The sequence below is a fragment of the Priestia sp. SIMBA_032 genome (assembly GCF_046535215.1).
In the GTDB taxonomy this organism is placed as follows: Bacteria; Bacillota; Bacilli; order Bacillales; family Bacillaceae_H; genus Priestia; species Priestia aryabhattai.
This window is the reverse complement of the sequence record NZ_JAWRXD010000001.1, coordinates 749,728-1,205,940: the sequence shown is the minus strand read 5'-3', so window position 1 is coordinate 1,205,940 and position 456,213 is coordinate 749,728. Positions and strand designations below refer to the sequence as shown.

General features: G+C 38.4%; 442 protein-coding genes, 1 tRNA gene, 6 pseudogenes, 6 riboswitches and 1 other annotated feature (1 of these 456 only partly in view). Of the genes and pseudogenes, 315 read left to right on the top strand and 134 right to left on the bottom strand.

All coding sequences use genetic code 11. The features are described from left to right. Positions 1 to 250 precede the first annotated feature (250 nt). Both SB717_RS05960 and aceA read left to right on the top strand, forming a co-directional pair. Positions 251 to 1,510, top strand: coding sequence for a M48 family metallopeptidase (locus tag SB717_RS05960; protein WP_074679367.1), 1,260 nt, complete (start codon positions 251 to 253; stop codon positions 1,508 to 1,510). Between the two features lie 392 nt (positions 1,511 to 1,902). Further along, positions 1,903 to 3,186, top strand: coding sequence for an isocitrate lyase (gene aceA, locus SB717_RS05955; protein ID WP_028412422.1), 1,284 nt, complete (start codon positions 1,903 to 1,905; stop codon positions 3,184 to 3,186). Positions 3,187 to 3,382: 196 nt separating this feature from the next. On the opposite strand, the gene SB717_RS05950 is transcribed toward aceA, so the two are convergent. Then, a complete protein-coding gene (locus SB717_RS05950; RefSeq protein ID WP_028412421.1) occupies positions 3,383 to 3,619 on the bottom strand; it encodes an IDEAL domain-containing protein in 237 nt (78 codons plus the stop codon). A gap of 176 nt (positions 3,620 to 3,795) precedes the next feature. On the opposite strand from SB717_RS05950, the gene SB717_RS05945 reads away from it, so the two are divergent. From SB717_RS05945 to SB717_RS05910, 8 genes are all read left to right on the top strand, one after another. Beyond that, positions 3,796 to 5,775 carry a S9 family peptidase gene (locus SB717_RS05945; protein WP_410903427.1) on the top strand — a complete coding sequence of 660 codons (1,980 nt, stop codon included), beginning with the start codon at positions 3,796 to 3,798 and terminating at the stop codon, positions 5,773 to 5,775. A gap of 162 nt (positions 5,776 to 5,937) precedes the next feature. Continuing rightward, positions 5,938 to 6,555: a TVP38/TMEM64 family protein gene (locus SB717_RS05940; protein ID WP_074679363.1), complete on the top strand. Its 618-nt coding sequence runs from the start codon at positions 5,938 to 5,940 to the stop codon at positions 6,553 to 6,555. Positions 6,556 to 7,135: 580 nt separating this feature from the next. Next, entirely contained in the window at positions 7,136 to 7,876 is a 741-nt protein-coding gene (fabG, locus tag SB717_RS05935) for a 3-oxoacyl-ACP reductase FabG (RefSeq protein WP_045295283.1), read from the top strand. A gap of 262 nt (positions 7,877 to 8,138) precedes the next feature. After that, on the top strand, positions 8,139 to 11,639 hold the full coding sequence (addB, locus tag SB717_RS05930; protein ID WP_410903426.1) for a helicase-exonuclease AddAB subunit AddB: 3,501 nt from the start codon (positions 8,139 to 8,141) through the stop codon (positions 11,637 to 11,639). Further along, positions 11,632 to 15,369 carry a helicase-exonuclease AddAB subunit AddA gene (addA, locus tag SB717_RS05925; protein ID WP_410903425.1) on the top strand — a complete coding sequence of 1,246 codons (3,738 nt, stop codon included), beginning with the start codon at positions 11,632 to 11,634 and terminating at the stop codon, positions 15,367 to 15,369. Before addB ends, addA begins: the two co-directional genes overlap by 8 nt. A gap of 53 nt (positions 15,370 to 15,422) precedes the next feature. Continuing rightward, on the top strand, positions 15,423 to 16,607 hold the full coding sequence (locus tag SB717_RS05920; RefSeq protein ID WP_410903424.1) for an exonuclease SbcCD subunit D: 1,185 nt from the start codon (positions 15,423 to 15,425) through the stop codon (positions 16,605 to 16,607). Further along, positions 16,604 to 19,996: an AAA family ATPase gene (locus SB717_RS05915; protein WP_410903423.1), complete on the top strand. Its 3,393-nt coding sequence runs from the start codon at positions 16,604 to 16,606 to the stop codon at positions 19,994 to 19,996. Before SB717_RS05920 ends, SB717_RS05915 begins: the two co-directional genes overlap by 4 nt. 14 nt (positions 19,997 to 20,010) lie before the next feature. After that, positions 20,011 to 20,316 (top strand): HNH endonuclease, encoded by a 306-nt coding sequence (locus tag SB717_RS05910; RefSeq protein ID WP_074679352.1) that lies wholly within the window; start codon positions 20,011 to 20,013, stop codon positions 20,314 to 20,316. A 46-nt stretch (positions 20,317 to 20,362) separates the two neighbouring features. Here the strand turns inward: SB717_RS05910 and SB717_RS05905 are convergent, their stop codons facing one another. The 6 genes from SB717_RS05905 to SB717_RS05880 all read right to left on the bottom strand — a co-directional run bounded on the left by SB717_RS05905 (position 20,363) and on the right by SB717_RS05880 (position 22,592). Continuing rightward, the gene (locus tag SB717_RS05905) at positions 20,363 to 20,581 is read right to left on the bottom strand and encodes a spore germination protein (RefSeq protein ID WP_013055353.1); all 219 of its coding nucleotides are present in this window, start codon (positions 20,579 to 20,581) and stop codon (positions 20,363 to 20,365) included. A gap of 60 nt (positions 20,582 to 20,641) precedes the next feature. After that, on the bottom strand, positions 20,642 to 21,073 hold the full coding sequence (locus tag SB717_RS05900; protein WP_074679350.1) for a spore germination protein GerPE: 432 nt from the start codon (positions 21,071 to 21,073) through the stop codon (positions 20,642 to 20,644). A gap of 12 nt (positions 21,074 to 21,085) precedes the next feature. Further along, positions 21,086 to 21,262 carry a hypothetical protein gene (locus SB717_RS05895; protein ID WP_013055355.1) on the bottom strand — a complete coding sequence of 59 codons (177 nt, stop codon included), beginning with the start codon at positions 21,260 to 21,262 and terminating at the stop codon, positions 21,086 to 21,088. After that, positions 21,259 to 21,975, bottom strand: coding sequence for a spore germination protein GerPC (gene gerPC / locus SB717_RS05890; RefSeq protein WP_074679348.1), 717 nt, complete (start codon positions 21,973 to 21,975; stop codon positions 21,259 to 21,261). Before gerPC ends, SB717_RS05895 begins: the two co-directional genes overlap by 4 nt. 89 nt (positions 21,976 to 22,064) lie before the next feature. Further along, on the bottom strand, positions 22,065 to 22,340 hold the full coding sequence (locus tag SB717_RS05885) for a spore germination protein GerPB (protein ID WP_029324687.1): 276 nt from the start codon (positions 22,338 to 22,340) through the stop codon (positions 22,065 to 22,067). A gap of 30 nt (positions 22,341 to 22,370) precedes the next feature. Then, positions 22,371 to 22,592 (bottom strand): spore germination protein, encoded by a 222-nt coding sequence (locus tag SB717_RS05880; RefSeq protein ID WP_013055358.1) that lies wholly within the window; start codon positions 22,590 to 22,592, stop codon positions 22,371 to 22,373. A 198-nt stretch (positions 22,593 to 22,790) separates the two neighbouring features. On the opposite strand from SB717_RS05880, the gene SB717_RS05875 reads away from it, so the two are divergent. Both SB717_RS05875 and SB717_RS05870 read left to right on the top strand, forming a co-directional pair. Then, positions 22,791 to 23,963, top strand: a complete 1,173-nt coding sequence (locus SB717_RS05875) for a DUF418 domain-containing protein (RefSeq protein WP_410903422.1) — start codon at positions 22,791 to 22,793, stop codon at positions 23,961 to 23,963. A gap of 78 nt (positions 23,964 to 24,041) precedes the next feature. Further along, on the top strand, positions 24,042 to 24,389 hold the full coding sequence (locus SB717_RS05870) for a DUF1516 family protein (protein ID WP_025749931.1): 348 nt from the start codon (positions 24,042 to 24,044) through the stop codon (positions 24,387 to 24,389). Between the two features lie 41 nt (positions 24,390 to 24,430). Here SB717_RS05870 and SB717_RS05865 read toward each other — a convergent pair whose 3' ends face one another. Further along, positions 24,431 to 24,991, bottom strand: a complete 561-nt coding sequence (locus tag SB717_RS05865; RefSeq protein ID WP_045295272.1) for a DUF2777 domain-containing protein — start codon at positions 24,989 to 24,991, stop codon at positions 24,431 to 24,433. A gap of 171 nt (positions 24,992 to 25,162) precedes the next feature. On the opposite strand from SB717_RS05865, the gene asnB reads away from it, so the two are divergent. The 12 genes from asnB to SB717_RS05805 all read left to right on the top strand — a co-directional run bounded on the left by asnB (position 25,163) and on the right by SB717_RS05805 (position 42,289). Next, a complete protein-coding gene (asnB, locus tag SB717_RS05860; RefSeq protein WP_074679342.1) occupies positions 25,163 to 27,010 on the top strand; it encodes an asparagine synthase (glutamine-hydrolyzing) in 1,848 nt (615 codons plus the stop codon). Positions 27,011 to 27,325: 315 nt separating this feature from the next. Then, positions 27,326 to 28,858 (top strand): phytoene desaturase family protein, encoded by a 1,533-nt coding sequence (locus SB717_RS05855; protein ID WP_074679340.1) that lies wholly within the window; start codon positions 27,326 to 27,328, stop codon positions 28,856 to 28,858. Further along, a complete protein-coding gene (locus tag SB717_RS05850; RefSeq protein WP_074679338.1) occupies positions 28,855 to 30,312 on the top strand; it encodes a phytoene desaturase family protein in 1,458 nt (485 codons plus the stop codon). Before SB717_RS05855 ends, SB717_RS05850 begins: the two co-directional genes overlap by 4 nt. 59 nt (positions 30,313 to 30,371) lie before the next feature. After that, complete coding sequence (locus SB717_RS05845) at positions 30,372 to 31,220, top strand: phytoene/squalene synthase family protein (protein WP_410903421.1); 849 nt, start codon at positions 30,372 to 30,374, stop codon at positions 31,218 to 31,220. 186 nt (positions 31,221 to 31,406) lie between these two features. Next, complete coding sequence (locus SB717_RS05840; protein ID WP_028412404.1) at positions 31,407 to 31,748, top strand: P-II family nitrogen regulator; 342 nt, start codon at positions 31,407 to 31,409, stop codon at positions 31,746 to 31,748. A gap of 37 nt (positions 31,749 to 31,785) precedes the next feature. Beyond that, on the top strand, positions 31,786 to 33,186 hold the full coding sequence (locus SB717_RS05835) for an ammonium transporter (protein ID WP_410903420.1): 1,401 nt from the start codon (positions 31,786 to 31,788) through the stop codon (positions 33,184 to 33,186). Between the two features lie 149 nt (positions 33,187 to 33,335). Continuing rightward, positions 33,336 to 34,850 carry an alpha-amylase family glycosyl hydrolase gene (locus tag SB717_RS05830; RefSeq protein ID WP_410903419.1) on the top strand — a complete coding sequence of 505 codons (1,515 nt, stop codon included), beginning with the start codon at positions 33,336 to 33,338 and terminating at the stop codon, positions 34,848 to 34,850. Between the two features lie 57 nt (positions 34,851 to 34,907). Next, entirely contained in the window at positions 34,908 to 35,942 is a 1,035-nt protein-coding gene (locus SB717_RS05825; RefSeq protein WP_410903418.1) for a LacI family DNA-binding transcriptional regulator, read from the top strand. 345 nt (positions 35,943 to 36,287) lie between these two features. After that, positions 36,288 to 37,835: an L-glutamate gamma-semialdehyde dehydrogenase gene (gene pruA / locus SB717_RS05820; protein ID WP_264133856.1), complete on the top strand. Its 1,548-nt coding sequence runs from the start codon at positions 36,288 to 36,290 to the stop codon at positions 37,833 to 37,835. 23 nt (positions 37,836 to 37,858) lie between these two features. Continuing rightward, positions 37,859 to 39,064, top strand: a complete 1,206-nt coding sequence (locus SB717_RS05815) for an ornithine--oxo-acid transaminase (RefSeq protein WP_074679324.1) — start codon at positions 37,859 to 37,861, stop codon at positions 39,062 to 39,064. A 103-nt stretch (positions 39,065 to 39,167) separates the two neighbouring features. Next, a complete protein-coding gene (locus tag SB717_RS05810; RefSeq protein ID WP_410903417.1) occupies positions 39,168 to 40,847 on the top strand; it encodes a M20/M25/M40 family metallo-hydrolase in 1,680 nt (559 codons plus the stop codon). 23 nt (positions 40,848 to 40,870) lie between these two features. Next, a complete protein-coding gene (locus tag SB717_RS05805) occupies positions 40,871 to 42,289 on the top strand; it encodes an amino acid permease (RefSeq protein ID WP_074679319.1) in 1,419 nt (472 codons plus the stop codon). Positions 42,290 to 42,316: 27 nt separating this feature from the next. Here SB717_RS05805 and SB717_RS05800 read toward each other — a convergent pair whose 3' ends face one another. The 3 genes from SB717_RS05800 to SB717_RS05790 form a co-directional block, all read right to left on the bottom strand. Further along, on the bottom strand, positions 42,317 to 43,729 hold the full coding sequence (locus SB717_RS05800) for a sigma-54 interaction domain-containing protein (protein WP_074679317.1): 1,413 nt from the start codon (positions 43,727 to 43,729) through the stop codon (positions 42,317 to 42,319). A gap of 104 nt (positions 43,730 to 43,833) precedes the next feature. Then, on the bottom strand, positions 43,834 to 44,697 hold the full coding sequence (locus SB717_RS05795; protein WP_410903416.1) for an SDR family oxidoreductase: 864 nt from the start codon (positions 44,695 to 44,697) through the stop codon (positions 43,834 to 43,836). Positions 44,698 to 44,836: 139 nt separating this feature from the next. After that, complete coding sequence (locus SB717_RS05790) at positions 44,837 to 45,328, bottom strand: YajQ family cyclic di-GMP-binding protein (RefSeq protein WP_014461618.1); 492 nt, start codon at positions 45,326 to 45,328, stop codon at positions 44,837 to 44,839. 254 nt (positions 45,329 to 45,582) lie between these two features. Here SB717_RS05790 and SB717_RS05785 point away from each other — a divergent pair, with 254 nt between their 5' ends. Beyond that, positions 45,583 to 46,446 (top strand): CvfB family protein, encoded by an 864-nt coding sequence (locus SB717_RS05785; protein WP_074679313.1) that lies wholly within the window; start codon positions 45,583 to 45,585, stop codon positions 46,444 to 46,446. 34 nt (positions 46,447 to 46,480) lie between these two features. On the opposite strand, the gene SB717_RS05780 is transcribed toward SB717_RS05785, so the two are convergent. Together SB717_RS05780 and SB717_RS05775 are read right to left on the bottom strand one after the other, a co-directional pair. Beyond that, positions 46,481 to 46,612: a DUF3941 domain-containing protein gene (locus SB717_RS05780; protein WP_013055378.1), complete on the bottom strand. Its 132-nt coding sequence runs from the start codon at positions 46,610 to 46,612 to the stop codon at positions 46,481 to 46,483. A 52-nt stretch (positions 46,613 to 46,664) separates the two neighbouring features. Beyond that, positions 46,665 to 47,525 (bottom strand): DegV family protein, encoded by an 861-nt coding sequence (locus tag SB717_RS05775; RefSeq protein WP_410903415.1) that lies wholly within the window; start codon positions 47,523 to 47,525, stop codon positions 46,665 to 46,667. A 257-nt stretch (positions 47,526 to 47,782) separates the two neighbouring features. Here SB717_RS05775 and SB717_RS05770 point away from each other — a divergent pair, with 257 nt between their 5' ends. After that, a complete protein-coding gene (locus SB717_RS05770; protein ID WP_025749916.1) occupies positions 47,783 to 48,622 on the top strand; it encodes a YitT family protein in 840 nt (279 codons plus the stop codon). A 37-nt stretch (positions 48,623 to 48,659) separates the two neighbouring features. Here SB717_RS05770 and SB717_RS05765 read toward each other — a convergent pair whose 3' ends face one another. From SB717_RS05765 to SB717_RS05755, 3 genes are all read right to left on the bottom strand, one after another. After that, positions 48,660 to 49,421 carry a DUF3813 family protein gene (locus tag SB717_RS05765; RefSeq protein ID WP_098620805.1) on the bottom strand — a complete coding sequence of 254 codons (762 nt, stop codon included), beginning with the start codon at positions 49,419 to 49,421 and terminating at the stop codon, positions 48,660 to 48,662. Between the two features lie 3 nt (positions 49,422 to 49,424). Next, entirely contained in the window at positions 49,425 to 49,577 is a 153-nt protein-coding gene (locus SB717_RS05760; RefSeq protein ID WP_013055382.1) for a hypothetical protein, read from the bottom strand. Positions 49,578 to 49,696: 119 nt separating this feature from the next. Next, positions 49,697 to 50,509 carry a Cof-type HAD-IIB family hydrolase gene (locus SB717_RS05755; RefSeq protein WP_410903414.1) on the bottom strand — a complete coding sequence of 271 codons (813 nt, stop codon included), beginning with the start codon at positions 50,507 to 50,509 and terminating at the stop codon, positions 49,697 to 49,699. A 238-nt stretch (positions 50,510 to 50,747) separates the two neighbouring features. Between SB717_RS05755 and SB717_RS05750 the strand changes: the two genes are divergently transcribed. Beyond that, positions 50,748 to 51,056, top strand: coding sequence for a metal-sulfur cluster assembly factor (locus SB717_RS05750; protein ID WP_013081729.1), 309 nt, complete (start codon positions 50,748 to 50,750; stop codon positions 51,054 to 51,056). 27 nt (positions 51,057 to 51,083) lie between these two features. Here SB717_RS05750 and SB717_RS05745 read toward each other — a convergent pair whose 3' ends face one another. Further along, positions 51,084 to 51,782, bottom strand: coding sequence for a Crp/Fnr family transcriptional regulator (locus tag SB717_RS05745; protein ID WP_074679305.1), 699 nt, complete (start codon positions 51,780 to 51,782; stop codon positions 51,084 to 51,086). Positions 51,783 to 52,134: 352 nt separating this feature from the next. Between SB717_RS05745 and argC the strand changes: the two genes are divergently transcribed. The 11 genes from argC (at position 52,135) to SB717_RS05690 (ending at position 65,823) form a co-directional block, all read left to right on the top strand. Continuing rightward, positions 52,135 to 53,178 (top strand): N-acetyl-gamma-glutamyl-phosphate reductase, encoded by a 1,044-nt coding sequence (gene argC / locus SB717_RS05740; RefSeq protein WP_144645808.1) that lies wholly within the window; start codon positions 52,135 to 52,137, stop codon positions 53,176 to 53,178. 48 nt (positions 53,179 to 53,226) lie between these two features. Then, positions 53,227 to 54,459, top strand: coding sequence for a bifunctional ornithine acetyltransferase/N-acetylglutamate synthase (gene argJ, locus SB717_RS05735; RefSeq protein WP_410903446.1), 1,233 nt, complete (start codon positions 53,227 to 53,229; stop codon positions 54,457 to 54,459). A gap of 12 nt (positions 54,460 to 54,471) precedes the next feature. After that, positions 54,472 to 55,296: an acetylglutamate kinase gene (gene argB / locus SB717_RS05730; RefSeq protein WP_410903413.1), complete on the top strand. Its 825-nt coding sequence runs from the start codon at positions 54,472 to 54,474 to the stop codon at positions 55,294 to 55,296. Further along, on the top strand, positions 55,262 to 56,416 hold the full coding sequence (gene argD / locus SB717_RS05725) for an acetylornithine transaminase (RefSeq protein WP_098620803.1): 1,155 nt from the start codon (positions 55,262 to 55,264) through the stop codon (positions 56,414 to 56,416). Before argB ends, argD begins: the two co-directional genes overlap by 35 nt. A 70-nt stretch (positions 56,417 to 56,486) precedes the next feature. Then, a complete protein-coding gene (locus SB717_RS05720; RefSeq protein ID WP_074679295.1) occupies positions 56,487 to 57,560 on the top strand; it encodes a carbamoyl phosphate synthase small subunit in 1,074 nt (357 codons plus the stop codon). Further along, positions 57,553 to 60,663: a carbamoyl-phosphate synthase (glutamine-hydrolyzing) large subunit gene (gene carB / locus SB717_RS05715; protein ID WP_410903412.1), complete on the top strand. Its 3,111-nt coding sequence runs from the start codon at positions 57,553 to 57,555 to the stop codon at positions 60,661 to 60,663. Before SB717_RS05720 ends, carB begins: the two co-directional genes overlap by 8 nt. After that, complete coding sequence (gene argF, locus SB717_RS05710; protein WP_410903411.1) at positions 60,660 to 61,610, top strand: ornithine carbamoyltransferase; 951 nt, start codon at positions 60,660 to 60,662, stop codon at positions 61,608 to 61,610. The genes carB and argF overlap by 4 nt, the downstream gene beginning before the upstream one ends. Before the next feature lie 102 nt (positions 61,611 to 61,712). Beyond that, on the top strand, positions 61,713 to 62,357 hold the full coding sequence (locus tag SB717_RS05705; protein ID WP_074679289.1) for an SDR family oxidoreductase: 645 nt from the start codon (positions 61,713 to 61,715) through the stop codon (positions 62,355 to 62,357). Positions 62,358 to 62,486: 129 nt separating this feature from the next. After that, positions 62,487 to 62,666 carry a YjzC family protein gene (locus SB717_RS05700; RefSeq protein WP_013055394.1) on the top strand — a complete coding sequence of 60 codons (180 nt, stop codon included), beginning with the start codon at positions 62,487 to 62,489 and terminating at the stop codon, positions 62,664 to 62,666. Positions 62,667 to 62,780: 114 nt separating this feature from the next. Then, on the top strand, positions 62,781 to 65,384 hold the full coding sequence (clpB, locus tag SB717_RS05695; RefSeq protein ID WP_410903410.1) for an ATP-dependent chaperone ClpB: 2,604 nt from the start codon (positions 62,781 to 62,783) through the stop codon (positions 65,382 to 65,384). Positions 65,385 to 65,571: 187 nt separating this feature from the next. Continuing rightward, positions 65,572 to 65,823 (top strand): hypothetical protein, encoded by a 252-nt coding sequence (locus SB717_RS05690; RefSeq protein ID WP_074679285.1) that lies wholly within the window; start codon positions 65,572 to 65,574, stop codon positions 65,821 to 65,823. Positions 65,824 to 65,851: 28 nt separating this feature from the next. On the opposite strand, the gene SB717_RS05685 is transcribed toward SB717_RS05690, so the two are convergent. Beyond that, the gene (locus SB717_RS05685) at positions 65,852 to 66,745 is read right to left on the bottom strand and encodes a helix-turn-helix domain-containing protein (RefSeq protein WP_013081740.1); all 894 of its coding nucleotides are present in this window, start codon (positions 66,743 to 66,745) and stop codon (positions 65,852 to 65,854) included. Between the two features lie 338 nt (positions 66,746 to 67,083). Between SB717_RS05685 and SB717_RS05680 the strand changes: the two genes are divergently transcribed. Further along, positions 67,084 to 68,262, top strand: a complete 1,179-nt coding sequence (locus tag SB717_RS05680) for a galactokinase (RefSeq protein WP_074679283.1) — start codon at positions 67,084 to 67,086, stop codon at positions 68,260 to 68,262. 30 nt (positions 68,263 to 68,292) lie between these two features. After that, positions 68,293 to 69,816: a UDP-glucose--hexose-1-phosphate uridylyltransferase gene (galT, locus tag SB717_RS05675; RefSeq protein WP_410903409.1), complete on the top strand. Its 1,524-nt coding sequence runs from the start codon at positions 68,293 to 68,295 to the stop codon at positions 69,814 to 69,816. A gap of 42 nt (positions 69,817 to 69,858) precedes the next feature. On the opposite strand, the gene SB717_RS05670 is transcribed toward galT, so the two are convergent. Further along, positions 69,859 to 70,743, bottom strand: a complete 885-nt coding sequence (locus SB717_RS05670) for an NAD(P)-dependent oxidoreductase (protein ID WP_074679279.1) — start codon at positions 70,741 to 70,743, stop codon at positions 69,859 to 69,861. 204 nt (positions 70,744 to 70,947) lie between these two features. Continuing rightward, entirely contained in the window at positions 70,948 to 71,136 is a 189-nt protein-coding gene (locus SB717_RS05665; RefSeq protein WP_013055400.1) for a YjzD family protein, read from the bottom strand. 209 nt (positions 71,137 to 71,345) lie between these two features. On the opposite strand from SB717_RS05665, the gene SB717_RS05660 reads away from it, so the two are divergent. The 3 genes from SB717_RS05660 (at position 71,346) to SB717_RS05650 (ending at position 73,425) form a co-directional block, all read left to right on the top strand. Further along, positions 71,346 to 72,086, top strand: a complete 741-nt coding sequence (locus SB717_RS05660; protein ID WP_013055401.1) for a hypothetical protein — start codon at positions 71,346 to 71,348, stop codon at positions 72,084 to 72,086. 182 nt (positions 72,087 to 72,268) lie between these two features. Then, positions 72,269 to 73,153, top strand: a complete 885-nt coding sequence (locus tag SB717_RS05655; RefSeq protein WP_410903408.1) for an NAD-dependent epimerase/dehydratase family protein — start codon at positions 72,269 to 72,271, stop codon at positions 73,151 to 73,153. Positions 73,154 to 73,230: 77 nt separating this feature from the next. Further along, on the top strand, positions 73,231 to 73,425 hold the full coding sequence (locus SB717_RS05650; protein ID WP_013081746.1) for a ComZ family protein: 195 nt from the start codon (positions 73,231 to 73,233) through the stop codon (positions 73,423 to 73,425). A 28-nt stretch (positions 73,426 to 73,453) separates the two neighbouring features. Here the strand turns inward: SB717_RS05650 and SB717_RS05645 are convergent, their stop codons facing one another. Then, positions 73,454 to 73,654, bottom strand: coding sequence for a hypothetical protein (locus tag SB717_RS05645; protein ID WP_074679275.1), 201 nt, complete (start codon positions 73,652 to 73,654; stop codon positions 73,454 to 73,456). Positions 73,655 to 73,910: 256 nt separating this feature from the next. On the opposite strand from SB717_RS05645, the gene SB717_RS05640 reads away from it, so the two are divergent. The 9 genes from SB717_RS05640 to SB717_RS05600 all read left to right on the top strand — a co-directional run bounded on the left by SB717_RS05640 (position 73,911) and on the right by SB717_RS05600 (position 83,995). Beyond that, positions 73,911 to 74,849 (top strand): beta-ketoacyl-ACP synthase III, encoded by a 939-nt coding sequence (locus tag SB717_RS05640; RefSeq protein WP_013081747.1) that lies wholly within the window; start codon positions 73,911 to 73,913, stop codon positions 74,847 to 74,849. A 39-nt stretch (positions 74,850 to 74,888) separates the two neighbouring features. Beyond that, a complete protein-coding gene (gene fabF / locus SB717_RS05635; protein WP_013055405.1) occupies positions 74,889 to 76,130 on the top strand; it encodes a beta-ketoacyl-ACP synthase II in 1,242 nt (413 codons plus the stop codon). 106 nt (positions 76,131 to 76,236) lie between these two features. Continuing rightward, entirely contained in the window at positions 76,237 to 77,010 is a 774-nt protein-coding gene (locus SB717_RS05630; RefSeq protein WP_144645798.1) for a DUF2268 domain-containing putative Zn-dependent protease, read from the top strand. Between the two features lie 226 nt (positions 77,011 to 77,236). After that, the gene (locus tag SB717_RS05625) at positions 77,237 to 78,259 is read left to right on the top strand and encodes an ABC transporter ATP-binding protein (RefSeq protein ID WP_074679269.1); all 1,023 of its coding nucleotides are present in this window, start codon (positions 77,237 to 77,239) and stop codon (positions 78,257 to 78,259) included. Continuing rightward, complete coding sequence (locus tag SB717_RS05620) at positions 78,259 to 79,242, top strand: ABC transporter ATP-binding protein (protein ID WP_410903407.1); 984 nt, start codon at positions 78,259 to 78,261, stop codon at positions 79,240 to 79,242. Before SB717_RS05625 ends, SB717_RS05620 begins: the two co-directional genes overlap by 1 nt. 43 nt (positions 79,243 to 79,285) lie before the next feature. Further along, entirely contained in the window at positions 79,286 to 81,025 is a 1,740-nt protein-coding gene (opp4A, locus tag SB717_RS05615; protein WP_410903406.1) for an oligopeptide ABC transporter substrate-binding protein, read from the top strand. Between the two features lie 28 nt (positions 81,026 to 81,053). After that, complete coding sequence (gene opp4B, locus SB717_RS05610; RefSeq protein WP_013055410.1) at positions 81,054 to 82,019, top strand: oligopeptide ABC transporter permease; 966 nt, start codon at positions 81,054 to 81,056, stop codon at positions 82,017 to 82,019. Between the two features lie 11 nt (positions 82,020 to 82,030). Beyond that, positions 82,031 to 82,945, top strand: a complete 915-nt coding sequence (gene opp4C / locus SB717_RS05605) for an oligopeptide ABC transporter permease (protein WP_045291911.1) — start codon at positions 82,031 to 82,033, stop codon at positions 82,943 to 82,945. A 300-nt stretch (positions 82,946 to 83,245) separates the two neighbouring features. After that, a complete protein-coding gene (locus tag SB717_RS05600; protein ID WP_014461589.1) occupies positions 83,246 to 83,995 on the top strand; it encodes a YjbA family protein in 750 nt (249 codons plus the stop codon). Between the two features lie 29 nt (positions 83,996 to 84,024). Here the strand turns inward: SB717_RS05600 and trpS are convergent, their stop codons facing one another. Then, a complete protein-coding gene (trpS, locus tag SB717_RS05595) occupies positions 84,025 to 85,014 on the bottom strand; it encodes a tryptophan--tRNA ligase (protein WP_028412367.1) in 990 nt (329 codons plus the stop codon). A 76-nt stretch (positions 85,015 to 85,090) separates the two neighbouring features. Beyond that, positions 85,091 to 85,295, bottom strand: a binding site (T-box leader). Positions 85,296 to 85,962: 667 nt separating this feature from the next. Here trpS and SB717_RS05590 point away from each other — a divergent pair. The 5 genes from SB717_RS05590 (at position 85,963) to SB717_RS05570 (ending at position 91,575) form a co-directional block, all read left to right on the top strand. Further along, entirely contained in the window at positions 85,963 to 87,609 is a 1,647-nt protein-coding gene (locus tag SB717_RS05590) for a peptide ABC transporter substrate-binding protein (protein ID WP_074679259.1), read from the top strand. A 97-nt stretch (positions 87,610 to 87,706) separates the two neighbouring features. Continuing rightward, positions 87,707 to 88,642: an ABC transporter permease gene (locus SB717_RS05585; RefSeq protein ID WP_013055415.1), complete on the top strand. Its 936-nt coding sequence runs from the start codon at positions 87,707 to 87,709 to the stop codon at positions 88,640 to 88,642. A 2-nt stretch (positions 88,643 to 88,644) separates the two neighbouring features. Next, a complete protein-coding gene (locus SB717_RS05580; RefSeq protein WP_410903405.1) occupies positions 88,645 to 89,571 on the top strand; it encodes an ABC transporter permease in 927 nt (308 codons plus the stop codon). Between the two features lie 14 nt (positions 89,572 to 89,585). Continuing rightward, entirely contained in the window at positions 89,586 to 90,656 is a 1,071-nt protein-coding gene (locus tag SB717_RS05575; protein WP_074679257.1) for an ABC transporter ATP-binding protein, read from the top strand. A 1-nt stretch (position 90,657) separates the two neighbouring features. After that, on the top strand, positions 90,658 to 91,575 hold the full coding sequence (locus SB717_RS05570; protein ID WP_074679255.1) for an ABC transporter ATP-binding protein: 918 nt from the start codon (positions 90,658 to 90,660) through the stop codon (positions 91,573 to 91,575). A 281-nt stretch (positions 91,576 to 91,856) separates the two neighbouring features. On the opposite strand, the gene SB717_RS05565 is transcribed toward SB717_RS05570, so the two are convergent. Next, the gene (locus SB717_RS05565) at positions 91,857 to 92,432 is read right to left on the bottom strand and encodes a GNAT family N-acetyltransferase (RefSeq protein WP_098400084.1); all 576 of its coding nucleotides are present in this window, start codon (positions 92,430 to 92,432) and stop codon (positions 91,857 to 91,859) included. 446 nt (positions 92,433 to 92,878) lie between these two features. On the opposite strand from SB717_RS05565, the gene SB717_RS05560 reads away from it, so the two are divergent. From SB717_RS05560 to madM, 7 genes are all read left to right on the top strand, one after another. Further along, positions 92,879 to 94,243 carry an amino acid permease gene (locus SB717_RS05560; protein WP_074679252.1) on the top strand — a complete coding sequence of 455 codons (1,365 nt, stop codon included), beginning with the start codon at positions 92,879 to 92,881 and terminating at the stop codon, positions 94,241 to 94,243. 120 nt (positions 94,244 to 94,363) lie between these two features. Next, positions 94,364 to 94,531, top strand: coding sequence for a hypothetical protein (locus SB717_RS05555; RefSeq protein ID WP_410903449.1), 168 nt, complete (start codon positions 94,364 to 94,366; stop codon positions 94,529 to 94,531). Between the two features lie 212 nt (positions 94,532 to 94,743). After that, positions 94,744 to 96,147, top strand: a complete 1,404-nt coding sequence (locus SB717_RS05550) for an amino acid permease (protein WP_410903404.1) — start codon at positions 94,744 to 94,746, stop codon at positions 96,145 to 96,147. A gap of 420 nt (positions 96,148 to 96,567) precedes the next feature. Next, the gene (spxA, locus tag SB717_RS05545; RefSeq protein ID WP_013055422.1) at positions 96,568 to 96,966 is read left to right on the top strand and encodes a transcriptional regulator SpxA; all 399 of its coding nucleotides are present in this window, start codon (positions 96,568 to 96,570) and stop codon (positions 96,964 to 96,966) included. 201 nt (positions 96,967 to 97,167) lie between these two features. Further along, positions 97,168 to 98,064 carry a LysR family transcriptional regulator gene (locus SB717_RS05540; protein WP_074679246.1) on the top strand — a complete coding sequence of 299 codons (897 nt, stop codon included), beginning with the start codon at positions 97,168 to 97,170 and terminating at the stop codon, positions 98,062 to 98,064. 195 nt (positions 98,065 to 98,259) lie between these two features. Continuing rightward, a complete protein-coding gene (madL, locus tag SB717_RS05535) occupies positions 98,260 to 98,673 on the top strand; it encodes a malonate transporter subunit MadL (RefSeq protein ID WP_074679244.1) in 414 nt (137 codons plus the stop codon). Further along, positions 98,670 to 99,431, top strand: coding sequence for a malonate transporter subunit MadM (gene madM, locus SB717_RS05530; protein WP_410903403.1), 762 nt, complete (start codon positions 98,670 to 98,672; stop codon positions 99,429 to 99,431). The genes madL and madM overlap by 4 nt, the downstream gene beginning before the upstream one ends. Positions 99,432 to 99,527: 96 nt before the next feature. Here madM and SB717_RS05525 read toward each other — a convergent pair whose 3' ends face one another. Beyond that, positions 99,528 to 100,193 (bottom strand): TerC family protein, encoded by a 666-nt coding sequence (locus SB717_RS05525; RefSeq protein WP_074679240.1) that lies wholly within the window; start codon positions 100,191 to 100,193, stop codon positions 99,528 to 99,530. A 360-nt stretch (positions 100,194 to 100,553) separates the two neighbouring features. Between SB717_RS05525 and mecA the strand changes: the two genes are divergently transcribed. The 4 genes from mecA to pepF all read left to right on the top strand — a co-directional run bounded on the left by mecA (position 100,554) and on the right by pepF (position 106,247). Then, complete coding sequence (gene mecA, locus SB717_RS05520; protein ID WP_013055427.1) at positions 100,554 to 101,234, top strand: adaptor protein MecA; 681 nt, start codon at positions 100,554 to 100,556, stop codon at positions 101,232 to 101,234. A gap of 214 nt (positions 101,235 to 101,448) precedes the next feature. Further along, on the top strand, positions 101,449 to 102,966 hold the full coding sequence (gene cls / locus SB717_RS05515) for a cardiolipin synthase (RefSeq protein ID WP_074679238.1): 1,518 nt from the start codon (positions 101,449 to 101,451) through the stop codon (positions 102,964 to 102,966). A 118-nt stretch (positions 102,967 to 103,084) separates the two neighbouring features. Next, positions 103,085 to 104,266 (top strand): competence protein CoiA, encoded by a 1,182-nt coding sequence (locus SB717_RS05510; protein WP_410903402.1) that lies wholly within the window; start codon positions 103,085 to 103,087, stop codon positions 104,264 to 104,266. A gap of 163 nt (positions 104,267 to 104,429) precedes the next feature. Beyond that, complete coding sequence (pepF, locus tag SB717_RS05505) at positions 104,430 to 106,247, top strand: oligoendopeptidase F (RefSeq protein ID WP_410903401.1); 1,818 nt, start codon at positions 104,430 to 104,432, stop codon at positions 106,245 to 106,247. Positions 106,248 to 106,278: 31 nt separating this feature from the next. On the opposite strand, the gene SB717_RS05500 is transcribed toward pepF, so the two are convergent. The 5 genes from SB717_RS05500 to SB717_RS05480 form a co-directional block, all read right to left on the bottom strand. Continuing rightward, on the bottom strand, positions 106,279 to 106,458 hold the full coding sequence (locus SB717_RS05500) for a hypothetical protein (RefSeq protein ID WP_014461572.1): 180 nt from the start codon (positions 106,456 to 106,458) through the stop codon (positions 106,279 to 106,281). Positions 106,459 to 106,752: 294 nt separating this feature from the next. Next, a complete protein-coding gene (locus tag SB717_RS05495) occupies positions 106,753 to 107,604 on the bottom strand; it encodes a ClpXP adapter SpxH family protein (RefSeq protein WP_028412354.1) in 852 nt (283 codons plus the stop codon). Positions 107,605 to 107,630: 26 nt separating this feature from the next. Then, the gene (locus SB717_RS05490) at positions 107,631 to 108,041 is read right to left on the bottom strand and encodes a globin domain-containing protein (RefSeq protein WP_013055433.1); all 411 of its coding nucleotides are present in this window, start codon (positions 108,039 to 108,041) and stop codon (positions 107,631 to 107,633) included. A gap of 286 nt (positions 108,042 to 108,327) precedes the next feature. Next, positions 108,328 to 109,017: a lytic transglycosylase domain-containing protein gene (locus SB717_RS05485; protein ID WP_410903400.1), complete on the bottom strand. Its 690-nt coding sequence runs from the start codon at positions 109,015 to 109,017 to the stop codon at positions 108,328 to 108,330. 4 nt (positions 109,018 to 109,021) lie between these two features. After that, a complete protein-coding gene (locus SB717_RS05480) occupies positions 109,022 to 109,612 on the bottom strand; it encodes a CYTH domain-containing protein (RefSeq protein WP_410903399.1) in 591 nt (196 codons plus the stop codon). A 216-nt stretch (positions 109,613 to 109,828) separates the two neighbouring features. Here SB717_RS05480 and SB717_RS05475 point away from each other — a divergent pair, with 216 nt between their 5' ends. The 4 genes from SB717_RS05475 (at position 109,829) to SB717_RS05460 (ending at position 112,645) form a co-directional block, all read left to right on the top strand. Next, positions 109,829 to 110,215, top strand: coding sequence for a UPF0738 family protein (locus SB717_RS05475; protein WP_014461567.1), 387 nt, complete (start codon positions 109,829 to 109,831; stop codon positions 110,213 to 110,215). 27 nt (positions 110,216 to 110,242) lie between these two features. Continuing rightward, entirely contained in the window at positions 110,243 to 110,878 is a 636-nt protein-coding gene (gene yjbM / locus SB717_RS05470) for a GTP diphosphokinase (RefSeq protein WP_014461566.1), read from the top strand. Positions 110,879 to 110,939: 61 nt separating this feature from the next. Next, entirely contained in the window at positions 110,940 to 111,737 is a 798-nt protein-coding gene (locus SB717_RS05465; protein ID WP_025749877.1) for an NAD kinase, read from the top strand. 14 nt (positions 111,738 to 111,751) lie between these two features. Then, on the top strand, positions 111,752 to 112,645 hold the full coding sequence (locus SB717_RS05460) for an RluA family pseudouridine synthase (RefSeq protein WP_410903398.1): 894 nt from the start codon (positions 111,752 to 111,754) through the stop codon (positions 112,643 to 112,645). A 33-nt stretch (positions 112,646 to 112,678) separates the two neighbouring features. Here the strand turns inward: SB717_RS05460 and prpE are convergent, their stop codons facing one another. Then, complete coding sequence (prpE, locus tag SB717_RS05455; RefSeq protein WP_074679225.1) at positions 112,679 to 113,419, bottom strand: bis(5'-nucleosyl)-tetraphosphatase PrpE; 741 nt, start codon at positions 113,417 to 113,419, stop codon at positions 112,679 to 112,681. Between the two features lie 177 nt (positions 113,420 to 113,596). Here prpE and mgtE point away from each other — a divergent pair, with 177 nt between their 5' ends. The 5 genes from mgtE (at position 113,597) to SB717_RS05430 (ending at position 118,584) form a co-directional block, all read left to right on the top strand. Beyond that, positions 113,597 to 114,973: a magnesium transporter gene (gene mgtE / locus SB717_RS05450; RefSeq protein ID WP_014461563.1), complete on the top strand. Its 1,377-nt coding sequence runs from the start codon at positions 113,597 to 113,599 to the stop codon at positions 114,971 to 114,973. 159 nt (positions 114,974 to 115,132) lie between these two features. Then, entirely contained in the window at positions 115,133 to 116,992 is a 1,860-nt protein-coding gene (locus SB717_RS05445; protein WP_410903397.1) for a monovalent cation:proton antiporter family protein, read from the top strand. 169 nt (positions 116,993 to 117,161) lie between these two features. Next, positions 117,162 to 117,296, top strand: a complete 135-nt coding sequence (locus SB717_RS05440; RefSeq protein WP_410903448.1) for a hypothetical protein — start codon at positions 117,162 to 117,164, stop codon at positions 117,294 to 117,296. Between the two features lie 218 nt (positions 117,297 to 117,514). Further along, on the top strand, positions 117,515 to 118,171 hold the full coding sequence (locus SB717_RS05435; RefSeq protein ID WP_200508195.1) for a CotO family spore coat protein: 657 nt from the start codon (positions 117,515 to 117,517) through the stop codon (positions 118,169 to 118,171). Positions 118,172 to 118,248: 77 nt separating this feature from the next. Next, positions 118,249 to 118,584 (top strand): DUF1360 domain-containing protein, encoded by a 336-nt coding sequence (locus SB717_RS05430; protein ID WP_074679219.1) that lies wholly within the window; start codon positions 118,249 to 118,251, stop codon positions 118,582 to 118,584. A 47-nt stretch (positions 118,585 to 118,631) separates the two neighbouring features. Here SB717_RS05430 and SB717_RS05425 read toward each other — a convergent pair whose 3' ends face one another. Together SB717_RS05425 and SB717_RS05420 are read right to left on the bottom strand one after the other, a co-directional pair. Continuing rightward, on the bottom strand, positions 118,632 to 119,465 hold the full coding sequence (locus tag SB717_RS05425) for an OmpH family outer membrane protein (protein ID WP_410903396.1): 834 nt from the start codon (positions 119,463 to 119,465) through the stop codon (positions 118,632 to 118,634). Between the two features lie 138 nt (positions 119,466 to 119,603). Continuing rightward, complete coding sequence (locus tag SB717_RS05420) at positions 119,604 to 120,335, bottom strand: BMQ_0737 family morphogenetic spore coat protein (protein WP_074679215.1); 732 nt, start codon at positions 120,333 to 120,335, stop codon at positions 119,604 to 119,606. Positions 120,336 to 120,596: 261 nt separating this feature from the next. Between SB717_RS05420 and SB717_RS05415 the strand changes: the two genes are divergently transcribed. The 5 genes from SB717_RS05415 to spoVIF all read left to right on the top strand — a co-directional run bounded on the left by SB717_RS05415 (position 120,597) and on the right by spoVIF (position 122,064). After that, entirely contained in the window at positions 120,597 to 120,983 is a 387-nt protein-coding gene (locus SB717_RS05415; RefSeq protein WP_074679213.1) for a hypothetical protein, read from the top strand. Positions 120,984 to 121,050: 67 nt separating this feature from the next. Next, entirely contained in the window at positions 121,051 to 121,221 is a 171-nt protein-coding gene (locus tag SB717_RS05410; RefSeq protein ID WP_162837671.1) for a hypothetical protein, read from the top strand. A gap of 62 nt (positions 121,222 to 121,283) precedes the next feature. Then, complete coding sequence (locus tag SB717_RS05405) at positions 121,284 to 121,463, top strand: hypothetical protein (protein ID WP_074679211.1); 180 nt, start codon at positions 121,284 to 121,286, stop codon at positions 121,461 to 121,463. Between the two features lie 87 nt (positions 121,464 to 121,550). Then, on the top strand, positions 121,551 to 121,673 hold the full coding sequence (locus SB717_RS05400; RefSeq protein ID WP_013055448.1) for a YjcZ family sporulation protein: 123 nt from the start codon (positions 121,551 to 121,553) through the stop codon (positions 121,671 to 121,673). A gap of 133 nt (positions 121,674 to 121,806) precedes the next feature. Beyond that, complete coding sequence (spoVIF, locus tag SB717_RS05395; RefSeq protein ID WP_013055449.1) at positions 121,807 to 122,064, top strand: sporulation-specific transcription regulator SpoVIF; 258 nt, start codon at positions 121,807 to 121,809, stop codon at positions 122,062 to 122,064. A 46-nt stretch (positions 122,065 to 122,110) separates the two neighbouring features. On the opposite strand, the gene SB717_RS05390 is transcribed toward spoVIF, so the two are convergent. From SB717_RS05390 to SB717_RS05380, 3 genes are all read right to left on the bottom strand, one after another. Further along, complete coding sequence (locus SB717_RS05390) at positions 122,111 to 122,242, bottom strand: hypothetical protein (protein WP_274609586.1); 132 nt, start codon at positions 122,240 to 122,242, stop codon at positions 122,111 to 122,113. Next, positions 122,233 to 122,898, bottom strand: a complete 666-nt coding sequence (locus tag SB717_RS05385; RefSeq protein ID WP_410903395.1) for a M48 family metallopeptidase — start codon at positions 122,896 to 122,898, stop codon at positions 122,233 to 122,235. Before SB717_RS05385 ends, SB717_RS05390 begins: the two co-directional genes overlap by 10 nt. A 354-nt stretch (positions 122,899 to 123,252) precedes the next feature. Beyond that, a complete protein-coding gene (locus SB717_RS05380) occupies positions 123,253 to 125,571 on the bottom strand; it encodes an ATP-dependent helicase (protein ID WP_410903394.1) in 2,319 nt (772 codons plus the stop codon). A gap of 377 nt (positions 125,572 to 125,948) precedes the next feature. Between SB717_RS05380 and SB717_RS05375 the strand changes: the two genes are divergently transcribed. After that, entirely contained in the window at positions 125,949 to 126,200 is a 252-nt protein-coding gene (locus SB717_RS05375; protein WP_098620776.1) for a hypothetical protein, read from the top strand. Positions 126,201 to 126,276: 76 nt separating this feature from the next. Here the strand turns inward: SB717_RS05375 and SB717_RS05370 are convergent, their stop codons facing one another. The 6 genes and pseudogenes from SB717_RS05370 to SB717_RS05345 all read right to left on the bottom strand — a co-directional run bounded on the left by SB717_RS05370 (position 126,277) and on the right by SB717_RS05345 (position 129,665). Continuing rightward, positions 126,277 to 126,954 (bottom strand): DUF421 domain-containing protein, encoded by a 678-nt coding sequence (locus SB717_RS05370; RefSeq protein ID WP_013081784.1) that lies wholly within the window; start codon positions 126,952 to 126,954, stop codon positions 126,277 to 126,279. A gap of 89 nt (positions 126,955 to 127,043) precedes the next feature. After that, positions 127,044 to 127,478 (bottom strand): GNAT family N-acetyltransferase, encoded by a 435-nt coding sequence (locus SB717_RS05365; protein WP_074679207.1) that lies wholly within the window; start codon positions 127,476 to 127,478, stop codon positions 127,044 to 127,046. 5 nt (positions 127,479 to 127,483) lie between these two features. After that, a complete protein-coding gene (locus tag SB717_RS05360) occupies positions 127,484 to 127,996 on the bottom strand; it encodes a YjcG family protein (protein ID WP_013055455.1) in 513 nt (170 codons plus the stop codon). An 82-nt stretch (positions 127,997 to 128,078) separates the two neighbouring features. Further along, positions 128,079 to 128,804, bottom strand: a complete 726-nt coding sequence (locus SB717_RS05355) for an alpha/beta hydrolase (RefSeq protein ID WP_221779060.1) — start codon at positions 128,802 to 128,804, stop codon at positions 128,079 to 128,081. Positions 128,805 to 128,928: 124 nt separating this feature from the next. Next, a pseudogene (locus SB717_RS05350) lies at positions 128,929 to 129,140 on the bottom strand (hypothetical protein). A gap of 138 nt (positions 129,141 to 129,278) precedes the next feature. Continuing rightward, positions 129,279 to 129,665, bottom strand: a complete 387-nt coding sequence (locus SB717_RS05345) for a hypothetical protein (protein WP_033578065.1) — start codon at positions 129,663 to 129,665, stop codon at positions 129,279 to 129,281. 172 nt (positions 129,666 to 129,837) lie between these two features. Here SB717_RS05345 and SB717_RS05340 point away from each other — a divergent pair, with 172 nt between their 5' ends. Further along, positions 129,838 to 130,374, top strand: coding sequence for a phosphatidylglycerophosphatase A family protein (locus tag SB717_RS05340; protein ID WP_013055458.1), 537 nt, complete (start codon positions 129,838 to 129,840; stop codon positions 130,372 to 130,374). Between the two features lie 125 nt (positions 130,375 to 130,499). Here SB717_RS05340 and SB717_RS05335 read toward each other — a convergent pair whose 3' ends face one another. After that, on the bottom strand, positions 130,500 to 130,979 hold the full coding sequence (locus SB717_RS05335) for a GNAT family N-acetyltransferase (protein WP_410903393.1): 480 nt from the start codon (positions 130,977 to 130,979) through the stop codon (positions 130,500 to 130,502). Between the two features lie 169 nt (positions 130,980 to 131,148). Next, the gene (locus tag SB717_RS05330) at positions 131,149 to 131,994 is read right to left on the bottom strand and encodes a MurR/RpiR family transcriptional regulator (protein ID WP_014461544.1); all 846 of its coding nucleotides are present in this window, start codon (positions 131,992 to 131,994) and stop codon (positions 131,149 to 131,151) included. A 150-nt stretch (positions 131,995 to 132,144) separates the two neighbouring features. Here SB717_RS05330 and gnd point away from each other — a divergent pair, with 150 nt between their 5' ends. The 5 genes from gnd to SB717_RS05305 all read left to right on the top strand — a co-directional run bounded on the left by gnd (position 132,145) and on the right by SB717_RS05305 (position 138,774). After that, positions 132,145 to 133,044, top strand: a complete 900-nt coding sequence (gene gnd / locus SB717_RS05325; protein WP_074679203.1) for a phosphogluconate dehydrogenase (NAD(+)-dependent, decarboxylating) — start codon at positions 132,145 to 132,147, stop codon at positions 133,042 to 133,044. 17 nt (positions 133,045 to 133,061) lie between these two features. After that, on the top strand, positions 133,062 to 134,603 hold the full coding sequence (gene gntK, locus SB717_RS05320; RefSeq protein WP_074679201.1) for a gluconokinase: 1,542 nt from the start codon (positions 133,062 to 133,064) through the stop codon (positions 134,601 to 134,603). Positions 134,604 to 134,882: 279 nt separating this feature from the next. Continuing rightward, positions 134,883 to 136,409, top strand: a complete 1,527-nt coding sequence (locus SB717_RS05315; RefSeq protein WP_028412331.1) for an NCS1 family nucleobase:cation symporter-1 — start codon at positions 134,883 to 134,885, stop codon at positions 136,407 to 136,409. Positions 136,410 to 136,679: 270 nt separating this feature from the next. After that, entirely contained in the window at positions 136,680 to 138,008 is a 1,329-nt protein-coding gene (locus tag SB717_RS05310) for a GntT/GntP/DsdX family permease (RefSeq protein WP_013081793.1), read from the top strand. 154 nt (positions 138,009 to 138,162) lie between these two features. Beyond that, positions 138,163 to 138,774, top strand: a complete 612-nt coding sequence (locus SB717_RS05305) for a DUF1349 domain-containing protein (protein WP_028407502.1) — start codon at positions 138,163 to 138,165, stop codon at positions 138,772 to 138,774. 38 nt (positions 138,775 to 138,812) lie between these two features. Here the strand turns inward: SB717_RS05305 and SB717_RS05300 are convergent, their stop codons facing one another. Continuing rightward, the gene (locus SB717_RS05300) at positions 138,813 to 139,433 is read right to left on the bottom strand and encodes a YitT family protein (protein ID WP_410903392.1); all 621 of its coding nucleotides are present in this window, start codon (positions 139,431 to 139,433) and stop codon (positions 138,813 to 138,815) included. Positions 139,434 to 139,605: 172 nt separating this feature from the next. On the opposite strand from SB717_RS05300, the gene SB717_RS05295 reads away from it, so the two are divergent. After that, a complete protein-coding gene (locus SB717_RS05295) occupies positions 139,606 to 140,055 on the top strand; it encodes an Lrp/AsnC family transcriptional regulator (RefSeq protein ID WP_182006625.1) in 450 nt (149 codons plus the stop codon). 28 nt (positions 140,056 to 140,083) lie between these two features. Here SB717_RS05295 and SB717_RS05290 read toward each other — a convergent pair whose 3' ends face one another. The 3 genes from SB717_RS05290 to SB717_RS05280 all read right to left on the bottom strand — a co-directional run bounded on the left by SB717_RS05290 (position 140,084) and on the right by SB717_RS05280 (position 141,481). Further along, a complete protein-coding gene (locus SB717_RS05290) occupies positions 140,084 to 140,839 on the bottom strand; it encodes an arylamine N-acetyltransferase family protein (RefSeq protein ID WP_098620770.1) in 756 nt (251 codons plus the stop codon). Positions 140,840 to 140,859: 20 nt separating this feature from the next. Continuing rightward, positions 140,860 to 141,213, bottom strand: coding sequence for a DsbA family oxidoreductase (locus SB717_RS05285; RefSeq protein WP_410903391.1), 354 nt, complete (start codon positions 141,211 to 141,213; stop codon positions 140,860 to 140,862). A gap of 79 nt (positions 141,214 to 141,292) precedes the next feature. Further along, a complete protein-coding gene (locus SB717_RS05280) occupies positions 141,293 to 141,481 on the bottom strand; it encodes a DsbA family protein (protein WP_410903390.1) in 189 nt (62 codons plus the stop codon). 130 nt (positions 141,482 to 141,611) lie between these two features. Here SB717_RS05280 and SB717_RS05275 point away from each other — a divergent pair. From SB717_RS05275 to SB717_RS05265, 3 genes are all read left to right on the top strand, one after another. Further along, positions 141,612 to 141,683 (top strand) — tRNA-Val (locus tag SB717_RS05275). A 168-nt stretch (positions 141,684 to 141,851) separates the two neighbouring features. Then, on the top strand, positions 141,852 to 143,297 hold the full coding sequence (locus tag SB717_RS05270; protein ID WP_074679193.1) for a DEAD/DEAH box helicase: 1,446 nt from the start codon (positions 141,852 to 141,854) through the stop codon (positions 143,295 to 143,297). A gap of 64 nt (positions 143,298 to 143,361) precedes the next feature. Further along, positions 143,362 to 143,991: a copper homeostasis protein CutC gene (locus SB717_RS05265; RefSeq protein ID WP_182006622.1), complete on the top strand. Its 630-nt coding sequence runs from the start codon at positions 143,362 to 143,364 to the stop codon at positions 143,989 to 143,991. A gap of 32 nt (positions 143,992 to 144,023) precedes the next feature. Here SB717_RS05265 and SB717_RS05260 read toward each other — a convergent pair whose 3' ends face one another. Then, entirely contained in the window at positions 144,024 to 145,415 is a 1,392-nt protein-coding gene (locus tag SB717_RS05260) for an amino acid permease (protein ID WP_410903389.1), read from the bottom strand. 445 nt (positions 145,416 to 145,860) lie between these two features. Here SB717_RS05260 and SB717_RS05255 point away from each other — a divergent pair, with 445 nt between their 5' ends. The 12 genes from SB717_RS05255 (at position 145,861) to lrgB (ending at position 157,426) form a co-directional block, all read left to right on the top strand. Beyond that, complete coding sequence (locus SB717_RS05255) at positions 145,861 to 146,199, top strand: YflT domain-containing protein (RefSeq protein ID WP_074679189.1); 339 nt, start codon at positions 145,861 to 145,863, stop codon at positions 146,197 to 146,199. 281 nt (positions 146,200 to 146,480) lie between these two features. After that, the gene (locus tag SB717_RS05250; protein WP_074679187.1) at positions 146,481 to 147,203 is read left to right on the top strand and encodes an MBL fold metallo-hydrolase; all 723 of its coding nucleotides are present in this window, start codon (positions 146,481 to 146,483) and stop codon (positions 147,201 to 147,203) included. Between the two features lie 4 nt (positions 147,204 to 147,207). Next, entirely contained in the window at positions 147,208 to 147,786 is a 579-nt protein-coding gene (locus SB717_RS05245; RefSeq protein WP_410903388.1) for a TetR/AcrR family transcriptional regulator, read from the top strand. A gap of 259 nt (positions 147,787 to 148,045) precedes the next feature. Then, on the top strand, positions 148,046 to 149,995 hold the full coding sequence (locus tag SB717_RS05240) for a BglG family transcription antiterminator (protein WP_074679183.1): 1,950 nt from the start codon (positions 148,046 to 148,048) through the stop codon (positions 149,993 to 149,995). A 160-nt stretch (positions 149,996 to 150,155) separates the two neighbouring features. Continuing rightward, positions 150,156 to 150,461 (top strand): PTS sugar transporter subunit IIB, encoded by a 306-nt coding sequence (locus SB717_RS05235; RefSeq protein WP_028412318.1) that lies wholly within the window; start codon positions 150,156 to 150,158, stop codon positions 150,459 to 150,461. 13 nt (positions 150,462 to 150,474) lie between these two features. After that, on the top strand, positions 150,475 to 151,833 hold the full coding sequence (gene celB, locus SB717_RS05230) for a PTS cellobiose transporter subunit IIC (protein WP_410903387.1): 1,359 nt from the start codon (positions 150,475 to 150,477) through the stop codon (positions 151,831 to 151,833). A gap of 13 nt (positions 151,834 to 151,846) precedes the next feature. Then, on the top strand, positions 151,847 to 152,176 hold the full coding sequence (locus SB717_RS05225) for a PTS lactose/cellobiose transporter subunit IIA (protein WP_013081807.1): 330 nt from the start codon (positions 151,847 to 151,849) through the stop codon (positions 152,174 to 152,176). Beyond that, positions 152,173 to 153,501: a 6-phospho-beta-glucosidase gene (locus SB717_RS05220; protein WP_182006617.1), complete on the top strand. Its 1,329-nt coding sequence runs from the start codon at positions 152,173 to 152,175 to the stop codon at positions 153,499 to 153,501. Before SB717_RS05225 ends, SB717_RS05220 begins: the two co-directional genes overlap by 4 nt. Positions 153,502 to 153,621: 120 nt before the next feature. Further along, the gene (locus SB717_RS05215; protein ID WP_074679175.1) at positions 153,622 to 155,373 is read left to right on the top strand and encodes a sensor histidine kinase; all 1,752 of its coding nucleotides are present in this window, start codon (positions 153,622 to 153,624) and stop codon (positions 155,371 to 155,373) included. A gap of 1 nt (position 155,374) precedes the next feature. Next, positions 155,375 to 156,115, top strand: coding sequence for a LytR/AlgR family response regulator transcription factor (locus SB717_RS05210; protein WP_098620766.1), 741 nt, complete (start codon positions 155,375 to 155,377; stop codon positions 156,113 to 156,115). Between the two features lie 162 nt (positions 156,116 to 156,277). Continuing rightward, positions 156,278 to 156,712 carry an antiholin-like murein hydrolase modulator LrgA gene (gene lrgA / locus SB717_RS05205; protein ID WP_028412310.1) on the top strand — a complete coding sequence of 145 codons (435 nt, stop codon included), beginning with the start codon at positions 156,278 to 156,280 and terminating at the stop codon, positions 156,710 to 156,712. A 33-nt stretch (positions 156,713 to 156,745) separates the two neighbouring features. Beyond that, on the top strand, positions 156,746 to 157,426 hold the full coding sequence (gene lrgB / locus SB717_RS05200) for an antiholin-like protein LrgB (RefSeq protein WP_013055484.1): 681 nt from the start codon (positions 156,746 to 156,748) through the stop codon (positions 157,424 to 157,426). A 55-nt stretch (positions 157,427 to 157,481) separates the two neighbouring features. On the opposite strand, the gene SB717_RS05195 is transcribed toward lrgB, so the two are convergent. Then, on the bottom strand, positions 157,482 to 157,916 hold the full coding sequence (locus SB717_RS05195; protein WP_074679171.1) for a hypothetical protein: 435 nt from the start codon (positions 157,914 to 157,916) through the stop codon (positions 157,482 to 157,484). A 337-nt stretch (positions 157,917 to 158,253) separates the two neighbouring features. Between SB717_RS05195 and nirB the strand changes: the two genes are divergently transcribed. Beyond that, positions 158,254 to 160,599, top strand: coding sequence for a nitrite reductase large subunit NirB (nirB, locus tag SB717_RS05190; protein WP_410903386.1), 2,346 nt, complete (start codon positions 158,254 to 158,256; stop codon positions 160,597 to 160,599). 19 nt (positions 160,600 to 160,618) lie between these two features. Then, positions 160,619 to 162,769: an assimilatory nitrate reductase catalytic subunit NasC gene (gene nasC / locus SB717_RS05185; RefSeq protein ID WP_074679167.1), complete on the top strand. Its 2,151-nt coding sequence runs from the start codon at positions 160,619 to 160,621 to the stop codon at positions 162,767 to 162,769. A gap of 48 nt (positions 162,770 to 162,817) precedes the next feature. On the opposite strand, the gene SB717_RS05180 is transcribed toward nasC, so the two are convergent. Then, on the bottom strand, positions 162,818 to 163,999 hold the full coding sequence (locus SB717_RS05180; RefSeq protein WP_074679165.1) for an MFS transporter: 1,182 nt from the start codon (positions 163,997 to 163,999) through the stop codon (positions 162,818 to 162,820). Between the two features lie 359 nt (positions 164,000 to 164,358). On the opposite strand from SB717_RS05180, the gene speE reads away from it, so the two are divergent. Then, on the top strand, positions 164,359 to 165,246 hold the full coding sequence (gene speE, locus SB717_RS05175) for a polyamine aminopropyltransferase (RefSeq protein WP_410903385.1): 888 nt from the start codon (positions 164,359 to 164,361) through the stop codon (positions 165,244 to 165,246). 3 nt (positions 165,247 to 165,249) lie between these two features. Here speE and SB717_RS05170 read toward each other — a convergent pair whose 3' ends face one another. Then, a complete protein-coding gene (locus tag SB717_RS05170) occupies positions 165,250 to 165,924 on the bottom strand; it encodes a hypothetical protein (protein ID WP_098620761.1) in 675 nt (224 codons plus the stop codon). A 245-nt stretch (positions 165,925 to 166,169) separates the two neighbouring features. Between SB717_RS05170 and SB717_RS05165 the strand changes: the two genes are divergently transcribed. Genes SB717_RS05165 through SB717_RS05140 form a run of 6 tightly spaced genes read left to right on the top strand, consistent with a single transcriptional unit; the run spans position 166,170 to position 175,115 of the window. Further along, positions 166,170 to 168,791 carry a putative amidoligase domain-containing protein gene (locus tag SB717_RS05165; RefSeq protein ID WP_410903384.1) on the top strand — a complete coding sequence of 874 codons (2,622 nt, stop codon included), beginning with the start codon at positions 166,170 to 166,172 and terminating at the stop codon, positions 168,789 to 168,791. Next, entirely contained in the window at positions 168,788 to 170,197 is a 1,410-nt protein-coding gene (locus SB717_RS05160) for a Mur ligase family protein (protein WP_410903383.1), read from the top strand. Before SB717_RS05165 ends, SB717_RS05160 begins: the two co-directional genes overlap by 4 nt. Positions 170,198 to 170,210: 13 nt before the next feature. Beyond that, positions 170,211 to 171,728 carry a phosphoenolpyruvate mutase gene (aepX, locus tag SB717_RS05155; protein WP_410903382.1) on the top strand — a complete coding sequence of 506 codons (1,518 nt, stop codon included), beginning with the start codon at positions 170,211 to 170,213 and terminating at the stop codon, positions 171,726 to 171,728. Next, positions 171,721 to 172,851 carry a phosphonopyruvate decarboxylase gene (gene aepY, locus SB717_RS05150; RefSeq protein WP_410903381.1) on the top strand — a complete coding sequence of 377 codons (1,131 nt, stop codon included), beginning with the start codon at positions 171,721 to 171,723 and terminating at the stop codon, positions 172,849 to 172,851. Before aepX ends, aepY begins: the two co-directional genes overlap by 8 nt. After that, entirely contained in the window at positions 172,844 to 174,685 is a 1,842-nt protein-coding gene (locus SB717_RS05145; protein WP_410903380.1) for a 2-aminoethylphosphonate aminotransferase, read from the top strand. Before aepY ends, SB717_RS05145 begins: the two co-directional genes overlap by 8 nt. 7 nt (positions 174,686 to 174,692) lie before the next feature. Continuing rightward, positions 174,693 to 175,115, top strand: coding sequence for an NUDIX hydrolase (locus SB717_RS05140; RefSeq protein WP_410903379.1), 423 nt, complete (start codon positions 174,693 to 174,695; stop codon positions 175,113 to 175,115). A gap of 111 nt (positions 175,116 to 175,226) precedes the next feature. On the opposite strand, the gene budA is transcribed toward SB717_RS05140, so the two are convergent. From budA to SB717_RS05110, 6 genes are all read right to left on the bottom strand, one after another. Next, the gene (gene budA / locus SB717_RS05135) at positions 175,227 to 175,940 is read right to left on the bottom strand and encodes an acetolactate decarboxylase (RefSeq protein ID WP_410903378.1); all 714 of its coding nucleotides are present in this window, start codon (positions 175,938 to 175,940) and stop codon (positions 175,227 to 175,229) included. A gap of 16 nt (positions 175,941 to 175,956) precedes the next feature. Next, positions 175,957 to 177,636, bottom strand: a complete 1,680-nt coding sequence (gene alsS / locus SB717_RS05130) for an acetolactate synthase AlsS (protein ID WP_410903377.1) — start codon at positions 177,634 to 177,636, stop codon at positions 175,957 to 175,959. A gap of 225 nt (positions 177,637 to 177,861) precedes the next feature. Continuing rightward, positions 177,862 to 178,026: an aspartyl-phosphate phosphatase Spo0E family protein gene (locus SB717_RS05125; protein WP_410903376.1), complete on the bottom strand. Its 165-nt coding sequence runs from the start codon at positions 178,024 to 178,026 to the stop codon at positions 177,862 to 177,864. A gap of 864 nt (positions 178,027 to 178,890) precedes the next feature. After that, positions 178,891 to 179,088 carry a YwbE family protein gene (locus SB717_RS05120; protein ID WP_074679141.1) on the bottom strand — a complete coding sequence of 66 codons (198 nt, stop codon included), beginning with the start codon at positions 179,086 to 179,088 and terminating at the stop codon, positions 178,891 to 178,893. Continuing rightward, positions 179,088 to 179,267, bottom strand: a complete 180-nt coding sequence (locus tag SB717_RS05115; RefSeq protein WP_074679139.1) for a hypothetical protein — start codon at positions 179,265 to 179,267, stop codon at positions 179,088 to 179,090. The genes SB717_RS05120 and SB717_RS05115 overlap by 1 nt, the downstream gene beginning before the upstream one ends. An 85-nt stretch (positions 179,268 to 179,352) precedes the next feature. Then, positions 179,353 to 179,721 (bottom strand): winged helix-turn-helix transcriptional regulator, encoded by a 369-nt coding sequence (locus SB717_RS05110; RefSeq protein ID WP_013055500.1) that lies wholly within the window; start codon positions 179,719 to 179,721, stop codon positions 179,353 to 179,355. A gap of 329 nt (positions 179,722 to 180,050) precedes the next feature. Here SB717_RS05110 and SB717_RS05105 point away from each other — a divergent pair, with 329 nt between their 5' ends. From SB717_RS05105 to SB717_RS05070, 8 genes are all read left to right on the top strand, one after another. After that, complete coding sequence (locus SB717_RS05105) at positions 180,051 to 181,250, top strand: MFS transporter (protein ID WP_410903375.1); 1,200 nt, start codon at positions 180,051 to 180,053, stop codon at positions 181,248 to 181,250. Between the two features lie 92 nt (positions 181,251 to 181,342). Then, entirely contained in the window at positions 181,343 to 182,263 is a 921-nt protein-coding gene (locus SB717_RS05100) for an LLM class oxidoreductase (protein WP_410903445.1), read from the top strand. A 231-nt stretch (positions 182,264 to 182,494) separates the two neighbouring features. After that, positions 182,495 to 183,421, top strand: a complete 927-nt coding sequence (gene mdcH, locus SB717_RS05095) for a malonate decarboxylase subunit epsilon (RefSeq protein ID WP_074679132.1) — start codon at positions 182,495 to 182,497, stop codon at positions 183,419 to 183,421. Between the two features lie 37 nt (positions 183,422 to 183,458). Further along, a complete protein-coding gene (gene mdcA, locus SB717_RS05090; protein ID WP_410903374.1) occupies positions 183,459 to 185,111 on the top strand; it encodes a malonate decarboxylase subunit alpha in 1,653 nt (550 codons plus the stop codon). Positions 185,112 to 185,116: 5 nt separating this feature from the next. After that, positions 185,117 to 185,983 (top strand): triphosphoribosyl-dephospho-CoA synthase, encoded by an 867-nt coding sequence (locus tag SB717_RS05085; RefSeq protein WP_074679128.1) that lies wholly within the window; start codon positions 185,117 to 185,119, stop codon positions 185,981 to 185,983. Positions 185,984 to 186,006: 23 nt separating this feature from the next. Beyond that, a complete protein-coding gene (locus SB717_RS05080; RefSeq protein ID WP_074679126.1) occupies positions 186,007 to 186,309 on the top strand; it encodes a malonate decarboxylase subunit delta in 303 nt (100 codons plus the stop codon). Next, positions 186,296 to 187,996 (top strand): biotin-independent malonate decarboxylase subunit beta, encoded by a 1,701-nt coding sequence (gene mdcD, locus SB717_RS05075; RefSeq protein WP_410903373.1) that lies wholly within the window; start codon positions 186,296 to 186,298, stop codon positions 187,994 to 187,996. The genes SB717_RS05080 and mdcD overlap by 14 nt, the downstream gene beginning before the upstream one ends. Then, positions 187,984 to 188,592 carry a malonate decarboxylase holo-ACP synthase gene (locus SB717_RS05070; protein ID WP_074679122.1) on the top strand — a complete coding sequence of 203 codons (609 nt, stop codon included), beginning with the start codon at positions 187,984 to 187,986 and terminating at the stop codon, positions 188,590 to 188,592. The genes mdcD and SB717_RS05070 overlap by 13 nt, the downstream gene beginning before the upstream one ends. A gap of 40 nt (positions 188,593 to 188,632) precedes the next feature. On the opposite strand, the gene SB717_RS05065 is transcribed toward SB717_RS05070, so the two are convergent. Beyond that, the gene (locus SB717_RS05065; protein WP_028412292.1) at positions 188,633 to 189,571 is read right to left on the bottom strand and encodes a response regulator; all 939 of its coding nucleotides are present in this window, start codon (positions 189,569 to 189,571) and stop codon (positions 188,633 to 188,635) included. Positions 189,572 to 189,575: 4 nt separating this feature from the next. Continuing rightward, positions 189,576 to 190,826: an ATP-binding protein gene (locus tag SB717_RS05060; protein WP_410903444.1), complete on the bottom strand. Its 1,251-nt coding sequence runs from the start codon at positions 190,824 to 190,826 to the stop codon at positions 189,576 to 189,578. Positions 190,827 to 191,092: 266 nt separating this feature from the next. Here SB717_RS05060 and SB717_RS05055 point away from each other — a divergent pair, with 266 nt between their 5' ends. Beyond that, a complete protein-coding gene (locus tag SB717_RS05055; protein WP_074679120.1) occupies positions 191,093 to 192,082 on the top strand; it encodes a glutaminase in 990 nt (329 codons plus the stop codon). A gap of 103 nt (positions 192,083 to 192,185) precedes the next feature. Beyond that, entirely contained in the window at positions 192,186 to 193,616 is a 1,431-nt protein-coding gene (locus tag SB717_RS05050) for an alanine/glycine:cation symporter family protein (RefSeq protein ID WP_410903372.1), read from the top strand. A 29-nt stretch (positions 193,617 to 193,645) separates the two neighbouring features. On the opposite strand, the gene SB717_RS05045 is transcribed toward SB717_RS05050, so the two are convergent. From SB717_RS05045 to SB717_RS05035, 3 genes are all read right to left on the bottom strand, one after another. After that, positions 193,646 to 195,145 carry a sodium:solute symporter family protein gene (locus SB717_RS05045; protein WP_074679116.1) on the bottom strand — a complete coding sequence of 500 codons (1,500 nt, stop codon included), beginning with the start codon at positions 195,143 to 195,145 and terminating at the stop codon, positions 193,646 to 193,648. Next, positions 195,145 to 195,348 (bottom strand): DUF3311 domain-containing protein, encoded by a 204-nt coding sequence (locus SB717_RS05040; RefSeq protein WP_033578104.1) that lies wholly within the window; start codon positions 195,346 to 195,348, stop codon positions 195,145 to 195,147. The genes SB717_RS05045 and SB717_RS05040 overlap by 1 nt, the downstream gene beginning before the upstream one ends. Before the next feature lie 355 nt (positions 195,349 to 195,703). After that, a complete protein-coding gene (locus SB717_RS05035) occupies positions 195,704 to 196,303 on the bottom strand; it encodes a cupin domain-containing protein (RefSeq protein WP_080754378.1) in 600 nt (199 codons plus the stop codon). Between the two features lie 385 nt (positions 196,304 to 196,688). Next, positions 196,689 to 196,767: riboswitch (ZMP/ZTP riboswitch) on the top strand. A gap of 56 nt (positions 196,768 to 196,823) precedes the next feature. On the opposite strand from SB717_RS05035, the gene aimA reads away from it, so the two are divergent. The 8 genes from aimA to SB717_RS04995 all read left to right on the top strand — a co-directional run bounded on the left by aimA (position 196,824) and on the right by SB717_RS04995 (position 205,319). Continuing rightward, positions 196,824 to 198,419 carry a glutamate/serine transporter AimA gene (gene aimA / locus SB717_RS05030; protein WP_074679114.1) on the top strand — a complete coding sequence of 532 codons (1,596 nt, stop codon included), beginning with the start codon at positions 196,824 to 196,826 and terminating at the stop codon, positions 198,417 to 198,419. 172 nt (positions 198,420 to 198,591) lie between these two features. Then, a complete protein-coding gene (locus SB717_RS05025) occupies positions 198,592 to 198,891 on the top strand; it encodes a hypothetical protein (protein WP_410903371.1) in 300 nt (99 codons plus the stop codon). Further along, complete coding sequence (locus SB717_RS05020; protein ID WP_410903370.1) at positions 198,843 to 199,646, top strand: DUF5105 domain-containing protein; 804 nt, start codon at positions 198,843 to 198,845, stop codon at positions 199,644 to 199,646. Before SB717_RS05025 ends, SB717_RS05020 begins: the two co-directional genes overlap by 49 nt. A gap of 151 nt (positions 199,647 to 199,797) precedes the next feature. Continuing rightward, positions 199,798 to 200,307: an acyl-CoA thioesterase gene (locus SB717_RS05015; RefSeq protein WP_014461483.1), complete on the top strand. Its 510-nt coding sequence runs from the start codon at positions 199,798 to 199,800 to the stop codon at positions 200,305 to 200,307. A 182-nt stretch (positions 200,308 to 200,489) separates the two neighbouring features. Next, entirely contained in the window at positions 200,490 to 203,258 is a 2,769-nt protein-coding gene (gene ppc / locus SB717_RS05010) for a phosphoenolpyruvate carboxylase (RefSeq protein WP_410903369.1), read from the top strand. 218 nt (positions 203,259 to 203,476) lie between these two features. Beyond that, positions 203,477 to 203,920 (top strand): hypothetical protein, encoded by a 444-nt coding sequence (locus tag SB717_RS05005; protein WP_410903368.1) that lies wholly within the window; start codon positions 203,477 to 203,479, stop codon positions 203,918 to 203,920. Continuing rightward, positions 203,917 to 204,066: a hypothetical protein gene (locus SB717_RS05000; protein WP_235915169.1), complete on the top strand. Its 150-nt coding sequence runs from the start codon at positions 203,917 to 203,919 to the stop codon at positions 204,064 to 204,066. Before SB717_RS05005 ends, SB717_RS05000 begins: the two co-directional genes overlap by 4 nt. A gap of 245 nt (positions 204,067 to 204,311) precedes the next feature. After that, positions 204,312 to 205,319 carry an aromatic ring-hydroxylating dioxygenase subunit alpha gene (locus tag SB717_RS04995; RefSeq protein WP_410903367.1) on the top strand — a complete coding sequence of 336 codons (1,008 nt, stop codon included), beginning with the start codon at positions 204,312 to 204,314 and terminating at the stop codon, positions 205,317 to 205,319. 30 nt (positions 205,320 to 205,349) lie between these two features. On the opposite strand, the gene SB717_RS04990 is transcribed toward SB717_RS04995, so the two are convergent. From SB717_RS04990 to SB717_RS04980, 3 genes are all read right to left on the bottom strand, one after another. Continuing rightward, a complete protein-coding gene (locus SB717_RS04990) occupies positions 205,350 to 206,105 on the bottom strand; it encodes an ABC transporter permease (protein WP_074679106.1) in 756 nt (251 codons plus the stop codon). Next, on the bottom strand, positions 206,102 to 206,839 hold the full coding sequence (locus SB717_RS04985; RefSeq protein ID WP_074679104.1) for an ABC transporter ATP-binding protein: 738 nt from the start codon (positions 206,837 to 206,839) through the stop codon (positions 206,102 to 206,104). The genes SB717_RS04990 and SB717_RS04985 overlap by 4 nt, the downstream gene beginning before the upstream one ends. A gap of 97 nt (positions 206,840 to 206,936) precedes the next feature. Then, positions 206,937 to 208,244: a homocysteine synthase gene (locus SB717_RS04980; protein ID WP_074679102.1), complete on the bottom strand. Its 1,308-nt coding sequence runs from the start codon at positions 208,242 to 208,244 to the stop codon at positions 206,937 to 206,939. Positions 208,245 to 208,586: 342 nt separating this feature from the next. On the opposite strand from SB717_RS04980, the gene yknW reads away from it, so the two are divergent. Genes yknW through SB717_RS04960 form a run of 4 tightly spaced genes read left to right on the top strand, consistent with a single transcriptional unit; the run spans position 208,587 to position 212,283 of the window. After that, positions 208,587 to 209,273, top strand: a complete 687-nt coding sequence (yknW, locus tag SB717_RS04975; protein ID WP_098620746.1) for a YknW family membrane protein — start codon at positions 208,587 to 208,589, stop codon at positions 209,271 to 209,273. Continuing rightward, a complete protein-coding gene (locus tag SB717_RS04970; protein WP_410903366.1) occupies positions 209,274 to 210,404 on the top strand; it encodes an efflux RND transporter periplasmic adaptor subunit in 1,131 nt (376 codons plus the stop codon). It begins immediately after the preceding gene. Next, positions 210,401 to 211,090, top strand: coding sequence for an ABC transporter ATP-binding protein (locus SB717_RS04965; RefSeq protein WP_098620744.1), 690 nt, complete (start codon positions 210,401 to 210,403; stop codon positions 211,088 to 211,090). Before SB717_RS04970 ends, SB717_RS04965 begins: the two co-directional genes overlap by 4 nt. Then, positions 211,087 to 212,283: an ABC transporter permease gene (locus tag SB717_RS04960; protein WP_074679096.1), complete on the top strand. Its 1,197-nt coding sequence runs from the start codon at positions 211,087 to 211,089 to the stop codon at positions 212,281 to 212,283. The genes SB717_RS04965 and SB717_RS04960 overlap by 4 nt, the downstream gene beginning before the upstream one ends. 69 nt (positions 212,284 to 212,352) lie before the next feature. Here the strand turns inward: SB717_RS04960 and SB717_RS04955 are convergent, their stop codons facing one another. After that, positions 212,353 to 213,339, bottom strand: coding sequence for a S8 family peptidase (locus tag SB717_RS04955; RefSeq protein WP_098620742.1), 987 nt, complete (start codon positions 213,337 to 213,339; stop codon positions 212,353 to 212,355). Positions 213,340 to 213,691: 352 nt separating this feature from the next. Between SB717_RS04955 and folP the strand changes: the two genes are divergently transcribed. After that, positions 213,692 to 214,540: a dihydropteroate synthase gene (gene folP, locus SB717_RS04950; protein WP_081350930.1), complete on the top strand. Its 849-nt coding sequence runs from the start codon at positions 213,692 to 213,694 to the stop codon at positions 214,538 to 214,540. Between the two features lie 251 nt (positions 214,541 to 214,791). Then, positions 214,792 to 214,986, top strand: coding sequence for a hypothetical protein (locus SB717_RS04945; RefSeq protein ID WP_075421262.1), 195 nt, complete (start codon positions 214,792 to 214,794; stop codon positions 214,984 to 214,986). Between the two features lie 75 nt (positions 214,987 to 215,061). On the opposite strand, the gene SB717_RS04940 is transcribed toward SB717_RS04945, so the two are convergent. After that, positions 215,062 to 215,196 (bottom strand): hypothetical protein, encoded by a 135-nt coding sequence (locus SB717_RS04940; RefSeq protein WP_410903365.1) that lies wholly within the window; start codon positions 215,194 to 215,196, stop codon positions 215,062 to 215,064. A gap of 121 nt (positions 215,197 to 215,317) precedes the next feature. Then, positions 215,318 to 216,187 carry a LiaG family protein gene (gene liaG / locus SB717_RS04935; RefSeq protein ID WP_074679090.1) on the bottom strand — a complete coding sequence of 290 codons (870 nt, stop codon included), beginning with the start codon at positions 216,185 to 216,187 and terminating at the stop codon, positions 215,318 to 215,320. A 390-nt stretch (positions 216,188 to 216,577) separates the two neighbouring features. Next, positions 216,578 to 216,679: riboswitch (purine riboswitch) on the top strand. Positions 216,680 to 216,816: 137 nt separating this feature from the next. Here liaG and SB717_RS04930 point away from each other — a divergent pair. From SB717_RS04930 to bioA, 5 genes are all read left to right on the top strand, one after another. Beyond that, positions 216,817 to 218,010, top strand: a complete 1,194-nt coding sequence (locus SB717_RS04930) for a NupC/NupG family nucleoside CNT transporter (RefSeq protein WP_013055534.1) — start codon at positions 216,817 to 216,819, stop codon at positions 218,008 to 218,010. Between the two features lie 314 nt (positions 218,011 to 218,324). Continuing rightward, entirely contained in the window at positions 218,325 to 219,761 is a 1,437-nt protein-coding gene (locus SB717_RS04925) for an amino acid permease (protein WP_410903364.1), read from the top strand. A 136-nt stretch (positions 219,762 to 219,897) separates the two neighbouring features. Further along, positions 219,898 to 220,461, top strand: a complete 564-nt coding sequence (locus SB717_RS04920) for a biotin transporter BioY (RefSeq protein ID WP_410903363.1) — start codon at positions 219,898 to 219,900, stop codon at positions 220,459 to 220,461. A 32-nt stretch (positions 220,462 to 220,493) separates the two neighbouring features. Continuing rightward, positions 220,494 to 221,216 carry a dethiobiotin synthase gene (gene bioD, locus SB717_RS04915; protein WP_410903362.1) on the top strand — a complete coding sequence of 241 codons (723 nt, stop codon included), beginning with the start codon at positions 220,494 to 220,496 and terminating at the stop codon, positions 221,214 to 221,216. Further along, positions 221,197 to 222,570 (top strand): adenosylmethionine--8-amino-7-oxononanoate transaminase, encoded by a 1,374-nt coding sequence (gene bioA / locus SB717_RS04910; RefSeq protein ID WP_410903361.1) that lies wholly within the window; start codon positions 221,197 to 221,199, stop codon positions 222,568 to 222,570. Before bioD ends, bioA begins: the two co-directional genes overlap by 20 nt. A 222-nt stretch (positions 222,571 to 222,792) precedes the next feature. Here the strand turns inward: bioA and SB717_RS04905 are convergent, their stop codons facing one another. Further along, the gene (locus SB717_RS04905; protein WP_074679081.1) at positions 222,793 to 222,975 is read right to left on the bottom strand and encodes a YolD-like family protein; all 183 of its coding nucleotides are present in this window, start codon (positions 222,973 to 222,975) and stop codon (positions 222,793 to 222,795) included. 376 nt (positions 222,976 to 223,351) lie between these two features. On the opposite strand from SB717_RS04905, the gene SB717_RS04900 reads away from it, so the two are divergent. Then, positions 223,352 to 224,017: a TerC family protein gene (locus SB717_RS04900; protein WP_028412106.1), complete on the top strand. Its 666-nt coding sequence runs from the start codon at positions 223,352 to 223,354 to the stop codon at positions 224,015 to 224,017. Positions 224,018 to 224,358: 341 nt separating this feature from the next. Here the strand turns inward: SB717_RS04900 and SB717_RS04895 are convergent, their stop codons facing one another. Both SB717_RS04895 and SB717_RS04890 read right to left on the bottom strand, forming a co-directional pair. After that, positions 224,359 to 225,627, bottom strand: a complete 1,269-nt coding sequence (locus SB717_RS04895) for a dicarboxylate/amino acid:cation symporter (RefSeq protein WP_410903360.1) — start codon at positions 225,625 to 225,627, stop codon at positions 224,359 to 224,361. 144 nt (positions 225,628 to 225,771) lie between these two features. After that, the gene (locus SB717_RS04890) at positions 225,772 to 226,830 is read right to left on the bottom strand and encodes a DctP family TRAP transporter solute-binding subunit (RefSeq protein ID WP_234483627.1); all 1,059 of its coding nucleotides are present in this window, start codon (positions 226,828 to 226,830) and stop codon (positions 225,772 to 225,774) included. 108 nt (positions 226,831 to 226,938) lie between these two features. Here SB717_RS04890 and SB717_RS04885 point away from each other — a divergent pair, with 108 nt between their 5' ends. From SB717_RS04885 to gdh (SB717_RS04870), 4 genes are all read left to right on the top strand, one after another. Further along, positions 226,939 to 228,507 carry an ATP-binding protein gene (locus tag SB717_RS04885; protein WP_410903359.1) on the top strand — a complete coding sequence of 523 codons (1,569 nt, stop codon included), beginning with the start codon at positions 226,939 to 226,941 and terminating at the stop codon, positions 228,505 to 228,507. Positions 228,508 to 228,519: 12 nt separating this feature from the next. Next, the gene (locus SB717_RS04880) at positions 228,520 to 229,206 is read left to right on the top strand and encodes a response regulator (protein ID WP_074679073.1); all 687 of its coding nucleotides are present in this window, start codon (positions 228,520 to 228,522) and stop codon (positions 229,204 to 229,206) included. 219 nt (positions 229,207 to 229,425) lie between these two features. Further along, positions 229,426 to 230,286 carry a RhaT/GlcU family sugar-proton symporter gene (locus SB717_RS04875; RefSeq protein ID WP_144645732.1) on the top strand — a complete coding sequence of 287 codons (861 nt, stop codon included), beginning with the start codon at positions 229,426 to 229,428 and terminating at the stop codon, positions 230,284 to 230,286. Positions 230,287 to 230,303: 17 nt separating this feature from the next. Continuing rightward, complete coding sequence (gene gdh, locus SB717_RS04870) at positions 230,304 to 231,089, top strand: glucose 1-dehydrogenase (protein ID WP_074679071.1); 786 nt, start codon at positions 230,304 to 230,306, stop codon at positions 231,087 to 231,089. A 32-nt stretch (positions 231,090 to 231,121) separates the two neighbouring features. Here gdh (SB717_RS04870) and SB717_RS04865 read toward each other — a convergent pair whose 3' ends face one another. The 6 genes from SB717_RS04865 to SB717_RS04840 form a co-directional block, all read right to left on the bottom strand. Further along, positions 231,122 to 231,700, bottom strand: coding sequence for a ferric reductase-like transmembrane domain-containing protein (locus SB717_RS04865; protein WP_410903358.1), 579 nt, complete (start codon positions 231,698 to 231,700; stop codon positions 231,122 to 231,124). Next, complete coding sequence (locus SB717_RS04860) at positions 231,675 to 232,598, bottom strand: FAD:protein FMN transferase (RefSeq protein ID WP_410903357.1); 924 nt, start codon at positions 232,596 to 232,598, stop codon at positions 231,675 to 231,677. The genes SB717_RS04865 and SB717_RS04860 overlap by 26 nt, the downstream gene beginning before the upstream one ends. Positions 232,599 to 232,610: 12 nt before the next feature. Beyond that, complete coding sequence (locus tag SB717_RS04855) at positions 232,611 to 232,997, bottom strand: hypothetical protein (protein WP_410903356.1); 387 nt, start codon at positions 232,995 to 232,997, stop codon at positions 232,611 to 232,613. 213 nt (positions 232,998 to 233,210) lie between these two features. Next, complete coding sequence (locus SB717_RS04850; protein WP_410903355.1) at positions 233,211 to 233,681, bottom strand: MFS transporter; 471 nt, start codon at positions 233,679 to 233,681, stop codon at positions 233,211 to 233,213. Beyond that, positions 233,671 to 233,889 carry a helix-turn-helix transcriptional regulator gene (locus SB717_RS04845; RefSeq protein WP_074679061.1) on the bottom strand — a complete coding sequence of 73 codons (219 nt, stop codon included), beginning with the start codon at positions 233,887 to 233,889 and terminating at the stop codon, positions 233,671 to 233,673. The genes SB717_RS04850 and SB717_RS04845 overlap by 11 nt, the downstream gene beginning before the upstream one ends. 149 nt (positions 233,890 to 234,038) lie before the next feature. Continuing rightward, entirely contained in the window at positions 234,039 to 234,221 is a 183-nt protein-coding gene (locus SB717_RS04840; RefSeq protein WP_013081871.1) for a YolD-like family protein, read from the bottom strand. A gap of 393 nt (positions 234,222 to 234,614) precedes the next feature. Here SB717_RS04840 and ltaS point away from each other — a divergent pair, with 393 nt between their 5' ends. Continuing rightward, positions 234,615 to 236,543 (top strand): lipoteichoic acid synthase, encoded by a 1,929-nt coding sequence (gene ltaS / locus SB717_RS04835; RefSeq protein ID WP_251533371.1) that lies wholly within the window; start codon positions 234,615 to 234,617, stop codon positions 236,541 to 236,543. Positions 236,544 to 236,619: 76 nt separating this feature from the next. Here the strand turns inward: ltaS and SB717_RS04830 are convergent, their stop codons facing one another. Continuing rightward, positions 236,620 to 236,820 (bottom strand): YolD-like family protein, encoded by a 201-nt coding sequence (locus SB717_RS04830; protein ID WP_074893948.1) that lies wholly within the window; start codon positions 236,818 to 236,820, stop codon positions 236,620 to 236,622. Between the two features lie 229 nt (positions 236,821 to 237,049). Beyond that, positions 237,050 to 237,520: a GNAT family N-acetyltransferase gene (locus SB717_RS04825; RefSeq protein WP_074679055.1), complete on the bottom strand. Its 471-nt coding sequence runs from the start codon at positions 237,518 to 237,520 to the stop codon at positions 237,050 to 237,052. A 111-nt stretch (positions 237,521 to 237,631) separates the two neighbouring features. On the opposite strand from SB717_RS04825, the gene pdxR reads away from it, so the two are divergent. The 9 genes from pdxR to SB717_RS04780 all read left to right on the top strand — a co-directional run bounded on the left by pdxR (position 237,632) and on the right by SB717_RS04780 (position 247,875). Continuing rightward, on the top strand, positions 237,632 to 239,029 hold the full coding sequence (gene pdxR, locus SB717_RS04820; RefSeq protein WP_410903354.1) for a MocR-like pyridoxine biosynthesis transcription factor PdxR: 1,398 nt from the start codon (positions 237,632 to 237,634) through the stop codon (positions 239,027 to 239,029). Positions 239,030 to 239,164: 135 nt separating this feature from the next. Beyond that, positions 239,165 to 240,100 (top strand): homocysteine S-methyltransferase, encoded by a 936-nt coding sequence (mmuM, locus tag SB717_RS04815; RefSeq protein WP_410903353.1) that lies wholly within the window; start codon positions 239,165 to 239,167, stop codon positions 240,098 to 240,100. A 293-nt stretch (positions 240,101 to 240,393) separates the two neighbouring features. Next, positions 240,394 to 241,026 carry a fumarylacetoacetate hydrolase family protein gene (locus SB717_RS04810; RefSeq protein ID WP_081350934.1) on the top strand — a complete coding sequence of 211 codons (633 nt, stop codon included), beginning with the start codon at positions 240,394 to 240,396 and terminating at the stop codon, positions 241,024 to 241,026. A 901-nt stretch (positions 241,027 to 241,927) separates the two neighbouring features. Beyond that, on the top strand, positions 241,928 to 242,491 hold the full coding sequence (locus SB717_RS04805) for an ImmA/IrrE family metallo-endopeptidase (protein WP_074679049.1): 564 nt from the start codon (positions 241,928 to 241,930) through the stop codon (positions 242,489 to 242,491). A gap of 330 nt (positions 242,492 to 242,821) precedes the next feature. Then, positions 242,822 to 244,126 carry a CitMHS family transporter gene (locus tag SB717_RS04800; protein WP_335402620.1) on the top strand — a complete coding sequence of 435 codons (1,305 nt, stop codon included), beginning with the start codon at positions 242,822 to 242,824 and terminating at the stop codon, positions 244,124 to 244,126. 153 nt (positions 244,127 to 244,279) lie between these two features. Beyond that, a complete protein-coding gene (locus SB717_RS04795) occupies positions 244,280 to 245,869 on the top strand; it encodes an ATP-binding protein (RefSeq protein ID WP_410903352.1) in 1,590 nt (529 codons plus the stop codon). Between the two features lie 27 nt (positions 245,870 to 245,896). Next, a complete protein-coding gene (locus SB717_RS04790) occupies positions 245,897 to 246,568 on the top strand; it encodes a response regulator (protein ID WP_410903351.1) in 672 nt (223 codons plus the stop codon). A 24-nt stretch (positions 246,569 to 246,592) separates the two neighbouring features. After that, positions 246,593 to 247,561 (top strand): tripartite tricarboxylate transporter substrate binding protein, encoded by a 969-nt coding sequence (locus SB717_RS04785; RefSeq protein ID WP_410903350.1) that lies wholly within the window; start codon positions 246,593 to 246,595, stop codon positions 247,559 to 247,561. A 134-nt stretch (positions 247,562 to 247,695) separates the two neighbouring features. Beyond that, positions 247,696 to 247,875 carry a hypothetical protein gene (locus SB717_RS04780; RefSeq protein ID WP_074679039.1) on the top strand — a complete coding sequence of 60 codons (180 nt, stop codon included), beginning with the start codon at positions 247,696 to 247,698 and terminating at the stop codon, positions 247,873 to 247,875. Positions 247,876 to 247,906: 31 nt separating this feature from the next. On the opposite strand, the gene SB717_RS04775 is transcribed toward SB717_RS04780, so the two are convergent. Next, positions 247,907 to 248,779 carry a LysR family transcriptional regulator gene (locus tag SB717_RS04775; RefSeq protein ID WP_074679037.1) on the bottom strand — a complete coding sequence of 291 codons (873 nt, stop codon included), beginning with the start codon at positions 248,777 to 248,779 and terminating at the stop codon, positions 247,907 to 247,909. A 140-nt stretch (positions 248,780 to 248,919) separates the two neighbouring features. Between SB717_RS04775 and SB717_RS04770 the strand changes: the two genes are divergently transcribed. Next, positions 248,920 to 250,038: an AbrB family transcriptional regulator gene (locus SB717_RS04770; RefSeq protein ID WP_410903349.1), complete on the top strand. Its 1,119-nt coding sequence runs from the start codon at positions 248,920 to 248,922 to the stop codon at positions 250,036 to 250,038. Positions 250,039 to 250,103: 65 nt separating this feature from the next. Further along, the gene (locus tag SB717_RS04765; protein ID WP_074679033.1) at positions 250,104 to 250,877 is read left to right on the top strand and encodes a class I SAM-dependent methyltransferase; all 774 of its coding nucleotides are present in this window, start codon (positions 250,104 to 250,106) and stop codon (positions 250,875 to 250,877) included. A gap of 34 nt (positions 250,878 to 250,911) precedes the next feature. Here SB717_RS04765 and SB717_RS04760 read toward each other — a convergent pair. Next, positions 250,912 to 251,532, bottom strand: a pseudogene (locus SB717_RS04760) (ABC transporter permease); the annotation flags it as partial. Positions 251,533 to 251,797: 265 nt separating this feature from the next. Between SB717_RS04760 and SB717_RS04755 the strand changes: the two are divergent. The 9 genes from SB717_RS04755 (at position 251,798) to SB717_RS04715 (ending at position 262,193) form a co-directional block, all read left to right on the top strand. Further along, positions 251,798 to 252,385, top strand: a complete 588-nt coding sequence (locus SB717_RS04755; protein WP_182006567.1) for a TetR/AcrR family transcriptional regulator — start codon at positions 251,798 to 251,800, stop codon at positions 252,383 to 252,385. A 135-nt stretch (positions 252,386 to 252,520) separates the two neighbouring features. Then, positions 252,521 to 254,008 carry an aldehyde dehydrogenase family protein gene (locus tag SB717_RS04750; RefSeq protein ID WP_074679029.1) on the top strand — a complete coding sequence of 496 codons (1,488 nt, stop codon included), beginning with the start codon at positions 252,521 to 252,523 and terminating at the stop codon, positions 254,006 to 254,008. Between the two features lie 25 nt (positions 254,009 to 254,033). Next, positions 254,034 to 255,410: a putrescine aminotransferase gene (locus tag SB717_RS04745; protein WP_074679027.1), complete on the top strand. Its 1,377-nt coding sequence runs from the start codon at positions 254,034 to 254,036 to the stop codon at positions 255,408 to 255,410. A gap of 122 nt (positions 255,411 to 255,532) precedes the next feature. Further along, positions 255,533 to 256,489 (top strand): agmatinase, encoded by a 957-nt coding sequence (gene speB / locus SB717_RS04740; protein ID WP_074679025.1) that lies wholly within the window; start codon positions 255,533 to 255,535, stop codon positions 256,487 to 256,489. Positions 256,490 to 256,788: 299 nt separating this feature from the next. Beyond that, complete coding sequence (locus tag SB717_RS04735) at positions 256,789 to 258,168, top strand: APC family permease (RefSeq protein WP_074679023.1); 1,380 nt, start codon at positions 256,789 to 256,791, stop codon at positions 258,166 to 258,168. 116 nt (positions 258,169 to 258,284) lie between these two features. After that, the gene (locus tag SB717_RS04730; RefSeq protein WP_176547829.1) at positions 258,285 to 258,941 is read left to right on the top strand and encodes an HAD family hydrolase; all 657 of its coding nucleotides are present in this window, start codon (positions 258,285 to 258,287) and stop codon (positions 258,939 to 258,941) included. 170 nt (positions 258,942 to 259,111) lie between these two features. After that, positions 259,112 to 260,056: an ABC transporter substrate-binding protein gene (locus tag SB717_RS04725; RefSeq protein ID WP_074679019.1), complete on the top strand. Its 945-nt coding sequence runs from the start codon at positions 259,112 to 259,114 to the stop codon at positions 260,054 to 260,056. Positions 260,057 to 260,135: 79 nt separating this feature from the next. Further along, positions 260,136 to 261,170: a FecCD family ABC transporter permease gene (locus SB717_RS04720; protein ID WP_410903348.1), complete on the top strand. Its 1,035-nt coding sequence runs from the start codon at positions 260,136 to 260,138 to the stop codon at positions 261,168 to 261,170. Between the two features lie 6 nt (positions 261,171 to 261,176). Then, positions 261,177 to 262,193, top strand: coding sequence for a FecCD family ABC transporter permease (locus tag SB717_RS04715; RefSeq protein WP_074679015.1), 1,017 nt, complete (start codon positions 261,177 to 261,179; stop codon positions 262,191 to 262,193). A gap of 26 nt (positions 262,194 to 262,219) precedes the next feature. Here the strand turns inward: SB717_RS04715 and SB717_RS04710 are convergent, their stop codons facing one another. Beyond that, positions 262,220 to 262,825 carry a DUF3231 family protein gene (locus SB717_RS04710; protein ID WP_410903347.1) on the bottom strand — a complete coding sequence of 202 codons (606 nt, stop codon included), beginning with the start codon at positions 262,823 to 262,825 and terminating at the stop codon, positions 262,220 to 262,222. A gap of 218 nt (positions 262,826 to 263,043) precedes the next feature. On the opposite strand from SB717_RS04710, the gene nei reads away from it, so the two are divergent. From nei to SB717_RS04645, 13 genes and pseudogenes are all read left to right on the top strand, one after another. Beyond that, entirely contained in the window at positions 263,044 to 263,862 is an 819-nt protein-coding gene (nei, locus tag SB717_RS04705; RefSeq protein WP_410903346.1) for an endonuclease VIII, read from the top strand. 119 nt (positions 263,863 to 263,981) lie between these two features. After that, positions 263,982 to 264,125, top strand: a pseudogene (locus SB717_RS04700) (enoyl-CoA hydratase); the annotation flags it as partial. Continuing rightward, positions 264,106 to 264,450: a hypothetical protein gene (locus tag SB717_RS04695; protein ID WP_410903345.1), complete on the top strand. Its 345-nt coding sequence runs from the start codon at positions 264,106 to 264,108 to the stop codon at positions 264,448 to 264,450. The pseudogene SB717_RS04700 and the gene SB717_RS04695, both read left to right, overlap by 20 nt. A 156-nt stretch (positions 264,451 to 264,606) precedes the next feature. Next, positions 264,607 to 265,512 carry an N-acetylmuramic acid 6-phosphate etherase gene (gene murQ / locus SB717_RS04690; protein ID WP_410903344.1) on the top strand — a complete coding sequence of 302 codons (906 nt, stop codon included), beginning with the start codon at positions 264,607 to 264,609 and terminating at the stop codon, positions 265,510 to 265,512. Between the two features lie 12 nt (positions 265,513 to 265,524). Next, positions 265,525 to 266,379 carry a MurR/RpiR family transcriptional regulator gene (locus SB717_RS04685; protein WP_034654100.1) on the top strand — a complete coding sequence of 285 codons (855 nt, stop codon included), beginning with the start codon at positions 265,525 to 265,527 and terminating at the stop codon, positions 266,377 to 266,379. 87 nt (positions 266,380 to 266,466) lie between these two features. After that, entirely contained in the window at positions 266,467 to 267,828 is a 1,362-nt protein-coding gene (locus SB717_RS04680; RefSeq protein WP_098620721.1) for a PTS transporter subunit EIIC, read from the top strand. Further along, positions 267,825 to 268,835 carry a MupG family TIM beta-alpha barrel fold protein gene (locus SB717_RS04675; RefSeq protein WP_410903343.1) on the top strand — a complete coding sequence of 337 codons (1,011 nt, stop codon included), beginning with the start codon at positions 267,825 to 267,827 and terminating at the stop codon, positions 268,833 to 268,835. The genes SB717_RS04680 and SB717_RS04675 overlap by 4 nt, the downstream gene beginning before the upstream one ends. Positions 268,836 to 269,053: 218 nt before the next feature. Continuing rightward, positions 269,054 to 269,156: riboswitch (TPP riboswitch) on the top strand. Between the two features lie 114 nt (positions 269,157 to 269,270). Further along, positions 269,271 to 270,548, top strand: coding sequence for an acetylornithine deacetylase (locus SB717_RS04670; protein WP_410903342.1), 1,278 nt, complete (start codon positions 269,271 to 269,273; stop codon positions 270,546 to 270,548). Positions 270,549 to 270,553: 5 nt separating this feature from the next. Next, a complete protein-coding gene (gene tenA, locus SB717_RS04665; RefSeq protein ID WP_074679003.1) occupies positions 270,554 to 271,225 on the top strand; it encodes a thiaminase II in 672 nt (223 codons plus the stop codon). After that, on the top strand, positions 271,218 to 271,982 hold the full coding sequence (locus SB717_RS04660) for an ABC transporter ATP-binding protein (RefSeq protein WP_074679001.1): 765 nt from the start codon (positions 271,218 to 271,220) through the stop codon (positions 271,980 to 271,982). Before tenA ends, SB717_RS04660 begins: the two co-directional genes overlap by 8 nt. After that, on the top strand, positions 271,979 to 272,722 hold the full coding sequence (locus tag SB717_RS04655) for an ABC transporter permease (protein WP_028412155.1): 744 nt from the start codon (positions 271,979 to 271,981) through the stop codon (positions 272,720 to 272,722). Before SB717_RS04660 ends, SB717_RS04655 begins: the two co-directional genes overlap by 4 nt. After that, positions 272,719 to 273,729, top strand: a complete 1,011-nt coding sequence (locus SB717_RS04650; protein ID WP_410903341.1) for an ABC transporter substrate-binding protein — start codon at positions 272,719 to 272,721, stop codon at positions 273,727 to 273,729. The genes SB717_RS04655 and SB717_RS04650 overlap by 4 nt, the downstream gene beginning before the upstream one ends. 86 nt (positions 273,730 to 273,815) lie before the next feature. After that, positions 273,816 to 274,061 (top strand): ferredoxin, encoded by a 246-nt coding sequence (locus SB717_RS04645; RefSeq protein WP_410903340.1) that lies wholly within the window; start codon positions 273,816 to 273,818, stop codon positions 274,059 to 274,061. Positions 274,062 to 274,430: 369 nt separating this feature from the next. Here SB717_RS04645 and hxlB read toward each other — a convergent pair whose 3' ends face one another. From hxlB to hxlR, 3 genes are all read right to left on the bottom strand, one after another. Then, positions 274,431 to 274,988: a 6-phospho-3-hexuloisomerase gene (hxlB, locus tag SB717_RS04640; protein ID WP_013055598.1), complete on the bottom strand. Its 558-nt coding sequence runs from the start codon at positions 274,986 to 274,988 to the stop codon at positions 274,431 to 274,433. Positions 274,989 to 274,998: 10 nt separating this feature from the next. Next, on the bottom strand, positions 274,999 to 275,628 hold the full coding sequence (gene hxlA, locus SB717_RS04635) for a 3-hexulose-6-phosphate synthase (protein ID WP_074678995.1): 630 nt from the start codon (positions 275,626 to 275,628) through the stop codon (positions 274,999 to 275,001). A gap of 268 nt (positions 275,629 to 275,896) precedes the next feature. Then, complete coding sequence (gene hxlR / locus SB717_RS04630; RefSeq protein WP_013055600.1) at positions 275,897 to 276,262, bottom strand: transcriptional activator HxlR; 366 nt, start codon at positions 276,260 to 276,262, stop codon at positions 275,897 to 275,899. 262 nt (positions 276,263 to 276,524) lie between these two features. Here hxlR and SB717_RS04625 point away from each other — a divergent pair, with 262 nt between their 5' ends. Both SB717_RS04625 and SB717_RS04620 read left to right on the top strand, forming a co-directional pair. Then, the gene (locus tag SB717_RS04625; RefSeq protein WP_013055601.1) at positions 276,525 to 277,106 is read left to right on the top strand and encodes a hypothetical protein; all 582 of its coding nucleotides are present in this window, start codon (positions 276,525 to 276,527) and stop codon (positions 277,104 to 277,106) included. Between the two features lie 16 nt (positions 277,107 to 277,122). Further along, complete coding sequence (locus tag SB717_RS04620; RefSeq protein WP_410903339.1) at positions 277,123 to 277,446, top strand: DUF3243 family protein; 324 nt, start codon at positions 277,123 to 277,125, stop codon at positions 277,444 to 277,446. Between the two features lie 43 nt (positions 277,447 to 277,489). Here SB717_RS04620 and SB717_RS04615 read toward each other — a convergent pair whose 3' ends face one another. Genes SB717_RS04615 through SB717_RS04605 form a run of 3 tightly spaced genes read right to left on the bottom strand, consistent with a single transcriptional unit; the run spans position 277,490 to position 279,888 of the window. Continuing rightward, on the bottom strand, positions 277,490 to 277,675 hold the full coding sequence (locus tag SB717_RS04615; RefSeq protein ID WP_013081918.1) for a FeoB-associated Cys-rich membrane protein: 186 nt from the start codon (positions 277,673 to 277,675) through the stop codon (positions 277,490 to 277,492). Between the two features lie 15 nt (positions 277,676 to 277,690). After that, the gene (gene feoB, locus SB717_RS04610; RefSeq protein ID WP_074678993.1) at positions 277,691 to 279,661 is read right to left on the bottom strand and encodes a ferrous iron transport protein B; all 1,971 of its coding nucleotides are present in this window, start codon (positions 279,659 to 279,661) and stop codon (positions 277,691 to 277,693) included. Further along, positions 279,658 to 279,888 carry a FeoA family protein gene (locus tag SB717_RS04605; RefSeq protein WP_013055605.1) on the bottom strand — a complete coding sequence of 77 codons (231 nt, stop codon included), beginning with the start codon at positions 279,886 to 279,888 and terminating at the stop codon, positions 279,658 to 279,660. Before SB717_RS04605 ends, feoB begins: the two co-directional genes overlap by 4 nt. A gap of 175 nt (positions 279,889 to 280,063) precedes the next feature. On the opposite strand from SB717_RS04605, the gene SB717_RS04600 reads away from it, so the two are divergent. The 3 genes from SB717_RS04600 (at position 280,064) to SB717_RS04590 (ending at position 284,023) form a co-directional block, all read left to right on the top strand. Further along, positions 280,064 to 280,549: a GNAT family N-acetyltransferase gene (locus tag SB717_RS04600; RefSeq protein WP_410903338.1), complete on the top strand. Its 486-nt coding sequence runs from the start codon at positions 280,064 to 280,066 to the stop codon at positions 280,547 to 280,549. Positions 280,550 to 280,740: 191 nt separating this feature from the next. Beyond that, a complete protein-coding gene (locus SB717_RS04595; RefSeq protein ID WP_074678989.1) occupies positions 280,741 to 283,074 on the top strand; it encodes a YhgE/Pip domain-containing protein in 2,334 nt (777 codons plus the stop codon). A 97-nt stretch (positions 283,075 to 283,171) separates the two neighbouring features. Then, positions 283,172 to 284,023: a class I SAM-dependent methyltransferase gene (locus SB717_RS04590; RefSeq protein WP_410903337.1), complete on the top strand. Its 852-nt coding sequence runs from the start codon at positions 283,172 to 283,174 to the stop codon at positions 284,021 to 284,023. Positions 284,024 to 284,080: 57 nt separating this feature from the next. Here the strand turns inward: SB717_RS04590 and rpoN are convergent, their stop codons facing one another. Continuing rightward, positions 284,081 to 285,418, bottom strand: a complete 1,338-nt coding sequence (gene rpoN, locus SB717_RS04585) for an RNA polymerase factor sigma-54 (protein ID WP_410903336.1) — start codon at positions 285,416 to 285,418, stop codon at positions 284,081 to 284,083. 221 nt (positions 285,419 to 285,639) lie between these two features. Beyond that, a complete protein-coding gene (locus tag SB717_RS04580) occupies positions 285,640 to 285,987 on the bottom strand; it encodes a winged helix-turn-helix transcriptional regulator (protein WP_034668472.1) in 348 nt (115 codons plus the stop codon). Between the two features lie 163 nt (positions 285,988 to 286,150). Between SB717_RS04580 and SB717_RS04575 the strand changes: the two genes are divergently transcribed. Continuing rightward, entirely contained in the window at positions 286,151 to 287,134 is a 984-nt protein-coding gene (locus SB717_RS04575) for a zinc-binding dehydrogenase (protein WP_410903335.1), read from the top strand. Between the two features lie 39 nt (positions 287,135 to 287,173). Here SB717_RS04575 and SB717_RS04570 read toward each other — a convergent pair whose 3' ends face one another. Together SB717_RS04570 and SB717_RS04565 are read right to left on the bottom strand one after the other, a co-directional pair. Next, positions 287,174 to 288,958 (bottom strand): ABC transporter ATP-binding protein, encoded by a 1,785-nt coding sequence (locus SB717_RS04570; protein WP_341329145.1) that lies wholly within the window; start codon positions 288,956 to 288,958, stop codon positions 287,174 to 287,176. A gap of 16 nt (positions 288,959 to 288,974) precedes the next feature. After that, positions 288,975 to 290,717: an ABC transporter ATP-binding protein gene (locus tag SB717_RS04565; protein ID WP_410903334.1), complete on the bottom strand. Its 1,743-nt coding sequence runs from the start codon at positions 290,715 to 290,717 to the stop codon at positions 288,975 to 288,977. A 126-nt stretch (positions 290,718 to 290,843) separates the two neighbouring features. Here SB717_RS04565 and SB717_RS04560 point away from each other — a divergent pair, with 126 nt between their 5' ends. Continuing rightward, the gene (locus SB717_RS04560) at positions 290,844 to 291,329 is read left to right on the top strand and encodes a DUF6985 domain-containing protein (protein ID WP_410903333.1); all 486 of its coding nucleotides are present in this window, start codon (positions 290,844 to 290,846) and stop codon (positions 291,327 to 291,329) included. A 40-nt stretch (positions 291,330 to 291,369) separates the two neighbouring features. On the opposite strand, the gene SB717_RS04555 is transcribed toward SB717_RS04560, so the two are convergent. Both SB717_RS04555 and SB717_RS04550 read right to left on the bottom strand, forming a co-directional pair. Next, complete coding sequence (locus tag SB717_RS04555; RefSeq protein ID WP_144645702.1) at positions 291,370 to 292,920, bottom strand: solute symporter family protein; 1,551 nt, start codon at positions 292,918 to 292,920, stop codon at positions 291,370 to 291,372. Between the two features lie 16 nt (positions 292,921 to 292,936). After that, a complete protein-coding gene (locus SB717_RS04550; protein ID WP_410903331.1) occupies positions 292,937 to 293,278 on the bottom strand; it encodes a DUF485 domain-containing protein in 342 nt (113 codons plus the stop codon). Between the two features lie 491 nt (positions 293,279 to 293,769). Here SB717_RS04550 and SB717_RS04545 point away from each other — a divergent pair, with 491 nt between their 5' ends. The 5 genes from SB717_RS04545 (at position 293,770) to SB717_RS04525 (ending at position 297,150) form a co-directional block, all read left to right on the top strand. Continuing rightward, positions 293,770 to 294,078, top strand: a complete 309-nt coding sequence (locus SB717_RS04545; RefSeq protein ID WP_098620827.1) for a hypothetical protein — start codon at positions 293,770 to 293,772, stop codon at positions 294,076 to 294,078. Between the two features lie 216 nt (positions 294,079 to 294,294). Continuing rightward, positions 294,295 to 295,050 carry an IclR family transcriptional regulator gene (locus SB717_RS04540; RefSeq protein WP_045294925.1) on the top strand — a complete coding sequence of 252 codons (756 nt, stop codon included), beginning with the start codon at positions 294,295 to 294,297 and terminating at the stop codon, positions 295,048 to 295,050. Between the two features lie 32 nt (positions 295,051 to 295,082). Continuing rightward, positions 295,083 to 295,910 (top strand): aldo/keto reductase, encoded by an 828-nt coding sequence (locus SB717_RS04535; protein ID WP_028412173.1) that lies wholly within the window; start codon positions 295,083 to 295,085, stop codon positions 295,908 to 295,910. Positions 295,911 to 296,031: 121 nt separating this feature from the next. Beyond that, positions 296,032 to 296,793 (top strand): SDR family oxidoreductase, encoded by a 762-nt coding sequence (locus SB717_RS04530; protein ID WP_410903329.1) that lies wholly within the window; start codon positions 296,032 to 296,034, stop codon positions 296,791 to 296,793. Between the two features lie 177 nt (positions 296,794 to 296,970). Further along, on the top strand, positions 296,971 to 297,150 hold the full coding sequence (locus SB717_RS04525) for a hypothetical protein (RefSeq protein WP_410903328.1): 180 nt from the start codon (positions 296,971 to 296,973) through the stop codon (positions 297,148 to 297,150). Positions 297,151 to 297,184: 34 nt separating this feature from the next. On the opposite strand, the gene SB717_RS04520 is transcribed toward SB717_RS04525, so the two are convergent. Next, the gene (locus SB717_RS04520; protein WP_025749716.1) at positions 297,185 to 297,640 is read right to left on the bottom strand and encodes a MarR family winged helix-turn-helix transcriptional regulator; all 456 of its coding nucleotides are present in this window, start codon (positions 297,638 to 297,640) and stop codon (positions 297,185 to 297,187) included. 352 nt (positions 297,641 to 297,992) lie between these two features. On the opposite strand from SB717_RS04520, the gene SB717_RS04515 reads away from it, so the two are divergent. The 17 genes from SB717_RS04515 (at position 297,993) to SB717_RS04435 (ending at position 314,306) form a co-directional block, all read left to right on the top strand. Beyond that, positions 297,993 to 298,631: a biotin/lipoyl-containing protein gene (locus SB717_RS04515; RefSeq protein WP_013055624.1), complete on the top strand. Its 639-nt coding sequence runs from the start codon at positions 297,993 to 297,995 to the stop codon at positions 298,629 to 298,631. Positions 298,632 to 298,673: 42 nt separating this feature from the next. Continuing rightward, positions 298,674 to 300,299 carry a DHA2 family efflux MFS transporter permease subunit gene (locus tag SB717_RS04510; protein WP_410903327.1) on the top strand — a complete coding sequence of 542 codons (1,626 nt, stop codon included), beginning with the start codon at positions 298,674 to 298,676 and terminating at the stop codon, positions 300,297 to 300,299. 18 nt (positions 300,300 to 300,317) lie between these two features. After that, positions 300,318 to 300,848, top strand: a complete 531-nt coding sequence (locus tag SB717_RS04505; protein ID WP_014461382.1) for an NAD(P)H-dependent oxidoreductase — start codon at positions 300,318 to 300,320, stop codon at positions 300,846 to 300,848. Between the two features lie 8 nt (positions 300,849 to 300,856). Beyond that, complete coding sequence (locus tag SB717_RS04500) at positions 300,857 to 301,267, top strand: hypothetical protein (protein ID WP_251461362.1); 411 nt, start codon at positions 300,857 to 300,859, stop codon at positions 301,265 to 301,267. Between the two features lie 162 nt (positions 301,268 to 301,429). Next, positions 301,430 to 301,855 carry a MarR family winged helix-turn-helix transcriptional regulator gene (locus tag SB717_RS04495; RefSeq protein WP_410903326.1) on the top strand — a complete coding sequence of 142 codons (426 nt, stop codon included), beginning with the start codon at positions 301,430 to 301,432 and terminating at the stop codon, positions 301,853 to 301,855. Positions 301,856 to 301,972: 117 nt separating this feature from the next. Further along, positions 301,973 to 302,962 carry a LacI family DNA-binding transcriptional regulator gene (locus SB717_RS04490; RefSeq protein ID WP_074678967.1) on the top strand — a complete coding sequence of 330 codons (990 nt, stop codon included), beginning with the start codon at positions 301,973 to 301,975 and terminating at the stop codon, positions 302,960 to 302,962. Then, positions 302,955 to 303,833: a ribokinase gene (rbsK, locus tag SB717_RS04485; RefSeq protein WP_410903325.1), complete on the top strand. Its 879-nt coding sequence runs from the start codon at positions 302,955 to 302,957 to the stop codon at positions 303,831 to 303,833. Before SB717_RS04490 ends, rbsK begins: the two co-directional genes overlap by 8 nt. Continuing rightward, entirely contained in the window at positions 303,834 to 304,223 is a 390-nt protein-coding gene (gene rbsD, locus SB717_RS04480; protein ID WP_074678963.1) for a D-ribose pyranase, read from the top strand. A gap of 14 nt (positions 304,224 to 304,237) precedes the next feature. Further along, positions 304,238 to 305,719, top strand: coding sequence for a sugar ABC transporter ATP-binding protein (locus SB717_RS04475; protein ID WP_410903324.1), 1,482 nt, complete (start codon positions 304,238 to 304,240; stop codon positions 305,717 to 305,719). 1 nt (position 305,720) lies between these two features. Continuing rightward, complete coding sequence (gene rbsC, locus SB717_RS04470; RefSeq protein ID WP_410903323.1) at positions 305,721 to 306,680, top strand: ribose ABC transporter permease RbsC; 960 nt, start codon at positions 305,721 to 305,723, stop codon at positions 306,678 to 306,680. A gap of 11 nt (positions 306,681 to 306,691) precedes the next feature. After that, positions 306,692 to 307,612, top strand: coding sequence for a ribose ABC transporter substrate-binding protein RbsB (gene rbsB, locus SB717_RS04465; protein ID WP_014461376.1), 921 nt, complete (start codon positions 306,692 to 306,694; stop codon positions 307,610 to 307,612). 439 nt (positions 307,613 to 308,051) lie between these two features. Next, entirely contained in the window at positions 308,052 to 309,320 is a 1,269-nt protein-coding gene (locus SB717_RS04460; protein WP_074678958.1) for a 3D domain-containing protein, read from the top strand. A 155-nt stretch (positions 309,321 to 309,475) separates the two neighbouring features. After that, positions 309,476 to 310,087 carry a flavin reductase family protein gene (locus SB717_RS04455; protein ID WP_098620706.1) on the top strand — a complete coding sequence of 204 codons (612 nt, stop codon included), beginning with the start codon at positions 309,476 to 309,478 and terminating at the stop codon, positions 310,085 to 310,087. A 351-nt stretch (positions 310,088 to 310,438) separates the two neighbouring features. Then, positions 310,439 to 311,716 (top strand): ABC transporter substrate-binding protein, encoded by a 1,278-nt coding sequence (locus SB717_RS04450; protein WP_074678954.1) that lies wholly within the window; start codon positions 310,439 to 310,441, stop codon positions 311,714 to 311,716. 73 nt (positions 311,717 to 311,789) lie between these two features. Beyond that, on the top strand, positions 311,790 to 312,644 hold the full coding sequence (locus SB717_RS04445) for a carbohydrate ABC transporter permease (RefSeq protein ID WP_410903322.1): 855 nt from the start codon (positions 311,790 to 311,792) through the stop codon (positions 312,642 to 312,644). Positions 312,645 to 312,712: 68 nt separating this feature from the next. Then, positions 312,713 to 313,519 (top strand): carbohydrate ABC transporter permease, encoded by an 807-nt coding sequence (locus tag SB717_RS04440; RefSeq protein ID WP_013055640.1) that lies wholly within the window; start codon positions 312,713 to 312,715, stop codon positions 313,517 to 313,519. A gap of 52 nt (positions 313,520 to 313,571) precedes the next feature. Further along, complete coding sequence (locus SB717_RS04435) at positions 313,572 to 314,306, top strand: sugar phosphate isomerase/epimerase family protein (protein WP_074678952.1); 735 nt, start codon at positions 313,572 to 313,574, stop codon at positions 314,304 to 314,306. A 31-nt stretch (positions 314,307 to 314,337) separates the two neighbouring features. Here the strand turns inward: SB717_RS04435 and SB717_RS04430 are convergent, their stop codons facing one another. Then, the gene (locus tag SB717_RS04430; RefSeq protein ID WP_410903321.1) at positions 314,338 to 314,853 is read right to left on the bottom strand and encodes a GNAT family protein; all 516 of its coding nucleotides are present in this window, start codon (positions 314,851 to 314,853) and stop codon (positions 314,338 to 314,340) included. Positions 314,854 to 315,339: 486 nt separating this feature from the next. On the opposite strand from SB717_RS04430, the gene SB717_RS04425 reads away from it, so the two are divergent. The 10 genes from SB717_RS04425 to SB717_RS04380 all read left to right on the top strand — a co-directional run bounded on the left by SB717_RS04425 (position 315,340) and on the right by SB717_RS04380 (position 329,829). Continuing rightward, positions 315,340 to 316,947, top strand: a complete 1,608-nt coding sequence (locus SB717_RS04425; RefSeq protein ID WP_410903320.1) for a diguanylate cyclase — start codon at positions 315,340 to 315,342, stop codon at positions 316,945 to 316,947. A gap of 6 nt (positions 316,948 to 316,953) precedes the next feature. Beyond that, the gene (locus tag SB717_RS04420) at positions 316,954 to 317,997 is read left to right on the top strand and encodes a HEAT repeat domain-containing protein (protein WP_410903443.1); all 1,044 of its coding nucleotides are present in this window, start codon (positions 316,954 to 316,956) and stop codon (positions 317,995 to 317,997) included. Further along, entirely contained in the window at positions 317,987 to 319,396 is a 1,410-nt protein-coding gene (locus SB717_RS04415; RefSeq protein WP_074678944.1) for a glycosyltransferase family 2 protein, read from the top strand. The genes SB717_RS04420 and SB717_RS04415 overlap by 11 nt, the downstream gene beginning before the upstream one ends. Next, positions 319,393 to 322,641, top strand: coding sequence for a hypothetical protein (locus SB717_RS04410; protein ID WP_410903319.1), 3,249 nt, complete (start codon positions 319,393 to 319,395; stop codon positions 322,639 to 322,641). Before SB717_RS04415 ends, SB717_RS04410 begins: the two co-directional genes overlap by 4 nt. 2 nt (positions 322,642 to 322,643) lie before the next feature. Then, the gene (locus tag SB717_RS04405; RefSeq protein WP_074678942.1) at positions 322,644 to 323,012 is read left to right on the top strand and encodes a response regulator transcription factor; all 369 of its coding nucleotides are present in this window, start codon (positions 322,644 to 322,646) and stop codon (positions 323,010 to 323,012) included. Beyond that, on the top strand, positions 323,002 to 325,875 hold the full coding sequence (locus tag SB717_RS04400) for an ATP-binding protein (RefSeq protein WP_410903318.1): 2,874 nt from the start codon (positions 323,002 to 323,004) through the stop codon (positions 325,873 to 325,875). Before SB717_RS04405 ends, SB717_RS04400 begins: the two co-directional genes overlap by 11 nt. Before the next feature lie 456 nt (positions 325,876 to 326,331). Beyond that, entirely contained in the window at positions 326,332 to 326,706 is a 375-nt protein-coding gene (locus SB717_RS04395) for a DnaJ family domain-containing protein (protein WP_074678938.1), read from the top strand. A gap of 36 nt (positions 326,707 to 326,742) precedes the next feature. Continuing rightward, the gene (locus SB717_RS04390; RefSeq protein ID WP_410903317.1) at positions 326,743 to 327,549 is read left to right on the top strand and encodes an alpha/beta fold hydrolase; all 807 of its coding nucleotides are present in this window, start codon (positions 326,743 to 326,745) and stop codon (positions 327,547 to 327,549) included. A gap of 12 nt (positions 327,550 to 327,561) precedes the next feature. Next, positions 327,562 to 328,149 (top strand): histidine phosphatase family protein, encoded by a 588-nt coding sequence (locus SB717_RS04385; RefSeq protein WP_074678934.1) that lies wholly within the window; start codon positions 327,562 to 327,564, stop codon positions 328,147 to 328,149. A gap of 360 nt (positions 328,150 to 328,509) precedes the next feature. Then, positions 328,510 to 329,829, top strand: coding sequence for an aspartate aminotransferase family protein (locus SB717_RS04380; RefSeq protein WP_074678932.1), 1,320 nt, complete (start codon positions 328,510 to 328,512; stop codon positions 329,827 to 329,829). A gap of 159 nt (positions 329,830 to 329,988) precedes the next feature. Beyond that, a riboswitch (SAM riboswitch) is annotated at positions 329,989 to 330,088 on the top strand. Between the two features lie 244 nt (positions 330,089 to 330,332). On the opposite strand, the gene SB717_RS04375 is transcribed toward SB717_RS04380, so the two are convergent. Continuing rightward, positions 330,333 to 330,962: a hypothetical protein gene (locus SB717_RS04375; RefSeq protein WP_410903316.1), complete on the bottom strand. Its 630-nt coding sequence runs from the start codon at positions 330,960 to 330,962 to the stop codon at positions 330,333 to 330,335. Positions 330,963 to 331,015: 53 nt separating this feature from the next. Continuing rightward, positions 331,016 to 331,594, bottom strand: coding sequence for a YkoF family thiamine/hydroxymethylpyrimidine-binding protein (locus SB717_RS04370; RefSeq protein WP_410903442.1), 579 nt, complete (start codon positions 331,592 to 331,594; stop codon positions 331,016 to 331,018). A 513-nt stretch (positions 331,595 to 332,107) separates the two neighbouring features. Between SB717_RS04370 and SB717_RS04365 the strand changes: the two genes are divergently transcribed. Together SB717_RS04365 and SB717_RS04360 are read left to right on the top strand one after the other, a co-directional pair. Further along, entirely contained in the window at positions 332,108 to 333,451 is a 1,344-nt protein-coding gene (locus SB717_RS04365) for a 5'-deoxyadenosine deaminase (protein WP_410903315.1), read from the top strand. A gap of 490 nt (positions 333,452 to 333,941) precedes the next feature. Then, positions 333,942 to 335,267, top strand: coding sequence for an NCS2 family permease (locus SB717_RS04360; protein WP_013055656.1), 1,326 nt, complete (start codon positions 333,942 to 333,944; stop codon positions 335,265 to 335,267). A 72-nt stretch (positions 335,268 to 335,339) separates the two neighbouring features. Here SB717_RS04360 and SB717_RS04355 read toward each other — a convergent pair whose 3' ends face one another. Then, positions 335,340 to 335,891, bottom strand: a complete 552-nt coding sequence (locus SB717_RS04355) for a shikimate kinase (RefSeq protein ID WP_074678924.1) — start codon at positions 335,889 to 335,891, stop codon at positions 335,340 to 335,342. Between the two features lie 117 nt (positions 335,892 to 336,008). Beyond that, a complete protein-coding gene (locus SB717_RS04350; RefSeq protein WP_074678922.1) occupies positions 336,009 to 336,182 on the bottom strand; it encodes a YvzF family protein in 174 nt (57 codons plus the stop codon). A gap of 201 nt (positions 336,183 to 336,383) precedes the next feature. On the opposite strand from SB717_RS04350, the gene treP reads away from it, so the two are divergent. The 7 genes from treP to SB717_RS04315 all read left to right on the top strand — a co-directional run bounded on the left by treP (position 336,384) and on the right by SB717_RS04315 (position 344,382). Beyond that, positions 336,384 to 337,847: a PTS system trehalose-specific EIIBC component gene (gene treP / locus SB717_RS04345; protein ID WP_410903314.1), complete on the top strand. Its 1,464-nt coding sequence runs from the start codon at positions 336,384 to 336,386 to the stop codon at positions 337,845 to 337,847. 15 nt (positions 337,848 to 337,862) lie between these two features. Continuing rightward, positions 337,863 to 339,548 (top strand): alpha,alpha-phosphotrehalase, encoded by a 1,686-nt coding sequence (gene treC / locus SB717_RS04340; RefSeq protein ID WP_410903313.1) that lies wholly within the window; start codon positions 337,863 to 337,865, stop codon positions 339,546 to 339,548. 88 nt (positions 339,549 to 339,636) lie between these two features. After that, positions 339,637 to 340,353: a trehalose operon repressor gene (treR, locus tag SB717_RS04335; protein ID WP_074678918.1), complete on the top strand. Its 717-nt coding sequence runs from the start codon at positions 339,637 to 339,639 to the stop codon at positions 340,351 to 340,353. A gap of 355 nt (positions 340,354 to 340,708) precedes the next feature. Continuing rightward, the gene (pxpB, locus tag SB717_RS04330) at positions 340,709 to 341,431 is read left to right on the top strand and encodes a 5-oxoprolinase subunit PxpB (RefSeq protein ID WP_410903312.1); all 723 of its coding nucleotides are present in this window, start codon (positions 340,709 to 340,711) and stop codon (positions 341,429 to 341,431) included. After that, on the top strand, positions 341,421 to 342,419 hold the full coding sequence (locus SB717_RS04325; RefSeq protein WP_410903311.1) for a 5-oxoprolinase subunit C family protein: 999 nt from the start codon (positions 341,421 to 341,423) through the stop codon (positions 342,417 to 342,419). Before pxpB ends, SB717_RS04325 begins: the two co-directional genes overlap by 11 nt. Before the next feature lie 10 nt (positions 342,420 to 342,429). After that, positions 342,430 to 343,185: a LamB/YcsF family protein gene (locus SB717_RS04320; RefSeq protein WP_074678912.1), complete on the top strand. Its 756-nt coding sequence runs from the start codon at positions 342,430 to 342,432 to the stop codon at positions 343,183 to 343,185. Between the two features lie 9 nt (positions 343,186 to 343,194). After that, complete coding sequence (locus tag SB717_RS04315) at positions 343,195 to 344,382, top strand: NRAMP family divalent metal transporter (RefSeq protein WP_410903310.1); 1,188 nt, start codon at positions 343,195 to 343,197, stop codon at positions 344,380 to 344,382. A gap of 42 nt (positions 344,383 to 344,424) precedes the next feature. On the opposite strand, the gene trhA is transcribed toward SB717_RS04315, so the two are convergent. Further along, positions 344,425 to 345,075, bottom strand: a complete 651-nt coding sequence (trhA, locus tag SB717_RS04310) for a PAQR family membrane homeostasis protein TrhA (protein WP_074678908.1) — start codon at positions 345,073 to 345,075, stop codon at positions 344,425 to 344,427. A 382-nt stretch (positions 345,076 to 345,457) separates the two neighbouring features. Here trhA and SB717_RS04305 point away from each other — a divergent pair, with 382 nt between their 5' ends. The 5 genes and pseudogenes from SB717_RS04305 (at position 345,458) to SB717_RS04285 (ending at position 349,262) form a co-directional block, all read left to right on the top strand. Next, positions 345,458 to 346,096: a DUF1643 domain-containing protein gene (locus tag SB717_RS04305; RefSeq protein ID WP_251461380.1), complete on the top strand. Its 639-nt coding sequence runs from the start codon at positions 345,458 to 345,460 to the stop codon at positions 346,094 to 346,096. Between the two features lie 101 nt (positions 346,097 to 346,197). Further along, positions 346,198 to 346,617: a hypothetical protein gene (locus SB717_RS04300; RefSeq protein ID WP_016763238.1), complete on the top strand. Its 420-nt coding sequence runs from the start codon at positions 346,198 to 346,200 to the stop codon at positions 346,615 to 346,617. A 463-nt stretch (positions 346,618 to 347,080) separates the two neighbouring features. Next, a complete protein-coding gene (gene bluB / locus SB717_RS04295; protein ID WP_013055676.1) occupies positions 347,081 to 347,734 on the top strand; it encodes a 5,6-dimethylbenzimidazole synthase in 654 nt (217 codons plus the stop codon). Positions 347,735 to 347,902: 168 nt separating this feature from the next. Then, positions 347,903 to 348,937 carry an AI-2E family transporter gene (locus SB717_RS04290; protein WP_098620686.1) on the top strand — a complete coding sequence of 345 codons (1,035 nt, stop codon included), beginning with the start codon at positions 347,903 to 347,905 and terminating at the stop codon, positions 348,935 to 348,937. Between the two features lie 108 nt (positions 348,938 to 349,045). Beyond that, positions 349,046 to 349,262, top strand: a pseudogene (locus SB717_RS04285) (hypothetical protein). On the opposite strand, the gene SB717_RS04280 reads toward SB717_RS04285, so the two are convergent. Beyond that, a complete protein-coding gene (locus SB717_RS04280) occupies positions 349,218 to 350,114 on the bottom strand; it encodes a LysR family transcriptional regulator (RefSeq protein ID WP_410903309.1) in 897 nt (298 codons plus the stop codon). The pseudogene SB717_RS04285 and the gene SB717_RS04280 overlap by 45 nt on opposite strands. Positions 350,115 to 350,129: 15 nt before the next feature. On the opposite strand from SB717_RS04280, the gene SB717_RS04275 reads away from it, so the two are divergent. From SB717_RS04275 to SB717_RS04265, 3 genes are all read left to right on the top strand, one after another. Beyond that, complete coding sequence (locus SB717_RS04275) at positions 350,130 to 350,636, top strand: zinc-binding dehydrogenase (protein WP_410903308.1); 507 nt, start codon at positions 350,130 to 350,132, stop codon at positions 350,634 to 350,636. 235 nt (positions 350,637 to 350,871) lie between these two features. Next, entirely contained in the window at positions 350,872 to 351,438 is a 567-nt protein-coding gene (locus tag SB717_RS04270) for a DedA family protein (protein WP_235915159.1), read from the top strand. A 56-nt stretch (positions 351,439 to 351,494) separates the two neighbouring features. Next, positions 351,495 to 351,596, bottom strand: a riboswitch (guanidine-I (ykkC/yxkD leader). Between the two features lie 211 nt (positions 351,597 to 351,807). Then, positions 351,808 to 351,909: riboswitch (purine riboswitch) on the top strand. 522 nt (positions 351,910 to 352,431) lie between these two features. Further along, positions 352,432 to 353,760: an amidohydrolase family protein gene (locus tag SB717_RS04265; RefSeq protein WP_410903307.1), complete on the top strand. Its 1,329-nt coding sequence runs from the start codon at positions 352,432 to 352,434 to the stop codon at positions 353,758 to 353,760. Positions 353,761 to 353,807: 47 nt separating this feature from the next. On the opposite strand, the gene SB717_RS04260 is transcribed toward SB717_RS04265, so the two are convergent. Next, on the bottom strand, positions 353,808 to 354,005 hold the full coding sequence (locus tag SB717_RS04260) for a cold-shock protein (protein ID WP_013055689.1): 198 nt from the start codon (positions 354,003 to 354,005) through the stop codon (positions 353,808 to 353,810). A 423-nt stretch (positions 354,006 to 354,428) separates the two neighbouring features. On the opposite strand from SB717_RS04260, the gene SB717_RS04255 reads away from it, so the two are divergent. The 8 genes from SB717_RS04255 (at position 354,429) to SB717_RS04220 (ending at position 360,182) form a co-directional block, all read left to right on the top strand. Next, positions 354,429 to 355,061, top strand: coding sequence for an NAD(P)-dependent oxidoreductase (locus SB717_RS04255; protein ID WP_074678898.1), 633 nt, complete (start codon positions 354,429 to 354,431; stop codon positions 355,059 to 355,061). A 173-nt stretch (positions 355,062 to 355,234) separates the two neighbouring features. Continuing rightward, the gene (locus tag SB717_RS04250) at positions 355,235 to 356,221 is read left to right on the top strand and encodes a Gfo/Idh/MocA family protein (RefSeq protein ID WP_098248586.1); all 987 of its coding nucleotides are present in this window, start codon (positions 355,235 to 355,237) and stop codon (positions 356,219 to 356,221) included. 485 nt (positions 356,222 to 356,706) lie between these two features. Then, positions 356,707 to 357,249 carry a peroxiredoxin gene (locus SB717_RS04245; RefSeq protein WP_013082001.1) on the top strand — a complete coding sequence of 181 codons (543 nt, stop codon included), beginning with the start codon at positions 356,707 to 356,709 and terminating at the stop codon, positions 357,247 to 357,249. Between the two features lie 118 nt (positions 357,250 to 357,367). Further along, positions 357,368 to 357,811, top strand: a complete 444-nt coding sequence (locus SB717_RS04240; protein WP_013055693.1) for a TlpA family protein disulfide reductase — start codon at positions 357,368 to 357,370, stop codon at positions 357,809 to 357,811. 525 nt (positions 357,812 to 358,336) lie between these two features. Further along, positions 358,337 to 358,948, top strand: coding sequence for a sigma-70 family RNA polymerase sigma factor (locus SB717_RS04235; RefSeq protein WP_098248585.1), 612 nt, complete (start codon positions 358,337 to 358,339; stop codon positions 358,946 to 358,948). Beyond that, on the top strand, positions 358,941 to 359,087 hold the full coding sequence (locus SB717_RS04230) for a YvrJ family protein (protein WP_013055696.1): 147 nt from the start codon (positions 358,941 to 358,943) through the stop codon (positions 359,085 to 359,087). The genes SB717_RS04235 and SB717_RS04230 overlap by 8 nt, the downstream gene beginning before the upstream one ends. Before the next feature lie 4 nt (positions 359,088 to 359,091). Continuing rightward, entirely contained in the window at positions 359,092 to 359,319 is a 228-nt protein-coding gene (locus SB717_RS04225; RefSeq protein ID WP_013055697.1) for a helix-turn-helix domain-containing protein, read from the top strand. A 287-nt stretch (positions 359,320 to 359,606) separates the two neighbouring features. Then, complete coding sequence (locus tag SB717_RS04220) at positions 359,607 to 360,182, top strand: diguanylate cyclase domain-containing protein (RefSeq protein WP_410903306.1); 576 nt, start codon at positions 359,607 to 359,609, stop codon at positions 360,180 to 360,182. A gap of 28 nt (positions 360,183 to 360,210) precedes the next feature. On the opposite strand, the gene SB717_RS04215 is transcribed toward SB717_RS04220, so the two are convergent. The 5 genes from SB717_RS04215 to SB717_RS04195 form a co-directional block, all read right to left on the bottom strand. Next, on the bottom strand, positions 360,211 to 360,384 hold the full coding sequence (locus SB717_RS04215) for a twin-arginine translocase TatA/TatE family subunit (RefSeq protein WP_074678888.1): 174 nt from the start codon (positions 360,382 to 360,384) through the stop codon (positions 360,211 to 360,213). A gap of 73 nt (positions 360,385 to 360,457) precedes the next feature. Continuing rightward, positions 360,458 to 360,772 carry a DMT family transporter gene (locus SB717_RS04210; protein ID WP_013055702.1) on the bottom strand — a complete coding sequence of 105 codons (315 nt, stop codon included), beginning with the start codon at positions 360,770 to 360,772 and terminating at the stop codon, positions 360,458 to 360,460. Position 360,773: 1 nt separating this feature from the next. Continuing rightward, entirely contained in the window at positions 360,774 to 361,115 is a 342-nt protein-coding gene (gene sugE, locus SB717_RS04205; RefSeq protein WP_074678886.1) for a quaternary ammonium compound efflux SMR transporter SugE, read from the bottom strand. Between the two features lie 42 nt (positions 361,116 to 361,157). Then, a complete protein-coding gene (locus tag SB717_RS04200) occupies positions 361,158 to 361,748 on the bottom strand; it encodes a TetR/AcrR family transcriptional regulator (protein ID WP_074678884.1) in 591 nt (196 codons plus the stop codon). An 83-nt stretch (positions 361,749 to 361,831) separates the two neighbouring features. Beyond that, positions 361,832 to 362,338: a hypothetical protein gene (locus tag SB717_RS04195; protein WP_354312796.1), complete on the bottom strand. Its 507-nt coding sequence runs from the start codon at positions 362,336 to 362,338 to the stop codon at positions 361,832 to 361,834. Positions 362,339 to 363,393: 1,055 nt separating this feature from the next. Here SB717_RS04195 and pgsB point away from each other — a divergent pair. The 6 genes from pgsB to SB717_RS04165 all read left to right on the top strand — a co-directional run bounded on the left by pgsB (position 363,394) and on the right by SB717_RS04165 (position 369,781). Continuing rightward, a complete protein-coding gene (gene pgsB / locus SB717_RS04190; protein ID WP_014461310.1) occupies positions 363,394 to 364,575 on the top strand; it encodes a poly-gamma-glutamate synthase PgsB in 1,182 nt (393 codons plus the stop codon). A 16-nt stretch (positions 364,576 to 364,591) separates the two neighbouring features. After that, entirely contained in the window at positions 364,592 to 365,041 is a 450-nt protein-coding gene (gene pgsC / locus SB717_RS04185; protein ID WP_013055707.1) for a poly-gamma-glutamate biosynthesis protein PgsC, read from the top strand. 40 nt (positions 365,042 to 365,081) lie between these two features. After that, positions 365,082 to 366,278, top strand: coding sequence for a CapA family protein (locus SB717_RS04180; RefSeq protein WP_071276575.1), 1,197 nt, complete (start codon positions 365,082 to 365,084; stop codon positions 366,276 to 366,278). 29 nt (positions 366,279 to 366,307) lie between these two features. Beyond that, positions 366,308 to 367,870: a gamma-glutamyltransferase family protein gene (locus tag SB717_RS04175; RefSeq protein ID WP_410903304.1), complete on the top strand. Its 1,563-nt coding sequence runs from the start codon at positions 366,308 to 366,310 to the stop codon at positions 367,868 to 367,870. Between the two features lie 20 nt (positions 367,871 to 367,890). Continuing rightward, entirely contained in the window at positions 367,891 to 368,094 is a 204-nt protein-coding gene (locus tag SB717_RS04170) for a CapE family protein (RefSeq protein ID WP_013082014.1), read from the top strand. 124 nt (positions 368,095 to 368,218) lie between these two features. Further along, a complete protein-coding gene (locus SB717_RS04165; RefSeq protein ID WP_098248580.1) occupies positions 368,219 to 369,781 on the top strand; it encodes a gamma-glutamyltransferase family protein in 1,563 nt (520 codons plus the stop codon). A 26-nt stretch (positions 369,782 to 369,807) separates the two neighbouring features. On the opposite strand, the gene SB717_RS04160 is transcribed toward SB717_RS04165, so the two are convergent. Next, positions 369,808 to 370,257, bottom strand: coding sequence for a staygreen family protein (locus tag SB717_RS04160; RefSeq protein ID WP_045293206.1), 450 nt, complete (start codon positions 370,255 to 370,257; stop codon positions 369,808 to 369,810). 148 nt (positions 370,258 to 370,405) lie between these two features. On the opposite strand from SB717_RS04160, the gene SB717_RS04155 reads away from it, so the two are divergent. The 3 genes from SB717_RS04155 to SB717_RS04145 all read left to right on the top strand — a co-directional run bounded on the left by SB717_RS04155 (position 370,406) and on the right by SB717_RS04145 (position 372,059). Then, a complete protein-coding gene (locus SB717_RS04155; protein WP_013055713.1) occupies positions 370,406 to 370,573 on the top strand; it encodes a hypothetical protein in 168 nt (55 codons plus the stop codon). Positions 370,574 to 370,796: 223 nt separating this feature from the next. Continuing rightward, positions 370,797 to 371,270, top strand: a complete 474-nt coding sequence (locus SB717_RS04150) for a hypothetical protein (protein ID WP_410903303.1) — start codon at positions 370,797 to 370,799, stop codon at positions 371,268 to 371,270. A 129-nt stretch (positions 371,271 to 371,399) separates the two neighbouring features. After that, positions 371,400 to 372,059: a haloacid dehalogenase type II gene (locus SB717_RS04145; protein ID WP_074678872.1), complete on the top strand. Its 660-nt coding sequence runs from the start codon at positions 371,400 to 371,402 to the stop codon at positions 372,057 to 372,059. Between the two features lie 29 nt (positions 372,060 to 372,088). Here SB717_RS04145 and SB717_RS04140 read toward each other — a convergent pair whose 3' ends face one another. The 3 genes from SB717_RS04140 to SB717_RS04130 form a co-directional block, all read right to left on the bottom strand. Further along, positions 372,089 to 372,271, bottom strand: coding sequence for a CsbD family protein (locus SB717_RS04140; RefSeq protein ID WP_074678870.1), 183 nt, complete (start codon positions 372,269 to 372,271; stop codon positions 372,089 to 372,091). Between the two features lie 141 nt (positions 372,272 to 372,412). Continuing rightward, a complete protein-coding gene (locus tag SB717_RS04135) occupies positions 372,413 to 372,904 on the bottom strand; it encodes an NUDIX hydrolase (RefSeq protein WP_074678868.1) in 492 nt (163 codons plus the stop codon). A 90-nt stretch (positions 372,905 to 372,994) separates the two neighbouring features. After that, positions 372,995 to 374,545, bottom strand: a complete 1,551-nt coding sequence (locus SB717_RS04130; protein WP_410903302.1) for a glycoside hydrolase family 10-like protein — start codon at positions 374,543 to 374,545, stop codon at positions 372,995 to 372,997. Positions 374,546 to 374,760: 215 nt separating this feature from the next. Between SB717_RS04130 and SB717_RS04125 the strand changes: the two genes are divergently transcribed. From SB717_RS04125 to rpiA, 16 genes are all read left to right on the top strand, one after another. Further along, positions 374,761 to 375,615: a MurR/RpiR family transcriptional regulator gene (locus SB717_RS04125; RefSeq protein ID WP_074678864.1), complete on the top strand. Its 855-nt coding sequence runs from the start codon at positions 374,761 to 374,763 to the stop codon at positions 375,613 to 375,615. A gap of 14 nt (positions 375,616 to 375,629) precedes the next feature. Continuing rightward, on the top strand, positions 375,630 to 375,935 hold the full coding sequence (locus SB717_RS04120) for a PTS sugar transporter subunit IIB (RefSeq protein WP_013082023.1): 306 nt from the start codon (positions 375,630 to 375,632) through the stop codon (positions 375,933 to 375,935). Between the two features lie 80 nt (positions 375,936 to 376,015). Continuing rightward, entirely contained in the window at positions 376,016 to 377,317 is a 1,302-nt protein-coding gene (locus SB717_RS04115) for a PTS sugar transporter subunit IIC (protein ID WP_074678862.1), read from the top strand. Between the two features lie 54 nt (positions 377,318 to 377,371). Further along, positions 377,372 to 377,638: a hypothetical protein gene (locus tag SB717_RS04110; protein WP_074678860.1), complete on the top strand. Its 267-nt coding sequence runs from the start codon at positions 377,372 to 377,374 to the stop codon at positions 377,636 to 377,638. 16 nt (positions 377,639 to 377,654) lie between these two features. Continuing rightward, positions 377,655 to 378,971, top strand: coding sequence for a 6-phospho-beta-glucosidase (locus SB717_RS04105; RefSeq protein WP_251461393.1), 1,317 nt, complete (start codon positions 377,655 to 377,657; stop codon positions 378,969 to 378,971). 1 nt (position 378,972) lies between these two features. Continuing rightward, on the top strand, positions 378,973 to 380,118 hold the full coding sequence (anmK, locus tag SB717_RS04100) for an anhydro-N-acetylmuramic acid kinase AnmK (RefSeq protein ID WP_335537703.1): 1,146 nt from the start codon (positions 378,973 to 378,975) through the stop codon (positions 380,116 to 380,118). A gap of 17 nt (positions 380,119 to 380,135) precedes the next feature. Further along, positions 380,136 to 380,471: a PTS lactose/cellobiose transporter subunit IIA gene (locus SB717_RS04095; RefSeq protein WP_013055725.1), complete on the top strand. Its 336-nt coding sequence runs from the start codon at positions 380,136 to 380,138 to the stop codon at positions 380,469 to 380,471. Then, on the top strand, positions 380,468 to 381,556 hold the full coding sequence (locus SB717_RS04090; protein WP_410903301.1) for a DUF871 domain-containing protein: 1,089 nt from the start codon (positions 380,468 to 380,470) through the stop codon (positions 381,554 to 381,556). The genes SB717_RS04095 and SB717_RS04090 overlap by 4 nt, the downstream gene beginning before the upstream one ends. Continuing rightward, entirely contained in the window at positions 381,546 to 382,454 is a 909-nt protein-coding gene (locus SB717_RS04085) for a BadF/BadG/BcrA/BcrD ATPase family protein (protein WP_410903300.1), read from the top strand. Before SB717_RS04090 ends, SB717_RS04085 begins: the two co-directional genes overlap by 11 nt. 35 nt (positions 382,455 to 382,489) lie before the next feature. Then, entirely contained in the window at positions 382,490 to 383,404 is a 915-nt protein-coding gene (murQ, locus tag SB717_RS04080) for an N-acetylmuramic acid 6-phosphate etherase (RefSeq protein ID WP_074678852.1), read from the top strand. 168 nt (positions 383,405 to 383,572) lie between these two features. Next, on the top strand, positions 383,573 to 385,591 hold the full coding sequence (locus SB717_RS04075; RefSeq protein WP_098620664.1) for a BglG family transcription antiterminator: 2,019 nt from the start codon (positions 383,573 to 383,575) through the stop codon (positions 385,589 to 385,591). A gap of 15 nt (positions 385,592 to 385,606) precedes the next feature. Then, positions 385,607 to 385,882 (top strand): PTS sugar transporter subunit IIB, encoded by a 276-nt coding sequence (locus tag SB717_RS04070; RefSeq protein ID WP_013055730.1) that lies wholly within the window; start codon positions 385,607 to 385,609, stop codon positions 385,880 to 385,882. A 3-nt stretch (positions 385,883 to 385,885) separates the two neighbouring features. Further along, positions 385,886 to 387,148, top strand: a complete 1,263-nt coding sequence (gene ulaA / locus SB717_RS04065; RefSeq protein WP_410903299.1) for a PTS ascorbate transporter subunit IIC — start codon at positions 385,886 to 385,888, stop codon at positions 387,146 to 387,148. A 67-nt stretch (positions 387,149 to 387,215) separates the two neighbouring features. Further along, positions 387,216 to 387,974 (top strand): carbon-nitrogen hydrolase family protein, encoded by a 759-nt coding sequence (locus SB717_RS04060; RefSeq protein WP_410903298.1) that lies wholly within the window; start codon positions 387,216 to 387,218, stop codon positions 387,972 to 387,974. A 131-nt stretch (positions 387,975 to 388,105) separates the two neighbouring features. Further along, positions 388,106 to 388,696, top strand: coding sequence for a hypothetical protein (locus tag SB717_RS04055; RefSeq protein ID WP_098248571.1), 591 nt, complete (start codon positions 388,106 to 388,108; stop codon positions 388,694 to 388,696). A gap of 82 nt (positions 388,697 to 388,778) precedes the next feature. Continuing rightward, positions 388,779 to 389,447 carry a ribose-5-phosphate isomerase RpiA gene (gene rpiA, locus SB717_RS04050; protein ID WP_074678842.1) on the top strand — a complete coding sequence of 223 codons (669 nt, stop codon included), beginning with the start codon at positions 388,779 to 388,781 and terminating at the stop codon, positions 389,445 to 389,447. Positions 389,448 to 389,479: 32 nt separating this feature from the next. Here rpiA and SB717_RS04045 read toward each other — a convergent pair whose 3' ends face one another. Further along, positions 389,480 to 390,073, bottom strand: coding sequence for a YdbC family protein (locus SB717_RS04045; protein ID WP_013055735.1), 594 nt, complete (start codon positions 390,071 to 390,073; stop codon positions 389,480 to 389,482). A gap of 136 nt (positions 390,074 to 390,209) precedes the next feature. On the opposite strand from SB717_RS04045, the gene SB717_RS04040 reads away from it, so the two are divergent. Beyond that, positions 390,210 to 392,141, top strand: a complete 1,932-nt coding sequence (locus SB717_RS04040) for a hypothetical protein (protein ID WP_410903297.1) — start codon at positions 390,210 to 390,212, stop codon at positions 392,139 to 392,141. Between the two features lie 57 nt (positions 392,142 to 392,198). On the opposite strand, the gene SB717_RS04035 is transcribed toward SB717_RS04040, so the two are convergent. Both SB717_RS04035 and SB717_RS04030 read right to left on the bottom strand, forming a co-directional pair. Beyond that, positions 392,199 to 393,263: a L,D-transpeptidase family protein gene (locus SB717_RS04035; RefSeq protein ID WP_074678838.1), complete on the bottom strand. Its 1,065-nt coding sequence runs from the start codon at positions 393,261 to 393,263 to the stop codon at positions 392,199 to 392,201. Between the two features lie 565 nt (positions 393,264 to 393,828). Continuing rightward, positions 393,829 to 394,503, bottom strand: coding sequence for a class I SAM-dependent methyltransferase (locus tag SB717_RS04030; protein WP_410903296.1), 675 nt, complete (start codon positions 394,501 to 394,503; stop codon positions 393,829 to 393,831). A 131-nt stretch (positions 394,504 to 394,634) separates the two neighbouring features. Here SB717_RS04030 and SB717_RS04025 point away from each other — a divergent pair, with 131 nt between their 5' ends. After that, positions 394,635 to 395,504 carry a LysR family transcriptional regulator gene (locus SB717_RS04025; RefSeq protein WP_410903295.1) on the top strand — a complete coding sequence of 290 codons (870 nt, stop codon included), beginning with the start codon at positions 394,635 to 394,637 and terminating at the stop codon, positions 395,502 to 395,504. 32 nt (positions 395,505 to 395,536) lie between these two features. Beyond that, positions 395,537 to 395,890: a DUF4181 domain-containing protein gene (locus SB717_RS04020; RefSeq protein ID WP_410903294.1), complete on the top strand. Its 354-nt coding sequence runs from the start codon at positions 395,537 to 395,539 to the stop codon at positions 395,888 to 395,890. 163 nt (positions 395,891 to 396,053) lie between these two features. Here SB717_RS04020 and SB717_RS04015 read toward each other — a convergent pair whose 3' ends face one another. The 3 genes from SB717_RS04015 to SB717_RS04005 all read right to left on the bottom strand — a co-directional run bounded on the left by SB717_RS04015 (position 396,054) and on the right by SB717_RS04005 (position 398,742). Beyond that, positions 396,054 to 396,986, bottom strand: a complete 933-nt coding sequence (locus SB717_RS04015) for an aldo/keto reductase (RefSeq protein WP_410903293.1) — start codon at positions 396,984 to 396,986, stop codon at positions 396,054 to 396,056. 184 nt (positions 396,987 to 397,170) lie between these two features. Then, positions 397,171 to 397,893 (bottom strand): suppressor of fused domain protein, encoded by a 723-nt coding sequence (locus SB717_RS04010; RefSeq protein WP_235915155.1) that lies wholly within the window; start codon positions 397,891 to 397,893, stop codon positions 397,171 to 397,173. Between the two features lie 138 nt (positions 397,894 to 398,031). Further along, complete coding sequence (locus SB717_RS04005) at positions 398,032 to 398,742, bottom strand: M50 family metallopeptidase (RefSeq protein WP_410903292.1); 711 nt, start codon at positions 398,740 to 398,742, stop codon at positions 398,032 to 398,034. Between the two features lie 203 nt (positions 398,743 to 398,945). On the opposite strand from SB717_RS04005, the gene SB717_RS04000 reads away from it, so the two are divergent. From SB717_RS04000 to SB717_RS03970, 7 genes are all read left to right on the top strand, one after another. After that, a complete protein-coding gene (locus SB717_RS04000) occupies positions 398,946 to 400,145 on the top strand; it encodes an amidase (protein ID WP_410903291.1) in 1,200 nt (399 codons plus the stop codon). Beyond that, positions 400,142 to 401,026 carry a fumarylacetoacetate hydrolase family protein gene (locus SB717_RS03995; protein ID WP_410903290.1) on the top strand — a complete coding sequence of 295 codons (885 nt, stop codon included), beginning with the start codon at positions 400,142 to 400,144 and terminating at the stop codon, positions 401,024 to 401,026. Before SB717_RS04000 ends, SB717_RS03995 begins: the two co-directional genes overlap by 4 nt. A gap of 197 nt (positions 401,027 to 401,223) precedes the next feature. Further along, positions 401,224 to 402,204, top strand: a complete 981-nt coding sequence (galE, locus tag SB717_RS03990; protein ID WP_410903289.1) for a UDP-glucose 4-epimerase GalE — start codon at positions 401,224 to 401,226, stop codon at positions 402,202 to 402,204. A 229-nt stretch (positions 402,205 to 402,433) separates the two neighbouring features. After that, the gene (locus tag SB717_RS03985) at positions 402,434 to 402,616 is read left to right on the top strand and encodes a DUF3973 domain-containing protein (RefSeq protein WP_013055747.1); all 183 of its coding nucleotides are present in this window, start codon (positions 402,434 to 402,436) and stop codon (positions 402,614 to 402,616) included. 205 nt (positions 402,617 to 402,821) lie between these two features. Beyond that, positions 402,822 to 403,211: a PepSY domain-containing protein gene (locus tag SB717_RS03980; RefSeq protein WP_410903288.1), complete on the top strand. Its 390-nt coding sequence runs from the start codon at positions 402,822 to 402,824 to the stop codon at positions 403,209 to 403,211. A gap of 258 nt (positions 403,212 to 403,469) precedes the next feature. Then, on the top strand, positions 403,470 to 404,150 hold the full coding sequence (locus SB717_RS03975; RefSeq protein WP_043979994.1) for a hypothetical protein: 681 nt from the start codon (positions 403,470 to 403,472) through the stop codon (positions 404,148 to 404,150). Further along, positions 404,143 to 405,807 (top strand): diguanylate cyclase domain-containing protein, encoded by a 1,665-nt coding sequence (locus tag SB717_RS03970; protein ID WP_410903287.1) that lies wholly within the window; start codon positions 404,143 to 404,145, stop codon positions 405,805 to 405,807. Before SB717_RS03975 ends, SB717_RS03970 begins: the two co-directional genes overlap by 8 nt. A 24-nt stretch (positions 405,808 to 405,831) precedes the next feature. Here SB717_RS03970 and SB717_RS03965 read toward each other — a convergent pair whose 3' ends face one another. Then, the gene (locus SB717_RS03965) at positions 405,832 to 406,146 is read right to left on the bottom strand and encodes a winged helix-turn-helix transcriptional regulator (RefSeq protein ID WP_013082054.1); all 315 of its coding nucleotides are present in this window, start codon (positions 406,144 to 406,146) and stop codon (positions 405,832 to 405,834) included. Positions 406,147 to 406,435: 289 nt separating this feature from the next. Here SB717_RS03965 and SB717_RS03960 point away from each other — a divergent pair, with 289 nt between their 5' ends. Beyond that, on the top strand, positions 406,436 to 407,287 hold the full coding sequence (locus tag SB717_RS03960; RefSeq protein WP_014461263.1) for a GRP family sugar transporter: 852 nt from the start codon (positions 406,436 to 406,438) through the stop codon (positions 407,285 to 407,287). 62 nt (positions 407,288 to 407,349) lie between these two features. Continuing rightward, positions 407,350 to 408,135 (top strand): glucose 1-dehydrogenase, encoded by a 786-nt coding sequence (gdh, locus tag SB717_RS03955; RefSeq protein WP_025749618.1) that lies wholly within the window; start codon positions 407,350 to 407,352, stop codon positions 408,133 to 408,135. A gap of 186 nt (positions 408,136 to 408,321) precedes the next feature. On the opposite strand, the gene SB717_RS03950 is transcribed toward gdh (SB717_RS03955), so the two are convergent. Continuing rightward, positions 408,322 to 409,284 carry a bile acid:sodium symporter family protein gene (locus tag SB717_RS03950; RefSeq protein ID WP_410903286.1) on the bottom strand — a complete coding sequence of 321 codons (963 nt, stop codon included), beginning with the start codon at positions 409,282 to 409,284 and terminating at the stop codon, positions 408,322 to 408,324. Between the two features lie 201 nt (positions 409,285 to 409,485). On the opposite strand from SB717_RS03950, the gene SB717_RS03945 reads away from it, so the two are divergent. The 15 genes and pseudogenes from SB717_RS03945 to SB717_RS03875 all read left to right on the top strand — a co-directional run bounded on the left by SB717_RS03945 (position 409,486) and on the right by SB717_RS03875 (position 423,234). Next, a complete protein-coding gene (locus tag SB717_RS03945) occupies positions 409,486 to 409,686 on the top strand; it encodes a DUF3311 domain-containing protein (protein ID WP_013055761.1) in 201 nt (66 codons plus the stop codon). After that, complete coding sequence (locus SB717_RS03940; RefSeq protein WP_098966248.1) at positions 409,683 to 411,146, top strand: sodium:solute symporter family protein; 1,464 nt, start codon at positions 409,683 to 409,685, stop codon at positions 411,144 to 411,146. Before SB717_RS03945 ends, SB717_RS03940 begins: the two co-directional genes overlap by 4 nt. An 85-nt stretch (positions 411,147 to 411,231) precedes the next feature. Continuing rightward, complete coding sequence (locus SB717_RS03935) at positions 411,232 to 411,411, top strand: hypothetical protein (RefSeq protein ID WP_410903285.1); 180 nt, start codon at positions 411,232 to 411,234, stop codon at positions 411,409 to 411,411. 594 nt (positions 411,412 to 412,005) lie between these two features. Then, positions 412,006 to 413,313, top strand: coding sequence for a sensor histidine kinase (locus tag SB717_RS03930; protein ID WP_410903284.1), 1,308 nt, complete (start codon positions 412,006 to 412,008; stop codon positions 413,311 to 413,313). Between the two features lies 1 nt (position 413,314). Next, a complete protein-coding gene (locus SB717_RS03925) occupies positions 413,315 to 414,238 on the top strand; it encodes a response regulator (protein WP_074678800.1) in 924 nt (307 codons plus the stop codon). Between the two features lie 217 nt (positions 414,239 to 414,455). Beyond that, entirely contained in the window at positions 414,456 to 415,727 is a 1,272-nt protein-coding gene (locus tag SB717_RS03920) for a cation:dicarboxylate symporter family transporter (protein ID WP_045294664.1), read from the top strand. Between the two features lie 149 nt (positions 415,728 to 415,876). After that, complete coding sequence (locus SB717_RS03915) at positions 415,877 to 416,056, top strand: YfhD family protein (protein ID WP_013055768.1); 180 nt, start codon at positions 415,877 to 415,879, stop codon at positions 416,054 to 416,056. Between the two features lie 131 nt (positions 416,057 to 416,187). Further along, a complete protein-coding gene (locus SB717_RS03910) occupies positions 416,188 to 416,322 on the top strand; it encodes a hypothetical protein (protein ID WP_410903283.1) in 135 nt (44 codons plus the stop codon). Between the two features lie 229 nt (positions 416,323 to 416,551). Then, a complete protein-coding gene (locus tag SB717_RS03905) occupies positions 416,552 to 417,016 on the top strand; it encodes a C40 family peptidase (RefSeq protein WP_074678796.1) in 465 nt (154 codons plus the stop codon). Between the two features lie 195 nt (positions 417,017 to 417,211). After that, positions 417,212 to 417,760: pseudogene (locus SB717_RS03900) on the top strand (N-acetylmuramoyl-L-alanine amidase family protein); the annotation flags it as partial. A 246-nt stretch (positions 417,761 to 418,006) separates the two neighbouring features. Next, the gene (locus SB717_RS03895) at positions 418,007 to 421,321 is read left to right on the top strand and encodes an Ig-like domain-containing protein (protein WP_410903282.1); all 3,315 of its coding nucleotides are present in this window, start codon (positions 418,007 to 418,009) and stop codon (positions 421,319 to 421,321) included. Between the two features lie 183 nt (positions 421,322 to 421,504). Further along, complete coding sequence (locus tag SB717_RS03890) at positions 421,505 to 422,347, top strand: aldo/keto reductase (RefSeq protein ID WP_016766441.1); 843 nt, start codon at positions 421,505 to 421,507, stop codon at positions 422,345 to 422,347. Positions 422,348 to 422,439: 92 nt separating this feature from the next. Then, positions 422,440 to 422,616 carry a hypothetical protein gene (locus SB717_RS03885; protein WP_410903281.1) on the top strand — a complete coding sequence of 59 codons (177 nt, stop codon included), beginning with the start codon at positions 422,440 to 422,442 and terminating at the stop codon, positions 422,614 to 422,616. A 197-nt stretch (positions 422,617 to 422,813) separates the two neighbouring features. Then, positions 422,814 to 422,981 (top strand): Fur-regulated basic protein FbpA, encoded by a 168-nt coding sequence (locus tag SB717_RS03880; RefSeq protein WP_013082067.1) that lies wholly within the window; start codon positions 422,814 to 422,816, stop codon positions 422,979 to 422,981. 49 nt (positions 422,982 to 423,030) lie between these two features. Continuing rightward, positions 423,031 to 423,234 carry an IDEAL domain-containing protein gene (locus SB717_RS03875; protein WP_016766443.1) on the top strand — a complete coding sequence of 68 codons (204 nt, stop codon included), beginning with the start codon at positions 423,031 to 423,033 and terminating at the stop codon, positions 423,232 to 423,234. Between the two features lie 528 nt (positions 423,235 to 423,762). Here SB717_RS03875 and SB717_RS03870 read toward each other — a convergent pair. The 5 genes from SB717_RS03870 to SB717_RS03850 form a co-directional block, all read right to left on the bottom strand. Beyond that, positions 423,763 to 425,118: an arsenic transporter gene (locus tag SB717_RS03870; RefSeq protein ID WP_410903280.1), complete on the bottom strand. Its 1,356-nt coding sequence runs from the start codon at positions 425,116 to 425,118 to the stop codon at positions 423,763 to 423,765. Positions 425,119 to 425,348: 230 nt separating this feature from the next. Beyond that, positions 425,349 to 425,531, bottom strand: a complete 183-nt coding sequence (locus SB717_RS03865; protein WP_410903279.1) for a hypothetical protein — start codon at positions 425,529 to 425,531, stop codon at positions 425,349 to 425,351. A 75-nt stretch (positions 425,532 to 425,606) separates the two neighbouring features. Continuing rightward, the gene (gene menC, locus SB717_RS03860; protein ID WP_410903278.1) at positions 425,607 to 426,716 is read right to left on the bottom strand and encodes an o-succinylbenzoate synthase; all 1,110 of its coding nucleotides are present in this window, start codon (positions 426,714 to 426,716) and stop codon (positions 425,607 to 425,609) included. Then, positions 426,713 to 427,540 (bottom strand): GNAT family N-acetyltransferase, encoded by an 828-nt coding sequence (locus tag SB717_RS03855; protein WP_410903277.1) that lies wholly within the window; start codon positions 427,538 to 427,540, stop codon positions 426,713 to 426,715. Before SB717_RS03855 ends, menC begins: the two co-directional genes overlap by 4 nt. A gap of 26 nt (positions 427,541 to 427,566) precedes the next feature. Next, a complete protein-coding gene (locus SB717_RS03850; protein ID WP_098620640.1) occupies positions 427,567 to 428,373 on the bottom strand; it encodes a MurR/RpiR family transcriptional regulator in 807 nt (268 codons plus the stop codon). 190 nt (positions 428,374 to 428,563) lie between these two features. Between SB717_RS03850 and SB717_RS03845 the strand changes: the two genes are divergently transcribed. The 8 genes from SB717_RS03845 (at position 428,564) to SB717_RS03810 (ending at position 439,150) form a co-directional block, all read left to right on the top strand. Continuing rightward, entirely contained in the window at positions 428,564 to 429,934 is a 1,371-nt protein-coding gene (locus SB717_RS03845) for a sigma-54 interaction domain-containing protein (protein ID WP_236658119.1), read from the top strand. Positions 429,935 to 430,007: 73 nt separating this feature from the next. Next, positions 430,008 to 431,324 carry an aspartate aminotransferase family protein gene (locus tag SB717_RS03840; RefSeq protein WP_410903276.1) on the top strand — a complete coding sequence of 439 codons (1,317 nt, stop codon included), beginning with the start codon at positions 430,008 to 430,010 and terminating at the stop codon, positions 431,322 to 431,324. A 63-nt stretch (positions 431,325 to 431,387) separates the two neighbouring features. After that, the gene (locus SB717_RS03835; protein WP_176547825.1) at positions 431,388 to 432,794 is read left to right on the top strand and encodes a sodium:solute symporter family protein; all 1,407 of its coding nucleotides are present in this window, start codon (positions 431,388 to 431,390) and stop codon (positions 432,792 to 432,794) included. A 130-nt stretch (positions 432,795 to 432,924) separates the two neighbouring features. Continuing rightward, on the top strand, positions 432,925 to 434,262 hold the full coding sequence (locus SB717_RS03830; protein ID WP_410903275.1) for an MFS transporter: 1,338 nt from the start codon (positions 432,925 to 432,927) through the stop codon (positions 434,260 to 434,262). Between the two features lie 330 nt (positions 434,263 to 434,592). Beyond that, positions 434,593 to 437,622, top strand: a complete 3,030-nt coding sequence (locus SB717_RS03825) for an efflux RND transporter permease subunit (protein WP_410903274.1) — start codon at positions 434,593 to 434,595, stop codon at positions 437,620 to 437,622. A gap of 347 nt (positions 437,623 to 437,969) precedes the next feature. Then, positions 437,970 to 438,143 (top strand): Fe3+ hydroxamate ABC transporter substrate-binding protein, encoded by a 174-nt coding sequence (locus SB717_RS03820; protein WP_410903273.1) that lies wholly within the window; start codon positions 437,970 to 437,972, stop codon positions 438,141 to 438,143. A gap of 104 nt (positions 438,144 to 438,247) precedes the next feature. Beyond that, a complete protein-coding gene (locus SB717_RS03815; protein ID WP_074678772.1) occupies positions 438,248 to 438,511 on the top strand; it encodes an autorepressor SdpR family transcription factor in 264 nt (87 codons plus the stop codon). Then, positions 438,512 to 439,150: an SdpI family protein gene (locus SB717_RS03810; RefSeq protein ID WP_410903272.1), complete on the top strand. Its 639-nt coding sequence runs from the start codon at positions 438,512 to 438,514 to the stop codon at positions 439,148 to 439,150. It begins immediately after the preceding gene. 149 nt (positions 439,151 to 439,299) lie between these two features. Here the strand turns inward: SB717_RS03810 and SB717_RS03805 are convergent, their stop codons facing one another. The 3 genes from SB717_RS03805 to SB717_RS03795 form a co-directional block, all read right to left on the bottom strand. Beyond that, positions 439,300 to 439,995, bottom strand: a complete 696-nt coding sequence (locus SB717_RS03805; protein ID WP_410903271.1) for a DUF3231 family protein — start codon at positions 439,993 to 439,995, stop codon at positions 439,300 to 439,302. A gap of 1 nt (position 439,996) precedes the next feature. After that, a complete protein-coding gene (locus tag SB717_RS03800; protein WP_410903270.1) occupies positions 439,997 to 440,290 on the bottom strand; it encodes a DUF3231 family protein in 294 nt (97 codons plus the stop codon). 153 nt (positions 440,291 to 440,443) lie between these two features. Beyond that, a complete protein-coding gene (locus SB717_RS03795) occupies positions 440,444 to 440,959 on the bottom strand; it encodes a cupin domain-containing protein (protein WP_410903269.1) in 516 nt (171 codons plus the stop codon). Positions 440,960 to 441,206: 247 nt separating this feature from the next. On the opposite strand from SB717_RS03795, the gene SB717_RS03790 reads away from it, so the two are divergent. From SB717_RS03790 to SB717_RS03770, 5 genes are all read left to right on the top strand, one after another. Then, positions 441,207 to 441,428: a hypothetical protein gene (locus SB717_RS03790; RefSeq protein ID WP_144645594.1), complete on the top strand. Its 222-nt coding sequence runs from the start codon at positions 441,207 to 441,209 to the stop codon at positions 441,426 to 441,428. After that, positions 441,421 to 441,681 carry a hypothetical protein gene (locus SB717_RS03785; RefSeq protein WP_410903268.1) on the top strand — a complete coding sequence of 87 codons (261 nt, stop codon included), beginning with the start codon at positions 441,421 to 441,423 and terminating at the stop codon, positions 441,679 to 441,681. The genes SB717_RS03790 and SB717_RS03785 overlap by 8 nt, the downstream gene beginning before the upstream one ends. 279 nt (positions 441,682 to 441,960) lie before the next feature. Then, positions 441,961 to 444,492, top strand: coding sequence for an EAL domain-containing protein (locus tag SB717_RS03780; RefSeq protein ID WP_410903267.1), 2,532 nt, complete (start codon positions 441,961 to 441,963; stop codon positions 444,490 to 444,492). A gap of 57 nt (positions 444,493 to 444,549) precedes the next feature. Further along, positions 444,550 to 445,194: a GTP cyclohydrolase I FolE gene (folE, locus tag SB717_RS03775; protein WP_045294699.1), complete on the top strand. Its 645-nt coding sequence runs from the start codon at positions 444,550 to 444,552 to the stop codon at positions 445,192 to 445,194. 48 nt (positions 445,195 to 445,242) lie between these two features. Then, the gene (locus tag SB717_RS03770; RefSeq protein ID WP_410903266.1) at positions 445,243 to 446,169 is read left to right on the top strand and encodes an NAD(P)/FAD-dependent oxidoreductase; all 927 of its coding nucleotides are present in this window, start codon (positions 445,243 to 445,245) and stop codon (positions 446,167 to 446,169) included. Between the two features lie 40 nt (positions 446,170 to 446,209). Here SB717_RS03770 and SB717_RS03765 read toward each other — a convergent pair whose 3' ends face one another. Beyond that, a complete protein-coding gene (locus tag SB717_RS03765) occupies positions 446,210 to 446,488 on the bottom strand; it encodes a hypothetical protein (protein WP_410903265.1) in 279 nt (92 codons plus the stop codon). Between the two features lie 209 nt (positions 446,489 to 446,697). On the opposite strand from SB717_RS03765, the gene SB717_RS03760 reads away from it, so the two are divergent. From SB717_RS03760 to SB717_RS03745, 4 genes are all read left to right on the top strand, one after another. Beyond that, positions 446,698 to 449,142, top strand: a complete 2,445-nt coding sequence (locus tag SB717_RS03760) for a sensor domain-containing protein (RefSeq protein ID WP_410903263.1) — start codon at positions 446,698 to 446,700, stop codon at positions 449,140 to 449,142. Between the two features lie 387 nt (positions 449,143 to 449,529). Beyond that, positions 449,530 to 450,909 carry an APC family permease gene (locus SB717_RS03755; RefSeq protein WP_410903261.1) on the top strand — a complete coding sequence of 460 codons (1,380 nt, stop codon included), beginning with the start codon at positions 449,530 to 449,532 and terminating at the stop codon, positions 450,907 to 450,909. A gap of 52 nt (positions 450,910 to 450,961) precedes the next feature. After that, a complete protein-coding gene (locus SB717_RS03750) occupies positions 450,962 to 451,834 on the top strand; it encodes a carbon-nitrogen hydrolase (protein WP_340427401.1) in 873 nt (290 codons plus the stop codon). 46 nt (positions 451,835 to 451,880) lie between these two features. Next, positions 451,881 to 453,017: a class II histone deacetylase gene (locus SB717_RS03745; RefSeq protein WP_410903260.1), complete on the top strand. Its 1,137-nt coding sequence runs from the start codon at positions 451,881 to 451,883 to the stop codon at positions 453,015 to 453,017. Between the two features lie 91 nt (positions 453,018 to 453,108). Here SB717_RS03745 and SB717_RS03740 read toward each other — a convergent pair. The 5 genes and pseudogenes from SB717_RS03740 to SB717_RS03720 all read right to left on the bottom strand — a co-directional run. Continuing rightward, positions 453,109 to 453,222, bottom strand: a pseudogene (locus SB717_RS03740) (flagellin); the annotation flags it as partial. A 346-nt stretch (positions 453,223 to 453,568) separates the two neighbouring features. Then, positions 453,569 to 454,303 (bottom strand): flagellin N-terminal helical domain-containing protein, encoded by a 735-nt coding sequence (locus tag SB717_RS03735; RefSeq protein WP_144645574.1) that lies wholly within the window; start codon positions 454,301 to 454,303, stop codon positions 453,569 to 453,571. A gap of 229 nt (positions 454,304 to 454,532) precedes the next feature. Then, complete coding sequence (pcp, locus tag SB717_RS03730; RefSeq protein ID WP_410903259.1) at positions 454,533 to 455,174, bottom strand: pyroglutamyl-peptidase I; 642 nt, start codon at positions 455,172 to 455,174, stop codon at positions 454,533 to 454,535. A gap of 14 nt (positions 455,175 to 455,188) precedes the next feature. Continuing rightward, positions 455,189 to 456,154, bottom strand: coding sequence for a DUF979 domain-containing protein (locus SB717_RS03725; protein ID WP_410903258.1), 966 nt, complete (start codon positions 456,152 to 456,154; stop codon positions 455,189 to 455,191). Then, a protein-coding gene (locus SB717_RS03720) for a DUF969 domain-containing protein (protein WP_074678744.1) crosses the window boundary here: on the bottom strand, positions 456,155 to 456,213 show its final stretch. It continues 646 nt past the right edge of the window; only the last 59 of its 705 coding nucleotides appear in the window; its start codon lies beyond the right edge, outside the window; the stop codon is at positions 456,155 to 456,157.

Sequence of the window (456,213 nt, the reverse complement as noted above, 5' to 3'; positions counted from 1 at the left end):
CTTTCACGGCGGTAACACGGGTTCGAATCCCGTACGGGTCATCTTAAAAGCAGTTTGCATATGCAAACTGCTTTTTTTGTTTGTAAATAGAGTTTATTCTTTTGTCTAAACTCTATTTTTCGTTTTTCTATGATTTCCTCGCTCCAAATTGTATTTCTTATGGGACATCTATAAACGCTTGTTCTAAATTTCGAAAAAAAACCTACAATAGTAATAACGGAATACTGTTTGTACAAAAGGAGGGGAATGTGTGAAAAAAATTGTTTTGTGGTCCATCGGAGTTTTTCTTGTGTATGCAGCTTGTATATGGGTGTATTTATTTTATATAAGTGACACCTCTATTCCACAATCATTAAAAGGCACCAGCGTGGATCCGGCTACGTTTATGAATGCAAGAGAACTTATGTTAACCGAAAAATATTCAAAGATTAGAGATGCGCTCTTTTTTATCCGAATTCCATATGAGTGGCTAGGGTTTATTTTAATTTTAGTGTTAGGTGTGTCTAGGAAAGTTAATAAGTGGTCTAAAGACGTCAGCCGTTTCAGTCTTCTCCAAACTGCTATTTATGTATTTTGGTTATCTGTTCTGCTGCTGGTCTATTCTTTTCCTATGGACTGGATTAGCTATAAGCTTTCAACGGCCTACCATATTACGACGCAACCTTTCCAAGGATGGATGAAAGATCTTTTTACAGATTTTTGGGTGAACTATGCCACGATGTTTTTAGTGATTGCTGTGTTATATGCATTCATTCGTAAGTTTTCAAAAAGATGGTGGCTGTATGCGTGGCTAGTATCTATTCCATTTACGCTATTTTTGACGTTTATTCAACCAGTGGTTATCGATCCGTTATATAACGATTTTTATCCGTTAAAGAATAAAGAGCTGGAGACGAAAATTTTGCATTTAGCAGATGAAGCTCATATACCTGCTAAGCATGTATATGAAGTAAACATGTCTGAAAAAACGAACTCTCTAAATGCATATGTAACGGGAATAGGTTCTAATTCAAGAATTGTGTTATGGGATACTACTCTTAATAAATTGACGGAACGTGAAATTTTGTTTATTATGGCGCACGAAATGGGTCACTATGTGAAGAAACATATTTATGTGGGGATTGCTTCAGCTTTAATTTTATCGATTGTAGGTTTATGGCTAACGAAACATTTAGCTAGCTTTGTGATTAAGAGATGGGGGAAAGCATTAAAAATCACTTCTCTTAGTGATTTAAATTCATTACCGCTTATTCTACTTATTTTTTCTGTGCTCACATTTGCTGTAAGTCCGTTAACAAATATGCAGTCGCGTCATCATGAACTTCAATCTGACACGTACGCCATGGACTTAACAGGAGATAAACAAGCTGCTATTAAAACATTTCAGGATTTAACAAAATCAGGACTGTCCCAGGTGAATCCGCCGTATTTAGTGAAAATTTTCCGATATGGTCATCCAACAATACTGGAAAGAATTTCATTTGTTGAGAAGTATGAAAGAAATGAATAAGTGATATAAGAAAAAGTAAAGGATATATGAAGCCTTTTATACGTAGGTATTAATAGAAAAGCCTCCTTGCGAGTAGGAAAAAAATTCTAAAAGGAGGTTTCATTTTCGAAAGTACTGTTATATAATAACGTATGTAAAATAAAAACTGTTTTATAACAATAGGGAGGAATAGTTATTTGTGATTGAAAAGATAGCAGTCGAACTTATCAGCGTATATTCACCTCAGCAAAGTCATACTACATGTCCTTCAACAAATTACTTATTTCATCTACGTTCTTACTAACACTATGGCAAACTGCTAATTTACTTCATCATGAAACAGACATATTCTCACTGCTGCGTTTTCTATTTTTATGAATATAGAATTTTAAATTCATTAGGGGGTATAAAGAATGAAAGAGATTCGTGTAAAAAACCTTGAAGAGAACTGGAAAAGCGATGAGCGTTGGAAAGGAATTGAACGTCCATATTCTGCAGAAAAAGTCATTGGACTGAGAGGATCTATTGATATTGAACATACGCTTGCTAGAAGAGGGGCCGAAAAGTTCTGGAACTTATTAAAAACAGAGCCATACGTTCATGCATTAGGAGCTTTAACAGGAAATCAAGCGGTACAACAGGTAAAAGCAGGGTTAAAAGCAATTTACTTAAGCGGATGGCAAGTAGCTGCAGATGCAAACCTTTCAGGAAATATGTATCCTGATCAAAGTCTATATCCAGCAAACAGCGTGCCGCATGTTGTGAAACGAATCAATCAAGCGCTGCAGCGTGCCGATCAAATTCAGCATTTAGAAGGAGAAGGAGATATTGATTATTTTGCTCCAATTGTAGCAGATGCAGAAGCAGGGTTTGGAGGACAGTTAAACGTATTTGAATTAATGAAAGGAATGATTGAGTCGGGAGCATCTGCCGTACACTTTGAAGATCAATTATCTTCTGAGAAAAAGTGTGGTCATCTCGGCGGCAAGGTATTGCTTCCAACTCAGACCGCTGTGAAAAATTTGATTGCTGCTCGTTTAGCTGCTGATGTAATGGGTGTTCCAACACTTCTGATTGCTCGTACCGACGCTGATGCTGCTGATTTAATTACAAGTGATGTTGATCCTGTAGATCGCCAGTTTATTACAGGTGAACGCACCGCTGAAGGTTTTTATCGCACGAGAGCCGGAATTGATCAAGCTATTGCTCGTGGCTTAGCATATGCGCCATATGCTGATCTAGTATGGTGTGAGACGTCTGAACCAAACTTGGAACAAGCACAAAAATTTGCAGATGCTATTCATGAAAAGTTCCCAGGTAAAATGCTTGCTTATAACTGTTCACCATCTTTCAACTGGAAGAAAAAATTAGATAAGAAAACGATTGAAAAGTTCCAAAGAGAAATCGCAAAAATGGGTTACAAATTCCAATTCGTTACGCTTGCTGGCTTCCACGCTTTAAATCACAGCATGTTTGAACTGGCACGAGGGTATAAAACAAGAGGAATGGCAGCTTATTCAGAGTTACAAGAAAGAGAGTTTGCTAGTGAAATAAATGGATATACAGCTACGAGACATCAGCGTGAAGTAGGTACGGGTTATTTTGATGAAGTAGCGCAAGTAGTTTCTGGTGGGACTTCCTCTACAACAGCTTTAAAAGGTTCAACGGAAGAAGAGCAGTTTCAGGCACATAAATAACAAAAAATCTATGAGTGGAACGGTTAGGTACTTCCACTCATAGGAAAAAATCCTAACAAAAAAGATTCTTACAGATGTAAGAATCTTTTTTTATGTAGTAAACACGATTTAACAGACAGCTGTTCTTCCTGAGAAGAAAGTATCTGCCTGTTAAACGTACATATAAATCATTAACATGAATTAAGTTCTTAAAATATTAAGTAGATGTTTGAAGCAGGGATTGGTACTGTGCTGATAGCTCATAAAAAGCAGTTTCATCACGTTGATCTAATGCCGTGTTAATGTTTGTTTCTAACAGTTCTTTTTGACGCTTAAAAAGCGATTCATCAATTACCATTTCGATATAAACATCCAACATACTCACAGTATCAATTACTTTTTTCTTGCGAGCGAGGGACTTCATCATTTCCGTGTACGATTTTTCATTGTTCATACCTCATCACCTCTGCACCCTTTTTATTATTATATAGATTAAAAGAAGAAAAAACAACTAATTTTCTAAATTTTTAGATTTTTATTTTTAGAAATGATAAAGTAAAAGGGAAACGCTACTTTCGTTTTTATCGATTGACTATTTGGTTTAAAAATGAATGCTTGGGGGCGAAGAAATTGAATCATTTAAAAAAGCGTACGGTAACGATAGAGGATTTGTATGAATTGAAGTCTGTGTATAATCCTCAGATTTCTCCAGATGGAAAAAGTGTAGTTTATGCGGTTCGAGAAACGAAGAAGATAGAAAACAGTTATGAAACGCAGCTGTTTATGTTAGATCTTGAAACGAAAAAAACAAAGCAATTAACGTACTATAAAGGAAATAATCATTCTCCCGCCTGGTCCCCTGACGGCAAGTGGATTGCTTTTTTATCCGATCGCAGTCAAGACGTTCAGCTCTACTTATTAGCAGCAACGGGCGGGGAAGCAGAAGCACTCACAAATCTTGAAAAAGGCGTCAGTAATCCGGTATGGTCTCCTTATAGTGACGAAATTATGTTTTCTACAAAAGTAGCAGAAAAAGCTGTAAGAGTTGAACAAAATCATGAACATCCTCAGCCATATAAAGTGGAACGTTTACTGTACAAATCCGATGCTAGCGGCTATTTAAAAGGCGAATATACGCAAGTTGCTGTCGTTAAACTAAAAAATAAAGAAGTGACGTTTTTAACGGATGGACCTTATCATCACTCTATAGGATGCTGGGCCCCTGATGCAAACTCAATTGTATTTTGCAGCAGCCGAGGAGAGAATCCAGATTTATCGTTAACCATGGACGTGTTTATTTTGCATCGTGAGACTAAAAATTTAACATCTATTACAGCAGAAACAGGATATTTTCATCAAGTTTCGTGGTCACCGGATGGGTCATACATAGCTTACATTGGAAATGAACGTACATACGGATCAGCTTCAATGAACGACATATACATTTATCAGGTCTCTAACCAAAAAACAGCTTGTATCACTGCTGGCATAGACTTAGAAATAGGAGATATGGTAGCAGGAGATTTTCACTTTGGAAGAACCGCAGCGGGAATTATGTGGAGCAGTAAAGAAGAGTTTTATTTTGTCGTAAGTGAAAAGGGTTCTGTGGGCATATATAAAGGAAATGTGAATGGAAAGTTAGACCCTGTGCTTATGGATAGTGCTCACGTATATGGGGTATCCGTTCTTCCCAATGGTGAGGAAGCTATCGTAGCAATCAGTACATTTACACATCCTGGAGATCTTTATTCTCTAAATTTAAAAACAGAGGAATTAGTGAAGCTGACAAACGTTAATGACTCATTTTTACAGCATGTACAGTTAACGGAAGCAGAATCTTTTTACGCGACTTCTACGGACGGTATACATATCCACAGTTGGGTAGTAAAAGCTGCTGCTACCAATGATATATCTCCAACCATTTTAGAAATCCACGGAGGTCCGCATCTTATGTATGGTCATACATTTATGCTTGAATTCCAAGTACTTGCATCAAAAGGGTTCAATATCCTCTTTTCTAATCCAAGAGGCGGCAGAGGATATGGTCAAGCATTTACAGATGCGGTTCGAGGGGATTACGGAGGCATGGATTATACGGACTTGATGGCAGTAACTGACGAAGCGGTTAAGCGCTACTCTTATATTAATGAAGATAAGCTTGGCGTAACAGGAGGAAGCTACGGAGGGTTTATGACAAACTGGATTGTAGGAAGTACAAATCGGTTTAAAGCAGCGGTGACGCAACGGTCTATTTCAAATTGGACAAGTTTTTACGGCGTTAGTGATATTGGCTATTATTTTACCGAATGGGAATTAAAAGCTGATATTTATGAAAATCCGGAAAAACTTTGGAGCCACTCGCCGCTTCGTTTAGCGGAGAACGTTAAAACACCGCTGTTAATCCTGCATAGCGAACAGGATTATAGATGTCCAATTGAACAAGCTGAACAGCTTTATGTGGCACTGAAAAGAAAAGATAAAGAAGTAGAATTTATTCGTTTTCCTCAGTCTAATCATGAACTTTCTAGAAGCGGTAAGCCTAATTTACGAACGGCGAGACTAAAATATTTAACAAGCTGGTTTAAACGTTATTTAAAACAGTCTCAGTAAAAAGTGCATGGCTGTTCAACCAAATAGATGTGCGTAAATAAAGGCTGTATGGCAAACGTAAAAGGACAGGAAAGGTAAAACGCTGTAAAACTTTTGTTTGGTAAAGGAAAGTAGTACAATAAGTGAAAAGTAGCACAGTTGTTTAAATAAGGAGAACATTCGATGGATTTTGAAACATTAAAGCATTATTTGACATTAGACGGCGTCCTCGAGTTATTAAAACAATATCAATCATTTGGAATCATTCCCGGACTGCTGTTGCCTATTTTAGAAGCGTTTATCCCCATCTTGCCGCTTTTTGCGTTTGTAATGGCCAATGCTGCCGCTTTTGGCTTATGGTTAGGCTTTTTAATTTCATGGGTTGGCAGCTGCATTGGATCACTGCTTGTCTTTTTGATTTTTAGAAAATATGGACAGGCGAGGTTTTTGCATTTCATCAGCCGGCATGCGCAAATTCGAAAAATTATGATTTGGGTAGAAAGACACGGTTTCGGACCGCTGTTTATTATGCTTTGTTTCCCTTTTACCCCGTCTTCGGCCATTAATGTAGTAGCAGGACTATCACGTGTCAGTATGACTCAGTTTATGCTTGCTGTATTAGCGGGTAAAATGGTGATGATATTTATGATGAGCTTTATTGGGGCCGATTTTGTTTCATTTGTGAAACAGCCTCTAAAAGCAGTACTTGTTTTAGTCATCATTTTTGTTCTATGGCTTGTCGGAAAACAAATTGAACGAAGATTAAATGAAAAATCTAAAGTGAAACAGTATGACAAATAGTTTGTTTATATATAACAAATAGTGATGAAAGACTGCTTTTTAATATGCAGTCTTTTGTTATACATACAGCCAAAAGGGGTATTGTAAACTATAGAAAAGCCTTTTCTTATAGGGATACAACAGCATTTTTGAAAGGATTTTAAAATTTTTCTTAAAGACGTTATTTGTCTGTTTATTCGGTTAGTAGAACAATGCATATATAGAGTATCTGTCCAGTAATGAACAAGTTTTTTGTTTATCAATTATGAAAAATATGCTAAAATAAAAGAAAAAACTGGGAATAAATTAGACGTCTATTCCTAGTTGCACCTAAGTAATGAACCCTTTGTTTTCTAGAGATATACATGTTTTTTCTCAACATGTATTATCACCTCATGTATTTCAAAACGTTTTCTTAAAAATTATATGAATGATTTTTGAGCTTGACTACTAAGATGTAAGTAGAGGGATCATTACTAGAAAAGCACCGAATGATCATTAAGACGTGCTTGGCGTCGTTTTGAGGAGGGGAATGCGCTACTAAGATTCAAGCGACTTGCTGATTAATCGTTGTTAGTAAGCGTCTTATAGCGCGGGTGACATGAGATTAAAAGATAAAGTGGCAATTATTACAGGTGCAGCAAATGGATTAGGGTTCGAAGCTTCTCGAATTTTCGCACAAGAGGGTGCAAAAGTCGCTATGGTTGACTACGACGCAAAAGCGGGGGAAGAACGAGCAGCTCAGTTAAAAGAAGAAGGCGGAGATGTAGCATTCTTTCAAGTGAACGTAGCGGATCGAGACAGTGTAGATGCAATGGTAGAAGAAGTAGTGAAACGCTACTCTAAAATAGATATTTTAATTAACAATGCAGGTATTACCAGAGATGGAATGCTAACCAAATTATCAGTTGAAAATTTTCAAGCGGTAATTAACGTAAACCTTACAGGCGTTTTTCACTGTACGCAAGCAGTGGTACCGCATATGATTGCTCAAGGTAAAGGGAAAATTATTAGCACATCTTCGGTATCTGGCGTATATGGAAATGTTGGTCAAACAAACTATGCGGCGACAAAAGCAGGCGTAGTAGGAATGACAAAAACATGGGCTAAAGAGCTGGGACGAAAAGGAATTAATGTAAACGCTGTAGCTCCCGGATTTATTGAGACGGATATGGTGAAGGCGATGCCAGACAAAATCATTGATCAAATGAAATCCACTATTCCTTTACAAAGATTAGGTCAGCCTTCTGACATTGGATATGCTTATCTGTATTTAGCATCTGATGAGTCTAACTATATTAACGGTACAACACTTCATGTAGATGGTGGAATCATGATGTAAAAGTAGAAAATAACTCGCTTTTCTAAAACTTTTCAGTGGTCAAATGATCACTGAAAAGTTTTTTTGTTGCATCCAGCATTTCACATATCGGCAAAGTGGAATTTTGTCTGCAAGTTCAGTAAAATAATAAGGAGAGAGATAGAGAGATTTAGCTGATTATCACTATAAAATTTTGACGACTGCGTCACGTTTTTACGTGGCGTTTATCCATTTTGTACTTAAACAAATGAAAATATAGAGAAAAAAATGAAGGGGTGAAAACGTGGGGCTACAGTTTTTATTAGGACGTTCAGGAAGCGGGAAAACGGAATATCTTTTAAATAGCATGCGCCAAGAGCTGTTAAATGCTCCGCTTGGGCATCCACTTATTTATATTGTACCTGAACAGATGACATTTCAGTCGGAGTATGCGCTTGTTCAAACGCCTGGGTTAGAAGGCATGATGCGTGCTCAAGTTTATAGTTTTACACGTCTTGCATGGCGTATCCTGCAAGAAGTCGGAGGTATTAGCCGCTATCATGTGGATCAAACAGGTATTCATATGATGCTTAAAAAAATTATTGAACATCAAAAAAAAGAGCTTCGACTGTTTGCGAATTCTTCAGAACAAGCAGGGTTTATTGAAGAACTAGAAAAAATGGTTAAAGAATTTAAACAGTACACGGTCGATGCCCCGTCTCTCGAAGAGATGAAGCAAAAGCTTCAAGCAGAAGATGAGAAAGTCCTTGCTGATAAATTACATGATTTACATCTCATTTACGGAGAATTAGAAAAACAGCTGATGACAAAATATGTAGATGGAGAAGATTATTTGAAGCTGCTGAGTGAAAAAGTAGCCTCTTCTGCGTACCTTGCTCAAGCAACGATTTATGTAGATGGATTTCATCACTATACTCCTCAAGAATTAACGGTATTAGTAGAGCTGATGAAAGTTTGTAGAGAAGTGAAAATAGCGGTTACTTCTGATTATTCATATCAAGATTTTATTCCAAATGACTTGCACTTGTTTCGATTAACGAGCGAAACGTACCAAGAAATAATGAGTCTGGCAGCTGAAAACGGGATAGAGATTCAAGAGCCAAATGTATTTAACGAACAAAAAAGGCATCAAAACAGTCTAGAGCTTGCCTATTTAGAACGATATTATGATGAACGGCCAACGCCGGAATTTCAGTCAGAGCCCGAGCACATCCAGCTGCTGCCGGCTGTTAGCCGAAGAGCAGAAGTAGAAGGGATTGCAAGAGAAGTGCTGTCGCTTGTGCGTGATCACGGCTATCGCTATCGTGATATTGCCTTGATTGTTAGAAATGCAGAAGACTATCATGACTTGCTTCAAACCATTTTTCGAGATTATGAAATTCCTTACTTTATTGACCAAAAGCGAGCGATGTTTCACCATCCACTCGTTGAATTTATTCGCTCAGTCTTAGAGGTGGTAAGCGGGTCATGGCGATATGAAACCATCTTTCGAGCAGTGAAAACAGATCTTTTATTTCCTTTGTCATCTGATGTGCACCAGCTGCGCGAAGAGATGGATGAATTAGAAAATTACGTACTTGCTTACGGTATTCAAGGATCTAAGTGGACGAGTAAGGAGCCATTTATCTACAGAAAATATCGTTCGCTGGAAGACATGAACCTTGGAAAAACGGACGAAGAGCTTGCTTTTGAGCAAAAAATAAATGAATTAAAAAATATGATTGTTCCTCCTATTTACTCGCTTCAGCAAAAATTAAAACGAGCGAAAATAGGAAAAGAAAAAGCAGAAGCGCTCTATCGCTTTTTAACGAATTTAGATATTCCACAAAAGATAGAAGCGCTGCGCAACCGATGTGAAGAAGAAGGAAAGCTTCAAGAAGCAAGAGAGCACGAGCAGGTATGGAAAGCAATTCTCCACTTATTTGATCAGTTTGTTGAAATGATGGGAGAAGAGAAAGTATCGATTTCTTTGTTCGCAGATCTATTTGAGACAGGGCTTGACAGCATGCAGTTTGCACTTGTTCCGCCTGCACTCGATCAAGTGGTTGTGGCAAGTTTTGAGCGTTCGCGTTTATCCGATATCAAAGCAAGCTTTGTATTAGGTGTAAATGACGGTGTGATTCCAGCCAAACCAAAAAGCGATGGCCTGTTATCTGAGAAGGAGAGAGAGCAGCTGCTTGAATCAGGTTTATTACTTGCGCCAACTGGAAGACAAAAGCTGTTTGACGAACAATTTCTTATTTATTTAGCACTTTCCAGCTCTTCTGAAAAACTTTATGTTTCGTATCCTCTTGCCAATGAGGAAGGGAAGACCCTGCTGCCTTCACTCGTTATTAATCGAGTAAAAGAGCTGTTTCCGCTGCTGCAGGAAAAGCTGTTAATGACGGAACCTACGGATTTAGAAGAAGAAAAGCAAGTGGATTATATAACAAATCCCTTAACGAGTATCGCGCATTTAGCCAGCCAGCTGCAAGGATGGAAACGCCATTATCCGATGAGTTCCGCTTGGTGGGATGTATATAACTTTTATGTGGAAAATTCAGATTGGAACTCATACAGCGAGAAAGTACTAAGCAGTTTATTTTATAAAAATGAAGCAAAACGGTTAACAAAGAAAACGAGTCAGCGTCTGTATGGAAAACATATTCAAGCAAGCGTATCGAGAATGGAGAAATTTGAAGCCTGTCCGTACGCTCACTTTGCTTCTCACGGGCTTAAGCTTAAAGAGCGAAAAGTTTTCAAATTAGCAGCTCCTGACATAGGCGAGTTATTTCACGCAGCATTGAAGATGATTTCAGACGAGCTTCGCGGCGGTCAAAAAGAATGGAAGAATTTAACGAGAAAAGATTGTCAGCAGCTTTCAACGGCTGCGGTGCATGAACTTGCTCCGCGCTTACAAAATGAGATTTTATTGAGCTCTAATCGCCACCACTATTTAACGCATAAGCTGCAGCAAATTATTGAACGGGCGTCGCTTGTGTTAAGTGAGCACGCTAAGGTGAGCGGATTTGTTCCTGTTGGATTGGAACTTGGATTTGGGCCTAGCGCGGATCTGCCTTCTATGCAGTTCACACTGCCAAATGGGCATACGATGGAACTCGTTGGCAGAATTGACAGGGTAGATAAAGCGGAAAGCTCCAGAGGGCTTTTACTGCGTATTGTCGACTATAAATCAAGCGATAAAGCATTAAACCTAGTGGAAGTGTACTATGGTTTATCTCTTCAAATTTTAGCTTACTTAGACATAGTCGTGACGTATGCTGAACAGCTTCTTCATGATAATAGAGGAGCATTGCCTGCTGGCGTTCTTTATTTCCATGTTCATAATCCAATGATCAACAGTACTAAAGCATTACAGCCTGATCAAATTGAAGCTGAAATCTTTAAGAAGTTTAAAATGAAAGGACTGCTTTTAGGAGACGAGGAAGCAGTAAGGTTAATGGACGAAACGTTAGAATCAGGACACTCACAGGTTATATCAGCTGGCATTAAAAAGACAGGGGGCTTTTATTCCAATTCTTCGGTTGCGAGCGAAGAAGATTTTACACATCTCCGTCAGTATGTGCGAGGTAAATTTGTGGAGGCAGGTACAGAGATTACAAATGGGAAAATTGATATTTCGCCTTATAAACTAAAAGATAAAACACCATGTGCGTTTTGTGAATACCGCTCAATCTGTCAGTTCGATGAATCAATGGAAAACAACGAATATCGTCAGCTTAGTACAGAGAGTCAAAATGTTATTTTAGATAAAATTCGAGAGGAGGCCAAACGAGATGAGTGAAGATATACACGTAAAACCGGCCGACTCCCAGTGGACGGATGACCAGTGGAACGCCATTGTTTCATCCGGTCAAGATATATTAGTAGCCGCGGCGGCTGGCTCAGGAAAAACAGCGGTTTTAGTCGAACGTATTATTAAAAAGATTACGATGGGCGAGGAACCAATTGATGTTGATAGATTACTAGTTGCTACGTTTACAAATGCTTCTGCAGCCGAAATGAGAAATCGAATTGGAGAAGCATTGGAAAAAGAGTTAAAAAAGAATCCATCTTCTTTACACTTGCGCAGACAGCTTAATTTATTAAACCGTGCGTCGATTTCTACGCTCCATTCTTTTTGTTTAGAAGTTATTCGAACGTATTATTATTTAATCGATGTAGACCCTGGTTTTCGGATTGCAGATGATACGGAAGCGGATCTTCTGCGTGAAGAAGTATTAGAAGAATTGTTTGAAGAGCAGTACAGTATTGAACAGAACGAGCGATTCTTTGATTTAATTGATCGTTATACAAGTGACAGAAATGACTTAGATATTCAGCTTATGGTAAGAAAGCTGTATGACTTTGCAAGGTCTAACCCTGACCCAAACGGCTGGCTTGAAATGATCGTGAGTCAATATGATGTGACAGAAGACTCTTCTATTGATTCACTTCCGTTTCTATCTTTTCTTTTACAAGAAGTAACAACGCAGCTGATGGGCATTGAGTCGATTTTAAAACAGGGCTTAGAGCTGACAAAGCTGCCGGGAGGGCCTGCTCCTCGCGCCGTTAATGCAGAGGAAGACCTGGCTCAAATTCATCGGCTGCTCAGCGCTTCCAAGCATTCTTTTGCTGATTTGCATGAGGAAATGCAGAATTTGAATTTTACTCGTTTAAAACCATGTAAAGGTGAAGCATACGACTCGCAGCTTTTAGATGATTTCGGAGAGCTTCGCAAAAAAGCTAAGACAAGCCTTGAAAAACTTCATGCTGATTTGTTTTCTAGGCCTTTGCACGGCTACATGGCTGATTTTGAGAAAATGAAGCCGGTTATTGAAACGCTAATCTTTTTAGTTCAACGCTTCGGTGAACGATATGAACACATTAAAAAAGAGAAAGGGTTAGTGGATTTTTCTGATTTAGAACATTATTGCCTGCAAATCTTGAGTGTAAAAGAAGATGGAGTGCTTAAGCCTTCGTTCATTGCCCAAAAATATCGCACTCAGTTTGAAGAGGTGCTCGTTGACGAATATCAAGATACAAATATGGTTCAAGAAACACTGATTAAATTAGTGACGAGAGATAGTGAGGAACAAGGGAATTTATTTATGGTTGGAGATGTAAAACAATCCATTTATCGCTTTCGTTTAGCGGAGCCATTTTTGTTTTTAACAAAGTACAAGTGCTTTACGCAAGATGGTCGCCAGTTCGGAAAACGTATCGATTTGAATAAAAACTTCCGCAGTCGTTCCCAAGTGCTTGATGCTACAAACTTTATTTTTAACCAGCTCATGGATGAAGAAGTCGGAGAAATTGCATATGACGATGATGCTTCTTTAAAATTAGGAGCATCGTATCCAAAAGTGGAAGGAATGGAAACGGAGCTTCTGCTAATTGCAAAAGAAAATGCAGAAGAAGGAGCGGAAGAAGAATCGGATTCTTCTCTCGTCGCTTTTTCAGAAGCGGAGCTTGAAACCGCTCAGTTAGAGGCAAGAGCAATGGCACGCAAAATCAAAGAACTCGTTCAAAACCGTTTTCAAATATATGATCGCAAGCTCGATATCATGAGAAACGTGACGTATCGTGACTTTGTTATTTTGCTTCGTTCTATGCCTTGGGCTGCGCAGATTATGGATGAATTTAAACAAGAAGGCGTGCCGATTTATGCCGATTTATCAACAGGTTATTTTGATGCTACTGAAGTGATGATTATGATGTCTTTATTAAAAGTAGTAGATAACCCGCATCAAGATATTCCGTTAGCTTCTGTTCTTCGCTCGCCGGTAGTAGGGCTTTCAGATGAAGAGTTAGCTAGACTGAGAGCGGAGCAAAAGAAAGGAACGTATTACGATGCGTTAAAAACGTACTTAGCGGTTTCGTATGATGAAGAACTTCGCGATAAAGTAAAATATTTCTATGAGCAGTTAAAAGCATGGAGAACACAAGCTAGACAAAGCTCTTTGTCAGAACTAGTATGGCAAATTTACCGCGATACGGGTTTCTTTGAATTTGTTGGCGGACTTCCTGGTGGGAAACAGCGTCAAGCCAATTTACGTGCTTTTTACGATCGCGCTCGCCAGTATGAGGCGACTTCATTTAGAGGTCTGTTTCGCTTTTTACGCTTTATTGAACGGATGCAGGATCGAGGGAACGATTTAGGAGCTGCTCGAGCGCTGGGAGAACAAGAAGATGTGGTGCGTTTGATGACGATCCACAGCAGTAAAGGTCTTGAATTTCCTGTTGTTTTCGTAGCTGGTCTTGCTCGTCAGTTTAACTTGATGGACTTGAATAAAGCTTATTTACTCGATAAAGAACTAGGTTTTGGATCTAAATATATTGATCCGAAACTACGTATTACGTACCCGACTCTTCTTCAGCAGACCATGAAGAAAAAAATGAAAAAAGAAAGCATGGCAGAGGAAATGCGGGTATTATACGTAGCTTTGACGCGTGCGAAAGAAAAACTTATTTTAGTTGGAACAGTAAAAGACGCACAAGAAAAGCTCAGACAATGGAGCTCGGTTATGGCACATGAAGATTGGACGCTCCCGGCTCACGTGAGAAGAGATGCAAAATGTTATTTAGACTGGATTGGACCTTCTTTAATTCGTCACCAAAATGTTAGTCACATGGTTGAAGGAGAGATCCAGCCGGCTAAGATGATTCATCAGCACTCTTCAAGCTGGAAACTTTCAACGTTATTAGCAGGTGATTTAGCCGAACAGCCCCTTGAAGAGCAGCAGCACCATGGAGAGCTTTTGAACGCTCTTCAAAAGCATGAGCCAGTTTCAGAATCCAGCGATTATAAAGACGAAGTGTATAGACGCTTAAATTGGTCTTATGATTATCGTGTAGCTTCCGTTCATCGTTCGAAGCAATCTGTTTCTGAACTAAAAAGGCAGCAGCAGCTGACGGATGCAGGTGGAAGCGACGATCTTGTTCGGGGATCTAAAGCACCTCTTGAAAACCGTCCGCTGTTTCTTCAAGAAAAATCTCTCACAGGAGCGGAAAGAGGAACAGCTACACATGCCGTTATGCAGCAGCTTCCATTAAATAAAGCTTATACCCTCGAAATGGTTCAAGACTTTATTCAATCAATGGTTACCAAAGAATTATTGACGCAAGACCAAGCGAATGCTGTTAATGTAAATGATGTAGCAGACTTTTTAAACAGTGACATTGCACAAGGTATCCGAACGGCTCGCACGGTTTATAGAGAGATGCCTTTTAGTTTAGGTGTCTCCGCTAAAGAAATCTATGATCATTGGGAGCAGGAAGACGAAACGATTTTAGTGCAAGGTATTATTGATTGTTTATATGAAACGGAAGAAGGCCTCGTTTTACTGGATTTTAAAACGGATAATATTTCGGATCGTTTTCAAGGGGATTTTGAACGAGCAAAACCGTTTCTAATTGAAAGATACCGCATTCAGTTAGAGCTTTACGCAAAGGCCATTGAGCGGATTGTAAAACAACCTGTGCAGCATAGCTATCTGTACTTTTTAGATGGTGGACATGCTGTGGAAATATAAAAAAAGAAGAAGGCGATAGTCTTCTTCTTTTTCACCAATAAGGAGAGAGTAACATGCGTTTATTACATACAGCGGATTGGCATTTGGGGCGAACGCTAGAAGGACGGAGCCGTCTGGCTGAGCAAGCCCAGTTTTTAGATGAACTGGCAGACATTGTGGAAGAAGAAAAGATAGATGCTATTCTCATGGCGGGAGATGCCTTTGATACGGTTAACCCTCCAGCAGCGGCAGAGCAGCTTTTTTACGAAAGTATGTCTAGGTTGAGCAACAATGGAAAACGTCCGATTATTGTTATTGCAGGTAATCATGATAACCCAGATCGGCTGTCGGCGGCTTCTCCATTAGCTGTTCATCAAAATATTACGCTTCTTGGTTTGCCTACTACCGATGTAGAAAGTATTCACATTCCTACATCAGGTGAAATATTAAAGATTGCAGCTCTTCCTTACCCATCTGAATCAAGGTTAAAGGAACTGTTAGCAGAAGAAAATGATGAGCTGGCTCTTCGAAATTCATATGATGCCAGAGTAAAAGGTATTTTCGATAAAATGAGCGAGCAGTTCACAACAGATACCGTTAATATTGCCATGAGTCATATTTACGTAGCTGGCGGAAGTTCAACGGACTCAGAACGTCCAATTGAAGTAGGAGGAGCTTATACGGTGGCGGCAACTAGTTTACCTGCTAATGCTCAGTATGTAGCTCTAGGACATTTGCATCGCCCGCAAATGATCAACCGCGCTCACACCCTTGCCAGATATTCTGGTTCACCTCTTGCTTATAGCTTTTCAGAGTCAGGGTACGCAAAGTCTGTTACCATTTTAGACGCTCAGCCAGGAAAAGAGGTTGAAATGACTGAAATTCCATTATCTAGCGGAAAGCCTTTGACGCGTTGGAAAGCGAAAAATGGATTGGCAGAAGTATATACATGGCTTGATGAGCAAAAAGATGCGCAGGCATGGGTCGATTTAGAAGTTCACGTAGAAGATGCACTTTCTCTAGAAGAAATCCATCGACTTCGTAAGCTTCATCCAGGCTTTATTCATATTCGTCCGGTATTCAAAGCAGAAGAACTAGCAAATGAAACACGTTCACAGCGCGAAGTGCCAATCGAAGAACTGTTTACAAAGTTCTACAGCAGGCAAACCGGCGGAGGAGCACCTGATACTGAATTAGTCAAACTGTTTTTAACCTTAATTAACGACGAAGAAATATCGGGAAAGGAGGATGAAAAATGAAACCTATTAATTTGACCGTTTCGGGACTTCACAGTTTTAGAGAAAAACAAACTGTCGACTTTGAAGCGCTGTGTTCAGGCGGTGTGTTCGGAATATTTGGTCCTACAGGAAGCGGGAAATCCTCCATTTTGGATGCCATTACACTAGCTTTATACGGAAAAGTAGAGCGTGCAGCCAATAATACACAAGGAATTTTAAATCACGGGGAAAACGAACTGAAAGTATCGTTTACGTTTGAGCTGGAAAACGCGAGTCATAAAAAACGCTATACTGTTGAACGAAGCTTTAAACGGACGGATGAGCTGCGTGTGAAATCAGCTTCCAGTCGATTGATTGAAATCGAAGATGAAACGTATGTATTAGCGGATAAAACAAATGATGTAAACCAGCAGGTACAGGAACTTCTTGGTTTAACCATTGATGATTTTACAAGAGCTGTTGTATTACCGCAAGGAAAATTTGCAGAGTTTTTATCGTTAAAAGGGACGGAACGCCGTCAAATGCTTCAGCGTCTTTTTAATCTCGAGCAGTACGGAGATCAGCTTAGTAAGAAAATACGCTATCAAGTTCAGCAGCTAAAAACAGACCTGGATAAAATCACGGCAGAACAAACGGGATTAGGTGAAGCTTCAACAGAGAAAGTAACGGAAGCTGAGCAGCTTGTAAGTGATAGCATTGTACTTTTGGAAAAACGAGAAAAAGAAGCGGCTGATTTGCAAGAGCGATACGATCAGCAGGCGTCTCTTTGGAAAGCACAGCAGGAAAAAGCACAGCTAGAAGAAAAGCTAGCACATGCTTCTAGGCAGGAAGAAGAGATTAGACAAAAGAAAGATTTGCTGACGAAAGCCCAGCAGGCTGAGCGTCTTTTTCCTTATTTAGAAACATTTGAACAAGCTGAAAAACAGCAGAAGCTTTATGAAGGTAAAGTAGAGAATTTAAAAGCACAAATTGTTCAAAAAAGTGAGGAATATAAGCGTTCGAATAGCTTATATGAGCAGGCTCGCTTGTACAAAAATGAACAGCAGCCCAAATTGGTTGTTCAAAAAGAACAGCTCCAACAGGCTTCTGATCTTCAAAAACAAATTAAAGATGGACAGCAAGAAGTAAAAGAAGCGGAAGTCTCTCTTCAGCAAAAGCAGCAGGCACTTCAAACGAAAAATGATGAATTAATGGAAGCGGATAAGCGGTATCAGCAAGGTCTGAACCTTCAAAAAGAGTTGAAAGAAGCATTAACAAAAGTGGAGATTCAACCTGATTATCGGCGAGCTGTTCAGCAAGCATTCTACCGTTATCAATTATGGAATAATGATAAAAAAAATCTAGATGAAGGCCAAAAAACGTATAAAGAAAAAGCGGAACAGCTTCAGCATTTGCATACACAAAAACAAACACACCAAGAGAGATATCAGCAAACAATAGAACGAAGTAAAGAATTATTTTCAGATATTCAAGGCTTGTATCACACTGTATGTGAGCGGGAAAAAGAGTTTCAGCAGCTTTTTCAACAGGCGGATCATTTAATGAGTGATCTAAAAAGACGCAAAGAAAAAGAATGGTCACATCGTCTGGCTCATCAATTAGCTGAACAGCTGACTAAAGGAGAGCCTTGTCCAGTTTGTGGCTCTGAGCATCATCCTAACCCCGTTTTAAACCAAGAAGAAGAAAATGGTACAGTAGAATCAGCGGATCAGTTTGAAGATCAAGTCAATCACTTGCGAGAACAGCGATTTAGCTATTCATCACTTAAAATGCAGCTTGAACAGCTAGCTAAACCTCTTGTTGAAAAAATACCTGATTTAGCTGGTTTTATGAAAGAAGCTGGCGAAGTTCCTGCTTTAGGAGAAATGGGTACAGATGCCTTTGGCCAGTATGCTAAGAAAATAGAAGTTGAAATCAAATCTCTTGAGCAGGATTATTTGCAGGTGAGTGAAAAGCAGCAATCAATTCTCGGGCAGGTACAGAAAGTCCAGCAAAGTCTTGAAAAGATTGAATTAGAGCTTGCTCATTATCAAAAAGAACAAGCTGAATTAGAAGGAAAAGTCAATCAGCAAAAACAAGCGCTACAAGCAAGAAAAGAAGCTTTTCAACAAGACTATCCTTCCTTTGTATTTGAAGAGATGGAGAAAATTAACGAAAAGCTGACTGAAAGAGAAAAAGAAGAGCAGACAATAAAGGCTCGAATTGAAAAAAGCAGCGTATTTTTTGAAAATCAGCAAAAGAAAATCGAACGTCTAAAAGAAGAAAAATATGCGGGCGAAAAAGAATTTACCGAATTAAAAGCAATGCTGTCTCATAAACAATCTCTTGTTCACTCACAAATTGAACGCTTGCGTAAGCTTACAGATCAAGAAGATATTGAACAGGCGCTGCAAAAAACAGTTTTTTTACTTGCGGAGTTAGAGACGAATGAACAGCAGGCGTATCAACATTGGCAGACTGTTCAAAAAGCGTACCAAACGCTGCAAATGGATGAAAAAGCAGCGAGCGAATCTCTAGAAACAGCTCATATCCAGTATAAAAAAGCAGCTGAAAAATGGAAAGAAGCGATAGGGAATTCTTTATTCAGCGAAGGAAAAGAAGTTCAGCAAGCTCTGTTATCACATGATGAGATGAAATTGTTGGATGAAACTGTTCAGGCTTATTGGGACAACATAAAACAGATGAAGTCATCAATTGAACAGTTAAATATCCAGCTGAATCACCAGTCCATAGAAGAGCAGCAATTTGAAGAAACTCAGCAGCTGCTTCATGATATAAAAGCAGCTGTAAAAGAAGCCGTTCAGCTCAAGGGAGCAGCTGAGCAAACGTTAAAAAGCGTCAAAGAACGACATGAGCGATTTTTGGTGCTTGAACAAGACCGTGAAGAAAAACAAGCTTTATTTGAACAGTATCAGAAGCTTCAAACAGTATTTAAAGGAAATGCTTTTGTGGAATATATTGCTGAAGAGCAGCTGATGTCCGTTAGCCGAGATGCTTCGGAGCGTCTGAGTATATTAACACGCCAGCGCTATGCGATTGAAGTTGATTCACAAGGCGGCTTTATCATGAGAGATGATGCAAATGGAGGCGTAAAACGTCCGGTCTCAACTTTATCAGGAGGCGAAACGTTTTTAACTTCCCTCGCTCTGGCCCTTTCATTATCTGCACAAATACAGCTAAGAGGAGAATATCCACTGCAGTTTTTCTTTTTAGATGAAGGATTTGGAACGCTTGATGGCGAGCTTCTTGATACCGTGGTTACGGCGCTTGAAAAACTTCAGTCCAATAATTTATCAATTGGAGTCATCAGTCACGTGCAAGAACTTCGGGCTCGGCTGCCAAAACGCTTGATTGTTGAGCCATCCGAGCCTTCTGGCAAAGGAACTAGTGTAAGAGTAGAAACTTTATAGGGAAGGAAATCTATATGAAGAAAAAAGACAGGCGAATAGGAACATGCGAATTATGCGGAAGGCAGGATGTCTTGACGACCGTACATCATTTAACGCCAAAGGAAATGGGCGGAGCGTTTGAACCGACGGCAAACTTATGTATTCCGTGTCATAAACAAATTCATGCGTTATACACAAATGATGAATTAGCCATTCGTCTTAATACGATTTCTTTATTACAAGCTGATTCTAAAATTGGCTCTTTTATTAAATGGATTCGTAAACAGCCTTCTTCTAAATTACCTAAAACCAAAAAATCAAACAGCCGAAAATCCAAGTGAATAAAAAACCCCTTATCCGCTTTAATAGCAAAGATAAGGGGTTTTTTTAAGCGTTTGCTGCTATATTTTGATCAAATAAATCTGGATCTAACGTATTTGTTCCTGAAATGCCGTTATTGGTATTAACAAAGTTACCTGTATTTAAGGAACCGGAGCCTGAGGCTGTTTTAGCAGCGCTTTTTGGAGAAACATAGAACGTATCTCCAAACGTTACGACACCGCCTCCGACGCTCGTGATACTAACGGGTCCGATTATTGCTGGCATGAGGTTCACACCCTTTTTTTCGTGATATTAATTTAATATATGAGCAGCTTCTTAAAAGGTTCACCCACCGCTGCGAGCTTGCGAAGTAGGGCTGTTTGATGTTCCTGTTTCAGCTTCCTTTGAAGGTTCATCGTTGAGCAGTTCACGAATATGCTTAATGCGGGCTTCTGCATAAACATTGCAAGTTGATCCAATATGGATAACTGATGAGAATGAACATCCTTTTATATCAATTCTGTTAACGCGGATCAAAGGTATTTCATTCCATGTTTGAACGGGAATAGGTTCGTAATCGCCATGAGGAATAGGCTCATTAAAGATAGCGTAATCATCAAAGTTTCCTTCTCTGCCGTAGAAAAACGGGTACTGTCTCCGATCAGCTAAAGCTTTATTAAGTAGATGAATTTCTGTTGAATCTCCAATTTGGCAAAAAGAGCTCGCCGACAAGGAATTAATTTCTATATAATTAACAGAAGATGTGCGTGAAAGCATACGTAAGCTCCTTTACGATAACGATAGTGGCACATAAGGTCCGATAATCAAAGATTCAGCCGGCGTATCAAATGTTGAGGATAGAGAGATGTAATTTGCATCACCAATTAAAAAAAGAGAAGAAGAAGATACGCCTGTAATACTAACGTCTCCAACAAGCAATTCGCGGTTTACAACGTTAAAGTTCATGAAGGGGGTCCACCTTTCTTTAAAGATTCAGGTAAATACGTTAAAAATGCGTCAATTCCTTTTTTCATATCCTCATAAAGTTTACCGATAATTTGTGGTTTAATTTGTTCAAAATTTCGTTCCATTTCTTCCGGCTGAACTTGCTGTATATAAAAAGTAATCCGCTGCTGCAGCTGCTTTTTAATATCTTCTAAAATAAACTCGTAGTATGATTCATCAATCATCATCGAGCGCTCATCAAGCACATGTTGAACCATAGAAAATCCATGTTGGTTAAGTTCATCTAAAATCGTTTCATGAATATGAGAGACCCACTGTTTTTCTAGCTGGCGGTTCAATGGTTTTAAGCTGGGATTTTGCGGTCCAGGACCTCCGGGTTGTCCCGGCTGCTCACCTTGAGGCGGCTGCCCTTGTGGCTGAGCTCCTTGCGGAAATGTTACTTCTGGTTTCTCATTAATAATGATATCTTCTAAATTATCGGGTGTAAGAGGGTTCAATCCAATATTTAATGTTCCATCTAAAGAATCAATTTTTAACTGTTCAAATTTATATTCAATTTTATCGATTTTAATAGGTGGCTGTTCACCTAACTCTTTTATTTTTTGCTGAAGTTCTTGTACGTTTTTTTCAAGTTGAGCAATGCGTCCTTCTTGCTGCTGAATATACGAAGACATTTGCTGAACATACTGATGAACTTGCTGAATATAGTTCATGTTATCCACCTTCAATCACCTCGATTCCTTTATCTTCCGATAAAGAAAATAGTTATATATATACATATGGCGATGAAGGTTGTAACATGTCAGTCGTTGTCTCGAGCCGGGGGAGTTAACGACTGTGAAAAAGGAGCTGGGGCAGTTCCCGCGCCGGTTCCTGGGGTAAAGGTAGAAGGAGAAACAGATCCAAGAATGCCTTTTTTTGTTTCAGTAGGTGCAGCGCCTGTAAACCCTCCTGTATTAAAGAGATTTGAGTTTGGCTTAATGACACCGACGCTTCCGATTTGAAGTACCGAAGAGTTACTGACAGCACTGATTTTCATACTTTGAATACAGATACTTTGATTCACATAAAAGTTCATAAGCATCCTCCTGTATGAGCTTCATTTCTATTAGAGATTTCCAGCGACATTTTGATCATTTACGTCATTGTCCGACGTATTCGTTGAGCTCTGCTGATTCACAACATATAATCCGTCGCCTGTATTAAATGAACCTGCGCCAGCAAATGTTTTAGCAGTAGAAATAGGGGCTATTGTATAAACATCTCCAATATGAAAGACGCTGGCTGAACCAACACTGTTAAGATTAACAACACCAACAATGGCAGGCATAGGCAAACACCCTTTTAATTTAGTCTAGTAACAGCATATGAAGCCTAGACAAAAAGGTGATTAATGCTTTTTCCTTATCTATATGCAGGGAGTAAGTAAAACATTAAAGAGAGGAATGGAAATAGTAAACATTGAAGAAAAACTTTTGCGTTCGATATAATGTGAAAGCAATAATGAAATCATGTAAGGTGTGAAAGAATGAAACGTTTCAAAATGAACGCAGCTGATAAAGAACAGCGTATTGAAGCAGCGGATGTATTAAAAGGAATCGCGCTTATTGGTATTTTACTGATGAACATGCCCGATTTTTATTCGCCTGCTTCCTATTACGACAATAATTTGATGAATGGTTCAAGAATGAGTTATGTTGCTAATGGATTAGTTGATATAGTAATAGGGCAGACAGGGTACGCGCTGCTCGCTATTTTGTTTGGATTTGGTTTTATGAAAATGTTCCAGCGTACATACGAAAGGCAAGTAAGCTTTACTCCTTTTTATGTACGAAGAATGACGGCTTTGCTTCTCGTTGGGGCTATTCATGCTGTATTTATTTGGCACGGTGATATGATTGTGATATACAGCTTCTTTGCTTTGATTATGCTACTTTTTCAAGAAGCAAAGAAAGAAGTGTTATTAGCGTGGGGAACCGGAATATTTAGCATTTACGCTGTGATTATGATTGTTATTTTAACAGTAGCGGCTTTGGTTAATGAAGGAGATACAGCAGCGGGAATTCACCAGCCTATTATTGACCAAGCGCTTCAAGTATATGGACACGGAAGTTTTGCATCAATCTTTCATCAGCGCTTGCTGGATTGGTACTACGCGTATAATTTAAATACGGTTCCTTTTCTGTTTTTATCGCTATTTCCACTGTTTTTATTAGGCGGTTTTATGGCAAAAAGCGAGTGGTTCGAAGAAATAGAAGAATATATAGTGGAGACGAAGTGGCTTTGTCTTATTTCATTCATCGTGTATGCAGCATCATCTGTATTGCCGTATGTTTTAGATCACAATGTTGCTACATCCTATATTCACGATACAATCGGAGGAACGGCAGGAGCTATTTTTGTTGTAACGTTGGTCACATTAGCTATGCGAAGTGTATCTATTCGAAAAATCATGCAGCCATTTGCTCTTTTGGGGAGAATGATTTTAACTAACTATATTGTCCAGTCTATTGTATGTACATTCCTTTTTTACTCATATGGGTTAGGATACTATGGACATATTTCAATTGTAGAAGGATTGGCTATTGCGGGGATTATCATTTTTGTTCAACTGCTGGGAAGCTGGATATGGATGAGCCTATTTTCAGATGGACCGCTTGAAAAACTCATTCGGAATGCCACTTATGGACCCGGCCGCTAAAAATCCTTTTCTTTCCTTATATTATTGGTGAAGGAAAGGTTTTCATGATATGATATTTTCAGAAAGGACGTGAGATGAATGGCTCCACTACATATTCATGTAACGCTTTGGACATTATTGATTATCTCGTTTGTGGTTTCGTTGATTTTACATCGAGCAGGTAAAGCTAAAGGTCAGAAAATTCTACATATGGTAGCGAGACTCCTATACTTATTAGTGTTAGTATCAGGTCTGCATATGTTAGCAGCTTGGTACCATTTTCAAGGTGCAGCGCTCATTAAAGGGATTGCCGGAGTGCTAGTGCTTGTGGGAATGGAAATGGTACTTGTTCGTACTGAAAAAGGAAAGCGTACAGGCGTTGCTTGGGCAGTTCTTGTAATTGCGCTTATCTTAGTATTCTATTACGGATATGTCGTACTAGGATAAGAAAAAAGCTATCTTGGATAAGATAGCTTTTTTCTTTTGCTTTAATCTAAAAAAAGATTCATTGAGCGTTCTCCATCGTTAACGGTATATTCAAATCGGTCTAGGTACTGGGTGCCTCGTTCGAATAAATGCTGAACGGCACAAATTTTTTCCTCATTGTCATAAATGATAAAATTAGCACCTTTTGTATCACCGTCTGTCGGTAAAAAACATAATGTGTTGTGACAGTAAATACAATCATAAAGAGAGAATTTTAATGAATTTAAGTGCTGAGTGAATGATAAAAAGGTCTCTTTCGGTAGTGATTGAAGAAGCTGTTCGTATGCATAAGGTAGCTTTTTAGTCAGTCTTAGCTTATCCCCATTTCGCAATAAATACGTTCCATCGTGAAGCTTTATTTGACGGTCATCAACCATAATGGCTTTTTCCCAGCGTGTATCAATAAGAAGTTCTAATGTATCATCCATTACTTCATGGAGCATGGAAGCTTCGTCACTTTCATCTTCAAAGAAAATCCACTGTGAATCAACACATTCAACCGTACCAATCACGAAGGAACGCGGCTGATTGTTCATAGCTTGTTGTTTAGAATAATGATTCATAATCAAACCTCCGTGTGAAATTTATCCATATTTTTTTATTGCCTAAAAAAGCTCTCTTTATAACTCGAAAGTAAAAATAAAATATAAGGACAATTCAACTGTAACTATTGCGTGCATACAATGGCATTATTTCATTCATAAACAAGAGCGTGAAAGAAAGGATGATAAACGATGTGTGGTATAACGGGTTGGGTCGACTTAAAGCGATCGCTTTTAAATGAAACAGCAACAATAACAAAAATGGCTGACACTTTATCGAAAAGAGGTCCTGATGACACCAACGTATGGACACAGCAGCACGTTGCTTTTGGGCACAAACGCTTAGTTGTAGTAGATCCCCAGGGCGGAAGACAGCCGATGACACGAGAAAAAAATGAACAGCTCTACACGCTTTGCTATAATGGAGAGCTTTACAACACGGAAGATATTCGGAAAGAATTACTAAAAAGAGGTTATCAATTTCAGGGACATTCAGATACGGAAGTACTTCTAACATCTTATATAGAATGGAAAGAATCATGCGTAGATCATTTTAACGGTATCTTTGCTTTTTCAATCTGGGATGAAGCCAATGAAAAGTTATTTATAGCACGCGACAGAATGGGAGTGAAGCCCTTATTCTATCGATCCTATGAAGGTGGAATTCAATTTGCATCGGAATTGAAAGCGATATTAGCTCATCCTGAGGTAAAAGCAGAAGTAGGATTAGATGGATTAGCAGAAGTGTTTGGCTTAGGACCTTCTCGTTCTCCCGGCCACGGCGTATTTAAAGAAATAAGTGAATTGCGCCCGGCTCACGCGCTCACGCTTACGCGTAACGGGTTGAAGATTTGGCGATACTGGAACGTAAAAAGTGAGCAGCATACAGATGATTTAGGTGAAACGACCGAAAAAGTTAAATTTTTAGTGCAAGACGCGATTGTAAGACAGCTAGTGTCAGATGTCCCGGTTTGTACATTTTTATCAGGTGGAGTGGACTCAAGCGCTATTACAGCAATTGCTGCAAATGCGTTCAAAGAAAGTGGAAAGGGCTCTCTTCATACGTATTCTATCGATTATGAAGACAATGATAAATTTTTTAAAGCAAATGAGTTTCAGCCAAATTCTGATGGAACTTATATCAAGCTCATGTCGGATACGTTTCAAACAAAGCATCACCGCTGCATTATTTCAACGGAGGACCTTGTGCAGCATTTAACAGAGGCTGTAGAGGTGAGAGACCTTCCTGGAATGGCTGATGTAGATTCATCGCTGCTTTGGTTTTGCCGTGAAATCAAACAAGATTTTGTCGTGAGCTTATCAGGAGAATGTGCAGATGAAATTTTTGGAGGATATCCGTGGTTTCACCGAAAACATGATTTGTCTTCGGATACCTTCCCGTGGATGCGTTCATTAGATGCTCGAATTGATTTGCTGCAAAGTTCATGGAGAAAGAAATTACAGTTAGAAGACTATGTGCGTGCAAGATATGAAGAAACACTAAAGGAAGTGCCTGAATTAGAAGGTGAATCGCTAGAAGATGCGCAGCGGAGAAAGCTGTTTTATTTAAATCAGGTTTGGTTTATGACAACTTTATTAGATCGTAAAGATCGTATGAGCATGGGCGCGAGCTTAGAAGTACGCGTACCTTTTGCAGATCATCGCCTTGTGGAATATGCATGGAATATTCCGTGGGAGATGAAAATGACGGGCAATAAAGAGAAGGGGATTTTACGCAAAGCGCTTGAAGGAATTTTGCCTCATGACGTTCTTTATCGCAAGAAAAGCCCTTACCCTAAAACACATAACCCAGCTTATACAAAAGCTGTAACAGTATGGCTTCAATCTCTTTTACAAGATAAACAGTCACCTCTTCATGAATTTTTTGATAAGCAGCAGTTAAAGCATATTATTGATACAGGCGGAGAAGGGTTTAAAGCGCCGTGGTTTGGTCAGTTAATGACAGGACCTCAGCTGCTAGCTCATCTAGCTCAAATTCACGTCTGGTTTACTCACAATAATATTCAAATTGTTGAATGACAGGACCCTCTCAGTACAGAGGGTTTTTTTTATAAAATCAGTCAGCCATTTCTCTTTTTTATACGTTTAAGTAGAGAAGAAGACCGCAGTCTATTTTTGTATAACTTTACATAGATATAAAATAAAAGCTTGGAAGCACCGAATAAAGGGAAAGTGTACTGAAACCCTGGAAAAATGGTACAAACGTCATATTTTTATGGTTTAGTTATTGGTAATTTTATGATTCGAATAAAGACAAGCAGTTTATCGTTGTGTTTAATAATAAAGCTTTGTATAATGTTTGTATAACTATTGTATATGATTAGGAGTGTATGTATGCAAAAAAACGTAATCGTGATTGGAGCAGGTCCAGGAGGACTAGCGGCAGCAATGCTGTTAGCAAGTCATGGCTATAAAGTAGATGTATATGAAAAGCAAGGATACGTGGGCGGGCGAAATTCAGCGATTAAAATGTCAGGTTATACGTTTGATATGGGTCCTACATTTTTGAGCATGCCACAGATTTTTGAAGAATTATTTCAAGCTGCTAATCGCAATGCGCATGATTATATGGACTTAAAACGTCTAAATCTCATGTATGAGCTTATCTTTGATGATGCGCAGATTCAGATGACGGATAACCATAAAAAGATGAAAGAAGAAATCGAACGTTTATATCCAGGAAACGGAGAAGGCTATGAGCGCTTTATGAAAGACACAGAGGCAAAGATGGCGGCTTTGCTGCCTTTATTGCAGGGCCAGATGAATCGTTTTCATCACTATTTAAAGCCTGAAGCAATTCGAGCACTGCCGCATTTATCCTTAGGTAAAACGCTCTACGATGTACTTGGTAAGTATTTCACTGATGAGAAATTGAAATTAGCTTTTACTTTTCAATCGAAGTACTTGGGAATGTCCCCTTGGGAATGTCCAGGAGCCTTTTCTATTTTATCATTTATGGAACATGCTTACGGTATCTTCCATCCGATAGGAGGAGTAAATCAGCTATCTCAAGCAATGGCAAAAGTAGTAGAAGAACATCAAGGACACATCCACTTAAACCAAGGTGTTCAAAAACTATGGATTGAAAAGAAGAGAGTAAAAGGAATTATTCTAGAAAATGGAGAGCGAATAGGAGCAGACGACGTCATTATCAATGGAGATTTTGCTCATGCGATGACGAATTTAATAGATGAAGGTACGCTTAAAAAATATGCAGTTAAAAAACTTGAAAAGAAAAAATACTCTTGTTCCACTTTTATGATTTATCTAGGCATAGACAAACAGTACAAAGATCTGCCTCATCACACGATTGTGTTCGCTGAAGATTATAAAAAAAATGTAGAAGAGATCACAAAAACGTTAGCTCTTTCAGAAGATCCTTCCATCTACATTCAAAACCCAAGTGTAACAGATCCAACTTTAGCACCAGAAGGAAAGTCTGCTCTTTATATTTTAGCGCCGGTTCCGAATAATTTCAGCGGTGTAAACTGGGATGAAAAACAAAAAGCTTTTCGAGATGCAGTATTAAAAATCGTAGAAAAGAAAACGGGTTTCAAAGATTTAGAGAGTCATATTGAAGTTGAAAAAATCATTTCACCAAAGCAGTGGGAAGAAGACGTGCTGGTCTATAAAGGAGCGACATTTAACCTTGGACATCAGCTCACTCAAATGATGGTACTGCGTCCGCATAATAAATTTGAAGAATTAGAAAATTGCTGGCTAGTTGGAGGAGGAACTCATCCAGGGAGCGGTCTACCAACTATTCTGGAATCATCTCGCATTACGACAAAGCTCATCTTAAAAAGAGACGGACAATTACTGAATGAGCCGTTTAAAACCATGAAGGAAATGGAGAGTGCATTATGAGAACAGCAATTGTTGGAGGCGGCATAGGCGGTTTAATTACCGCTTTGTTATTAAGTAAACGAGGTTTTTCTGTTGATATTTTCGAAAAAGAAAACAAACTGGGCGGCCGGTTGGCGTTTGTAGAAAAAGACGGTTATAAAATTGATGAAGGTCCCACGATTGTCTTGCTGCCTTTAATGCTTGAACGTATTTTAGATGAAGCGGGCATTTCTGCTTCTCAATATGAACTAATACGCTGTGATCCACTTTATGATATTCATTTCCCAGACGGTACGACCTATACAAAAAAAGCAACTGAAAAAGATCAGTTAGAGGAGATTAGCCGTTTGTTTCCAGGCGAAGAACAAAACTACCGGCGTTTTATGACTGAATTAAAAAAGCGATTTGAATTAGGAAGTAAGGCATTTTTGGAAAAAACATTTGTAAATAAACGAGATTTTTGGACATGGCAAAACATTAAGGCATTAAAAGAAATGAATGCAAATAAATCAATGAGAAAATTTGTTTCAACGTATTTCCAGGATGAACGTCTAGTAGATGCCTACTCGCTGCAATCTCTTTATATTGGAGGGAATCCTTATTCGGCACCAGCTATTTATTCTCTTGTTCCTTATAGTGAGCATGCTCATGGCATCTATTACGTAAAAGGGGGATACGCAAGTCTTGTGCCACTTCTTGAAAAGGCGCTGATAGAGCAAGGTGTAAGCATTCATTTGAATAAGGTGGTTCAAGAGCTTTCTATATCAGGAGACAAGACAGAAGGGGTTATTGTTGACGAAAAACTTCATCCATTTGATCAAGTGGTTTTAAATGGCGACTTTCCTAATATGGCGAAAATTGCTCAAAAAAAAGAAAAGAAGTATGTGCCTTCGTCCAGCTGTCTGCTGCTTTATCTCGGTTTGAAGAGAAAATATGATCATCACAACGTGCATCAATACTTTATGGGCAATGATTTGGCTAAACATATGGAAGCAGTGTTTAAGCATAAAACGATTCCTGAAGATCCCGCTATTTATACATTTAATCCCTCTATTATGGATCCATCGCTAGCTCCTGAAGGGAAAAGCGTGCTATACGCACTTGTACCAGTTCCATCAGGTAGCCACATTGATTGGAGCAACCAGCAAGATTTTGTTGATGGAATCATTCGGACTTTGGAAGAAAAAGGATTTGGAGAGCTGCGTAAAGAAATAGAGTGGGTAAAAGTACGCACGCCAAATGATGCTCAAGCATTTGGACTTTACGAAGGCGGAAGCTTTGGTATTGCTCCTGAGCTGTTTCAGTCAGGCGTATTCAGACCCCAGTACCAGCCGTACGAATATAAAAATGTTTTTGCGGTCGGAGCATCCATTCATCCAGGCGGAGGCGTGCCAATTGTTATGCAAGGAGCAAAAATGTTGGCTGATCATCTTATTGAACAATCGTCTATTCAAACGGTTGCAAAGCTTTCTTAAGATCTTGTGAAGCCATAAGGAAATGATGATTTATCCTTTAATAGAGAAAGGGGTCCTATATGATGAACATTTCGTTAGACAAAGCGTACAATCAGTGTGAGGAAATTATTAAAGAAAACTCAAAAACGTTTTACAAAGCTTTTTCCATGCTGCCGTCAACACAAAGAAAAGCAGTATGGGCGGTTTATGCATTTTGCCGTCAAGTTGATGATATTGTAGATGAAGGAAGCAACCCTGAAATAGAGCTGCAGCAATTCGAGGGAGAATTTGTCCGTTTTAAAAATGGAAAATTATTAAACGAAAGCCCCATGTGGGTAGCTCTGCGAAACGTATTTGAACAATATGAGATGAATGTTCAAGCGTTTGATGATATGATTACCGGCCAGCGAATGGATTTAGTAAAAAAAGAATACGATACGCTTGATGAAGTGAAAACATACTCCTATCACGTAGCGAGTACGGTAGGGTTAATGCTTTTACCGATTTTAGCTCCAACTACTCATAAAGAATTAGAAGAAGAAGCAGTTGCATTAGGCATTGCGATGCAGCTGACTAACATTTTAAGAGACGTGGGAGAAGACCTAGAGCGAGGGCGTATTTATTTACCGAAAGACTTTATGAACTCTTACGGATATACGCGCACGCTGTTAGAGAACCGGTGGGTCACTTCTGAATTTATAGAAATGTGGGAGCTCCTGGCCAAAGAAGCGGAAATGTATTATATAAAAGGGCTTCAGTCGATTCATAAATATCCCGTGGCTTCTCGTTTACCTCTTACAGGAGCGGCGCATTTATACCGAGCGATTCTTGATAAAATTCGAAAAGAAAATTATGACGTATTTACAGAAAAGCACTTTGTCACAAGTCAAGTGAAAAAGGAAATTATGACATCTATTTCTACAGGGTAACGCAAAGGGATTACTTTTCCTTTGCGTTACTTTTTTTTTGAAAAGATATGAAAGCGTTAACTATTATGTAAATAAGAAAAAAGTCTTATTTTTATCGTATATTAGCTTGAATATTCAGAAAATTACCTATATGATAATATACATAACATTAAATGTTAATAAAACTGACATGAAAGAGGGATTACGATGAAAAAAGTAGAAGCCATCATTCGTCCAGAAAAATTTCAAGCACTGCGCGTAAAATTAGAGGAAGTAGGAATAAACGGATTAACGGTCTCAGAAGTGGCAGGCTGCGGTCAGCAAAAAGGAGAGCAGGGTCTGTTCAGGGGACAAAGTTTTGAAATCAAATTAGTACCTAAAGTCAAAGTAGAAATGATTTTAGAAGCAGAACAAGTTGATGAAGTCATTAAGATCATTCAATCAATTTGTTCTACGAATCAAATAGGTGATGGAAAGGTTTTTGTATATCCGGTAGAAGACGCTGTACGAATTAGAACAGGAGAAGCAGGTGTAGAGGCTATTTTATAAAAAGAGAGTGTTATTTTAATAGAGGGGGAGTTAAGCGTTGAAAAAGAAAATTAGTGCGGTTTTGTTTATTAGTCTGTTGGCGGCAACACGCGTTAATGCTGCTGATCCAACTGTCGAATCAGTCAGTGCATCAATTGACATGATGTGGGTAATGTTTGGGGCAGTACTTGTGTTTTTAATGCACGCAGGGTTTGCGATGGTTGAAACAGGCTTCACTCGTTCTAAAAATTCGCTTAATATCTTAATGAAAAATATGCTAACGGTAGCTGTATCTTCCGTATTGTATTTTGTGATTGGTTTTGCCCTTATGTTTGGAAATTCAAAAGGAGGATTTATCGGTTCAAGCGGTTTTTTTTTAAATGGAGAAAGCGATCAAATGAGCTTTTTTGTCTTCCAAATTGTTTTCGCAGCAACGTGCGCTACGGTTATTTCAGGAGCGGTAGCGGAACGTATGAAACTATCCAGCTATATGATGCTCACAATTGCTATGGTAGCTGTGATTTATCCAGTTGTAGGTCACTGGGTATGGGGAGGAGGATGGTTGTCCAAACTAGGCTTCGTAGATTTTGCGGGATCGACAGTTGTTCATTTGACTGGAGCTCTTGGTGCGGCTGTAGCAGTTACTTTTCTAGGAGCACGTCTTGGAAAGTATGGAAGCGATGGAAAAGTCAATGCTATTCAAGGGCATAACATTCCACTTGGCGCATTAGGTGTATTTATCCTTTGGTTTGGCTGGTTTGGATTTAATGGAGGAAGTACATTAGCGGCCGATCCTGCTCTTGTCCCAGGAATCATCGCCACTACATTAATGTCTGGGTCATGCGGAGTCCTGTCTTCTGCTTTATACACAAAGTTTCGCTACAAACGTATTGATGCTAGCTTAACATTAAACGGTGCCTTAGCTGGGCTTGTAGGGATTACAGCTGGAACAGCAAACGTATCGATCCCAGGCGCGATCGTCATTGGGCTGATTGCGGGAATTATTCTAGTAGAAGCTGTGCATTTTATCGATAGCAAAATGAAGTTAGATGATCCAGTTGGTGCTACTACTGTTCATGGAGTTTGCGGTATTTGGGGTACATTAGCAGTGGGGCTGTTTGATACAGCTAATGGTTTATTTTATGGCGGCGGCGTACAGCTATTAGGTATTCAAGCTCTTGGAATTATAGCTGTGATGGGCTGGACAATTGGAACGGTTGGGCTCTTCTTGTTTGTCCTCACACGTTTTTCTTCTATTCGAGTATCAAGCGAAGAAGAAATTGCTGGTTTAGATTTTGCTGAACACGGTTCATCCGCATACGAATTTCGTGAAAGTTTTGTAGCGACAGGAGACGGTAATCTCCATCCTGAATTTGGTGTTGGATTGATTGATCGATTAAATAAAGTGAGTAAAGTATCGGATAAACCTCAGATATCGAACGTAAATGAGACGGTATAACAGTATATAGATGGAAAAAAGTGATTAAAAGTAAAAACTTTTAATCACTTTTTTTGTTTTTATCAACTTATTTAACAATAATGTAAGCGTTAACGTTATAATGGAAACAAAAGTGAGTTTGAAACAGTTCGTCTATAGGAGGGGAATAGATGAAATGGAAAAGGACAAGTATGCTACTTATACTATTATTGCTTTTTGGAAGCAGCGCCTCAGCGCAAGATCATAAAGATATACGTGATGAGGTGATATACTCATTGATGATTAACCGTTTTTATAACGGAAGTGAACAGAATGATCGAAATGTGAACTATGAACGCTCAGATGCCTATTATGGAGGCGATTTACAGGGAGTAGCACAAAAGTTAGACTATATTCAAGAGATGGGATTTACCGCTGTTTTATTAACTCCTTTTATGGAAAATGATGAGACAGGCTATCATGGATATGCGGTGACCAACCATTATAAAATAGACGATCATTTTGGAACGTTAAAAGACTTACAAAATCTTGTGAAGAAAGCACATGAGCGCAATATAAAAATTATGGTCGAATTTCCTTTGACAATCAGTAACAATCATACCTGGATAGCAGATAAAGGAAAACAAACATGGATAAGTAATGAATCCGGTACAGATAACGAAGTAATTAAAGCATTGCCTCACCTTAATTTAAAAGAAAGCGCCGTGCAGAAATACCTTATTAAAAATGCTGCTTGGTGGAGCAAACAAGCAGATATTGACGGATATTACGTTAAAGATATCGATCAAGCTCCTTCTGCATTTATTTCATCCTTTTCTCAGACGTTAAAAAGCATGGATTCTTCCTTTCTATTAATAGGAGAAATAAACGGACGTTCATTAAAAAAAAGTGAGCAGGCTGATTCATTAGGAATGGATTTGCTTGTAGATAGAACGCTAGCCGAAGCCACTGCTGCTACGTTTAGCGGTACTAATCATCTGCAGAAAATGTTGTATGACAAGTGGGAAAAAGGAAGTAATTTGCCTTTAGCCAATTTTTTAGATGATGTTCATAGCACACGTTTTACAGCAAAAGCATTAAAGAGTGAAAACCATCCTGGAGCCCGAACAAAGCAAGGGCTTTCCTACCTTTATACTTCGCCGACTGTACCAATCGTTTTTTATGGAACGGAAATTGCGCTGAATGGGGGAAAGGGAGCAGAAAATTATGGCATGATGAATTTTTTAGCTAATCCCGATATTATAGATCATTTAAAAAAACTGGCTGAACTTAGAGCAAAATCGCCTTCTCTTCGAAAAGGAAGCTTTACCCTTGTATCTGAGCAAAAAGGTGTGGCTGTATACAAGAGAATGTATGAGGATGAAACGACGTTTGTTGTGATTAATAATACAAAGGAAACGTCGGCCATTAATGTCCCTCTTGAAAAAGTTGGAAAAGAAAATGAATTAAGAGGGTTAATAACGGAAGGAATTATACGACCAGTTGACGATGTATACAACATTTCATTGGAGCCTGAGACTACAAATGTATATAAAGTAGTGAAAAAGTCAGGTGTTAATATTGGATATATCGCAGCGGTTGCCGCTGTTTATACGGGATTTGGCACCTTTTTGTACAAAGCATCGTCAAAAAGAAGAAAAGAAAAGAAAATTTCTCAATCTCATAAAAAGGACAGCGCGTCGTAGTTGTCAAACTATATTGGATAAGTAGTAATGAAGAAAACATAATTAAGAGGTGGAATTATGGGTGTAACAATAAAAGATGTGGCAAATTTAGCAAATGTAGCCCCTTCGACGGTATCTCGCGTCATTGCAGACAGCTCAAGAATTAGTGAAAAAACAAAACAGCGCGTGCGATCGGCTATGAAAGAACTTGGTTATCACCCAAATATTATTGCGCGAAGTCTAGCAAATCAAACGACAGAGGCAGTCGGCCTAGTGATGCCGAGCTCAGCAGACAAGGTGTTTCAAAATCCATTCTTTCCAGAAGTGCTAAGAGGAATCAGCACCGGAGCTCACGAAAACAAAAGAGCGATTTATATGTCCACTGGAGAAACGGAAGAAGAGATTTTTGCAGAAGTTGTTCAAATGGTACAGGGAAGACGAGTGGATGGATTAATTTTGCTGTACTCCAAAGTTGATGATCAAGTACTTTCTTATTTGCAAGAACAGAGCGTGCCGTTTGTAGTTATTGGAAAGCCGTTTAAGCATAGTGAAAGCATCACGTTTGTTGATAATGATAATTTTAAAGCTGGAAAAGAAGCGACGGAATATTTAATTGCATCTGGTCATGAGCGTATTGCGTTTATTGGTGGAAGTCTTGAATTAGTCGTTACCATTGACCGTTTAACAGGCTATGATAAAGCGATTCAAAAAGCAAACATTCCTTACCGGGACGAGTATGTGATTCATGAAGAATTTCTACAGAAGGGAGGAAAAGAAGCTGTTTGCGAACTTTTATCTCTAAAAGAACGTCCAACGGCTCTAGTAGTAGCAGATGACCTAATGGCATTAGGCGTTTTAAATACATTGGATGAAATGGGGATTTCGGTTCCTGAAGACATCTCTATTGTCAGTTTTAATAATGTCTTAATCGCTGAAATGGCTAGACCAGCTCTTACATCAATTGATATTAATATTTTTGAACTTGGTTATCAGGCCGTAATCTGCTTGATTAAGCAGATTGAAACGCCATATGCTGTTGCAGAACAAGTGCGCGTTCCTCACAAAATGATTAAAAGACAGTCCTGTAAAACCATTCAAATGAAGAAGAGATAACTTTATAAACAAATAGAAAAGAGGCTGGAACAAAAGTATTGTAGTTGAAAGAAAATCCGAACGAGTTTGATTCTTGATGGAGAATCCAACTCGTTCGGATTTTTTCGTTTTTAGATTGGACTGATTTAGGTATGTCTCAATATATTTTTGTGCCAAATATATTGGCATTTAAAGTGCAAAAAAAATATACACACGCCAATTATTTTTTCATTTATTAAAAAGAAAGAATAATATAAGTGGTGAAAACCTTGATGACAAATAGACTGTAAAGTTTTATTAAAAGTTGGCACGCTATTTGCATAACTATAAAGTAAACAAAGATTTGCATACTAGGAGGTATATATCATGGTAGTTTCTTATTCTCATGAACCATTTACAAATTTTAAGGACGAAAACAATAAAAAGGCATTTCAAGAAGCATTAACATATGTAAATACACAGCTTGGCAAAACGTACCCGCTTGTGATCGACGGTGAAAAAGTGGAGACTGAAGAGAAAATTACGTCTGTTAACCCAGCGAATATAAAAGAAGTGATTGGATATGTCTCTACAGTAAATAAAGATCTAGCAGAGCAAGCGATGCAGTCAGCTCTAAAAGCTTTTGAAACGTGGAAAAAATGGAAAGTAGAACATCGCGCAGATATTCTTTTCCGCGCAGCGGCCATGATCCGTCGAAGAAAACATGAATTTTCTAGTTATCTTGTAAAAGAAGCAGGAAAGCCTTGGAATGAAGCAGATGCTGATACAGCAGAAGCCATTGATTTTTTAGAGTACTACGCACGTCAAGTCTTGACATTAAAAGATGGTTCCCCAGTACAGAGCCGAGACGGTGAGTATAATCAGTACAATTATATTCCGCTTGGCGTAGGTATTATTATTTCACCATTTAACTTCCCGTTAGCTATTATGGCTGGAACAGCGGTAGCAGCTATCGTAACAGGAAACACGATTTTATTAAAACCAGCTGATGCCACTCCTGTAGTAGCAGCGAAATTTGTAGAAGTAATGGAAGAAGCGGGATTACCGAAAGGCGTATTAAACTTTATTCCTGGTGCTACACCTGAAATCGGTGACTACTTAGTTGAACATCCAAAAACACGCTTTGTTTCATTTACCGGTTCGCGCGCAGTAGGTTGCCGCATTTACGAAAGGGCAGCAAAAGTACAGCCGGGACAAAAATGGCTAAAACGAGTTATTGCTGAAATGGGTGGAAAAGACACGGTGGTTGTAGACAAAGATGCAGATCTCGATTTAGCGGCTTCTTCAATCGTATACTCTGCATTTGGTTTTGCAGGGCAAAAGTGCTCCGCAGGTTCTCGTGCCGTTGTGCATCAAGATGTGTATGAGGAAGTGCTTGAAAAAGCAGTTGCGCTAACAAAAACATTAACCGTTGGCAACCCGGAAGAAGTTTCGACTTATATGGGACCTGTTATTCACGAGGCTTCGTACAATAAAGTATTATCGTATATTGAAATTGGAAAAGAAGAAGGGCGTCTCGTTGCGGGAGGAGAAGCAGACAATTCAACTGGATACTTCATTCAGCCAACTATTTTTGCGGATGTAGATGAAAAAGCTCGTCTCATGCAAGAAGAAATTTTTGGTCCGGTAGTAGCATTCTCTAAAGCGCGAGATTTTGATCATATGATGGAGATTGCAAACAATACAGAATATGCATTAACAGGCGCTTTATTATCAAATAACCGCGAGCATATTGAACGCGCCCGTGAAGAGTTCCATGTTGGAAATCTGTATTTTAACAGAGGATGTACAGGAGCGATTGTAGGGTACCAGCCTTTTGGCGGATTTAATATGTCAGGAACGGATTCAAAAGCAGGGGGACCGGATTATCTTGTTCTTCACATGCAAGCAAAAACAACATCTGAAACATTCTAATTGGAAAATAAGGAGGAATAAATATGACAACTGAAACACAAAAAACGGTGAAAATCATTGAGCAAACAGAAAAATTTGGAGCACACAACTATCATCCGCTGCCGATAGTAATTGAAAAAGCAGAAGGCGTATGGGTACACGATCCAGAAAATAATAAATATATGGATATGCTAAGTGCTTATTCCGCTGTTAACCAAGGGCACCGTCATCCGAAAATTATTGAAGCATTAAAACGCCAAGCTGATAAAGTAACGTTAACGTCACGAGCGTTTCATAATGATCAGCTTGGCCCATGGTATGAAAAGATTTGTAAATTGACAAATAAAAATATGGCTCTTCCAATGAATACGGGAGCAGAAGCGGTAGAAACAGCCATTAAAGCTGCACGCCGCTGGGCTTACGATGTGAAAGGTGTTGCTGAAAATCAAGCACAAATCATCGCATGTGTGGGCAACTTCCACGGTCGCACAATGACAGCTGTTTCATTATCATCTGAAGCAGAATATCAACGTGGTTTTGGACCGATGCTTCCAGGGCTTCAAACGATTCCTTACGGTGATTTAGAAGCGTTAAAAGCCGCTATTACACCAAATACGGCCGCATTTTTAATGGAGCCAATTCAAGGCGAAGCAGGTATTGTTTTACCTCCAGAAGGCTTCCTAAAAGCTGCAGCTGACTTATGTAAAGAACATAATGTGCTATTTATTGCTGACGAAATTCAAGTTGGCTTAGCGCGTACAGGTAAAATGTTTGCTTGTGATTGGGAAGGCGTAGAACCAGATATGCTGATTTTAGGTAAAGCGCTTGGAGGAGGAGTTTTCCCTATTTCTTGCGTAGTCGCTAACGAAGACATTTTAAGTGTCTTTAACCCTGGTTCTCATGGTTCAACGTTTGGAGGAAACCCGCTTGCTTGTGCCGTATCATTAGCTGCTTTGGAAGTAATTGAAGACGAGGAACTTCCAGCGCGTTCATTAGAACTAGGTTCTTATTTCAAACAGAAGCTCCAAAGCTTAAGCAATCCAGTTGTTAAAGAAGTGCGCGGCCGCGGTCTATTCATAGGGGTAGAATTACACGAAGAGGCTCGTCCTTATTGTGAAAAATTAAAAGACCAAGGTTTGCTTTGTAAAGAAACGCACAGTACGGTTATTCGTTTTGCTCCGCCGTTAACGATTTCAAAAGAAGAGTTGGACTGGGCAATTGAACGAATTGAAAAAGTATTTGCTGAGTAATCGGTTTAAAGTAAATAAAAATAGTACGATATGTATATATCGTACTATTTTTATTCATATGCAGCTAAATGACGTTTTTATTTGATAGGCAGGAGGAATAGAAGTGTATACCCAACTCTCACGGCTAAGCATTGAAGAGCAAGTTGAATGTTTAACAAAAGCGTTAGTGAAAATCAAAAGTATCAATGGGACAAGCGGCGAAGTAAAGATTGCTGATTTTATTAAAAACACGCTTCAAAGTTTCCCTTATTTCAAAGAAAATCCGCTTCACATCTGGGAACAGAAAATTAATGGCGATACGCTAGGCAGAAAAAATGTATTTGCTTTTATTCAAGGCAGCCAAAAAAATGCTCAAACAATTATTTATCACGCTCACTTAGATACGGTTGGCATTGAAGATTTTGGTTCATTAAAAGACATAGCGTTAGATCCAGAAGCACTTCAGCGCTATTTCTCTATGCATAATATTAATGAAGATGTACAGCGAGATGCTCGCTCGGGTGAATGGATGTTTGGAAGAGGAGCCGTTGATATGCAAAGTGGAATTGCTGTACATTTAGCTAATGTGCTGCATTTTACTAAGCATCAAAATCAATTAGAAGGAAACGTGCTTTTTATGGTCAATCCAGATGAGGAAAGTCAGCATGCTGGAATTATTTCTGCTGTTTCTGAGCTGAACCGTTTGAAAAAAGAAAAAAATCTTTCGTATACAGCAGCGATTAATACCGATTTTATTACACCTCTTTACGATGGAGATTCCACGCGCTATATTTATACAGGAGCCGCTGGGAAACTGCTTCCATGTTTTTATATTTACGGAAGGGAAGTGCATGTAGGAGATACGCTTGCTGGCATAGATCCTAATTTGATTGCATCTGAGATTACGAGAAGCATCCATAACAATATTAACCTAGCTGAAAATATTGAAGGAGAGCTGGTACTGCCGCCTTCCTGCCTGTATCAGCGAGATAATAAAGAGGCTTATAATGTGCAAACCGCTGTAAGCAGTCATTTGTATTTTAACTATTTCATCTACGAAAGAACGGCAAAAGAAGTGATGAGTCAATTAATTGGAACATCAATCGAAGCATGTGAAAAAGTGGAGAAAAAACTTTCTGATTATTATGAACTTTTTGTTCGGAGAACGAACTTACCGAAGCGAAACTTGTCTTGGAAAGTGGATGTCGTGAGTCTAGAAGATTATCTGGAAGAATTGGATCAAAAAGGGATAGATGCTCAGGCTTGTATTGAACAAGCTTTCGAACAGTATGCGCATTTAGAACTTAGAACAAGGTGCTTTAAAGTAATTGAAGAACTTCAAAAGTTAGATCCTCATCAAAGTCCGCGCGTAATTGTCTTTTTTGCACCGCCTTACCTGCCTCATAATCACTTGAAGAAAGACGAAAGCAGAGATCAGCAGCTTCTTTATCCTTTACAAGCGGCTGTGGAGAAGGTTGGAAAACAGACGGGAGAGACGTTTCAGTTTAAAAAATTTTTCCCTTATCTAGCGGATGGCAGCTTTTTATCTCTTCATGAGACAGATGAGGAAATTGATGCTTTTACACGTAACTTTCCGGGGTGGGAGATTGCAGGGTCGATTCCTTTCCGTGAAATTCGAGAGTTAAACATTCCGTCCATCAATATAGGAGTATATGGGAAAGACGGACATAAGTGGACAGAGCGAGTATACAAGCCTTATTCGTTCGGCGTCCTTCCTAAGTTGATTCAAGAAACAACTGTTCATATATTAAAAAGTGGTCATCCTTGTACAAACACCCTATAAGAAAATGAAGAATGGAGGTACCGATGAACAGACATACAGAACAAAACCAATTACAGAGAACAATGAAAAGCAGACATTTATTTATGATTGCGTTAGGAGGCGTGATTGGGACAGGATTATTTTTAGGTTCGGGTTTTACTATTAGCCAGGCGGGGCCGGGAGGAGCCATTCTTGCTTATATAATAGGCGGCTTCCTCATGTACTTAGTTATGCTTTGTTTAGGAGAGCTAGCGGTAGCAATGCCGGTTTCAGGTTCCTTTCAAGAATACGCTACAAGGTTTTTAGGACCTTCTACAGGCTTTATGATTGGATGGCTGTACTGGTTCAGCTGGGCAAATACGACAGGGCTTGAATTTACGTCAGCAGGAATTTTAATGCAGAGGTGGTTTCCTGATGTACCTGTATGGTCATGGTGCTTGATTTTTGGCGTCATTACGTTTTTAGTTAACGCTCTTTCTGCTCGAAGCTATGCTGAAACTGAGTTTTGGTTTTCGAGTATTAAAGTTACGGCTATTATTCTATTTATTTTAATTGGAGGAGCTGCTGTTTTTGGTTTTATTGACTTTAAAGGAGGAGAATCCGCACCGTTTCTTTCACATTTCACCCAAGGCGCAGGTCTTTTTCCAAATGGGATACTGGCAGTTCTATTAACTTTAGTAACGGTTAACTTTTCGTTTCAAGGAACGGAGCTTGTCGGCATTGCAGCAGGAGAAAGTGAAAGCCCGGAGAAAACGTTGCCGAGATCTATTCGAAACGTCATTTGGAGAACGCTGTTTTTCTTTGTGTTAGCTATGTTTGTTTTAGTTTCTATTCTTCCATACAAAACAGCGGGAGTTATTGAAAGTCCGTTTGTTGCCGTATTAGATCAAATTGGCATTCCCTATGCAGCGGATATCATGAACTTTGTCATTTTAACAGCCGTTCTATCCGTGGCGAACTCCGGAGTTTATGCTGCTTCTCGTATGCTTTGGTCACTGTCAAACAGCAATATGGGGCCAAAACCTTTAAAGAAATTATCTTCAAAAGGTGTTCCAATTAACGCGTTAATTGTGACGATGATTATTTCAGGATGCTCGTTGATTACAAGCGTCGTGGCTGCTGAAACCGTATATCTTTGGTTTATTTCGATTTCAGGAATGGTGACCATTATTGTTTGGATGTCCATTTGTGCCTCTCAATTTATGTTCCGCCGTCGTTTTTTAGCGGAAGGAGGAGACATAAAGGAATTAAAATTTAAAACGCCGCTTTATCCGTTCGTTCCTATTCTAGGTTTCTGTTTGTATGGACTTGTATTAATCAGCTTAATTTTTATTCCGGATCAACGAATTGGTCTTTACTGCGGTGTCCCTTTAATTATTGTACTCTACGTGTATTATCACGTAGGAATCAAGAAAAATATTAATCAAAAACAATCGGATTCACCGGTTTATAAAGCAAAATAAAAAAGAAGTGCACAGTGCACTTCTTTTTTATTTGGAGCGGATGTTTAATCGTTTCATACGATATTGCAAGCTTTGTCTGGTCAGCCCTAGTATCTTAGCACTTTTTGAGATGTTGTGGTTGTATTGTTCAAGCGTTTGTTTAATACATTCTGCTTCGAACGCTAACAGCTGTTCCTTTAAAGGAAGAGAAGGGTGAAAAGCGCTTGGATAAGAAGGTGCTTCACTACTTGTTTTATCTTCAGAATGTTCATGCTGCTTTAGCTGGAACTTCGTTCTGTATTGAAAAGGAAGGTGAGAATAGTGAATAACGTCTTCATCCATCACCAAGTTCATGGCGCCTTCAATAATGTGTTCTAATTCCCGTACGTTCCCTGGCCAGTCATAAGAGAGAAAAGAAGACATGACTTGGTGATCTACGGTTTTTACATTCATCTGAAACAAATCATTGTATTTTTTGATGAAAAACTTTGTTAATTCAATAATATCTTCTTTTCGTTCACGAAGAGGAGGAATAAAAAGCGTCACGACGCCAAGTCGATAATATAAGTCTTTGCGTAATCGATTTTCTGCAATCGCATCGATTGGGTCTTCATTCATGTTCGCGATGACTCGAACGTTCACCGGTTTGTCTACTGTATCCCCAATTCTTCGTACGGTTTTTTCTTGCAGTACTCGAAGAAGCTTAGCCTGCAGATTTGGGTTTAACGAGTTGATTTCATCTAGCAGTAAGGTGCCTCCTTGCGCTTGTTCGAAAAGACCAGGGTTATCCATTGCACCTGTAAAAGCTCCGCGTTTCGTACCGAACAAAAGGCTTTCAATTAAATTATCCGGTAGCGCAGCACAGTTTTGTGAAATAAAAGGAGCAGAAGAGCGGCTGCTGCCATTATGTATGCTTTGGGCAAACAGTTCTTTCCCCGTGCCCGTTTCTCCAATAATTAAGACATAAGAAGGAGTTCTAGTGGCGCGCTTAGCGTCTTCAATAACATCGTGAACGGCTTGACTGTTTCCGATGATGCTATCAAACGTAAAGCGTGTGTTTCCTTTTTGCCTAATGTTTTGCCGGATTAGACGCTCTAGTTTCGTAACGTCTTGAGCAATTTCAACCGCTCCTTGAATGGCCCCGTTTTTTAAAATAGGGAAGGTATTATTAATCGTCGTGATTTCTTGTCCTTGATTGTTGAAATACGTTTGCTTGACGTTAACCGTTTCTTTTCCTTTTTGCAGCGCCTGTACAAGCGTGCTTTGCTGATTTTCTTTGAACATAAACACATCTAACAAGTTTTTATGTAAAACGTCTTGTTCATCCATCAGCTCCATCTTTGTCATCTTTTCATTGTAAATAATGGTTTTTCCTGTTTCATCGACCGCATGGATACCGGCATCGACTTTATTTAAAATGGTTTCATATATATGTTTAAGAGTGCTTAATGTATCGGTCATTCAAATACTCTCCTTTAACGGTGTTCATATCTCTATTTAAACAAAAATAGCTGAATTCTGATAGTGTTTCCACATAAAAATAAATGAATGACCGAAGAAAAATGTTATCCGTTTACAATGGATCCCCCATTAATGTGCAGAACTTGCCCGGACATATAAGAAGAATCAGAACTTGCCAAATATACATAGGCCGCTCCGAGCTCAGAAGGCTGTCCAGCCCGTTTCATAGGTGTGTTAGAGCCAAATGTTGCAACTTGCTGTTCGTCGAACGTAGACGGAATAAGGGGTGTCCAAATGGGTCCCGGAGCTACGCCGTTTACACGAATACCTTTTGTTGCGAGCGAAGCTGATAAAGAACGTGTAAAAGCAACGATAGCACCCTTGGTTGAAGAGTAATCAATGAGCTGGTCATGTCCATGGTAAGCTGTCACAGACGTTGTATTAATAATAGCGCTTCCTTGTTTTAAATGATGCAATGCAGCTTTGGTCAAATGAAAAATTGAAAAAATATTTGTTTGAAACGTACGGGTAAGCTGTTCAGTCGTGATATCCGTAATACTTTTTTGAGGATGCTGTTCAGCTGCATTATTGACTACAATGTCTATTTTTCCGAAAGTCTGAATGGCTTTTGAGACGACTTCTTGACAAAAATGCTCATCTCCTATGTCACCAGCAAGCAGCAAACAAGAAGTTCCCATTCGTTCAACTTGTTTTTTAGTTTCATTTGCATCATCATGTTCATTCAGATAGGTTATGACAACATTTGCGCCTTCTTTCGCGTAATGATAAGCAACAGAACGTCCAATGCCGCTGTCTCCTCCTGTGATAACGGCTACTTTGTCCTGTAATTTTCCGCTTGCCTTATAGTCTGGAGCGATAGAGGTAGGGACTGGATGCATATCTTTCTCAATACCTGGCTGATTTTGCTGATGCTGAGGCGGGAAGTTTTGTTTTTGATTTTGATTCATTGGTATACACTCCTTAATTAATATGAGTATGTAAGCGTATACTAGTATTTGTTAAGAATGTGTATCTATGCATAGGGATAAGTGTGAACGAATAGAAAGAGGCGTTAAAAGAAAAAATGAATGCCGGGGCATTCATTTTTTAGCGGTAGTTAATAAATTGTACGTCAATAGGTAAATCAGCGCTGCGAATGGCCGAAATAATTTGCTGCAGGTCATCACGATTTTTACCGCTTACGCGAAGCTGATCATCTTGAATTTGGCTTTTTACTTTTAAACCGGTATTTTTAATAATTGTATTTAGCTTTTTAGCGTTGTCTTTGTCGATACCTTGAATTAACTTAGCGCGCTGTCTAACCGTTCCTCCAGAAGCATTTTCAATTTTACCGTAGGAGATATTGCGTGTAGGTACGCCGCGTTTGATGAGCTTAGAAATCAGTACGTCTTTTAACTGTTCAAGCTTAAATTCATCATCAGAAATAAGAACAAGCTCTTCATTTTCGAGCGAGATTTCGCTTTTACTGCCTTTAAAATCATAGCGGGTTTTAATTTCCTTTGTTGCCATGGTAATGCCATTCGTTACTTCTGATAAATCAACTTGTGACACAACGTCAAATGAACTATCTTTAGCCATAATAACCTCCATATGTAAAGAGTTTGTTCTTTTATTATAAATAAAACACAAACTGTATACAACTAATATTGAATAGAGGGCCGGTAATTGATACAATACAAGTTATGCTTTTTGTTGTAAGCTATAGAAGCAGCTTTTTTTAAAATGCATGCATTTCAGTTGATTTGAAATTTGAAATGTTGTTTGATGCAAAGTGAGAAGGTATGTGGTGAAGGAACAATCACTACTAATTTATATAAAGGATGGATAGAACGATGAATGTAGAAGCTGGGATGAAAGCATATTTAACAGTAAACCGGGAAACGCCGATTGGTTATATGTTAGCAGAAGGTGAAGAAGAAATTTTGCTACATAAAAATGAAACAACAAGAGAACTTGCTGAAGGAGAAGAAGTAGAAGTTTTTTTATATCTTGATCAGCATGATCGCTTAACGGCAACGATGCACTTGCCCCTTGTTGAAGAAGGTGTCTATGAGTGGGTTGAGGTCGTAGATGTTAATCCAGGTTTAGGCGTGTTTGTAAATATCGGCATGAACAAAGATATGTTAATTGGTTCAACAGACTTACCTGCGCTAGAAGAGCTATGGCCAGAAGTTGGAAACAAGGTTTACTGTACGATGAAGATTTCAAAGCGCGGTAAGATGTACGGAAAAATTGCTACAGACGATGTGATGAAAGCAATGGCATTAGATGCTCCGGCTGAACTTTTTAATCGTGAAGTGAGCGGATACATCTATCGCGTACTGCGCGTAGGTTCATTTATTATGACAGATGAAGGATATGTTGGATTTATTCATGAAAGCGAGAGACGCAAAGAACCAAAGCTTGGTACGTATGTAACAGGCCGCGTAATTAATGTAAAAGAAGACGGAACGCTAAACGTATCGCTTCTTCCGCGCAAGCAAGAAAGCATGGATGAAGATGCACAAGTACTATACGATTACATGGAAAGCCGCGGTGGCGTTATGCCATTTTGGGATAAAAGCTACCCAGAAGATATTCGTGAGCGCTTTAATATGAGTAAAGCTGCGTTCAAACGTGCGCTTGGTAAACTGATGAAAGAAGGAAAAGTTTATCAAGAAGAAGGATGGACATATTTTAAAAAAGAAGAAAACTAAAAGGAGAAGCCGCTGAAAATTCAGCGGCTTCTTTTTATAAGTGATCAGTTTTTTTAGAAAATGAATGTTTTCCAAGCTCACGGTTGTGCTTAGCTTGCAGATTCTTTTCGTGAAGCTTTGCGTTATTATCTTTTGCTTTTTTATCGTTATCGCTCGTTTTTGGCATTGTGATACACCCCTTTTTGATCGTACCCTTAGAATGCCCTGACCTCTTTAAATTATTCGATGGTTTCGTTCAAAAAGAAGACTGCAATCGTCCCTGGGCCAGAATGAGAACCTATGGCTGCACCAATGATATTAATAATAAAATGTTTGGTTCCAAAACGTTCTTGAATCATCTCTTTCAGCTGAAGAGCTGTTTCTAAATCATCTCCATGGCTAATTCCAATGGTTTGAGAAGAGAGGTTTTTTCCTCGCTCTTCCATCACGTCAAGCATGCGCTTGAATACTTTTTTACGACCGCGGATTTTTTCTATTGGAATCAATTTTCCATTTTCCACATGAAGCAGCGGCTTAATATTAAGCAGACCTCCTACAAAAGCAGAAGCTTTGCTCACGCGGCCTCCTTGAGCAAGAAAATCTAAGTCATCGACCGTAAAAATATGCTCCATATGCAGCGCGTATTGTTTTATTTTTTCTGTCATTTCTACTAGCGAGAGGTTTTGGTGTAATAATTGTGCTGCATAATAAGTAACTACTCCCTGGCCAAGAGATGCACATTTCGTATCGATTATTTCTAATTGGAAATCGGGATACTTTTCTAGGAGTTCTTCTCGAATCATCATTGCTGTTTGATATGTACCGGACAATTCCGAAGAAAAAGCTAAATAAATGCACGAATCACCTGATTTAGCTATGTTCTCAAAGGCTTCATACATAGTAGTTGGAGCCGCTTGAGACGTTTTTGGCATCTTGCCTTTACGGATGGCTTCGTAGACAGAAGCTGGTTCAATCGTTTGTAAATCTAAAAATTCTTGATTATCCAAGCTTACACGAAGCGGTAAAAAGCCAACGTTATTTTCTTGAAAAAAGGATAAAGGCAAATCGCTTGCACTATCGGTTAAAAGTTTAATTGACATAAATGTCACCTTCCTAATTGCATTTATAAAATATGAAATGAGTTTGATGTATAAACATTGAGAAGCGTTATATACGACATAGTATTAGTGTATAAGCACTTTGAGGAAAATACAATTTTTGAATAAGTTTTTTTAATTCTGCCAAATCGTACATACTATATGTACTAACTATTTTAAAGATGCTGACTTTATTCATTTTATAAATGGGTATAAGAGAGTAAGAAGTTTTAAAAAAAGCGGAGGTCGGTCATTTGAATATGTGGCTTGAAACAAAAAAAGCGATAGTCGTCTTAGTAGGAGCATTATTGAATGCACTTGCGCTCAACTTGTTTTTAATACCTGCTAATGTATATTCGAGCGGCTTTACGGGAGTAGCACAGCTTGTTTCGAGTATCGTGACAGATTACACTCCTTTTACTATTTCCACTGGAGTGCTGCTGTTGTTGTTAAATATTCCTGTAACTATTTTAGGGTGGAAAAAAGTGGGGAAGTCATTTACTGTTTACAGTTTTATCAGCGTTGCTGCAACAACTTTGTTTCTTGGAATTATTCCTATTCAAGCACTTTCTAAAGACATCATTCTTAACGCAGTTTTTGGAGGGGTTATTTTAGCGGTAGGGGTAGGAATTACATTGAAATTTGGAGCTTCAACTGGTGGGCTCGATATTATTGCCCTGATTTTGTCTCGAGTAAAAGACCGACCAATTGGCACTTATATGTTCATATTAAATGCAATTATTATCGTGCTAGCAGGTCTTTTATATGGTGCGGAGAAGTCACTCTATACGCTTGTGACGCTTTATACGACCACTCGCGTCATTGATGTTATTCATACGCGTCATGTCAAACTCACAGCGATGATTGTAACAAAAAAAGGAGTGGAGCTAAGAAAGGCGATTCACGCCAAACTCGTGCGAGGGATTACGGCGGTGCCGGCTAAAGGCGGCTTCACAAACGAAGATAAAGAAATGCTAATGATTGTTTTGACTAGATATGAATTATTTGATTTGGAACGAGTGATTAAAGAGGTAGATCCTAAGGCATTTACCAATATCGTTCAGACAACGGGAATCTTTGGTTTGTTTCGCAAGGATTAAAAAAAGGTCCAGGTATTCATTACCTGGACCTTTTGTGTTAATGTGTGCCTTTTAAGTCATTAGAAAGCTCTTGAAGCTGAGCTTGTTCTTCAGGAGAAGCATTTTGCTGCGCATGAGACAGCATGTCAGCTGCAATGTTTTCATCAGAACCTGCAGACGTATGAGCCTGAGAGGGCTGATGATTTTGACCAGCAGCTCCCAATGTATTCTGAAGCTGCTGAAGCTGAGCTTGTTCTTCAGGAGAAGCACTTTGCTGTGCATGAGACAGCATATCAGCTGCCACGTTTTCACTAGACGTGTGAGCTTCATCGTGAGCGTGAGAATGACCGCCTTCTAAAGTGCTTTGAAGCTGTTCTAGCTGGCTCTTTTCTTCAGGAGAAGCATTTTGCTGTGCATGAGACAATATATCAGCTGCAACGCTCTCACTGGACGTATGAGCTTCACCGCGAGCGTGAGAATGACCGCCTTTTAAAGTGTTTTGAAGCTGTTCTAGCTGAGCCTTCTCTTCTGGAGAAGCATTCTGAACAATATGAGAGAGCGTATCCGACGTAATATCTGCGCTTTTCTCTTGTGAATGTGATTCTCCATCTGTATCATACGCTTGATGTAATGAATTTTGGAATTGCTTCAGCTGTTCTTGCTCCTGTGGAGAGGCGTTAGAAGCAATACTATTTAATACGCCTTCTGAAATATCAAGCTCACCGTTGCCGTGTTTCTGACGGTGAAGCTGATCGTCTGAGTGACCCGATACTGCATTTCGAATCGCATCTTTTACTTGACCAAAAAGTGAATTTTTCATAAGTTACTGTCCTCCATGAGGAGTTTGGCGCTGCTGAGCTTGAAATGCTTCTGCCTCCGCCATAGTCATATGATAAGGAATTCGTTCATCATGTTTTTGAACTGCGTCTGCACCTTGTTTCACAAAACGTTTTGATCGATTGCCTCTGCCCATCATAAATTCCTCCCCGTAATATAAATAAAACCGACACTTTTAAGAAGTGTCGGTTATAGTGTGTGCTAAATAAAAAAAATGATAGCGATAAAAATTTACCTTGCTTTTCAAAAAAAGCTAAGTTATAAATTTAACGCTTTTTCCAAATAATAAGCAATACCATCATTTTCATTCGATTTTGTTACTTCACGCGCTAGGTGCTTTAATTCGCTAATACCATTTTCCATGGCGATTCCATGTCCTGCAAATTTAATCATTTCAAAATCATTATCTTCATCTCCGAACGCAATAATTCGTTCGCGTGGAATTTGATAATGATTAGCTACGCGCTCAAGACCTACCGCTTTATTAAGGCCTTTTTTGACAATTTCAACGACATGCCAAGGTGCTCCCCAGCGTCTGTGCTCTAGTACTTCTGCATGAACATCTGAAAGGTGAGAGCGTATATCTTGTACATGTTCTTCATCTGCATGAATCAAAATAGACGTTGGATCGTGCTGCAGCGTATGACGCAAATCACCTGTTTGTAATTTGGGATCTCCTAGGCTGAGTACATTCATTAATTTTCGATCCTCAAAATGAAGATACACATCATCTTGTACTTCCGCCATGATGTTGTTGATGCGGTAGTCTTGCATGGCTGTCACAATGTCATGGACAGTGCGGCGGTTTAAAGGTTCGTGATGAGTGCCGAAATCAGGCTGAAGGGGATGGTGAACAAGCGCTCCGTTAAAGTTTACGATAGGCGTGGATAAATTTAACTCGCTGTAATACATAGCACTGGAACGATAAGGTCTCCCAGTCGCAATCATTACAACATGGCCTTCTTGTTTGGCTTTTTCTAATACTCGTTTTGTTTTAGGTGAAATGGTTTTTTCATTCGTTAACAATGTTCCATCCAGATCTAAGGCGATTAAGTGCTGATCGTTTCTCATATAGGGCTCCTTTTAAATTGAAGTAGTTATACGATTATATTGAATTCTACTAATATTCATGCTTGTATTCCCATATTTTACACAACTTTTCCTCGTGAGAAAAGCAGAACGATTGACATGTCAAAATGGTCTTGTTACGGTGTAAGTCATAGTTATTATTGATTGCTTATGATAAATTGTTTCAGGGTATATTTAATACGTGAAGATAATTACGGAAGTAAAAGAAAGGAGAATGAATGTGGAGAAACAGTTAGAAGATAAAATCATGGAATCACTAGAAGAAGTGATTGATCCAGAGCTTGGTGTTGATATCGTAAATTTAGGCTTAGTGTATGGTGTAGAAATGGAAGAGAACAACACAGTCATCGTGACGATGACGTTAACTTCCATCGGCTGCCCGCTAGCTGGTGTGATTGGAGAACAAGTGAAAAAACAATTAATTTCGCTTGAAGAAGTAGAAAATGTAGAAGTGAATATCACATTTAATCCGCCATGGGATAAAGATCGCATGACGCGCTACGCTAAAATTGCATTAGGTGTTCAATAAAAAAAGCCATCAACGATGGCTTTTTTATTATTCAATTCTGCACAATTCCACAGGACAGTCCTCACAGTCTATTTCTTTCTTTAAGAAAGAGAGCTTATGAATGATAATTTTTCCATCTGCCATTGAAATTACTTCATTTTTTCGCAACTCAGCGAGCATGCGATTGACCACTTCTCGGGATGTTCCGCATAGATTAGCGATCTCTTGATTTGTCAAAGTTACGTTTAATAAAATACCATTTGGCTTCATTACCCCAAAACTATTGGACATGCGAATCAGAGTAGAATAGAGAGCTCCTTTTTTTCCATTTAGAATTAAGTCTCTAAATTTTGTCTGCATTCGCTTAATTTGTAGTCCCATCCACTTCATGTACTCCATAGAAAGAGCCGGGTATTGTGTTAGTTCGTTTTCTAACACCCGTTTTTGAATAATGATTGCCGTACAAGGTTCAATAGCTTTTGCTTGAAGCATGTGGGGAGTAGATCCGCAAAACAGCATAACTTCCCCCACTAAGTCTCCTGAACTCGCGAGCTGAAGCGTCAGCTCGCGTCCTTCGGGCGTCACTTTACCTACTTGCGCGGCCCCTGACGTAATAAAAAATAAATGAGTTGAAGTCGAGCCTTCTTGAAACAGAAAGTCACCTTTTTTAAACGAAACTTTATGATCAAAGTCCATAAAAAATTGCTGCAGCTCATTTGAAAAAGAATCCGATGTGATGTTCATCATGTTATCACCTTTTAATTAAAATTTTTGTGACTGTTACTTATTAATCTATTAAGTTAGAACAGTCTGTATATGCTGTACGTCCACTAGCCGTATGAAAAAATGTCATACGGATGATTTTTATCGATATTCTCATTATACACAAAAACAACCAGTGTTTTCCAAAATTATCTGTGAACAATTTCTAAACAAAAATATAAAGATAGTTATAAAAATAAAAACTTATGAATAAATAAAAATGTTTAAAAATATAGAATAAAGTGTTGGATTTTTTAAATATTCATTTGATTTTATTTTTATACGGTATTATAATGATAAATAATTCAAATAGATACGTGGAAAAAGGAGTTTTAAAATGAAAGAATACAAGGTAGGAATCGTTGGAGCAACAGGGTATGGAGGAGTAGAACTGATTCGTTTGTTAGCGAATCACCCGCATTTTCATGTTTATGCAGTTTATTCATCCTCTCAGGAAGGGGTGGAACTAGCAGAAGTTTATCCTCACCTTTCTAATACTGTATATACACTGCAAGATATAAACCCTAAGAACATGGCCAAAGAATTAGATTTAGTGTTTACAGCAACTCCGTCCGGTGTTTCTAGCAAACTTGTACCTCAATTAATAGAAGAAGGAATAAAAGTGGTAGATCTATCTGGAGATTTTAGATTAAAAACAGAAGCGCTTTATGAAAAATGGTACAAAAAGCCTGCTGCAGCTGAAGCGTTTTTAAAACAGTCTGTGTACGGATTAGCAGAATGGTTTGCAGAAGAAGTTGAAAGCAGCACGTTCGTTGCGAATCCGGGTTGTTATCCAACAGCTACACTGCTTGGGCTAGCTCCTCTCGTTAGTAAACAAATGGTGAAATCAAACTCTATTATCATTGATGCAAAGTCTGGAATCTCAGGAGCAGGACGCGGTCTTTCGCAAATAACTCATTATGCTGAAATCAATGAAAATATGAAAATATACAAAGTTAATCAACATCAGCATATCCCAGAAATCGAATCTATTTTAGAAAAGTGGGATGAGGAAATTGGCCATGTTACGTTCAGTACGCACTTAGTTCCAATGACGCGAGGGATTATGAGTACAATATACGCTGAACTTTCTGAAGACAGCTCAATACAAGAGCTTCATCAGCTATATGTAGATACATATCAAAACTCCCCGTTCGTTCGCGTTCGAAAAGCTGGTGAATTTCCTTCTACTAAAGAAGTAAGTGCATCAAATTATTGCGATATCGGTATTACATTTGACGAACGAACAAAGCGTGTCACGATTGTTTCTGTCATTGATAACTTAGTAAAAGGGGCAGCGGGTCAGGCCATTCAAAATGCCAATATCATGATGGGATTTGAACAGCAAGCGGGTATCGGACTACTGCCTGTCTTCCCATAAAAGCAAAGCATCACTAATCACGATAAAAGCAGGAGGGAACGTATAGTGATTACGGTTAAACAAACGAAAGAAAAGATAAAGAAAATAGAGAACGGTACAATTGTAACGCCGCTAGGTTTTTCAGCAGACGGCGTTCATGCTGGTTTACGTTATGCTAAAAAAGATTTAGGAGTTATTGTAAGCAATGTGCCAGCTAATTGCGCAGCTGTTTACACGCTTAATGCCTTCCAAGCGGCGCCTTTAGCTGTTACAAAAGAAAGTGTAGCAGTGGAGCAGAAGTTGCAAGCGATCGTTGTGAACAGCGCATGTGCAAATGCATGTACTGGAGAACAAGGATTAAAAGATGCATACCAAATGCGAAATACATGTGCAGAAAAGCTTAATATCCTACCCCATCATGTAGCGGTAGCTTCTACAGGGGTAATTGGAGAGCTTCTAGATATGGAAAAAATCGTGAAGGGCATTGGGTTATTAAGTCCTTCGTCAAACAAAGAAAAAGCAGAAGAATTTCAAACGGCTATTTTAACAACAGATACAGTGATGAAGTCAGCTTGCTATCAAACAAAAATTGACGGCAAAACGGTTACGATTGGCGGTACAGCGAAAGGGTCAGGTATGATTCACCCGAATATGGCTACGATGCTTAGCTTTATAACAACGGATGCTAAGGTTGAAGCTTCAGTGCTACAAGATGCGCTGGGGTCTATTACAAATAAAAGCTTTAATCAAATTACAGTGGATGGTGATACGTCAACCAATGATATGGTTGTTGTTTTAGCAAATGGAAAAGCTGATCACCAGTCGCTTACACCAGATCATCCTGAATGGAATTCGTTTTATGAAGCACTGCGCTTGACGTGTGAAGATTTAGCCAAACAAATTGCACGTGACGGTGAAGGAGCAACAAAACTAATTGAAGTAAACGTATGTGGTGCTAATACAAACGAAGAAGCAAATGTGATTGCTAAACAAATCGTAGGCTCGAACTTAGTGAAAACGGCCATGTATGGAGCCGATGCCAATTGGGGACGAATTATTTGTTCAGTTGGCTACAGCGGCGTAGCGCTTAATCCAGAAACAGTGAACGTTTCGTTAGGTGATATCCAGATGTTAAAAAACAGCCAGCCTGTTTCATTTAGTGAAGAAGAAGCAAAAGCTTATTTAGAAAATGATACGGTTGAAGTCTATGTTGACTTGCAGCAAGGAAGTGGAATTGGCAAAGCGTGGGGCTGTGATTTGACTTACGATTATGTCAAAATCAACGCCAGTTATCGAACGTAAGGAGAGAGTGAAATGAGTAATGAAAAAATCGTTGTTGTAAAATGCGGAGGTAGTATTGTCAATCAGTTAACAAGCGCCTTTTTTGAAAGCATTCAGCAGTTAAAAGCGAGTGGATATCAGATCATTGTCGTGCACGGAGGCGGGCCGGATATTCAAGATACGCTTACCAAACTTCACATTGAAACGGAATTTGTAGATGGGCTTCGAAAAACGTCTAAAGAAGCATTAGAAGTTGTAACTATGGTATTAGCAGGCAAGGTTAATAAGCAGCTTGTAAAAGATCTACAAAAAGCGAACTTAAAAGCGGTAGGATTATCAGGAATTGATGGATTATTGCTTAAAGCAGAGGCTATTGATATGGAACGTCTAGGTTACGTTGGAGAAGTAAAAGGTGTAAACGATACGTTGTTAAAGCAATTAACTGACAGTCAGTATATTCCAGTTATTTCTTCCATTGGAGCCGATGACAAAGGCAATAGTTATAACATTAACGCTGACGTGGCGGCGGGAGCTGTTGCACAAGCAGTAAATGCAGAAAAGCTGATGTTTGTAACGGATGTAAAAGGTGTGCTAAAGGATGGAACATTGCTTCCTGAACTTACAAAGTCAGAGATTGATGCACTTATTGAAGAAAAAGTAATTTACGGCGGAATGATTCCGAAAGTGACATCAGCGGTAAATGCGTTATCTCCTTTACTTGAAGAAGTTCATGTTATTAGCGGAACTGATGGATTTTTAGATAAGGAAGGAAAGCTGATTGGTACAGCAATTAAATATAGTGGAAAAGGTGGAGAAAATAGCGATGAGTTCATTGTTTCCAACATATCAACGGTTTGATATCCATGTGGCAGAGGCGCAAGGAACAAAATTAATAGATAACAAAGGAAATGAGTATTTAGATTTTATTTCAGGGATCGCTGTTTGTAACGTAGGTCATCGTCATCCGGATGTTCAAAAAGCGGTCGAAGAGCAGTTAAATAAAGTGTGGCACGTGTCAAATTTATTTCATCAATCGATTCAAGAAGACGTAGCAGGTAAGCTTGTGGAACACTCAAACGGTGATGCAGTATTTTTCTGTAACAGCGGTGCAGAAGCGAACGAAGCGGCGATTAAATTAGCGCGCAAGTACACACAAAAACACAAAATTATTACGTTTACAAAATCATTTCATGGACGTACATTTGCTACAATGACAGCTACAGGGCAGGCAAAAATTCATGATGGCTTCGGTCCTCTTGTTAATGAGTTTGTTTATGTGCCATACAATGATGAAGAAGCATTAAAACAGGAAATGGACGACAGCGTAGCAGCAATTATGGTTGAAGTCATTCAAGGAGAAGGCGGAGTTGTTCCAGGAACCGAAGCATTTTTATTAACCATTCAAGAGCTGTGTAAAAAGCACGAAGCACTGTTTATAGTCGATGAAGTGCAAACTGGAATCGGCAGAACAGGAAAACCATTTGCCTATCAGCATTTTAATGTGTCACCAGATATTATTACAGCAGCTAAAGGGTTAGGAAGCGGAATGCCGGTTGGTGCGATGATTGGAAAAGGCTATCTCAAAGAAGCGTTTGGACCTGGTACTCACGGAACAACCTTTGGAGGAAACCCAATTGCATTAGCTTCAGCCAAAGCAACTTTAAACATTATTTTTAATGAAGCATTTTTGGCAGAGGTTACAGAAAAAAGCTTTTATTTTATCAACGCTTTGAAAAATAGCGTAGCAGATTATTCATTTGTAACGGATGTTCGCGGAAAAGGTTTTATGATTGGAATTGAATGCGGGGAACATCAGTCGGCACTGCTTGCAGCTATGCGTGAAAAAGGATTGCTAGCACTGGGAGCAGGACCGCATGTAGTACGATTGCTGCCGCCTTTAACTGTAACAAAAGAAGAGTTAGACCAAGCGATTCATATCATTGAAGAAGCCTTTAGCCAAACAAAAATTACTTCATAATACAAATTTTTTTGAATATGTTTGTATAAAAATTCTGTTTTATAAATAATTATTCGAAGAGGGATGCACAATGAACGGATATTTACACTTAGCAAACGGCGATTTGTTCGCCGGACACATTGAACATACAGCAACGCACCAGGCAGAAGGAGAAATTGTTTTCTTTACTGGAATGACTGGTTATCAAGAAGTTGTGACTGATCCATCTTACAAAGATCAAATTATCGTCTTTACGTACCCTTTAATTGGGAACTACGGTATCAATGAAAAAGATTATGAAAGCAAAAAGCCTCACGTAGCAGGCGTTGTCGTATACGAATGTTCAGATGAAGGGTTCCATTACGAAGCGATGTACAGCTTTAAACAATATTTAAAGAAATGGAACATTCCGCTTATTACACATGTGGATACGAGAGCGGTCGTAAAACGAATTCGAAAAGAAGGTACGATGCAATCTGCCTTTTCGGCATCTGCTAAGCCGCCAGCATTTACTGCTGAATGTGATGGATATGTAGTAAAAGAAGTGTCAACAAAAGAGCCTGTTACTTACGGAAACGGTGAAAAACACGTTGTATTAATGGACTTTGGCTATAAAAAATCAATTTTACAAGAGCTGTTAAATCGAGAGTGCAAAGTAACGGTTGTTCCTTATTCTACAAGCTCTTCAAAAGTAAAAGAGCTGCAGCCGGATGGCATTGTCTTATCAAACGGACCTGGAGATCCAACTCAAGTAAGCAGTCAGCTGGATGAATTAAAAGAAATTATTTCATCGTATCCAACTTTGGGAATTTGCTTTGGACATCAGTTAATTGGGCTTGCTTTTGGGGCACAAACCAAAAAGCTGGCGTTCGGTCACCGAGGAGCTAATCAGCCTGTAATTGATTTAACAAATAACAAAGTGTGTATGACGTCTCAAAACCATAGCTATGTCGTAGACGAACAGACGATTACGTCTACCCCATTAAACGTTCGATTTAAAAATGTGAATGACGGATCGGTTGAAGGTTTAATGCATAAAGACCTTCCTGTTATGTCGGTTCAATATCATCCAGAAGCACATCCTGGACCAAGTGACAGCACGTATATCTTTGATGAATTTATGACGAAAGTACAGCAAGTAGGGAGCGGAAAAGTATATGCCTAAAGACCAAACATTAAAAAAGATTTTAGTAATCGGATCAGGACCAATCGTAATTGGGCAAGCAGCAGAATTTGATTATTCAGGAACTCAGGCATGCTTGTCATTAAAAGAAGAAGGTTATGAAGTTATCTTAATCAATAATAATCCAGCTACGATTATGACGGACACTCACGTAGCAGATCGAATCTATTTTGAACCATTAACAGTAGACTGCGTAGAGAAAATTATTGCAAAAGAAAAGCCGGATGGTTTGTTAGCCACGTTAGGCGGACAAACGGGCTTAAACTTAGCTCTTGAGCTTCATGAACAAAACATTTTGCCAAAATACGATGTGAAACTTTTAGGAACACCGATTGAATCAATCAAAAAAGGTGAAAGTCGTGAAGAGTTCCGCGCATTGATGAATGAACTGAATGAACCGGTGCCGGAAAGTGAAGTTGTCACAAAAGTAGAAGAAGCGTTAGCTTTTGCCGAGAAAATTGGTTTTCCTGTTATTGTACGTCCTGCTTATACGTTAGGCGGAACGGGCGGAGGAATTGCTCATTCTATGGAAGAGCTTGAAAAGCTTTCAGCGTCAGGTTTGCGTGAAAGTGCTATTACTCAATGCTTAATTGAAAAAAGCATCGCCGGATTTAAAGAAGTTGAGTACGAGGTTATGCGTGACGTGAACAATACGTGCATTACAATTTGTAATATGGAAAACATCGATCCGGTAGGCGTTCATACTGGAGATTCAGTAGTGGTTGCTCCTTCTCAAACGTTAACAGACGTGGAATATCAAATGCTTCGCTCTGCTTCAGTTAAAATTATTTCATCGCTTGGGATTATTGGGGGGTGCAACATTCAGTTTGCGCTTGATCCAAAAAGCAAGCAGTACTATTTAATTGAAGTAAATCCGCGTGTGAGCCGTTCGTCTGCTCTTGCATCAAAAGCAACGGGCTATCCGATTGCTAAAATTGCTGCAAAGCTATCGGTAGGCTACACGCTTCATGAATTATTAAATCCTGTGACGGGAGACACGTATGCAAGTTTTGAACCTGCTCTTGACTATGTAGTAGTGAAATTTCCAAGATGGCCGTTTGACAAGTTTTTCTACGCTGAGAGAACGCTTGGTACCCAAATGAAAGCAACTGGAGAAGTAATGGCTATTGACCGTAACTTTACGCGTAGCTTCCAAAAAGCATTGTCTTCTTTAGAAATTGACTTACAGGGATTAGAAGTAGAAGAACTGCAAGAACTTTCAACGGATGAATTAAAAAGCAAGCTTGGCGAACAAAGCGATGAGCGTATTTTTGTTATCCTTGAGCTTTTACGCCGCGGCACAACGCCTGAGTATATTCATGAAGTAACCCAAATTGATTATTTCTATTTAACACACTTTACACAGCTGATTAAAATGGAAGCTTCTTTAAAGGAAGTACGTTTCGATTCCATTACAGCTAAACACTTCAAACAAGTGAAGGAGCATGGTTTTACAGATGCTTATCTAGCAAGCGTATGGAGTGTGCCGGAACTTGACGTAAGAGCGAAACGTAAAGCACTACATATTACGCCAAGTTATAAAATGGTGGATACATGTGCAGCGGAGTTTGAATCTTCTACGGCTTATTTCTACTCTAGTTATTACGGTGAGAGTGAGATTGAACCATCAACGAATAAAAAAGTTGCTATTATCGGTTCTGGACCAATTCGTATCGGGCAAGGAGTAGAATTTGACTACAGCTCTGTACACGGTGTGCTTGCTCTTGAAAAAGAGGGGTACGAAACGATTTTAATTAACAACAATCCAGAAACGGTAAGTACGGATTTTGAAGTAGCAGACCGCTTATATTTTGAACCTGTAACAGTAGAAGATGTATTAAATGTTCTTGATGCTGAAAATGTGACGGATGTAATTGTTCAATACGGAGGTCAAACTGCTATTTCGCTTGTTAAAGGACTAGAAGAAGCTGGCGTCAATTTACTGGGGATTACAAATGATGTCATTGATGCACTTGAAGATCGTGACCTGTTCTATAAGCTCTTAGATGACTGCGATATTCCGCACATCCCAGGTGAAATGGCCAAAGGTGAGCAAGAGCTTGTCCAAAAAGCAAAAGATATGGGATTCCCATTACTTATTCGTCCTTCTTACGTGATTGGCGGAAAAGGAATGCTGACAATTCAAAATGAAACAGAGCTTCAGGCTTGTTTACCGGCTATTAAAGCTTCTCATTTCCCAATGCTTATTGATGCTTACTTCCCTGGAAAAGAAGCGGAGATTGATGTTGTAGCAGACGGAAAAGATGTGTTGATTCCGACAATCGTTGAACATATTGAAAAAGCCGGCGTTCATTCAGGAGACAGCTATGCGCTTTTACCAGCAAAAACAGTAGAAGCAGCACATAAAGACAAAATGGTGAGCTACGCTCAAAAAATTGTAAATAAACTTCAATATAAAGGTATTATGAATATCCAATATGTTATTTACAATGATGAAGTCTACATGCTGGAAGTTAATCCGCGTGCCAGCCGTACAGTGCCTGTAGTAAGCAAAGTGTGCAACACGCCGCTTGTTTCGCTATCAACTCAAATATTACTTGGGAAATCATTGTCGGAAATTAGTGAAAAGCTAGGTTTATTGCCAGATCCGGCTTACACAACTATCAAGTTTCCAGTGTTTTCGACAAGTAAATTATCAGGAGTTGATCCACTTGTTGGACCGGAAATGAAGTCAACCGGTGAAGGAATTGCGATTTCTTCAACGATTGAAGAAGCAGCAAAAAAAGTATTCCATCAGTACGTGTTAAGTAAAAAAGGTGCTGCAGAAGTGTATATCAACGGAGAAGCGCAGGGCCTTGAAGAACTTGTGCAAAGCGCGGGATTAACTCTTGTTAAAGATAAAGAAGTTAGTGAATGGGTAAAAACGAAAGAAGCTTTATTATATGTAAGCTTACAGCCTGAAGATAAAGAAAGCCGTATGTCAGCATTAAAACACGGTTTAATGGTTATGACGGAGGCAGAAACGGCTTCGCTATTTTTCCAATCGTTCCAAGTCGATGAATATCAAGTTTCATCACTGCAAGAATGGTTTCAAAAAACTAAAAAGGAAGTGACAGTATCATGAGTACGGTATCGGTAAATACAAATTTAAAAGGAAAAGATTTGCTTACGCTTAAAGATTTATCATCTGACGATATTATGTCACTTTTGGAAAGCGCCATTGAGCTGAAAGAAAAGCATAAAAATGGTGAAATCGTCACATCGTTAAAAGGAAAAACGCTGGGGCTCATTTTTGAAAAATCTTCAACAAGAACAAGAGTCTCATTTGAAGCGGGAATGATGCAGCTTGGAGGAAACGCCCTCTTTTTAAGCAGCCAAGATTTACAGATTGGACGCGGAGAAACGATTGCTGATACAGCGCGCGTACTATCTGAATTCATAGATGCTATAATGATTCGTACGTTTGAACATAGCAAGATCGAAGAGCTTGCAGATTACGCATCCATTCCCGTTATTAATGGTTTGACAGATGATTATCATCCTTGTCAGGCTCTAGCTGATTTATTAACGATTTACGAGCACAAGAAATCATTTGAAGGGCTAAAAGTAGCTTACGTTGGAGACGGAAATAATGTAGCGCATTCGTTAATGATTGCATGTGCAAAAATGGGGATAGATATTTCAATTGGATGCCCTGATGGATATGAGCCAAAAGACTTTGTAACAGCTTATGTTAATGAAATAGCTGCTACAACAGGTGCAAAGGTTACGATTACAAAAGATCCTGTAGAGGCTGTAAAAAATGCGGATGCTATTTATGCAGACGTATGGACAAGTATGGGACAGGAAGAAGAAGCACAGCAGCGCTTGAAAATATTTGCTCCTTATCAAGTAAATGAAGAACTAGCTGCCTCTGCTAAGTCAGACTATTTATTTCTACACTGCTTGCCTGCGCATCGTGAAGAAGAAGTAACAGCAAGCATTATTGACGGACCAAATTCTGTTGTCTTTCAGCAGGCTGGAAATCGTATGCATGTACAAAAAGCTTTGCTGCAAGCCATTCTAGGCTAAGAAAAAAACCTTTCTGATATTCTCAGAAAGGTTTCTTTGTTTAAAGGGAATTAATTGAGGGAACACCAATCGTATACTAAACAGAACGAAAGGTGATTTATGATGAAAGTATTAGTTGTTGGAGCAAACGGAACAACGGGAAAACAAGTGGTAGAAAAAGTTGCAAACAGCAAGCAGCACGAAGCTTATGCGATGATTCGCGACGAAAAGCAAGCAGGCGCGTTAAAGAAGCTGGGTGCCAACGTTGTGCTTGGTGACTTGGAGCAAGATGTTTCAGATGCTTTAAGAGGTATGGACGCTGTCATATTTGCAGCAGGTTCTGGAGGACATACCGGAGACGAAAAAACAATCGCTGTGGATCAAAACGGTGCTAAAAATATCATTGATGAAGCAAAAAATCAAGGTGTAAAGCGCTTTGTTATGTTAAGTTCAATGGGAGCAGACGCACCTGAACAAGGACCAGAAGGCTTACAGCTTTACCTGCGTGCGAAAGCGATAGCGGATGAATACTTAAAGCAGTCTAATCTGCAGTATACAATTGTACGACCAGGAACTTTATCGAATGATCAAGCTACTGGGAAAATTGATATCAATAATGATATTGAAGATAAATCTCAGACGATTCCTCGAGCGGATGTAGCAACCGTGCTTGTAGAATGTCTAAACGAAGAAGCTACGATAGGAAAAACGTTTGAAATATTAGCTGGAGAAACTGAAATCGAACAAGCTATTAAATTTACTCATTGATACAAAAGGGCGGATCTAAAGGTCTGCTCTTTTTCTCTTACTAATATGAAAACATCTCCATTATGAAACAGAAATCTTAAGGGAATAGTATAGGAGAACATTTCATTTCAGGAATGAGGAGGCAGGACAATGGGACAAAATCGTCATTTCACACCGGGTCAAAAAGCTCCTAATAACGGAGTGTATATTGAAATTGGTGAAACAGGAAGTAACGTAAATAATCCTCAAAAGGTTAAATTAAAAGCAGGAGAGCGTTTTCCAGAGACGGCAAACGATGATCGCCACTGGACATACATGCGCAAGCCTTAAATAGTAAAAAATAAAGAAGCCATTCTAAATTGAATGGCTTTACTTGTTTTCCTATTGCTGGGTATAATAAAATAAAGGTCAATAAAGGTCAAATGTATCGAAGGAGGATGTTCAATGGATATAAATAAAATGACCCAAAAATTGCAAGAAGGCGTGATGGAAGCGCAGTCCGAAGCTATTAAACGAAACCAGCAGGAAGTAGATATTGCTCATTTGCTTTATACGCTTATTCATCAGCAAGATGGTATTGCTCCTCGCATATTAGATCATTTACATATAGATCATCAATCTTTTCAGCAGCAGATAAATCAATTGCTGGCGAAAAAACCAGCCGTTACTGGAAGTGGAGCTGAAGCAGGGAAAGTTTATATTACAAATAAACTTCAGCAGCTGTTTGTTAAAGCTCAAGAAGAAGCATCTCGTCTGCAAGATGATTATGTTTCAGTTGAGCACATCTTTTTAGCCCTAGCACAGGAACCGTCTTCTAGTGAATATGGCAAGTTATTTTCAAGTCACGGTATAACAAAAAAAGCTCTGCAAGATGTGCTTACTAGCCTTCGAGGAAATCAGCGAATTACAAGTCAAAATCCGGAAGTTACATATGAAGCGTTAGCTAAATATGGAAGAGACTTAGTGGCAGAAGTACGAGCTGGGAACATTGATCCCGTCATTGGACGAGATGGAGAAATTCGCCGCGTTATCCGCATTTTATCGCGAAAAACAAAAAACAATCCAGTTTTGATTGGAGAACCTGGCGTTGGTAAAACAGCGATTGTTGAAGGTCTAGCACAGCGTATCGTTCGTAGAGATGTGCCTGAAGGATTAAAAGATAAAACCATCTTTTCATTAGATATGGGAGCTTTAGTAGCAGGAGCGAAGTTCAGAGGCGAATTTGAAGAGCGTTTAAAAGCTGTTCTTCAAGAAGTCAAGAAAAGCAGCGGTCAAATTCTTTTATTCATTGACGAACTTCATACAATCGTTGGAGCAGGCCGTACGGACGGAGCGATGGATGCAGGGAATATTTTAAAACCAATGCTTGCTAGAGGAGAACTTCACTGTATAGGAGCTACAACTCTTGATGAGTATCGTCAGTATATTGAAAAAGATCCAGCTCTTGAAAGACGCTTTCAACAGGTGCTGGTTGAAGAACCTTCAGTAGAAGATACAATCTCTATTTTACGTGGTTTAAAAGAACGATTTGAAATTCATCACGGTGTAAACATTCATGACCGGGCGATTGTTTCAGCAGCGGTTATGTCAGATCGTTATATCTCAGATCGCTTTTTACCTGATAAAGCAATTGATTTAATTGATGAAGCATGCGCAACCATTCGAACAGAAATTGATTCGATGCCATCAGAATTAGATGAAGTAACGCGACGTGTCATGCAGCTTGAAATTGAAGAAGCGGCATTAAGTAAAGAAACAGATCAAGCAAGCATCACAAGGTTAGAGGCAATTCGAAAAGAAGTCTCTGATTTAAAAGAACGTGCAGATACAATGAAGCTGCAGTGGGAAAAAGAAAAGCAGTCGATTCAAACGGTGCAAGATGTCCGGGAGCAGCTTGAAAAAGCGAAGCGAGACCTAGAAGAAGCTGAAGGGAAATATGATTTAAATAAAGCAGCTGAACTTCGCCACGGACGCATTCCAGCTCTTGAAAAAGAACTAAAACAGCTGGAAGAAACAGCTGCTGAAAAAGCACAAGAAAACCGTTTGTTAAGAGAAGAAGTAACAGAAGAAGAAATTGCTGAAATTGTAGGAAGGTGGACGGGAATTCCGGTATCGAAACTAGTTGAAGGAGAAAGAGAAAAGCTGTTGAAGCTTGAGTCCATTTTACAGCAGCGTGTGATTGGACAGGATGAAGCCGTATCCTTAGTTACAGATGCTGTGATTCGCGCAAGGGCAGGAATTAAAGACCCGAACCGCCCGATTGGATCATTTATTTTCCTAGGACCTACCGGAGTAGGAAAAACGGAGCTAGCCAAAACGTTGGCCCATTCTTTATTTGACAGTGAAGAACAAATGGTTCGTATTGATATGTCTGAATACATGGAAAAGCACGCGGTCTCTAGGCTTATAGGAGCGCCTCCTGGTTATGTAGGGTATGAAGAAGGCGGACAGCTAACGGAAGCGGTGAGACGCAAGCCTTATTCAGTCGTTTTGTTGGATGAAATTGAAAAAGCTCATCCCGAAGTATTTAACGTGCTCCTTCAAATACTAGATGATGGAAGAGCAACAGATTCAAAAGGAAAAGTCATTGATTTTAAAAATACAGTTATTATTATGACGTCGAATATCGGTTCTCAATTTTTATTAGACGGTTTAACAAGTGAAGGCGAGATTACTGAAAAAGCCAGAGAGCAAGTTATGGCTCAATTAAGACAGCATTTTCGCCCAGAATTCTTAAATCGAGTAGACGACACGATTTTATTCAAACCGCTAACTGTTCATGAAGTAAAAGGGATTATTGATAAGCTATTGCTTCAGCTTGAAAAGCGTTTATCCGATCGTCATATTTCGTTAACGTTAACAGAAGAAGCAAAAAATTATATTGCAGCCTCCGGATTTGATCCGGTATACGGAGCTCGCCCTTTAAAAAGGTTTATTCAAAAATATATTGAAACAAAAATTGCCAGAGAATTAATTGCAGGGCAAATTGAAGATTATAGTCAAGTGACGGTTGATGTAAAAGATGATGAGTTTGTTGTCAGCGTATAAGTTTTCTAAAAAGACCATTCATGATAAATTGAATGGTCTTTTTTTGCTATTAAAAGCAGCTCTCCTTTAAAAAAATAAAAGAAAATACGTGAGAGCTAAGCGTAAAAACTTATTTAGTTTTAGGTTGTAGAATATATCTAATTCATTTATGATAATACAAAATGGGCAAAGGAGCATGAATGAGCACATGAAGGACCGTATAGAGCTTATATATGACGAAGCATACGATTTTATAGATCAGGCATTAACTAAAATGAGAGCGCTGGATAAAAATGATCTTCAAACTGAAAATGAAGAAGTGCAGGAAAAGGCAGAACGGACAGAGTTTGCACTTCAAGCTGCACGAGATATTTTAGAAAATATGATTATCCCGGGTAAAAAATTGACTTTTATTTACGAAAAAGGTTCTGTGGTAGTAGAAATTCCCGATAAAAAATAAAAACGACTTCCTTTTATGGAAGTCGTTTTTATTTTGGCAATGCAAAGTGCTCATCAATGGATGCATCACTTTTTCGATACTGCCCAGGTGTCATATTGGTTGTTTTGCGAAATACTTTTGTTAAATAATTGGCATTTGCATAGCCGACGTTTTCAGCAATTTCTTCGATTGAATACTTGGTTTGATGCAATAGCTCGGCCGCTTTTTGAATGCGAAGCTTCGTTAAATATTGAATCGGCGTAATCCCTGTTGTTTGTTTGAATAACCGGCTAAAATGATAGCGAGATAAATGAGCTGCATCTGCCATTTCATCCGGACCAATTTCTTCATGATAATGGTTGCGGGCAAATAAAATAGAGCTAATGATACTTTCAGGCCAATCCTCTGTAAAACTATCCATGCTTTTAATATATTGATACAGCTCCATTACAAAGCGGTAAGATAAGCTTGAGGCATGAAATGGATCTGCTATATGTTTTTCACTTGCCCGCTTATATATTTGAGCAAGCAGCTGAACAGGTGCTGATTCAGGGTGAAATCGAATTACAGGGGAGTGGGTTGACTGAATATAATCCCAGCATTTTTGTACTTCATCTCCGTATAATGTAAGAAAAATAAACTCCCAGTTTTCACTTTCCTTTGGTAAGTAATAGCGATAATTTCCAGGTATATTGACGATGAATGCTTTTCCAGCATCCACTTTATATTCTTGTCCATCTATTTCAATCATCCCGTACCCAGAAACCGTGTATTGAAAAATATATTTTCCTACATCTTTTCGCTGATTTCCGCTCCAGTTATAAAGGGGAGAGAAAACTTCATCCCATCCAACCGACCAGAGCTGAGCAACTTCGTTTGTGCGGGATTCTAAAAACCTGTATGCGTACGTTGAATATTCTTGAGCTTGGAAATGTGAGAGCAAATTTTCACCTTCTTTTTGAAATAAAGTAGTACTTAATTCTTACTTTAACGTAATCGCTTTCATTTTTCTATAATTTTTTGAAAATATCATGATTATTTTTAGTGAATGTCTCTAAATCTATTATTTTCTTATAATTTGCAAGTCAATGCTTACATAAAGATAACACCTTTTTGGCGCAAGAGTAGTTCATCGTCAATTCAAAAGAATCATTTTTAAAGGGATAAGCAAAAAAGTACCGATTATCGATAGTAATTTTACCATTGAGGCAAGGAAAATTGGACTTTACAATGTACATATGAATCCGTTTCCAAAAAACTACTTAAAATAGGTGATAATAAATGCTGGGAAAATTAATCGAAGAGTTCAAACAAATATTTCATTCGTCAGAAGCTATTCGCTGCTTTTTTGCGCCAGGACGTGTCAATTTAATTGGAGAACATACTGATTATAATGGAGGGCATGTTTTTCCTTGTTCATTGAGTATAGGAACGTATGCGGTAGTACAAAAACGTCATGATCGAAAAATACGTATGTACTCTAAAAACTTCTCTGAAGCAGGCGTTATTGAATCTTCTTTAGATCAATTAACGTACAAAACCGAGGATGACTGGGCTAATTATCCAAAAGGAGTAATGGACACTTTTAAAAAGCACGGATATGACCTTCCTTTTGGTTTTGATATCTTGTTTTTCGGCAACATTCCTAACGGAGCAGGGCTTTCATCGTCGGCATCAATTGAGTTAGTCACATGCGTACTTTTAAATAAAATTCTTGAATTGAATATTGATATGATAGACCTTGTAAAAATGGCGCAGCAAGCTGAAAATGAATTTATCGGCGTAAGCTGCGGGATTATGGATCAGTTTGCAATTGGAATGGGAAAGGAAAATCAAGCCGTATTGTTAAACTGTCAAACTCTTCAATATCATTATAGTCCGCTGCAATTAACAGATGCTGTGCTCGTTATTTCTAATACAAATAAGCGAAGAGGGCTGGCAGACTCAAAATATAATGAACGACGCATGGAGTGTGAAAGAGCACTGTCAGATTTGCAAACTTCACTTTCCATTACTTCGCTTGGTGATTTAACCAAAGAGCAATTTGAAAAGCACAAATCTTTGATACAAAATGAAGTAGATTGCAAGCGCGCTAAACATGCGGTATATGAAAATGAACGCACAAAAGAAGCGGTTGCTAAATTGCAAAACGGCGATTTAAAAGGATTTGGTCAATTGATGAATGAGTCGCACCGTTCGCTGCGAGATGACTATGAAGTAAGTGGAAAAGAATTAGACGCTCTTGTAGAAGCAGCTTGGTTGCAAGAAGGTGTGATTGGATCACGCATGACAGGTGCAGGCTTTGGCGGCTGTACAATCAGTATCGTAAAAAAAGCACAGGTTGATAGATTTATTGAGGAAGTAAAAGACGCCTATTATAAGCAAACAAGTTTAGAAGCTGAATTTTATGTGGTTACGGTTGGAGAAGGAGCGCGTGAACTCACATTAGAAGCAGTATAAGAGAAAACAGATAGAGAAAGGAACGAGTGTATGTCAGTCAACATTCATGAAGAAATCACCCGACTTATTCAATATGGTTTACAAAAGAATCTAGTAACAAAATGGGATATAGATGTGGTGAGGAATAAACTGCTGGAAGTGTTAAGACTCGATGAATGTATCACGGTAGAAGTCAAAGAAGAACGTTTGGAACATCCAGCTGCTATTTTAGATAACATGCTTGATTGGACTGCCGAAAACAATCGAATCACCGATAATTCTATCACATATAGAGATTTATTCGATACCAAAGTAATGGGGTGCTTTGCAAGCATGCCTTCAGAGGTTAATCGAACCTTTTATGATCACTATCAGCAAAACCCTCAAAAAGCCACAAGCTATTACTATAAGCTGTCAAAAGACATTCACTATATTCGCAGAGATCGAATTGCTAAAAACGAAAGATGGGTAACAAACACTGATTTTGGAGAACTTGAAATTACTATCAACTTATCAAAGCCGGAAAAAGATCCAAAAGCAATTGCAGCAAGCAAATCACTGAAAGAAAGCAACTACCCGCTATGCCTTCTCTGTAAAGAAAATGCTGGTTATGCAGGTCGCATTAACCACCCAGCTCGTCAAAATCACCGGATTATTCCTGTAGAATTGCGGGAAGAGCTATGGTACATGCAGTTTTCACCGTATGTTTATTATAATGAGCATGCTATTGTTTTTGCGAGTGAGCATACACCTATGCATATTTCAAAGCAAACGTTTAAGCGGCTGCTTGCCTTCGTTGAACAATTTCCACATTATTTTTTAGGGTCAAATGCAGATTTACCCATTGTAGGAGGATCTATTTTAACGCATGATCACTTTCAAGGAGGCTATCATGAGTTTCCTATGGCTAAAGCAAGAATAAATAAATTTTTCTCTCTTGAAGCGCATCCAGACGTGAAAGCTGGAATTGTTCATTGGCCGATGTCAGTCGTTCGTCTTCAAAGTTCTCACCTTTCGCCACTAGTGGAAGCAGCGGATTTTATTTTAAAGAAATGGAAATCATATAGTGATCAAAGCGCCGATATTTTGGCTTTTACAGGTCAAACTCCTCACAATACGGTCACGCCTATTGCTCGGAAAAGAGGAGATTTGTATGAATTAGATTTAGTACTGCGAAACAATCGAACAAACAGCAAGCACCCGGATGGTATTTATCATCCGCATGCAGAAGTTCATCATATCAAAAAAGAAAACATAGGTTTAATCGAAGTAATGGGGCTTGCAGTTTTACCCGGTCGTTTGAAAGACGAAATGAGTCTAGTGGCCAAAGGGTTGGTTCAGAATAACCTGAGCGAAGTAGCCAGCAGACATGATCAAGTGCAAAAACACGTGAAATGGGCTGAAAACATCAAGAAAAAATATCCACATATTGAAGCGGAAAATGTTCAAGAGATTCTTCAACAAGAGCTCGGTTTGGTCTTTGCGACTATTTTAGAGCATGCAGGTGTGTTTAAACAAACTGCTGAAGGGCAGCTCGCATTCAGTCGTTTTATGAATTCGTTAAATGAAGCGTAAATCATTAATAAAAACAGGCAGCCCGTTACGAGCTGCCTGTTTTTATACAGTTAGGGCATGCTGTTTCAAAAGGATATACAGAGCCTGTGTTCCTTTATTATCATCGCCTTGTTTTTCGAGCTGTTCATAAAGTGATTTTGCTAATTTTAGCCCGGGTGTATACAGCTCCATTTCTTCAGCTGATTCAATGGCAATCTTCATATCTTTAATGAAGTGTTTAATATAAAAACCTGGTTCGAAGTCTCCTTTAATCATGCGAGGAGCTAAATTGCTTAACGACCAGCTTCCCGCTGCGCCTGTTTCAATACTTTTTAGAACAGTATTCGGATCTAATCCCGCTTTTTCAGCATAAAGTATCGCTTCGCAGACGCCCATCATATTAGAGGCAATAGCAATTTGATTGCACATTTTTGTATGCTGACCAGCACCGGCGCTTCCTTGAAGAACGATATTTGTCCCCATTTTTTCAAGAATAGGCGTAACGGCAGAAAATGCTTCAGAATCGCCTCCTACCATAATCGCTAAGGTTGCTTTCTGAGCCCCGATATCTCCTCCTGAAACAGGAGCGTCAAGCGCATGAATGTGCTTCTCTTTTGCTGCTTGATAAATCTCACGAGCGAGTATAGGGCTCGATGTCGTCATATCAATTGTATAGCAGCCTTTCTTTGCATTATGTATAATGCCGTCTTTTCCTAAATAAATCTCTTTTACATCGTGAGGGTAGCCTACCATGGTGATAATAACATCAGATTGTTCGGCCACTTCTTGAACGGTTTCTTTCCAGTTGGCCCCTTTTTCAAGTAGTGCTTGAGCACGAGTTTTTGTTCGCGTATAAACAAGGACTTCATATCCTGCGTCAATTAAATGCCCGGCCATGCTTTGACCCATAACGCCTGTTCCGATAAAACCAATTTTTTCTTTAGTCACAGCAGTATTCACTCCTAAAATTAATAGTTTGATTATTCTAAAATTATATAGTTAAAGGTTGGGATAATCAATGATTCTGACTATATATAAATCTAGAAAAGTACTCTCAGTCCTGCGTCTTGAATACGAGGTAAGGAAAGGAAGTGCTGAGAAGAGCCTATGCCAAAAGATAAAAAAAAGCGCTGGCTTTACAGCCAACACTTTTTAGTGGTGATTATTTGCTGGTTTATTCGGTACACCCAGTTCTCCAATCAAAATTACAACTAGTGTGAAAACTACTCCAAGGATGGAAGCGGTTGCGAAACTGTAAGTACCGCCCGTCATTGCAGAGATTACGTACACTGCCATATTCATTAGTAAAAAGCCCCAAACAAAAGCCATTACGACACGCATTCTATTCACCTCGTTTACAGTACAGTTTGATTTCATTTTAGCATATAGCAGTCAAATAAGAAATTGAATTTTTTATGAATAAATAAGGGGCGTGTTCCCATGCAGAAACAAAAGAGCAATAAGTCAGAAATAGGCATTATTCTAGTGCGCTTTTTGATGGTTCTATCATACACTGTATGGAACAACTAGTAAGTTACGGAGGAAGAGCTATGATACATCGACGCTTTTTTAGCTTAGATACGCAATGGAATGTCGTACATGTCCCTGAACGACCGAATGGTTTCGGTGTGTTAGTATTGGGTGATAAAGATCATTTTGTTGAAAGTTCAACTAGCTTATGGATTCAGCACGGCGGAAGGTCACAGCTGTTGCAATGTTTACAAGATGAAGGATACACGGTATTTTATTCCAATTTATATGGCCGGCATTGGGGGTCTCCTGAAGCATATCACCTTGCAAAACAACTTTATCATTTAGTAATGAAACAAGAAATTCTAAATAAACGAATTCATATTTTAGCTGAAGGAATGGGGGCTCTGTTAGCGTTGCAGCTAATGGAAAATGACGGGAATACGTTCATTCGATCAGCTGGTTTACTAAATCCATGTATTGATCTTCATACGCATGCAGAACATGAAAAAAACAATAAATTCTTTTATAAACAATTCACGAAGGACTTGACTCAAGCTTATAAAGTGGAGCGGAAGCAAGTATCAAAGTTAATTAAGGAATATCCTTCTGTTACGGAATTAAAATCAACGCTGCCCGTGAAGATATGGACCGCTCCTAATGCCTCTACTCATTATCCAATTGCACACAGTAAAAAATATGAACTACATCGTGAAGAACTTCACTCTCCGATTATGCTTTCACTTTATTTGCCGGAAAAAAACTATTTATTTGAACGGTCCCTTCTCCAATTTTATAAACAGCACGAAAAAGTGTTATAAGCAAAGCTTCTATGATTATACATATCATAGGGGCTTTTTGTATAAGAGATAAAATGAAAAAGAGAGTTCATGATGCTTTCACAGATGAACTTCTTTGAAATAAGGAATGAGTACTATCTATAACTATAGGGCTTTAAGCTTTTTGTTTAATAAATGATGAATGAGGAATTGGAGGAAGCGATATGGGAAATGTAGTAGTAATAGGGGCAAACCGCTTTATTGGTTTTCATTTATGTATGACTTTTTTAGACGAAGGTACAGAAGTAAAAGGATATACACATTCTGCTCATAAAGAAGAAGATGATTTGCAGGAAGAGATGAAATTTTTCTTAGGGCGAAACGCTAATTATGTATCGACTGAAGTAGGGGATTCATTAGATATGATTACCTTAGAAACGGATATTGTCTACTTCACGTATTTCGATGGAGGAGATTTTTATCATCCTGATTTTTTAAGACAAGAAATGCAAAAAGCGCAGCAAGTACTCATTCAAGCACTTAACAAATGCCGTCAATTCAACATTCGATTTGTGTTTGTTTCTACCATGCGCGTATTTGGAGACCAGCAGCGAAAGATTGAAGAAACAACGATTCCGGAACCGGACAGTAGTGAAGGAAGGCTATACGTTCATTTTGAGCGAATGATAGAAAAATATAAAGATGATGGATGGCCCATTATGATTGTCAGAACGCCGACTCTTTACGGACCTTGGCAGCCTTTGTCAATGTGCTATTCTAAAAATATTGCCGGGTACGAAGAAGCTTTTACCATTATGGAAGGTACGGATTTTATTATTTATATTGAAGACGCCGTCAGTGCACTTAGACGCTGTAAAACTTCTGCATATTCATATGAAGTGGTTCATTTAGTTGAAGAAAAGTTACAGCCTTGGAGCGCAGGAGCAAACATTACTCATATGGAGGTGAAGGAAGAAGCGGTTCAAGAAAAATATGAAATCAGCAGGAAAGCGAAAGAACTGCTGCATTTTTCTTCCAAAGTAACGGCTAAAGAAGGCATTTATCTGCAAAAAAAACATATGAGAACATTCTTTTTACCTCTTCATTAAAAGGAGAAAGTTGTACTTATAGAATAGATTCGCTAATATAAGGAGGAATAAATGTTTTTAATAAAGGAGATTTCACTATGGAAGAGCAAAATATGCAATTCATGCAAATTGCAATGAAGTACTTGCCAGAAGCAAAACAGATCTTAGATGAAACAGGCGTTGAGCTATCAATGGAACACGTACAGCCGGTATTGACATTACTGACAAAGGTAATGAACGATGCCTATGAGCTTGGCAAGCAAGATGCATTAGCTGAAAATGAAAACAACTAAAGAAAACAGCTCGGTAGAATCCGAGCTGTTATTTTTGTTTGGAAAATAAATCGACTAAAGGGGCAAACTGTTTAAGAAGAGGAGCTAGTTCTTCGACGGCGAGTACAATTTCATCGATTTGTTTAAATAATCTTTCCCACTCCTCTCGCTCTCTTTCTTCTTTTGAATTTCTGCGCCCAGCTCCAAACATAAAATCAGAAAAACCTTCATTTCTTTGTCTTCTTGCCATGATACTCATTCCTTTCACTATTTTAATGGTGGGTAAGTTCTTACCTAATGTCCCATACTAGAGTAAGAGGGTCCCGTATGATTACTATATGTAGCATGATAGATACCTGAGTAGGACGAACACCTATATAGACAAAAAATAAAAAATGAAGTAAAATTAGTACCAACTCATAATAATTGATTATATAATCGATAAATGAAATGACGGATATAGGTTTTATAGGAATATAAGCCTTTTATTTAAAGGAGAGGTTGATATGAACGCTGGTGTTCTAGGAATTGGACGTTATGTACCAGAGAAAGTTGTAACAAATTTAGATCTTGAAAAAGTAATGGATACATCAGATGAGTGGATTCGTACGCGCACAGGTATTCAAGAGCGCCGAATTGCAGCCGATAACGAGGACACATCTGATTTAGCTTATAAAGCAGCAGTTGAAGCTTTACATAAAGCTAACGTAGAGGCAGAAGATATTGACATGATCATTGTTGCTACGGTAACGCCAGATCAACCGTTTCCTACAGTATCATGTATGCTGCAAGAAAAATTGGGAGCGAAAAAAGCAGCTTCTTACGATGTGAGTGCAGCATGTGCAGGATTTATGTACGGCATGATTACAGCTAAGCAATTTATCGAAACCAATGCTTACAAGCACATTTTAGTAGTTGGTGTAGAAAAGCTTTCTAAGATTACAGATTGGGACGATCGTAACACGGCTGTTTTATTCGGAGACGGTGCAGGTGCAGTTGTAATGGGACCAGTATCAGAAGGACGAGGCATTTTATCCTTTGAATTAGGATCCGATGGTACGGGAGGCAAGCACTTGTATCAAAACGAGCTTGATCATATTGTCATGAACGGACGCGAAGTATTTAAGTTTGCTGTTCGACAAATGGGGGAATCTGCTGTTAATGTAATTGAAAAAGCAGGTTTAACAAAAGAGGATGTTGATTTTCTTGTACCTCATCAAGCGAATATTCGTATTATGGAAGCTGCAAGACAGCGATTAGACTTGCCTGAAGAAAAAATGTCTAAAACAATCCAATACTACGGCAATACATCAGCAGCATCGATTCCAATTTCAATTGTGCATGAGCTTGAAGCAGGGAAAATTCAAGATGATGATTTAATTGTAATGGTTGGCTTCGGAGGCGGCTTAACATGGGGAGCTATTGCTATTAGATGGGGAAAATAACACTACATTTTTAAAGCAACTGAAGGAGATGAATGTACGATGAATAAAAAACGTGTAGTTGTAACAGGACTTGGTGGGCTTACACCAATTGGAAATGACGTAGAAACAGCTTGGAAAAACGCAGTAGCAGGCGTGTCTGGCGTTGGTCCTTTAACAAGACTAGATGCAGATGAATTTCCGGCTAAAGTAGCGGCTGAAGTAAAAGATTTTAACGTGGAAGATTTTATTGACCGCAAAGAGGCTCGTAAGATGGATCGCTTTACTCAATATGCGATGGTAGCTGCATTGGCGGCTGTTAAAGATGCGGATTTGACTATTACAGAAGAAATTGCTCCAAATGTCGGCGTTTGGATTGGTTCTGGAATTGGCGGTATGGAAACGTTTGAAAATCAATATTCAACGTTATTAGAAAAAGGTGCTCGCCGTGTAAGTCCATTCTTCATTCCAATGATGATTCCTGATATGGCAACGGGACAAGTTTCTATTGCTTTAGGGGCGAAAGGCGTGAACTCTTGTACGGTAACGGCATGTGCAACAGGTACAAACTCTATTGGTGATGCGTTTAAAGTAATTCAACGCGGAGATGCAGACGTGATGGTGACGGGCGGTACGGAAGCGCCAATCACGCGTTTATCTATTGCTGGTTTCTGTGCAAATAAAGCACTTTCTACAAATCCAGATCCTGCAACAGCATCTCGTCCGTTTGATAAAGACCGCGATGGCTTCGTTATGGGTGAAGGTGCGGGTGTTATTGTGCTTGAAGAGCTTGAACATGCACTGGCACGCGGCGCACGTATTTATGCTGAAATTGTGGGCTATGGTTCGACAGGAGATGCTCATCATATCACAGCGCCAGCTCCAGGAGGAGAAGGCGGCGTTCGTGCAATGCGTCATGCGATTGAAGATGCAGGTCTACAGCCAAGTGATATTGATTACATCAATGCTCACGGTACAAGTACAGGATACAATGATAAATTTGAAACAATGGCTATTAAAGAAGTATTTGGTGACCATGCTCAAAAAGTAGCAATTAGTTCAACAAAGTCAATGACTGGCCACTTGCTAGGAGCTGCTGGTGGAGTAGAAGCTATTTTTAGTGTGAAAGCAATTCAAGACGGTATTCTTCCTCCAACAATTAACTATCAAACACCTGATGAAGAGTGCGATTTAGACTACATTCCAAACAAAGCGCGTAAGCAAGAAGTAAAAGCGGTGCTAAGCAACTCACTTGGATTTGGCGGTCACAATGCAACAATCATCTTTAAAAAATACGAAGCATAATGAAAAATTCTAGGCTGATGCCTAGAATTTTTTTTATTTTTGATAACCAAAAAAGTAGCTGTGAACATATCATGAAACAAAAGGATGAAGAAAGAGAGGGGAAAACATGCCGATTGTTTCAACTTCTACTTGGACGGAGCCGAAAGAAATAAGCCGTCATCTTGCGCGCTATTTTAAGAAATTAAAAGAAAAAGAATATATGGAATTACTTTTTAACTATGGAATGTGTCCGCCTTCTTTAATATTTATAAAAGAATTAGAAGAAATGAAGAAAAGACAGGTTTGGAAGAAAGTTAAAGCACATTACGAGAAGCTTAAAAAAGCATGGGGTGGGCCGGATGTAGCGGTGCTAGTGCTTCCAAGCAATCCTAGAAATCGAAAAATGCAGCGTGAATTTAACGGAAGAGCAGGTGTCGCTTTTACCGATAAATTATTTGTGTTTATGACAAGTCATACATCCGATGAAGAAATGTTAGCGGTGCTTACCCATGAATACCATCATGTTTGCAGGCTAAAAGCTATTAATAAGTCTGATGAAACGATTACTTTGTTAGACGCTATGATGATGGAGGGGTTAGCAGAAAGAGCTGTAGAGGAGTATTGCGGTAAAAAATATTTAGCTCCTTGGACAAATTATTATACCATTGAAGAAGCTAAAAAAATGTGGGAAAAGCATGTTAAACCTTATTATAATCTGCGCGCTGACGAAAAAAAATATGATCAACTGTTATTCGGCCAAAATTGGTATCCAGAAATGATGGGCTACAATATTGGGTATCATCTTGTTACTTCATGTATGAAGCCTCACGTTTTAACCACTACCCAGCTGCTTCCTCTTAGTACCAATACTATCTTAAAAAAATCTGCGTTCCAACTGTAAAAAAACAAGTGCTATATACCTAAAACAAGAAATAGTAAATTTTATCCTATTTTCAACAAAAAATTAGGAGGTTTATGCGTTAAAATGCTGAAGAGATATTCAGAAATTATTATTTTGAAAATAAAAAATATAATTAATTTTCAAAATATATTGATTTTGTAATGGAATTGTAATAATATCTTATTCAAATATAACAATTTTTAGAAAAATGAGGTGTGCACTATAAATGGATAAAAAGCCCGTCGAATCAACACCTTTACTAGAAGTTAAAAATTTACAAACTGCTTTTTCCATTAATGATTCCTGGCATAATGCTGTGGACGACGTGTCGTTTCAAGTCGGACGGAAGCGAATTGTAGGAGTTGTAGGAGAATCTGGCTGTGGAAAAAGCGTATTGTCTTTATCCGTTATTGGGCTATTACCTAAAGTAAATAGTCAAATTAGAAGCGGAAGCGTTGTATTTAACGGAAAGAATCTTACGCACTTATCAGAAGATGAGATGAATGTTGTTCGTGGGAAAGACATCTCAATGATTTTCCAAGAACCGATGACATCCCTCAATCCTGTTTTAACCATTGGGTATCAGCTGCAGGAAGTATTGTTTAACCATATGAATATATCGAAAGCGAAAGCGCGTGAAAAAAGCATTGCGCTTTTAAGAAGTGTTGGTATTTCGAGATCCGAAAAGCTCATCGATGAATATCCGCATCAGCTGTCGGGAGGAATGAGGCAGCGTGTCATGATTGCCATGGCGGTAGCTTGTCAGCCTAAACTTTTAATTGCAGATGAGCCGACAACGGCCCTGGATGTTACGGTTCAAGCTCAAATTTTAGAATTGCTAAAAGAAATTCAAGAAAGCAATGATATGTCTATTATTATGATTACTCATGATTTAGGAGTAGTTGCTGAGATGTGTGATGAAGTGATTGTCATGTATGGCGGGAAAATTGTTGAGCATACAGATGTTGATACGTTATTTTATGCCCCAAAACATCCGTACACGAAAGCGCTTCTTCATTCAATTCCACGCATGGAAGATGATGTAGAAGTATTAAATACGATCAAAGGAATTGTGCCTTCTCTTGTAAACATGCCGCGGACAGGCTGTCGTTTCGTTAACCGATGTCCTCATGCAATGGAAGACTGCAGTTCCGTTACGCCTGTTCTTCGCCAGGATTCACAGGGGCATGACGTCGCATGTCTGCTGTATGAAAATAGCTATCCGTCAAAAGGAGTGAAGACAAGCTAATGACTAAAGCGGTGAAAGATGTATTGCTAGAAGTTCAGCATTTAAAAACCTACTATCCTATTCACGGGGGATTTCTTCGAAAGAAAATTGGTGATGTAAAAGCAGTTGACGGTATTTCCTTTGGGATTCGAAAAGGAGAAACGCTCGGTCTGGTAGGAGAATCTGGCTGTGGAAAATCCACGGCAGGAAGAACGATTCTAAGACTGTTGGAACCAACTAGCGGAAAAATTATTTTCGATGGTAAAGATATCACAGAAGCAAAAGGAACTTCTCTCCGTAAAATTAGACAAGATTTCCAAATGGTTTTTCAAGATCCCTATGCTTCCCTCAATCCAATGCAAATGGTTGGAGATGTTATTTCTGAACCAATTCGGAATTTTACAGGAAAATCAACCAATCAATTAAAATCAGAAGTTATGAATCTACTTACAAAAGTAGGGTTACCGGAAGATGCATACTATAAATATCCTCACGAATTTTCCGGTGGACAGCGTCAGCGTATTGGAATTGCACGTGCACTTGCACTTCGTCCAAAACTTATTATTGCTGATGAACCGGTATCGGCACTCGATGTTTCTGTCCAATCACAAGTTTTAAACCTTCTAAAAGAACTTCAACAAGAATTCGACCTAACCTTTTTATTTATTGCCCATGATTTGAGTGTTGTTAAACATATGAGTGACCGTATCGGTGTTATGTACCTAGGCGGTTTAGTGGAAATTGCTGATAAAAAAAGTCTATACGCAGAGCCATTGCACCCTTATACGCAAGCGCTTGTATCGGCTATACCTGAACCAGATCCGCGAAAGAAAAAACAGCGTATTATTTTACAGGGAGATGTGCCAAGCCCAATTGATCCGCCAAAAGGCTGTGCGTTTCATCCTCGCTGTATACATGCAATGGCAGAGTGCAGCCAAACGAAACCTGCCTTAAAGGAGGTGAGACCTGGCCATCAAGTAGCTTGCCATTTATATAACTCGTAAAAGCTACATACGAACAGATTATTAGTTAAACAGGGGGAACGTCATGATGAAAAAGAAATCGTTTTTATCACTTGTTTCCATTTTGCTTGTGCTATCGCTTTTTCTAGCGGCATGCAGCGGTGGAAGCAGTTCTTCATCTTCTAGTAATAAAGAAGGCGGAGAAACAAAAACTGAAAGTGCAAAAACAGACAAGCCAAAAGATGGCGGAACGATTACGTATGGGATTGACGGAGCGCCGGAAGGGCTTTTTGAGTATGCATTGTATGGTAGTGCATATGATAGCCAAATCTTAGAATTTATCAATGAAGGTCTCTTTACTTATGATAAGAAATTAAAGATTAAATCTGACTTAGCTACTTGGGACGTGAGTGGTGATAAACTAACTTACACGTTTAAATTAAAAAAGGGCATTAAGTGGCATAATGGAGATCCATTAACTGCAGATGATTTTAAATATACGTATGAAACGATTGCTGATAAAGACTATACAGGTCCGCGCTATGTAAACGTTGAGCATATTAAAGGCGCTCAAGAATATCACGACGGCAAAGCGGATTCTATTTCTGGAGTTGAAGTAGTAGATCCGCAAACATTTAAAGTAACGTTTAAAGAAGTTCGTGTAAATAACTTAGACAATCTATGGCCGTATCCAATGCCGAAAAAGTACTATGAAGGAATTGCTGTAAAAGATCTTGCAGAGTCCAAACAAGTTCGTAAAGAGCCAATTGGTGTTGGGCCGTTTAAAGTGAAAAAAGTAGTAGCAAGTGAATATGTCCAAATGGAGCGTAATGATGATTATTGGAAAGGTAAGCCTCATCTTGATGGTGTTGTTGTAAAAGTACTGGATCCATCTGTTTCCGCCGGAGCATTGAAAAAAGGCGATGTCGACATTATGGATGTTCGTCCAGCTGATTTAGGTCAAGTTGAAAAAGCAGAAAACTTAGACTTTTTGGAAGGGAAATCAACTAGTTATTCGTATATTGGTCTACGATTTGGACATCGTGATCAAAATGCCGGTAAAAACGTAGATGATTACGAAAAGTTCAAAGACCTAAAACTTCGTCAAGCATTGCTTTATGCAATAGATAGAGAAGCAATGGTAAAAGCATTTATGAACGACAAAGCGGTTGTTTCTAATACAGTTATTCCATCTGTATTCTGGATTGCTGCTGACCAAAAAGATTTAACAAAGTACAAGTATAGTCCAGAAAAAGCTAAAAAATTATTAGCTGAAGCTGGTTATAAAGATAAGAATAATGATGGTTTTGTAGAAGATCCAAACGGAAAACCATTTACGATTTCATTCGGTCACTATGCTGGTCCAGCCAACTTCGAGGGTCGTGCGAAGGCTATTATGCAAGCATGGAATGATATTGGTATTAAAACAAAATTAGCAACGGGTTCACTTGTTGAATTTAACTTGTACAATGAAATGAAAGATAACGACGATAAGGCCTTAGAAGCGTTCTTTGGTTCTTGGGACACTGGTTCAGATCCAGACCCTACAGGATTATGGAGCTCTAATGCTGAATGGAACTATGGACGTTGGGTAAATAAGGAATCTGACGAAATGCTTAAAGACGGTTTGAGTGAAAAATCATTTGATGATAAATACCGTAAAGATGTATATGTAAAATGGCAAAAATTCTTTAATAATCAGCTGCCAGCACTTCCTTTATGGGAAAATATCAATATTTATGCTGTGAATAAGCGTGTGAAAAACGTAACTCTAGATCCATCAACGGTAGTTGTAGATCCGGAGAAATGGTCTGTAACAGAATAAGTATTTTACATGTAAAGGAGAGTCAACGATGCTGCAATATTCACTAAGACGTATTTTAGGGATGATTCCAATGTTGATTCTGATTTCCTTTGTTGTGTTTTCCCTGGCAAAAATGATGCCAGGGGACCCTTTTGGGGGAGAAATAAACCCTAGTAATACAGATCCAAAATACATTGAGGAAATGCGTGATAAGCTAGGATATAACGATCCTATCTACGTTCAATATTGGAACTGGGTAAAGGGAGTGGCACAAGGAGATTTAGGAAAGTCAACAACTCATAAGTTACCGACGTTAGATATTATTTTAGAGCGTATGCCTAATACGATCTTTTTAGCTTTGACTTCGCTTTTAATTACGTATGTGTTTGCATTTATTCTAGGTATGTATGCAGGAAGAAAACCGTATACCTTAGCAGATAACTTTATTGCAGGATATAATTACTTTGCATTAGCGGTTCCATCGTTTATCGCAGGGATTGTAGGCATTTATTTATTTTCCTTTCAGTTAGGCTGGTTTCCATTTAGCGGTTCTGTTGAAGTAGGATTGAAAGAGGGATCATGGGAATTTATTCAAAGTAGAATTCATCACGTTATATTACCCGCTCTGATTCTCGGCTTGATGTCCACCGCGCAGTATACCCAATTTTTGCGCAATGATATTATTGAAAACAGTCGCAAAGATTTTGTGCGCACAGCTAGAGCAAAAGGGACAAAAGAATCTAAAATTTATAATGTTCATATCTTACGCAACTCAATGATTCCGCTTATTACGTTTTTAGGGTTTGATCTTGTAACAATCATTAGCGGTTCTATCATTACAGAGACGATCTTTACGTATCCAGGAATTGGAAAGCTATTTGTTGACTCTGTAGCAACTCGTGACTACTCAGTTATGATGTCGCTTACAATGTTGTTTTCAATTTTAACGTTGGTTGGGAATCTGGTTGCTGATTTGTTATACGGCGTAGCAGATCCGCGTATTCGTTTGGATTAGGAGGAGAAAGTATGGAAATTGTAACGAAAAAAGATGTACAGCCAGAAGTGAATATGAAAGCTCCTAAAAACCTTTCTCCATGGGCGATTGCGCGAAAGAAGTTTGTTAAAAATAAATTAGCCATGATAAGTTTAGCTTTCATGATTGTGATTACGCTTCTTGCCATTTTTGCACCGCTGCTTACAAAAGCAGATATTACACGTATCGACTATATGGCGATGAATGCAGCGCCTTCTAGTGAGCATTGGTTTGGAACAGATACAAATGGGCGAGACGTATTTGCACGTACATTGTATGGAGGAAGAACTTCGTTACTGATTGGAGTTGCTTGTACAACACTCGTTATTTTAATTGGAACTCTTATCGGTTCGGTTGCGGGTTATTACGGAGGCAAAGTGGACCAATTCTTAATGCGTTTTACAGACTTTGTATTAAACTTTCCCCTAATTGTTTTCGTTGTAGTGTTAAATACAATTCTAATTGGAAAGATTTCAGGCGTTTGGACGCTCATTCTAGTTGTTAGTTTCTTAAGCTGGGGAAGTACGGCCCGGCTGGTGCGAAGCAAAGTCTTGGCTGAAAAAGAAAATGAATATGTGCTTTCAGCTGTTTCCATTGGGTGCAGCCCGTTTAAAATTATCTTTAAACATTTGCTGCCAAATGTGTTTTCAACGATTGTGGTTCAAGCCAGTTTGCAGATGGCTATCCTTATTGTGTTTGAGTCAGCGATTAGCTTTATCGGTTTTGGCGTGCCGGCTGATACGCCAAGCTGGGGGAATATGCTGACAGAAGCAAGGGAATCAGATGTGCTGCAGAATAAGCCTTGGATGTGGGTTCCGCCAGGCTTAGCTATTACATTTACAATCCTAGCTATCAACTTCATTGGTGAAGGATTAAAAGATGCTTTAAATCCAAAATCTCTTCGTTAAAAATCTATCACAAAAGTGTGATAGATTTTTTTAGGTTTGTCAGACCTCCTGACAAACCTATTACTATAGAAGAAACTCGGATTTTTTTCTGCTTATAGCGGTGGATATAGCTCATGAAGCCTTTAGCAATCATCAGCACTCTCGGTATGTCCTAGCTTTGAAATAATGGCATTTGAATAATAAACAAGAACGAAGGCTTTTCATAATTAATTTTTAGAAAAATAACATCATTTGGAATAAAAATTCCTTTCTCTGCCTATACTGATGGATAACAAACAGATAGTAAGTGAGGGGTAAATTATGCTATATCTTCATGATGTATGGGTTAATTGGTTTGAAGGCGAAGAAAACGGTTATAATGTGTGTCATTTCCATGAGTGGAGAAAAGATGATTGTGTAGAACTGCTCGATCAAGCACCGTTATTAAAAGTAAATCCGCTTTTATTTCATTACATTGAAAATGATCTTTCCGAGCTACCTCAACAACTACTACAAGATGTCTATCAGAAAGCATACATTCGGAAAAATCATGAACGCACGCAGGTTGAATATTGTTTTATTGTTACAGACGGAACGAATATTTTAGCAATTGATACGATGGGATATCATATTCCGATTCGAAAAAGCCGCTTAATTCCAAGACAAGAACAGTTGGTCTATGAAATGATTGCGGATCAAGAAGAGCTAGAATATAAGTTCAGTGAAGACGAGCTAAATAAAAAAGAGCATCATATTCTTTCGCCGTCTCCTGAAACGATGAGAGGATTAACACGTAAAGAACGTCAGCTAAAACAGCTGTTATTTATGGCACTTGATCAGCTACATACAACAAAAAATACAGCTCAAATCCGCTACTGGTACACAGAGTGGAATCCAACGAAATACGAAGACATTCAAGAGATGCCGTTTCAAGACGTATGGAATCAGCTATACGATGAAACGAAGTCAGGGTGGTCGCCGAAACATAAATTATTATGCGAGCGCTTAGTAAAAGGACAACCTTTCTTTGAAAAACTTTGGGAAATTGAACAAGAGCCAAAAGTTAATTAAAAAAACGACTGCATAGCAGTCGTTTTTTTTTAACGTTTACGGCCAATTCCCATTGCATTTCGCATTTTGCGAAGCATTTTATTCGCCGTTGCATTTGCTTTATCGGCACCTTGATCTAAAATATCATCTAGCTCGCTAGAATCAACTAATTCATAATATCTTTCTTGAATTGGAGCGAGTGCTTCAGCTACTACTTTAGCTGTGTCAGCTTTAAAGTCACCATAACCTTTGCCCTCGTACATTGCTTCAATGTCTTCGATTGATTTATTGGCTAGGATTGAATAAATACTTAATAAGTTTGAAATACCTGGCTTATTTTCTTTATCGTAGCGAACAATACCTTCTGAATCCGTTACGGCACTTTTGATTTTCTTTTCAATTGTTTTAGCGTCATCCAAGAGCGTAATAAAAGCTTTTTGGTTTGGATCAGATTTGCTCATTTTTTTCGTAGGATCTTGAAGAGACATGACGCGTGCGCCTACTTTTGGAATACGTACTTCAGGAATAGTGAAGATATCATTGTATTTTTTGTTAAAGCGCTCAGCTAAGTCACGGGTTAATTCTAAATGCTGCTTTTGATCTTCCCCAACTGGAACCAAATCGGTGTTGTATAAAAGAATATCAGCGGCCATTAGTGGAGGATAAGTTAATAATCCTGCTGATACTGCTTCTTTTCCAGCGGACTTATCTTTAAACTGAGTCATACGCTCAAGTTCACCGATATACGCTACGCACTGTAACATCCATCCCGCTTCCGTGTGGGCAGGCACTTCTGATTGAATAAATAAAGTTGATTTTGCTGGATCAATTCCTACTGCTACATACAGAGCAGCAAGGCTGCGAATGTTTTTACGAAGTGCTAAACGATCTTGAGGCGCTGTAATTGCATGCTGATCTACAATACAAAAATGACAATTATAGTCATGTTGAAGTTCAACAAATTGCTTCATCGCTCCAATGTAGTTACCTAAAGTGATTGTACCGCTTGGTTGAATACCTGAAAAAATTGTTTTCATCAAATCTTCCTTTCATCTGCACATATATGCTGCTAATTTACGGATACAACATAAAAAGGCCCATCCGCTCCTAGCTTAAGCTAGGGGCGAATGGACCGCGTTGCCACCCTAATTAGCACACATAATTGTGAACTATCTTTATTCATGTAACGTTGAGGTCAACGTTCAAGCTTTGCACTTGAAAGCTCCAAAGTCCATTCTGCAGGTTTCAATGTTTGTTCTCACCACCCACAAACTCTCTAAAAATGAAAATTCTGCATACTACTCTTTTTCACAGCTTTAATTATATAGTTATTCGTTATTATAACGCGAAAAAGCAGGAATTTAAACATCTTATCGCTAAAAAGTTTTATAAGACAATTTACTGGAATTTTTCTGCGGCAAAAAAAAGACAAGAACCGTTTAATTAAAGCATTTCTTGGTGAAAATTTGGTGGAGGATTTGGTAAAAATCTTTTATTTAGTATTTCTAATAACTTTGTAATACTATTGTAATACCTATACTACAAAAAAGATTTTAGACGTCAGACAAGTAGGCACAATCCTTATAAGATAAGGTTTTTTTCCTTATGATAAAAAAATACCATTAAATAATAGTATTGCAATAAATTTTTAAAATATTTATAATAGGCGTAACAAACATATTTTTTACAAAGGTATTACAATTTCTTAATTTTTCAGAAAACACAAAATAGACAATGTTTTGTTTCAATTAGCGAATTTTGTAATGAATGAGTCTTCTACATATTAAGCGCATACATTGGATTTACAGCATGTAAACAATTGATGACAGTTTCATAGGGTAGAAGAATAATTTTGCAGTGAGTTCTTTAACGCTCTACTATATGAAAAAATAACTGATTATTTTGTATTGAAAGATGATTAAGAAATTAGTGCATATCAAAAAAATATGGTTGCCACACAAACAAAATTTAATAGGGGGTAACATGCAATGAAGAAAAGGTTGTCGATTCTTTTCAGTTTGCTGCTTGTCATGAGCTTGTTTTTAGCTGCATGTGGATTTAACAAAGAATCTGGTGGCAGTGAAAATGCTAGCAGTGATGGCGGCGATAAGAAAAAAGAGCAAGAGCTTCGCGTAAATATTAAAACTGAGCCTTTTTCACTGAATCCAGGCTTAGCTAATGATTCAACATCATCAAACGTATTACTACAAACATTTGAAGGTTTAACTCGCATCGGTAAAGATGGAAAACCTGAAAATGCAATGGCGAAAGATGTGAAGATCAGCGATGATCAAACTAAATATACGTTTACGATTCGTGACGATGCAAAATGGTCAAACGGTGACCCTGTAACAGCAAAAGATTTCGAATATGCATGGAAGTGGGCGTTAGATCCTAAAAACGAATCACAATATGCATATCAATTATACTATGTTAAAAATGCACAAGCTGCTAATGAAGGAAAAGGTTCATTAGATGATGTTGCCGTTAAAGCAACAGATGATAAAACGCTTGAAGTAACATTAGAAAACCCAACGCCATATTTCTTAGAATTAACAGCTTTCTATACGTACTTCCCAGTGAATACAAAAATTGCTGAATCAAATGAAAAATGGTACACAAATGCAGGTGACAACTATACGTCAAACGGTCCTTTCAAATTAAAAACTTGGAAACATAATGACAAAATCGAGTTAGTTCCTAATGAAAACTATTGGGATAAAGATGCTGTAAAACTTAAAAAAGTTGAAATGTACATGATCAATGATAACAACACTGAACTTTCAATGTTCAAAAACGGTGAATTGGACTGGGCGGGTATGCCTACTGGTCAATTACCAGCTGATGCACTTCCTGAATTAAAGAAAGACGGTTCATTAAACATTCAAGAGATTGCAGGTACTTACTGGTACAAGTTTAATACAGAACAAAAACCTTTAGACAATGTGAACATTCGTAAAGCATTAGCTTATGCAATTGATCGTAAAGGTATTACGGAACAAATTACAAAAGACGGTTCAGTTCCAGCGATGGCAGCTGTACCACCAACAATGTTTAAAGATAACAAAAAAGGCTACTTCAAAGACAATGATGTGAAAAAAGCAAAAGAATATTTAGAAAAAGGCTTGAAAGAAATGGGCCTTAAAGATGCTTCAGAACTACCAGCAATTAAGGTTTCATACAACACGGATGAAAAACATGCAAAGATTGCACAAGCTGTTCAAGATATGTGGAAGAAAAACCTTGGTATTAAAGTACAGTTAGACAACTCTGAGTGGGCTGTTTACATTGAAAAATTACACCAAGGAGATTATCAAGTTGGGCGTATGGGCTGGTTAGGAGACTTTAACGATCCAATCAACTTCCTAGAGTTATTCCGTGACAAAAAAGGCGGAAACAATGATACAAACTGGGAAAATCCAGAATATAAAAAGTTATTAATTGACTCTCAAAAAGAAACTGATCCTAAGAAACGTCAGGCAATGTTGAAAAAAGCAGAAGGTATCTTCATGGATGAAATGCCAGTGGCACCAATCTATTTCTACACAAATGCTTGGGTACAAGACAAGCAGCTGAAAGATGTTGTGATGTCTGGACTTGGAGACATTCAGATTAAGTGGGCTCATTTTGAGTAAGTAACATCAATTGTGACAAAGGGTATATGGGGCCTGGTGCTCCATATACTTTTCTTTCTTGTGCGCGAATTTTGTAAAAATATGGAGGTGTGTCAGGGTGTTCAAATATATAGGAAAACGACTTATTTATATGTTTCTATCATTATGGCTGATCGTAACAGCGACCTTTTTCTTAATGCGTGCTGTTCCAGGAGGTCCATTCACATCAGAAAAGCAGCTTCCCCCTGAAATTCAAAAAAATCTAAATCAGTATTACGGTTTAGACCAGCCTTGGTACCATCAGTACTTTGATTACTTAACATCAATTTTAAAGTGGGATTTTGGGCCATCTTTCAAATATAAAGGCCAAACGGTAAATGATTTGATTAACGGCGGTTTCCCTGTTTCATTCATGCTAGGGATGGAAGCTATTTTAATAGCAATTGCTATTGGTGTAGTACTTGGTGTTATTGCTGCTTTAAAACATAACAAGTGGCAAGATTACACGGCGATGGTTATTGCAGTTCTAGGAATCTCAGTTCCGAGTTTTATCATGGCAGCGGTATTACAATACGTTCTGGCTATGAAACTACAAATTTTTCCGGTTGCACGCTGGGAATCTTGGGCACACACGGTGTTACCAGCTCTCGCGCTTGCTTCAACCCCTATGGCGTTTATCGCACGGTTAACTCGGTCGAGTATGCTTGAAGTATTAAGCAATGATTATATTCGTACAGCGAAAGCAAAAGGTTTAAGCAGAGGCGTTATTACAGTTAAGCATGCCATGCGAAATGCGATGCTTCCAGTCGTATCCTATATGGGACCTTTAGTAGCAGGGATTTTAACGGGTAGCTTTGTTATTGAAAAAATATTTGGTATCCCGGGATTAGGTTCACACTTTGTGCTCAGTATCTCAAACCGAGATTATACAACGATTATGGGCGTAACGGTGTTCTACAGTATTTTACTACTTTTTTGTATCTTGCTTGTAGATATTGCATACGGCTTCATTGACCCTCGAATTAAACTTACAGGTGCTAAGAAAGGAGAGTAACTATGCAGCAACTTCCGAAAATTCCTAAAGAAATGTTTGAAACAGCAGGGATTGACCGCGCTCAGGCAGAAAAGATTGAAAAACCGAGTCTTTCATTCTGGCAAGATGTTTTTATTCGTTTTCGCAAAAATAAGCTTGCTATGTTTGGTGTAGTACTAATGGTTCTCCTTGTTTTTATGGCTATATTTGGTCCATTGATGGTGAAATATGATTATGCAACCAATGATTTACTGAATGCTAACCAGGCTCCATCTTCTGAGCACTGGTTCGGTACAGATGAATTAGGGCGTGATGTTTTTGCTCGTACGTGGGAAGGCGCTCGTATTTCATTATTTATCGGATTAGCAGCAGCTTTAATTGATTTATTCATCGGCGTAATTTGGGGAAGCATCTCTGGATACCGGGGCGGCCGTACGGATGAAACAATGATGCGTGTTGCGGATATCTTATATGGTGTTCCTTACCTTTTACTGGTTATTATTTTAATGGTTATGCTTGGCCAAGGGTTAGGCACGATGATTTTGGCGATGACCATTACTGGCTGGATTAACATGGCCCGTATTGTACGTGGACAAGTATTGCAGTTGAAAAACCAAGAGTACGTAATGGCTTCACAAACATTAGGAGCAACCACAAAACGTATTTTATTTAAACATCTTATTCCTAACGCAACAGGTCCAATTTTAGTAACAATGACACTAACGATTCCTTCAGCAATCTTTACAGAAGCATTTTTAAGCTACTTGGGACTAGGCGTTCCGGCACCGCTTGCAAGCTGGGGAACAATGGCTTCAGAAGGCTTACCTGCTTTGGAATACTATCCTTGGCGCTTATTTTTCCCAGGTTTGTTTATCTGTTTAACAATCTTAGCGTTCAACGTAATTGGTGATGGATTACGAGATGCGTTAGATCCAAAACTACGTAAGTAAGGAAGTGGACTCATATGTCACGTTTATTAGAAGTAAAAAATTTAGCTGTATCATTTAAAACATATGGCGGAGAAGTTCAAGCCGTTCGCGGCGTTAACTTCCACTTAAATAAAGGTGAAACGCTAGCAATTGTTGGTGAGTCAGGATCTGGTAAAAGTGTAACTTCACAAACGATCATGCGCCTTATTCCGATGCCTCCTGGCCGAATCAAAAGCGGTGAAATGCTGTTTGACGGCATTGATTTAGCAAAGAAAACGGATAAAGAAATGGAAGCTATTCGCGGTAAAGATATCGGTATGATCTTCCAAGATCCGATGACTTCTTTAAATCCGACGATGAAAGTTGGAGCTCAAATTGGTGAAGTCGTAATCAAGCATTCCAAAGTGTCTAAAGCAGAAGCGAAAAAACGTGCGGTCGAGTTATTAACGCTTGTAGGGATTCCTTTTCCAGAACAGCGTGTGAATCAATATCCGCATGAATTCAGCGGCGGGATGAGACAGCGTGTTGTTATTGCAATGGCTCTTGCTTCTAATCCGAAGTTACTAATCGCTGATGAACCAACAACGGCGCTTGATGTAACAATTCAAGCTCAAATTTTAGAGTTGATGAAAGACATTCAGAAAAAAACGGATACATCTATTATCTTTATTACCCATGATCTTGGTGTAGTAGCAAATGTAGCAGATCGAGTAGCTGTTATGTACGCTGGTCAAATTGTTGAAATGGGCACAGTCGATGAAGTGTTTTATGATCCAAAACATCCCTATACGTGGGGACTGCTAGCTTCTATGCCAAGCTTAGATAACGAGGCAGAAGAAGAGCTTGCTGCTATTCCTGGAACGCCGCCAGATTTAACGAATCCTCCAAAGGGAGATGCATTTGCAGCGCGAAATCCATACGCAATGAAAATTGATTTTGAGCAAGAACCTCCAATGTTCAAAATATCTGATACGCACTATGCAAAAACTTGGCTGTTACATCCCGATGCACCAAAAGTAGAGCCGCCTGCTTCAGTTCAGCGCCGCCTGCGTAAAGTTGATAATGTATACAGTACACCTGTACTCGTAGCAAAGGATGGTGAATAACATGACAGATAAATTATTAGAGATTAAAGGGTTAAAGCAGCATTTTTTCACAAGCAAAGGAACAATTAAAGCAGTTGATGGTCTGACATTTGACATCTTCCGCGGAGAGACATTAGGGCTTGTAGGTGAATCCGGTTGCGGAAAGTCAACAACAGGCAGAACGATTATTCGTCTATACAACGCTACTAGTGGTGAGGTGCTATTCAATGGCGAAAACGTACATGGTCGTAAATCTCGCTCGGAGCTTAAAAAATTCAATCGTAAAATGCAAATGATTTTCCAAGATCCATATGCGTCGCTTAACCCTCGTATGACCGTAGCAGATATCATTGCAGAAGGCATTGATATTCACGGCTTAGCCAAGACCAAAAAGGAGCGTATGGCAAAGGTTCACGAGCTTCTTGAAACAGTGGGGCTTAACAAAGAACATGCCAATCGCTATCCACATGAGTTTAGTGGCGGCCAGCGTCAGCGTATCGGTATTGCAAGAGCACTGGCAGTAGAACCTGATTTTATCATCGCAGATGAACCAATCTCAGCTTTGGACGTATCTATACAAGCTCAAGTTGTTAACTTAATGAAGAAGTTACAGCGTGAACGTGGACTAACATATTTATTTATCGCCCATGATTTGTCAATGGTAAAATACATCAGTGACCGCATCGGCGTTATGTACAGGGGTAAGATTGTAGAGCTTGCACCAAGTGATGAACTTTATAGAAACCCTGTTCATCCATATACAAAAGCGTTGCTTTCAGCTATTCCGCTTCCCGATCCTGACAGTGAAAAAACGCGTCAGCGCAAAATTTATGATCCAAGTATCCATGACTATAACGGTGAAGAACCGGAGCTTAGAGAAGTATCTCCAGGTCACTACGTGTCTTGTTCTCAAGCAGAGTTTGCCACATATACAACATAACAAAAACGATCTCACAACGAGGTCGTTTTTTATTTAGTTATCAAAAAACGCTAAACTTTAAATTGGAAAAAACATGTAAGAACAAGTAACATTAGCGCTTTACAGGTATTATACAATACAGGATTAGAAAATACTATTGAAAATTTTCAGAATTTTATATTTAAGACAAAATATCTATGTGTAAACCTTATAACTAAAGGAATATAAGTGATTAATAATGTTTTGATTTGAATAATAATTCAAGGATATAAAAAGAAGGTAGACGCACGTCTACCTTCTTTTTATAAATCTGCTAAGATATCGCCGTCTTTACGATTTTTGTCAATTTTTAATACTTGATCTGCCGGCTGATAAGAGGCACCATATATTTCTTTGTCTTTGTACGTATGAATTAACTCGTACGTTTTTTTCATTTTATTTAAAATGCTTTCCTCTGTTTCAGAGGTAGGAGACCAGTATAGGATTTCCATCTGATTAACTTCATTTGTAGCTAATGAGCGGCGGTTATAGCCGATTGTTTGAGCATGCTTAAAGTCTGCACGTTTATAAAAATGCAGTCGTTTTGCTGAGTCTGAATCTTTGTAGTCCACAGGCTCTACTTCTAAGATAATTGGTTTGTTATGCTGTTTTAACTCATCAATTAATTTACCGCCAAGCCCTTGACCTCTAGCGTCTTTTGAAACAAAGAGGTAATCAATAAAGATAAATTGGTCTGTTTCCACGTACATTAATACGTGATGAGGTCCTTCATTTTTATGATAAATATCGCTGCGTTCTTGTAAAAGCGTTTCGATATGCTTCTTTGATTTCATTTCTTCAATGGGAAAATATTGACTTAGTTTTTCATACCAATTCATAGCATCCTCCTACTGATCTTTTCATGATGATGTTCATAATAGTGTTTAAACAGTTATCTTATCTTTACCCTTTTTAGGGAAAAGTAAGCATCTATAATTGAAAATATAGACTAGAAAAAGATAGATTATTCATAATAATTAAATAATTATAGTGGTATAAAAACATATAATGGTGAAAATGAGTTTAGTTATATTTAAATCGTAAGTTTATTTGTGAAAATCACAAAAAAACTATCGCATTTTTTGTGATTTTTGATAAAATGAACAAAGTGAAGTTTTTTTAATATTGTATTTTATAGATGTAATAGCGGTAAAAGTGCAGGTTTGGAACTTGCAGCATAAGATTTTTAGTACATACAATCTCTGGAATTATTTAGCTGGAAAATAACGTAATGCTACACAAGTAGCCGCTATTAAATGAAATGGACATGTTAGGAGAGAGAATTATGCAAGGGAACACGCAAAAAAAAGAATTAAGCCGTGGACTTGAGGAAAGGCATATTAGCTTAATGTCTTTAGGTGCAGCTATCGGAGTTGGACTGTTTTTAGGTTCTGCATCCGCTATTCGGTTAGCGGGTCCTGGTATTCTTATCATGTATGGAATCAGTGGTCTTATTATGTTTTTTATTATGAGAGCGCTAGGTGAAATGGCCGTACAAAATCCAGTAGCCGGTTCTTTTAGCAAGTATGCTAACGATTATTTAGGATCACTCGCTGGTTATTTAACAGGCTGGAACTACTGGTTTATGTGGATTATTACATGTATGGCTGAAATTACAGCCGTTGGAGTATATATGGATTTTTGGTTCCCGGGTGTACCTCAGTGGATATGGGCACTCGCAGCGCTCGTTATCATGACAGGTGTTAACTTTTTAGCTGTAAAAGCATATGGTGAACTAGAGTTTTGGTTTTCTCTTATTAAAGTAGTAACGATTATCCTTATGATTGTGCTTGGACTAGGCATGATTATCTTTGGAATTGGAAATGGCGGCATTGCAACAGGAATCAGTAATTTATGGAATCACGGTGGCTTTTTCCCGAATGGTATGAAAGGTATTCTTTTATCACTTCAAATGGTTATGTTTGCTTACCTTGGTATTGAAATGATTGGGGTAACGGCAGGAGAGGTGAAAAATCCTGAAAAGACATTAACAAAAGCCATTGATAATGTACTGTGGAGAATTTTGATTTTTTACGTGGGAGCACTGTTTGTTATCATGTCTATTTATCCTTGGCCAGAGATCGGAACACAAGGAAGTCCATTTGTTTTAACATTTGATAAAGCTGGAATTCCCGCTGCAGCAGGGATTATAAACTTTGTAGTGTTAACAGCGGCTTTATCTTCTTGTAACAGTGGAATTTTTAGTACAGGCCGTATGTTATTTAATTTAGCTCAGCACGGGGAAGCTCCAAAACGCTATGCCAACTTAACAAAAGGCGGCGTGCCTGGTGCAGCAGTTATTGCTTCAGCTGTTGTACTGCTAATCGGAGTTGGCTTAAACTATGTTGTTCCTGATAAGGTATTCACCTGGGTGACGAGTATTGCCACTATTGGGGCGATTTGGACATGGGGAATTATTTTACTTTCTCAAATTCGCTTCCGCAGAGGATTAAGCGATCAGCAAGTAAGTGATTTAAAATATAAGCTTCCGTTTTTCCCGTATACGTCGTATCTCGCTCTTGCTTTCTTAGCGGGAGTAGTAGTGGTGATGGGTTTTTCCTCAGATACAAGAATAGCCCTTATTGTAGGTCCGATATGGTTTGTTTTATTGGTTGTTGTCTACTATTCAAAAGGTTTTCATAAAAGATAAAAAATAAAGCTCGGACAAAAATAGTTTCGTTGAAGAAAGATCCGAACAAGTTGAATTCTTGATTAAGAATCCAACTTGTTCGGATCTTTTTTATGGTGATGGTGAACATAGGTTTACTGTATGCAGGGCAAGGCGCAGACTCCTAGGGAAAAGCGAGACCCTGCAGGAGCGGAAGCAACGAGGAGGCTCGCCGGCCGCTCGCGGAAAGCCAAGTCTTCTACGGAAATCAACAGCGGTGTAACGAGCGTGATTCATACGAACTCATATATCCCATTTGTCCATCTTTAGATTGATGTAGTTTTGTCCCAGTAGCATTTTTTTCTAAAAGAAAATGAAGGATTTATTATTTCACTTTTTGCTTTAGTGTGCTAATATATTATATTGTTAAACAAATGAAGAGATGAATGAAGAAACAAATAATTTTTACGTGTTAATAGATTAGCATCGAGCTTTCTATCTCAAAAGTTTAAGCTTTTAGAAAGCAAAAGGAGACACAGCAAATGAAAGATAAAAAATGGGGACTTTGGTTTTTAACAGCCTTTGTAGTTGGTAATATGGTAGGCGGCGGAGTATTTATGCTTCCTTCTAATTTAGCAAACGTATCAAGTCCAATTGGTTCAACACTTGCTTGGGTTGCAACAGGTCTTGGCGTGTTCATGATTGCTCTTGTGTTCGGGAACTTAGTCATGAGAAAGCCTGAATTAAAAGGAGGGCCTCAAAGTTATGCAGCGAATCTTTTTTCATCGCCTAAAGTAGGTAAAGTAGCTGGTTATAGCATGGCTTGGGGTTATTGGGCAGCAAACTGGGCTGCAACAGCATCTGTCATTATATCATTTGCAGGATACTTAACAACGTTCTTTCCAGTAATGGAGAGTAAGGATATTTTATTTTCAGTCGGAGATTTTCAATTAGAAGCTGGAAAATTTATTACGTTTTTAGTATGTTCTGTTGTACTATGGGGAATTCAGGCTATTTTGCAGCGAGATATCAATAGCGCCGGTAATATTAACTTTATCACAACGGCAGCTAAAATTATTGGGTTCGGTTTATTTATTGTTGTGGCGCTATCGTTATTTAACGCATCCAACCTGGTCAGTACAGAATTTGTTAACTCAAAGGGTATAAATGTAGGATTAGGAAGTCAGGTCAATGGAGCAGCCATTGCTACGCTGTGGGCGTTTATCGGAATTGAATCAGCTGTACTGTTATCTAATCGTGCAAAATCACAAAAAGTAGTAAAGAAAGCAACGCTGCTTGGATTATTAATCTCAATGGTTATCTATGTAGGGATTACGCTTCTAGCTATGGGGATTCTTTCGACAGCTCAGCTTCAGCAGTCTCAAAAGCCTTTGGTAGATACGTTAGAAATGGTTATTGGACATAAAGGTGCTTACGTAATGGCCATTTTAGCACTTATATCTTTACTAGGTTCTACGGTTGGATGGATTGTTGTTAGTGCAGAAGTTCCTTATCAAGCAGCAAAATCAGGGTTGTTTCCACAGTGGTTTGCTAAAACGAATCAGAACAATAGTCCAGCCCGTTCACTAACATTAACAAATGGCTTAACACAGTTGTTTTTGTTTGCGACTATTTCAGGCACAGTTTCGCAAGCCTATAATTTCGCTATCGTTGTAGCTACTCTCGCTTATTTAGTTCCTTATTTCGTGACGACAGTTTATCAACTAAAGCTTATTGTGACGGGTGAGACATACGATACCATTAAAGGATCGCGAGTAAAAGACGGAATTATTGCTTCGTTAGCACTTATTTATTCGCTATGGGTGATTAAGACAGGGACAGCTGACTTAAAAACATTTTTCCTAGGTATTGGCTTATTTGTAATCGGGCTTTTACTGTATCCTATCTTAATGAGACGAGGAAAAAGCACATCAGCTATTAAATAAATAAGGAATTATTTCAAAAGCCTTGCAGAAAAGTCATTTCTTCTGCAAGGCTTTTTTAGTGACTGAAAAATTCGAGGAATTTGTGAAAGAAAAAAATAATAAAAAAAAATGAAACTAATCTACAGGTTTATTCGTAATAGTAGTGTGGTAAATAAATAATGAGGAAAATCGGTAATGAAAATAATGACAGTGAAGGAACGAACTAATGTACTAGTTCACTTTAAAAAGTATATCATTCCGATGAAGTTTATAGTATAATGCAAATAGATATTATTTTTTAAAAGTAATTATAAAGTAGTATCGATTTTCATTATCAGTCATTAAATATTTACACTCGTTGAAGTTTGTATAAAACAACATGATTTACAGTTCATGTTTTGAATGTTATGACCGATTATGATAGAAGGAGTGAAGGAGTAAATGGTTACATTATATACATCACCAAGTTGTACATCTTGTCGTAAAGCGAAAGCTTGGTTAGAGGAAAATGATATTGGATATACAGAGCGTAATATCTTTTCAGAGCCGTTATCAATCGATGAGATTAAAGAAATTTTACGTATGACAGAAGATGGAACAGATGAAATCATTTCAACACGTTCGAAAACTTTCCAAAAACTAGACGTTCAGGTAGACGCTATGCCTTTACAAGATTTGTATGAATTAATTCAGCAAAATCCTGGTCTATTGCGCCGTCCGATTATCATTGATGAAAAACGTCTACAAGTTGGTTATAATGAAGACGAGATCCGTCGTTTCTTACCACGTAAAGTGCGTACTTTCCAACTTCGCGAAGCTCAAAGACTTGTGAATGGTTAATTTTTATATTTGTCTGTTTAAGATTTAAATAAGAAACCAACCAAGTAACGTTTGCTTGAAGTTGGTATATAAAAAATAAGCAGCAGGGAGCCAAATGGCCTCTGCTGCTTATTTTTTGTCGAAATAGCAGGGAAAATGAAGTATATATGTAATTAATAAAGAAAGAGAGTAATTAAACACATAAAAGTGGTGGTGAACGGATTGGAGCTTTTACAGCTAAAATATTTCCAAGTAGTTGCTAGACTAGAACATATCAGCAAAGCGGCGGAAGAGCTATACGTATCTCAGCCTGCGCTCAGCAAAACGATTTCACAGTTGGAAAAAGAGCTAGGCATTCGTTTGTTTGATCGAAACGGTAAATACATTAAATTAAATCGGTATGGTAAAGCGTTCTGTGCCAAAGTAGAACGTGCTTTAAAAACATTAGAAGACGCAAAGCACGAGCTAAAGGATATGTCGAACGATCCATGTGAAGAAATTCGTCTTGTTGTATTAGCTAGTTCACATTTACTTCCAGAGCTATTAAGCAGGTTTCGTGAACAATATCCTCAGGTGCGTTTTCGGCTGATGCAGCATTTGACTAATAGCTATTCACAGCCTGATTTTGATTTATGTATTTCAGCTTTTCCATTAACAACCCGTCAGATCGAACATACTCCTTTGCTTCGTGAATCGATTTTGCTTGCAGTCCCTCTTGATCATCATTTAGCCAAGCAATCACGTGTAAAGTTAAATGAACTTAAAAATGAGAAATTCATTGTGCTAAAGAAAGGGAAAGAGCTAAGAAAAATAACGGATTTGATTTGTAAAGAACAGAATTTTGTACCTCAAATTACGTTTGAAAGCGATGATCCAGCAACAGTGAGAGGTTTGATTAGAGCGAAGCAAGGAATAGGTTTTATTCCTGAAGTGACGTGGGGAGGTTCGACAGGAAAAGATGTAAAACTGCTAAAAATTGAAGAGGAAACATTTGAACGTACTATCTTTTTAGCTTGGAACAATGGAGGCTACGTGACGGATTTACAACAAATCTTCAGGCAGTTTGTGATTGATTATTTTAAACATTTACCCTCCGGTATGCCTCATGAATACATATAAGGATCATGACTAAATGTCATGATTTTTATTTCTTTTTCGAATAAATCTAAAATGAACAGTAGAGAAAAATTGCATTATGTCATTTTTGATATAAGTATATAACTAAAAATGCATAGGTTATTCAACTTTTTTCCTTTAAACTATTTTTAAACCACAAAGTAAACGTTTTCAATAATAGGTTGGGGAGGAAGTAATATGATAATCTTCGGTGTAGCGCTGCTGTCTATTTGCATGTTGATAGGGGTAATTGTAGGGGACGCATTAGGAGGGCTGATGGGAGTAGAAGCCAACGTTGGGGGAGTAGGGGTATCCATGCTTCTTCTTGTACTAGCGGTGGATTATTTAAAGAAGAAAAATAAGCTCCAAGTAAAATCCGAAGAAGGCATTGCTTTTTGGGGAGGTATTTATATTCCTATCGTGGTAGCAATGTCTGCACAGCAAAATGTTGTAGCTGCTCTTGATGGAGGAGGCATGGCGATTCTTGCAGGGGTGGTAGTAGTCATAGTAGGCTTTTTATCCATACCATTTATCAGCAGAATAGGAGAGAAAGCGAAGGTGAAAGAACAAGAGATAGAGCTTTCTATTTTACCTAAGGAGCAGATCAAATGATAAATATGATCAAAGAAGCATTAGAAAATAACGGGCTGATTACGGCATTTGCTATTATTGGGATTGTCATGTATATTGCTTATTTTTTATCAGATAAATTAACAAAAGGAAGAGTTCACGGATCTGCTATTGCTATTATGTTTGGATTAATTCTTGCTTATATCGGTGGAGTGAATACAGGAGGAGAGAAAGGGATTTCTGATATACAGTTATTTTCAGGAATTGGTTTAATGGGCGGGGGGATGCTGCGAGATTTTGCCATTATTGCTACCGCGTTCGGTGCCAATTTCAGCGAAGTCAAAAAAACGGGAATCAGCGGGATTACGGCCTTGTTTTTTGGGGTTTTCTATTCCTTTGTAATAGGTGTAATTATTGCTCTTTGTTTTGGATATAGAGATCCCGTTGCTTTGACCACAATCGGAGGAGGGGCCGTGACCTATATTGTGGGGCCGGTTTCTGGAACTGCGATTGGAGCCTCTTCTGATATTATCGCGTTAAGTATAGCTGTAGGATTAATTAAATCCATTTCAGTTATGATTTTGACACCGGTATTTGCTAAGAAAATCAAATTAAATAACCCTCGTACAGCAATGATCTATGGAGGAGTTATGGGGACGACTAGTGGTGTAGCAGCTGGTTTAGCTGCGACAGATGTAAAACTTGTACCTTACGGAGCCATGACAGCTACATTTTATACAGGTCTTGGTTGCTTGCTCGTACCATCTATTCTTTTTTTACTCACAGAGATTATTTTTTAAGTGTACAAAGTGTTTTATGAATAAAAGACTGCTGTGCTCATTAAACTAAAGAAAAGGCCATACTAAATAAAAATGTTTAGTATGGCCTTTTCTTTATCATTTAGTTGAACGAAAGCTATTAACAGCCATGCCGCTTATCAGCACAACAGCAATTGTTATAAACGGAATAAATGTGCCTAGAGATGTATGGTCTGCAAAGAATGAATGTAGGTTCTGTTCATGCCCAATCATATTTCCAGCAGTATAAGCTAAAATAGCTGCTCCGCCGTAAACAAGCAGGGGAAACCGCTCCATCAAATACAAAATGAGCTTGCTTCCCCAAACAATAATGGGGACGGATACGAGTAATCCGGTAACAACTAAGATAATATTTCCATGAGCTGCGCCTGCTACAGCTATTACATTATCTAGTCCCATTACAATATCAGCAAATACAATCGTTCTTACAGCGGCGCCTAACGTCACACCTGCACGGATTGAAGCTGCATCATCACCTTCTGATACGAGAAGCTTAAAGGCGATAATCACCAATAAAAAACCGCCGATGAGCTGCAAGTAAGGAATAGTTAGTAAATAAACAGCTAAAATAGTAAGTACAATGCGCACTATCACAGCTAAGCCAGTCCCTAAAAAAATAGCTTTATTTCGCTGATATTCAGGTAAGTTGCGGCTTGCTAAGGCAATAACAATAGCGTTGTCTCCACCTAATACAATATCGATACCGATAATAAGAAGAATGGAGGTTATTAATTCTAAATCCAATAGTCTTCCCTCCCAATATGTAAGGATAAGTAGCTCACATTGCTTTATCTGTGTTCATTTTTAACAAAAAGCGTTCATAGGGTAAAGAGATTATGTATATAACAAAGTAAGGTGTAAGGTGGCTATGAGTTGTCAGAGTATTTTTTATTTCCTTTCTTTCGCATTTTGTCATAAAATAGATATACAAGGTTCACTCAAATAGTGTATGCTTGTATATCCCAAGTTAGAATGCTTTACAAAGTGAGAAAGTACATGTAATATTGCTTTAACACGGGGGTAAAATAGTCCCTTCATCGTTTAGGGGTAATGTTCGAAATGGCCGGATTACCTTCACTGATTTTTTCGAAGGGAGAGATGATAATGGAAATCGAACGCATTAATGAAAACACAGTAAAATTCTTTGTCACTTACGTAGATATTGAAGAACGTGGATTTGATCGCAATGAAATTTGGTTTAGCCGAGAGCGCAGTGAAGAGCTATTCTGGGAGATGATGGACGAAATTCATCAAGAAGAAGAGTTTGTAGCAGAAGGTCCTCTTTGGATTCAAGTACATGCGCTTGAGAAGGGGCTAGAGGTTATTGTAACAAGAGCACAAGTTTCAAAAGACGGTCAAAAGTTCGAAGTACCTGTTGGTGAAAATGATAAAATCGATATCCCTGTAGATGGAAAAATTGAAGCGTTGCTTGATCATCAAGCGAATCAAAATAAAAAAGCTGATTTTGAAGAAGAAATTATAGAAGACGAAGGGCTACAGTTCGTCGCACGCTTTCAAGACTTAGAACATTTAATTTCCTTAAGTCACCATTTAGAGTTAGATGATATCATCAACAGCATGTACGTGTTTGAAGGAAAATATTATTTATACGTTGAGTTTACAGATGATGAAGACTTTGTAGCTGAAATTGATAACATTTTAAGTATCATTTTAGAATATGCAAATGAATCAAATGTAACAGTTCATCGTTTAATGGAATATGGAAAAGAATTAATCAGTGAAAATGCACTTGAACAAGTAAAGCAGTATTTTCCTTTACGATAATAGCAGCCGATTTCATGTATATGAAATCGGTCTTTGTTTTGCCCTCTTTTTTGGAAATGCTCTCCGCTCAGATCCAACAATATAGGTGGAAAAAGCAGGCGGTTGGTTCCTACACGAGAAAGTGTAGTGTTAAAATAACAAGTTTGAGGATAATAACGGTATAAAGACCTGTTATTAATGATGAAAGATTGGTTGTAGGATAGGTGAAAACGAGTTGAAAAATAGATTACAGCTTTTAATTTTTGTTATTGGTATTATTGCTTTGCTTTATTTTACAAAAGGGTATTGGGACGGTAAATTTATTGGCGTACTGAGTATCTTAATTACGATTAGTGTTGTTTTCATCGGTCTTGTTATTTCATTAGAAAACCGTCATCCAACTCAAACGCTAACGTGGCTCGTAGTATTAGGCGGTTTCCCGGTAATAGGGTTCTTTTTTTATTTGTTATTTGGACGCAATACGCGAAAACGGCGCTTATTTGCTAAAAAAGCAAAGCTGGATGAACAGGTGCTTTTAAAGATGGAAAGAGATTCAGGTATATTAGAAAATCACTTTGAACAGTTGGGCACCAGTAGGAAGCAAATGCTGAAGCTAGCCGTGAGGCTTGGCAAGAGTCCAATTTCTTTTTCATCAGATACGCGTGCATTGACGAATGGAAAAGAGACATTTCACGAAATTATGGAGTCATTAAAGCATGCAAGGCATCATATCCACTTAGAGTATTACATCGTACGACATGATCACTTAGGAGAACAAATTAAAGATATTTTAATTCAGAAAGTACAAGAAGGAGTTTATGTACGTTTCTTGTATGATGCTGTGGGCAGCTTTCAGCTTTCACCGCATTATATTCACGAGTTAAGAAATGCGGGCGTAGAAATGATTCCATTCTTACCGGTCAGACTTCCATTTCTCAATAATAAAATCAATTTCCGTAATCATCGTAAAATTGTAGTCATTGATGGAACAATTGGGTTTGTAGGAGGTTTGAACATTGGTGATGAGTATCTCGGGAAAAGTCGGCATTTTGGCTTTTGGAGAGATACTCATTTGATGGTGAAGGGTGAGGCAGTCCGTTCATTGCAGCTTATTTTCTTACAAGACTGGTATTATATGACAGGACAGACGATGCTTACTCAAACGTATCTATCGCCTGATTTAATTGACATTGATATGGAAAAGTGCGGCGGTGTTCAAATGATTGCTGGCGGACCAGACCGTGAGTGGGAAATTATCAAACACTTATTTTTTTCGATGATTACGTCTGCGAAAGAGTCCATTTGGATTGCTTCTCCTTACTTCATACCTGATGAAGATATTTTTACTTCCCTCAAAGTAGCTGCTCTAAGCGGTATAGATGTAAGGCTTCTTGTACCTCAGAAGCCCGATAAAAAAATTGTTTTTCATGCATCACGCTCTTATTTTCCGGAGCTGCTAGAAGCAGGTGTGAAAATTTACGAGTATAAAAAAGGATTTATGCACAGCAAGATTGTGATTGTTGATAGAGAAATTGCCTCTATTGGAACAGCTAACATGGATATGAGAAGCTTTCATTTGAATTTTGAAGTAAATGCTTTTTTATATCGCACGACTAGCACCCAAAAGCTCGTATATGAATATATGCAAGATTTAGAAGAAACGAGTGAGCTTCACTTTAAAGACTTTGAAAAGCGGCCATTTATACAGCGGCTGTTTGAATCAACAGCCCGTTTGCTTTCACCGCTATTATAATCGCTGTAAACCACATTGCGTATCTGCAATGTGGTTTTTTTCTGAAAGAAAAGGGTTTAGTAGAAAGGTGTCGAATACAAGGATATAGCTCGCTACTATAGGAAGGAGAAATGTACGATTGTTAGTTGCCCAAACAGAAGAAGGCCTCATTTCACTGGCTCAGCGCTTTTCGCTTGAACAGCTTAAGCTATGGAAAAAAGAAAAGCAGTTCTACTGTCCCTCTTGTCAATCCCCTGTACAGTTAAAGGTAGGTACAAAAAAAATCCCTCATTTTGCTCACCTGAAAAAAACGTGCGTCGCTGAGCATGAAGGTGAAACAGATTATCATCTCGACGGAAAACGAAAGCTGTTTCACTGGTTTAGTTCTCATCTTGAAGTCGACTTAGAAAGTTATCTTCCTGACATTATGCAGCGTCCAGATCTTCTTGTAGATACGCCTTCGCAAAAATATGCAATCGAATTTCAATGTGCGTCCTTATCTTCCTCAGTGCTAACCAAACGTTCTATTCATTATGAGAAAGGAAATTATATGCCTCTTTGGATTATGGGGGCAAAAAGAATGAAGCGCTTATCCACTTATATGTATCAACTTTCTTTTCAAGAGTGGCAGTTTCTTACTCTTTGCGATTATACGCCCACACTTCTTTATTTTTCACCTTCTACTAATCAACTGTTGAAACTTGAACATCTTATTCCTTTTTCGTCTCAGATTTGTTATGCACAGCTTGTCGTGCTCTCTCCTCACGAGCATACCTTTCATGATCTTTTTTCTACACATACACAACCTCAATTTTTCTCTTCATGGATAAAGAAAAAGAAGGCATGGAGAACGCATTATATCCTCTATCCTAATCAGAAGCTTCAGCCTTTTTTACACGCTCTTTATGAAAACAATATTCCTCCCTCTCATATTCCAGCAGAAGCAGGCATGCCGCTGCCTTCTTTATACATGGTTGAAACGTCTGCTACTATATGGCAAACGTGGCTGCTTCTTGATTTAATGCAGCAGAAGCAAGTAGGGGATTTAGTTACAGAAAAAGAGTTGTGCAGGCTATGGCTCTACAGAATTCATCAGAGGCATATTATATTCCGGTCTTTAACCATGACTCCTGTTGCTGTGGAACAGCCCCTGTTTGAGTATATAGAGGTATTATGCCGGCTAGGGATACTAACGTATATAACTTCTGGGGTATACAAAATCAGAAGACCTTATACGATTCCAAAGCGAACATCCGATGCTTTTTTAGAAGATGGACAAATGATGAAAAGGTGGTTAAATCAAGCAAAAGAAGTGACATAACCGCTGAAAATCAGTACGCTTAAGAAAGAATCCTTTTTTCAAAAGCGTACTGACTTTTGATTAATTCTTTTAAAACAACATACAATAACGAAAGAAATAAAAAGGATTCGCCTTAGAAAAAGCGAACAGTTATAGACAGGTAGAAAAAGATGGAGGGATGACCATGAGTGAACAATCAAAAGTAAAAAAGTTACCAAGTAGAAGCGAGATAAAAGTAGAAGATACGTGGAAACTAGAGGATATTTTTGCTTCAGATGACGCATGGGAAAAAGAATTTGAAGAAGTAAAAGCTCTTATTCCGCAAATGGAAAAATTTAAAGGGAAACTTGGAGAGTCCGCTCAAACTTTATATGACGCTCTTCAAGAGCAAGACGAGCTCACAATGCGCGTTAGTAAACTTTATACATATGCTCACATGCGCTACGATCAAGATACCACTAACTCTTTTTATCAAGGATTAAATGATCGTATCAAAACACTTTATACTCAAATTGCAAGTGCACTATCGTATGTAACACCAGAAATTTTGTCTATTGAAGAATCAAAAATTAAACAATACATGGCGGAACATAAAGAGCTAAAGTTATACGCTCACGCGTTAGATGAGATTACTCGCGAGCGTCCGCACATTTTGTCAGAAAGCGAAGAAGCGCTTCTCGCTCAGGCGTCTGAAGTACTAGGATCTTCAAGTAACACGTTTGGAATGTTAAATAACGCAGATTTAGAATTCCCTTCCATTAAAGACGAAAATGGAGAAGAAGTAGAAATTACGCACGGACGCTATATTCGTTTTTTAGAAAGCAGCGATCGCCGCGTACGAGAAGAAGCGTTTAAAGCGGTGTACGAAACGTACGGTAAATTTAAAAATACGTTTGCAAGTACGTTAAGCGGCACGGTGAAGAAAGATAATTTCAGCGCCCGCGTTCGTCACTATAATTCAGCTCGTCACTCAGCTCTTAGCACAAATAATATTCCAGAAGAAGTATACGATAACTTAGTTAAAACAGTGAACGATAATTTGCATTTATTGCATCGGTATATTGATTTACGTAAGAAAGTATTGGGAATTGAAGAGCTTCATATGTATGATCTTTATACGCCTTTAGTAAAAGACGTAAAAATGGAAGTAAGCTATGAAGAAGCAAAAGATTATATTTTAAAAGGTCTGAAACCACTAGGTGAAGACTACCTTAATGTGTTAAAAGAAGGATTTGAAAATCGTTGGGTAGATGTTCATGAGAACAAAGGCAAGCGAAGCGGTGCTTATTCTTCAGGAACGTACGGCACCAATCCTTATATCTTAATGAACTGGCAGGATAATGTAAATAACTTGTTTACACTAGCTCATGAATTTGGCCATTCCGTACACAGTTATTACACAAGAAAAACGCAGCCATATCCTTACGGAGATTATTCAATCTTTGTTGCAGAAGTAGCTTCAACGTGTAATGAAGCGCTTCTAAACGATTATTTACTAAAAACAATTGATGATGAAAAGCAGCGCTTGTATTTGCTTAACCATTATTTAGAAGGATTCCGCGGTACGGTATTCCGTCAAACGATGTTTGCTGAATTTGAGCACGATGTGCATATGCGTGCTCAAAACGGAGAGCCGCTTACACCTGAATTATTAACAAAATTATATTATGACTTAAATAAAAAGTATTTTGGAGACAATTTAGTAATTGACGAAGAGATTGGATTAGAATGGGCTCGTATTCCGCATTTCTACTACAATTACTATGTTTATCAATATGCTACAGGATTCAGTGCAGCAGCGGCATTAAGCAAGCAAATCCTTGAAGAAGGAGATGCAGCTGTTGAGCGTTATGTAGGTTTCTTAAAGTCAGGAAGCTCTGATTATCCAATTGAAGTGTTGAAAAAAGCAGGAGTGGACATGACAACATCTCAGCCTATTGAAGAAGCGCTAGCTGTATTTGAAGAGAAATTAACGGAAATGGAACGTTTATTAAATCAATAAAATTAAAATGAAGCAGGGGCTGTATCCTGCTTCATTTTTTAAATCCTCGAAATTTGTTGTGATTGTTAAGCAATGTAAAAATAATAAGAATAGCTAAAAATAAGAGAGGGCCTGCGATAATGAGAGGAACAAGCTGCATAAGAGATAAAATATAGAATAAAAAAGAAAATAAAAGAATAACAACCCCTAGAGTAATTCCAGCAATTTTCATAGTTAACACCTCTATTAAAAGCATAATTGGTTGTACTATATGAGTGAATCTGGCTGTTTATGAAGTTTTTTTATAAAAAAGTGAATAAAATTGAAAAAAGGGGTTGCCAAAAGTCGACATAATTTGCTATAGTATTAATCGTGAAGTTTATCACAAAACAAACATATACCCCTTTGTTTGACCGTGAAAAATTTCTCCCATCCCCTTGTTGTCTTAAGACAAACGAAAAGACTTGGCGAAAGCCAAGTCTTTTTTGTTTAGTCGATGCTTAGGATAAGCATCAACATTTAATAATTAACAGCTCTTTTCAGTACTTCGCCAAAAGGTTCCGTATTTGACAGGAACTCTCTCAACAACTTGCTGAAGCTGAAGTTTTTTCAATTCTTTTTCAGCCTCTTCTAATGATAAACCATACACAACTGCCACTTCTTTTGAAGCAACAAATTGAAAATAGCTTAAAAATGAACGAAGAGGCGGAAGACAAGCTGGATCTGGGTCAATTTCTAACATCTCTTTAATGATGTGTACATATGTTTCGTACGAATAGTATCCTGATATCTTAATGCCTTCTTCTTCAACTTTTTCGTTAAAGAACACAAGAGTTGGAATCTCATCGACATCCATTTCCGACGTGATTTTTAAATCACATTGAAAAGCCTTCGCAGCGTAATCTGAATGCAAATCTTTTACAAATTCATTAACATCTAGCCCCACATGTTTTGCACATTGTATTAAGACAGATTCTTCTGTAACATTTTGTTTTTCTAAAAATACTACTTCTTGAAGTCTTCTCAAAAAGCGAATGCCCTGTTTCTTTCCTTGCAGTCCAGCCGCTTTAATTGCAATTGATGCAGCGTAAGGAGTATCGATTGGGTTTTCAAGCCACAGGTTGCCGTCACATGACATGCCGGAGCGGCTTCCAGTTTTCTCCCACGATTTTGCAATATGTTCAAATCTCTGCTGTGCTCCAATATTTAATTGCTGCAAGTTTCCGCCAAGCACATGTTTGAGGGATAACAGCTGACCATATTCTATTTGTAACTTCTTTAGAATAGGCTCGAGTGCCCAGCACTCGGGACAAAGAGGGTCAACAAATACATAGATTTCAAGCGGTTTTTTATTTGAACCTTGACAAAGCTGATGCAAGGATGGGTATTGGCTGTTTAGATTACTCAATGTGAAAATCCTTTCTCATCTGTCTGTTCCGGTGAATTAATCATGTGTTGGGCAGTTAAAATAAGACGATGATAAAGTTCATCTCTCTCAGGGCCTTCTAAATTAATTTCGTCCATTGCTTCATGCATACACGTCAGCCAGGCTTTGGCTCTTGACGGTGTAATTTCAAAAGGAAGATGTCTAGCTCTCAGCATAGGGTGACCATGCTCTTCAGTGTATAACGAAGGCCCTCCTAAATATTGTGTCAGAAATTGCTTTTGCTTTCGTGCTGTTTCTGTTAAATCATCAGGAAAAATTGGCGCGAGCTCAGGATGTTGTCCAACGCGTGTATAAAAAGCATCAACAAGTTTTGAAATCGTATGTTCACCGCCTAATAATTCGTAAGGGGAGTGGATTTTTTCTCTCATGTTGATAACTCCTTTGTTATAAGAAATATACGTCTTAACTCTTTGGTGTTTTTTACTTTCCTTAATTTTAGCAGTGTCATTTCGTTAACTCAAACTATCCGCTTACTTCTTCTACTGGAAAAGAGATAAAGTGGAATTTTACATAAGAAAAGTCTATGATGCTGTGGTGAATCACTAATTATCAGAAACAAAGGAATCCTTTCACAAACGTTTCCTTCTATTTATATAGTGTAACCTCGACAAACTACAGCCATTCCACGTTCGAGTGGCGAATGATTGGACTCTTTTACACAAGATAAGAAGACATAATTTTGTTTACATATTTTTGCGTTTCTTGAAAAGGAGGTACTCCGCCGTATTTATCGACATTACCTGGTCCAGCATTATAGGCCGCCAACGCTAATTTCACGTTTCCGTCGTATTTATCTAACATTTGTCGAAGATATTTGGCTCCTCCAAATACATTTTGCTTGGAGTCGTACGGATCTTCTACACCAAGAGCTTTAGCGGTTGCTGGCATTAGCTGCATAAGCCCAGCCGCTCCGACAGAACTTTTGGCAGATGGATTAAAATTTGACTCTTGTTTAATAACGGAACGAATAAGTTTAGGGTCCAGCTGGTAGCGTGCTGCTGCTTCTGTAATTATCGTTTGGATATCCTGAGAACTGGCCTTTGCCGGTTCGTTTTTTTGTGCAGGTAAGGTAGCAGTCGGAGCGGCTGCCTTACCTGAGGAAGAAACAGATGGCTGGAACTGCGTTTGAACCGCCGTAGCTGGAAACACCTGCGCTGCCTGCAAGTAAAGATTGGTACTCATTTGAGGCTCTTGATTGACGTAGTCTTGAAAAAGCTGAGCAAATACAGAGAGTAAAGTTGTACCAAGCATCACGTTAGCTGTTGGCAGCTGGCTGTTAACTGAAACTGGCTGAGTTCCAGGAAATTGAACGGAAGACATGTAATGGTTAATATTCATGCTCATGAATTTATTCTCCATCCATTAACGTATACTTTCGCTTGTAAAACCGTCGAATTTTGTTTTCCGTTGGTTTCTTTTTAATATCAAGCTCCGTAAGCAATTGTTCAAAATATTTTGCCCCTTCATTGGCATTGGTTACTTCGTATTCAAGTTCATAGTCCTCAGTACCTAGATAAAAGCTATGATCAAGTACAAGTAACCCATTTTTATATGGAATTTCTGCTCGACTTGTACGCAAAGTGCCAAAATAAGTTAGCGCATGGCTATCGACTTGTAAATCAGTAATAAGCTGTTGAATCGTTGAAGGAATCTTGGCGCTGCCATCTAGCAATTCTTTAGCTTGTTCATTTGTTAATGCTTCATGTGTTTCTAAAAGACCCTCTTGATGAGGCTGTTTGAGGGTGAGAACGGATTTATCTTTTTTGCTTCGAATTCGCAGGGCAGCCCCGCAGTCTTTCAATGAGAAAGCAGGTGTATCAAAATAGTGGTTTTCTTGAGAAATAAATTGATCTTCAGCTAATTGAAAGTGTGAGCGGAGACGATCAAACTCTTCTTTCGTTACTATATTTTTAAATTCAATTTCAATTTCTTGTTTCAATGAAATCATCCTTTTAATTTAGGTCTTTTGGTAAGGCACTTTCCATCTTAATTTATCACACTTTTTGAGACAGTAAAACTACATTTCCTAACAGGAATATCCATATGGGGAACTTAGAAAATGAAGAAATACGGATTGTTTAGGTTTTACCTTTATTAAACGTTCCTGGAATGTGTTAAAATAGTAACGAATTGTATAGTTGGAAGGAGTTTATTTATGCACAATCGAATTGACATCACTACCTGTGTGATGAAATCAAATGAATTACATTTAAAAGCAGACCCTATTGAGACGGAAATTGAACAATTGGAAGATACAAAACAAATGCTTGTTGACTCAGATAACATGTCATTTGTATATGTTGTAGATATTAATGATCAATTTATGTATGTTGGCCTTAGTGATAATATTTGGGCAAATTTAAAGCACGTCTTACATAAAGATATGAAAGTATTTTTAGAAATTAATAAGGAAGTAATTGAGCTATCAGCCGTTAAAGAAGAGCTATCTTATCTCATCAGTAACATCGAAGGAAATGTGAATTATGGAGACGAGATGGTAGCAAGAGTAGAGGAAGTTTTTTTAGATAAAGAAAATAAGTAACAGAGAGAAAAAAGGGGGGTGTTATTAATGATCAGGCATTGGGATTTATTTTTAGCACCGTATAAACAAGCCGTTGAAGAACTTAAGGTGAAATTAAAAGGAATTCGTTCACAGTACGATATGAAGTCTACGCATTCACCTATTGAATTCGTGACGGGACGAGTAAAGCCTATCGCCAGTATTTTGGATAAAGCGACTCGAAAAGGAATTTCTCTCGATCGCTTAGAGGAAGAGATGCAGGACATTGCGGGACTCCGTATGATGTGTCAATTTACGGACGATATTAAAGCGGTCGTAGAGCTCCTTCGTCAGCGCACAGACTTTGAATTGATTGAAGAAAGAGATTATATTCTTCATAAAAAAGAAAGCGGCTATCGTTCCTATCATGTGGTCGTATGTTATCCTGTTCAGACAATTAAAGGTGAAAAGAAAATTTTAGTGGAAATTCAAATTCGTACACTGGCTATGAATTTTTGGGCTACAATTGAGCATTCTTTAAATTATAAGTACAGCGGGAAATTTCCTGAGAATATCAAAAAGCGCCTTCAGCGTGCTTCTGAAGCGGCTACTCAGCTCGATGAAGAAATGTCTCAAATACGAGGTGAGATTCAAGAAGCCCAGGCTATTTTCTCACGAAAAAAAGAATCGGCGGAAGAATCTTAGGTATGACTCAGCAACAGCTTGGTACATTGGATGGATAGGGGGAGAGAATTAGGTGGAGAAAATAAAATTTGCTATTACATCAAAAGGCAACCAAATATCAAATACGCTTATGCAAAAAATGAAAACGTATTTATTAGATTTTCATTTAGAATATGATGAAAACCAGCCTGATATTGTAGTGTCAGTGGGGGGGGATGGAACGCTTCTTTACGCGTTTCACCGCTATCGAAACCGACTTGACAAGACGGCTTTTATTGGGGTTCATACCGGCCATTTAGGCTTTTACGCAGATTGGACACCTGATGAGATTGAGAAGCTTGTGATTGCTATTGCAAAGACACCCTATCAGACTGTAGAGTATCCACTGCTCGAAGTGATTATTCGCTATACAAACGGTGGACGCGAAGCTCGATACTTAGCTCTGAATGAATGTACGGTGAAAAGTGTAGAAGGTTCTTTAGTAATGGATGTGGAAATTAAAGGGCAGCGATTTGAGACATTCCGAGGAGACGGCCTTTGCGTATCCACTCCCTCGGGAAGTACAGCTTATAACAAATCCCTTGGAGGCGCGATTTTACATCCTTCGCTTCAAGCTATTCAAATTGCTGAAATGGCTTCTATTAACAATCGAGTGTTCCGTACGATAGGTTCTCCATTGGTCCTTCCCGGACATCATACAGCGCTGTTAAAACCTGTAAACGACGCAGACTTTCAAATTACGATTGATCATTTAACTCTTTTACATAAAGATGTAAAATCGATTCAATTTCGGGTAGCAAGCGAAAAAATTCGATTTGCTCGCTTTCGCGCGTTTCCTTTCTGGCAGCGTGTCAGAGACTCTTTTGTATGTGATGATTAAAGGCAGGGAAGAGAATGAAACAAGTTTTTACGTTGAGTTGGACCGTAGATCATTCTTTCGAGGGTGTAGCGGTTCGTGAATTTTTAAAAGACCATGATATTTCCAAAGCCTCTCTGACGGACATTAAGTTCAGAGGAGGAGCAATTGAAGTAAATGGAAAGCATGCAACGGTTCGATATATTCTGCAAAAAGGTGACGAAATCAAGGTGGCGTTTCCACCAGAAAAAGCAAGTGGAAGTCTTCTTCCTAAAGCTATACCTTTGGATATTGTATACGAAGATGAGTATATATTAGTTTTAAATAAGCAGCCAAACATGCCAAGTATACCTTCTCGAGAACATCTAACGTGGTCACTAAGTAATGCTGTGCTCTATTATTATGAGCAAAATAACATTAACTCGACTGTTCATCTTGTGAATAGGTTAGACCGAGACACATCTGGGCTGCTTATTGTCGCTAAGCATAGGCACGTTCATTACTTATTCTCTAAAGCACAAAAAGAACATGAAATTAAACGCGTGTACCGAGCTTTTGTTCATGGTAAGCTTGTCGGCAAGAAAACGATAGAGGCACCGATTGGCCGAAAAGAGTCAAGTATCATCGAACGGGAAGTAAGAGAAGATGGGCAGTTTGCTATTACACACTATACGGCACTGCGGCAATATTCTTCTTTTACAGAAGTTGCTCTTTCGCTTGAGACGGGAAGAACTCACCAAATTCGTGTTCATATGGCTTATAAAGGATATCCACTGCTTGGAGATACCTTATATGGCGGAACGAATCATCTTATTTCTCGTCAAGCTCTCCACAGCTATGAGCTCACTTTTTTTCATCCTTTTTTACAAAAAACTTTGTCTTTTACAGCACCTTTGCCGCCAGATATGCAGAAACTTCAAATCGTAAGATAAAAGTCGCTTTTTAAATGAAAAGCGACTTTCTTTTTACACGAAGTGATTAAATTTTTCCTCTACATAAGGCATAGATGAAGGCACTGATACAATATTCCCTTCAGGATACTGAAACGCTGTTAAAGCCCCTCCAAAAACTGCGCCTGTATCAATATTAATGGTATTATGAATTTTTCTGGCTTTTACTACGGGTGTATGCCCATACACGATAAAAGGTTTTCCGTTATAATGTTTGGCCCAATCCCGCCGGACAGGCATGCCGTTTAGATGTTTTTCACCCGTAATGTCTCCGTATAGCACAAAGGTTTTTACTTTTTTATCCGTTTTGCCGATGTATTCAGCTTTAAGACCGGCGTGAGCAATAATTAATTGATTTTGATCAAGCTGCACATATAGAGGTGATTGTTCATAAAGCTCAATGAACTTTTTTTTAATGAATTTCTGTTCTCTTGAAGGCAAAGCTTCGTACTCAGCAACGGTCGTTTCTAACCCATGAGTAATCTGCACTTTGTTACCGCAAAAGAAGCGATATAGCTTATTGCAGTGATTGCCTGGACAGTAGTAAGCTTGCTGATGCTTTATTACAAGTGACCATACGAGCTCAATCACTTTTAGTGAATGAGGTCCCCGGTCTGTTAAATCACCTACAAATCCAAGGCGCCGTCCGTCAGAGTGGACAGGAATCCCGTCTTGCCACTCATACCCAAGTTTTTCTGTTAACGCTTTTAATTCATCATAGCACCCATGGATATCGCCTATTATATCTACTTTCATCTTTTATCCACATCCTTAAAAGGTTTTTCCTTTGACGATATAAAATTACCCTTATATGGAGCAAACTATGTGTAGAACTTATATATTATTGGGAAAAGAGTAAAGAGCTGTGAGTTGAAAAAAAACAAAATTCATCATAAAGTTAAATGAGTTTTGTGCGACAGGGAGGTTGAAGACATGACAGATTCAATTGAAAAAGAAGAAAAGGCATGGTTCGCCGAACATTTATTATCACTTTTAGAAAAAAATGAAATCGATGCATTTCGTGAAGAATTTTTACATATGCATACGTATGACCAAGCTCAATTTTTTGAAGAATTAGATGAGCCTTCTAGATTTGCGCTGTACGAGATGTTATCTCCGGAAGAAATGGCGGATATCTTTGAAAATGTAGAAATACGAGAAGAAGATTATCAAGAAATTCTCTCAGAAATGCATCCGAATTTTGCAGCAGACATGCTGTCGGAAATGTCGGCGGATGATGCCGTTGACGTATTAAATGAATTGGATAAAGAACAAGTGGCGAGCTATTTAACGATTATGGATGAAGAAGCAGCCGATGAAATTAAAGAGTTGCTTCATTACGAGGAATATACCGCTGGAAGTATTATGACGACTGAGTTTGTGGCCATTCGTGAAAATCAAACCGTACATTCAGCTATGCACATTCTACGCAGGGAAGCTCCAGAAGCGGAAACGATTTATTATGTATTTGTTATTGATGAACAAAAGCATCTAGCCGGTGTTATTTCTCTTCGTGATTTAATTATAGCAGATGAAGATACGATGATAAGCGAAGTTATGAATGAACGAGTCGTATCCGTGTCAGTAGCAGAAGACCAAGAAGAAGTTGCGCGTATTATGCGCGATTACAACTTTCTTGCGCTTCCAGTTGTTGATTTTCAGCAGCATCTTCTCGGGATTATTACGGTTGATGATGTGATGGATGTTCTTGATGAAGAGGCATCGGATGACTATTCTAAATTAGCCGGTATTAGTGATGTAGATGATACGATTGATCACAATCCTTTAGTAGCGGCCAAAAAAAGGCTGCCTTGGCTGATAATTTTGCTGTTTTTAGGAATGATGACAGCAAGTTTAATTGGACGTTTTGAAGATACGTTGAATCAAGTAGCTATTTTAGCTGTATTTATACCTTTGATTGGCGGTATGGCTGGTAATACAGGAACACAGGCACTAGCCGTTGCGGTTCGCGGACTGGCCACGGGAGAAATTGAAGAAGAAAGCAAATTTAAGCTGTTAATCCGAGAAGCAGCTACCGGAATGATTACGGGCGCATCATGTGGACTTTTAGTCGTATTAATTGTTTATATTTGGCAAGGAGATCTCATCTTAGGCGCTTTGGTAGGCGTCTCTGTATTTTCAACATTGATCGTGGCTACACTAGCAGGAGCGTTTATCCCGCTTCTCATGCACAGGTTTAAAATTGACCCTGCAGTCGCATCAGGACCATTTATTACAACGATCAATGATCTTATCAGTATTTTAATTTACTTCGGCCTAGCGACAACATTTATGAGTTACTTAAAATAATGACAGAAACTTTAGAATTCGGCATGAGTAATCATGTCGGATTTTCATTATCAGTTCATATAGTTGACAGAGAACCTTCAAGCTTTTATGATTAACCTTTAATTTTGAATACTAACGTCTTCGTTTTATAAAGAGCGAAGGTAAAAGGAGGGGAATCTAATGGAACAGCACGCGTCCTTTACATCACTTGTTATCGTCATTAGTTTGGCCTTTTTAACGCCTATACTGTTGCATCGGTTTAAACTCAACATTATACCTGTAGTCGTAGCTGAAATTATTATGGGGTTAATTATAGGGGAAAGTGGTTTTGACCTTGTGGAGCAGGATATGTGGCTTGAAACACTTTCCACTCTAGGCTTTATCTTTTTGATGTTTTTAAGTGGTTTAGAAATTGATTTTTCTGCTTTTGCTGGAGGAAATTCAAAAGACAAAAGGGCATCAGGAGCGAAGGTGCCAAATGCTTTTTCCATTTCTATACTAGTGTTTGCAGCTATCTTTGCGGTTTCACTATTTTTGTCTTATGTTTTTGTATGGACCGGTTTTATTGATAATGCCTTTTTGATGACGCTTATTATTTCTACCATTTCACTAGGAGTAGTAGTGCCGACCTTAAAAGATGCACAGATTATGAAAAAGCCGATTGGACAAACCATTTTACTGATTGCGGTTATTGCGGACTTAGTCACGATGATTTTACTAGCCGTATTTGCTTCCGTCTATGATAAATCAGGAAATAGCAATACATGGTTGATTTTAATTTTATTTGGAGTAGGAGTGATTTTATACTTCATAGGGAAGCAGTTTAAAAACCGATCGTTTCTTGAGACAATGTCTAAAGGTACAATTCAAATCGACACGCGCGCCGTATTTGCACTCATTATTATTCTAGTGGGCCTTTCGGAGTCAATTGGCGTTGAAAACATTTTGGGCGCTTTTTTAGCGGGATCACTCGTTTCTCTTCTAGCCCCTAACAAAAACTTGGTTCATAAATTAGATTCGTTTGGCTATGGTTTTTTAATTCCTATCTTTTTTGTGATGGTAGGAGTGAAGCTTGACGTTTGGTCATTGTTCAGTGATAAAAAAGTGCTGATATTAATGCCTTTATTATTCATTGCATTGTTGATATCGAAGCTAATCCCAGCGTTAATCTTAAGAAAATGGTATGATATGAAAACCGTTTTGGCATCGGGTTTTCTTTTAACATCGACTTTATCACTCGTTATTGCGGCAGCAACGGTTGGTGAAAATATTGGTGTTATTGATTCACAAATGTCCGGTGCGATGATTTTGGTGGCGATTATTACATGTATTATTACACCTATTATTTTTAGAAAGCTGTTTCCAAAGCCAGAAATCAGTGACAGAAAGCTGAAGGTTAATATGCTCGGTGCAAATCAATTTACACTCCCGGTTGTTCGAGAAATGGATCTTGATTTATATGATGTTACGATTTATCATCCTACTCAGGACAAAATTGAAAACCGTACGTCGGATTCCATTTTTAATATCGTCGACATCGATGGATATAGTAAGGAAACGTTAATACGTATGGGGATTTTAGATGCGGATGTATTAGTTGTGACAACAGGGGAAGAAGAAAGAAATAGCGATATTGCTCTATTTGCAAAAGAATACGGTACAGAACGGGTTATTGCCCGCGTAGAAAGTCCGGTATTAGATGAAAAGATGAAAGAAAATAACATTGAAGTTTTTTCTGTGCTGTTATCTACGACTGCATTGCTAAAAGCTTTAATCGAATCGCCAAATATTTTAAATATCTTAACGAATCAAGAAACAGCACTTTATCAAATCAATATGCGTAACCCTAAATACGAGGGGGTGGAACTTCGTAAGTTCCCGTTTACAGGAGATGTGATTTTTGTTCGAATCTTTAGAGGCAAAGATTCCATTGTACCTCACGGCGATACGGAGCTTGAATTTGATGATCGTTTGATTGTAACGGGGTCTCGTTCGTATGTGAATGAATTGCGTATGCTTCTTGAGTATAAAATTAGATAAAGGTATCTAGATAGGTGTAGGTTTCTACCTTATTGAGTGAGGGGAAGAGGCTCGAACAAAAGTATTTTAGCTCAAATAAAAAACGAACCACTGATCAAAATGTTTGATTAGTGGTTCGTTTTTTTGTTGTTTTGAAAATAAGTTTCATCTGTTTAGCTCTTTCTAGCAGTTGATTGGATGGCAAGACGAAGACTCCTGCGGGAAAAGCGGAACAGATGAGATCCCGCAGGAGCGCAAGCGACGAGGAGGCTCATCGGCTGCCCGCGGAAAGCGAAGTCTTGCACGGAAATCAACTGCGGTGTAACAAGCGGTTAAGCTCATGTATCCAATTTATGCGTCTTTAGATTGAATTAATTTCGTTATGTCTCAACCTCTTTTATTGTTTTTTTAACAAATTTTGAAAATGAAGGTACAGCCCTGCTTTTGGTGTTAAAAAGGCTACCGCAAAAAAATAAACAAGTTTTTCCGTGTTCAAGCATACATTTTTAAAAGAACGATAACAAGCAATTGGAGGTATGCTTCATGACTAACTCAAAATCTAAGTCAGAAGAAAACGAGCCGCTAATGTACATTATCCAGCCAAACGCTACGCAAAACCAGCGTTCTATGCAATATTATTTCAGTTCAAAACAGCAAGACAATAAAGAAATAAAGAAAGAGTATGTGTTAAAAGAAGAGCCCAGCTTTTCTTCTATTCAAGAAGTTAACGAGCCTGAGGTAGAAAAAGTAGAAGAAATTAAGCAGGAAAAAGATGTAGGAATTAAGCAAGAAATTAAGCAGGAAAAAGATGTAGGAATTAAGCAAGAAATTAAGCGGGAAAAAGATGTAGGAATTAAGCAAGAAATTAAGCGGGAAAAAGATGTAGAAATTAGGCAAGAAATTAAGCAGGAAAAAGTTGTAGAACATTCAATTATTCCTGTGAATATACCGCAATCAGAGACTAAAAAGCCAAATAAAATGTTTCAGTCTATGACGATCAAAGAAAAAATTGAATTTCTATGCAGCTTTCCGGCTCATATGTCTCAACCTATTTGTGAAATCTTATGTCAAAACCAAAAATATATAGGAACAATTTTAGAACTCAAAGAAGGAAGTTTATACGTAAGCATCCCTCCTAATAAAGAGAAGAAAGTATTAACATTTAATGATATTCAGACCATATCCATCATTAAAATTTAAGTAACCCTAAAAGCTAACAGTGAAAAAGCATGTTAGCTTTTATTTTCATAAGCTTGTGAATGTACGGAGGAATGAAGATGACATGGATTTACCTAACGTTATTTGTCTTTGCGACGTTTCGGCTCACTCGCCTAATCGTTTTTGATAAAATTACGACTTTTATTCGTAAACCGTTTCACAAAATTGTAGAAGATCAAGATGAAGAAGGAAATAGGATAACATACTTGGAAATGAAAGGAAAAGGATTGCAAAGATGGATTGGAGAGCTGCTCAGCTGTTATTGGTGCACGGGCATATGGTGTGCGGTAGGGATTTATTTTAGTTATGTAGCGGTCCCCCACATTGCTATTCCTATCATTACAATCTTAGCTATTGCAGGATGTGCTGGAATTGTAGAATCTTTTATGAAATAAATGGACGAGTTAAAAGACATATTGAACATCAATATGTCTTTTAGTTATTAAGGGAAATTTAGCACAACTTTATTTAACAAAGGAATGCCTTCTTGCCATTCTTCACTATAGAAAAAGCCTTCTAAAATAAATGAGGGCATATCAGAGGAAAGAGGAACAACTACTTGAAAAGAGTCAAATAGTAATTTGTCTTTTGGCTTTAATACTGTCTGCTTAATAGGTTTAATCCAATACTCACCCTCATGTTGAATTTTTTCGTTCCATTTTGGATGAGCGTAACACCAGTGTAAAGAAGAAGATGGAATACTAGAAGCTTCAATGCTTTTTTCATCAACGATTTTCCCGCTTAATGTAGACGAAGCGGCAGGCTTCATTTTTAAGCAAAGCACGGGAGAGTGTAAAGTACTGCTCGTTTGATTTTGAATAATTGCATTGCCGAATATCATCAGCTCCCTTTCATGTTGTTCTGGCAGCAGTATAGAATGTTGAAAGAAACAGAGGATATCACTCTTTTCAAACCTTTCCACGGGTTTTTCTACAATTTTTTCAATCACTTTTTCCACAATCTTTTCTTCAATAACGGGCTGTTTTCTCGAGGCTTTTTCTCGAAATGCTTCTGCAATAATTTTTTGTTCAGAAAGCTCATTTCTCAGTAAATCCAGCTCTTTTTCTAATCCTTCAATTTCTACTTCTTTTTCAGATGTAGAAAGCGTCTCAGCGTGTTTTTTCTTCCAAAACGATGTATTTTCTTTTTCTCGTTCTAAAGCTCGTTCATAGCTTTTTAATTGGTTTTGTACGTGCCGGATTTCCGATTTATAGTGAATGAGCTTTTGTTTTAATTGAGTTAAATCATCTTTAGGGGAAGGGGAGTTACGACTCATCTAGTAGTCTCCTTTCCTGCTGAGCTATGAACCAGCTTTGTAAACTAGGGCTGCTCACAGCAGTTTTATTTATATGTATGCACAAAGCTTGTAAACGATGAAAAAAGAGGAGAAATATTCTCCTCTGAGGTTATCCAGTTAATCAAAGTCACTTTCAAAGTCACTTTCGAAGTCACTTTCATCAGAATCACGATAAGGTCTTCCAGGGAAGATAGCTTCACACTGAGGTGGATATTCAATAGGTGAGAAACCGCTTGTAGAAATAACTTCGGGGCGAGGATAACAGAAGCTTCCTTCTACTTCAATCTTAACATCTTTTTCAATTTGCACACTTAGACCTAACACAAGATCGAAGCTTAGCTGCTGTAAGTGAATGTCTGATAATCTAATAGAACCATCAGTTCCTTCAAAAGAATCAAGGTGTACCACAGGTTCTGTTCCTTCAGGTGCGCAAAGATAGAATGTTTGATGAATTTTCCAAGGAATAACACTAGATTCGACATCGCTGTATTTATGATGTCCACCTAAATTAATTAACCTAATTTTATAAAAACCGCTAATTGATAATTTTACTTCATGAAGAATAACAATTTCTCCGTCTGGTAAAACGACCTTCTTAGGTTTGCGACCACCTTGTGGTACAAGCTCAATTACATGATCGAGCGCCTCTTCATCTGAAACGTCTACGTGGTGTCCTTTACTATCAGTTAAAATAACTTCTACTTCTACATCATGGCCTAAATCTTCAAGCGCCTCTTCATCAAATAGTGAAGCGTCATTTGTAAAGATTTGTGGCAAAACCACTTGACGTCTGACCCAATCGTACACTTTAGGTACGCGGATACACAATGCTTCAAAATGTTCTCCCATTTTTAAACCTCCTAATTGTAATTGTCCTTCCTTTACGCTGTTCGTTACTAGGTATCGGACTACTATAGTGTATGAATGACTTGCTTTTATGTTCCTTAGTAAAAGCGGAATTTATAGCAATAATTTCTGGATGAAGCGAGCATAAAAAATGAAGGAAATAATAAACTCAATTACAGCATATTCATGTTAGTAAAAAGTGTTATTCATCTTTAATTGATTTTCAGAGGTTTGTACATTGTTTATAATGAAGGAGTGAGCAGCATGAGTGAGGAAAAAGTGAAACAAAATATCTCTTCATTAAAGTCAGAGCTGGCTTTTTATAAGGAAGAATATCAAAAGTTCAAGCATCAAGAATTTGAGTATGAAGATATGAAAGAAGAGTTAGCTGAATTAAAAGAAAAGCATGAACAAGAAAAAAGAAAGCTGCAAGAAAAAATAGATTGGCTTAAGGCATGTGTCAATGAACAAAAATCAAAAAATGAACAGTCAATTGTACAGTATGATGATCGTGCATCAGAAACGATTCAGGAGCTACAGAGCAGGCTGGGAGAAGTAACAGAGCAAGAAAGGGTGGAAGCACCAAGAGCAAGGAAACCCAAAAGCAGCACCGATTTATTTTTGTCCATGCAGCGTAAAATGGACAAATAAGAGAGAACGTCTTTCTTTAGTCCTGAATATAATGTTATAGATAGGATGCTGTGAAAAGGAGGGAAACATGATGTATTATCATTATAATCCTAATCAATATCCTCAGCCACTGCCTTATCATCCACAACCCATTACAAAACAATCAGTGAAGGAAGGTCAGTCTACTCCTAAGCCAGTCCAGTACCCTTCTCCAAAACAAGGTGGTTGCGGCTGTGGTTCAAAGTTACCAAAGCGATAAGCAATAGAAGCATTGTTCCTCGAACAATGCTTTTTTTACATGGAGTAAAGAGAGGTGTAGATATGCCGGATTTTTTCGATGAATTTGAACGTTTTTTTGAACAGCATATGATGGGAGAACATCGAAAGAGAATGAACGAAGTAGAAAAAGCAGAAAAGCAGATGGAACAGCATGAGAGGAAACTGCAGCAAAATGTAAAAAGACTTGATGAGCAAGATGCTGAAGATCCGTTTGGACAATGAAATTTAATGTACACAGTTGAAAAGCCCATACAAAATCATTTGATTAAACATACAGTATAGAGAGTAAAACAGAGGGGGTGTAATATTATGGGCTGCGGATTTGGCTACGGTGGTTGTGGTTACGGTGGTGGCTACGGCGGTGGTTTTGCGTTAATCGTTGTATTATTCATTCTATTAATTATTGTTGGTTGTGTTTGTTTTTACAATTAATCCCTTCTATGAATAAGGCACCGAAAAGTGCGGGTGAAGTTTCACTCGTACTTTATTTTTTTATTAAATGTAAAGGGCACCATCTAGGCACATGGTGCATACGATGAAGTATAAATAAAGGAGGTCATGCAAAATGGATAATAATATGTTTAAAAATATAGAAAAGAAAACAGGCGTTAATATGAAGGATATCTTTGAACTTGCGAATTCTGTACAAAATGCTAATTTTAAAGATGAGCAAACGGTGCGTAATATTGTGAAGCGAGTAGCACAAATTGCGAATAAGCCAATTTCAAAACAAAAAGAAGAACAAATTGTTAAGGCGATTGCAAACAATAATCAATCCATTGATTTTGCGACCATCGCTAAAATGCTAAATGAGAAAAAATAATTTAATGTTTTATATAAAGCCCTGACACGTCAGGGCTTTTTTCCATTTATGCAATTTCATTTGTTTGAAATGCGTTAGAATCAAGATCAAACAGTTCCGGATGCTGTGCTAAGTAATTAATTTCTTTAATACGATGAGCGATAGGAGGGTGAGTTGAAGTAGCTTGATTCAACCACATAAAAAACCTTTTTCCTGTGAGTGCGTATGAACAAATTCTTCCTGATTTACTTTTTTATTTAGACAATGACCAACCGCAAGTATAGTGAGTGCTTGAGTGGCAGCTTTTGCATCACCAATCGCAACGGAAGCTATGCGATCACATGTATATTCACAGGCCCTAGAGTAAGCTTTTCCTAAAAAAGGAACCCAAAGAGCAGGTAGAATAAGTGAGTGGTAGAGTGTATGCTTACGTTTGATATGAACTAATTCGTGGGCAATAATAAAAGAAAGTTCTTTTTCTTGATTATCTTCAATCATTTCAACAATGTCCGAGTATAAAACGACAAAGTGACGTCCAAAAAAGCGTGTAGCAAACGCGTTTAACAAGCCGCCTGATTGAATAATATAAATATCGGGCAGCTCTAAATTCAGCTCTGAAGATAAATGTTTTGCCTGATGATAAGTGTGGGGGAACTGCTTCTCTGTCAATCTAACCCCATTATTGCGAATTTGAGCAATAGAGAAACCATGGAGCATAAATGTAATTAAAAAACCGATTACAAGGTAGATAATACCAATTAGTGAAATAATTAAAAAGAAATAGGTTAATAAGCTAATAACCATACACAGAATGAAAAAAATCTTTTCATTTTCATGAATAAGCTTGGCGTTCAATAATGGAACCTCCTAAAATATAGTAATATAGTACATAACGTAGTGTAACGCATCTACTTATGAATAGCTACCTCTTAGTGGAATATTTGGTTAATAATAGAGGTTAAGACGTAACGAAATCAATCCAATCTAAAGACGAGCAGATTGGATACATGAGCTCCTACGGGGTCTCATCCCTTCCGCTTTTCACGCAGGAGTCTTCGCCTCACCCTCCAATCAACAGCTAGAAGCAACTAAACATATTAAACCTACATTCACATGACAATAAAAAATACGAACTGTTAATCAATAATTCTGATTAACAGTTCGTACTTCAATTTAACTAAAATACTTTTGTCCCAGCCTCTTTTTCCTTTATACTTTTTTTATAAACGACTTCAGGAATCTTGAAGGATAAGCAGTTTTACCTCTTCTAGTTTGCGGAACGGATAAGTAAAGTGAATTTTGTGCACGCGTCATGGCTACATATAAAAGGCGCCGTTCTTCTTGAAGCGGCACATCATCTCCGCCTCGATAAGCTTCAAGTGCATAATCATGAGGCAATCCTCCGTCTACGCTGCTCAGTACGTATACATGCTTATATTCAAGACCCTTTGCTCGGTGAATGGTGGTTAGCTGAATACTTTCATTAAATTGCTTGCTTAAAGCTTTCATCTCTGTGTTCATGGCAATCATATGATCCACATGCTCTAAGAGTTCAGGTACGGTTTTGAATTTACGTGCTACAACTTTTAAATCCCGCACGTCATCCGAACCTTTTTCCATCATATTTCCTTCATTTCCGCGTTTTTTAACAAAATCATCGAATCCCATATCTTTAGAAATCGTCTCAAGTGCCAAAGAAGGAGACATTGATTTTAGCGACTTGAATAAAGGAATTACTTTCTTGAGCTTTTTTTGCTGAAACGGTTTTAAATCTTGAAGATATTCAAGCGCATCAATAAATGTACCGTCATGAAGAATACTTGCTGCTTTTAAGTCATTGACTGCTGTTTTCTTTAAAAAGAGCGCGTTCACTAAATCTTGCAGCGAACTTGCATCATTTGGATTCACGCTCAAACGTAGAAATGAAAGTAAACTTCGAACCATTCGTCTTTTATAAAACGAATCTGCATCTTGTTCGATTGAAAACGGCAGGTTGGACTGCGATAAACGTTCAAAGATGGCGCGTGAAGAAGCGTGAGTTCGGTACAAGACCGCGAAGTCAGTTGGAGAAGCGCCTTGCTTAATCTTTTCTTTCATATCCGTTACAATCATTGTTGCTTCTTCTTCTTCGTCATATGGAAAGAAGAAGGTAGGTCGCAACTCATTATCAAACTGGGCAGCCATTTCTTTTTGTCGGCGCGCTGTATTTCGTGCAATCACTTTATTAGCGGAAGAAACGATGGCGTGAGCTGAACGATAATTTTGGTTTAACGTAATAACAGTTGTATGAGCAAAATCTTTTTCAAAATTTAAAATGAACGAAGGGTCGCTTCCGCGGAAAGCGTAAATTGATTGATCATCGTCTCCTACGACACACAAGTTTTTAGAGTCTTCACTTAGCATTTTCATAATTTTATATTGAACTTTATTGATATCTTGAAATTCGTCAATTAAAAAATAGCGAAACCTTTTTTGATAACGAGTTAGTAAATCGGGATTTTGTTTTAGCATTTCATAACATCCATACAGCATGTCATCAAAATCGAATAGCTGTTTTTGCTTTTTTACTTCTTCATAGCGACGATATAAAAAGTGAACATCTTGTTCCCACTTGTCTTTTGGGCGCACATCTTTCACTCCAACAAGCGTGTTTTTCCAATAGCCGATTTGCTGAAGTGCCTGATCAAACGGAAATTCTTTTTCATCCACGTGGAGCTCTCTTGCTGCTTCTTTCACGATCTGTTCTTTTTGCCAATCCCATTTCAGCAGGCGATCCATTTGCCACGCTTGAGGATTGTGATGAACAATCATACGCAAGAAAATGCTGTGAAAAGTCCCAACTAGCATTTGACGAAGATGGAAGCTGGACATCTTTGGATATGTAGCTAATCGTTCTTTCATTTCTTTAGCTGATTTAGCCGTGAAAGTCACTAGCATAATGGATTTTGGATCAATTTTTTTTTCTTGTATCATATATGCGGTGCGAGCTGTTAACACACGCGTTTTTCCGCTTCCTGCACCGGCTAGAATAAGGAGAGGTCCTTCTGAATGTGTAACAGCTTTCCATTGGTTCGAATCTAATTCAATACCGCTCTCTTTAAATTCATTTAAATAAGGAGAGTCAGAGTGTTTAGGAACAGGTGGTTTTGAGCGAAAAGCAGGAACACTTGAAAAAGGTGCGGAAGCCCTCCATGTCGCTTTCTCTTTTACAGTTGAATTTTTCTCACCAATAGCTCGTCCTTTAGGAATACGAAATCCATTGGTTTCTCTGTATTCAGCCGGAGTTTCTTTTATCTGTTGTACAGCTGTTGTTTCTGATAGTGTGTTTGAACACTCTTCTCTTTCATGGGGAACTTGAGCATGATAAAAGTAAGGAGAATGTTCAATCCCCAGATATAACTTAACTGGTTCTCCGCAGTGAGCACATATTATTTCTCCTCGGAGACTAGCTTCATATAAATATTGAAATCGGTCTCTAGCCGTTATAGCAAGATTAAGTATCTGATTTTGATAAAGTGCACGTTGCAAAAAACATGGCCTCCTTTGTAAAACATGAACAATCAATAGTAAATAAGAGGGAGTTAAAGCAAGAAGCCGCTCTCGTTCTACATCGATATAGATGTGTATATACGCACAGTTTTTATTCCATAATCAAAGTCTATCATATCAAAATCATCTTTTTTTAAAAAGAGCACGGATATTTTTGGAGGGATAGGATGTAAAAAAGGGTATATATTGAGTAAGAGGTCACATATGTTCAAAAAAAGGCGATATAGATACAAAGTGCTATCTGTTCTGAACGAGTCTAGAAGAGGGTTTAAGTGAGCTGTTTCAATGTTGATACTTCTTGAGAAAAATACTGAGGTCTGGGAGTAGGAGGTATCTTGAAAAAGAGGAGGGTTCATATGGGATATATACTGCCTGTCACACCTTATCAGTCTATTCAATATGCAAATCGCCTTCAAAAAAATAATGATTCTTTTTCAAATCGTATTTGGCCCATCGAGAAAAAAAGCTTTGACGAAGAGTTTGAATCGCGTTCTCACTCATTGGAATTGACGCCAAATTCATTACAAAAGCGGAGAAAGCTTCAAGCAGCGGAGCGTGTATACAGCAAGCTAACAAATAAGGGCCTAGTGATTAATACACGGGTATAATAGAAAAAATCGTGAACGCAACAGACTGAATGCGCTCACGATTTTTTCACAAAGTAATGAATAAGTAAAAAACACCTTAGTAAGATTCAATAAAAAGTGTACTGCCCTGCTGCCATTCAGCATAAAGCACCTGTTTATAATCGGTAAATCCCTGTTTTTTCAACTGTGTCTTTAGCCAGTCTTCATCAAAGCCTGACTGAATCAAGTTTTTCAAAAGCAAACGTCCATCACTGACGAAGGCGATAGATAAAACAGGTTCAGAAGGAGGCAGCTGCAGATCACTTCTTGTTGGCTTAGCATAATCAGATTTTGGCAATACGCTTAGTGATCCATCTGTTTCTAAAATCGCATATTCAACTTCACGAATGGAAAATATGTCTTTTGAACGAAGCATATGAAGAAGCTGATCGATATCTAATCGATTTTTACTAAGTTCTTTGTACGAAATTTTCCCTTTTCGAATAATAATAGATGGCCGTCCTTCTAAAAACAAGCGCAGGCGAATATTTTTTTGAGTAATAACTTCGGTGACATAAATAAGCGCTCCCCAAAAGATAACAGCAAATAAAATTTTGCCTATTCCTACTTCTGAGTCATATAACGCATTTCCTACTAACTCTCCTAATACAAGAGCAGAGATAAAATCAAAAGTGGTAAGCTGAGTGATTGTCGCTCTGCCTAAAAATTTAGTTAAAATAAACAAGCAGATAAATCCGATAAAAAGTTCTAGTGCAATTCCGATAAGTTCATCCATATTTTCACCTAATTCACATGATTAGGTATTAGTATAAGCAAAGCAAAGGTTCTTATCCTTTAAAAAAGCAAAAACACCAGGTTCAATTCCTAGTGTTTTTTACTTAGTTTCTTTACCATCTCTACATGTGGAATTCCAGCATCCATAAACTCACCCGAAACCGTTACGTAGCCTAGCTTTTTATAAAATCCTTCCGCATGCGTTTGAGCATGCAGCTTAATCTTTTCAATCTCATGCTCCGCTGCGAGCTCTTCTAACTTATCCATCAAAAGCTTTCCTACACCGTCTTTTCGATAAGAAGAAAGAACGCAGATTCGTTCGGCTTTTCCATAGTCCTCTACCATACGGAAGCGTCCTGCACCAATTGGTGCAGTTCCTTTGTATACAACTAAATGCAGGGCTTCAGAATCGTATTCATCGATTTCTTGCTCCACATCAACCTGCTGTTCTTCTATAAATACTTTTTGACGTACGAAGTAAGCATCAGAAGGGTCTTGTTTGTTCGTTAGTACTTTGATGTTCACGTATCTTATCCCTTTCCAAGACGAAATGTTTCAAACACAGTCCACGTTTCATTTTCAAGCTGGTACATTAAATGAAAGCGATCCACTGTTTCTTCATGAGCGACATCTACAAGTTTCAACTGGCTATACACATCTAAGTGCTCATCATCTGAAAGTCGTTGGCCAATTGTGATATGTGGAATAAATGAATACTCGGTTGGCTGTTCGAGATTGCCTTCATGAAGTTTATTGTAAAGTGACGTCAGTTCTGGCTTTTGTTCCACTTTTAAGTAAATAACGTTATTGGCTGGTGAAAATGAGCTTACTTTCGTTACATTTAATGTAAATGGATTTGTTTCTTCGGCAATTTTACGCAAGTTAGCCGCAATTTCATCAATTTGGTCTTCTGTAGCTTCAAAGACTTCTTTTAATGTAAGATGAGGCGGAATTAATGAATAGTGAGAATCATAGCGTTTTCGATAAGAATTCGCTACATCTTGCAATTTTTTAGATGGAAAAAGTACAACGCCAAATTTCATAAAAAATCCCTCCAAAGTAAGATCATAAAATATGTATAAAGCGAGCTTATTATAACAAATTTTCAAAAAATATGATATCTTTCTACTTCAACATGTATTGAAGCGAACGCTTTACGTCTTTTTGCCAGTATTTCCACGTATGATTTCCATTAAATTCTTCGTAGAAAACGGAATATCCACGCTGCTTCATTTGTTCATGCAACAGGCGGTTAGGCTCAATAAAGTTCAATATACCATCTTGTGTGGTTTTGACATCCGTTTCTTCCGTTCCAATAACATGATACAAATCAAGAAGTGAAGGAGAAGCAAATGAGTTGACCGTTTGTAATACGGCATCGTTCACGAAAGGAGAATGCATAATTACTTTCCCGAACGTGTGTGGATACGCAATGGCCGTCAGCAGTGAAACTGTAGCAGCAAGCGAATCACCAATTAGAACACGCGATTTTCCCATTTGATATGTAGGATATGTTTTATCCAAAAATGGCACAAGCTCATGTGCTAAAAAGCGAATATAAGCATCTACTTGCTTTCCTTCTGGATGATACTTATCACGTCTGTCTTCTACGCTTTTATATGGAATTCCAACAAAAATAGTACGATCGATTTCTGACTCGTTCATTAAATCATCGATTAAACGGGGTGTACGTCCGTACATAACATAATCTTTTCCGTCTTGGGCGATAAGTAGAGAATACTTATAGAGCGTAGAATAGTTTGACGGCAAATAGACTAGTAACGTGACATTTTCTTGCAGTGCGTCACTATAAAAAGAAATTTCTTCTAACTTCCGCTTACTTTCTGACATGAATAATCGACTCCTATGCATTTGAATGAAAGCGTTACCTTTATTGTAACACATTTTCTAACAACCGTTCTTTATTTTATTGTAACGAATTTTTTAGCGAATGACGAGAAAGAGGCATACGTTGCTAAAAAAGAGGCTGGGACATAACGAAATGAATTTCATCCAAACACGAACAATCTGGATATAGAATCTGGACAGCTTGCTCGACCGCAGTTGGTTTCCGTGCAAGACTCCGCTTTCCGCGGGCGCCCGTGAGCCTCCTCGTCGCTTGCGCTCCTGCGGGGTCTCACCTGTTCCGCTGTTTCCGCAGGAGTCTTCGCCTTGCTCTCCAATCAACTGCTAGAAGGAACGAAAGAGATAAAATCTGCGTCTACTTTAACAAAAAAACGAATCATTAATCAAACAGTTTGATTAATGATTCGTTTTTTACTTCGGCTACATTACTTTTTCCAAGCCTCTTTTCGTTAATCTAATTTAATCTAATTTCTTCATCTTTTTAAACATATCTTTTTCTGCTTGAGTGGCTTTTTCTAGCGGCTTTTTCGTATATTCTTCTTCTTTTTCATCAATTGAAACCAATTCTGTGTCATTTTTTACATAACTTCGGATATTGCGAGCACCGAAATAGCCGTTTACATCTTTCAAAATAGGCTTGTTTTCTTTTTGATCATAAAGAGTATATGAATTCTCTTCTTTAACGATAGCGTAGTGATTCCCTGCTAGAAGAGCTACGGCTTCTTTTTCGCTTTTTCCAAAAGTAGACATGAGAAACAGAACGATTAAGACGATAAAGAAAAGGGCTGTTGCGCCAATGAAAAATAATAATAAGCCTCTGCTAAATTTACTTTGTTTTTCTTCCACAGTAGACAAACCTCCTGATTAGATAATTTCATTATAGCAAGTAAATGTAATGAGCGCCTAAAGAGATATGTGACGAGTTTATGAACTCAGGCGGGTGAACAAAAAAGGTTTTTAGCGCCTCTCATCGAATTTAGTATAAAGAGAGACAACAACTTGAAAAGGAGAGAGAGACATGACAGCGAAAAAAATCCCAACAAGCAAAGAAGTAGCAAAGGCAACATTTGATTTGCTGGAAGAGCGTGGCGTAACAGTTTTGGATATTGCTGAAATTGTGTATGATTTACAGCTTCCTTATCATCCAGCTCTAACCATTCAGGAATGCGCTGAAAGCGTAGAGAGAGTACTGCAAAAGAGAGAAATTCAGCATGCCCTTCTAGTTGGAATCGAACTTGATAAGTTAGCTGAGCAAAATAAATTATCAGAACCTCTTCAAAGTATTGTAGAACAAGACGAAGGGTTGTTTGGCGTTGACGAAACGATTGCTTTAGGTGCCGTTTTAACCTATGGCAGTATCGCTGTTACGACCTTTGGCTATTTAGATAAAGTAAAAGTAGGCATTATTGAAAAGCTGGACTGTAAAAAAGAAAAAGGAGTTAATACCTTTTTAGATGATTTGGTAGCGAGCGTAGCTTCTAGTGCGGCAAGTCGTTTGGCTCACCGTCAGCGTGATGAACAAGAACAGCTGCAAGAAGGCAATCCGGCTACGTAATAAATTTCTTTTAGTATGTATATAAGCTGCGTAAATTAACGCGTCAAAATGATTTATTCTTTTATTTGAATAACGGAGGCTAGGCACGTATCTCCTACGTGCCTAGCCTCCGTTAATGGAACGATTTATGGCTTTAGTGAAGTAGTCATAAGATAGCTTAAGTTTTCCAGCCCAAGACTTTCATAAAAAGCACGTGCTTTTTCGTTAAATGCCCATACGGTAAGCTGGAGGTCACTTGCTCCTTTTTGTACAGCCCACTGTTTCGTAGCAGAAAAAAGACCTTTTCCTACCCCGTAATTTTGAAAGCCTTTTTTTACACCAAAATATTGGATGTATGCTGTGTAGGAAAGAGGAGCTAATGTGGTGGGAGGGTTATATTTTAATTCAACAACAGACGCTCCAATAATTTGATTTCGATATTGAGCTACAAGAATATCGATGGTTGCATAATAAAGAGTAGCTTGATATTGTTCCGGAGATAAAACGGCCATTTGGTTATCAAACATAGAAGGAAGCGCATTTGCGTGGAGTTCTAGTGATTCCCCTAATATTTTATTTACTTCTGTATAATCATCTAGTTTTGCAGTGCGATAGATAATATCCATACACACTTCACCTACTTTTTAAAAGTTGTGCTTTATCATATGTAGCAACTTAGAAAATGTTAAATGAGAATGAAAACCTAAAAAATTTAAGTGAAGAACCGCACTAAACAGAGCATATATTTTATGCTCTGTTTGATGTTGTAGTTGAAGAATATATAAGGGCGAAACATTAAATTCTAGTTTCAGCAATAGCATCGCGTACTTTTTCAAGCGAGTGTTTAGAGGTGTCTTTATTCGCAATCATTACATTAACATACAAAGCATCAATGAGGCTTAGCTGTCCAATTCTCGAGGCGAGAGCTTCAGATCGATATTCGGTTTCTTCTGAGCTTGTATAAAGAGAAACATCCACATTTTGACTTAATGGAGATTTAGGAAAACCCGTGATTCCGATTGTTTTGGCACCGTTCGCTTTTGCTGTATTTAAAATGTTCATCGTGTCTTTATTTGTTCCAGAATGAGAAATCACTACCGCTACGTCTTGTTTCGTCAATTGAGAAGCGGACATAAGCTGGAAGTGAGAATCGATAAATGCAAACGTTTTAATTCCTGTTCGCACAAATTTATGAAAAGCATCCATAGCCACAACTGAAGAGCCTCCCGTGCCATAAAATTGAACTTTATCAGCCTTCATCAGAAGTTTGACGGCTTTTTCAATAGCATTGCCCTCTAGTATTTGTAATGTATTCTCAAGTGTTCGCACGTTGGAGCGAAAGATTTTTTCAGCGATCGTTTTTTCATTGTCCGTTTCAGCAATTTCCTCGTGAATCTGCTGAATAGGCGTCATAATTTCAGCAGCCAGCGCTATTTTCATCGCTTGATAGCCCTTGAAGCCAATGCGTTTACAAAAGCGAAAGACCGTTGCATCAGCTACATTTAAATCGTCTGCTACTTCGTTAATGGTACTGTGAATAATTTGTTCCGGCTGTTCTAAAATATAATTTGCAATTTTTTTCTCTTTTTCACTGAATCTAGCATAGTGAGAACGAATTTTCCCTAAGCAATTTTGCGTCATAACTGATGTTCCTTTCCACGAATTTAGTAGTAAAAAGAGTATAGCACAAAAATATGCACGAAAAAAATTTTCTTGTAAACGATTGCAAAATGAAAAATAATTCGTATAATGGAGGTAATGTGAAATTTTTTTTCAAAGGGAGTTTGTAAAATGAAAATTGGATTAATCGGTTTAGGAAAAATGGGATATAATTTATCATTAAATTTAATGGACAACCATCATGAAGTTGTAGCTTATGATGTGAATAAAGAAGCGGTAGAAAGACTTTCAAATGAAGGAGCAGCTGGTGCCTTTACTATTGAAGAGTTAGTCAACGAACTGCCGGCTTCACCTAAAGTTGTATGGGTTATGGTTCCGGCTGGAGAAGTAACGGAAAATGTTATTACAGAACTAAAAGACCTTCTGTCAGAAGGAGATATTGTAATAGATGGAGGAAACTCTAATTATAAAGAATCTGTTCGACGTGCTAACGATCTTCAGGAAAAAGGTATTTACTTCTTTGATGTAGGGACAAGCGGCGGAATGGAAGGCGCAAGAAACGGAGCGTGTACAATGATCGGCGGAGATGCAGAAGCATTCCGTACAATTGAACCAATTTTTAATGATATTTGCGTAGAAAATGGATTTATGTACGCAGGTAAAAGCGGAAGCGGTCACTTTTTAAAAATGGTTCATAATGGTGTAGAATATGGAATGATGCAATCCATTGCTGAAGGATTTGAAGTTCTGGAAAAAAGTCAGTTTGATTTCGACTATGAAGCCGTAGCGCGCGTTTGGAATAACGGATCTGTTGTTCGCTCTTGGTTAATGGAACTAACGGAAAATGCATTTTCAAAAGATCCTAAACTAGATAGTATTAAAGGAGTCATGCAGTCTTCTGGTGAAGGGAAATGGACGGTAGAGACTGCCCTTGATCTTCAAACGGCAACTCCTGTTATTGCTTTATCGCTAATGATGCGCTATCGTTCATTAGAGGAAGATACATTTACAGGAAAAGTTGTAGCAGCACTTCGAAATGAATTCGGCGGTCACGGTGTTGTAAATAAGTAAAGTAGGGGGACAGCAGCATGAGCAAAAAATATGCAATAGGTGTAGATATCGGAACAACGAGTACAAAGTCTGTATTGTTTTCAGTAGACGGTACAGTTATTGCTAACCATGGGATTGAGTATCCACTATACTCGCCTACGCCCGCGATGGCTGAGCAAGATCCTGAAGAAATTTTTCAAGCAGTTGTACGTACCATTCAAACGGTTGTAAAAACAAGCGATGTAAAACCTGAGGATATTTTATGCGTTTCATTCAGCTCAGCTATGCACAGTGTTATTGCCGTTGATCAGCAGGGAAAGCCGCTGACAAAATGTATTACGTGGGCAGATAATAGAAGTGCAGAATGGACGGAAAAAATTAAAAATGAATACAATGGCCATGAGATTTATTTACGTACGGGCACGCCTATTCATCCTATGTCGCCGCTTTCCAAGCTAACATGGCTTTCTAATGAACAGCCTGAATTAGTGAAGGGAACACATAAGTTTATTTCAATTAAAGAATATGTATTCTTTAAGTTGTTTAACGAATATGTGATCGACTATTCGATTGCATCAGCAACAGGTTTGTTTAATCTGAAAAATCTTGCGTGGGATGAAGAAGCACTAAAAGTAGCAGGTGTTACAACCGATCAGTTATCTACTCCTGTTTCAACCATGCATCAGTTAAAAGGGTTAAACCCAGAGCTTGCAGTTGAGATGCATTTACTTCCGGATACGCCCTTTATTGTAGGTGCAAGTGACGGTGTATTATCAAACTTAGGCGTAAATGCAATTGAACCAGGCGTTGTTGCGGTGACAATCGGGACAAGCGGAGCGATTCGAGCAGTCACTGACAAGCCAGTAGTGGATCCTAAAGGTCGTATTTTCTGTTATGCGTTGACAGAAGACCACTGGGTAATTGGCGGACCTGTAAATAACGGAGGCATGATTTTCAGATGGGCTCGCGATCAGTTTGGAGCGTCGGAAGTGGAAACAGCTAAACGTCTTGGAAAAGATCCGTATGAAGTATTAACGGATATTGCGGCTTTAGTGAAACCGGGAGCAGACGGCTTATTGTTTCATCCATACCTTTCAGGAGAGCGTGCGCCGCTTTGGGATGCAAATGCTAAAGGCTCATTTTTTGGCCTAGGTTTGCATCATAAAAAAGAACATATGATTCGTGCCGTACTAGAAGGCGTTATTTTTAACTTATATACGGTGTTATTGGCACTAGAAGAGTTAATTGGAGAGCCTACAAAAATTCAGGCAACAGGCGGATTTGCACGTTCTGCACTTTGGCGTCAAATGATGGCAGATATCTTTAACCAGGAAGTATCCGTGCCGGAAAGTTTTGAAAGTTCATGTTTAGGAGCAGTTATCCTTGGCTTATATAGCCTTGGCGAAGTCGACTCATTAAACGTTGTTTCCGATATGGTTGGAGCGACTAATCATCATTATCCAATCAAAGAAAACAGTGAAGTATATAAAGAGTTAACGGCTATCTATATTCGTTTGGCTCGCTTATTTAAAGAAGAATACGAAAGCATTACGGCTTTTCAAAAAAAATACGTACATTAAGTTCAAAGATCATCGCTTGAAGCTTTCAGGCGATGATCTTTTTGTGTGTTAGGTTATCTAACAACCAAAAGAGTTAACACTACACAATATATAAAAGTTCCCTCAAATAATGTTACAATTTGTCCAGTGTATCCCTGTTTCGCATTAAATATAATAAGGGATAACGTTAGTATTTATCACATACTAGAAGGAATCGTCACAAACGCCTTTATATTTCAGAAAATTCAAATAAAATTTGTTTTTTGAAATGAACTTATTTTATGAAAAGGGGTTTTATGGATGAAAACACAAATCGAGCAAGATGGAATTGTGACACTCACAGATGAGACGCACAATCAGCTGAGCGGCAGCGATCTTTGGAATGAAGATTTACGTCCTACTACGATGAAAGAACATTCTTGGAAAGGAGTTAACTTTGCCACGCTTTGGATTGGGATGTGTCTGTGTATTCCAGCTTACACAATGGCAAGCGGAATGATGACGCTTGGAATGAACTGGTGGCAAGCAATTGGGACAATCTTTTTAGGAAATGTAATTGTTCTTATTCCTATTTTGCTTAATTCTCACGCTGGAACCAAGTTTGGCATTCCTTATCCAGTATTTGCCCGCCTGTGGTTTGGAGATAAAGGAGCACATATCCCAGCACTGGCTAGGGCCATTGTGGCTGCTGGGTGGTTTGGAATTAATACATGGATTGGAACGGAAGCAATTGATACACTGCTAAGCGCTTCGTTTTCATCTTGGAATGGTTTAGCTGGTCATACAGCCATTGTATTTGCTCTCTTTTGGCTTTTAAATGTAGGAGTGGCATATAAAGGACCGCAAGCAATTAAAGTATTAGGAGCGATTGCTGCTCCGGTTATTGGTATTTCAGCTATTATTCTTTTTATATGGGCTTATACAAACTCAGGAGGGTGGGGCCCCATTTTATCTACGCCTTCTAAATTTACATCCACCGGAGAATTTCTAGCTGTATTTTTCCCTGCTTTAACCGGAGTCATTGCATTTTGGGCGACGCTCGCTTTGAACATTCCGGATTTTTGTCGATATGCTAGAAGTCAGAAATCCCAAATGGTTGCGCAAACCTTCTCTTTGCCGTTGACGATGAGTATTTTTTCATTTATTGGAATTGCTGTTACCTCGGCAACAATCGTTATATTCGGAGAAGCTATTTGGGATCCAGTGGCGTTAGTAGCTAAATTCCCTCCGTTTATTATTTTCTTAGGAACAATCGTTATCGTCCTTTCTTCTTTAACGATTAATGTGGGAGCAAATATTGTGGCGCCGGCCCGTGCAATTGAGAATCTGAATCCAAAGAAAATAACGTTTGCCATGGGGGCCCTGGTTACCGGTATCTTTGCTATTTTGCTTCAGCCATGGTACATCATGTCTAATTTCGGGAACTATATTTTCGGCTGGCTTGGCACATATGGAGCGCTGCTTGGTCCTATAGACGGCATCGCCATTGCTGACTACTGGCTTGTAAGAAGGAGACAGATGGCATTAAAGGATCTATACGAGGTAAACGGTCGCTATAGTTATTCAACAGGTTTTAATAAAAACGGTATTTATGCATTAGTAATTGGCGTAGCCATACCCGTTTTAGGTTTACTAATTCCTGGACTGCGCTTTTTGTGGGATAATGCCTGGACGTTTGGTCTATTCATTTCTATCATCGCTTACACGTATCTCATGAGAGGAGATAAAAGTGTATTAGCGCCGGGGGAATATGAAGAAATAACGTTAAAAACAAGCGAAAAACCGATTATCGACAGTCAAACGGCTGATCCAACCATCACCAAATAAATAAGATGAATCCAATCATTAACATGATTGGATTTTTTTATGTGTTAAAACTGTATGGAAGAAAATTGATAAAATTTTTTTGAGTTTTTTTATTGATTTAAGAATTTTTTTTTCATATAATTTAAGTAATAAAAAAATGAAATCGTTTTCTAAATTAACTAATGTAAACGATTTCGATAATTGAAACTTATTTTTTAAAAAATTCACAGGATGTAGAGCTTTTTTGCTGCATAGAGAAAGCGTTTACTTAAAGGGAAGGTGGAAAGCAAGATGGATGCATACTTATTAGCTATTACAGTTGCCGCAATTGTTATTGTTATTGTAGGTGTTTCAGTTTTTAAATGGCATGCGTTTATTAGTTTAACGGTTGCGAGTTTGTTTTTGGCAATTGCTTCTGGGTTATCAATGGATAAAATTGTTGGCGCTTACGAAACGGGAGTGGGCGGTGTTTTAGGCCACTTAGTAGGAATTTTAGCGCTGGGAACAATTTTAGGTAAGCTGATGGCCGATTCAGGTGCCGGCATGCAGGTAGCGGATTATTTCGTAAGAATATTCGGTGTGAAAAGACTGCCATGGGCGATGCTAGTAGCAGGTTTCATTATTGGTATTCCTGTTTTCTTCGAAGTAGGAATTTTAATTCTACTGCCTTTAGTTATTTCCATTCATAAAACAACAAAACAAAATATATTATTGATTGCTCTGCCGGTTATTGCGGGATTATCAATTGTTCACGGTCTCGTTCCTCCTCATCCAGGAGCGATGGCAGCTATTAGTATTTACGGAGCAAATACGGGGAAAGTGCTTTTATATGCATTAATCATTTCAATTCCAGCTGCAGTTATCGCTGGACCAGTTTTTGCAAAATGGGTTCACAAACGAGTGATTCCAGAAGGAGAGCCAGATTTAATTCGTATTACGACAACATCAAAAGATCTTCCTGGTACAGGCGTTTCATTCTTCGTCATTTTACTGCCCGTTCTATTAATGGTCTTAGCAGCTATAGCACCTGTTATTAACGGATTGCCAAGCGGCGTAGTGAAGTTTGTAGAATTAATAGGAAGTCCATTAATTGCACTTTTAATTGCTTGTTTTGCAGCGTTTTACTTGCTTGGAAAACGTCAAGGTATGACAAAAGATGTGATTAAAAAACTAACGGAAGAATGTTTGCTTCCTGTAGGATCTATTGTCTTAATTATTGGTGCAGGGGGCGGCTTCAAACAAGTATTAATCGATAGCGGAGTAGGTACCACGATTGGTCAAATGTCTGAACATCTATCTCTATCACCACTTGTACTTGCATTTTTAATTGCTGGATTAATCCGTATTGCTACAGGTTCAGCGACAGTGGCATTAACAACAGCCGCTGGTATTGTCTCACCAATCATTGAGCATATGTCCGGTGTTAACTTAGAACTGCTTGTTATCGTTACGGGTGCGGGTTCACTAATGTTCTCTCACGTTAATGATGCTGGCTTCTGGATGGTGAAAGAGTATTTAGGATTAACAGTGAAAGAAACGTTCAAAACATGGACCGTTCTGGAAACGCTTCTATCCTTTATTGCTTTTGCAGGGGCACTTATTCTAAATGCATTAATTTAAAAATAAGACTCTTTTACTCTATGTAAAAGAGTCTTATTTTTTTATGAAAGAAAAGAATTTATAAGAAAAATAATCAAAATATTTTATTTATTCGTTAAATTATGGCAAAATAGAAATAGAAGAATAATAGCTTCTAAGAAGGGAATGACAGAGAGTGAGTAATCAACTAGTATTTTTCACAAACTTTTCAGAAGGAAAATTAGATTCAGACGTTTCTTGGTATTGTCCACCAGCTCAATTTCAAATTGATACAGAAACGAATCGATTAGTGATTAAAACAGACGCTAAAACGGATTTTTGGCAGCGTACTCATTATGGCTTTGAAGCGGACAATGGACACTTTCTTTACCGTGAAGTAGAAGGCGACTTTGAAATCATGACAAAGGTGCATACATATCCAGTTAATCGCTACGATCAAGCAGGGCTCATGATTCGTGTATCAAAAGATACGTGGATCAAAACGTCAGTTGAATACAATCCCGATGGTCCTAACCAATTAGGAGCAGTCGTAACCAACCAAGGCTTCTCAGATTGGTCCAGCCAAAATTTTACTCAAAACAAATCAGCGCTTTATTTTAAAATTCAGCGCAAAAACGATGATTACACCGTTTGTTATTCAAGTGATGGAGATTCCTGGACTCAGCTCCGACTCGCTCACTTATTGAACTCAACCAAAGAACCTGTTCAAGTCGGTATTTATGCTTGTAGTCCTCAAGGAGAAGGGTATGAAGCCCAATTTGATTTTATAAAAGTAGAAAAAATGTAAATAAAAACCACGATTTAGCCACTGCTAAATCGTGGTTTTTATTTAGAAAGCGCATTATCTAAAGGCTGTGTGGCAGAAGCGGATGTCGGTTGATTGTGTAAAGCAATTTTTTGCTTGAAGTAGCTGATGACAAAACCTGTAATCGCAATGGATATAACAGAGAAAATTCCTTTTGAAAGTCCAATTGAATACATGCTCGACAGCACGACAAGAAAATCAAATGAAAAATTTACTTTTCCAGGATCCCAGCCGAATTTTCGCTGTGCGAATAATGCTAGAATATTAGCACCGCCGAGAGAAGCTCCGTTCATAAATAAAAGGGATAAGCCAAGGCCGGCAATTAGTCCGCCGGTAACAGCACCCATCAGGCTAGGAAGTGTAAAAGCAGGAAGCAAGTGATCGAGTGAAGTGAGAAGCGATAGCAAAGACACTGATCCTATAGTTGTGGCGGTAAATTTCCATCCCATTTGAAAGAAGGAAAAGAGATAAAAAGGAATATTAATGAGAAAAAAGATCACCGCAAAAGACAAGGGAAGGGCATATGACAAGCTGAGAGACAGACCAGCTGTTCCCCCCGTCACTACGTGAGAGTGCCGCAAGATAAGAACACCAATACTTGCAATCGTACATCCAAGAATAATCCATAAAACTTTTTGCATAAATAAACCCCTTTGTTTGTTTTTTCGGAATTTTCATTTTCAATTATCTACTTTAATGATAGGATATTAAATAAAGAAAACACATGTATAAATGAAGGAAATAATACTTGTTCTGTTATCAACTTGAATAAAGATTTTATTTATTATATTCATTTTGAAAGGAAAGGTTTGGATGGATCAAATCGATGCACAACTATTGTCTATTTTGCAAAGAGACGGACGTATGACGATTAGTGATTTATCAAAAAAGCTGGCTCTTAGCCGTCCAAGCGTATCAGAAAGACTGCAGCGTCTTCAGGAACGAGGAGTGATCCAGCGTTTCAGCGCTACGGTGTCTCCGAAAGCTTTAGGAAGAGATACACAGCTGTTTATTCAAGTAAGCGAATTAAAAAGAAAGCCAGAGGAATTTGAAGACTTTATTGAGCAAAATGAAGACGTGCTTGAATGTCATCGCGTAACGGGGCCGGTTTCTTACTTTATCAAAGCAGCCGTGTCTGGAATGGATGGACTTAGAATGCTCGTGGATGAACTGATTCCTTATGGAAATGTGAATACCTCAATTATTTTAAAGTCTCCTGTAGAAAACAGGATGATTACCCCTATAAAAAAACCGGCCCCATAAGAGGCCGGTTTTTTTGTGTAAGGACATATTAATAAAATCCTTTAATAATATAAAAATGATTTTGTAAAATATCAGGTATTTCTTCTTCTGAAACGTTCCTTTTCGTCTTTTTTCCGCCATCTGTTACAGTTAGCGTTTCACCAGAGAGGGTAATGCGCCCTGTAGGTGTTGCGATAGTAACAAGACGATTGTGTACAAACGGAGAATCAGCTGACGTTTGATTGAACTCACACATAGGAGTAAAGTCAGTCAGTTTCTTAGGAAGCGTAGACACACGGTAGAGTGTTTTCCATACATCATCTTCCCATCGCTGCAGATCATACATATGCTCAGCAACGCTTGTCATACGATAAGAGCCGCTTACATCTTTCACTACTTCGCCACTTAGAGGTATTGGTTTGCGAACAGAATCTCCAAATCCAACGTCCACGATATAAGACTGATTTTCAATCGTCACGAGGTTTGTAGCGTGACTCCCTTCAATTGTCCACGTTCCGTCGGGTTTTTTGACGGTAGCTGAAACGTAAGAGACTTCATATCCGCTTTCTTTTAACAGCCAGCCAAATAGGCCGTTTAATTCATAGCAAAATCCTCCGCGCAAATTTACAATTACTTTTTGAAAAATCCGTTCTAAATCAATGATAATAGGGGTTTGAGACAAAACGTCTAAGTTCTCAAAAGGAACATGAAGCATGTGCTTGTTCTGTAAAGCAGCTAAGTTTTCATACGTTGGGCTATCCGGTTTCTTAGCTAAAAAACGACTAAAATAATAATTAATATTCATCCAATGCACCTCTTAGTAAATCATTTCTCTCTGTCTTCAAGCTTAGCAGAATGTTCATGCAACAGCGCTTTTTCGACTGTTTCTTTGGAAGCAAACCGTTGCAGTATGCGGATGCCAATTTTTAAAGTTGGTACTTTCGTGACATGAGCATCTTCATACGCATGAACTAAGCTATCTTTATGAACTTGTTCGAACGTCCGGTCTTTTAAGATACGTGTAAATATTTCTTTATCTAAATGCAAAGAATCAGCGATTTCTGCTAAGACTTCAATCTGGCTAATGTCTTTTTCATCTTCCCAATAAGCTTTAAAAACAGCATCTACATAAGCACTTTCTTGACCATGTTTTTTAGCAAAATGAAAGCCTTCACGCACTAAATGAGTGCGCGGGACTGCGGGACTGCAGGCATGTCCGGCATCTTCATTTCTACGTGTAGCTGCTGTGCTAAGGGAGCTATCGATTCCAAGGTCTCTCTAAAAAATCTTCTACTTGCTCCATCTGTTGAGCTGGCTCAGGACAAAGTTCAAAAGGTTTCCATTCAATCTCAGCTTTTTGTTCTTTACTGACTTCTCTTAAAGGCTTAGTGGCTAGAAAACATAGTGGACAGAGAAAATCAAAATAAAATTCAACATGCGCTTTCATCCCGTCACGCTCCTTTATAGCATATTTTTATTTTATCAAAAGTAAAGACGGTTCTTCCAACTTGGGAACTGTGGAAAAATAGTTGACAAAATTGGATAACTCTTTCTATAATATAGTCAATACATATCACGAGCGATTAGTTCAGTGGGAGAATACATCCTTGACAGGGATGGGGTCGGGGGTTCGAATCCCTCATCGCTCATACCAAAGCCGTTTTCTTATTAATAAGAGAGCGGCTTTTCTCTTTTGTTTGACAAATCAATGCTATATTAAATCTTGAGCGCGTATAGAAGAATTAAAGTATAATGAAACATAGTGCATCAGGTCATGATAAAGATAATCACTAATTTAAAATAAATGAGGGTACAAAATGAATCAAAGAAGTTTTAGTCAATATGGTCTTAGTGACAAGGTAGCTAAGGCGCTTTCTAGTCTGCAATACAATCATCCTACGGAAGTACAAAGCAAGGTGCTTCCCATCGCGCTAGAAGAAAGAGATGTTGTCGTGAAGTCTCAAACAGGAAGTGGAAAAACGGCTTCCTTTGGCATTCCACTGTGTGAATTAGTTAATTGGGAAGAAAATAAGCCCCAAGCCTTAGTGTTAACACCTACACGAGAGCTGGCTGCACAGGTAAAAGAAGATATTACCAATATCGGCCGTTTTAAGCGAATTAAAGCAGCAGCTGTTTACGGAAAATCACCGTTTGCCAAGCAAAAAGTAGAATTAAAGCAAAAAACACATATTGTTGTAGGTACGCCTGGGCGAGTGCTTGATCATATAGAAAAAGAAACGCTTGCATTAGAGAAAATTCGTTATTTGGTTATTGATGAAGCAGATGAAATGCTAAATATGGGTTTTATTGACCAAGTAGAAGCAATTATTCAACATCTTCCTAGTGAACGTGTAACGATGCTTTTCTCCGCTACGCTTCCTGAAGATATTGAAGAGCTGTCTCGCAAATATATGAAGAAGCCGGTTGATGTTGAAATTAAAGCGAACGGATTAACAACAAGCACGATTGACCATTCTGTTATAACAGTAGAAAATGAACGTAAATTTGAACTGCTGAAAGACGTAACTACAGTAGAAAATCCGGACAGCTGCATCATTTTTTGCCGCACGCAAGAGCAGGTAAATACGCTGTTAGACGATTTAGATGATCTTGGATATCCTTGTGATAAAATTCACGGGGCAATGGTGCAAGAAGACCGTTTTGAGGTTATGAATGATTTCAAGAAAGGTAAATTTCGCTATTTAGTGGCGACAGATGTAGCTGCGAGAGGCATTGATATTGATAATATCACACACGTTATTAACTACGACCTTCCGTTAGAAAAAGAAAGCTACGTTCATCGTACAGGAAGAACGGGACGTGCCGGTAAAAACGGGAAAGCGATCACATTTGTAACGCCTTATGAAGAGAGAATGCTATCGGAAATTGAAGAATATATCGGTTTTTCAATTCCAACATCTCCCCCTCCTTCTAAAGAAGAAGTACAGCAGGCAGCATCCGCTTTTACTGAAAAAATCAATGAGCGTCCAGAAGTTAAAAAGGATAAAAGCGAGTCATTAAATAAAGACATTATGAAGCTGTATTTTAACGGAGGAAAGAAAAAGAAAATTAGAGCGGTTGATTTTGTGGGAACAATTGCGAAGTTAGACGGAGTAACCGCAGACGATATTGGAATTATTACGATTCAAGAAAATGTCTCTTATGTAGAGATTTTGAATGGAAAAGGTCCAAAAGTGTTACAAGCAATGAAAAACAAAACGATTAAAGGAAAGAAACTAAAAGTTCATAAAGCAATTAAATAGCAGAAGGAAGTCCATCTTTTTAAAGATGGGCTTTATTTATACAGCCAATAAAGGAGTTGAAAATATGAAGTACATAAAAGAAGCGTGTGTAGAAGGGTATGAGCAGGCAAAAAAAGCCGAAAAGCTAGGAGCAGACCGCATTGAATTATGTGACAATCTCAGTCAAGGAGGCACTACGCCAAGTTACGGCACCATTCAATATGCAAGCGAACATCTTGATACAGATATCAACGTGATTATTCGTCCAAGAATTGGTGATTTTGTATATTCCGAAGCAGAATATCAAATTATGAAAAAAGACGTTAAAACATGTAAAGACCTTGGAGTGAACGGAGTAGTATTCGGCATTTTAACAGAAGAAGCTGAAATCGATTACGGACGCACTAAAGAGTTAATAGCAGAAGCTCGTCCTTTAAGCATTACATTTCATATGGCATTTGATGAGACTAAAGATAAATACAAAGCCATTGATATACTTAGTGAATTGGGAGCAGACCGTATTTTGACAAAAGGAGGGAAAGGATCTGCTTTGCAAAATCTGCATATGCTCCGAGAATTGATCACATATGCTAATGAACGTATTATTATTTTGCCCGGCGGAGGAATTCATGAAGGCAACGCAGAGCGGGTTATGAAAGAAACAAAAGCAGCTGAATTACACGGAACAAAAATTGTAGGAGATTTATCTCGTTAAATAAAAAAGCTGTTCCAAAAGGAACAGCTTTTTTATTTTGATGTATTTTCTTTTGCTGCTAAGCCGCTCGTCATTTTGGTACGCTGAAAGAAAAAAGAACCTACGACGAGTACAGCAATTAAAAGAGTTAAGAAGAACTGAGAACGTAATGAATCAATAAATGCCATGGCTATAAAAATACCAGTGATGGCAAGGATTGTAGCGTAAGTTAAGTAAGGAAATAACCACATTTTAATTTTTAATGCTTCGGGATTTTCTTTTTCATATTTTTTTCTCATTTTAATCTGTGAAAATGCAATAACAAGATATACAAGAAGCGCTACGCCGCCTGATGCATTCACTAAAAACAAAAAGATTTTGTCTGGTGAAATGTAGTTAAAGATAACGCTAACGTACGAGATAACTGTACATGCTAATATCGCACTAACCGGCACGCCTTTTTTGTTTAATTTTGAAAAGCTTTTTGGCGCATCGCCGTTTTGAGACATGGAAAACAGCATGCGAGAACTTGTATACAGGCCAGAATTCAGACAGGAAAGAACGGCTGTTAAAATGATAAAGTTCATAATTTGAGCTGCGGCCGGTACATTCACTAATTCAAGAATAGATACAAATGGGCTTTTCATTAGGCTTGACGAATTCCATGGAAGAACCGTTACTAAAATAAAGATAGATCCTAAATAGAAAAATAAGATGCGATAAATAACGGTATTGGTCGCGATAGTAATGGCTTTTTCAGGCTGAGACGATTCACCTGCTGCGGTTGCGACAATTTCTGTTCCCATAAAGGAGAACATGACAAGGGCAATTCCTAAAAATACAGAGCTAATTCCATTCGGTAAAAAGCCGCCTTTGTGCAAAAGGTTGGAAGTGCCGGGAGAATCAATTCCTGGAATGAATCCACAAATAATAGCTATACCTAAAAGTAAAAAAAGAACGATACTGACGACTTTAATGAGGGAAAACCAATATTCAAATTCTCCGAAAGATTTAACAGAGTACAGATTGGTCATCGTTAATAAAAAAGTAAGAGCCAAGCTTACTCCCCAAGACGGCAAAGACGGGAACCAGTATTGAATAATATTTGCACCTGCAATGGCTTCAACAGCAATAACGATAACCCAGAAAAACCAATAGAGCCAGCCAATGGTGTAGCCGGCCCAAGGGCCTAATGCTTCTTTTGCATAAGTGGAAAAAGAACCGCTGGAAGGATTTGCAGTAGACATTTCGCCAAGCATTCGCATGACTAAAATAACGAGCAAACCAGCAAATGCGTACGAAAAAATAGATCCCGGTCCGGCGGTGTTAATGAGTGATCCGCTTCCGATAAACAATCCAGCCCCGATAATTCCTCCAAGAGAAATCATGGTGATATGCCGGATCTTTAACTCTTTTTTTAACTGTGGCTGTGGATGGCTGTTCATTTGTAACCTCCTATATAACCTGAATTTTTAGTTAATATGGAGAATTATAGTATGTTGTAAGACGTATGGACAGGATGTTGTTAGAGGTTCTTTCATAAAAAAAGCGGATATGAATTGTTACATTCATATCCGGCTTACTCTGACACAGACATTCATTATGCGTATAAAGTACCTGATTAGCGTCTTTTTCCTTTTTTATAATAAGCAATGTAGATGAATTTCTTATGAATGGTAGCTGAAAATAAGCTGAATGATTGTTTCAAATAAGTTAATCAAAAGAGGTATACATTCTATTAAAGGATAATGTGGAATAATATTCAAACTCTCTGTAAAGCGCTAAATGCGGGTTTTCCTTTCTGAAAACGGGTATATATAGTAGTAAGAAGTTTATTCTTTTGCTAAGTATAAAAGAAAGATGTGCGATAGAAACAGGAGGTTATAAATAATGAAACATGTTGAAGTAGTAGAAAAAGGAGCAAACATTAACGAAGCAGTTAATCAATTTGCAGATAAAGGTTTTGAGAAAAATGAAGTATACGTGTTTACCTATGACAAGAAAAATTCTAAAAATTTAACAGAAGTAACGGACACAAATATTATTCGACTGTCTGAAGAAGGTCCTTTACATTCAGCAGCGAGTTTATTTTTAACAAGAGAAGATGAGCTTCGAACAAAAATGGCTTCACTAGGCTTATCAAAAGACGAAACAAAAAAATATGAAGAAGAGTTAAAGAAAGGCAGTGCGATTGTAGTGGCTGCTACTGGGGAAAGAAAAGACGTTTAAGTTTAATAGAGGCTATGGCAAAAGTGGTTTAGTTAAAGGAAGATCCGAACGCGTTTGATTCTTGATGAAGAATCAAACGCGTTCGTTTTTTTTATGTGGACGGTGTAACAAGTGATCTGTATGAGCTCCTTTATCCCATTTGTTCGTCTTTGGATTCAATTGATTTCGTTATGCCTCACACTTTTTTTGTTTTTCCAATATATGATTGATAAAACTAATGGTATTAGTTAAAATAAAAACTAATACCATTAGTTTTTATTTTGATAATAGGGGATGAGGAAATGAGAATAGTTCGTGAGAAAATGTTGTATCAATTAACGTTTTTGCCTCGCTTTTTTCCAGTGAATTGTTATTTAGTCGAAGAGAAAGACAGTCTTACGTTAATTGATGCGGCTCTTCCTTACAGCGCGTCAGGTATTTTGAAAGCTGCAGATCAAATTGGAAAACCGATTACTCGAATTGTTTTTACACATACTCATGAAGATCACATCGGAGCAGTTGATAACTTGAAGAAAAGTTTGCCGAATGCCTCTGTTTATATGTCGCAAAGAGATTATCGATTATTTTCAGGAGATTTTACACTCGATTCTGAAGAACCTCAAAACCCAATCCGTGGCGGAATACCAAAACTAGGAAAGATTTCAACTAAAATTGATCATTTCATTGAAGAAGAGTCTTATATAGGCTCACTTGCTCCTATTTTTACACCTGGACATACACCTGGGTCTATGTCTTTTTTAGACCAGAGAACGAACGCATTAATTGCCGGAGATTCTTTCCAAGTGCGGGGAGGAGTTGCGGTATCAGGTCAGTTAAAACCGCTGTTTCCGTTTCCTGCCTTTGGAACGTGGAGCAAAGAGCTAGCGCTTAAAAGTGCAGAAAAGCTATATGAACTAAACCCATCACTTCTTGCTGTTGGACACGGAAGAGTTCTTTCTCAGCCGCTAAAAATGATGGAAAAAGCAATACAACAAGCAAAAGTAAAAATAGAAAAAAGGAGATGAAGGGATGTCGCCACGACAAGGACTAGATTTCAAAAAAGTTATTCAAACAGGTGAAAATTTGGCCAATCGTGAAGGGTTTTATGCTGTTACAATTGCTTCATTAGCCAAGGAATTAGATGTTCGCCCTCCGTCTTTATATAATCATATAAAAGGGTTAGAAGAGCTGCGCAAAGAACTGGCTTTAAGTGGACTGCAGCAGCTATATCATCTTTTAAAATGTGCTGTTGAACATGCTTCTGCAGAAGACGCTGTTTATCAGCTAAGTAAAGCGTACGTTTCATTTGTAAGAAAATCTCCCGGAATATACGAAGCAACGGCAACGGTAGCACCAAGGATACAGGATAAAGAAGTACAAAAAGCATCTGATAACATCGTATTTTTAGTGCTGGAGGTGTTGAAACCGTATCATCTTCCGGAAAATGAAGCCCTTCATGCTGTTAGAAGTCTTCGCAGCATTTTACATGGGTTTTCTTCTTTGGAGCAAAAAGGGGGATTTGGAATGCCGTTAAGTACTGATGAGACACTAGATTTTTTAATTCGTACCTTTGTATTAGGGCTACACCGGTATGACCAGACTCCATAAATTTCATTAATGCCACTAAGCCTAACGCTTTAGTGGAAATTGAAAAAAACCAGAAAGAATGATAGATTACAAATAAAGACATTTATTCCTATTGTTTTAGGGTTGTTACTGATGAAGCAGGCAAAACCTAAGCTGCAAGGACAGAAAAGGTAGTTTCTGTTTGTTGCTGTTTAGGTATTTTTTGCTTTTGTTTAAAATAACCAGCTCTTTTAATTTATTTTATAAAAAGGAAATCTTCTGAGAATGGAGAGAAGCAAACATGCTTAATTCAAGAATGATCGTCATATTAAGAGAACTAATGTCCGTACAGTCTACATTATCAACCGTTACAAGCGAATATTTAGCAACGGTAAATCAAGTATCTTCTCGAACTATTCGAACGGATATAAAACAGCTAGATGACATTTTGTCTCAGTACGGGGCTAAAATTAAATCAGCTCGAGGGACGGGATATGAACTTAGCGTTTTAGATGAAAAACAATTTCATCAGCTATTAAAAGAACTTTCGGCTAATCAATTATTTGATTCAACTTCTATTCCAACCGTTCCTGATGACCGCGTGCATTATTTAATTAAAAGACTGCTGCTAGCAGACGAATATTTGAAGCTCGAAGATTTAGCAGACGAGTTGTATATTAGTAAATCAACGGTTCAAAACGATTTAAGAGATGTTAAAAAACAGCTGTGTAAGTATGATATTCTTTTAGAAAAACGTCCTAACTATGGCTTGAAAGCTAAAGGGGACGAAATGAAAATGAGGTTCTGTATGTCTGAGTACATATTTAACCGAAAAGATAAAGAAGTAGATATGGTATACAATGAAATATCCATCCTGCCCCAAGAATCAATCTTAACGATTAAAGCCCACATTTTAAATCAAATAAAACGATACAATATTATGGTTTCAGATATTGGATTAAACAATTTAATCATTCATTTAGCAATAGCTTGTAAGCGAATACAAGAAGAAAATTTTATCTCTTTGTATTCAGAAGACTTGCTTGAAATTATGGAGCATAAAGAATATGAAGTAGCAGCTGAAATTGTGAGGGAAATTGAAAAGGCCTTCAAGATTCGTTTTCCGAAATCAGAAACAGCTTATATCGCCATTCATTTGTTAGGCACAAAAATGCTCAACAGTAGCAATCACGAAGACAAAGAAGTGAAGCAATTTATTGCCGCAGATATTTATGAATTAACAGCGACTATATTAGAAGCAATTGAAAAAGAGCTTCATTTAGGAATTAGTGAAGATTCAGAGCTGATTCTTGGAATGAGTTTACATTTGAAACCGGCTATCAACCGCTATAAATATGGAATGAATCTGCGAAACCCGATGCTTGAAGGAATTAAGAGTCATTACCCTCTCGCTTTTGAAGCTGGGATTATTGCTGGAAAGGTTTTAAAAAATCGCCTCGAAATTGACATGCATGAAACGGAGATTGGCTATTTAGCTTTACATATTGGAGGGGCCATTGAACGTCGGAAAATTATCAATCAGCCTAAGCGCTGTTTGATTGTATGTGCATCGGGAGTAGGGAGTGCCAAGCTATTATCATATAAGTTGCAGGCAACGTTTGGATTAAATCTTACTATTTTAGGAACAACTCAGTATTATAAGCTCCACCAAATGTCGCTGCACTCTTTAGATTTTATTGTTAGTACCATTCCAATTCCAGATGACCTTCCTGTTCCTGTAGTACAAGTAAGCACAATTCTAGGAAACAATGATTTTAAAAAAATTGAATGTTTAATGAAGAATAAACCGCAGTCTTCGTTAGAATACACGAAAAAAGAATTAGTATATTTACAGCAAGAATTTCAAACAAGAGAAGAAGTGCTTTATTTTTTAGGAGAGAAATTAACTCATCTAGGACTAGTTCCTTTTCAATTTATAGAATCTGTTTTTGAAAGAGAAGCTGCATCACCAACAAGTTTTGGCAATCTTGTTGCGATTCCTCATCCTATGGTTCCTCAAACAGATACGACGTTTTGGGCCATTTGCACGTTAAAAAAACCGATTATGTGGGAAGGAAACCTTGTCCAATTTATTTGTCTTTTAAGTGTAAAAGCGAATAATCAAGGCGATTTGCAGAAGATGTACAGTTTGTTAGTCCGCGTTGTGGATGATAAGCAGGTCGTGCAGCGCTTAGTAAAGTGCAAGGATTATGAGGAGTTTATCGAGGTATTTATGAAAAATATTAGATGAAAAAAGAAGTCCAAGAAAGGGCTTCTTTTTTATCTGAATGTTCAAACATATTTTTTCCGTTACTAACGGAAAAAGGTTGTGTATAAATGTAAGCGCTTTTATTTTAAAATGAAACTATCAACAAAACAGATGACAAAATAAAAAAACGGGGGAATGACAAATGAATATTCTATTATGTTGTGCAGCTGGAATGTCTACAAGTTTACTAGTAACAAAAATGGAAAAAAGCGCTCAGGACCAAAGCACGGAGTATAAAATTTGGGCGGTTCCTGGTGACTCTGTCCGCAACCATATTGATCAAGCGGATGTACTTTTATTAGGACCTCAAGTGCGCTACTTATTGCCGCAGCTTAAGAAGCTAGGTGAAGAAAAAGGTGTACCAGTTGACGTTATAAATCCTGTTCACTACGGAACGTGCAATGGAGAACAAGTGTTAAAATTTGCAGCTCAACTAGTTTCAAAATAGGAGTGTGGACTACATGAGCAAATTTAATAGTATGCTTGAAAGCAAAGTAATGCCTATCGCCGGAAAAATGGCAGGTCAACGCCATTTACAAGCACTTCGAGACGGTATTGTTCTGACAATGCCTCTCATTATTATCGGTTCAGTATTTTTAATACTATCGAATTTACCGATACCAGGTTACAACGACTTTATGGCAGGGATTTTCGGAAAAGAATGGGCAATGAAAATGGCTTATCCAGTTGGAGCTACATTCGATATTATGGCGCTGCTTGCTTGTTTCGGAATAGCCTATCGGCTAGCTGAAAAATACGGAGTAGATGCTTTGTCCTCAGGGGCCATTTCACTGGCTGCTTTTTTACTTGCTACTCCGTATAAAGTGTCCTTTCTCCCTAGTGGAGCCAAAGAAGCTATTTTAGTAGACGGCGGAATTCCAACCGCTTTAATGGGAAGTAAAGGGCTTTTTGTAGCGATGATTGTTGCGATTCTCTCTACCGAGATCTACAGATGGTTTATTCAAAAAGACATTATCATCAAGATGCCTGATGGAGTTCCACCCGCTGTTGGAAAATCGTTTGCCGCTCTTATTCCTGGGTTTACGGTAATCGCATTTATTTGGATCTTACGTTTGTTAGTAGAACAGACGCATTTCGGAAGTCTGCATAATATTGTTGGAGAATTGCTTGGAAAGCCTTTAGGTGTGCTAGGCGGCAGTTTAGGCGGTACGCTAGTTGCCGAACTTGTTATTATGCTCATGTGGTCATGTGGACTTCATGGAGCGAATATTGTGGGTGGAATTATGGCTCCCATTTGGTATGGAGCTATGGATGAAAACCGAATCGCATTTGCTAACCATGAAGCGTTACCAAATATTTTTACACAGCAGTTCTTTGATATTTGGATTAATATCGGAGGCAGCGGAGCCACGTTAGCTTTAGTCGTTGCGATGATTTTAAAAGCGCGCAGTCAACAAATGAAGCAGCTTGGTAAATTAGGAATAGGGCCAGCTCTTTTTAATATCAATGAGCCAATCATCTTTGGACTTCCGATGGTGATGAATCCAATGATGCTTATTCCGTTTATTATTACCCCTCTTGTGACGGTAGTAGCAACCTATATTGCCATGTCGACAGGACTGGTAGCAAAACCAGCAGGTATTGCGGTTCCTTGGACCATGCCTCCGATTATTTCTGGCTATCTGGCAACAGGAGGGAAATTATCGGGTGCAGTTATGCAAGCTATTAATATCGGAATTTCTGTTTGCATTTATTATCCTTTCTTTAGAATGTGGGATAAACAAAAATTCACTGAAGAAAACGGTATACAGCCTGCAGCTGAAGGGGTACCAAGTGATACAAAGAAAGATATTGTGTGAGGAGGGATAAAGGATGGAAAGCATTCAAGAATATATTTTTAAACTAATCTTACACGGCGGAAACGGCAGAAGTTCAGCAATGGAAGCGATAGCGGCTGCCAAAAGCGGAAATTTTTCAGAAGCGCGTGAAAAGCTTACACAAGCTGCGGAAGAATTAAATGCTGCTCATCATATTCAAACGTCGTTAATTCAAGGTGAAATTAGAGGGGAAAGCACAGAAATTTCTCTGCTCATGATTCATGCTCAAGATCATTTAATGAATGCGATGACGGTAAAAGAAATGGCTACTGAATTTGTAGATTTATATGAAGCAATCAAAATTTCCGGGGGGATTACACTATGACAAAAGGTATTAAGATTGTAACGATTGGCGGAGGTTCAAGCTATACGCCGGAACTGATAGAAGGATTTATTAAACGATATGATGAACTTCCAGTTCGAGAACTGTGGCTAGTAGACGTGGAAGAAGGAAAAGAAAAATTAGAGATTGTTGGGAATTTAGCGAAGCGAATGGTGAAAAAATCAGGGTTGCCAATTGACGTTCATTTAACGTTAGATCGAAGAGAAGCATTAAAAGATGCGGATTTCGTAACGACTCAATTCCGAGTTGGTTTGTTAGATGCACGAGCGAAAGATGAAAGAATACCGCTTAAATACGGGGTGCTTGGTCAAGAAACAAATGGACCGGGCGGATTATTTAAAGGACTTCGCACGATTCCCGTTATTTTAGATATCTGCCGTGACATTGAAGAGTTATGTCCAGAAGCTTGGCTGATTAACTTCACAAATCCTGCAGGCATGGTAACAGAAGCTGTGCTCCGCTATAGTAACATTAAAAAGATTGTAGGACTTTGTAATGTACCAATCGGAATGGAAATGGGGATTGCTAAGCTGCTTGATGTAGATCACTCTCGCATTCGAATTGATTTTGCTGGTTTAAATCACATGGTCTACGGATTAGATGTATATGTAGATGGTGTAAGTGTTAAAGATCAAGTTATTGATTTACTAAGTGATCCAACTAACAGCAGCTTTGTAAAAAACGTAGCAGGCCTTGGGTGGGAGCCAGAATTTACTAAATCGCTGAATGCTTTGACTTGTCCATATCACATGTACTATTACAAAACGCGTGAAATGGTAGAAAAAGAGCTTGTTAATTATGAAAAAGGTGAAACGAGAGCAGAAGTGGTCAAACAGTTGGAAAAAGAGCTGTTTGAACTGTACAAAGATCCTAATCTAGACATTAAACCGCCTCAATTAGAACAGCGCGGCGGCGCTTATTATAGTGATGCAGCGGTTCGATTGATTACATCCATTTATACGGATAAAGGCGATATTCAGCCTGTAAATACTATTAATAATGGTGCTATAGCAAGCATTCCAGCTGATTCTGCCGTAGAAGTAAGCTGTATCATTACAAAAGATGGTCCAAAGCCAATTTCAGTGGGCGACCTTCCTGTACCTGTGCGCGGTCTTGTTCAAACAATTAAGTCTTTTGAGCGGACTGCAGCTGAAGCAGCAGTGACAGGAGATTATGACAAAGCTATTTTAGCATTAACCATTAATCCTCTTGTGGCTTCTGATAAACTAGCTAAACAAATTGTCGATGAGATGTTAGAAGCTCATAAAGATTACTTGCCTCAATTTTTTAAAACTGTTCAAGCTTAAAGTCAAGCTGTTCGAATACAGTACGTATTCGAACAGCTTTTTTATATGTGTAAAGCTAGATTTCTGCCACCATCAATGTAACAATATAAAATAGAAACAGACAGCAAAGGGTGGCTAGAAATGATTCATTTATTAATTATGATGGTAGAACGAGTCGGAGTTATTGTCATTATAGGTTTTTTGCTGGCACATACAAAAGTTTTTCGGCAATTCCTCCGCAAACAGCAAGGGTATAAAGGAAAAGCTGTACTTATTTTTATTTTTTCTCTTTTTAGCATTATTAGCAACTACACGGGAATTGAAATTCAAGGAACAATTATTCGAAATGAAGACCTATTATTAAAAGTAGATCCATCAAGCTCGATTGCAAATACGCGAATTATGGGTGTAGAAATGGGCGGTCTGCTTGGCGGTCCTTTTGTTGGTTTAGGAGTAGGACTACTTGCTGGTGTTCACCGCTTTATGTTGGGAGGGAGTACGGCGTTTAGCTGTGCAGTTTCGTCCGTTTTAGCAGGGGTGTTAACTGGATATATCGGCTATGCCTACCGGAAAAAACATCGAACGATTACACCGCGCTTTGCAGCACTTGTAGGCATAGCGATGGAAACGCTTCAGATGCTGATTATTTTATTATTTGCTAAACCGTTTGATTCGGCATGGACGCTAGTGAGTATTATTGCTATTCCAATGATTATTGTAAATGGCACGGGAAGCTATATTTTCTTGTCTATCATTCAGTCCATTTTACGGCAAGAGGAACAAATGAGAGCGCTTCAGACACACAAAGTATTATTAATCGCGGATCAAACTCTTCCACATTTTCGTCAGGGCCTTACTAGTGAATCATGTGAAAATGTTGCAAATATTATTCATCGATTCACAGGTACGGATGCTGTTTCGCTAACTGATACACATAAAATTTTAGCTCATGTAGGGGAAGGAATTGATCATCATGTTCCTTCGCATAGTTTAATTACCGGGCTGTCTCACGAAGTACTGAAGACAGGGAAAATTATGAAAGCAAAGTCGAGAGAACAAATTGATTGTCAGCATAAAGACTGTCCGCTTCATGCCGCAATTGTGATGCCGCTTACTTCTCACGGTACTACCATTGGGACACTAAAAATGTATTTTAAAGATGCGAGCGGGTTAAGCCGAGTGGAGGAAGAGCTGGCAGAAGGATTGGCCAAACTTTTTTCAACTCAGCTAGAGCTCGGCGAAGCAGAGCTTCGAAGTAAATTGCTAAAAGATGCGGAGATTAAAGCCTTACAGGCACAGGTGAATCCTCACTTTTTATTTAATGCTATTAATACGATATCGGCGCTGTGCAGACAAGACGTGGAAAAAGCCAGAAAGCTGCTTTTGCAGCTAAGCGTTTATTTTCGTTCGAATTTGCAAGGTGCAAGGCAGCTTTTGATTCCGTTATCAAAAGAGCTTGATCATGTTCACGCGTACTTATCGCTTGAACAAGCCAGGTTCCCCAATAAATACGAAATTGACATGTATATTGAAGAAGGACTAGATGATGTCTTGCTTCCGCCGTTTATTCTTCAAGTGCTTGTGGAAAATGCCATTCGACACGCGTTTCCCCGCAAACAAAAGCACTGTCGCGTAGAAGTTTACATTGAGACAAAAGATAAATATGTATACGTAAAGGTAAAAGACAATGGACAAGGTATAGACACAAAACGATTGGAACTGCTTGGCAATCAGCCCGTTTTTTCAGAAAAAGGAACGGGGACGGCTCTTTACAATATTAAACAACGTTTACATGGATTGTTTGGAAAAGAAACAACGCTGGAGTTTGACGTAACAGAAGGAACAGCAGTTTCGTTTGTTATACCAATTGAATTAAAAAGCGAGGGTATGTAATATGCTGCGAGTACTAATAGTAGACGATGAAATGTTAGCGCGAGATGAATTAAAATATTTATTACATCGAACGAAAGAAGTAGACTTCATTGAAGAAGCTGAAAGTATCGAAGAGGCGTTGGATAAAATGATGGATGAAAAGCCGGATTTATTATTCTTAGATATACAACTGTCAGATGACAGCGGTTTTGATATTGCTAAAAGGCTTAAAAAAATGAAAAATCCGCCAGCTATTGTATTTGCAACTGCGTACGATCAGTACGCTTTACAAGCCTTTGAAGTAGATGCAATTGATTACATTTTGAAGCCTTTTGATGAAGAAAGAGTGGTGCAGGCCATTCATAAATATAAAAAAATGCGTGTTCCTCATCCGGCTTTGAAAGAAGAAGAATTGATAGGAGAGTCTTCTTCTCAAACTGGAAAGTTAGCGATTTCTGTAGACGATTCGATTGTGTTAGTAAATATAGAGGACATCTTGTTTGTAGGGTTAATAGAAGGAGAAGTCACGGTTCAGACAATAGCAGAATCCTATCATACTGCAGATACGCTGGCTATGCTGGAAAAAAAGCTCCCTTCTCAGTCGTTTATTCGTGTGCACCGTGGTTATATCGTCAACGTACATCATATTTCCGAAGTACAGCCATGGTTTAATTCTACGTATAATTTAGTGATGAAAAACGATGAGCGAGTTCCTGTCAGTCGTACATATGCTAAAGAATTGAAGAAACGTTTAGGAATTTAAGTAAGAAACAGCTTGCGTATGCATTTTGGCAAGCTGTTTTTTGTATTTCAAGGCTCGATTTTTGTAAGTGAGCACAAATATTTGACTCTTTAGTTTGAAAACGCTTTCTTATCAATTTTCATTTTATATAATGAAGTCAACAAACAGAGAGAGGTGAAAGAAATGAGTGCTAAAAAAGTGTATGGCTTTTTAACACAAGCATTTATTTTTTCCGTAATTATGTTGATTTCAGATTTTATTGCAGAGCATTTGCCTTTTCCGATGCCAGCTTCAGTCATTGGACTTGTGCTGTTATTTCTTGCACTGTGCTTGAAGATTATTAAACTAGAGCAAGTTGAATCACTGGGAACGGCTTTAACTTCTTTGATCGGATTTTTATTTGTACCAGCAGGTATTTCTGTTATGAATTCATTAGGTGTTATGCAGCAGTACGGCATTCAAATTTGTTTAGTTATCATCGTGGCAACGATTATTTTGTTAGGCGTTACAGGCTTATTTTCACAGCTTATACTTGGCATGACAAAAGATAATAAAGCAAAAGAAGAAATAAAAGATGTAGATATGAGTGAAAAAACGAAAAAACAAGGTATTGCTTAACATCAATTATAAAGAGACAAGGTGGTTGGAAAGATGAATCCGTATTTTGGAATCGTGGTTTCTTTAGCTGCGTACGGCATTGGAACGTATTTATTTAAAAAGTCAAAAGGTTTTTTCTTATTTACTCCTTTATTTGTGGCAATGGTCCTCGGAATTGCTTTTTTGAAAATTGGTCATTTTTCTTATGAGGAATATAGCAGCGGGGGGAAGATTATCAGCTTCTTTTTAGAACCGGCAACAATTGCTTTTGCCATCCCTTTATATAAGCAAGCCGATAAATTAAAAAAGTACTGGTGGCAAATTCTTTCTTCGATTGCGGTAGGGTCAGTTTGTTCGGTAGCGATTATTTTTGCGATTGCTAAAGGTATTCATATGGATGAAGTTGTGATGAAATCAATGCTTCCACAAGCAGCTACAACAGCGATTGCGCTGCCATTGTCTCAAGATATTGGAGGGATTCCTGCTATTACTTCCTTTGCTGTTATTTTTAATGCAGTCATCGTATATGCGCTGGGCGCTTTATTTTTAAAAGTATTCAAGGTGAAGAATCCAATTTCGAAAGGATTAGCTCTTGGAACTTCTGGGCATGCGCTAGGAGTAGCCGTAGGGATTGAAATGGGAGAAGTAGAGGCAGCCATGGCAAGTATTGCAGTTGTTATTGTAGGCGTCGTCACAGTTGCCGTTATTCCACTTTTTGTTCAGCTAGTCATGTAACAAAAGCCTGAAGAAGTCAGAGTTTTTCCGACTTCTTCAGGCTTTTGTTTGTTAATTAATACACCACTCCAAAATGTCGTGATGCGCAGTTTTGACAGGTTGTATGGTCAAAAAGACTCTCAGGAATGATAAATTCAAAACAAAATTGACATTGTTTGAATTGACTTTGTCTATAAAACATTGTCTCTAAGAAAATAGCTGTAATATGTTCGGTTATGCGCTTATGGGAACGTTGTTCTAAAGTGGACCATGGAATAGACTGATGTTCTATGTAAATCGGAAAGGAAGTATAGGGTGTATCCCATTGAATGGCTTGATATCCAAATGTAAGGCCATGATGAGCTGCTGATGTAAATATGATTAGATTTTGATGGAATTCTGACAGAGGTAATTCTAGTTTTTGATCTTTAAGCGATCTCGTTTTGGAATGAAGGTTATACAATTTAATTTGAAAATGAATCCACTGAGTGGCGTGAACGGTTATTGACATGTTTTAAACCTCCAATTCAGACTCTTTTTTTTATCATAATTGATTTCAAAATAAATAAATAGTAGGCAAAAAGAAGATAACAAAATTTTATATAGATTACTTATAAGGCGTAGGGAAAGGTGATATAAGCATAGCATCCTTTTTTCTACCCCTTTTTAAAGCATATTAATCTTCTATATAAAAGCTTGCTTTCAACGAATGGTATCGGCGTATTCATAAGCTTTAAACAGATTTTAATGTTAGAAGTTATAACAAGGTTCATTTCTTTTAGAGAAGTTTATGAAATAATAAAAACTGTATATTTTACGGTCTGAATCTATGTGTTGGAGGTTTTTATATGACGAAACAAAAGCTGATATTAATCGGAAATGGAATGGCAGGAATGCGCTGTATTGAAGAAATTCTTATTCATTCTCCAGATTGTTTTGATATTACTGTTTTTGGAAGTGAGCCTCACGTTAACTATAATCGAATTTTATTATCAACCGTTTTACAAGGCAGTACAAAGCTTGAAGATATCAATATTCATTCTTTGGCATGGTATAAGGAAAATAATATTACTTTATTTAAAGGAGAAAGCGTTACACACATAGACACCAAGAGAAAAATAATAAAAACAGATAAAAACAGAGAGACGATGTACGACAAGCTCATTCTTGCTACTGGTTCGAACCCGTATATGCTCCCCGTTAAAGGGTCTGACAAAGAAGGTGTCCTCGGTTTTCGTACCATCGAAGACTGTCAGGAAATGATTAAAATTTCTAAACAGTATAAAAAAGCAGCGGTTATTGGAGGGGGTCTGTTAGGGCTGGAAGCTGCTAGAGGACTATTAAATTTAGGAATGGATGTTCAAGTCATTCATCATTCGGGTTTCTTAATGGAGCGACAGTTAGACAGAGCAGCATCTGCTATGTTAAGAGAAGAATTAGAAAAGCAAGGCATGAGTTTTCTATTAAACAAACATACGGATGAGATTATAGGGGGAAATCGAGCAGAAGGCGTCCGATTTAACGATAGCAGCAAAATTGCAGCTGATTTAGTTGTAATGGCTACAGGAGTGAGGCCAAATGTTAATCTAGCTAAAAAAAGTGGAATAGAAACAAATAGAGCAATCATCGTAAATGATTATTTAGAAACGAGCACCCCGGATATCTATGCAGTAGGTGAATGCGCGGAACATCGAGGGATGACATACGGCCTTGTTGCTCCTCTTTACGAACAAGGAAAAGTCTTAGCGCGACACCTTTGCCAAATAAAAAACGAAGGTTATGGCGGGTCCGTTCTTTCTACTCAGTTAAAAATATCAGGAATAGACGTTTACTCGGTCGGAGAGTTTAATGAAAATCAAGGTGCAAAAGCTATTACGATTTCGAATATGTTAGATGGTATATACAAAAAAGTCGTTTTTCGCGAAGGGAAAATAGTGGGAGCTGTTCTTTTTGGGGATACCAGTGAGGCTATAAAGCTATCACAAATGATTAGTGAAAAAAAGGATTTGTCGCAAGCGGAAAAAGTACACTTATTTCCTTCTCAACATGAAAAAGAAAATGCAGCAGCTTCTATGCCACTTACAGATATCGTATGTAACTGTAACGGTGTAACCAAGGGAGCTATTATTGAAGCAGTACAGAAAAATGATTTAACGACAGTAGATGAAATAAAAAATTGCACGAAAGCTTCTGGTTCATGTGGAGGATGCAAACCTCTTATAACAGACCTTTTAACGTATATCCAAAGCGATGAATTTGATGAAATCATTGAACAAAAAACCTTTTGTACATGTACACATTTATCAGAAGATGAGCTGGTAAAAGAAATGCAGCAATATCAATTTGAAACGGTTCAGCAAGTAAGAGAAATGTTAAAGTTCAAAGACATGAAAGGCTGCTCGTTATGTGAAGGCGGTCTTCATTACTATTTAGATATGATGAATCCTCATTATGAAAACAATCGACATTCTTTATTTACTACGGAGAATGAACAGGCCGTTTTGCTTCACGACGGGACTTATGCAGTGGTACCGCAAATTCACGGTGGTCTGACAAATGTACAGGAATTAAGGAACATAGCAAATGTGGCTGAAAGATACAACATCTCGAATATTCGTTTAACAAGTGATCAGCGCATTCAACTTATTGGAGTGAAAAAAGAATATCTTCCGTTGATAAGGGAGGAAATAGATAGAGGACTTCAGCAGCTATATGAACGTACAGTTAAAAATGTATCTGTTTATATCGGAAAAGGAACGTGTATTTGTCAGTATGAACCTGCTCTTGCTTTATCAAATGAATTAGACAAACAGCTTGAATATGTAAAGACCCCATGCGATATCAAAATCAGTATTGCTTCTTGTTTTCACGTTACAGAGGATGTAACAACAAGTGATATAGGATTAAGAAGAATAGACAGAGGTTGGGAAATATATGCTGGCGGAAGCAGCACAGAAGCGAGAAGCGGGGAGCTGTTTTATGTGGCCGAAACGAACGAGGAAGCAGTAGAAATCAGCTGTTCTTTGATTCAATATTACCGTGAAACGGGGAACTATTTAGAAGCTGTCGGCAGCTGGATCGAGCGAGTAGGAATTGTTCATGTCAGAGAAGTTTTGTTTGAGGCAGACAATCGAGAGTATTTAATGAAGCAGCTCAGCTCAGAACGCTCTCGTGCAATCACATATTTATTATAGGAAAGAAGGGTGACCTACGATGACTGAGATGCTGTTGAAATATTTTCGTGAGCAGCAAAAGCAAGTTGAAACCGAGCGTATCTATAATACGCAGTGTCCTTACTGCAGCATGCAGTGCAAAATGCAGTTAGTTGAACAAACACATGTAAAAAGAAAAACGTATAAAACAATTGGAAGAGACAACCCTACTTCTCAAGGAAGATTATGTATCAAAGGAATGAATGCGCATCAGCATCCTTTGCATAAAGATCGGATTCAATATCCTTTATTAAAAGTAAACGGAGAGTTTGTAAAGATTTCTTGGAGGGAAGCTCTTGACTATATTAAAGAGCACGTTACAGAAATTCAAGAGAAGAATGGAGCAGATGCGCTAGGTGTTTATGGAAGTGCCTCTATTACAAATGAAGAAGCTTATTTATTAGGGAAATTTGCTCGAGTTGCGTTAAAAACAAAATATATTGATTATAATGGACGCTTATGTATGTCAGCTGCTGCTTCTGCTGCTAGTAAAACATTTGGCATGGACAGAGGATTTACGAATAGCTTACAAGAGATTCCGTTTACTGAATGTATTATGTTAGCTGGAACAAATATTGCGGAATGTCAGCCAACGATTATGCCTTATTTTGAAAAAGCAAAAGAAAACGGAGCTTTTATTATTGCTATTGATCCAAGAGAGACAGGTACAACTAAAATAGCTGATTTACACCTGAAGCTTAAACCGGGGAGCGACGCAGCATTAGCCAATGGAATCTTGAAGGTCATTATCGAAGAAAATTATCTAGATGAACGATTTCTACAAGAACGTGTTAATGGATTTGAAGAGGTAATGCAATATGTGACGTCGCTAGAATTTAGTGTCATTGAAGAAATAACGGGAGTGCCGCTTGAGGAAATGTATCAAGCTGCCCGTATGTTTGGTCAAAGAGAAACAGGAATGATTTTTACTGCTAGAGGGGTAGAGCAGCAAACAGACGGGAGTGCTGCTGTGCAGAACTTTTTGAATATTCTACTTTCTGTTGGGAAAATCGGTAAACCCCGCTGCGGATATGGAGCCATTACTGGTCAAGGAAATGGGCAAGGAGCCCGAGAGCACGGTCAAAAAGCGGATCAGCTTCCAGGCTACCGTTCAATCGAAAATCACGAGCACCGGATGTATATAGCGGATGTATGGAACATAGAGGAGAAAGATCTTCCTAGAAAAGGTGTTTCTGCATATGAGATGATTGAAAAAATTCATGACGGTGAAATTAAAGGGCTGTTTTTGATGTGTTCAAATCCCACAGTTTCAAATCCAAACGCTAATTTTGTTAAGAAGGCTTTTGAAAAGCTTGAATTTCTAGTGGTAGCAGATATGTTTGAGTCAGAAACGGCAAAATTAGCAAACTTGATCTTACCGGCATCTTCCTACTTGGAAGATGAAGGAACCATGACAAATGTAGAGGGAAGAGTTACATTACGCGAAGCTAGCTTTCCGTGCCGCGGCGAAGTCAAACACGACTGGGAAATACTATGTGAAATTGCTAAAGTTTTAGGGAAAGAGGAACATTTTTCGTTTTCATCAGCTGAAGAAATATTTAATGAACTGCGAATGGCAAGTAAAGGAGGGGTCGCTGATTACTCCGGTATTACGTACGAACGATTACGAGAGGAAAAAGGAATTTTATGGCCATGCAGAAGCTTAACAGATAAGGGAACCGAGCGCCTATTTGAAACGCGTTTTGCTCATAGTGATGGAAAAGCGATGATGGTCCCTGTCTCGAATCAAGCTATTGTTCCTAAAGCAAAAATAACCGAAAAATATCCTCTCTATTTAACAACGGGGAGAGTGATGTCGCACTATTTAACGGGTGTACAAACGCGAAAAAGTGCGTCTTTATCTGCTAGAAATTTCGAATCTTTTATGGAAATTCACCCTTTAACAGCGAAAAAATATGAAATTTCGAATCAAGAATTAGTGCAAATTGAATCTTCATATGGAAGGATTGTAGTGAGAAGCAAATTTTCAGAGGGCATTCGGCCAGATACCGTATTTGTTCCTTTTCACTGGGCGGATTCTCAAAATGTTAATAACCTTGTCTCTGAGAAATTAGATCCCGCCTGTAAGATGCCAGGATTTAAAGTAAGTGCTGTGAATATTAGCCCTTCTGTAAAAAGAAGCAGTTATTAAAAATGCTGATGCAAAAAGCCTCTTGAAAAAGAGGCTTTTTACATGGAATCAGGCAAGGTGCTTTTGGTTAATACGTACATCTTGTTTTTTGAATCCAGAATAATTCAGTAAGAGACAGAATAGGGCAAAAAGCGCTAGTAAGGAAAAGCCGACAACGTAATCTCCGCTTGTATCTTTTATAAAGCCTAGCACAATAGGGGGAAAGAATCCGCCTACTCCTCCGAATGCGCCTACGATCCCGGTAACAGCTCCAATATTTCCTGTTGAAACAGATGGAACCATTTTAAAAACAGCTCCATTTCCGATACCAAGAGTAATGGCTGCAAGTAAGCAACCTACGCTAAATAGGGAGAAGGCCGTGATGGTAAATGCAATAAATAACCCTATTAGTAGCATTCCGGTAAAGACGAAGGTAAGTACTTTTTTTGCTCCGAATACATCTGATAAATATCCTCCAAGAGGCCGTACAAACGTCGCTAGTACAACAAAAACAGCTGTTTTCAGCCCACTGTCTACAGTTGAAGCATTAAATTGATCATGCAAAATGGTAGGGAGATAGATGCTGAACGTGACAAATCCACCAAATGTTAAAAAATAGAAAACAGATAAAAACCACGTTTCTTTAAATTTTAATACCGATAAAGATTCCTGCAGCGTTTTGGGGGAAGCAGCAGAAGGGTGGTCTGAAGTTCCTACCCATAATAAAAGAGCCATTAAGGCTACCGCAATTGCTAAACTCCAAAATACCCAAGGCAAGCCAAAAGAAGAAAAGATAAGTGGAATACTAAAGCTTGCTACCGCTGATCCTAAGTTGCCCATCCCGGCAATTCCTAAAATAAAACCTTGCTTTTGAGGTGAATACCATTTAGAGACATATGTAATCGAAATAGCAAATGTTGTTCCAGCCATGCCGATAAAAAATGCCCAAAAGAGCAGCATGGAGTAAGAATGGGTAAAGCCTGCACAAATGGTAGGGAGTAAAAGAGCAAGCATTGTCAACGAATACACTTTTCTTCCACCGAAGCGATCTGTTAAAATCCCCATCGGAATTCGCATGAGGGAACCTAATAAGACGGGAGTGGCAATTAAGATACTTTTTTCAGCATTGGTTAATGAATACATCACTTGAATATCTGCGGCGATAGGCGCGAAGACAGACCATACTGAAAAAGCAATAATCATAGATAAAGTCGAGATAAGAAGTACAGATAAGGGTCGTTTAGAAACCATTGCTTAAAAACCTCCTTTTTTATATGCAGCGCAAAGCTGTTGCAATATGGTAATTATGATACTACGCTTTCTTTCTTATGTATCATTCTGTGTTAGGTTTTCTTCCGTACTTTTGCTGAAGAACGGACGCAGATAAAAGCGGAGAGATAACTTAGAGTTGTACTCCATCTAAGTGCTGATGAAGAAACAATTAAAAAGCTTTGAAAGAACAGCAAGTAGACAATAATGGAAGAAAAATTGAAATTAGAAGAGATTAATAGAGTAAGCACCTATAAATTTGTGCTATCGAATTATAGCGAAATGAAAAATAATTCATATTTTATATAGAACACAAATTTTTGAAATAGGAGGTGGAAAAAGTGACAGAAAAGTGTCCTCTTTCAGGTTATAAAAAGGATGATAATGGAGTTCTCTGGATCTGGAGTTACGTTGGACAGGCTAGAGTGAAAATGGGGTATAAAGTAAAAAGTCTGCTTCACTATGAACAATCTTCCTATCAGCAAATCAGTATTGTGGATACAAAATGGTATGGGAAAATGTTGGTGCTAGATGGTACTCCACAAATTTCAACAGGAGAAGGGTTTATTTATAATGAAATGATTAGCCATGTGCCAATTATAACGCATTCAAATCCCCAAAAAGTTGCGATGATTGGCGGAGGAGACTGTGGTCCTGCACGGGAGGTAATGAAGTATGACGGAATTCAACAAATTGATGTAGTCGAAATTGACCCAAAAGTTACAGAAATCTGCCGCACATGGCTAACTCCGGCTTCTTGTTATGATGGTGAAACCAGGCTCAATATGATACATCGCGATGGAATAGATTGGATTCAAGAACAGAAGGGAGTTTATGATGTTCTCATAATTGATCGACCTGACCCTGTTGGGCCGGGAAAAAAACTATTTCAACCTGATTTTTATCAATATGTCTACAACAGCCTTAAAGATGATGGCGTGGTTGTTTTTCAATCAGGGTCTCCTTACTACAATACTTCTACGTTACAAGGCACTGTTAAAAATTTAAAGGGGCTATTTCCCATTGTCCGCACATATCTAGTGACTATACCTCTTTTCCCTTGCGGCATTTGGAGTTTTACGATTGCTTCTAAAAAAATGGATCCTCTTCAGGCCGATTTGACGAAGTTACAGCATACACATACTCAATATGTTGATCCTGAAATTTTCCGTGCATCATTTGTTTTACCTAAATATATAAAAGAAATAGTAGACGGAAAGGATTCCTAAAAACTAAGTAGCGACGAATGTTTGTTGAAAGTCATCAATAATCTCGGAAAATATATTTGTTATAGCAGTTTTGTGTTTGCTGCGCAGAGTCCGGGATAATTCAATTTGAAACGTATTAAAATTATGACTGTAACCTAGATAGCCGCTATTGTCACCTTGTCTGTGAAAGGCAATTGATTCGTTTCCTACAAATTTATTATCAAATATTACATGGATTTTTGGGAACGAATCTTCAGATTTTTTAGTCAGCGTCTCTTGAAACCAATCTTTAACTTCCTTTGAGCAAGATTGTCCATATAAAGTCCCCACTTCAATTGCATAAGGTCCGTAATGTGTATCCTTCATTCCATGAAAAGATAAATGCAAATAGGGTGTTAAAAGGCAATTATTACTATCTACTATCTTTAAAGATTTAAAAATTTCTTGGATTGTTCTTCTATATTCTTGTATCCCCTCATAGTTCGCTTTATTTAGATTTCTATTTAAATCTGCTACGGTTCTGGAAACCGTGCTAACGATTCCTGCACATCCTGTTTTCTTGATTAAATTCTCTACGACTTTGTCCGTAAATAAATCGGCAGCGGGTGGTTCGGCATGAAGTGCATCCACATGACAGCTTATAAAACCAGTTCCTTTGTTGTATTTTAAGTAGTTTCCATGAATGAATTTTAATGTCATTGACTATTTCTCCTTTTATATCGTCTGAAATCTATCCTTTCTATAATAAATGCAGTGAAAATAAAATCGGTGAATTATTACGCGTGTTAAATAAATACATAAAAAGTTTTTAAAGACGGTGGAAATAAATAGATAAATGTACAGGAGTATTTTGTATAGTTACATACTATATAAGTAGCTGATTATTGTTATAGGGCAGTAAAGTAGCAAAATACGATAGAAAGTTCTAATTAGGAGGCTTTAAAATGGATCCAATGAGAGAAGAGTTAGGGATATTATCTGATAAAGAAATGACGTTGCAAACTCTTAATCTGAATAATATACCGTCTGTTGAATTAGTTGACCCAAAAACCTGTTCATATCCAGTGATAGGGAGGAAATATGGTCACCATAGCGGAAGAGATATTGTTATCGTCAATACAAAGGACCAAGCCATATATGAAGGATATGATTATTTTACAAAAATATATGCAATAGACAAAGAATATTGTCTAGAAGTAGAAGGACTGAGCGTAAAAACAGTACAAGTAGTGACCAGTGAACATGTTGTATTTAATGAAATACCCATTCGAACGCAAGCCTTCGGTTGGAAATTAGAACAGATAAACAGCATGGATGTACCGGAAATGCTGATGAACGTAGCCATTCGGGCGCTCTACGTAACAGGAGCTAAAAACGGCTTTGTTAAAATGGGTGTACTAGAAAATGGAGAGTGTATCGTCACAGATATTAACTCATCAGAAAGCGAATGGATAGAAAATCCGCTAAAGCCTACTGTTCCTTTTAGCATGGGTGCTGATGTTGAGTTTATGTTAAGTTGCGATGGAGAGCTTCTACCAGCTTCTACTTTCTTTTCTGTTGAAGGTCCCGTAGGCTGTGATGAAAGGCAAATAGAACAAGATAGCGGCGAGTATGCATTAGTAGAAGTTAGGCCTGAAAAAGCGAATTCATCAACAGAGCTATTTGACAATATTCAAAAATTAATAGAAAAAGCATCTGCACAGGTACCATATAAAAACGTTCATTTTCGGGCAGGCAGCATGCCGTTTTCAGGGTATCAATGTGGAGGACATATTCATTTTGGCCTTCCGCCTTCTTTATCCTTATTAAGAGCTCTTGACCACTACCTTGCTATTCCAGTATCGCTGATAGAAGAATCTAAGACTGCTAAACTTAGAAGGAAAACAAACCATGGAGGTATTGGACGCTATCGTGAAAAACCGTATGGATTTGAGTATTTAACGTTAAGTTCTTGGATTATCGACCCTAGAATTACTCTCTCCACTTTAGCTCTTGCTCAGCTAGTTGCTACCCATCATCATGAATTAAAAAGCGAATTTTTATTTCATCCATTTACGCAGCGTGCCTACTATCAAGGGAATAAAATCTTTCTTAAGCGGATGTGGAAAGATATCAAGGCGAATCTTATGAAAACATCTAGCTATCCACACTACCAAAATGAACTATCTTTTCTATTTGAAATGATCGAAAAAGAAATTCCTTGTGATGAATCAAACGATATTCGCAGGAATTGGAATGTGAAGATTTCTAAAGAAATCTATGACCGCGGATATATTATTCAAATCCCCAAAAAGCTCCGTTTAAAATATGGCCTCAAAGAGGGGCAGTCTACGATTGTTAGTGCAGGAAAGGCAATATCAACTGCAACTGTTCATTCTTATCCTTTTTCATTTCGCCATTCAAATATGGTTCAACTCTCTAAATCTCTCCGTGATAAACTATCTCTCCCAAAAGATTGGTGCCCCAAGCTATCAGCTTCAGAAGGCATCATAACTTTAGGTCCTATCATTGGCATTCTTGCTAACCGTCCTTTTGAAAGACAAACAACTTATTTCTACCACTTATGTCGCTTAGCAAAGGAAAAGCGAATGCTTGTATATGTGTTTGAACCCGAAGATATTGATTGGGAGAAAAAACTGGTTAAAGGAACAACCGTTAACGGTGAAGGGCTTTTTCCTTTTCCCGCTGTTATTTATGATCGTTATTTCATAGATGGTAGAAAAAATATTTTAATAGATGAAGTAAGGGCGAAACTTCAGGCGATTTATAAAATTCCTTTTGTTAATTCTTCAAACTTGTTTCAGCTTACGGGAGATAAGTGGGCAACATATCAACTTCTTATGAAAGAATATGAAGAATTTCTTCCGGAGTCACGTCTAGTGAAAAATCCTGCTGACATTGCAGAAATGCTTGATAGCTACGGAGAAGTTTATTTAAAGCCGCTTGGCGGGGCCTTAAGTAAAGGAGTCATGCGCATCGTTCGCCGACCAACAGGCATCTTTTGGTTTGATCTTAATAAAAAAGAGCTGCATCAATTTAGTAATATGGAAGAATTATTTACCTTGCTCTCTCCTTTGATGAAAAACAATCCTTATCTTGTTCAAGAAGGAATTCGCAGAAAGCAGCATAAAGATAAAAATTTAGAAATACGGGTTTATATGCAAAAAAATGAAAAGCAAATTTGGCTTCGAACGGGTATGGTTGCGCGCCTCACCAGTGAAGATGTGCTAACGGAAGATTCTGAAACGAATATGCGCCTCAGTAAAATATTGAATAGTTTATACCCTGATCCAACAGACAGAAGGTTCGTTATAAACCAATTAGCTAAAATATCTAAAAATATTGTTGCAACAGTAGAGGAGAAGGTGGGTCCTTTTGGAGAGCTGGCAGTAGATTTATGTATAGATCAGTACGGTTCCATAAAGTTACTCGAAATAAATGCAAAACCAGATAGTCTATTCTCACAAATTAGAGCCTATAAGCTGCGTACTTTGGCGGGGATTCGTCTACTCAATTATGCATCTTCACTGGCGGGTTACGAAGAAGAAAAGGAGGATTTAATATGAAGAACTTCACATTAAATGAAATCCTTAAACAAACGGGGGGAGACCTTTGTTATAGATCAGGAAATCCCGTTATTAAACATGCTATAAACTACGCTAAAAGAGATATAGAGGATCATACACTCATCTTTCATTTAGATAGAGAACCGATTAGAGGGGAGTATTGGAAAGGAAATCATTCAATTGTCGTTATAACAGACCAACCCGAACTGTGCACGAACTTAGAGGAAAATATTATTCTTGTTAAAACAGCTCAATTAGAAGATGCTTATTGGAAATTTATTGAATACTACCGAGGGCTTTTTGATCTTCCTGTTATTGGTGTTACAGGAACTTGTGGAAAAACGACCACGAAAGAGATGATCCGACAAATATTAATTGAAGATTATAAAGTGAAAGCTACGTGGATGAGTATGAATTCTATGTCTGTAAATCTACGTTATTTAACAGGTATTGATGATACGACGGAAGTAGCTGTTTTTGAGATGCCGGTCGCCTATCCAGGCTATCTAAAAGTTGCGTGCCGCTACTTTCAGCCGCAAATACGAATTCTATTAAATATAGGAGTGCACCATCTCGCTGATTGTGAAACACCTGAAGAATATATGAAGGCAAAAGCTGAAATTGTCGAAGGCTTAGATCCAAATAGCGGCATTTTGATTTTAAACGCAGATGACGAAAATATTAAGAAAGTGGTTGATGTGAGTCCTTTTAAAGGCGTTGTATATGTAGGTAAAAATGATGGTTCCCAATTTCAAGCAAAGAATATTAAATATGCTAATGGAGGAATGGCTTTTACTTTAAAGCACGAAAACAAAGAGTACAATGCCTTTATCCCTGGATATGGTGAACATAATGTTTATAATGCACTTGCTGCCATTGCTGCTGTATTTTATGTAGGCGTTGATATTTCCGTTGCCATACAAAGACTCAGCTTATTTGAACAAGTAGAAGAACATTTGGAATTTAAAAGAGGAATGAATGAATGTACGGTAATTAATGATACATGGAACTCTTCACCTTTATCGATGGCTACAGCCCTTAAAGTTCTTGGTGATATGTCAAAAGAGAAACGGTCTATCGCTTTATTAGGATACATGCCTCAGCTGGGAGAAGGGCCTCATGCAATTAAACAATACGAAGAGATGGGAAAAAAAGCAGCGGAATCAAAAATTGACATTCTGGTTGTAGTAGGAGATGAAGCAAAAGCTATCGGAACAGGAGCCTTAACATATGGAATGGATCCTAATAAAGTCTATTTCTGTAATACCGGCGACGAAGTATACGATGTTTTAGCTCCTTATTTAAATGAAAATATAATACTTCTATTAAAAGTAACGCATCGTGTTATGAAAAAACCTACTTTTAAACAATTAAGAAATAAACTCATTCCAGACAACGAAGAGTAAAAGGAGGATAGAAATGAAGAAGACTAAACAGCTAAGAGAGTTGATAGAAAGTAAACAGCTAGAGTTTATTATGGAAGCTCACAGTGCGCTATCTGCAAGGATTGTAGAAGAAGCCGGGTTCAAAGGGATATGGGCCAGTGGCCTGTCCTTATCTGCAGCACTGGGTGTAAGAGATAATAACGAGGCTTCATGGACACAGGTATTAGACGTCTTAGAGTTTATGAGTGACGCAACGTCCGTTCCAATTCTTCTTGATGGCGATACAGGCTATGGGAATTTTAATAATGCAAGAAGATTAGTTAAGAAATTGGAGCAACGAGACATTCCAGGCGTGTGTATTGAAGATAAATTGTTTCCGAAAACAAACTCATTTATTAAAGGTGAAGCACAGCCGCTTGCAGATATTAATGAATTTTGCGGCAAAATTAAAGCAATGAAAGATAGTCAAAAAGATGAAGATTTTGTGGTTGTATCGCGCGTAGAAGCTTTTATTGCAGGGTGGGGGCTGAAAGAAGCTTTAAAGCGTGCAGAAGCTTATCGCCAAGCGGGAACCGACGCCATTTTGATTCATAGTAAAAGGTCAGATATGACAGAGATCGGAGCTTTTATGAAGGAGTGGGGAAACAGGCTTCCGGTTATTATTGTTCCAACCAAATACTATTCGGTTCCAACTGATAAATTTAGTGATTTAGGAATTAGCTTGAGCATTTGGGCTAACCATAACTTAAGATCTTCCATTACAGCTATGCAGAAAACGTCTGCTCAGATTTATTCCGATAAAAGTTTGATTAACGTAGAAAAAAATGTCTCTCCGCTTGAGGAAGTTTTTCGCCTTCAAAAAGCTGAAGAGCTCGATATGGCAGAGAAACTTTATTTAAGCTCTGCCAATCATAGCACGAACGCTATGATTCTGGTAAAAGAATCAGCAAATGAAGCTTTAATAACTGAGCAGATAAATCAGTTAAAAAAAGTCGGCGTGGCAAATAGTATAAAAGTAGATCGTAACAAAGCTATGGAAGACAAGGAGTTTCCTAATAAAGGAGAGTTATATTATCTTTATGCTGCGAGGGATAAGCTAGGAACGGCTACTTTAATAAGCGATAGTAACATCGTGTATAAAACGCATGTTTTTGAGGAGTTAATTCATGAAAGTGGCGATATCACTATCGTAGCAGGAGCTGATTACGAGTTAAAAGGAAATCAAACATCTTATGTAACCGCTAAACTTCCCTATTCCAAACAGTTGTATTCCAAAACAGTAGACTTGATTCAAATGTCGTGTAATCCAAACTCTAAAAACATTCATGGTGAATTCATTGGTCTTTGGAAAGTTTCCGGAAAAGGCGCTGAGATTGTAAAAAGAGCTTTAGAAGAACTGGCACAAAGAAAAGATTTCGCTAAGCTCACGTTCTCTGATTTCTTTAATTACATTAATCTAATTCATCCGGTTGCTGTTAAATATACGATGGGGTCATGGATAGATACGGGAACGTATACAAAGATTCAAAAAGATGGTGGGAAAAATGATTAGTACGTCCGTATTTGGAACTCAATTAAAAAAACTAGGTTTTCAATTTTATAGCGGGGTTCCTTGTTCCTATCTTAAACATCTTATTAACTACGCTATCAACGAATGTGAATATGTAGCAGCAGCAAACGAAGGAGAAGCAGTAGCGATTGCTGCTGGCGCATCAATTGCTGGTAACAAAGCGGTTGTTTTAATGCAGAATTCGGGATTAGCAAATGCTGTTTCTCCTTTAACCTCTCTTATTCATCCGTTTAAAATTCCTATTCTGGGATTTGTCAGTTTTCGCGGAGAACCTGGATTTCCGGATGAACCGCAGCATGAGTTAATGGGAGAAATTACTCCTGCCCTGCTAAATACGATGAAAATAAAATGGGAATATTTATCTTTTGATTTTGCGGAAGTTAAAAAACAATTGCAGCGGGCTAATCAAGCTGTTGAAAATAATGAAGGCTACTTCTTTATTGTGAAAAAAGGAACGTTTGAGCCAGTTAAGCTTTTAGAAAAATCAAGGACTAACGTTACTCCTAAAATGAAAAGTGAACAGATAACAACCGACGAGTTACCTTCAAGGTATGAGGCATTACAAGTAGTTAATTCACTAAAGGACAATGATACCATTCAGGTGGCCGCTACAGGGAAAACTGGAAGAGAGCTTTACGAAATAGAAGACGCAAGAAATAATTTTTATATGGTTGGATCTATGGGGTGCGTTAGTTCCATTGGTTTGGGCTTAGCTTTAAGCAGAAATGAAAAGAACATCATTACGATTGATGGAGACGGAGCTTTGCTTATGCGCATGGGAAATCTAGCAACCAACGGCTACTATTGTCCGGCAAATTTATTACACATTCTTTTAGACAATCAAACCCATGATTCTACAGGGGGACAACATACGGTCTCTCATAACATTAATTTTGTAGATATTGCTTCTTCCTGTGGGTATCAAAATTCCATTCATGTTCATAACTTAAATGAGTTAGAGACGTATATAAAACAGTGGAAAAATGATAAAAAATTAACGTTTTTATATCTTAAAATAGCGAAAGGATCTAAAAAGAATCTGGGGCGTCCTAAAATGAAGCCTTATGAAGTCAAAGAAAGACTGCAGGTGTTTTTAGATGATTAAAACAGCTGTTATTCTAGCTGCAGGCATGGGGAGCAGGATTCGTAAAAGAGCTGGAAATAGACCTAAAGGTTTTTTGATGATTGATGAAAAATCGATTATTGAACATTCCATTTCGAAGTTAATAGAAGCAGGGGTTAAGACGATTTTTATTGGAACAGGTTATATGAAAGAAGAATATGAAAAGCTAATGGTTAGATACCCTCAAATAAAATGCATTTATAATTCTAGATACGAAACAACGGGAAGTCTGTTTACGCTGTATCAATTTAAAAATTATATTAAAGACGATTTTTTACTATTGGAATCAGACGTAATTTATGAAAAGAGTGCGTTGAAAACATTAGTAAACTATTCGAGATCAGATGTCATACTAGCGAGTAAATTGAACGGTGCTGGCGATGAAGTGTATATTGAAGCGGATGAAAATAATAACCTTAAGAATATGTCAAAACAAAAAGAAGAGTTGAATAGTATCTATGCAGAACTAGTTGGTTTAACCAAACTCTCTTATGTTACATTTCAGAGACTTTGTGATGAAGCAAATACGCTGTTTCAGTTTAACCAAACGATTGATTATGAATATGGCCTCGTTAAAATTTCTGAAAAAATAAATGTGTATATTCATAAACTGGACAATTTGGCATGGTGTGAAGTGGATGATGAAGATCACTGGGCAAGAGCAACTACTATTGTTTATCCGATTATTAAAGCTCGAGAAGGTATTCCACACGCTGTTAAGAGAAATATACTTCTAAACCCGGGACCGGCAACTACCACAGACACCGTCAAATATGCTCAAATAGTCGAGGACATTTGCCCGAGAGAAAAAGAATTTGGGGAGACGATGGAATTTATCGCTGCTGAACTAACAAAATTTGTTGGGAATCCAGAGAATTATACTACGGTATTATTCGGCGGATCTGGAACAGCGGCAGTGGAATCGATTTTAAGTTCAGTAATTGATAATGGTGCGGTTGTTATTATCAATAACGGTCCATACGGTGAGAGAATGTGTAAAATCGCTGAGATTTATGGGCTGAATTATGCAGAATATAAAAGCTCTGCCAAGCAGGCTATTGATATGAACGACTTAGAAATTTTTATAAAAAACCTTTCAACGAGCGTTTCTTATCTGGCACTTGTTCACTGTGAAACTTCAACAGGGCTTCTTAATAATATTGAACAAATTGGGGAATTTTGTGCAGTGAAAAATATCGAGATGATTGTGGATGCAATGAGTTCGTATGCAGCTGTTCCGATTGACATGCAAAAAATGAATATAAGCTATCTGGCCGCAAGTGCAAATAAGAACCTTCAAGGAATGGCAGGCGTGTCGTTTGTTATAGCAAATAAAGACCGGTTAGAAAAAACGGAGCAAATGAAGCCTCGTAACCTTTATCTTCATTTATATGATCAGTATCGCTATTTCCAAATAAATAAACAAATGCGTTTTACTCCTCCTGTTCAGACTATGTATGCCTTAAAGCAGGCAATTATAGAAACTCAGTGGGAAGGAATTGAGAAACGATATGAACGCTACTCAAAATCATGGACTACTTTAACTGATGGAATTACTCGGCTTGGGTTAACCTATTTGGTTCCTGAAACACATCATTCTAAAATTATTACTTCTATCATCGAGCCTTCCGATAAAAAATATAATTTTGATATTATGCATGATTTTTTTTATAAACAAGGATTTACCATTTATCCTGGTAAAGTTGATAAATTAGAAACGTTTCGAATAGCAAATATTGGTGATATCACATATAGAGATATAGAAAGATTTCTTCACCTTCTTGAACAATATCTTAAAGCTTTAAAAGGAGAGTGAGAAAGAGTTGAATCAAAAATTAGCTGTAGCAGTTATGGTAATCAATCAAGATCATCACGTGCTTCTAGTCAAAAACCATAGACGGGGATGGGAATTTCCTGGAGGTTTTGTAGAAGCAGGTGAATCGATAAAAGATGCGGGTATACGAGAAGTTAAAGAGGAATCTGGAATTGTTATTGAAGTGACCAACTTTCTTGGAGTAGAACAAGATGTTAAAAGGTCTACTACTGTTATTTTATTAAAGGGAAAAGTGATTAGCGGAGAAATTTCTGTCTCTAATGAAACGCAGGATGTGGGATATTTTACGTTAGAAGAAGCAAAAAACATAATTAAATTAGATAACTTTAAGGATCGAATGGCTAGATGTCTAAAAGAGGCTGAAATACCATTTTTCTATATTTTAAAAGACACGGGCTCCTTTTACTTATAGGCGGAAGGTTTCTGTGTTGTGCTGGAAAAGTAGCCTGAACTCGATTAAATAAAAAACTCTCATCGTCATGCGCATCGATGAGAGTTTTTTTATCAGTAAAAGCATTGTTGTTTATTCAGCCGTCGCAATTTCTTCTTCTACATCATGGTCTTCTAAATTAGCATCTAAAAACTCACTTGTTTCCGATAAATTGAGATTTAATTTCGTTTTTTTGCAAATTTGAATGGTAACATCCTGAACTGAGACGTCTAAAATATGTCCTCCTTCTTTTTTATACTCATCAATAAAGTGCAGGTGGTAGCCGGGAACACCGATGCCTGAAGAATATTCCGGCGTGTAAAAACCTGCTAGTGTTCCATTTACATCTGAAGATGTAAATGTAGGCTGATCAGCCGCCGCATCTACCATAGAAGGATAGGGTTTCTCTTGCTTTGCAACCGTGCGGGTTTTTACTTCTTTAAACTTCCCGTCAATGCGAACTGCATAGAATAGATTCGGGCTTGGAATAAGCTTATTCATTAAGTTTTCTAGTTGTTCACGATTCATTTCTTTTTCTACACGGTAGGAGATATCTTCATAAAAGGTTGTCATAATGGCAAATGGTGTTTTTGCATCTTCACTAATAGGTGCGGCTTTCCCATCGGCAATATGATAAAACTCTCCGTCAAAGGCAATCATTTCACCGTCCAATTGGTTAAACGTACCGATACCGAAATCACCTTTTTTAGCTAATTCCTTGTATGTGACAACACCGTCAAACACGCCGTCTAATAAAGCAATCATAGTGGAAGTTTGGTGAATCGTTAATTTTTCTTTAGTGCTCATTCTTTACTCAGTCCTTTCAGTTAATTTGATCTGGCAGTAGCTGTGTATTTAATTTTTCATTATCTTTATAATCTACAGGAACATCGATGATAACGGGACCTTGTTCACAAAAAGCGTTTGCTAGAGTGTCCGAAAATTCTTCTGGTGAGTTAACTCTAAATCCTTTGGCACCAAAACTTTCAGCAAATGTAACAAAGTCTACACTGCCAAACTCCACTGCAGATTTTCGGCCATATTTAATCTGTTGTTGAAAGCCAACCATATCGTAGGTTTGGTCGTTCCAGATAATGTGAACAATCGGTAAGTTTAACCGAACGGCTGTCTCTAGCTCCATAGCTGAAAATAAAAAACCGCCGTCTCCAGACATGGACAGAACTTTTTTATGGGGGCGAACGAGCGCAGCTGAAATAGCCCAAGGTAAAGCAACACCTAGCGTCTGCATGCCGTTGCTGAATAGTAAATGCTGAGGTTCATAGGAACGAAAATAACGAGCCATCCATATGTAATGCGAACCAACGTCACATGTGATGGTAGTATCATCTTCAACAAAGTCCTGCAGAGTTTCAATTAACTGTAGGGGATGAAGGTGAGTGTCATTAGAAAACTCGTACTGATCGTCAGGTTGTTCTAGTTTGCTTTTTAGCGTTTTTAAAAAAGAAGCACTTTCTTTTGAACGTATTAAATGTGGGAGTTTATCCGCTAGTATGTCAATTGTGTTTGGAATATCTCCTACTAACTCAATTTCTGGCTGGTAATGATGGTCAGCTTGTGCTTGTAAATCATCTAAATGAATAATGCTTCTTTGACTTTCTGAATTCCAGAGAGAAGGAGGGTATTCAACTGGGTCATATCCAATTGTTAAGACGACGTCAGCATGCTTCAATAAGACGTCTCCAGGCTGATTGCGAAAAAGACCTACTCGTCCAAAAAAATGAGTTTCAAGCTCTCGTGAAACAGCTCCCGCACCTTGGAACGTTTCTACAACAGGAAGGGCATGTTCTGCTACAAGCTGACGGATAGATTCGACTGCTTTAGATTTACTTGCTCTCATACCTAAAAGTAAAACAGGTAGCTTTGCTGTGCGAATAGTGTGTATAGCTTGGGCAACAGCGTCTAAATTGGCAGCCCCAATCCTAGGAGTTTTTAAAACCGATAGAGTGGAAGCTGGTGTTTCGCTATCCATTACATCCTGCGGCAAGCTGACAAAAGATGCTCCTGAAGGAGAAGAAACAGCTTCGCGAAAGGCATCTGTTATCACTTCCGGAACGTTTGCAGCGTCTTCTACCTCAACGCTGAATTTGGCGATAGCTTTAAATAGTCCTTCATTATCCATTGATTGATGCGTCTTTTTTAATCGATCTGCTCTCGGAACAGCTCCTGCTAGGGCTACCACTGGATCACCTTCAGAAGTAGCAGTCACAAGGCCAGTGGCTAAATTAGCGGCACCTGGACCTGATGTGACAAGGCAAACGCCCGGCGTACCTGTCAATCTTCCCATAGCAGCTGCCATAAACGCAGCATTTTGTTCATGGCGGCACACAATTACTTCTGGTCCTTTTTCTTTCAAAACATCAAATACGCCATCAATTTTGGCTCCTGGAATGCCAAATATATAAGGCACATTCTGACCTGCCAAACTTTCTACTAGTAAATCAGCGCCTTTTTTTGTGTCGGTAGTATCAGCATTACTCATCATGCATTCTCTCCTTTATATTTCTTAGATAGGTTTTAAGGTCTACTGATTGAATACCCAATTTGTATGACAACTAACCAAAGGAAAGAGAAGGTTTTAATTTTCTAAATAAAAAACTTCCCTATTAATTAGGGAAGCAGAGATGTACTCATTTCGAATAAAACATATCTGTTTTATTTGTAGGTTTATGGTACTTGAGGGATAGCAAGTGAAAGTCCTACGCGGCTCTTATTTGGTATGGTTAAAAAGCTTTTGGTAACTAATAATTTTTTGATCTAGCTTTTGACTTAATTTTAAAATCTCACCGTGAGAATAGCTGCTTGTTTTCTTAGCTATTTGGTAAATATCTGATTGTAAGGCTCGAATTTCTTTTTCTAACTGAGGTTGCTTCATTTGAAATCCTCTCCAAGTCAGAATACTTCTATCTTCTATCTTTTATCTAATAGTATGAAATTCCTTCATATTTGTAAAATGTTTTTTGTTTTGAAAAATATGAAATAGGTGAAGAGCTGCTGACAAGCTTTGTCGAACACTTTTTTTATCTGTTTTCAACAAATATGATATACTAAAGCTAGGAAAAATGATAATTCGGAGCGCACGTTCAGTTATTCTTAACAAGCGAATGAATTTTTAGCTTTGACAAGTTTAACTTGTAAGGTGAAGAAATTCATCACATAACCTTATTAGATCTGAACCTTGTTAGCCCGGATGAGGATTTGTCGAAAACGATTCACTAGAAAAAACCTTCGAGACCGCCAACTCGGAGGTTTTTTTATTTTTGTGTATGGGAAGTGAAAAAAAGACATAGACTAATAAAGAAAAAGGTCCCGCACCCATAATCGGCCGTAGTTGATTACACCTTGTCCATTTCTGCAAGGAAGCTGTCTTTTTACTATAGGGAAGTGCCGCCAAACACCATTCCCTAAAGACAATCAGCACACGGGCCTTATGGATGAAGAACCTTTTAGACGATACTTATCGGTGATTACTTATTTTACTACTGGAAAAATAGCAAAATAAGAGCGACTATGGCTCCTAAAAGCTCTACGTAAGCCGTTAGGAGCTGAACATTCTCAGCATCTAGGAAAAATGACTTGAGGATTTGTCTCAGACTATCCACCACCTTTTTCTTCCTTGCGTGAATTCCCAAGGGAAAGAAAGGGGACAACAGTGCTTCTTTATTTTAACAAAAGTAGGAAATGATAAGTAGATTTATTTGAAGTGTAAATTAAAAAAGCATGTAGAATACATGCTTTTTTAATTCGAGTAAATTTCTTTTATGCGTCCGACTTGTCCATCTGTTAAACGGACTTTGATGCCGTGCGGGTGAAAGCTTGAATTGGTCAGAATGTCTTTGACCGTTCCGTGTGTAAGTTTTCCAGAACGCTGATCTGCTTTTAAAACAATGTCGACTTCAATTCCAGGGGCTACGTCTTTTCTATTTTGTCCGTTCATTATACACCTGTTCTCTTTCGCTGATTATTCGTTTTTTTTGTTTGTTGACTCGTCAGCTTTTTGGTTGCTTGATTCGTGCTGCTATTTTGAGCTTTACTTGAAGATTGATTTTTCTTATTAGCAAGCTGGTGTTTGATAGCATCTTGAAGACTAATTTTCTTTTTAAGTTGTTCTGTCATATGAGTTCCTCCTGAATGCGTACATCGTCTGAAAAAAATAAAGAAAGTAAGGGAATGAAAAAGCTGACTATCTAGTCAGCTTTTTTTAATTAGAAACAGTGACTTCTTCTACAGGCTGCATAAGTACAGCTTCTTTATCAGGATACGTTTTTTCAATATGATGTTCTCCCCAAGAGCATAATGAATCAAGAATGCTTTTTAAAGACCATCCGTAATCTGTTAAAGAATATTCTACTCGAGGCGGCATTTCATTGTACATTTTTCTAACAATGATGCCGTCTGCTTCAAGTTCGCGAAGCTGCTGCGTTAATACTTTTTGTGTAACGCGCGGCATAATTCGTTTTAATTCTCCAGGGCGCTTTGTCCCTTTAATTAAGTGGCAAAGAATAACAACTTTCCACTTGCCTCCAATGACTTCTAGTGCCGCTTCCACTGGAATATTATATTTTTTCACGTTAACAACTCTCCTTGTTCTAGAGATAACGGTCAAATGCATGTTTTCGCATTTTTTCTGATGTTTATCATATCACTATAGAGCAAAATTTTCTAGGTGTAAGCATTTTTTTAGAATACCCAATAGTTCATGACTTTAGTATTTACGCTTATTGTAACCTCCAAGTACCTATATCACTTGAAAGTGCGTACTTTTTCTTTGATTTTACATCGCTCATAATAACAATTGTTGATGGCGAGCTAGCGAATATATGAATGGTACCTAAGCTAAGCAGCAATAAAAGAAGCTATTATAAAGAAATTATTATAACGAACAGGAGGCGTTAAGAAGTGAATACACTTTCACAAACGCAACAAAGTAAAAAAAGCGGTGCTTTGCCGCTATTAGCGCTAGCTATTAGTGCCTTTGGAATCGGGACTACAGAGTTCGTTCCAGTAGGTTTATTATCATCGCTTGCAGATGATTTAAATATTTCCATTACACTAGCAGGGTTATTAATTTCAGGATACGCAATGGGAGTTGCATTTGGAGCTCCCGTATTAACAGCATTAACAAGTAAAATGAGCAGAAAATCATTGCTGATGCTATTAATGGTTATTTTTATCGTAGGAAACTCAGTAGCAGCTTTATCAACAAGCTTTGGACTGCTGCTTATAGCACGAATTATCACTGCGTTTTCACACGGTATTTTCTTTTCTATCGGTGCAACTATTGCGGCTGATTTGGTACCCGAAGATAAGCGAGCAAGTGCCATTGCTTTAATGTTTACAGGTTTGACAGTTGCAACGGTTACAGGTGTTCCTCTTGGTACATTTATTGGACAAGCTTTCGGTTGGAGAGCAACATTTTGGGGAGTAGCGTTACTTGGCGTCATTGCCATTATTGCAAGTGCTCTTTTAGTGCCTAAAAACTTAAAAGAAGCGCCGCCGGCAAAGTTTAGTGATCAATTGAAAATTTTGAAAAACGGTCCGCTTTTACTATCGTTTGCTATTACCGCCTTAGGATATGGCGGAACGTTTGTAGCCTATACGTATTTAGCACCTATTCTTGAAAAACTAACAGGATACGCACCAAGCGCAGTTAGTATCTTGCTGCTAGTATACGGCGTAGCGGTAGCCATCGGAAATACAATCGGAGGAAAAGCTGCGAATAAAAATCCGTTAAAAGCATTATTTTGGATGTTTTTAATTCAAGCCGTTATCTTAGTTGTTTTATCGTTTACGGCATCATTTAAAGTAGCCGGAACAATTACGATTTTTGCTATGGGCTTATTAGCATTTATGAACGTACCCGGACTGCAAGTGCTAGTTGTGAACCTGGCTGAAAAATACGTTCCTTCAGCAGTGAACGTAGCGTCTGCGCTTAATATTGCTGCATTTAACGTTGGAATTGCTATTGGTTCTTTTGTAGGCGGCCTGATTGTTGATTCAATTGGTCTTGTTCATACTCCTTGGATTGGAGGAGTGATGGTTTTAGGAGCGGTCTTATTAACGGCATGGAGCCGGTCAATAGAATCAAAAGCAAAATAAAACAAGAGATTATCGCTTTTGCGATGATCTCTTAGCTATAAAAGGAGAGAAGGCAATTGGCTACATTTCAACATCACAAGGCGTATCGTCGTATGTACAAAGAGCATGAGTTAACGTTAGGTTTGCATATACCGCTTGAAAACTATCAGTATGAAACACCTACGATGGAAAAACAAGTAGAACTCACACAGCTTGCGGAACAATATGGATTTACAAGCTTATGGTTTCGTGATGTCCTGCTTCAAGATCCATCATTTGGCGATCCAGCAACGGGTCAAATTTATGATATGCTGATTTATTTGACATATCTCGCTAGTCAAACAAAAGAAATTGCGCTCAGTACATCTGCTATTGTGCTGCCTCTTCGCCATCCGCTTCGCGTGGCTAAAGAAATGGCAACCATTGATCAGCTTTTTCCTGAGCGTTTGATTATGGGCGTATCTTCTGGAGATCGTCAAGCAGATTTTCGGGGGTTAGGCATTCCTCATGAAGAAAGAGGAATGCGATTTGTAGAGGCTTTTCATTATTTACATGAAGCATTAAATAAAGAATTTCCAACTATCCAGTCTGCTTTGGGTTCCGTTCAAGGAGCGAATGTTGTTCCTAAGCCAACAAAACGTATTCCGACGATGATTACGGGATACAGTCAGCAGAATATGGAGTGGTTTGCACAGCATGGAGACGGCTGGATGTACTATCCTCGTCATCCTCATTTTCAAGCAGAAACTATTGCACAATGGAGGAAACTGGTTGATATCTATCATCCAGGCGTTTTTAAACCTTTTACACAGCCTATGCATCTAGATTTGGCAGAAGATCCAAATGAAATGCCAACGCCAATTCGTTTAGGATTTCGAGCAGGGCGTAATACATTAATTGAGCTTCTTTCTATTTATAAAGAAATAGGAGTTAACCATCTCTTTTTTGCTCTTTTTGATAGTAAGCGCCCGGCTGAAGAAGTCATACATGAGCTTGGTGAAGAAGTGCTTCCGCATTTTCCGTCTCTTATGTAGCAAAAAGAGGCTGAGACAACAGCAGTTTAGTTAAAGGAAAATCCGAACGAGTTAGATTCTTAATGTAGAATCTAACTTGTTCGGATTTCGTTATGTCTCAATCTCTTTTTATATAGATTTCAAGTTATAGGATATATAAGAAATATGTATTAGAGTTATTGTTTACCTATTCCTTATAATAAAATTATCCACTATCTCCTTGGAAGATACAAAGTCGAAAGGAGAAATACGATGAGTGTTGCATTTCTATTTCCAGGACAAGGTGCCCAATATGCTGGTATGCTTCATGATATAAAACATAAATGGGGATTAGCACCTACGTTTGAAGAAGCAAGTGAGGCTTTAAATCAAGACGTATTATCGTTAGATTCGTCAGAAAAGTTAAAATATAATAAAAACGTTCAGATATGTCTTTTTATTGCAGGAGTGGCTACGGCTAGGTCGTTTAAAAATAAAGGATACTCGCCAGACGTGGTAGGAGGGCATTCAATAGGGGCGTTTGGAGCAGCAGTTACATCTGAAGTGCTATCTTTTAAAGAAGCTCTTCTTCTTGTGAAAAAAAGAGGGGAACTGATGGAAAATGCTTATCCTGATGGTTATGGTATGGGGGTTGTAATGGGACTGCGCGAACATCAGCTTCTCTCTATTGTACATCAAATATCAACTGATGCAGCTCCTGTTTACGTAGCGAATCTAAATGCTCCTGATCAAATAACGATTTCTGGCACCTTAAAAGCAATTGAGAAAGTTCTTGAAAAAGCATCTAAAAAAGGGGCTAGAAAAACTAAAATGCTTCATGTAACGGTGCCTTCTCACTGTCCTCTTATGAAAGGAGTTTCGAGCGAATTACGAAAAATAATAGCGGAAGTGACAGGAAAAGCCCCGGTCGTTCCTTTTATAGGTAATTGTAAAGCTCGGAAATTATGGAAAGCTGCTGATATTAAGGAAGATCTGGCAGCGAGTGTTGCCCTGCCCGTTCGTTGGCATGATGCTACGGAAGTTATGTATGAAATGGGTACAAGATTATATATTGAAATGGCTCCAGGAAGAGTACTAACGGATTTGACTGCTAAGAGCTTTCCGGAAGCAAGGGCTATTTCTGCAGCCGAATCTACTATGAAATCTGTGTTAATTCTAATGGAAAAAGAAAAAATGTAAGCGCCTTAATTTAGGAGTAGAAGAAAGGAGCTAGAACATGAGTGGCATAAAAAAAACTTCAAAATCATGGACAACTCGCCGAGATCAAAAAGCAGCCCGCCTTGCGAAAATAGACCATCTTCTTAAAGGAAAGTTATTGGGCAATGCACACATTATTGAAGCGTTAGAATTGCTTATATCACCCGGAGATAAAGTAGTGCTTGAAGGAGACAATCAAAAGCAAGCATCTTTTTTATCAAAGGCGCTGAATGAAGTAAGCGCTGATAAAATAAACGGCCTTCATATGATTATGTCTAGTATTTCACGGCCGGAACATCTCGACATATTCGAGAAAGGAATTGCTGAAAAAATTGATTTTTCGTACGCAGGCGCTCAAAGTCTTCGCGTATCTCAAATGATTGAAGATGGCACGTTGAAAATGGGAGAAATTCATACATATCTAGAGCTTTACGGACGTCTTTTCATTGATTTAATTCCCAATATTGCATTAGTGGCTGCCGATAAAGCAGATGCACAAGGTAACTTATATACAGGAGCAAATACGGAAGAAACGCCGACGATTATTGAAGCAACAGCGTTTAAGGACGGAATTGTCATTGTGCAGATAAATGAACTTGTTGAAGAACTTCCGCGAGTTGATATTCCGGCTTCTTGGATTGATTGTATCGTCGTGGCGGATCAGCCTTATCAATTGGAAGCTTTATTTACGCGAGATCCTCGTCATATTACAGAGCTCCAAATTTTAATGGCTATGATGACGATTCGAGGTATCTATGAGCGCCACAGCGTACAATCATTAAATCATGGCATTGGCTTTAATACAGCTGCAATTGAGCTTTTGCTGCCTACTTATGGAGAAAAGTTAGGATTGAAAGGAAAAATATGCAAGCACTGGGCTCTGAACCCTCACCCTACGTTAATTCCGGCGATTGAAAGCGGATGGATTGAGAGCGTACACTGTTTTGGCGGAGAAGTAGGAATGGAACAATACACAGCAGCACGTCCAGATGTGTTTTTTACAGGACGCGACGGCAGTCTGCGTTCAAACCGTGCGATGTGTCAAGTGGCTGGTCAATATGCGGTAGATGCTTTTGTAGGATCAACTTTGCAAATAGATGGAGAAGGAAATTCTTCTACCGTCATATCCGGACGTTTGTCAGGATTTGGCGGAGCGCCTAACATGGGGCATGATCCTAGAGGCCGACGACATTCTACGCCTGCCTGGTTGGATATGATAAACGAGCAGCACGAACTAGCAAGAGGCAGAAAGCTAGTTGTTCAAATGGTTGAAACCTTTCAATCGGGAAATGAGCCTGTTTTTGTTGAATCTTTGGATGCAATAAATGTGGCTAAACAAGCAAATTTAGCTACCGCTCCTGTTATGATTTATGGGGATGATGTGACACATGTCGTGACCGAAGAAGGAATTGCTTATTTATATAAAGCACAAAGCTTGCAAGAAAGAAAAGCAGCGCTTGAAGCCGTAGCAGGGGTAACGCCTATAGGGTTACGGCACAAACAAAATAAAGTAGAAAGAATGCGCAGAGATGGCCTAGTGGCTTTTCCGGAAGATTTACAGATTCGCCGTACGGAAGCAAAGCGTTCATTATTGGCGGCGAGAAGTGTAGAAGATTTAGTAGAATGGTCAGGTGGCTTGTACAATCCCCCTGCTAAATTTAGGAGCTGGTAAGGAATATGCGTATTCAGAGTATTCAAGAAGAGCCAAGACCAGCTGTGGTTTACTCATGTCTAATAGCTAAAATGGCAGTTACTGCTCTGGTTGATGAGGCGGTGCTTACACCTAAGCCTGGGCTTGTAGATGCAGCAACAACTGGATCTCATCAAGATATGAATATTGAAACGCTGTTAACTTCTGCTTATGCTTTACAACCGACCTTTTCACAGATTGCATTATATAGTCAAGGAAAGCAGCCAAGTCAGATGCTAAGGGAAGAAATTGCTCGAATTGGACGTGAAGGCGAACAAATTATGTACGCGGCTACGGATGGTGTTAATACACACAAAGGAGCTATTTGGGCATTAGGCCTACTTGCTTCTGCAACAGCGGTTTGCGGCATTCAAGCATCACCTGCATCCATTACAGAAGCTGCAGGACAAATTGCTCGTTATGCAGATCGTTTTTGTCCGCTGCATTCATCTAATGGACTCCGTGTGAAAAAACAGTATGGCGCAAAAGGAGCAGCTGGAGAGGCGAAGCAAGGATTTCCCCGCGTGATTCATATAGGCTTGCCTGCTTTACATAAGGCTCGCAAGCTAGGCATACATGAAACATCAGCGAGGATTGATACTTTAGTAACGCTGATAGCCAATCTTGATGATACGTGTATTTTGCATCGTGCTGGTCCGGTTGTGTTAGAGGAGATTAAAATGACGGCATCCAATGTGTTAGAAGCTGGAGGGGTATCTACATCAATAGGAAAACAGCGGCTGGAAGCGTTAGATAATATTTTTCTATCATCTAACGCTTCTCCAGGTGGAAGTGCAGATTTGCTGGCTGCTGTATTATTTTTAGATCGAATATCTCTTTTTAAAGAATCGTAAACGTCTGCAGGGAGGAGTGGCTAATGGAAACGTTAGTGTTTAAATACAAAGCCGATCGAAAATTAACTCAGCGCGCACATGTAGGCGTTGTTGGTTCAGGGGATTTAGAAATTTTAATGGTTCCTTCTGATGAAGAACATGCTCATGTATCAGTACGAACAGGAAGTGAAGGGTTTAGTGAAACCTGGAAAGCCGTATTAGACCGGTTCTTTAGTGTTCATACGATTCAAGCGAAAATTGTAATTAATGATTTCGGTGCTACGCCTGGTGTAGTCGCTTTGCGTCTTGCACAAGCTTTGGAGGTGAGTGAAAATGGGAGTAAATAATCAAAGCTTTATTGAGTTAAATGGAAGAGAACGAGCGCAGGCAATTTTAGATCAAGGCACATTCCGTGAACTGCTCGGCCCTTTTGACGGGATCGAATCGCCTCATTTACCTAAGCAAGATATTGTTCCTCAAAGCGATGATGGCGTCATTATAGCAAGTGGGCTGATAGCAGGAGAGCCAGCAATTGTCATTTCAATAGAAGGAGGGTTTCAAGGAGGAGGCATCGGTGAAGTATCGGGAGCTAAAATTGCAGGAGCTTTAGAATTAGCCCTTAATAATCACAAAAAAGGTGTTCCTGTTAGACCTGTTTTTCTATTCGATACAGGAGGGGTAAGGCTGCAAGAAGCAAATTATGGACTTTTGTCGATATCTGAAATTGGCTCAGCGGTAGTTGCTCTGCGTGAGCATACACCTGTTGTCGGAGTTATTTCAGGAAATGTAGGCTGCTTTGGAGGAATGTCTATCACTGCTTCACTCTTTAGTTATCTCATTATGACAAAAGAAGCAAGGTTTGGTCTTAACGGCCCGGAAGTGATCGAACAAGAAGCGGGAGTTGAAGAGTTTGACGCAAGAGACCGAAGCTTAATCTGGAAAACGATTGGCGGTATTCAACGTTATGAAACGGGTTTTGCAGATGTCTTAGCACAGGATGATGTTACTGCTATTCAACGAGCGGTTCAAGAGACGTTTCAGAGGAAAGAAAAAGTAGCTAGCAAAACTGAACAAGTAGATTTTTACAGACATTTGCTTAGTAAGGTTGATCCGTCAGAAAAAATGACTCCTGATCAATTTCAAAAATTGTATAAAGCAACAAAAAATGAACATATCTCTTCAACAGTCTCTTACTCGTTGAACGAAGTTCCAGGCAGCATGCCCAACAGCCGCGGTCGCGTGTGGATCAACGCTTTAATAAATGATGAAGAAGCAGATTTTGAAATTCCTTCTGTTCTTTATAAAGACGCACTGTTAGGAGGAGAAAAGGTCCGATATATATCGGTTGTACCTAATCCTTATAGTCGTTTCTTACGTGCACGAAAAGGAGAAGTAGGACTAGATGAAGGATGGACAATTGCCAAGCACGTTCGTGAAGTGATAAAAGAAGATCGAAATCAATCTCCGCGTCCTATAATTGCCATTGTGGATGTACCGAGTCAAGCGTATGGCTATCATGAAGAACTTCTAGGTATTCACTATGCTTGCGGTGCTGCGGCTGATGCTTATGCAGCAGCGCGCTTAGCAGGTCATCCGGTTATTACCTTAATTGTCGGAAAAGCAATTTCAGGAGCATTTTTGGCTCATGGATACCAATCAAATCGGATATTGGCTTTGAAAGATGAAGGAGTGAATGTTCACGCCATGTCCAAACAGTCAGCAGCACGCATTACCAAAAGAAGTATCAAAGAACTTGAAGAAGCTTCAAAGAAAGTCCCTTCCATGGCCTATGATATTGAGTCATTTGCTTCACTTGGTGCTTTATATGAACTGATTAGCGGTATTCAACCAGAGCAGCCCACAGAGCGCGACGTTCAAACGATTCAAGATATTTTGACTGGAGCAGTAGAAGATGTACGCCGTGAAAGTGTATACGATTTAAGCAGCCGGCTACAAAGTGAGAAAGCAAGGAAGGAAGGGCGAAAAGCTTCTTTATTAGTAAGAGGTGAGTTGGAAAAACAATGGAATATATAGCTCATGATTTGCTTCAGTTAAAAGAGGAAGCAAAGCTTATCAGTTATACACCTATCCCCGAGTGGGTGGAGCATTCTTTAGCGAAGGCTCCATTTGTAGTTGTAAGGCGTGCTGTTCACCGAGATAAACTGATACCTGTTGGAGTAAGAGGAGAACGAAGAAATCAGCGTTTTGGTGCTTTTTTATCTGAGCAGGCCATTAAACAAACGATTAGGCCGGAAAATCTTGTTTCACTTTTTCAAAACGGCCGGTCCAGAAACATGCCAGCTATACGCGCTTTAGAAGAGGTGGCTATTATTTTTAAAAAATTTGCGTGGGGACCAACCGGCAGTGTAGGGTTCGAGCTTGCAAGCGGTGAAGAAGTTGTCACGACAACCAGTGATTTAGATGTACTCATTCGCGTTTCTTCTTATTTGTCAGTGAAACAAGCGGAAATGATAGTCAGTAAGCTAAAGAGGTGCTCAGTTTCTGTAGATGTACAGGTAGAAACAGAAAAAGGAGCCTTTTCTCTAGCGGAATATGCAAAGGGCGAGGAGAAGCTGCTTCTGCGTACTATATATGGGCCTGCCTTAGTAAAACTGAATCAATTAGTATAAAAGACGGAAAGAGGGATCTGCACCTTTTCCGTCTTTTCTGTCAATACCAGCTTTTTTCCTGACTTAACAAACGCTTGGCTTCCAAAAAGAATATTTGAATAAACTTTTTGGTGTTAATGCGAATCGGCAAAATTTTAGAATCTCCCTGCAATTCTTTCATTTTTTTCCGAACGGCTGTAAAGTCAAAAAACTTAGAAGCATAATTTTCAAACTTTGGATTTGAAAAATCTGTTAACCCAATAGAAGCAAAGTGATTCAGTGAGTGAGTAACTGCTCGTCTTATTCGCTGTTCACAAGCCTTGGTTTCACGATTAATTTCAATGGAAGACGCGTGAGCTCCCAATTTTTTCTCAGCGACATTTACAAAAATATTTTTTAGAGAAGGGAAATGTTTTTCCACACTTTCTCTTTGGTCATAAGTGTACAGAAACTGTAAAATATCCAGTAAATCTTTTGCACCATTTTCTCCTACAATACCTAATTCGGCTAATAAGAATTTCCCTACATCGTATAGATGGGCTTGTTTCGTTATCGGCTGGCTTGAAGGGGGAGCGTGATGGGCTGTCGCTAAACTATTCAAGGAGGTTTTAATATCATCGATTGATTTCTCAAGAGAGATTCGTTCAATTACTTTTCGAATAACCGTTAAAATTTCAATTCGATTAATTGGTTTTGTAATATAGTATTCAATTCCTAATGAATAGGCTTCTCCTATCAATTCTTTGGACTCTACCTGTGAAATCATAATCATTTTTCCTTTAAATGAATCTTTTAAATGACGGATCGTTTCGATTCCGTCTCGTCCTGGCATAAGTAAATCAATAAATAAGATATCAATTTGCTTTAAATTTAACGTAGAGGCATCTAAAAAGCTTCCGTCTACGACTTCTTCTACAACTTCTCCTAAATCCTCATCTTCAATCAGCTGACTGAGCGTTGAACGAATGGCTGAATCATCATCTGTAATACAAAATCGCATAAACTCATCCTTTCTGAATTAGACTACAAAGAGGTATTTGAATGATAAAAATCATCCCGTTATCTCCATGTTTAGCTTCAATCGTACCTCCAAGTTCTTGAACAATATCTCTTACGTAAGAAAGGCCAATTCCAGTAGAGGGGTTTCCAAATTGATCGTATTTTGAGGTGAAACCAGGTTCAAAAATAGCTTTTTCGTACTTCAAAGGCACGCCAGGACCATCATCTTGTACATGAAATTCTACATGTTCAGCTTGTCTATGTACGGATAAAGCAATCATCCCCTCATCTTTAATCGCCTCCACTGCATTTGCTACCAAGTTATTAATGATCGATAAAATAGTGTAAACGTGATAGCTGAAATGTTCCCCGGTGAGAGAGGAAAAAAAGCTAATTTGTTTGTGAAGAGAATCGGCATATTTTTTATTGATGCGTACAATCAGCTCGATTAATTCCTCTGCTTTCATATAATTTTGGAAGCTTTCATTTGAAATTGTTTTAGATAAGCCCGCAAAAATACGCTGGTTGTCTTTTTTTACTTCGTGAATATCTCCTGCAATCCGAAGCGCTTTTTTACTGAGCGATTGGTTTAGCAAAGAATGCTTTTTTTCCTGCTGATTTAATACACGGTATAAATCGTACGAAGCTTTTGTAATCACTTCTGTATTATGAAGGGTCTTTTTTAAATGAACGGTTTCTTCATAAAGGCTTGTGATAAGCATGAGCATGTGCTCATTTTGTTTGCGAATTTGACGTTCTCGTGACTGTGATTCATAAATTGTCATCATATTAAAAAAGCTAAGTACAATGAAGCTGTGAGCAAAAGCAATAACGGCCATGTCGGATAATGAATCGACATGAATGGTTGTATGCAAAACGATATACTGCGCAGTTAGTTCGACTATATCAGCGGCTATTTCAATAATGAGTCCAATCAATCCAATCACAATAGCACTGTAGTGCATGCGGCTTACTTTAAAAATAAAAAATAAAAGTGCATACGTAAAGTAAAAGAAAAACGTAGGGTAATGCGTATGTGCAGAAGCTGCAAATTGGAAATGATCGAGAGTGATATAATCGAGCATGATGCGAAAGAGAACGACGCTTAAAGCGGTTAACAAGCCGCCAGATAAAACGGTTTTTCGTTTTAAAAGCAATAGGAAAAAGAAAAATGTAGGAGCTCCAAATGTAATTCGAAATGTTTCATTTAACGGATAAAATTTTAGCTCCCCCGCCAGCGGAACGGTAATGAGCATGAGCAATAAAATGTACGGATCTTTTTGAATGAAAGATTTAAAATTCAGATAATTACACCTCCTGAAGTGATTCGTGAATTAGTATACATTGTGACAGCGTCCAGCACAATGGAGAAGAGTGCCAAAGATAAAAATATAATTCCAAAAAGTTTTGTAGGTTTTTGTATGCTCTCGTAGGTTGTATTGTACATTAAAAACGAAAATGAAATCCCGATTTATGAAAGCGCTTTAAAATAAAAAGTTAATTAAGTGATGAGGTGATTTTAATGAAAAGAGAAATTGAACAGGAAATGTCTTACTTACACGTCACTGCAAAAGAGCAGTTACATGAGTGGGTAGAGCAAATAAAAGAATTTTCTTCAGAAGGAAAAACGGCTGATTATATCCCCGCTTTGAAAGATATGGACTCGTCTCAATTAGGTATTTGTTTGATTGGTGCTGACGGAACAGTTATCCAGTCTGGGGATTATGAAGCGGTATTTACTCTTCAAAGTATTTCTAAAGTCATTAGCTTTATAGCAGCTTGCTTATGCTGCGGCATTCCTTATGTACTAGAGAGAGTGGATGTAGAGCCAACTGGAGATGCATTTAATTCTATTATAAGACTGGAAATGCATAAACCCGGAAAGCCGTTCAATCCTATGATTAACGCCGGCGCTTTAACGGTTTCATCTCTTTTATCTGGGGAGACGGCAAAAGAAAAATTAAGCTATTTGTTTGATGTGATAACAATGCTTACCGGGAAAACACCGCTCATTAATGAAACCGTCTTTGAATCAGAATGGCAAACTTCTCATCGAAATCGTGCGCTTGCCTACTATTTAAAAGAAACAAACTACTTACAAGGAGAAGTAGAAGAAGTTCTAGAGGTTTACTTAAAGCAGTGCTCAATTGAAGTAACGACTGAAGATATTGCGCTAATCGGATTAATTCTGTCATTAGACGGATATCATCCAGTGTTTCACAAACAAGTAATTCCAAAAGAAGTAGCTAAATTAACAAAAGCGCTCATGCTTACATGCGGTATGTATAATGCCTCAGGAAAGTTTGCGGCATTTGTTGGTATGCCAGCTAAAAGCGGTGTATCAGGAGGAATCATGTCATTGGTGCCACCTAATACGAAAAAGCAGTCTCCATTTCCTGACGGATGCGGTATCGGAATTTACAGTCCAGCTATTGATGAGTACGGGAATAGCGTAAAAGGCGTTACGCTGCTAAAAAAAATCGCAAAAGAATGGGATTTGAGTATTTTTTAGTCTATTTACGTACTCTTCATTCGCTTCAATAATATAAACACCAAGAGAAAAAACTTTCATGTTTTGCATTTGTTCTACCAAATTTTTTAATGAGGTGATAGGCGTGCAACAAGCAATCGAAAGTGTAATTAGTGTCATCAATGATTTTTTTTGGTCGAATTTATTAATTATTTTACTTGTATCAATCGGTATTTATTTTACGGTTCGCTCCCGTTTTTTGCAGTTTCGCATGTTGAAAGAAATGGTACTTGTTTTGAAAGAAGGACGATCGGCTAAAGATGGGGGAGTCTCCCCGTTTCAAGCTTTCTGCATAAGCATGGCAGCTCGAGTAGGAACAGGAAATATTACCGGCATAGCGATTGCTATTGCTCTTGGCGGTCCGGGTGCTGTATTTTGGATGTGGATTATTGCCATTATCGGCTCAGTATCAAGTTTTGTAGAAAGTACACTCGCTCAAATCTATAAAGTAAAAGGGGCAAACGGATTTCGAGGAGGACCCGCTTATTATATGGAAAAAGGGTTAAATAAAAGATGGATGGGTGGGCTATTTGCTGTACTCATTACACTATCATTTGGCCTGGTGTTTAACGCTGTGCAGTCTAATACGATTACACTGGCATTTGAGAACTCTTTTGGAACGAGCCGCTTGCTGATTGGGATTATTATGACAGTTATATTTGCGGCAATTATTTTTGGCGGGATCAAACGCATCGCCAAGATATCGGAATACATCGTTGTGGTATTAGCCGTTTTATACATTGGAATGGCTCTGTTCATTATCTTTAAAAATATTGATCAAATGCCTGCGGTTCTATCTCTAATTGTGAAAAATGCATTTGGGTTTGAACAGGCGCTTGGGGGATCGATTGGTGCAACGTTAATCAATGGAGTAAAGCGCGGACTGTTTTCCAATGAAGCAGGGATGGGAAGTGCTCCCAACGCGGCGGCAACTGCCGTGACGAGTCACCCAGTTAAACAAGGTCTTATCCAAGCATTTGGAGTCTTGACGGACACACTCGTGATTTGTACAAGCACAGCATTTATCGTTCTCTTATCCCCCGCCTATAAGCAGGGACTAAGCGGCATTGAATTAACGCAAGCTTCTCTTAGTACACATATCGGTTCTTGGGCATCAGGGTTTTTAGCTATCATGGTATTTCTATTTGCTTTTAGTACGTTAATTGGCAATTATTATTATGGAGAAACGAATATTGAATTTTTAAATTCAAATAAGATGTGGCTTTGGTCTTATCGTGTAGGTGTTTTAGCGATGGTTATTTTTGGGTCGGTCGCTCAGCTTCAGCTTGTATGGAATTTGGCAGACTTATTTATGGGGATGATGGTAGTGGTGAACTTAATTGCTATTTTTCTATTATCGAAAGTGGCGTTTTCTGCCTTGCATGACTATACTCAGCAGAAAAAGGAAGGGAAAAATCCAGTCTTTTATAAAGATGCGTTAGAAAATAATCAAAATATTGAATGCTGGGAAAGAGAATCAACTTCCTCCCCTTCTGAAAAAGAGAATATTATCTAAAAAAAGTTCAGCCAGTTGGCTGAACTTTTTTATGCGTTTTTCTTTAATTCAGTTTGCGTAGTGGCTTTAGAAAATAATGTTTCTTTCACGCCATTTGTTGCTGCTTTGGTTTTTGCAGCAAAGATTGGATTTAAAATAACAACTACAAGTAAGTTAGATAATAATCCCCAGAACCCTTCATAAAGACCAAATGAATTTCCTGTGGCATGAACGGTAAACGTTACAACCAGCCCCACTACTAATCCAGCAATCGTACTTTCTTTTGATTGATTTCTCCAAAACAGGCTGATAACAATAGCTGGGAAGATTTGTACCATGCCCGATACCCCTAGCAACTGTAGGGAAACAAGCGCTTGAGGGAATAATAAACCGAATAAAAGTGCCAGTCCAATAACAACAAAAACCATAGAACGAGTAACCATTGTTAATGTTTTACCCTGTACATTTGGATTAATTAAATCTCTAAATATATTATTTGCAAATAAGTTAGACGCTCCGATAGCCATGATAGAACATGGAATTAATGAAGCAAGAGCAATCGTTGCATAAGCTAAGCCTTGGCCAATGCCGCCATATGAATATTGAATCAAGGTTAATAATGCTAATCTAGGATCCGTTGTATCTTGAGGTAATACTTGATAAGCAATAAACCCTAAGAAGATGACTAGAATTAAAACAATATTGTAAAGAGGTAAGAAGACAGCATTTTTACGAAGCGAATCTGCACTTTTAGCAGTGAAAACACCTGTAGCAGCGTGGGCCCACATGAATAAAGCTAAAGCAGATACGAGTGATGCTGTAATAAACCATGGAATGCCTTTAGGTCCTTGTGTTGGGATCGTTAATAGCTGAGGTGCATCCTTTGCAACATTGTCGATCATGTTGCCCCAGCTTCCAAAATGCATAATTGGCAGAGAAACAACCATAAATAACATAATCGCCCATACTAAAATATCTTTAATAATTGCCGTATATGTGGGACCTTTAATTCCGCTGAAAAAGGTATAAAGAGCCACAAGAAAGAATGAAAGAATAACGACAGCTTTTACGTTAATGTAGCCAGTTCCTGCAACGCGAAGAGTATCTTGAATACCGCTAAGCTGAAGATCGATATATGGAATGAGCATCAATACACCTACTATAGCAATTAAAGAGGAGAGAAATTTACTGCTAAAACGTTCTCTAGCATAATCAGCAAGCGTAGTAAGTTTGTGCTTTTTAGCAACAGTCCAAAGCTTTGGAAGAAAAAAGTATGAAATTAAAAAGGCTAAAACAGAGTAAGGGATGGCAAAAAATGCGATGCTTCCTCCTTGATAAGCTGTACTTGTAAGACCTAGGAATGTATAAGCAGTATATAAATCTGCTCCTACTAAAAGCCAGACGAGCAGGCTTCCAAAACGTCTTCCCCCTACAGCCCACTCTTCAACGGAGCTTCTAGATGATTTGTCACGGCCCGCTATAAAGCCGATGGCGATAACGACAAGAACAATTGCTGATGTGATTAAAAGTGCGGTTAAATTTCCTTGCATTATTCAATGTCCCCCCAAGATTTTTGTAAACGATAAATGATAAATGTACACACGGGCGTTAAGAAGACCCATAAAAATAACCATAAATGCAAAATAGGTAACCCAAAAATAATTGGATGAATGTTATTTACAAAAGGTAAAAAAGCGAATTGAGCAATAAATGGAATGATGAATAAAATAAATATTATGAATTTTCTGTTCAATTTTTACTCCTCCTCTAAAATTTCTCTAACAATGTTCACTATGATAGCAAGTCTGACATAGTAAAGCAATAAGTTTTTTGAAAATTTCGTTATAAATTATGAAAATTTTTTTAGAAAAACAAAAAAAGGGCATGAGAAGAAGATGTTTGAAATAATTAGGGAAGAAAAAGCACGGGAGAACCTAAGCGCAGTTGCCTTTGAAGCAAAAAAAGAACGGAAAAGAAGAAAGTTAATTTTCTCGATGAGATAAAGTATATTGCTATTGCATCAAAGAAAAAGAATTTATATGTTCAAATAGAGATTTATAAAAGCTATAAAAACGAGCAAATAAAAAAACTAGACAATAAGTGCTTGTCTAGTTCCACCACTCTGTCAATGGTCCTTTGTCGCCATAAACAGGATCCGTTGTGGGAATAGGTACTTGTGCAATTTCATCAAATACGTGAGGGCGATCAGTTTGTTTTCCTGTTCGTAAGTTGTAATCCATGCCCTCTGGGTAAGCCCCAACCACTTTAAAATCAGCAGTTGACTGCAGACGCATATGCCCTGTACCTGCAGGGAGTACGAGTACATCCCCAGCATGCACCACGATATTTTCTCCCATATGTCCACCTAGTTTTAAACGCGCAGATCCGCTAATTACACCTAGTGCTTCATGAGAATTGCTGTGGTAATGGTGAAAATCATATATGCCGCCTACCCAGCTGTTTTTCCAGTTGTGAGAATTAAAAATGCTCTCTACTTTTTCTTTCTTACTAATAAATACGTGTTCATACAACAAAACTGGAAGACGAGGGTGATTTGGAATGGTTCCGTCGTCATCAAAATAAAGAACTTTTACATTTGCATAATTCATAAGCATCCCTCTAACAATCTTTTTTCGTAATTTTCCCTGTTTTTTGCTTGCGTAAACAGAGAAGTTTGCTCGAAGTACTTCATTCGTTGCGAAGTGCATGATATGTAGGTGTTAACGTTTTCCTAAAAGAAGTCTCCCACTTCAAGCGCAGCTAAGTGGTGGGCACTTCACTTTGGTATCTTTTCTTCATATTGTATATAAGTAAAGGGTCTAGTGCAAGAATTCTATGGATATATAGATGTTAATTCGTATTTTGTAAACGAATAATATATATTAGCATAACTTGTGGAAGGGGATTTTCTTGTGGGTTAAAAGAATCAAATGATAAGTAAAGTTAGGATTTTAGTTCATTTGTGTAATTAAAAAGAGGTTTTTAGAAGATAAATTTAGAATTTTACGAATAATTTATTATTTTTAAAAATTAATGTAAACATTTTTGTGTATTGAGTAATAGTAATGGATGTTATATACTGATAAAAAATATATTCCTATATGTGACTGGCGCAACATGGATGACCATGGGGGAGCATATAGCGTATAAGCCGCGCGCCTGGGCAAACACTTGAGAAAATTTCGCAAGTGTTTTTTTTATTTTCCTAGGGAAGAGGAGTAGATTTGGATGAGCAATATGCAAAGGAAGATGGGAACATTTGCTTTAACCATGACAGGCATAGGTTCAATTATCGGTTCAGGATGGCTGTTTGGAGCATGGAAAGCAGCTCAAATTGCAGGACCCGCGGCTATTTTTTCATGGGTTATTGGAATGGTGGTTATTTTGACCATTGCCCTGTCATATGCTGAACTGGGCGCGATGTTTCCACAAGCAGGGGGGATGGTTAAATATCCTCAGTATTCACACGGATCATTTATTGGGTTTTTGGCTGCTTGGGCTAACTGGATTTCAATCGCTTCAACGATAACAGTGGAGGCTATTGCATCTGTGCAATATATGAGTACGTGGCCGTGGAAATGGGCTCGCTGGACTCATGAATTAGTAGACAATGGCATTTTAACGTCCAAGGGGCTGGCAGTTGCGTCTTTGTTATTATTCGTTTATTTTTTTGTGAACTATTGGACGGTAAATCTCTTTGCTAAAGCAAACTCATTTATTACGATTGTTAAATTAATTATTCCTGGTTTAACAGCAGGGGCTTTATTTTTTGCTGGTTTTCATAGCGGTAACTTTTCAAGTGAGCATGGGGTTGCCCCTTATGGGTGGGCCAGTGTTTTAACGGCAGTGGCAACGTCAGGTATCGTGTTTGCATTTAATGGGTTTCAAAGTCCTGTAAATATGGCAGGAGAAGCAAAATCACCTAATAAATCGATTCCGGTAGCTGTAATTGGTTCAATTTTTATTGCTGGAATTGTATACATTATATTGCAAATTGTTTTTATCGGAGCAGTAAGTCCGTCATCTATTGCTGATGGATGGAATCATTTGAATTTTAATTCTCCTTTTGCTGATTTAGCGATTGCGCTTGGAATTAACTGGCTAACAATTGTGTTATACGCAGATGCATTTGTTTCTCCTTCCGGCACAGGTGCTACATATACGGCAACTACTTCTAGAATGTTATACGGGATGCAGCAAAATGGATATTTGCCAAAGATATTTGGTACTCTTCATCCACTTTACAATGTCCCGCGCCCAGCTATGTGGCTAAATTTAGCAGCCTGCTTTTTGTTTCTCTTTTTATTTAGAGGATGGGGTGTCTTAGCAGAAGTGATCTCAGTAGCGACGCTTATCTCTTATATTATGGGCCCTGTAGCGCTTATAACATTAAGAAAAACGGCTTCACACTTTTACCGTCCGTTTTATTTAAAAGGGGCATCAGTTATTGCGCCATGCGGCTTCGTTTTTGCTTCTTTGACGCTTTACTGGGCAAGGTGGCCACTTACAGGTGAAGTGATCTTTATCATGGCAATTGGCCTGCCAGTTTATTTTTATTACCAAGCGAAAAATAAATGGGTGGGCTTTAAAAAAGAATTTTTAACCGGGGCTTGGATGCTTATCTATTTAGCGTGCATGATTTTTATTTCCTACATAGGAAGCGAAAAATTCGGAGGCAAAAATATTTTGCCTTTCGGATGGGATATGCTAGTCATTGCTTGCGTATCATTAGCTTTTTATTACTGGGGAATTAAAAGTGGCAAACCTAACCGATATATGAAAGAAGCTGAACAAATCAATCAAGAGAATTTTCAATCTAAATAACTAAATAAAAAACACGAGCGGGTGCTCGTGTTTTTTATTTATGGAGAATTTAGACTTAGTTTTTATCAAAATATTGTAAAAAATATAGATTTTAAGGTTTAAGGATTTACACAGGGGAACCTTTATTTGGGATAAAGTTCTAAAAAAACAAAATAAAGGGGATTGGGCAGCTGTGAAAAAAATGAATGTTTTGGCTTTGGTTTTTGTACTTATGCTAGTATTAGCGGCTTGTAACAGTTCTAAGGAAACGGGAGGGTCTACTTCGGCTAAAAATAAGGCGATTGAAGCATCTATTGACAGCGCTTCTTATATTTTAGTAGATAGTGATGAAGGAGCTACGAGTGAAGAAAAAGGGCTGTTGAAAGTTGATTTGAAAGTGAAAATGTATCCAAAAACAGTATATCCTTATCGGACTACGACGGTGTGTATTTATATGAAGGAGATGAACAATTATCTCCAAAAACGGGAGTGAACAGTCGGGAACTTGGACTAGAAAGCAGTTCATCTGACAAGATTGGGGCTGGGAAGCAAAAAAAATTAACGTTCGTCTTTGAAGTTAAAAAAGATAAAAAGTACAAAATTGGGCTGCAGCCAACATCCTCTGATTATGATGAAGAAATCGACGAAGTAACATTAACACTGGATACGAAGAAATACGCAAAAAGCTATAATAAGCTGCAAGACCCAGAAAAAGCTCTGCAAGCTTACACTGAAGTTCTTTACTTAAACAAAGAAAATGTAGATTATGATAAATATGTAACCGCCGATAAAACAGCTGTCATAGAAGAACAGAAAAAAGCGTTTAACGAGGAATTAAAAGGCGCGTTTTCTAACAGTTTAACCGACAAAGCAAAAAAAGATTTTTTTAACATGTATAAAGACGTTTTAAAAGAAAAAGCAAGTGTAAAGACAAATGTGATTGCGAATGCAAATAATAAAGCTGTAGTAGAAGTGGAGTACACTACTGTTAATTTATCAGACTTATATTCATACGTATCGCAGCTTAAGCGAGCATATACAGATGAAACGAAAGATTACGATACAAAACACTCTGAAGAGTTTGTGGCTTCTAAATTCAAAGATATTGTAAATGAATTAGAAACGAAAGAAGGAAGTCGTCCCCTACGAATTTTTATGGTGAAAGAAGATGTAAAATGGACTGTGAAGTCAAGTGACCTATACAGTGACTCTTTAGGTAAAACGTTTGGATCAAGCTACATTCGATAGATAAAAAAGAGAAGAATTTTTCTTCTCTTTTTTGTTTTCTGTAAATAAATCAACGAGTTTTTTATAAAGCTAAATTTATCAAAATATGCTAGTATAGGTTCATTCATTCTTTTATTCTTATTATGATAGGCATCAATGGAGGTTCTTACTAATGAAAGCAAATTATTGTAAAGATACAAAGGCCGTTCGAACGAGCCGCATTTTCCCTAATGATATTAATAATCACAATACGTTATTTGGCGGAAAATTAATGAGTGATATTGATATGATTGCGTCCATTTCAGCTTATCGTCACAGTCGTACAGAGTGTGTGACGGCTTCAGCAGACTCTATTCACTTTCTGCACCCTATTACGCCTCAGGATTCTGTATGTTTGGAGTCATACGTATCATGGACAGGCCGTTCATCCATGGAAGTGTTTGTGAAAGTGATTAAAGAAAATTTAAAAACCGGGGAGCGTCAAATTGCAGCTACGTCATTTTTAACTTTTGTGGCAATGGATGATGATGGAAAGCCCCGCACAGTACCCGAGCTTATTCCAGAAACAGAAGAAGAAAAATACCTGTTTCAAACGGGGGCAGATCGCGCTGCCACGCGTAAACAAGTGCGTAAAAAAAGCAATGAACTAGCCTCAGTGTTGGATTTAGGACAACCTTGGTAATATAAAAAGACTGCAGTGCTTTGCGCTGCAGTCTTTTTGTATTTGATGAATTCTCCTCTCTTGAACGAGAGGAGGAAACAAAATTATATGAAATTTATTTTCGTTCATGGTAATATGAATTTAATATAATTTTCTAAAAAGTTTAAAAAGTAAAACATTTATAAAGAAAGGTGTCGTGTCTAATGATAACAGTAGAAGCAGCAGAAAGACAAAACAGCAGCACTGCCCTGCGCCGTGATGTAAAATTTCTCGGTCAATTGTTAGGGAAAGTTCTGGTTCACCAAGGTGGAGAAGAACTGCTCAACAAAGTAGAAAAAATACGCGAAGTGGCAAAATCACTTAGAGAAAACAAAGATGAAGCCATCTATAAAGAAATAAAAAATGAAATCGTTACTCTTGAACAGCCGATGCGCGAGCAGGTTATTCGGGCGTTTGCAGTTTATTTTCATTTAGTTAATATTGCAGAGCAAAATCATCGAATTCGGCGCAGACGGGAATATCAGCAGCAAGAAGATTCTATTATGCAGCCGGGCTCATTGGAAAGCGCCGTTGTTTCGCTTAAAAATAATGGCGTGGCGCCAGATGTAATTGCTAATTTGCTTCAAACTTTATCACTTGAGCTTATCATCACGGCACATCCAACAGAAGCCACTAGACGAAGTGTCCTTGATATTCATAAACGAATGGCTGAGCTTCTGAAAAACTTGGATAATCCAACGTTAACAAAACGTGAGCGTAAAGAAATTGAAGAAAGACTGTTTAGCGAAGTATTAATTTTATGGCAAACAAATGAACTGCGAGATCGCAAGCCAACCGTAATGGATGAAGTATCCAATGGATTATATTATTTTGATGAAACGTTATTTGAAGTGCTTCCTCAACTTCATCAGGAATTGGAGAATTCATTGCAGGAGAATTACCCCGAAGAAAATTGGAAAGTGCCTAATATTCTTCGATTTGGTTCATGGATTGGCGGAGACCGAGATGGAAATCCAAACGTAACTCCTAAAGTAACGTGGCAAACGCTTGTCAAACAAAGGAAGTTAGCTATTCGTAAATATAAAGAGTCGCTTACTCAATTGAGACAAAGGTTAAGTCAGTCTACAAAAAGAGTCGCAGTTTCAGATAATCTTCTTAATTCTATTAATCAAGAAATATCGCTGTTGCCTGAAAAAAAGCGATGGAGAATCAAACACGAAGTATATCGCTGCAAGCTTACGATTATGCTTCATAAATTAAATTTAGTTGGAGAGTCGGAAGCAGGTTATCAAAGGTCGGAAGAACTTTTACAAGATTTGTTTCTCATCAAAGATAGCTTGCAAAAGCACCAGCCTCAAGATTATCAGCTGAAAAGCTTGTGTAAATTAATTCGCCAAGTTGAGCTGTTTGGATTTCATTTAGCAACGCTTGATATCCGTAATCACAGCGGAGAACATGAAGCGGCAATCAAAGAAATTTTCCATGCTGTTTCTTTAGCTGAAGATTATTCAGCGTTAACAGAAGAGAAAAAAGTTGAGCTGCTAGGGAAAGTTCTTCAAGACCCAAGACCTGTGCTATCGTTTGTAGAGAATTACTCTAAAGAAACGCAGCAAGTAATTGAAGTATTTAACATGATACATCGAGCACATAAAGAATTTGGAGAAAGATCCATTGAAGTCTACTTAATCAGTATGACGCAGTCTGCAAGTGATTTGTTAGAAGTCATGGTACTTGCCAAAGAAGCGGGTATTTATCGTCTTCATGCAGATGGCCGCATTGAAAGCAAATTAAATATAGCTCCGCTGCTTGAAACAATCGATGATCTCACAGCAGGTCCTAAGATTATGGAACAGCTATTTCAATTAGATTTTTATCGAGAGCACTTAAGAAAACAGCAGGATTTGCAGGAAATCATGCTTGGCTACTCAGATGGAAGCAAAGATGGAGGAACGCTTACCGCTAATTGGAAGCTTTACAAAGCGCAGCAGGAAATTCACGATATGGCGAGGAAGTATCAAGTTCGTCTGAAGTTTTTCCATGGCCGAGGCGGCTCACTAGGCCGAGGAGGAGGCCCGTTAAACCGAAGTATTTTATCTCAGCCTGTTGAGACGCTAGGAGACGGTGTTAAAATTACAGAGCAAGGAGAAGTTCTTTCTTCTAGATACTCTTTATATGACATTGCTTACCGAAGCCTTGAGCAAGCGGTCTCAGCTCTTCTTACTGCGGCAGCAAATGTTTCTCAAGAAGCTGAACAATGCGATATTCGTACACATGAATGGGAAGAAACAATGGACGAGATTTCAACTGCTTCGTTACGTAAGTATCAAGAGCTTGTTTTCAAAGATCCAGACTTTTTAACCTACTTTAAACAAGCTACACCTCTTCCTGAGCTCGGGGCTTTAAATATTGGGTCACGTCCAATGAGTCGAAAAGGAAGTGATCGCTTTGAAGACTTGCGAGCAATTCCGTGGGTATTTGCATGGACGCAAAGCAGACAGCTGCTTCCAGCCTGGTACGCTGCAGGTACGGGCTTACAGCATTTAGTAGAGAAATCCGGAGATATACAGCTTCTTCAGCAAATGTATAAAGAATGGCCGTTTTTTCGCTCGACCGTCGATAACCTGCAAATGGCCTTAACAAAAGCAGATTTAATGGCAGCAAAAGAATACACAGAAATGGTACAAGACCCGGTTATTTCAGAGCGGATTTTTACCGCTATTAAAAAAGAGTATAACGTTACGAAAGAAATGATTCTTCAAATCACGGGGCAAAAAGAATTAATGGATCATCTTCCTACAATTAAAGAATCTATTAAATTACGAAATCCGTATGTGGACCCTCTAACCTTCTTGCAAGTTAAGGTTATTTCCAAGCTGCGTGAAGATGAGGCTGAAACGTTAGATGAAGAACTTTTAAAAGAAGCATTATTAACGATTAACGGTATTGCAGCAGGGTTGCGTAACACAGGCTGATGGATATCAAAAGACACCTCAAGAAAACAAAAGAGGTGTCTTTTGTTCATTCTTCTCACATAAAGAACTGCCTGTCAGTTTCCTCTCTTTTAAAGAGAACTTCCGTCTGTTAAATAGGCACTGAGAAAAATCAGTGATAAAATAGAAAAGAACTGGTAATATTCTACAAACGAGTGCTAGTGGTGGGGTAACTAGATTGAATATGGAGGACGAGGATAATGGTAAAAAATTCGCAAATCTTCATTGAAGCTGACTCCGAGAATTCTGTATTTATTGGACTGGAATTTTGTGAGTATACACAGAAAATGAATCCTACTTGTTTGTCCAAACAGCATATAAATGTGTTTATTCATCCTGAAGAACTCACTGTGGAATTTAAGAAAACAAAAAGTGATAGAACTATCGATGATTTCCATCTGATGCATATCGTTCCAGTTCATTCCTTTAATTATTTATTATGTTCGATTTCCCAAGGTATTGTTACGGACGTTCAGCTGAAAGCGGTCGGTCATCAAGGAGAAACGTTGTTTGAAGAAAGTCTTACATTGAAGTTTCATGAAAAAGCGACAGATTATGAAGAAACGCTCTCATTTTTCAAACATTTAAATCAAGAAATACAAAAACAGACGAAAAAATATACAGCCAGTTATATGAGCTCATGATAAAGAAAGCTGCGGTTTTAAAAACCGCAGCTTTTATTCGTTTAACCGAAAAAATTATGTTAGAGATGCTTACAAAGCAAGAGATTTTTCAGTGGGAAATTGATAAAGTGAAAATAAGAGAAATCAGTGGACAGAAAAGCTTTTAGCGGCTGGCCGCTCTTTATTCAATATGTAAGGGTTAGTATTGAGATTAAAAAAATAGCGATGAATGCGTATTGTCATTGTAGATGAAGTGCTAAGGTCGCTCTATCTGCAATCATGTAGAATCTTCGCGCGCTTATAGTCTGTTTTACGGAACGAAAAAGCTGCGGAATTAGAAGAACTCCTTCTATTTCTGCGGTTTTTTTTATAAACAAGAAATAAATTCACTTACCGTACGGAGGCGATGCAGATGATTAAAGATTTAGTATTGGCTAAGGAATGGCTGCCTGCAGCTTATTCACATGATTTAACAGATCAGCCCTTGCAAGTAACGATTTTAGAAGAGCGAGTTGCGCTTTTTCGCACAACTAATGCTATTAAAGCATTTAAAGATTTGTGCATCCATCGCGGTGCAGCGTTATCTCTTGGAAAAGTAGTAGATGATTGCATTGTGTGCCCTTATCACGGATGGAAATACGATGATGCCGGGGCTTGTGTGAAAATTCCTCAACAGCCGCCGGGAAGAGCTATTCCTTCAAAAGCAAAAGCACAGGTATATGATTGCGTTGAAAAGTACGGGATTATATGGGTGAGGATGAACAGCGAGGCAAATGATATTCCTCTTCCTCAGTATGACGAATACCTTACCCCTGGATTTAAAACGGTTTGCGCCAACCCTCATACTCTGAAGGCAGCAGCTCCTCGTGTCGTAGAAAACTTTTTAGATGTAAGCCATTTGGCTTTTGTTCACGAAGGAAGCCTTGGACACTCGGACTACGCGGAAATTCCTGATTATAAAGTATATTGGAAAGATAACCGGTACGTTTCTGATGAAATCGCTGTGTACGCAGATGCAGATGGTACGGGTAACTTTGCGACTATTTATTATACTTTTGAAATTCTTCGTCCTACCGTTGCGAGGTTGAAAAAAGTGAACTACGAAACGGGTGAAATCTTTTCGATGCTGTTTGCCGTTTTACCTGAAGAGGAAAGAAAGTCGACCGTCTTTGCATTGGTTTCTAGAAACTATTCATTTGATGCACCTGATCAATATTTCCGTGATTTTCAGCAGCTTATTATTGAACAAGATACGAGCATTGTAGAAAGTCAAAAACCGGAAGAGCTGCCGCTTGACTTACAAGCAGAGCTTCATTTGAATCCGGACCGACTGAGTATTGCCTATAGAAGATGGCTCGGTGATTTAGGAGTGACCTTTGGAAGTGACATAGGAACAAGATTAAAAAAAGCTGCTCAATAAAAAGAAGAAAGGAGTCTCCTTTCTTCTTTTTTATGTATGTTCACGGATAAGCTGCTGATAGCTATTAAAAAGGGTAGGATATGTTAAGCGGCTTAAGATGACGCAGGAAAGCGTAGCAGACGCTAGAATAGTAAAAACGATGAGCAGCTGGAATTTGACTGCTTGTATCGGATCTGCCCCTCCAATAATCTGACCTGTCATCATGCCGGGAAGCTGAACGAGTCCAATTGTTTTTTGGCTTTCTACCGTAGGAATCATGCTAGCTTTAATTGCGGCATTTAAAATACTATGAATAGCTTGTTTAGGAGTGCCGCCAAGTGCCAGAATCAATTGAATTTCGTCTCGCCTTCTACTTACTTCAGCGTCTAATCGATTTAAAAATAAATTGGCCAAAATCATCGAATTTCCAATAATCATACCGCTGACAGGAATGACATATCGCGGAGTAGCAGGGATAATATGTAGGCCGAGCATAACGCTTTGGGTCAGGATTTCTACAATAAAAAGAGTGACAAATACACGAAAGAAAGCTTTAAATCCCTGCTTTTTTTTCTTTACAACATTTTGGGAAGCGACCGTCAGCATAACGAATAAAATGAGAATCATAAAAGCAGGGTGATTCGCGTCAAAAATAAAAGATAAAACATATCCTATCACTAACAGCTGAACGGCTGCGCGAATACTGGCAATGATAATATCTTTTTCGAGTCCTATACGAAAAGATTTTGATAAAAAAAGAGCAATAAAAACAAAAACGATTGTAAAAATCAGTGAAAGTGAACTCATAGAAAGGCTCCTTCAATAAATTGTTTTGTTTCAGCTTTTACAGGAGCATGAAAGAAAGTCTCCGTCTTCGCTTTTTCTACAATCACTCCGTTCATTAAAAGCCAGACTTCCTCTCCTAAACGTTTCGCTTGATCTAAATTATGGGTAACCCAAATAATCGTTTTATTCTGTTCTTTATGTAAATGAGAAATAAGCTGCTCAATTTCATGAGCAGAAGTGGAATCCAAAGCGGAAGTGATTTCGTCTAAAAGTAAAAGGTCAGATCCGTTCGACAGCGTGCGGGCTAATGATAACCTTTGTCTTTGACCACCGGATAAATCTCTTGCATCCTGCTCTAACAAGTCAGGGGAAAGACCGGTTAAGGCACAGAGTTCTTCAGGCATAATATCCTGTTTGCCATGCAGTTTTTGAACAAGCATCATATTATCTCGCACTGTTCCATCAATAACAGGAGCCGATTGAAAAGCGATGCCCACTTTTTTTCGTAAATCAGAAATATTCCATTTGCTAATGTCTTTTCCATATACTTTAATACTTCCTTCATCAGGTGCAGAAAGTAAATTGCACATGGAAAGAAGAGTGCTTTTTCCGGATCCTGATGGTCCTATCAGCATGACGAGCGAGCCTTGCATCACTGTACCCGATATGCCTTTTAAAACACTATGTTCTTTATCCTTAAATGTTTTATGAACGTCTGTAAATGTAATGGCAGATATTGAATTGAACGTGTTCATAGTAACCCCTTTTTCATTCGTTTTGTTTATTGTAGCATAAGCGAAAGTATAAAAAGTTATTGGGTGATATAAAAAAAGCTGTGAAAAATCACAGCTTTTAAACAGTTGTATTCACTTTTTGGCTGGCTTTTAAAGCATAATCTAAATCTTCAAGAAGGTCGTCGATTGCTTCTGTTCCAACCGATAGACGAATGAGTTCTGGCGTCACACCCGAAGCTTTTTGTTCGTCTTCAGATAGCTGTTGATGAGTGGTGCTTGCCGGGTGAATAATAAGTGATTTAGAGTCGCCAATATTGGCTAAATGAGAAAATAACTGAACCGAATCAATTAACTTAGCCGCAGCGTTTTTTCCTCCCCTTACACCGAAGGTTAAAATGGCTCCTTGTCCTTTAGGCAAATATTTTTGTGCCAAAGAATAGGAAGGGTGGGAAGGAAGCCCCGAATAATTTACCCATTCTACTAATTCATGCTGCTCTAAAAATTTTGCTACCTTTAATGCGTTTTCGCTGTGACGCTCTAATCGCAAATGGAGTGTTTCTATGCCTTGAAGGAGTAAAAAGGAATTAAAAGGTGCTAAAGCAGCTCCAATATCTCGTAAAAGCTGAACTCGCGCTTTTGTAATATAAGCAGCTTCACCGGCAGCTTCTGTGTATACGAGGCCATGGTAACTTGGATCTGGAGTTGTTAAGTCTGGGAATTTCCCGCTCGCTTCCCAATCAAATTTTCCACTGTCTACGATAACACCGCCAATTGCTGTTCCATGCCCTCCAAGAAACTTAGTAGCAGAATGAACGACAATATCTGCTCCGAAATCGATGGGGCGAAGAAGGTAAGGGCTTGGAACCGTATTATCAATAATAAGAGGAATTCCATGTTCGTGGGCAATGTCTGCAACCGCCTCGATGTCTAGCACGTTTCCCTGCGGATTTCCAACGGATTCAGCATAAATTGCCTTTGTTTTGGAAGTGATTGCACTTCTAAAATTTTCTGGATTATCGGCGTTTACAAATTTGACGGTAATGCCCAGTTTAGGAAGCGTAGACGAAAAGAGGTTATATGTTCCCCCATATAAACTGCTTGCTGATACAATTTCATCTCCTGCGGAAGCGATATTCAGAATAGAAAAGGTAGTAGCTGACTGACCCGAAGCTACTCCTAGAGCACCTACTCCGCCTTCTAACTCAGCAATTCTTTGTTCAAAAACGTCCGTAGTAGGGTTTACAATTCGAGTATAGATATAGCCTTGTTCACTTAAATTAAATAAAGACGCAGCATGCTCCGTATCTTTAAATCCAAATGAGCTTGTTTGATAAATAGGTACGGCACGCGAAAAAGTAGCCGGGTCAAGCTGTTGGCCAGAATGGATGGCTTGTGTTTCAGGACGAAATGGTTTCTTAGCAGACATTGAAACTCCTCCTCAGATATAAAGCTTATAAAAAACATAGGAATAATAAACTTTAATCATAATATACAAATTCTATTGAATGATGTCAAATTATAATTAGAATATTTAGAAAACATAAATAAAATTAATACTGTAATTTAGCATTAAGATATCTCTTTAATTGTTAAAAATACCATAAAAAATATAAAATGTAATAAAAATGTAAAATAATTTGTATAATTATGTTAGAATATTAGGTGTTTGAGAGTTTCTTAGAGAGCCGATTTTGCTAGAAAACTTTAAAAAATAGTAAAAGACGGGTCTTAAGAGCTAATAACGAAACAAAATAAAAGGAGTTTGATTATGAGCACAGAAGTCAATGTATCTTCGAAAGTCCAAGAGAAAGGAAAGCCTTCTATTTTTGGTTTTATTACGAGTCCGGTTGTACAGTTTGAGAAAATGAAAAGCAATCCGGTCATCTGGGGACCTCTTTTGCTTATCCTCATCTTAACAGCTGCAACAACGATTCTAGCCGTCTATACCCCTCAGGCACAAGAGGCATTACAGCAGCAAAAAGAAGCTGGCATTGAAGTGAATTCAACATTTAGTATGATTGGCGGAGCGATTGGAGGAGTTATTGCAGTAGTTGCTACACTGGCATTCACAAGTTTGATTCTGTTTTTAATTGCAAAGTTAGGAACTGGAAAAACAACGTACCGCCAAATGTTTAGCTTGAATTTGTTTGTTACGTTCATCACAGTAATCGGTCAGCTAATTAATACAGGAGTCGCTGCACTAGCACACACTTCAGCGAATGTGACTTCGTTAAATGGAATGGTTGATGCTAAAGGTGCTATGGGAGGAGTATTTAATTCCATTGAAATCTTTTCTATCTGGGGACTTATTCTGACAGCAGTAGGACTACAAAAAGTGGCAAATGTATCAAAAGCTGCTTCTATTATTACAGTGATTATTTTATTCATCTTAGGAGCGGCTATTTCAGGAGTTGGAGGAGCTGCTTCAGAAGCGCTTAAAGGAGCAGGGTTGTAAATGAAAAAAGGAATAATTATTACAGCTGTAGCAGTTGTTATTGTTGCAGTTATTGGGATTAACGTATATCGTGCACAAAGTGTAAGTGGAAAAGCAGTCAATGTTCACGTAGCAAATATAAAGGAAAAAAAGTTAAGAAATACAGTTATGGTTCCGGGTACGTTAAAGCTTGCTGATGAGCAATATGTCTATTTTGATGCTGAAAAAGGCGAGGTTGAACGATTTCACGTAACAGAAGGCTCGCGTGTACAGCAGGGAACCTCTCTTGTAACGTACGAAAGCGATGCGCTTGATTTAGAGCAAGAACAAAACATTTTAGAAAAAAAATCCAGTCAGCTGCAAATTGACTCCGTGAGCAAACAAATCTCAAATTTAAATAAAAAACAAAAAGAATTGGAAAAAGAAATGAGTAAACAAGAAGCGAGAGATCAAATCGACACAGAGCGTACGCAGCTCAACCTCGATTTAGAAACGGCTAAAATTGATTTAGAACGAAACAAACTAGAAGCCAAATCAATTGCTAAAAAAGAACGTAATTTAGACGTAGCGAGCGATATTAATGGGACGGTGCTAGAAGTAGATAAGGAAGCGGTTAATAACACAAGTGATGTTCAAAAACCCCTTATACATATTGGTAATACCGATGAATACTTAGCTACTGGTGTGCTATCTGAGTACGATGCATTAAAAATTAAAACCGGTCAAGCTGTCAAAATTACATCAGATGTTTTGCCCGATAAAAAATGGGCAGGGAGCGTAAAACAAATTGACTATCTACCTCAGCAGCAGGCATCAGCAGAAGCCGGCAATGATGCGGCTAATCAATATCCGGTTGAAGTAAAAGTAGATGACCAAGATATCACGATGATTAAGCCTGGATTTAAGCTGCTGCTCGAGATTGAAACAAGCAGTAAAAAAGCTTCATCACTGCCGATAAAAGCAGTTGTAAATGAAGATGGAGAAAAATATGTATACGTAGTGAAAGATAAAAAGGCGGTTCGTAAGGAAGTAAAGATTGGAGAAACAACAAATAAATTTATTGAAATCAAAAGCGGCGTTTCTTCTAAAGACAAAGTCATTACAAATCCTTCAAAGGACTTAACTGACGGTGCGGAAGTGACTGTTCAATGATTGAGCTTGTAAACATTCATAAAAGTTATCACCTGGGCAAAGAGGAAGTGCCGATTTTAAAAGATATTAATTTGAAGATTTATGACGGTGAGTTTGTTGCAATTATGGGTCCTTCAGGCTCCGGTAAATCAACGCTAATGAACATTATCGGGTGTTTAGACCGCGCTTCTTCAGGCTCCTATTTATTAAATGAACAAGAAATCTCCACTTACAGTGATGAGCAGCTGGCAACAGTAAGAAATATTCATATCGGTTTTGTTTTTCAGCAATTTCAGCTGTTGCCGCGTTTAACAGCGGTAGAAAACGTAGAGCTTCCAATGGTATACGCCGGCGTAACGCGTAAGGAAAGAAGAGCTAGAGCAGAAGCTGCGCTTGAAAAAGTAGGACTGAGTGAACGGATGAAACATTTACCGAGCGAGCTATCCGGCGGGCAAAAGCAGCGCGTTGCTATTGCTCGTTCTATTGTGAATAATCCGACGCTTATTTTAGCGGATGAACCTACAGGAGCTCTAGATACAAAAACAAGTGCTGATATTATGGAGCAATTTTCTAAACTTAATGCAGATGGCACAACAGTTGTAGTCATTACCCATGAACCTGAAGTGGCAGAATACACATCGCGTACAGTTATCGTTCGTGACGGTAAAGTGTTAAGTCATAGCGATAAGGAGAACGATAGCTTATGAGTTTAATAGAAAATATTCGTATGGCTCTCTCTTCGGTTCTTGCTCATAAAATGCGCTCTGTTTTGACGATGCTTGGTATTATCATTGGCGTAGCGGCTGTTATTATCGTTGTAGCCATTGGTCAAGGCGGAGAACAGATGATTAAGTCGGAAATAACAGGAGCAAGCAATACAGTTGATGTCTACTATCAGCCTCCTGAAGACGAGATGCAAGCTGATGACCTTTCAATGATGGGGGAGCCCATTTTTACAGAGGATGATATTAAAGCTCTTTCGACTATTCCCGGCGTGAAGAATGTGGTGGCTTCTAGTTCAATGGGAATGGGAATAAGATATAGAGACAAGGAATCAGATACGACTGTTAATGCAATTAATGAAGGGTATATTGAAGTTAATCAGCTTGAGGTTTCAAAGGGGAGAATGTTAGACAGCTCTGACTTTTTATCAGGTAATCGAGTAGGTGTGATCACAAGCGATATGAAAAAAGAGCTATTTGATAAAAAGGAAGCCCTTGGACAAGTAGTATGGGTTCAAGGACAGCCTATCAAAATTATTGGTGTGACAAAAAAGCCAACGGGCTTTTTAGCATTTGAAATGCCAACTATTTATATTCCAGATAATACGTATAAATCAAGCTTCGGTAAGCTTGACTACACAAACCTTAGCGTTCAAGCAAAAAGCTCTGATCAACTGAAAAAAGTAGGCAATGACGCAACGGATTTGTTAAATAATTTGCATGATGCGGAAGATGCTTACCAAGTGCAGAACTTAGAAGAAATAGCAGATAGCATTGGAAATGTAACGCGAATTATGACAACGATTATTGGATCGATTGCAGGCATTTCCCTGCTTGTTGGCGGGATTGGCGTTATGAACATTATGCTGGTTTCTGTAACGGAACGTACAAGAGAAATTGGTATTCGTAAAGCACTGGGAGCATCTAAAAGACAAATTCTAACTCAGTTTTTGATTGAATCCATTACCCTCACATTAATTGGTGGCTTGCTTGGAATTGGTCTCGGCGCGGGCGGAGCAGCTCTTGTTTCGTTATTTGCTGGCTGGCCGTCATTAATTTCGTGGCAAGTAGTACTTGGAGGAGTGTTGTTCTCCATGACGATTGGCATTGTATTCGGCATGCTTCCTGCAAACAAAGCGGCCAAGTTAGATCCAATCGAAGCATTAAGATATGAATAAAGACATGCGTTCGCATGTCTTTATTTCAAGTGAAAGAGAATCAAGAAGATTTCTCGTTTTTCTTATTTATTACTTACTAGGATTGATACGTGCTACGTTAATAATATCATGTATTTTCTCTACCAAATCGAGCATGAGAAATCCGTTTCCTTCAGAGCTTTTCCGGTATCCAAGAGGGAGCGTCCTTCTTACAAGTTGAGCATAGATTTCAGCTTCAATTAAAGAGCGGCCAAATTCTTTCTCACATAAGTTAATTAATAGAGCTAAAGCTCCGGCGACGTGGGGAGTTGCCATTGAAGTTCCTGAAAGAGTCGCATATTTACCTTCTAAAAAAGTAGAGATGATGTTAACACCCGGTGCCACTAAATCCACTTCTTCATTAATATTGGTAAAAGGAGCAAGATTTAAGCTGCTGTCCACTGCTCCTACTTGAATAACTTCGTTGTAACTTCCTGGATATGAATATTCAAAGGTTTCTTCGCGGTCGTCACCTTCATTTCCAGCCGCAACAACGACAGAAACATCTTTATTCACAGCATTTTGAACAGCTTCGTGCAGTTCTGGAACGTCTTGTGGTCCCCCGAGTGACATGGAAATAACTCGTGCTCGCTCATTGTTAGGACCGCGCCATTCGACGGCGTAGTTAATAGCGTCAATAATCCATTCATAATTTCCTGAACCTTCACCGGTAAGTACTTTTAAGCTTAGAATTTTTGCTTTGGGTGCCACCCCTACGACCCCTTCATTGTTGAGCGCAGCAGCAATGGTACCAGACACGTGAGTGCCGTGCCCATTATTATCTTCAAATACAGAAGAATCTCCGTCATAATCGGAAGTGAAGTTTCTTCCTCCGATAATACAATCTTTTAAGTCAGGATGATTTGTGTCAACACCAGTGTCGATAACTGCAATTACAATGCCTTCTCCTTGATTGCTTTGTTCCCAAATAGCAGGCGCTTGAATTAAGCTTACTCCTTTAGGCGTTTCGTTTGTTGAATCGATAATCGACTCAATTGTATAAGGAATTAATTTGACTTGTAACGGTTGTTGAGTCATAGTTATCCTCCTTAAAATGAATTCCATAAAAATGGAAGTTGTTTAATTATAAATTCCCAACTATTGCTATAAATTAAACGCTTTTTGTAAGAATCCTTTTTTTTGAATAAAAAGACTTACAAAAGATGTGAGAAGAGGGAAAAAGACCTTGAAGGCAAGCTCGACAGAGATTTTTAATGTTATCTGTGTATTCACTTTTAATGTTTATCTCACACTATAGAAGAAAGAAACTCCAACAAAAATCACATAGGACGGGTAACTTTTGATATAATTACGAACGGTATGACATTCTCAAAATACATGATATTTATAAATATACATTAATTTGCAAATTACGAAGGGGCTGAGGATAGTGTCAACTTTAACGTCTCAATCCGTCATTAAATGCGGAAAGTATAAGCTGAATTATGCGGACCGTACGCTTATTATGGGGATTTTAAACGTAAACCCAGATTCATTTTCAGACGGCGGAAAATACTACGATGTAGATAAAGCAGTTGCTCATGCTGAAGAAATGGTAAAGCAAGGAGCAGACATCATTGATATCGGAGGAGAATCAACTCGTCCTGGTTATACAAGAATTAGCGATGAAGAAGAGATTAAACGGATTGTGCCCGTTATTTCTGAAGTGGCTAAGCGTGTAGAGGTGCCAATTTCCGTAGATACATACAAATCGGAAGTGGCCAAGCATGCGCTAGAAGCAGGAGCACATATTATTAATGATATATGGGGGGCAAAGGCTGATCCTAAAATGGCTCAAGTTGCAGCTGATTATAATGTTCCCATTATTTTAATGCATAACCGTCATGAGCCCAACTATACAAATCTGATTACAGATATGATAAGTGATTTAAAAGAAAGCATCTCCATTGCAAAAGCTGCAGGAGTTCGCGACGATCAAATTATTTTAGATCCAGGCGTTGGCTTTGGAAAAACGGCTGCCCATAATGTAGAAGCAATTCAGCATCTAGATCAGCTGACGAATATGGGCTATCCGGTGCTGCTTGCTACTTCTCGTAAAGGGTTTATTGGACAAATAGTCGATGCTCCTCCTACGGAAAGAATGGAAGGAACCGCAGCTACTGTATATGCTGGGATTGCACAAGGCGTTCAAATAGTTCGTGTTCATGACGTATTAGAAATCAAGCGCTTTGTAAAGATGGCAGATGTACTGGTAGGAAAACATGCCTTTCAGTTTTAATAATCATTAAAATGCCATTTCTATTAGGTGAAGATTCCTGAGCAGTGAAGCTCGGGAATTTTTTATGTATGTAAAGTGGTGGAGGAAAATAATGCACGATTGGATGGTTGATTTTACATAATTTAGCTTTATGATAGAAAGAGAAGATATAACGGTTTCATATTCTGATTAAATTGTGCTGCTTAAAATGAAATAAATAACATCTTGGTATTCAGTCTTATTCAATCACCGAAATATGGAGGAGAGAATGAATGAAATTAGCATTGCTTCTTGTCATTATTATCGGCGTTGTTGCCCTTGCAGGTACGATCAGTGCTGCAAAGAAAGTAGATGAAGATTACGGGAAATCTAAAAAGAAAAGTATAGTGAATTTATCTATTATTTACGGAGTTGTATTCATAGGATCAATCGTAGGAGTAGCATGGTATATTGCAGTGAGACCATAAATAAAGAGGTTGAGATATGATTAAATGAACCGAATCTAAAGACGAACAAATGAGATACACGAGTTGGACTGCTTATTACACCGCAGTTGATTTCCCTGCAAGGCTTCGCTTTCCGCGGGCGGCCGCTGAGTCTCCTCGTCGCTTGCGCTCCTGCGGGGGCTCACCTGTTCCGCTTTTATCGCAGGAGTCTTCGCCTTGTCCTTCAATCATCTGCTAGAAAAAATGAAACAGATAAAACTATGTTCACCACAACAAAAAACAAACCATTAATCAACGTGTTGATTAATGGTTTGTTTTGCAATTGGGTTAAAATACTTTTGCCCGAGCCTTTTTATTTTGATTTCAAGGTTAATTCTCCGCTTGAAACAGCTATATCGATAGGGTATTTTCCATTTCCATATTTTCCTTTTAATACATTCTCTGTTATCGTTGCATTGTTTAACTTAAAATTGTTGTTAATCTCACCGCTGCTTACTTTTCCATTCACTTTAAAACCAGCGCTTTTCGGAAGAACCAACACGGCATCTCCAGATCCTACATCTACAGAAACGGCTTCTTCTAGCTTTTTAAAATCCATATAGAGATCACCAGATCCAATGCGCGCCTGAAGTTTTCCTTTATAGTTTGTTCCTTTAATTTCCCCAGAGCCTACAGCAAATTTAGCCGTTTGGGTCTTGACATTACTCATCTGTAAATCTCCAGAATTAACATCCGTACGAAGAGAGGTGCTCATCAAGTTTGAAATGCTTGCATTTCCAGAACCTACTTTAACTGAAACATCTTTCAGCTGGAGCGCTTGTTCAGAATGCGTAGCAATTTGAAGGTCCCCCGAACCTACGTTAAGCGCAAGGTTATGGTGATAATCTTTAGGAATGTAGATTGTTACTTTTGTGTTTGAAAAAATAGAAAGCCATTGAAAGGGACTTTTTTGATACGCGACAACTAGGGTGTCTCCATTTTGCTTTACATCCACTTTTCCTTTACCTTCTACTTTTGTTTTTATATCTTGACGATCTTGCGGAACAACAGTTGTACTAATGCTTGGAGAGTCGATTTGAATATGCTGAATATCACTTGATAACGCCGCTTCAGACTTGGACGTCTTGAATGAACTTAACGACCAAGAGGAAGGCGCAAATGCAGTAGAAAAGAGGACTGCCGTACCACCTATCACTAAAATAAAAGCCAATATTTTTTTCACGTTATAACCCGCTTTCTACATAATAATTAAATTTGTTTTCTTCTACCATAAAGTGTAAATTGAAAAATGGTTAATTTCAACGAACAACAGGATTATTTTTTTCTACGTCTCAAGTCGTAAAAATGAAACATTTTTTGTGAGGAGTTAAATGAAAAGCGAAGTAGATATTTAAACATACTCATCAAAGAATCAATTTCTTTGCTTCAAAAATAGGAAAATAATTGAGTTAAAAGAATGATTAAATTAACTTTTTTTGTGTAATTTTCCGATGAGTAGTTCAAAAGAAGTAATAAATAAATAGAATTTTCATACCAATTTTATTATTCCGAAAAACTTTTAAAGTGTTGATTATTAAAAAAATAAAGGGTAGAATTTGTTTATATCAATTGAATACAGCTAAGATTACGATCTTGTATATTATCAGTAATATGGTCTGATAGTCTCTACCTAGTAACCGTAAAAAACTAGACTACAAGAAAGTTTGGATATAAGCAGCAAAAAGAAGGGCGTATTATCTAGATACAGCCTTCTTTCAAAGCTCTTACTTTTCATACTTTCTGTTATTGTCAGAATTTATGAAAAGTAAGAGCTTTTTTTGGTTTTCAAATACACACCTGGGAGTGGCTTGCATGTACTTTTTATTAAATTTATTAGGCGTTTTTGTAGTAATGGGTGTCGTCTTCTTATGTTCTCCTAAAAAGAAAGAAATAAAGTGGCGTCCGATTGCTTCACTGTTAGTCGTTGAAGTCCTCATTACTTGGTTTATGTTAGGAACTTCAATCGGAACATGGATTATTAATAAGATTGCTTCGTTCTTTACTTGGCTGATTTCCTGTGCCAACGATGGAATTGCCTTTGCGTTTCCATCCGTAATGGGGAATGAGACGGTTGACTTTTTCTTCAGTGCATTACTGCCTATTATCTTTGTCGTGACGTTCTTTGATATTTTATCTTACTTTGGTATTTTAACGTGGATTATTGATAAAGTAGGCTGGGTCATTTCGAAAGTTTCTCGCTTGCCTAAATTAGAAAGCTTTTTCGCTATTCAAATGATGTTTTTAGGAAATACGGAAGCATTAGCGGTTATTCGTAATCAACTTTCTGTGTTAAAAGACAACCGTTTGCTTACGTTTGGAATTATGAGTATGAGCAGTATTAGCGGATCTATTATCGGTGCTTATTTAACGATGGTTCCCGCTACGTACGTGTTTACAGCAATTCCACTGAACTGTTTAAACGCGCTTATTTTAGTGAGCTTATTGAATCCAGTTCATGTTACAAAAGAAGAAGATATGATTTACGTACCGCCAAAGTCGGAGAAAAAAGACTTTTTCTCTACCATTTCAAACAGTATGTTAGTCGGAATGAACATGGTAATTGTTATTTTAGCGATGGTTATTGGGTATGTAGCTCTTACATCTGCGCTTAACGGCATTTTAGGCGTTATTGTAGACGGCTTGACTGTACAAAAGATTTTCTCTTATATCTTTAGTCCATTCGCATTCTTACTAGGGCTAACGGGGCATGATGCCATGTACGTAGCTCAGCTGATGGGTATCAAGCTAGCAACAAATGAATTCGTCGCGATGATGGATTTGAAGAAAAATCTAGATACACTTCCACCGCATACGATTGCAGTTGCTACCACATTCTTAACATCTTTTGCTAACTTCAGTACGGTAGGTATGATTTATGGGACGTATAATTCTACGTTATCAGAAGGTAAATCAACAATTATTGGAAAAAACGTATGGAAACTGCTTGTGAGCGGTATCGCTGTTTCGTTATTAAGTGCTATGATTGTTGGATTGTTTGTTTGGTAAAAAGTGAAAAAGCTGTGCTTTCGAAGACGAAAGCACAGCTTTTTTCTTGTTGCATCATCTATTCATTTCAAGAAAAACGGTTATGAATATCAACAGTAAAAGAAAATCACACTATTCAAGAAAAATTCATTTTACTTTTGCAGAAAAACATTTTAAATCTAGTGAGCATTATGTTAAGATTACAAAAGGCTGTTTCATTTAAATTGAGAACACCGCATAAATATGTAAGTAAATATGCATAGAAAACAAAGGTTTATTAATTTTTTTCTAGGTAATATCTCGTAATAAATAGGTTGAAAGGAAATGTCGTTAATATGATAGAAGGACAACAGCAAACAAATGAATTAAAAAAGACGATGAAAAGCAGACATTTGTTTATGATTTCGCTCGGCGGGGTTATCGGTACAGGTTTCTTTTTAGGAACAGGATACACGATTAGCCAAGCAGGAGCGATTGGAGCGATCCTTTCGTTTATCGTAGGTGGCTTCATCATGTACTTAACAATGCTTTGCTTAGGGGAACTTGCAGTAGCAATGCCAGTTTCCGGTTCGTTTCAGACATATACAACAAAATTTATTGGCCCTGGCGTTGGTTTTGCTTTTGGGTGGTTATATTGGTTGGGCTGGGCTGTAACGGTTGCATTAGAATTTTTGTCAGCAGGTCAGCTTATGCAAAGATGGTTCCCTGATTCTCCGGTATGGATCTGGTGTGCTATATTTGCGCTTTTATTATTCTCATTAAATGCACTGTCAGCTAAAGCGTTTGGTGAAGCGGAGTTTTGGTTTGCCAGCATTAAAGTGTTAGCTATTATTTTATTTATCGTGCTTGGTGGAGCTGCTATGTTTGGTTTTCTTCCATTAAGCAGTGGAGACAGCGCGCCGCTTTTCTCTAACTATACGTCTCACGGCGTGTTCCCTCACGGAATTAGTGCCGTGCTGATTACGATGATTACCGTTAATTTCTCGTTCCAAGGTACGGAGCTTATTGGTGTAGCAGCTGGGGAAAGTGAAAACCCAGACAAGACTGTACCAAGAGCCATTAAACAAACGGTATGGAGAACACTTGTATTTTTTGTATTAGCTGTAGCTGTTTTAGCGGGGATGATTCCGCTTGAAAAAGCAGGCGTAGTGGAAAGTCCATTTGTTGTTGTATTTGACCAAATTGGTATTCCATATGCAGCAGATATTATGAACTTTGTTATCCTAACGGCACTGCTATCTGTTGCTAACTCTGGTCTTTATGCAGCAACGCGTATGCTGTATTCATTATCAAAAGATAACATGGCAAGTTCAGCTTTTATGAAAGTAAATAAACGCGGTGTGCCGATGAATGCCTTGCTTTTAACATTAGGCATCGCGCTTTTATCTTTACTTTCAGGATTCTTTGCTCAAGAAACAGTATTTGTATGGCTTATTTCTGCAGCGGGTTTAGGTGCACAAATCGGCTGGATTACGATCGCTGCATCACTGCTTGCATTTAGAAAAAGATATATAAATCAAGGAGGACAAATCGAGGATTTAAAATTTAAAGTCCCTCTTTACCCGGTATTACCTTTAATCGCATTAGTATTAAATACAATCGTATTGGGAAGCATGGCATTTGATGCAGAACAGCGAATGGCACTGTATGTGGGTATTCCACTAGCGCTGCTGTTTTATGCTTATTATCATGCACGTGTGAAAAAGAAAGTGGATTTATCTATCAGCCGTCAAGAAGTTCAGCTTAAAGACGACAAAAAAGTAATTTTATAAAATCAAAAAGACGCAAAAGCCTAGGTTTTTGCGTCTTTTTTTATTGTTTATTTGTAAACTTAAAATAAAATTAAGTTGACAAATAAAAAGAAATTATTGCAAACTTAAAGCAATGAAAAGAGAAAGGAGGGTGAATATGAAACCGAAAACAATGGCGTATGTTTCCTTATTTGCAGCTTTAACGGCGATCGGTGCATTTATAAAAATTCCTATTCCCTACATACCGTTTACTCTTCAAATTGTTCCTGTTTATTTAGCCGGTGCGCTGTTAGGTCCGCGTTTAGCTTTGTATAGTCAGCTATGCTACATAGGTATTGGGTTAATGGGTGTTCCGGTTTTTGCAGAAGGAGGAGGTTTAGGGTATATCTTCAAACCAACGTTTGGCTATTTAATTGGCTATGCTGCAGGGGCATTTATGAACGGCTACCTTATTCAAAAATATGACTTAAAGAAACCTTTTTCTATCTTTTCAGCTAATTTATCTACGTTAGCTATTGTGTATGCAGTCGGCTGCCTCTGGCTTTACGGAGCAATGAAATGGATAATTGAAAAGCCTCTTTCACTGACTGATACACTTCTTTTTGGAGCTGTTTTGCCAATGCCTGGAGATCTTTTGTTATGTATTTTATGTTCAGTGCTGATTCACCGAATGCAGCCTCAATTTAGTCGTTTGTCATCAAAGCGGGTTAAAGCGGGGTAATGAAGACATAGAAAAAAAGGAGAGAAAAGAAAATGGGCAAAGCGTATTTTATTACGGGAACTGGAACAGATATTGGAAAAACCCTGGTTACAAGTATTTTGTATAAAGTACTTGGTCGTCTAGGAATAAAAACGACAATTTGCAAACCATTTCAAACCGGCTATCAAGACGAAATTGGAGGTTATCCAGATATTTACTGGTTTGAAACAAGGCTTGGAGTAGCAGATACGGGTATTTATCAGTTAAAGCCGGAGACGTCTCCTCATTTGGCTATTGCACTGAGCAACAAGCAAGTGGAGCCTTCAATCGTCTTAAAACGCATTAATGACTTAAAGAAGAAATTTGATGTAGTGCTCGTAGAAGGAGCGGGAGGTCTTGCCGTGCCTTTAATTGAGGAGGAAACAACGTTTTATATGACAAAAGATTTGATCATAGATGCACAAATGCCGGTCATTGCTGTTGGAACGACGGGATTAGGAGCTATTCATGATGCGCTTTCTACCTTTTCATATGCAAGTGAGCATCACCTTAAAATCAACGGACTCATTTTTAATCGTTTTAATCACAGCAGTATCATTCATAACGACAATGTTCGAACGATTGAAAAGCTGCTTCAAATATCATCTTTAATGACCGTTCCAGTATTCACACATATCGATGAAGAGTTAGATGCATATATTGAGAAAATGATGAGGCAAAAAAGTGTTATTCAACATATTCAGGAGGTGTTTGACTGTGCCGTATCAAAAAGCTGAGCTGGAGAAATGGGATAAAGAATATGTATGGCATCCGTTTACACAAATGAAAGCTTACCGTCAATCGAATCCTCTTATTATTGAAAGAGGAGAAGGAAGCTATTTATATGATGTAGAGGGAAACAAATATTTAGATGGATACGCTTCTCTATGGGTGAACGTGCATGGACATAATGATCCGGAATTAAATACAGCTTTACATATACAAATGGAAAGATTAGCGCATTCTACGCTGCTTGGATCGGCAAACGTTCCATCCATTTTGTTAGCCAAAAAGCTAGCGGAAATTACTCCTGGCAGCTTATCGAAAGTCTTCTACTCTGATACAGGCTCCGCCGCTGTGGAAATTGCGTTGAAAATTGCCTATCAATATTGGCAAAATCTCGACTCTGTAAAGTACAAAAACAAAAGTAAATTTATCTCATTGAATGAGGCATATCACGGAGATACAATCGGGGCAGTCAGTGTAGGAGGCATGGATTTATTTCACCGTATCTTTAAGCCATTGCTGTTTGAACGAATTCCCACATCTTCTCCTTACACTTACCGTATGGACGGGTTTGAAACCGAAGAGCAAGCTTCAGCTTACTGTATTCAACAGCTAGAGAAGCTCTTGCAAAACAACGGAGAAGAAGTAGCCGGCTTGATTATTGAACCGCTTGTGCAAGGAGCAGCGGGTATTATTACTCATCCTCCCGGCTTTTTAAAACAAATAGAGCGTCTGTGCAAAGCTTACGGGGTATTGCTCATTTGTGACGAAGTAGCGGTTGGGTTTGGACGAACAGGAACGATGTTTGCATGTGAACAAGAAGACGTTGTACCGGATATTATGTGTGTAGGAAAAGGGATAACAGGAGGGTATATGCCGCTTGCTGCTACGTTAACAAGCGAAAAGATATTTAATGCTTTCTTAGCTCATCCGGATGAAAATAAAACGTTCTTTCATGGCCATACGTATACGGGAAATCAATTAGCCTGTGCAGTAGCGCTTAAAAATATTGAACTGATAGAAGAAAGAGAATTAATCCGTAGTATAAAAGAAAAGGAAAAAGTTTTTAAACGATATCTGTTAAAGCTTTATGAGCTGCCTAATGTGGGAGACATTAGACAACGAGGTTTAATGGCAGGAATCGAGATTGTGAAAGACCGTCAAACAAAATCAATTTTTGAAGATAAAAAAGTGATGGGAGATATTATTTTAGCGGCTCGCCAAAAAGGTTTAATTATTAGAGAGCTAGGTCCTGTGATTACGATGATGCCTATTCTTTCAATGACGGACGAAGAATTAAAAAGAATGGTTGAAATTGTATATGAATCAATTAAAGAAGTAATCGCACGCTATACAGTGAGTTAAATAAAAAGAAGATACCGGGACAAAAGTATTTTATTTAGCTGAAAAAAGATCCGAACGATTCATCGTTCGGATCTTTTTATGGTTATGGTAACGTGAATTTACTTTATTTAGCTGCTTGCACGGAAATCAACCGCCGTTTAACAAGCAGTCCAGATCATTTGTCCAATTTGTACGTCTTTAGATAGGATTGGTGTAGTTATGTCTCAATCTCTTCTTTTTTTATCAATAAATCTTTTTAATACTTGATAGTCGAAGTGATCGTACATGCTGATTTTCATCTTTTAATAGAAGAGTTTGTTCGAGCAAGTTTAAGTTTTGAATATAACCTTTGACTGTTTGAACAAAACCGTTGTTTTGATAATTAATAGTTAGTAATTTATTCGTTTTTAATGCTTTTAAAATCATACCTGTTTTCTCCCTTCTTATATCGTAGCTGACGAAAAACTACAAAATAACGAAGAAGCATTGGAGGCTTGTATTATTTATAAAAATTACTCTATTTTTTATAAATGCTCTCCTGCTATTAATAGTAGAGGCTGATGGTGAAAAACAGATGAAAGATAAAGAATAAGGTTTGATTTATTGTAATGAACTGACTTTTCCTTTACAAATACCTATTTCAAATTTCTTTTTAGTGATAAAATACTGTTAGTGAAATAACTACTTCTTTTCATTAAAGGGTAAGAACGGGTTATATTGATAGAGTTTTAGTTCTCTATTTCTAGTAATGAAATAAGAGATAGAGAAATAGACTAATAAAAATCAGTCAAGGAGTTTTTTTATGGATCAGAGTTTTATTTTAAATCTTTTAGAAATTTTACTGATTAACATTGTATTGAGTGGCGATAACGCAGTTGTGATTGCTTTAGCATGTCGGAATCTTCCGGACGAGCATCGAAACAAAGCGGTTGTTTTCGGTACATTAGGAGCGGTTGTATTACGTGTAGGGCTAACGTTTGTCGCTGTATATTTATTAACAATCCCATTTTTAAATTTCATTGGAGGCCTGCTGCTTCTATGGATTGCAATTAGTCTTTTAAAAGGTGAAGATGACGGAGATATCAAAGCGAATTCAACTCTAGCAGGTGCTATTAAAACAATTATTATAGCGGATCTTGTTATGAGTTTAGATAACGTAGTAGCAGTTGCGGGTGCGGCTAACGGAAGTATTCTACTCATTATCCTTGGTCTTGTTATCAGCATTCCGTTAATCATTTGGGGAAGTCAGCTTTTAATGAAAATTATGGAAAAATTTCCGATTATCATCATTGCCGGAGCAGCGCTTCTTGGCTATACTGCTGGTGAAATGATTTTTAAAGACAAAGCCGTAGGACATGTATTAGAAGGATTAAACCCGCATTTGCATACGATTGTTCCTATTTTGTTAGCTATTTTAGTTGTTGTTGTTGGGAAACTTAGCGGACGTTCTAAAAAAGAAACGCATTAATCCTAAAAAAGAGGTTGGGACAAAAATATTTAAGATGAAGTGAAAAACGAATCACTAATCAAACATTTTGATTAGTGATTCGTTTTTTTGTTGGGATGAACGTAGGCTTCATTTGTTTAGATCCATCTAGCAGTTGATTGGAGGACAAGGCGAAGACTCCTGCGGGAAAAGACAGATGAGACCCCGCAGGAGCGTACGCGACGAGGAGGCTCATCGGCCGCCCGTGGAAAGCGAAGTCTTGTACGAAATCAACTGCGGTGTCATAAGCGATTCAGCTCATGTCTCCCATTTATTCGTCTTTAGATTGAATTCATCTGGCTATGTCTCAACCTCTTTTTTTATTACTTAGCTAATGGAGGTGCAGAATTAACGTCTTGTACTGTTTCTACAGGAGGATGAAATTCATTTTCCATTTTTGATACAACTACAGTTGCTACACCATTTCCAATTAAATTCGTAATAGCGCGAGCTTCCGACATGAAGCGGTCTACCCCGATCAACAGCGCGATTCCTTCAACTGGAATCATCGGGAATGCAGCAAGCGTAGCTGCTAGTGTAATAAATCCAGATCCAGTAACTCCGGCAGCTCCTTTAGACGTTAGCATTAAAATACCAAGTAGCGTAATCTCTTGCATTAACGACAGGTCGACTCCATACGCTTGAGCGATAAAGATAGCAGCCATGGATAAGTAGATTGCTGTTCCATCTAGGTTAAATGAGTAGCCAGTTGGAATGACAAGTCCTACTACAGATTTTGAACATCCGTACTTCTCCATTTTGTCCATCATTTTTGGCAGTGCAGATTCCGAAGAAGACGTACCTAATACAAGTAGAATTTCTTCCTTAATAAAAGCAATGAATTTAAAAATATTAAATCCATAAATCTTAGCAATGGTTCCAAGTACAAATACAATAAATAAGAACATAGTAATGTAAACAGATCCCATTAAGAAACCGAGTTTTTGAAGAGAGCCTATCCCGAAGTTACCGATTGTATAAGCCATCGCTCCAAACGCCGCAATAGGTGAAAGTTTCATAATCATATTAACAATTCCAAAGAAAATATCTGTACAGCGTTCAAAGAATGTAATGACAGGAGCCGCTTTTTCGCCGAGTGTAGCTGTAGCCATTCCAAATAGTACGGCAAAGAATAAGATTGGCAATAATTCACCATTTGCCATTGCGCCAAATACGCTATCTGGAATAATTCCCATGATAAACTCCATAAAGCCATGCTCCGCTTCAGCTGCTTGCTGCGTATATTGAGTAACATCAGCTCCGCTTGCGCCATTGATATTAAAGCCAGCCCCCGGTTTGATAAAGTTTACAACGATAATTCCAATTGCTAAGGCAAAAGTAGTGACAATCTCAAAGTATAAAAGAGCTTTACCTCCAATTCGTCCCACTTTCTTTAAATCTCCCATGCTTCCGATACCGATGACCACCGTTAAGAAAATAATTGGGGCAATCACCATCTTAATTAATTTAATGAAGATATCAGCCAATATTTTTAATTTAGCACCAAATTCAGGAAACATGAAGCCAATTGCAATACCAAGAAGGATACCAATGACAACTTGAACAGTTAGGTTTTTAAAAGTTAATTTCATACGTAATGCTCCTTTCGAGAATGTTTTGTTAACGCTTACATTATTCTTATCCTTATATTAACTGATAATTTTAACTATTTATATTTCTGGTGATAATGTTCTTTTTGGTCATTTTGGTCAAAAAAAGTGATGAACATATAGTCATCACTTTTGGCTTTCGATATTTTTTATTTGCTGAATGATATCAAGCGTTTGTTTTGTTGCATTGTTTTCAAACGATTGATAAAGAGAGTTAAACTGCTTTTTCCATTCGGCTTTCTGTGTATCATTTAAGTAATAAACGCGCATGCCAGATTTATTTTTTATTTGCTGCAGCTGTTCATCGTTCATCATTTTTGATTGAGTCCAAATCCAGTTCGTTGTTTCTATCATTGCATCACTTAATAGTTGTTTTACATCTTCAGGGAGGCTGTCCCAATACTTTTCATCCATTAAAACAGCATAGCCCAAATATCCATGGTTGCTGATGGTCATATATTTTTGCAGCTCGTACAAACGTTTTGAATAAATATTAGAAATGGTATTTTCCTGACCATCAAATTCCTGTCGTTCAAGGGATTGATATACTTTATTAAACGAGACAGCCTGAGGCTTGGCGCCAAGAAGTTCGAATTGTTTTTTGATTACTTCACTTGGCATAATGCGAAACGTTTGACCTTGAAAATCTGCTGGATGGAGCAAAGGTTTTGTATTGCTAGTCATTTGTTTAAAGCCGTTGCTCCATAAAGCAAGCCCTTTAATATTTTTCTCTTGCAGTGTACTCAACAAATCCTGTCCGATTTTCCCGGTAAACACTTGTTTTGCCTCGCTGTAATCATCGAAAATGAAGGGGAGATCAAAAAGTTGCCATGTAGGGGAAAGGTCGGTTAGCTTTGAAATGGAAGGAGCAATCATTTGTACATCATTTCGGCGAAGAGCGGCAAGCTCTTCGTCGTCTGAATACAATACGCCGTTTGAATATACTTCAATTTTAACTTTACCATCCGATTTTTGATTAACGATTTCAGCGAATTTTTGAGCGGCTAAGCCTTTTGGGGTGTTTTCAGCTACAACGTGGCTAAAATTAATCACAATTTGCTTATTTAATCCTTTTTGCTCATCGTCATGATACACATTATCTTGATTTATAACTGTATACTGCAAAAAAACATAGATCATCAAGAAAACGCTAACAATGATACTTGCCCCTATAAACATCTTCAAAATGTCCAACCCCGCGATTCAATAATTTTTCTCTACAAATATTCTAACACGCAATTTCTCAACGTGGTAAAATTAAAATAAACTTCAATCAGCAGTAGGTGTTCCGCTATGATGCGTTTATCGATGCAAACGAAAATGACGGGGCTAATCTTTTTTATCGTGGTCTTTTCGTTGTTTTTAGCAAGTATTGTCGTGATTAATAATTTTGTGCAGTCAAAAGAAAATGATTTAGAGCAAAGGGCTTTGATCACTTCGAGAACAGTTGCTGAAATGCCTGAAATTCGAGAAAAAATTGAAAAAGATAGCAAGAACATTAATCAAATTGTAGAGCCGATTCGCATTATTCACGGTGCTTATTATGTAGTCGTTATGAATATGAATCACGAACGTTTGTCTCACCCTTTGCAAAGCATGATTGGGGAAATTTCCAAAGGAGAGGACGAGGGTCAGGCGTTTGCAGAACATACCTATACTGATAAAGCAAAAGGAGAAGGCGGGATGGTCATTCGCTCTTTTGTGCCCGTCGTAAACGACCAGCATGAACAAGTAGGCGTCGTTGTCTCAGGCTACCTTCTTCCGAAATTTACAGAGGTTATTTTAAGTTTAAAAAAAGAAATTTTTCTTATCTCAGGCCTTGCTCTTTTTTTTGGAGGATGGGGAGCGTGGGCGCTTGCATCTCGTATTAAAAAAGAGATGTTTGAGCTTGAACCCCATGAAATTGCTCGTTTGTTCGTAGAACGAACCGAGACCTTTAATGCCATGCATGAAGGAGTCATTGCGATTGATAAAGAGGAGAACATTACTATTTTTAATCATAAAGCGAAAATTATGATGGGTGTACCCGAGGAGGTAATTGGAAAAAAGATCTATGATGTGATTCCAGATACAAGACTGCCAGAAATTCTGCAGCTTAATCAGCCTGTTTATAATCGAGAGCTTCAAGTTCGAAATTTGAATATTTTAAGCAATCGTGTGCCGATTAAGGTTAATAATCACACAGTCGGTGCGGTCGCTATTTTTCAAGACAGAACGGAAGTTAAAAAATTAGCTGAAGAGTTAACCGGGGTTAAATCATTTGTAAGCGCTCTTAGAGTTCAAAACCATGAATACATGAATAAACTTCATACGATTGCAGGACTTATCCAACTTGGAAATAAAGACAAGGCTCTTCAGTACGTTTTTCAAGTGTCTGAACAGCAAGAAGAGCTCACGCAATTTCTTCATAAGCATATTAAAGATGAAAGTATATCGGGATTGCTGTTGAGCAAAGTCAGCCGTGCCAAAGAACTTGGAATTGAGTTAGCTATCGATCGCCACAGCGAGCTTCACTCATTTCCTCTTTACTTAGATCATCATGATTTTGTGATTATTATTGGTAACTTAATTGAGAATGCTTTTGATTCGTATTGGCATATGGAGCGTCGTGAACGGAAGATCTATATAAGTATGGAACAAAATGACGGCATTCTTTCTATATTAGTTGAAGATAACGGATGTGGCATGAATGAAGATCAAGTAGAGAGAATCTTTGATGAAGGTTTTTCAACCAAAGCAAAGGAAAATAGAGGAATTGGTTTGCATTTAGTAAAACAAATTGTTGAAAAAGGAAACGGTCAGATCGAAGTAGAGTCAGAATTAGATGTTGGAACGACTTTTATCATTACATTCTTTTTATAGGGGGAGTGGGAAATGAATAAAAAAGAATGGACGGTGCTTCTTATAGAAGACGATCCTATGGTACAAGAAGTGAACCGCCAATTTATTGAACAAATTGAAGGGTTCATCGTTATCGCTGCAGCTTCGAATGGTTTAGAGGGTATACAGCTTATTAAACAGCATCAGCCTGATTTAACGATTATTGATATGTATATGCCTAGTCAAGATGGCTTAACCACCTTACAGCAAATTCGAGCAAATGGCTATAAAACAGACGTGATAGCAGTTACAGCTGCAAGTGATATTGAAACCGTACGAAAAGTTCTTCAATACGGCGCGGTGGATTATATTATGAAACCGTTCAAGTTTGAACGAATGAAGCAAGCGCTTGAACAGTATCGTTCGTTTCAAGTTAAAATAAGTCAAAAAGAACATATTACTCAGTCTGAATTAGATTCTATGCTGTTTCAGCAATTCGAAGAAAAAGCCGATTTGCTTCCAAAAGGGCTAAATGCGGTTACGCTAAGGAGGATACAACAATATCTTTCCGAACAGAATCATCCGATTTCTGCTGAAGAAGTGGCGGACGGCGTAGGAATTGCGCGTGTTACGGCAAGAAGGTATTTAGAGTTTTTAGAACAGGAAAACGAGCTGAAATTATCAGTTGAATACGGCAGAGTGGGGAGACCTATTAATCGCTATATGTTAAAAATAAATTAAATCATACAGAACAGCTTTTATTTGGAAAAGCTGTTTTTTTGCGTTAGAAAGTATATCTTTTTCTCTCCTAGAACAAATTAAGGTATACAGTTTTTGCTATCCAAAGAATACTTCGTGCGGTCATTAATTCATGAAATGTCCCTGAAAAAGGATTAATGGCGGAAAAATTGGGGAATATGCACTTTGACATTTAATTTTAGCACAGGAAGGTTTTGAAACATGGACATATTTTTAGCCGTCTTACCAGCCTTATTTTGGGGAAGCATTGTGCTTTTCAATGTGAAACTAGGCGGAGGACCTTATAGTCAAACGCTTGGAACCACGTTGGGAGCTTTGATTTTCTCCATCGGTATTTATATTTTTGTACACCCTACGCTTACACCTTTAATCTTTGGCGTTGGAGTTGTATCGGGGTTATTTTGGGCAGTTGGACAAAGCAATCAGCTGAAAAGTATTGATTTAATTGGAGTTTCTAAAACGATGCCTATTTCAACTGGGCTTCAGTTAGTTTCCACTTCATTATTTGGAGTAATTGTGTTTCACGAGTGGTCTACAAAAACTTCAATCATTCTTGGTGTGCTCGCTCTTATCTTTATTATTGTAGGGATTATTTTAACATCACTTCAAAGCAAAGAAGAGAAAGAGGCTGAAGAAGGAAAAGGAAACTTCAAAAAAGGAATTGTTATTTTATTAATTTCAACCGTTGGTTATTTAGTTTATGTTGTAGTAGCCCGTCTATTTAATGTAGACGGATGGTCGGCTTTATTACCTCAAGCAATTGGTATGGTTATTGGAGGAGTATTGCTGACGTTTAAGCATAAGCCATTTAATAAATATGCAATTCGCAACATTATCCCAGGTCTTATTTGGGCCGCTGGTAATATGTTTTTATTCATCTCGCAACCCAAAGTAGGCGTAGCGACAAGCTTTTCGCTTTCTCAAATGGGAATCGTCATTTCAACATTAGGCGGGATCATCATTTTAGGTGAGAAGAAAACGAAGCGTCAGTTAGTTGGGATTATTATTGGAATTATACTGATCATCATAGCAGGAGTCATGTTAGGGCTCGCCAAAAGCTAACTAGGAGGGTATTAACAATGTATAAAGACTTAGAAGGAAAAGTAGTTGTCATAACAGGTTCATCTACAGGTTTAGGAAAAGCAATGGCGATTCGTTTTGCGACAGAAAAAGCCAAAGTAGTTGTGAACTATCGTTCTAAAGAAGAGGAAGCTAACAGCGTTTTAGAAGAAATTAAAAAAGTTGGCGGAGAAGCAATTGCCGTTAAAGGTGACGTAACAGTTGAGTCTGACGTGATCAATTTAGTTCAATCTGCTATTAAAGAATTTGGAAAGTTAGACGTTATGATTAATAACGCAGGAATGGAAAATCCGGTTTCATCTCATGAAATGCCTTTAAGCGATTGGAATAAAGTCATTGATACGAACTTAACGGGAGCATTTTTAGGCAGCCGTGAAGCGATTAAATATTTTGTAGAAAATGATATTAAGGGAACAGTTATTAACATGTCGAGTGTTCACGAGAAAATTCCTTGGCCATTATTTGTTCATTACGCAGCAAGTAAAGGCGGAATGAAGCTCATGACCGAAACACTTGCATTAGAATACGCTCCAAAAGGTATTCGTGTAAATAACATTGGACCGGGAGCGATTAATACACCGATTAACGCTGAGAAATTTGCTGATCCTGAGCAGCGTGCAGATGTAGAAAGCATGATTCCCATGGGATACATTGGAGAGCCGGAAGAAATTGCAGCGGTTGCTGCATGGCTAGCTTCTTCAGAGGCAAGTTATGTAACAGGGATTACACTCTTTGCTGACGGCGGTATGACACAGTACCCATCATTCCAAGCAGGACGTGGATAAGAAAAAACGCACTCTATGATAGAGTGCGTTTTTTAGTTTTCCTGAGCTTTTTTTTGGTTCTTAGGGGCTGACTGGTGTTGAAGTCGTAAAAAAAGCAAAATCAAAACGATGCAGCCAGTGATGCTGTACATCCCAAGAATAAGCGGCTGCTGTGTATCTGTTCCAGAAGTAATGCCGTGATACAGTGCGAGCAAATAGCCTGGAAAAGCAAGAAAATGAATGGCTTTCCATGTTTTTCTCCCCAGCTGTTTTATAAAATCGGATGTGATAATCAGTACGAATAAAATGTAGAGTGAAATAGTACCAAGACCTGTGCTAATTGGTTTGTAATCGGAAGTGAACGGAATTAAAATGTCAGAAAGTGAAAAATGAATCGATTGATCAAATGATAAAACAAGTCCGTGAATCATGCCAAATAATAATCCGAACCACCCTGATGATTGATGAACCAGCAAAAGCTGTTTTTTTCGTTTTGGTTTAAAAAACGAAAAGCTGTGAGAAATGCCAGCGGCAACCGATACAAACATGAGCAAATAAGAAGTTAAGCCGGCTGCCCGAATGGTATTCCAAACGGGAAAGTGGGCATTAAATTGCGCGAGGAGAGTAGCCATAATGGTATACCTGACCTTTCACATTTTTTTCGATTAACACTTCGCCTTCTTTTGTAACCGCAATTACCTCTAAAGAAGGTTGATGCATTTTAGCTAATCTTAATCCGGCGTCCCATCCGAGAATAAGCATGCATTTTGCATAGACTTCAGAAACGGTCAAGTCTTCTGAAACAACCGTTACTTGCAGAAGCTCTGATGAACTAGGCTTGCTGATTCTGCCGTCAATAATATGATGGTGAGTGTGTCCGTTTACTTTCCACAATCGCTTGCCCACACTGCTTGTGGCAATGCCGCTGTTGCCCTTTACTTTAATACTCATGAGATCTTTTGATAAATCAAATGGATGAGAGAGCGCAATGGACCAGTGCTTGCTAGCAGGCCCCCACGTTACAATATCACCGCCTCCATCGATTGCACCAAGTGAAGTTCCTTTTTTCTTTAATTGATTCGCCATTTGCTGAATGCTCCAACCTTTTGCGATTCCGCCTAAATCCAGACCGACATTAGAAGCAAGCTGAATACTTCTCATTCCTTTGTGAATCATAATAGGGTTAACAGCATCAAAAGCTGCTACTTTTTGAGGAAGCTGATTGTTAGGCAGTTGTTCAAAACTTTGGTCATATCCTAGAGTTTGAATACAGTGATACAGAAATGGGTTGAAAATTCTGTTTGTCTCATTGTAATAGTAAGAGGCTGTTTTTACAGCTTCATACAATATTTTTGACGGTAAAAATAATCTTCCGTTCAGCGAATTAAGCTGTGAAAGCTCGCTTGTTGGAAGAAAGCGGCTTAGGGTTTTTTCTACAAGATAACACCAGCTCTCCACTTTTTGGCCGACAAGTGTTTCAAGTTCATATACATTAAATTTGGTATTCATTGCTTTAAATGAGTAGCTCATTATATCACATCCTTAAGAAGGTCTTGATTGCATAGAAGAATCATCGTTATTGCCCCAATTATCCTGACTATTTCCGGCATCATCATTAGACCACTGATCTTGCTGGCTACTTGAATCATCGTCTGACCACTGATCATTTTGCTCACTAGAACTGTCATTTGACCATTGATTTTGCCCGTTAGTTCCATTGTTCGTATTGGAACTAGATCCTGAATCTGGAAATAGGTCCGTCTCATCTTCCGTTTGAGTTTGAGATGAATTATCGGCTAATGCATCGTTATTTAGTGCTGTAGCTGTTGAATTTGTTTGATCATATTTTTGAGAAAGTCCTATAAAAGTGGTAAATGCAGCAACGCTCGATAAACCAACCATCCATTTTGTCCATTTATTAGCTGCCATTGATATGCTCCTTTTATCTTTCATATTTTGCAACTGAACACTGAAGAAAAATTGCAGTGGAAGGTAACATACATCGTTCAATTGTTATAGTTCAATATAGACAGAAAAAATGAAAAAATAGTGAAATAGAATCAGCGCAGATTATTTCTGTGGATAATTCAGTGAATTATTAGATTAAAAAAGGAGCGTTCTAAAAAGAACACTCCTTTTTAATCACCGATAAATCTTACTAATTGATACGTAATAAACCGTTAACTGCACAAGAGAAAGGAGTAAAAGAACGGCAATGGGATAGAAGCTGAAAGAATTAGGTAACAGCGGATAAAAAGCTATTAATATAGCACCTATAGGAATAGAAAATAGGAGAAAAACAAAGGCTTTTTTACAAGCTTCTGCTGTTATGATCTTTTCACGTTCATCTTCTTCTGCAAATTCAAAAGGAAATAATAAAGGCGAAACGTTCTTCGTCTTTTTACGCGCGCGGTAGTAAAAAAATGAGACGATTAAAAGAACAACTAAAGAAGCAAAAGAGCCTATAGACATAGTAATTTCCCACGGGGGTTCAGGGTGGGTCATAACTTCACTAAATTGAATATTGAGGCTTAAAAAATCGTATAAAAACCAACCTACGCATAGCAGAGACACTACATTCAACAAATAAGATTTAATAACATTACTCAACATTTTTCTCCTCCTTTTGAAGTATAAAAACATCTTCCATTTTTAATTGAAAGACATCACAAATTGTTAAACCAAGTAGTAGGGAAGGAACGTAATTTCCCTTTTCAATAGCTGCGATGGTTTGGCGAGTGGCTCCAACTTTTTCAGCTAAATCTCCTTGCGTATATCCATGTTTAGCTCTAAGCTCTTTTACGTGATTAATAAGAGTCAATATGATCACCCGCTGCTTTTTTAATAAATTTGTTAAGCTGATTTAACATTATGTAAAGTTAATTTAACATTAGTTGGATGATTTTTCAATAATTAATGGATAAAAAATACAAAAAAAGATCCTAGAAGAATTCTTCAGGATCTTTTTTGTTAATAAATTTCTTTAATGCCAGACAAACGAATGGAAAAAATGTTTTGTTTTTCATCTCGTAGGGAGAGGGTTTGGTCGGTTAGGTTTAAATTTTGGATTTTTCCTTTGAAGGTTTGAAGCAGGCCATTTTCGTAATAATTCACGGTTACATGTTTGTTTTTCTTTAACGCTTTTAAAATCATTTATTCATCTCCTTTCATGTGTGCATCTGTTATGAAAAGAAAGCTGTGGCTTAAGCATACGAATTTAGAGAATGCTCAAGGCAGAATTATTATTATACAGCAAGATGAGAATAGTTTGTAGATAAATTGTGAAAAAATGCACAAGTTTGCAGTACGGGTGTTGCAACAGAATACAGTATATGAGGGGAGAAGGGGTTTTATGATAAAAAAGGTGATTTTAGTTTATTTATTTGTGGGTATTAGGTAAACTAGTAGATGAATTTAAAGAATCTATCTATAGTTGTGAAGGCTAGGATTTCATTTAATTTTCATTTTCTATGAGTATAATGATAAAGGTTTTCTATATGTTCTTTGTGAATCTACTCATAAACTAATCGAGAAAGGAAAATCAAAATGAAGCGAATCATTTCTAAGCCGCTGCACTATTTCATATTAGCCGCTGTTTTAATGTGGATAAAGTCGTACGTGGCTTATAAAACTGAATTTAACTTAGGCGTAAGCGGCGTAATGCAGCAAATGCTGCTGTTCATAAACCCTGTGAGTTCAGTGCTGATTTTTTTAGGAATCGGCTTATTTTTTAAAGGAAAGAAAGCAGGAGCCTGGATTCTTGCAGGCAGTTTCATTATGACGCTGCTGTTATACAGTAACATTCTCTATTATCGTTTTTTTAACGATTTTGTAACGCTTCCTACACTATTGCAGACAAGTAATGCAGGAAGTATGGGCGGAAGCATTATGGATTTATTAAAAGCGCATGATGTTTTTTATTTTGTTGATTTTATTATTTATTTTTTCTTATTTTTTAGTAAAAAAATTGACTGGCATAATGAAAAAGTATCGGTTAAGAATGCTGTAACCATTCTTTCTTTAGGATTCATGGTTTTTTCTGTCAACTTAACATTAGCAGAAATTGATCGCCCGCAGCTTCTATCTCGAACTTTTGACCGCAATTATTTAGTAAAGTATTTAGGGGCCTATAATTATACGATGTATGACGGTGTTCAGACTGCTCAAAACTCTAAACAGCGAGCTTTTGCAAGCAGTAATGATTTAACGAACGTCGTTAATTTTAAAAATAGTCACTATGCGGAACCTAACCCCGTTTATTTTGGAAAAGCTAAAGGGAAAAATATTATTAAAATCCATTTGGAATCATTTCAATCGTTTTTAATTGATTACAAATTAAATGGCCAGGAAGTGACACCGTTCTTAAATTCGTTGGCTCATGGAAATGACTTTACGTATTTTGATAACTTCTTTCATCAAACAGGACAAGGAAAAACATCAGATGCTGAGCTAATGATGGACAACTCTCTATACGGCCTTCCTCAAGGTTCTGCCTTTGTGCTGAAAGGAAGCAATACGTATCAGGCAGCACCAGCTATTTTAGATCAAAAAGCTGGCTATACGAGTGCTGTGCTACACGGAGACTATAAGACGTTTTGGAACCGTAACGAAATTTACAAGCAGTTCGGCGTGGATAAGTTTTTTGATGCAAGTTATTACAATATGACGGGTGAAAATAAAATTAATTATGGCTTAAAAGACAAACCGTTTTTTAAAGAATCTGTTCCAATGCTGCAGTCTTTACCACAGCCGTTCTATGCGCATTTAATTACGTTAACAAATCATTTTCCATTTTTACTTGGAAACAATGAGGCAAGCATACAGCCGGATAACACGGGCGATGCCACAGTTGACCGCTATTTCCAAACAGCTCGTTATTTAGACGAATCATTGCAATCTTTCTTCCAAGAACTGAAAGCTTCTGGGCTTTATGATAATTCTGTGATTATGATTTATGGAGATCACTACGGTATTTCTGAAAATCATAATGCGGCAATGGAAAAAGTAATGGGAAAAGAAATTACGCCTTATGAAAATGCTCAGCTGCAGCGTGTACCTCTATTCATTCACGTTCCTGGAGTAAAAGGCGGAGTTAATCATACGTACGGTGGAGAAATTGATGTTGTGCCAACTCTTCTTCATTTAGTAGGGATTGACAGCAAAGAGTTTATCCAATTTGGTACAGATTTATTTTCTAAAGGTCATGATGATGTAGTAGCGTTCCGCAATGGCAACTACGTATCTCCGAAATACACATTAGTGGATGGAACGTATTATGATTCTAAGAATGGCCAAGCGCTTAAAGAAAATAATCAAATGAAAGCTTATAAACAGAAGGTAGCGAAAGAACTGGAGCTATCTGATCAAGTGCTTTATGGAGACTTACTTCGTTTCCACAAGCTGAAGGATTTCCAAACAGTCGACCCTTCAAAATATATGTACGGGAAAGAAGAAACAGAAACATCAGCTAAATAAAGCTAAAATCAAAAGAACATGATGACTTCTGCAAAGCAGAATGAGCATCATGTTCTTTTTTACTGTAAACTATTCATCAATAAATTTCTTTAATTCCCGATAAGCGAATAGAGAAAGTATTTTGCTGTTCATCTTTTAATGAAAGTGTTTGGTCTGTTAAATCTAGGCGCTGTACTTTTCCTTTAAACGTTTGAAGCAAACCGTTTTTATAATAGTTAATTGTAACGGCCCCGTTTTTTCTTAATGCTTTTAAAATCATTTTCAAAACTCCTTCCATATTTAAAATGTGTATGATTAACGAGCTGTAACATTCATTTTCATTTGCATATGTTTATTATACACAAAAATAGAAAGCGTTTTCACGTAAAGTTTGAACACTTTGTGAAAACTTTAACAGAGAATGTGACAAATACATACAGAAACTGATTTATTTGTCGTATTCATCATAAAACACATTTATGAAAGGAGTGTTAAGAACGTGTTAAAAATTTATGGATGGAAGAATATTATAAAATATCGTTTGAAATGTCGTAGTGAATCCATTCATCGTTCGTTACATTTCCGCCCATTTTTCTGTACAGCGTTTGGGCTTTTGTATTATCACAAGCCGTTTCCCAAGACATAGCTGCATACTGATGTTCTTTTGTATACTGGTGACTAATCGAAAATAACTTTTCCCCAATTTTTTGTCCTCTTGCTTTTTCAGTAACGTACAGGTCATTTAAAATCGCTACAGGCTTTACACGCGTGGTGCTAAATGTAAAATAAAGCGTTGAAAAACCTACCGCCTCGTCATTTTGAGTCGCGATAAACTGAACGCCAGCATCCGGATGGTGAAACAAGTGACTAATTAAATTTCTTAGCTGCTTTTTGGCAGGCTGAGGGTGCTTGTAAAAATCAACAATGTATTCGTTCATTAATGAAATAAGTGCTTCCATGTCAGCAGCATTAGCTTGACGAATTGTAATAGTAGTCATTAAATCTTCTCCTTTTTAATCAGATGATCTACACTTATAGTAGAAGAAATGTATCCCCTCTAAAAGAGACAGATTTGAAAAATAAAATAGGGACAGATGAAAGGAGCTAACGTGAAGTTCACACCTTTATTAAACCGCAAGGATGATACACCGTTGTATCATCAGCTATATGAATATATAAAAAAAGAAATTGTATCCAGCAAGGTAGAAGTGAATGACAAACTGCCTTCTATCCGGTCTCTTGCTGATTACTTAAACGTAAGTCGAAATACTGTAGATATGGCCTATCAGCAGCTTTTAGCTGAAGGGTATGTAGAAAGCAAACCCAAAAGTGGACTGTACGTAACGAATACACAGTTTGAGTTACTGCAAACAGATAAAAAGCCGACTGTATTTTTACACCCTCACTCAGAAACCAAGTCGTGTACCTATGATTTTCGGTATGGAAAAGTTGATAGCGGTTTGTTTCCCTTGAATGAGTGGAAAAAACGATACAATGAAAGTCTTCAAACTTATAGAGAAGCGCTGTTCACGTACCAAGAAATTCAAGGAGAAGAGTCACTGCGTGAAGAAATTGCGACGTACCTTTATCAGTCAAGAGGAGTGGTTTGTTCAAAACATCAAATTATTATCGGAGCAGGTACGCAGCAATCGCTCAGTTTATTAGCGCAGATGTTAAAGCAAAGCATCAGAGATATTGCCTTTGAAAATCCTTGTTATGACGGGGCTAGCTTTGTATTTAAGCAACATGGATTTTCCTTAAAACCCGTGTCGCTTAATAACAAAGGCATAAACATCCAAGAGCTTTATGACAGCCAAGTACGGACTGTTTATGTCACACCATCTCATCAGTTTCCATACGGAATGATTATGCCTGTTTCAAGAAGAATAGAGCTTCTTAAATGGGCGAATGACTGCAATGGATTTGTTATTGAAGATGATTATGACGGAGAATTTCGTTATAAAGGCTCTCCCATCCCTTCATTGCAAAGCTTAGACACTAAGGGGCGCGTCATTTATACAGGTACATTTTCAAAATCTTTTATGCCTTCTTTAAGAATCAGCTACCTTGTATTACCAGAAGTGCTTCTAAAGGAATACCATGAACGTTTCACATTATACGAGCAAGCTGTTCCAGCCCTTCATCAGCGGACGCTCGGGCTGATAATGAAAAATGGAGAGTGGAGTAAGCATTTAAGAAGAGTGAGAACTGCTTATCAACTCAAACACGGTACTCTTTTAGCAGCTTTACAGAAGGAGTTTAACGAAAACATCACGGTGTCAGGTGAATCTGCAGGTTTGCATATACTTGTCTGCGTGCACAACGATATGAATGAACAGCAGTTAATTAACGCTGCTCGAAAGCAAGATGTCTCTGTCTACGGCACTTCTCGTTATTGGCTTACGGAATCACCTCACCAAAAGACTCATCTATTATTAGGTTTTGGAAGTTTGGAGAGAGAAGAAATAGAAGAAGGAATAAGGCGATTGAAAAATGCGTGGTTATAAGCCTCTCCTCATTTCTTCGGTTTCTTGACAAAAGTTGCCTAGTCCTTTAGACTTTTTTTGCATATATTTTAAATTATCTGAAAGGAGGATAGGGTAATCGAAGCTAACTGCTAGTGGACAACCCTAGGTTAAACAATGAATCCTATCCAACAAATTTTACATACATTTCCTGTGATTGTACTAGATGGTGCAATGGCAACTGAACTTGAAAGATATGGCTGTGACTTAAACGACAGCTTATGGTCTGCAAAAGTGCTGATGGAGCAGCCGGAACTGATTAAGAGAGTGCACCAAGACTACTTTGCAGCCGGAGCTGACTGTGCAATTACAGCAAGCTATCAAAGCACATTTGAAGGTTTTGCTAAACGTGGACTGAGTGAAGCAGAGGCTCGCGAGTTAATTCAAGCATCTGTAAAAATTGCGGCTGAATCAAGAGATGAATTTTGGCAGCAAGAAGAGAATCGTCTTAATCGTCCAAAACCAATTGTCGCCGCTTCGGTAGGGCCTTACGGAGCATTTTTAGCAAACGGATCGGAATATACTGGACAGTATGACGTAACAGAAGAAGAGTTAATGGAATTTCATCGTCCTCGTATGAAAGCATTAATTGAAGCAGGAGCGGACGTATTAGCTTGTGAAACTATTCCTAATTTAATGGAAGCAAGAGCCATTGCGAGGCTGCTAGAAGAGTTTGAAGGAGCGTACGCATGGATTACGTTCAGCGCAAAAGATGACCTGCACATTAGCAGCGGAACATTAATCTCGGAGTGTGCACGCTATCTGGATTCCCATGAGCAAGTAGCGGCTCTTGGAGTTAACTGTACGCCGCCTCAATATATTTCTTCACTTATTAAAAAAATTAAATCTCAAACGGATAAGCCAGTCATTGTGTATCCAAATTCAGGGGAGCATTATGATGCTGAATCTAAAACATGGAACGGGACATCTGCAGGCGAAACCTATGGCTGCAGCGCTCACAGCTGGTATGAAGCAGGTGCTCAGTTAATCGGAGGGTGCTGTCGTACAACTCCAGATGATATCAAAGGCATTACAAAATGGGCTAGAAAATAACGGATTAAAAGAAAAAGAATGTGAGAAAAGTTGTTTCGCTAAAGTTAAACACGAACAATCTATCAAAAATAGATCGTTCGTGTTTTTTATGGTCATGGTGAACGTAGGTTTCGTGTGGGCAGGTCCTTCTAACTGTTGCACGGAAATCAACAAAGATGTCACAAGCAGTTCAGCTCATTTATCCCCATTTTACGTCTTTAGATTAGATTCATTTTATTATGTCCCAATCTTTTTTTCTTGTAAAATAAAAGAATACAAGTTAAAAAATCTTTATTTGAAAGAAAGAAGGGATGATGAAAGTGAAAGATATTAAAAATATTTATTGTGTAGGGCGGAACTACGCACTGCATGCAAAAGAATTACATAATGATATTCCAACATCACCTTTTTTATTTTCCAAACCTACTCACGCTCTCGTTGAAGCAGCTGGACAATCAATCACTCTTCCTAGCGACCAAGGAGAGGTGCACTTTGAAACTGAACTGATTCTTCATATTGGACAATCTTACAAAGAGGGCATAACAGTAGATGAACTTGTTGACGAGATGACGATTGGATTAGACTTGACGCTTCGAGACGTGCAGAGTGAATTAAAACAAAAAAAGCACCCTTGGCTGCTTGCAAAAGGATTCAAACGTTCAGCGGTCGTGGGAAACTTTATTCCGTTTGAAGGAGTAGAAGCATCTAAGAAGAAAGACTTTTCGTTAGTGAAAAACAATGAACGCGTGCAGCTGGGGAATATTAAAGATTTGATTTTTGACTTACAAACGATTATTGATTTTACAGGAAAACATTTTGGTCTTGATAAAGGAGATCTTATTTTTACAGGTACCCCTGAGGGAGTAGGTCCTCTTTCTCATCATGATGAGCTTTCACTTAAATGGGGACAGCAAAAGCTCGGTTCCTGCATCATTTCCTTTCGTTAACAAAAAGAGCTTGAAACAAAGGTAGTTTAGTTGAAGTAAGATCCGAACGATGAAGAGAGATTCTTGACAGAGAATCCAACTCGTTCGGATTTTTTATTGTGATGGTGAACGTAGGTTTTATATATAGTTGCTTCTAGTCGTTGATTGGAGGGGCAAGGCGAAGTATTGCACGGAAATCAACAGCGGTATAACAAGAAGTCCAGCCCATTTATCCCATTTGTTCGTCTTTAGATTGGCTTGATTTCGTTATGTCTCAATCTCTTTTTTTACGAAGTCTTAATTTTTTAGCCTTCAGAATGAATTTAATATCCAATGGGAAAGCTGTTTCTATCTCCTATAGAAAACGAGGTTCTCAGCGTGGTGTTCTTAATCCTGACAACTGTGATTTCTATTCTGAGTGTACTGGTTATGCCAAAGTGTATCATCTGGATATAAATGTAAAAAACTTCTTTGTTTGTCATGGTTTTAGGATCAGTAGCAGATGTATATCTTGATGTTAAATATGATCTTTATGGATTTTTTACAAAAGGAGTACTCAAACAGAAGTATTTTATTATAACGAATGGAAGACGCTATACTCGTTTTTTTGCTATCCTTTTCTTTATATAGCAATCGTTTTGAATTTAACAATGATACGCAGGCTCCAGGTTATTGATAAACAAAAACAGAAATAAAAAAAAGTAATGATAAATCATAAAAAAATGATATTTTATTAATGGCTACATATGTAATATAGTAAAAATAGAAAATAAACGAGGCAGCATATACGCAGGGTTAAAAAAAATCAAAACGGGAATCTTGACATTAACTTCATAATTTTTAACCATGTATTGTGAATGACTGAATATACTTATTAATAAATAACATGCTGGAGAAGGAATTTAGCAAAGGAGGCAAGAAGATGTTTAAGCGTAGTGAAAAAATCCAAATTCATGGCGTAACGTTTCATGGAGTGATGAGTGCGAAGCAAAAAGCTGCCCTGCAGGAAATTGCTAATGTAACAGACGAAAAAGACTGGGATGGGCTAAAAGGTGTGTATTGCTTAGGCAGTGTAAAGGTGCAAGGAAAAGATGTGTTAGGTGTGTACTATGGTCAATTTAATGATAACCTTCCAAAAGAGAAGCGCAAACTTCAGTTTGAAATTGACTATATTAAATATACAGTAACTGAATGTCCTATTGTCTTTATCGATACAACAAAAAACAAAAAGCCTCATCAATTTGCTTTTATCATTCTGCATGAATTAGGCCATCATGTGGATCGTATGACAAATGGAACGCTTTTAAAAGAAGGAAATCGAACGCAAGAAATGTTTGCGAATACGTATGCTTTAGAAAAATATTCAAAAATAGAAAAGTTCCAAACAAAGAAGTTAAAAAACATTCCATTTTTAGAGGAATCTCTTACTCAATGGAATAAAACTCCTCATCCTGGAGCGTATTCTCTTAGAGTTCAAATTGAATAATTCACGGGAATAGTTCCTCTCTCTCTCCGTTTTTTTACTTTCCTATCTTTTTCCTCTTCCTTTCTTTTATCCTTTCAATGAACAAAAAGGATTTAATTACCCATAAAGTTTTAAAAGTTTTTATAGTACGAATTATTTACACTATACCCTCCTGTAAATTATGATTATTTTAAGAAAAAACAGAAAATTTTAAAGTTTTAAGGTACAACTTAATAGTGAACAAGCGATGTTGTAATCGTATAGACGAACTGGCATACATATGCGAGTCATACATACAAACGAATCGCTTCCACTGTTATGAAAGCGGATTCAAAAATAGGAGGGGTAATAATGTTAGCTATTCTTGGGTTTTTGATGGTTTGTACATTTATGTTTCTGATTATGACAAAACGATTAACGCCGCTTATTGCTTTAATGGTTATTCCAGTATTGTTTGCAATCATAGGGGGATTCACAAGCGGTATTGGAGAAATGGCTTTAAATGGTGTAAAAGAATTAGCACCTACAGGCGTTATGTTAATGTTTGCTATTTTATATTTTGGGATTATGATTGATGCTGGTTTGTTTGATCCAGTTGTAGGAAGAATTTTAAAAATCGTAAAAGGTGATCCACTAAAAATCACAATTGGGACAGCTATTTTAGTTCTTATTATCTCATTAGACGGAGACGGAACAACAACATATATGATTACGCTTTCAGCGATGCTTCCGCTTTATAAAAAGCTAAACATGAAGCCAATGATTTTAGCCTGTATCGCGATTATGGGCAGTGGAGTTATGAACTTAACACCTTGGGGAGGACCTACTGCTCGTGTGATGAGCGCATTGAAGTTAGATGCTTCACAGGTGTTTACACCAATGATTCCAGCTATGATTGGCGGAGCTGTTTGGTTATTATTCACAGCCTACTATTTCGGGAAAAAAGAGCGCCAACGCTTAGGTGTTATTGATATTCAAGACGTTACAAATGCTCAAGTAGCTTTTGCAGAAGCAGCCGCTGCTGAAGGAATCGAGTACAAGCGTCCGAAGCTTTTATGGGTAAACTTTGCTTTAACAGCTCTCTTATTAGTAGGACTTATCACAGCAGTTATGCCGCTTCAAATTCTATTTATGATTGGATTTGCAATTGCTATCATGATTAACTATCCAAATTTAGAAGTTCAAAAAGAGCGTATCACAGCACATGCTGGTAATGTACTTGCTGTTGTATCTCTTGTATTCGCAGCAGGCGTATTCACAGGCATTTTATCAGGTACAAAAATGGTAGATGCAATGGGTAATAGTTTAGTAGGATTAATTCCAGATGCATTAGGGCCTTACATGTCTGTGATTACAGCCATCACAAGTATGCCATTTACGTTCTTTATGTCAAATGATGCTTACTACTATGGAATTTTACCAATTATTGCTCAAGCAGCTTCAGCATACGGTATTGATGCTGCAGAGATTGGCCGTGCTTCATTGATTGGTCAACCTGTTCACTTACTAAGTCCTTTAGTTGCTTCTACGTATCTATTGGTCGGTATGGCAAAAGTCGAGCTTGGTGAATTCCAGCGCTTTACTCTAAAGTGGACGATTGGAACAGCGATGGTGATGCTTTTAGTAGCTATTATTACAGGAGTTGTTACGCTGTAAAGATCATGAACCTAAAAACTTATCAATTCCGCTTTTGGGATTGATAAGTTTTTTTGTCTAAAAAGCTTTTGGAATAAGGAGCGGATATACAAAAAATTTTGATAAAATAAAAGAGGAATAGAACTATAAGGTAAAGGCTAAAGGTGCGATGAAATGAAAAAATGGTTTCAAGTATCGCTGCAAACAAAAATCGTAGGTTTATCCGCGGCATTAATCATAACTGTTATTGTTCTTTTAGCAAGTATTTTCTCTTACATGCAGTTTGTAGAATCTAAAAGGCAAGCCGAGCAGCTGGCTCTTCAAGCAGCCAAATCAATATCATTTATGCCGGAAGTCAAAGCTGCTTTTCAAAAAAAACAGCCGAGTCGCTACATTCAGCCGCTTGCCGAGCAAGTGAGGGAACAAATCGGAGCAGCAAGTATTGTAGTTCAAAACCGAGGGCAAATCATCTATTCTCATGCTAATCAAAAATGGATAGGAAAGAAAAACAAAGAAGCGGTTAACGATAGAGCACTATTATTCGGGGGATATTATACGCTTGACGGAGAGGGAACCACAGGTCCTGCTATTATGGGGAAAGCGCCTATTGTCATCAGTCACGGAAAGTATACGGAGGTCGTGGGAGTGGTGACGGTTGAGTTTTTAAAGTCTCATGTTCATGCTCAGCTCATTGCGCGTATTCAGCAAATTATCCTATTTTCACTAGCTGTTTTATTGCTTGGTATGATTGGGGGTATTTTTTTAGCTAAAAGTATTAAAAAAGATACTCTCGGTCTTGAGCCCCATGAGATCGCTTCATTATACCGTGAACGAAATGCGATTTTACTTTCGATAAAAGAAGGGATTATTGCTATTGATCATCAAGGCTTTATTACGATGATGAATACATCAGCTAAAAATATGCTAGGACTACAGACTGAATATTTACATCATCATATCGTTGAAGTATTTCCTTATACGAATATGATTGAAGTGCTAGATACGGGAATAGCACGAAGCGACCAAGAGATTTTTCTAAATGAAAAAACGTTTATCTTAAACTTAACACCTATTATTGAACATCAGCGAATTGTAGGAGTGGTCGCTAGTTTTCGTGATAAGACAGAATTAAAAAGCTTAATCAATACGATTTCAGAAGTACGAAAGTATTCAGAGGATTTACGAGCTCAAACGCATGAGTTTACGAATAAGCTGTATGTTTTGTCGGGTTTGCTGCAGTTAGGGCAGTACAAAGATGCATTTGAGTTTATTCAAAAAGAATCAGCCGTACACCAAACACAAAACCGTATTCTATTTGATCAGATACTAGATTCTAAAGTCCAAGCAATATTGCTTGGGAAGATTGGAAAAGCATCTGAAAAGAAAATTCACTTTTCGGTTGATTCGGAGAGTACACTCGATACGCTCCCAGAACATATTGAAATTTCTCATCTCATTATCATTATTGGGAATCTAATTGATAATGCATTTGAAGCGGTGAGTCAGCAGTCTGAAAAAGAAGTGTCGTTTTTTATTACCGATATTGGTCATGATTTAATTATTGAAGTGATGGATAACGGACCTGGTGTATCAGAAGAAGTACTAAATCAAATTTTCACAAAAGGTTTTTCAACCAAAGGTACAGACAGAGGATACGGACTGGCAAATATAAAGAAAATGATAGATGAGCTTGGAGGATCTATTGAAGTGTATAATCAGCCAGAAGGAGGAGCCATCTTTTCAGTTTACCTTCCAAAAAACTGAATCATGAGAAGTAAGGGGAGAGTTGAAATGTTACGAGTCGCAATTGCAGAAGACGATTTTCGAATTGCTCAAGTTCAAGAGCGATTTTTATTAGAAGTAGATGGTGTGAAAGTTGTAGGCAAAGCGTTGAATGCAAAAGAGACGCTTGAAATGCTAAAGGAGAAGAAAGTTGATTTACTTCTTTTAGACATCTATATGCCAGATGAAATGGGAACAGATTTACTGCCAAAAATCAGAGCGCAGTTTCCACACGTTGACGTTATCGTGGTAACGGCTGCCACCGAAAAAAACATTGTAGAAATCTGTTTGAGAAACGGCGTCGTTAATTATTTGATTAAGCCGGTTATGATGGAATCCTTCATTAATGCTATTAAACAGTATCAAGAGAAAAAGGAACTGTTTAGTACGCATGAAGAAGTTGATCAATCATTTATTGATGCGTACTTTGGACATGTCAGAACAAAGCCAAAAGCGGATAAATCTCTTCCTTCAGGTATTGATGGTATCACATTACAAAAGTCAAAAGATATTTTAAAAAGCATCAAAGGAATTACGATCGAAGAGATGGGGCAGCACATGGGAGTATCTAGAACGACAGCTAGACGATATTTAGAGTATCTAGTATCAACTGGTGAATGTCACGTTGAATATGATTATGGGATTATTGGACGGCCAGAGCGAAAGTACTATTTAGCGTAGCATTAGCCTTGAAGGATGGTATATATGATCAAAAAGCTCATGATAGTGTTTATAAGTGTATTGCTTGTTAGCTGTTCTTCTCCCTCTAAAAAAGACCGTATTGATATGGGGGAAATTGAAATTGTGGCAGCCGGCGCAAAAGGCGGAGGAGCAGATGCAACAGTAAGAGCCATTCAACAGGTGCTAACGGAAAAGAAGATTGTGAAGGTACCTGTTTCTGTTAGTAATAAAATAGGTGGGCAAGGTGAAGAAGGATGGAAATATATTAAACAGAGAAAAGAAGGGAATATTGTTTCCGGAAATTCCAGCTTACTGATTACAAATAATTTGCTAGGGCAAAGTCAATTAACCTATAAAGACTTTACTCCGCTCGCTATTTTAACATCTGAATGGGAGGTCATCGTAGTCCCTGCTAACTCTCCTATATATAATTTAAAACAGCTCATACGCACGTTAAATCAAAGTGAATCCAGCATGAAAGTGGGAATATCACCTCGCTTAGGAAACGACGATCATTTATCGTTCATGCAGCTAAATAAAAAAGCAGGCGTAGACTCTTCCAAGCTTGAGTTTTTCGTTTACAGCAGCAGTCATAAAGTGATTGATGCGCTTGTTCATCATCAGCTAGATGTAGCACCCATGTCATTATCAGAAGTAAAAAAGCAGTACGAACAAGGGCAGGTAAGAATACTCGCCGTGTCTTCTCCCAAAAGGCTAGAAGAGCTAAAAGAGATACCAACGTGGAAAGAAGCGGGAATTGACGTAACGTTTAGTCATTGGAGAGGTCTAATGGGACCGCCTAATATGACGAAAGAACAGGTAGCATATTGGAATAAGACAGTTTATGAAATGGTTCATACAAAAGAATGGGAACTGCTGCTTAAAGATAACGATTTAACCTCTTTTTATAAAAATAGCAGCGGTGCTAAGGTGTTTCTTGAACAGCAAAGCAAGCTGTATTCAGACTTAATGGGCGGAACAAATGATGAATAAATATAATAGAAAGAGGTTGGGATAAAAGGATTTTAGAAGCAGTGAAAAACGAACCATTGATCAAGACTTTTGATTCGTGGTTCGTTTTTTTGTTTTGGTGAGCATAGTTTTATCTGTTTCGTTCCTTCTAGCAGTTGATTGGAGGGCAAGACGAAGACTCCTGCGGGAAAAGCGGAACAGGTGAGACCCCACAGGAGAGTAAGCGACGAGGAGGCTCACCGGCCGCCCGCGGAAAGCGAAGTCTTGCATGGAAATCAACTGCGGCGTCAAAAGCAGTTCAGTTCATATATCTCATTTGTACGTCTTTAGATTAAATTCATTTCGGTATGTCTCAACCTCTTTCTATCAGTGTACATCTTTTAAATCCAAGTTTTGAATGAACTCAATAAAAGCTTTTACGATGTTAATTTTTAATGAATCCTCATGATAAAACATCCATGTGCTGCGCGTTAAAGGCTGCTGCTTTTTTGTTTTTAACGTGTATCTGTAAATCTCTGCTGCATCATCAAGCAGCATACTCGGCAAAATCGCATAGCCCAGTCCGTTTACAACCATCTTTTTACATGTTTCTGCTTTATCTACTTCAATGCTGACAAGGGGAGGCTGAGAGTAGTTTTCAGCCCACCAGTTATCAACGGATGTTTTTAAAAAACGATCTTGATGATAGTCAATCCGAGGTAGATTGGGAAGGTTGTTTATGTCAACAGGCTGTGCAGACGCAATACAAATTGTTTCTTTAAAAAGCAGCTCTTTCTGATCTTGCCAGTTATAATCACCTTTTACAAACGCAATATGAACATCGTGCTTATAAAGAAGATGAGCCATGTCGCTGCTCCATCCGGTCGTGACTTTGAATTCCACGTCGGGAAACCGCTCTTTAAATAAGCGTAATAGCCCAGGGAGTTTGTAGTCAGTAAAAAAGTTAGACACTCCTAGACGTAAAGTGCCGGTTAATTGATCATCCATGTTTAACACATTTTCTTTTATTTTTTGAACCGTAAGCAGCATTTCTTCTGCGCACTTCACTAAATATTCTCCCTGCGGTGTAAACTGAACTCCGCGGCGCCCTCTGTTCACGATCTGAACATGAAATTCCTTCTCCATCTGCTGCAGTCTATGCGTAAGCGCAGGCTGAGATATAAATAGCTCCTTGGCTGCTTTTGTAATGTTTTTTTCTCGATACAACACTTGTAGAATAAGCCAATCTCGATCGTCCATACTACCCCTCCAGAAATAAAAAAAATGAATGGTTTATAATAAAATTTCGATATTTTAATTATCTCTAAAATTATACTATAGTTAAGAAGAAGAATGTTCGGTGTAAGGAAGAAAAGCCTTGTAGAAGGAAGGAAGTAGGTATGAACGCAAGAGTTGTTTTTTTACAGTCTATATTTTTTATTCTATTAACAAGCATAGGAGGATTTCTTTTATCTTTAACAGGTTTATCCATTGGCTGGATGCTTGGGACCCTCATTTTAGCTGCTATTCTAGCTTTCCGAAAGCCGCGTTTTTTATCTCAAACGAGCAAAAAAGGTATTCCAAAATATTGGCTGTACGCAGGACAGTGTATTTTAGGGATTGAATTAGGTCAAAAGATTAACTTGTCTGTATTAACTACGTTTCAATCTCACTGGTCCACTATTACGATCATGCTTTTGCTGTCCGTTGTTTTTTCTCTTTTATCCGGTTATTTGCTATGGAAGTTCAGTTCCACAGACTTATTAACAAGCTTTTTCGGCACGACTCCTGGAGGAATGAGCGCAATGCCAGGCATGGCTGAAGAGGTAGGAGCCAATACGGCAGTTGTAAGCATTATTCAAACAATGCGTGTGTTTTTAGTTGTGCTTGCTGTTCCTTTATTTGTGGTCTATTGGGGAAGTAATACAGGACGGCATGCAGTGTCAGTTACTCCAAGTGTTTTTCAATGGGGATCACTGTTATGGACAGGCGTTTTAATCGTTACAGCAGTAGTAGGCTATTATATAGGAAAAAAATTAAAATTTCCTGCTCCTTGGTTAGTAGGAGGGATGCTTACTGTTGCGATTGTTCAAACAGCTGCTTCATCGTACGTAGGGTATAATCTTCAAGCATACTGGCCTCATTCCGTGATGATTTTATCGCAAATTTTTATCGCTTCAAGCATTGGTTCTCGCTTTCATAAAGAAATGTTTATTGGCGTAAAAAAAATTATGGTTGTTGCGCTTATTAATACAATCGGCTTGATCGCTGCTATGTTTGTTTGTGCACTAGCAGTCTCCAAAATAACTGGAATTGAGCTTATCACGTCTATTTTAGCGTTTGCTCCTGGAGGCATTGCAGAAATGGCGACTACATCCATTGTACTGCAGGCTGATTCGACGTTAGTAGTAGCGGTCCAAGTGCTTCGGATTTTAACCATTTGGCTGCTTCTTCCTCCGCTGTTTCGATTGTTTCATCAGTGGGGAGAAAGAAAAAGAATACATTCACACGTTTCATAATAAATATGTGAATGCACTAGGCAAAGTAAGAGAGAGTTTTAAAGAGGGAAATGGGGGGAGAATAGATGAGTAATAAAGAAATGGTGGTCAGTCAGTTCGGGGGGAATGCTGGAAAGTATGTCAAGAGTAAAGGTCATGCAAAAGGCAAAGATTTAGCTGTTTTAGCGGAAATTGCTGAAGAAAATAGAGGAGGAAAGCTGCTTGATGTAGCGACAGGAGGAGGACACGTAGCAAATAAGTTAGCACCTGTCTTTCAAGAAGTAACGGCTTTTGACTTAACTCCTCAAATGTTGCAAAGTGCTGAAGGCTTCATTAAAGAAAATGGTTATGAAAATGTATCGTTTGTTCAAGGAGATGCTGAGAATATGCCATTTCAAGATGACGAGTTTGATACGGTAACGTGCAGAATTGCACCGCACCATTTTCCTAATGTTAAACAGTTCATCAAAGAGGTATACCGAGTGTTGAAGCCAGGTGGACAGTTCTTGCTCATTGATAATGTAGCACCGGAAGTGAATGCTTATGACGAGTTTTACAATCGAGTTGAAAAGACAAGAGATCCAAGCCATTACCGTGCTTATAAAAAAACAGAGTGGCTTTCTATGCTTGAAATGCAAGGATTCCGTACAGAAGTGCTGACAACTTTTCCAAAGCGCTTTTTATTTGATGACTGGTGTGGGATGATGAATGTTTCGGAAGAGACAAAGCGTGAGCTTACTCAATATATGCTGAATATACCAAGCGGATTTAAACAGTTTTTCGATATCAAAACGAATCAACAGGGAATTGAATCGTTTCAAGGAGAAGCAATCTTTGTAGCCTGTTACAAAAATAAATAAAAAGAAGCCAACTCGGGTGAGTTGGCCTCTTTTTTTACTTATGCTCGTTGGTTTGAACGATTTCCAAAATATTGCGTAATACGGTCATAATCGCTAAAATAACGATTGAAATTCCAGCTTCAAAGCCCGTGCCGACTTCAAGTCGAGAAACTGCACGATATACTTCCGCACCAAGTCCCGGAGCACCTACAAGAGAGGCAATAACGACCATTGAAAGAATAGCATGATGCTTTGGTTAATTCCTGCCATAATTGTTTTTGTAGCTAATGGAAGCTGTACTTTAAATAACTTTTGTTTTGTCGTTGAACCGTAGGCATTTGCTGCTTCTACTAAGTCAGCGGGTACTTCACGAATACCTAGGTTCGTTAAGCGAAACGTCGGAGGCATTGCAAAGATAACAGATGAGATAACACCTGGCACCACACCGATTCCAAAGAAGAAAAGTGCTGGAATCAAATAAACAAATACGGGCATTGTTTGCATAAAGTCTAAGATTGGCGTAATAATGCGAGCCGTCTTTTCGCTTTCAGATGCCCAAATGCCAAACGGAATTCTACTATAATCGAAATCAGTACGCTGGTTAAAACGAGGCTAGTGTGCCCATGGTTTCTTGCCAGTAGCCAAGATTAAGAATAAATAATAGACCAATCATCGATTTAATAAAGTTATTTTTCAGTAAGAATAATTGATTAAAGAGCTTTGCATCAGCTTTTACCTTGATTTGTAAAAAGAAGAAAAATAACAGTGAGACATAGAAGCAACGTGAGAGAAAATTGCTACAATAAAAAAATATTTTTGAAGCCAGAATACGGATGAATTTTTGATTGAATTTAAATATTCAGAAATTTTCTCTTGCATAATTTCAGCTTCTTATAGTAAAATGAATGAAAGTCATTCATTTTATAGGTGGAGGGAAAGATTTGGTTACAAGCACAAGTGAAAAATACGATAAAATTTTACAGGCAGCGATTGAAGTCATATCTGAAAAAGGACTTGATAAAACATCAATTTCAGACATTGTAAAGCGTGCAGGCGTAGCACAAGGGACTTTTTATCTTTATTTTAGATCTAAAAATGCTCTTGTTCCGGCTATTGCAGAAAACTTACTTTCTTTGTCACTTGAAAAAATCAAAGAACGAGCTAAAACTGCAACGGATTTTTTAAGTACATTAGAGGTAATGATTGATGAAACGTATAAAACAACAGATGAGTATAGGGATGTTCTTGTTTTATGTTATTCAGGGCTCGCTTTTGACTATTCATTAGAAACATGGGAAGCAATTTATTTACCTTATTACAACTGGTTTGAAGAGGTATTAAATCAGGCTGTTAGAAAGAAAGAAGTCATCAAGCAGCTTAACGTTAAATGGACAGCTAAGACGATGATTAATTTGATTGAAAACGCTGCCGAACTTTTTTATATCGGGCGAGAGCAAGATGTCACACTTCAGCAATCAAAGGAAGAACTTTTTCAATTCTTAAAGCGTTCTCTTGTCCCATCCGTGTAATATTAGCACTGCTGATATTACACCTATTAAAATGACTGACATTCATTCAAAACATACAATTAATTATCAGAATTATAAGTCTTCAAAGGTTTAAAATGACTGACAATCAGTCGTTATTTAATAAGGAGGTATCTTATGGATCGTACAGCCGTTAAAACTTTAACCTTGAATATGTACATAAACGGAGAGTGGAGAAAAGCAGAGAAGCAGCGTCCTACTGTTAATCCAGCTACAGGTGAAGTGATTGGATATGCTGCAGAAGGCAGCGCAGAAGATATGAAAGCAGCAATTGAAGCAGCACGAGAGGCTTTTGACAGCGGAATTTGGTCTGAGACTTCTGCATCTGAAAGAGCAGCCATCTTATTCAAAATTGCCGATAAGCTTGAGGAAGCGAAAGAAGAACTAGCAGCATTAGAAACAATGGATAACGGAAAGCCATATCGTGAAGCTGAGGCTGATGTGGAAGATGCAGCTGCTTGTTTTAGGTATTACGCTGGGTTAATTACAAAGCCAGACGGTCAAACGTACAGTGTTCCAGCACCTATGCAAGCAATGGTTATAAAAGAACCAATCGGCGTGTGCGGATTGATAGTACCTTGGAATTATCCGCTATTGATGAGCGTGTGGAAAATTGCACCTGCTTTAGCTGCAGGTAATACGATTGTATTTAAACCTTCTGAAGTGACACCAGTTACTCCTACAAAACTTTTTGAGATCTTAGAAAGCGTAGGATTGCCAAAAGGAGTAGCAAACCTTGTTATGGGAGCCGGAGATACTGTGGGAAATACGCTTATTCAAGATAAGCGTGTTGATAAGATTTCTTTTACAGGCGGAACGGTAACTGGAAAACACATTATGCGTCAAGCAGCAGAAAATGTAACGAAGGTTTCTTTAGAACTTGGAGGAAAGTCACCGAACATTATATTTGCGGACGCTGATTTTGAAACAGCTGTAGATTATGCCTTATTTGGAATTTTTGCAGGGAGTGGCCAAATTTGCGCTGCAGGTTCTCGTATTTTAGTAGAAGAAAGCATTGCTGAGCGATTTATCGAACGTTTTGCAGAACGTGCTCAGAAAATTAAAGTAGGAAATGGAATGGATCAAGAGATTGAAATGGGTCCTCTTGTAAGTGAAGAACATATGAAAAAAGTATTAAAGTACATCGAAATTGGGAAGCAAGAAGGCGCCCGCCTTGTATGCGGAGGCAATCGAATCACCAGCAGTGGATTGGAAAAAGGATTCTTTGTAGAACCTACGGTTTTTAGTAGCGTTACGTCAAATATGAAAATTGTGCAAGATGAAATCTTTGGGCCCGTTGTCGTTATTCAAACGTTTAAAGATGAAAAAGAAGCTATTAAGCTTGCGAATGATACGGAATATGGTTTGGCAGGCAGCGTGTTTACAAACGACGGTGCAAAAGCTCTTCGGGTGATTAAAAAGCTGCGTGCGGGTATCACTTGGGTAAACACGTACCATTTTACGTTTAATGAAGCGCCTTGGGGCGGATATAAGCAGAGCGGAATTGGCCGAGGATTAGGCACGTTTGGTTTGGAAGAATTTCAAGAAGTAAAACAAATTAACATTAACTTACAAGTAGAGCCAATCGGCTGGTTTAAAAATTAAAAAGTAGAGAAGGAGCGATATTAACATGAATACAGTGACGAAAAATCAAGAGGTAAACAAAGCATACGGTGAAGTAAACGAATATATCAACAAAGTGCTGGGACTTATTGAAAAAAGCGAAGTGTCAGCTGAAGAAGCACAGTGGATTACGAAAGAAACAGTAGACGGATTTCGCGAGCATGTCAACCCAGGCTTTTTAGAATATCGTAAAACAGTAACGGTGGATACGCAGTTTGCAGCTGTTGAATGGTCAGATGAAGGGTCTTGTTTTACTGATGTAAACGGTAAAAAATACATTGATTGTTTGGGCGGGTTTGGAATTTATAACGTGGGGCACCGTCATCCTAAAGTAGTCAAAGCTGTTCAAGATCAGCTTCAGCGCCAAGCGCTTCATAGCCAAGACTTATTAGATCCACTTCGTGCGATGCTTGCTAAAATTTTAGCAGATATTACACCGGGGGATTTGAAGTATTCCTTTTTCACAAACAGCGGAACAGAAAGTGTAGAAGCCGCTTTAAAATTAGCGAAAATGTATAGTGATCGAACGACGTTTATTTCTACAACACGTTCTTTTCATGGAAAAAGTCTAGGTTCTTTATCAGGTACTGCAAAAGGGATGTTCCGTAAACCATTTCTGCCGTTAATTCCAGGTTTCCGTCACGTACCGTTTGGTGATATTGACATGATGCGCAAAACATTTGAAACGTGCGCGCTTGTAGGAGAAGATGTGGCTGCTGTTTTATTAGAACCAATTCAAGGAGAAGGCGGCATTATTCTTCCTCCTGAAAATTATTTGAAAGAAGTGCGTGCACTATGTGATGAGTACGACGCTATCTTAATTTTTGATGAAGTTCAAACAGGCATGGGACGCACCGGTGAAATGTTTGCATCAGAATTATACGATGTTGTACCAGATATTTTATGTCTTGCTAAAGCGTTTGGAGGAGGAGTTATGCCTGCTGGCGCGGTTGTAGCAAAAGAAAAGGTGTTTTCAAGCTTCTTTGATAATCCATTTATGCACACAACAACGTTTGGAGGCAATCCCCTTGCCTGCGCAGCCGCTATTGCAACTATTAACGTATTGATCGAAGAGCAGCTGCCAAACCGTGCAAAAGAGCTAGGGGAATATTTCCTTGCTGGTTTAAAGAAAGCTGCTGAAAACCATGGAGATAAAGTACTTGAAATCAGGGGACAAGGTTTAATGATTGGGATTGAGTTCCACCAAGATGAAATTGGCTACGCGCTTTCTAAGGGAATGTTTGATGAAGGAATTCTAGTAGCCGGTACGCTTGTAAACTCCAAAACAATTCGTATTGAGCCGCCGTTAACTATTTCAGCGGAAGAAGTAGATCAAGTTATTTCTACATTTGAAAAAGTATTAAATAAGCTGAACCACCAATAAATGTAACAAGGAGCAATGAGTATGAGTCGGCAAACGTTTCTTATTCCCGTGTTGCTTTCGATGATTTTAGTAGTATAAATGCCTAGTGACTAACTGAAATCATTGAAACGGAGGAGGAAATTATGAAATATCCATTGTCCCCAGATGTCAAACCAGAATTTTGTACAACGGGCTCATTTATGAGGCTTCCAGCGGAAAGAGAAAATGCAAAAGTAGGGCTAGTAGGGATGCCGTTTGATACGGCAGCATCTTTCAGAGTAGGTGCACGATTTGCACCTCAAGCCATTCGGCAAGCTTCCATGACGCTGTTTCCGTATCACCCGGTACACGATGTATATCCATTCGATGATACAAACGCCATCGACATCGGTGATGTGCCGGTTATTCCTCATAATATTCACAGAAGCTATGAATTGATGGAAGAAGCGGTAGGAGCTCTTATGGATAGAGGGATTGTTCCGATTGGAATCGGAGGAGATCATTCGGTTACTTTAGCAAGCCTTCGTGCTGCTGCTAAAAGATATGGTCCAGTGGCTATGATTCATTTTGATTCCCATACAGATACGTGGGATACGTATTATGATGAAAAATATTGGCACGGATCCCCTTTTATACGCGCATATGAAGAAGGACTAGTAGATCCAAAGAAGGTTTTTCAAGTTGGTATCCGCGGAACATTAAATCATCCGGGAGATGTTCAAGAAAGCAAAGACCTCGGTTATCATGTTGTGACAGCAGGAGAGCTTGAACATAAGGGGTTTTCAGTGATTTTAGAGCAAATGAAGACAGCGATTGGAGATACGCCGTGCTTTTTAACATTTGATATTGATTTTGTTGATCCTTCTTGTGCACCAGGAACGGGAACGCTTGAAGTAGGTGGATTCAGCAGTAGAGAAACGCTGCAAATGATCCGTTCTCTGACGGGATTTAACTATGTTGGATTTGACTTGGTAGAAGTGCTGCCTTCTTATGATCCAACGCAGATAACCTCTTTGCTTGCAGCTACAATCATTCATGATTTTGCTAGTTTAGTTGCAGTGAAAACGAAAAGAGAATCATTGGATACGATGATTGAATAACGGTTTGTAAGCAGAAATCCCTCTTATTCAGAGGGTATTTCTGCGTTGGTATAGCAGGAGATTAGGAACATATAGCTATTTAAAATAAAGCGCTTTCATAATATGATAGAAGAAAAAGCTAGTTTGTTAGCAACCCTTACCAACTTAAAGAAATAAATCATATATTTGCTATAGTAAATGTAACAACTCTTTATATAAAAATGAATGAAAGTCATTCATTTTTATATAAAGAAATGAAATACAGGCATTTATGGATTTAATTGTCAGAATGTTCTTAATAAAACGAAGGGGGAAGATAAATGAAACATGAAACAGTAACATTAAAAAGGTCGTTGAAATTATGGCAGATTGTATTAATGGGGATCGGATATATGACTCCGATGGTAGTGTTTGATACGTTTGGGATTGCGTCTGATATGACGAATGGACACGTTCCCACATCTTATATCATAGCCCTTGTCGGGATGCTTCTCACGGCAGTAAGCTACAAAAAGATGATTCAAGTATTTCCAAATGCAGGGTCAGCTTACACATATACGCAAAAGACAATCAATCCGCATTTAGGGTTCTTAGTTGGCTGGTCTGCACTAATGGATTATCTCTTTTTACCGATGGTTAACGCACTTATTTTTCAAATTTATTTATCATCTATTTTTCCTTCGGTACCATCGTGGATTTGGGTTGTCAGCTTCGTCATTATCGTTACGCTGCTAAATTTACGAAGCGTTAATTTCACCGCCAATTTTAATACGTTTCTTGTTATATTTCAAATGACGATTTTAGTATTGTTTGTTGCTGTTTCAATCAAAGCCTTGCTAGGCGGAATGGGGGAAGGAACTCTTTTTTCTATGAAGCCTTTCTTTAATCAGAACATGACGTCATCAGGGCTCATAGCGGGAGCTACACTTATGTGTTTTTCCTATTTAGGGTTTGATGCAGTGGCCATGTTATCAGAAGAAACGCCTAATCCTAAAAAAACGATTCCGCGAGCTATTTTTTTAGTTGCGTTAATTGGAGGAGTCATGTTTACCGTGACATCTTATTTTATTCAAGCGGTTTTTCCAACGTTAGAAGGATTCAAGCATCCAGACGCTGCGGCTCCTGAAATTGCTATGTATGTGAGCGGTACGCTGTTTCAAATTGTCTTTTTAGCTGGAGGAATTGCAGGCACATTATCATCAGGCATGTCATCGCATGCAAGCGTTTCGCGTTTATTATACGTAATGGGACGCGATCGAATTTTACCTCAGTCATTTTTTGGTTATGTTCATCCTAAGCTGCGCACTCCCTCGCGAAATATTGTATTAGTCGGAGTTGTATCAGCAACTGCCATTTTCTTCAGTCTGGCAACGGCTACGTCATTTATTAATTTTGGAGCACTCATTGCGTTTTCTTTTGTTAATATTTCGGTTATTGCGCATTATGCTGTTCGTCAAAAGCAGCACCGATCGGCTAAGGGTTTTTGGTCATATATTGTGATGCCATTACTAGGAGCAGCGGCGATTGGGGTTTTATGGCTTAACTTGGAGCGCAATTCATTTTTACTTGGTATTGGCTGGGCGATTGCGGGTTTAGTTTATTTGGTGTATGCAACGAAAGGTTTTAGAAGGCAGCTGTCTTCTATTGAGTTTAAGGAAACAGAAGAAATGTCACCTTTGATGAAAGTCGGAGAAAAGTAAGGATAGAAACTACCTATTTAAGCCTATCTTATTAAAGAAGCCACATTTATGGATTACGTATTTTGAACGTGTTACTATGTAAGAACGATAAGATAGAAAAAGGTAGGTAAATTATGATTAAAGCAGTTGTGTTTGATTTTGATGGATTAATTATTGATACAGAATCAGTGTGGTACGAGGTGTACCGCGAAATGTTAGAAGACAGGGGAGTAGATCTACCGATTGCAACGTTTGCTTCTTATGTGGGAACGGATGCTACGGCACTTTACGATTATTTGCTTCAGCAGTTTAACAATGAGTTCACGAAAGAGGAACTGGCTCAAGAATCGTTAAGACGTCATCAAGAAAAAATGAAATCATTAGTAGCCCGAGAAGGTGTAGCAGAGTACTTGGCAGAAGCAAAAGAACTTGGATTAAAAATTGGTTTAGCAAGCAGCTCATATCGCGACTGGGTAACAGCATTTTTAAGAGAGCTAGATTTGCTGCACTATTTTGAAGTCATTCAAACGCGCGATGATGTAGAAAAAGTGAAGCCAGATCCGGCTCTTTACCGAAATGTAATTGAAAAGCTAGGAGTAGAACCCTCTGAAGCTTTAGCATTTGAAGACTCTTCTAATGGGGCAAAAGCCGCCATGGCAGCAGGCTTGCGCTGTGTGATTGTACCAAATCCATTAACTAAACATCTGTCATTCGAAAGATATCACTTACATATCGAATCGATGAAAGAGAAAAGTTTAAAAGAAGTAATTCAGTATCTTTGTATTGAAGATTAAAAAGAAAGGACGCTCCTGCTGCGTCCTTTCTTTTTTATAGAATAGATACAATTTTTTAATTAAAAATAACGAATCAGCTTGTTTAAATAGATAAAACTGATATAATGATAACGATTATCAGTTTCAAGAGTCAATTATCTACATAAAGATACAAGCAGGAGGAATGACATTTGAATAAGAAAAAAATAGGACTGCTGGCTTTTATTACAATGCTGGCAATCGGAATGCTTATCGGCTGCAGCAGCACGAATAAGGAAAATTCAGCTGATGAAAAAAATGAAAAAACAAGAGTGGTCAAACATGAGCTTGGAGAGACAAAGGTAAAAGAAAATCCAAAGCGAGTAGTCGTATTAGAGTTAGGTTTTATTGATGCATTGTTAGATGCTGGTATCAAACCTGTAGGAGTAGCTGATGATGATAAAGCAGAACAGCTTATTGATAAAGATGTACTAAAAGAAATCAAAGGATACAAATCAGTTGGCACGCGAGCACAGCCAAGCTTGGAATCGATTAAACTGCTGAAGCCAGATTTGATTATCGCTGATTCAGAACGTCATAAAAATGTATACAAAGAATTATCGAAAATTGCGCCAACGATTGAACTAAAAAACTTAAATGCTAATTACGATGATTTACTAAATACAGAGGTAAAAGTAGGAGAAGCGGTTGGCAAGAAAGCAAAAGTTGAAAAAGTGGTAGAAGAGCATAAGCAAAAAATGAAGGATTTAAAAGCAAAAGCGCCAAAAAATCCGGGCAATGTACTTGTTATCGCTGATGCAAATGGTAATATTAATGCTAGAACTTCAAATTTCTTTACAACGGGTGTTCTTGAGCAATTAGGCTTCAAAAATGCATTAACAGATCCTACAAAAGAGTACAGTGTAAAAATGACAATGGAACAGCTCGTAAAAGCAGATCCAGACAAACTCATTGTTATGCGAAATGAAAAAGGTCATACGCCTTTAGCGAAACAGCCATTATGGAAAGAGCTAAAAGCGGTTAAAAATAATCAAGTGTATGAAGTTGATGTATTTAAATGGTCTCTTCGCCGAAGTGTACAAGGTGCAAATGGTATTGCAGATGAAGCAGAAAAGTTATTATTTGAAGGCAAATAATAACGAGGAAAAGAACAATCCAGCGGGGTTGTTTTTTTCTTTTTACTGAATTTTCAAATGAAAGGAGGCGCAGTCTACTATGAAAGCTGTTCACGGTTTATCCAAAAGAAACAAATCTCCACTTCGTATAATAGCTATTTTCCTTGCGGTTATTATTCTTTTACTGATTTCAATGTTTTTATCTATTTCCATCGGTTCTATACATATTTCTTTTGAAACGATTAAGCAAGCTTTACTAAATTTTGACGGGTCAAAAGAACAATCTATTATTCAAACCGTCCGCCTGCCTCGCCTATTGGTAACGGCATTTGTTGGTGCTAACTTGGCAGTCGCCGGAGCGTTGATGCAAGCATTAACTAGAAATCCATTAGCTTCTCCAGGTATTTTTGGTATTAATGCCGGGGCCTCAGCGGCAATGGTATTTTTAACGGTTTTAGTACCGGGTGTAAGCATGATTGGCGGGGTATTTGGTGCGTTCTTAGGAGGGGCCTTTGCTGCTGTTATTGTTTACGTCATGAGTTCGTTGATTAAAGGAGGCGACAGTGATGTAAAACTTGCTCTAACAGGTGTTGCTATACAAGGTATGCTTATGTCTCTCACGCAAACGCTACTGATTTTTAATGAAAGCAAAACAGAAGGCGTTATGTTCTGGCTCACCGGTTCAGTTATTGGACGGGATTGGGGACATGTTCATGTATTGCTTCCTTTCAGCATCGTAGGTCTGCTTGTTGCCTTTGGTTTGGGAAGAGCATCTTCTTTGTTGTCTTTAGGAGATGATGTAGCTAGAGGACTCGGACAGCGAGTCTTTGCCATTAGAGCGTTCACTGCAGTTGTCGTGATTGTATTAGCTGGTGTTTCAGTGGCTATTGCGGGTCCTATTGGATTTGTAGGGCTGGTTGTTCCTCACATGGTGCGCTATTTAATAGGCGTAGATTACCGAGTTGTTTTGCCAATGAGCGCACTGCTTGGTGCATCTTTATTGCTATTAGCAGACGTATTGTCGCGATTTATTACATACCCGTATGAGACCCCTGTAGGTGCAGTAACAGCACTGCTTGGAACGCCGTACTTTATTTACTTAGCGAGACGCAAAAAAACAGAAAGGAAGGCATGAGTATATATGCAGACTGTCAATAAAACAAAAAAGCAGCCATCTCGATTCAAGTCTGTCGGCCTGTTTATCATTCTTTCTGTCTTAATTATAGCGCTGAGCGTGATAAGCCTTAGCTTAGGAGACATTAACATGCCTCCTCTAGACATTATTACGTCTTTTATTGGCATTGGCGATCCTGACTTGACGTCTATTTTGGTAGAATTTCGCCTGCCTCGTATTTTGCTGGCTATTTTAACGGGAATCGGCCTAGCTGTGTCCGGAGTCGTCGTACAGTCTATTATGAGAAATCCGCTGGCTAGTCCAGATACATTAGGTCTTTCAAGCGGATCAGGATTAGCTGCTGTTGCAGTCACTATTTTACTGCCTTTAGCAAGCCCATCTGTTTTATCAGCCGCTGCGTTTGCAGGAGGCTCGCTTGTCTTTGTAATCGTCTATTTGCTTGCTTATAAAAAAGGAGTAGAACCTATTCGATTTGCATTAATAGGTGTAGCGGTCAGCGCTTTTTGTTCATCCGGTATTCACTTGTTAATTTCAAAAGCGAACCCAAACGTAAATGCAGCACTGATTTGGCTGAGCGGCAGCTTATGGGGAAGAACATGGGATCAATTAATTGGTTTACTTCCCTGGATAATTATATTATTACCGCTGATTTGGCTGTTAGCTGCCCGATTAGATTTAATTCATTTAGGTGATGAAGTGGCTCGAGGACTAGGGGCTAGAGTAGAGTTAATTCGTCTAGTATTACTAGCAAGCGCAGTGGCAATGACGGCTGCTGTTGTATCGGTTGTTGGCACCATCGGCTTTGTAGGGCTTATTATTCCTCATGTGGCCAAACGGTTAGTGGGACCGAGACATAAACAACTAATTCCTACAGCCGCTTTACTTGGCGCTTTGTTTGTACTAGCAGCAGATTTGATTGGGCGAGGAATTGCTCCCCCGATTGAAATTCCGGCCGGATTAATCATTGGCATTATCGGCGCTCCGTATTTTCTTTATTTATTGTGGAGAGAATCTAAAAAATAAGCTCGCGCTTTAGCGCGAGCTTATTTTTATTCCAAATGAATTTTTGGGAATGGAATATGCGGAGGATCTTCTAGCCATCCTTGTTCAATGCTTATTCTTGATACTTCTTTGGCGTATTCCAAAATTTCAGTCGTGAAGTTTGTATAGTTTAAAGCGAGATCTAAACGCGGGCTTGTTGACATCGCAAGCCCGTAACCACGTACATTTTCAGTAATCATCGCAGCTAGGTGAAACATCATGAGTTTTTCTGAAAATGGAGGAACGGAAGACTTTTCTACTCCGTAATCCCACTTCATTGTGACCGGTATGTTTTCTACCATTAGCGGTTGTGACAGAGATTCAATATGCTGCTGCACAAGTTCTCTACCCTTTAATAAAAAAGCTTGAATGTTCTGAGAAGGAGCTATTTGAGCAACTCCTAAAATTAAATCTTTTGCAATTAGATTTGTCTGTATACTTGATACGATATGGGAAATTTCAATGACGGTTAACGGCCGCTTTTCATCAAAATAGCTCCCTAAGAAAAGCTCTTTGTCGTTCATATCAGACGCATCTGCAATAGGAATAGGAGGAAGTTCTATAAAAGTTTGTTTTTCTAACAACAAATCTGTAATCGTTTGGTTAATTAACAAGTTTCTAAAAGGTTATCAACTAGTATAAGTCAAAGGAAGTAAGATAAACACTATAGAAAGTAAAAAAAGGTATCAACATTTTACTATAAGAGTAACCGTCATGCATAATTTAAAGGTTCTTTTAGGAAAAGAAGAGCTCAACCGCTTCTTTCTTGCAAAGCAGAAATAAAACCGAAATAATAAATGAAGAAAGTCAGGCAAGAAAGGAGTTTCATTATATGCCAGAAGGTCCAGAAATTAGACGAGCAGCTGACGAAGTGGAAAAAGCGATTATCGGTCTTCCCGTCAGCGAGATATGGTTTGCTTTTCCATATTTGCAGCACTATGAAGAAGTATTAACAGGAGCTCGCATTAAAAGAGTAGATACAAAAGGAAAGGCTATGCTCATTCGTTTTGACAACGGCTATACCATCTACTCACATAATCAGCTTTATGGAAAATGGTATGTTCGTTCATCTTACAATTATCCATCTACAAACAGACAGCTGCGCCTTGCGATTCATAATGAAAAAAAATCAGCGCTGCTTTATAGCGCTTCTGATATTGAAGTATTGCGTGATGAAGAAGTTCCAGCTCATCCTTTTGTATCAAGAGTTGGTCCTGATATCTTAAGTGAAGAAGTAGCGGCAGGTGAGCTTTTAGATCGTTTTTATTCTAAACCATTTTACCGCAGAAAATGGGCGTCGCTGTTGTTAGACCAAAGCTTTATAGCTGGGATTGGAAATTACTTGCGAAGTGAAATTTTATTTGTAGCGGGAATTAACCCTGCAGCTCGTCCCGTAGACTGCACGGAAGAACAGCTTAAAAAGGCAGCTGACGCAACCATTTCTCTTGTACAACAGTCCTACAAAACAGGTGGCATTACAAATGATGTAAAGCTTGCTGAAACGTTAAAAAAGAAAGGGCAAAAGCGCTCTGCATACCGCCACTGGGTTTTTAACCGTGAAGGAGAAGCTTGCCGAATTGACGGCACGCCTATCTTAAAAGTGCAGGCTGCTTCTAGAAGGCTTTATTACTGTCCTACTTGTCAAAAATAGCAGGATATATTTATTCTGCTATTTTTTTGATACATGAAATGAATGACTGTTCATTTTTTGATATAGTTAAAAAGTAAAGTCATAATCTTAAGGAGATGGATAAGATGGAATGTAAAGCAGGAGATACAGTTACGTGTGAATGCATATTAACTGAAGTAGAAAAAGCAGATGGTTTTCAAAAAGTGAAAATTAAATCAGCATATCGAAATCAACAAAGTAAAGGAGTACTGATAGGGACAAGTAATGGAATTATTAGAGATTAAAATGAAAACGTTAACAACCGTTAAAGATGCAGCGTATAGTGATGAAGATGATGCGTACGTCGTACAAGTCGAAATTCAAGGATTTAACGATGCAAGTGTATTAGCAGAAATCATGACACCACTTGCAGAAAAATATCAGGCGGGTGAGCTGAGTAACGAGCAGTTAGTAAACGAACTTATTGACGGAGTAGCAAAACGCTATCGTGAGCCAGTTGAATTACTTCCGGCAAAAACAGTCCCTGTACACGTCGTAAGAAATGGTGAAAAAGATTACGAAGTTTTAATGCAAGATGAGTATCTGTTAATATTTGCTCAACAATCATAAATAGACATAAAAAAAGACTTCAGCTATATGCCTGAAGCCTTTTTTTATGTCTATTTAAAATATAATTTTAAAAAATAAAATAAATTATTGAAATTATATTTTAAAAAAATTATAATAACCATAACTTCACTTCATGATGAAAAAGGAGCCGAAAAGATGAATGAACAGCTTACGTTATTAATAACAGAGTCTCAAAACAAGCAGACAATGAAGATAGATACAGCTAGTACAAAAGAAATTTTAAACGTAATGAATACAGAAGATCAAAAAGTGGCGCTGGCTGTGCAAGAAGTACTTCCAGACGTAGAGGTGGCAGTTGCATTTGTAAGTGAATCGTTTCAAAAGAAAGGCCGGCTTATTTATGTAGGCGCAGGAACAAGCGGACGACTGGGAGTATTGGATGCTGTTGAATGTCCGCCTACTTTCAGTACCAATCCCAATCAGGTACAGGGATTGATGGCTGGAGGAGAAAAAGCATTTGTTAAAGCAGTCGAAGGTGCTGAAGATAAAGAAGAATTGGGAGCAGCAGATTTACAAAAAATTCATTTGAATGAACGAGACACAGTCATTGGAATTGCTGCAAGCGGACGCACTCCTTATGTGATTGGTGCATTAAGATATGCAAAATCTGTAAAAGCTAAAACGGTGGCTTTGTCTTGTAATGGTAATTCGCTTATTGGAAAAGAAGCGGACCATAGTATTGAGGTAGTAGTAGGTCCGGAAGTGCTAACAGGTTCCACAAGGTTAAAAGCGGCAAGCGCTCATAAAATGATCCTCAACATGATTTCTACCGCGGCTATGATTAAAGTAAGAAAAGCGTACGAAAACTTAATGATAGATGTTCATGTGAGTAATGAAAAGCTTAAAGAACGGGCGATAGGTATTATTTGTAAAATTACAGGTGTTTCTTATGAGCAAGCAAGTCAAACGCTTGAAGAAGCAAATAATGAGGTAAAAACAGCAGTCGTTATGATCAAAACAAATGAAATTTATGACACCGCGAAGTTGTTACTGAATAATGCGGGCGGTTATGTGAGAAAAGCGATTGAACATTACGTATAAAGGAGAGAAACGATGTCAACAGGCGGATTAACGATGATTAAAAACACGGTGGCTAAGCTTCCTGATTCGGAGAGGAAAATTGCTGAATATATTTTAAACAACCCGCATACTGTGGTAAACAGTACGGCTGGAGAATTAGGTAGACTAGCGAATGCGAGCAGTGCTGCTGTTATTCGTTTGTGCAAATCTATCGGTGTTAGCGGGTTTCAAGAATTAAAGGTAAGAGTAGCCGGTGATTTAGCCAGAGATACGGAGCAAGGATACCGCGATATTGAAACAAATGAAACGATTCAATCTATTGTCAAAAAAACGGCAAGCAACAGCATTCAAAGTCTAAGTGATACGGCCGAGCTTGTGAATTATAAAGAAGCAGAGCGGGCTGTTTTGGCGCTGATTGAAGCCAAAAACATTCATTTTTTTGGAATCGGTGCTTCACATATTATTGCTATAGATGCGCAGCAAAAATTTCTTCGAATTAATAAAAATGCCACGGCTTTTGCAGATAGCCATTTAGCAGCTACACTCATCGCAAATGCAAGTAAAGACGATGTAGTTGTGGGTATTTCTTTTTCAGGGGAGACTCCTGAAGTAAGCAACGTCTTATCTTTAGCTAAAAACCGCGGAGTAAAGACGATTAGCTTAACAAAGTACGGACAGTCCACCGTTTCGTCTTTAGCTGATATTTGTTTGTATACGTCTTATTCTCAAGAAGCGCCGTTTCGAAGCGCAGCTACATCATCTCGTTTAGCCCAGCTTTACGTGATTGATGTGTTATTTTTAAGTATTGCAGCGCAGCAGTATGACCAGACGATTGAGTATATTGACAAAACAAGAGATGCCATTCAGTTTTTGAAAGGTAAGAAATAAAAAGAAAGCGATTACAAAAAGGGGATTTTGTGGTCTGTTTCCTCAGTGGCGTATCCATCTAAGAGGAAAATACAAAGGGGGATTAACATGTCTTTAGATAATCATCAACTAGCAAAGGCTGTTTTGGAGATGCTTGGGGGAGCATCCAATATTGAAGCGTATACGCATTGTATGACGCGGCTGCGTGTGACGGTAAAAGATGATTCAATTGTAAAAAAGACAGATATACGAAAACTTGAAGGCGTGCTTGGATTAGTGGAAGAAGAAACGCTTCAAATTATTATTGGTCCCGGTAAAGTGAACAAAGTAACAGAGGAGTTTGGAAAGTTAATTGATGAATCCGGCGGTATTAACTTAGAAAATCGTGCAGCACAGCGGAAATCGGAGCTGAAAGAAAAAAATGCAACTCCGTTTAAGCTCTTGCTTCGCCGAATTGCAAGCATTTTTATTCCGTTGATACCTGCTCTTGTAGCATCTGGACTTATCACCGGAGTAACAAAAGCAGCGGTTCAAGCGAAGTGGCTTCCGGCGGATTCACAGATTGCTATTCTTTTAACGGTTATCGGAAGCGGCTTATTTGCTTATCTTGGTATTTTAGTAGGTATCAATGCTGCAAAAGAATTTGGTGGTTCACCAGCTCTAGGAGGCTTAGCGGGTATTTTAGTCATTAATCCTGCTGTAGCTGATATTAAACTTTTTGGTGAAGCCCTTTTGCCGGGACGGGGTGGCTTAATTGGCGTGTTGCTTGCAGCAATCTTTATGGCCGTAGTGGAAAAACGAGTGCGTAAATTTGTCCCTCAGTCATTGGATATCATTATTACACCAACCGTTACGGTGTTAATTACCGGAATTATTACGTATGTAGTATTCATGCCAATCGGAGGCTTGATTTCCGATGGAATCACAAAAGGTCTTTTAGGAGTTTTAGAGGTTGGAGGAGTTGTAGCAGGCTTTGTGTTAGGGGCAACGTTCTTGCCTCTCGTCATTACGGGACTGCATCAAGGTCTTACTCCTGTTCATTTAGAGCTTATCAATTCAATTGGAGATGATCCGCTTCTTCCTATACTAGCCATGGGCGGAGCCGGTCAGGTCGGTGCAGCTTTTGCTATTTATATCAAAACAAAGAAAAAACGTTTAAAGCGAGCAATTGGAGGTGCACTTCCTTCAGGGCTGCTCGGAATCGGAGAACCGCTTATTTTTGGAGTCACACTTCCTTTAGGGCGTCCATTCTTAACCGCTTGTCTTGGAGCTGGAATCGGCGGAGCGTTTCAGGCGCACTTCCATATTGCAACTGTAGCAGTGGGAGTATCAGGTTTGCCGCTTACGTTTTTAGTTCATGCGCATCAAATTCTTCTTTATTTACTGGGATTAGTTATTGCTTACGCAGCAGGCTTTGTTTGTACCTATTTCTTTGGATTTAACGATGAAATGGCGGGGGAGTTTGAATGATTGGCATTTCGTTTTATTTAAATGATAGTGATGCCAAAAAAAGATTAATAGAAGCAAGCGAGTGCGGCGTCACACGTGCATTTACTTCGCTTCACATTCCAGAAGAAAAAGGAAATTTGGCTGAACGGGCAAAAGAATTGCTTCATGTGGCTAGAGATTGTCGAATAAGCGTGTATGCAGACGTATCCAAGCATACGCCGGTTCATTTAGGTATTGAAAGCCTTATGACTCTATCTTCACTTGGCGTATCTGGTATTAGACTAGACGATGGCTTTAGCGCAGAAGAAACTCTTTCGCTTGCGAATGAATTTTATATTGCTGTTAATGCAAGTACGATATCCAAACAAGAAGTTGAAGCACTCTTATATGCTGGTCTTCATCATCATCAGCTGCTTGCATGGCATAATTTTTATCCGCGGCCTGAAACAGGGCTTGAAGAAACATTTTTTCAACAGCAGACAGATTTATTTAATGAACTTCGTATTCCAGTCTGCGCTTATATTCCGGGAGAAGGCAAAAAAAGAGGCCCTATTTATCAAGGTCTTCCTACTAGAGAAAAAGACCGTAATAAATGTCCTTTTACCTCTGCAGTAGATTTATACGAATGCGGAGTAACAGAGGTTTATATTGGAGATCCATACGCCGCATCAAGTTTATTAAAGCGTTTAGTTCAATATCAAGAAAATCGCATTATTCCGCTACGCATTCGTTCACCTCATATAGATGGAACGTACAGCGTGCGTCCGGATGTATCAAGAGACGTTCTGCGTTTGGTTGATACTCGATCTGTAAAGCCAGTGCCGCCATTTCATACAGTAGAACGCAGAATCGGAGCAATTACAATGGACAATGATGGCTACGGGCGTTACAGAGGAGAGGTTCAAATAGCTAAAACCAATTTGCCTGCAAATGCTAATGTCAACGTGATTGGGTATGTGATAGAGGAAGATCATGAGCTGCTTTCATTAGTGAGACCGGGACAAAAACTTGAGCTTATTACTGTCTAAATGGAAAAACGGTGTATTTTTAAAAAAGCCGATAGCTAACTAGTAAGTTTATGAAAGTAAAGAGCACACACTGCTTGAAAAAGGTGTGTGCTCTTTATTTTACTAAAAAGGAAACTATTTTCATTGCTGAATCATGAACCTTTCTATTGAATAAAACGCTTTACTATGATAAAACTATTACAGGTAAACATATAATAATAGATAATCTTATAGAGATACAACACCACTAGGGGTGCTTTCGAAGCTGAGAGAGACGAGAAGTCTTAACCCTTATAACCTGAACTAGGTAATACTAGCGTAGGAAAGAGGTATTGTAATGGATGTTTTGTATGGTATTTCCTTACGAACTCGTTATAATAATTTTTTGTATATAAACAAAAACACTTCTTTCCTGCGAAAGAAGTGTTTTTTTATGCGTAAAGGAAGGTGTCATACATGGAAGAAACAATTGATTTGCTTGTCAAACAGGTAGAGGAGCGCAAAGGGGAGCTAATCCAGTTATTAAAAAAACTTGTTTCATATAAAACGCCAGCGCCTCCTGCACGAAATTCTCATGAAGCGCAGCTGTACGTAGCGGATTTTCTTAAAAACTGCGGTTTTTCCATCGATATGTGGGACTTATATTCCAACGATCCTATTGTAGTGGGCACATTAAAAGGACAAAAATCAGCTGACTATCAAAGCTTGATTATTAACGGGCATATGGATGTAGCTGAGGTACAAGAAAATGAAGAGTGGGAGACAGACCCGTTTGAAGCTGTCGTGAAAGACAATAAAATCATCGGACGCGGAGTTGCTGATATGAAAGGCGGCTTGGCAGGGGCATTATTTGCAGTTCAGCTTCTAACAGAAGCAGGAATTGAGCTGCCGGGAGACTTGATTTTTGAATCCGTTGTAGGAGAAGAAGTAGGAGAGGCAGGTACGCTGCAATGCTGTCAGAAAGGGTATACAGCTGATTTTGCGCTCGTAGCGGATACAAGTGATTTACATATTCAAGGTCAAGGCGGAGTGATCACGGGATGGATTACGATAAAAAGCAGTAAAACCTATCATGACGGTACACGCCGAAGTATGATTCATGCTGGAGGAGGACTCTTAGCCGCAAGCGCTATTGAAAAGATGGCAAAAGTGATCGGAGGGCTGCAAGAATTGGAGCGTCACTGGGCTGTTACAAAGAGCTATCCAGGATTTTTGCCAGGTACAAATACGATTAATCCAGCAGTAATCGAAGGTGGAAGACATGCTGCGTTTGTTGCAGATGAATGCAGGCTGTGGATCACCGTTCACTATTATCCAAATGAGTCGTACGACCAAGTATCAAAAGAAGTGGAAGAATATATTATAGCTATTGCAAAAGCAGATCCATGGTTAAAAGATAACCTGCCAACCTTTGAATGGGGAGGCACATCGATGATTGAAGACAGAGGAGAAATCTTCCCGTCATTAGAAATTGATGAAAATCATGCAGGAGTACAGCTGCTTGCACATACTCATGAACAAATGGAAGGGAAAAAGCCTCCAATTGATGTGTCAACTAGCGTAACAGACGGGGGATGGCTAGCTGATGCGGGAATTCCGGCAGCTATTTACGGCCCGGGAAATTTAGCAAATGCACATGCTGTGAACGAACAATTAGATATGAATCAGCTTATTCAATATACAAAAGTGATGGTGCAGTTCATTTATACGTGGCTGCATACGCATAAGGAGTGATCATCATGAAATTTAGTGAACGATTATACGAAAAGCTGCAGCCTATTTGGCGTCAAAATCATAATCATCCCTTCGTACAGGGAATGGGAGACGGAACGCTTGAAAAGGAGAAGTTTCGCTTTTATATGATTCAAGATTACCTTTATCTAATTGATTATGCCAAATTATTTGCAATTGGAGCTATGAAAGCTACCGATCTTCAAACGATGGGGAAATTTGCTGCGCTTTTAGATTCTACGTTAAATGAAGAAATGAGTTTACACCGTGAGTATGCCAAGAAATTTGAAATCAGCGAAAAAGAATTAGAAAAAGCGCAGCCATCTCCTACAACGCTTGCATACACACACTATATGCTGCACGTTGGTCAAAGCGGAACATTAGCTGAATTAGTGGCGGCTCTTTTGCCTTGTATGTGGAGCTACTGGGAAATAGGAAAAGAACTCAGTGAAAAGCCTGGGGCTGAAAATGAGTTTTATCGAGAGTGGATTGAAATGTACAGCTCAGAAGAATTTGGAGAACTGGCGACGTGGTGTATCAACTTATTTGACTCACTTACTGAAGATAAATCAGAAGCTGAGTTAGAAAAGCTCGAAGAAATTTTCTTAAATACGACCCGTTTTGAGTATATGTTCTGGGATATGGCTTATAAAGAAGCGATGTGGCCAGTTCATGAATAAGTCTGTGCTATCTTTTCAAAACGTCAGTTTTACGTACAAAAACGGCGATCAAGCGATTTTAAAATCATTAAACTTAGACGTGAAAGACGGCGAGTTTGTCAGTATCGTTGGAGCGAGCGGATCTGGAAAAAGTACGTTGTTTCGTCTCATTACAGGTCTTGAACAGCAGAGTGAAGGCGATATCGTGATTAACGGACAGTCTTATGAAAAGCGACTAGGAAAAGTAGGCTACATGCCGCAGCAAGATTTACTTCTTCCGTGGCGCACGATTCTCGACAATGCAGCACTGCCTCTCGAGCTTCACAATGTGTCAAAAGCAAGTGCTCATAGGCAAGTGTCTCAGCTGCTTGAAGAGTTTGGCCTAAAAGGGTATGAAAACCGTTTTCCAAGTGATTTATCGGGAGGGATGAAGCAGCGCGTTTCTTTTCTCCGGACGGTATTAAGCGGTTCTAACGTGCTGCTTTTAGATGAGCCTTTTAGTGCACTTGATGCCATTACGCGTTTGTCGATGCAGGAATGGCTGCTTGAACAATGGCAAAAGCGTAAACATAGCATCTTATTTATCACTCATGACGTCAACGAAGCGCTTTTTTTATCAGATCGTATTTTTATCTTCTCAGACAAGCCGGTAAGTCACCTTGAAGAGATTCAAGTGCCGCTTAGCAGACCTCGAACGCAAAAAGATTTGAATCAACAGCGAGTGCTTGACTTGAAAGATTATTTAATTGAACAGCTAAGATCGAAGGTGAACACATGAAAAAGTACGGGGCTTCAGTGATTTTAGTAGTCATTTTGCTGGCTGCTTGGGAAATTGGAGCACGCATTGTAAACTATCCGTTTATTTTACCAACGCCCAGCGGTATTTTAACGAAGCTTTGGGAACTGCGAATGGATTTATTGTTTAAGCATTTACCAGCTACGTTATCTATTGTCGTAATTGGGCTTGTAATATCCGTTGTGCTAGGGGTTCTGCTGGCTGTGTGGATGAATTGGAGCCCGCTTATTGAGCGTGCTTTTTATCCGCTTATTATTGCTTCACAAATGATTCCGACCATTGCCATTGCTCCTGTATTTGTGCTGTGGTTTGGCTACTCCATTTGGAGCAAAGTGATTGTGACCGTATTAATTACGTTTTTTCCCATTACCGTTAGCACGTTTGACGGGCTTCGTTCCACAAACAAAGAGTTAAAAGAACTCATGTTAACGATGGGAGCAACAAAAAAAGATATATTTTTTAAGCTGAACATTCCTTCTGCACTGCCTCATTTTTATTCAGGGCTCAAAGTAGCGGTTACCTTTAGCATAATAGGTGCTGCCATTGGGGAATGGTTAGGTGCGCAAGCAGGCTTAGGATATTTCAGTCGTCGTATGATGACACAGTTTGATGCAGCTGGTGTGTTTGCACCAATTGTGATTTTATCCGCGCTTGGTATTTTATTCTTTATTATTGTAGTAGGTTTCGAAAAACGTTCATTAAAGTGGAGGAAAACAGAATGAAAAAATGGTTTGTAATTGGCTTAAGCCTGCTGCTTGTTTTGATGCTCGCTGCTTGCGGTCAGAACAAGGAAAATAAAGCTGGTGACAGTAAAAAATTAAAAGACGTTACAATTATGCTTGATTGGTATCCAAATGCAGTGCACAGCTTCATTTACGCTGCACAAGAAAAAGGATATTTCAAAAAAGAAGGGCTGAATGTAAAAGTACAGTTTCCCGCTAATCCAACAGACTCACTTAATTTAGCAGCTGCAGGGAAAGTCACGCTCGGCCTTTACTATCAGCCTGATGTAGCAATGGCACGAGCAAATGAAGATGTGCCGGTAAAGTCGGTAGGAGCGATTGTAAGATCTCCGTTAAACCGAGTTGTGGCATTGAAAGATAGCGGTATTAAGCGTCCTAAAGATTTAGAAGGAAAAGTAGTAGGCTACAGCGGAACACCATTAAGTGAATCTGTTCTAAAGAAAATGGTGAAAAGCGATGGAGGAGATCCCAATAAGGTAAAACTAGTAGACGTAGGGTTCGAGTTAAATTCATCGCTGATTAGCAAAAAAGTAGATGCTGTAATAGGTGCGTATATTAACCATGAAGTACCATTGCTTCACAAAAAAGGATACAAAACGGTTGATATTGATCCTTCAGATTACGGCGTGCCATCTTACTATGAGCTGGTGGCCGTTACAGGGAATCAAACATGGGCAAAAGATTCTGATACGATTAAAGCGTTTTGGCGTGCTGCGACAAAAGGGTATGAGTACACAGAGAAGCATCCAAAGGAATCACTTCAAATTTTGTTAGATAATCAAGATAAATCAAACTTCCCGCTTGAAAAAGATGTGGAAACAAAAAGTTTGAATATCTTACTTCCAAAAATGAAGTCTGAACAAGGATTTGGCAGTCAAACGAAAGAATCATGGCAGTCAAATGTGGACTGGTTAAAAGAGTCAGGATTAATTAAGAAAAAGCCAAATGTAGATGAAATGTTTGAGAATATCGGAGAATCCAAGTAAATAATTTAAGACAAATTTAAAAGAACCTCCTTATACTGAACGTAACTTTCTGAACAAGAAAGTGAAAAGGTAAAGGAGGTTTTTTTATGGCTTTTACGATGGTAGATAAGGAAACATGTATTGCTTGCGGAGCATGTGGAGGGAGCGCACCAGATCTTTATGATGATGATTCAGAAGGTCTTGCTTATGCCGTGTTAGATAACAACGAAGGAACAAAGGAAGTTCCTGAAGATCAGCAAGATGAGATGATGGAAGCGTACGAAGGATGGCCAACAGAATCGATTAAAGTTGCAGAACAGCCGTTTTATGGAGATGCAGCAAAATTCGAATAGGATTTTTAAAAAAAGTTAACGATAAAGTACATTTAGTTATATAGAAAATTCCAAAACAAGAAGAGGGTTGAGACATAATCAAATGAATTTAGCTTAAAGACGAACAAATGGGATACATGAGCTGAACCGCTTATTACACCGCAGTTGATCTCCGTGCAAGGCTTCGCTCGCTGAGCCTCCTCGTCGCTTGCGCTCCTGTTGTGGGGTCTCATCTGTTCCGCTTTTCCCGCAGGAGTCTTCACCTTGCTCTCCAATCAACTGCTAGAAGAAACTATATTCAACATAACAAAAAAACGAACCACCAATCAAACATTTTGATTAATGGTTCGCTTTTTCACTTAAGCTAAAAACCTTTTCTTAGCCTCTTTTTTATTCTAAATTTGCATGCTTTCCGTACATCGTATGAGTATCAAGTTCTTTCTTCTCCATGAAGCGAAGAATCAGCGCATCGTAAAAGAGAAGAAGCGTTTGTTCAAACAATGACGCCATAGGCTGCACTGTTTGGTAACTGCTTTGTTCTTGATCCTTCGGAGCACCAGGCAGCTTCACGATAAAGTCAGCCAGTTTGCCAAGCGTGGAATCGGGAGAAATTGTGACTACTCCAACTTTTCCTCCAAGTTCTTTTGCTTTTTGAGCGATAGGAATCAAGCTCTTCGTCTCGCCAGAACCTGATCCGATGATTAATAAATCATCTTGCGTGAAAGTGGAAGTCACGGTTTCTCCAATGACATAAGCATCAATGCCCATATGCATCATACGCATAGCAAACGACTTGCCCATAAGACCTGAACGGCCTGCTCCTGTGACAAACACTTTTTTAGATGAGATGATGCCATTTACAAGCTGTTCAGCTTCATCGTCAGCGATTAGAGCTGTTGTTTGTAAAAGCTCATTCATAACCGTTTTTAAATGTTCGCTCGTCTGCATAGAAAGCTCCTTAATTTGTAATAAGCTCTTTCATTTGAGAAGCAACTGATTTTTTATCGTCTTGGCTTGTGATGCCTCCGCCAACAATAACAAGATCAGGCTGTGCTTTTACTACTTCAGGTAAAGACTCTAATTTAATGCCGCCAGCAACGGCAGTTTTTGCATTTTTTACAACGCTTTTGATTGTTACTAAATCTTCAAAAGAGTTTTGACCAATCGCTTGAAGGTCGTATCCTGTGTGTACACAGATATAGTCAACACCAAATTCGTCTAGCTCTTTTGCGCGTCCTTTAATATCTTTTACCCCAATCATATCGACTAGAATTTTTTTGCCTTGTTTTTTTGCTTCTTCAACTGCACCTTTAATTGACATATCTTCCGCCACACCTAAGATGGTAATAATGTCTGCTCCGGCTTGAGAAGCTTGCTGTACTTCATAACCAGCTGCATCCATGATTTTTAGGTCAGCTAATACTTTTAAATTAGGAAATGCTTCTTTAATTTCTTTAACGGCGCGAAGTCCTTCATTGATTACAACAGGTGTACCGATTTCCACGATATCAATATGTTCTTCAACTTCTTTTACTACCTCTTTTGCTTGAGAAATATTAACAAGATCTAATGCTAATTGTAATTCCATTCTACTCCACTCCTTACAGAAATCTATAGATACCTTTTGTGCTTTTTTACGTAAAAAGCAGCTGGTGTAGTTATTGTACCCGCAGTTTGAGGTTCTTAAAAGTACGCACTTTTCCCTCAAATAGTGTGGAAAATGATAGTATACAGAAGTATACTAATGGACGTATCAGTATTGTAACCGCTTAATTTTTACTGAAAATGCGGATGATGTTGAGTAACATCATCCGCATAAAAAAATAAAAACTATGGAATAGAAGGATTAGTTTCCATCATTTAATTAACGTTTCTGCCTTTTGTTCTTGATTGATCAGCACTGTATCGCGGTAATTTTTACCCCAATCATACATGGCTGTCAAAATAGGCATTAAACTTTCTCCTTCTTTTGTAAGTGAGTATTCGACTTTAGGTGGTACGACAGGATAAACTTTACGGTTAACAATTAGATCTTCTTCCAGTTCCCGCAGCTGGTTAACCAGCATGCGCGGCGTAATATCAGGAATAAGCGATTTTAGTTCCCCAAACCGTTTTGTTCCTTCACGTCCTAAGTGCCATAGTATCAGCATCTTCCATTTTCCGCCGATAATAGCAAGCGTTAATTCTTTTTCACAGTTAAATTCCTTATTAAGCTGGCTCAATTGTTTCACCCCTATGACCAATAGTATAAAATTTCTTTTACAGTACTTCTTATTATACCGGTGCTGACAATCCTTTTACAAAAATCCGGCTTATACCTTTCCGTTAAAAAAATCCAGCTTTTCTTACTATATAGTTATTCTTGACTAGTGAGATGTAAAAGGTGGTCTTTAGTCATATTTTTTATTTTTAAGGAATTCAATTGTTTAAATATAAAAAAAGATGGGAAATCACTCAATAACAATGCTAAAGGAGGCAGTAAAAATGGAAAGAAGCCGATCTGAATTACAAAACCCTGCTTTAAGCAACAGCGCAGGCATTAACAACGACGTAGGAATTAATAACAATCCACAGACAGCTAATAGCACTACTGCTGTTAGCGCGGGAAAAAGCTGCAGCAGCAAGCTAGTAAAAGGTGTTGTTGTCGGGGCAGTTGTGGGTGGATGTATAACATTACTTGATAATAAAACTCGCTCATCTGTTAAAAGAAGAGCCGTTACATTAAAGGACTCTTCTGCAAACATGATTAATCAAGTAAAAGAGAACCCTCAAGAAACAAAAGAAAAAATGGTGCAACAAATGAAAAACGCATCGAATCTCTTAAAAGATGCAATTAATGATGCCAAACATTTGTACGAGCGTGTAAATGAAGATTTCTTTAAGCAAGCAGAAGATGTGAAAAGCGTTACGCATGATGCAAAATCGACGGTAGAAGATGCTAAAAGTGATTTACAGCAAATTGGTGAAAAAGTGAAAGATGCAACTTCTGAAATAAGTAAGGAAAAGATGACGCCGGACGAAAAACCAGAAGCTGAGCGTGAAAGAACATACCAATCTATTCACTAAGAAGGAGATGCTAACTGTGAGTCAAATGAATGAAGGAACTACAAAAGACATGAATAAAATTGAAGAAACGGTAGATAATTTAGGGACGGAGAAAAAAGAAGCAATTTTGCAGAATTTTGATACGTTTACTGATTATTTAACTGAAAAAGTCCATGTCGGTAAAAAGCTCGGGTTAAATGAGGAACAATTAGCAGCTGCTACAAAAAAAGTGGCTAGCTATTTAGCCAAAAATGAGGAGCCTCGAAACCGAGAAGAAAAAGTCCTTCATGAATTATGGAAAGTCAGCAGTGAAGAGGAAAAGGAAGTCCTTTCTCATCTCATTTTAAAACTAGTTGCGTAACATTAAAAAAGCATCCCATCTATCAGGATGCTTTTTTAATGTATTAAGATGATTGATTTTGAGCCTCTTGAATCGTTTTATCCCAGTCAATACCGCAATCATCCGTTGCACAAGAAGATTGCTGTGCGCAACTTGCACATTTTCCTTGAGTACTCTTGCGGAAGAATTTTGTCATATGATAAAGGGCATATCCAAATATCAAAACCCCAATTAAAATGTTAATAATCAATGTTATTCACTCCTTTTAAGAAAAACCAAGTACTTTTCCAACAGTGTGTACAAGCAAAGCTACGAGATAAGCGACAACCAAAGGGTAGACCACAGCAAACGCTGTCCATTTCAATGAGCCGGTTTCTCGTCGAATAACAGCGACGGTTGCTAGACACGGAACATAAAGAAGAACAAACACCATAAACGTATAGGCTGTTAGCGGTGTAAAGAATGTCTTCATTGTGTCGCCAAGCTGTCCTTCTTGTACTTTATAAATGATGCTCATAGTCGAAACAACCACTTCTTTCGCTAGGAAGCCTGTAATCAGTGATGCTACAGCTTGCCATGTCGCAAAACCTAAAGGGATAAATAGAGGAGCGATAGCACCTCCAATAATAGCCATAAAGCTATTTTCCATATCTACTCCAAAACCGCCAGGGCCAGCGTAAGATGATAGCCAGATAAATACAGAGCCGGCTAAAATAACCGTACCTGCTTTTCGGACGAAATTTCGGCCTTTTTCCCACGTGCTTCTCCAAAGAGTCTTGGCTTGAGGTACGCGGTAAGGAGGAAGTTCAACAATAAAAGTTGATTGTTCGTCTTTAAGAAGCGTTACTGATAAAATTTTCGTTACAACAAGTGCTAAAATAATGCCAAGCAAGTACATAGAAAACACCACAGCAGCTCCGTTTTGCACAAAAAATGCACCTACAAACAAAGCGTATACAGGAAGGCGTGCTGAGCAGCTCATAAATGGATTTACTAAAATGGTCATAAGGCGTTCTTTTCGCTGTTCAATTGTACGTGCGGCCATGATCCCCGGTACGTTACATCCAAAGCTAATAATCATCGGGATGAATGCTTTACCGTTCAAACCGAAAAATTCCATGATACGATCCATTACTACAGCAATTCGAGCCATGTATCCTGAATCTTCAAGCAGTGAAATGAAAAAGAACAGGACAAAAATTTGTGGTACAAATACTAGTACGCCGCCTACGCCTGCGATGATGCCGTCCACAATTAAATCATGAATAAATGGAGCAGCACCAGCTGCATTTAGAATAGAATCAGCGGCTTTACTAAGCGTTCCGCCAAAAAAACCGTCCAGTTTATCAGAAAGAGGAACGCCAATCCAAGTAAACGTAATATTAAAAATCAAATACATTAAGCCAAGAAAAATAGGGAGACCGAGCCACTTATGCGTCACAATTCGATCGATTCGATCTGTGAAGGTTAGAGGTGTTTCGCTTCCCTTTACGATACACTCTTTGGAAATGCGTTCAATAAATGCGGTACGCACGTCAAAGAAATGCTCGCTAAGCGGCTTGGTTAAGTTTTGTGCAGCCGCTTTTCGAAGCTCAAGCAGCTCTGGGTAACTCATCTTTTCTTTTAATGTTGATTCGATTACGCTGTTTTCAGCTAAAAATTGAATCGCAATCCATCTGCTGACATCCGCTTTTGTTTGAATCATATGAATTGCTTGTTCAGCGGTTTCCCCGTAATTCAATTGAAATAACGGAGCTTTTAAATCTTGCTTCAAGGTGGAGAGAAGCTCATTAATTCCTTTTCCATTGCGGGCAATAATTGCAGAAACCGGAATATGTAATGATTTGCTAAGCTTCTCCAAATTAAAAGTCAATCCGCGTTTTTCCGCTACATCAATCATATTTAAGCCGATTACTAATGGCTTTCCATATTCCAATGCTTGAATAGTAAGGTGCATGCTTCTTTCAAACTGAGAAGCGTCTACAATATTCAGCATACTGTTAAATTCTCCGGTTAACAAAAAGTTAGTTACCACTGCTTCATCTGAAGAGAGAGGAGTGAAATCATACACACCCGGCAAATCAACCAGCTGGCTGTTTTGCTTTTTAATAGACCCAACTTTCTTTTCAACGGTTACACCGCTCCAGTTTCCTACGTATTCATAGGAATCTGTTAATATATTGAATAAAGAAGTTTTTCCTGTGTTTGGATTTCCTAAAAGTGCAATTGTACTCATGCCGTCTCAACCTCAATTTTAGCCGCATCGCGTTTTCGGATGCTAATCATTTGACCTTGGCATTCAATAATACAAGGTCCTCCTAAGATGGTTTTTTGCTTCATGCACAGTTCGCAGCCTTTTTTTACTCCAAAAGAAAGAAGGCGGCGTTCTAATGATCTATCTAAAAATTCAATGTTTTTAACTTTTACTTTGTCGCCAATACTCACGGTAGTTAAATTCATCATTCAGCACTCCTGTTAATGATAATCATTTTCAATTTGTATCTATCTCGATTATACATAAGGTTCTAAAATCAATCAATGCTTCTAGAGCGTTACAATTAAAAATATATATTTATAACTATATTTTTTAGGTGAAATTATGTACGATTTTAGCAGCAAATTGTCAGGAGGGATGTGAATGGAGGTAATCATTCGCAAAATGAGAAAAGAAGATGTTACGTCTGTTCAATACGTCGCAAAGATGAGCTGGTATGATACATATGAAGGAATTATTCCTAGAAGCGTTCAGAATCGGTTTCTTTCAGAAGCATACTCCAATAAAAGGCTGCTGTGGCGCTTGCGCAATTCGTTCATTTATGTAGCAACTATTGATGAGAAAATCGTAGGGTACGCTAACTTTTTCCGACTACAAAACAGAGGGGAAATAGAACTAGGATCTATCTATATACTTCCTGCTTATCAAGGGAAAGGAATCGGTTCGCAATTATTAGAAAAAGGAATGAAGCGTTCGAAGGAATTAAAAATCGTTTACATTAACGTAGAAAGGGAAAACGGAATAGGCCGTGCATTTTATCAATCAAAAGGTTTCCAGCTTGTGGATGAATTTGATGATGAATTTGACGGGCATTTATTAAAAACGATGCGAATGAAGCTCATGATTTAAGCCTGATATTTAGTGTGAACGTTATCTTAAAAAGCTGATTTTAAACTTTCTGCTAAAATCAGCTTTTAATTACAGAATAACGATTGACCTTATTCTTGTGAATATGGTAACATTAATCAGAACCTAATGACCGGAAATGTTTTTCGGTCAAACAGTCAGACGGAAGTAAGGATTATTGGAGGCTAAAAAACATGAATATGATTAAAGGAGAATGGAAAAAAATCTTTTCCAAACCAATGACTATTGTTGTGATTTGCGGATTGTTATTTGTTCCATTACTTTATAATGTCATCTTTTTATCTGCTTACTGGGATCCATATGGAAAAACAGATCAAATTCCAGTTGCAGTGGTAAATGAAGATAAAGGTGCTACGTTAGATGGAAAGAAATTGAATGTCGGTCGTGATTTTGTTGATGATTTAAAGAAAAACGATAAATTTGACTGGAAATTTACGAACAAAGAAAAAGCGTTAGAAGGCTTAAAAAATGAGGACTACTATTTAGTTTTGGAAATTCCAAAGAATTTCTCCAAAAATGCAACAACATTAATGGATAAAGATCCTAAAAAAATGAAATTTATCTACCATACAAATGCCGGAAAGAACTATTCAGGCGCTCAAATTAGCTCAAATGCAGTGGCTAAAATCAATGATCAAATTAAAGAAGCAGTCACAAAGCAGTATGCTGAAACGGTATTTGACAGCTTTAAACAAGTAGCGGACGGTCTTCAAAAAGCAAGTGACGGTGCAGGAGAGCTAGAAGATGGCTCGAAAACGCTGCGAGATAACATGAAAAAATTGGCAGACAGCACGGTTACATTCGAAGACGGTACAGCTAAATTGGCAAGTGGGTTAACGGATGCAAGAAAAGGAGCAACAGACTTAAATGCAGGTGCAGCTAAGCTCCTAAACGGTGCGGACACAATTAATGAAAACTTAGGCAACCTAAACAGCGGTTTAGGGAAGCTAGAGAGTGGAAGCAGTCAATTATATAGCGCTTCTAGTCAATTAGAAACTGGAGCTGTTGGTGTTCGAGATGGATTGTCAAAGTTACAAAGTGCAACCAAACAGCTTAATGATGGAACGCAGACACTTCAAGGAAAGCTTCCGCAGTTCACAAGCGGCTTAAATCAAGTGGACGCTGAAGTGAGCAATGTTACGCAGCAAATTAATCAAGCGGAACAGGAAATTACACAGATTAAACAGCAGGTCGATTCAAAAAAAGCAGAGTTTGAACAGCAGCAGCAAGCTCTCATTGACAGCATTAACAGCAATGAGTCCATTCCTGATGAGCAAAAACAAACGCTGATTGCAGGAATTAAAAAACTCACGTCTCAGCAGTTTATGGATGAACAGCAGCAAAAAGCAGAGCAGCTAAAAGCAAAAGTAGATAAAGTGCAAGAATTATCAGCGGCGCTTCAAAAGCTGTCTAAAGGCGGAGAAGATATTCAAAGCGCTATTAATAAAATTGCTGATGGACAAAGTCAGCTGTACGATGGACAAACGAAAGTATATAATGGTGCTGTTAAACTAGCAGACGGAGAAAAGCAGTTCAACAGCAAATTTGCAGAGCTAAACAGCGGTATTGCTGACGCTCATACAGGAGCTGGAAAGCTTGCCGACGGACAGCAGCAACTTGTGGATGGACTTAAAAAATCTGAGCAAGGAAGCGCAGCGCTAGCAAATGGTTTAACACAGCTAGAAAACGGGGCAACCAAATTAGCAAATGGTTCTAAAGAGTTAACGAATGGTTCATCCAAACTATATGATGGTTCATCTAAATTATCAGATGGAACAAGCGAGCTTCATTCATCTTTAGCCGATGGTGCAAAAGATGCAAAAGATGTTAAAGCGGATGATAAAACATACAGCATGTTTTCTAATCCAACGGATTTAAAATCAGATAAACAAAACAACGTAGATAAGTACGGTGTCGGATTAGCTCCATATATCTTATGTATTGGTTTATTTGCAGGAACGTTAATGTTCTCATCTGTTTATCCATTAAAAGAACCTTCTATTCGACCAACTTCAGGTATTTCATGGTTCTTGAGTAAGTTTAGTGTCATCGCAATCGTAGGTATACTACAGGCAGCCATTGCGGTTACGGCTCTTCTATGGGGCTTGCATTTAAACGTAACAAGCATTTGGCACTTTTATATCTTTACGATGATTACAGGTGTAACGTTCTTTGCGCTGATCTTGTTCTTAACAACAGCGTTAGGAAAAGTAGGACAGTATTTAGCGTTTATTATTTTGCTGCTTCAAATTGGCGGCAGTGCAGGTACATTCCCTAAAGCACTTGTGCCGGAATTCTTCCAGGCAATCAATCCATACTTGCCTATGACCTATGCAATTCGCGGTTTCCGTGAAATCATTTCAATTGGTGATGATTTCGGCTATGTATGGCATCAGGCTGGCGTACTTGGAATCTTTGCAGCAATCTTCATCGTTCTTTCATTAGTAATGTTTTATATCAATGCAAGAAAAGAACAGCACTATACAGAAGAAGAGTCAGCAGCATGATTTATTAAATAGAAAAAGAGAGTTCCAATTTAAAAAGGAACTCTCTTTTTCTTTATGTTAGTATAGGTTTACGTATAAAAGAGGGGAACGTGAATGCATGCAGCTTACAAAATTTTCGGTATATGAAAGTGATTGCGTGAAAAAGTGGCAGGAAGGGTTAAAAGAGTGGGACGGCTCAATATCGAAACGGATGATAGATGACCGGGCTGAAGATGAATTTTGGCAGCACTATCTAGAAAAAATGTCTTTTAGTTCAGAAAACGATCCTGTAGTAAAACAGCTTCAGCAAGAACTTCTTGCTTTTTTGACTCCAGGTGACGCCGTTATGGAAATTGGCCCTGGATGGGGGAACTACACGTTTTCAATTGCTGATTATGTAAAAGAACTTACGTGTATGGATTGTTCGCCAAGCATCATCCGCTATTTACAAAAACAATCGGGTGCTCGCTCTAATCTAAAGTTCATAGAAGGTAAATGGGAGTATGAGCGTCTAACAGATAACTATGATGCCGTAGTAGGAATAAACTGTTTTTACCGTATGCATAATATTGTCGATGGTCTCTTAAATATGAATGATTCGGCTAATCGTTTGGTTGTTATCGGCATGTCAACTGGTCCAGAAAAGCCTCATTACATAGAGTTACATGAAAGACTTGGGTATGAAATTAAATGGCGCCGCAAAGAATATATTGACTTACTAAATATTTTATATGAACTGGGCATTTATGCAGACTGCAAGCTTGTTCCTATAACCAAAACGGTAACGTATGAGACGTACGAAGATCTCATCAAGAAGAACTCGACCAAGGTGCTTTCTAAAGATGTTGACAAATTAGAAACTGAGAAGATTATTTTACAGCATGTAAAGAAAATAAATGACACATATGAATATACGTATCAATATCATATGGCTTTTATTTATTGGAAACCGATAAAAAGAACCCGTTGAGTAAAATCAACGGGTTCTTTTTAGTAGTGATAAAGCTGTAATTTAGAATAAGCAATATTAAAATCGTCGCCGCTTAGAAGAACTTTCGATTCCTGCTTCTTCACGGTATTTAGCGACTGTTCTTCTTGAAATTTGAATTCCTTCGCTGGAAAGAAGAGACATGAGTTTTTGATCTGAAAGAGGTTTTAATTTATTTTCTTCGGCAATTAATATTTTAATTTTTTCTTTTATAAAGGCAGTAGAATTGCTTTGTTCTCCATCATTTCGCTCTAAAGAATTGGTGAAAAAGTATTTTAGCTCAAACAGCCCGCGCGGCGTTTGAATATACTTCCCGTTCGTCGCACGGCTTACCGTTGATTCGTGACAGTCTACTTTTTGAGCAATATCTTTTAAGGTAAGTGGCTTTAGCCCCGAAATACCCGCTTCAAAAAAATCTTGCTGATGTTCCACAATGGCTTTGGACACGTTGTAAATCGTCGCATTACGCTGCTCAATACTATTGATTAGCCAAGTAGCTTCATGGATTTTTTCCTGTACGTATCGATCGGTTGTTACGCATGCAGAGTGATGAACCAGCTTTTGATAGGCACTGTTAATTTCGATGGGTGGAAGCAGCTCGCTATGAAGAGTAACATGATAGCGGCCATCAACTTTCTGTACCGTTACATCAGGCGAGATGTACTTCGTAAGCGGGACGTGGAAATCTCCTGCTGGACGAGGATTTAATGTCCGCAAGCAGTCAACAATTTCTTGTACTTCACGCATCGAAATAGAGTATTTTTTTGAAATGTTCCGATATTTTTTGTTAGCAATATCTTCAATATCGTGTTTTACCACGTCGTATAAAAAAGGAGGCTTTGACTTTTTGGCCTTAATTTGAATAAGCAGTGAATCCACAAAATTTTGAGCGCCCACGCCAATTGGATCAAAGCTTTGTAAAACGTGAATCATATCGTTGACTTCATTAATTGAAACATTCAGCAGTTCGGCTGCCAATTTTGGCTCAATTGCTAAAAAACCGTTTTTATTTAAGTTTCCAATTAGAAATTGAACGATGTGTTTTTGGTGTGAGTGTAAATGATTTAGCATAGACAGCTGCTCTAATAAATGACTCTCTAATGTCACAGTTTGATCAGATATATAATTAAACGGATTATACTCGTCATCGGTATAACCTTTTGAATATGAACGCTGCTCTTGAGTATAAAATGAATCTTTTTGCTGAGAGTCGTCAGCAGATAGTTTAATTACAGGATTTTCATTGACTTGCTGATGAAGATAATGAACTAAATCGGCCGTAGAATAATTTAAAATGTTGATAGACTGACGTAATTCAGGTGTCATGGCCAATTTTAATAGTTGTTTTTGGGATAAATTTAAACCTAATTGCATCATTGAATCACCTATCATTCTTGAATTTTATTTCGACAATTCTGGCTGCATCGTTCGACATCATCATAGCTGAAAATGCGAAAGAATTCTATAGTGTTGTCAGATGTTCTTACATAGGGGCGAATTGCAAGAAAGAGTAGGAGAATAGATAAAACAAAAACGAATAGCTCCTGAAAACAGTGACAACGGCTATTCGTTTGTTTTAACAGAGCCGCTAGGAGAACTTAGCTGCAATTTGGGGTGTTTCCCATTCTTCTATCTCCCCATGCGCACATCATATTTAAAATTTCTCGTAAGGTTTCGCCTTCTTCACTAAGTGAGTACTCTACCTTAGGAGGAACTTCATTGTAGACTTTTCTATTAACCACGCCATCTTTTTCTAATTCTTTTAGCTGTTGAGACAGCATTTTTTTGGTAATAGCAGGCATAGCTCGCTGAAGTTCACTAAAACGTTTTTCGCCTTCTTTTAAGAGGCATAAAATAACAACTTTCCATTTCCCGCCGATTACTTCAAGCGTTGCTTCAACAGGTACATTATAGTGGGGTGCTTTCACCGTTAATCCTCCATTCATAAATAGATATGAAATATGGATATAATAATTTAATATCCATAGACCTAGGTTACCGGGAAGGTACCTGGTTACATGAAAGTGCCGTCTTTTGTAAACAACATGTATTTATTATACTGAAAAAGAACTTTTAATTGAAGGAAGAAATGTAAAAGGGGAGATCTTGATGAAAGCTTTACTGTTAGAAGGCAAGGGGAAAGTAAGTGAGATGAAAGTCGGAGATATCCAAATGCCGCATCCAGCTAAAGGTGAAATTTTAGTTAAAATTAAAGCTACTGCCCTTAACCCTGTAGATTATAAAACGGGAAACGGCGGTAATCCTAGTTGGACATATCCTCACGTATTAGGACTTGATTCGGCTGGCGTTGTCGAAGAAGTGGGAGAAGAAGTCACAACTGTTAAAGTCGGAGACCGCGTTGTATATCATAGCGATTTATCAAAAAAAGGCGGGTTTGCACAATACGGAGTGACAACAGCTCACACGGTTTCTCATATTCCACAAGGAGTTTCATTTGAAGATGCTGCAGCTATTCCATGTGCGGGGTATACAGCATATCAAGCATTGTTTCACAAAATGAACGCTTCAAAAGGACAAACGATTTTAATTCACGCAGGTGCTGGAGGGGTTGGAGGGTTTGCCATTCAGCTTGCCAAAAATGCAGGTCTTACAGTGCTCACAACCGCATCTTCGGCCAATCATGAGTTTGTAAAAAGTTTAGGTGCTGATTATGTAATCGACTACCGTAAAGAAGACTTTGTGAGAAAAACGTTGGAGCTTACCGGTGGAATTGGTGTAGATTTAGTCTTGGATACCGTCGGACGGGATAATGCAGACGAGTCGGTAAAGGCTCTTGCTTTTAATGGCCAAATTGCATTCATCGCAGGACCGCCTAATGTAAACGATGCGATTTCGTTTGCGCACCCACTATCGTTTCATCAAGTTGCATTAGGAAGTGTACATCAGTCTAATAACGTAAAAGAACAGCGAAAACTTGCTGAAACGGGAAATAAAATGCTTATGCTTCTACAAGAAAATAAGCTAAATGCACTCGTGGAAAAAGTCATTTCGCTAGACGAAGTGCCAGCAGCATTAGATGAACTGGCGACTCGTCGAGTAAAAGGAAAAATTGTAGCCGTGATAGATAAATAATACAACCAAAAAAGCAAACACCATGAAGGTGTTTGCCTTTTAAATCGTAAACTGCTGCGTATAGAGCTTGTGGTAAAAACCTTGTTTCTCTAGCAGCTGACGATGATTTCCTTCTTCAATAATTTGTCCGTCTTTTAAAACAAGAATTTGATCTGCATTTTCAATTGTTTTAAGGCGGTGGGCAATCACAAAGCTTGTTTTTCCTTTTAATAGATTACTCATTCCTTTTTGAATATCAATTTCTGTTTTTGTATCAATATTAGAAGTAGCTTCGTCTAAAATTAAAATATCACAGTCAGAGAGCATGGCTCGAGCAATCGATAAAAGCTGCTTTTGACCTTCACTTAAATTTCCTCCACCGGCTGAAATCACAGTATCGTACTGCTGCGGCAGGTGCTTGATAAAAGAATGAGCATTTGCCATTTTTGCTGCGCTTTTCACTTCTTCATCGCTGGCATCTAGCCTGCCAAATCGAATGTTATCTGCAATCGTACCGGAAAATAAATAGGTATCCTGAAGAACAATGCCGATTCGGTTTCGTAAATCATGGATGTTATAGTCACTGATGGAGAGGCCGTCAATTTTAATGTCTCCGTTTGCGATGTCATAAAATCGTGTGAGCAAGTTAATGATTGTTGTTTTACCAGAACCTGTCGGACCGACCAAAGCAACCATTTCACCTTTTTTTGCTGTAAGTGTAACATTTTTTAAAATCATTTTTTCGTCAGTATAGCCAAATGATACGTTCTCAAAAGCAACGTCTCCTGCAAATTTTGTAACAGAAAGAGCGGTTGGCTTGTTTGTGACGTCTGGCTGCTCATCCATAATCGCAAACACGCGCTCTGCGCCGGCAATAGCCGAAAGAATGGTGTTTACTAAGTTTGCCATTTGACTGATTGGGCGAGAGAACTGACGTGAGTAGTTAACAAACGAAGCAATCATCCCCACTGTAACGCTACCTTGAACCGCCATAAATGCTCCTGCTCCAATCACTAGTGCTAAGCCTAAATTGTTAATAAAGTTTGTGACAGGACCTAAAAAGCCTGAAAATGTTTCTGCTTTTGTTGCTGAACTTCTCAGCTGTTCATTTCGTTCATTAAAAACAGTTAAAAAATCTTTTTCCTTACTAAAAAGCGTAACAACTTCTCCTCCAGAGATTGCTTCTTCTACAAAGCCGTTTAGTTCACCTAAGTCTTTTTGGCGTTTGACAAAATTTTCACTGCTTCGTTTTAATATTTGTCGAACGATTATAACCATCAATGGAATAACAATCAGCGTGATAATAGCAAGAATCCAGTTGAGCGAGAACATCGCAATGGTAATGCCCACTAAAGACAAAATAGAGGACAGAGCCTGAATGACGCTTTGACTCAGAGCGTTGTTTAGATTATCAATATCATTAGTAACCCGGCTCATTAACTCTCCGTGAGCTCGTTTGTCAAAAAAGCGAAGAGAGAGAGTCTGAAGCTTTGCAAATAAATCTTGGCGGAGCAAGCCAATGGTCGTAAACGAAACGTTTACCATTAAATAGGTTTGCAGCCATGTTAACAAAGATGTCGTAATGTAAATTCCTGCAAGAGTGAGTGACATTCGTATCGTTCCGCTGATATCTTTGGGAATAATATGCTCATCAATAATAACCCCAATTAAATAAGGGCCTAATAAATTAAGCAGGGAAGTCAAAATAACTAAGATTATTGCAGCTACAAGCGGAGGCTTTCGTTTCCCCATATATGACCAGATTCTGTGCAGTGTTTTTTTCGCATTCTTTGGCTTCACTACAGGACCTTTCATCATTCCTCTAGGGCCGCGAATAGAGCTCATTTGATTTTTACCTTGATTATTCACTAGGCAACACCTCTTTTCCGCCTTGTGCAAGATAAATGTCGTAATAAAGAGAGCGGTAACGAAGCAATTCTTCATGAGTCCCTTGTTCAGCAATTTTGCCTTCATCCATGACGATAATATGATCAGCGTGAAGAAGAGACGAAATTTTAGACGCAATAATAATGACGGTCGCATTCGAAAACTCTTCTTTTAAATGTGTTAGTACCTGCGCTTCTGAGACAGCATCCAACGCTGAAGTTGCATCATCAATGACCAATATAGCAGGCTTTCTAACAAATGCACGGGCGATTGAAAGGCGCTGCTTTTGCCCTCCTGATAAATTGGTAGCTCCTCTTGTTAAAGGATACTCATATTTTTCTGGGAGCTTTTCAATAAACTCCGTGGCGCATGCAAAAGCTGCAGCATCTTCAATTTCTGAGGAAGAAGCATGATCTTTTCCCATTCGAATATTCATATCAATCGTTCCGGTAAACAGCGTAGCTTTTTGAGGAATGAACCCAATGGATGAGCGAAGCTCTTTTACGTCATAGTTCGTAAGATTTTTTCCATCTACAAAAATTTCACCGCCATCAGGATCATATAAGCGCGAAATAAGTTTTGCAAGCGTCGATTTTCCGCTTCCAGTAGAGCCGATAATGCCAATGGTTTCCCCATGTGTAGCAGTAAATGAAATATCTTTTAATACGTTTTCGCCATTTTTACTGTAGCTGTATGTAACGTTTTGAAACGATAGATCACCTTTAAGTCTGTTGATTTGAGCAGCAGAGTTTGCTGGAGGAATGTCTATTTTTGTTTTTAAAACAGAATCGATTCGTTCAGCTGAAGGGAATGCGCGTGTAATTTGCATCAGCACCATGCTGCTTGACATAAGTCCGTTTAAAATAATCGTTAAGTAATTAATAAAAGCTAAAATCACACCTGCTTCAATTTTTCCTGCTTCAACTTGAAGTCCACCCAGCCATAGAGTAGCTACCATTCCGATATTTACTACAAATAAAATAACGGGCATTAAAAGCGAAATAAGCTGAACGGCACTCATATTAGCTCGCGTCAAGGAGCTGTTTGCTTCTTTAAACTGATTGATTTCATATGCTTCTCTTACATACGCTTTTACTACACGCATCCCTGATAAATTTTCTTGGACTTTTGTGTTTACACGATCAACGCTTTGCTGAACTTTTTTAAAAAGTTTTCCAGCTTTCGTGATCACAAACCAAATGCATAAAAATAAAATAGGGACGACCACAACGATAATAGGAAACAAAGAACGAGCGGTTAATAACACGATCACAATACTTCCTGCAAAAAGTAAAGGACCTCTAACTAATACTTTTAGCGTCATATTCAATGCGTTTTGAACACTCGTTACATCGTTTGTCATGACGGTAATTAAGTGACCAGTCCCTAGTTTGTCTCTGTTGCTGTTTGAGAGGTTTTCAATCTTTTCAAAAAGCGATTTCCGAATATCGGTAGAAAAATTTACTGCTGCTTTTGTGCTAAGGATGGCGCAGACGATACCAGCAGCTAAGCCAATGATTGCTAACATGAGCATAAGGATACTTCGGGTGATAACATATGTTTGATTGTTGTTTGCAATGCCATAATCAATGATATGCTGCATAATAGTAGGTTGCAGAAGGTCAGCTAACACTTCGATTACCATCAATAGCGGGGCAAACAGCGCGAGCCATTTGTAAGGTTTTAAGTAAGGGTACAAAGATTTAATTGTATTCACACATTGTGGCACTCCTTTCTGTAAAAAATATGGTAACATAGAATAAGTTTAGAAGTTTGTTTCAAGCACCATTTATTATACGCCAATGCAAGCAGAAATCCACTTTTTGAGAGGGTTAGGTATGCAATGAATCAAACATTACGAGTACATCATCCACTTTTTGGATCTTTGTTATATGACTCGGCCTGGGTTGGGGAAAAACAGGTCACTTTCTTTGGACAAAAACAACACGTGTTGCTGACAATTGATGGAGATAAAGAGAAGCCATTTCAAAAACGGCAAGAAGAGGCTTTTCAAGCATTTTGGCTTCAAAGTGAATTATTGTTAAAGAGAACGGAAAAAGCTCTTTTTGATTATTATCAACAGGTGCGAGATGAATACAGAACTCAAGTTGAAAAAGACGTGGTAGACTTATTAGTTCCGAATGTAAAAAAGCGAAAAGACATTGGTTTTTTAGTTGAGTGTATTCAAATCTTTGTTCCTAAAGCACCTCATGATACAAGAGAACTTGGGTTGTTTTTTGAATGTACGTGGGAAGAAGAGCATATGTTAGCTGTAAAGTTTAGAAATGAACAAATTGCCGCTATTGGCTTACAAGAAGATTTATTCTAGTAAAAAGCCTTGAAGCAGACTGCTTCAAGGCTTTTTGGCATTAATGTTTGACAGGCTCTTCGATTCCCATACCTGTATTTGCTTTTACTAAAATCTCATCAAATTTCTTTTCGTCTGCTTTTTTAGACGAAAGAAGTGTTCCTATAAAAGCAGCTAAGAAGCCTAGAGGAATAGAGATAATACCAGGGTTTGTGAGCGTGATGAGCGGTTCACCTACAAAGATAGCAGCTCCAGGCTCAGGTGCCCACACGTTTGGACTAATGGCAACTAAAAACAGTGAGCTGAATAGGCCAACCAGCATGCCAGTGACTGCTCCTGCTGTATTAAAACGTTTCCAAAAAATAGTAAGAAGAATAATTGGCAAGTTAGCGCTCGCTGCTACGGCAAAGGCAAGTGCAACTAAAAATGCTACGTTCATGTTTTGAGCAAATAATGCAAGAATAATAGATAGAATGGATACCCCAATAGAAGCCCATCGTGCAGCTACTACCTGTTCTTTTTCAGTTGCAGCTCCTTTACGGAGAATATGACTATAGAAGTCGTGTGCGAATGCTGAAGCTGCTGAGAGCACCAGCCCAGCTACAACAGCTAAAATCGTAGCAAAAGCTACAGCTGAGACGAACGCAAAGAGAAAGTCTCCGCCAAGAACTTGAGCGAGCAGGGGAGCTGCCATGTTTCCTGCTGCATTTGCTTTGATAATATCATCGTACCCTACGAATGCAGCAGCACCGAATCCTAAAAAGATTGTCATAATGTAAAAAACGCCAATGATCCACGTTGCATAAATCACAGACTTTCGTGCGGTGATGGCGTCTTTTACTGTGAAGAAACGAATAAGGATATGAGGCAGGCCTGCTGTACCAAGAACAAGAGCTAAATTCAACGAAATCATGTCCAGCGGATTTTTGAATTTATTTCCTGGATTTAAAAAGCCTTCACCAAGAGGAGTTGCAGTTTTCATCTCGGAAAACATTTTAGCTAAGCTAAAATCAAATTTTGAAAATACGATAATGGAAATAATGAACGTACCAATCATCAGAAGCAAGGCTTTGACAATCTGCACCCAGCTAGTCGCTGTCATTCCTCCAAATACAACGTAAACCGTCATCAAGACGCCGACAATTAAGACAGAGTACACGTAATCTAGACCAAGTAATAAATGAATTAATGCTCCTGCTCCAACGAGCTGCGCAATCATATAAAAAATGGAAATGGTGATCGTGTTTAACGCAGCAACTCCCCGCACTTTCTTTTCGTTAAAACGAGCTGCTATCATATCTGCCATCGTGTACTTTCCTAAGTTGCGAAGTGGTTCAGCGACAATGTATAACACAACGAGATAGGCAACTAAAAAGCCGATGCTGTAAAAAAAACCGTCAAATCCAGAAAGCGCTACCATTCCGGCTATGCCTAAAAATGACGCAGCAGACATATAATCTCCGGCAATCGCCATGCCGTTTTGCCAGCCGGTTAAACTTCCATCTGCTGTATAAAAGTCACTGGTTGTTTTTGTTCGCTTGGATGCCGCATACGTAATGATTAGCGTAAGACCTACAATGGCTAAAAAAAGTGAAAAAGCTAGTACGTTCATTCATTTAACCCCCTATTCAATTTGCAGCTTCTTTTTTTATCGTTTCAACAAGTTCATCAAATTTCGAGGCTCTTTTTGTGTATAAAATGCATAGGGCCCACGTCATCACAAACTGCGCAAAAGCAAATACCCACGCCCAAGTCATAGAAGCAAAAGCTGGTTTGTTTAAGACGGTTGTGTAAGCCGTTAAAATAGGCAAGGTAAAATAAAAAGCAAGAAAAAACAGAGAGAGCGGTAAAATAAAATTACGTTTTTGTTTCAAAAGTTTTTGAAATGAAGTAGACTGTACAATTTCTGTGTAATCAGGAGAGGAAGAAGCATTATTTACCTTCTTTAAAGAATTTTCATTCATTGCCAAGCGGAATTCCCCCTTTGATAATAAATAGATGAAGCAAAAAGCTTCATATCACTTAAATTATATTATTTTCGGAATAAAAAGTAAATTCTGTCTTTTTGTGAGAATGGTAACTTTGGAAGTTTTTTAATATACTAAAGATTCAAACTAAATGCATACTGCCATAATAAAAAACGAACAACATTCAATATAAAGGAAAAATCTTTCGCAACAGAAATGTTGAAATTAATCCTTAGTTTCTTTTACATATAAAGCTTTTCTTTATTATTTAAACGTTATTTTTTTGTTTGATCTTTTGAAAAGCAAAAGAAGATGATGATAAAATCATAAGCACACAATAATGTTAGACAGGAAACGGGTTGAGAAAGTACGCTATTATTTAGAGATGGTTATAAATAGACAAGGTATTATGAAAGATTTCTATAAGAATGAGATTTTTTCTTTATAGTAAATAAATAATGTGACTACTTATTTAAAAGAGAAAAGGTGAAATGATGGCATTTGGAATCAAACGCCCGGAACTAAACGCATGGAAAGCAGCTGTTAAGCGAGGAGAGATTGCCTTTTTAACTCATTACTGGCTTGATGAGCGTTTTCCATATGCAACTACCGTAACAAAAGTAGGTTGCAGTGACTTAAATAAGCTGATTAAGTGGGGAGAAAAGTATGGTATTCCCGCTAAGTATATTGATAATCGATCCGGCTATCCTCATTTCGATTTACTAGGCGAGCGTCAGAAAGAAATTATGAAAAAGGAAAATCAGCTGGAGCAGCTGAAGCGATTTGAAGAAGTTAACGAGTGAAAAGCAAAGCTAATTTGAAAAACTGTAAAAAAATTCTATTGTTAAGGCTTTTTTTATGTTTAAATAGAAAAAACAGTGGAATAGATTAAGAAGAACAATTACGTTATATATTCTCTCATACAGGGAAAGTAACTTAGGTTAGTTTCCTTATTTGATACGATAAAGAGCTTTGTTTTATAATAAAATTGTTGTTCGGATAAAAGGAGGAAGAAGGGCATGTCCGAGGTTGGAACTTTAAAAAAAGGATTAGATATCTTCTCTTTGCTTTTAAACCGTCCGAATATGACTATTCCAGAAATGATGGAAGCGCTCGGTTTTAATAAGAGTACGATGTATCGTCTTGTGAGCACGCTTGAACAAAACGGATTTATTGTAAGAAACCCGTCTAACCGCTATACGGTTTCACCTCAACTGGTGCTGGCACTCGTGCAAAATACGATGCATACGAATTATGAGATGAATTGGCTCTCTGTTCCTGCTATGCAGAAGCTGAGTGAAGAGACCAATGAGACCATTTACGCGGGAATTCTCCATCATAAACAAATGGTTACAACTCAGGTGGTGAACGGGCAATATAGCACTCGTACACATTCCGAAGTAGGAAATAAAAAGCCGCTTCATGCAAATGCTATTGGGAAGTGTATTCTTGCTTATCAAGAGGACAGCGTGCAAAAATCTATTCTTCATGAACTTTCGCTTGAAGCCTATACAGATCGAACGATCACCGAGCTGGACGAGCTTGAAGCTGATTTGGCTTTAAGTAAGGAAAGAGGATATGCTGTCGATGATGAAGAACGGGAGCCTGGCGTTCGCTGTATTGCAGCTCCTATTTTCAGAAAAGGAAAAATAATGGCAGCTATTGCTTTATCAGGTCCATCCGTTCGTATTTCACAAGAGAAAGACGAAGAACATGCTGCGCTTGTTAAGCAGTGCGCAGAACAAATTTCACAAGCAATTACTCTTTACGAATAATTCAACAGTAAAAAAAGGGGATGAACAGCAACATGGAAAACTTACAGTCAACGACGACCTTAGCAAACGGCGTTAAAATGCCTTGGTTAGGTTTAGGTGTTTATAAAGTAGAAGATGGTCAAGAAGTTGTAGATTCAGTTAAATATGCAATCAAAGCTGGATATAAAAGCATTGATACGGCTAAAATTTATGAAAATGAAGAAGGCGTTGGACAAGCGATCAAAGAATCGGGTGTTTCTCGCGAAGAACTATTTGTTACATCAAAAGTGTGGAATGCAGATCAAGGATATGATACAACTCTTCAAGCGTTTGAAACAAGCTTAAACAAGCTAGGTCTTGAATATTTAGATTTATACTTAATTCACTGGCCAGTTGAAGGTAAGTATAAAGATACGTGGAAAGCACTTGAAAAGCTTTATAAAGACGGGAAAATTCGTGCAATCGGCGTATCGAATTTCCAAGTTCATCATTTGGAAGACTTAATTGCAGATGCAGAAGTTAAGCCGATGGTAAACCAAATCGAATTTCATCCACTTTTAACACAAACAGAAGTGCGTGAATACTGCAAAAAACAAGGAATCCAAGTGGAAGCATGGTCACCGCTTGCACAAGGTGAGCTGCTTGATAACGAAGTGTTAACTCAAATTGCTGAAAAGCACGGAAAATCAACTGCTCAAGTTATCTTACGTTGGGACTTACAAAACGAAGTAGTAACGATTCCTAAGTCAACAAAAGAACATCGTATTATCCAAAATGCAGACGTATTTGATTTTGAATTAAATGCAGAAGAAGTTGAAAAAATCAACGCATTAAATCAAAATCATCGCGTAGGTCCAGATCCGGATAACTTTGACTTTTAATTTTAAATTAAGACTAAAATGTCTTGTAAGATAAATAATAAACAAAGCGCTATTGTCATTCATGCAGTAGCGCTTTGTTTATTAAAAAAGAAATGTGATGGTTGAACGAGGAGGAAAAGTAATGAAAATGTCAGGAAACACTATTTTAATTACGGGCGGAGCGTCTGGAATTGGGTTGGCGCTTGCAGAACGTTTTTTAAATGAAGGAAATGAAGTCATTATTTGTGGAAGAAGGGAATCAAAGCTGCAGGAAGCAAAAGAAAGATTCCCTTCGTTACATACAAAAGTGTGCGACGTATCAATAGAAGAAAGCAGAGTAGAGCTAGTAAAATGGGCGACTGAAACGTTCCCAAAATTAAATGTTATTGTGAATAATGCAGGCATTCAGCAGCGCGTAAATCTTTTACACATGCACGAAGAGTGGCAGTATTACGAAAAAGAACTAATGAGTAATGTAAGTGCTCCTATTCATTTAACTTCGCTTTTGATTCCTCATTTCGTTCAACAAGAACGTGCTGCGGTTATTAACGTAACGTCCGGGCTGTCTTTAACACCTGGAGCATGGGTGCCAATCTACAGCGCAACAAAAGCGGCATTAAGGTCGTTTACGATTAGTTTAAGACATCAAGTAGAAGAAACAAATACCGAAGTAATAGAAATTCTTCCTCCAGCTGTGAACACGGATTTAGGAGGCCCGGGACTTCATACATTTGGAGCGCCGCTTGAGGACTTTGCTGATTCAGTATTTGAAGAATTGAAAAAAGGTAAAATTGAAATTGGCTATGAAGATAGCGCTAAGAGGCTTTATGCTTCCAAAGAAGAAATTGAGAAAGCTACAGCACAGGCTTGGAGGGGGTTTTTAAAGAACAATCCTGAATTTTAAAGGCAGAAAACCCAAAGGTTTCTAAACCCTTCAAGGGTAGCACATCATAAAAAGAGGCTGGGACAAAAGTATTTAAGCCCAAGTGAAAAACGAACCGTGAATCCAACATGTTGATTCACGGTTCGTTTTCTTTGTTATGTTGAGCAGGGCTTCCATCTGTTTCGTTCATGCTAGCAGTTGATTGGAGAGCAAGACGAAGACTCCTGCAGGAAAAGCGGAACAGGTGAGACCCCGCAGGAGCGTAAGCGACGAGGAGGCTCAGCAGCCGCCCGCGGAAAGCGAAGTCTTGCACGGAAATCAACTGCGGTGTCACAAGCGGTTCAGCTCATGTCTCCCATTTGTTCGTCTTTAGATTGAATTCATCTCGTTATGTCTCAGCCTCTTTTTATCATTAACGATCTACCGTTTGTCTAATTCGTTTTTCCATTTTTTCAAGCATGCGGAGGTACTCATCTTGTTCTTCAGGAGTTAGAGCAAAAAGCATGTCTTGCCAAAATAAATTTCGCTGCTCAATTACGTAGTTCACTAATGTTTCGCCAGCCTCTGTTAAGGATATCCATACAATTCGGCGGTCTTTTTGGTCACGTACGCGCTTAATGAGTGCGTCATCTTCTAATTGATTTAATAAAATGGTAGTAGCCCCAGAGGTTAGCTTTAGATTTGAAGAAATTTCGGCTACCATACGTTTAGAGCTGATTCCAATAAATTTTAGAATTAAAAATTTCGTAATGGTCAAATTATAGGGCTGCTCACTGATTTTATCTTCCAAGAGCTTTCGCTTGAGTTCAAATAATGAGGTTTTAACTTGGTCGAGTTTTTCTAGTTTATCTATTAACTGCTGATCCATCATAATCACCTTTTCTTTATCATTATAGGTGTTAAACAATTGCTGCTAGTTACCTATTGTGGTTTATGTATATAGGGAGTTTGTTCCGAAAAAAGGAGCTGTTTTTGTGTATAACCCTATGCTTATATATCTAACTTTAAAGTAAAGTAAAGTACTTGTAAAGAAACCAAAACTTTTAAGTTGTATTTCAGTTAAAGATGTAGTAAAGTATTCAGTCGGGAAAACTTTATGAAACATAAATGTTTAGTTTTAAAAATAAATTAAAATCAAAGTTATTTACAACTAAATATCTTTGTGATAAAGTTATCTAGCGTAATACTTAACTGAATGAAATATTAAGGAGGTAAAATAAATGTCAAGAGGGCGTTTAATTTTAATGAACTTTATCGGAATTATTGTAGTATTAGCTTTAATTATTGGTGGGGGATACTATTATATTCAAAAATCTAATTATGTATCCACAGACAATGCAAAAGTGTCGGGCGACCTTTATACAGTAGTAGCGCCAGCGGCAGGTAAAGTAGCAAGCTGGAACGTTGAAGAAGGTAAAGATGTTTCAAAAGATGATGAGGTAGCTAAAATCCAATCAGAAGATGGAGAAAAAACAGTTACAGTACCAGAGGATGGTAAAATCATCAAAACACAGGTAAAAGAAAATCAAATGGTTCAAGCTGGTCAACAAATTGCTAGCGAAGTAGATATGAATAACTTATTCATCATTGCAAACATTAAAGAAGACAAATTAAAAGATATTGAAGCTGGCGATGACGTTGATGTAACAGTTGACGGAGATACTAAAACAACAATCGATGGAAAAGTAGAAGAAATCGGTTATGCAACAAACTCAATTTTCTCATTAATGCCAAGCTCTAATTCAGATGGCAACTATACTAAAGTATCACAAACAGTTCCTGTTAAAATCTCTATTTCTAACTACTCTGAAAACGTACTACCAGGTATGAATGCAGAAGTTAAAATCTCTAAAAACTAAGAACGTACATGAGTAAGAAGAGAAGAAAGGAGGAAGGAACTGATGTCAGCAAACACGATACAATCAGAGGAAAGCTCAGTTAAAAAGCATATCCCGCTGCTAGTCGTACTTATGCTTGGATTGTTCTTAGCAATTTTAAACCAAACGCTGCTAAATGTTGCGATTCCGCATCTGATTACAGAGTTTGGCGTTACGGCTAATACCGCACAGTGGTTGCTTACAGGGTATATGCTTGTAAATGGTGCACTTATTCCATTATCAGCGTATTTAATTGAACGTTTTGGAGTTCGTCGCTTATTCTTATTTGCAATGGCCTGCTTTACAATAGGGGCACTTGTCTGTGGAATTGCGCCGACTTTCTCGATTATGCTAATCGGACGTCTGGTTCAAGCAGTCGGAGGCGGCGTACTAGCACCTCTAGTTATGACCATTATCGTATTTATTTTCCCTCCTCATATGCGCGGAAAAGGAATGGGTATCTTTGGTTTAGCCATGATGTTCGCTCCGGCAATTGGACCGACGCTTTCAGGATGGGTTATTCAAAACTATGACTGGCACATCTTATTTACGGGAATGGTGCCACTAGGTGCACTCGTACTTATTATTGCAGCTTTTAAATTAAAAGATATTAAACCGCCTCAAAATGTAAAAGTAGATCTAATTTCTGTGTTTACATCTCTGGCAGGTATGGCCTTGCTTTTATACGGCTTCAGTGAAGCTGGAAATGATGGATGGACGGACTCAGTTGTATTATCAACGATGATTGGTGGTATTGTCTTATTAATTATCTTTGTTGTACAGCAGCTTCGACTTAAAAGTCCATTACTTGATGTGAGAGTATTTAAATACAGTATTTTCTCATTATCTAATATCATCAGTATTGCCATTACAATCAGCATGTATGCTGGTATGTTCTTATTACCGATTTATTTGCAAAACATCCGTGGCTATTCAGCGTTTGACTCAGGCTTATTAATCTTACCTGGTGCACTTGTTATGCTAGTCATGTCACCGATTTCTGGTACGCTGTTTGATAAATTAGGACCGCGTCCACTAGGGATTGTCGGGATGTTGATTACGGTTGTAACAACATTTGAATTTACAAAATTAACGCTTGAAACACCGTTTAGTCATATTGTTATTATTTATATGATCCGTGCATTCGGTATGTCATTATTAATGATGCCAATTATGACAGCTGGTTTAAATCAGCTGCCGGCAAAATTAAGCAGCCATGGTACATCTATGTCGAACACGCTTCGTCAGGTGAGTGGTTCAATCGGTATCAGTTTAATGACTACAATCTTTACAAATCGCACAACCTATCATGTGAATGAAATGAGCAGTTCAATGACTACATCCGATCCATTCTTTATGAATAACTTCCAGGTATTTGTGCAAAAGATTGCTCAAACGCTTCATCTTTCTCAAACAGAGGCGCAAAAGCAAGCTTTAACAACTTTAGCTGGAAAAGTTCAAGCGCAAGCAACTGTACAAGGAATTAACGACGCGTTTTACTGGACAGTTATCATTGCCATTATTGGATTGATTTTAAGTTTCTTCCTACGTGATGTTCGTAAAGATTCAGTGGTAGAAGTAGAAGAGACAGAAAAAGAAACAACAGACGATATTCGTATGTTACCGGCACCAAAAGATATGAACTCATAAGCAACGGAGGGATAAAGGATGAAAATTTGTATCGTATATGATAGTGAAGGCGGACATACAGAGGCATTAGCCAAAGCGATTGCTTCTGGCGCCGAGCTGTCTGGAGAAGCAACTGTATATGTAAAGCATGTCGAAGAAGCAGATGTACGTGAACTGCCTGAAATGGATGCTATTATTTGGGGCTGCCCAGGGCATTTTGGAACAATCAGTTCAGGGTTAAAAACGTGGATTGATAAATTAGGTTATTTATGGGCAGAAGGTAAATTAATTGATAAAGTAGGTGCGGTGTTCTGTACAACAGCTACAACGCACGGTGGCTTAGAAGCGACGCTTTTAAATTTAATTACACCGATGCTTCATCAAGGAATGGTTATCGCTGGCTTACCAGGTAATATTCCAGAAAATGCGCTGTACGGTACTTATTACGGTGTGGGAATTACTTGTCCAATCGAAGGTGACGAATTATTAACAGAGAACGACCAAGCGCTAGGTAAAGCGTTAGGAGAACGTGTTGTTCAAGTGACTAAACGAATGACACAAGGACAGTAGGTGACGGTATGTTAGGTATTTTACTGATCGTTGTAGCTGTGATTCTGGTTGTACTAATTATTACAATGAATGCTAAGGCATCATCTTCTAAGCGCCAGCGTACAGTTCCACCTAAAAAAGAAGCGGCTGCTTCAAATGCTCCTAAAGAGCCAAAAGTAGAAGAGAAAAAAGTGGCAGAAAAAAAACCTGCAGCACCAAAAGAAGAGCCAAAAGAGCCGCAGGCGAAGACGGAAACAAGAACATCTAGACATAAGAAAGAAAAAGATGTCATGAACGATGATATGTATCGTCAAGTGCTGCAAAAGTTTAGAGAAGGCGAAAAAGACGACACGGTTTTTACAAAAGAAGAACGTGACGTTATGAATGATGACGCTTTTCGTAAGGCTTTAAAATCGTTTAAGAAAAACGATGATGAATGAGTTTCTTCTATTATAATAGTACGGAATAAAACAGATAGAAAATAGGTTATAAGCATTCCGCGAAACCAGCCGCTCTCCCCAGGTTAGGTTTCGCTTGGAGTGCAGCAGGGGGCTGACATGTTAACATCGACTCCCTGATTATAAGAAAGGGGACGTCAAAACATGGAACAGCTCACATTTATTGAAGAGGTCCAGAGAATTTCGATATCCCTTAACAAAAAGGTAATGACAGAGATAAAAGAAAGGTTACTTTCACAAGGGATTACGCCTTTTCAATATCATATCTTATTAATTATCGCTAAATGCAATCACATTGGAGTAACCAAGCTGGCAGAGGAGATGCGCGTCAAGCCTAGTGCGATTACTCCTGTTATTACTCGTTTAATAGACTTAGAGTTAGTTTCACGTTATCACTCTAAAGAGGATCGCCGTAAGGTAAACATTGAGTTAACTGCTAAAGGTGAACAAGTGATTGAAGAAGCAAATGAAATTGTGCAAAAGATGATTGCTCATTTCTTTTCTTGCTATGAACCGAAAGACCAAGAGCAATTTTTGAAGTTATTTAAGAAACTAGACGCTAATATCTAATGAAAGAAACATCACTTCTTAATGGAGTGATTTTTTTTTGATAAAAAGATTGTCAACTTCCTTTTTCCATGTTATCATTTGTGTAAACGGTTACATACATGAAAGGAGGGAAATAAAGTGGTAACAATTCGTGATGTAGCAAAAGAAGCAGGCGTGTCCGTTGCGACCGTTTCGCGCGTTTTAAATAGTACAGGGTATGTAAAAGAAGACACGCGTGTGCGAGTAATGAATACAATTCAAAAATTAAACTACAGCCCTAACGAAGTAGCCCGTTCGCTTTATACACGTGAATCGCGTTTGATTGGTCTATTGCTTCCAGACATTACAAACCCTTTTTTCCCTCAGCTTGCACGAGGAATAGAAGATGAAGTACATAGCCATGGATTTCGTTTAATTCTTGGCAATAGTGATGAGCAGTTAGAGAAAGAATTAACCTATCTCCAAACGTTTACGCAAAATCATGTAGTAGGAATGATCACGGCAACAACAAGTCTAGCTCAGAAACTATATGAAGGTCTTACATTTCCCGTCGTGTTTTTAGATAGAAGTTCTGATCAGTATCCATCTGTTTATGCTGATGGTTTTGAAGGTGGAAAACTTGCTGCAGAAGAAATAATCAAAAGAGGAAGTAAAAGAATTACCCTTATCAAAGGTCCAGTAAATGTAAAGCCTGCTCAGGAACGTTTTCAAGGCTCTCTTTCTGTGTTGAGTCAGTCTGAAGCAGATTTTTACGTATTAAATACAAGTTCTCTAGCGTTTGACGATGCGCAGAAATGGGCAAAGGAAATCTTTCAAAAGTACCCTGAAACAGACGGAATTATTGCAAGTAATGACATTGTAGCCACCGCTGTTTTACACGAGGCGTTTCGATTAGAAAAAAGCGTGCCTGATGATCTTCAAGTGATTGGTTTTGATGATATTCCGCAAAGCCGCTTTTCGTTTCCAGCGCTGTCTACAATTCGTCAGCCTGCTTATGAAATGGGCAAGCAAGCAGCAGGCCTGTTAATGAAATGCATTAAGAAAGAACCTTTAATTCAAAAGCAAGTACAACTACCCGTTACGTTTATTGAACGAAATACGACACGAAAGGTTGAGGAACATGGCTAAAGTAACTGTGATTGGAAGTTCATCAATGGATTTAGTAGTAACATCAAATACTCGTCCTGGAGCTGGAGAAACAGTGTTAGGAGAATCATTTAAAACCGTTCCGGGAGGAAAAGGAGCGAACCAAGCTGTTGCAGCAGCCCGTCTTGGAGCGGATGTGAGTATGATTGGATGTGTGGGCGAAGATCATTATGGAAAAGCAATCCTGGAGAATTTCAAATCAAACGGTGTATCTGTGGAAAATGTGAAACCGGTTACAGAATCAGATAGTGGAACAGCTCACATTATACTGGCTGAAGGAGACAACAGCATTGTAGTTGTCAAAGGAGCAAACGATTATATTACTCCAGACTATGTAGAAAAAGCAAAAGAAAAAATTAAAGAAGCGGATATCGTACTTATTCAGCAAGAGATTCCAGAAGAAACGGTTGAATATGTTGCTCAGCTTTGTCAGGAACTTAAAGTACCGCTTTTGTTAAATCCAGCGCCTGCAAGACCATTAAAAGCAGAAGTGATTGAACAAGTTTCTTACATCACTCCAAATGAACATGAAGCAGAGCTTTTATTTGAAGGAAAAGAAAAAGAAGAAGTATTAAAACAATATCCAAATAAATTGTTTATTACAGAAGGAAAACAAGGTGTACGCTATTTTAACGGCGAGAAAGAAGTGGTGGTTCCTTCTTATCAAGTAGAAACAGTTGATACAACAGGAGCAGGAGATACATTTAACGCAGCGCTTGCTGTGGCACTTGCCGAAGGAATGGGTTTTGAAAAAGGAATTCAGTTTGCTAATCGCGCAGCTTCGCTATCCGTCACTAAATTTGGTGCGCAAGGCGGTATGCCGACTCGAAAAGAAGTGGAGGAGAGTCTGTAAATGAAACGTCACGGAATGATTAACAGTCATATTACAAAAATACTAACAGATCTAGGTCATACAGACACTATTGTCATTGCAGATGCAGGGTTACCTGTTCCTAGTGACGTGCTTAAAATTGATTTATCTTTAAAGTTAGGAGTGCCTAGCTTTGAAGATGTAGTAGTAGCTGTGTTAGAAGATATGGCTACAGAAAAAATAGTGATTGCTTCTGAAATGAAAGAAAGAAATCAAAAGGCTTACGAGTTGATGGAGAAGCAAAACATCTTAGTAGAAGAAGTATCGCATGAACAATTAAAAATGCTGACAAGCAAAGCGAAAGTTGTGATTCGTACAGGAGAGGCAACTCCTTATGCAAACTGCATTTTACAAGCGGGAGTTATTTTTTAAAAGAGGTGAACAGCATGCATATTGCAATGAGAGGGATTCATAAAGCCTTTGGAGCAAACCGTGTACTAAGGGGCGTGGATTTTGAATTACATGAAGGTGAAGTTCACGCACTAATGGGGGAAAATGGAGCGGGAAAATCTACGCTGATGAATATTTTAACCGGCCTTCATAAGAAAGATGAAGGGCAGATTCTGATTGATGGCAAAGAGCCGTATTTTCAAAACCCAAAAGAAGCAGAACAAAACGGAATTACCTTTATTCATCAAGAGCTGAACGTTTGGCCTGAAATGACGGTGCTTGAGAACTTATTTATCGGCAAAGAATTAAAAACGCCTTTAGGTTTTTTAAAAACAAAAGAAATGAAAGCGTTAGCAAAGAAGCAGTTTGAAAAATTAGCTGTGACCATTCCTCTTGATCAAGAAGCGGGACTTTGTTCTGTCGGACAGCAGCAAATGATTGAGATAGCCAAAGCGCTGATGACGAATGCAAAAGTGATTATCATGGATGAGCCGACGGCAGCGCTTACTGAAAGAGAAATTCAAAAATTATTTGACGTAATTAATGCACTGCGAAAGCAAGGCGTATCGATTGTCTATATTTCACATCGTATGGAAGAGATTTTCGCTATTTGTGATTCCATCACGGTCATGCGTGACGGACAGACGGTAGACAAAAAGCCGATTCCAGAAACCAGCTTCGATGATGTTGTTCGTAAAATGGTAGGAAGAGAGCTAACGGATCGATTTCCCGCTAGGACATCTCCTAAGGGAGACGTTGTATTTGAAGCAAAAGGCTTGGAGAGAAAAGGTGTATTTCATGACGTTCATTTTTCAGTGCGATCAGGAGAGATTGTTGGCGTTGCGGGGCTAATGGGAGCTGGCAGAACCGAAATTATGCGCGCTATCTTCGGGCTTGATCCGTTAGAAAAAGGCGAAATTATCTTAAATGGAAAGCGGGTCAACATCACAAAGCCCGACCAAGCCATTAAATTGGGACTTGGATTTATTACAGAAGACCGTAAAACAGAAGGGCTCGTTCTCGATTTTTCTATTCGAGAAAACATTGCGCTTCCAAGTCTATTCAGCTTTTCGCCAAAAGGATTTATTGAACAAAAAAGCGAGCAGCAATTTGTAGATTTGCTTATTAAACGTTTAACGATCAAAACCGAGTCGTCCGAGACGAGTGCAGGTAACTTATCAGGAGGAAATCAGCAAAAAGTAGTTATTGCCAAGTGGATTGGCATTGGACCAAAAGTGCTGATTTTAGATGAACCAACTCGAGGAGTTGACGTCGGGGCGAAGCGTGAAATTTATCAGCTTATGAATGAACTGACAGACAGAGGCGTGGCCATCATCATGGTGTCTTCAGAGCTTCCGGAAGTACTCGGCATGAGCGATCGCATTTTGGTTGTGCATGAAGGGAAAATAACAGGTGAACTGACAAGTGAAGAAGCAACTCAAGAAAAAATTATGACATTTGCAACAGGAGGTCAGTAAAATGAAAGCAAACACAGCGATAAAAGAAAATCGCGTTGATAACGTGATGCAAAAGCTAGGTCCGTTACTAGGTCTATTTATTCTTATTGTCATTGTATCGATTTTAAATCCAAGCTTTTTAGAACCTTTAAATATTTTAAACTTGCTGCGTCAAGTGGCTATTAATGCTTTAATTGCATTCGGTATGACATTTGTTATTTTAACAGGGGGAATTGATTTATCGGTTGGCTCTATACTTGCTCTATCAAGTGCGTTAATGGCAGGTATGATTGTGTCGGGTGTAGATCCTATTTTAGCTATTTTAATAGGATGTGTGTTAGGAGCTGTAATGGGTATGATTAATGGTTTACTTATTACAAAAGGAAAAATGGCGCCGTTTATTGCGACGCTAGCGACGATGACAATTTTTAGAGGATTAACGCTTGTTTATACAGATGGAAATCCGATTACGGGCTTAGGTGAAAACTATTACTTCCAATTATTTGGCCGAGGCTATTTCCTAGGTATTCCTGTTCCAGCGATTACGATGGTACTAGCGTTTGCTGTCCTATGGGTGATTTTGCATAAAACACCGTTTGGCCGCAGAACATATGCAATCGGTGGAAATGAAAAAGCAGCATTTATTTCAGGAATTAAAGTACCAAAAGTTAAGGTTGTGATTTACTCACTAGCAGGATTATTGGCAGCGCTATCAGGAGCGATTTTGACATCTCGCTTGAACTCTGCTCAGCCAACGGCAGGTACGTCTTACGAGTTAGATGCTATCGCTGCAGTAGTACTGGGTGGAACAAGCCTTTCGGGAGGACGTGGACGCATTGTTGGAACGTTAATTGGTGCGCTGATTATCGGAACGTTAAACAACGGTTTGAACTTACTCGGCGTTTCGTCATTTTACCAAATGGTTGTAAAAGGAATTGTTATTTTAATCGCGGTATTAATTGATCGCAAAAAGTCAGCTTAGGAGGGAAAAACATGAAGAAAATTTGGCTCGTGCTATTATCATTTTCATTATTACTGTTAGGGGCTTGTTCACTTCAGCCTCCTGAGTGGGCGAAACCATCTGAAAGTAAAAATTTAAAAGATATTAAAATTGGTTTATCCGTTTCTACATTAAACAATCCGTTCTTTGTTTCATTAAAAGAAGGGGTACAAAAAGAAGCAAAAAAACTGGGCATGGAAGTAGTTGTAGTAGATGCTCAAAATGATTCAGCAAAACAAATTAACGATGTGGAAGATTTAATGCAGCAAGGTGTTAATATTCTGCTTATTAACCCAACGGATTCAGCTGCTATTTCAACAGCTGTACAATCCGCTAATAATGTAGGCATTCCAGTTATTACGCTAGATCGTTCAGCAGAAAAAGGAAAAGTAGAAACACTGGTAGCTTCAGATAATGTAAAAGGTGGTCAAATGGCTGCTGATTACATTGTGAAAAAAGTAGGGGAAAAAGCTCAGGTAGCAGAACTTGAAGGCGTGCCGGGAGCTTCAGCAACTCGCGAACGAGGAAAAGGGTTCCACAACGTTGCAGATCAAAAGCTAGATATTACGGCTAAACAGTCAGCTGATTTTGACCGTACAAAAGGCTTAAACGTTATGGAGAATGTTCTTCAAGGAAACCCTGGTATCAAAGCCGTATTTGCTCATAATGATGAAATGGCATTAGGAGCTATTCAAGCGATTAACAGCTCAGGAAAAGATGTGCTAGTAGTAGGGTTTGATGGAAACGACGATGCAATTAAAGCGGTAAAAGAAGGGAAGCTAGGAGCAACTGTAGCCCAGCAGCCTGTTTTAATTGGTAAACTTGCCGTAAAGTCTGCTAAAAATGTTCTTCAAGGCAAAAAAGTAGATAAGCAAATTCCAGTGCCTTTAAAACTAGTAACTTCTGAAAAATAATGGTTTTATACGTGTGAAGAAAAAAGACGCTCATTTGATTTATGGGCGTCTTTTTATGTATATAAAATGTAAAAAAGAAGTGAAAAAGTCACAACTTTATAAATAGTGTAGGAATTATGGAGGTGGGGTTTATGTAATAAAAAGTAAAAAACACCGAAAAAAGACGGTAAAATACACAATTTTCTGTGAAAAATTTGTAATATATCTGTAATAATAAGCGTTTATTTCGATTTTTAAAGAGTGATTTTGCTCCTTTTATGACAAAAATATATCTTTTTTAATAAACAGTAAACCTCTCTATCAAGGGATTTTGGTGATGAATTCCCAGAAAGAGATTCTTGGTTATACAGATTATGGGAAACTTTTAACTGTATTGTAACATAAACAGCTAGTTTTTTATGGTATAACTATGTCTATGAGGAAAGGGGACTATTACTTTATGAAAATTTTTAAGCGTATGACTCTTGCAGCAGTCACAGGAATTTTCTTCATGACCGGCATTACAGAGACTCACGCCCAATCGAATGAAGAAGCGCTCCAGACTACTGAAAATAAAATTAAAGAAACAGAAAAGGCTGTTCAACAAAAAGAGAAAGAGAAACAGTCTATCAATTCAGATGTTCAAAACATTCAATCACAATTAAATTCATTACATACAGTAATCTCTAGCAATAAAAAAGAATTAGCATCGACTGAAAAGCAGATTTCAGAAGCGAACAAAATGATTGAGAAAAAGAAAAAAGAAATCGTTTTGCTTCAGGAAAAAGTGTTAAGTCGTAAAGATATTATTGAAAATCGATTAGTTGCTTTACAGCAGGACGATAAAACAAGCGTTGTTATTGATACATTAATGAATGCTGATAACTTTGGAGATTTTGTCGCGCGTATGGGTGCTGTCACAACTTTATTGTCAGCAGATAATGATATTTTAAAGCAGCATCAAAATGATTTAGATCAAATTGAAAAAGATAAAAAAGAAATTGATAAGCAAGAAAAAGTATTAGAAGCAGCAAAAGGTAGCCTAGCGGCTAAACAAGCTGAATTAGATAAAAACGTTGCGAAACAAACAGCAACGTTAACAACTATGCAAGAAAAATACAGCACGGTCGTAAATGAAATTGATGCAGCTTCTTCAGAAAAAGCAAATCTTCAGTCTGAACTAACAGGCATTCAAGATAAGATTGCAAAAGAAAAAGAAGCAGCTCAAAAGCAAGCTGAGCAAGTGGCAAAACAGCAGGCGGCTGAAAAGGCTGAGGCTGATGCAGAAGCAAAGCGTCAAGCTGAACTAGCAACAGCTAAAAAAGAAGTAAAAACAGAGCCAAAACAAGAAGTAAAAACAGCTGCAGCTACAGAGAAGAAAGCAGCCGTTTCTTCAGAAGCAAAAGAAACGAAAAAAGAAGAAAGCACACAAAAGCATTCTGGAAAAGAAATGTATGTAGAAGCAACAGCTTATACAGCTAATTGTGCAGGCTGCAGCGGTGTAACAGCCACTGGACAAAATGTAAGTTCAGGCACTCATAAAATTATTGCGGTAGATCCATCCGTTATTCCATTAGGTTCAAAAGTATACGTAGAAGGATACGGAGTGGCAACAGCAGGTGATACGGGCGGTGCGATTAAAGGATATCGAATTGACGTATTAGTACCTTCTGAGTCAGCTGCAAAAGCATTTGGACGTCGTACAGTGAAAATTACGGTGTTAAATTAACGAAATAGGCTGAGACAAAAGCAGTTTAGTTGAAGAAAGATCCGAACGATTACTCGTTCGGATTTTTTCATTGTGTTGGTGAGCAAGTTGCTAGCTAATCTATGCTCTTTTCGTTACCATACAATAAAGTAAATGGAAGAAAAGGAGTGGGTAAAATGAAAGTAGTGGATCCAGCGGTACAAAGTGCAAAAGACAATTATCATTTGCTAACAGGTGTCGTCATTCCTCGGCCAATTGCGTTTATTACAAGTCAAAATGATGACGGTGTAGTGAATGCCGCGCCGTTTAGTTTTTTTAATGTAGTTGCGGCAGAGCCTCCGCTGATTGCCGTTTCGGTTTCGAGAAATGAAGGTCAAATGACGAAAGATACGGCCAAAAATATTAGTGCATTTAAAGAATTTGTAGTTCATCTTGTAGACGAACACTTAGTGGAACAGGTGAATCAAGCGGCATCTTCTTACCCTTCTTCCGTGAGTGAAGTCGAGGAAACGGGGTTAACACTAGCACCGAGCAAAAAAGTGCAGGTTCCCGGAATTCAAGAAGCAAGCATTCGAATGGAATGTAAGCTTCACCAAATTGTTCCATTAGGAACGGATGAGGCATACAGCTCAGATTTGTTTATCGGTGAAGTTGTGATGTTTCATATTAGTGAAAAAGTGATAGAAAACGATCGCGTTTCTGCAGAACGTGTGAAGCCAGTCAGCCGGCTTGCGGGTTCTAACTATAGTAAATTGGGACAATTATTTTCCTTAGAACGTCCCAAATAAGCAAGAAAGTGTTACTTATGTAGCAAAAAAATAGTATACATTGGATTTTTTTAAATAAGCGATTGTGTTCTGTTTCAACAACGACAGTACATTCGCTTTTTTTCATGAACGAAAAAGTTAATAGAAACCATAATAACAAAATCAATTTAGAAAAAGGCAAAAATGTAAGGTTTTTGCCTTTTATATTTACCATTGAGGAAAAAGGTATTCATTCATATAATTTAGATTAAGTAAATTGTATACGCTTTCAATATACAGAATTATTTTTCAATAATTCTCTAGAGAAAGAGTCAGGAGCGTCTACAAAAAAACTTGCCACACTAGGAGACGAGATTATAGGAGGGGTATTCATTGAAACGTTGGTTTAGTTTAATCAGTTTTGCACTCATTTTAACCCTAGTACTTGCAGGATGCGGAGGAAAGTCTGCTAATGAAACAAGTGGTAGCGGTGGAAAAGAAGTTGTTGCATGGGCTTGGAATATTAACGTACCGGTATTAAAGAAAGCAGCAGCAGAATACCAAAAAGAGAATCCAGGGTTTAAATTAAAAGTAGTGGATATGGGACGTGAAGACGTTTATTCAAAACTAACAACAGGATTGCAAGCTGGCGGAAAAGGTCTTCCTGATATTGTATTAGTAGAAGACGATCGTTTCCAAGGATATTTGGATGCATTTCCAAAAGCATTTTTAAACCTATCTAAAAAAGGATTTGATAAGCAAGAAGATAAATTTCCAGCGTTTAAGAAAGCTCTTTTATCAAAGGATGGGGACATGTACGGCTTCCCGTTTGATGCAGGTCCAACAGGCGTTTTCTATCGCACAGATTACTTTGAAAAAGCAGGCGTAGATCCAAACAGTATCAAAACATGGGATGATTACATTGCGGCTGGTAAGAAAATTAAAGAAAAAGTTGGCGTTGATTTACTAGGTTTAGATTTTAATAATGACGATGGCTTATTCCGAATGGCGCTGACGCAGCAAGGTACGTTCTATTTTAATAACAAAGGTAAGCTAAATTTAACTTCTAAAGAAGCGAAAAAAGCGATGGAGTTAAATAAGAAGTTAAAAGAAGCAGGCATTGTTAAAAATACAGTGGGCTGGGATGCTTCAATCAGTGCTTTAGCAGAAGGTAAAGTAGCGAGTTCACCATCTGGTGCTTGGCTATCTGGTTCTATTACACAGCAGGCTCCAGATTTAAAAGGAAAATGGGGAGTATTTTTATTACCTTCGTTTGAAGAAGGAGGCAACCGTGCTTCTAACTTAGGCGGAAGCAACTATGTGATTTCAGCAAATAGCCAAAAAGCAGATGAAGCGTACAAATTTATGGAATATTTCTCAACAACGGATAAAGTTCAAGAAGAAGCGATGAAGGGCGGATTATTCCCATCATTAAATACTGTATATTCTTCAAAATTATTCACTGCACAAGATGAGTACTTTAACAATCAAACGATTTGGAAAACATTCGCAGATGAAATGAACGATATTAAGCCGGTTAATTTTACAGGCAATTACTCAGTTGCAAACAGTGAAGCAGTTAAAGCTGTGTCAGAAGTAACAAATGGTAAGGGAGTTACAGACTCGCTTGAAGCAGCTCAAAAACGCTTAGAAAACCGAATTCAAAAATAATCAAGAAGCCATAGAAGGTGATTTCTAGAGAATTGCCTTCTATCTCTTCTTCTTGCGGTACTAGGAGGTCATCATGAAGACAAATAAATCATTGCCTTACTTATTTATTGCTCCAGCACTTTTGCTGTTCGCGCTGTTTACAATCTACCCTATTTTTTCATCGTTTGTTCTAAGCTTTCAGAGTATGGAAGGCGGAAAGTATGTATTTACCGGATTATCAAACTATACACGTTTGCTCGGGGATGATATTTTCTGGAAAGCGCTTGGAAATACGGGGATTATTTTAATCGTTCAAGTACCCGTGATGATTTTATTAGCACTTGTACTAGCTAACTCTTTAAACAGTCAGCTTTTAAAATTAAAAGGTTTTTTCCGAGTTTCATTTTTCTTGCCGGCAGTAACGTCACTAGTTGCCTATTCTATTTTGTTTTCAATCATTCTTCAAGACGAAGGAATTATGAATACTATTTTAGGATTTTTTGGTATCGATGCCATTCAGTGGCTGGGAGATCCTTTCTGGGCTAAAGTCTCAATCATTGTTGCAATGACTTGGAGATGGACAGGTTATAACATGGTTATTTTTCTAGCAGCTCTTCAAAGTTTATCTCATGAAGTTTACGAAGCAGCTGATTTAGACGGGGCAAATCGTATTCAAAAGTTTTTCCACGTAACAGTTCCACAATTAAAACCCGTTATCTTGTTTGCTACTATTTTATCAACAATTGGCACGCTTCAATTGTTTGACGAACCTTTTAACTTAACAAAAGGCGGCCCTGCTGATTCCACGATGACGCTAGGCTTATATATTTATCAAAATGGCTTTAAATATTTTGATTTTGGATATGCTTCAGCCATTGCATACGTTGTTGTATTATTAGTCGGTATTTTAACGTTCTTCCAATTTAAATTTACGGGTGATAAATCATGAGTGTATTAGAGAGAGTAGAAGCAACCGCAGTAGCTACCGTGCCTAAGGTTAAAAAGAAAAGTAACATCATGCGTAAAATAGGATTATACAGCATGCTTGGGCTGTTCACGATTATATCTATTTTTCCTTTTTACTGGATGATTATCGGCGCTACGAATGAATCAGGAAAAATGTTTACAAACCCTCCAACGCTGAAGCCTGGCGATCAATTTATGACAAATCTACAAAATTTAAATGCTTCAATTGATTTAGGGCGCGTCTTTTTTAACTCGGTATTTGTTTCAGTAGTGTACGTGATTGTAGCTTTAATGGTCTGTTCTACAGCTGCATATGCGCTATCTAAATTTGAATTTAAAGGAAGAAACGCAATTTTCACTACGCTTTTATTGTCCATGATGATTCCATATCAAGCAACGCTCATTCCGCTTTTTCAGCTGATGTCGAATTTTAATTTGCTCGATACGTATTTTGCTCTTATTGTTCCGCAGCTGTGCTTTCCGTTTGCGATCTTTTTATTACGTCAGAACTTTTTAGCTTTTCCGACGGAACTTATTGAAGCTGCTCGTTTAGACGGAGCTGGAGAGATGAGAATCTTTTTAACCATTGTGCTTCCTTCTATGAAGCCTGCTATGGCTGCAGCGGCTATTTTCTTATTTATGACACAGTGGAATAACTTTATGTGGCCTCTAGTTGCGACTACATCTAACGAAATGGCTACATTGCCGGTTGCTCTTTCAAGCTTAATTGGCTTATCGATTATTGATTACGGTCAAGTAATGATGGGGGTAACGATTGCAACCATTCCAATCATTGTCTTCTTCCTAGCACTTCAGCGTCATTTTATTTCCGGAATGCTTGGAAGTGCAGTAAAATAAAAAGCAAAAGCTCCTATTATAGGAGCTTTCTTAATGAACAGGGGGAGAGAAGATGGGAGAAATACCTGTAGGAGTTCAGCTTTATACGCTGCGTGAAGAAATGAAAAAAGATTTTAAAGGGACGCTTCAAAAAGTAGCTGCTTTAGGATACCAAGGGGTAGAATTTGCAGGGTACGAAGGGTATACAGCGCAAGAAGTAAAAGCATGGTTAACGGATTTGCAGCTGAAGCCAGCTTCTAGTCATGTGCCGCTTGAACAATTAGAATCAAATTTAGAGCAAGTGATTCACTTTGAACAGCAAGTTGGAAATTCACATATTGTTTGTCCTTATTTAATGCCTGAACGACAAACGGAAAAAGGATATCACGTGCTTATTGATTCTTTAAATGATATTGATGCGTATTGTAAAAAAGAAGGCATGTCGTTTAGCTATCATCATCATGATTTTGAGCTGAAGAAATTGTCAACTGGAAAGTCAGCTCTCCACACGATCTTAGAAGAAACTGAGGTAAACGTAGAGCTGGACATTTATTGGTTGACTAAAGCAGGCGAAGATCCAGTGGAGTGGATGAAGCATTATCAAAATCGGACGCCTTTTATCCATTTAAAAGATATGACAACGGACGGCGAGCAATTTTTTGCTCCTCTTGGTACCGGAGGAGTAGATGTAAAGGCTGTAATACAAGAAGGACATAGAGCAGGCGTAAAATGGTGGATTGTTGAACAAGACCAATGCAAAGAAAATCCTCTTAGCAGCATAAAAAAAAGCTTAGCATATATCAAATAAAAAAAACGAACAGACGCTGTCTGTTCGTTTTTTATTGATAAGCCGGAGTCCATTCAATTTCTCCGCACTTATTCGTATAATCAATATTTACCTCAAAGTTATGTTTTTCGTAAAAATGAATCAATCTTTCGAGATGATCCCAGTCACGCTCAGCGATATCTCCTTTTATGACATGAACATTTTGATCCACTGCGACTTCTTTTAAATAGTTCATGCATACCGAGCCATATCCTTTATTAGCAGGTCCTTTAATGTCACCGATAAAAATCGTGTGAGTATCTTCATATACGCCATCGATGGCAAAATCCCAAGACCCTCTATAAGCTTTTTTGCATTCGTTTAGCATAATTTTACATGCACTTCCGTCATTTTGTGCCGATACAATAACTAACTGATTATCTTCAGGCTGATCGACACCAATAACTTCATACTTTTTAGCAATTTCTTTTAAATTATCCTGCATGCGAAATAGCTGAAACTCTAAATCATCAAGTGTTTCTTTTAGTTCTTCTGCATTCTGGTTTTTTTCTGTAAGCTGAGTAAACATTTTATACTCCTTTCCGTCTGTTTTCGGTCTAAGTGCGCCTATGACAAAGAGGACACGGTGTATAAAGCGAAACTTTATTTAGCAAAGTATCTACCTTAGTAAAAATATAAAAAGGAAAGAACCTGATTTGATTGATCGTTCATCAAAACGGCTGCTTTCCTTAACATTCACTTTTAAATTTTTCACAACGTGTATAAGGGTAACAAAGACTCATTAATTTTGTCAATAAGGTTGTAGGTCTATTTATAAAGAAGATAACAGGTCATTTTACTTATTGGTAAGGAAAAATAATAGGTGAAAAAAGAATCATTTTAAAGTAAAATCATTTGAGGAAAAGTATGGTTAAAGAGTAATTACTTTTCATTTAGAAAAAACATACTTAAAATAAAAGTAAGAAAATATTTCATTTACTTACAAAATGTTACATAAAAATGGATGGAGTAATATGGGGTAAGTGTTAACTATATCGAACAAAGGGTGTATAAGATGGATAAATATCAAATTGCATTATTAGCTAATGTCCGCAAACAGCTGCAAGAGTGGACTGATCAAACTGAAGAAATACCTCATGAAGAGGTGTACCGCTTTTTGCATTCAATTTCTGGAACGTCTGCAACCATTGGACTGCATTATTTAGGAGACCGCTCCCGCGAGTTAATGGAAGCTTTGGAAAAAAAACAGAAAAAAACCTGGGATTACGCGGAGTTAAATGCTTTTTTATTAGATATTATTAAAATTTCTTATCAAGATGAAATTCAATCGGTAGAAGATATAAACAAACAGATGGAAATCAGTGAAAAAACAGCTAATATTTTACTTGTGGACGACGATCTTTCAATGCTGATGTATTTAAAAGAACAGTTTGAAAAACAAGGCTGGTACGTATTAGCAACTGCATCTAAAGAAAAAGCTATTACGGCTTTTTACGAATTAAAGCCGGATTGTTTTGTTGTAGATGTACATATGAAAGACGGTACGGGATTTGACATTCTTTCATTTTTGCGTGATAAAACAAAGCAACTGTTCGTCCCGATTGTCATGATGAGTGTTGATAATCAAAGAGAGACGCGCTTGCAGGCCTTTAGATTAGGGGCTGATGACTTCTTTGTTAAACCTCTGGATATGGAAGAAAGCGTACTTCGAATTGGGCATCATATTGAGCGAAAGAAGCTGCTTAACTCTTTTTCAATGGTTGATGAATTAACAGGAGCCTATAACCGAACGTATTTAAAAGAAATTTATAGTCAACAGTTATCTAGCTACGCCCGCTCAAAAGAGCCTTTTTGTATAGCTCTTTTGGATCTAGATTTATTTAAGAGAATAAATGATCAATACGGGCACCTTATGGGAGACCAGGTGCTGAAAGCATTTGTAGAATATATGAAGCATGAAATTCGTCCAACAGATCACATTTTTAGATATGGAGGCGAAGAATTTATTCTTTTACTGCCAAAAACCAATATAAAAGAGGCAGAAACAGTATTAAATAGACTGTTGGATTCCTTTGTGGAAAAAGTGTTCACACATCAAAGCAATTCGTTTTATTGCAGCTTTTCCGGCGGAGTTGTAGAAGTGCATAACAATGAATGGGCGTTAGAAAAAGCGCTTCATCAAGCTGATGAAGCATTATATATAGCCAAGGAATCGGGACGTCAAAAAATTGTAGCTTCTTCTCAAAGCAAGCTAGTTAAAAAGCGAACGCTTCGTATGGCTATTATTGATGATGATTCTATCATTCGAACGATGCTAAAAGAGCTTTTAAGCAAGATTGATGTAGGAGATCGCTATGAAGTGAAAATAGAAGTGTTTAAAGACGGCATCGAATTTTTTGAGTCCCAATGGATTCACTCTAGCGATCAGTACTTTGTTATTTTAGATGGAATGATGCCTAAGATGGATGGCTTGGAAGTGCTGCAAAAATTAAGACAGCATAAACGTCACGATCAGTACACGGTTATTATGCTTACATCGAGAAACAGCGAACAAGATATTCAAAGAGCATTAGAGCTCGGGGCAGACGATTACATGACAAAGCCATTTAAGTTAATGGAGCTTGAAGCGCGCGTACGTCATTTAATGAAGAAGGTGAAATAAGTGGCGATGCCCATTCAAGTGGTATATGTCTTATTTAGCGGATTGCTATTGCTTTTAGTCTGTTTTCTAAGTTATTTACTTATTCAAAAAGCGCGTTTAAACGCTTTTCGAGCAAAAGTAGAATTCTATAAAGATAGTATGAAAGAATCTCTTTTTATTTATTTATACAGAAAAGATGAAGAGCATCGGGTAGAGCCTAAAAATAAAATAGAGCTGGCGGGTATAGAGGAACTATTGAGCGGTTTTTCTGCAGCTGTGCAAGGCGATGAAATTCTAAATAACATCACGCTCTATGCGGAGAAGGTTTTTACTCCCAAATATAAAAAAGAGCTGCATCATTCTAGGTGGAGTGTCAGAATGAATGCCCTTTATGCTATTGAAGACTTTGGTCTAACTACACTAACAGACCAATTAATAGAAATGTATGAGAAAAAAAATAGTACAGCGGCTGAAAAAAATCAAATTTTAAAGATTCTAGTTAAGCTGAACCGTCCTGAGTTTGTTGCGTACATGACGAACGCTTCTAGACCGCTGTCTGAATTTATGTACCGCTCTTTGTTTGGAACTATGAACAGTGAACAGTTTCAGCAATTTATTAATAAATTTGAAGACCTGAAAGAAGAAATTCAGCTGCCTCTTATCGATATGATCGGTATCAATCATAAGTTAGAGTATATAGATTTCTTAAAAATGCACATGAAAAGTTCAGCAGAAGAACTGCGAATTCGTTCGTTGAAATCACTTAATGCTTTATCTTTTCCATTAAAAATAGAGGAGCTCAAGAAACATCTTCAGTCAGGTATTTGGCAAGAAAGAATGATGGCTACAAAACTAATAGGCAAAACGAGAGATGAGAAGGGGTTATCAATTCTCGAGCAGTCGCTAAAAGATTCTCATTTTCTTGTGCGTTCGAATGCTGCTCAGTCAATGATGAAAATCCCAACAGGTAAAGAATACTTAGTTCATGTATACAAAACGACTGATGACAAGTTTTCGAAAGATATGGCAGCAGAATGGCTTGAAAAAGGAGGAATTACGGTTGTGGAATAGTGTTTGGCATCTTTTATTGTCCATTTGCGGATGGGCTGTATTTGCTTATATGATTTTTGTGCTTTGTTTTTATTTTATGATGTTTATCATCTCTGCTTTTCAACTGCGAAAGCAATATCAATTAAACGATGAAGAACCTTATGAAGATTTGCTTGCGGTTAGCTATACAACGCCGTTATCTATATTAGTCCCCGCTTATAACGAATCTGTCGGGATTATTGGAAGCGTACGTTCACTGCTTGGAATCGAATATCCGGAATATGAAGTGATTGTAGTAAATGACGGTTCTTCAGATGATACGTTAGAAAAGCTTATCGAAGAATTTTCTCTTGTGAAAATGAATCGAGTTGTGAGAAAGCAAGTGGAAACGAAAGAAGTAAAAGCTGTCTATCGTTCTAAATTATACGATTATTTATATGTAGTCGATAAACAAAATGGCGGAAAGTCAGATGCATTAAATGCAGGAATTAATTTATCAAACTATCCTTATTTTTGTTCGATCGATGGCGATTCAGTGTTAGAAAGAGACGCTTTTTTAAAAGTAATGAAGCCAATTATTGATTCAGACGGAGAAGTAATTGCTTCAGGAGGAAGTATTCGAATTGCAAACGGGTGTAAAATTGAAAACGGCTCGGTCGTATCAATTGGACTTGATACGCAGCCGCTTGTTGTGATGCAGATTATTGAATATTTACGTGCCTTTCTTATGGGGCGCATTGGTCTCAGTCGCCATAATTTATTACTTATTGTGTCAGGAGCATTTGGCGTATTTTCTAAACGCTGGGTGATTGAAGCTGGGGGGTATTCTCATACAGTCGGCGAAGACATGGAGCTCGTTGTTCGCCTGCACCGGCTGATTAAACAGAAAAAAGCTAACAATCAAATTGTTTATATTCCAGATCCCGTATGCTGGACAGAGGCACCCGATGAAATCAAATATTTGCGAAGGCAGCGAAATCGCTGGCACCGCGGTTTATTTGATAGTCTTTGGAAGCATAAAGAGATGCTTTTTAATCCGAAATACGGAAGTATCGGAATGATTTCTATGCCTTATTTTGTGTTTATTGAACTAATCGGGCCGGTCATGGAAATGTTAGGCTATTTGTTTATTATCATTTCTCTAGTTGTAGGCGGGATTTATGTAGAATTTGCTTATTTGCTTTTTCTTTTAATGGTTGTATATGGTTCTCTTTATTCGATGGCGGCCGTTTTGCTAGAAGAGTGGAGCCTTCGTAAATATCCAAAAGTATCTGATATCGCTAAGCTGTTTGTTTTTTCGTTGACGGAATCCTTTTGGTATCGACCTCTAACTGTTATATGGCGCTGTCATGGATTGTTGGATGTTATTCGCAATAAAAAAGGCTGGGGAGACATGCAGCGAAAAGGAGTTTCACAATGAAAAAATGGTTATTAATCGGCGGCATTATTTTGGTTATGGCAATAACGGCTTCTCCATTTCTTATTTGGCAGCTAAAAAAACCAACTGATTTGAATATGCTTGTCATTGATAAAACAGTGCCAGATCAAACGTTTCGAGAGCATCAAGGCTTAATGTGGATGCTGAATCAAGCGAAAGTACGCAAAGACGGGAAGCCTTATGAAATCTCAAAAGATTATGCAGGATTTTACCCGAAAGGAGATAAAACATACAGCATTAAATCTCTGCCAAAAACAAACTCTGCAGATATGATTTATATCACGGACACGTATGGTGTATACAAAGAAGATTTAGGCATAAAAGCTAAAAGAGGAAATCGTTCTCAATTGGTATATGGAGGCATGACTTTTGAAGACGTGAGCTACGTTAAGAAAGCGCTGAATGGACGTACAAAAACGCTGATTGGAGAGTTTAATACATTTGGAAGCCCTACTTCCTTAGACGTTCGCAAAGAACTGTATGAATTGTACAATGTTACGTGGTCCGGCTGGATTGGTCGCTACTTTGAAGAATTCGGCAGTGAAGAAGTTCCTGCTTGGGTGAAAAGTGCTTACAAAAAGCAGTACAACAAAGAGTGGAGCCTTACAGGAAAAGGCTTATTATTCGTTAATGAATCCAATAAGCTCGTTATTATAACGGAAAAAGAATTAAAAGAAAATCCAGTATGGTTTCAATATACAAAACAAGGAAAGAAAACATTGAATTTACAGGATGAATCTGCTTATCAATATTGGTTTGACGTAATTACACCCCAGCAAAAAAGTGATGTGCAGGCTCAGTTTACCTTTCACTTGGGTTCTAAAGGAAAAAACAAGCTAAAGGAAAATGGTATCCCTTTGTCCATACCAGCAGTCGTTCATCATAACAAAGAGCGATATGATACTTATTACTTTGCAGGAGATTTTGCAGATCAAGGAGAAGTACCTTCCATTTATCAAACCTCTTTTTACCCGGTGTGGAAGAAATGGACAGAGAAAATCGGAAAAGAAGATGAATCTTCTTTTTACTGGACTGTTTATCTGCCTCTTATGAATAAGATCATAGATCAACAGCAAAATGAATCACAGCCTGCTTCTGTTACTTTTAATAAAAATATGGAAATCTATGAAGATGCTGACCTTAAAGTAGCAGGGAAAGTAGGAAAAGATTATTTGCAAGTTTATCAAAACGGAAAATGGGAATATTTTCTTATTAAAGGAGTAAATATGGGCATTAGTAAGCCAGGCCATTTCCCTGGTGAGACTGCTATTTCGAAAGAAGAATATTTGCGCTGGTTTGAAGAAATTGGAAAGATGAATGCCAACTCAATCCGAGTATACACCATTCATCCTCCCGCCTTTTATGAAGCGCTTGCTGAGTATAATCAAAAAGCTAAAGAACCTATTTATCTTTTTCATGGGGTATGGGTGAATGAAGAAGTTTTTTATGATTCACAAGATGCTTTTGCAAAGGAAAATACAAAAGAATTTGAAGCTGAAATGAAAAGGATTGTAAACGTTATTCATGGAAAGGCAACACTGCCAAAACGGACAGGACATGCAAGCGGAACGTATACAGCAGACGTGTCTCCTTATGTTTTAGGATGGATTATAGGAGTTGAATGGGATCCCACGGTAGCTCTTTCGACAAACGAAAAACATAAAGGAATGAAAGATTTTAAAGGGCAGTACATCTATACCGAAAAAGGCAACCCCTTTGAAATTTGGCTTGCTCAGCTTATGGAAAAAACAATTTCCTATGAGCAGGATAAATATGATTGGCAGCGGCCTATGAGCTTTACGAACTGGGTGACGACGGATTTGCTTACTCATCCATATGAGCCTTCTGAAGACGAAGATAAAGTGTCTGTTAATCCTAATTTAATTCACACAACTAAAAAATTTGAGCCGGGCTTATTTGCCTCTTATCATATTTATCCGTACTATCCTGACTTTTTAAACTATGAACCTCGTTATCTCGCTTATCGAGATCATCGAGGAGAGAAAAATAACTACGCAGGCTATTTGCAAAATATGAAAGAAGTTCATCATATGCCCGTGCTTGTTGCTGAATTTGGCATTCCGGCTTCGCGAGGACTCACCCATAGAAACGTATACGGGTGGGATCAAGGCTTTCATACGGAACAAGAACAAGGCAAGATTCTGTCACGCTTATACGAAGATATTGTGGAAGAGAAAATGGCTGGTGGCATGGTCTTTACATGGCAAGATGAATGGTTTAAGCGAACATGGAATACGATGGAGTACGACAATCCGAACCGCAGACCATTTTGGACGAATTTGCAAACGGGAGAGCAGCATTTTGGCCTGCTGAGTTTTGATCCAGGAACAAAGCTAAAAGTCAAAGTAGACGGCAAATCAGATGATTGGAAAAAGCTGAACAGCAAGTCGGTATATAAGCCGTCTAAGAAGTTAAAAGCATTAAACATTACAAGTGATGAAGGTTATCTATATCTACACGTGAGTGCAAAAGAACTGGAAGATCAAAAGCTTTATTTCTTGTTTAACACGATTAACAATCAGGGACAGTCAAAGATTCCTCAAATTCCTTCTTTAAAAACAAAAGGAATTGATTTTGTAGCAGAATTAAACGGGAAAGAAGACAGTCACTTGTGGGTAGACAGCTATTACGATACGTATTATTTTTCGTATGCCCATCAGCTTCAAATGATTCCATCGGTAAAAGGAACCGATACAAAAGATAACGGCATGTTTAATCCAATCAGGCTCGCCCTTAACAAAGAGTTAGCGATTGGAGAGGGGGAAAATAAGAGAACCATTCCTTTTGACGCCTATGAAACAGGGAAGCTTCAAGAAGGAAACAGCGACCCTAACTCTCCTTCATTTGATTCGCTAGCAGATTTTAAAGTGAATGAATCAAATGGAATTGCTGAACTTCGCATCCCTTGGGCGCTTTTAAATGTAAAAGACCCGAGTCAAAAAGAAATAATGGGAGATATTTGGTCTAAAAAAGGATTAGAATCCAGTGAGAAAATAAAAGGAATTCAAGTGGGAGTCGTGGCTGTTAATAAGAAGAGCAATAATGTGGAAGATACGTTTCCGACTCAGAAAAAAGGCGAACTTTTATTAAAAGATTTTTACTTATACAAGTGGAAAAATTGGGAGTATCCAACTTTTCACGAACGAATAAAGCCGTCCTACTTCATATTGCAAAAAACGTATGGACGACTACAAGCGGAGGAATGACAATGGCAAAAATTTTATTAGCGGAAGATGAAGAAGTGCTTCGTATGTTAGTGGTAGATACGCTTGAAGATGAAGGACATGATGTGACGGAAGCAGAAAATGGCGAAGAAGCTTTGGAATTTATTAAAGAACGTGATTTTGACTTAATTATTTTGGATTATATGATGCCTGTGTTCACCGGGCTTGAAGTCATTCAGCAGCTGCAAGAAATGAAAGATAAGCGCCATACAAAAGTATTGATGCTTTCAGCTAAGAATCAAGCTGCTGATCAAAGCCGAGTGTTAGAAGCGGGGGCTGCGTATTTTATGTCTAAGCCGTTTAGTCCCCTATTACTGGCCGAACGTGTCGAGGAAATTTTAGATGAACAATAAACTAAAACGAAAAAGTATCTCAACCCAGTTCATCCTCTTAGCGAGTATCCTTTTACTTGCTTTTGCAGCGGGTTCAACTGTACTTGTCGTACGGCAAAAAGAAATTACAGCTGATTATGCCCAGTACAGGGCACAAGTACGGGAAAAGGCACAGCTGCTATCTAAAATTGATAAATCAATGAACAGAGCTTTTTTGCAGGCTCGTGGGTTTATTGCGTTTGATTCAGAGGATATGTATAACGAGGCTGCAAGTCAGCAAAAAATTATCGAAGAAAATCTCGATCGACTTTCAGGTTTAGCCGCAGATAGACGTGAACGTACGTTTGTAAATGAAGCGACGGTGATGCTAAACACGTATTTTAATCAAACGCTTCCTTATTTTAAAGATATTTACGACAAAAAAGGTATTGAAGGAGTCCGCTCTAGTCCTGAGCGGAAGGCTGCTTCTAAATCAATAGAACAAATGCAAAAAGAACTTGATGACTACCAAAATGAATTAACTAAAGACTTAAATACACAGTACGATGATACGTCGAGTGAGATGCAGAAAAGTCAAACGCTTTTTATTTTGTTTTTAGCGTTTACGGTAGTGATTTTATTGTTGCTGACACGAGTACTGCTAAGTAAGTTTGTTAAGCCGCTGAGTCAGCTGGCGTATACGGCAAGCGAAATTGCTGCTGGAAAAGAAATCCCTATAGCTTTTGATGAACAAAGAAAAGATGAAATCGGCATGTTATCTCAAGCTTTTTACAAGATGGTATCAACTTTGCAAAATAACGAACAGGAGTTAACGGCTCAAAATGAAGAGCTGATTGCACAGCAAGATGAGTTGCACAGTCAGCAAGATGAACTTCAGCACGCATTAGAGCTGACAAAGGAACGAGAGGGAGAGTTAGAATTGCGCAATTTATTTGTGCATGGACTAACAAATTCTCTTCACAAGCAAGAAGTTCTCACGAGTGCTGTCACAAACATGAGCCGGGTGATGAAAGCTGATCACGGTTTTATTATGCTAACCGATGAAAAGACACATGCTTCATTTGGTCTATCTTCATCAAGTGTTCAACAGATGATGGAAAACCTTCATAATAATTATATTGATCATGTGCAAAAGACGAAAAAATGTATGGTAGTAAAAAGAGAGTGTATAGAACATGAGCGCCTATATCATCAGCAAACGTTTTATTTGTATGATGTTATCGTACCAGTGTTGTCTTCACAGGGAGATATGCTAGCCTATATGTTTTACAGTCGCTATGCGGATGAGTACACAGAGCATGAATTACAGACATTTGAAATACTGGCCAAACAAATCACGATTGCTCTTGAAAAAATTTATATTTACGAAGAGTCTGAGCACGACCGCCTGCTATCTCAAGATATTTTAAATTCGATTCAAGAAGGAATGCAGCTTGTAGATACAAGCGGTACGATTCTACAAGTGAATACGAAGATTAGCGAATTGTTTCAATATGAGCATCAAAGCGGGCTTCTTCAGCTCTCTCTCAATCAATGGCTAGATGCTCTCTCTCAAAAAGTCGAAAATATACAGCAGCTAAGACAATACGTTGAAGCCATTTGTAAGGGAGAGCAAGTAGAAAAGTCTTTTGTTTATTACCTGTACACGGATGGTAAGCGAAAAGTTATAAAAGTTTATAGCGAATACGTGTATCGAAACCGTCAGATGTTTGGCGTATTGTTCGTTCATCGTGATATTACGAAAGAATTTGAAGTTGATCAGATGAAGTCGGAATTTGTAAGCACTGTGAGTCACGAGCTGCGCACACCTTTAGCAAGTGTGTTAGGGTTCACTGAGCTTATGTTAAACAAAACATTAAAAGAAGAAAGACAGAAGAAGTATTTAACTACTATTTATCAGGAAGCACAGCGGTTAACGTCTTTAATCAACGATTTTCTGGACGTCCAAAGAATGGAAGCGGGAAAACAAACCTACGATAAAAAGTATCAAGACATTCTGCCGCTTATTAAGCAGGTAATTGAGGTCCAGAAAATACAAACAAGTAAGCATGAATTTGATATGATTTCTGATCAAGAGCATTTTACAGTAATGGGAGATAAAGATAAACTGCTGCAATTGTTTAATAATGTAATTAGCAATGCAGTGAAATATTCGCCCGATGGAGGGAACGTTACAGTTAAAGTGTATCAAAAGGAACACGCTGTTTATATTGATATTCAAGATGAAGGAATTGGTATACCAAATGAAGCGCTAGGTCAATTGTTTACCAAATTCTACAGAGTAGATAACTCCGATATGCGCAAAATTGGCGGAACGGGTCTAGGATTAGCCATTGTAAAAGAAATTGTAAAAGCTCATGGCGGAGACATTACTGTACAATCGGAATGGAAAAAAGGAACAACATTCACGATTGTTCTCCCGCTTCTATATGAAGTTCAGTACGATGAAGAGATGATAAATACGAATGATAACCGTAAAAGCGTAGTGATTGTAGAAGATGATAAAAGTTTAGCGACGCTTTTACAGGTAGAATTAAAAGAAAGCGGTTTTCATGTTCGGTATTTTAACAACGGAGAAGACGCATTAAACTCTATTCATCAGCAAAAGCCTGAAGTGGTTGTTCTAGATATTATGCTAGGAGAAAATAAGTTAGACGGGTGGGATGTTTTAAGACACCTCAAAGAAAATACAGGGACAGAAAAAATTCCTATTTTAATCTCATCTGCTTTAGATGAAAGAAGCAAAGGGTTAGAGCTTGGAGTGTGTGAGTTTCTGATTAAACCCTATCAGCCTAGTAAATTATCCAAAACGATTCTCCAGCTGCTTTTGAAAAAACAAGAGCACGAAGGAGAAATTATGATTCCATCAGATAAAGAAGAGTAGAAATTTGGTGAGGCTTCGTTATATGTACGGAGTCTCATTAAACGAAAAGAAAATTAGCAAAGTAATACAAAAAAACGTTGAAAACGCTCTCAAAATGTGGTTTTATAGAAAGTAGGCATAACATGATGACCTTAGAATTACCTTTTTCCACCTCCTTACATGCGTAAGGAGGCTTTTTTGTATAAATATAGTAAGATAAGATAACAAAACCTGATGCAGAATCGTTTATTGAATTTCAGCTAGTTAAGAAACTGCTCAAGAACGTTTGATAGTGAAAGGCGTGAAGCTCTGGAGATTATTTCACAAAGGGAGGATAGTCTATCTAAGAAGTGAAGGTAGTTCAATTTTTATAATCATAGTATAATAAAAAATACGGTTATAAAAGCTGTGTTTGTTATACATCTTTTATATAGAAGGTAAGATTGAATTTTATATTTTTTTAAAGGAGGTCTTTCCTTGGATATTGCGTATATAATTGCTGAAGAAAGAATTAGACAAGCAATAAAAGACGGTGACTTTGATAAGCTGCCTGGGGAAGGAAAACCATTAAAGTTAGAAGATTTATCACATATACCTGAAGAACTGCGCCAAGCGTATAGGATATTAAAAAATGCAAATATGATAAGTGATGAACAAGAGCTGAAACGAGATATGGCTACAATAGAAGAATTGATTTCTATATGCACGGATGCTAATGAAGAACAAAGGCTAACAGAGATGCTTACGGAAAAGCGTTTGCGCTTTGAGCAGCTCGTTGACAAGAAAAAGATGACAAGTTCTGCAGCTTACAGGATGTATCAGAATAAAATTTACTCCAAATTTTTTTATTAATGAGTGTAATGGACGAGATGATCGGAGGGTGAGAACTTGCGGCTGTTAATTTTATTGATTAGTATCATACTATTTATTTCGCTTTGTTTTTATATTTTTGCCCCACAAATAAAACGAGGTGCCCAATCGAAAAATGTGCCGGTTTTATTTATTCATGGCTATTTAGGCAGTCAAAAAAGCTTAGGGAAAATGATTAAACGATTTGAACAAAACGGATGGGGAACTAAAGTAGGTTACTGCGTTGTTCAAAAAGATGGAGCTATTCAGTGGAAGCATATTATGAAAGCAAAAGAGGGAAAACTTCCGCTTATTCATATCGTCTTTAAAAAGCCAGATGCCAGTATTGCACAGCAGCAAAAATGGATTGAAGCTATTATGCAAGATGTACGTGATACATATAAAGCATCTTCTGTTGATTTAGTTGGACATAGTATGGGAGGAGTAACAGCAGCAGCTGTTAGTTTGGCTAACCCTCAATATATTCAAAAGTTAGTTACATTAGGATCACCAATTCAAGGATTAGATTATCAGGAATTAATGGAGATGTACCCTCATGCACGCAATCATATTGAATCTATGGGTGCTCGTGATTTAGCTTTTCACTCTATAGCGTTAAACAAGCTGTACGAAAGTCGTCAAGATTTCTCAAAAGAAATCGACGTTTTTTCAGGAGCAGGAGACGTGGGAGATAGGACAGATGGAGTGGTAACAGTAGAAAGTGCGTACGGACTGCAAGAGTTTACCGAACACATTCATCTTCAAACGTTTCATGAAGCACATTCAGATTTACATGAAAGCTCAGAGGTTGATAAAGCTGTCTATCAATTTCTAAAACGGGATTAAAGGGGGATTACGATGCTTTACTTAATTAGACACGGCCAAACGGATTGGAATAAAAACAAACTTATTCAAGGGCATGCTGATATTCCGCTCAACGAAGCGGGAAAGCAACAAGCTAAACGCGTAGCGGAACGTTTTCGAGATATCCATATTGATGTAATCTATACAAGCGATTTGCTTCGTGCGCAGGAGACGGCTAGGGAAATTGCAGCAGCTGCTAAAGTAGAGAAAGTTGAGGTTTGTGAGCAGCTGCGTGAGCGCTCTTTTGGAGAACTAGAATCAAAGAACGTAGAAGTTCTGCATGAGCTTGTGCCAAACTATGCAACAAATTGGGGAGAAGAACCTTTATATAGTATTGAAACACTCGAAGCCGCTCAAGAACGGATGGTTCAGCGGTTAACGGAAATTATGAAGAAATCTATCGGAAAGAAAGTAGCAGTTGTTAGTCACGGGGCGGCAATTAATACATTCATTCATCATGTAACAAGCGGAGAGCAAGGAACAGGGACTACTATTTTACAAAATACATCGATTACAACTTTTGCTTATGAAAGTGGAAAATGGCGTCTTGAAACGATCAATGATGCCAAACATCTTGAATAAATATACTTAAAGAGGCTGTGACAGTAGTATTTTAGTTGAGGGGAAATCCGAACGATTAATCGTTCGGATTTTTATATGGTTATGGTGAACGTAGCTTTCATATATGTAAGTGATTCTAGCAGTTGATTGGAGGGAAAGGTGAAGACTCCTGCGGGAAAAGCGGAAGGGATAAGACCCCGCATATTAATTTTATATATAAATATTTATACAATTGATTTTAATAAAAATGCATAGTAAAATAAGCTTTATTACTATTCTATTAAAGCGTTTAGTATAACTGAATTTCCTAATATTGTTTAATAAGTAACTATATTTCGGAATAAGATTAATTGATTTGTATAATTTCAAGGAGGATGTAGTATGTCAAAAGATTGGAGTCACTTATTTGAAAGAATGCCTGAATTGCTAGCACCGACCATGGCTAAAGACCATCCGAATTTGCCCGTTGTGAAAGAAGAAGGATGCTATTATTATGGATTGGATGGTAAAGAATATCTCGATTTCACTTCCGGAATCGCTACGACAAATGTAGGACACAGACATCCGAAAGTAGTAAAAGCAATCAAAGACGGAGCAGATCAATTATTGCACGGTCCTTCAGGTGTCATTATGTACGAATCGATATTAAAGTTAGCCGATGAGTTAGGAAAAGTAACGCCGGGCAATTTAGACTGCTTTTTCTTTGGAAATAGTGGCACCGAAGCAATTGAAGGAGCCTTGAAATTAGCAAGACATGTCACAAAGCGTCCGTATGTTATTTCTTTTTTAGGGTGTTTTCATGGCCGCTCGATGGGAGCTTTAAGTGTTACAACATCGAAAAGCAAGTATAGACAATTTCAGCAGCCTTCGGGACTGACGTATCAAATTCCATATGCCAATCCAAAAGAGTGCCCTGCGGAGCTAGACAGCGATGTATACTTTACTGAAAAGCTTGAAAAAGATTTTGAAATACTCTTTAAGCACCAAGTCACGCCTGAAGAAGTGGCTGCCGTTATTTTGGAACCAGTATTAGGAGAAGGCGGCTATATTATCCCTCCGAAAAATTGGATGAAGAAGTTAAGAGAGATTTGTGATCGTCACGGAATATTACTTATTTTCGATGAAGTGCAAACAGGGTTTGGCCGTACCGGTGAATGGTTTGCTGGACAAACGTTTGATGTCGTACCAGATATTATGGCTATAGCAAAAGGAATTGCTTCTGGAATTCCGCTTAGTGCAACGGTAGCTTCTCAAGAATTAATGAAGCAGTGGCCTCTTGGCACACATAGTACAACATTTGGAGGAAATCCTATTGGATGTTCAGCAGCTCTTGCAACTCTTGAAGTGATGAAAGAAGAACAGCTGCTGGATAACACGAAAAAAATGGGCGCTTATGCATTAGAGCAGCTGCATCTTTTAAAGGAGAAACATTCAGTTATTGGGGATATCCGTGGTTTAGGACTTATGATTGGAATTGAAATTGTTAATCCGCATACGGGAGAAGGAGATGGAGACGCCTTATTCGAGATTTTGGACTTAGCTTTAGAAAAAGGCGTATTATTTTATTTTTGCGGAAATGCAAGTGAAGTTATTCGCATGGTACCTCCGCTTACTGTAACAAAAGAACAGATAGATGAAGGCATTCGTATGCTAGATGAGGCTATTACTTCTTTTGAGAAAAAGTCAGCTGTAAAAGCGTAATAAAAAAATTATATATTTGTAACCTAGTTGTCATAGTAATGGTAGCGATATCATAGTTTTAGAGGGAAAACAATTTTCTGAAAAGTAGTTGACATCTGTTTGTGCAGCATGTAACATAATATTTATCTTATCAACAATTATCAACAAAATTCGACAAACTTCTTATCAAGAGAGGCGGAGGGATAGGCCCTGTGAAACCTCGGCAACGGACTTTATAGAACCGTGCCAACTCCCACAAGCAGTGCTTGAAAGATGAGAAGAGACCAGGCTTACTAACAATTGTGATCCCAACCTCTTCTTACAGTCACTTAGACACTGTAAGTGGAGGTTTTAATTTTATGACAAGAATATAACGTTTAGATAAAAAAACAGCAGGTAATTCCGCCTGCTGTTTTTATATGCTGTAAAATGATAAATAACCTACCAGAATTCCTAGTAAAAGTACCCCGGCCGTAATACCAACAATCCACCACATCATTTTTTTCATCGTTTATTCCTCATTATCAATTGACTGTAGCTGTAGACCCGCCAGAAGCGCCAGAAGCCGTACCATAAGCGGTTTGTCTTTTGATTCCAGCATTTTTAGCTGCAACCTTCCACTGCCAGTCAATTCGCCCGTAGGCTCGATTATTTTGCACCCAAGATTTTGAGCTCTTTTTTGAAATAGACACAAGGGGGTTTACATTTTTTGTGACCACACCTCGTACACTTTTGACTGAAGTCACCGATGAGCTTTTCGTGTAATAGTCTACATACACCGTTAGTTTTGTTGTTGTAAATCCCGCCGCTTTATAAGAAGCCGTATAAGCTGCTGTTTTGAATAAAGGTGAAGCCGTTCTTGCTCCGTATGCTGCTGTACTTGCAGCTTCGACCGTGCCACTGCTCTCTTCAATATTCATTTTTAACAGAGAGGGATCCCTCAGTGATTGTACAACTTTTTGTTTTTGCTGACGCGACAGTTTTGAAAATTCATACAGTGAACTTTTATCACTTTGCGCTTTCAAGAACTGCGTGTAAGAAGCAACCGTTAAACGAGCAGGTTTTTCACTAGCCTGAACAGAGTTTGGTACGACTAATAGACATAATAATGCACCTATCAGGGAAAAAGAAAAAAATGTTCTTTTTGTAGCCATATTTATATAAATCCTTTCTAGTACTCTATCTTTATAAATAGATAAGAAGTAATTTATCGTTTTGAAGAAGGACTGTGTGCTGACATATTAACTGTCATCACGACACGAGCTTGCTGTACAGATTTCATAAAACATTCGTATAACGAAGCGAATACTTTGTCCACATCTCCTTCTAAAGCTGTTGCAAAAGGCACGATTTCGGCAAATACTCCCTGTTGTTTAACTGCGCCAATTCCGCTTTCGATGATGTCTACATAATGTGGCGTATCTAATGGATACAAAGAAAATTGAGTGGATACAGGGAACGAAGCACAAAGCTGTTGGTTTGAAGGCGTGTTTTCTTTTGGTTTTATTTTTCTTTCTTCGAAATATTCTTCGTGACGCCCTGTTGAGAACGTGGCATTCAGCACAATATGCTTTTCTGATTTTCCAGCACTTTTATAAACGGCTTGAACAATTTCAAATACATCTTTGGCAGTTCCTTCAATAAACGTACTAACACGGTCCGTTTTTCGCTGAACTTTAGACATATCCACTTCGTTTAGTGCGCTTAAAATAATATCGATGAAGTTATCGCTCATAACGGAAAGCGTAAAACGACAGCCAACATTTATTTTTTCCAAGTTAATCACCCCTAAAATATAGATTTGTAGTTTTTTAATCATACAAATCATAAAATAACTTTTCTGTTTTGTATAGAAACAGAAGATAGATTCTTTATTTTTAGGCAATATTACATAGAAGAAACGAAAATAAATTGCATAACATGAAAATTAAGGGTGTTAAGAAAAGTCACATAATGAAAAAGAATAAAAAAACCATGTTAGAACTTCTGACAAAAAGCTGGTATGTAGATTGGAAACACCATATTATATATACAAGATCACATTATTCTCCTGCGATTTCGTATAACCTCTTGAAAAAGGGACTTGGGATTTTATCATAAATCCAACCTCCTAGCTGTATAATCAGCTAGGAATTTTTTTTACCCAAACTCTCTATCGCGTATGGGGTTATCTACACTTATTCAACTCAGAGCATGCACCATATATGTTTAAGACCAGTGTAAGAAAGATTGCTTGAAGATGTTAGTGTTCGGCTTGAGCTAGAAATAGATAGATGTTACGAAAGAGGGGAAAGAAGGTATGACGCACACATTAATTAAAAATGCAGAGATTATTACGATGAATGAGAAGAACGATATTATTTACGGTGACCTTTATATTGTGGGAAATCGTATTGCAGCCATCGGAAAAAATCTGCATCCGGAAAAGGTAGATAAAGTCATTGACGCAGCAAATAAAACGATTGTGCCTGGCTTTATACATACTCATATTCATTTATGTCAAACGCTTTTTAGAGGGCAAGCAGATGACCTAGAGCTGCTAGACTGGCTAAAGAAGAAAATATGGCCGCTTGAAGCTTCGCATGATGAGGAATCTATCTACTATTCAGCACTCTTAGGGATCGGCGAACTCATTCAAAGCGGGACTACAACAATTGTAGATATGGAAACTGTTCATCATACGGACTCTGCTTTTCAAGCTATATCTCAAAGCGGAATCCGAGCTCTTGCAGGAAAAGTAATGATGGATAAAAAAGGCGACGATCTGCCAAAAGCTCTGCAGGAGACAACGGCTGACTCGATCAAAGAAAGTGTAGAGCTGCTTGAAAAATGGCATAATTCAAATAACGGTCGTATTCGATACGCATTCTCCCCAAGATTTGTGCTGTCGTGTACGGAAGATTTGCTGCGTGAAGTGAGCCATTTATCAGCTGCCTATAATGTTCATGTCCATACTCATGCTTCTGAGAATCAAGAAGAAATTCGCATCGTAGAAGCTGAAACCGGTATGAGAAATATCATGTACTTAGATCATTTAGAATTAGCTAATGAGCGCCTTATTTTAGCGCACTGTGTGTGGCTAAACGATCAAGAAAAGCAAATTATTAAGAATCAAGGAGTAAAAGTCAGTCATTGCCCAGGCTCAAACTTAAAACTTGCATCGGGAATCGCAGATGTGCCCAGTTTATTAGAGCAAGGTGTATTTTTAAGTCTTGGAGCTGATGGCGCTCCTTGTAATAATAATTTGGATATGTTCAACGAAATGAGGCTGGCCGCTACGATTCATAAACCCTCGTACGGACCAACGGCCATGAATGCAAAGCACGTGCTCGAAATGGCTACAATCGGCGGAGCGAAAGCAGTTGGGCTTGAAAAAGAAATTGGAAGTTTAGAGGTTGGGAAAAAAGCGGATCTTGCTATTTTAAATTTAAATCAGCTTCATACCTTTCCATCTTACGGCGTAGATCCTATTTCTAGAGTCGTGTATTCAGCCACGCGAGGAGATGTAGAACTAACGATGGTTGATGGAGAAATTGTGATGGAGAACCGCGTGTTAAAAACCATTGACCAAGGAATTGTGCTGAAAGAAGCAAATCATTCGATTGATCGTCTTTTAAAAAGAATTCCACTTTTGATTTCATAAGATGTAAAACAAAGAAGAGGCTGGAATAAAAGTATTTTAACAAAAGTAAAACTCGAATTATTAATGGGAGTTATTGATTAATAATTCGAGTTTTTTGTTGTCAAGGTGAACGTAGGTTTCATCTGTTTAGTTGCTTCTAGCTGTTGATTGGAGGACAAGGCGTAGACTCCTGCGGTTATTCCATTTATTTGTCTTTAGAATGGATTGATTTAGTCATATCTCAATTTCTTTTTTGTATAAACGATTAAAAACAGCACTCTTGCACAGACTAAAGGGATAGAAGAAATAAATTTTCAAAATTCCAAACTGACGGAAGATAAAAATTTTTATAATGATAGCGTTTTCCACCTTTGCATATCTACAAATTAAGACTATAATAGGACAAAAGATTTTACTTTGAAACGTAAAATCCTCCTAAATCGTGTCCTTTTTAGGGCATTTGAATAGGTAGGATTTTTTATTTTTTTTGAGAAGTAGGGAGGCGCGCGTGTTGGAGCGTAACGGAATATTAGAGCGCTTGTTTAAACTATCAGAGCGCAACACAACACCAAAACAAGAAATACTAGCAGGACTTACAACTTTTATGACGGTCAGTTATATGGTAATTGTCAATCCCATTATCATGTCTGACGCGGGTATCCCCCGAGAAGCGGCTCTTGCAGCTACCATTTATGCCATTGTATTTAGTACGTTACTGATGGCTCTATGGGCAAACTTCCCGATTGTAACCGGTCCAGGGATGGGTTTAAATGCGTTTTTTACGTATTCAGTCGTATTAGGACAAGGATTGTCATGGCAAACGGCACTTGGTGCAGTTTTTATATCCGGGGTCTTATTTTTTGTTTTAACAGTAACAGGAATACGCGGAAAGATTATTGATGCCATTCCGAACGTATTAAAGTCTTCCATAGCAGTTGGAATTGGTCTTTTTGTTGCGTTTATCGGTTTGAAAAACGCTGGATTAGTTGTGGCAAACGAGTCTACTTTTGTAGGGCTTGGAAATGTAATGGATAAAGGTCCCTTACTTGCTATTTTTGGGCTGATATTAGCAGCTGTACTGATGGCTAAAAATGTAAAAGGCGCTCTTATTATAAGTATTTTTGCTACGACAATATTAGCGATGATTGTAGGAGTACAAGCAGTTCCTCATTCGGTGAAAGACGTCTTTTCAGCTACGCCACCAAGCGTCGGAGAAACATTTTTTCAAATGGATTTAAAGGGTGCAGTTGCCTATGGCATTTTTTCAGTTGTATTTTCTTTTACCATCGTAGAATTATTTGATACGCTGGCGACATTGATTGGACTATCTAAAAAAGCAAACCTAGTAGATAAAAACGGTAAAATTCCAGGTTTAAATCGTGCGCTTGCAGCAGATTCAATCGGTACAATGGCGAGTGCTATTTTTGGAAGCACTGCGTTAAATACGTATATTGAAAATGCAACAGGTATTGCAGAAGGAGGACGTACCGGCTTAAAGGCATTAACGGTTGCCATCTTATTTATATTTACCTTATTTTTTGCACCGCTTATTCAATTTATCCCAAGCGTTGCTACTGCTCCAGCACTCATTATTATTGGTTCACTTATGCTAAGTGACATTCGAAACGTTAACTTCGACGATTTTACTGAGGTTGTTCCCGCTTTCTTAACAATTGTCATGATGCCGTTAACCTACAGCATTGCAGAAGGGTTAGCATTCGGATTCATTTCATACACAGCGATTAAACTGTTTACAGGACGCCATCGTGAAATTCATTGGATGATGTATGTAATCACCATCGCCTTTTTTATCAATTTTTATATGAGTTCCCATTAGGAATGAAAAAGGCGTAGCATTAAGCTACGCCTTTTTTGTAAAGGCTTGTTAAGGGAACGAACCTTTATTTCATTAAGGTTGATAAATATCCCAAGCTGTTTTTAATGAATCAACGATGTAGTTAGCTACTTCTTCGATATCTAAATTATCAGTTTCAACTTTTGAATGGTGGTTTGAATAGATAGCTTGACGGTCGTAAAATAGCTTTTCAACATCTTCTAAGCTTCTTCCTTGTAAAACAGGACGGCTATCAATGATCAAACTAATGCGTTCTTTCCAAGAATCCCAAGACAAATCTAAAAAGAATACGATGCAGTTAGATAAACAAATCTCTTGAATTTCTTCTTGTAAAAAAGCGCCTCCCCCTAAAGAAATGATTTTTAAGCGCTGCTGTGAAAGTCGACTTATTACTTCTTTTTCTTTTTGTCTGAAGAAAGTTTCACCGTGCTCTTTAAAAATCTGAGAAGTAGGCATATTAAATTCTTTTTCGATTTCTTGATCTATATCAACAAAATCTCTATACAATTTTTTGGCAACCATTTCTCCAATAGTTGTTTTTCCTACCCCCATAAAGCCGATAAACACAATACTTTTCTCTCTAAGAGATATGTCGTTATATGCCATTTTTAAGCCTCTTTCTGATTTCTAAATACAAATCGGATGTTATAGTAAATACTGAAATTATAATATAAATCCTTTAGTTTGTAAAAGCTACTATTCTTCTCTGAAATAAATCAGAAATTATTTTTTAGGGTGCATTGAAAGATAAACACGAGTATCTTTTTTGCGCTGATACTTTGGATTAGCGCTTCGCGTATATTCTTTTGACTGATGTTCTATATGGTAGTTCTGTTCAAATTGTTTGATTGCTTTATTAATTTCTTCTTGTGTTCCCATTAATCTTACTTGCAGCATTGTAATATCTCCTTCCATACACTTTGCTTTTTGACTATATCATGAAATGAAAAAGAAGTAATTTTATTTTTGTTGACGAACTTGTATATACAGGTTAGAATAAAAACATAAAGCTTGTATATACAGGTTTGCGGTGAGATTTATACGGGGGATAAGGAATATAGGAGTGAAATGAAAGCGGAAACAAGGGGGAAAAAAGACATGAATCGAGAATCGGTTGAACGCATTGTAAAAGCCGTTGGCGGAAAAGAAAATATCTCTGCTGCAACGCATTGTGTAACGCGCCTTCGACTTGTTTTAAAAGATGAAGGTAAAGTCAATCAACGTATGCTAGATGAGCACGAATTAGTAAAAGGATCTTTTTCTACAAACGGCCAGTTTCAAGTTGTCATTGGTCAAGGCACGGTTGATAAAGTATACAAAGAAATGGTCGCGCTTACAGGTATAGGCGAACTATCAAAAGAAGAAGTAAAAAACGAAGCGGCTAAAAACTTAAATCCGCTGCAGCGTGCAATAAAAACATTAGCTGACATTTTTATTCCTATTTTACCGGCCATCGTAACCGCGGGTTTATTGATGGGAATCAATAATGTACTAACAGGAGCCGGAATTTTTTACGATGATAAATCAATCGTAGATGTTCATACACAGTGGAAAGACTTCGCAAGCATGATTAATTTAATTGCGAATACGGCTTTTGCCTTTTTGCCAGCTCTTATTGGGTGGTCAGCTGTTACCCGTTTTGGAGGAAGTCCTTTATTTGGAATTGTCCTTGGGCTCATGCTTGTACACCCTGACTTGCTAAATGCTTGGTCTTACGGAGAAGCATTAAAAAAAGGAAGTATCGATACGTGGAATTTATTTGGCCTGCACGTTGAGAAAGTCGGCTATCAAGGACAGGTTTTACCTGTATTAGTCGCTTCATTCGTCCTGGCAAAAATCGAATTATTCTTACGAAAACGCATACCTGATGGTTTTCAACTTTTGATTGTAGCACCTGTTGCTCTTTTAGTGACAGGGTTTCTCGCTTTTATTGTAATTGGTCCAATTACATTCGCAATAGGAAATGTTATTACAGATGCAGTTGTATGGCTATTTAAAACGGCTCCATTTATTGGAGGGCTTGTATACGGAGGCTTATACGCTCCTCTTGTTATTACAGGTATGCACCATACATTTTTGGCCGTAGATTTACAGCTGATTGGAAGCGTAGGAAGTACGTTCTTATGGCCAATGGTAGCATTATCGAATATTGCACAAGGCTCTGCGGCTTTCGCGATAATGGTTCTTTCAAAAGATGATGAGAAATTAAAAGGATTATCTTTAACGTCAGGGATTTCAGCGTGGCTTGGCATTACGGAACCTGCAATGTTTGGTGTGAATTTGCGCTTTAGATTTGCTTTTATTTCTGCAGTGATTGGTTCAGCTATTGCCGGTGTTGTTATATCTGTAGCCGGGGTGAAAGCAGCGTCGGTAGGAATTGGTGGTATACCAGCTCCGTTATCAATTGTTCCACAGAGCTGGCCGCCTTTTATTATTGGAATGGTAATCGTAATCGTTGTGCCATTTCTTTTAACGTTAACGCTTGGAAAGCTGCAGAAAAAATCAACCGTTACATCAACGGTCGCGGGTACACACTCGCTTCAACACAATTCTAAGAATTAAATGGTGGTGTTAAAAATGCAAGAGCCTTGGTGGAAAAAATCTGTTGTTTATCAAATTTATCCAAAAAGTTTTTATGATACGACTGGAAACGGCGTGGGTGATATAGCTGGCATTATTGAAAAGCTAGATTATTTGAAAAAGCTAGGGGTAGACGTTGTGTGGCTAACGCCAATTTATAAATCACCGCAGCGGGATAATGGATATGATATAAGTGATTATTTTGTTATTCAAGAAGAATACGGAACAATGGAGGACTTCGATCGTTTAGTAGCAGAAGCTCATAAGCGGAATCTTAAAATCATCATGGATATTGTCGTTAATCATACGTCAACTGAACATGAATGGTTTCAAGAAGCTAAAAAATCGAAAGATAACCCCTACAGAGATTTTTATATTTGGAAAGATCAAAAAGAAGATGGAAGTGCTCCAACGAATTGGGTTTCAAAATTTGGGGGATCCGCGTGGGAGCATGATAAGCTGACAGAACAATCGTATCTGCATTTGTTTGATGTCACACAAGCGGATTTGAACTGGGAAAATGAGCGTGTGCGCCGCAGCGTGTACGATATGATGACGTTTTGGTTTGAAAAAGGAGTAGACGGATTTCGTCTGGACGTTATTAACTTAATTTCAAAAGATCAGCGCTTTTTAGATGATGATGGTTCTATCGCTCCAGGAGATGGCCGGAAATTTTATACCGACGGTCCTCGCGTTCATGAGTATATGAGAGAAATGAATCAAGAAGTTTTTTCAAAATACGATAGCATAACCGTTGGGGAAATGTCGTCAACAACCGTTGACCACTGTGTTAAGTACTCTCATCCCGACCGGCACGAGCTTAGCATGACGTTTAATTTTCACCATTTGAAAGTTGATTATCCAAATGGTGAAAAATGGGCGCTAGCAGATTTTGATTTTATTAAATTAAAAGAGATTCTATCAACTTGGCAAACGGAAATGAATAAAGGAGGAGGATGGAATGCATTATTTTGGTGCAACCATGATCAGCCTCGCGTTGTCTCACGCTATGGAAACGACGAACTCTATCATAATAAATCTGCTAAAATGCTCGCTGCAACGATTCATCTGATGCAGGGAACACCTTATATCTATCAAGGGGAAGAAATAGGGATGACAAATCCGAAATTTTCCTCTATTGATGAATACAGAGATGTGGAGTCATTAAATGTGTATGAGATAAAACGTGCCCAAGGAATGGACGAAAATGAAATTTTGGAGATTTTAAAACATAAATCAAGAGATAATTCCCGGACACCGGTGCAATGGAGCGATGAGCCAAATGCAGGTTTTACAAAAGGAAAGCCGTGGATTAATCCAGCCGATAACTACCGTGAAATTAATGTAGAAAAAGCGCTAGATGATGAAGATTCAATTTTTTATTTTTATCAAAAGCTTATTGCACTGCGCAAGCAGTACGAGATTATCACCTATGGAAACTATGAATTGATTCTTGGAGAAGACGAGCAGATTTTTGCTTATATCCGAAATGGAGCAGATGAAAAGCTGTTGGTTATAAACAATTTCTACGGCAGCGAAACGATTTTTGAACTGCCAGAAGATATAACTTTTGAAGGATATCATAGTGAAATATTGCTGTCTAACTACGAAGGTTCACCAAAGGAATTCAAGCGAGTCTTGCTTCGGCCGTACGAATCAATCGTGTATCATTTAAAAAAATAGAGAAAAAAGTAAAAAGAACGATGGGTGACAATCTATCGTTCTTTTTATACAATTGGGTATATATAGAAAGTAAAATAGGTGATGGCAATTGAAAGAAAATAAATTTATCAGCATTTACGAACAGTTAGTCGATAAAATTAAACGTGGTGACTGGCGTCCTAATACAAAACTTCCTTCTGAAAATGAGCTTGTTGAACAGTATCAAACGTCTCGTGAAACGATACGGAAAGCGTTAAATTTACTTTCACAAAATGGGTACATTCAAAAAATGAAAGGAAAAGGCTCATTTGTATTAGACGTATCACGCTTTGATTTTCCAGTATCAGGACTTGTTAGCTTCAAAGAAGTGGCGGAAAAGCTAGGACATACATCGACTACTATTGTAAAAGAATTTGAATTAGTCAAGGCCGATCAAGATCTGTGCAAACAGCTTGGGGCGACGAAAAAAGATCTAATATGGAAAGTAGTTCGAGCGCGTGAAATCGATGGAGAAAAAATTATTTTAGATAAAGATTTTTTTCATAAAAAGTATGTTCCTCACCTCACAAAAGACATATGCAAAGGCTCTATTTATGAATACTTAGAAAAAGATCTTGGGCTAAAAATAAGCTTTGCTAAAAAAGAAATTTCCGTTGACGAGCTGACGGACGAAGATAAGTGTTACTTAGATTTAAAAGACTATGAACATATTGTGGTAGTAAGAAACTATGTGTATTTAGAAGATGCAAGCCTTTTTCAATATACGGAATCACGTCATCGTCTTGATAAGTTTCGTTTTGTGGATTTTGCTCGCAGAGGTATATAATAGTTCACTGCCCGTGAGTTTTTCCTTTTTGTACATGTTTACTAAAAAACTGCTTTGGCATAAAAAACAAAGCAGTTTTTTTATGAGAAAGCTGAAAAAACGTAATCCTTTTGAGGATAAAATTTTAAAAAGGTTGAATTTTTCTTTGGAGTTTGTTTTAGTAGAACATAAGATTATTTTATATTTGTATAATATTATCCATACAGGATAGGGATTTATTGTCCTTTTTTTTATTAGATATATAAGGATTTGTTATTTAAAAACATAAATTCCATTAGTAATTCTAATGAATGTGTCTAACTACAGCATTAAAGGGAGCTGCTCAAACAATACTAAGTAAAAAGGAGGAGACGGAATGAGTAACGATTATCGACTTTATCCTCTTGGTGACAGCGGCATTGTCGTTTCATTTGGAGACGAAATTAATTTCAGCATACATAAACGTATTCAGCAATTTACTGAGGTGCTAGAGCAATCATTATGTAAAGGGATGATTGAATATGTGCCGGCTTTTACAACAGTTACAATTTATTATGATCCATGGATAATGAGTGAAAAAGGAAGAAGAAATCCTTACACAGTAATATCTACATATATTGAAGAACTGCTTTTCCGCCAGGAAGAAAAATCTGAAGCGGTCGCTAGACAAATTGAAATTCCGGTGTGTTACGGAGGAAAGTACGGCCCGGACTTAGAAAGGGTAGCTGCTTTTCATTCATTAACGCCTGATGAAGTTATCTCCATTCATACAAACGGAGAATATTTGGTGTATATGATAGGCTTTGCTCCTGGTTTTCCTTACTTGGGAGGGATGAGCGAAGAAATTGCGACTCCAAGAAAAGAATCACCGAGAAACAGCATCCCAAAAGGGTCAGTTGGCATCGCAGGAATGCAAACCGGCGTGTACCCAATCGAGACACCTGGGGGATGGCAGTTAATTGGGCGCACTCCTCTTACGCTATTTGACCCAGAAAAAGACTCGCCAAGCTTGCTTCAAGCAGGTGATTGCATCCGATTTGTTTCCATTTCTGAAACGGAATATGAAACACAAAAGGAGGTGAATGAAGATGAGTATTAAAGTGATACGTCCCGGTTTATTAACAACGATTCAAGATATCGGCAGACATGGATATCAAAAGGATGGCATGATTGTCAGCGGAGCAATGGACAAAGTTGCTTTAAGGATTGCCAACTTATTAGTAGGAAATCAAGAAAATCAGCCGGTTATTGAAATTACGTTAATGGGACCAAGAATTGAATTTCAGCAAGATGCTTTGATTGCCCTGACAGGAGGGGATTTATCGCCAACTGTTAATGATGAAGCCGTAAAGATGTGGCGACCTTTATATGTGAAAAAAGGGAGCGTGCTGCAGTTTGGTGTTCCGACTTTAGGGTGCCGTTCTTATCTATCGGTTTCCGGTGCTTTTAATGTTCCTGCAGTTATGGGAAGTACATCTACTTCACTTCGCGCTCGGATAGGCGGGCTGCACGGTAAAGCATTACAGTCAGGAGACGAAGTATTAAGCCACCCTCCTACAGAAATAGGGGAAGCAATTATAAAGAAACTGGTGAAAAAGCAAACGGACCGCTCTTTTCGGCAGGCTTTTTGGACGATTCACCCTAAACTTCTTCCTTCATACGAGACGCCTATTATCCGCACGATGAAAGGTGCAGAATTTGATTGGTTTACGAAAGAAAGTCAACAACATTTCTTTAATCAAAAATTTGACGTTACGCCGCAATCTGACCGAATGGGCTATAGGCTAAAAGGGAAGAAACTAGTTCTTGAGCAGGAAAAAGAGCTGCTTTCTAGCGCTGTAACGTTCGGTACAATTCAAGTACCAAAAGAAGGACAGCCCATTGTTTTATTAGCAGATCATCAAACGACAGGAGGATATCCTAGAATCGGCCAGGTAGCAACTGCCGATTTTTCGGCGCTGGCGCAAGTTTCTCCAGGGAAAAAGGTTTCTTTTCAATTCGTTTCACTGGATGAAGCTCAGCATTTATATATGGAGCAGGAAAAGAAAATAAATCATATTAAAAGAGCACTTCGAATGAAAATATAGGGGGAAAAAAATGGCTACCGTTGATTTGAACTGTGACTTAGGGGAGAGTTTTGGAAACTATAAATTAGGAAATGATAAAGAGATTTTACGCTATGTAACATCAGCAAACATTGCATGTGGCTTTCATGCCGGAGATCCTTCGGTTATGAGAGAAACAGTAAAGCTGGCTTTGAGTGAAAATGTGGCGATTGGCGCGCACCCCGGATTGCAAGATTTAGCTGGATTTGGACGTAGATATATGAAAATTACGCCTCGAGAAGCTTATGATTTAATGGTGTATCAAATGGGGGCTCTTTCAGCTTTTATACGTGCAGAAGGAGGGACCCTTCATCATGTGAAACCTCATGGCGCTTTATATAATATGGCTGCAGGGGACCGAGACATAGCTAAAGCTATTGCTGAAGCTGTTTATAATGTCAGTGAGGAAGCTATTCTATATGGTCTTGCTGGAAGTGAATTGATTAAAGCCGGAAACGAAATCGGCTTGCGTACGTCTCAGGAAGTATTTGCAGATCGAACCTATCAACAAAACGGCATGCTGACGCCGAGAAACGTTGAAAACGCCGTGATTCAAGGTGAAGAAGCGGCTATCTCTCAAGTAATTAAAATGGTTAAAGAAAAGAAAGTATTCACTGTGCAAAATGAAGAGATTTCCATTCAAGCAGATACCGTTTGTATTCATGGAGACGGTGCACATGCTGTTGAATTTGCCAAAGCTATTTGTGACAAGCTAAAAGAAGAACAAATCATTATTCAACCACAATGAGGTGACATCATGAAAAAAGAACGCAACTGGAGCGTGCTGCTCGGAGCAGCATTTTTAATGGCTACTTCAGCAGTGGGGCCAGGTTTTTTAACTCAAACAACGGTCTTTACACAAGCTCTCGCCGCAAGTTTTGGTTTTGTCATTTTACTGTCGATTTTATTAGACATTGGCGTTCAGCTAAACGTATGGCGTATTATTGCCGTTTCAGAAAAAAGAGCACAGGATATCGCTAACAATGTTTTGCCAGGTCTCGGCTTATTTATTGCTATTTTAATTGTAATCGGAGGCTTAGCATTTAATATTGGAAACGTAGGAGGAGCGGGTCTTGGTTTCAATGCCCTATTTGGTATTTCTCCTAAAGCAGGTGCAGTCATTACAGCTATCATTTCTATCGCAATTTTTTTAGTCAAAGAAGCCGGAAAATTAATGGATCGTTTTGCTCAATTAATGGGCGGAATATTAATTATTTTAATGGTTTATGTTGCGGTTTCTTCCGCTCCGCCAGTAGGAGAAGCGGTATCTAAAACATTTTGGCCGGATCACATTGACGTAATGGCGATTGTTACTCTTGTAGGAGGAACGGTAGGAGGATACATTACATTTGCAGGAGGTCATCGTTTATTAGATGCAGGAATCAAAGGAAAAGCCGCGATTCCTGAAGTAACAAGAGGGGCGGTATCCGGTATTACAATTGCTTCGATCATTCGAATTTTTCTATTTTTAGCGACATTAGGTGTGTTGAGTCAAGGATTAAAACTGAATCCTGATAATCCACCAGCCTCTGTTTTTCAGTTAGCCGCAGGGGATATTGGCTATAAATTATTCGGTATCGTCATGGCAGCAGCGGCTATCACTTCAGTTATTGGTTCGGCATATACATCGGTTTCCTTTATTAAATCCTTCAGTAAAAGGATTGAGAAATATGAAAACTGGATTATTATTGCATTTATTACGATTTCAACCCTGGTTTTCTTAACGATTGGTCAGCCGGTCACTCTGCTTATTTTAGCTGGAGCATTAAATGGGTTAATCTTACCTATTACACTCGGAACAATGCTTATAGCGGCGTATAAAAAGAAGATAGTAGGCGATTACAAGCATCCAACTTGGCTTACCGTTTTTGGCGGTTTTGTGGTCGTTATTATGGCTGTGCTAGGAGTCTATACGCTTGCGACTCAAATGGCAAAACTGTGGTAAGGAATTCTATAACCAACTAAAAAAGGGCCAAAAGGCCCTTTTTTAGTTGGTTATAGGCAATACATATAAAATGATTGCTAAAAAGTGGAGTATGGTCCCGCCAAGAACAAACATATGCCAAATCATATGATGAAAACGAAATCCTCGCCATACGTAAAAAACGGCTCCGATTGTATACAACACGCCTCCAACTACGAGAAGGACAATTCCTTGATGGGCAATGTTTTGAGTTAACGAATCCCACGCAAACACAATCATCCATCCCATAAATACGTAAAGAATGGTGGAAATAAAAAGGAATTTCTTCACAAAAAAAGCTTTGAATACAATTCCTGCAAGAGCGATACCCCATACAATTCCAAAAAGTGTCCAGCCGGTGGTTCCTTTTACTGCGATAAATAAAAATGGAGTGTACGTACCGGCAATAAACAAATAAATAGAAGAGTGGTCAAATATCTCAAAAAGATCTTTTACCTTACCTTCCGGAAAGCTATGGACAAGCGTAGAGGAGACATAGAGAAGCAGCATGGTTACTCCGTAAATAGTAAAACTGATAACATGCCAAGGAGTTCCTTCTAACGAAGAAAGTACGATTAAAAGCGTTAATCCTACAATGCTGAGTACGGCTCCAACGCCGTGTGTAATCGCATTTGCAATTTCTTCTCCTCTTGTAAATGTGTGTGTAGTAGCCATTTACAAAATCCTTTCTTTACACAAATTTATCTTCTATTTTCTCAGAGAATCAGTTTTGAACATACCTGCTGAGAAAAAATCCGTAACTGTCAAAAACATGAGTGAAAAAGTCATTGGTTATTTCTTTATTATAGACCATTCTTGTGATTTTATCTATTTTGACTGAAGGTCTGAAAAGAGGAAAGATGTATATGTGAATGTTCACTAGCTGTAAAAAGCATGTATAGAAGAAAAAATTGCTTTTTGAAAAAATGGCAGAAAAGTTGTCATGAAGGCATGATTTTGAAATACATATAAAATAAAACTTTTAACAGTCAAGGTTACGATTACTGCTTAGCTCATTTGCAATAGATAAGTAACAAGATTGTAAGAAGGCAGGGGGATGGAAGTAGTGAAAAAAGAAGTTATTTTTGATGAAACAGGCACATACAAATACTCTCTATTATGCAAATGGAGTGAAGTAAACGAACGTAAACTTACGTTTATTTTATCATTTCCAGAAAATACGTATGAATACAGCGACGATACGGCAGTATCCAAATGCATAGAACTGGCGCAAAAGTGGGGATTTGGAGTCTTAGAAATCGTTTATTTATTCAGCTATCAAACCGACCATGTTTCGTTTTTACGCATGCTTTCAAAAGAAGAAGCTGTTGGAACAAGAACAGGTGAATATATTCAAAAAGCAGTGGAAGATGCTGAACTGGTTGTGGTAGCTTGGGGTGATCATGGAAGCATTTATAACCGGCAAGAGGAAGTAGAACGCTTTTTGAAACACAAGCCGGTATATTGTTTTGGAAAAACGAAGCAGCAATTTCCTCGCCATATTTTATCTGTCGTGCACCGTACAGAATTACAGAAATACGAAGTGCCGGCTAATCGTGAAGGGTCAGAAGAAGTTTCTTCGTTTATTGAAGACATAGATCAAAGTTTTGGGGGAGAGGATTATTCTCCAATTAAACAACTAACAGAAGAAGAACCGCTTATGTTTATTGAAGACATTGCCAGTATGTATCGATAAAAAGAAAAAGCGAGGTTTATATTCCTCGCTTTTTCGTTAGTATAAAACACCAAGTTTTGTCATATGGTTGTATCAAGAAGCGTGTGTGAAGGGGGAACTTTATGAAGTTGAATGAAGTATTGCACCGCATCACAACTATTTATAATGAGTTAGAAGAAGAGTGCTTTCAATATATAGGGACTGTGATCAATGAAAATGCAGAGCTGGATATTTCTCGTCTAGAAGAATTAAGTACGCTGTTGAACTTCGTATATGAATGCTCGCAGGATGTATTAGTAGGTTCTATTTTAACAAAATTGGATTATGGACAACCCATTTATCAATTTGCTATGTTAAAGCCTATTTCTCTTGAAGGAAATGAAGATAAGTTAGATATTTTATATGAAGAAAAGGTAAAAGTAGAAAGAGCTATTCTAGATGTGTATACAGCTCAGCGAAAGAAGTTATTGACTCAAGCAGCTGAAGACTTAAAAGAACTGCACTACGAGCTGCAGACCTATGTGTATGCTTGCAACATATAAGTGAATCTGTTGAAAGGGCAAGGCATATATACAAATAAAAGGGAACATGTTAGGATAAGTAAAAAGAACTCCCAAACAAAGAGTTCTTTTTATTGTAAAATATATGATTTTGAACTAGTAAAGCATAAAGACGGTGGTAATGGCAGTTACCCTTTTCTTTTTGCTTTTTTTATCCGATTGTGTTGATGATACTGCTTACTGCGTTAAAAAAGTTCATAAGTACCTCGTTAAGCATGTAATATGCCTCCTCTCTTACTAAATATGTACAATCAAATTATCCAATTGTGTTAATGATGCTGCTTACTGCGTTAAATAAGTTCATTAAAACGTCGTTGAACATGTTTGCAACCTCCTTTATGATAGATTCATATAGTAATACGAGAAAACATAAAGTTTGGATCACATTTTTTTAATGTTTTTTAGAAAAATAGTTAAAAAGAGAGTTTAATGGAGGTTGAAAAAAATGAACTCGTTTACAAACGACGAAAAGCAAGCGGTATACAAAGCGATTTACGGAAGAAGAGATGTACGAACATTTTTGTCTGATGAGATCCCTAATGAAACGGTTTATAACATTTTACAGGCTGCTCACAGCGGGCCTTCCGTCGGGTTTATGCAGCCTTGGAATTTTATATTAGTATCTGATACAGAAGTGAAAAATAAACTTGCCTGGGCAGCAGATAAAGAGAGAAGAGCACTGGCTATTCATTATGAAGGTGAAAAGAAAGAAGATTTTTTAGAGCTAAAGATTCAAGGATTAAAAGAAGCGCCGTTAACTATTTGCGTAACGTGTGATCCAACAAGAGGTGGTTCTCATGTTCTCGGAAGAAACTCAATTCCAGAAACCGATATGATGTCAACTGCATGTGCGATTCAAAATATGTGGCTTGCTTCATATGCAGAAGGACTGGCAATGGGATGGGTAAGTTTTTATAAGAAAAATGATGTGCGTGACATTTTACATATTCCTCCTCATATTGATCCCGTAGCGCTCATGTCAATTGGCTATACAGATAAATACCCTGAGAAACCAATCTTAGAACAAGCTAACTGGGAAAAAAGAAGGGATTTAGACAAGCTAATTTATCATAATGTATGGGAAAATGAAAAAGAATAGCGGAGAGAAAATAAAGACATACTAAAAAGTGCCGAAACATAGTAAAATTTGAATATTAAATGATACACTATATATAGCGAAAGCGGATATGAGCGTCTAGCGTATCCGTTTTATTTATATGTATACAAATGACTTGGGAAAAAGAGAGATAGGAGAATTGAAGGTTTCATGAATATTGCAAGAAGTTGGCTTCACAACAAACTTACTGTTCGCATCATTACGCTTATTATCATTACAGTTTTACTTATCAGCATTAGAAGTATGCTTCAGCTGCTGTTATTTACGTTTATTTTTACCTTTTTAATTGGTCGTTTTCAACAAACGCTAAGAAGAAAGCTTCCGCTTAATTCAACGCTTATACTCATCGTCATCTATATCGCACTGATTGGGGCCCTCGGTATTGTAGGGTATGTATATATCCCGGTTATTATGACGCAAGTTACTGAGCTTGTACAGAAGCTGATGTATTTTTACAAGCACCCCCCTGATAATACATTCGTCACCTATATTATCGATAATCTAAAGAGATTCAAATCACCAGAAAATATTCAGCAGAATATTGATTTAGTATACAGCTATTTATCTAATATTGGAAAAGTAAGTGCACAAGTTTTCTTAGCACTCTTGTTAAGCCTATTCTTTTTACTTGAAAAGTCGCGGATTCACCGATTATTTGTCCAACTGGAACAATCCAGGCTGGGCTGGTTTTTCAAAGAAGCGGGCTATTTGGGAAGAAAATTTGTTAATTCCTTCGGCAAGGTAATAGAAGTTCAGTTTATTATCGCTTTTGTGAACAGCATTTTATCCGTTATTGCGCTGTGGGTGTTAGGGTTTCCTAATTTGCTTGCACTTGGCGTCATGGTCTTTCTACTAGGGCTAGTGCCGGTTCTTGGAGTATTTGTTTCACTCATTCCGCTTTGTACAATCGCTTACAGTTTAGGAGGCGGTGTAAAAGTACTATCTGTGTTAATTATGGTGGTAGTACTTCACGCACTTGAAAGCTACGTATTAAATCCAAAGCTTATGTCATCTAAAACCAACTTGCCAACGTTCATTACGTTTATCATTTTAGTATTTGGTGAACATTTCTTGGGCGTATGGGGGCTGATCCTTGGTATTCCTATTTTTATTTTCTTTTTAGATTTAGTAGGAGTAGATTCAGCACAGCAACTCTCAAAAAAAGAAGAGACTGGGACAAAATGATTTTAGATGAGCTGAAAAACGAACCATTAATCAAGATGTTTGATTAGTGGTTCGTTTCTTTTTGCTATGGTGAACGGAGGTTTCATCTGTTTTCGTTCCTTCTAGCAGTTGATTAGAAGGCAAGGCAAAGACTCCTGCGGGAAAAGCGGAACAGGTGAGACTCCGCAGGAGCGTAAGCGACGAGGAGGCTCAGCGGCCGCCCCCGGAAAGCGATGCCTTGCATGGAAATCAATTGCGGTGTCACAAGCGATTCCGCTCATGTTATCCTATTTGTTCGTCTTTAGAATGGATTCATGTCGTTATTTCTCAACCTCTTCTTTTTTAACGAGCGTATCGTTTTTTGAATGACTGGATGATCTCGATGCTTAAGTTTATAAGCAAGAAAGATCTGATTTTTTACCGCTAAATGTTCAAGCTCGATTTTCACCTTTTTTTCTCGGAGCGCTTCCTGAATCAAATAGCGGGGAAGCAGGCTGATTCCCATGTGATGCTGAATGGCTTTTAACACCGTTTGAAGATTTGGAATCACATGATGAGGCTGAATTTCAGGCCGTTTTTTAAAATGCTGCCGCCAAAAACGCCTGATAATAGGAAGTTCAAGACCGTAGCTGATCCACCGCTGATTGTATAAAAAATCCTCTATGTTTTCACTGGGTGTCATTTCAAAAGAAGGAGGGATGGTTAAGACAAACTCTTCTTCTTCAATGACCGTATATTCGACTCCTGGTATTTGCAATCTTTGGGTTGTAATAGCAATATCAATTTCGTCGTTTTGTATCTTTTCCAGTAAAACAGAAGCAATACCAAACTGGCTGTAGCAGCGGATACCTGCATCTTTTATTCTTCCTAAAGCTTGTTCGGTAAAATACTCTATGGGAGAACCAATTTTTACGACTGGCAGCGCGTCGGGAGATGATGCGCTCATTTTTAATTGGAGTGAAGCAGCTTCTAGACTTTCAATTAACGGGACGATACGCGTGTACAGTTCTTTGCCTTTTTCAGTTGGAATCATCTTTCTCGGTGCACGGATAAATAAATCTTCGCCTATTTCAGCTTCTAAAGCAGCTAAGTGCTGACTCATGGCCGGCTGCGTTAAAATCCTTGCTCTGGCCGCTTCAGAGACGGATCGATATTTATAAATGCTAATAAAGCTGCGATACCATTCAAAATCAATCATTTACGCTACCCTGGCGTGCAGCTTGCTAAAAAAGCTGGAAAAATCGTTTTCTCAACAGCTTCAGCACATAACCATGAATATGTGAAGTCGTTAGGAGCTGATTATGTAATTGATTATCGCGAGAAAAACGTCGTAGAAAAAGTATTGGAGCTGACAAATGGCCGCGGCGTAGATGCTGTGCTTGACACGGTGAGCGCAAAGAACGCAACGGATTCTATAGATATGATTGCCTATAGAGGACATTTAGCACATATTGCTGGTGCACCTGATTATACAAAAGTAAAGCCTTTTACAAAGGTGATTTCTTATCATGAAGTAGTTTTAAATGCTGCACACCACATCGATGACATGATTGCACAAGCGGATTTAGCAAAAATGGGCGATGAGCTTTTAGCATTAGTAGCAGAGAAGAAAGTAGCTCCGATGATTGAGCGCATCATCTCGTTAAAAGAAGTGCAAAGTGCATTAGAAGAGCTTTCAAAACGCCATGTGAAAGGGAAAATTATTGCTAAAATTAAATGATAGCAAGACAGAAAAGACTCTTTTATTACAACTAATAAAAGAGTTTTTTTCTGCTATTTTCTTTTTTTGCGTTACTTCATTTATGAACTGCATATGATAGAAGATAATCAAATATAGCAAACGGGTGCATATGAGCTTTTTTTACTAGTAAAATTGCTTTGAAATCGTGAAATTTTGAATAGTTTGAGTTATGATGAAAGAACGTGAAATTTGTATGATTGAAAGGAGAAAAAAGGTGCAAGGGTTTATTGAGTTTGTACAAAATTTAGGCATAATGGGCATCTTTATTGCTACAGCAATCGAAGCTGCGGCAATTCCTTTTCCATGTACGCTATCGATTTTGCTCATTGGCTCGGTGCTGCAGCTTTCAATATGGAAAATCCTTATTGTTTCAGCTGTCAATACCGTTATTTATATCGCATTCAACTATATTCCGTTCGTTATGGGATACAGGTTTGAATCTATTACCAAGCGCTGGTTTGGTGAAAAAAATATAAAGCGTGCCCAGAAATGGTTTCATAAATATGGAAAATGGAGTATTACGATTTCTCGCCCCATCAGTATCGCAAACTATATAACCTATTTGGCAGGCCTTAGTAAAATCAAATCTAGGGACTTTGTTTTATACAGCACCTTAGGTATTTTTCCATGGTTTGTTTTTTTGCTCTATGTAGGAGGACTTGGAGATATTGAAAAAATCCAAAAATATTTGCATGATGTTGATCGTTTAATATTTGTTATTCTCATAATCGGAGTGATAGTTGGTGCAGGCTGGTGGATGAAAAAGAGAAAAAATACATAAAAAGACCGGCCAAAATAAGTGATTCCTTAAAAAAAAAGCCTGAGAGAATGATGTCATTCTCCCAGGCTTTTATCCTTCCGTGTATACGGACCGTTCCGTACGCTCTCTCTCGGACCAGCCTTTAACATGTGTTAAACGGAACCCTAGATCGCTTTTTGTCTTCAACAGAGTGAAGACCTTTATAGATAATGTAAGTAGTTCGAAGTATAAGCAGTATTATAGGAAGATGCAACTACTGTGTTAGATAGTTTAACAAACTTTTTTAAAAAGTAAACTTTTGTAAAAGGCGAACTATATATAATTTAATCAAAAAGATTATTCGTTTATAGTTGACTTATAGAAAGTCCTATAGTATATTTGTAGACAAGAAAAAGCTAAATACGGTTCACTCATATATGTTTGAGAATATGGCTCAGACGTTTCTACCTTATCACCGTAAATGATAGGACTATGAGTAAAAAGTGAATCTAGGTTCCCATTTTTACGTTAGTAGAAAGTTTGGTCCAAGCGATTCACATATTCATTTTTGAAAAGAAGTGGATATGACACCGAAGGGATAAAAGCCCAGGCGGGTAGGTTTTTGCTCATTGTATTTGAGAGACCTGCCTTTGTTTGGGCTTTTTCTTATGTGTCTATTTACAGTGTGAGCGAGTGGTGGAAATTTTTTGCTTGTATCTGCATTGCTTTCTGGGGAGAATAGCGATGCAAAGCATGAAATCACTCACTGAAGCTTTATCTGTAAGCCCTCATTTAACCATGGGAAGTACATTCTATCTATTTTCTAGCATTTTTTCTTTGATGAGCAGCGTGGGGACGCTGCTCCTTTTTTTGTTCTCGCTTTTTTCTCTGTAAATAAAGGCCTTTAAAGAGAAGGTGATTTGCGAAATTTGGCGAATTAATGCTTTAAACAATAAATGATAAAGAAGGATAAAGCGGTCTATGAAAAATGAAGAAGTTGAAAAATGAAGAAGTTGAAAAATTGAGGAGGGAATTATGTTGCTTCACTTAATTAATGTTCGTTTGCCAATTATGCACGATCACGCTCTTTTTGAAGTGAAAATTTCAAATGGAATGTATACTTCTATCGTTTTACAAAACGGTTATCTTGAAGGTGACGAGTTTTTTCCGCTGCACGCAGCCGTGTTAGGAAAAGAAACGTCACTTGATGCACAGGGGCGTGTGCTATTACCAGGATTTGTAGATATGCATATGCATTTAGATAAAGCTCATTCGCTTCCTCAAGTGCCCAATCTATCTGGAACTCTTCAAGAAGCTATTAAAAATTACAGCAGCAGCCTGCCGGCATTTCCAGAAGAAGAAATTAAGCAGCGAATGTTAAAAACTGCTTTGCAGGCATTAGCTAACGGTACGACTACGATTCGAACACATATTGATTTTGACTGCAGCATGGAAGAAGATAGTTTATTTCGAAGTTTACAAGCGGCTGTCGAAGTGAGAGATGAATTAAGCCCGTATATGGACGTGCAGGTTGTTCCGCTATTCTCTAACCTAGACATTGATGATATGTATAAGATGACTAAAATTGAACAAGCATTTGATCTTGAAATTGATGCGATTGGAGGCTGCCCTCATTTAGCTAGAAATCCAGAAAAAGAGATTGATGCTCTGTTTTCGCTGGCTCAAGCCTATAATAAACCTCTTGACTTACATGTGGATGAAAGCGATGATCCGTCTGTTGATACAATAATTAATATTGCTCATAGAACAATTGAATTGAATATGGAAGGAAGAGTGGTAGTGGGGCATCTTTGTTCGCTTGCAGGAATGACTGATGCAAAAGTAAAAGAAATCTTAAACCTTTTGAAACAGGCGAAAATTGGAGTTGTCACATTACCTGCTTCTAATTTATATTTACAGGGAAGAGAAGATAAAGGAATTGTAAGACGAGGCGTAACGCGCATTCGCGACATACAAAAAGCAGCGGTTCCGATTGCTACTGCATCTGATAACGTGAACGATCCTTTTCATCCGTTTGGAAAAGCAGACTTGCTGCAAGTAGGGTTACTAACTGCCTATGCTGCACATATGGGAAGTCCGGATGATCAGCGGCAGTTGCTCCGAATGATTACAAGTATACCAGCCCGGCTGATTGGAAAAGAAAAGTATGGAGTGGAAGAAGGAAACGAAGCAAATTTTGTTCTATTAAATGTCCAGTCTGTACAGGAAATATGGACTGAACTTCCTGAAACTCGCTTTGTTTTCAACAAGCATCGCTGGCTTAGCGTAAAAGAGACGCATCAGCGGCTCGCTGATACGAACTTGACTAACCTTTGGCAGGAAAATCAAATTTTAATTGGTTAAATAGACATAAAAAGAAGCTGTCACATTAGTGACAGCTTCTTAATTAATTACTTTTGAACGTTAGCAGCTTGTGGTCCACGAGCTCCATCTTCGATTTCAAATGTAACTTCTTGACCTTCTTCAAGTGATTTGAAACCTTCGCCTTGGATAGCTGAGAAGTGTACGAATACGTCGTCTTGTCCTTCTACTTCGATGAATCCAAAACCTTTTTCTGCATTAAACCATTTTACTTTACCTTGTACCATTGTAGTACCTCCTGTGTGGAAAATCCACGAATATATTACTATCTCTGCTCAATTTCAATAAGAATCACTTTAAAGAAAGTCTTTCTATTTGTTAACACCGAACAAGAAATAATATACCTATTATAACACTTTTTTATAAAAAAGAAACCTTTTTTCATAAAAAAGTACTCTGAGATAAAAATAAGTTGAAAATATGGATGTATTTTGAAATAGTAAATAAGCTATTGTTTTATGGATTTTTAGCGATCCCTAAAATCTTTTATCTCGTAAAAAAATGAATAGTGAGGTTGACAAATTGAATGATGTGTAACTATAATGGTTACAACGAGCTAAAAAGAAATAGAAGCGCTATAAAAGCTCAAATTTTTTTGTGTTATATGTAACCATTATGGTTACAATGAAAATAAAAGGAGAGAATAAAAAATGAAAATTGGCGTTATTGGAGCAACAGGAAAAGCAGGTCAATTAATTATGAAAGAAGCAAAAAAGAGAGGGCATGAAGTAACAGCCATTGTTCGAAATGCTGCTAAACTAAAAAATCAAACAAACGTAATTGAAAAAGATATTTTTGCCATTACTTCAAAAGACATTGAACAGTTCGATGCTGTGGTAGATGCATTTAATGCACCTCCCGGAAGCGAACAGCTGCACGTTGAGTCTATACAATCACTTATTAAAGCATTTCAAGGTGTTCAAACGCGACTCGCAGTAGTGGGCGGAGCAGGAAGTTTATTTGTAGATGCAGAAAAAACAACGCCTTTAATGAGCACAGAAGGTTTTCCAGCAGCGTATTATCCAACGGCTTCAAATATGGGCAAAGGTTTAAAAGAACTAGAAAAATCAACTATAGCTTGGACTTATTTAAGCCCGGCCGCTTTTTTTGACCCAGAAGGTGCTCGCACGGGAGCCTATCAATTAGGAAAAGATCATGTGATCACAAATAGTCAAAATGAAAGCTATATTAGCTATGCTGATTATGCGATTGCTTTAATAGATGAGTTAGAGAATAAAAACTATGTGAACGAACGTTTTGCCGTAGTGGGTGAGAAAGCATAGGCTTACGTTTGAGTCATATTGAAAAACAGCTTACATTTGTTGTGAGCTGTTTTTTTATATAGAACAAAATAGATATAAAGCAATGGAAAATGATATAGATTTTTTATTATTTCTTCGTTTTTCTTTTTAAAAACGATACAATACAACATAGATGATAAAAAGGAGATGAAAAGATGATTCGTTTTGGCGTAATAGGAACAAACTGGATAACAGATCGACTGTTAGAATCAGCTCAGTATGTAGACGACTTTCAGCTTTCAGCTGTTTATTCTCGAACCATTGAAAAAGCAGAAGAATTTGCAGGTAAATATGGTATTCCTCATATATTTACTGATTTAGAGGAAATGGCAGCGAGTGCTGAAATTGATGCAGTGTATATTGCTACTCCAAATGCTTATCATGCGGAACAGGCTATCTTATTTTTGAAAAATAACAAGCATGTACTGTGTGAAAAACCGCTTGCAGCCAATGCAGCAGAAGTAACTCGCATGATTCAAACAGCCAAAAATCACAATGTATTACTAATGGAAGCGATGAAATCAACCCTTCTTCCTAACTTCAAAGTGATTCAAGAGAACTTACATAAAGTTGGTCCAATTCGGAAATACGTGGCATCTTACTGTCAGTATTCTTCTCGTTACGATAAATACAAAGAAGGTATCGTGCTTAATGCCTTTAAGCCAGAGCTTGCCAACGGTTCACTGATGGATTTAGGTGTATATTGTCTTTATCCTCTGATTACATTGTTTGGAGGGCCTCATAAAATAAAGGCAACGGCGTATATGCTAGAATCTGGAGTAGATGGAGAAGGATCAGTTGCTTTAGAGTACGAAGATCGCGACGCGGTCATCATGTATTCTAAGATTACAAATTCGCATTTACCAAGTGAAATTCAAGGAGAAAAAGGCAGTATGATTATTGACAAAATACATACCGCTGAAAAGGTAGAAATTCGATACAATGACGGACGGAGAGAAGAGTTAACGGTCGATCAGCCTTATCCTGCTATGTACTATGAAATAAATGAATTCGTAGAGCTGTTAAAGCAAGGAAAGATGGAATCGGACACAAATTCGTATGAAAATTCGTATCTAACGATGCATGTGATGGATAAAGTGCGAGAGCAAATCGGTCTAGTATATCCAAATGATAAGAAATAAATAAAAGAGGCTGGGACAAAATAGTTTAGTTGAAGGAAGATCCGAACGAGCTTGATTCTTGATGGAGAATCAAGCTCGTTCGGATTTTTTCATGGTTATGTCTCATTCTCTTTTATTGTGGTTATAAAGAGCATAATTGAGATTCGACATCTTGCTGCAGCACACTTTAAAAGCAAATATGTTGAAATGAGAGAAGTTTTTTAGTATCTTCTATCTTTATTCATCCCTGCATGCATAGGATTAATCAAGGGGGAGAATAAAAAAGAGTGGAAAATATTCAATAATCAATCCTAGATTAAAATGATTATAAAAAAGTATTGACTATAATAATAGCTCGTGTATAATAAAGAATGTAATCAATAGTCATTACTAGTTTATAATGATACTAATAATCATTATCAAATAGAAAGTATCATTGATTACATTAAAAATAATACATACAAGCATAAGCTTGTGAAATACATTGTACAAGGAGAGGTTTTGACATGGCAGAACGTATGGTAGGAAAACAAGCACCACGCTTCGAAATGGAAGCTGTACTTGCAAATAAGGAATTTGGAAAAGTAAGTTTAGAAGAAAATATGAAAAATGGTAAATGGACAGTATTGTTCTTCTATCCAATGGACTTTACATTCGTATGTCCGACAGAAATCACAGCTCTATCAGATCGCTACGAAGAGTTTGAAGATCTAGATGCTGAAGTGGTAGGTGTTTCTACAGATACAATTCATACTCACTTAGCTTGGATTAACACAGATCGTAAAGATAATGGACTTGGAGATTTGAATTATCCATTAGCTGCAGATCCAACTCATGCAGTAGCACGTGATTATGGCGTGTTAATTGAAGAAGAAGGCGTAGCGCTTCGCGGATTATTTATTATTAATCCAGAAGGTGAATTACAATACGCAGTTGTAAATCATAACAACATCGGCCGAAGCGTAGAAGAAACATTACGTGTACTTCAAGCTCTTCAAACTGGCGGACTTTGCCCAGCTAACTGGAAACCAGGTCAAAAAACACTTTAATAAATAGCGGTGGAGTAGAGGAGAAATTCCTCTACTGCTGCCATTAAAATAGAAAAAAAGTTTTCTAATTATAAAATACAGAATATTCAGTTTAATTAGTTTAGAGGAGGATTTTAACATGAAATTACGTGAACAAATGCCTGAATTAACTGGAGCAACATCTTGGATTAATGACGAAGTAACAAAGGAAGATTTAGTAGGTGATAAAGCAACGCTTATCCACTTTTGGTCAGTAAGCTGCCATTTATGTAAAGAAGCAATGCCTGAAGTTAATGATCTTCGCGATGAGTATGATGATCAATTGAATGTTGTAGCGGTTCATATGCCTCGTTCGGAAGATGACTTAGATATGGGTGTTATTGAGGCAATGGCGATGGGACATGATATTACTCAGCCAATTTACGTAGACAGTGAGCATAAGTTAACAGACGCTTTTGAAAATAAATATGTACCAGCATATTATGTATTTGATAAAGAAGGTCAGCTTCGTCATTTCCAAGCGGGTGGAAATGGAATGCCGATGCTTCGCAAACGTATTAACCGCGTTTTAGGAGAAGAATAATCTCTACATGAAGAAGAAATAAAAAGGCCCTAGATAAAATATTTTAGCCGAAGTGAAAAACGAACCACTAATCAAACATATTGATCAGTGGTTCGTTTTTTTTGTTATGCTGAGCGTAGATTTCATCTGTTTCGTTCCTTCTAGCAGTTGACTGGAGGGCAAGGGGAAGACTCCTGCGGGAAAAGCGGAATAGGTGAGACTCCCAGGAGCGCAAGCGACGAGGAGGCTCAGCGGACGCCCGCGGAAAGCGAAACCTTGCACGGAAATCAACTGCGGTATAACAAGCGGTTTAGCTCATGTATCCGATTTGTTTTTCTTTAGATTGGATTCATTTCGTTATGTCGCAATCTCTTTTTTTATTTTTTACTGAGTCATTTTAATCATTAATAAGCCTTTCATCATATTGACATAAAAAACCTAATATAGTTAAATTTATATAAGAACAAACGTTCGTTTTCGGTGTTGTTATTTTACTCTTTTCTCCCTTTTTAATAAGTATAAGAAAAAAAGGAGGAGATTTGCATAATGACTCAGCTCTATTCGCAGCAAGAAAAGCGGCACGACAAAGAATGTACCTTTCATATATTTCTTACAAACCACAGCGCAACTCTTCAGACTCATATAATGAATACATTTTTGACACCAGAACGCTATGAGCGATTACAAAAAGCGGTTGTTAAAAATGATACAAAAGAACAAAGACTTCTAAACAAAGAATTTCATCAGTTTTATAGCGAAATTAGATTGCTTCATTATATTAACAAGCTTTGCAGACATTATTCCAGAGATGTTATGCGTGTAAAAGAAAAAGAGCGTTCATATATTCCTCTTCGCCTGCAGCAGCCGGCTGCGCTAGATGGAAATCGAACAGTTGAAGATATGCTTGGAGTACAGGACGGAGCTGTATGGGAGCATGAATTTTTAGGAAATCAACTTGAAAATCGTATTCTTCATCATGCATTTCGCCAATTAACGGCCAAGCAGCAGTGTATGCTGCACTTGATTATTGTTGAACGCTGGACTCATAAAGAAATCGCTGCTTATTTTTCTATTTCTCAGCAAGCGGTGTCTAACCATTATCAACGTGCGCTAAGCAAGTTGAAAAAAATTATGAAGGTGAGTGATAGATATGTTTGATCCTCAGTGGCTTCAACTTGTTGGAAACGTAGGATTTCCCGCTGTCCTTTCTTTTTATTTATTACTGCGTGTAGAAAACAATATAAAGCGACTTGAAGAAAAAGTGGAAGAATTAACAACTGACTTAAGAAAGAAGTGAAGAAATGGAAACTCTATATGAGCTTGTAAATAAAGTGAAAGCTGGAGATGAAGAGGCGTCAAGGCGTTTACTAAAAAAGCTGGAACCAAAACTAAATAAAGCTGTCCAAAGTTTTTCGCTGCATGAGAGAGAAGACGTAAAGCAAGATTTAAAGATTAAAATTCTTTCCGCTGTTAAGACGTTTGATTTTTCCAAAACGCCAGGACTTTGGGAATTTTTACGCCATAAATAAAAAGAGCGCTCGTTGTATCGACGCTCTTTTTTTATTTTTGTTGCAGTTCGACTACTTACCTTTCAGTGGGAAATACAAAAAATAGAAAATGGATAAATATTTTAAAAAAGGTAAAAGGTGATATGTACAAATAGAGTATATAAGAGTTTTATTTAATGAAGGAAAAAATAGTGCTGCTCGATAAATCAAACAGTACTACTTATAAAAAAGCGGCCATAAACAATATGTAAGTTAAGAAGCCTATTGGTTTTTGTTTTAGCTTTTGGAAAGAGGTGAAGAAGAATAGAGTGAGTCAACTTCTTTTTAATATCACATTAATTATTTCTTTCATGTTTGCTGCAAGTATAGTTCGAGAGCAAATCATTTATAGAGTAGAAGGAATAAAACGGTATAAAATGTATCGCTTAATTTATTACGGATGTTCTTACGGACTATTAGGCAGCATTTTAATGATATATACAATTAGAATAGATTCTACTATTATTCTTGACCTTCGCTTTTTAGCGGTGACAGAAGTAGCGAAGATCGCTAAAAGCGTTGTCTTTGACGAATCGGCTTTTGTCGCAAGATACGGAGGAGAAGAGTTTGGTATATTGCTTCCACGAGCTAATCAATATGAAGCAATAAAAATGGCAGAAGCGATTAGACAGCAAGTGGAGCAACGTGGAATTGTACACCAGGCTTCTGAAGTGTTTAAGTGTGTCACAATCAGCGTTGGAATAATGACAGTCGTTCCATCCGAAAACATAAGGCCCATTTCAATTGTTCATCAAGCAGATCAGGCTTTATATGAAGCAAAGCGTACCGGTCGAAATCGAATTTCAGTATATTCTCACCACAAAGAAGCTGACTCAAACGTTTGAGTCAGCTTTTAAAAGAGATATAAGCCTCTTATTTAGGAGGGGCTTTTTCTTTTTCGTCGTCTTCCATAATTCCTTTTGTAGCGTTTTTAAACTCTTTTAACGTTTTTCCAGCAGCTTTTCCTAATTCCGGCAATTTCTTTGGACCAAAAAGCAATAGAGCGACAAATACAATTAAGGCAATCTCTCCAAACCCAAGGTTCATTGTCATCGTCTCCTATTTTTTGAAAGTGTTTACAAGTTTAGTATAGCACGAAAAGAGGGGAAGTAGTACACCCTTATCCGGTGATTTTAAGCCCGATTACACCTGCTACAATACAAAAAATGAATAGAATTCGACGCATATCTTTTGCTTCGCGAAAGAAAAGCATGCCAAGAAGTACGCTTCCGGCAGCTCCTACTCCCGTCCATATACCGTAAGCTGTTCCAAGAGGTATTTCCTTTAGCGCTAAGGAGAGAAAATAAAAACTTCCTGCACCGAAAAGGATAAATCCAATCGAAGGAAACAATCGCTTAAATCCATCTGAAAGTTTTAAGAAAATCACAAATCCCACTTCGCAAAAACCGGCAGCTATTAATGCAATCCAAGCCATGTTAAGATTCCTCTCTTTCTGTTTCTTCAGTAGAAATTAACTTTAAACCGATGATTCCAAAGATCATTAATCCTAAAAATAAAATCTTTCCAATATTTGTGCCTTCGTCTAAAACGGTCATTCCGAGTATCGCTGTGCCAGCAGCTCCTATACCAGTGAACACTGCATAAGCTGTTCCGACAGCAATTTTTTTTAAGGCATTTGAAAAGAAATAAAAGCTGATGACAATTGTAACGATCGTAATGATTGTTGGAGTTAATTCAGTAAATCCGTGTGAATATTTTAAGCCGATTGCCCATACAATCTCGAGCAAACCAGCGATAATAAGGTAAATCCAAGCCATGTTAATCCCTCCTTACATAATAATAAGCCCTTTTTACAGGGCCTATTTAGCACGTATGCCTTCCCAAAATATTGTCCAAGCATCGTGGATTTTTTGGTCATAATACTCTGGTTCATAATAAAAGCGCTGAATGAACAGTCCGTCGGTTAAACAATAAAAGCTATTAATATATAAATCAATAGGACGTTCAATTATTTCGCCTTCAGCCATTCCCTGTGTAAAAATAGCATGCAGAATTTGATCAGACAATCGTTCGCTTCTTAAGAAAATAGCTTTTACTTCCGACTGCAAATGTTCAGGTGGAAACAAAATAAGACGACGGTACATCTGGCCAAAAGAGTCTTTTTCAATCATCGTGCAGAAATCTACAACAAAGCAGTGAAGCTGTTCTTTAGCAGACTTTGTTTTATGCTGTTCGTATATAACAGATAACTTTGTTAAAAATAAATTCATTAAATCATGCACGGTTAGTAAAAATAAGTCGTCTTTGTTCTTAAAATGCGCGTACAGGGAAGGTTTTTTTATACCTACTTTTGATGAGATATCAGCAAGCGATGTTTCTGTATAGCCTTTTTCTCCAAAGAGCTCCATTGCTGCAGCTCTAATTTTTTCTACAGTTGGTAATTCACTCAAAAAAAGCTCCTCCTTAATCTAACTAACGGTCGTTAGGTAAAGGATATCAAATATAAAAAAAAGAAGCAAGGGAATCGCTTCTGTTAATGTATTTTCACTAAATGACGCTGAGTTAAAAATAAAGAAAAAATAAAAATAAGCTCAAACGTATTTGTTACGGCTGTGCTTGGTATCGGAATTGACACGGCACTTCCTACAATCATCACGGCTACTCCAATCATCATGCTGCTCCACCTGGTCTTGCGAAATAAGGAAATTCCAACAAAAAGCAAAATAATAGCCACAATGAGAACCATAAGAGGGGGACCGGATGATCCCACTAACGTATAGCGAACAATGCCATATTCACGTATAACTTCCATACGCTGACTAATCGTTTCGATTATTTCATAGCTAATTAAGGCAAACGTAGTCAGCAAAAAAAGAATGCCGGCAACAGGTTTTTTAGCCCATGTAATCGTCGAGTACTTCGCTACGCCATACGCAAAGAGCACCAGAGTAGGGGTAAATAAAGCGTGAAACCAAAAACGAAGCATGCTGAGTGAACGCAAAGTATCGCCTTCACCGATAAATGAACCAATCCCAATCATTATATTATCGTAAATTAGTCCAGCTATTACTAAAGGAAGAAAAGCATGTAAAACGGCGAAGTGTTTTTTCTTACTACATATATGCTAAAGAAAAACAGGACAATATAGCAAAAAGAAAATAGAAAATAAAGGATTGTATCAACCATTGTTTTCCTCCTTTTGATGATACCTCTTCTTTTTATGATAACATCATATGCCAAAAAAGTGAGAAATCATGCATTTTTCTAGGCAATCTTATCGGACGAAAGCGGCCTTTATCGGTAGAAAGATTCAGAAAATATTGAAATAAAAATAGGAAAAGAGGCCATAGTCAAGAGATTTAGATTTACTGAATTGATTATTAAATAAAGGGAATCTATAAAATAACAACAAAAGAACTAGGTACATATGGAGTCTAAATACTTATATAACTAGAAAAAAATATTTAATGTCCTTTCCATTTAAGTAAGTTAAATGTAAGCAGAAAATGATAATTAAATGTATTTTTTTTACTTTTATATCTATCTATCATCCTTACAAGTACGGTTGTTAGACAAATTCAATTGGTATATCCATAAAAAGGTATTAATGGGATAAAATATTTTTTTATCCCGTCTTTATATTACAAAACGTTTTCTAAAGTTAAGAAATTTTTAATTACGTAATATTTCCGTGTGTTAATTGTAAGAGTGATGTATAAAATATTCCTGTTGTTATGGTAAAAAAAGGTACCGATGGAATTTTTCTAGGTAAATAAACTTTAGACCTATTCTATAAATTTTAAATAAAACAATGAGTTTTTAATTCTGTAAATAGACAATCGGAATTGTAAGAATATATAACATTTGAGCTATTGACCACTAATGAGCGCAGATGATAGTTTTAGAGCTGTTGAAATTGGTACTCGAGTCCATTTTTCAAAGCAGGTGTTTTAGCAGCATGCTAGCGCTGTTAAATGATTAGCTCCCATACATATATAAAGGGAGTGAAACTATGAAATCGTATATCTATCATTATGAATCAAAAGCATTCATAACGTATCCAACAGGAGAAGTTTGGAAGGAGAAGAATGAAACATGATCTTAATTATCCTATGCTGCCTATTTTTAGTAGGGTATGGCGTTTGGGAGTATCGCAGACATTTACGCAAGCTGCATTCAATTCCTGTACGAGTGAATGTTAATGGTATTCGCGGAAAATCCACCGTTACACGATTGATTACAGGTATTGTAAAAGAAGCAGGTTACAAAACAGTAGGGAAAACGACAGGAACACAAGCGCGTATGATCTACTGGCATACAAGTGAAGAAGAACCAATTATTCGTCGTAAAGAGGGTCCGAACATTGGAGAACAGCGACGAGTGGTAAATGAAGTTGCCGATATTGGCGCAGAAGCTCTTATTTGTGAATGTATGGCAGTACAGCCTGATTATCAAATCACATTCCAAAATCAGCTGATTCAAGCCAAGGTAGGCGTTATTGTAAACGTACTAGAAGATCACATGGATGTAATGGGGCCAACTCTAGATGAAGTTGCTCAAGCGTTCACTGCTACTATTCCTTATGATGGCCACCTTGTTACAATTGAAGGTCCTTATTTGGAATACTATAAAAAAATAGCCGCAGAGCGCAACACAAAGGTTATTGTAGCTGACAATGATAAAGTATCTGAAGCGTATTTACGTGAATTTGATTATATGGTTTTCCCTGATAATGCTTCCATCGGTTTAGCTGTAGCAGAAGCACTTGGTATCGATGCTGAAACAGCGATGAGAGGAATGTTAAATGCCCAGCCTGACCCAGGAGCTATGAGAATTACAACGTTTGGCGATGAAAAAAACCCAGCATTTTTAGTCAATGGATTTGCTGCCAACGACGCTTCTTCCACGCTTCGTATCTGGGAACGTGTAGATTCAATGAACTATAGTGAAAAGCTTCCTATTGTCATTATGAACTGCCGTCCGGACCGTGTAGATCGCACGGAGCAATTTGCTGAAGATGTAATGCCATACATTGAAGCGGACGTAATGATTGCAATTGGTCAGACCACCTCACCAATCGCTGCTGCACACCAAAGAGGCGAATTGCCAACAAAAGAATTCTGGGATATGGAAGGCGCTTCTACAGAAGAAATTTTAGAACGTATGAAGCCTTATTTAAAAGATCGTATTGTATACGGTGTCGGAAATATCCACGGTTCAGCCGAGCCGCTTGTTGAAGCTATTATTGAAATGAAAAAGATGAGAAAAGCAGTTTAATCTAGGAGGCCATTTCATGTTCGGATCAGATTTATATATTGCCCTTGTGTTAGGGGTTACACTAAGCTTAATTTTCACAGAAAAAACAGGCGTATTGCCAGCCGGTCTTATCGTACCAGGGTATTTAGCTCTTGTATTTGATCAGCCAATTACCATTTTAATGATTTTCTTAATTAGTATTTTAACGTATGTTATCGTCGTGTACGGAATCTCAAAAGTAGTTATTTTATATGGACGTCGCAAATTTACAGCGATGTTAATTACGGGTATTGTGATTAAAGTTGCATTTGATTATTTCTTCCCGATCTTGCCGTTTGAAGTGTTTGAATTACGCGGAATTGGTATCATTGTACCGGGCTTAATTGCAAATACAATGCAAAAGCAAGGTCTTCCTTTAACAGTTGGAACAACGGTTTTATTAAGTGGTGTAACATTTGGAATTATGCAAGTTTATTATTTATTTTAATACACAAACAAACCGCAGCTGGTAAAGGAAGGTGAAAGCGTTGAAAGAGAAAAAATTAAACTTTCAAGAAAAAGTATTGATGTTTATAAAGAAAACAAAGCCTACTACGGGCAAGCAAGCTCTTATCTTAACGCCAATTTTAATCGTAATTTTAGCTCTTTCAGGATGGATGGAGCGTTCGGATGCTCTTGAAAACCCTGAGACGGCTAATCCAGAGGCCAATAATGATTTAACGATGACTATGGTCGGAGACATTATGATGGGTCGCCATGTAAGAGAAGTAACTGAACGCTACGGAGAAGATTTTGTATTCCGCAACGTGGAGCCGTTCTTTAAAAATTCGGATTACGTAAGCGGGAACTACGAAACGCCGATTTTAACAAACGACGTAGATTCATATAAAGCAATGGAAAAAGGTATTCATTTATATAGTAAGCCTGCTGATCTAGCGACCGTTAAAAATGCAGGTTTCGACGTATTAAACTTAGCGAACAACCATTCAATGGACTACAGTGCAAAAGGGTTAGAAGATACGATCTCTACTTTTGAAGCAAACAAATTAGATTTTGTTGGTGCTGGCCGTAACTCTGAAGAAGCAAAGCATATTTCGTATAAAGATGCTGACGGTATCCGCATTGCAACAGTAGGGTTTACGGATGTACATTCAGAGGGAATGTCGGCTGGAAAAAACAACCCAGGTATTTTAAAAGCAGATCCAGATCTTATTTTCAGCACGATTCAGCAAGCGAAAGCAAATGCTGATTTAGTTGTAGTAAATGCCCACTGGGGTGAAGAATACGATGCACAGCCAAGTCCTCGTCAAGAAGGACTAGCAAAAGCGATGGTAGACGCTGGTGCGGACATTATCATTGGTCACCATCCGCACGTTCTACAGTCATATGACGTATATAAAGGTTCGGTTATTTTCTATAGCTTAGGAAACTTTATTTTTGACCAAGGGTGGTCAAGTACAAAAAATACAGCGATGGTTCAGTATCATTTAAACAAGCAGGGCCAAGCTAAAATTGATGTTATTCCAATGGTTATTAAAGCAGGTACACCAACTCCAACAGATAACCCTTGGCGCATGAAGCGTATTTATAACGATTTAAACAAGTTTTCTTCAAACCCTGAACTGTTAGAAAAAGAACGAAACAAGTTTGAATTAAACTTAGATCATTCTCGCATTATAAAACATGCAGAGGAGCGCAAAAAGAAAGAAGCACAAGCTAACTAATAGCCCGTCATACACAGAGGAGGTAAAAGATGATAAATAAACGTAATACGATTATTGTTTCCATTGTCATCTTTTCACTCATAGTAGGTGTATGTGTTTATCAATTTATGTTTCCAAAACAAGAATATGCAGTAAGTACTTCAGATCCTCGCGCCACAAAAGTAGGTATGGAAATTCTTAAACAAGGCGGTACAGCAGTTGATGCAGCTATTGCCATTTCCTACACGCTTGGTGTTGTGGAACCGTACGGATCAGGACTTGGGGGAGGCGGCGGAATGCTGATTGATCCAGCAGATGCCTCTCCAACATTTATTGACTACCGAGAAATTGCACCTAAGAATGATAAAGAAGATGAGATTGGCGTACCAGGGTTCGTCGCTGGTATGGATTATATTCAGCACCACTACGGATCTCTGTCGATGAGCAAACTAATCGACCCGGCCATTAACTATGCCGAGAATGGGTACAAAGTGGACAAAGATTTGCACGATAGGCTGGTTTCATACAAAGGTAATGTGAATGAAGATGAAATTCCTAGCTTTTATCCAGATAAGGACGCCATTAACACAGGTGAAATTGTCAAACAGCATGAATTAGCGAACACGCTGCAAAAGATTAAGGAAGAAGGGCCAAATGCTTTTTATAGAGGAAAAATTGCAGACGATATTACAGAAGAAACGAAAGTAAGTCACAAAGACTTGCGAAAGTATGCGCCTGTTGAGCGCAAACCTCTATCAACTAATTATAAAGGTCATCAAATTATTTCAGCACCTCCTCCTTTTGCTGGCGCTACGCTCATTCAAATGTTAAAAATGACGGATCAAGAAGATATTTGGAAGCTGAAGAAATCGCATCCTAGTCTTTATTATCATTTTCTTGGTCAAATTTCAAAAGTAGCTTATCAAGACCGCTTGAAAAAAATTGCCGATCCGGCTTTTATAAAAGAAACGCCAAATGATTGGATTGACGATCATTACGTGCATTTACTTCGTAATAAATTAAATAATACTGAAACAGATCACACCAAAGTAAGCGACGTCGAAGAACATGAAAGTACCACTCATTTTGTTGTCATGGACGGTGAAGGAACCGTTGTATCAACAACGAATACGCTGAGTAATTTCTTCGGCAGCGGTGAATATGTAGATGGATTCTTTTTAAATAATACGCTCAATACGTTTGGAGAAGGAATTAATAAGCGTCAACCTGGTAAGCGTCCAAGAACATTTACAGCCCCTACCATTATTCGTGAAGGTGATGAATGGGTAATGTCCATTGGCACACCGGGAGGAAATCGTATTCCTCAAGTGCTAACGCAAGTAATTGGGGATTATTTTGAAGACAAAGATTCCATTAAAAACGCAGTAGAAAACAAGCGTGTCATTTTTGATTCTCATAAGTTTTATTCAGAAGCTAAGCTTAAACAGTCAACTGAAGATGGTTTAAAAACGTACGGCTATGACTTAAAAAACAATGACAACGCGATGTTTTACGGAGGCGTTCAAGCACTTGTGAAAGACTTAAAGAAAAACAAAATTCAAGGTGACGCTGATCCGCGCCGCCACGGTCTATGGGAAAAAAGTACAGACTAACTTAATTGGAGGAATAGAAAATGATCGCAAAACGAATTGTAGGGATTGTAGGACCAATTGCTATTGTAGCAGGAGTAGTAGCAGGACTTGGAGCTTTAAAACATCCGGCTACTCTTTCAACAGATGAACAGCAAAAAATTGAAAATAATGTAAAAATGATTGAACAAACAAAATCAGCTGCTACAGATGCAGTAAATGATGCTGCGGCAGCCGCTGGAAAATAAATCTTATGCAGTAACAAAAAAGGCATCGTCTGGGACGATGTCTTTTTTGTGTGTAATTTAATGTATGGATAAAAATGAAAGCGCTTCACAAAATATACAGATAAGTAAAAATGGAGGGTAAGATGTGAATAAGAAATTACTGTTGTTTAATATTATTGCTTTTTTATTATTAATTTGCGTTATAGCCGCTTTTTTTATGACTCAATCGAGTACAGATCTTAGTCCTAAAAAGTTGCTTAAAAAAAATAATGATCATTCTTATGGTGTGAGTTCATCTAATTCTCTGGCAGCAAATGTAGGGATGGACGTATTAAAAGAAGGCGGGAATGCAGTAGATGCGGCCATCGCTATTTCGTATGCCCTCAATGTAGTTGAACCTTTCGGGTCTGGAATTGGCGGAGGTGGAGGCATGCTGATTGCCAAAAAAGATCAGCCTGCGACCTTTATCGATTACCGGGAAACCGCTCCAACTTCTATGAGAGGTAAAAACGGCGTGCCGGGATTTGTCGCTGGTATGGAATATATTCAGCAGAAGTATGGCACAAAATCAATGAGTGATTTAATTCAGCCCGCTGTTGAATACGCTGAAAAAGGATTTGAAGTAGACTCTCTTTTATCTTCGCGACTTTATTATTCTCGAGGAAGGATGGATGTGGATGATCTATCTGCTTTTTATCCGAAGGGAGAAGCAATCGAAGAAGGAGAAACGCTGTCGCAGCCAGTGTTAGCTAAAACGTTAATTAAGATTCAGCGAGAAGGTGCATCTGCATTTTATAAAGGAGACGTGGCACAAGATCTTGCTGATGCAACACCTATTTCTAAAAAAGACCTATCTTCCTATCAAGTGACAGAAACCAAGCCTGTGGTGTCTACTTACAATGGAACGGAAGTGATTTCAGCGCCTCCGCCTTTTTCTGGAATTACACTTATTCAAATGTTAAAAATGGCAGAGACAGAAAATCTTGAAACAATGCCTGACAAAGACTATTACGAAACGATGAACAGAATTAAAAAAGCAGCTTACTCAGACCGATTAAAACAAATCGGAGATCCTGACTTTCATCATCATAACTCAAGTGAATTAGTTAGTGATGATTATATAACAAGCCTGGTCAATCACCCGACACGCTCTTCAGGTGAAGGCGATGAAGAACACGAAAGTACAACACATTTTGTGGTTATTGATTCAGAAGGAACCGTTGTATCAACAACCAATACGTTAAGTAACTTCTTTGGTACAGGCGAACAAGTTGACGGCTTTTTTCTTAATAACAATGCTGATACGTTTGGAAGCAAAGAACCGAATAATCGTGAGCCAGGAAAAAGAGCAAGAACTTTTACGGCTCCAACTATTATAAGAGAAAAAGGCGAGTGGGCGATGGGAATAGGTTCTCCGGGCGGAACACGGATTCCTCAAATTTTAACTCAGGTACTTTCTAAAAATCTTGAAGGAAATGAACCGCTTCAAGAAGCTGTAAATGAACCGAGATTTATTTTTGACGATTCGGCTATTTATGTAGAGCCTGATTTAAATACAAAAAATATTCCTTCTGCGTTTCGAATAGAAACAAAGGAAAGCGATGTCTTTTATGGAGGTATCCAAGCGTTAACCATTAATTTTCAAGATAAACAAATGGAAGGAGCGGGAGACCCTAGAAGAAATGGAGTTTGGAAAACAGGAGATTAACGAAGGAAAGATCCCTTCTCATATGCTTAGGCATAGTGAGAAGGCGTTTGAAAATATCGAATGGAATGAAATTCTTTGTCGCTGGAATGAAAATGTACGTAAATGGGGGAACGATCTAGAGCAGGGTGAGCGTTGAAAAACGTGGCATCACCGTAGCGCAATGCTTTTAGCAAGTAAGGCATTTCTTGTTTGAAAATAGCATAGCGTATAGCTTGAACAGACTTTTCCGTCTGTTCATTTCCAATAAATACGTATACATACAGCGTATCAACACCGTCTTTGTGGAGCCATTCGGCAAAAAGCTCATTTCGCTGCTCATTTAATTGATCAACAGCAAACTTTTCATCGATCCAAAGAAATAAATCATCTGTTTGTTCAGAATGAGTGAGCGTATAGCGGCGCCCAATAAAAGGAAAGGTGGGCGTGCTTCCTTGCCGGTATGTAACGCTAAATTGCTGAGGATTAAAAGCAGACAAACGGCATCTTCCTTTCGCGCTTTTAAGTAGTTTATGCATAAAAAAGAGAAATTTCACACATTTGTCAAGAATTTTAAGCTGTTTTTCTTACATGCATACTTATGAAAAAGTTGTTACACTGAAGAAAAGAAATAGTGGGTGATAAAAGATGGAGCCGCTGTATATTGTCTTATCGATTTTTTTAGCAGCAATGCTATCGTATGATATTGCTAAATTTGTTCGAGGGGACCGCCCAGATTGGAAAGAGGGTCTCGTGACCGGCCTTGTATTCGTAGGCTTTTTAGCAGCCATGCAAATGGCGTTTCACATTGTATAGCGACGAAAGAGGCTCAGACAAACGTATTTTAGTTGAAGGAAGATCCGAACGATGAATCGTTCGGATCTTTTATGGTTAAGGTGAACGTAGATTTCATGTATGTAGGTATGTCTCACTCTCTTTTTTTGAGGATATGCCCCATAAGTTTAGTTCAGCAATACTAAAAAGCCTCGATATCGAATAAGCTGTTGTATACTGCATTTTTGATAAAGGGGCTTTTTACTTGTATCGAAAAAAAACACTGCTTTTGAAGCGAAGTTTAGGAGTAGCTGTGTTTCTTTCTGTTATTGCGCTGGGAGTTTGGATGTTTCAATTTACATTCTTTTCTCCAAGTCATCAAGCCAAATCTGCCGTAAAAGAATTTTATACGCTGGAACAGGAAGGAAACTTTTCGGAATCATGGAACCTTTTTCATTCATCCATGAAAAAGAAGTGGACAAAAGGTGCATACATACAAGATCGTGCACACGTATTTCTCAATCATTTCGGGGTAGACACCTTTACGTATTCCATTGAAGATGTTGACAAAAGAAAGAGCTGGAAGATGGAAAATGATCGTAAAGCGTTTCCTGTTGTTTACGAAATGACCGTTATCCAAACGTATAAAGGGAAATATGGAAACTTTGATTTGGTGCAGAAAGTGTATGCTGTTCGTGAAAAAGGAGAATGGAAAGTCGTGTGGGATTATAAACAGTAGGAGAGCCTGCTGTTTTTTTATCTTCATAAGAAATGAGTATACCTCAGCTGGTAATATGCCTCTTTTTTAACAGAAAAAACGTTATGTTTTTTTACGAGTGGGTAAAATGAAAGAAGGAGGCGAACGCAGATGAAATTTAAAACAATTTTGTTTGATGCATATGGAACACTGTTTGATGTACATACCGTTATTGAAACGTGTGATAAGCTGTATCCGGAGCGGGGAGAAAGCATTAGCCATTTATGGCGTTTGAAGCAAATTGAATACGCAATGCAATATCAGCTGATGGGGCGATACGTTGACTTTTATACATTAACAAATCAATCCCTGAAATATGCAGCAGAAGCAAATGATATTGATTTAACGGAACACGAAGAAAAAATGCTGATGAGTGCTTATATGAAGCTGAATGTCTACGATGAGGTCAAAGAGGTGCTCGCCTATTTAAAAGAAAAAGGATATCGTCTGGCTATTTTTACGAATGGTCCTAAGCACATGATTGATCCGCTTGTTTCTTATCACAACATGAATCATTTATTTGAAGACGTTATTTCCGTAGACGAAATCAAACAGTACAAGCCTACGATGGCAAGCTATCACTATGCAAAAAATAAAATGAACGCAAAAAGAGAAGAAGTATTATTTTTGTCATCGAATACATGGGATATTGCCGGTGCTAAAAACTACGGGTTCGCAACGGCTTGGGTCAACCGAAAAGGAAATGTAGCTGAACATAAAGAATTGCAGCCAAACGTAACCATTAAAAGCTTAAATCAGCTTATTAAATAAAAAAAGAACGAGCATTAAGCTCGTCTTTTTTATTTATTGCTAAATGTATCTTTTGTTTCGCCTACTGTTTTTTGAGCATTTCCTTTTGCTTTCTCAGCTTTTCCTTCACGCTGAAGGTCGCGGTTATTCGTTGCATTTCCGACTTGATCTTTTACTTCACCTTTAGCTTTTGATACATTTCCTTTAACTTTATCTCCTAAACCTTTACTCATTTTAATCTTCCTTTCTATTAGTGATTAAGTAGTGTTACTTGTCTGTTCCACCATTAGAAAGAAATTAAACATATTTTCTGATTTTGCCCTAAACAGAGGCTAAGCCTGCGATATTCAAGAAGTACTGTTTAGTCACTATCATCATTCGGAGGTTTTAAGTTCCCATTCATCATAAATCTGAGATTCATAAGGCCAGGATAATAAGCTTAAAGATTCCACTGCTTTTAGAACAAGAGGAGAAGCATTATCGATGTTAAGATCTTGCGGTGCGATCCACAATGCTTCCAAAGAATCTTGTCCTTCAAACTGGACGGGGTTGGAAAGAAGCTCACCGCCGGCAATGTCTACGTGATAAAAAACGGCAATGTGATGTACATGGGTAAATTCTTTCCACTTACAGGGATACTGAAAATCCGTTGTACCCGCTTGAGAAACAATGTTAATCTCAAAGCCTGTTTCTTCAACAAATTCTCTTTTCATCGCATCTGTTAATGTTTCGCCGTGTTCTAGCTGTCCGCCTGGCAAATCAAAGCGATGAATATACGGCCCTCTATTTTTTCGAATAACAAGCAGCTTGTCATCTCGCATACAAATTCCATATACGCCAAAGGCGCGGTCATAGTTTGGTTCCATCTTTTTTTCACTACTTTCTCTAACAGAATGGCTTGATAAAGCATCATTTGATTTCTTTATCCTACCATACATTTTGCTATAGAACCTTTTTTAATGAGATGCTTTTACAATAAGCGTGCGGGAAACAGCACTTTCGTTATGCAAACGGTCAACAGAGGTTACAACATATGTGTATGTTTGATTTTTGAGTGCGCTTTGATCTGCAAACAATTGTGTTTCTCCTGTTTTCCGAACGGTCGTCAGCAAGTTTTCTGCGTTGTTGGTGTCGCCTCGTTTATTGCCCTGGAAGCGATAAATAGCATAATATGCGGAATCATTCTGCTGATGATCTCGAATTTCAAACGCTGCTTCTTTTGTATGAGGACCCGCGTTTTTTAATTTTGGTGCTTTTGGGGCCATATCATCAAGCCAAGGCATTGATGGAATAAGAGCAGGATGTTTATAAATATCGTTTTGCAGCTTATCTTTTATTCCTAGTGGGTTTCGGTTCAAATCTTTCAGGCTAAAATGCATGCTCCCGTGTACTTCTGGAAATTGGTGATTCAGAGCAATTTGTCTTGGGTACTCATCGGGATCAGACCATGCCTCTACCGCGTTGTTATTAATTTTGTAAGCAGCTTGTCCAATATAAAGGTGAACTGGTTTTCCACGAACTTCATCTCTCCACCAGTTAAGCAGCGTATCGTAAGCAGCGGGTTCAAATCCGATATTCCAATAAATTTGCGGAGTAATGTAATCAACGTATCCATTTTGAATCCACGTACGCGTATCGGCATACAAATCATCGTAGTTTGTTTGTCCAGCAGTAGTCTCAGAGCCAGTTGGATCATTAGCGATGTTTCTCCACACGCCGAACGGACTGATACCAAACTTCACGTATGATTTTGTTTTTTTAATAGACGTATTTAAATCTCGAACAAGCTGATTAACATTGTCTCGCCGCCAGTCTTCAATATTCGAAAATGTTTGAGCACCGTAGGTTTCATATGTTTTTTGGTCTGGGAACGTTTGCCCTGCAATTTTGTAAGGGTAAAAGTAGTCGTCCATATGAACAGCATCAATATCATAGTTTCTTACGACTTCGAGCACTTCTTCAATAATAAAGTTTTTTACTTCTGGAATACCCGGGTTATAGTAGAGTTGTTTTCCGTAGGAGACGACCCAATCAGGATGTTGTTTAGCAGGATGATTATCGGCAAGTTTGTTTAAATCAGTATGATTCATGGTAATGCGGTAAGGGTTGAACCATGCGTGGAATTCTAAGTTGCGCTTATGTGCTTCCTCCACCATAAAAGCCAGAGGATCGTAGCCGGGATCTTTTCCCTGTGTACCCGTTAAATATTCTGACCACGGGCCATATTTCGACGGATAAAAGGAATCAGCGGTGGGTTTAATTTGAACGACTACAGCATTCATCCCCATTTTTTTTACTTCATCTAGCAAATAGGCAAACTCTTTTTTCTGCTGCTCAACCGGAAGACCAGGCTGAGAAGGCCAGTCAATATTGTATACGCTTGCAATCCAAGCGGCTCGAAGCTCCCGCTTTTGATACGTGGTAGGTACGTCTGCTTTAGCAGGTAACGCGCTCGAACAAAACAGCAGTAAAAATAAGATGCTTCCTATACATTTTTTAATATGCATGTTCGTTCCTCCTTCTTTTTTGGTTGAGATAAAATTTCTTTCATAATATAGCATGCGGTCGTTATATTCACAATAGATTTTAATAAAATATTCTGAAAAATAAAATAAAGTTTTGAAAATATCAGAAAAATATTGAAATTAAACTTCAGAAAAAATATAATAATGGTAATTTAAAGAATATTTTATAAATACGTTACTTAACGATGGAGGAATTCATGCGCCAATTTTCCGTACTTACTTTAATCGATGCACAAATGAATCATTACAGTCCTGCTGAGGGAAGAGTAGCTGATTACGTGTTAGAAAATCCTACGACCACCTTGAACTTAACGACCAAACAGCTAGCTAAGCAGTGTCAGTGCAGCGAAGCTACGATTATTCGTTTTTGTCAGCGTGTAGGGATCAATAGTTTTAAAGAATTAAAGATTGAATTAGCAAAAGATGCCCATAAGGTGAATAAAGAGCAGCTGCCGAATCTGCCGGTTAATTTTGAAGACGAGACCGAAGCCGTGCTTGAAAAAGTTATGAGCAAAAGTATGAGCGCACTTATGAACACAAGTCGTTTAGTGAGCTCTTCTGCAATTGATGCAGCTGCGGAAGCTATTCATAGAGCGAAACGAGTGTTTTTATATGGAGCAGGGGGATCATCTGTAGTTGCGCTAGATGCGCAGTATAAACTGCTTCGAATTGATATTTCAGCGCTGTTTTCATTAGATAGTCATGTTCAAATGGTGATGGCTACGAATATGACAAAAGATGATGTGCTGTTTGTAGTATCGACTTCCGGTCAAACAAAAGAAGTGGTGGAGCTGATGCAAATAGCCAAAGATAAAGGGGCAGCGGTTATTTTGCTAACGCAACACGGGTCATCACCAGCTTCTAAATTAGCTGATATTCTGCTGACTATTTCAGTAGAAGAACAGCATATCCGAATTGGAACGATGAGCGCTCGTATTGCTCAGTTAGCCGTTGTAGATGCGATGTTTATACGGTTATGTATTCAAAAAGGCAATCAAGTATTTGAACGCATAATCGATACACATAATGTAATCCAAAAAATAAAGAGGTAGGGGGAAACGAGAAAATGAAGGTATTGTTTGTATGTTCTGGAGGAATGTCAAGTTCAATTGTGGTAAAAGCATTAAAAACGGAAGCACAAAAGCACGGAACGGATATGGAAGTGCTGGCAATTGGGACAAATGAAGTAGCAGAAGAAATTCAAAAAGGCTGGGATGTTGTAATGGTTGCACCGCAGATTCGCCACCGGTTTAACGCAGTGAAAGCGGAAGCGGATAAAGCTTCTGTTCCATGTGGTCCGATTCCGCCGCAGGCTTATACGCCGCTTGGAGGTCCGACGCTTTATAAAACGGTTCAGCAGCTCGTTAGCTGAGGAAAGCAGGTGTATTCCTGCTTTTTAAATAGAAAAGGGGTTTATTACACAAGGGGAGAACATGGAGGGGGAAAGGGTATATGAGCAAATTTGTGTCGTTTTTAGAGAACAATTTATCAGGACCTATGGCCAGGCTATCAGAACAGCGGCATCTTCAAGCCATTCGTGATGGCGTTATTTCTGCTTTGCCGTTTATCATTATCGGAAGTTTTTTCTTGATTCTAGCATTTCCGCCTGTGCCGCAAGATAGCACAATTGCAAAATGGGCAGCTGATAACAGCGCCAATATTTTAATACCGTATCGAGTAACGATGTTTATCATGTCTTTATATATAGCCTTTGGGATAGGGTACAACTTGTCCAAAAGCTATAATCTCGATCCGCTGTCAGGAGCGCAAATTGCAGTAGCTGCACTACTTCTTACGGTGACTCCAAAGCTGATTGAAGAAGAAGGGTTTATGCTTCCAATGACAAACCTTGGAGGTCACGGTTTATTTGTAACGATGATTGTATCGATTTTATCGGTCGAGATTCTCAGGTTTTGTAAAGCAAAAAATGTCACCATTAAAATGCCGGAACAAGTGCCGCCTTCGGTATCGAGGTCTTTTGAAGCACTAATTCCGGTTGCGATTGTTGTTGTACTTATGACGATTATTACCATTGTTTTAGGTATCGATCTTCACCATTTAGTTGATAAACTAGTTGCTCCGCTTGTAGAAGCTGGAGATAGTTTAGCAGGAGTGTTAATACCGGTTTTCTTAATTACGTTTTTCTGGTCATTTGGAATTCACGGCGTCTCTGTTGTTGGGACAGTGGCACGCCCTGTATGGGAAGTGTATTTAGCCAAAAATGCTGAAGCGGTAGCAGACGGAGCCTCCACACTTCCGTATATTGCACCTGAAACGTTCTTTCAGTGGTTTGTTTGGATCGGAGGATCTGGAGCGACGCTGGGCCTCGCCTTAGCGATGCTGTTTTTCTCAAAATCTAAATATTCGAAAGCGCTTTCTAGGACGTCTTTTATTCCAGCGGTTTTTAATATTAACGAACCGATTATTTTCGGTTTGCCAATTGTCTTAAATCCTATTTTAATTATTCCATTTATCATCATCCCGATTATTACGACGATCATTTCATACGCAGCAACGGCAACAGGTCTTATTACTCCCACCTACGTAATGGTTCCTTGGACGCTTCCGGCGCCGATTGGGGCATATCTATCGACAGGAGGAGACTGGCGGGCGGTTGTGCTAGTCGTTATCAATATTGCTATTTCTGTTGTCATTTATCTTCCGTTCTTTAAAATGTATGATCGAAAGATGGTTGAAATGGAAAAAAGCGATGAAGCAACGGTTGCACCATCCGATAATTCAGTTCAAATGTAAAAAAAGAGAAGCCAACTTGTTTGGCTTCTATCTCTTTAATAGGAGTGAGGGTCAATGTTTGTTCGGTTTCGATATAAAACTGTGTTTTTATTTCTCCTAACCATGATTCTTTGCAACGTTATTTTTACACCTTTGCTGCAGTATGCTGGTCTATCAGCGCAGCATAGTTTATTTGCGATTACAAGTCTATCAGCAGCGCTGCTTACAACATTTATTTCCATTCGGATTTCAGCAGCAGCTTTATCTAAAACCGCCGTTTGTATACGCTTTGTTATGCTCGGGACAGGGTGCACAGCCGTTACATATTTAGCCGTTTTTTAACAAGGAGGGGCAAGGAATGAAAGTAGTGACAATAGGGGGAGGATCAAGCTACACACCGGAATTGGTCGAAGGGTTTATTAAACGATATGATGAGCTTCCAATTCGAGAGCTATGGCTTGTGGATGTTGAAGAAGGAAAAGAGAAACTTAAAATTGTAGGGGCACTTGCGAGAAGAATGGTCAAAAAAGCAGGTGTTGATATGGAAATTCATTTAACGCTTGATCGACAAAAGGCGTTGATAAATGCTGATTTTGTAACAACACAGCTTAGAGTAGGTCAGCTTGATGCGCGTATTCAAGATGAACGCCGCCCTCTTAAGTACGGAATGATTGGTCAAGAGACAAACGGGGCGGGGGGATTATTTAAGGGCTTGCGAACGATACCGGTTTTGTTGAAAATTGCCGAGGAAATACACGAAATTTGTCCAAACGCCTGGCTTATTAATTTTACAAACCCTGCAGGTATGGTAACGGAGGCGCTGCTTCGCTACGGAAAGCATTCTAAAGTAGTAGGGGTTTGCAACCTGCCTGTACATATGACAAACTCAATCGCCAGCTTGCTTCAAATCGAAAAAGAAGATGTTTACATTGAATTTGCAGGGTTAAATCACTTGGTATATGGACTGCATGTGTATGCCAAAGGAGAGGAAGTAACAAAAGAAGTCATTCAGCGATTAAGTAATCCAAAGTCCCAAGTAACAATGAGAAACATAGCTCCTATTCCGTGGCAAGCGGATTTCTTGGAAGCTCTTGGCGTGATCTTATGTCCTTATCACCGCTACTACTATAAAACAAAAGAAATATTAGCAGAAGAGCTTCTGGCCTTTCAGTCAGGTACTACGCGCGCTGAAGTGGTCAAAGTATTAGAAGCCGAGCTTTTCGAACTCTACAAAAATCCAAATCTAGAAAGTAAGCCTCCGCAGCTGGAAAAAAGAGGAGGTGCTTATTACAGCGATGCCGCATGTAATTTGATTTCATCCATTTATAACGATAAAGGCGATATTCAAACATTAAATGTAAAAAACAATGGCGCTATTTCCTCACTCCCAAATGAATCTGCAGTTGAAGTAAACTGTGTGGTAACAAAGCAAGGACCAGTACCACTCGCTGTCGGTGAACTTCCGGTAGAAGTGAATGGACTTGTGCAGCAAATTAAATCGTTTGAACGAGTAGGCGCAGAAGCTGCGGTTACAGGGTCTTATGAAAAAGCACTGGTTGCCCTGACCATTAATCCGCTTGTTCCAAGTGACGAGCTGGCCAAATCGGTCTTAGACGAACTGCTTCAAGCTCATCGCAAGTATTTACCTGCTTTTTTTAAGGAAGTGAACGCGTAGTATGTATGCTGTTGGACTTATGTCAGGAACGTCACTTGATGGAATTGATGCAGCTCTTGTTCAAATTGAAGGAAGCGGCTATGAAAGTAAAGTTAAGCTTCTTCACTTCATTACTATGCCGTTTTCTTCTCAGTTAAAAAGGGAAATTGAGCAGGCTATTTCTGTTGAATCTTCAAATGTGCAGCTGATCTGCAGTTTAAATTTTAAATTGGGCTATGCATTTGCAGATGCAGTGAAAAGATTGTGCCAAAAAGCCGAATTTTCTCTTGAACATGTAGATGTCATCGGATCGCATGGGCAAACCATTTACCACCAGCCGTATGCTTCAGGAAATACAGCGATGTCTACACTCCAAATTGGAGAGCCTGCTGTTATTGCTTATGAAACCAAAACGAAGGTAGTGGCAAACTTCAGGGTGATGGACATGGCAGCGGGCGGGCAAGGTGCTCCGCTCGTTCCTCACACGGAACGGATTTTGTACAGCCACGCTGACCGTACAAGGCTGCTTCAAAACATTGGAGGTATTGGGAATGTAACGTTGATTCCGCCAAAACACTCTCCTATACCTGTAGTAGCTTTTGATACGGGGCCGGGAAATATGATGATAGATGAAGCGTGTCAGCAGCTTTTTAATGTTTCATTTGATGAAAATGGGCGTTTAGCAGCTGGAGGAAAGATTATTTCAGAGCTTTTAGAAGACTGTATGAATCATGATTACATGAAGCTTTCTCCTCCTAAATCGACGGGGAGAGAACTGTTCGGTACACAGTACACAAGGAGACTGCTAGAGAAATATGGCAAACATAAAAAAGAAGATTTGTTAGCTACGATTACGATGTTCACGGCATCATCCATTGTACATCACTATGAAACATTTATTTTTCCTGTCTATTCTATTGACGAAGTGATTATTGGAGGAGGCGGAAGTTATAACAATACGCTGATGAATATGATTAAAACGCAGCTAGGGAAGCGGTGCCGTGTGTATACCCAAGAAGAAATAGGAATGTCTTCAGAAGCAAAAGAAGCCGTAGCTTTTGCGGTGCTCGCAAATGAAACACTTTCAGGTTATCCAAGTAATGTACCAAGCGCAACCGGCGCCTTGTCTCCTGTAATATTAGGAAACATTACGCCTGTGCCACTATAAAAAAGGGGATGGAAGAAATGACAGAAGCAGCAAATATGGAAAATGAGATTTTTGAACTTATTGCATACGGAGGAAATGCTAGGTCACTGGCATACGAAGCGTTAGAAGCAGCCGAAGACTATGATTTTAATAAAGCTGACGAACTTTTAAAGCAGTCTCAAGAAGAGCTCAGTCATGCTCATAAAACGCAAACTGCCCTTATTCAACGTGAATTAAACGGAAAAACAATTGAAAAGTCGCTGCTTTTAATTCACGCCCAAGATCATTTAATGACGGCTATTTCGGAGCAAAAATTAATTGAGCATATGATTAAGCTTATCAAAAAATTTAAAAAAGAAGGCGAAAATCAATGAAAAAGCTAGGTATTGCGATCTACCCGGAACATTCGACTGTGGAAAAAGATAAAGCGTATATAGCACTTGCGCATCAATACGGATTTACCCGTATTTTTACGTGCTTGCTTTCTGTTGAAGGTGATCAGAAAAAAGTAATGGCAAATTTTAAAGAAATTATTGAGTTTGCCAATGAGCTAGAGATGGAAGTAGTAGTGGATATCGCTCCTCGCGTATTTGGAGCGCTTGGCATTTCTTATGATGATCTATCTTTCTTTCACGAATTAGGGGCTTATGCTATTCGTCTTGATCTAGGGTATACGGGAAATGAAGAGTCCATTATGACCTTTAATCCATACGGCTTAAAAATTGAAATTAATATGAGCAATGCGACGAAGTATGTGGATAATATTTTAAGTTACCGGCCAAATCGAAAACAGCTATTGGGATCGCATAATTTCTATCCTCATCGGTACGCAGGATTGTCGTATGATCACTTTTTGAAGTGTTCAGCATTGTTTAAAGAACATAGCCTTGAAACAGCGGCCTTTATTAATTCACCAAGCGCTACTTTTGGACCGTGGCCTGTTACTGAAGGGCTTTGTACGCTTGAAATGCATCGCACGCTTCCAATTGATGTGCAGGCTAAGCATCTTTTTAAAACGGAGTTAATTGATTGTGCAATTATCGCCAATGCGTATGCATCGGAAGAAGAGATGAAGGCGCTGCGTGATGTTGTTCAGCAAGAGCGCTTTACTTTTAACGTGACCCTGTATGATACGATTACTGAGCTTGAGAAAAAAATTGTGCTGGAAGAGTTTCATTTTTACCGCGGAGACGTATCTGATTATTTAATTCGCTCTACGCAAAGCCGAGTAAAATATAAAAAAGAAGAATTCAAGTCTACACATACTCCTTCCATTCGAAGAGGCGATATTTTAATAGAAAATGAACTCTATGGACAGTACAAAGGAGAGCTGCAAATTGCACTGTTAGACATGGAAAACTCAGGTAAAACAAACGTAGTAGGACGCATTGCAGAAGAGGAAATTTTTTTACTAAATGAACTGCAGCCATGGGACAAATTTGCTTTTTGTGAGCGGTGATAAAATGGACTATATTATTGGTATCGACGGCGGGGGAACAAAAACAGAAGGCGTTGCGTATAGCTTAGACGGTCAAGAGCTCGCTGCTTCAAAAAGCGGCTATGGAAATTTGCTCATTAATTACAACACGGCTATTACTCATATTGATGAATGTATTACGGCGTGCAAAACTGCGCTTGCTGGTCATACATGTAAAGGCATTTCACTAGGGCTTGCTGGAAGTAAAGCATTATCTAAAGAAGAAATAAAAAGATATTTTTACAATCGTTATCAGGTAGAAGTAGGTTTATATGATGACGCCATGATTGCGCATGAAGCACTACTGCATGGAAAGGACGGGATTTTAACCATTGCAGGAACTGGAGCCGTCAGCATTGGGAAAAAAGACGAAGTGTACGAATACGGAGGAGGATGGGGGCACCTTCTTGGAGATGAAGGAAGCGGATATTGGATTGGTCTTCAAGCACTGATATTGCTGACGAAAGAGCACGATCAAAGCCGTCCTTACAGCAGCCTTAGTCAGACAATCTTGCAACATGTAAAAGCAGATACCATACACGATATAAAAAAGTTTGTCTATTCATCTCCTAAATCAGAAGTTGCTTCACTCACTCCGCTTGTTGTAAATCAAGCGAGAAATCATAAACAAGAAGCAAGTGACATTCTTCAACAGGCTGGAAAGAACCTTGCGAACATGACTCTTCATTTATATAAGAAACAGCGGTTTGAAGGGAGCTGCTTGCTGGTATGCAAAGGCAGCATTTTAACGGAAGTTCCAGAAGTGTTTGATGTTTACAAAAAAACATGTGAAAAAGAAATAAAGCATATCCAGTGGGCAACACAGCGAGTATCATCTGCTAAAGGAGCTTATCAGCTGTTCATGAAGAAGTATAAATAGAGAAAAAATGATGGTGGAAAAGGCAGGGGATCACAGTGAACTTAAATCATATCTTAACAGAAAAACGCAATCCGCAAACCTTAAACATTGATGAATTATCAAGTCTGGAAATTGTAAAAAAAATTAATGAAGAAGATCATCAAGTGCCTCAGGCGATCAATAAAGTGCTGCCTGTTATTGCTCTGTTAGTAGATGAAATTGTCAGTGCTTTTAAACAAGGCGGACGTCTTATTTATATCGGAGCAGGTACAAGCGGGCGGCTAGGTGTATTAGATGCATCTGAATGTGTACCAACATTCGGTACACCTGCCGAACAAGTAATTGGGATCATAGCCGGGGGAGACAAAGCGCTCCGTCATGCGTTAGAAGGAGCAGAAGATAATAAGAAACAAGCGATAGAAGATTTGAAAGCGATTAATTTATCAAATAAAGATATTCTTGTAGGTATAGCTGCAAGTGGAAGAACTCCTTATACACTCTCAGCGCTTGCGTATGCAAACAGCCTGGGGACAGTAACGGGCTGCGTTGTAAATTCTCCTCAATCAGCTATGGAACAAGAAGCACAATATGCAATAGTAGCAGAATCAGGGCCGGAAGTTGTAACAGGTTCTACAAGAATGAAAGCCGGAACTGCCCAAAAGCTTGTTCTTAATATGCTAACGACCGCTTCTATGATTCAAATTGGTAAAGTCTACAGCAATCTAATGGTAGACGTACAGCCGACCAACGATAAACTCGTACAGCGTGCTAAAAATATTATTGCAGAACTAACAGGTGTCTCATCAGAAGAGGCAGCGGAAAGTTTACAAACATACAAAACGCCAAAAGCTGCTATCCTTGCGCTTCTTACTTCTATAGAAGGTGATGAAGTGCACCGGCTGCTTGTTAAACATGACGGACATTTAAAAAAAGCGATTGAAGAAGCAAAGGAACAGCAGACTAAAGATTAACCCCTAAAAGAAGTGCATACAGCACTTCTTTTTTTGTTGAGTACATTTTTTGCACAATGTATGTGGGTGAATTCGGTCTAATCATTTTGCGAGACCCGTAGTATAGTAAAAGCATAAAGCGTAGTAAGTATTTCAATTTGTGCACGAATTGGACTGAAGGTGATTCATGTGTTAGACAAACGCAGTACGGCCGTATTGCAAGTTTTGCTTCAAGCTGCAACATTTATACCAGTACAAGAGTTAATGAAACAGTTTCAAGTGTCAAGACGTACCATCTATTACGATATTGAGAAAATTAACGATTGGCTGTGTCAGCAAGAATTAGAGTTTGTTCAGTACACATATGGGAAAGGCTTTTTTCTAAACGATCAAGCAAAGGACCAAGTTGCTAAACAAATTTCTCATGTTATGCCATCTGCTTACTTATCAGTTGAGGACCGGCAAATATACGTTGCTTTGATGTGTATACTTCGAGGCGGGAAAATCGGAACTCAGCAGCTCATGGATGAAACAGAAGTTAGTCGCAACACTGTCTTACAAGATATTAAAGACTTAAAAAACAAGTGGGCGAAGAAAGGCATATCTTTGACATATAGCTATAAAGATGGGTACGAAGTAAAAGGATCTGAAAGCGGCATTCGAAATTTGCTTTATATACACATCACAGAATTATTAAGTCAACATCAAGAAGAGTTGTTGAAAAGAGTCATGAAAGCAGATTACGAATATTCAATGATTTATAACTGGCTTGTAGAGTGTGAAGATAAACTGGGAATGGCGTTTACAGACAAGATGCTGACGCAATTAGCCTATATGCTCACGTGCTGTATTCAGCGTATTCAAAGCAAGCGCTATGTAGACTCCTTGATTACTAGAAAAGACGAATTAGAAAAAACCAGGCAATATAAAGCGCTGCAAGGAATTGAAAGCGTTTTAGGATTTGGGCTTCCATCACAAGAAAAGCACTATCTTGCCACTGTCTTACTAAGTGCAAAAGTAAATGTAGTAAATCAAGCAGATAGTGATGATTGGATAAGAAGCATTGTAAAAGAAATGGTATCACGGTTTCAAGCCTATGCTTGTGTAGTATTCGAAGATCGAAACCGGCTTGAACAAAATTTATATATTCATTTGAAAACTGCTTATTACAGGCTTCTCTATAATATTCATCTCCCTAATCCTATGCTTTCAGCTATTCAAACAAAATATCAGGATATAGTGGAATTGACAAAAAAAGCATTGTTTCCTTTGGAAAAAAGCCTTCAAACACGTATTAATGAAGACGAAATTTCTTATTTTGCTCTTCATTTTGGAGGATGGATGAAAAAACGAGCGGGAAGGCAAAAACAAAAGCGTATTGTTATTGTTTGTGCCAATGGAATTGGAACGTCTCGCATGCTTCAGTATCAGCTTGAACAACTGCTAACAGACGCTGAATTGATAGGGCCGATGACGGTAAGGGACTATGAACAATTTAAGGAAAGCTATGATTTAGTTATTACAACTGCGCCGTTAAAAAAGCGAATGAATGTGATGCTTGTGAATCCTATTTTAACAGATGATGAAAAGCGGAGATTAATCGATTTGGTTGAACCAGCTTCCTCTCAGCTAACGACTCAAGCCATCATGGGTATTATCAAGCAGCATGCAAATATACAAGACGAAAAAGCTCTGTTAGCTAATTTAAAACTCGTTATACAGCAATCTAAAAAAATGGTAAGAGAGGATAGAAAGCCAATGTTGCATGAAGTATTGCAGGAGCCATTCTTGCAGCTTACAGATTCAGCAGATGACTGGAAAGCAGCCGTTAGGCTGGCTGCCAAGCCTTTGCTGAACTACGAATATATTGAACCTTCTTATGTAGAAGCGATGATCAAAAGTGTAGAACAGTTAGGTCCTTATATTGTTATTGCGCCAAAAGTGGCGCTCCCTCATGCAAGGCCGGAACAAGGTGTAAATCGTGTGGGTATGAGCATGCTTCGTTTAAAGGAGCCCGTCTATTTTTCTACTGAAAAGCAGCACGGAGCGCAGCTGATTATTGTACTTGCTGCTACTGATAATGAAACCCACTTAAAAGCACTGTCTCAGCTTTCGATGATGTTATCTGAAAACGATAATATTGACAAGCTTATTGCAATGAAAACAAAACAAGAAATGCTTGCGTTAATTGAAGCTTACTCAAATTAAAAGGAGAGATGAAAAATGAAAAAGATTTTAGTTGTATGCGGAAACGGTTTAGGAAGCAGTTTTATTGTGGAAATGAATGTAAAGAAAATTTTAGTAGAACTTGGTGTTGAAGCACAGGTATCTCATACGGATTTAACAACTAGTAAAACGGAGCAGGCAGATATCTATTTAGGATCTGCAGATATTGTAAATCAATTGGATGATGGCACTCGCACGGTCGTGGCGCTGCAAAACATTTTAAATCAAGCGGAAATTAAAGGAGCACTGCAAAAATACTTCGTGGAGGCGTAAGCCATGTTTGATTTAATTATGAAAGATATATTAGGAACACCCGCTATTCTAGTAGGGTTGTTTGCACTAATCGGTTTGTTGCTTCAAAAGAAAAAAAGTGCAGATATTGTATCAGGCACCTTAAAAACAATTATGGGTTTTCTTATATTAGGAGCAGGAGCTAATATACTAATTGCTTCACTTGAAGCGTTTGGAAAAATGTTTAATAAAGCGTTTTCCGTTGAAGGCATCATTCCTAATAATGAAGCAATTGTAGCTGTAGCTCAACAAACGTTTGGTACAGAAACAGCGATGATTATGCTTTTAGGTATGATTGTAAATATCATTATCGCGCGCATCACGAAATTTAAGTATATCTTTTTAACTGGGCATCACACCATGTTTATGGCTTGTTTGATTGCAGCAATTTTATCTACCGGCGGGTTAACGGGAGCACCTTTGGTTTTGATCGGTGCGCTATTATTAGGTACCTTAATGGTTTTATTCCCTGCACTTCTTCAGCCTTATGTGCGTGAAATTACAGGATCAAATGATATTGCCGTTGGTCATTTTGGTTCCCTAGGCTACTTGGTAGCAGGGTTTATCGGCAAGCGAGTAGGAAATCGCGAAAAAACTACAGAAGAAATTAAAGTTCCTCAATCCTTAGGATTTCTTCGGGATACATCCGTTTCTGTCTCACTGACCATGACCGTTTTATTTATTGTTGTTGCACTTTTTGCAGGCCCTGCATTTATCGAAACAAAATTAAGCGGGGGTCAAAACTTTATTGTGTACTCGCTCATTCAAGCTATCACGTTTGCAGCAGGAGTATATGTCGTGCTGGCGGGTGTTCGTATGCTTTTAGCAGAAATTGTACCAGCATTTAAAGGAATTGCTGACAAAGCGGTACCAAATGCCATTCCAGCTTTAGATTGTCCAACTGTGTTTCCATTTGCTCCTAACGCAGTGGTCATTGGCTTCTTTTCAAGCTTTATCGCTGGTCTCATTTCAATGTTCTTTTTGCCTCTATTTGGGCTAAGTATTATCGTGCCAGGCCTCGTTCCGCACTTTTTTACGGGAGCAGCTGCCGGAGTATTTGGAAATGCGACGGGGGGAAGAAGAGGAGCAGTGGTCGGGTCATTTGCCAATGGAATCTTAATTAGTTTTTTACCGGCTATTTTACTGCCTGTTCTCGCGTCGTTAGGTTTTAAAGGCACAACATTTGGAGATTCGGACTTTAGTGCGGTAGGTATTCTTCTCAGCATGCTAATTAAATTATTTACGTAAAGATAAAAAACTCATGTTACGCTAGTAGCATGAGTTTTTTATGATATTGGAAGTGGAGGAGCAATGAATGAAAATTGGGTTAGCGCAAGTGAGATTTCCAAAGTCAGCCGCAGAGGGTGTAGAAACGGTAGAAAATTGTATGAAACAAGCAGCAGAAGAAGGGTGTAACCTTGTATGTTTTCCAGAATCAATTGTGCCGGGACTTAGAGGAGTGGGTTTTGAAGTTGAGACATACAATCACGAAATTCAACAAAATGCGCTTTATAAAGTTATGTTGCTTGCCAAACAGTTAAAGCTCAATGTAATTTTACCGCTGGAATGGCGCGACGAACTTGGTATGCATTTAACTGCTTTTGTAATTGATGAAAATGGAAAAGAATTAGGGTATCAAACTAAAAATCAAATTGATCCAGCAGAAGATCAATTTGGTTATAAGCCTGGAAATGGCCGCCAGTTGTTTGAAATAAACGGCGTGAAATTCGGTATTGTTATTTGCCATGAGGGATGGCGCTATCCTGAAACTGTGCGATGGGCTGCTGTAAGAGGAGCAAGCATTGTGTTTCATCCACAGTTTACTGGTGAAGTACCAGATCCGAAGTTTTATGATTATGCAATGATTGCAAGAAGTACGGAGAATGGTATTTACTTTGCAAGCGTGAATTATGCCTTAGAGAACCAAAAAAGCACGACTTCTCTTCTTTCTCCAAAGGGTGAATGTTTGATAAAAGCGAAAGCTGAAAAGCAAGAACTACTAACGTATACGATAGAGCCCGGTGAGGCTAACCGGCTGTTAGCTCAGCGCTTGTTATCGAATTTACTATTGTAAAAAAGTTTATTTTTCTAGTTAAATTAGCATGTGCGCTCTGATAATCCTTTGGTTATTTCTCCTTATGACGATGTAAATGTCAATATGGTATTATCGAAAGTTAAAGGGGTATTAAAAGGTGTGTGGAAACAATGGATCGAAAAAAAGCCGCATCAGTAGCTGGAGCATTGGTCATTGCTGTAGGAATTTGGCTGTTTCAAAGCGGGAAATTTAAAAGTGAAGCGCAGGCAGATAAGTTTACGAGTACGTTTTTGGTCGATCATGAACAAACAGACAATGGATTTGAATTATTTACTTCGGATACCAATCAATATAGCATGTGGTTTCCGCTTCAGTATGTTATTCATCAATCTTCTTATAAAAGCAGTGAAGATGAACGTGAAGTATGGACAGCATCAACGAAGGAAAATGATTCATACAATGCTGGGAAAATAACGGCTGTATTTTCTAAGAAAAAAAGCAAAGCAGCTCAAAATAAAATGGATGCGTTTCAGCCTGATTATATGTTAAAAGGTAAAAATGCAACAATTTATGTGAAAAAACAAACAAGAGATGGAAAGCATAGCATTTATCATGCTTATGTGAATGATGATTATTCAAGCAGGTATATTTACTATACGTTTGAACTAAAAAGCAGCGAACAGACAAACAGTACAAAACAGCAGTATTGGGTAGAAAAAATTCTTCTAAATACACAGTTTCAAAAAAACTCAGCTGAATAGTCAGCTGAGTTTTTACGTAAGGATTCATAATGCTTTTGCTTTTTTATGTAAACGGGTACAATATTAGTAAGGAGGCCTTCGTATGATTGAAAAACAAGCAGTTGGTGAAAAAGCAGCACAATTTGTTGAAGATGGAATGATTGTAGGGCTAGGGACAGGTTCAACAGCTTATTATACAATTGTAAAACTAGGTGAACGAGTAAAAAATGGATTACACATCAAAGCGGTTCCTACTTCTCAAAAAACAGAAGAGCTGGCAAGGAAACTAGGTATTCCCATTGTTACCTTAGCAGATGTTGAATATATTGATATAGCAATTGACGGAGCAGATGAAGTAGATAGCGAACTTTCTTTAATTAAAGGAGGAGGAGGCGCGCTGCTTCGAGAAAAAATGATTGCGTACGCAGCGAAGCGGTTTATCGTGATTGCAGATTCTAAGAAAATAGTGAAGACGCTAGGAGCTTTTCCTCTTCCTGTTGAAGTTATACGTTTTGGCTGGGAAATGACGGCGAAGCACATTCGCAGTGCAGGTTGTGTACCGCAGCTTAGGCTTTTAGATGATCATACGCCGTTTATCACCGATAACGGAAATTACATTCTAGACTGCCATTTTTCAGAAATTGAAAATCCTGCTGAGTTGGAAAGACAGCTGATAAGGATCCCAGGCGTAGTAGAAAGCGGTTTGTTTGTAGGAATGACGGAGGAAGTTATTACCGTACAAAACCAAGATGTTTATATCATAAAAAAATAGAAGCTTTGGCGTCGGGCCTAGGCTTCTATTTTTTAATTGGAAAGAACGTTCCAATTTTTCTCTAATTGATATATGTATTGAGACGCGTTCAGTACATTTGGATGAACAAAGGTATCAATTGTTTTTTGCGGACAAGCAGATCCGTATAATGAAAAAATGACAAGCTTGCTATGCTCGATTGGTGATACAACGTGAGATAAACAGCGATAAGAAGGATTTATCAAGCTTTTTACCATCTCATGGATATCTTCTTTGTCGTAAAAATCGACTTCAATTTCCGTCTTTACTAAATAACGGCTTTCAATGGCGCTGCTTCTATAATAATTGTAGCGTGCTCCGATGAAGTAGGACGGATCTGATGTTGAAACGTCCAAATTCGTATATGTTTGATCCTGCTTGCTTTTATAAAAAATAGAATCATGAGTATGCTTCATGAATTCTTGATAAGTTGTTCCATCTTCCCACAGGGCTAGAATACAAGCATCTGTTTCATCTTCCACGTTCCAACCCCCTAATTGGCCAATGAAACCATTCACGTGTGCAAGAGCAGCCCAATGCTGTTGCGTATATGAAAAAGATGCTTTTTTATCAGTCGGTATGCTGCATTTCACAATTTTTGTCAACATTCTCCCATCACCTCAATTAATTACTTCGATAAATGAAGGAAAAATCCTTCTAAAAAGAGGAAAATCATAGACATATCCCCCCTTTAAAAGCCATACATTTCAAATAGGACAATGTTAGGGAAAGAAGGGGAAAAGAATGAAAGTTTTTCGTGCAAAAGCCTGTCAATCTCCTATGCGAAAAGGCTGGTCAATTATGTTTCAGCATCCGTTTAAAAAAGATGAAAGAGGAAGATCGCACCCGTTTGTTAAACGGTTTATGTATACAGAGCAACACGATGAAATTGACATTCTGGTTGAAGAGATGAATGAACTGCTGAGAGTGCAGGATTTTTGGACAAGTACTGCAAAAGGAAGAGCAAAAGCAAGATATGATGAACGAGTAGTGAATGCTTTTTATAACGATATTGAAAAAAGGACGAGCGAACAAATTGACAGCGAGTATGAGTACATTCATGTAATCGGAGAACAAGGAAGCGGCAAAACAGCCTTAATCCGCCAGCTTCTTGGTATAAAAAAGGAATGTGGCTTTCTAGGAATAGGCAGTAGAGGCGCTTATTCTGCTACGTATAAGGTGAAGGATTCCCAACACTATGAAGCTGCTGTCTCTTTTTTTACGCGAAGTGAAGTGCAAAGGAAATTGGAGAATATCCTACTAAGAAGCGCTGAAGTGTATGCTGAAGGAGGCACGGATTATGACTTGGTCTTTGAATTATTACACGGAGATTCCTCTTTTAATCTGCGCGCTCTTTTGGGAGATACCCCATATAAAGCCCGTTATTTTAATGATGATGTTCCTTTAAGAATAAGTGATGAAAATAGCTCATTCAAACAATTTGTAGATGCAATTAAACGAGAAAGTGAAATAGTAAAAGACGCTGTTGATCAAGAAGGAAGAGATTTTGCAGAGGGATGGCACAAGCGGCTTGAATGTAGGAAAATTACCGAGCAAATGCTTCTGGCACTTGAATCCCGGTTGAAAGAATACAAGGAAGGAACATGGGAAATAGGAGAAGACGACTGGCCAATATCCTGCCGTCTCACAGCAAAAGAGCTGTCTTCCTTTGGAGCGCTAACAAATGAAGAAGAAGAAAATAACGGACGCCTTATTTATCCATTGTTTCGTAGAATTGAAGTTTCCGGCCCTTTTTCTTTTAAAAAAGGGGTAGCGATTTGCGAGCATCCATCTGTTGAATATACGAGCACCATCCACGATTCTTTTAAACAAGCAGCTTCTATTTTATATGTACATCATGGGCTTAAAGAATTAGATATTCAATCTCTTCGGCAGCTCATCGTACATGGTCACGGTGCTAAAGTAAACGTTTGTGTTACACACGGAGATTTGCTGACCTCTCCAAGCTGCCGTACGGATTATGCTAAAAAACATGCCATGGCTAAAAGGATAGATTATGCGCTTAAAAGCGTTTCACCTCTTATGAAAAAGCAGCTTCACTACTATTTAACAGTAGGGAATACGTCTATTTTAGAATGTGTACACGAGGAATCCAAAGAGAGTCATTTTCTGTATAAAGATCTAAAGGCAGCTTTAGTATCAGAAAGGAGAAAAAAGCAGCAAGAGCTGCATCCTATTTATTTAAACTTGACTGTCTCTCAGGCTTTTTATGAAGCGATGGAGTCGCTGAACATTCCTTATATGGATAGAGAAACATGTTTGAACATTTCCTTAGGAGAGCATGAAGGGCCGGTGCCAGTCATTGCGTCCGCTTTTATTTCATCTGTCTACGAGTATTTTCTAAGCCAGCCGTCTGGGTGGTCAAGTACCTATCATTCGGTCACCGACCGACAGCAGGTTATTCAAGAATTGGCAGGTGAGTTTGCAAGCGTTGTGTATTCATATTTTAACGAACAGCTGCTTGAAAATGCCCGTAAGGACTGGCTCGCTCTTTATAAAGAAAAAGAAGACGATCAACCGTATAAATATAGCAGGGTAATAGAAAGTGTAATTCCTGCCAAAAACGATATCTATCAGCAGCAAATTCTTATGAGAACCGTTTATCAATTAATTAAGTATGTGATAGAAAAGAAAGACGGGGTAATGGTTCATTAAGAAGTTAATGTAAAAAGAAGTTTATAAATAAAAAACAGAGCCTGATTTCAGGCTCTATTAGCGTTTAGAAATAGCAGTTAAAGTATTAGGTCCGGCAACGCCGTCAACTGCTAGCTTATTGTCTTTTTGAAACTTACGCACAGCAGCTTCTGTATTGGCGCCGAAAATACCGTCCGTGCCTTTTGTATCATAGCCAAGCGCCGTTAATTTCTTTTGAAGGGCTTGAACATTGCTGCCTTTGCTTCCTTTTTTAAGCGTTTGTTTTGTGTTAATTGTTGTATCCGCTGGTGGATTTGTTGGCTTTGGATTTGTCGGGTTTGTTGGTGTTGTCGGGTTCGGGTTCGCTCCTGAACTTCCTAAAGCTTTATATGTTGATGGGCCAACAATGCCGTCAGCTGTTAAGCCGTGGTCTTTTTGGAACTTACGTACAGCTGAATCTGTATTGGCACCGAACACGCCGTCCGTACCTTGTGTATTATAGCCAAGTGAAGTTAGTTTCTGCTGAAGTTCTTTAACTGCATTTCCTTTACTGCCTTTCTTTAAAACAGTGCCTGTAGAAGGAGCTGGAGTAGAACCTGAGTTTCCAGAAACGTTGTACCCGTTTGCTGCTGCAATGTCGTTAAATGATTTAGAAGAAGTTGTAATCACAACCGGTGTACCGACGGTCACTTTACTAAATAACCATGCGACTTCTTCATCGTACATACGAACGCATCCGCTGCTTACATATTTACCGATGGAAGCAGGATTATTATTTCCATGAATAGCATACGTCGTGCCGTATGTACCTCTCGCATTTAGACCTAGCCAGCGGTTGCCAAGAGGGTTTCTAGGATCTCCACCAGGAATGTTCCCTGAGTAATAAGGACGATTGACAATTTTATTCACTACTTTGAAATGGCCTTCTGGTGTAAGAGACTGCGTGCGTCCTGTTGCTACTGAAAACGTTCGGACAAGTGAACCATTTTGATAATAAGCAAGTTTGTTTGTCGCTTTGTTAATGATAATTAAATGAGATGGTGTTGAAGCAGCTTCTGTTTTTGGAACGCCTACAAACAAGCAGGCTAGAGCTAAAATAGCCGCTATGAGTACGATTGTTGTTCTTGATATTCTATTTGCCATGTGCTGCGCCTCCTTAGGCTGCATTAATGAAAAACGTATGGTGCGGCAGTGCTATAAATTCTTCACTAATAAAATAAAAGACGAATAGCTGCATTTTCTATACCTGTATGTATGCGCTTAATAAGGAAATCATTAAGGAGAAGGACTTTACTAGCGGGAATTTATAATAATAAGAATAACTAAGTTTTTCTTGATGATTTGTACAACTTTAAGAATATAAGTTTACTAATCTAGCGGTTTCACATTTACATAAGCATCACATCCTTTCCAGTTCTTCATTTGCGTGTAAAGAAATGAAAGCGTTATACAGATTGTTTTGTAATCATATTGTAACATAGTTGTATTTTTTATACCATAAAAAGACATAAAATAGTATAAAAATACTTTATATGGGTTTTATGCACAAAAAATTCAAAAGTTAAGGAGAACAAAGCTATTATTAGATATACGAAACTGGAAAAGAAGTATGCGTAGTTTTGTGGAAATAGATAAATATTCTTATTCGAATATAGGGAGGAAAAAAGTAAAAAAACTACTTGCAAAGAGACAAGTAGTTTTTAAACCGTTATTTTTGAGCATACATCACAACAAAATTAAAAAATTTATAGATGCAATCCACCGTGCTAAACCCGCTTGCTGTTAGCCAATTTAACTGATTATGTAAAGTTGCCATTTTATCTAACTTCGTACGTTCATGAGCAGCTTTAATTTGCTCATGAGTTAATCCGCTTGCGGCAATTCTTTCATTCCAGTCTTTTTTATATAACTCTTCAATAATAGAAGAATGGCCTAATACTTGATCGGCATTAATAAATATTCCTCCTGTATGCAGTAAATTATGAATTTGCCCATACAGCTTTTGTTTTTGCTCGTCTTCTAAATGATGAATAGCAAGTGAAGAAATCACAATGTCAAATGAGTGCTCAAATTTGTAGCTTGTTATATCTGATACGATAAATTCTATATGCTGTTCATTTTTAAAGCGTTCCTTTGCTTTTTCAAGCATTTGATCTGACACGTCAATCAACGTGAAATGAGCATCTGGGTATTTTTCTTTGACAAAAGAAGAAAACAATCCTGTACCTGCTCCGATATCAAGTACGCGAAGCGGCTTGTTTGAAAAGTGAAGAAGAGAAACGGGAATGGAATAAAAATCAAAAAAACAAGGAATAAGTTTGCGGCGCTGCTCATCATACTGAGAAGCATGGGCATTAAATTTTTCTTTCACGTTATTTTTCATTTTTACAGCTCCTTTATTTGGTAATATTGAGATACATATATCGTATAGAATTGTGGTAGAAAAGAAAATAAACAAAAATAAGCGGTATTGATTCCAGTTTGTTATGAATAGAAAGAGATGGAGAGAAGAAAATGGAGATCAAATGGTTAAAAACATTCATCATAGCGGCGTCTTATGAAAATTTCAGACAAGCGTCTGAAGATTTATTTTTAACGCAGCCTGCTGTATCAAAGCATATTCAGCGACTTCAGCAAGAGCTAGGTGCTGAGCTTTTTGAAAAAAAAGGTAAATATATCACGCTGACTGAGGGCGGACGCTTTTTTTTGCCTCATGCTCAAGAAATGGTGAGGGCATACGAAGAAGGAGTAGGGAATTTTAAGTTATGGAAGCAAGGATATAACCGAAAACTGACTATATCCGCTGCCCCTCAAATAGCAGCATCTGTTTTACCAAGCCTAATCAAACAATTTGTAGAGAGATATCCCCATATTGAAGTCACGGTCAATATCACGAATTCGTTTCAAGTGGGAAAAGACATAAGCGACAGAAGGTCAGATATTGGATTAACAAGGATGCTTCCGGGTCAGGCAGACGTTTTTTATGAGTTAATACATAAAGAAAAAGCAGTCTTAGTTGCCCCGTTTTCTGCAGGAGCACGTACGGAACAGGAGGTGTTATCTTCCTACCGGCTGCTTACGAATAATCATCCTGTTTATTGGGAAGATTTACTCCTTCAAATCAAGGATTGTTATCCTCACATTCAGCTGCTTCCTGTTACGCAAGTGGAAATTACAAAGCGCTTTATTGAAGAAGGTCTAGGCGTATCCTATTTGCCATTTTCTATGGTGAAAAAGGAAGTTGAAAATCAAACGTTAAGCGTGATTTCACAGCAAAAAATTATCCGGCCTTCTTCACATACGTATATCGTAACAAAAGGTGAAACGGAAGAAACAAAGCAGTTTAAGCACTTTGTAGCTGAGATCTTAACAGAAACGAGCTGAAATGATACCATAAAAAGGAAGGAGAGATGACAATGTATATATTAATCATGCTAGTAGCAGCAGCGGTCTTAGCAGACTTTATCATAAGAAAAGTGCTTGATATCCCTCGCAGCAAATTTTGGGGCAAATATGAGTATGAAAGTCTAGCTTTAGGCCGGTGGGATAAATATGTGACGATAGCTTTTGTTCTTTGTCTGTTACTCGATATGATCTTTATGTTTGTCGAGCCTTATATCGTATCGTTCCTATTTTTAGTCGTGAATATTTTATTGAAAAGTATAGATGAATGGAAATATAAACAAGAAACAAAAGAATACGTAACAAGCTTTGTACAGCTGGGATTCTTCTTTACGGCTTTTGTTCTATTAGCCAGCGGAATTGTATAGGAAAAAGAGATAAGACATAACTACATTAATCCAATCAACAGCTAGAAGCAGCTAAACATATGAAACCTACGTTCACCATAACAATAAAAAAAACGAACAATCAATCGTTTCGATTGATTGTTCGGATTTCCTTTTAGCTATTTTGTCCGAGCCTCTTTTTATATTATTTAAAAATATGATCAATGTCTTTAATTTCGGAAGAAGTGAGCTGAACATCTAATGTTTTTAAGTTATCAAGTACTTGTTCAGCGCGTTTTGCCCCTGGAATTAATACATCAATTGAATCGCGCGTTAAGTACCAAGCGAGAACAAGATGAGCTACTTCTACACCTTTTGCGCTAGAGATTTGACGAAGACGCTCTACTTTTTCTAGATTTTGCTGAAATGCTTCCCCGATAAAATGAGGCATATCTTCGCGCAGGTCATTAAACTTTGTGTTTTTATCGTATTTCCCAGCAAGTAAACCAGCAGCTAGCGGGAAGTATGGAATAAATGAAATGCGGTTTGCAGCCGTATAAGGTAAAATATCGTTTTCTGCTTCTCGCTGAATTAAGTTATATTGACCTTGTACCACGTCTACATAACCATCTTTATTTGCTTCTTTTAACTGATCTAATGTGAAGTTTGATACGCCGATAGAACGGATCTTTCCTTCATCTTTTAATTCTTTTAACGCACCGACCGCTTCGTCTTTAGGTGTGTTTTTATCTGGAAAGTGAATATAATATAAATCGATATAATCTGTTTGAAGGCGTTTTAAGCTATCTTCAACCGACTGTTTTAAAAACGCAGGAGAATTGTCTAGCAGTACCTCATCTCCAACAATTTTATGTGCTCCTTTTGTAGCGATCATCGCTTCTTCACGATTTCCGCGTTCTTTTAGTACTTCACCAATTAATTCTTCAGAACGTTTAGGACCATAAATGAACGCTGTATCAAGTAGGTTTATGCCATTATCTAGCGCCTTATGAACAAGGTCTTTGCCGACTTCTTCGTTTAGGTTAGGATATAAGTTGTGTCCTCCTACAGCGTTTGTTCCAAGTCCAATAGGATTAACATATAATTCGGATTTTCCAATCTGCACTTTTTCTGCCATGTCTAACGTCCATCTCCTTTTTTATATCTTCTTTTTTACTATAGCAAAATATACCATGAATCAAAAATAGTACGCTCATATGAAAAGCAGCTTTAAAAAAGTATGTGAACTTGAGTTACATGTAAATAAGGATTATATGCTACAGGGCTCTATTTCAATAGCAGAAATAAAAAAAGAACCTCTTTTAAATAAGAGACTCTCTTTTAGTCATGGTAATATGATAGCTTTTTGACAGCTGAAATGTTTCAGCGAGCTGCCTGCGTCCTTGCGCTCCTTGTTCGCGCACATACTCTAATTCGTTTGGTGTAAGAAGCTTCATGCTAATCAGTTTAATAGATTCGTAAGGTAAAGAGAGGCTAGCTGAAACAGAAGGAGACTGAACTCCTAGCAATACACCAATATCTCCATTTTTATTTACAAAATGAGGCGGTACGTCCAGATCCGTAAATTCAATTGAAAGAACATCATGTTTCATAAATAGTTCTAGCATATTAGGATGAGCGGCGGCATTTTGACTCATTTGATAAAGAAGGTCAAATGCCCAGTGATCCTGGATATCCGATAAAGGTCCGCGCAGAGATTCATCATCGCATTCGATATAGAATTCTAATCCTTTTCCTTGTCTTTGGCTCTTTTCTTCAGGGAGTTGAAACGGATCGGACAAGCCGTCGCTTGCTAAAATAACCGTCTCTGTTTTTTGAACACGAATAAATGTTTGACGTCCAGATGGCCAAGCAGGCCCGCCAAAAAACATGGGATTTAACAAATGAGTTAATACGTCTCCGTCTACATGTCCAATTGTGTTCCAGTAGTCTTTTCTTTTTGAGATTGATTCCTCAAGAACACGCTCTACTTCTTTTTCCTGCTTCTTTTGCTTCCACTTTAAAAATAATGACAAGTATCCCACACCTCTTTACGACTTCATAGTACCCAATATATACCTCATTAAGGGAACTCGTAAACCATTATTTAGTGCACGAAGTAAATTATTCCTTTAAATTATAAAATTTCCAAAGATTTCTTGGGGCATTACCGAATTTTGTCTTTAATAAATCAGGTGAAAAATCAAATAAGCCACATAAATGGCCTGTGCGAAAAATAAAAAGCCCCAAAAGCGTGCTGAAAGATGGGTAAGCTGCTTTAAACTCGTAGCGTCACCTGCATCGTGTGGATATTTGATGCTTAACACAAAAATAATAAAGGCGGAAAATAGAGATTCTACAAGTAACAGTGCACCAACAAACATCATGCTGTAACGTATAAGCTGTGGATCTTGCAGATAATAGATGCCTCCGAGGATCAAAACGATAGAAAATAGCCATACAATTCCGTAGCCGTTACGTACCCAAAGCAGCAAATTAATAACAACAACACTTCCTAACCCGTAAAAAAGCCAGTCGTAGTGGTTGTGAACGAGCAGGTAGAAAAACAAATAAGCCATTGCTGAGCTGAACGGATAGCCGGCTAAAGCAATAATAACGCGCGGCAGCCATCCACGGGATCCCGCGTAGGTGGCAGTCACAGCTACACCTTCATTATTAGTATAAAGCTCAATGCGATTGACTCCTTTTCCGACAATAAGCCCCATTAACGCGTGGCCGTCTTCATGAAACATCGTATTTAAATTTGAAAAATAACGTCCAATATGCCGAAGCAGCTGGTTAATGCTAGGAGCAAATGAACCTATAAATGGAATGCCTCTTGTTAGCACAAAAGCTAATAAAATAAATAAGAAAAGCGTAGTAGATTGTTCCATCGCGATAGTCCTTTTCGTAAAATGATATGTTTCTACTTTACTCGCAAACGTGCTAAAAGGGAAATAAAACGGCTGGTTTCTCTAGGAAAAGAGAAGCTGGGAGATTTACATAATATTAATGTTAACAGACCTGACACATTCATTGACCAGCTTATTCCAAATTTTATATTCTAAACAGATATAAGAAATGAGGAGATGGTTGAATGAAAGATACGTGGAACGCATTTATAGACAGTGATCTTTACGTCCCTCCAACGGGAACGGGAATGTTAAATAACTTGAGTTTTGCGTTAAAAGACGTATTTGATGTACAAGGACATATATCAAGTGCAGGAAATCCGGATTGGCTCGCCACGCATCAGCCTGCAAGTGAACATGCAGACGTAGTAGCTGCTCTTTTAAAAGAAGGAGCTGCACTAAAGGGAGTTACGCATACTGACGAGCTTATGTACGGATTAAATGGAGAAAACGCGCATTACGGAACACCGGTAAACCCAAAAAGCGCAGATCGAATTCCGGGAGGTTCTTCAAGCGGATCAGCGGTTGCAGTGGCAGCGGGAATAACTGATTTTGCGATTGGAACAGATACGGGAGGATCGGTTCGAATTCCTTCAAGCTACTGCGGTATTTTCGGGTATCGTCCTTCTCACGGACGCATTTCTACAAACGGTCTGATCCCACTGGCTCCAAGCTTTGATACAGTCGGTGTAATGGCCAGAGACAGCCACACTCTGCAAAAAGTAGGAGCGGTTTTATTGAATTCAACGGCTCGTGTCAGTGGATTTACACGGCTGTATGTACCAACAGACGTGATGGAACTTGTGGAAGAACAAAGCATGCGAGCTCTTGCCCCTTCTATTAAGCACGTAATGAAGTCTATTTCTACTACAGAAGAAATAGTAATTGCCCCTCAGGGTTTTTCTACATATATGGAAACTTTTCGTTTGTTGCAAGGAAAAGAAATTTGGCAAACGCACGGAGAATGGATTCAAAAAGAAAATCCAACGTTTGGAGACGATATCGGAAGCCGCTTTCAATGGGCGAGTACTCTTACCTTATTAAATATGAATTATATAGAAGAAAAGCGTCGTGAACTTCGCTATTTTATGTACTCACAGCTTGGAGAAGACGGAATATTAGTCCTTCCTACTGCTCCAGGACCCGCGCCTGTAAAAGATGCAAAAGGACCGGAGTTAGAAAACAGAAGATTGCGAACACTTCAGATGACGTGTATTGCCGGCCTAAGCGGTCTTCCCCAAGTTACGATACCTGCGGGAGAACTAGATGGTTTGCCAATCGGCTTATCTTTTATTGCAGGATACAACCAAGATGAAAAATTATTGAATTGGGTAAAAGAAAACAGCGATCGTATCATTCAAGCATCGGTAAGGAGCGTATCATGAAGTTAGTAAATATAATAGAGCAAGGGAAAGAACAAGCAGCCATTTTAGACAATGACAGCATTCTGCTTATAGAAGATATCAATACTAAATATTTAACAAACTGGTCTACAACAATTTGGGGTCTTATTCAATATAAAGAACTTCGCCACCTTGAAACATGGTACGCCCATAATAAATTTGGTATGAACAGCTCTTTTCCCGTACTGCACTTGCAGGGCAGAAAAACAGCTCCTATCATTAGTAATCCGTCGAAATTATTAGGCATTGGATTTAATTATGCAGCTTCTGAAGAAAAACTAAAAGACTACGACCGTGCCATTGATCCAGTTAGTTTTTTAAAACCCGCAACCGCCATTATTGGGCCAGACGACAGCATTCGTATTCCAAAGCAGTCCTACAAAACAACGGCCGAAGCGGAACTAGCGGTGATAATCGGCGAAACGTGTAAGGATATAGAGCCAGATGAAGCCATAAACGTAATTGCTGGTTATACGTCAGCCATTGACGTAACCGCAGCTGATATTCACGCAGCGAATCATCGCTACTTAATGCGAGCGAAAAGTTTTGATACATTTTGCAGTATAGGCTCAGAATTTATCACAAAAGAAAGCATATCAAACGTGAAATCACTTCAAGTGTGCACATTGCTAAACGGAGACGTACAGCATGAAAATAGAGTGTCTAATATGATTTACGACATCGCATACTGTGTTTCATTTTTCTCAAAAGTCATGACGCTGCATCCAGGTGATATCATTCTAACAGGAACGCCGGGACCCGCTGTTATTGAAGACGGGGACTGTATTGAATGCCATATTGAAGGCATGCTTCCATTAAAAAATAAAGTGAAAGATTTGAAGAAAGTGCCGCAGCAAATCTAAGAAGAAAACCCGTTGCTTACACGCGCGGGTTTTTAAGTAGAAACGAATATCTTCATACTCAATTCACAATTAGTAGATATACTAATTAAAAGAGACAGCTGCGGTATTGTATACTGAAAAATGAAATATTTACAAATGGAAAAGAAACGGGTACGATATCTGTAGCGACACTTAATAAAAAGGAGCTGACTGACAGTATGATTTTAGTCATCGGAGGAGCAGGCTATATCGGGAGCCACCTAGTAAAAGAATTAGTGAAAACAAATGAAGTTGTGGTACTTGATAATCTATCAACGGGTCATCGCTGGGCAATCGATGAGAAAGCGGTATTCGTAGAAGGAAATCTAGGTAATGAGAAAGATTTAGAAAGCGTATTCACAAATCATAAAATTGATGCTGTCATGCATTTTGCTGCTAATAGTTTAGTAGGGGAGTCAGTAACAGATCCTCTTAAATATTATCAAAACAACGTAGCTGCGACGTTAACACTTTTACAAACGATGATGAAGCACAATGTGAAAAAGTTTATTTTTTCATCTACTGCTGCTACATACGGGATTCCTTCTGTAGATATCATTACAGAAGATACAGCAACAAACCCAATTAATCCGTACGGACGTTCAAAGTTAATGATTGAACAGATTCTAGCTGACTTTGCAAATGCTTACGATATGGAATATGTTGTACTTCGTTACTTCAACGCAGCGGGTGCTTACGAAACAGCAGAAATTGGTGAGTGCCATGATCCTGAAACGCACTTAATTCCAATCATTCTTCAGCACCTTCTTGGAGAACGTGAAAACATCTCTGTATTCGGCTCAGACTACGATACTGCAGACGGAACGTGCATCCGTGACTACATTCACGTAACGGACCTAGCGAATGCTCATATTTCAGCGCTTCAAGCACTGTTAGACAGCACGAAGAAAACAGCAACGTACAACCTTGGAAACGGCCTTGGCTACTCTGTAAAAGAAGTGATCGAAACGTGTGAAAAAGTAACCGGTAAAAAAGCGAATGTTGTAATGGCAGACCGCCGCGCTGGAGATCCGGCACGCCTAGTTGCATCTTCTGATAAAATTCACGCAGAATTAGGCTGGAAAGCGCAAATTTCATTAGAAAAAATAATCGCATCAGCTTGGAACTGGCATCAAAACAGCGCAAAAGTAACAAATTAATAAAAAAGCCTCTTTTCTTTTTGAAAGAGGCTTTTTTGTTACGATTAAACTGATTTATGTTCTAAATAATCCTTTTGAAAAGCCAGCGGTTTAGCCCATGGATAAGCCTTCTTCTTTTCGGACATTTTCGCTAAACAAGCACGACTTTTATTCTTTTCCATATGCTATAGGTAAATATACCACTCACAACTATCCCCGTTTATAAAATAGTCCGCAAGGAGGTTATGATATGTATTACTGTGTAAGATGCTCCAAATTTCATGACGAACAGGAAAAAGAAAACATCTTTCAAAATGGTTTTTACATTGATCCCTATTTGCTTCAAAAAGTCCATCTAGGCATGTGCGTCCACAAATCCCCATCAATCAAACAAATGAGAGCCGTAGAACGATTCGAAACGAAAAAAATGTAGAATTCACATTCACCAATAAGAAGCTAGATCTAACCAGGTCTAGTTTTTTCAGTGAATAACAGCTTTCTTCAGCTATCTTTCATGTAATATTAAGAGAAATTTAAGACAAGCCCCCTATACTAGTTAGTAGACGTATACATAGGATATGGTACGTTAAAAAATTGAAACAGCAGTCCGTTTTATAAACTAGAAAGGATGGCGTCAAATGATTTCTGAAAAACGATCACTTTTGTTGAAAGAACAAGCAAAGCTTCTCGCATTAAAAGAATATAAAGGCATTGTCAAATCCATATCGCTGAGTAAAATACTCACTCTTCCTATTTATATAGTAGACATCCTTACATTAAACGGAGAAGAGCACAAAGTAAAAATTAACGCCGAAACCGGCAATATTTTGAAAGAAAAAACGATTCCTTTAACTAAAAGCCGTGCAAAAGCATATGCATTAAGACAGCATAAAGGTATTATCGAATCGGTTGTTCTCACTAACAAGCAATATGAAATTGAGATTCTTGGACTTGATGGAAAAACCCACAGCGTAAAAATTGATGCTGAAATTGATGTGCTGGCACAAGAAGAGCGAAACGTTCAGTAAATGGCCTATATTATGTAATCAACCTCATTTTTTTGAAAGTGGGGTTTTCTTTATTGAGAGAAATCATTAATAAAGGTAACAATGATAAAAAAAGAAACGATTATTTCTTTAATAGAAAGGGTAAGTGATAGTGAAAAATAACCACTTCCTAATTATGGTTCTTTGATTCGTTCTGCTTATGACTCTCCCATTATAAGTATGATAGTATCGAACATGTATAAAACATAGGTTATAACATAACTAAAAGGGTGTGCGACAATGAAAAAACGTACGAAGACCATTATTGCAGTCATTGCAGGAGCTGCTATTTTAATAGGAGGAATATGGATGATAAACGAAAGCCGATACCCAAACGTCCCCGCTTTTGATGATCACTTTACGCGTGAATTCTTAAACAAAGATAAAAAAGTGGACGATGGGTTTTATGAATTTAAGTCGAAGACCGGGCAGTATACGATGTGGTTTCCGGAGGAGTATCAATTAATACATGAGGATGCATCAGATTATGTTAAAGACGATACATATTATGAATTTTGGAAAGCCTCGAATAATAACAATGAAGGGCATAAAGGATATATTAACATTGAGTTGTCTGAGAAAAATCCCGATAAAGAAAAGGTCTATGTAGAAAGCTTATTTAAGAAACGTTTTCATAGTACTAGCCCTCAAAAATTACAGACAGATACAACAAGAATTTATTATGACAGAGCGTACATATATTTTAAAGGAACAGATAAAAGGGTAATTACGGACTTTAATAGACATATTCCAACTACGTATGCTGGTTATATTGCAGACAAGAACTCCGAGCGTGTAATTGAATTTTATTTTGATAGTACAGATGATCATCTTTCTAAAAAGTCAGCAGAAGAACGAGATGAATGGATTATAAATATATTAAAGAGCATTACTTTTAATAAGGATGAACACAATGGCTAATCATTCTGTTTTAAATAATAGTTTAAGAAATAAGTTAACACAACTTGAATATAAGGATTTATCAGGAAAAGAGAAAGAAATAAAAAAAATTTATGAAGAAACAATGGGGAAAGAACCGCCGAATTTTGAGATTTATAGCAGTACGGACATGAAAATTGGAAAAAAGTCTGGTTTCGATGGAGCTGCTATTCATTTTTATGATAAAAAGCACCATATTAATGAAATATATTATATCTTTAGAGGAACAGAACCATCCAAAGATTTTGGTGATGTGGTTTATGATGCATTAGGTATTGGAGCAGGAAAAAGTAACAAGCAAATTAACGATGCTTTAGAGATGTACAATGAAGTAGAAAAAAAGGTGGAAGGTTCAGATATTGAAATTAAAAGGTATGGAGATGGTCATTCTCTAGGTGGTCACCTTATAGTTACATTAGGTCTGTTAACTAAAAACTTTGTGAACATAAGAGGGTTGAATGATGCTCCTGTAAATGTTAAACAGCTCAACAGCGTATTCTTAGAAACGCTTCAGCTTTCTGCAAGCGATGTGCTGCACCAAAATTATTTAGATATTGCTAAAAGGCTGGGAGTCTGTAATTACAAGTCTTGGAATGTATATGAAACAATCAGTTACAGCACAGAGCTAACACTTCGTAGAAGTCAACATTCCGCACAGCACGTGTACATTACAACCATTCCTGTCAAAGTAAATAATCAAACGGTTGGTGCTTACGCAATTTTACACGATATTACGCCTCAAAAAGAAGCAGAAGAACAGCTGGCTTATACAATGAAAGAACTTGAAAATATAAAATATGCGCTTGATGAATCAGCTAGCGTTATGATTCTAGATGCAAATGGAACTATCACTTATATAAACGATATGTATATACGTTATTCAGATTATCAAAAAGAAGATTTATTGGGGAAGTATTATCGAGATGCAGGGCTTCGTCATGACCTTTCTGAGCTGCGTGAGACAATAAAAAGCGGAAAAGTATGGCGAGGGGAGCTTGAAATGTGGACGAAGCATAATCAGTTGTACTGGGTATCGAACACAATTGTGCCATTAAAAGATATAGATGGAAATATTACTTATTATGTCTCGATTCATAATGATATTACAGAACAAAAAGCGTTAGAAAATAAACTTCATTTTGAAGCCACTTACGATAGTTTAACAGGTCTTCCCAACCGGGCGATGTTATTAAAAGAGTTAAACAAAGTAATTGAAAAAGGGGAGCAAAAAAGCGATGAGTTTTTTGCGCTTTTGTTTCTTGACTGTGATAATTTTAAGCAGATTAACGATGAATATGGCCATCATATAGGCGACGAATTTTTAAAAGCATACACGAAGAGATTAAAAAGCTGTGTACGGAAAGGCGATCGCATTTATCGTTTGGGCGGAGACGAGTTTATCATTATTTTAAATGTTACAAATGGACGGGAAATTGAACAAATTGCTAGGCGAATTCACGCATCTCTTCAGCAAAGCTGGAATGTACGGGGCTATTGTTTGCGCACAACAACTACCATTGGTGTCTCTATTTATCCAGAAGACGGAGAATCGGCTGCTTTATTATTAAAAAACGCAGATGATGCGTTATACAAAGGGAAAAGAGAAGGGAAAAATAATTATATCCTTTATCAAACGTAAAAAAAGCCTCCAAAGAGGCTTTTTTTATTTTATCCATGTTTTTGCCCACTTGCTGACGGGGCCTAAGATCGTACCAAGCTCTGATCCTTTTTTAGTTAAGATATATTCAATACGAACCGGACGTTCAGGAATAACGTGCCGGATTACAATGCCTTCTTCTTCTAACTCTTTCATTCGCTCGGTTAACATTCGTTTACTTAAAGAAGGAATGCTGCTGTGAATTTCACTAAAGCGTTTAGGACCGCTCATCAGGACATAAATAATTAATCCATTCCATCTTTTTCCTATTATATCAAACGTTTTCCACACTTTTGGACATAACTCATCAAATTCATTCATTCATGCCACCTACTTTATCGTATATAGGATATTAAAAGTAACTCTTGTAATGTTATTATATACTAGCATTTGGATAATGAAAAGGCTATCTTTTTTTATTTTCAAAACTTTCAGTAGCTTGGAAACGCTGTATTGTAAAGTATTTAAAAAAAGTCACAAAATCGACATATTATTGTTGACGTATCAAGAAAAAAGGTCTAAGATTGGTTACATAAAGTTACCTAGTTAAACAAAAGGTACTTTAAATTTACAATTACATCAAGAGTTTGAGAAAGAAGGTTAGTATCAAATGGATATCCTTTTGGCTATTCTTCCTGCGATTTTCTGGGGAAGTATTGTCCTGTTCAACGTTAAATTGGGCGGAGGTCCTTACAGTCAAACGCTTGGGACTACAATTGGTGCGCTGATCTTTTCAGCCGTTATTTACTTCGTAGTTCATCCCGTATTGACGCCGCTTATTTTTATTGTCGGAATCGTTTCAGGATTATTTTGGGCAGTTGGGCAAAGTAATCAATTGAAAACGATTGATTATATTGGTGTTTCAAAAACCATGCCAATTTCAACTGGTATGCAGCTTGTGACGACATCACTGTTCGGTGTTATCGTATTTCACGAGTGGTCAACAACAACAACCGTTATTTTAGGCGTGTTAGCTCTTATCTTTATTGTTATTGGTATTGTGTTAACATCACTAGAAAGCGAAAAAAACCCGGAGCAATCTGGACAATTCAAAAAAGGGATTATTACCCTTATTATTTCAACAATTGGATACTTAGTGTATGTAGTTGTCGCTCGTTTATTTAATGTAGACGGATGGTCGGCGCTATTCCCACAAGCTATTGGTATGTTAATTGGTGGACTTATACTTACTTATAAACACAAACCGTTTAATAAATACGCAATTCGCAACATTATTCCAGGCCTCATTTGGGCAGCTGGTAACATGTTCTTATTTATTTCTCAACCTAAAGTAGGGGTTGCAACAAGCTTCTCATTATCACAAATGGGAATCGTTATTTCAACGCTTGGCGGTATCTTCTTACTTGGAGAAAAGAAAACAAAGCGTCAGCTTATTTCAATTACGATTGGTATTGTGCTCATCATTTTAGGTGGCGTATTCCTCGGAATGGCTAAAAGTTAACGTTTACGTAAAAGTTAACGATAGTATGTATGAATAAATGAAAACACTAGGAGGATTTTATTATGTATACAGATTTAAAAGATAAAGTAGTTGTAATTACAGGTGGATCAACAGGTTTAGGACGCGCAATGGCTGTTCGTTTCGGTCAAGAAGAAGCAAAAGTTGTTATTAACTATTACAACAATGAAGAAGAAGCTTTAGATGCGAAAAAAGAAGTAGAAGAAGCAGGCGGACAAGCAATCATCGTTCAAGGCGACGTAACAAAAGAAGAAGATGTTGTAAATCTTGTTCAAACAGCTATTAAAGAATTCGGTACATTAGACGTTATGATTAACAACGCTGGTGTTGAAAACCCAGTTCCTTCTCATGAGCTATCTTTAGACAACTGGAACAAAGTTATTGATACAAACTTAACAGGTGCATTCTTAGGAAGCCGTGAAGCAATTAAATATTTCGTTGAAAACGACATTAAAGGAAATGTTATTAATATGTCTAGTGTTCACGAAATGATTCCTTGGCCATTATTTGTTCACTACGCAGCAAGTAAAGGCGGTATGAAACTAATGACGGAAACATTGGCTCTTGAATATGCGCCAAAAGGTATCCGCGTAAATAACATTGGACCAGGTGCGATGAACACACCAATTAACGCAGAGAAATTTGCAGATCCAGAACAACGTGCAGACGTAGAAAGCATGATTCCAATGGGTTACATCGGTAAACCAGAAGAAGTAGCAGCAGTTGCAGCTTTCTTAGCATCATCACAAGCAAGCTATGTAACAGGTATTACATTATTTGCTGATGGCGGTATGACGAAATATCCTTCTTTCCAAGCAGGAAGAGGCTAATATAGTTTAGAATCGATGTAGAAAAAAGAGACATGGCAAAATCGGCCATGTCTCTTTTTCTATACCTAAGCGAATGCCACCCCCCTTGCGGGGGTGGTGGCATTCGCTTAGGTAAAACCTTCTTAAAACAAAGACCTTTTAGAGAACATTCAAGGGAGTTTTTTGATTCCTTATAAGTTTCTTATATTAGCCAGCCATTTTTTTATCAGAGGATGACTGGTTTTTGTCTTTTAGTTTGCTGAAGATAAAGGCAAGAACTGAACCTGAGATGTTGTGCCAGACGCTGAAAATGGCGCTTGGGACAGCGGCTAGCGGCGAAAAATGAGTGGAAGCAATGGTAACGCCGAGCCCTGAGTTTTGCATGCCAACTTCCATTGCCACTGCTTTTTGTTTAGCTAAATCCATTCCGCATAAGCGGGCAAAGAAGAAACCGATTGTGAAACCCAGAATGTTGTGAAGAACAACTACGGCAAAAATGATACCGCCTGTTTTAGCAAGCTGTGCTTGGCTTCCTGCCACAACCGCAGATACAATCAAGACAATCGCGACTACTGAAACAAGGGGAAGAGCTTTGGAACTTGCTTCTGCAGCTTTTCCAAAAAACTTTTTGATTGTAAATCCAAGAGCAAGCGGAATGATGACAACTTGTATAATGGAAATAATAAGAGACATGATATCAATATCGACCCATTTGCTTGCAAATAATAAAATGAGAACCGGTGTAACAATCGGTGCTAAAATGGTTGAAACAGAAGCGATAGCAACTGCGAGCGCAACGTTTCCTCGAGCCAAAAAGACCATTACGTTTGATGATGTGCCGCTTGGACAACAGCCTACTAAAATAACGCCCACTGCTATTTCTTTTGGTAAATCTAAACCAATCGCCAAACCGAATGCAAGAAGCGGCATAATGATAAAATGCCCCACCACGCCTAATGCTACTTCTTTCGGTCTTCGAAATACTTCGCTGAAATCAGACGCTGACAGCGTTAATCCCATTCCAAACATGACAATTCCTAAAAGCGGAACGATATACTTTCCAATCCATACAAAGTGCTCCGGGAATGAATAGGCAATAACGGAAATTAAAATAACCCAAAGCGTAAACGTTTTTCCTGCAAATGTACTGATTTTCTCTATTGTTTTCATCTGTACGATACCTCCTGCGAACTATAAGAAGAAATTATACTATTTATTCTGAAAAATGAAAACAGTATTTTTGTAAAATAGTACAGAATATTTTATTTTTTGGAGATTATTTCAGTTTAAATGCAAGCATTCCTTCATTGAATACACAGAATATGTGGTAATATAAAGAAGTTAGTTTTAGAAAGTCGGAGGAGTTTAGTCATGAAATTTATCTATATTTTGTCTGTCCTTCCGTTCGTAGGCATATTAGGTTTTCTCCCTTTTGTTAATCGAGTCACTCCGTTTGTTCTCGGTATGCCGTTCAATATGTTTTGGATGGTGATCTGGGTGGTGCTTACGTCCATTATTTTAGGGGTTATGTACAAGCTTGATCCCAGAAATCGGGAAGGGGAAGAAGAATGAATAGTGCACTTATTATTATTTTACTATTTTTAGTAGCCGCTATTTTTCTTGGCATACGATCAACCAAAGGCAAGGACATGAACTTGGAGCAGTGGACGGTAGGCGGACGCGGTTTCGGGGCTGTTTTAGTGTTTGTGCTGATGGCCGGAGAAATCTATACAACGTTTTCGTTTCTAGGCGGAAGCGGATGGGCTTATGGAAAAGGAGCTCCCGCACTTTATGTCTTAATTTATATTAGCTTATCGTATGTCTTATCATACTGGCTTCTTCCTGTTATTTGGAAGTATGCAAGAGATCATAAGCTCGTTTCGCAGCCTGATTTTTTTGTAAGCAAATATAAAAGCCCTTACCTTGGTGTGCTTGTAGCTGCTGTAGGAGTGATTGCGGTCATTCCTGTTATTGTTGTGCAGTTAAAAGGATTGGGGATTATTGTATCGCAAGCATCCTACGGCGCTATTTCGATGCCTGCAGCCATTTGGATGGGAGCTATCAGTTTAACGCTGTATGTGATGATATCCGGTATCCACGGTTCTGCATGGACGGCCGTTATTAAAGACATTATGATGCTTGCTGTGATTGGATTTTTAGGCATTTATTTACCTTTTCATTATTACGGAGGATACGGTCCGATGTTTGAAGCGGTGAATACAGCGAAGCCAGGGTTTTTAAAGTTTCCTGAGCAAGGATTAAGCGTCTCGTGGTTTATTTCGACCGTTATTTTGCTAGTACTTGGGTTTTATATGTGGCCGCAGGTGTTTAGTTCAAGCTATACAGCGAAAAATGCAAAGGTATTTCGTAAAAATGCAATCATTAGTCCTCTTTATACGCTGATGCTGCTCTTTGTATTTTTTGTTGGATTTGCAGCTATTTTAAAAGTTCCTGGTTTAAGCGGAGGGGACGTGGATCTTGCGCTATTACGGATTTCAATCCAAACCTTTGACCCTTGGTTTATTGGAATTATAGGAGGAGCCGGTTTGCTGACAGCGCTTGTGCCTGGGTCGATGCTGTTAATGAGCGCGTCAACGCTGCTGGCGAAAAACATATACAAACCGTTTGCGCCTCAAGCAAGCGAAGCGCGTATTGCTCGTTTAGCAAAAAGCTTTGTACCGGTTGTAGCTCTTATTTCTGTTTACTTTACGCTAAATGGAGGAACGACGCTGTCAACAATTATTTTAATGGGCTATAGCCTAATGACACAGCTGTTTCCGTCTCTGCTTTTCAGCTTGAAGAAAAATAACTTTGTAACGAAACAAGGAGCAGCGTGGGGGATTGTTGCTGGAATTATTGTAGTGGCCTATATTACAATCAGCGGCTCTACGATTGGTACGTTATTTCCGTCACTGCCTCAGCAAATGAAGGATATCAACGTCGGATTTATTGCGCTGCTTATTAACTTTATCGTAATGTGGGCAGTCAGTATGCTCACAAAGCAAAACGAGGCTGGGACAAAAGTATGTTAGACGAAGTGAAAAACGAACCATTGATCAACACGTTTGATTAGTGGTTCGTTTTTTTGTTAGGGTCAACGTTAGACCCTTCTAGCAGTTGATTGGAGGGCAAGACGAAGACTCCTGCGGGAAAAGCGGAACAGGTGAGACCCCACAGGAGCACAAGCGACGAGGAGGCTCAGCGTCCGCCCGCGGAAAGCGAAGTCTTGCACGGAAATCAACTGCGGTGTCACAAGCAGTTCAGCTGATGTCTCCCGTTTGTTCGTTTTTATATTAGATTCATCTCATTATGTCTCAGCCACGTTTTTTCTAATCAAACAGCAAAGAGCCAAAGGACTATAATCATCCTTTGGCTCTTTACGTGGCTTTTAACCGATAATTTGTAAAATTTCCTACATCAACTGATTTACGCTAAAGCGGGAACTCGGTCGTTATAGTAAATAACTTCCGATAGGATCTTACACCCTTTAATCTCCTGAAATGTCTTTTTCGCCTCTACCTCTGATTCAAATTCAAACATAGTCGGACTTTGGTTTTTCGAGTAAACGGTAATGATCCACATTGTAAAATAAGCTCCCCCTATAAAATAATAGTTTTCCTTTTTAGTGTAGCTATCAGGTGATGTAATAATAATTGAATAGTTGTGATACAGCCTCACATTTTAAAAGGTACTTCTACTATACAACAAAAATTACAAAATAAAACAAGAAAATCTAAAAAACTACAAAGAATAATGAAAGAGAATAAATAACCGTTTATATATGGGCTATATTTATAAATGCAAGTGTGAGCGTAAAAATTATAGGAAGAGCGATTGTCTTTTAGATTGCTAAATTATATACTTATGTTCAAAAAGTGCAGGAAGTGAACGATGAAAGTTGATACGGTAATAAAAAAAGATGTTTTACTCATTCTAGTAATGATAGTTGTTGTGCCGCTGGCAGGAGAGCTTAAATATTATCCTTTTCACGATACGTATAGAGTTAGCTTTGCTGTGCCCATTTTTTTCTTTTCACTGCTGCTTTTAAGAAAGGTATCTCCTGTAATACCAGGTATTTTAGTTGCTAGTGCTATAGTGGGCTTTCGAATGTACCTTGATTGGTATAATTACGAATCATTTGATTTTCTGCATTCTTTGCAGATCCGGTGCTCAGCAGGGATTTATTATCTCGTTTATGCGATTGCTTTTTCTTGGTTTAAGATTAACGATTTTCATTCAAAGCCGTGGATTATTGGCATATGGAGCATCATCATCGAAACGGTTTCGGGCGGGATGGAATTGCTTTGTATGTATGTGATGGTTCACCATCATATTGTGTTTCCGGAGTTCATGCAAATTTTTATTGTAGGTGTCTTTCGAAGTTTCTTTGTTTTATGCCTGTTTAGCATGATCAAACTCTACGAAGGGCAGCTTAGAGAACGACAAATCTCTCAAAAAAATGATCAGCTGCTTGTTGTGCTTTCAAATTTGTATGAAGAATCCATTCATTTGAAAAAAACGCTGCAGGACGCTGAGAGAATTACAAAAAAGTCGTATGATTTATATGAAGAATTACACGAAGCGGATATCCACCAACTTACTTCGCTGCACGAATTTAGCAAAAAAGCATTACAAATTGCAGGAGAAGTACATGATATTAAAAAAGACAACCAGCGGATATCAGCAGGATTGTCCAAGGTCATTACAAAAGAAGAATTTTCTGAGTATATGGAAATCGAAAGTCTACTTCAAATCGTGATGCGCAGCAACGAAAAATATGCGGCGATGTTAGCAAAAGATATTCATTTTTCATATTCGATTTTAGGAGAGCATCCTCGCTACCACGTGTACTTGTTTTTATCATTAATTAATAACTTAGTAACGAATGCGGTCGAAGCGATTGAAAAAGAAGGCGCGATTGTGATCGACGTCTGTCGAGAAGAAGACCGCATTTTATTGTATGTAAGAGATAGCGGTTCCGGAGTGAAAAAAAGGCATGAACGTCTCATTTTTAAAGCGGGATTTACATCCAAATATGCAAAGGACGGAACGCCTTCTACGGGCCTTGGGCTTGTCTACGTTAAGCAAATGACCGAGCAGCTAGGGGGAAGTATTCAGTTTATTAATCTGTCTCCAAGCCCCGGTGTTCAATTTACTATAGATTTACCTATTTCTACGTTAATGGGGGATAAGGACTAATATGCGATTTTATATCATAGATGATGACGAAGTCTTTCGTTCAATGTTAGCTGAAATTATTGAAGATAATGATTTAGGAGAGGTTATAGGAGAAGGAGAAGACGGAATTGTATTAAATGATCAATTTTCTCTATTACAGCAGATCGATATTTTATTTATTGATTTATTAATGCCGATTCAAGACGGAATTGAAACCGTGCGTAAAATAAAGGATAGTTTTAAAGGCAAAATCATTATGATGTCACAAGTAGAAACAAAAGATTTGATTGGAAAAGCCTACTCGCTTGGCATTGAATACTATATCACGAAGCCGCTTAACCGTATGGAAGTGCTCATGGTCATTCAAAAAGTAATTGAACGAATTCAAGTTCAACAATCAATGGAGAAAATTCAAGAATCGTTAAATACCGTACTTAATGTAGGAAATCAGCAAAAAACGCCTTCTTTTGGTAAAAAAGAAAGTGATCCGGCAGAAGCGTGCAGGTTTCTTTTAAGAGAACTTGGGATTTTAGGAGAAAGCGGAAGTAAAGATTTGATTGAAATCATCAATTACCTGCATCAAACGGAAAAAAGCACGATGTATGAACAGCATTTTCCTTCTCTCAAAGAAATTTTTGAGAAAATTACCGTGAGAAAGCTTGGTTCATCTTTTTCAGAAGACGTGCTGCAAAAAGAAATGAAAGCAGCCGAGCAGCGAGTAAGAAGAGCTATTTATCAGTCTTTAAATCATTTGACTTCTCTTGGTATGGTTGATTTCTTTAATCCTAAATTTGAAAATTACGCTTCTAAGTTTTTCGATTTTTCAATGGTGCATCAGCGCATGAGAGATATAGAAAAAGGCACGGGAAAAAGCAGTACTCCGAGCCGCATAAATGTAAAGAAATTTATCCAAATGCTCTATTATGAAGTTAAACAAACGCTGTAGTAAAAAAACTATAGCGTTTTCATTTTGTAATTTTCTAAAAACTTTTTTGTTAGTTTCAGTAGGTTTTTGTTAGATTTTGTGATGCCTATGATAATGTAATCTTATGAATAAAAGAACTACTTAATAAACAGTTCTTAATGGAATTGTATCTGTTGAATACAGTAAGTGCAAATAAACAGCTTCGAGCTGTTAGAAAAAAGAAGGAAGGTGCAAAGATATGTTCAAAAAGCTTGGATTAGCAGGACAAATTTTAATTGGTTTGATTGCAGGTATTATTGTAGGGGCCATTTTTTACGGAAATCCTAAAGCAGTTGAAGTGCTGCAGCCAATTGGAGACGTATTCATTCATTTAATTAAAATGATCGTGGTGCCGATTGTTATATCTAGTATCATTGTGGGCGTTGCGGGTGTTGGTGATATTAAGAAGCTTGGTAAATTAGGCGGAAAAACAATTCTTTACTTTGAAATCATTACAACAGTTGCCATTGTTGTGGGTTTATTAGCAGCTAACTTGCTTCACCCTGGTACTGGTGTGGACCGCAGCGGTCTTGAAAAATCAGATATCAGCAGCTACACATCAACGGCAGAAGCTACAGAGCAAAAAGGATTTGTAGAAACATTTGTTCACATCGTTCCAACGAATGTATTTGAGTCAATTGCTGCAGGCGACATGCTGCCAATTATTTTCTTCTCTGTTCTATTTGGACTTGGAATTGCATCCATTGGTGAAAAAGGAAAGCCGGTTTTAAGATTCTTTGAAGGCACGGCAGAAGCGATGTTTTGGGTAACGAATTTAGTTATGAAGTTTGCACCGTTTGGCGTATTTGCATTAATCGGTGTAACCGTATCAAAATTTGGACTAGCGTCTCTGATTCCGCTTAGTAAGCTTGTAATTGTTGCTTACGGCACAATGATTTTCTTTGTGTTAGTTGTGCTAGGACTTGTAGCTAAATGGGCAGGCGTTAACATCTTCCACTTATTAAAAGTGCTAAAAGATGAATTGTTGCTAGCATTTTCAACTGCAAGTTCAGAAACGGTGCTGCCGCGTATTATTGCGAAAATGGAAAAGTTCGGATGTCCTAAAGCCATTACATCCTTTGTTATTCCGACGGGATATTCGTTTAACTTAGACGGATCTACTCTATATCAAGCGCTTGCTGCGATTTTCATCGCGCAAATGTATGGTATTGATATGAGCATTACACAGCAAGTTTCACTGATACTAATTTTAATGGTTACATCTAAAGGAATTGCAGGAGTTCCTGGCGTTTCATTTGTTGTACTGCTTGCAACGCTTGGATCTGTAGGACTTCCAGTAGAAGGACTTGCTTTTATCGCTGGAATTGACCGTTTGTTAGATATGGGACGTACAGCGGTAAACGTAATTGGAAACTCACTTGGCGCAATCGTGATTTCGAAGTGGGAAGGTCAATTTAACGATAAAGACAAGGAAGCTTATATTAACGAAGTAACAAAAAAAGTATCGTAACAACAAAGAGTCTGGGACAAAAGCATTGTAGTTGAAGAAAGATCTGAACGATTATTCGTTCGGATCTTTTTTCGTTTGAATTTGCTTTGAAAAGTTGGGAATAGTAACTAAAGATGAAAAATAAATGATTGATACAAGGAGGTCTCAACATGGGAAGAGCAAATAATCACAAATCATCACATAACAACAAAGGGTCACTGCCTCAAACACCAAAAGAGTTAAAAATTGCTCCGGATCAAGCAAATGAAGAATTTTCACGTGAGTTAGCTCAGCATCATGATGCTAAAGCGAAACAGGACTTAATTTTGAAGCAGCAAAAAGAAAAGTAAAAGAAAAAAGGCTGAGACAAGAGTGTTTTAGTTGAAGGGAAATCCGAACGATGAATGGAGAATCCAACTCGTTCGGATTTTTTCATTGTTATTGTAAACGTAGTTTTCGTTTATGTAGTTGTTTCTAGAGGTTGATTGAAGGGCAAGACGAAGACTCCTGCGGGAAAAGCGGAATAGGTGAGACCCCGCAGGAGCGTGGGCGACGAGGAGGCTCAGCGGCCGCCCGCGGAAAGCGAAGTCTTGCACGGAAATTAACTGCCTCGTAACAAGCGATTCATACTAGCTCATTTATTCGTCTGTAGATTGGGTTGATTTAGGTATGTCTCAACCTCTTTTATACATATCTAAAGATAAAAATTCCTAAGTAACCATTTTGTAACATTATTTAATCATAGCGTAATAGTTTTTGAGGCTTTTTTCATTATAATTAAACCGAGCATATTGAAAAATAAGTTCATAGAAACGTAACGTTCGGTTACATAATGGAGGAAAAAAATGAAAAAAGCCATCATTGGGTCTATAACGGCAGCGGCAGTCTTATTTAGCGGAGCCAGTCCGTTTATTGCACCTGCTCAAACAGTAGAAGCAGCGTCATATTCATACAAAGAAACGGCTATTGCTACTGGTAAAAAATTAATGGGTGTTCCTTATAAATGGGGAGGCACAACAACAAAAGGTTTTGACTGCTCTGGATTTATTCAATACATTTTCAAAAAGGCTGGAAAAACACTTCCGCGCACAACGGAGCAAATGTATCGAGTAGGGACAAGCGTTTCAAAAGCAAAGCTTCAAAAAGGAGATTTAGTTTTCTTTCAAACGTATAAAAAAGGTCCTTCACATGTAGGCGTGTACTTAGGAAATAATCAGTTTCTTCAAGCTTCTACGTCTAAAGGCGTGACGATTACATCTCTTAGCAACAGCTACTGGAAAGCACGTTATATTGGTGCAAAACGGATTTAACCATCCGTCATTTTTTTGAAAAACAACACTACGCTATGTAGTGTTGTTTTTGTTTGCATATACATAACATATTGCCGATATTATTCTTAACGTTTTATACAAAAAAATCCATATTCTATGAGATAATAACGTTAACACATTTTGTACTTTAACATAAGGAATATCCCACTCTATTCGAAAGTTTGGTGAGCGAAGATGAAGCGCTTAGTATGGAGTTATGGAATAGGTATTGTTGCAATAGCAGCAGTACTCTCACTTTTCTTTATGATGAAAGGCCAACCAGAGAAAGCCATTGTTAGCGGAGATGTACCAAAAGCTCATGCCCAGGGAGAAAGAGTGAAGCGGCCCATCTCACAGTTCCGAGCAGGACAGCCTAATGAAACTGGCAATGAAGTGAAAAATGTAAAAAACAACATGCCTGAAAAAGCGGATCCTCCTCCGTTTTTAGTCTACATTGACCCTGGTCATCAATCCCGGGCTAACCTAGAAAAGGAGCCAATCGGACCGGGATCAGCAGAAACAAAAATAAAGGTTTCCGGAGGCACATCAGGCGTAGTGACCAAGAAGCCGGAATACAAGCTGACGTTGGAAGCCTCTATGATATTAAAACAGCTGCTCGAAGAAAAAGGCATAACCGTAAAGCTTACTCGGAGTTCTGATAATGTAGATATCAGCAACCGGGAACGAGCGGAGCTTGCGAATAATTCAAAAGCTGATCTGCACGTACGTATACATGCAGATGGTATAGCGGCATATGAAGAAATGAAAAAATAAAAGGTGAAAAGACCTATAAAAGCGTGTGACTAAATCATTTGATTTATGTCACACGTTTTTTTGTCGTTCATATGATATAAAGAAGCGTTTTTTCGACAAAAAAATGGACGAGCAGAAAAGAAAACTAGGTAAAATGCTTTAATTTTTATAGAACTGTGTCGATATAACGAGTGATATTAAAATGCGTTAGACAGTACATGAAAATGGGGGAACAAGATGAGAAAGTTAACGGCATTAGCTTTAGTACTAAGCGTACTGCTGTTTCAATTCACGCCGCTTGCTAGCGTGAAAGCTGAAACGGTAGAACCAGTTGTGTCTGTAAAATTAGTAAACTATTTAGGAGATCATCATGCAATTACAATTAAGCCGTCTTATTTATACACTATTAAAAACTCGGATTTGGTCTTAAATGCAAATACAGAGTATACGGTAACAGCAACGACTCAAGGTGTCATTTTAAAACAAGGAAGCACTGTCTTAGGTGAATTTACAAGCTTTGAAATTACACCGTCTCTTTATAAAAATCCCGTATCTATTAACGGCAGACAATACTTAGGGGACGTTGCGTTTACAAATGAAAAAGGAATGTACGTCAGACCTATTAATACGCTGCCGATTGAAGACTATTTAAAAGGCGTTGTGCCAAATGAAGTCTATACATCTTGGAATCTGCAAGCCTTAAAAACTCAGGCGGTAGCAGCAAGAACATATGCAATGAGCTATGCAGGAAAAGTAATCAATGACACGGTAAGCTATCAAGTGTACGGTGGCTATACGTGGTATGACAGTACAAACCAAGCAGTAGATCAGACATTCGGACAAGTAGTCACCTACAACAATAAATTAATCAACGCCGTTTTCTCATCAAGCAACGGCGGAAGAACCGAATCAAACAGCAATGCTTGGGGAGGAACTCAGCTTTCTTATTTCCCGGTGAAAGAAGATCCATACGATAAGCAGACGCCGTGGACGTTAGCTATTCAAAAAAATCAAATTGATTTAACACGAAAAGATTTAGTTAACTATAGCGCTTGGTGGAATACGGTTTCTGAAAAAGATAAAACTGTTACGGATAATTTGAAGTCATGGTTAGTAGCCAATAAGCATCCTGGTAAAACCATTAAAATTACGTCTATTCCAAAGGTGAGTTTTTATGCTCCTTCATCAGGAGGCCGTGTGACTAAAGGTGCGATTACAGTGGACTACCTCGTTAAAGGAGATGTAGACAGTTCACAAAAACTAGTGGTTCATCATTTGGAATTAAAAGATTTAACATCGACGAAGCTAAAATCAATGTTAAACAGCCGTGCGATGCTTAGTCTGCTTGTAACGGAAACAAATGAAACAAGCACATCAACAACTTTTAATGGGAAAGGAAATGGTCACGGTGTTGGAATGAGTCAATACGGTGCTCAAAAAATGGCAAGCCTAGGAAAAGACTATCGTGAAATTTTAGATTTTTACTATCCAACAACTACTCTTTTAAGTTTTTATACAACAAAATATCCGCGAAAAGAGCAGGAGCAAGAAGCACCGAAAGATACGGTTGCGCCTGATGCACCTTCAGTTAATGCACTAGGAGACAACCAAACATCTCTTACCGGGGTAACAGAACCAAATGCTTCTGTTATTGCAAAAGTGGAAAATGAAGTAATTGGAACGGGTCTTGCTGACGAAGCTGGAAAATTTGCAATTACGATTGCCAAGCAGCCAGCAGATACAAAAGTATCGGTAACGTCTAAAGATGCAGCTGAAAATGAAAGCACGGCCACAGTAGTGACCGTAACGGATCAAACGCCGCCTTCTGTTCCAATTGTAAATGAAGTAAGTGACCAAGATACGACCGTAACAGGCGTAACAGAAGCAAACGCGGCCGTGACGGTAAAAGCAGGCGATGCAACGTTCTCTGCAGTAGCGGATGGCAACGGTACATTTACTGTTTCAATTCCAGTACAAATAGGTGGAACAACAATAGCGGTAAGTGCAAAAGATAAAGCAGGAAACGAAAGTCAAGCTCCTTCTTTTGCGGTTAAATCTACGTTAAAAGCACCGCTTGCACCAAAAGTAAATGCAGTAAGTGATCAAGACACAATGCTTAAAGGAACGGCTGAAGCAAATGCGACGGTCATCGTTAAAAACGGAAGTCTTCAGCTTGCAGCAGGCAATGCAGATGCCAAAGGAAATTACAGCATCTCAATTGTGAAACAAAAAGCGGGAAGCACGCTGTACGTAACGGCTCAAAATGCAGGTGGAACAAGTTCTGCCACGGCGGTAACCGTACAGGATAAAACGGCACCAGCTGCGCCAAAAGTAAACGCGGTAAGTGATCAAGATACAAAAGTTACAGGTACCGCAGAAGCAAATTCTACGGTTACTGTAAAAGTCGGAACAACAACTGTGGGAACGGCTAAAGCAGGTGAAAATGGAGCATTTTCTGTTTCCATTTCTCTGCAAAAAGCGAATGCCAAGCTAAGCGTACAAGCAAAAGATGCAGCAGGAAATAGCAGTACTGTATCGACTATAACCGTTACAGCAAAGCAGAAAGCTCCGGTCAAACCAACAGTTAATGAAGTGAGTGATCGAAGTACAGCCGTTACGGGTACCGCAGAAGCAAATTCGGCGGTTATCATTAAAAACGGAAGTCTTCAGCTTGCAGCTGGTAAAGCAGATGCTAAAGGAAATTACAGCATCTCGATTGCGAAACAAAAAGCAGGAAGCACGCTGTCTGTAACGGCTGGAAACGCAGCGGGCGTAAGTCCAGCTGTAACGGTAACCGTGCAGGATAAAACAGCACCCGTTACACCAAAAGTGAACGCTGTAAGCAATCAAGATACAGTGGTAACGGGAAGCACAGAAGCGGGCGCGGAAGTGCATGTGAAAATTGATAAAAAAGTCATTGGCAAAGGAAATGCCAAATCGGATGGAACGTTCAGCATCACCATTCCAAAGCAGCCTGCTGCTACAAAATTAGCTGTTATTGCAAAAGATGCAGCTAATAACTACAGCTCCAATGCGTTTGTAACGGTTAGTGCCGTACAGACAAAACCAGCGCTTCCAACCGTTAATACGCTTACTGAAAAAAGTACAGCAGTAACGGGAACAGGAGAAAAAAATGCGTCTATTTATATTAAAGTAGGCGGAAAGATTATAGCGAGTGGAAAAATTGATGGAAACGGCAAGTTCAGCGTGAAAATTCCTGCTCAAAAAGCAGGAACGGAAGTGACGGCCGTGCTGCAAAATAAAGTAGGATACAGTCCGTACAAAATTGTAAAAGTACAAGACACAACGCCGCCAGCACCTCCGGCAGTGAATGCCATTACGTCTTTGTCCACGTTTATTTCTGGAAAAACGGAAGCGAATGCTGTAATTACGATTAAAAGCGGTACAAAAGTAATCGCATCAGGCAAAGCAGATAGCAAAGGACAATTTAAAGTAACTATTCCAAAACAAAAAGCAGGCGTAAAGCTGGCTGTTACAGCAAAAGATGCCGCTGGAAATACAAGTTCAGCAGTCAATATAAACGTTAAATAAAAACAAAAAAGAATTCTCTGCGGAGGGTTCTTTTTTTAGGGATTTTTAAGTGGGATAGAAGGTTACTAAAAAGTTACCTTAGAACTTTGAAGTGCCTAACTTACTTTAAAGTGGGTTCTATCTTTTTCTTTTTTTCTGTTTCATAATAACAAATGTAAAGAAATTAGCAGGGGGTTTTTTATAATGAGTAATCATTTGCAAGATACAGTAACACTTCATAACGGAGTCAAAATGCCGTGGTTTGGATTAGGCGTATTTAAAGTAGAAGAAGGGCCTGAATTAGTGAACGCGGTGAAAACAGCTATCGTCAAAGGCTACCGCAGCATTGATACGGCAGCTATTTATGGAAACGAAGAAGGTGTAGGGGAAGGAATTCGCCAAGGTCTGAAAGAAGCAGGTCTTTCACGCGAAGACATTTTTGTTACATCAAAAGTTTGGAATGCAGATTTAGGCTATGAAGAGACGCTGGCTGCGTACGAAACAAGTTTACAAAAGCTTGGCTTAGAATATTTGGATCTATACTTAATTCACTGGCCGGTAGAAGGTAAGTATAAAGCAGCGTGGAAAGCGTTAGAAACGCTTTATAAAGAAGAAAAAGTAAGAGCTGTGGGTGTAAGTAATTTTCAAATTCATCATTTAGAAGACTTAATGAAAGATACAGACGTTAAGCCTGTTATTAACCAAGTTGAGTATCATCCTCGTTTGACGCAAAAAGAGCTGCATGCTTTTTGTCAAAAGCACGATATTCAGCTAGAAGCATGGTCTCCGCTTATGCAAGGAGAATTGCTAGATAACGATGTGTTAAAAGAAATTGCTGAAAAACACGGTAAATCAGTTGCTCAAATCATTCTGCGATGGGATCTGCAAAACGGAGTTGTAACGATTCCAAAATCAACAAAAGAGCACCGTATTGTTGAAAATTCATCTGTGTTTGATTTTGAATTGGATGCTGAAGATGTAAGCAAAATTGATGGATTAAATCAAAATCACCGAGTAGGTCCAGATCCGGACAACTTTGATTTTTAATAGAAGAATTAATAGGCTGGGACAAAAGTATTTTAGCCCAAGCGAAAAACGAACCATTGATCAACTAGTTTGATGAGTGGTTCGTTTTTTTTATGCTGAATACAGCTTCATCTGTTTCGTCCTTCCGGCTGTTGATTGAAGGGAAGGGCGAAGACTCCTGTGGGAAAAACGTGACAGATGAGACCCCGCAGGAGTGCAAGCGACGAGGAGGCTCAGCGCCCGCCCGAGAAAAGCGAAGCCTTGCATGGAAATCAACGGCGGTGTCATAAGCGGTTCAGCTCATGTATCTCATTTGTTCGTCTTTAGGTTGGATTCATTTAGTTATGTCCCGTCCTCTTTTTATGCATTATTACATAAATTTAACATTTTCTTCACAGTAAGCTAAAGGACGGGCTGTATGATAAAAAAAGGTCGTGAAAGATAGAGAAATCATTTCATTTTTAAGTGTAAAATAGGCGGTGTAACGATGACAAAACAAGCTTACTCTCACATACAATGTAAAAAAACATCAATGATTGATTTATTGCTGGATGCAGGGGTTTATAAAAAAGGAAACAAGCAGCTATACGAGCTTACGCTTCAAGAACTAGAATCAGAATATGAAGCTGTGGCACAGCAGCGCATATCCCCATGAAATTTTGATACATTGCTAGAATTTGTTATAATAGAGGAAAGGATAGGAGTTGATTTATATCGAAAAGCACCCGACAGACTCGCAGCCCATCCGTATGGATATCCTCGATTCTATATTTGCTAAAATGGTATTAAATAAGGCTATCCGAGATTTTAGAAGAGATCAAATTTTACGTGAAGTCGATCAAACATTAGAAGAAAGAAACAAAGAGAAATTTTTTCAATTAATTGAAGAATTAAAATCAATTTCGTAAAGAGCGTTCGCGCGATAGAATTTGATTTTATCATTTTAGCATATAAAAACAGGTAAGAAGCGGCATGCTTAGTTACCTGTTTTTTTGTCGTCTTATTGCAAAACAAGACCTTACATAAGAAGTGCACCTTGCTAGTAAACAGACAAAAAGAGCAAGTCTAATGTACTCACTCTTTTCAGAAAGGTATGGGTGTTACTGAGAAAATGAATGTCACTTTCTAAGTGGTGCGTGTGGGGTTTAGAAAGTTCTATGCATCTGCATATTTTCTAATTCATTCACTCTATGTATTGTTAAAATAACAATATAACTATATCTTATCATATGATTGAAATGTGATTCAATATTTTTATTGATTTTCTTTTTGAATTGTTCGAAATAATTAAGAAATAGCTTCTGTTAGTAGACTGCAGCTGTGTTATAGAAGCTATATGGACTTATCATATGAAACGAAATTCCTATATAAGAATTTCGTTCATGCCTGACGGACTGTAAGCTTCAAAAGAGTACAATCCGTCCTGTAAATCAGTATTAAGAAAAAATGAGCTGAACCCAGTAGAATAAGAGGAAAAGAGTAACGATGGTGGTAAGCGGGATAACAATAAGTGATACTTTTAAATAATCTTTCCATTTTACCTTGATATGATTTTCTTTCAAAATATGCATCCAAATAAGAGAAGCCAGTGTTCCAATCGGCAATAAAAGCGAGCCCATGTCACTTCCAATAATATTAGCAAGATAAATGGTTTTAAGAGTAATAGGATCGAGCCCCATTTCAGTTAAGGTAATGGTTCCGACCATTAGGGCGGGGTGATTGTTAAACAAGTTAGAGAGAATGGAAACAAGCCCTCCCATGATAAAGCTTGCTTCAAAAAGCCCTCGATTTACAATTGGTTCGCAAACTTTTACAAGTAGCTCCGTCAACCCTACGTTATGCAGTCCGTAAATAATAACGTACATCGAAAATGCAAAAACGAAAATGTGCCACGGCGTTTTCTTTAAAATATCAATCGGGTTTGTACGTAAATGATACCATCTCCAAATAAGTAAGATCAGTGAGCCCAGTACGGAAACCAATTCGATTGGTATGCCGAAATAAGAGGCGACAAATAGGAGACAGCGCATAACAAACACAAACAATAAAACTTTCAGCATAAATTGTGTGCGTTTACGTTTTGTTTCAACAGAAATGCTTCCTTTTAAGGGGTGAAACTGTTTCGTAAAGAAACTTTCTTCTATATCTTTTGAAGCATGCGGCAGTTTTTTTGGTAAATGGCGTTTTACAACCGTATACATGAGCCAAGACATAAATAATAAACCAAGTGTCGCCGGTACAAACATCATCGCCGTGTGCATATAAAGCGACATATGAACAATTTTTAAGGCAATCAAATTGACAATATTACTTACACCTATAGGCGCGCTGGAAGCGGTAGCAATAAGCGCTCCACTTAAAAGGTAGGGGATCTGCTGGTGGGGTTTTAGCTGAAGATTTTTCAAAAGTAGAATCAAAATTGGAGTGGTAATTAAAATACTGCCGTCATTATTAAATAGTAAAGTCATTAAAAAGCAAAGCAGTTGAATGTACCAATATAACCGGTACCCTGAGCCTTTGGATAAACTCACTAATCGTGCAGCTGCCCAGTGGAAGAATCCGAAACTTTCTAATATGACGGCCATGACAATGGTGGCAATAATGGTGATAGAAGCGCCGCTTATCTTTCCGAAAATATCAACAATGTCTGATTTGGATACAATCCCTGTAAGCAGGATAATGGCTGCTCCTATGGCTGCCGGCCATGCTTCGTTGATGCCGTTTGGCCTCCAAAAAATGACGAGCATTGTCATTGTAAACACGAAAATGGCAATTCCAATTTCAATATTCATCAGTATGCTCCTTTCTTCTAAAATTTGTAATGAATATACCCTTGCATGTCCCTTACACTCTATTTATATTCATTTATTACTAGAAGGATTGTGCATAAGACCATTTTTGTTAATATGTTTGTTTATCTTGCCAAGGCACGTATCATCTCGGGAGAGGAGCCTACAAAAAGACTAGATCAATCCAATCTAAAGACGAACAAATGTGATAAATGAGCTAGTAGGATTGCTTGTTACGCCGCTGTGGATTTCCGTGCAAGATTTCGCTTTCTGCGGGCGGTCGATGAGCCTCCTCGTCGCATACGCTCCTCGGGGCTCATCCCTTCCGCTTTTCCCGCAGGAGTCTTCGTCTTGCCCTTCAATCCACAGCTAGAAGCCATTACATACATGAAACCTACGTTCACGTTTATCATCACAATGAAAAGATCCGAACGGTTTACCGTTCGGATCCTTCCTTTAACTAACATACTTTTGTTCCAGCCTGTTTAAGATTAGCAAGTATAGGTTTTTTCGTGTAAAGTTAGCGCTTGTATCTGATCGTAATCAGGTTCATAGCCAATTCCCGGTGTATCAGGAACGGAAATAATACCGTTGTCGACTGTGATTTCCGGATGAACGATATCACGCGGCCAGTATTTAGAGGATGCGGCTGTATCTCCGGGAAGCGTAAAATTGGCAAGTGTGGTAATGGCAATATTATGTGCTCGTCCGATACCTGATTCCAGCATGCCGCCGCACCATACGGGCACACCGTGAGTTTGACAAAGGTCATGAATTTTTTTGGCTTCTGTTAGTCCGCCTACTCGTCCAATTTTAATGTTAATAATTTGTGTGCTTCCAAGTTTAATAGCTTTTCGAACGTCTTCAGCTGAATGAATGCTTTCATCTAAGCAAATGGGCGTGCGCATGCGGGCCTGCAGTTCAGCGTGATCAATTAAATCATCATGAGCCAACGGCTGTTCAATCATCATTAAATCAAACTCATCAAGCTGAGCAAGGTAATCAGTATCTGCAAGCGTATAAGCAGAGTTTGCATCAACCATCAGTGGAGTAGAAGGGAACTCGTTTCGAACGGCACGCGTCAAGTTAAGATCCCAGCCTGGCTTAATTTTAATTTTTATCCGCTTATATCCTTCATTCAAGCCGGCTTCAATTTTTCGAAGCGTTTCGTCAATTGTAGGCTGAATGCCAACGCTGAGACCAACTTCAATTTGACTTTTACTGCCTCCTAGCGCTTTAGATAGAGAGAGGTTTTGCCTGCGCGCATACAAATCCCAAACAGCGCCTTCTAACGCCGCTTTTGCCATGTAATTGCCGCGAATATGGGCAAAGCGTTGAGATACTTCGTCAGGATGCTGAATTTCTTTCTGTTGAAGCAAAGGAATTAAAAAGTCCTCCATGATGTGCCAGTTTGTTTTGAGCGTTTCTTCTTTATAAAAAGGGTCCGCGCACGCTACGGATTCAGCCCAGCCGGATCGTCCGTCTTCGTCTTGAATTTCAACTAAAATAAAATCTCGATCCACTTCTTTCCCAAGGCTTGTGGTAAACGGATGAAGTAAATCCATTTTTAAATGCCGTAAAATGACATGTTTTATCTTCATTTTTGCACCTCTTTTTTCGTTAAAATATAAAAATGAACGGGTGCGCTGCTTTCTGGATACTTCATGAAGTCTGTTACTTGGAATCCTTTTGCAAAACACGTTTGAAATACGCGTCTTGTACGCATACGCCAGTCTAATGCCAGAGAAGGAGAGACTTCTTTCATTTGCTGAAACGCAGACGGAATAGCTACAGACACGATGTTATGATCCAAACATCTTTCATCAATATCTGTAACAGAAGGAAACCCTTGATCCGTTAACGTCCATTGAATGAGTGATGCGTCCATTATTTGATCTGGCGTGTAAAGAGGCTGAGCTCGTTTTGTATCTTCTGTGGATGCCCATTCCACAACGAATCGATCAGAAGGCAAGTCAGCATTTAACGGATCGTTCATGTCTCCGTAGCAGTTTTCAATATACGTAGAACAAACGGCTCCAAGCTTTCCGATATTTAAATACCCGTTGGCGCTTTCTAGAGGATCGTACGTCCAGCTAATATATGAATAACCCTTTTTTTTACTTTCCTGGCGCTGTGCATGCTTAAGCTTGGCACCAATACCCATGCTGCGATAGGCAGAGTCAACTGCTAGTATATGAGAACATAAATAGACGCAATTTCCGTCAAACCCTGGAAAACTATATTGAAAGCCAATCAGCTTTTCATCTAGAAAGGCGCCGAGAACAAGACCTCCGTTTTTAACAGCGGTTAAGGTTTGATGAACTGGCGTTGCTTCTTCTTCTCCCCAGACGCGGCTTTCTAATGCGCGTACGTCTTCTAGTTCAGCGGTTGTTGTAAGTGAACGAATCGTTAAAGCTTCAGTCATATGTTTACTTCCTTTCTTTTGATCATTTATTCTAAAAAGATGCCTTGCTCGGCATAGAGCTTTTCCAAGTGTTCTTGTCGTTTTCCAGCCGTTTTTTCATCTCTTTTTTGCATGCTGCTAATGATAATTTGAGATAGGGCAAGAAGCGATAAAATATGTTCGGTTGTTCCGGCTAAAAGTGTGATATCAGCGACTTGGCCTACCGGAGACAGCCTTCGGTCTGTAATGGCAATTACTTTCGCTCCTTGTTTTTTAGCCTGCTGAGCTACTTCGAGCGCTTCTTTTGTATAGCGCGGCAGTGAAAATACAACAACCGTTGATGCGCTTGTGAGATTGCATAGCGTTTCAAGCAAAAATCCAGTTGGAAAAGATAAAAGAACATGATTGCGAAGCTGATTCATTTTATAATACAGCCAGTAGGCTGCCGTATGAGATTCGCGGAAACCTGCGATATACACTTGATCACTTTTGATAAGCGCATCTACAGCTTGAGATAATTCCTTTTCGTCAACAGGAGAAAGCCATTCATCGAAAATTTTCTTTTCTTCCGCTACCGAATCAGCTGCAGGCTTGTTAGCTGCTTCTTTTGATTCGGCAGAAGAAAGCCATTCTTTTCGCATTAGCTCCTGCAAATCGGAAAAACCATTTAACCCAAGTGCGTAAGCTAGACGAATAACGGTTGTTTCACTGACACCTGCTTCTTTGCCAATTTGTCCAGCCGTGTACAGCGAGCCTTTTTCCATAAAATTGACGAGAAACTCCGCCACTTTTTTTTGACCGCGAGAAAGGTCAGGGAATTTATGTTTAATTAATTCTTGAAATGATGGATTCATATAGCCTCCTAAAAAAAGAAGTTATAACTTCATAAAAATATATTAATGCATTTTTAACTTCATTTCAATTGCTGTTTCAAAATAAAAAGAAGCCTTCGTGATATAATAAATTGATTATTCAAAAATAAATGCCATTATTCAAAAACGAATTGTATTTTATTCAAAAATGAATAGAAAGCGGGGAGTATACATGAATTCAGAGTGGAACGAAAATCAGTGGATCCTTCACTCATTAAAAGATGATTTGCTTGTGACGGATGAAAAAGGCATCATTGTCCGAATACATGAAGGAACGGGAAATATTTACGATGTAAAAGCTGAAAAACTGCTGGGGAAATCCGTTTATGAACTTGAAAAACAAGGGTTGTTTACCCCAATCGTTACCCCAATTGTGCTTGAAACAAAGAAGAAAATTACGCTTGTACAAACAACTAAACAAGGCAAGCAGGTACTGGTCACGGGCATTCCGGTCAAAGATGAAAAAGGAGAGATTAAAAGAATCGTCAGCTATTCTCATGATGTGACGGAGCTTATGGAAATGAAAACATATCTTGATGCGATGGAAGGCGAAATGCAGCGCGTAAAGAGCGAGCTTATGCTGCTGCGGAACCAAAATCTATCAACAGAAGGAATTGTATGCAACAGCGAAAAGATGCAGCACGTTCTTCGTACGGCTGTTCACGTTTCGAACGTAGACGTAAATATTTTACTTTTAGGGCAGTCCGGAGTAGGAAAAACGCACTTAGCCAAGCTGATACATAACAAAAGTACAAGAAGCAAAGGGCCGTTTATTGAAGTGAACTGCGGGGCAATTCCAGATCACTTATTTGAGGCTGAACTGTTTGGCTATGAAGCGGGTGCTTTTACCGGTGCATCTAAAAATGGAAAAGTGGGACTGGTCGAATTAGCAGATGGAGGTACGCTTTTTTTAGATGAAGTGGGAGAACTGTCACCGGCGCATCAAGTGAAAATTTTAAAGCTCATTCAAGAAAAACAGTTTTATTCCGTTGGAGGAAGAAAGCCTAAAACCGTGGACTTCCGCTTAATTGCAGCGACGAACAAAGATTTAGAAAAAGCCGTCGCTGAAAAAGAATTTCGAGAAGATTTATATTTTCGTTTAAGCGTTGTACCGATTACCATTCCATCTTTGAACGAGCGCCCTGAAGATATTTTTCCGCTGCTCACACATTTTGCCGAGCAGTTTGAAAAGAAATACAACCGAAAAAGAACGTTTGATAATGCGGTTATTCACGCACTGCTTGCGCATGAGTGGAAAGGAAACGTACGAGAGTTAATCAATGTGATTGAACACGCCGTGGTTGTGTCTTCGCAAACGCTGATTACAATGGAGCATTTGCCGCATTCTTTGCATAGAAAAAAACGGATTCAGCACGTTGAAGAACATGGTGAAATGAAGCTTAATGACGCGTTAAACGAGCTGGAAAAAGAGATATTAGTAAAAGCAAAAAAACAGTATAAAACGACAACAGAAATAGGTGAAGCACTTGGAATCAGTCAGCCTTCGGTTGTTAGAAAATTAAAAAAACATTCCGTTTTTTAACGTCTTTGGCACGCTCTTTGCATGTAAAACAAGTACAAACACATTACTTGATAGATTGCGAGGAGGAAGTCAGATGACGCAGGCATCACTTACACAGTTAATGAACAGTTTACCGGATTTACTAGCACCAAGCATGGCCAAAGATCACCCTAATTTACCCGTGGTAAAAGCAGAAGGCTGCTACTACTACGGAGCAGACGGAAAAACGTATTTAGATTTTACATCAGGTATTGCAACAGCGAACACAGGTCATCGTCACCCTAAAGTTGTACAAGCGATTAAGAATAGCGTTGATCATCTTATGCACGGCCCGTCGGGTGTAATTATGTACGAATCTATTTTACAGCTTGCTGAAGAATTAAAAACAGTATTGCCAAGAGGATTGGACTGCTTTTTCTTTGCCAACAGCGGAACCGAAGCAATTGAAGGAGCGTTAAAACTGGCAAAGTACGTTACGCAAAGACCTTATACGGTTTCGTTTACGGGCTGCTTTCACGGCCGTTCTCTCGGAGCGCTTAGTGTGACGACATCAAAAAGTAAATACCGGAAATTTCTTCAGCCATCGGGCTTAACGTATCAAGTGCCTTATGCAGACGTGACTCAGTGTCCAAAAGGAGAAGATCCGGAAATCTACTGCGTGGAAAAGCTGGAAAGAGATTTTGCCACTTTGTTTAAGCATCAAGTCACACCGGAAGAAGTAGCGTGCATGATTGTAGAACCAGTTCTTGGAGAAGGCGGTTACGTGATCCCTCCGAAAGCGTGGCTGCAAAAAATAAGAGAAGTGTGTGACAGACACGGAATTCTGCTTATTTTTGACGAAGTGCAAACTGGCTTTGGACGCACCGGCGAGTGGTTTGCAGCTCAAACGTTTGACGTGACGCCCGACATTATGGCAATCGCAAAAGGCATAGCATCAGGACTTCCGTTAAGTGCTACCGTAGCTTCCAAACAGCTAATGGAAAAGTGGCCGATTGGTACACATGGAACAACTTTTGGAGGCAATCCCATTGCTTGTTCAGCAGCACTTGCGACGCTCGACGTATTAAAAGAAGAAAAGCTGATTGAAAACTCAAAAGCAATGGGGAATTATGCAGCGGCTCAGCTTCAGCATTTGAAAGCGAAGCATGAAGTTATCGGAAGCATTCGTTCAGTAGGACTAATGATTGGAATTGAAATTATTAATCCAAAAACAAAGCAAGGTGACGGAAATCTTCTTCTTGAGATTTTAGACAAATGTTTGGAAAAAGGGGTGCTGTTTTACCTTTGCGGAAATAGCGGAGAAGTGATTCGAATGATTCCTCCTTTAACGATTACAAAAGAAGAAATTGATGCCGGGCTTCGCGTGTTAGACGAAGCATTAACAGAAATCACAAGTCTTCACGTGATCTAAAGCTTTAGAAAGCTCTTTGTTTCAATGAAAGATAGATTGACCCATAATAAGGAGGAATCTGTTATGAACGGACTGGATATGACGGTTATGTTTGTCTATTTTGGCGTATTGGTTGTAGCTGGTATTATTGGCTCGTTAAAAGCAAAGTCATCAGAAGATTTTATTTTAGCCGGACGAAACTTAGGGATGTTCATGTATTTAGGGTGTTTGTCTGCCGTTATTTTAGGCGGAGCGTCGACGATTGGAACCGCTCAGCTTGGCTATGAGCACGGGCTGTCTGGCATTTGGTTTGTGACGATGATTGGACTTGGAATCATTACGCTTGGCACGATTTTTATTAAGCGGATTTCGTCTTTGAAAGTGACTACTATCAGCGAACTGCTAGGAAAAAGATATAACGCACAAGCGCAAATTATCAGCGCTGTTGTTGCCGCGATTTATACACTTATGGTATCAGTCACTCAAGTGATTGGAATGGGAACGATCATTCATGCGTTGCTTGGATGGAATATGACCGCCTCGATGCTAATTGGCGGTTCGATTGTTTTGTTCTATACGATTTTAGGCGGAATGTGGAGCGTAACGGTTACTGATATTATTCAATTTGTTGTGATGACGGTGGCGATTTTTGGATTTATGCTTCCAATGAGCGTATCAGAAGCAGGAGGTTTTAAAGCCCTTACCGGAGATTTGCCATCATCTTATTTTGATTTTTCATCGATTGGATACGGTCAAATCTTTCAGTATTTCCTCTTGTATACGCTTGGTATGGCAGTTTCTCAAGATATTTGGCAGCGAGTATTTACGGCGCGAACAGAAAAAATTGCGCGAAACGGCTCCATTTTTGCAGGGGTGTACAGCATTGCCTACGCGATTGCGGGAAGTGTCATTGGGATGTGTGCGTATTTGCTGCTGCCGAATGCAGAAAGCAGTCAAAGTATTTTTGCGACGCTTGCAGTTCAGATCCTGCCTCAAGGGTTATTGGGCTTAGTACTAGCAGGTGTTTGTTCGGCGCTGATGTCAACTGCTTCAGGAACGCTGCTTGCGTCTTCTACGCTGATTAGTAACGATATTATTAAAAAAGTGTGGCTTAAAAATATTTCAGAGAAAAATTATTTAATTTTAACCCGCGTTAATACGCTTATTGTCGGCGTCCTTGCTATTGTATTTGCTCTTTGGATTCAAGACGTGCTTGTCGCTCTCGACGTTGCGTATGCTATTTTATCAGGAGCGATTTTTGTTCCGTTTGTTGTGTCGCTGTTTTGGAAAGACATTCATCCAAAAGCCGGAGTTTCAGCGATTGTTGTCAGTACGCTAGTGGTACTTGGAGGTCTATTGATTGAAGGGCTTTCTTCTACCACTCCAATTTTATATGGTATTTCAAGCAGTATCATTGTAATGGCAGGGTTTGCGGTTATGGCACGAAACAAGGAACTATCTGACCAAGAAAAGGTTCAAGAAGATATGTGAATAAGCAGGTAAAAAGCTTCTCATAGTAAAGTGAGAAGCTTTTTAGCATTTTGTGTGCATAAATATAGACAACAAACGGCAAGGAGGAGTAAACTAGACGCTCAGATTATAGAGATAAGGAGATTGTTAAATGAAAAGCAGAACGTCCGTAATGGTTAGTATTGTTCTGGCAATGCTAGTGGCTTCGCTTGATTCAACGATTATGAATACGACGATGCCCGTTATTGCAAAAGAGCTTGGAAGATTTGATTTGTACGCGTGGTCGTTTGCTTCGTACATGATTGCAAGTACGATTTTATCTCCGGTAGCGGGAAGATTATCGGATTTATTTGGCCGCAAAAAAGTATTTGGGTTTGGAATCATTGCTTTTTTAATTGGTTCGATGCTTTGCGGCGTGGCGAATACGATGGTTCAGCTTGTTCTTTTCCGTGCCGTTCAAGGAATAGGAGCCGGATTTATGGTGGCGTTTCCCGCTATTATTGCCGGAGACTTATTTCCCGTCGAGAAGCGAGGGAAAATTCAGGCGCTGTTTACAACAATGTGGGGATTATCAGCTGTGTTGGCTCCGCTTTTAGGCGCTTTTTTTGTGGATTATTTAACGTGGAGATGGATTTTCTTTATTAATTTACCGGTATGTATCGTGTCGTTTCTAGCGTTAATGCCGTATCAAGAAAGCTATGAGCCGAAAAGAGCAAAAGTCGATTACATCGGTGCCATTTTGTTTGGAGCGGGTGTTACGTCACTGCTGCTCGTTACGGTAGTGGAACAAAACCGCGTCGTGTATACAGTCGCTGGACTTATTTTATTAGTGATTTTTTATCTCCATGAACGAAAACATGCTTCTCCGATTGTACCGCTGTCTATGTTCCAAAACAAAACGCTGTCATGGATTAATATCAATGCGTTTATTGGAACAGTAGCTTTATTCGGCACGTCGAGCTACATTCCGTTATTTTTGCAGCGAGTAGCGCATTTGTCACTGTTTATGAGCGGAGTAGCGCTGTTAGGAACAGCGGTCGGCTGGATGTCTGTGTCCGTTCCTGCAGGTAAATGGATTTTAAAACACGGCTACAGAAAGCTGCTGTTAATCGGGAATGTGCTGCTGGTTGGCTCAGGAACACTCCTGCTCATGCTAAATGAAAGTCACGGCTTCTTTTATGTGTTTTGCGTCATGATTGTACAAGGACTATCGTTCGGACTGCTGTCTACGGTTGGCGTCATTGGTGTACAGCAATTAGTAGGAGGACATGAAAGAGGTATTTCAACGTCATTTTTTATGTTTTGCAGAAACATGGGAACAGCAATCGGCGTTACCATCATGGGTGCTTTGCTGACTTCAGGCGAAAGCTTTATGGCAGGCATTCATCACTTGTTTTTATTTGGCTTTGCCGGAAGCATCGTGGCGTTATTAACGTCGTTAAAAATTCAAAACGATACGGAAGCAAAGCACAATCGAGCTGCTAGTTAAGGGGATTTATGCTAAATATGTTTATTTTATAAAAAAACGGGAAAAGACACAGTAAGGTCATAGAATTGCCTGAGAAATCGTAGGCATATTCTTCTTCTTCTTTCACTTACTACATGTGGGACGCCGGGTATCGGCGTCTTTTTTTGTGGTGTAAAGGGACTGATTATATAACCAAACGCATATACATAAACAATTTTGTTCAAATAATGGGACTTTTTACAAAAATAAGTCTTTAAATGGTAAGGAACATTAGGTATAATTTAGTAGTTATTTAGCATATTTTAGAAATGTTTGACTGAGTTCGTACGAAAAAGTGAAAGGGGAAATTTCATGTCATGGCTCACCAAATGGTCGTTTAAAAACAAAGCGGCTATCACCATTATGTCTATTTTAATTTTAGCTTTAGGAGTCATTAGTTATTTTACACTTCCGATGGAGTTCCTGCCGACGGCTGATCAGCCTCAGGTGTCAGTAGTAGTTATGGGGCAAGGAACGGATGCAGACTCCATGGAAAAACAAGTGACGTCACCGATTGAAGAAGCGGTCGCCGGTGTTAAAGGAAAAAGCAACGTGTATTCGACAACGGGAGACGGCTATTCGAAAATCGATATTTTATTTGAATCCAAAACGGATATGAAAGAAGCAAAAACAAACGTCCAAGAAGCGCTTTCTTCCGTGCAGCTTCCAGCCAATGTATCAAAACCTAATGTTATTCAATTAAACACCTCTATGATTCCCATCGCAGATATTTCACTCACATTTAAAGAAGGATTAACAAGAGACAATCTGGATCTTGCAGAGAAAAAACTGATCCCTAAATATAAAGACGTTAAAGGCATTGCGAGTGTTCAAACGTATGGAACAGCGGATTCCTATGTGTCTATTAAAGTTGACAATAAAAAATTGTCACAAAAGAACGTGACGATTGATAAAGTCATCAGCGTGTTAGAAGGAAAAAACGCGTCGCTTGCAGTTGGAGAAAAAGTCATTAATAACAAGTCGAGCAACATTAATGTAACAGGTAAAATTGACAGCTTGGACAAAGTGAAAAAGCTGCCGGTTGCACCGGATGTAATGCTAGGCGACCTTGCAAAAGTAGAAGTGAAAAAGCCTGAAGGCATCGTGACGCATATTAACGGAAAAGATGCACTTTTACTTATTGTGACAAAAGACAGTCACTCAAACGCCGTTAGCATTACAAAAGAAGTAAAAAAACTGTCTCAGCAAATCAGCAAAGACTATAACAATGTGAATGCTTCTGTATTTTTTGCAACGGGAGACAGCGTACAAAACTCTGTTCATTCAATGATGAAAGAAGTGTTGCTAGGCGCACTTTTTGCGACCATTGTCATCATGCTGTTTTTACGCAGCGTTCGCTCTACGTTTATCACGATTGTATCCATTCCGCTATCGCTTTGCTTTACGCTGTTCTTACTGTCTAAATCAGGCGTCACGCTTAATATTTTAACGCTTGGAGGAGTAGCGGTAGCAATTGGAAGATTGGTAGATGATAGTATCGTTGTGATTGAAAACATCTTCCGGAAAATGCAAAAAGAAGAGTTTTCGCTTGGCTTAATTATTGATGCCACAAAAGAAGTAGGCTCTGCTATTACCGCTTCTACGTTAACGACAGTCGCTGTCTTTTTACCGATCGGCCTTGTAAACGGAGGACTTCAGGACTTTATGCTTCCATTTGCTCTAACGCTGACGTATTCGCTGCTTTCTTCATTAATTGTGGCACTTACGGTTGTACCGTTAATGAGCGCGGGATTATTAAAAAACGAAAAACTTCGCAAGCACAAGCAGCCGGTTCGTTTTACAAAGGTCATTACGTGGTCGCTTAATCATAAATGGGTTGTGCTGCTGCTTTCACTGCTTTTATTTGTCGGATCTATTGGCGCGTACACAATAATGCCTAAAGGAGCGGTGGATAACTCTTCGTCTGACTTTGTAGGCACAACGTTAAGCTATCCAAATAATACGCCAATTAAAACCGTAGAAGAAAAATCACTGCAGCTTGAACGCTATATTTTAGCTCAAAAAGAAGTAAAAGAGGTATACATGCAGCTTGGTAATACGGACGAAGGAGCCAAGTGGGGAGACGTTGGTTCGCCTACTGAAGCTACGTATACGATTATCGTAAAAGACAGTGGAAATACGGATTCGCTAATGAAACGAATCCAAAATCAAAAGAAACTCTATGACGGAGGAGATCTTAGCGTCAGTGCTGCTTCATTAATGGGAGCTTCCACTACTTCCATTACCGTTGATGTGATTGGAAACGACATGAACAAGTTAGAAAAAACGGCAAGCAGCATTAAGAAAGAAATCAGCGATATAAAAGGAGTAGACAAAGTTTCTACGAACCAAGACGAAAAGAAAACGATTTACTCTCTAGACGTAGATCCAACAAAAGCGAATACGCAGCAAGTAGCGCAGCAGCTTGGCGTTATGCTGAACAAAACGCCGATTGGAGCGATAGATTTAGAAGGAAAACAAGCAAACGTACTTCTTGAATCTGTCTTAAATCCAACGTCACCAAAAGAGTTAAAAGATATTTCTATTATGACAGAGACAGGACCGTCACCTGTTTCAAAAGTGGCTTCACTAACGCAAGCTGAAAAGCCAACCAATCAGTTTCATAAAAATGGAGACCCATATATTCAAGTAACAGCAGATGTCAATCCAGAAAAGCTTTCAGAGATTAATAAAGACATTCAAACAACCATTTTTGGAAACGGTAAGAGTAAAGGACTGTCGATTTCAAAAGATGTTGACGTTGTAATTGGAGGAGCAAGCACGCAACAAGGAGAAGATTTCTCTGATTTGTTCATTACAATGCTTGTGTCGATTGGCATTGTGTTCTTAATAATGGTGATTACGTTCAAAACAATCCGCACACCGTTTGCGATTTTATTTTCGCTTCCGCTTGCAGCGATTGGTGCCGTGTTAGGTTTATTAATCAGCCGTATTCCAGTAGACGTAACGGCTTTACTTGGAGCACTGATGCTGATTGGTATTGTTGTAACCAACGCCATTGTACTATTAGACCGCGTGAAGCAAAATGAAAAGAAAATGATTATGCGCGATGCCATTGTGGAAGCAGCCGCTACGCGTATGCGTCCAATTGTTATGACGTCTGCTGCTACGATTTGTGCGATGCTGCCGCTTTTATTTAAACAAAGCGAAAGCGGAAGCCTCGTTTCTCAAAGTCTTGCAGTCGTTGTAATCGGAGGATTAGCCGTTGCGACTCTTCTTACGCTTGTAGTCATTCCGGTTGTATATGAACTGCTTCATTTTAGAAAATCGAAAAAGCAAAGAATACAGCAAAGACAGCAGGAAGACGTAACGCCGCTATAATGTTTAAAAGGAGCTAGGGCATAATTATTTTAGTTGAAGGAAGATCCGAACGATGAATTGAGATTCTTGAGAGAGAATCCGACTCGTTCGGATTTTTTTATTAGCAGAATGAACGCAGGTTTCATGTCTCTAGTTGCTTCTAGCTGGTGATTGGAGGGCAAGCGACGAGGAGTCTCTCCGGCCGCCCGCGGAATGCGAAGTCTTGCATGGAAATCACAAGCGGTTCAGCTCATTCCTCCCATTTATTCGTCTTTAGCTAGAATTGATTTGGTTACGTCCCAGCCTCTTTTTTATGAAACCTTTTGGCTAGTAAAACGTATAGTTAGACAAAGAGATGGAGGGATAGTATGTTTCAAATAAAAGAGCGATGTTCCGTTTGTCAAAAAGATATTCATCCGAATGAAGAAGTATGGATGCGGATGAAGTATCCAAGTAAAAGAGGCATGACCGAAATTAAAGCCTTTCTACATCAAGAAGCGCAGTGTGTATGCATGGACTGCTTTGAAAAAACAAAAAAATGAGTCAAATGCAGTGTTCTCTTTTCAAAATATTGACATATTATACTTTATAGTTTAATATTTAGATAATTATCTAAATACTTAAATATGATGGAGATGAACTTCAATTGAATGAAACGTTTAAAGCCTTAGCGGATCCCACTCGCAGAAAGATTTTAGAGCTGCTAAAAGAGCGGGATTTAACCCCAGGAGAAATTTCCGAGTATTTTAATATGACCAAACCAAGCATCTCAAATCATTTGAAAATCTTGAAGCAAGCGGACCTCGTTCAAGATGAAAAAAGAGGGCAGTTTGTGATTTATTCATTAAATACGACCGTTTTTCAAGATTTAATCGGCTGGTTTTTCAGCTTTCAGAAAGGAGAGAGTTAAATGAAAAAACACGTATTTCCTTTAAGCATTACTCTTTTAACACTAGTTGCCTGGCTGATTGCACTGCCGCATCTTCCAGCTACGATGCCCATTCACTGGGGAGCAAATGGAGAAGCAGACGGATTTGCAACGAAGATAAATGCAATGATCTTAACGGTAGGCATCATGGTACTTATTTATTTTATCATCGCATTTGTTCCGCGAATTGACCCGCGCAAAGAAAATTATAAGTACTTTTCAAAAACGTATAACATCCTGTTAAATGCCGTACTGCTATTATTCTTTTTTGTAAATATGAGCACTATTTTACAGGGGCTTGGCTATAACGTGCCGATGGCGTACATTGCTCCGATTATGGCTGGCCTCGTTTTTATCATTATCGGAAACTACTTGCAGCGCGTGCGCTCTAACTATTTTATGGGGATCCGTACACCGTGGACGCTAAGCAATGAAAACGTATGGAAAAAGACGCATCGTTTATCTGGAAAGATCTTTTTTATCGGCGGACTGCTAATTCTTATTAGCGCTTTTTTACCTGATGGATACAAGTCAGTTATCATGTGGGGCAGTATCGTTCTGTGCGTGGCGGTTCCTTATCTGTATTCGTACTTGGCGTATAAAAAAGAAATGGATATGTAAGCATACCAAAAAATCCGGTGAACATACCGGATTTTTTTATGGATAACATATCAGCCGTAACGCCACCGTTCGTGTCACGCCGGCTGATGGGAATAAATACAGCATAAATTATGAAACGCGTTTCAGGTCAAGAGCTGCTATGGAAAAACTTACATTTGCTTACGGTCGCTTGCTTCAGGCGGCTTTTCAATCCATCCGTTTTTAATCATCACTTCGCTGCAGCGCCCCGCTACTTTTAAGTCTCGTAAAATACATGCTTCACAGTGCCCGACAATATCAAGCCTCATGCTGGTGGTCATTGCTGTTGCGTAGTAAGTAATGGCCACCTTAAACATTGCGCCTGCATGAAACGTCATCAGCTTTTCTGAAAAAGGTGCGTGCGTAGACGTTGTGATTTCATTATCCAAAAGCGGAGGCGTATGAAGGTTTTCCTCATGCATGATGGAAGAGTAAAGCTCAATATGCTTATGCGCCACATCAAGCCCCGTCTCCATGACTTTCCGCACGTCTTTTCGTTTACTCACTTGTTTGAAGGCAATTAAAAGCGCTTTGGTTGCCATGCTTTTTCGTAAATTAAAATAAATATTCCCGCCTTCCGTTGCGTTTAAAAGGCGCTGCTTGCCGACAAAATCAAGAGCGTAAGTCAAATCTGTGATGGGCTCTTGTTTTTTCGGGTTTGAAAAATAAGGAGCCGGCACATAAAGATTTTTTGCTAAAAGCAGGTCGAGCGACCGATTATATACTTCCATCACATCTAAATTGCACTGATGATAATAATCTCGAAGATCTCGGCGAACTGACACGCTAAATGAAATGCCGTATCCTGCCAAGCCGTGAATCGTCATGTCATGAAGATACTTCAGCCAAAACGAGTCTGTAAAAGCGGAGGTGTGTGCAAGTCCACATCTTCATCTGTAAATCCGTTCGGCAGCGGAAAATGTTCAGCATGAAAATGGCAGTCAGCAGCTCAATATGCTTTTTCGATAACTCCAGAGAAAAGGCAAACAGCGACCGAATCTCGGCATCCGTTACGGTTGCAAGAACGTGTTTTGCTACGCAAGCCGCCAGCGTATCCTGATAGTACTGCGCGCATAGACTCGTTATTTCAGGCGAAGTCAAACGCTTGCTTTCTGCGTTCAATTGGCTTTCCTCCTATCTATAAAAATGGCACGTATTTATAAAAAACAGATAAGTATAGTGTGGACAAGGGTGTGTTAAATTATTCCATGAGTGAAGAGGGATAAAATAGAAAAAAGACCTGCCCGGCAAAGAGCAGATCTTTATGTATAGGGTTTATTTTTTATTCAGTGCTTTTTCAATTTCAGGGTAGGTAATGCCGTATTTTTTAGAGACGGTAACTAAACCGATAATTTCTTCTTCAGTAGGTGGTCCGACTTGCGGCAACGGAGCATTTTCGGGAACCGAAGTACCGAGTTCTTTAACGAATGAATCAAAGCCTGCAGGAGAAGCAGTAAGGATGAATTCCGTTTCTTCTGGTCCGGTCACAAAGCGATGCTGAATACCTCGAGGAGCAAAAACATAATCTCCCGCTTTTGCTTCAATTATTTTTTCTCCTACGTAGAAAATCATCGATCCGCGCTTTACGTAAAACGTTTCGTCTTCATGTTCGTGAAGGTGAAGCGGGGGACCTTGGTTTGCTGGTTTCACTACGTGCGCTACGGCGTAAGCTCCGTTTGTGTCTTCGCCTGATACAAGAAGCGTTACTTTTTCATCAAGAAAATGAAATGTGTTTTGATCGTGTGGTGTACGGTGAAAAGCGTTTGTTAGCTGATTATGAGTTGCTGTCATCCTTTTATCTCCTTAAAAAACATATTTTGAGATTATTGTATACTAATATAGACGTTTTGTGTGTGAAATAATAGTTAAAAAGAATCGTTTATTTACATTTATTATCTTTTTGTAGTTCTATTGTTATTAGTTATGAATTTTTAATAGAATTCCCTCTATCTATTTTCCAAAACTACCCAATATGCTAACATAAAGATAGAATTCCTAAATGGACAAATGATGTGTGAGATGTAAAAGGAGAGTTTCGATGAAGTTGTTTAAAGATGCTTCTAAACGGGAGCATCAAAATTGGAATAAAGCTGTGTCGGCAGGTTTTTATATCCTTTTATCCTTGCTTTTTGTGAACATAATAATGCATTCCTATAATGGTGCCGAGTTAATGTCGTCGCTCTCGGTGTTTTGGACAGGAATCATTGTGACGTTTGGCTATCAGTTCATTTTAAATAGAAAAAGTGAAAAAAATGAATAAACAGCCTTGGCACCGTTCAGAAAAATTTCTGCTGCTGCTGTGCTTTTTTGCACCACCTATTGGTTATGTGGCGGTGGTGATGAATAGGAAAAAGCTAAGCCGAGAACAGTGGCTGAGTAACTTAACGGTAGCTACTATTATCATGTCTATATGGCTGCTGAAGTTTTTACCGCATCAGTGGGAAACGATTATTTTACTAACGGGAGCGGGAATCTATTGGTATCACCGAATGTTAAAGAAGTTTAAAAAGTAACAGCAGGGATAAAGAAAGTTAAATTTTACGCATTGATATTTTGAAAAAAGAAGTTAAAATATTATAGTAATACAAATTTGTTCTACCCATGTAAATAAAAGTATTTATTTAATATGTTTTATAATTAGTTAAGAATAGAGCCAACCAAAGCGGTTGGTTTTTTGCATGAGTTCATTCTTTTTTTGTGGAAATTGAAGAATTGTATCCGATGTAAAGCTAGAGCATATAGGCAGGTTTTAAAACTGTCGGATCAGTTCTTTAAACAGGAGGCCGTCACTAGTGTCGATAAAGAAAAAGTTGTCCGTATTCTTTACTTTGCTGGTATTGTGTATTCTACTAGCAAATAACACCTTGCACTACATTCGATCAAAAAATAGATTAATAGAGTTTAACCAAAAGGAAATTACGCTGGTAACAGAAGAAATTGCGTACGAAGTCGAAAATTCCAAAAATAGTGCTTCCTATATGGAAGATCGAATGGCACAAGAATTACGAACGGCTTCAATTGCGATTCAACAGTCTTTGCCTGCTGATTATCATGACATCAGCAACGACCAGTTAAAACAACTGGCTAAAAAACTGATGATATCTCACATTACATTATTAGCTCCTGCAGGAGACGATATTATAGGCGTAAAATCTTCTGATCCTAAGGAAATCAATATGTCCACCAAAGAGTGGGGCTATTGGTATACATCTTTCCAGCAGCTTCTTTCACAGCAGCCGGTTACTACCAAAAAAGGATTTGCTTTATCTCACTTTTGGAGCGGGCCGATTGAAATAGCTTCCAGCAACCCTAATCACATTGACAAATGGGGTTATTATTACGACGGGTCTACTAATTATATTATTAACCCTTATTTTCGTGATAAGCATGTGCTGGATTTTGAAAGGAAATTTGGTCCTACGAACGTAATGAACCGCTTTACTGAAAATCTTGACGGCGTTCTTGAACTGACCGTTTTTAATCCTAAAAATTTCGGAAGAAAAAATCAAAACGTATATTTAAACGGCAATAAATATATTAAAATAAAAGATCAGCCGATTTGGTACGGAACATACACGTATCGAAATACTAAACGTGACGAACAGTTTATTCAAAAAGCCTTAAAAACAGGAAAATCACAAAGCTATACTGCTGCCATTAACCATAAAAAAGTATTAAAAACATTGGTGCCGATTAAAGAAAAAAACTCTCCAGCTTATGTAATAGGCGTAGTGTATGACTACGGACTTATTGAAAAAGAGCTGCAGCAAGAACTAATCAAACATTTACTGTTGTCTCTTCCGTTTATCTTTATTGTTCTTATTATCAGCTTTGTCTTCTCTACATCGATTACGCGGCCAATTAAACATATTATGGAGCACGTAAATCAAATCGCCAAAGGCAATTTTGGCAAGGTGCTGAATGTAAGAAGAAAAGATGAGCTGGGAGGACTTGTGGCAAATATCAACCACCTTTCTCACTTTTTAAAAACATATGTGGACGATTTAAAGAAAAGTCAGGAAGAAAGTGAGTATCATGCGTACCACGACTTTTTGACAGGATTGCCGAACAGAAGATATTTTAAAGAAGAATTAAACAGGCGCTTAATTGAGTCGAAGGAAAAGTCCATTCGTCACGTAGCCGTGTTATTTATGGATATAGACCGGTTTAAAGATATTAATGACACGCTAGGGCATTCAAAAGGAGATCAGCTTATACAGCTGATAGCCAACCGTATTAAAGAATGTCTGCCTCCTGCTAACAGCTTTCTTACAAGGCAAGGAGGAGACGAGTTTGTCATTTTATTCAGTGACTTTACATCGGAAGAAGTTGAACGTATCACCGAGAAGATTATTGCTTATGTTCAACAGCCCTGCTACATTGACAATGATGAAGTTTTTGTTAGTATCAGTAGCGGGTTAAGCTTTTATCCGGAGCACTCTACGAATTTGGACACGCTTATCACGTACGCAGATGTCGCCATGTATGCTTCAAAAAGACAAGGCGGCAGCAAAGTAAGTATTTATCATGATTCGTTAAATCAAAAACAAGCTGAAAAAGTTCACATCGAAACGCGCTTGCGAAAAGCAATTCAAAAAGGTGACATTGACGTTTACTATCAGCCGAAAATAGAAGCGAAGTGCAATGTAATCACCGGCGTAGAAGCATTAGTTCGCTGGAATGACGCAGAGCTTGGATTTGTTTCTCCCGAAGTGTTTATCCCTATAGCAGAAGAAGCGGGTTTGATTCAGTCTCTATGGGAAGTTGTCATGAAGAAAGCTTGTTCCCAAGTCAGCAAATGGAACAAGGACCGAAACGAAAAAATGACGCTGGCGGTTAACTTTTCTCCGCGACAATTTCAAGATTCGATTGTTTTAGTTAAAGAAATCAACCAATTTCTTTCGCTCCATAAATTTGATCCTGCTTGGTTTGAAATGGAAATTACGGAAAGTACATTGCTGATGAACGCGGAAGAAACGATTAAAGCTTTACATCTGTTAAAAAAGTATGGTATATCAATTTCTATCGATGATTTTGGAACTGGATATTCTTCGTTGAGTTATTTAAAAAAATTACCCATCGATTGTTTGAAAATCGACCGGTCTTTTATCCAGGATATTCAAGAAGATTACAGCAACAGTGAAATTGCGCAGGCGATTATCAGCTTATCTCAAAGCTTAAAGCTGCAGGTAATCGCGGAAGGTGTAGAAGAAGAGTATCAAAAAGCGTTTTTAATGGAAAATGGCTGTGATCATATGCAGGGATACTTGTTTAGCAAGCCTCTTGCTGCAAAAGATTTTGAAGCAGCTTTTTTAAATAGCTGAAGTAAAACCATCATTTGAAAATAAACTTACTAAGAAAAGGGAAGAGGACATAAAAAGATGGCACTTAGTACACAAAATTTAATTGCTCAAAAATTTTTAGAAACAGTAGGAACAAATTCAACTGAAATAGATAAAAAAATAGGTCAAGCTGACACATTTATGAATGCAGTGAAAGAACTGATCGATTTATGCGGAGATAATCCGGAAAGAGACGGCCTTGAAGAGACGCCTTACCGCGTGTTAAAGGCATTTTTGGAATACACGGAAGGCTACCGAGAAGATCCGAAAGCTCATTTAGAAAAAACATTCGATGTGAATCACAACGAACTGGTGTTGATACGAGATATCGAGTTTCATTCAATGTGTGAACATCACTTTGCGCCGTTCTTTGGTGTTGCTCACGTTGGGTATATACCGGATAAAAAAATTACAGGTTTGTCTAAAATCGCTCGTACGGTAGAAGGATATGCAAAGAGATTTCAAGTTCAAGAACGTCTAACAAATGAAATTGCAGATGCAATTGAAGAGGTGTTAGAGCCTAAAGGAGTTATGGTGGTTATTGAAGCGAAGCATATGTGCATGTGCGGAAGAGGAATTAAAAAATCTTCAGCTTCTACAGCGACTTCATCCGTTCGAGGAACATTTATGGAAAAACCAGAAGTTCGAGGAGAATTTTTATCTCTTTTACAGCGACAAATGTAAAGAAACACAAAGCCATATAAGCTGAGAAGCAGAAGCGAGGTGAGCTGTATGCAACACGTTGACGTACTGATTATTGGCGGAGGGCCCGCTGGTATCTCTGCTGCCGTGTGGTGTAAAAGGCTAGGCGTTGAGTGCTTGCTTCTTGAAGAGCAGGCACAGTTAGGCGGACAGCTGTTTACGATTTATAATGAGATTATTGATTATCCCGGAATACAAGCGGAAAATGGAATTGAGATGCAGCGTAAAATGGTTCAGCATTTTATCGATATGGACTGCTTATATGAAGTAAATACAAAAGTAATTTCTATTAATGAACGTTCTAAAACAGTAAAAGTAAAGCAGCAAGAAACGGAAAAGGAAATTGGCTATACGTATCTTATTTTAGCAACGGGTTCTAGTCAGCGAAGGCTCGGAGTGCCGGGTGAGCAGCAAATGATTGACCGAGGAGAAGTATATTCAGCTTCAGCAGACGGAGAACGGCTAAAAGGTAAAAGAGTTGCTCTCATTGGCGGAGGAGACCGGGCGTTTGAAGGAGCACATCTTTTAGCATCACAAGCAAAAGAAGTATATCTGATTCATCGTTCTACGCATTTTAAAGCAAGAGAACAATACGTTGAAAAGGTTTTTTCCAATCCTAGTGTTAAGGTGATGACAGATACCGAAGTGACGGCTATCCACGGAAAGAATCACATCACATCGATCGATTTAAAAAGTAAAAACAGTGAATGTAAGAACCTATCAGTAGACGCAGTGCTGATCAGACTAGGCGTAGCTCCCAATGTTGAACTCATTAAAGAAAAAGTCACCACTACACAAAGCGGGCTCATCGTCATCAATGAAGTGCATCAAAGCAGCGACCCATCTATCTATGCAATTGGAGACGCGTGCACGACTCCTTTGTTCTCTAGTATCAGCTCTTCAGCCGGTCAAGGAGCGATTGTAGCCAAGCATGTATCGAGCCTTTTGAATGATTGATAATATAAAAAAAGCATCTATCAAATTGATAGATGCTTTTTTACGTGACATAGTAAAAGAAACATAGCAGAAGTACATTCACAGGCAGACAAATTGTTTGGAAAAAAGCAATGTAGTTTTTCGGAGCAGCGCTGATTCTTTTTACTAAAATACACTCGGTAATGAAATTAAAGAGAACCATGATAGTAGCGACCATTATATACGTCCAGACGTTCTGCTGAAACAAACGAGTAAAAAGAGGCGAGAAAAGAAGTAGAAAAGCAGCAGTTTGAAAGGAACCCTTAGAAAATAAATCATGTTTTTTAGCACTTTGCGTCACGCTATCCCTCCTTTATATGTTTTATTTTACCAAATGGAAAAGACTTTAAAAACCTTTTCGGCTATCTTCACCTGAGATGTTCCTCATTTGGGGAAAGTAGGGTAAAATATATGTCAAATGTAACTTATTCTACTAGTATAGAAGAAATAGATAAAAGGAGGCAGCATGAGACCTTGCCAGATAAAAACACGGAGAAGGAGCAGTCGATCATGATCATGAAACATCTTGATCGTTTGAACACGCAGCTTTTAAAAGAATACAGTGAAGGTATTTTTTTTATCAACTGTGAAGGGGATATCATGTTTAGCAACGAAGCAGCCTTCAAGCTAACAGGAAACGAGCATAAACAAAAAAGCCAGCAGCTGACAGCTCTTATACATAAATCGAAACAACAGCAAGCCCAAGAGCTTTTTCAACGTGCTTTAAAAGGGGGAAAAGTTCATTTTTCAACGACAATCAATCATAAAACAAAAAAAGGACTTCATTTATATATTACTCTCATTCCTATTATCGTAAATGAGCAAGTAGCAGGAGTCTATGCCGTGTGCCGAGATGATTCAAAAGAGCAAGAGCGCTCTAATCACATTTCTAAATTAGAAACGCATTTAAAAATGGAGCAAAAGCTTGCGAATGTAGGAAGCTGGTATTACGACGTAGGGGAAGATAAAAGCTATTGGTCACCTCAGCTGTATAATATTTGCGGATTAAACCCTAATCAGTTTTTTACTCCTTCTTTAAAAGAAGTTCTTCAATTTATCAGCGGCTGTGATCAAAAAAGGTTAGAAAAAGCAGTTATAGAGGCACTTTCAACAGGAGAAAGCTATAACATTGAATACACGCTGATACGGCCAAACGGTGAAGAACGTACGGTGTTTGAGCAAGCGGATGCACTAGTAGATGAGCAAGGAAACGTCATACAGCTGATTGGCGTAGTTCATGATATTACCGAATCGAAAGTGATTACGAATGAATTAAAGCAAAAAGAACAGCAGTTTCAAACGATTTATAACAATTTGGATGCCGGAATATGGTCCGTTGATGTGCAGCGCAATAAAATGATTGTATGTTCAAACGGTGTTAGCAATATTTACGGAGAAGATGTGATTAAATTTTTAGAAGATAGAGATCTGTGGGAAAGCTTTATTCACCCTGAAGATAAACCAGCTGTGGCAAAAGCGCAGCATCAGCTGCAAAAAGGAAAAACGATTCGTCAGCAGTATCGGATCTACACTAAAAAGGGTGAGATGAAATGGGTAAAAGGTCGATGCATTCCAACACTTGATGAGAACGGTAAGCTGGTACGCATAGACGGCATTGTTGAAGATATCACTGCAGAAAAAAAGTACATGGATCAAGTTGAATATCTTGCGGCTCATGATCATGTGACAAACTTGCCAAATCGAAGAAAGTTTGAAAGAGAATTAAAAAATTTCATTCGGCAAATGAAAAAAGAAAAAGATTCATTAGCGGTCTTTTATCTAGGAATGAATCGCTTCAAGCATATTAATGAAACATTAGGACACGACGTAGGCGATCGCCTGCTACAGTCTATCGCCAATCGGTTAAAAAAGTTCGTAACGCCAGATGTGATGCTAGCTAGAGTAGGAGAAGACGAGCTTGCGATTTGTTTTTTATCTCTTTCACATATGAATGAATGTCAAAAGCTAGCCGCTACTCTTTTTCAAGAAATCGAAAAAGAAATTACTATTGACGACTTTTCTCTCTATGTCACAGCCAGTATCGGAATCAGTATCTACCCGCATGACGGAGAAGATGTGAAGATGCTACTAACGAATGCCAACCTTGCTATGCGTCGTGCCAAAGAAATCGGGCGAAGCGACTGGCAGCTGTATTCACCGTTAATGGACAGCGAGACGTATAAAAGCTATCATCTGGAAAAAGGTCTGCGCAACGCACTTCTTCAAAATGAGTTTTTTATTGAATATCAGCCAAAGGTTCATACAAACAGCAGAGAGATTGACAGCATCGAAGCGTTAATTCGCTGGAATCATCCAGAATGGGGACGCGTATCACCAGGAGACTTTATTCCATTAGCAGAAGAAACTCATTTAATTATCGAACTCGGCGACTGGGTAATCGAGCATGTGTGCAAGCAGCTGCAGCAGTGGAAAAATCAAGGATTACAAACCGTGCCCGTTTCGATTAACGTTTCGTCTAAACATTTGCTGAAACGAGGATTTGTAGAGCACGTTCAACAAACGTTAGCTCGTTACAGCATCGACCCTTCATTCATTGAATTTGAAGTGACGGAAAGCTCCATTATTCAGTATGAAGAACACGTAAAAAAAGTCATAGACGAATTAAAGAAAATTGGTGTAACGTTTGCATTAGATGATTTTGGCACAGGCTTTTCTTCGTTATCACACTTAAAAGACTTCGAATTTAACACGTTAAAAATCGACAAAACGTTTATTCAACACGCTACTGATAAAGGAAAGCAGCAGGCTATTACACAAAGCATTTTGTATTTAGCGAATGCCCTTAACATGAAAGTGATCGCAGAAGGCATTGAAACAAAAGAACAGCTGGCTTTTTTACAAAAGCACGCATGTTCATTTATTCAAGGATATATTGTCAGTCAACCAGCGGCTCATCAAAAAACCGCAGAATATTTAAAAATGCGATTTTTATAAAAAAAAGTGATGTCTCGTCGAGACATCACTTTTTTAAGCTTGAATATGTTTTCGAAGCGTCCAAATTTGATGAACCATTTATTGGACTTGATATACACAGGGAGATGGGATGCAGTAAAGTGATGATTGATAAATGATAGTCATGGAAGTTATAAAATAGAATATATAGTTAAATTAAATATGTTAAAAATTCTGACAAAAATGAAGACAAAGAAAAAGTTATCGATTATAATAGAAGAATAATGAATGATAGTCATTCATTACTTCTGTTGTTGTTTATGAATTTCCATTACATTAACTATAAATGAATGATAGTCATTCATTTATGTGCATTAAAATAGAAGGGGGCGTGTATGAGAATTATACTAGTTGAATGGGGGAAACAAGATGGAAGGTAAGCCAAGTGCTACATTTGTTCGTACGCTAACGCTTCGATCACTTGTCATTTTAGGCCTTGCATATATGGCTCCAATGACGGTGTTTACTACATATGGAGTTGTGGCTCAAACTACGCATGGCATGGTTTCTATGGCGTATGTCCTTGCTCTTGCAGCGATGCTATTTACCGCATACAGCTACGGGCATATGGCCAAAGAATATCCTTTATCAGGCTCTGCCTATACGTATACTCAAAAGTCTATAAGTCCTCACATAGGATTTCTCGTCGGCTGGTCTGTGCTTTTAGATTATCTTTTTTTACCAATGATTAATTTTTTGTTAGCGGGAACTTTTTTATCAGCTGCGTTTCCGTCTATTCCATCGTCTCTTTGGATTCTACTTTTTATTGTTATCATCACTTGTATAAACGTGTTTGGTATTCAAATGACAGCAAAAGTGAACGGAATACTTGTTCTTTTTCAATTTCTTGTAACAACTCTATTTGTTATCTTATCGATTAAGAAAATGATAGAAGGAGAAAGTGATCTTTTGTTCTTTTCTTCTTTACAGCTTTTCGGCTCAGAGGATTCTTTTTCTTTTGTTCTTGCAGGAGCTTCAATTCTTTGTTTATCTTTTCTTGGATTTGATGCTGTGACTACACTATCTGAAGAAACAGTTGATCCAAAGAAGAATGTACCAAAGGCTATTTTTCTCGTAGCATTTATAGGAGGAATACTTTTTATACTTGTTTCCTACATTACTCAGCTTGTTTATCCAAACTATCATTCATTTAAAGTTGTAGATTCAGCTTCGTTTGAAATAGCAGCTTATATTGGAGGAACGCTCTTTTCATCCGTTTTTCTTGCCGGAATTATTACTTCAACGATTGCATCAGGAATTTCTTCACACGCCAGTGCTTCGCGGCTGCTTTATGCAATGGGCAGAGAATCCATGCTGCCTAAAAGACTATTTGCATATATACATCCAAAATATAAAACACCATCGCGAAACGTTGTATTTATTGGGTTACTTTCATTAAGTGCACTTGCAATGGACGTAGTTACAGCTGCTTCCTTCATAAATTTTGGCGCGTTAATTGCATTTACATTTGTAAATATCTCTGTTATTTTTCACTATTATATCCGGGGAAAACAAAGAGATGTTAAAGGCACATGCCGTTATTTAATCAGTCCCATTCTTGGAGCAGCCTTTACAGTGTGGTTATGGACAAGCTTAGATATAAAATCTATCTCCTTAGGGAGTGTTTGGGTTGTTATAGGCTTTATTTATCTAGTATACAAGACGTCATTTTTTACAAAAGCACCGCCGCAATTTACTTTTGATGAAAAAACAGAGCCAAACCAACTCAAAACCGAACATATATCTTGATAAAGTACGTTATTAATTATCTGAAATTTCTAACATAAGAGGAGAGATTAAAATGAAAGAAACAGTAAAAGTTGGTCTTATTCAAGTTAAGTGTGAAGAAAGCGTTGAAGCTAATATTAACTACACGTTTACAAAAATTAAAGAAGCCGCGGCGAATGGAGCTCAAATTATTTGTCTACAAGAACTATTTAATGCTCAGTATTTCCCTCAAAGTGTTTCACCGGCAGGGTATGAGCTGGCTATACCAGCAGAGAGCGCCGTATTAAAAGAAATGGCAGACCTTGCAGCAGACTTGAAAGTTGTGCTAATCGTGCCTTTTTATGAAAAAGCAGCTAGAGGCGTTTATTTTAATAGTGCAGCTGTATTTGATGCAGACGGAACTTGCTTAGGAGTTACAAGAAAGAACCACATTCCTGACGGGCCGAACTATCACGAAAAATATTATTTTGTTCCAGGAAATACGGGATATCCTGTATATGAAACGCAATATGGAACAATTGGAGTAGGAATTTGCTGGGATGAGTGGTTCCCAGAAGTAGCACGAATTTTATCCCTCCAAGGAGCGGATATTCTCTTTTATCCTTCTGCTATTGGTTCAGAGCCTGATCATCCTGAACTTTCAACTCGTCCCGCATGGGAGAAAGCTATTTCAGCACATGGTATTTCAAATGGAGTCTTTGTTGCTGCGGTGAACCGGGTAGGAACGGAAAAAGAGATGACCTTTTACGGAGGAAGCTTTGTAAGCAATCCAATGGGAGAAATTCTACAATCTTTAACGGATGAAGAGGGAATTTTGATTCAAGAAGTTGACTTGAAAGAAATTGATTCAACACGTAATTTGCTTCAGTTTATGCGTGACAGAAGACCAGATACGTACGAATTATTATTAAGAAAAGAAGCATTCCGCACACCTTCAAATGTATAAATTTGATTTCTAGTATAAAAAGATAAAAAGAAAGGAGAAAAACAGAATGATGCATAAAACAAGCTGGATTTGGGATGAACGATTTTTACGCCATGACACCGGCAGGATTCAGTATGTATTTGAAGGTGGAGAAACAGTAGAGCCTTGTGACGAGTTTGAAAACAAGCATCGGATGAATGTGATCAAAGAAATGATTGAAAAAAGCGGCTTAGCACATCACTTAGTTAGACAATCACCTTATGAAGCATCGGAGGAAGATTTACGTCGGGTTCATACTAAAAAACATATCCAGCATGTCCAAAAAGCATGTAAAGCGGGAATAAGGGAGATTGGACCTGAGGCATATGCATCTGCTGAAACGGAAGGGATTGCGAGGCTATCCGCAGGTGCCGTTATGAAAGCAGTAGATACCGTGATGGAAAGTGAAACGACAAAAAAAGTCTATGCTCAAATACGTCCGCCAGGGCATCATGCGTCTTCAGACCAAGCAATGGGCTTTTGTTTTTATAACAATGTGGCTGTAGGCGCTGCCTATGCAATTGAACATTACGGGTTAAAAAGAGTTGTTATCTTGGATTGGGATGTTCATCACGGAAACGGAACGCAAGACATCTTTTATGAACGTGCCGACGTACTTGTTATTTCTATTCACGAGGCAGAATATTTTCCATTAGAATCTGGTCAGGTACACGAAGTCGGACAAGGAAAAGGGGAAGGATATAATATAAATATACCAGTGCCTCCCCTGACTGGAGATGAAGGCTATCAATATGTATTTGAATCTATCATTGCACCAGTTATTAGCCAATTTGGGCCTGAGCTTATCATAGTATCAGCGGGCCAAGATGCAAATGCTTTGGATCCTATTTCTCGTTTAATGGTGACAAGAGAAGGATTTAAATATATGGCAAGCAAAATGCGAGAATTAGCAGAAACATATTGCGAAGGAAGGCTTATTGTAGCACAAGAAGGAGGGTATAACTTAGCATACCTCCCGATTGCAACCATGGGAGTTATTGAAGGCCTTACCGGTGTAGATGTAAACTGGAAAGATCCGCACGTTTTGCCGCAAAGAAATACACCACCTGCTTTATTCGAAGCGATAGATAACGTTATAAACTATCAGAAAAGTTTTTGGGGATTTGCTGAGAAGGAAAGCTTTTGTTATGAAGAGGATATCTAAGCAATTAACAGCGTTAATATGTTAGGAACAAATAAATGAGATCACATGATAAAAAAGAGTCTCCGTAACGGAGACTCTTTTAAAATACCAATTAACGTAACAATTGAAGTACGTTTTGCGGTTGTTGGTTAGCTTGACTTAGCATAGCTTGAGAAGCTTGAGATAAAATTGAATTCTTTGTTTGTTCCATCATCTCTTTCGCCATCGTGCGAACATTTGCTTTGACAAATGACTAGACTATATCTTCACCCTCTTAAAAAGGTAGGGGTTGGGCGCTTCGAATATAAATAAGCGGAACAGAATTATTTATATCCTACAGATTTCATCGCCTTAGCAAGCTGCCTTAGACGGTCTATCTTAGTCGTTGAACTTTCTCCAGAGTTTCCTCACAGGAGCTTAGCTGCTGATTGTCCAATCTTTTCTTTTTTCAAACCGTTACGCCTGTCGTTTCCAACTACGCTGTGGTAAGAAAAGCTCTCAGGGGTTTCCAGCAATTCACCCAATTATGCTCACTAGCCGTTACCAGCTAGGACGACTGTGCTTGTTGCTGCTTAGGCAGCTAAAGCATAATCTACGTCACGGATACGTGATTCTGCAGCTGTTAGGTTTTCTGATGATGTGCTTAGGTTGTTAATTGTGTGATCCAAACGATTTTGTTTAGCACCAAGTTGAGCACGTTCATCTGAAACACTTTTAATTGCTTTATCGATTGTATCAATTGCAGCAGTAGATGTAGGGGCATCTGCACTTAAATCAATACCGTCAATTCCTAAACTAGCTGAGTCCATTTTAGCGAAAGTTACATCAATTTTTTGATCTTTGTTAGCCCCAATTTGAAAAGTAAACTTCCCATCAGCTCCAGCTCCACCTGTACCGTCTAATAATTTTTGAGTATTAAACTCTGTATCGGTAGCAATTCTATCAACTTCACCAATTAAGTCAGTAACTTCTTTTTGAATTTCAGCTCTGTCATCTGCAGTGTTAGTGTCACTACTTGATTGAACAGCTAGTTCACGAACACGTTGTAAAATAGAGTGTGTTTCATTTAACGCACCTTCACCAGTTTGGATCATTGATACTCCATCCTGAGCATTACGAGAAGCTTGATCCAATCCGCGAATCTGCCCGCGCATTTTCTCAGAAATTGCAAGACCCGCTGCATCATCAGCCGCGTTGTTAATGCGCTGACCTGAAGATAATTTCTCCATAGATTTTGCTTGTGCATTGTTGGCTGTGTTGTATTGGCGGTACGTGTTTAAAGCTGTAATGTTGTGATTAATTCTCATTTTCCTTACCTCCGTATAATGGTTTTACTTCTTGGCTTACATCCTTGTATGCAAGAAGTGTCCCGCTTTGAAACGGGATAAAAACAATTGAACATCTTTGGGAAATATGTTCATACTATATATCGACTGAGAGGAGAGGTTGTTTATACTTTCTATTAATTTATTAAATAAAAAATTTGTGCATGTATAAAAAGAAAAACCAGTTCTCTACACGAACTGGTTTTTAGCATTAATGAGTAGCTCCGCCTGAAATTAAAATGTCATCCTCAGTTACGATTGTGGTTTTTACTATAGACAGCAATCCCTGCCTAATCAAATCCAACGACATACTCGCCTTCCCTGGGTGATTCACAGCTTGTTCAGGAAGGTAAGGGATATGAACAAATCCGCCTTTAATACAACAGTTTTGAATCATGTTCATAAGTCCATAAAACACGTGGTTACAGACAAACGTTCCAGCGGTTTGAGAGACGCTGCTTGGAATGCCTGCTTGGCGCAGGTTTTCGACAGCAGCTTTAATTGGCAGTGTCGAAAAGTACGCGGCAGGACCGTTTTGGAGAATAGGGCGGTCAATAGGCTGCTGGCCGATGTTGTCAGGAATTCGGGCGTCGTCTACGTTAATAGAAACGCGTTCGATCGTAATTCCTTCCCGGCCGCCTGCTTGTCCAACGCAAATGACGATGGCAGGGCTAATTTCTTCTATATACGTATGAAGCTTTGCGAGCGATTCACCAAACACAGTAGGAAGAGGTTTAGCGATAATATGATAATCTTCAACAGCTACACCGTCTAAAGCTTTTACAGCTTCTAAAGACGGGTTAATACTTTCACCTTCAAACGGTTCAAAGCCAGTTAGTAATACAGTTGTCATTCTACTAGTCTCCTTTAAAAGTGATATACAAGGTAGTACATTAATAACGTATTAACAACAAAAACGGATAGCGCAATTGGCACCTGAGCTTTAATTACGGCGTTTTTGTCTTTTAATTCAAGCAGCATAGCAGGTACTATGTTAAAGTTGGCTGCCATTGGTGTTAACAGCGTTCCACAGTAGCCAGCAAACATCCCTAGAGCGGCCATAATGGCTGGATTTCCTCCGTGCATATGTACAATCAGCGGAAGTCCAATACCTCCAGTAATAACGGCAAACGCAGCAAACGCATTTCCCATTACAATCGTAAATAGCAGCATTCCCAAGCAGTAAGCAAGCACAGCAACAAACGCATAGTTAGTCGGAAGAATATCACTTACAATATCCGAAACGACTGTTCCAACACCTGATTTTGAAAAGATGCCGCCAAGCGCTGCCAGCATTTGCGGTAAAATAACTGCCCAGCCGACGGCTTGAAGCAAGCGGCTTCCTTCTTTAACAGGTACGTCCATTTTTGCTTTGGTGACGCCCATTGAAGCGATAAACGCAATGACAGCTGCGATTGCCAGTGAAATTAACGTGACTTTTTCTGGGTCAATTAAAGCCCAGTTTCCAAATTTAATTTTGCCAAAAAGAAGAGTACCGATAATCGTAAAAATAGGAATAAATAAAGCTGGCACAAAGATTTTGTTTTTTAATCGCTGTGCGTGAGCTACTCGTTCTTCAGCAGGTGTTTCCGCTTCATTGGATTTGGTTACGCGGTTAAATGAAGCAAGCAGCACCATGATAATGACTAAACATCCTATATAAAAAGGCGGAATCACATTGCCAAATAAAAACGTAATAGAAAACAGTGCCCAGAATAGAGAAGACCCTAAACGATTAGGATGGTTGTGGTCGCGTGCGATTCGAATCGCGATAAAAGCAACAATAATACCGAGTAAGTAGTAAATCGTATCAAGCGTTAGGATGCTTTTCATTTAACTAGCCTCCGTCTTTGAAGATGGTGTTGGTTTGTGCTTCATCATTTTTCTGTGAA

What these genes read in the sequence shown, in the direction of transcription:
- SB717_RS03945 (WP_013055761.1), top strand. Translation starts at nt 409,486, where the DNA reads ATGAAATTTATCTATATTTTGTCTGTCCTTCCGTTCGTAGGCATATTA.
- SB717_RS03925 (WP_074678800.1), top strand. Translation starts at nt 413,315, where the DNA reads ATGCGATTTTATATCATAGATGATGACGAAGTCTTTCGTTCAATGTTA.
- SB717_RS03750 (WP_340427401.1), top strand. Translation starts at nt 450,962, where the DNA reads ATGAAAGAAACAGTAAAAGTTGGTCTTATTCAAGTTAAGTGTGAAGAA.
- SB717_RS05915 (WP_410903423.1), top strand. Translation starts at nt 16,604, where the DNA reads ATGAAACCTATTAATTTGACCGTTTCGGGACTTCACAGTTTTAGAGAA.
- rbsK (WP_410903325.1), top strand. Translation starts at nt 302,955, where the DNA reads ATGGCTAAAGTAACTGTGATTGGAAGTTCATCAATGGATTTAGTAGTA.
- SB717_RS04300 (WP_016763238.1), top strand. Translation starts at nt 346,198, where the DNA reads ATGAAGTTGAATGAAGTATTGCACCGCATCACAACTATTTATAATGAG.
- SB717_RS04140 (WP_074678870.1), bottom strand. Translation starts at nt 372,271, where the DNA reads ATGAGTAAAGGTTTAGGAGATAAAGTTAAAGGAAATGTATCAAAAGCT.
- pgsB (WP_014461310.1), top strand. Translation starts at nt 363,394, where the DNA reads ATGATCTTAATTATCCTATGCTGCCTATTTTTAGTAGGGTATGGCGTT.
- gerPC (WP_074679348.1), bottom strand. Translation starts at nt 21,975, where the DNA reads ATGAACTATATTCAGCAAGTTCATCAGTATGTTCAGCAAATGTCTTCG.
- SB717_RS04305 (WP_251461380.1), top strand. Translation starts at nt 345,458, where the DNA reads ATGGAAGTAGTGAAAAAAGAAGTTATTTTTGATGAAACAGGCACATAC.
- SB717_RS03870 (WP_410903280.1), bottom strand. Translation starts at nt 425,118, where the DNA reads ATGAATATTGAAATTGGAATTGCCATTTTCGTGTTTACAATGACAATG.
- spoVIF (WP_013055449.1), top strand. Translation starts at nt 121,807, where the DNA reads ATGGATAATAATATGTTTAAAAATATAGAAAAGAAAACAGGCGTTAAT.
- SB717_RS03760 (WP_410903263.1), top strand. Translation starts at nt 446,698, where the DNA reads ATGATCATGAAACATCTTGATCGTTTGAACACGCAGCTTTTAAAAGAA.
- SB717_RS04720 (WP_410903348.1), top strand. Translation starts at nt 260,136, where the DNA reads ATGAAAGCTGTTCACGGTTTATCCAAAAGAAACAAATCTCCACTTCGT.
- SB717_RS04070 (WP_013055730.1), top strand. Translation starts at nt 385,607, where the DNA reads ATGAAAAAGATTTTAGTTGTATGCGGAAACGGTTTAGGAAGCAGTTTT.
- SB717_RS04155 (WP_013055713.1), top strand. Translation starts at nt 370,406, where the DNA reads ATGGAGCCGCTGTATATTGTCTTATCGATTTTTTTAGCAGCAATGCTA.
- SB717_RS05875 (WP_410903422.1), top strand. Translation starts at nt 22,791, where the DNA reads ATGAAACGTTTCAAAATGAACGCAGCTGATAAAGAACAGCGTATTGAA.
- prpE (WP_074679225.1), bottom strand. Translation starts at nt 113,419, where the DNA reads ATGAAAGTAGATATAATAGGCGATATCCATGGGTGCTATGATGAATTA.
- tenA (WP_074679003.1), top strand. Translation starts at nt 270,554, where the DNA reads ATGAAATTTAGTGAACGATTATACGAAAAGCTGCAGCCTATTTGGCGT.
- SB717_RS04115 (WP_074678862.1), top strand. Translation starts at nt 376,016, where the DNA reads ATGAGCAAATTTGTGTCGTTTTTAGAGAACAATTTATCAGGACCTATG.
- SB717_RS05430 (WP_074679219.1), top strand. Translation starts at nt 118,249, where the DNA reads ATGACATGGATTTACCTAACGTTATTTGTCTTTGCGACGTTTCGGCTC.
- SB717_RS03845 (WP_236658119.1), top strand. Translation starts at nt 428,564, where the DNA reads ATGAATTCAGAGTGGAACGAAAATCAGTGGATCCTTCACTCATTAAAA.
- SB717_RS04735 (WP_074679023.1), top strand. Translation starts at nt 256,789, where the DNA reads ATGAAACATGAAACAGTAACATTAAAAAGGTCGTTGAAATTATGGCAG.
- gdh (WP_074679071.1), top strand. Translation starts at nt 230,304, where the DNA reads ATGTATAAAGACTTAGAAGGAAAAGTAGTTGTCATAACAGGTTCATCT.
- SB717_RS04840 (WP_013081871.1), bottom strand. Translation starts at nt 234,221, where the DNA reads ATGATTTTAAAAGCGTTAAAGAAAAACAAACATGTAACCGTGAATTAT.
- SB717_RS04540 (WP_045294925.1), top strand. Translation starts at nt 294,295, where the DNA reads ATGTCCGAGGTTGGAACTTTAAAAAAAGGATTAGATATCTTCTCTTTG.
- SB717_RS04505 (WP_014461382.1), top strand. Translation starts at nt 300,318, where the DNA reads ATGAAAATTTGTATCGTATATGATAGTGAAGGCGGACATACAGAGGCA.
- alsS (WP_410903377.1), bottom strand. Translation starts at nt 177,636, where the DNA reads ATGATGAGTAATGCTGATACTACCGACACAAAAAAAGGCGCTGATTTA.
- argF (WP_410903411.1), top strand. Translation starts at nt 60,660, where the DNA reads ATGAGTACGGTATCGGTAAATACAAATTTAAAAGGAAAAGATTTGCTT.
- SB717_RS04495 (WP_410903326.1), top strand. Translation starts at nt 301,430, where the DNA reads ATGGAACAGCTCACATTTATTGAAGAGGTCCAGAGAATTTCGATATCC.
- SB717_RS04960 (WP_074679096.1), top strand. Translation starts at nt 211,087, where the DNA reads ATGAGTTTAATAGAAAATATTCGTATGGCTCTCTCTTCGGTTCTTGCT.
- SB717_RS04860 (WP_410903357.1), bottom strand. Translation starts at nt 232,598, where the DNA reads ATGAGCTACTCATTTAAAGCAATGAATACCAAATTTAATGTATATGAA.
- SB717_RS05085 (WP_074679128.1), top strand. Translation starts at nt 185,117, where the DNA reads ATGCGTATTCAGAGTATTCAAGAAGAGCCAAGACCAGCTGTGGTTTAC.
- sugE (WP_074678886.1), bottom strand. Translation starts at nt 361,115, where the DNA reads ATGGCTTGGATTTACCTTATTATCGCTGGTTTGCTCGAGATTGTATGG.
- SB717_RS04600 (WP_410903338.1), top strand. Translation starts at nt 280,064, where the DNA reads ATGGAGGTAATCATTCGCAAAATGAGAAAAGAAGATGTTACGTCTGTT.
- SB717_RS04790 (WP_410903351.1), top strand. Translation starts at nt 245,897, where the DNA reads ATGTTACGAGTCGCAATTGCAGAAGACGATTTTCGAATTGCTCAAGTT.
- SB717_RS05560 (WP_074679252.1), top strand. Translation starts at nt 92,879, where the DNA reads ATGCAAGGGAACACGCAAAAAAAAGAATTAAGCCGTGGACTTGAGGAA.
- SB717_RS05445 (WP_410903397.1), top strand. Translation starts at nt 115,133, where the DNA reads ATGGAACAGCACGCGTCCTTTACATCACTTGTTATCGTCATTAGTTTG.
- SB717_RS05335 (WP_410903393.1), bottom strand. Translation starts at nt 130,979, where the DNA reads ATGGATATTATCTATCGCACTGCAAAACTAGATGATTATACAGAAGTA.
- SB717_RS05425 (WP_410903396.1), bottom strand. Translation starts at nt 119,465, where the DNA reads ATGAGTCGTAACTCCCCTTCCCCTAAAGATGATTTAACTCAATTAAAA.
- SB717_RS03970 (WP_410903287.1), top strand. Translation starts at nt 404,143, where the DNA reads ATGGCTAATCATTCTGTTTTAAATAATAGTTTAAGAAATAAGTTAACA.
- SB717_RS05755 (WP_410903414.1), bottom strand. Translation starts at nt 50,509, where the DNA reads ATGAGAAACGATCAGCACTTAATCGCCTTAGATCTGGATGGAACATTG.
- SB717_RS04195 (WP_354312796.1), bottom strand. Translation starts at nt 362,338, where the DNA reads ATGATTGGGATTGGTTCATTTATCGGTGAAGGCGATACTTTGCGTTCA.
- clpB (WP_410903410.1), top strand. Translation starts at nt 62,781, where the DNA reads ATGGATATAAATAAAATGACCCAAAAATTGCAAGAAGGCGTGATGGAA.
- SB717_RS04375 (WP_410903316.1), bottom strand. Translation starts at nt 330,962, where the DNA reads ATGGCTACAAAAAGAACATTTTTTTCTTTTTCCCTGATAGGTGCATTA.
- SB717_RS05240 (WP_074679183.1), top strand. Translation starts at nt 148,046, where the DNA reads ATGCTTAATTCAAGAATGATCGTCATATTAAGAGAACTAATGTCCGTA.
- SB717_RS05060 (WP_410903444.1), bottom strand. Translation starts at nt 190,826, where the DNA reads ATGCTCATTACCGTTCCGCTGGCGGGGGAGCTAAAATTTTATCCGTTA.
- SB717_RS05115 (WP_074679139.1), bottom strand. Translation starts at nt 179,267, where the DNA reads ATGACAGAACAACTTAAAAAGAAAATTAGTCTTCAAGATGCTATCAAA.
- SB717_RS05170 (WP_098620761.1), bottom strand. Translation starts at nt 165,924, where the DNA reads ATGACATTAAAATTCATTCATGGAAACTACTTAAAATACAACAAAGGA.
- mecA (WP_013055427.1), top strand. Translation starts at nt 100,554, where the DNA reads ATGGAAATCGAACGCATTAATGAAAACACAGTAAAATTCTTTGTCACT.
- SB717_RS03940 (WP_098966248.1), top strand. Translation starts at nt 409,683, where the DNA reads ATGAATAGTGCACTTATTATTATTTTACTATTTTTAGTAGCCGCTATT.
- SB717_RS04800 (WP_335402620.1), top strand. Translation starts at nt 242,822, where the DNA reads ATGTTAGCTATTCTTGGGTTTTTGATGGTTTGTACATTTATGTTTCTG.
- SB717_RS04670 (WP_410903342.1), top strand. Translation starts at nt 269,271, where the DNA reads ATGGAAGAAACAATTGATTTGCTTGTCAAACAGGTAGAGGAGCGCAAA.
- argC (WP_144645808.1), top strand. Translation starts at nt 52,135, where the DNA reads ATGAAAGAATACAAGGTAGGAATCGTTGGAGCAACAGGGTATGGAGGA.
- SB717_RS04530 (WP_410903329.1), top strand. Translation starts at nt 296,032, where the DNA reads ATGAAAATGTCAGGAAACACTATTTTAATTACGGGCGGAGCGTCTGGA.
- SB717_RS03950 (WP_410903286.1), bottom strand. Translation starts at nt 409,284, where the DNA reads ATGAAAACAATAGAGAAAATCAGTACATTTGCAGGAAAAACGTTTACG.
- SB717_RS05795 (WP_410903416.1), bottom strand. Translation starts at nt 44,697, where the DNA reads ATGAATCAAAATCAAAAACAAAACTTCCCGCCTCAGCATCAGCAAAAT.
- SB717_RS03995 (WP_410903290.1), top strand. Translation starts at nt 400,142, where the DNA reads ATGAAGTTAGTAAATATAATAGAGCAAGGGAAAGAACAAGCAGCCATT.
- SB717_RS05870 (WP_025749931.1), top strand. Translation starts at nt 24,042, where the DNA reads ATGGCTCCACTACATATTCATGTAACGCTTTGGACATTATTGATTATC.
- SB717_RS04880 (WP_074679073.1), top strand. Translation starts at nt 228,520, where the DNA reads ATGAATAAAAAAGAATGGACGGTGCTTCTTATAGAAGACGATCCTATG.
- SB717_RS05400 (WP_013055448.1), top strand. Translation starts at nt 121,551, where the DNA reads ATGGGCTGCGGATTTGGCTACGGTGGTTGTGGTTACGGTGGTGGCTAC.
- anmK (WP_335537703.1), top strand. Translation starts at nt 378,973, where the DNA reads ATGTATGCTGTTGGACTTATGTCAGGAACGTCACTTGATGGAATTGAT.
- SB717_RS05680 (WP_074679283.1), top strand. Translation starts at nt 67,084, where the DNA reads ATGCTGGGAAAATTAATCGAAGAGTTCAAACAAATATTTCATTCGTCA.
- SB717_RS05845 (WP_410903421.1), top strand. Translation starts at nt 30,372, where the DNA reads ATGATGAACATTTCGTTAGACAAAGCGTACAATCAGTGTGAGGAAATT.
- mdcH (WP_074679132.1), top strand. Translation starts at nt 182,495, where the DNA reads ATGAGTGTTGCATTTCTATTTCCAGGACAAGGTGCCCAATATGCTGGT.
- SB717_RS05250 (WP_074679187.1), top strand. Translation starts at nt 146,481, where the DNA reads ATGAGAATAGTTCGTGAGAAAATGTTGTATCAATTAACGTTTTTGCCT.
- SB717_RS05630 (WP_144645798.1), top strand. Translation starts at nt 76,237, where the DNA reads ATGCCGATTGTTTCAACTTCTACTTGGACGGAGCCGAAAGAAATAAGC.
- SB717_RS03930 (WP_410903284.1), top strand. Translation starts at nt 412,006, where the DNA reads ATGAAAGTTGATACGGTAATAAAAAAAGATGTTTTACTCATTCTAGTA.
- SB717_RS04355 (WP_074678924.1), bottom strand. Translation starts at nt 335,891, where the DNA reads ATGGCATATAACGACATATCTCTTAGAGAGAAAAGTATTGTGTTTATC.
- SB717_RS05490 (WP_013055433.1), bottom strand. Translation starts at nt 108,041, where the DNA reads ATGAGAGAAAAAATCCACTCCCCTTACGAATTATTAGGCGGTGAACAT.
- SB717_RS03985 (WP_013055747.1), top strand. Translation starts at nt 402,434, where the DNA reads ATGTATTACTGTGTAAGATGCTCCAAATTTCATGACGAACAGGAAAAA.
- SB717_RS05905 (WP_013055353.1), bottom strand. Translation starts at nt 20,581, where the DNA reads ATGCCAGCAATAATCGGACCCGTTAGTATCACGAGCGTCGGAGGCGGT.
- SB717_RS04230 (WP_013055696.1), top strand. Translation starts at nt 358,941, where the DNA reads ATGTTTGATCCTCAGTGGCTTCAACTTGTTGGAAACGTAGGATTTCCC.
- addA (WP_410903425.1), top strand. Translation starts at nt 11,632, where the DNA reads ATGAGTGAAGATATACACGTAAAACCGGCCGACTCCCAGTGGACGGAT.
- SB717_RS05620 (WP_410903407.1), top strand. Translation starts at nt 78,259, where the DNA reads ATGACTAAAGCGGTGAAAGATGTATTGCTAGAAGTTCAGCATTTAAAA.
- SB717_RS04545 (WP_098620827.1), top strand. Translation starts at nt 293,770, where the DNA reads ATGGCATTTGGAATCAAACGCCCGGAACTAAACGCATGGAAAGCAGCT.
- SB717_RS04090 (WP_410903301.1), top strand. Translation starts at nt 380,468, where the DNA reads ATGAAAAAGCTAGGTATTGCGATCTACCCGGAACATTCGACTGTGGAA.
- SB717_RS04900 (WP_028412106.1), top strand. Translation starts at nt 223,352, where the DNA reads ATGGATCAGAGTTTTATTTTAAATCTTTTAGAAATTTTACTGATTAAC.
- SB717_RS04945 (WP_075421262.1), top strand. Translation starts at nt 214,792, where the DNA reads ATGAAATTAGCATTGCTTCTTGTCATTATTATCGGCGTTGTTGCCCTT.
- SB717_RS04675 (WP_410903343.1), top strand. Translation starts at nt 267,825, where the DNA reads ATGATTGGCATTTCGTTTTATTTAAATGATAGTGATGCCAAAAAAAGA.
- SB717_RS04520 (WP_025749716.1), bottom strand. Translation starts at nt 297,640, where the DNA reads ATGGATCAGCAGTTAATAGATAAACTAGAAAAACTCGACCAAGTTAAA.
- SB717_RS04580 (WP_034668472.1), bottom strand. Translation starts at nt 285,987, where the DNA reads ATGAATGGAGGATTAACGGTGAAAGCACCCCACTATAATGTACCTGTT.
- SB717_RS03755 (WP_410903261.1), top strand. Translation starts at nt 449,530, where the DNA reads ATGGAAGGTAAGCCAAGTGCTACATTTGTTCGTACGCTAACGCTTCGA.
- SB717_RS03840 (WP_410903276.1), top strand. Translation starts at nt 430,008, where the DNA reads ATGACGCAGGCATCACTTACACAGTTAATGAACAGTTTACCGGATTTA.
- aepX (WP_410903382.1), top strand. Translation starts at nt 170,211, where the DNA reads ATGAAGAAGACTAAACAGCTAAGAGAGTTGATAGAAAGTAAACAGCTA.
- yknW (WP_098620746.1), top strand. Translation starts at nt 208,587, where the DNA reads ATGAGCACAGAAGTCAATGTATCTTCGAAAGTCCAAGAGAAAGGAAAG.
- SB717_RS04135 (WP_074678868.1), bottom strand. Translation starts at nt 372,904, where the DNA reads ATGGAACCAAACTATGACCGCGCCTTTGGCGTATATGGAATTTGTATG.
- SB717_RS03980 (WP_410903288.1), top strand. Translation starts at nt 402,822, where the DNA reads ATGATTTCTGAAAAACGATCACTTTTGTTGAAAGAACAAGCAAAGCTT.
- SB717_RS05720 (WP_074679295.1), top strand. Translation starts at nt 56,487, where the DNA reads ATGAACGGATATTTACACTTAGCAAACGGCGATTTGTTCGCCGGACAC.
- SB717_RS05485 (WP_410903400.1), bottom strand. Translation starts at nt 109,017, where the DNA reads ATGAGCATGAATATTAACCATTACATGTCTTCCGTTCAATTTCCTGGA.
- SB717_RS05375 (WP_098620776.1), top strand. Translation starts at nt 125,949, where the DNA reads ATGGGATATATACTGCCTGTCACACCTTATCAGTCTATTCAATATGCA.
- SB717_RS03820 (WP_410903273.1), top strand. Translation starts at nt 437,970, where the DNA reads ATGTTTCAAATAAAAGAGCGATGTTCCGTTTGTCAAAAAGATATTCAT.
- SB717_RS03785 (WP_410903268.1), top strand. Translation starts at nt 441,421, where the DNA reads ATGAATAAACAGCCTTGGCACCGTTCAGAAAAATTTCTGCTGCTGCTG.
- SB717_RS03770 (WP_410903266.1), top strand. Translation starts at nt 445,243, where the DNA reads ATGCAACACGTTGACGTACTGATTATTGGCGGAGGGCCCGCTGGTATC.
- SB717_RS04875 (WP_144645732.1), top strand. Translation starts at nt 229,426, where the DNA reads ATGGACATATTTTTAGCCGTCTTACCAGCCTTATTTTGGGGAAGCATT.
- rbsB (WP_014461376.1), top strand. Translation starts at nt 306,692, where the DNA reads ATGAAGAAAATTTGGCTCGTGCTATTATCATTTTCATTATTACTGTTA.
- SB717_RS05570 (WP_074679255.1), top strand. Translation starts at nt 90,658, where the DNA reads ATGACAGATAAATTATTAGAGATTAAAGGGTTAAAGCAGCATTTTTTC.
- ppc (WP_410903369.1), top strand. Translation starts at nt 200,490, where the DNA reads ATGATAACAGTAGAAGCAGCAGAAAGACAAAACAGCAGCACTGCCCTG.
- SB717_RS05775 (WP_410903415.1), bottom strand. Translation starts at nt 47,525, where the DNA reads ATGTCAATTAAACTTTTAACCGATAGTGCAAGCGATTTGCCTTTATCC.
- SB717_RS05390 (WP_274609586.1), bottom strand. Translation starts at nt 122,242, where the DNA reads ATGTGGTTGAATCAAGCTACTTCAACTCACCCTCCTATCGCTCATCGT.
- SB717_RS05255 (WP_074679189.1), top strand. Translation starts at nt 145,861, where the DNA reads ATGAAACATGTTGAAGTAGTAGAAAAAGGAGCAAACATTAACGAAGCA.
- SB717_RS05895 (WP_013055355.1), bottom strand. Translation starts at nt 21,262, where the DNA reads ATGAACTTTAACGTTGTAAACCGCGAATTGCTTGTTGGAGACGTTAGT.
- rbsD (WP_074678963.1), top strand. Translation starts at nt 303,834, where the DNA reads ATGAAACGTCACGGAATGATTAACAGTCATATTACAAAAATACTAACA.
- SB717_RS05290 (WP_098620770.1), bottom strand. Translation starts at nt 140,839, where the DNA reads ATGAATATTAATTATTATTTTAGTCGTTTTTTAGCTAAGAAACCGGAT.
- SB717_RS04235 (WP_098248585.1), top strand. Translation starts at nt 358,337, where the DNA reads ATGACTCAGCTCTATTCGCAGCAAGAAAAGCGGCACGACAAAGAATGT.
- SB717_RS03790 (WP_144645594.1), top strand. Translation starts at nt 441,207, where the DNA reads ATGAAGTTGTTTAAAGATGCTTCTAAACGGGAGCATCAAAATTGGAAT.
- SB717_RS05055 (WP_074679120.1), top strand. Translation starts at nt 191,093, where the DNA reads ATGAAAAGAGAAATTGAACAGGAAATGTCTTACTTACACGTCACTGCA.
- murQ (WP_410903344.1), top strand. Translation starts at nt 264,607, where the DNA reads ATGAATGAACAGCTTACGTTATTAATAACAGAGTCTCAAAACAAGCAG.
- SB717_RS04850 (WP_410903355.1), bottom strand. Translation starts at nt 233,681, where the DNA reads ATGTTGAGTAATGTTATTAAATCTTATTTGTTGAATGTAGTGTCTCTG.
- budA (WP_410903378.1), bottom strand. Translation starts at nt 175,940, where the DNA reads ATGAGCACTAAAGAAAAATTAACGATTCACCAAACTTCCACTATGATT.
- pepF (WP_410903401.1), top strand. Translation starts at nt 104,430, where the DNA reads ATGAGTGAACAATCAAAAGTAAAAAAGTTACCAAGTAGAAGCGAGATA.
- SB717_RS05745 (WP_074679305.1), bottom strand. Translation starts at nt 51,782, where the DNA reads ATGATGAACATCACATCGGATTCTTTTTCAAATGAGCTGCAGCAATTT.
- SB717_RS03890 (WP_016766441.1), top strand. Translation starts at nt 421,505, where the DNA reads ATGAGTAATCATTTGCAAGATACAGTAACACTTCATAACGGAGTCAAA.
- SB717_RS04400 (WP_410903318.1), top strand. Translation starts at nt 323,002, where the DNA reads ATGAACAATAAACTAAAACGAAAAAGTATCTCAACCCAGTTCATCCTC.
- SB717_RS05330 (WP_014461544.1), bottom strand. Translation starts at nt 131,994, where the DNA reads ATGACGCAAAATTGCTTAGGGAAAATTCGTTCTCACTATGCTAGATTC.
- SB717_RS03810 (WP_410903272.1), top strand. Translation starts at nt 438,512, where the DNA reads ATGAAAAAACACGTATTTCCTTTAAGCATTACTCTTTTAACACTAGTT.
- SB717_RS04905 (WP_074679081.1), bottom strand. Translation starts at nt 222,975, where the DNA reads ATGATTTTAAAAGCATTAAAAACGAATAAATTACTAACTATTAATTAT.
- SB717_RS04000 (WP_410903291.1), top strand. Translation starts at nt 398,946, where the DNA reads ATGAAAGATACGTGGAACGCATTTATAGACAGTGATCTTTACGTCCCT.
- SB717_RS03895 (WP_410903282.1), top strand. Translation starts at nt 418,007, where the DNA reads ATGAGAAAGTTAACGGCATTAGCTTTAGTACTAAGCGTACTGCTGTTT.
- SB717_RS04380 (WP_074678932.1), top strand. Translation starts at nt 328,510, where the DNA reads ATGTCAAAAGATTGGAGTCACTTATTTGAAAGAATGCCTGAATTGCTA.
- SB717_RS04350 (WP_074678922.1), bottom strand. Translation starts at nt 336,182, where the DNA reads ATGCTGCAAGTAAGATTAATGGGAACACAAGAAGAAATTAATAAAGCA.
- spxA (WP_013055422.1), top strand. Translation starts at nt 96,568, where the DNA reads ATGGTTACATTATATACATCACCAAGTTGTACATCTTGTCGTAAAGCG.
- SB717_RS05655 (WP_410903408.1), top strand. Translation starts at nt 72,269, where the DNA reads ATGGGAAATGTAGTAGTAATAGGGGCAAACCGCTTTATTGGTTTTCAT.
- SB717_RS05045 (WP_074679116.1), bottom strand. Translation starts at nt 195,145, where the DNA reads ATGCAAGGAAATTTAACCGCACTTTTAATCACATCAGCAATTGTTCTT.
- SB717_RS05550 (WP_410903404.1), top strand. Translation starts at nt 94,744, where the DNA reads ATGAAAGATAAAAAATGGGGACTTTGGTTTTTAACAGCCTTTGTAGTT.
- SB717_RS05215 (WP_074679175.1), top strand. Translation starts at nt 153,622, where the DNA reads ATGATTCATTTATTAATTATGATGGTAGAACGAGTCGGAGTTATTGTC.
- carB (WP_410903412.1), top strand. Translation starts at nt 57,553, where the DNA reads ATGCCTAAAGACCAAACATTAAAAAAGATTTTAGTAATCGGATCAGGA.
- SB717_RS04385 (WP_074678934.1), top strand. Translation starts at nt 327,562, where the DNA reads ATGCTTTACTTAATTAGACACGGCCAAACGGATTGGAATAAAAACAAA.
- SB717_RS05235 (WP_028412318.1), top strand. Translation starts at nt 150,156, where the DNA reads ATGAATATTCTATTATGTTGTGCAGCTGGAATGTCTACAAGTTTACTA.
- SB717_RS05165 (WP_410903384.1), top strand. Translation starts at nt 166,170, where the DNA reads ATGGATCCAATGAGAGAAGAGTTAGGGATATTATCTGATAAAGAAATG.
- nirB (WP_410903386.1), top strand. Translation starts at nt 158,254, where the DNA reads ATGACGAAACAAAAGCTGATATTAATCGGAAATGGAATGGCAGGAATG.
- SB717_RS04025 (WP_410903295.1), top strand. Translation starts at nt 394,635, where the DNA reads ATGGAGATCAAATGGTTAAAAACATTCATCATAGCGGCGTCTTATGAA.
- SB717_RS03805 (WP_410903271.1), bottom strand. Translation starts at nt 439,995, where the DNA reads ATGACGATTCACGGCTTGGCAGGATACGGCATTTCATTTAGCGTGTCA.
- pruA (WP_264133856.1), top strand. Translation starts at nt 36,288, where the DNA reads ATGGTAGTTTCTTATTCTCATGAACCATTTACAAATTTTAAGGACGAA.
- pgsC (WP_013055707.1), top strand. Translation starts at nt 364,592, where the DNA reads ATGTTCGGATCAGATTTATATATTGCCCTTGTGTTAGGGGTTACACTA.
- SB717_RS04430 (WP_410903321.1), bottom strand. Translation starts at nt 314,853, where the DNA reads ATGTTTACTCAGCTTACAGAAAAAAACCAGAATGCAGAAGAACTAAAA.
- SB717_RS04225 (WP_013055697.1), top strand. Translation starts at nt 359,092, where the DNA reads ATGGAAACTCTATATGAGCTTGTAAATAAAGTGAAAGCTGGAGATGAA.
- SB717_RS04885 (WP_410903359.1), top strand. Translation starts at nt 226,939, where the DNA reads ATGATGCGTTTATCGATGCAAACGAAAATGACGGGGCTAATCTTTTTT.
- gntK (WP_074679201.1), top strand. Translation starts at nt 133,062, where the DNA reads ATGAGCAAAAAATATGCAATAGGTGTAGATATCGGAACAACGAGTACA.
- SB717_RS04455 (WP_098620706.1), top strand. Translation starts at nt 309,476, where the DNA reads ATGAAAGTAGTGGATCCAGCGGTACAAAGTGCAAAAGACAATTATCAT.
- galE (WP_410903289.1), top strand. Translation starts at nt 401,224, where the DNA reads ATGATTTTAGTCATCGGAGGAGCAGGCTATATCGGGAGCCACCTAGTA.
- SB717_RS05600 (WP_014461589.1), top strand. Translation starts at nt 83,246, where the DNA reads ATGCTATATCTTCATGATGTATGGGTTAATTGGTTTGAAGGCGAAGAA.
- SB717_RS05840 (WP_028412404.1), top strand. Translation starts at nt 31,407, where the DNA reads ATGAAAAAAGTAGAAGCCATCATTCGTCCAGAAAAATTTCAAGCACTG.
- SB717_RS05280 (WP_410903390.1), bottom strand. Translation starts at nt 141,481, where the DNA reads ATGAAAGCGCATGTTGAATTTTATTTTGATTTTCTCTGTCCACTATGT.
- SB717_RS04575 (WP_410903335.1), top strand. Translation starts at nt 286,151, where the DNA reads ATGAAAGCTTTACTGTTAGAAGGCAAGGGGAAAGTAAGTGAGATGAAA.
- SB717_RS04965 (WP_098620744.1), top strand. Translation starts at nt 210,401, where the DNA reads ATGATTGAGCTTGTAAACATTCATAAAAGTTATCACCTGGGCAAAGAG.
- SB717_RS04695 (WP_410903345.1), top strand. Translation starts at nt 264,106, where the DNA reads ATGGAATTATTAGAGATTAAAATGAAAACGTTAACAACCGTTAAAGAT.
- SB717_RS05645 (WP_074679275.1), bottom strand. Translation starts at nt 73,654, where the DNA reads ATGGCAAGAAGACAAAGAAATGAAGGTTTTTCTGATTTTATGTTTGGA.
- SB717_RS05295 (WP_182006625.1), top strand. Translation starts at nt 139,606, where the DNA reads ATGGATCAAATCGATGCACAACTATTGTCTATTTTGCAAAGAGACGGA.
- SB717_RS03920 (WP_045294664.1), top strand. Translation starts at nt 414,456, where the DNA reads ATGTTCAAAAAGCTTGGATTAGCAGGACAAATTTTAATTGGTTTGATT.
- SB717_RS05575 (WP_074679257.1), top strand. Translation starts at nt 89,586, where the DNA reads ATGTCACGTTTATTAGAAGTAAAAAATTTAGCTGTATCATTTAAAACA.
- SB717_RS04810 (WP_081350934.1), top strand. Translation starts at nt 240,394, where the DNA reads ATGAAAGTGAAAGATATTAAAAATATTTATTGTGTAGGGCGGAACTAC.
- fabF (WP_013055405.1), top strand. Translation starts at nt 74,889, where the DNA reads ATGAATAAAAAACGTGTAGTTGTAACAGGACTTGGTGGGCTTACACCA.
- SB717_RS04510 (WP_410903327.1), top strand. Translation starts at nt 298,674, where the DNA reads ATGTCAGCAAACACGATACAATCAGAGGAAAGCTCAGTTAAAAAGCAT.
- SB717_RS04015 (WP_410903293.1), bottom strand. Translation starts at nt 396,986, where the DNA reads ATGGCAGAAAAAGTGCAGATTGGAAAATCCGAATTATATGTTAATCCT.
- mdcD (WP_410903373.1), top strand. Translation starts at nt 186,296, where the DNA reads ATGGGAGTAAATAATCAAAGCTTTATTGAGTTAAATGGAAGAGAACGA.
- SB717_RS05100 (WP_410903445.1), top strand. Translation starts at nt 181,343, where the DNA reads ATGTACAAAGAGCATGAGTTAACGTTAGGTTTGCATATACCGCTTGAA.
- SB717_RS05500 (WP_014461572.1), bottom strand. Translation starts at nt 106,458, where the DNA reads ATGAAAATTGCTGGAATTACTCTAGGGGTTGTTATTCTTTTATTTTCT.
- SB717_RS05265 (WP_182006622.1), top strand. Translation starts at nt 143,362, where the DNA reads ATGAAGTACATAAAAGAAGCGTGTGTAGAAGGGTATGAGCAGGCAAAA.
- SB717_RS04420 (WP_410903443.1), top strand. Translation starts at nt 316,954, where the DNA reads ATGCCCATTCAAGTGGTATATGTCTTATTTAGCGGATTGCTATTGCTT.
- trhA (WP_074678908.1), bottom strand. Translation starts at nt 345,075, where the DNA reads ATGGCTACTACACACACATTTACAAGAGGAGAAGAAATTGCAAATGCG.
- hxlB (WP_013055598.1), bottom strand. Translation starts at nt 274,988, where the DNA reads ATGCAGACGAGCGAACATTTAAAAACGGTTATGAATGAGCTTTTACAA.
- SB717_RS05650 (WP_013081746.1), top strand. Translation starts at nt 73,231, where the DNA reads ATGGAAGAGCAAAATATGCAATTCATGCAAATTGCAATGAAGTACTTG.
- SB717_RS03725 (WP_410903258.1), bottom strand. Translation starts at nt 456,154, where the DNA reads ATGAAAAGCATCCTAACGCTTGATACGATTTACTACTTACTCGGTATT.
- SB717_RS04750 (WP_074679029.1), top strand. Translation starts at nt 252,521, where the DNA reads ATGGATCGTACAGCCGTTAAAACTTTAACCTTGAATATGTACATAAAC.
- lrgA (WP_028412310.1), top strand. Translation starts at nt 156,278, where the DNA reads ATGAGTGCTAAAAAAGTGTATGGCTTTTTAACACAAGCATTTATTTTT.
- SB717_RS04745 (WP_074679027.1), top strand. Translation starts at nt 254,034, where the DNA reads ATGAATACAGTGACGAAAAATCAAGAGGTAAACAAAGCATACGGTGAA.
- SB717_RS03795 (WP_410903269.1), bottom strand. Translation starts at nt 440,959, where the DNA reads ATGACAGCAACTCATAATCAGCTAACAAACGCTTTTCACCGTACACCA.
- SB717_RS05920 (WP_410903424.1), top strand. Translation starts at nt 15,423, where the DNA reads ATGCGTTTATTACATACAGCGGATTGGCATTTGGGGCGAACGCTAGAA.
- SB717_RS04685 (WP_034654100.1), top strand. Translation starts at nt 265,525, where the DNA reads ATGTCAACAGGCGGATTAACGATGATTAAAAACACGGTGGCTAAGCTT.
- madM (WP_410903403.1), top strand. Translation starts at nt 98,670, where the DNA reads ATGATAAATATGATCAAAGAAGCATTAGAAAATAACGGGCTGATTACG.
- SB717_RS05220 (WP_182006617.1), top strand. Translation starts at nt 152,173, where the DNA reads ATGACAAAAGGTATTAAGATTGTAACGATTGGCGGAGGTTCAAGCTAT.
- SB717_RS04405 (WP_074678942.1), top strand. Translation starts at nt 322,644, where the DNA reads ATGGCAAAAATTTTATTAGCGGAAGATGAAGAAGTGCTTCGTATGTTA.
- gdh (WP_025749618.1), top strand. Translation starts at nt 407,350, where the DNA reads ATGTATACAGATTTAAAAGATAAAGTAGTTGTAATTACAGGTGGATCA.
- SB717_RS04020 (WP_410903294.1), top strand. Translation starts at nt 395,537, where the DNA reads ATGTATATATTAATCATGCTAGTAGCAGCAGCGGTCTTAGCAGACTTT.
- SB717_RS05910 (WP_074679352.1), top strand. Translation starts at nt 20,011, where the DNA reads ATGAAGAAAAAAGACAGGCGAATAGGAACATGCGAATTATGCGGAAGG.
- SB717_RS05565 (WP_098400084.1), bottom strand. Translation starts at nt 92,432, where the DNA reads ATGAATTGGTATGAAAAACTAAGTCAATATTTTCCCATTGAAGAAATG.
- SB717_RS05940 (WP_074679363.1), top strand. Translation starts at nt 5,938, where the DNA reads ATGGATTTTGAAACATTAAAGCATTATTTGACATTAGACGGCGTCCTC.
- SB717_RS05000 (WP_235915169.1), top strand. Translation starts at nt 203,917, where the DNA reads ATGATAAAGAAAGCTGCGGTTTTAAAAACCGCAGCTTTTATTCGTTTA.
- SB717_RS04830 (WP_074893948.1), bottom strand. Translation starts at nt 236,820, where the DNA reads ATGGAAGGAGTTTTGAAAATGATTTTAAAAGCATTAAGAAAAAACGGG.
- SB717_RS04895 (WP_410903360.1), bottom strand. Translation starts at nt 225,627, where the DNA reads ATGAAATTAACTTTTAAAAACCTAACTGTTCAAGTTGTCATTGGTATC.
- SB717_RS05120 (WP_074679141.1), bottom strand. Translation starts at nt 179,088, where the DNA reads ATGAACGGACAAAATAGAAAAGACGTAGCCCCTGGAATTGAAGTCGAC.
- SB717_RS04170 (WP_013082014.1), top strand. Translation starts at nt 367,891, where the DNA reads ATGATCGCAAAACGAATTGTAGGGATTGTAGGACCAATTGCTATTGTA.
- opp4B (WP_013055410.1), top strand. Translation starts at nt 81,054, where the DNA reads ATGCTGCAATATTCACTAAGACGTATTTTAGGGATGATTCCAATGTTG.
- SB717_RS05850 (WP_074679338.1), top strand. Translation starts at nt 28,855, where the DNA reads ATGAGAACAGCAATTGTTGGAGGCGGCATAGGCGGTTTAATTACCGCT.
- SB717_RS05310 (WP_013081793.1), top strand. Translation starts at nt 136,680, where the DNA reads ATGGATGCATACTTATTAGCTATTACAGTTGCCGCAATTGTTATTGTT.
- SB717_RS04210 (WP_013055702.1), bottom strand. Translation starts at nt 360,772, where the DNA reads ATGGCTTGGATTGCATTAATAGCTGCCGGTTTTTGCGAAGTGGGATTT.
- mdcA (WP_410903374.1), top strand. Translation starts at nt 183,459, where the DNA reads ATGAGTGGCATAAAAAAAACTTCAAAATCATGGACAACTCGCCGAGAT.
- SB717_RS04680 (WP_098620721.1), top strand. Translation starts at nt 266,467, where the DNA reads ATGTCTTTAGATAATCATCAACTAGCAAAGGCTGTTTTGGAGATGCTT.
- SB717_RS05665 (WP_013055400.1), bottom strand. Translation starts at nt 71,136, where the DNA reads ATGCGTGTCGTAATGGCTTTTGTTTGGGGCTTTTTACTAATGAATATG.
- SB717_RS05785 (WP_074679313.1), top strand. Translation starts at nt 45,583, where the DNA reads ATGAATGTAGAAGCTGGGATGAAAGCATATTTAACAGTAAACCGGGAA.
- SB717_RS05195 (WP_074679171.1), bottom strand. Translation starts at nt 157,916, where the DNA reads ATGTCAATAACCGTTCACGCCACTCAGTGGATTCATTTTCAAATTAAA.
- SB717_RS05145 (WP_410903380.1), top strand. Translation starts at nt 172,844, where the DNA reads ATGATTAAAACAGCTGTTATTCTAGCTGCAGGCATGGGGAGCAGGATT.
- bioD (WP_410903362.1), top strand. Translation starts at nt 220,494, where the DNA reads ATGGGCAAAGCGTATTTTATTACGGGAACTGGAACAGATATTGGAAAA.
- SB717_RS04555 (WP_144645702.1), bottom strand. Translation starts at nt 292,920, where the DNA reads ATGAACGTACTAGCTTTTTCACTTTTTTTAGCCATTGTAGGTCTTACG.
- SB717_RS04650 (WP_410903341.1), top strand. Translation starts at nt 272,719, where the DNA reads ATGAAAAAATGGTTTGTAATTGGCTTAAGCCTGCTGCTTGTTTTGATG.
- SB717_RS05640 (WP_013081747.1), top strand. Translation starts at nt 73,911, where the DNA reads ATGAACGCTGGTGTTCTAGGAATTGGACGTTATGTACCAGAGAAAGTT.
- SB717_RS04040 (WP_410903297.1), top strand. Translation starts at nt 390,210, where the DNA reads ATGAAAGTTTTTCGTGCAAAAGCCTGTCAATCTCCTATGCGAAAAGGC.
- SB717_RS03965 (WP_013082054.1), bottom strand. Translation starts at nt 406,146, where the DNA reads ATGAATGAATTTGATGAGTTATGTCCAAAAGTGTGGAAAACGTTTGAT.
- SB717_RS05360 (WP_013055455.1), bottom strand. Translation starts at nt 127,996, where the DNA reads ATGAAATTTGGCGTTGTACTTTTTCCATCTAAAAAATTGCAAGATGTA.
- SB717_RS05475 (WP_014461567.1), top strand. Translation starts at nt 109,829, where the DNA reads ATGCACAATCGAATTGACATCACTACCTGTGTGATGAAATCAAATGAA.
- SB717_RS04245 (WP_013082001.1), top strand. Translation starts at nt 356,707, where the DNA reads ATGGCAGAACGTATGGTAGGAAAACAAGCACCACGCTTCGAAATGGAA.
- SB717_RS05125 (WP_410903376.1), bottom strand. Translation starts at nt 178,026, where the DNA reads ATGAAGCAACCTCAGTTAGAAAAAGAAATTCGAGCCTTACAATCAGAT.
- SB717_RS04930 (WP_013055534.1), top strand. Translation starts at nt 216,817, where the DNA reads ATGTACTTTTTATTAAATTTATTAGGCGTTTTTGTAGTAATGGGTGTC.
- SB717_RS05405 (WP_074679211.1), top strand. Translation starts at nt 121,284, where the DNA reads ATGCCGGATTTTTTCGATGAATTTGAACGTTTTTTTGAACAGCATATG.
- fabG (WP_045295283.1), top strand. Translation starts at nt 7,136, where the DNA reads ATGAGATTAAAAGATAAAGTGGCAATTATTACAGGTGCAGCAAATGGA.
- SB717_RS04825 (WP_074679055.1), bottom strand. Translation starts at nt 237,520, where the DNA reads ATGACTACTATTACAATTCGTCAAGCTAATGCTGCTGACATGGAAGCA.
- SB717_RS04940 (WP_410903365.1), bottom strand. Translation starts at nt 215,196, where the DNA reads ATGATTGAAGGACAAGGCGAAGACTCCTGCGATAAAAGCGGAACAGGT.
- rpiA (WP_074678842.1), top strand. Translation starts at nt 388,779, where the DNA reads ATGATTGAAAAACAAGCAGTTGGTGAAAAAGCAGCACAATTTGTTGAA.
- ulaA (WP_410903299.1), top strand. Translation starts at nt 385,886, where the DNA reads ATGTTTGATTTAATTATGAAAGATATATTAGGAACACCCGCTATTCTA.
- celB (WP_410903387.1), top strand. Translation starts at nt 150,475, where the DNA reads ATGAGCAAATTTAATAGTATGCTTGAAAGCAAAGTAATGCCTATCGCC.
- SB717_RS04030 (WP_410903296.1), bottom strand. Translation starts at nt 394,503, where the DNA reads ATGAAAAATAACGTGAAAGAAAAATTTAATGCCCATGCTTCTCAGTAT.
- pxpB (WP_410903312.1), top strand. Translation starts at nt 340,709, where the DNA reads ATGAGTAACGATTATCGACTTTATCCTCTTGGTGACAGCGGCATTGTC.
- SB717_RS05460 (WP_410903398.1), top strand. Translation starts at nt 111,752, where the DNA reads ATGAAACAAGTTTTTACGTTGAGTTGGACCGTAGATCATTCTTTCGAG.
- SB717_RS04590 (WP_410903337.1), top strand. Translation starts at nt 283,172, where the DNA reads ATGCAGCTTACAAAATTTTCGGTATATGAAAGTGATTGCGTGAAAAAG.
- SB717_RS04060 (WP_410903298.1), top strand. Translation starts at nt 387,216, where the DNA reads ATGAAAATTGGGTTAGCGCAAGTGAGATTTCCAAAGTCAGCCGCAGAG.
- SB717_RS04045 (WP_013055735.1), bottom strand. Translation starts at nt 390,073, where the DNA reads ATGTTGACAAAAATTGTGAAATGCAGCATACCGACTGATAAAAAAGCA.
- SB717_RS05705 (WP_074679289.1), top strand. Translation starts at nt 61,713, where the DNA reads ATGAAAGTATTAGTTGTTGGAGCAAACGGAACAACGGGAAAACAAGTG.
- SB717_RS04660 (WP_074679001.1), top strand. Translation starts at nt 271,218, where the DNA reads ATGAATAAGTCTGTGCTATCTTTTCAAAACGTCAGTTTTACGTACAAA.
- SB717_RS05270 (WP_074679193.1), top strand. Translation starts at nt 141,852, where the DNA reads ATGAATCAAAGAAGTTTTAGTCAATATGGTCTTAGTGACAAGGTAGCT.
- SB717_RS05080 (WP_074679126.1), top strand. Translation starts at nt 186,007, where the DNA reads ATGGAAACGTTAGTGTTTAAATACAAAGCCGATCGAAAATTAACTCAG.
- lrgB (WP_013055484.1), top strand. Translation starts at nt 156,746, where the DNA reads ATGAATCCGTATTTTGGAATCGTGGTTTCTTTAGCTGCGTACGGCATT.
- SB717_RS04240 (WP_013055693.1), top strand. Translation starts at nt 357,368, where the DNA reads ATGAAATTACGTGAACAAATGCCTGAATTAACTGGAGCAACATCTTGG.
- SB717_RS04320 (WP_074678912.1), top strand. Translation starts at nt 342,430, where the DNA reads ATGGCTACCGTTGATTTGAACTGTGACTTAGGGGAGAGTTTTGGAAAC.
- SB717_RS04445 (WP_410903322.1), top strand. Translation starts at nt 311,790, where the DNA reads ATGAAGACAAATAAATCATTGCCTTACTTATTTATTGCTCCAGCACTT.
- rpoN (WP_410903336.1), bottom strand. Translation starts at nt 285,418, where the DNA reads ATGATGCAATTAGGTTTAAATTTATCCCAAAAACAACTATTAAAATTG.
- SB717_RS04120 (WP_013082023.1), top strand. Translation starts at nt 375,630, where the DNA reads ATGAAGGTATTGTTTGTATGTTCTGGAGGAATGTCAAGTTCAATTGTG.
- SB717_RS05410 (WP_162837671.1), top strand. Translation starts at nt 121,051, where the DNA reads ATGATGTATTATCATTATAATCCTAATCAATATCCTCAGCCACTGCCT.
- SB717_RS04855 (WP_410903356.1), bottom strand. Translation starts at nt 232,997, where the DNA reads ATGGCAGCTAATAAATGGACAAAATGGATGGTTGGTTTATCGAGCGTT.
- SB717_RS04595 (WP_074678989.1), top strand. Translation starts at nt 280,741, where the DNA reads ATGAATATGATTAAAGGAGAATGGAAAAAAATCTTTTCCAAACCAATG.
- hxlA (WP_074678995.1), bottom strand. Translation starts at nt 275,628, where the DNA reads ATGGAATTACAATTAGCATTAGATCTTGTTAATATTTCTCAAGCAAAA.
- SB717_RS04795 (WP_410903352.1), top strand. Translation starts at nt 244,280, where the DNA reads ATGAAAAAATGGTTTCAAGTATCGCTGCAAACAAAAATCGTAGGTTTA.
- SB717_RS04260 (WP_013055689.1), bottom strand. Translation starts at nt 354,005, where the DNA reads ATGGTACAAGGTAAAGTAAAATGGTTTAATGCAGAAAAAGGTTTTGGA.
- SB717_RS04280 (WP_410903309.1), bottom strand. Translation starts at nt 350,114, where the DNA reads ATGATTGATTTTGAATGGTATCGCAGCTTTATTAGCATTTATAAATAT.
- SB717_RS04995 (WP_410903367.1), top strand. Translation starts at nt 204,312, where the DNA reads ATGATTAAAGATTTAGTATTGGCTAAGGAATGGCTGCCTGCAGCTTAT.
- SB717_RS04425 (WP_410903320.1), top strand. Translation starts at nt 315,340, where the DNA reads ATGGATAAATATCAAATTGCATTATTAGCTAATGTCCGCAAACAGCTG.
- SB717_RS05300 (WP_410903392.1), bottom strand. Translation starts at nt 139,433, where the DNA reads ATGCAAAAAGTTTTATGGATTATTCTTGGATGTACGATTGCAAGTATT.
- SB717_RS04315 (WP_410903310.1), top strand. Translation starts at nt 343,195, where the DNA reads ATGAAAAAAGAACGCAACTGGAGCGTGCTGCTCGGAGCAGCATTTTTA.
- SB717_RS05580 (WP_410903405.1), top strand. Translation starts at nt 88,645, where the DNA reads ATGCAGCAACTTCCGAAAATTCCTAAAGAAATGTTTGAAACAGCAGGG.
- mmuM (WP_410903353.1), top strand. Translation starts at nt 239,165, where the DNA reads ATGAATCCTATCCAACAAATTTTACATACATTTCCTGTGATTGTACTA.
- menC (WP_410903278.1), bottom strand. Translation starts at nt 426,716, where the DNA reads ATGAAGATAAAACATGTCATTTTACGGCATTTAAAAATGGATTTACTT.
- SB717_RS04990 (WP_074679106.1), bottom strand. Translation starts at nt 206,105, where the DNA reads ATGAGTTCACTTTCACTGATTTTTACAATCGTTTTTGTTTTTATTGCT.
- SB717_RS04955 (WP_098620742.1), bottom strand. Translation starts at nt 213,339, where the DNA reads ATGACTCAACAACCGTTACAAGTCAAATTAATTCCTTATACAATTGAG.
- folE (WP_045294699.1), top strand. Translation starts at nt 444,550, where the DNA reads ATGGCACTTAGTACACAAAATTTAATTGCTCAAAAATTTTTAGAAACA.
- SB717_RS04785 (WP_410903350.1), top strand. Translation starts at nt 246,593, where the DNA reads ATGATCAAAAAGCTCATGATAGTGTTTATAAGTGTATTGCTTGTTAGC.
- SB717_RS05790 (WP_014461618.1), bottom strand. Translation starts at nt 45,328, where the DNA reads ATGGCTAAAGATAGTTCATTTGACGTTGTGTCACAAGTTGATTTATCA.
- SB717_RS03825 (WP_410903274.1), top strand. Translation starts at nt 434,593, where the DNA reads ATGTCATGGCTCACCAAATGGTCGTTTAAAAACAAAGCGGCTATCACC.
- SB717_RS04475 (WP_410903324.1), top strand. Translation starts at nt 304,238, where the DNA reads ATGCATATTGCAATGAGAGGGATTCATAAAGCCTTTGGAGCAAACCGT.
- SB717_RS05950 (WP_028412421.1), bottom strand. Translation starts at nt 3,619, where the DNA reads ATGAACAATGAAAAATCGTACACGGAAATGATGAAGTCCCTCGCTCGC.
- SB717_RS05760 (WP_013055382.1), bottom strand. Translation starts at nt 49,577, where the DNA reads ATGATGGGCAGAGGCAATCGATCAAAACGTTTTGTGAAACAAGGTGCA.
- SB717_RS04770 (WP_410903349.1), top strand. Translation starts at nt 248,920, where the DNA reads ATGAACGCAAGAGTTGTTTTTTTACAGTCTATATTTTTTATTCTATTA.
- SB717_RS05160 (WP_410903383.1), top strand. Translation starts at nt 168,788, where the DNA reads ATGAAGAACTTCACATTAAATGAAATCCTTAAACAAACGGGGGGAGAC.
- SB717_RS04655 (WP_028412155.1), top strand. Translation starts at nt 271,979, where the DNA reads ATGAAAAAGTACGGGGCTTCAGTGATTTTAGTAGTCATTTTGCTGGCT.
- SB717_RS05770 (WP_025749916.1), top strand. Translation starts at nt 47,783, where the DNA reads ATGTGGCTTGAAACAAAAAAAGCGATAGTCGTCTTAGTAGGAGCATTA.
- SB717_RS05800 (WP_074679317.1), bottom strand. Translation starts at nt 43,729, where the DNA reads ATGACCGATACATTAAGCACTCTTAAACATATATATGAAACCATTTTA.
- bluB (WP_013055676.1), top strand. Translation starts at nt 347,081, where the DNA reads ATGAACTCGTTTACAAACGACGAAAAGCAAGCGGTATACAAAGCGATT.
- SB717_RS04980 (WP_074679102.1), bottom strand. Translation starts at nt 208,244, where the DNA reads ATGTCTGCTAAGAAACCATTTCGTCCTGAAACACAAGCCATCCATTCT.
- SB717_RS05765 (WP_098620805.1), bottom strand. Translation starts at nt 49,421, where the DNA reads ATGAAAAATTCACTTTTTGGTCAAGTAAAAGATGCGATTCGAAATGCA.
- SB717_RS04985 (WP_074679104.1), bottom strand. Translation starts at nt 206,839, where the DNA reads ATGAACACGTTCAATTCAATATCTGCCATTACATTTACAGACGTTCAT.
- madL (WP_074679244.1), top strand. Translation starts at nt 98,260, where the DNA reads ATGATAATCTTCGGTGTAGCGCTGCTGTCTATTTGCATGTTGATAGGG.
- galT (WP_410903409.1), top strand. Translation starts at nt 68,293, where the DNA reads ATGTCAGTCAACATTCATGAAGAAATCACCCGACTTATTCAATATGGT.
- SB717_RS04130 (WP_410903302.1), bottom strand. Translation starts at nt 374,545, where the DNA reads ATGCATATTAAAAAATGTATAGGAAGCATCTTATTTTTACTGCTGTTT.
- SB717_RS05830 (WP_410903419.1), top strand. Translation starts at nt 33,336, where the DNA reads ATGAAATGGAAAAGGACAAGTATGCTACTTATACTATTATTGCTTTTT.
- SB717_RS04365 (WP_410903315.1), top strand. Translation starts at nt 332,108, where the DNA reads ATGACGCACACATTAATTAAAAATGCAGAGATTATTACGATGAATGAG.
- SB717_RS04290 (WP_098620686.1), top strand. Translation starts at nt 347,903, where the DNA reads ATGAATATTGCAAGAAGTTGGCTTCACAACAAACTTACTGTTCGCATC.
- SB717_RS05355 (WP_221779060.1), bottom strand. Translation starts at nt 128,804, where the DNA reads ATGTCAGAAAGTAAGCGGAAGTTAGAAGAAATTTCTTTTTATAGTGAC.
- SB717_RS04250 (WP_098248586.1), top strand. Translation starts at nt 355,235, where the DNA reads ATGATTCGTTTTGGCGTAATAGGAACAAACTGGATAACAGATCGACTG.
- SB717_RS03835 (WP_176547825.1), top strand. Translation starts at nt 431,388, where the DNA reads ATGAACGGACTGGATATGACGGTTATGTTTGTCTATTTTGGCGTATTG.
- SB717_RS04410 (WP_410903319.1), top strand. Translation starts at nt 319,393, where the DNA reads ATGAAAAAATGGTTATTAATCGGCGGCATTATTTTGGTTATGGCAATA.
- pcp (WP_410903259.1), bottom strand. Translation starts at nt 455,174, where the DNA reads ATGACAACTGTATTACTAACTGGCTTTGAACCGTTTGAAGGTGAAAGT.
- SB717_RS05370 (WP_013081784.1), bottom strand. Translation starts at nt 126,954, where the DNA reads ATGGATGAACTTATCGGAATTGCACTAGAACTTTTTATCGGATTTATC.
- SB717_RS05865 (WP_045295272.1), bottom strand. Translation starts at nt 24,991, where the DNA reads ATGAATCATTATTCTAAACAACAAGCTATGAACAATCAGCCGCGTTCC.
- SB717_RS03885 (WP_410903281.1), top strand. Translation starts at nt 422,440, where the DNA reads ATGCTGAATACAGCTTCATCTGTTTCGTCCTTCCGGCTGTTGATTGAA.
- SB717_RS05900 (WP_074679350.1), bottom strand. Translation starts at nt 21,073, where the DNA reads ATGCTTTCACGCACATCTTCTGTTAATTATATAGAAATTAATTCCTTG.
- mgtE (WP_014461563.1), top strand. Translation starts at nt 113,597, where the DNA reads ATGACAGATTCAATTGAAAAAGAAGAAAAGGCATGGTTCGCCGAACAT.
- SB717_RS04920 (WP_410903363.1), top strand. Translation starts at nt 219,898, where the DNA reads ATGAAACCGAAAACAATGGCGTATGTTTCCTTATTTGCAGCTTTAACG.
- SB717_RS04460 (WP_074678958.1), top strand. Translation starts at nt 308,052, where the DNA reads ATGAAAATTTTTAAGCGTATGACTCTTGCAGCAGTCACAGGAATTTTC.
- SB717_RS04925 (WP_410903364.1), top strand. Translation starts at nt 218,325, where the DNA reads ATGATAGAAGGACAACAGCAAACAAATGAATTAAAAAAGACGATGAAA.
- SB717_RS04145 (WP_074678872.1), top strand. Translation starts at nt 371,400, where the DNA reads ATGAAATTTAAAACAATTTTGTTTGATGCATATGGAACACTGTTTGAT.
- SB717_RS05625 (WP_074679269.1), top strand. Translation starts at nt 77,237, where the DNA reads ATGGATAAAAAGCCCGTCGAATCAACACCTTTACTAGAAGTTAAAAAT.
- SB717_RS03905 (WP_074678796.1), top strand. Translation starts at nt 416,552, where the DNA reads ATGAAAAAAGCCATCATTGGGTCTATAACGGCAGCGGCAGTCTTATTT.
- SB717_RS04125 (WP_074678864.1), top strand. Translation starts at nt 374,761, where the DNA reads ATGCGCCAATTTTCCGTACTTACTTTAATCGATGCACAAATGAATCAT.
- SB717_RS04215 (WP_074678888.1), bottom strand. Translation starts at nt 360,384, where the DNA reads ATGAACCTTGGGTTTGGAGAGATTGCCTTAATTGTATTTGTCGCTCTA.
- SB717_RS05180 (WP_074679165.1), bottom strand. Translation starts at nt 163,999, where the DNA reads ATGGTTTCTAAACGACCCTTATCTGTACTTCTTATCTCGACTTTATCT.
- SB717_RS05805 (WP_074679319.1), top strand. Translation starts at nt 40,871, where the DNA reads ATGAACAGACATACAGAACAAAACCAATTACAGAGAACAATGAAAAGC.
- gnd (WP_074679203.1), top strand. Translation starts at nt 132,145, where the DNA reads ATGAAAATTGGATTAATCGGTTTAGGAAAAATGGGATATAATTTATCA.
- SB717_RS04970 (WP_410903366.1), top strand. Translation starts at nt 209,274, where the DNA reads ATGAAAAAAGGAATAATTATTACAGCTGTAGCAGTTGTTATTGTTGCA.
- SB717_RS04515 (WP_013055624.1), top strand. Translation starts at nt 297,993, where the DNA reads ATGTCAAGAGGGCGTTTAATTTTAATGAACTTTATCGGAATTATTGTA.
- SB717_RS04570 (WP_341329145.1), bottom strand. Translation starts at nt 288,958, where the DNA reads ATGAGCTCTATTCGCGGCCCTAGAGGAATGATGAAAGGTCCTGTAGTG.
- SB717_RS03960 (WP_014461263.1), top strand. Translation starts at nt 406,436, where the DNA reads ATGGATATCCTTTTGGCTATTCTTCCTGCGATTTTCTGGGGAAGTATT.
- SB717_RS04035 (WP_074678838.1), bottom strand. Translation starts at nt 393,263, where the DNA reads ATGGCAAATAGAATATCAAGAACAACAATCGTACTCATAGCGGCTATT.
- argD (WP_098620803.1), top strand. Translation starts at nt 55,262, where the DNA reads ATGAGTTCATTGTTTCCAACATATCAACGGTTTGATATCCATGTGGCA.
- rbsC (WP_410903323.1), top strand. Translation starts at nt 305,721, where the DNA reads ATGAAAGCAAACACAGCGATAAAAGAAAATCGCGTTGATAACGTGATG.
- SB717_RS04005 (WP_410903292.1), bottom strand. Translation starts at nt 398,742, where the DNA reads ATGGAACAATCTACTACGCTTTTCTTATTTATTTTATTAGCTTTTGTG.
- feoB (WP_074678993.1), bottom strand. Translation starts at nt 279,661, where the DNA reads ATGAGTACAATTGCACTTTTAGGAAATCCAAACACAGGAAAAACTTCT.
- SB717_RS04715 (WP_074679015.1), top strand. Translation starts at nt 261,177, where the DNA reads ATGCAGACTGTCAATAAAACAAAAAAGCAGCCATCTCGATTCAAGTCT.
- treP (WP_410903314.1), top strand. Translation starts at nt 336,384, where the DNA reads ATGAATCGAGAATCGGTTGAACGCATTGTAAAAGCCGTTGGCGGAAAA.
- SB717_RS05590 (WP_074679259.1), top strand. Translation starts at nt 85,963, where the DNA reads ATGAAGAAAAGGTTGTCGATTCTTTTCAGTTTGCTGCTTGTCATGAGC.
- SB717_RS04055 (WP_098248571.1), top strand. Translation starts at nt 388,106, where the DNA reads ATGGATCGAAAAAAAGCCGCATCAGTAGCTGGAGCATTGGTCATTGCT.
- SB717_RS05340 (WP_013055458.1), top strand. Translation starts at nt 129,838, where the DNA reads ATGACAGCGAAAAAAATCCCAACAAGCAAAGAAGTAGCAAAGGCAACA.
- SB717_RS05015 (WP_014461483.1), top strand. Translation starts at nt 199,798, where the DNA reads ATGAAAGCAAATTATTGTAAAGATACAAAGGCCGTTCGAACGAGCCGC.
- SB717_RS03830 (WP_410903275.1), top strand. Translation starts at nt 432,925, where the DNA reads ATGAAAAGCAGAACGTCCGTAATGGTTAGTATTGTTCTGGCAATGCTA.
- SB717_RS03850 (WP_098620640.1), bottom strand. Translation starts at nt 428,373, where the DNA reads ATGAATCCATCATTTCAAGAATTAATTAAACATAAATTCCCTGACCTT.
- SB717_RS04265 (WP_410903307.1), top strand. Translation starts at nt 352,432, where the DNA reads ATGTTGCTTCACTTAATTAATGTTCGTTTGCCAATTATGCACGATCAC.
- nasC (WP_074679167.1), top strand. Translation starts at nt 160,619, where the DNA reads ATGACTGAGATGCTGTTGAAATATTTTCGTGAGCAGCAAAAGCAAGTT.
- SB717_RS03735 (WP_144645574.1), bottom strand. Translation starts at nt 454,303, where the DNA reads ATGAGAATTAATCACAACATTACAGCTTTAAACACGTACCGCCAATAC.
- SB717_RS04440 (WP_013055640.1), top strand. Translation starts at nt 312,713, where the DNA reads ATGCGTAAAATAGGATTATACAGCATGCTTGGGCTGTTCACGATTATA.
- SB717_RS05225 (WP_013081807.1), top strand. Translation starts at nt 151,847, where the DNA reads ATGGAAAGCATTCAAGAATATATTTTTAAACTAATCTTACACGGCGGA.
- aimA (WP_074679114.1), top strand. Translation starts at nt 196,824, where the DNA reads ATGAGCAATATGCAAAGGAAGATGGGAACATTTGCTTTAACCATGACA.
- SB717_RS05815 (WP_074679324.1), top strand. Translation starts at nt 37,859, where the DNA reads ATGACAACTGAAACACAAAAAACGGTGAAAATCATTGAGCAAACAGAA.
- SB717_RS05245 (WP_410903388.1), top strand. Translation starts at nt 147,208, where the DNA reads ATGTCGCCACGACAAGGACTAGATTTCAAAAAAGTTATTCAAACAGGT.
- SB717_RS05880 (WP_013055358.1), bottom strand. Translation starts at nt 22,592, where the DNA reads ATGCCTGCCATTGTTGGTGTTGTTAATCTTAACAGTGTTGGTTCAGCC.
- SB717_RS04535 (WP_028412173.1), top strand. Translation starts at nt 295,083, where the DNA reads ATGGAAAACTTACAGTCAACGACGACCTTAGCAAACGGCGTTAAAATG.
- SB717_RS04645 (WP_410903340.1), top strand. Translation starts at nt 273,816, where the DNA reads ATGGCTTTTACGATGGTAGATAAGGAAACATGTATTGCTTGCGGAGCA.
- SB717_RS03975 (WP_043979994.1), top strand. Translation starts at nt 403,470, where the DNA reads ATGAAAAAACGTACGAAGACCATTATTGCAGTCATTGCAGGAGCTGCT.
- SB717_RS05690 (WP_074679285.1), top strand. Translation starts at nt 65,572, where the DNA reads ATGAAGGACCGTATAGAGCTTATATATGACGAAGCATACGATTTTATA.
- asnB (WP_074679342.1), top strand. Translation starts at nt 25,163, where the DNA reads ATGTGTGGTATAACGGGTTGGGTCGACTTAAAGCGATCGCTTTTAAAT.
- SB717_RS05210 (WP_098620766.1), top strand. Translation starts at nt 155,375, where the DNA reads ATGCTGCGAGTACTAATAGTAGACGATGAAATGTTAGCGCGAGATGAA.
- SB717_RS04625 (WP_013055601.1), top strand. Translation starts at nt 276,525, where the DNA reads ATGGAAAGAAGCCGATCTGAATTACAAAACCCTGCTTTAAGCAACAGC.
- SB717_RS05700 (WP_013055394.1), top strand. Translation starts at nt 62,487, where the DNA reads ATGGGACAAAATCGTCATTTCACACCGGGTCAAAAAGCTCCTAATAAC.
- SB717_RS04255 (WP_074678898.1), top strand. Translation starts at nt 354,429, where the DNA reads ATGAAAATTGGCGTTATTGGAGCAACAGGAAAAGCAGGTCAATTAATT.
- SB717_RS05885 (WP_029324687.1), bottom strand. Translation starts at nt 22,340, where the DNA reads ATGAACTTTTATGTGAATCAAAGTATCTGTATTCAAAGTATGAAAATC.
- SB717_RS03745 (WP_410903260.1), top strand. Translation starts at nt 451,881, where the DNA reads ATGATGCATAAAACAAGCTGGATTTGGGATGAACGATTTTTACGCCAT.
- SB717_RS04500 (WP_251461362.1), top strand. Translation starts at nt 300,857, where the DNA reads ATGTTAGGTATTTTACTGATCGTTGTAGCTGTGATTCTGGTTGTACTA.
- SB717_RS05415 (WP_074679213.1), top strand. Translation starts at nt 120,597, where the DNA reads ATGAGTGAGGAAAAAGTGAAACAAAATATCTCTTCATTAAAGTCAGAG.
- SB717_RS05420 (WP_074679215.1), bottom strand. Translation starts at nt 120,335, where the DNA reads ATGGGAGAACATTTTGAAGCATTGTGTATCCGCGTACCTAAAGTGTAC.
- SB717_RS05035 (WP_080754378.1), bottom strand. Translation starts at nt 196,303, where the DNA reads ATGCACTTCGCAACGAATGAAGTACTTCGAGCAAACTTCTCTGTTTAC.
- aepY (WP_410903381.1), top strand. Translation starts at nt 171,721, where the DNA reads ATGATTAGTACGTCCGTATTTGGAACTCAATTAAAAAAACTAGGTTTT.
- SB717_RS05260 (WP_410903389.1), bottom strand. Translation starts at nt 145,415, where the DNA reads ATGAACAGCCATCCACAGCCACAGTTAAAAAAAGAGTTAAAGATCCGG.
- aceA (WP_028412422.1), top strand. Translation starts at nt 1,903, where the DNA reads ATGAAAGAGATTCGTGTAAAAAACCTTGAAGAGAACTGGAAAAGCGAT.
- yjbM (WP_014461566.1), top strand. Translation starts at nt 110,243, where the DNA reads ATGATCAGGCATTGGGATTTATTTTTAGCACCGTATAAACAAGCCGTT.
- SB717_RS04175 (WP_410903304.1), top strand. Translation starts at nt 366,308, where the DNA reads ATGATAAATAAACGTAATACGATTATTGTTTCCATTGTCATCTTTTCA.
- treC (WP_410903313.1), top strand. Translation starts at nt 337,863, where the DNA reads ATGCAAGAGCCTTGGTGGAAAAAATCTGTTGTTTATCAAATTTATCCA.
- speB (WP_074679025.1), top strand. Translation starts at nt 255,533, where the DNA reads ATGAAATATCCATTGTCCCCAGATGTCAAACCAGAATTTTGTACAACG.
- SB717_RS04775 (WP_074679037.1), bottom strand. Translation starts at nt 248,779, where the DNA reads ATGGACGATCGAGATTGGCTTATTCTACAAGTGTTGTATCGAGAAAAA.
- nei (WP_410903346.1), top strand. Translation starts at nt 263,044, where the DNA reads ATGCCAGAAGGTCCAGAAATTAGACGAGCAGCTGACGAAGTGGAAAAA.
- opp4A (WP_410903406.1), top strand. Translation starts at nt 79,286, where the DNA reads ATGATGAAAAAGAAATCGTTTTTATCACTTGTTTCCATTTTGCTTGTG.
- SB717_RS05855 (WP_074679340.1), top strand. Translation starts at nt 27,326, where the DNA reads ATGCAAAAAAACGTAATCGTGATTGGAGCAGGTCCAGGAGGACTAGCG.
- SB717_RS03915 (WP_013055768.1), top strand. Translation starts at nt 415,877, where the DNA reads ATGGGAAGAGCAAATAATCACAAATCATCACATAACAACAAAGGGTCA.
- SB717_RS04110 (WP_074678860.1), top strand. Translation starts at nt 377,372, where the DNA reads ATGTTTGTTCGGTTTCGATATAAAACTGTGTTTTTATTTCTCCTAACC.
- SB717_RS03880 (WP_013082067.1), top strand. Translation starts at nt 422,814, where the DNA reads ATGACAAAACAAGCTTACTCTCACATACAATGTAAAAAAACATCAATG.
- SB717_RS04805 (WP_074679049.1), top strand. Translation starts at nt 241,928, where the DNA reads ATGTTTAAGCGTAGTGAAAAAATCCAAATTCATGGCGTAACGTTTCAT.
- SB717_RS03855 (WP_410903277.1), bottom strand. Translation starts at nt 427,540, where the DNA reads ATGACTGAAGCTTTAACGATTCGTTCACTTACAACAACCGCTGAACTA.
- SB717_RS05070 (WP_074679122.1), top strand. Translation starts at nt 187,984, where the DNA reads ATGGAATATATAGCTCATGATTTGCTTCAGTTAAAAGAGGAAGCAAAG.
- SB717_RS05555 (WP_410903449.1), top strand. Translation starts at nt 94,364, where the DNA reads ATGCAGGGCAAGGCGCAGACTCCTAGGGAAAAGCGAGACCCTGCAGGA.
- SB717_RS04105 (WP_251461393.1), top strand. Translation starts at nt 377,655, where the DNA reads ATGAAAGTAGTGACAATAGGGGGAGGATCAAGCTACACACCGGAATTG.
- SB717_RS05435 (WP_200508195.1), top strand. Translation starts at nt 117,515, where the DNA reads ATGACTAACTCAAAATCTAAGTCAGAAGAAAACGAGCCGCTAATGTAC.
- SB717_RS05065 (WP_028412292.1), bottom strand. Translation starts at nt 189,571, where the DNA reads ATGCGATTTTGTATTACAGATGATGATTCAGCCATTCGTTCAACGCTC.
- opp4C (WP_045291911.1), top strand. Translation starts at nt 82,031, where the DNA reads ATGGAAATTGTAACGAAAAAAGATGTACAGCCAGAAGTGAATATGAAA.
- SB717_RS05660 (WP_013055401.1), top strand. Translation starts at nt 71,346, where the DNA reads ATGATACATCGACGCTTTTTTAGCTTAGATACGCAATGGAATGTCGTA.
- ltaS (WP_251533371.1), top strand. Translation starts at nt 234,615, where the DNA reads ATGAAGCGAATCATTTCTAAGCCGCTGCACTATTTCATATTAGCCGCT.
- SB717_RS04605 (WP_013055605.1), bottom strand. Translation starts at nt 279,888, where the DNA reads ATGATGAATTTAACTACCGTGAGTATTGGCGACAAAGTAAAAGTTAAA.
- SB717_RS04325 (WP_410903311.1), top strand. Translation starts at nt 341,421, where the DNA reads ATGAGTATTAAAGTGATACGTCCCGGTTTATTAACAACGATTCAAGAT.
- SB717_RS05780 (WP_013055378.1), bottom strand. Translation starts at nt 46,612, where the DNA reads ATGCCAAAAACGAGCGATAACGATAAAAAAGCAAAAGATAATAACGCA.
- argB (WP_410903413.1), top strand. Translation starts at nt 54,472, where the DNA reads ATGAGTAATGAAAAAATCGTTGTTGTAAAATGCGGAGGTAGTATTGTC.
- SB717_RS05315 (WP_028412331.1), top strand. Translation starts at nt 134,883, where the DNA reads ATGAAAACACAAATCGAGCAAGATGGAATTGTGACACTCACAGATGAG.
- SB717_RS05005 (WP_410903368.1), top strand. Translation starts at nt 203,477, where the DNA reads ATGGTAAAAAATTCGCAAATCTTCATTGAAGCTGACTCCGAGAATTCT.
- SB717_RS04865 (WP_410903358.1), bottom strand. Translation starts at nt 231,700, where the DNA reads ATGGCTACTCTCCTCGCGCAATTTAATGCCCACTTTCCCGTTTGGAAT.
- SB717_RS04435 (WP_074678952.1), top strand. Translation starts at nt 313,572, where the DNA reads ATGGGAGAAATACCTGTAGGAGTTCAGCTTTATACGCTGCGTGAAGAA.
- SB717_RS05825 (WP_410903418.1), top strand. Translation starts at nt 34,908, where the DNA reads ATGGGTGTAACAATAAAAGATGTGGCAAATTTAGCAAATGTAGCCCCT.
- SB717_RS04095 (WP_013055725.1), top strand. Translation starts at nt 380,136, where the DNA reads ATGACAGAAGCAGCAAATATGGAAAATGAGATTTTTGAACTTATTGCA.
- SB717_RS04765 (WP_074679033.1), top strand. Translation starts at nt 250,104, where the DNA reads ATGAGTAATAAAGAAATGGTGGTCAGTCAGTTCGGGGGGAATGCTGGA.
- SB717_RS04560 (WP_410903333.1), top strand. Translation starts at nt 290,844, where the DNA reads ATGAATCAAACATTACGAGTACATCATCCACTTTTTGGATCTTTGTTA.